This is a genomic window from Eubacteriaceae bacterium Marseille-Q4139, from assembly GCA_018223415.1.
Lineage (GTDB): Bacteria > Bacillota > Clostridia > Lachnospirales > Lachnospiraceae > CABSIM01.
Genome location: JAGTTQ010000001.1, coordinates 1,771,865 through 2,233,237, shown reverse-complemented (window position 1 = coordinate 2,233,237; position 461,373 = coordinate 1,771,865). Strand labels below are relative to the sequence as shown.

At 50.3% G+C, this 461,373-nt stretch carries 396 protein-coding genes, 14 tRNA genes, 3 rRNA genes, 8 pseudogenes and 1 riboswitch (2 of these 422 only partly in view); of the genes and pseudogenes, 117 read left to right on the top strand and 304 right to left on the bottom strand.

Annotated features, from left to right (window positions below):
- The 15 genes from KE531_10570 to KE531_10500 form a co-directional block, all read right to left on the bottom strand.
- On the bottom strand, positions 1 to 1,303 hold the 5' portion of the coding sequence (locus KE531_10570; protein ID MBR9954046.1) for an AAA family ATPase. Its footprint begins 665 nt before the window's first position; 1,303 of the gene's 1,968 nt are visible here — the first part of the coding sequence; the start codon lies at positions 1,301 to 1,303; the stop codon falls past the left edge of the window.
- Positions 1,297 to 1,452, bottom strand: coding sequence for a hypothetical protein (locus KE531_10565; protein ID MBR9954045.1), 156 nt, complete (start codon positions 1,450 to 1,452; stop codon positions 1,297 to 1,299). The genes KE531_10570 and KE531_10565 overlap by 7 nt, the downstream gene beginning before the upstream one ends.
- Positions 1,433 to 3,607, bottom strand: coding sequence for a DEAD/DEAH box helicase family protein (locus tag KE531_10560; GenBank protein MBR9954044.1), 2,175 nt, complete (start codon positions 3,605 to 3,607; stop codon positions 1,433 to 1,435). Before KE531_10560 ends, KE531_10565 begins: the two co-directional genes overlap by 20 nt.
- A 3-nt stretch (positions 3,608 to 3,610) precedes the next feature.
- Complete coding sequence (locus KE531_10555) at positions 3,611 to 3,808, bottom strand: DUF3343 domain-containing protein (GenBank protein ID MBR9954043.1); 198 nt, start codon at positions 3,806 to 3,808, stop codon at positions 3,611 to 3,613.
- Entirely contained in the window at positions 3,808 to 4,929 is a 1,122-nt protein-coding gene (locus tag KE531_10550; GenBank protein ID MBR9954042.1) for an aminotransferase class V-fold PLP-dependent enzyme, read from the bottom strand. Before KE531_10550 ends, KE531_10555 begins: the two co-directional genes overlap by 1 nt.
- 10 nt (positions 4,930 to 4,939) lie before the next feature.
- Positions 4,940 to 6,619 (bottom strand): phosphoadenosine phosphosulfate reductase family protein, encoded by a 1,680-nt coding sequence (locus tag KE531_10545; GenBank protein MBR9954041.1) that lies wholly within the window; start codon positions 6,617 to 6,619, stop codon positions 4,940 to 4,942.
- Between the two features lie 2 nt (positions 6,620 to 6,621).
- Entirely contained in the window at positions 6,622 to 10,188 is a 3,567-nt protein-coding gene (locus tag KE531_10540) for a hypothetical protein (GenBank protein MBR9954040.1), read from the bottom strand.
- Between the two features lie 7 nt (positions 10,189 to 10,195).
- Positions 10,196 to 11,077: a DUF4007 family protein gene (locus KE531_10535; protein ID MBR9954039.1), complete on the bottom strand. Its 882-nt coding sequence runs from the start codon at positions 11,075 to 11,077 to the stop codon at positions 10,196 to 10,198.
- A 31-nt stretch (positions 11,078 to 11,108) separates the two neighbouring features.
- A complete protein-coding gene (locus KE531_10530) occupies positions 11,109 to 11,300 on the bottom strand; it encodes a helix-turn-helix domain-containing protein (GenBank protein MBR9954038.1) in 192 nt (63 codons plus the stop codon).
- A gap of 430 nt (positions 11,301 to 11,730) precedes the next feature.
- On the bottom strand, positions 11,731 to 12,132 hold the full coding sequence (locus tag KE531_10525) for a hypothetical protein (GenBank protein ID MBR9954037.1): 402 nt from the start codon (positions 12,130 to 12,132) through the stop codon (positions 11,731 to 11,733).
- Between the two features lie 93 nt (positions 12,133 to 12,225).
- Positions 12,226 to 12,396: a hypothetical protein gene (locus KE531_10520; GenBank protein MBR9954036.1), complete on the bottom strand. Its 171-nt coding sequence runs from the start codon at positions 12,394 to 12,396 to the stop codon at positions 12,226 to 12,228.
- On the bottom strand, positions 12,342 to 12,578 hold the full coding sequence (locus KE531_10515; GenBank protein MBR9954035.1) for a hypothetical protein: 237 nt from the start codon (positions 12,576 to 12,578) through the stop codon (positions 12,342 to 12,344). The genes KE531_10520 and KE531_10515 overlap by 55 nt, the downstream gene beginning before the upstream one ends.
- Positions 12,579 to 12,743: 165 nt before the next feature.
- Positions 12,744 to 14,033 (bottom strand): 2-hydroxycarboxylate transporter family protein, encoded by a 1,290-nt coding sequence (locus tag KE531_10510; GenBank protein MBR9954034.1) that lies wholly within the window; start codon positions 14,031 to 14,033, stop codon positions 12,744 to 12,746.
- Between the two features lie 28 nt (positions 14,034 to 14,061).
- Positions 14,062 to 14,565, bottom strand: a complete 504-nt coding sequence (gene greA / locus KE531_10505) for a transcription elongation factor GreA (protein MBR9954033.1) — start codon at positions 14,563 to 14,565, stop codon at positions 14,062 to 14,064.
- 81 nt (positions 14,566 to 14,646) lie between these two features.
- The gene (locus tag KE531_10500) at positions 14,647 to 15,462 is read right to left on the bottom strand and encodes a MerR family transcriptional regulator (protein MBR9954032.1); all 816 of its coding nucleotides are present in this window, start codon (positions 15,460 to 15,462) and stop codon (positions 14,647 to 14,649) included.
- A gap of 90 nt (positions 15,463 to 15,552) precedes the next feature.
- Between KE531_10500 and KE531_10495 the strand changes: the two genes are divergently transcribed.
- Entirely contained in the window at positions 15,553 to 16,881 is a 1,329-nt protein-coding gene (locus tag KE531_10495; protein ID MBR9954031.1) for a multidrug transporter MatE, read from the top strand.
- 22 nt (positions 16,882 to 16,903) lie between these two features.
- Here the strand turns inward: KE531_10495 and KE531_10490 are convergent, their stop codons facing one another.
- Entirely contained in the window at positions 16,904 to 18,076 is a 1,173-nt protein-coding gene (locus KE531_10490; GenBank protein ID MBR9954030.1) for a mandelate racemase/muconate lactonizing enzyme family protein, read from the bottom strand.
- A gap of 132 nt (positions 18,077 to 18,208) precedes the next feature.
- Positions 18,209 to 19,321 carry an alkaline phosphatase family protein gene (locus tag KE531_10485; protein MBR9954029.1) on the bottom strand — a complete coding sequence of 371 codons (1,113 nt, stop codon included), beginning with the start codon at positions 19,319 to 19,321 and terminating at the stop codon, positions 18,209 to 18,211.
- Between the two features lie 178 nt (positions 19,322 to 19,499).
- Here KE531_10485 and KE531_10480 point away from each other — a divergent pair, with 178 nt between their 5' ends.
- Genes KE531_10480 through KE531_10470 form a run of 3 tightly spaced genes read left to right on the top strand, consistent with a single transcriptional unit; the run spans position 19,500 to position 21,376 of the window.
- Positions 19,500 to 19,883: a GntR family transcriptional regulator gene (locus KE531_10480; protein ID MBR9954028.1), complete on the top strand. Its 384-nt coding sequence runs from the start codon at positions 19,500 to 19,502 to the stop codon at positions 19,881 to 19,883.
- Positions 19,876 to 20,736 (top strand): ABC transporter ATP-binding protein, encoded by an 861-nt coding sequence (locus KE531_10475; GenBank protein ID MBR9954027.1) that lies wholly within the window; start codon positions 19,876 to 19,878, stop codon positions 20,734 to 20,736. The genes KE531_10480 and KE531_10475 overlap by 8 nt, the downstream gene beginning before the upstream one ends.
- The gene (locus tag KE531_10470) at positions 20,729 to 21,376 is read left to right on the top strand and encodes an ABC-2 transporter permease (GenBank protein MBR9954026.1); all 648 of its coding nucleotides are present in this window, start codon (positions 20,729 to 20,731) and stop codon (positions 21,374 to 21,376) included. Before KE531_10475 ends, KE531_10470 begins: the two co-directional genes overlap by 8 nt.
- Positions 21,377 to 21,569: 193 nt before the next feature.
- Here KE531_10470 and KE531_10465 read toward each other — a convergent pair whose 3' ends face one another.
- The 5 genes from KE531_10465 to KE531_10445 form a co-directional block, all read right to left on the bottom strand.
- Positions 21,570 to 22,469: a DMT family transporter gene (locus KE531_10465; GenBank protein ID MBR9954025.1), complete on the bottom strand. Its 900-nt coding sequence runs from the start codon at positions 22,467 to 22,469 to the stop codon at positions 21,570 to 21,572.
- A 50-nt stretch (positions 22,470 to 22,519) separates the two neighbouring features.
- Positions 22,520 to 26,074 (bottom strand): transcription-repair coupling factor, encoded by a 3,555-nt coding sequence (gene mfd / locus KE531_10460; GenBank protein MBR9954024.1) that lies wholly within the window; start codon positions 26,072 to 26,074, stop codon positions 22,520 to 22,522.
- A gap of 30 nt (positions 26,075 to 26,104) precedes the next feature.
- Positions 26,105 to 26,680 carry an aminoacyl-tRNA hydrolase gene (pth, locus tag KE531_10455; protein ID MBR9954023.1) on the bottom strand — a complete coding sequence of 192 codons (576 nt, stop codon included), beginning with the start codon at positions 26,678 to 26,680 and terminating at the stop codon, positions 26,105 to 26,107.
- Positions 26,681 to 26,884: 204 nt separating this feature from the next.
- Positions 26,885 to 28,615, bottom strand: a complete 1,731-nt coding sequence (locus tag KE531_10450; GenBank protein ID MBR9954022.1) for a [FeFe] hydrogenase, group A — start codon at positions 28,613 to 28,615, stop codon at positions 26,885 to 26,887.
- Positions 28,609 to 30,441, bottom strand: a complete 1,833-nt coding sequence (locus KE531_10445) for an FAD-dependent oxidoreductase (protein MBR9954021.1) — start codon at positions 30,439 to 30,441, stop codon at positions 28,609 to 28,611. The genes KE531_10450 and KE531_10445 overlap by 7 nt, the downstream gene beginning before the upstream one ends.
- 399 nt (positions 30,442 to 30,840) lie before the next feature.
- Here KE531_10445 and KE531_10440 point away from each other — a divergent pair, with 399 nt between their 5' ends.
- Positions 30,841 to 32,073, top strand: coding sequence for an ATP-binding protein (locus KE531_10440; GenBank protein MBR9954020.1), 1,233 nt, complete (start codon positions 30,841 to 30,843; stop codon positions 32,071 to 32,073).
- Positions 32,074 to 32,127: 54 nt separating this feature from the next.
- Here the strand turns inward: KE531_10440 and KE531_10435 are convergent, their stop codons facing one another.
- Both KE531_10435 and KE531_10430 read right to left on the bottom strand, forming a co-directional pair.
- Positions 32,128 to 33,156, bottom strand: coding sequence for an aminotransferase class V-fold PLP-dependent enzyme (locus KE531_10435; GenBank protein MBR9954019.1), 1,029 nt, complete (start codon positions 33,154 to 33,156; stop codon positions 32,128 to 32,130).
- 242 nt (positions 33,157 to 33,398) lie between these two features.
- On the bottom strand, positions 33,399 to 34,286 hold the full coding sequence (locus KE531_10430; protein MBR9954018.1) for a tyrosine recombinase XerD: 888 nt from the start codon (positions 34,284 to 34,286) through the stop codon (positions 33,399 to 33,401).
- A 658-nt stretch (positions 34,287 to 34,944) separates the two neighbouring features.
- Here KE531_10430 and KE531_10425 point away from each other — a divergent pair.
- A complete protein-coding gene (locus tag KE531_10425) occupies positions 34,945 to 35,775 on the top strand; it encodes a DUF1016 family protein (protein ID MBR9954017.1) in 831 nt (276 codons plus the stop codon).
- A gap of 119 nt (positions 35,776 to 35,894) precedes the next feature.
- Here the strand turns inward: KE531_10425 and KE531_10420 are convergent, their stop codons facing one another.
- The 15 genes from KE531_10420 to KE531_10350 all read right to left on the bottom strand — a co-directional run bounded on the left by KE531_10420 (position 35,895) and on the right by KE531_10350 (position 50,538).
- Positions 35,895 to 36,437: a hypothetical protein gene (locus KE531_10420; GenBank protein MBR9954016.1), complete on the bottom strand. Its 543-nt coding sequence runs from the start codon at positions 36,435 to 36,437 to the stop codon at positions 35,895 to 35,897.
- Positions 36,438 to 36,505: 68 nt separating this feature from the next.
- Entirely contained in the window at positions 36,506 to 37,042 is a 537-nt protein-coding gene (locus KE531_10415; GenBank protein ID MBR9954015.1) for an NUDIX hydrolase, read from the bottom strand.
- Positions 37,043 to 37,054: 12 nt separating this feature from the next.
- Positions 37,055 to 37,852: a pyrroline-5-carboxylate reductase gene (gene proC, locus KE531_10410; GenBank protein ID MBR9954014.1), complete on the bottom strand. Its 798-nt coding sequence runs from the start codon at positions 37,850 to 37,852 to the stop codon at positions 37,055 to 37,057.
- A gap of 42 nt (positions 37,853 to 37,894) precedes the next feature.
- Positions 37,895 to 38,719, bottom strand: a complete 825-nt coding sequence (locus KE531_10405; GenBank protein MBR9954013.1) for a MetQ/NlpA family ABC transporter substrate-binding protein — start codon at positions 38,717 to 38,719, stop codon at positions 37,895 to 37,897.
- A 98-nt stretch (positions 38,720 to 38,817) separates the two neighbouring features.
- Complete coding sequence (locus KE531_10400; protein MBR9954012.1) at positions 38,818 to 39,477, bottom strand: ABC transporter permease; 660 nt, start codon at positions 39,475 to 39,477, stop codon at positions 38,818 to 38,820.
- Positions 39,467 to 40,486, bottom strand: coding sequence for an ATP-binding cassette domain-containing protein (locus KE531_10395; protein MBR9954011.1), 1,020 nt, complete (start codon positions 40,484 to 40,486; stop codon positions 39,467 to 39,469). Before KE531_10395 ends, KE531_10400 begins: the two co-directional genes overlap by 11 nt.
- Positions 40,487 to 40,965: 479 nt before the next feature.
- Entirely contained in the window at positions 40,966 to 41,655 is a 690-nt protein-coding gene (locus KE531_10390; GenBank protein MBR9954010.1) for an HD domain-containing protein, read from the bottom strand.
- A 114-nt stretch (positions 41,656 to 41,769) separates the two neighbouring features.
- Positions 41,770 to 43,311 carry a ribonuclease Y gene (rny, locus tag KE531_10385; protein MBR9954009.1) on the bottom strand — a complete coding sequence of 514 codons (1,542 nt, stop codon included), beginning with the start codon at positions 43,309 to 43,311 and terminating at the stop codon, positions 41,770 to 41,772.
- 82 nt (positions 43,312 to 43,393) lie between these two features.
- The gene (locus KE531_10380; GenBank protein MBR9954008.1) at positions 43,394 to 43,885 is read right to left on the bottom strand and encodes a regulatory protein RecX; all 492 of its coding nucleotides are present in this window, start codon (positions 43,883 to 43,885) and stop codon (positions 43,394 to 43,396) included.
- 17 nt (positions 43,886 to 43,902) lie between these two features.
- On the bottom strand, positions 43,903 to 44,979 hold the full coding sequence (gene recA / locus KE531_10375) for a recombinase RecA (protein MBR9954007.1): 1,077 nt from the start codon (positions 44,977 to 44,979) through the stop codon (positions 43,903 to 43,905).
- A 198-nt stretch (positions 44,980 to 45,177) separates the two neighbouring features.
- On the bottom strand, positions 45,178 to 46,527 hold the full coding sequence (locus tag KE531_10370) for a two-component sensor histidine kinase (GenBank protein ID MBR9954006.1): 1,350 nt from the start codon (positions 46,525 to 46,527) through the stop codon (positions 45,178 to 45,180).
- A 15-nt stretch (positions 46,528 to 46,542) separates the two neighbouring features.
- The gene (locus KE531_10365) at positions 46,543 to 47,208 is read right to left on the bottom strand and encodes a response regulator transcription factor (GenBank protein ID MBR9954005.1); all 666 of its coding nucleotides are present in this window, start codon (positions 47,206 to 47,208) and stop codon (positions 46,543 to 46,545) included.
- Between the two features lie 65 nt (positions 47,209 to 47,273).
- Positions 47,274 to 49,055, bottom strand: a complete 1,782-nt coding sequence (locus tag KE531_10360) for a Na/Pi cotransporter family protein (GenBank protein ID MBR9954004.1) — start codon at positions 49,053 to 49,055, stop codon at positions 47,274 to 47,276.
- 199 nt (positions 49,056 to 49,254) lie between these two features.
- Positions 49,255 to 50,145, bottom strand: a complete 891-nt coding sequence (locus KE531_10355; GenBank protein MBR9954003.1) for a S8 family peptidase — start codon at positions 50,143 to 50,145, stop codon at positions 49,255 to 49,257.
- Positions 50,146 to 50,202: 57 nt separating this feature from the next.
- Positions 50,203 to 50,538, bottom strand: coding sequence for a helix-turn-helix transcriptional regulator (locus tag KE531_10350; protein ID MBR9954002.1), 336 nt, complete (start codon positions 50,536 to 50,538; stop codon positions 50,203 to 50,205).
- A gap of 557 nt (positions 50,539 to 51,095) precedes the next feature.
- Here KE531_10350 and KE531_10345 point away from each other — a divergent pair.
- Positions 51,096 to 52,202, top strand: a complete 1,107-nt coding sequence (locus KE531_10345) for a hypothetical protein (GenBank protein MBR9954001.1) — start codon at positions 51,096 to 51,098, stop codon at positions 52,200 to 52,202.
- A 605-nt stretch (positions 52,203 to 52,807) separates the two neighbouring features.
- Here the strand turns inward: KE531_10345 and KE531_10340 are convergent.
- The 8 genes and pseudogenes from KE531_10340 to KE531_10305 form a co-directional block, all read right to left on the bottom strand.
- The gene (locus KE531_10340) at positions 52,808 to 53,386 is read right to left on the bottom strand and encodes a cytidylate kinase-like family protein (GenBank protein MBR9954000.1); all 579 of its coding nucleotides are present in this window, start codon (positions 53,384 to 53,386) and stop codon (positions 52,808 to 52,810) included.
- A pseudogene (locus KE531_10335) lies at positions 53,383 to 53,730 on the bottom strand (MATE family efflux transporter). Before KE531_10335 ends, KE531_10340 begins: the two are co-directional and overlap by 4 nt.
- Positions 53,731 to 54,038: 308 nt before the next feature.
- On the bottom strand, positions 54,039 to 55,241 hold the full coding sequence (gene bioA / locus KE531_10330) for an adenosylmethionine--8-amino-7-oxononanoate transaminase (protein ID MBR9953999.1): 1,203 nt from the start codon (positions 55,239 to 55,241) through the stop codon (positions 54,039 to 54,041).
- A 16-nt stretch (positions 55,242 to 55,257) separates the two neighbouring features.
- The gene (gene bioD / locus KE531_10325; protein ID MBR9953998.1) at positions 55,258 to 55,941 is read right to left on the bottom strand and encodes a dethiobiotin synthase; all 684 of its coding nucleotides are present in this window, start codon (positions 55,939 to 55,941) and stop codon (positions 55,258 to 55,260) included.
- Positions 55,934 to 56,905 carry a biotin synthase BioB gene (gene bioB / locus KE531_10320; protein ID MBR9953997.1) on the bottom strand — a complete coding sequence of 324 codons (972 nt, stop codon included), beginning with the start codon at positions 56,903 to 56,905 and terminating at the stop codon, positions 55,934 to 55,936. The genes bioD and bioB overlap by 8 nt, the downstream gene beginning before the upstream one ends.
- Positions 56,906 to 57,068: 163 nt before the next feature.
- Positions 57,069 to 58,337, bottom strand: coding sequence for a diaminopimelate decarboxylase (locus KE531_10315; protein MBR9953996.1), 1,269 nt, complete (start codon positions 58,335 to 58,337; stop codon positions 57,069 to 57,071).
- 15 nt (positions 58,338 to 58,352) lie between these two features.
- The gene (gene pyk / locus KE531_10310) at positions 58,353 to 59,789 is read right to left on the bottom strand and encodes a pyruvate kinase (GenBank protein ID MBR9953995.1); all 1,437 of its coding nucleotides are present in this window, start codon (positions 59,787 to 59,789) and stop codon (positions 58,353 to 58,355) included.
- Between the two features lie 110 nt (positions 59,790 to 59,899).
- A pseudogene (locus KE531_10305) lies at positions 59,900 to 60,715 on the bottom strand (hypothetical protein).
- Positions 60,716 to 61,271: 556 nt separating this feature from the next.
- Here KE531_10305 and KE531_10300 point away from each other — a divergent pair.
- Entirely contained in the window at positions 61,272 to 65,528 is a 4,257-nt protein-coding gene (locus tag KE531_10300; GenBank protein ID MBR9953994.1) for a 2-hydroxyacyl-CoA dehydratase, read from the top strand.
- Between the two features lie 57 nt (positions 65,529 to 65,585).
- Here KE531_10300 and KE531_10295 read toward each other — a convergent pair whose 3' ends face one another.
- The 7 genes from KE531_10295 to KE531_10265 all read right to left on the bottom strand — a co-directional run bounded on the left by KE531_10295 (position 65,586) and on the right by KE531_10265 (position 73,808).
- On the bottom strand, positions 65,586 to 65,840 hold the full coding sequence (locus tag KE531_10295) for a hypothetical protein (GenBank protein MBR9953993.1): 255 nt from the start codon (positions 65,838 to 65,840) through the stop codon (positions 65,586 to 65,588).
- Entirely contained in the window at positions 65,803 to 65,970 is a 168-nt protein-coding gene (locus KE531_10290) for a hypothetical protein (protein MBR9953992.1), read from the bottom strand. Before KE531_10290 ends, KE531_10295 begins: the two co-directional genes overlap by 38 nt.
- 145 nt (positions 65,971 to 66,115) lie before the next feature.
- On the bottom strand, positions 66,116 to 67,573 hold the full coding sequence (locus KE531_10285) for an MATE family efflux transporter (protein ID MBR9953991.1): 1,458 nt from the start codon (positions 67,571 to 67,573) through the stop codon (positions 66,116 to 66,118).
- A gap of 100 nt (positions 67,574 to 67,673) precedes the next feature.
- Positions 67,674 to 68,783: a GGDEF domain-containing protein gene (locus KE531_10280; protein MBR9953990.1), complete on the bottom strand. Its 1,110-nt coding sequence runs from the start codon at positions 68,781 to 68,783 to the stop codon at positions 67,674 to 67,676.
- A 33-nt stretch (positions 68,784 to 68,816) separates the two neighbouring features.
- Positions 68,817 to 71,384: a response regulator gene (locus tag KE531_10275; protein MBR9953989.1), complete on the bottom strand. Its 2,568-nt coding sequence runs from the start codon at positions 71,382 to 71,384 to the stop codon at positions 68,817 to 68,819.
- Positions 71,385 to 71,415: 31 nt separating this feature from the next.
- Positions 71,416 to 71,769, bottom strand: coding sequence for an Hpt domain-containing protein (locus KE531_10270; GenBank protein MBR9953988.1), 354 nt, complete (start codon positions 71,767 to 71,769; stop codon positions 71,416 to 71,418).
- A 182-nt stretch (positions 71,770 to 71,951) separates the two neighbouring features.
- Positions 71,952 to 73,808, bottom strand: coding sequence for a histidine kinase (locus KE531_10265; protein MBR9953987.1), 1,857 nt, complete (start codon positions 73,806 to 73,808; stop codon positions 71,952 to 71,954).
- Between the two features lie 153 nt (positions 73,809 to 73,961).
- Here KE531_10265 and KE531_10260 point away from each other — a divergent pair, with 153 nt between their 5' ends.
- Positions 73,962 to 74,894 carry a succinylglutamate desuccinylase/aspartoacylase family protein gene (locus KE531_10260; protein MBR9953986.1) on the top strand — a complete coding sequence of 311 codons (933 nt, stop codon included), beginning with the start codon at positions 73,962 to 73,964 and terminating at the stop codon, positions 74,892 to 74,894.
- Here KE531_10260 and KE531_10255 read toward each other — a convergent pair.
- A complete protein-coding gene (locus KE531_10255; GenBank protein ID MBR9953985.1) occupies positions 74,891 to 76,198 on the bottom strand; it encodes a citrate:proton symporter in 1,308 nt (435 codons plus the stop codon). The two genes, KE531_10260 and KE531_10255, sit on opposite strands and share 4 nt — an antisense overlap.
- Before the next feature lie 35 nt (positions 76,199 to 76,233).
- On the opposite strand from KE531_10255, the gene KE531_10250 reads away from it, so the two are divergent.
- Both KE531_10250 and KE531_10245 read left to right on the top strand, forming a co-directional pair.
- The gene (locus KE531_10250) at positions 76,234 to 77,121 is read left to right on the top strand and encodes a response regulator transcription factor (protein MBR9953984.1); all 888 of its coding nucleotides are present in this window, start codon (positions 76,234 to 76,236) and stop codon (positions 77,119 to 77,121) included.
- A gap of 17 nt (positions 77,122 to 77,138) precedes the next feature.
- Positions 77,139 to 77,369 carry a type II toxin-antitoxin system MqsA family antitoxin gene (locus tag KE531_10245; GenBank protein MBR9953983.1) on the top strand — a complete coding sequence of 77 codons (231 nt, stop codon included), beginning with the start codon at positions 77,139 to 77,141 and terminating at the stop codon, positions 77,367 to 77,369.
- A gap of 81 nt (positions 77,370 to 77,450) precedes the next feature.
- On the opposite strand, the gene KE531_10240 is transcribed toward KE531_10245, so the two are convergent.
- Complete coding sequence (locus tag KE531_10240; protein MBR9953982.1) at positions 77,451 to 78,920, bottom strand: 4Fe-4S dicluster domain-containing protein; 1,470 nt, start codon at positions 78,918 to 78,920, stop codon at positions 77,451 to 77,453.
- Positions 78,921 to 79,253: 333 nt separating this feature from the next.
- Here KE531_10240 and KE531_10235 point away from each other — a divergent pair, with 333 nt between their 5' ends.
- The 4 genes and pseudogenes from KE531_10235 to KE531_10220 all read left to right on the top strand — a co-directional run bounded on the left by KE531_10235 (position 79,254) and on the right by KE531_10220 (position 82,108).
- On the top strand, positions 79,254 to 79,502 hold the full coding sequence (locus KE531_10235; protein ID MBR9953981.1) for an iron-only hydrogenase system regulator: 249 nt from the start codon (positions 79,254 to 79,256) through the stop codon (positions 79,500 to 79,502).
- A 22-nt stretch (positions 79,503 to 79,524) separates the two neighbouring features.
- Positions 79,525 to 80,634 (top strand): ABC transporter substrate-binding protein, encoded by a 1,110-nt coding sequence (locus KE531_10230; GenBank protein MBR9953980.1) that lies wholly within the window; start codon positions 79,525 to 79,527, stop codon positions 80,632 to 80,634.
- 78 nt (positions 80,635 to 80,712) lie between these two features.
- Positions 80,713 to 81,444: pseudogene (locus KE531_10225) on the top strand (nitrate ABC transporter permease).
- 25 nt (positions 81,445 to 81,469) lie between these two features.
- A complete protein-coding gene (locus tag KE531_10220) occupies positions 81,470 to 82,108 on the top strand; it encodes an ABC transporter ATP-binding protein (GenBank protein MBR9953979.1) in 639 nt (212 codons plus the stop codon).
- Positions 82,109 to 82,146: 38 nt separating this feature from the next.
- On the opposite strand, the gene KE531_10215 is transcribed toward KE531_10220, so the two are convergent.
- From KE531_10215 to KE531_10190, 6 genes and pseudogenes are all read right to left on the bottom strand, one after another.
- Entirely contained in the window at positions 82,147 to 82,980 is an 834-nt protein-coding gene (locus KE531_10215; GenBank protein MBR9953978.1) for a purine-nucleoside phosphorylase, read from the bottom strand.
- A 158-nt stretch (positions 82,981 to 83,138) separates the two neighbouring features.
- Complete coding sequence (locus KE531_10210; GenBank protein MBR9953977.1) at positions 83,139 to 83,705, bottom strand: manganese efflux pump; 567 nt, start codon at positions 83,703 to 83,705, stop codon at positions 83,139 to 83,141.
- Positions 83,706 to 84,021: 316 nt separating this feature from the next.
- Entirely contained in the window at positions 84,022 to 84,504 is a 483-nt protein-coding gene (locus tag KE531_10205) for a GNAT family N-acetyltransferase (protein MBR9953976.1), read from the bottom strand.
- 13 nt (positions 84,505 to 84,517) lie between these two features.
- A complete protein-coding gene (locus tag KE531_10200; GenBank protein ID MBR9953975.1) occupies positions 84,518 to 84,946 on the bottom strand; it encodes a cytidine deaminase in 429 nt (142 codons plus the stop codon).
- Positions 84,935 to 85,351: pseudogene (locus KE531_10195) on the bottom strand (N-acetyltransferase). Before KE531_10195 ends, KE531_10200 begins: the two are co-directional and overlap by 12 nt.
- 23 nt (positions 85,352 to 85,374) lie before the next feature.
- Positions 85,375 to 85,833: a VOC family protein gene (locus KE531_10190; protein ID MBR9953974.1), complete on the bottom strand. Its 459-nt coding sequence runs from the start codon at positions 85,831 to 85,833 to the stop codon at positions 85,375 to 85,377.
- A gap of 180 nt (positions 85,834 to 86,013) precedes the next feature.
- On the opposite strand from KE531_10190, the gene KE531_10185 reads away from it, so the two are divergent.
- Positions 86,014 to 86,559 carry a Uma2 family endonuclease gene (locus tag KE531_10185; protein ID MBR9953973.1) on the top strand — a complete coding sequence of 182 codons (546 nt, stop codon included), beginning with the start codon at positions 86,014 to 86,016 and terminating at the stop codon, positions 86,557 to 86,559.
- 270 nt (positions 86,560 to 86,829) lie between these two features.
- The gene (locus KE531_10180; GenBank protein MBR9953972.1) at positions 86,830 to 88,104 is read left to right on the top strand and encodes a hypothetical protein; all 1,275 of its coding nucleotides are present in this window, start codon (positions 86,830 to 86,832) and stop codon (positions 88,102 to 88,104) included.
- Positions 88,105 to 88,513: 409 nt separating this feature from the next.
- Here KE531_10180 and KE531_10175 read toward each other — a convergent pair.
- From KE531_10175 to KE531_10155, 5 genes are all read right to left on the bottom strand, one after another.
- A tRNA-Leu gene (locus tag KE531_10175) sits at positions 88,514 to 88,593 on the bottom strand.
- Positions 88,594 to 88,689: 96 nt separating this feature from the next.
- Complete coding sequence (locus KE531_10170) at positions 88,690 to 89,106, bottom strand: DUF3788 domain-containing protein (protein ID MBR9953971.1); 417 nt, start codon at positions 89,104 to 89,106, stop codon at positions 88,690 to 88,692.
- Between the two features lie 31 nt (positions 89,107 to 89,137).
- On the bottom strand, positions 89,138 to 89,548 hold the full coding sequence (locus KE531_10165) for an ester cyclase (protein MBR9953970.1): 411 nt from the start codon (positions 89,546 to 89,548) through the stop codon (positions 89,138 to 89,140).
- Between the two features lie 15 nt (positions 89,549 to 89,563).
- Positions 89,564 to 90,841, bottom strand: a complete 1,278-nt coding sequence (locus tag KE531_10160) for a serine dehydratase subunit alpha family protein (protein MBR9953969.1) — start codon at positions 90,839 to 90,841, stop codon at positions 89,564 to 89,566.
- A 13-nt stretch (positions 90,842 to 90,854) separates the two neighbouring features.
- Entirely contained in the window at positions 90,855 to 92,033 is a 1,179-nt protein-coding gene (locus KE531_10155; protein ID MBR9953968.1) for a pyridoxal phosphate-dependent aminotransferase, read from the bottom strand.
- 151 nt (positions 92,034 to 92,184) lie between these two features.
- On the opposite strand from KE531_10155, the gene KE531_10150 reads away from it, so the two are divergent.
- The 4 genes from KE531_10150 (at position 92,185) to KE531_10135 (ending at position 98,062) form a co-directional block, all read left to right on the top strand.
- Positions 92,185 to 93,726, top strand: coding sequence for a beta-lactamase family protein (locus KE531_10150; protein MBR9953967.1), 1,542 nt, complete (start codon positions 92,185 to 92,187; stop codon positions 93,724 to 93,726).
- A gap of 37 nt (positions 93,727 to 93,763) precedes the next feature.
- Positions 93,764 to 95,107 (top strand): M20/M25/M40 family metallo-hydrolase, encoded by a 1,344-nt coding sequence (locus KE531_10145; GenBank protein ID MBR9953966.1) that lies wholly within the window; start codon positions 93,764 to 93,766, stop codon positions 95,105 to 95,107.
- Between the two features lie 401 nt (positions 95,108 to 95,508).
- Entirely contained in the window at positions 95,509 to 96,873 is a 1,365-nt protein-coding gene (locus KE531_10140) for an amidohydrolase (GenBank protein MBR9953965.1), read from the top strand.
- Between the two features lie 79 nt (positions 96,874 to 96,952).
- The gene (locus KE531_10135) at positions 96,953 to 98,062 is read left to right on the top strand and encodes an aldo/keto reductase (protein MBR9953964.1); all 1,110 of its coding nucleotides are present in this window, start codon (positions 96,953 to 96,955) and stop codon (positions 98,060 to 98,062) included.
- A 73-nt stretch (positions 98,063 to 98,135) separates the two neighbouring features.
- On the opposite strand, the gene KE531_10130 is transcribed toward KE531_10135, so the two are convergent.
- Genes KE531_10130 through KE531_10120 form a run of 3 tightly spaced genes read right to left on the bottom strand, consistent with a single transcriptional unit; the run spans position 98,136 to position 101,411 of the window.
- Entirely contained in the window at positions 98,136 to 99,311 is a 1,176-nt protein-coding gene (locus tag KE531_10130) for an amidohydrolase (protein MBR9953963.1), read from the bottom strand.
- A complete protein-coding gene (locus KE531_10125) occupies positions 99,312 to 100,655 on the bottom strand; it encodes a sodium:glutamate symporter (GenBank protein ID MBR9953962.1) in 1,344 nt (447 codons plus the stop codon).
- A gap of 24 nt (positions 100,656 to 100,679) precedes the next feature.
- On the bottom strand, positions 100,680 to 101,411 hold the full coding sequence (locus KE531_10120; protein ID MBR9953961.1) for a creatininase family protein: 732 nt from the start codon (positions 101,409 to 101,411) through the stop codon (positions 100,680 to 100,682).
- Between the two features lie 173 nt (positions 101,412 to 101,584).
- Between KE531_10120 and KE531_10115 the strand changes: the two genes are divergently transcribed.
- Together KE531_10115 and KE531_10110 are read left to right on the top strand one after the other, a co-directional pair.
- The gene (locus KE531_10115; protein MBR9953960.1) at positions 101,585 to 102,472 is read left to right on the top strand and encodes a LysR family transcriptional regulator; all 888 of its coding nucleotides are present in this window, start codon (positions 101,585 to 101,587) and stop codon (positions 102,470 to 102,472) included.
- 93 nt (positions 102,473 to 102,565) lie between these two features.
- A complete protein-coding gene (locus KE531_10110) occupies positions 102,566 to 103,597 on the top strand; it encodes a choloylglycine hydrolase family protein (GenBank protein MBR9953959.1) in 1,032 nt (343 codons plus the stop codon).
- Between the two features lie 176 nt (positions 103,598 to 103,773).
- Here the strand turns inward: KE531_10110 and KE531_10105 are convergent, their stop codons facing one another.
- The 20 genes from KE531_10105 to KE531_10010 all read right to left on the bottom strand — a co-directional run bounded on the left by KE531_10105 (position 103,774) and on the right by KE531_10010 (position 124,375).
- Complete coding sequence (locus KE531_10105; GenBank protein MBR9953958.1) at positions 103,774 to 104,751, bottom strand: SIS domain-containing protein; 978 nt, start codon at positions 104,749 to 104,751, stop codon at positions 103,774 to 103,776.
- A gap of 32 nt (positions 104,752 to 104,783) precedes the next feature.
- Positions 104,784 to 105,680, bottom strand: a complete 897-nt coding sequence (locus KE531_10100; GenBank protein MBR9953957.1) for a fructoselysine 6-kinase — start codon at positions 105,678 to 105,680, stop codon at positions 104,784 to 104,786.
- A 112-nt stretch (positions 105,681 to 105,792) separates the two neighbouring features.
- On the bottom strand, positions 105,793 to 107,184 hold the full coding sequence (locus tag KE531_10095; GenBank protein MBR9953956.1) for a VWA domain-containing protein: 1,392 nt from the start codon (positions 107,182 to 107,184) through the stop codon (positions 105,793 to 105,795).
- 862 nt (positions 107,185 to 108,046) lie between these two features.
- A tRNA-Gly gene (locus tag KE531_10090) sits at positions 108,047 to 108,118 on the bottom strand.
- A 132-nt stretch (positions 108,119 to 108,250) separates the two neighbouring features.
- Positions 108,251 to 108,982, bottom strand: coding sequence for a GntR family transcriptional regulator (locus KE531_10085; protein MBR9953955.1), 732 nt, complete (start codon positions 108,980 to 108,982; stop codon positions 108,251 to 108,253).
- 276 nt (positions 108,983 to 109,258) lie between these two features.
- On the bottom strand, positions 109,259 to 110,230 hold the full coding sequence (locus KE531_10080) for an SIS domain-containing protein (GenBank protein ID MBR9953954.1): 972 nt from the start codon (positions 110,228 to 110,230) through the stop codon (positions 109,259 to 109,261).
- 17 nt (positions 110,231 to 110,247) lie between these two features.
- Positions 110,248 to 110,838: a hypothetical protein gene (locus KE531_10075; protein ID MBR9953953.1), complete on the bottom strand. Its 591-nt coding sequence runs from the start codon at positions 110,836 to 110,838 to the stop codon at positions 110,248 to 110,250.
- 14 nt (positions 110,839 to 110,852) lie between these two features.
- Positions 110,853 to 111,830 carry a dipeptide ABC transporter ATP-binding protein gene (locus KE531_10070; GenBank protein MBR9953952.1) on the bottom strand — a complete coding sequence of 326 codons (978 nt, stop codon included), beginning with the start codon at positions 111,828 to 111,830 and terminating at the stop codon, positions 110,853 to 110,855.
- Positions 111,830 to 112,846: an ABC transporter ATP-binding protein gene (locus tag KE531_10065; GenBank protein MBR9953951.1), complete on the bottom strand. Its 1,017-nt coding sequence runs from the start codon at positions 112,844 to 112,846 to the stop codon at positions 111,830 to 111,832. Before KE531_10065 ends, KE531_10070 begins: the two co-directional genes overlap by 1 nt.
- Positions 112,847 to 112,897: 51 nt before the next feature.
- Entirely contained in the window at positions 112,898 to 114,583 is a 1,686-nt protein-coding gene (locus KE531_10060) for an ABC transporter substrate-binding protein (GenBank protein ID MBR9953950.1), read from the bottom strand.
- 14 nt (positions 114,584 to 114,597) lie between these two features.
- Positions 114,598 to 115,449, bottom strand: a complete 852-nt coding sequence (locus tag KE531_10055) for an ABC transporter permease (GenBank protein MBR9953949.1) — start codon at positions 115,447 to 115,449, stop codon at positions 114,598 to 114,600.
- Positions 115,450 to 115,464: 15 nt separating this feature from the next.
- Positions 115,465 to 116,415, bottom strand: a complete 951-nt coding sequence (locus KE531_10050) for an ABC transporter permease (protein ID MBR9953948.1) — start codon at positions 116,413 to 116,415, stop codon at positions 115,465 to 115,467.
- A 21-nt stretch (positions 116,416 to 116,436) separates the two neighbouring features.
- On the bottom strand, positions 116,437 to 117,570 hold the full coding sequence (locus KE531_10045) for a M20 family metallopeptidase (GenBank protein MBR9953947.1): 1,134 nt from the start codon (positions 117,568 to 117,570) through the stop codon (positions 116,437 to 116,439).
- 253 nt (positions 117,571 to 117,823) lie between these two features.
- A complete protein-coding gene (locus KE531_10040; GenBank protein MBR9953946.1) occupies positions 117,824 to 118,576 on the bottom strand; it encodes a phosphate ABC transporter ATP-binding protein in 753 nt (250 codons plus the stop codon).
- Complete coding sequence (locus KE531_10035) at positions 118,564 to 119,400, bottom strand: ABC transporter permease subunit (protein ID MBR9953945.1); 837 nt, start codon at positions 119,398 to 119,400, stop codon at positions 118,564 to 118,566. Before KE531_10035 ends, KE531_10040 begins: the two co-directional genes overlap by 13 nt.
- On the bottom strand, positions 119,387 to 120,271 hold the full coding sequence (gene pstC / locus KE531_10030) for a phosphate ABC transporter permease subunit PstC (GenBank protein MBR9953944.1): 885 nt from the start codon (positions 120,269 to 120,271) through the stop codon (positions 119,387 to 119,389). Before pstC ends, KE531_10035 begins: the two co-directional genes overlap by 14 nt.
- 123 nt (positions 120,272 to 120,394) lie before the next feature.
- Complete coding sequence (locus KE531_10025) at positions 120,395 to 121,402, bottom strand: phosphate ABC transporter substrate-binding protein (protein MBR9953943.1); 1,008 nt, start codon at positions 121,400 to 121,402, stop codon at positions 120,395 to 120,397.
- A 269-nt stretch (positions 121,403 to 121,671) separates the two neighbouring features.
- Positions 121,672 to 122,526, bottom strand: a complete 855-nt coding sequence (locus tag KE531_10020) for an Rpn family recombination-promoting nuclease/putative transposase (GenBank protein MBR9953942.1) — start codon at positions 122,524 to 122,526, stop codon at positions 121,672 to 121,674.
- Between the two features lie 498 nt (positions 122,527 to 123,024).
- The gene (locus KE531_10015; protein MBR9953941.1) at positions 123,025 to 124,023 is read right to left on the bottom strand and encodes a hypothetical protein; all 999 of its coding nucleotides are present in this window, start codon (positions 124,021 to 124,023) and stop codon (positions 123,025 to 123,027) included.
- 10 nt (positions 124,024 to 124,033) lie between these two features.
- The gene (locus tag KE531_10010; GenBank protein MBR9953940.1) at positions 124,034 to 124,375 is read right to left on the bottom strand and encodes a hypothetical protein; all 342 of its coding nucleotides are present in this window, start codon (positions 124,373 to 124,375) and stop codon (positions 124,034 to 124,036) included.
- Between the two features lie 120 nt (positions 124,376 to 124,495).
- Here KE531_10010 and KE531_10005 point away from each other — a divergent pair, with 120 nt between their 5' ends.
- Together KE531_10005 and KE531_10000 are read left to right on the top strand one after the other, a co-directional pair.
- Positions 124,496 to 124,711, top strand: coding sequence for a helix-turn-helix transcriptional regulator (locus KE531_10005; protein ID MBR9953939.1), 216 nt, complete (start codon positions 124,496 to 124,498; stop codon positions 124,709 to 124,711).
- A 521-nt stretch (positions 124,712 to 125,232) separates the two neighbouring features.
- Entirely contained in the window at positions 125,233 to 126,585 is a 1,353-nt protein-coding gene (locus tag KE531_10000) for a tyrosine-type recombinase/integrase (protein MBR9953938.1), read from the top strand.
- A gap of 97 nt (positions 126,586 to 126,682) precedes the next feature.
- Here KE531_10000 and KE531_09995 read toward each other — a convergent pair.
- The 4 genes and pseudogenes from KE531_09995 to KE531_09980 form a co-directional block, all read right to left on the bottom strand.
- Positions 126,683 to 126,753, bottom strand: a tRNA-Gly gene (locus KE531_09995).
- 12 nt (positions 126,754 to 126,765) lie between these two features.
- Positions 126,766 to 126,838: transfer RNA gene (locus KE531_09990), tRNA-Phe, on the bottom strand.
- A gap of 9 nt (positions 126,839 to 126,847) precedes the next feature.
- A tRNA-Tyr gene (locus KE531_09985) sits at positions 126,848 to 126,929 on the bottom strand.
- A 61-nt stretch (positions 126,930 to 126,990) separates the two neighbouring features.
- A pseudogene (locus KE531_09980) lies at positions 126,991 to 127,142 on the bottom strand (winged helix-turn-helix transcriptional regulator).
- A 229-nt stretch (positions 127,143 to 127,371) separates the two neighbouring features.
- On the opposite strand from KE531_09980, the gene KE531_09975 reads away from it, so the two are divergent.
- The 3 genes from KE531_09975 to KE531_09965 are packed head-to-tail and all read left to right on the top strand — an operon-like array spanning position 127,372 to position 129,600.
- Positions 127,372 to 128,001 carry a 4Fe-4S binding protein gene (locus tag KE531_09975; protein MBR9953937.1) on the top strand — a complete coding sequence of 210 codons (630 nt, stop codon included), beginning with the start codon at positions 127,372 to 127,374 and terminating at the stop codon, positions 127,999 to 128,001.
- Entirely contained in the window at positions 127,998 to 128,783 is a 786-nt protein-coding gene (locus KE531_09970) for a protein-ADP-ribose hydrolase (protein ID MBR9953936.1), read from the top strand. Before KE531_09975 ends, KE531_09970 begins: the two co-directional genes overlap by 4 nt.
- Entirely contained in the window at positions 128,755 to 129,600 is an 846-nt protein-coding gene (locus KE531_09965; protein ID MBR9953935.1) for a Sir2 silent information regulator family NAD-dependent deacetylase, read from the top strand. The genes KE531_09970 and KE531_09965 overlap by 29 nt, the downstream gene beginning before the upstream one ends.
- Before the next feature lie 73 nt (positions 129,601 to 129,673).
- Here the strand turns inward: KE531_09965 and KE531_09960 are convergent.
- Positions 129,674 to 129,939, bottom strand: a pseudogene (locus KE531_09960) (type II toxin-antitoxin system mRNA interferase toxin, RelE/StbE family).
- Positions 129,939 to 130,199, bottom strand: a complete 261-nt coding sequence (locus KE531_09955; protein MBR9953934.1) for an AbrB/MazE/SpoVT family DNA-binding domain-containing protein — start codon at positions 130,197 to 130,199, stop codon at positions 129,939 to 129,941. The pseudogene KE531_09960 and the gene KE531_09955 overlap by 1 nt, the downstream one beginning before the upstream one ends.
- Positions 130,200 to 130,524: 325 nt before the next feature.
- On the opposite strand from KE531_09955, the gene KE531_09950 reads away from it, so the two are divergent.
- A complete protein-coding gene (locus KE531_09950) occupies positions 130,525 to 130,713 on the top strand; it encodes a helix-turn-helix domain-containing protein (protein ID MBR9953933.1) in 189 nt (62 codons plus the stop codon).
- Between the two features lie 31 nt (positions 130,714 to 130,744).
- Here the strand turns inward: KE531_09950 and KE531_09945 are convergent, their stop codons facing one another.
- The 22 genes and pseudogenes from KE531_09945 to KE531_09840 form a co-directional block, all read right to left on the bottom strand.
- The gene (locus tag KE531_09945; GenBank protein ID MBR9953932.1) at positions 130,745 to 132,751 is read right to left on the bottom strand and encodes a glycoside hydrolase family 13 protein; all 2,007 of its coding nucleotides are present in this window, start codon (positions 132,749 to 132,751) and stop codon (positions 130,745 to 130,747) included.
- A gap of 457 nt (positions 132,752 to 133,208) precedes the next feature.
- Complete coding sequence (ftsH, locus tag KE531_09940; GenBank protein MBR9953931.1) at positions 133,209 to 135,020, bottom strand: ATP-dependent zinc metalloprotease FtsH; 1,812 nt, start codon at positions 135,018 to 135,020, stop codon at positions 133,209 to 133,211.
- 12 nt (positions 135,021 to 135,032) lie between these two features.
- The gene (gene hpt, locus KE531_09935; protein MBR9953930.1) at positions 135,033 to 135,560 is read right to left on the bottom strand and encodes a hypoxanthine phosphoribosyltransferase; all 528 of its coding nucleotides are present in this window, start codon (positions 135,558 to 135,560) and stop codon (positions 135,033 to 135,035) included.
- A complete protein-coding gene (tilS, locus tag KE531_09930) occupies positions 135,553 to 136,935 on the bottom strand; it encodes a tRNA lysidine(34) synthetase TilS (protein MBR9953929.1) in 1,383 nt (460 codons plus the stop codon). Before tilS ends, hpt begins: the two co-directional genes overlap by 8 nt.
- A 234-nt stretch (positions 136,936 to 137,169) precedes the next feature.
- On the bottom strand, positions 137,170 to 138,513 hold the full coding sequence (locus KE531_09925) for a SpoIIE family protein phosphatase (protein ID MBR9953928.1): 1,344 nt from the start codon (positions 138,511 to 138,513) through the stop codon (positions 137,170 to 137,172).
- Between the two features lie 168 nt (positions 138,514 to 138,681).
- Positions 138,682 to 139,011 (bottom strand): septum formation initiator family protein, encoded by a 330-nt coding sequence (locus KE531_09920; protein MBR9953927.1) that lies wholly within the window; start codon positions 139,009 to 139,011, stop codon positions 138,682 to 138,684.
- 31 nt (positions 139,012 to 139,042) lie between these two features.
- Positions 139,043 to 139,303, bottom strand: a pseudogene (locus KE531_09915) (spore cortex biosynthesis protein YabQ).
- Positions 139,304 to 139,383: 80 nt separating this feature from the next.
- A complete protein-coding gene (gene yabP / locus KE531_09910; protein ID MBR9953926.1) occupies positions 139,384 to 139,665 on the bottom strand; it encodes a sporulation protein YabP in 282 nt (93 codons plus the stop codon).
- Between the two features lie 97 nt (positions 139,666 to 139,762).
- The gene (locus KE531_09905) at positions 139,763 to 140,002 is read right to left on the bottom strand and encodes an RNA-binding S4 domain-containing protein (protein ID MBR9953925.1); all 240 of its coding nucleotides are present in this window, start codon (positions 140,000 to 140,002) and stop codon (positions 139,763 to 139,765) included.
- 4 nt (positions 140,003 to 140,006) lie between these two features.
- On the bottom strand, positions 140,007 to 140,282 hold the full coding sequence (locus KE531_09900; protein MBR9953924.1) for an HU family DNA-binding protein: 276 nt from the start codon (positions 140,280 to 140,282) through the stop codon (positions 140,007 to 140,009).
- A 99-nt stretch (positions 140,283 to 140,381) separates the two neighbouring features.
- Positions 140,382 to 140,798, bottom strand: a complete 417-nt coding sequence (locus tag KE531_09895) for a nucleotide pyrophosphohydrolase (GenBank protein MBR9953923.1) — start codon at positions 140,796 to 140,798, stop codon at positions 140,382 to 140,384.
- Positions 140,799 to 140,818: 20 nt separating this feature from the next.
- Positions 140,819 to 141,517: a P-II family nitrogen regulator gene (locus tag KE531_09890; protein MBR9953922.1), complete on the bottom strand. Its 699-nt coding sequence runs from the start codon at positions 141,515 to 141,517 to the stop codon at positions 140,819 to 140,821.
- 27 nt (positions 141,518 to 141,544) lie between these two features.
- Complete coding sequence (locus KE531_09885; protein ID MBR9953921.1) at positions 141,545 to 143,065, bottom strand: DUF1538 domain-containing protein; 1,521 nt, start codon at positions 143,063 to 143,065, stop codon at positions 141,545 to 141,547.
- Positions 143,066 to 143,082: 17 nt separating this feature from the next.
- Positions 143,083 to 143,223: a hypothetical protein gene (locus KE531_09880; GenBank protein MBR9953920.1), complete on the bottom strand. Its 141-nt coding sequence runs from the start codon at positions 143,221 to 143,223 to the stop codon at positions 143,083 to 143,085.
- A 267-nt stretch (positions 143,224 to 143,490) separates the two neighbouring features.
- Entirely contained in the window at positions 143,491 to 144,039 is a 549-nt protein-coding gene (gene spoVT, locus KE531_09875) for a stage V sporulation protein T (protein ID MBR9953919.1), read from the bottom strand.
- A 256-nt stretch (positions 144,040 to 144,295) separates the two neighbouring features.
- Positions 144,296 to 144,577, bottom strand: a complete 282-nt coding sequence (spoVG, locus tag KE531_09870; protein ID MBR9953918.1) for a septation regulator SpoVG — start codon at positions 144,575 to 144,577, stop codon at positions 144,296 to 144,298.
- A gap of 42 nt (positions 144,578 to 144,619) precedes the next feature.
- Positions 144,620 to 145,741, bottom strand: coding sequence for a glucose-1-phosphate adenylyltransferase subunit GlgD (gene glgD, locus KE531_09865; protein ID MBR9953917.1), 1,122 nt, complete (start codon positions 145,739 to 145,741; stop codon positions 144,620 to 144,622).
- Positions 145,738 to 147,012, bottom strand: a complete 1,275-nt coding sequence (locus KE531_09860; GenBank protein ID MBR9953916.1) for a glucose-1-phosphate adenylyltransferase — start codon at positions 147,010 to 147,012, stop codon at positions 145,738 to 145,740. Before KE531_09860 ends, glgD begins: the two co-directional genes overlap by 4 nt.
- Before the next feature lie 236 nt (positions 147,013 to 147,248).
- Positions 147,249 to 147,665, bottom strand: a complete 417-nt coding sequence (locus tag KE531_09855) for a pyridoxamine 5'-phosphate oxidase family protein (protein MBR9953915.1) — start codon at positions 147,663 to 147,665, stop codon at positions 147,249 to 147,251.
- A 91-nt stretch (positions 147,666 to 147,756) separates the two neighbouring features.
- The gene (locus tag KE531_09850) at positions 147,757 to 149,070 is read right to left on the bottom strand and encodes an amidohydrolase (GenBank protein MBR9953914.1); all 1,314 of its coding nucleotides are present in this window, start codon (positions 149,068 to 149,070) and stop codon (positions 147,757 to 147,759) included.
- Positions 149,071 to 149,180: 110 nt separating this feature from the next.
- Positions 149,181 to 150,590: a beta-lactamase family protein gene (locus KE531_09845; GenBank protein MBR9953913.1), complete on the bottom strand. Its 1,410-nt coding sequence runs from the start codon at positions 150,588 to 150,590 to the stop codon at positions 149,181 to 149,183.
- A 29-nt stretch (positions 150,591 to 150,619) separates the two neighbouring features.
- Positions 150,620 to 151,810 (bottom strand): M20 family metallopeptidase, encoded by a 1,191-nt coding sequence (locus KE531_09840; protein MBR9953912.1) that lies wholly within the window; start codon positions 151,808 to 151,810, stop codon positions 150,620 to 150,622.
- A gap of 534 nt (positions 151,811 to 152,344) precedes the next feature.
- Here KE531_09840 and asnS point away from each other — a divergent pair.
- From asnS to KE531_09820, 4 genes are all read left to right on the top strand, one after another.
- Entirely contained in the window at positions 152,345 to 153,736 is a 1,392-nt protein-coding gene (gene asnS / locus KE531_09835) for an asparagine--tRNA ligase (protein MBR9953911.1), read from the top strand.
- Positions 153,737 to 153,853: 117 nt separating this feature from the next.
- A complete protein-coding gene (locus tag KE531_09830) occupies positions 153,854 to 154,930 on the top strand; it encodes a DNA repair exonuclease (protein MBR9953910.1) in 1,077 nt (358 codons plus the stop codon).
- Positions 154,927 to 156,765 carry an AAA family ATPase gene (locus KE531_09825; protein MBR9953909.1) on the top strand — a complete coding sequence of 613 codons (1,839 nt, stop codon included), beginning with the start codon at positions 154,927 to 154,929 and terminating at the stop codon, positions 156,763 to 156,765. The genes KE531_09830 and KE531_09825 overlap by 4 nt, the downstream gene beginning before the upstream one ends.
- Before the next feature lie 117 nt (positions 156,766 to 156,882).
- Positions 156,883 to 158,901 (top strand): sensor domain-containing diguanylate cyclase, encoded by a 2,019-nt coding sequence (locus KE531_09820; GenBank protein MBR9953908.1) that lies wholly within the window; start codon positions 156,883 to 156,885, stop codon positions 158,899 to 158,901.
- A gap of 82 nt (positions 158,902 to 158,983) precedes the next feature.
- Here KE531_09820 and KE531_09815 read toward each other — a convergent pair whose 3' ends face one another.
- The 7 genes from KE531_09815 to nth all read right to left on the bottom strand — a co-directional run bounded on the left by KE531_09815 (position 158,984) and on the right by nth (position 164,974).
- Positions 158,984 to 159,475 (bottom strand): tRNA (cytidine(34)-2'-O)-methyltransferase, encoded by a 492-nt coding sequence (locus KE531_09815; GenBank protein ID MBR9953907.1) that lies wholly within the window; start codon positions 159,473 to 159,475, stop codon positions 158,984 to 158,986.
- A 15-nt stretch (positions 159,476 to 159,490) separates the two neighbouring features.
- The gene (locus KE531_09810) at positions 159,491 to 160,657 is read right to left on the bottom strand and encodes an aminotransferase class I/II-fold pyridoxal phosphate-dependent enzyme (protein MBR9953906.1); all 1,167 of its coding nucleotides are present in this window, start codon (positions 160,655 to 160,657) and stop codon (positions 159,491 to 159,493) included.
- Positions 160,654 to 161,136 (bottom strand): Lrp/AsnC family transcriptional regulator, encoded by a 483-nt coding sequence (locus KE531_09805; GenBank protein ID MBR9953905.1) that lies wholly within the window; start codon positions 161,134 to 161,136, stop codon positions 160,654 to 160,656. The genes KE531_09810 and KE531_09805 overlap by 4 nt, the downstream gene beginning before the upstream one ends.
- A gap of 1 nt (position 161,137) precedes the next feature.
- Positions 161,138 to 161,719, bottom strand: coding sequence for an AIR synthase (locus KE531_09800; protein ID MBR9953904.1), 582 nt, complete (start codon positions 161,717 to 161,719; stop codon positions 161,138 to 161,140).
- Positions 161,720 to 161,734: 15 nt separating this feature from the next.
- Positions 161,735 to 163,348 carry a VanW family protein gene (locus KE531_09795; GenBank protein MBR9953903.1) on the bottom strand — a complete coding sequence of 538 codons (1,614 nt, stop codon included), beginning with the start codon at positions 163,346 to 163,348 and terminating at the stop codon, positions 161,735 to 161,737.
- A 163-nt stretch (positions 163,349 to 163,511) separates the two neighbouring features.
- Positions 163,512 to 164,261: a 3'-5' exonuclease gene (locus KE531_09790; protein MBR9953902.1), complete on the bottom strand. Its 750-nt coding sequence runs from the start codon at positions 164,259 to 164,261 to the stop codon at positions 163,512 to 163,514.
- The gene (gene nth / locus KE531_09785; protein ID MBR9953901.1) at positions 164,258 to 164,974 is read right to left on the bottom strand and encodes an endonuclease III; all 717 of its coding nucleotides are present in this window, start codon (positions 164,972 to 164,974) and stop codon (positions 164,258 to 164,260) included. Before nth ends, KE531_09790 begins: the two co-directional genes overlap by 4 nt.
- 121 nt (positions 164,975 to 165,095) lie before the next feature.
- Between nth and KE531_09780 the strand changes: the two genes are divergently transcribed.
- The gene (locus KE531_09780) at positions 165,096 to 165,587 is read left to right on the top strand and encodes a hypothetical protein (GenBank protein MBR9953900.1); all 492 of its coding nucleotides are present in this window, start codon (positions 165,096 to 165,098) and stop codon (positions 165,585 to 165,587) included.
- On the opposite strand, the gene KE531_09775 is transcribed toward KE531_09780, so the two are convergent.
- The 5 genes from KE531_09775 to KE531_09755 all read right to left on the bottom strand — a co-directional run bounded on the left by KE531_09775 (position 165,574) and on the right by KE531_09755 (position 170,646).
- Positions 165,574 to 167,319 (bottom strand): B12-binding domain-containing radical SAM protein, encoded by a 1,746-nt coding sequence (locus tag KE531_09775; protein MBR9953899.1) that lies wholly within the window; start codon positions 167,317 to 167,319, stop codon positions 165,574 to 165,576. The two genes, KE531_09780 and KE531_09775, sit on opposite strands and share 14 nt — an antisense overlap.
- 14 nt (positions 167,320 to 167,333) lie before the next feature.
- Positions 167,334 to 167,822, bottom strand: coding sequence for a dCMP deaminase family protein (locus KE531_09770; protein ID MBR9953898.1), 489 nt, complete (start codon positions 167,820 to 167,822; stop codon positions 167,334 to 167,336).
- Positions 167,823 to 167,833: 11 nt separating this feature from the next.
- Positions 167,834 to 168,889 carry a threonylcarbamoyl-AMP synthase gene (locus tag KE531_09765; protein MBR9953897.1) on the bottom strand — a complete coding sequence of 352 codons (1,056 nt, stop codon included), beginning with the start codon at positions 168,887 to 168,889 and terminating at the stop codon, positions 167,834 to 167,836.
- 308 nt (positions 168,890 to 169,197) lie between these two features.
- Complete coding sequence (locus KE531_09760; GenBank protein MBR9953896.1) at positions 169,198 to 169,992, bottom strand: creatininase family protein; 795 nt, start codon at positions 169,990 to 169,992, stop codon at positions 169,198 to 169,200.
- 12 nt (positions 169,993 to 170,004) lie between these two features.
- Positions 170,005 to 170,646 carry an ECF transporter S component gene (locus KE531_09755; GenBank protein ID MBR9953895.1) on the bottom strand — a complete coding sequence of 214 codons (642 nt, stop codon included), beginning with the start codon at positions 170,644 to 170,646 and terminating at the stop codon, positions 170,005 to 170,007.
- A 266-nt stretch (positions 170,647 to 170,912) separates the two neighbouring features.
- Positions 170,913 to 171,032, bottom strand: a riboswitch (FMN riboswitch).
- 217 nt (positions 171,033 to 171,249) lie between these two features.
- Here KE531_09755 and KE531_09750 point away from each other — a divergent pair.
- The 5 genes from KE531_09750 (at position 171,250) to KE531_09730 (ending at position 176,878) form a co-directional block, all read left to right on the top strand.
- The gene (locus KE531_09750; protein ID MBR9953894.1) at positions 171,250 to 172,881 is read left to right on the top strand and encodes an ABC transporter substrate-binding protein; all 1,632 of its coding nucleotides are present in this window, start codon (positions 171,250 to 171,252) and stop codon (positions 172,879 to 172,881) included.
- Between the two features lie 95 nt (positions 172,882 to 172,976).
- On the top strand, positions 172,977 to 173,945 hold the full coding sequence (locus KE531_09745; protein MBR9953893.1) for an ABC transporter permease: 969 nt from the start codon (positions 172,977 to 172,979) through the stop codon (positions 173,943 to 173,945).
- Between the two features lie 4 nt (positions 173,946 to 173,949).
- Entirely contained in the window at positions 173,950 to 174,885 is a 936-nt protein-coding gene (locus tag KE531_09740) for an ABC transporter permease (protein MBR9953892.1), read from the top strand.
- 13 nt (positions 174,886 to 174,898) lie between these two features.
- Positions 174,899 to 175,888 (top strand): ABC transporter ATP-binding protein, encoded by a 990-nt coding sequence (locus KE531_09735; GenBank protein MBR9953891.1) that lies wholly within the window; start codon positions 174,899 to 174,901, stop codon positions 175,886 to 175,888.
- A 12-nt stretch (positions 175,889 to 175,900) separates the two neighbouring features.
- A complete protein-coding gene (locus tag KE531_09730) occupies positions 175,901 to 176,878 on the top strand; it encodes an ATP-binding cassette domain-containing protein (protein MBR9953890.1) in 978 nt (325 codons plus the stop codon).
- A 33-nt stretch (positions 176,879 to 176,911) separates the two neighbouring features.
- Here the strand turns inward: KE531_09730 and KE531_09725 are convergent, their stop codons facing one another.
- From KE531_09725 to KE531_09700, 6 genes are all read right to left on the bottom strand, one after another.
- On the bottom strand, positions 176,912 to 177,853 hold the full coding sequence (locus KE531_09725) for a DMT family transporter (protein MBR9953889.1): 942 nt from the start codon (positions 177,851 to 177,853) through the stop codon (positions 176,912 to 176,914).
- A gap of 79 nt (positions 177,854 to 177,932) precedes the next feature.
- Complete coding sequence (locus tag KE531_09720) at positions 177,933 to 178,601, bottom strand: N-acetylmuramoyl-L-alanine amidase (protein ID MBR9953888.1); 669 nt, start codon at positions 178,599 to 178,601, stop codon at positions 177,933 to 177,935.
- 118 nt (positions 178,602 to 178,719) lie between these two features.
- On the bottom strand, positions 178,720 to 180,387 hold the full coding sequence (locus KE531_09715) for an SH3 domain-containing protein (protein MBR9953887.1): 1,668 nt from the start codon (positions 180,385 to 180,387) through the stop codon (positions 178,720 to 178,722).
- A 417-nt stretch (positions 180,388 to 180,804) separates the two neighbouring features.
- Positions 180,805 to 181,005: a hypothetical protein gene (locus KE531_09710; GenBank protein MBR9953886.1), complete on the bottom strand. Its 201-nt coding sequence runs from the start codon at positions 181,003 to 181,005 to the stop codon at positions 180,805 to 180,807.
- A 155-nt stretch (positions 181,006 to 181,160) separates the two neighbouring features.
- Complete coding sequence (locus tag KE531_09705; GenBank protein ID MBR9953885.1) at positions 181,161 to 181,775, bottom strand: hypothetical protein; 615 nt, start codon at positions 181,773 to 181,775, stop codon at positions 181,161 to 181,163.
- Positions 181,673 to 183,082, bottom strand: a complete 1,410-nt coding sequence (locus KE531_09700; protein MBR9953884.1) for a serine/threonine protein kinase — start codon at positions 183,080 to 183,082, stop codon at positions 181,673 to 181,675. The genes KE531_09705 and KE531_09700 overlap by 103 nt, the downstream gene beginning before the upstream one ends.
- Positions 183,083 to 183,346: 264 nt before the next feature.
- Here KE531_09700 and KE531_09695 point away from each other — a divergent pair, with 264 nt between their 5' ends.
- Positions 183,347 to 184,087 (top strand): adaptor protein MecA, encoded by a 741-nt coding sequence (locus tag KE531_09695; protein MBR9953883.1) that lies wholly within the window; start codon positions 183,347 to 183,349, stop codon positions 184,085 to 184,087.
- A 59-nt stretch (positions 184,088 to 184,146) separates the two neighbouring features.
- Here the strand turns inward: KE531_09695 and KE531_09690 are convergent, their stop codons facing one another.
- Positions 184,147 to 184,353 carry a DUF1858 domain-containing protein gene (locus KE531_09690; protein MBR9953882.1) on the bottom strand — a complete coding sequence of 69 codons (207 nt, stop codon included), beginning with the start codon at positions 184,351 to 184,353 and terminating at the stop codon, positions 184,147 to 184,149.
- A gap of 227 nt (positions 184,354 to 184,580) precedes the next feature.
- Here KE531_09690 and KE531_09685 point away from each other — a divergent pair, with 227 nt between their 5' ends.
- Entirely contained in the window at positions 184,581 to 184,751 is a 171-nt protein-coding gene (locus KE531_09685; protein MBR9953881.1) for a 4Fe-4S binding protein, read from the top strand.
- Positions 184,752 to 184,839: 88 nt separating this feature from the next.
- A complete protein-coding gene (locus KE531_09680) occupies positions 184,840 to 185,625 on the top strand; it encodes a sirohydrochlorin cobaltochelatase (GenBank protein ID MBR9953880.1) in 786 nt (261 codons plus the stop codon).
- A 13-nt stretch (positions 185,626 to 185,638) separates the two neighbouring features.
- On the opposite strand, the gene KE531_09675 is transcribed toward KE531_09680, so the two are convergent.
- The 7 genes from KE531_09675 to KE531_09645 all read right to left on the bottom strand — a co-directional run bounded on the left by KE531_09675 (position 185,639) and on the right by KE531_09645 (position 193,171).
- Positions 185,639 to 186,307: a MerR family transcriptional regulator gene (locus KE531_09675; GenBank protein MBR9953879.1), complete on the bottom strand. Its 669-nt coding sequence runs from the start codon at positions 186,305 to 186,307 to the stop codon at positions 185,639 to 185,641.
- Between the two features lie 507 nt (positions 186,308 to 186,814).
- Positions 186,815 to 187,786, bottom strand: coding sequence for an IS3 family transposase (locus KE531_09670; protein MBR9953878.1), 972 nt, complete (start codon positions 187,784 to 187,786; stop codon positions 186,815 to 186,817).
- 2 nt (positions 187,787 to 187,788) lie between these two features.
- A complete protein-coding gene (locus KE531_09665) occupies positions 187,789 to 188,205 on the bottom strand; it encodes a hypothetical protein (GenBank protein MBR9953877.1) in 417 nt (138 codons plus the stop codon).
- A 149-nt stretch (positions 188,206 to 188,354) separates the two neighbouring features.
- A complete protein-coding gene (locus KE531_09660; protein MBR9953876.1) occupies positions 188,355 to 189,080 on the bottom strand; it encodes an Rpn family recombination-promoting nuclease/putative transposase in 726 nt (241 codons plus the stop codon).
- A 235-nt stretch (positions 189,081 to 189,315) separates the two neighbouring features.
- Entirely contained in the window at positions 189,316 to 190,650 is a 1,335-nt protein-coding gene (gene dnaB / locus KE531_09655; protein ID MBR9953875.1) for a replicative DNA helicase, read from the bottom strand.
- Between the two features lie 27 nt (positions 190,651 to 190,677).
- Positions 190,678 to 191,124 carry a 50S ribosomal protein L9 gene (gene rplI, locus KE531_09650; GenBank protein ID MBR9953874.1) on the bottom strand — a complete coding sequence of 149 codons (447 nt, stop codon included), beginning with the start codon at positions 191,122 to 191,124 and terminating at the stop codon, positions 190,678 to 190,680.
- A 1-nt stretch (position 191,125) separates the two neighbouring features.
- Positions 191,126 to 193,171: a DHH family phosphoesterase gene (locus KE531_09645; protein MBR9953873.1), complete on the bottom strand. Its 2,046-nt coding sequence runs from the start codon at positions 193,169 to 193,171 to the stop codon at positions 191,126 to 191,128.
- A 388-nt stretch (positions 193,172 to 193,559) separates the two neighbouring features.
- Here KE531_09645 and KE531_09640 point away from each other — a divergent pair, with 388 nt between their 5' ends.
- On the top strand, positions 193,560 to 193,898 hold the full coding sequence (locus KE531_09640) for a hypothetical protein (GenBank protein MBR9953872.1): 339 nt from the start codon (positions 193,560 to 193,562) through the stop codon (positions 193,896 to 193,898).
- Between the two features lie 103 nt (positions 193,899 to 194,001).
- Here KE531_09640 and pyk (KE531_09635) read toward each other — a convergent pair whose 3' ends face one another.
- The 20 genes from pyk (KE531_09635) to KE531_09540 form a co-directional block, all read right to left on the bottom strand.
- The gene (pyk, locus tag KE531_09635; GenBank protein ID MBR9953871.1) at positions 194,002 to 195,009 is read right to left on the bottom strand and encodes a pyruvate kinase; all 1,008 of its coding nucleotides are present in this window, start codon (positions 195,007 to 195,009) and stop codon (positions 194,002 to 194,004) included.
- A gap of 580 nt (positions 195,010 to 195,589) precedes the next feature.
- Positions 195,590 to 195,832 carry a helix-turn-helix domain-containing protein gene (locus KE531_09630; GenBank protein MBR9953870.1) on the bottom strand — a complete coding sequence of 81 codons (243 nt, stop codon included), beginning with the start codon at positions 195,830 to 195,832 and terminating at the stop codon, positions 195,590 to 195,592.
- Between the two features lie 341 nt (positions 195,833 to 196,173).
- Positions 196,174 to 196,917: a glycosyltransferase family 2 protein gene (locus KE531_09625; GenBank protein MBR9953869.1), complete on the bottom strand. Its 744-nt coding sequence runs from the start codon at positions 196,915 to 196,917 to the stop codon at positions 196,174 to 196,176.
- 414 nt (positions 196,918 to 197,331) lie between these two features.
- A complete protein-coding gene (locus KE531_09620) occupies positions 197,332 to 198,264 on the bottom strand; it encodes a class I mannose-6-phosphate isomerase (protein ID MBR9953868.1) in 933 nt (310 codons plus the stop codon).
- Positions 198,264 to 200,009, bottom strand: a complete 1,746-nt coding sequence (locus KE531_09615; GenBank protein MBR9953867.1) for a phospho-sugar mutase — start codon at positions 200,007 to 200,009, stop codon at positions 198,264 to 198,266. Before KE531_09615 ends, KE531_09620 begins: the two co-directional genes overlap by 1 nt.
- A 36-nt stretch (positions 200,010 to 200,045) precedes the next feature.
- Positions 200,046 to 201,215 carry a nucleotide sugar dehydrogenase gene (locus tag KE531_09610; GenBank protein ID MBR9953866.1) on the bottom strand — a complete coding sequence of 390 codons (1,170 nt, stop codon included), beginning with the start codon at positions 201,213 to 201,215 and terminating at the stop codon, positions 200,046 to 200,048.
- Entirely contained in the window at positions 201,212 to 202,144 is a 933-nt protein-coding gene (locus KE531_09605) for a hypothetical protein (GenBank protein ID MBR9953865.1), read from the bottom strand. The genes KE531_09610 and KE531_09605 overlap by 4 nt, the downstream gene beginning before the upstream one ends.
- Entirely contained in the window at positions 202,141 to 203,766 is a 1,626-nt protein-coding gene (locus KE531_09600) for a hypothetical protein (GenBank protein ID MBR9953864.1), read from the bottom strand. The genes KE531_09605 and KE531_09600 overlap by 4 nt, the downstream gene beginning before the upstream one ends.
- A gap of 14 nt (positions 203,767 to 203,780) precedes the next feature.
- The gene (locus tag KE531_09595; GenBank protein ID MBR9953863.1) at positions 203,781 to 204,419 is read right to left on the bottom strand and encodes a nitroreductase family protein; all 639 of its coding nucleotides are present in this window, start codon (positions 204,417 to 204,419) and stop codon (positions 203,781 to 203,783) included.
- Positions 204,409 to 205,383, bottom strand: coding sequence for a glycosyltransferase family 2 protein (locus tag KE531_09590; GenBank protein MBR9953862.1), 975 nt, complete (start codon positions 205,381 to 205,383; stop codon positions 204,409 to 204,411). Before KE531_09590 ends, KE531_09595 begins: the two co-directional genes overlap by 11 nt.
- A 35-nt stretch (positions 205,384 to 205,418) precedes the next feature.
- Entirely contained in the window at positions 205,419 to 207,503 is a 2,085-nt protein-coding gene (locus KE531_09585) for a hypothetical protein (GenBank protein ID MBR9953861.1), read from the bottom strand.
- A gap of 58 nt (positions 207,504 to 207,561) precedes the next feature.
- On the bottom strand, positions 207,562 to 210,066 hold the full coding sequence (locus KE531_09580) for a glycosyltransferase (protein MBR9953860.1): 2,505 nt from the start codon (positions 210,064 to 210,066) through the stop codon (positions 207,562 to 207,564).
- A gap of 17 nt (positions 210,067 to 210,083) precedes the next feature.
- Entirely contained in the window at positions 210,084 to 211,649 is a 1,566-nt protein-coding gene (locus KE531_09575; protein ID MBR9953859.1) for an FkbM family methyltransferase, read from the bottom strand.
- A gap of 5 nt (positions 211,650 to 211,654) precedes the next feature.
- Complete coding sequence (locus tag KE531_09570; GenBank protein MBR9953858.1) at positions 211,655 to 212,959, bottom strand: ABC transporter ATP-binding protein; 1,305 nt, start codon at positions 212,957 to 212,959, stop codon at positions 211,655 to 211,657.
- On the bottom strand, positions 212,959 to 213,735 hold the full coding sequence (locus KE531_09565; GenBank protein ID MBR9953857.1) for an ABC transporter permease: 777 nt from the start codon (positions 213,733 to 213,735) through the stop codon (positions 212,959 to 212,961). The genes KE531_09570 and KE531_09565 overlap by 1 nt, the downstream gene beginning before the upstream one ends.
- 24 nt (positions 213,736 to 213,759) lie before the next feature.
- Positions 213,760 to 214,710 (bottom strand): GDP-mannose 4,6-dehydratase, encoded by a 951-nt coding sequence (locus KE531_09560; protein ID MBR9953856.1) that lies wholly within the window; start codon positions 214,708 to 214,710, stop codon positions 213,760 to 213,762.
- A 42-nt stretch (positions 214,711 to 214,752) separates the two neighbouring features.
- Positions 214,753 to 215,784: a GDP-mannose 4,6-dehydratase gene (gene gmd / locus KE531_09555; protein ID MBR9953855.1), complete on the bottom strand. Its 1,032-nt coding sequence runs from the start codon at positions 215,782 to 215,784 to the stop codon at positions 214,753 to 214,755.
- A gap of 20 nt (positions 215,785 to 215,804) precedes the next feature.
- Complete coding sequence (locus KE531_09550) at positions 215,805 to 216,875, bottom strand: mannose-1-phosphate guanylyltransferase (protein MBR9953854.1); 1,071 nt, start codon at positions 216,873 to 216,875, stop codon at positions 215,805 to 215,807.
- Positions 216,876 to 216,881: 6 nt separating this feature from the next.
- Positions 216,882 to 218,042 (bottom strand): glycosyltransferase family 4 protein, encoded by a 1,161-nt coding sequence (locus tag KE531_09545; protein MBR9953853.1) that lies wholly within the window; start codon positions 218,040 to 218,042, stop codon positions 216,882 to 216,884.
- Entirely contained in the window at positions 218,030 to 219,151 is a 1,122-nt protein-coding gene (locus KE531_09540) for a glycosyltransferase family 4 protein (GenBank protein ID MBR9953852.1), read from the bottom strand. Before KE531_09540 ends, KE531_09545 begins: the two co-directional genes overlap by 13 nt.
- Before the next feature lie 468 nt (positions 219,152 to 219,619).
- Between KE531_09540 and KE531_09535 the strand changes: the two genes are divergently transcribed.
- From KE531_09535 to KE531_09485, 11 genes are all read left to right on the top strand, one after another.
- Entirely contained in the window at positions 219,620 to 220,651 is a 1,032-nt protein-coding gene (locus KE531_09535) for a glycosyltransferase family 2 protein (protein MBR9953851.1), read from the top strand.
- A complete protein-coding gene (locus KE531_09530) occupies positions 220,648 to 222,030 on the top strand; it encodes a hypothetical protein (GenBank protein ID MBR9953850.1) in 1,383 nt (460 codons plus the stop codon). The genes KE531_09535 and KE531_09530 overlap by 4 nt, the downstream gene beginning before the upstream one ends.
- A gap of 13 nt (positions 222,031 to 222,043) precedes the next feature.
- On the top strand, positions 222,044 to 222,844 hold the full coding sequence (locus KE531_09525) for an ABC transporter permease (protein ID MBR9953849.1): 801 nt from the start codon (positions 222,044 to 222,046) through the stop codon (positions 222,842 to 222,844).
- 9 nt (positions 222,845 to 222,853) lie between these two features.
- Positions 222,854 to 224,104 (top strand): ABC transporter ATP-binding protein, encoded by a 1,251-nt coding sequence (locus tag KE531_09520; GenBank protein MBR9953848.1) that lies wholly within the window; start codon positions 222,854 to 222,856, stop codon positions 224,102 to 224,104.
- A 10-nt stretch (positions 224,105 to 224,114) separates the two neighbouring features.
- Positions 224,115 to 225,755, top strand: coding sequence for a class I SAM-dependent methyltransferase (locus KE531_09515; protein MBR9953847.1), 1,641 nt, complete (start codon positions 224,115 to 224,117; stop codon positions 225,753 to 225,755).
- Positions 225,756 to 225,773: 18 nt separating this feature from the next.
- On the top strand, positions 225,774 to 228,872 hold the full coding sequence (locus KE531_09510) for an HAD-IA family hydrolase (GenBank protein MBR9953846.1): 3,099 nt from the start codon (positions 225,774 to 225,776) through the stop codon (positions 228,870 to 228,872).
- Between the two features lies 1 nt (position 228,873).
- Positions 228,874 to 230,364 carry a glucosyltransferase domain-containing protein gene (locus KE531_09505; GenBank protein MBR9953845.1) on the top strand — a complete coding sequence of 497 codons (1,491 nt, stop codon included), beginning with the start codon at positions 228,874 to 228,876 and terminating at the stop codon, positions 230,362 to 230,364.
- Positions 230,365 to 230,592: 228 nt separating this feature from the next.
- Positions 230,593 to 231,564 carry a glycosyltransferase family 2 protein gene (locus KE531_09500; protein MBR9953844.1) on the top strand — a complete coding sequence of 324 codons (972 nt, stop codon included), beginning with the start codon at positions 230,593 to 230,595 and terminating at the stop codon, positions 231,562 to 231,564.
- Between the two features lie 787 nt (positions 231,565 to 232,351).
- Positions 232,352 to 233,791 carry a putative DNA binding domain-containing protein gene (locus KE531_09495; GenBank protein MBR9953843.1) on the top strand — a complete coding sequence of 480 codons (1,440 nt, stop codon included), beginning with the start codon at positions 232,352 to 232,354 and terminating at the stop codon, positions 233,789 to 233,791.
- A 29-nt stretch (positions 233,792 to 233,820) separates the two neighbouring features.
- On the top strand, positions 233,821 to 234,138 hold the full coding sequence (locus tag KE531_09490; protein MBR9953842.1) for a nucleotidyltransferase domain-containing protein: 318 nt from the start codon (positions 233,821 to 233,823) through the stop codon (positions 234,136 to 234,138).
- The gene (locus KE531_09485; GenBank protein ID MBR9953841.1) at positions 234,125 to 234,514 is read left to right on the top strand and encodes an HI0074 family nucleotidyltransferase substrate-binding subunit; all 390 of its coding nucleotides are present in this window, start codon (positions 234,125 to 234,127) and stop codon (positions 234,512 to 234,514) included. The genes KE531_09490 and KE531_09485 overlap by 14 nt, the downstream gene beginning before the upstream one ends.
- 114 nt (positions 234,515 to 234,628) lie before the next feature.
- Here KE531_09485 and KE531_09480 read toward each other — a convergent pair whose 3' ends face one another.
- The 15 genes from KE531_09480 to KE531_09410 form a co-directional block, all read right to left on the bottom strand.
- Entirely contained in the window at positions 234,629 to 235,864 is a 1,236-nt protein-coding gene (locus tag KE531_09480) for a DUF1015 domain-containing protein (GenBank protein MBR9953840.1), read from the bottom strand.
- A 31-nt stretch (positions 235,865 to 235,895) separates the two neighbouring features.
- Entirely contained in the window at positions 235,896 to 236,153 is a 258-nt protein-coding gene (locus tag KE531_09475; GenBank protein MBR9953839.1) for a hypothetical protein, read from the bottom strand.
- A gap of 281 nt (positions 236,154 to 236,434) precedes the next feature.
- On the bottom strand, positions 236,435 to 237,556 hold the full coding sequence (locus KE531_09470) for an NAD/NADP octopine/nopaline dehydrogenase family protein (GenBank protein MBR9953838.1): 1,122 nt from the start codon (positions 237,554 to 237,556) through the stop codon (positions 236,435 to 236,437).
- Between the two features lie 22 nt (positions 237,557 to 237,578).
- On the bottom strand, positions 237,579 to 237,773 hold the full coding sequence (locus KE531_09465; GenBank protein ID MBR9953837.1) for a hypothetical protein: 195 nt from the start codon (positions 237,771 to 237,773) through the stop codon (positions 237,579 to 237,581).
- Complete coding sequence (locus KE531_09460; protein ID MBR9953836.1) at positions 237,770 to 239,593, bottom strand: aminotransferase class I/II-fold pyridoxal phosphate-dependent enzyme; 1,824 nt, start codon at positions 239,591 to 239,593, stop codon at positions 237,770 to 237,772. Before KE531_09460 ends, KE531_09465 begins: the two co-directional genes overlap by 4 nt.
- Positions 239,594 to 239,614: 21 nt before the next feature.
- A complete protein-coding gene (gene yidC, locus KE531_09455; GenBank protein ID MBR9953835.1) occupies positions 239,615 to 241,714 on the bottom strand; it encodes a membrane protein insertase YidC in 2,100 nt (699 codons plus the stop codon).
- 105 nt (positions 241,715 to 241,819) lie between these two features.
- Entirely contained in the window at positions 241,820 to 242,719 is a 900-nt protein-coding gene (locus KE531_09450; GenBank protein ID MBR9953834.1) for a hypothetical protein, read from the bottom strand.
- 7 nt (positions 242,720 to 242,726) lie between these two features.
- Positions 242,727 to 244,142: a hypothetical protein gene (locus KE531_09445; GenBank protein MBR9953833.1), complete on the bottom strand. Its 1,416-nt coding sequence runs from the start codon at positions 244,140 to 244,142 to the stop codon at positions 242,727 to 242,729.
- Positions 244,143 to 244,167: 25 nt separating this feature from the next.
- Complete coding sequence (locus KE531_09440; protein ID MBR9953832.1) at positions 244,168 to 247,260, bottom strand: HAD-IA family hydrolase; 3,093 nt, start codon at positions 247,258 to 247,260, stop codon at positions 244,168 to 244,170.
- A 16-nt stretch (positions 247,261 to 247,276) separates the two neighbouring features.
- Positions 247,277 to 248,749 carry a class I SAM-dependent methyltransferase gene (locus tag KE531_09435; protein MBR9953831.1) on the bottom strand — a complete coding sequence of 491 codons (1,473 nt, stop codon included), beginning with the start codon at positions 248,747 to 248,749 and terminating at the stop codon, positions 247,277 to 247,279.
- Between the two features lie 10 nt (positions 248,750 to 248,759).
- The gene (locus tag KE531_09430; protein ID MBR9953830.1) at positions 248,760 to 250,010 is read right to left on the bottom strand and encodes an ABC transporter ATP-binding protein; all 1,251 of its coding nucleotides are present in this window, start codon (positions 250,008 to 250,010) and stop codon (positions 248,760 to 248,762) included.
- Between the two features lie 9 nt (positions 250,011 to 250,019).
- Positions 250,020 to 250,820 (bottom strand): ABC transporter permease, encoded by an 801-nt coding sequence (locus tag KE531_09425; protein ID MBR9953829.1) that lies wholly within the window; start codon positions 250,818 to 250,820, stop codon positions 250,020 to 250,022.
- Positions 250,821 to 250,833: 13 nt separating this feature from the next.
- On the bottom strand, positions 250,834 to 252,216 hold the full coding sequence (locus tag KE531_09420; protein MBR9953828.1) for a hypothetical protein: 1,383 nt from the start codon (positions 252,214 to 252,216) through the stop codon (positions 250,834 to 250,836).
- Positions 252,213 to 253,244, bottom strand: coding sequence for a glycosyltransferase family 2 protein (locus tag KE531_09415; GenBank protein MBR9953827.1), 1,032 nt, complete (start codon positions 253,242 to 253,244; stop codon positions 252,213 to 252,215). Before KE531_09415 ends, KE531_09420 begins: the two co-directional genes overlap by 4 nt.
- A 21-nt stretch (positions 253,245 to 253,265) precedes the next feature.
- Positions 253,266 to 253,463: a hypothetical protein gene (locus KE531_09410; protein ID MBR9953826.1), complete on the bottom strand. Its 198-nt coding sequence runs from the start codon at positions 253,461 to 253,463 to the stop codon at positions 253,266 to 253,268.
- Between the two features lie 306 nt (positions 253,464 to 253,769).
- On the opposite strand from KE531_09410, the gene KE531_09405 reads away from it, so the two are divergent.
- A complete protein-coding gene (locus KE531_09405; protein ID MBR9953825.1) occupies positions 253,770 to 255,002 on the top strand; it encodes a DUF2791 family P-loop domain-containing protein in 1,233 nt (410 codons plus the stop codon).
- On the top strand, positions 254,980 to 256,257 hold the full coding sequence (locus KE531_09400; protein MBR9953824.1) for an SEC-C domain-containing protein: 1,278 nt from the start codon (positions 254,980 to 254,982) through the stop codon (positions 256,255 to 256,257). Before KE531_09405 ends, KE531_09400 begins: the two co-directional genes overlap by 23 nt.
- 29 nt (positions 256,258 to 256,286) lie before the next feature.
- Here KE531_09400 and KE531_09395 read toward each other — a convergent pair whose 3' ends face one another.
- Genes KE531_09395 through KE531_09380 form a run of 4 tightly spaced genes read right to left on the bottom strand, consistent with a single transcriptional unit; the run spans position 256,287 to position 261,621 of the window.
- Positions 256,287 to 257,282, bottom strand: a complete 996-nt coding sequence (locus KE531_09395) for a kinase (protein ID MBR9953823.1) — start codon at positions 257,280 to 257,282, stop codon at positions 256,287 to 256,289.
- The gene (locus tag KE531_09390) at positions 257,279 to 258,598 is read right to left on the bottom strand and encodes an HAD-IIIA family hydrolase (GenBank protein MBR9953822.1); all 1,320 of its coding nucleotides are present in this window, start codon (positions 258,596 to 258,598) and stop codon (positions 257,279 to 257,281) included. Before KE531_09390 ends, KE531_09395 begins: the two co-directional genes overlap by 4 nt.
- Positions 258,599 to 258,610: 12 nt before the next feature.
- A complete protein-coding gene (locus tag KE531_09385; protein MBR9953821.1) occupies positions 258,611 to 260,014 on the bottom strand; it encodes a sugar transferase in 1,404 nt (467 codons plus the stop codon).
- Between the two features lie 23 nt (positions 260,015 to 260,037).
- The gene (locus KE531_09380; protein ID MBR9953820.1) at positions 260,038 to 261,621 is read right to left on the bottom strand and encodes an O-antigen ligase family protein; all 1,584 of its coding nucleotides are present in this window, start codon (positions 261,619 to 261,621) and stop codon (positions 260,038 to 260,040) included.
- A gap of 521 nt (positions 261,622 to 262,142) precedes the next feature.
- Here KE531_09380 and KE531_09375 point away from each other — a divergent pair.
- Together KE531_09375 and KE531_09370 are read left to right on the top strand one after the other, a co-directional pair.
- Entirely contained in the window at positions 262,143 to 263,738 is a 1,596-nt protein-coding gene (locus KE531_09375; protein MBR9953819.1) for a hypothetical protein, read from the top strand.
- Positions 263,739 to 264,123: 385 nt separating this feature from the next.
- A complete protein-coding gene (locus tag KE531_09370; protein MBR9953818.1) occupies positions 264,124 to 264,462 on the top strand; it encodes a sporulation initiation factor Spo0A C-terminal domain-containing protein in 339 nt (112 codons plus the stop codon).
- Between the two features lie 172 nt (positions 264,463 to 264,634).
- On the opposite strand, the gene KE531_09365 is transcribed toward KE531_09370, so the two are convergent.
- The 5 genes from KE531_09365 to KE531_09345 all read right to left on the bottom strand — a co-directional run bounded on the left by KE531_09365 (position 264,635) and on the right by KE531_09345 (position 275,105).
- Entirely contained in the window at positions 264,635 to 266,251 is a 1,617-nt protein-coding gene (locus KE531_09365; protein MBR9953817.1) for a hypothetical protein, read from the bottom strand.
- A gap of 591 nt (positions 266,252 to 266,842) precedes the next feature.
- On the bottom strand, positions 266,843 to 268,669 hold the full coding sequence (locus tag KE531_09360) for a hypothetical protein (protein MBR9953816.1): 1,827 nt from the start codon (positions 268,667 to 268,669) through the stop codon (positions 266,843 to 266,845).
- 455 nt (positions 268,670 to 269,124) lie between these two features.
- Positions 269,125 to 270,966, bottom strand: a complete 1,842-nt coding sequence (locus KE531_09355; GenBank protein MBR9953815.1) for a hypothetical protein — start codon at positions 270,964 to 270,966, stop codon at positions 269,125 to 269,127.
- A gap of 382 nt (positions 270,967 to 271,348) precedes the next feature.
- Positions 271,349 to 273,157, bottom strand: a complete 1,809-nt coding sequence (locus tag KE531_09350; GenBank protein MBR9953814.1) for a hypothetical protein — start codon at positions 273,155 to 273,157, stop codon at positions 271,349 to 271,351.
- Between the two features lie 400 nt (positions 273,158 to 273,557).
- Positions 273,558 to 275,105: a hypothetical protein gene (locus tag KE531_09345; GenBank protein ID MBR9953813.1), complete on the bottom strand. Its 1,548-nt coding sequence runs from the start codon at positions 275,103 to 275,105 to the stop codon at positions 273,558 to 273,560.
- A gap of 437 nt (positions 275,106 to 275,542) precedes the next feature.
- On the opposite strand from KE531_09345, the gene KE531_09340 reads away from it, so the two are divergent.
- Together KE531_09340 and KE531_09335 are read left to right on the top strand one after the other, a co-directional pair.
- Entirely contained in the window at positions 275,543 to 277,393 is a 1,851-nt protein-coding gene (locus tag KE531_09340; GenBank protein ID MBR9953812.1) for a phosphotransferase, read from the top strand.
- A gap of 116 nt (positions 277,394 to 277,509) precedes the next feature.
- Positions 277,510 to 279,714 (top strand): cell wall-binding protein, encoded by a 2,205-nt coding sequence (locus KE531_09335; protein MBR9953811.1) that lies wholly within the window; start codon positions 277,510 to 277,512, stop codon positions 279,712 to 279,714.
- Positions 279,715 to 279,801: 87 nt separating this feature from the next.
- Here the strand turns inward: KE531_09335 and KE531_09330 are convergent, their stop codons facing one another.
- The 3 genes from KE531_09330 to KE531_09320 form a co-directional block, all read right to left on the bottom strand.
- Complete coding sequence (locus KE531_09330) at positions 279,802 to 281,919, bottom strand: glutamine synthetase III (GenBank protein ID MBR9953810.1); 2,118 nt, start codon at positions 281,917 to 281,919, stop codon at positions 279,802 to 279,804.
- Between the two features lie 124 nt (positions 281,920 to 282,043).
- Positions 282,044 to 282,907, bottom strand: a complete 864-nt coding sequence (gene fba, locus KE531_09325) for a class II fructose-1,6-bisphosphate aldolase (GenBank protein MBR9953809.1) — start codon at positions 282,905 to 282,907, stop codon at positions 282,044 to 282,046.
- A 78-nt stretch (positions 282,908 to 282,985) separates the two neighbouring features.
- On the bottom strand, positions 282,986 to 284,491 hold the full coding sequence (locus KE531_09320) for a threonine synthase (protein ID MBR9953808.1): 1,506 nt from the start codon (positions 284,489 to 284,491) through the stop codon (positions 282,986 to 282,988).
- 198 nt (positions 284,492 to 284,689) lie between these two features.
- On the opposite strand from KE531_09320, the gene sfsA reads away from it, so the two are divergent.
- The 3 genes from sfsA (at position 284,690) to KE531_09305 (ending at position 287,845) form a co-directional block, all read left to right on the top strand.
- Positions 284,690 to 285,400 carry a DNA/RNA nuclease SfsA gene (sfsA, locus tag KE531_09315; protein MBR9953807.1) on the top strand — a complete coding sequence of 237 codons (711 nt, stop codon included), beginning with the start codon at positions 284,690 to 284,692 and terminating at the stop codon, positions 285,398 to 285,400.
- 91 nt (positions 285,401 to 285,491) lie between these two features.
- Entirely contained in the window at positions 285,492 to 285,737 is a 246-nt protein-coding gene (locus KE531_09310; protein ID MBR9953806.1) for a ferrous iron transport protein A, read from the top strand.
- Entirely contained in the window at positions 285,734 to 287,845 is a 2,112-nt protein-coding gene (locus tag KE531_09305; protein MBR9953805.1) for a ferrous iron transporter B, read from the top strand. The genes KE531_09310 and KE531_09305 overlap by 4 nt, the downstream gene beginning before the upstream one ends.
- A gap of 4 nt (positions 287,846 to 287,849) precedes the next feature.
- Here the strand turns inward: KE531_09305 and KE531_09300 are convergent, their stop codons facing one another.
- From KE531_09300 to KE531_09290, 3 genes are all read right to left on the bottom strand, one after another.
- Entirely contained in the window at positions 287,850 to 288,905 is a 1,056-nt protein-coding gene (locus KE531_09300) for an NAD(P)H-dependent oxidoreductase (protein ID MBR9953804.1), read from the bottom strand.
- Between the two features lie 186 nt (positions 288,906 to 289,091).
- On the bottom strand, positions 289,092 to 290,339 hold the full coding sequence (locus KE531_09295) for a lactate dehydrogenase (protein MBR9953803.1): 1,248 nt from the start codon (positions 290,337 to 290,339) through the stop codon (positions 289,092 to 289,094).
- 75 nt (positions 290,340 to 290,414) lie between these two features.
- On the bottom strand, positions 290,415 to 295,277 hold the full coding sequence (locus tag KE531_09290; protein ID MBR9953802.1) for a cytidyltransferase-related domain protein: 4,863 nt from the start codon (positions 295,275 to 295,277) through the stop codon (positions 290,415 to 290,417).
- Positions 295,278 to 295,538: 261 nt separating this feature from the next.
- On the opposite strand from KE531_09290, the gene KE531_09285 reads away from it, so the two are divergent.
- Positions 295,539 to 295,931 (top strand): transcriptional repressor, encoded by a 393-nt coding sequence (locus tag KE531_09285; protein ID MBR9953801.1) that lies wholly within the window; start codon positions 295,539 to 295,541, stop codon positions 295,929 to 295,931.
- A 96-nt stretch (positions 295,932 to 296,027) separates the two neighbouring features.
- Complete coding sequence (locus tag KE531_09280) at positions 296,028 to 296,570, top strand: NADH peroxidase (GenBank protein ID MBR9953800.1); 543 nt, start codon at positions 296,028 to 296,030, stop codon at positions 296,568 to 296,570.
- Between the two features lie 54 nt (positions 296,571 to 296,624).
- Here the strand turns inward: KE531_09280 and KE531_09275 are convergent, their stop codons facing one another.
- From KE531_09275 to KE531_09265, 3 genes are all read right to left on the bottom strand, one after another.
- Positions 296,625 to 297,098, bottom strand: coding sequence for a hypothetical protein (locus tag KE531_09275; protein ID MBR9953799.1), 474 nt, complete (start codon positions 297,096 to 297,098; stop codon positions 296,625 to 296,627).
- Positions 297,099 to 297,598: 500 nt separating this feature from the next.
- Positions 297,599 to 299,134 (bottom strand): IS1182 family transposase, encoded by a 1,536-nt coding sequence (locus KE531_09270; GenBank protein ID MBR9953798.1) that lies wholly within the window; start codon positions 299,132 to 299,134, stop codon positions 297,599 to 297,601.
- Positions 299,135 to 299,670: 536 nt separating this feature from the next.
- Positions 299,671 to 300,588 (bottom strand): LysR family transcriptional regulator, encoded by a 918-nt coding sequence (locus tag KE531_09265; GenBank protein MBR9953797.1) that lies wholly within the window; start codon positions 300,586 to 300,588, stop codon positions 299,671 to 299,673.
- Positions 300,589 to 300,738: 150 nt separating this feature from the next.
- Between KE531_09265 and KE531_09260 the strand changes: the two genes are divergently transcribed.
- From KE531_09260 to KE531_09250, 3 genes are all read left to right on the top strand, one after another.
- Positions 300,739 to 302,169 (top strand): amidohydrolase, encoded by a 1,431-nt coding sequence (locus tag KE531_09260; protein MBR9953796.1) that lies wholly within the window; start codon positions 300,739 to 300,741, stop codon positions 302,167 to 302,169.
- 33 nt (positions 302,170 to 302,202) lie between these two features.
- Positions 302,203 to 303,597 carry a glycoside-pentoside-hexuronide (GPH):cation symporter gene (locus KE531_09255; GenBank protein MBR9953795.1) on the top strand — a complete coding sequence of 465 codons (1,395 nt, stop codon included), beginning with the start codon at positions 302,203 to 302,205 and terminating at the stop codon, positions 303,595 to 303,597.
- 279 nt (positions 303,598 to 303,876) lie between these two features.
- Complete coding sequence (locus KE531_09250) at positions 303,877 to 304,473, top strand: DUF4230 domain-containing protein (GenBank protein MBR9953794.1); 597 nt, start codon at positions 303,877 to 303,879, stop codon at positions 304,471 to 304,473.
- 141 nt (positions 304,474 to 304,614) lie between these two features.
- Here the strand turns inward: KE531_09250 and KE531_09245 are convergent, their stop codons facing one another.
- The 5 genes from KE531_09245 to trpS all read right to left on the bottom strand — a co-directional run bounded on the left by KE531_09245 (position 304,615) and on the right by trpS (position 309,298).
- Positions 304,615 to 305,163 (bottom strand): GNAT family N-acetyltransferase, encoded by a 549-nt coding sequence (locus tag KE531_09245; GenBank protein ID MBR9953793.1) that lies wholly within the window; start codon positions 305,161 to 305,163, stop codon positions 304,615 to 304,617.
- Positions 305,156 to 306,487, bottom strand: coding sequence for a nickel pincer cofactor biosynthesis protein LarC (gene larC / locus KE531_09240; protein ID MBR9953792.1), 1,332 nt, complete (start codon positions 306,485 to 306,487; stop codon positions 305,156 to 305,158). The genes KE531_09245 and larC overlap by 8 nt, the downstream gene beginning before the upstream one ends.
- A 20-nt stretch (positions 306,488 to 306,507) precedes the next feature.
- On the bottom strand, positions 306,508 to 307,293 hold the full coding sequence (larB, locus tag KE531_09235; protein ID MBR9953791.1) for a nickel pincer cofactor biosynthesis protein LarB: 786 nt from the start codon (positions 307,291 to 307,293) through the stop codon (positions 306,508 to 306,510).
- Between the two features lie 97 nt (positions 307,294 to 307,390).
- The gene (locus KE531_09230) at positions 307,391 to 308,284 is read right to left on the bottom strand and encodes a fumarylacetoacetate hydrolase family protein (protein ID MBR9953790.1); all 894 of its coding nucleotides are present in this window, start codon (positions 308,282 to 308,284) and stop codon (positions 307,391 to 307,393) included.
- A 9-nt stretch (positions 308,285 to 308,293) separates the two neighbouring features.
- Positions 308,294 to 309,298: a tryptophan--tRNA ligase gene (gene trpS / locus KE531_09225; protein MBR9953789.1), complete on the bottom strand. Its 1,005-nt coding sequence runs from the start codon at positions 309,296 to 309,298 to the stop codon at positions 308,294 to 308,296.
- A gap of 214 nt (positions 309,299 to 309,512) precedes the next feature.
- Here trpS and KE531_09220 point away from each other — a divergent pair, with 214 nt between their 5' ends.
- The 7 genes from KE531_09220 (at position 309,513) to KE531_09190 (ending at position 317,998) form a co-directional block, all read left to right on the top strand.
- On the top strand, positions 309,513 to 309,992 hold the full coding sequence (locus KE531_09220) for an S-ribosylhomocysteine lyase (GenBank protein ID MBR9953788.1): 480 nt from the start codon (positions 309,513 to 309,515) through the stop codon (positions 309,990 to 309,992).
- Between the two features lie 195 nt (positions 309,993 to 310,187).
- Positions 310,188 to 310,610, top strand: a complete 423-nt coding sequence (locus KE531_09215; protein ID MBR9953787.1) for a MarR family transcriptional regulator — start codon at positions 310,188 to 310,190, stop codon at positions 310,608 to 310,610.
- Positions 310,611 to 310,705: 95 nt separating this feature from the next.
- Positions 310,706 to 312,454: an ABC transporter ATP-binding protein gene (locus tag KE531_09210; protein ID MBR9953786.1), complete on the top strand. Its 1,749-nt coding sequence runs from the start codon at positions 310,706 to 310,708 to the stop codon at positions 312,452 to 312,454.
- The gene (locus KE531_09205) at positions 312,441 to 314,372 is read left to right on the top strand and encodes an ABC transporter ATP-binding protein (GenBank protein ID MBR9953785.1); all 1,932 of its coding nucleotides are present in this window, start codon (positions 312,441 to 312,443) and stop codon (positions 314,370 to 314,372) included. Before KE531_09210 ends, KE531_09205 begins: the two co-directional genes overlap by 14 nt.
- Positions 314,373 to 314,543: 171 nt before the next feature.
- Positions 314,544 to 315,218, top strand: coding sequence for a response regulator transcription factor (locus KE531_09200; protein ID MBR9953784.1), 675 nt, complete (start codon positions 314,544 to 314,546; stop codon positions 315,216 to 315,218).
- Entirely contained in the window at positions 315,215 to 316,594 is a 1,380-nt protein-coding gene (locus tag KE531_09195) for a HAMP domain-containing histidine kinase (GenBank protein MBR9953783.1), read from the top strand. Before KE531_09200 ends, KE531_09195 begins: the two co-directional genes overlap by 4 nt.
- Positions 316,595 to 316,651: 57 nt before the next feature.
- Positions 316,652 to 317,998 carry a hypothetical protein gene (locus tag KE531_09190; protein MBR9953782.1) on the top strand — a complete coding sequence of 449 codons (1,347 nt, stop codon included), beginning with the start codon at positions 316,652 to 316,654 and terminating at the stop codon, positions 317,996 to 317,998.
- Here the strand turns inward: KE531_09190 and KE531_09185 are convergent.
- The 8 genes from KE531_09185 to KE531_09150 all read right to left on the bottom strand — a co-directional run bounded on the left by KE531_09185 (position 317,974) and on the right by KE531_09150 (position 329,944).
- The gene (locus tag KE531_09185; GenBank protein ID MBR9953781.1) at positions 317,974 to 318,471 is read right to left on the bottom strand and encodes a methylated-DNA--[protein]-cysteine S-methyltransferase; all 498 of its coding nucleotides are present in this window, start codon (positions 318,469 to 318,471) and stop codon (positions 317,974 to 317,976) included. The two genes, KE531_09190 and KE531_09185, sit on opposite strands and share 25 nt — an antisense overlap.
- A gap of 1,937 nt (positions 318,472 to 320,408) precedes the next feature.
- Positions 320,409 to 322,235, bottom strand: coding sequence for an ABC-F family ATP-binding cassette domain-containing protein (locus KE531_09180; protein ID MBR9953780.1), 1,827 nt, complete (start codon positions 322,233 to 322,235; stop codon positions 320,409 to 320,411).
- Positions 322,236 to 322,250: 15 nt separating this feature from the next.
- On the bottom strand, positions 322,251 to 323,006 hold the full coding sequence (xth, locus tag KE531_09175; protein MBR9953779.1) for an exodeoxyribonuclease III: 756 nt from the start codon (positions 323,004 to 323,006) through the stop codon (positions 322,251 to 322,253).
- A 69-nt stretch (positions 323,007 to 323,075) separates the two neighbouring features.
- Positions 323,076 to 324,872 carry an LTA synthase family protein gene (locus tag KE531_09170; protein MBR9953778.1) on the bottom strand — a complete coding sequence of 599 codons (1,797 nt, stop codon included), beginning with the start codon at positions 324,870 to 324,872 and terminating at the stop codon, positions 323,076 to 323,078.
- Positions 324,873 to 325,018: 146 nt separating this feature from the next.
- Complete coding sequence (locus tag KE531_09165) at positions 325,019 to 326,131, bottom strand: ATP-NAD kinase family protein (GenBank protein MBR9953777.1); 1,113 nt, start codon at positions 326,129 to 326,131, stop codon at positions 325,019 to 325,021.
- Positions 326,132 to 326,144: 13 nt separating this feature from the next.
- Positions 326,145 to 327,707, bottom strand: a complete 1,563-nt coding sequence (gene gcvPB, locus KE531_09160) for an aminomethyl-transferring glycine dehydrogenase subunit GcvPB (GenBank protein ID MBR9953776.1) — start codon at positions 327,705 to 327,707, stop codon at positions 326,145 to 326,147.
- 20 nt (positions 327,708 to 327,727) lie between these two features.
- Positions 327,728 to 329,119, bottom strand: coding sequence for an aminomethyl-transferring glycine dehydrogenase subunit GcvPA (gcvPA, locus tag KE531_09155; GenBank protein MBR9953775.1), 1,392 nt, complete (start codon positions 329,117 to 329,119; stop codon positions 327,728 to 327,730).
- Between the two features lie 27 nt (positions 329,120 to 329,146).
- Positions 329,147 to 329,944: an SDR family oxidoreductase gene (locus tag KE531_09150; protein ID MBR9953774.1), complete on the bottom strand. Its 798-nt coding sequence runs from the start codon at positions 329,942 to 329,944 to the stop codon at positions 329,147 to 329,149.
- 359 nt (positions 329,945 to 330,303) lie between these two features.
- Between KE531_09150 and KE531_09145 the strand changes: the two genes are divergently transcribed.
- Both KE531_09145 and KE531_09140 read left to right on the top strand, forming a co-directional pair.
- Positions 330,304 to 332,025, top strand: coding sequence for a sigma 54-interacting transcriptional regulator (locus KE531_09145; protein MBR9953773.1), 1,722 nt, complete (start codon positions 330,304 to 330,306; stop codon positions 332,023 to 332,025).
- Between the two features lie 330 nt (positions 332,026 to 332,355).
- Positions 332,356 to 333,948, top strand: coding sequence for a Na+/H+ antiporter NhaC family protein (locus tag KE531_09140; GenBank protein MBR9953772.1), 1,593 nt, complete (start codon positions 332,356 to 332,358; stop codon positions 333,946 to 333,948).
- 117 nt (positions 333,949 to 334,065) lie between these two features.
- On the opposite strand, the gene KE531_09135 is transcribed toward KE531_09140, so the two are convergent.
- From KE531_09135 to KE531_09060, 16 genes are all read right to left on the bottom strand, one after another.
- On the bottom strand, positions 334,066 to 334,995 hold the full coding sequence (locus KE531_09135) for an IS3 family transposase (protein ID MBR9953771.1): 930 nt from the start codon (positions 334,993 to 334,995) through the stop codon (positions 334,066 to 334,068).
- Complete coding sequence (locus tag KE531_09130; protein MBR9953770.1) at positions 334,992 to 335,636, bottom strand: transposase; 645 nt, start codon at positions 335,634 to 335,636, stop codon at positions 334,992 to 334,994. Before KE531_09130 ends, KE531_09135 begins: the two co-directional genes overlap by 4 nt.
- 150 nt (positions 335,637 to 335,786) lie before the next feature.
- Positions 335,787 to 336,566, bottom strand: a complete 780-nt coding sequence (locus KE531_09125) for an ABC transporter permease (protein MBR9953769.1) — start codon at positions 336,564 to 336,566, stop codon at positions 335,787 to 335,789.
- 42 nt (positions 336,567 to 336,608) lie between these two features.
- Entirely contained in the window at positions 336,609 to 337,721 is a 1,113-nt protein-coding gene (locus KE531_09120) for an ABC transporter substrate-binding protein (protein MBR9953768.1), read from the bottom strand.
- 59 nt (positions 337,722 to 337,780) lie between these two features.
- Positions 337,781 to 338,551 carry a nucleoside phosphorylase gene (locus KE531_09115; protein ID MBR9953767.1) on the bottom strand — a complete coding sequence of 257 codons (771 nt, stop codon included), beginning with the start codon at positions 338,549 to 338,551 and terminating at the stop codon, positions 337,781 to 337,783.
- Between the two features lie 64 nt (positions 338,552 to 338,615).
- Positions 338,616 to 339,407, bottom strand: coding sequence for an ABC transporter permease (locus KE531_09110; protein ID MBR9953766.1), 792 nt, complete (start codon positions 339,405 to 339,407; stop codon positions 338,616 to 338,618).
- Positions 339,404 to 340,150, bottom strand: coding sequence for an ABC transporter ATP-binding protein (locus KE531_09105; protein MBR9953765.1), 747 nt, complete (start codon positions 340,148 to 340,150; stop codon positions 339,404 to 339,406). Before KE531_09105 ends, KE531_09110 begins: the two co-directional genes overlap by 4 nt.
- 13 nt (positions 340,151 to 340,163) lie before the next feature.
- The gene (locus KE531_09100) at positions 340,164 to 340,901 is read right to left on the bottom strand and encodes an IclR family transcriptional regulator (protein ID MBR9953764.1); all 738 of its coding nucleotides are present in this window, start codon (positions 340,899 to 340,901) and stop codon (positions 340,164 to 340,166) included.
- Between the two features lie 609 nt (positions 340,902 to 341,510).
- The gene (locus KE531_09095) at positions 341,511 to 342,431 is read right to left on the bottom strand and encodes a TDT family transporter (protein ID MBR9953763.1); all 921 of its coding nucleotides are present in this window, start codon (positions 342,429 to 342,431) and stop codon (positions 341,511 to 341,513) included.
- Positions 342,432 to 342,455: 24 nt separating this feature from the next.
- Positions 342,456 to 342,971: a C_GCAxxG_C_C family protein gene (locus tag KE531_09090; protein ID MBR9953762.1), complete on the bottom strand. Its 516-nt coding sequence runs from the start codon at positions 342,969 to 342,971 to the stop codon at positions 342,456 to 342,458.
- A gap of 223 nt (positions 342,972 to 343,194) precedes the next feature.
- Positions 343,195 to 344,319: a hypothetical protein gene (locus KE531_09085; GenBank protein ID MBR9953761.1), complete on the bottom strand. Its 1,125-nt coding sequence runs from the start codon at positions 344,317 to 344,319 to the stop codon at positions 343,195 to 343,197.
- A gap of 22 nt (positions 344,320 to 344,341) precedes the next feature.
- Positions 344,342 to 344,539, bottom strand: a complete 198-nt coding sequence (locus KE531_09080; protein MBR9953760.1) for a DUF951 domain-containing protein — start codon at positions 344,537 to 344,539, stop codon at positions 344,342 to 344,344.
- A 3-nt stretch (positions 344,540 to 344,542) separates the two neighbouring features.
- Complete coding sequence (locus KE531_09075; protein ID MBR9953759.1) at positions 344,543 to 345,541, bottom strand: aldo/keto reductase; 999 nt, start codon at positions 345,539 to 345,541, stop codon at positions 344,543 to 344,545.
- Positions 345,542 to 345,576: 35 nt separating this feature from the next.
- Positions 345,577 to 346,299 (bottom strand): NAD-dependent protein deacylase, encoded by a 723-nt coding sequence (locus KE531_09070; protein MBR9953758.1) that lies wholly within the window; start codon positions 346,297 to 346,299, stop codon positions 345,577 to 345,579.
- A gap of 63 nt (positions 346,300 to 346,362) precedes the next feature.
- Positions 346,363 to 347,388 carry a GNAT family N-acetyltransferase gene (locus tag KE531_09065; protein ID MBR9953757.1) on the bottom strand — a complete coding sequence of 342 codons (1,026 nt, stop codon included), beginning with the start codon at positions 347,386 to 347,388 and terminating at the stop codon, positions 346,363 to 346,365.
- A 12-nt stretch (positions 347,389 to 347,400) separates the two neighbouring features.
- Positions 347,401 to 348,309 (bottom strand): DUF2156 domain-containing protein, encoded by a 909-nt coding sequence (locus KE531_09060; GenBank protein ID MBR9953756.1) that lies wholly within the window; start codon positions 348,307 to 348,309, stop codon positions 347,401 to 347,403.
- A gap of 537 nt (positions 348,310 to 348,846) precedes the next feature.
- Between KE531_09060 and KE531_09055 the strand changes: the two genes are divergently transcribed.
- Positions 348,847 to 349,806: a bifunctional 4-hydroxy-2-oxoglutarate aldolase/2-dehydro-3-deoxy-phosphogluconate aldolase gene (locus tag KE531_09055; GenBank protein MBR9953755.1), complete on the top strand. Its 960-nt coding sequence runs from the start codon at positions 348,847 to 348,849 to the stop codon at positions 349,804 to 349,806.
- An 18-nt stretch (positions 349,807 to 349,824) separates the two neighbouring features.
- Positions 349,825 to 350,850, top strand: coding sequence for a sugar kinase (locus KE531_09050; GenBank protein MBR9953754.1), 1,026 nt, complete (start codon positions 349,825 to 349,827; stop codon positions 350,848 to 350,850).
- 116 nt (positions 350,851 to 350,966) lie between these two features.
- Here KE531_09050 and KE531_09045 read toward each other — a convergent pair whose 3' ends face one another.
- Positions 350,967 to 351,845, bottom strand: coding sequence for a LysR family transcriptional regulator (locus tag KE531_09045; GenBank protein MBR9953753.1), 879 nt, complete (start codon positions 351,843 to 351,845; stop codon positions 350,967 to 350,969).
- Positions 351,846 to 352,083: 238 nt separating this feature from the next.
- Between KE531_09045 and KE531_09040 the strand changes: the two genes are divergently transcribed.
- The 3 genes from KE531_09040 to KE531_09030 are packed head-to-tail and all read left to right on the top strand — an operon-like array spanning position 352,084 to position 354,753.
- On the top strand, positions 352,084 to 352,815 hold the full coding sequence (locus KE531_09040; GenBank protein MBR9953752.1) for a DUF5058 family protein: 732 nt from the start codon (positions 352,084 to 352,086) through the stop codon (positions 352,813 to 352,815).
- Positions 352,816 to 352,839: 24 nt separating this feature from the next.
- Positions 352,840 to 353,541 (top strand): hypothetical protein, encoded by a 702-nt coding sequence (locus tag KE531_09035; protein MBR9953751.1) that lies wholly within the window; start codon positions 352,840 to 352,842, stop codon positions 353,539 to 353,541.
- A 36-nt stretch (positions 353,542 to 353,577) separates the two neighbouring features.
- Complete coding sequence (locus tag KE531_09030; protein MBR9953750.1) at positions 353,578 to 354,753, top strand: amidohydrolase; 1,176 nt, start codon at positions 353,578 to 353,580, stop codon at positions 354,751 to 354,753.
- Between the two features lie 69 nt (positions 354,754 to 354,822).
- On the opposite strand, the gene KE531_09025 is transcribed toward KE531_09030, so the two are convergent.
- The 8 genes from KE531_09025 to ytvI all read right to left on the bottom strand — a co-directional run bounded on the left by KE531_09025 (position 354,823) and on the right by ytvI (position 364,577).
- Positions 354,823 to 356,220, bottom strand: coding sequence for a peptidoglycan binding domain-containing protein (locus KE531_09025; GenBank protein ID MBR9953749.1), 1,398 nt, complete (start codon positions 356,218 to 356,220; stop codon positions 354,823 to 354,825).
- A 209-nt stretch (positions 356,221 to 356,429) separates the two neighbouring features.
- The gene (locus KE531_09020; GenBank protein MBR9953748.1) at positions 356,430 to 357,275 is read right to left on the bottom strand and encodes a hypothetical protein; all 846 of its coding nucleotides are present in this window, start codon (positions 357,273 to 357,275) and stop codon (positions 356,430 to 356,432) included.
- 111 nt (positions 357,276 to 357,386) lie between these two features.
- Positions 357,387 to 359,003, bottom strand: coding sequence for an extracellular solute-binding protein (locus KE531_09015; GenBank protein MBR9953747.1), 1,617 nt, complete (start codon positions 359,001 to 359,003; stop codon positions 357,387 to 357,389).
- Positions 359,000 to 359,875, bottom strand: a complete 876-nt coding sequence (locus KE531_09010; protein ID MBR9953746.1) for a carbohydrate ABC transporter permease — start codon at positions 359,873 to 359,875, stop codon at positions 359,000 to 359,002. Before KE531_09010 ends, KE531_09015 begins: the two co-directional genes overlap by 4 nt.
- Before the next feature lie 16 nt (positions 359,876 to 359,891).
- Positions 359,892 to 360,779 carry a sugar ABC transporter permease gene (locus tag KE531_09005; protein MBR9953745.1) on the bottom strand — a complete coding sequence of 296 codons (888 nt, stop codon included), beginning with the start codon at positions 360,777 to 360,779 and terminating at the stop codon, positions 359,892 to 359,894.
- Positions 360,769 to 361,908, bottom strand: a complete 1,140-nt coding sequence (locus tag KE531_09000; GenBank protein MBR9953744.1) for an ABC transporter ATP-binding protein — start codon at positions 361,906 to 361,908, stop codon at positions 360,769 to 360,771. Before KE531_09000 ends, KE531_09005 begins: the two co-directional genes overlap by 11 nt.
- A gap of 171 nt (positions 361,909 to 362,079) precedes the next feature.
- Positions 362,080 to 363,411, bottom strand: coding sequence for an HlyC/CorC family transporter (locus tag KE531_08995; protein ID MBR9953743.1), 1,332 nt, complete (start codon positions 363,409 to 363,411; stop codon positions 362,080 to 362,082).
- Between the two features lie 35 nt (positions 363,412 to 363,446).
- The gene (gene ytvI, locus KE531_08990) at positions 363,447 to 364,577 is read right to left on the bottom strand and encodes a sporulation integral membrane protein YtvI (GenBank protein ID MBR9953742.1); all 1,131 of its coding nucleotides are present in this window, start codon (positions 364,575 to 364,577) and stop codon (positions 363,447 to 363,449) included.
- An 884-nt stretch (positions 364,578 to 365,461) separates the two neighbouring features.
- Here ytvI and KE531_08985 point away from each other — a divergent pair.
- From KE531_08985 to KE531_08970, 4 genes and pseudogenes are all read left to right on the top strand, one after another.
- Positions 365,462 to 365,740, top strand: a complete 279-nt coding sequence (locus KE531_08985; GenBank protein ID MBR9953741.1) for a type II toxin-antitoxin system RelB/DinJ family antitoxin — start codon at positions 365,462 to 365,464, stop codon at positions 365,738 to 365,740.
- Positions 365,737 to 366,027: a type II toxin-antitoxin system YafQ family toxin gene (locus KE531_08980; protein ID MBR9953740.1), complete on the top strand. Its 291-nt coding sequence runs from the start codon at positions 365,737 to 365,739 to the stop codon at positions 366,025 to 366,027. The genes KE531_08985 and KE531_08980 overlap by 4 nt, the downstream gene beginning before the upstream one ends.
- 488 nt (positions 366,028 to 366,515) lie before the next feature.
- Positions 366,516 to 367,100: pseudogene (locus KE531_08975) on the top strand (hypothetical protein).
- 345 nt (positions 367,101 to 367,445) lie between these two features.
- Positions 367,446 to 368,474: a virulence RhuM family protein gene (locus KE531_08970; GenBank protein ID MBR9953739.1), complete on the top strand. Its 1,029-nt coding sequence runs from the start codon at positions 367,446 to 367,448 to the stop codon at positions 368,472 to 368,474.
- A 154-nt stretch (positions 368,475 to 368,628) separates the two neighbouring features.
- On the opposite strand, the gene KE531_08965 is transcribed toward KE531_08970, so the two are convergent.
- From KE531_08965 to KE531_08950, 4 genes are all read right to left on the bottom strand, one after another.
- On the bottom strand, positions 368,629 to 370,233 hold the full coding sequence (locus KE531_08965) for an IS1182 family transposase (protein MBR9953738.1): 1,605 nt from the start codon (positions 370,231 to 370,233) through the stop codon (positions 368,629 to 368,631).
- 123 nt (positions 370,234 to 370,356) lie between these two features.
- Complete coding sequence (locus KE531_08960) at positions 370,357 to 371,706, bottom strand: glucose-6-phosphate isomerase (GenBank protein MBR9953737.1); 1,350 nt, start codon at positions 371,704 to 371,706, stop codon at positions 370,357 to 370,359.
- Between the two features lie 210 nt (positions 371,707 to 371,916).
- A complete protein-coding gene (locus tag KE531_08955; protein ID MBR9953736.1) occupies positions 371,917 to 372,969 on the bottom strand; it encodes a hypothetical protein in 1,053 nt (350 codons plus the stop codon).
- Between the two features lie 168 nt (positions 372,970 to 373,137).
- Positions 373,138 to 373,830, bottom strand: coding sequence for a 5'-methylthioadenosine/adenosylhomocysteine nucleosidase (locus tag KE531_08950; GenBank protein MBR9953735.1), 693 nt, complete (start codon positions 373,828 to 373,830; stop codon positions 373,138 to 373,140).
- Between the two features lie 339 nt (positions 373,831 to 374,169).
- Between KE531_08950 and KE531_08945 the strand changes: the two genes are divergently transcribed.
- Together KE531_08945 and KE531_08940 are read left to right on the top strand one after the other, a co-directional pair.
- Entirely contained in the window at positions 374,170 to 374,424 is a 255-nt protein-coding gene (locus tag KE531_08945) for a TIGR03905 family TSCPD domain-containing protein (protein MBR9953734.1), read from the top strand.
- 507 nt (positions 374,425 to 374,931) lie between these two features.
- A complete protein-coding gene (locus KE531_08940) occupies positions 374,932 to 376,017 on the top strand; it encodes an undecaprenyldiphospho-muramoylpentapeptide beta-N-acetylglucosaminyltransferase (GenBank protein MBR9953733.1) in 1,086 nt (361 codons plus the stop codon).
- On the opposite strand, the gene KE531_08935 is transcribed toward KE531_08940, so the two are convergent.
- The 14 genes from KE531_08935 to KE531_08870 all read right to left on the bottom strand — a co-directional run bounded on the left by KE531_08935 (position 376,002) and on the right by KE531_08870 (position 387,675).
- The gene (locus KE531_08935) at positions 376,002 to 376,532 is read right to left on the bottom strand and encodes a sigma-70 family RNA polymerase sigma factor (GenBank protein MBR9953732.1); all 531 of its coding nucleotides are present in this window, start codon (positions 376,530 to 376,532) and stop codon (positions 376,002 to 376,004) included. The genes KE531_08940 and KE531_08935 overlap by 16 nt on opposite strands.
- Positions 376,533 to 376,549: 17 nt before the next feature.
- On the bottom strand, positions 376,550 to 376,972 hold the full coding sequence (locus KE531_08930; protein ID MBR9953731.1) for an HIT family protein: 423 nt from the start codon (positions 376,970 to 376,972) through the stop codon (positions 376,550 to 376,552).
- Positions 376,959 to 377,585 (bottom strand): rhomboid family intramembrane serine protease, encoded by a 627-nt coding sequence (locus tag KE531_08925; protein MBR9953730.1) that lies wholly within the window; start codon positions 377,583 to 377,585, stop codon positions 376,959 to 376,961. Before KE531_08925 ends, KE531_08930 begins: the two co-directional genes overlap by 14 nt.
- A 126-nt stretch (positions 377,586 to 377,711) precedes the next feature.
- Positions 377,712 to 379,151, bottom strand: coding sequence for an FHA domain-containing protein (locus KE531_08920; protein ID MBR9953729.1), 1,440 nt, complete (start codon positions 379,149 to 379,151; stop codon positions 377,712 to 377,714).
- The gene (locus KE531_08915) at positions 379,129 to 379,524 is read right to left on the bottom strand and encodes a hypothetical protein (GenBank protein ID MBR9953728.1); all 396 of its coding nucleotides are present in this window, start codon (positions 379,522 to 379,524) and stop codon (positions 379,129 to 379,131) included. The genes KE531_08920 and KE531_08915 overlap by 23 nt, the downstream gene beginning before the upstream one ends.
- A gap of 11 nt (positions 379,525 to 379,535) precedes the next feature.
- Positions 379,536 to 379,952, bottom strand: coding sequence for a prepilin peptidase (locus KE531_08910; protein ID MBR9953727.1), 417 nt, complete (start codon positions 379,950 to 379,952; stop codon positions 379,536 to 379,538).
- On the bottom strand, positions 379,949 to 380,962 hold the full coding sequence (locus KE531_08905; GenBank protein MBR9953726.1) for a pilus assembly protein: 1,014 nt from the start codon (positions 380,960 to 380,962) through the stop codon (positions 379,949 to 379,951). The genes KE531_08910 and KE531_08905 overlap by 4 nt, the downstream gene beginning before the upstream one ends.
- Before the next feature lie 18 nt (positions 380,963 to 380,980).
- Positions 380,981 to 382,822 carry a hypothetical protein gene (locus KE531_08900; protein ID MBR9953725.1) on the bottom strand — a complete coding sequence of 614 codons (1,842 nt, stop codon included), beginning with the start codon at positions 382,820 to 382,822 and terminating at the stop codon, positions 380,981 to 380,983.
- A gap of 2 nt (positions 382,823 to 382,824) precedes the next feature.
- Positions 382,825 to 383,010: a hypothetical protein gene (locus KE531_08895; protein MBR9953724.1), complete on the bottom strand. Its 186-nt coding sequence runs from the start codon at positions 383,008 to 383,010 to the stop codon at positions 382,825 to 382,827.
- Complete coding sequence (locus tag KE531_08890) at positions 383,007 to 384,212, bottom strand: hypothetical protein (GenBank protein ID MBR9953723.1); 1,206 nt, start codon at positions 384,210 to 384,212, stop codon at positions 383,007 to 383,009. Before KE531_08890 ends, KE531_08895 begins: the two co-directional genes overlap by 4 nt.
- Before the next feature lie 16 nt (positions 384,213 to 384,228).
- Positions 384,229 to 385,026, bottom strand: a complete 798-nt coding sequence (locus tag KE531_08885) for a type II secretion system F family protein (protein ID MBR9953722.1) — start codon at positions 385,024 to 385,026, stop codon at positions 384,229 to 384,231.
- Entirely contained in the window at positions 384,956 to 386,134 is a 1,179-nt protein-coding gene (locus KE531_08880; GenBank protein MBR9953721.1) for a CpaF family protein, read from the bottom strand. Before KE531_08880 ends, KE531_08885 begins: the two co-directional genes overlap by 71 nt.
- Complete coding sequence (locus KE531_08875) at positions 386,122 to 387,138, bottom strand: hypothetical protein (GenBank protein MBR9953720.1); 1,017 nt, start codon at positions 387,136 to 387,138, stop codon at positions 386,122 to 386,124. The genes KE531_08880 and KE531_08875 overlap by 13 nt, the downstream gene beginning before the upstream one ends.
- A 27-nt stretch (positions 387,139 to 387,165) precedes the next feature.
- Positions 387,166 to 387,675, bottom strand: a complete 510-nt coding sequence (locus tag KE531_08870) for a prepilin peptidase (protein MBR9953719.1) — start codon at positions 387,673 to 387,675, stop codon at positions 387,166 to 387,168.
- Between the two features lie 347 nt (positions 387,676 to 388,022).
- Between KE531_08870 and KE531_08865 the strand changes: the two genes are divergently transcribed.
- The 6 genes from KE531_08865 to KE531_08840 all read left to right on the top strand — a co-directional run bounded on the left by KE531_08865 (position 388,023) and on the right by KE531_08840 (position 395,324).
- The gene (locus KE531_08865; GenBank protein ID MBR9953718.1) at positions 388,023 to 388,361 is read left to right on the top strand and encodes a winged helix-turn-helix transcriptional regulator; all 339 of its coding nucleotides are present in this window, start codon (positions 388,023 to 388,025) and stop codon (positions 388,359 to 388,361) included.
- 59 nt (positions 388,362 to 388,420) lie between these two features.
- Positions 388,421 to 388,654 carry a YaaL family protein gene (locus KE531_08860; protein ID MBR9953717.1) on the top strand — a complete coding sequence of 78 codons (234 nt, stop codon included), beginning with the start codon at positions 388,421 to 388,423 and terminating at the stop codon, positions 388,652 to 388,654.
- Positions 388,655 to 388,658: 4 nt separating this feature from the next.
- Positions 388,659 to 390,050: an alpha-amylase gene (locus KE531_08855; GenBank protein MBR9953716.1), complete on the top strand. Its 1,392-nt coding sequence runs from the start codon at positions 388,659 to 388,661 to the stop codon at positions 390,048 to 390,050.
- A gap of 2 nt (positions 390,051 to 390,052) precedes the next feature.
- Positions 390,053 to 392,005 carry a 1,4-alpha-glucan branching protein GlgB gene (gene glgB, locus KE531_08850; protein ID MBR9953715.1) on the top strand — a complete coding sequence of 651 codons (1,953 nt, stop codon included), beginning with the start codon at positions 390,053 to 390,055 and terminating at the stop codon, positions 392,003 to 392,005.
- A 313-nt stretch (positions 392,006 to 392,318) separates the two neighbouring features.
- Positions 392,319 to 393,017 carry a response regulator transcription factor gene (locus tag KE531_08845; GenBank protein ID MBR9953714.1) on the top strand — a complete coding sequence of 233 codons (699 nt, stop codon included), beginning with the start codon at positions 392,319 to 392,321 and terminating at the stop codon, positions 393,015 to 393,017.
- A 12-nt stretch (positions 393,018 to 393,029) separates the two neighbouring features.
- Positions 393,030 to 395,324, top strand: a complete 2,295-nt coding sequence (locus KE531_08840) for a HAMP domain-containing histidine kinase (GenBank protein ID MBR9953713.1) — start codon at positions 393,030 to 393,032, stop codon at positions 395,322 to 395,324.
- A 71-nt stretch (positions 395,325 to 395,395) separates the two neighbouring features.
- On the opposite strand, the gene KE531_08835 is transcribed toward KE531_08840, so the two are convergent.
- The 3 genes from KE531_08835 to KE531_08825 are packed head-to-tail and all read right to left on the bottom strand — an operon-like array spanning position 395,396 to position 398,872.
- Positions 395,396 to 396,727 carry an MATE family efflux transporter gene (locus KE531_08835; GenBank protein MBR9953712.1) on the bottom strand — a complete coding sequence of 444 codons (1,332 nt, stop codon included), beginning with the start codon at positions 396,725 to 396,727 and terminating at the stop codon, positions 395,396 to 395,398.
- 48 nt (positions 396,728 to 396,775) lie between these two features.
- Positions 396,776 to 397,696 carry an AEC family transporter gene (locus KE531_08830; GenBank protein MBR9953711.1) on the bottom strand — a complete coding sequence of 307 codons (921 nt, stop codon included), beginning with the start codon at positions 397,694 to 397,696 and terminating at the stop codon, positions 396,776 to 396,778.
- A 12-nt stretch (positions 397,697 to 397,708) separates the two neighbouring features.
- The gene (locus KE531_08825; protein MBR9953710.1) at positions 397,709 to 398,872 is read right to left on the bottom strand and encodes a M20 family metallopeptidase; all 1,164 of its coding nucleotides are present in this window, start codon (positions 398,870 to 398,872) and stop codon (positions 397,709 to 397,711) included.
- Between the two features lie 208 nt (positions 398,873 to 399,080).
- Between KE531_08825 and larE the strand changes: the two genes are divergently transcribed.
- On the top strand, positions 399,081 to 400,688 hold the full coding sequence (gene larE, locus KE531_08820) for an ATP-dependent sacrificial sulfur transferase LarE (protein ID MBR9953709.1): 1,608 nt from the start codon (positions 399,081 to 399,083) through the stop codon (positions 400,686 to 400,688).
- Positions 400,689 to 400,736: 48 nt separating this feature from the next.
- Here larE and KE531_08815 read toward each other — a convergent pair whose 3' ends face one another.
- Both KE531_08815 and KE531_08810 read right to left on the bottom strand, forming a co-directional pair.
- Positions 400,737 to 401,021 (bottom strand): hypothetical protein, encoded by a 285-nt coding sequence (locus KE531_08815; protein ID MBR9953708.1) that lies wholly within the window; start codon positions 401,019 to 401,021, stop codon positions 400,737 to 400,739.
- Positions 401,018 to 401,215 (bottom strand): hypothetical protein, encoded by a 198-nt coding sequence (locus tag KE531_08810; GenBank protein MBR9953707.1) that lies wholly within the window; start codon positions 401,213 to 401,215, stop codon positions 401,018 to 401,020. The genes KE531_08815 and KE531_08810 overlap by 4 nt, the downstream gene beginning before the upstream one ends.
- A 254-nt stretch (positions 401,216 to 401,469) precedes the next feature.
- Here KE531_08810 and KE531_08805 point away from each other — a divergent pair, with 254 nt between their 5' ends.
- The gene (locus KE531_08805; GenBank protein MBR9953706.1) at positions 401,470 to 401,961 is read left to right on the top strand and encodes a YbaK/EbsC family protein; all 492 of its coding nucleotides are present in this window, start codon (positions 401,470 to 401,472) and stop codon (positions 401,959 to 401,961) included.
- The gene (locus KE531_08800) at positions 401,958 to 403,157 is read left to right on the top strand and encodes a metallophosphoesterase (GenBank protein ID MBR9953705.1); all 1,200 of its coding nucleotides are present in this window, start codon (positions 401,958 to 401,960) and stop codon (positions 403,155 to 403,157) included. The genes KE531_08805 and KE531_08800 overlap by 4 nt, the downstream gene beginning before the upstream one ends.
- 6 nt (positions 403,158 to 403,163) lie before the next feature.
- Here the strand turns inward: KE531_08800 and KE531_08795 are convergent, their stop codons facing one another.
- A complete protein-coding gene (locus KE531_08795) occupies positions 403,164 to 403,592 on the bottom strand; it encodes a hypothetical protein (protein MBR9953704.1) in 429 nt (142 codons plus the stop codon).
- Between the two features lie 292 nt (positions 403,593 to 403,884).
- Between KE531_08795 and KE531_08790 the strand changes: the two genes are divergently transcribed.
- Entirely contained in the window at positions 403,885 to 404,748 is an 864-nt protein-coding gene (locus KE531_08790; GenBank protein ID MBR9953703.1) for a YitT family protein, read from the top strand.
- A gap of 401 nt (positions 404,749 to 405,149) precedes the next feature.
- Here the strand turns inward: KE531_08790 and KE531_08785 are convergent.
- Positions 405,150 to 405,222, bottom strand: a tRNA-Lys gene (locus KE531_08785).
- Positions 405,223 to 405,454: 232 nt separating this feature from the next.
- Between KE531_08785 and KE531_08780 the strand changes: the two genes are divergently transcribed.
- Positions 405,455 to 405,832: a DUF2200 domain-containing protein gene (locus tag KE531_08780; GenBank protein ID MBR9953702.1), complete on the top strand. Its 378-nt coding sequence runs from the start codon at positions 405,455 to 405,457 to the stop codon at positions 405,830 to 405,832.
- Positions 405,833 to 405,860: 28 nt separating this feature from the next.
- Here KE531_08780 and trxA read toward each other — a convergent pair whose 3' ends face one another.
- Genes trxA through trmB form a run of 3 tightly spaced genes read right to left on the bottom strand, consistent with a single transcriptional unit; the run spans position 405,861 to position 407,050 of the window.
- Complete coding sequence (gene trxA / locus KE531_08775; protein MBR9953701.1) at positions 405,861 to 406,178, bottom strand: thioredoxin; 318 nt, start codon at positions 406,176 to 406,178, stop codon at positions 405,861 to 405,863.
- Positions 406,179 to 406,190: 12 nt separating this feature from the next.
- On the bottom strand, positions 406,191 to 406,337 hold the full coding sequence (locus tag KE531_08770; protein MBR9953700.1) for a hypothetical protein: 147 nt from the start codon (positions 406,335 to 406,337) through the stop codon (positions 406,191 to 406,193).
- Positions 406,338 to 406,381: 44 nt separating this feature from the next.
- A complete protein-coding gene (trmB, locus tag KE531_08765; GenBank protein ID MBR9953699.1) occupies positions 406,382 to 407,050 on the bottom strand; it encodes a tRNA (guanosine(46)-N7)-methyltransferase TrmB in 669 nt (222 codons plus the stop codon).
- A gap of 251 nt (positions 407,051 to 407,301) precedes the next feature.
- Here trmB and KE531_08760 point away from each other — a divergent pair, with 251 nt between their 5' ends.
- Positions 407,302 to 408,138, top strand: a complete 837-nt coding sequence (locus KE531_08760) for an SH3 domain-containing protein (protein ID MBR9953698.1) — start codon at positions 407,302 to 407,304, stop codon at positions 408,136 to 408,138.
- Positions 408,139 to 408,216: 78 nt separating this feature from the next.
- Here KE531_08760 and KE531_08755 read toward each other — a convergent pair whose 3' ends face one another.
- A complete protein-coding gene (locus KE531_08755; GenBank protein ID MBR9953697.1) occupies positions 408,217 to 409,116 on the bottom strand; it encodes a LysR family transcriptional regulator in 900 nt (299 codons plus the stop codon).
- A gap of 156 nt (positions 409,117 to 409,272) precedes the next feature.
- On the opposite strand from KE531_08755, the gene KE531_08750 reads away from it, so the two are divergent.
- From KE531_08750 to KE531_08700, 11 genes are all read left to right on the top strand, one after another.
- On the top strand, positions 409,273 to 409,584 hold the full coding sequence (locus tag KE531_08750) for a hypothetical protein (GenBank protein ID MBR9953696.1): 312 nt from the start codon (positions 409,273 to 409,275) through the stop codon (positions 409,582 to 409,584).
- Between the two features lie 3 nt (positions 409,585 to 409,587).
- Positions 409,588 to 410,649, top strand: coding sequence for a V-type ATPase subunit (locus KE531_08745; GenBank protein MBR9953695.1), 1,062 nt, complete (start codon positions 409,588 to 409,590; stop codon positions 410,647 to 410,649).
- 16 nt (positions 410,650 to 410,665) lie between these two features.
- The gene (locus KE531_08740) at positions 410,666 to 412,606 is read left to right on the top strand and encodes an ATPase (GenBank protein ID MBR9953694.1); all 1,941 of its coding nucleotides are present in this window, start codon (positions 410,666 to 410,668) and stop codon (positions 412,604 to 412,606) included.
- An 86-nt stretch (positions 412,607 to 412,692) separates the two neighbouring features.
- On the top strand, positions 412,693 to 413,127 hold the full coding sequence (locus KE531_08735) for an ATPase (GenBank protein MBR9953693.1): 435 nt from the start codon (positions 412,693 to 412,695) through the stop codon (positions 413,125 to 413,127).
- A 15-nt stretch (positions 413,128 to 413,142) separates the two neighbouring features.
- Positions 413,143 to 413,451, top strand: coding sequence for a V-type ATP synthase subunit F (locus KE531_08730; protein ID MBR9953692.1), 309 nt, complete (start codon positions 413,143 to 413,145; stop codon positions 413,449 to 413,451).
- A 17-nt stretch (positions 413,452 to 413,468) separates the two neighbouring features.
- Positions 413,469 to 414,050: a V-type ATP synthase subunit E gene (locus tag KE531_08725; GenBank protein MBR9953691.1), complete on the top strand. Its 582-nt coding sequence runs from the start codon at positions 413,469 to 413,471 to the stop codon at positions 414,048 to 414,050.
- Between the two features lies 1 nt (position 414,051).
- Positions 414,052 to 415,818: a V-type ATP synthase subunit A gene (locus KE531_08720; GenBank protein ID MBR9953690.1), complete on the top strand. Its 1,767-nt coding sequence runs from the start codon at positions 414,052 to 414,054 to the stop codon at positions 415,816 to 415,818.
- A 13-nt stretch (positions 415,819 to 415,831) separates the two neighbouring features.
- Positions 415,832 to 417,244 carry a V-type ATP synthase subunit B gene (locus KE531_08715; protein MBR9953689.1) on the top strand — a complete coding sequence of 471 codons (1,413 nt, stop codon included), beginning with the start codon at positions 415,832 to 415,834 and terminating at the stop codon, positions 417,242 to 417,244.
- Positions 417,241 to 417,861, top strand: a complete 621-nt coding sequence (locus KE531_08710; protein MBR9953688.1) for a V-type ATP synthase subunit D — start codon at positions 417,241 to 417,243, stop codon at positions 417,859 to 417,861. The genes KE531_08715 and KE531_08710 overlap by 4 nt, the downstream gene beginning before the upstream one ends.
- Positions 417,858 to 418,559 carry a TIGR01906 family membrane protein gene (locus KE531_08705; GenBank protein MBR9953687.1) on the top strand — a complete coding sequence of 234 codons (702 nt, stop codon included), beginning with the start codon at positions 417,858 to 417,860 and terminating at the stop codon, positions 418,557 to 418,559. The genes KE531_08710 and KE531_08705 overlap by 4 nt, the downstream gene beginning before the upstream one ends.
- A gap of 142 nt (positions 418,560 to 418,701) precedes the next feature.
- A complete protein-coding gene (locus tag KE531_08700; GenBank protein ID MBR9953686.1) occupies positions 418,702 to 420,261 on the top strand; it encodes a D-alanyl-D-alanine carboxypeptidase in 1,560 nt (519 codons plus the stop codon).
- Positions 420,262 to 420,312: 51 nt separating this feature from the next.
- On the opposite strand, the gene KE531_08695 is transcribed toward KE531_08700, so the two are convergent.
- Complete coding sequence (locus KE531_08695; GenBank protein ID MBR9953685.1) at positions 420,313 to 421,302, bottom strand: exonuclease domain-containing protein; 990 nt, start codon at positions 421,300 to 421,302, stop codon at positions 420,313 to 420,315.
- Positions 421,303 to 421,461: 159 nt separating this feature from the next.
- Between KE531_08695 and KE531_08690 the strand changes: the two genes are divergently transcribed.
- Together KE531_08690 and KE531_08685 are read left to right on the top strand one after the other, a co-directional pair.
- Positions 421,462 to 422,268, top strand: coding sequence for a metallophosphoesterase (locus KE531_08690; protein MBR9953684.1), 807 nt, complete (start codon positions 421,462 to 421,464; stop codon positions 422,266 to 422,268).
- A 220-nt stretch (positions 422,269 to 422,488) separates the two neighbouring features.
- Positions 422,489 to 422,893: a VOC family protein gene (locus tag KE531_08685; protein MBR9953683.1), complete on the top strand. Its 405-nt coding sequence runs from the start codon at positions 422,489 to 422,491 to the stop codon at positions 422,891 to 422,893.
- Between the two features lie 24 nt (positions 422,894 to 422,917).
- On the opposite strand, the gene KE531_08680 is transcribed toward KE531_08685, so the two are convergent.
- The 8 genes from KE531_08680 to KE531_08645 all read right to left on the bottom strand — a co-directional run bounded on the left by KE531_08680 (position 422,918) and on the right by KE531_08645 (position 430,983).
- Complete coding sequence (locus tag KE531_08680) at positions 422,918 to 423,724, bottom strand: hypothetical protein (GenBank protein MBR9953682.1); 807 nt, start codon at positions 423,722 to 423,724, stop codon at positions 422,918 to 422,920.
- 36 nt (positions 423,725 to 423,760) lie between these two features.
- Complete coding sequence (locus KE531_08675; protein ID MBR9953681.1) at positions 423,761 to 425,149, bottom strand: Tm-1-like ATP-binding domain-containing protein; 1,389 nt, start codon at positions 425,147 to 425,149, stop codon at positions 423,761 to 423,763.
- A gap of 46 nt (positions 425,150 to 425,195) precedes the next feature.
- Positions 425,196 to 426,014, bottom strand: a complete 819-nt coding sequence (locus tag KE531_08670) for an SDR family oxidoreductase (protein MBR9953680.1) — start codon at positions 426,012 to 426,014, stop codon at positions 425,196 to 425,198.
- Between the two features lie 22 nt (positions 426,015 to 426,036).
- Positions 426,037 to 427,014 (bottom strand): ABC transporter permease, encoded by a 978-nt coding sequence (locus tag KE531_08665; protein ID MBR9953679.1) that lies wholly within the window; start codon positions 427,012 to 427,014, stop codon positions 426,037 to 426,039.
- Positions 427,011 to 428,510, bottom strand: a complete 1,500-nt coding sequence (locus KE531_08660) for a sugar ABC transporter ATP-binding protein (GenBank protein ID MBR9953678.1) — start codon at positions 428,508 to 428,510, stop codon at positions 427,011 to 427,013. The genes KE531_08665 and KE531_08660 overlap by 4 nt, the downstream gene beginning before the upstream one ends.
- A 25-nt stretch (positions 428,511 to 428,535) precedes the next feature.
- Positions 428,536 to 429,579 carry a sugar ABC transporter substrate-binding protein gene (locus KE531_08655; GenBank protein ID MBR9953677.1) on the bottom strand — a complete coding sequence of 348 codons (1,044 nt, stop codon included), beginning with the start codon at positions 429,577 to 429,579 and terminating at the stop codon, positions 428,536 to 428,538.
- Positions 429,580 to 429,644: 65 nt separating this feature from the next.
- Positions 429,645 to 430,130 carry a VOC family protein gene (locus KE531_08650; GenBank protein ID MBR9953676.1) on the bottom strand — a complete coding sequence of 162 codons (486 nt, stop codon included), beginning with the start codon at positions 430,128 to 430,130 and terminating at the stop codon, positions 429,645 to 429,647.
- A 19-nt stretch (positions 430,131 to 430,149) separates the two neighbouring features.
- The gene (locus KE531_08645) at positions 430,150 to 430,983 is read right to left on the bottom strand and encodes a phosphoenolpyruvate hydrolase family protein (GenBank protein ID MBR9953675.1); all 834 of its coding nucleotides are present in this window, start codon (positions 430,981 to 430,983) and stop codon (positions 430,150 to 430,152) included.
- A 311-nt stretch (positions 430,984 to 431,294) separates the two neighbouring features.
- Between KE531_08645 and KE531_08640 the strand changes: the two genes are divergently transcribed.
- Positions 431,295 to 433,199, top strand: coding sequence for a sigma 54-interacting transcriptional regulator (locus KE531_08640; GenBank protein MBR9953674.1), 1,905 nt, complete (start codon positions 431,295 to 431,297; stop codon positions 433,197 to 433,199).
- A gap of 90 nt (positions 433,200 to 433,289) precedes the next feature.
- Here the strand turns inward: KE531_08640 and rpiB are convergent, their stop codons facing one another.
- A complete protein-coding gene (gene rpiB / locus KE531_08635) occupies positions 433,290 to 433,751 on the bottom strand; it encodes a ribose 5-phosphate isomerase B (GenBank protein ID MBR9953673.1) in 462 nt (153 codons plus the stop codon).
- 181 nt (positions 433,752 to 433,932) lie between these two features.
- Between rpiB and KE531_08630 the strand changes: the two genes are divergently transcribed.
- Positions 433,933 to 434,694: a triose-phosphate isomerase gene (locus KE531_08630; protein ID MBR9953672.1), complete on the top strand. Its 762-nt coding sequence runs from the start codon at positions 433,933 to 433,935 to the stop codon at positions 434,692 to 434,694.
- A gap of 132 nt (positions 434,695 to 434,826) precedes the next feature.
- Here the strand turns inward: KE531_08630 and KE531_08625 are convergent, their stop codons facing one another.
- From KE531_08625 to KE531_08535, 19 genes are all read right to left on the bottom strand, one after another.
- The gene (locus KE531_08625; protein ID MBR9953671.1) at positions 434,827 to 435,756 is read right to left on the bottom strand and encodes an IS3 family transposase; all 930 of its coding nucleotides are present in this window, start codon (positions 435,754 to 435,756) and stop codon (positions 434,827 to 434,829) included.
- The gene (locus KE531_08620; protein ID MBR9953670.1) at positions 435,726 to 436,397 is read right to left on the bottom strand and encodes a transposase; all 672 of its coding nucleotides are present in this window, start codon (positions 436,395 to 436,397) and stop codon (positions 435,726 to 435,728) included. Before KE531_08620 ends, KE531_08625 begins: the two co-directional genes overlap by 31 nt.
- Before the next feature lie 122 nt (positions 436,398 to 436,519).
- The gene (locus tag KE531_08615) at positions 436,520 to 437,167 is read right to left on the bottom strand and encodes an IS3 family transposase (protein MBR9953669.1); all 648 of its coding nucleotides are present in this window, start codon (positions 437,165 to 437,167) and stop codon (positions 436,520 to 436,522) included.
- A complete protein-coding gene (locus KE531_08610) occupies positions 437,140 to 437,826 on the bottom strand; it encodes a helix-turn-helix domain-containing protein (protein ID MBR9953668.1) in 687 nt (228 codons plus the stop codon). The genes KE531_08615 and KE531_08610 overlap by 28 nt, the downstream gene beginning before the upstream one ends.
- A gap of 348 nt (positions 437,827 to 438,174) precedes the next feature.
- On the bottom strand, positions 438,175 to 438,948 hold the full coding sequence (locus KE531_08605; GenBank protein ID MBR9953667.1) for a DeoR/GlpR transcriptional regulator: 774 nt from the start codon (positions 438,946 to 438,948) through the stop codon (positions 438,175 to 438,177).
- 195 nt (positions 438,949 to 439,143) lie between these two features.
- Positions 439,144 to 439,866: a response regulator transcription factor gene (locus KE531_08600; GenBank protein ID MBR9953666.1), complete on the bottom strand. Its 723-nt coding sequence runs from the start codon at positions 439,864 to 439,866 to the stop codon at positions 439,144 to 439,146.
- Positions 439,847 to 441,592 carry a histidine kinase gene (locus KE531_08595; protein MBR9953665.1) on the bottom strand — a complete coding sequence of 582 codons (1,746 nt, stop codon included), beginning with the start codon at positions 441,590 to 441,592 and terminating at the stop codon, positions 439,847 to 439,849. The genes KE531_08600 and KE531_08595 overlap by 20 nt, the downstream gene beginning before the upstream one ends.
- A gap of 82 nt (positions 441,593 to 441,674) precedes the next feature.
- Positions 441,675 to 443,678: a TRAP transporter permease gene (locus tag KE531_08590; protein ID MBR9953664.1), complete on the bottom strand. Its 2,004-nt coding sequence runs from the start codon at positions 443,676 to 443,678 to the stop codon at positions 441,675 to 441,677.
- 14 nt (positions 443,679 to 443,692) lie between these two features.
- A complete protein-coding gene (locus tag KE531_08585) occupies positions 443,693 to 444,184 on the bottom strand; it encodes a DUF1850 domain-containing protein (GenBank protein ID MBR9953663.1) in 492 nt (163 codons plus the stop codon).
- The gene (locus KE531_08580; protein MBR9953662.1) at positions 444,165 to 445,229 is read right to left on the bottom strand and encodes a TAXI family TRAP transporter solute-binding subunit; all 1,065 of its coding nucleotides are present in this window, start codon (positions 445,227 to 445,229) and stop codon (positions 444,165 to 444,167) included. The genes KE531_08585 and KE531_08580 overlap by 20 nt, the downstream gene beginning before the upstream one ends.
- Before the next feature lie 249 nt (positions 445,230 to 445,478).
- The gene (locus tag KE531_08575; protein MBR9953661.1) at positions 445,479 to 446,927 is read right to left on the bottom strand and encodes a phospholipase D family protein; all 1,449 of its coding nucleotides are present in this window, start codon (positions 446,925 to 446,927) and stop codon (positions 445,479 to 445,481) included.
- Complete coding sequence (rsmI, locus tag KE531_08570) at positions 446,928 to 447,770, bottom strand: 16S rRNA (cytidine(1402)-2'-O)-methyltransferase (GenBank protein ID MBR9953660.1); 843 nt, start codon at positions 447,768 to 447,770, stop codon at positions 446,928 to 446,930.
- Between the two features lie 112 nt (positions 447,771 to 447,882).
- Positions 447,883 to 448,620 carry a tRNA1(Val) (adenine(37)-N6)-methyltransferase gene (locus KE531_08565; GenBank protein MBR9953659.1) on the bottom strand — a complete coding sequence of 246 codons (738 nt, stop codon included), beginning with the start codon at positions 448,618 to 448,620 and terminating at the stop codon, positions 447,883 to 447,885.
- Positions 448,610 to 449,521, bottom strand: a complete 912-nt coding sequence (locus KE531_08560) for a stage 0 sporulation family protein (protein MBR9953658.1) — start codon at positions 449,519 to 449,521, stop codon at positions 448,610 to 448,612. The genes KE531_08565 and KE531_08560 overlap by 11 nt, the downstream gene beginning before the upstream one ends.
- Positions 449,522 to 449,532: 11 nt before the next feature.
- Positions 449,533 to 450,525 (bottom strand): DNA polymerase III subunit delta', encoded by a 993-nt coding sequence (gene holB, locus KE531_08555; protein ID MBR9953657.1) that lies wholly within the window; start codon positions 450,523 to 450,525, stop codon positions 449,533 to 449,535.
- Positions 450,526 to 450,594: 69 nt separating this feature from the next.
- Positions 450,595 to 451,179 (bottom strand): guanylate kinase, encoded by a 585-nt coding sequence (locus tag KE531_08550; protein ID MBR9953656.1) that lies wholly within the window; start codon positions 451,177 to 451,179, stop codon positions 450,595 to 450,597.
- A gap of 68 nt (positions 451,180 to 451,247) precedes the next feature.
- Entirely contained in the window at positions 451,248 to 452,729 is a 1,482-nt protein-coding gene (locus KE531_08545; protein ID MBR9953655.1) for a PLP-dependent transferase, read from the bottom strand.
- Positions 452,730 to 452,733: 4 nt separating this feature from the next.
- Positions 452,734 to 453,975, bottom strand: a complete 1,242-nt coding sequence (locus KE531_08540; GenBank protein ID MBR9953654.1) for a hypothetical protein — start codon at positions 453,973 to 453,975, stop codon at positions 452,734 to 452,736.
- 342 nt (positions 453,976 to 454,317) lie between these two features.
- The gene (locus KE531_08535; protein ID MBR9953653.1) at positions 454,318 to 455,088 is read right to left on the bottom strand and encodes a sulfite exporter TauE/SafE family protein; all 771 of its coding nucleotides are present in this window, start codon (positions 455,086 to 455,088) and stop codon (positions 454,318 to 454,320) included.
- A gap of 115 nt (positions 455,089 to 455,203) precedes the next feature.
- On the opposite strand from KE531_08535, the gene KE531_08530 reads away from it, so the two are divergent.
- A complete protein-coding gene (locus tag KE531_08530) occupies positions 455,204 to 456,166 on the top strand; it encodes a LysR family transcriptional regulator (GenBank protein ID MBR9953652.1) in 963 nt (320 codons plus the stop codon).
- Between the two features lie 92 nt (positions 456,167 to 456,258).
- Positions 456,259 to 456,945 carry a TIGR00266 family protein gene (locus KE531_08525; GenBank protein MBR9953651.1) on the top strand — a complete coding sequence of 229 codons (687 nt, stop codon included), beginning with the start codon at positions 456,259 to 456,261 and terminating at the stop codon, positions 456,943 to 456,945.
- 120 nt (positions 456,946 to 457,065) lie between these two features.
- Here KE531_08525 and KE531_08520 read toward each other — a convergent pair.
- The 11 genes from KE531_08520 to KE531_08470 all read right to left on the bottom strand — a co-directional run.
- Positions 457,066 to 457,138: transfer RNA gene (locus tag KE531_08520), tRNA-Lys, on the bottom strand.
- A gap of 18 nt (positions 457,139 to 457,156) precedes the next feature.
- A tRNA-Phe gene (locus KE531_08515) sits at positions 457,157 to 457,229 on the bottom strand.
- A gap of 173 nt (positions 457,230 to 457,402) precedes the next feature.
- Positions 457,403 to 457,476, bottom strand: a tRNA-Met gene (locus KE531_08510).
- Between the two features lie 61 nt (positions 457,477 to 457,537).
- Positions 457,538 to 457,619: transfer RNA gene (locus KE531_08505), tRNA-Tyr, on the bottom strand.
- A 24-nt stretch (positions 457,620 to 457,643) separates the two neighbouring features.
- Positions 457,644 to 457,716 (bottom strand) — tRNA-Thr (locus tag KE531_08500).
- Between the two features lie 17 nt (positions 457,717 to 457,733).
- Positions 457,734 to 457,806: transfer RNA gene (locus KE531_08495), tRNA-Val, on the bottom strand.
- A 33-nt stretch (positions 457,807 to 457,839) separates the two neighbouring features.
- Positions 457,840 to 457,913, bottom strand: a tRNA-Asp gene (locus KE531_08490).
- 69 nt (positions 457,914 to 457,982) lie between these two features.
- Positions 457,983 to 460,872 (bottom strand): 23S ribosomal RNA (locus tag KE531_08485).
- Between the two features lie 187 nt (positions 460,873 to 461,059).
- A tRNA-Ala gene (locus tag KE531_08480) sits at positions 461,060 to 461,132 on the bottom strand.
- Between the two features lie 6 nt (positions 461,133 to 461,138).
- A 5S ribosomal RNA gene (rrf, locus tag KE531_08475) occupies positions 461,139 to 461,256 on the bottom strand.
- Positions 461,257 to 461,317: 61 nt separating this feature from the next.
- A 16S ribosomal RNA gene (locus tag KE531_08470) occupies positions 461,318 to 461,373 on the bottom strand; it runs 1,475 nt beyond the window's last position.
- Together the 16S, 23S and 5S rRNA genes with 8 tRNA genes alongside form the textbook arrangement of a ribosomal RNA operon.

Sequence of the window (461,373 nt, the reverse complement as noted above, 5' to 3'; positions counted from 1 at the left end):
CTTCAACCTTGTTTTTGGCAGCCTGAAATGATTGATCGAGAAAGTTGACATCCTTTGCCCCCTTTAACCGGGCGTCTATTGCATCGCATTCATCCAATCGCAGTCCCAATTCTCTTTGATCTTTGCGAAAATCTAAAAAGCGGTTTTTCATGACCTCATAATATGTCTCTGATGAATCAATATATTCTAACGCCTGTTCCCGGTACCGCCTCACAAGCGCCCCTATCGACTCCGGCGGCTGCTTTCTCCTCTCCTTCAATAAATATTGTTCTGCGGCCGACCCTTTTGATATGTGTGTCCCACAAATACAAATCCCTCTTTTCAGGATATAATCAATCGCTGCCGACGTCATTTCCGGCACACTTTCCGTCTCATCACTGGATGAGTTCAACACTTCTGCTGCATGCTTTAAAAGCGGGAGACTAAAAAAGGCAAAGGAATTTCTGCTGAAACTGGAGACAAGTTCTTTTTTGTCTTTTTCAATCTGGGCTTTCAGTTCAAAGACAGTCGACTCCAACTGTTCACGGCGTTTTTGTTCCTCTGCCGTTTCCTGGTTTGCACGAAGCAAAGCTGCATATTTTTCTTTCTCTCCCCGGTAATATTCCAGTTGTTCCTCGATATTGCCCAGTTCCGCTTCCAATTCTTCCCGACGGCTGTTTACGTCATCCAGCTTCCGTTTTATTTCGGATGCATTCTGATCGCCTGAAAAGTCCATGCTTTTTTTGAATTTGCTGATTACCTGCTTTAAATGTGTCATGGCATTATAGAGCACATCAAGCCCCATCAACCCTTTCACGGAAGCCTCAATGTCGTCACGGCTGCTGATCGTCCCGACACGCTCGCCGCCAAAAAAGAAATACCCTGACAATGCCCTCGGAAGAATTCTCTCAATGTTTTCACCGAAATCACTTTCAATCACGGTTTTGGTCTGTCCATCCGGCTGCAGATACGCAATCATCGCAGACGAGCGGGATGCTCTCACCGCAGAACCTGTGCAGGTATAGATCTGCTCGCGGGAAATTTCATACTCCTTTCCATTGTGTTCGATAATGAGTGTCCCTGACACAGATTGTGTTTCATCAATCTGCATATTGTCGGCAACATTTTTGTTCAGTAGGTTTTTATCATCAAATTCGTTTTTATTGTAAAGGATCCATTCAAATGCCCGTACAAGGGTAGTTTTTCCAGATGTATTGACACCGATCAGAACCGTTACGTTTTTTTCCCTGTCCGTCGAAAACTCAATCGTCTGCTTTCCGATAAACTGTCTGAAATTCTTTAGCACCAGTTTCTTAATCAGCATTTCCCATCCACCACCCTTTCTATGAGCTTCCGGATACTTTCGACAATATCGTTTGTCGAACCGCTTTTCACAATATTTTCCTTTTCCGTCTTAATCACGCCGACTTTAATAATGTTCAGCTTCCGTTCATCAAGCTTCTGTTCTCCCATAAAACATATCCTCCCCTCCTATGGTATCCAATCCATACGTTTCAATCAGTTCCTTTATGATTTTATCTGAGTCGGATGGATTCTTTGATAGCTCGCCAAACTCCCGCATTCTGGCGATTTCTTTCTTAATCAGAGATAGATCCAGCTTGGCATTTTCACCCCCTCTATCTACATAATCAAGCGGGGTCGGCAGCGTTATAAAATCGTATATTGTTGCATATGGTTTGCTCGGCGCCAGCCGCAGAACTCTCCCCCGCCGCTGAATATATTCTTTGGGATTTGTACTGCTTGCAAGAATAAAGGCGGTTTTTATACTTGGAATATTCACGCCTTCATCCAGGCATTTGATTGCCACAATCACCTGATATGGATTGGCATCTGCAAATTGCCTCTTGATCTGCTCCCGTTCTAAAGCAGATTCGGCAGATGTGAAATGAGTAACCTTCATTCCCAATTCAAGCCCAAGCATCTTAGAAACGGAAACAATCTGGCGCTCACCTTCTTCATCTCTCTCGGAGGTATCCCTTAAAAAGTCAGACGATTGTGCCGTACCGCAGTACACAAGAATGTGGGAATCTTCTCTATAATTTTGCATCAGTTCTTTTAAAAGGGCAACTTTATTTGATGCGCCGGCTACAATGCGGGAACGCTCGATTAAAAGTTTCTTTCCCAATTCCGTTATTTCCAATGTGCCGGTGCTGTTTTTATGATACTGCCTGGAAATTTTTCTCGATATCTCTCGATATTGATCCAATTCTCCGCCTGTTAAATAGACTATTTTAGGATAATAGTAATATGGAGTCAATTTTCCCTCGCGGATTGCACGGTCAAGGGAATATTCAATACACTTATCTCCAAAATACTCGTACAGGGATTCTGTTCCTTCCGGATCCCCATGTCTGTCCAGGGTCGCCGACAGAGCTAAACGATATTCAAACTTTGGATTCAACATCTTCCTTAAATTTGGTGCACCAAAATTGTGCGCTTCATCAACAAGCAGCAGTGTATTTTTTCCAAGCTTTTCCAGTTGACCTTGAACATAAGATGAAGAATAAGTCGCATTTGTTGTAACGAAACAGAATACATCAATCACACCAAGCCTGAAATCCATAATATCATTTGAAAGACGGCGTTTCCAATCTCTCTGCTTCGAGCTTGAATATCCTATGGTTGGAAGCAGATTGAACAATTTAATATCCTCAACCCACTGTTCCACCAAATGCTGATACGGGCACACGATAATAACTGCCAGCTTTTTTCTGTCACGAAAAAGCCGAACAACCGCCCCCAAACCGGTAAAGGTTTTGCCTGTACCGGTAGCCATATCAAAGATACCCCGGTAGTTTTGATTCGCCCATCTGTCAATGGCAGTATTTTGATAATCATGCAAAACAACACCATTTGGCATCGCAGGAATTCCCGGAGCTGGCGCCAGAAGCTCATATGGCTCCTCTGTTTCCAGTTTGTCTAACTCCAGATGAAGCGTGTCCCTCTTGTATGAAATCAGCTTTTCTCTAAGGGCTGCCGGGAACTCCATCACTATGATATTTTTTTCGCGTCCAGCCCATAAAGAATCAAAATCATTCTCTATATCACACACCCGTCGCTGATCTTCCGCTACAAGAGAACTAAAAACTACGATGGATTCAAAATTATTGTAGAAAGCGTGATCCGTTTCGTTCATAGAACCAGTAAAAGCAATTCGGTTCCCTTCCGTATCATAAAACACACCTATTTTTTCATGATAGAGCCCTGCTGCTTTCTGAGGCATTGTAAGAGCAATTTTAATCTCTAAGCGATTTACTGCAATTAAAGAAGCAAGCCAGTTTAATCGTTCCCTGTCTGAGTCATTCTGCGGCTCATGAAATTCCCGAATCAAGGCGCTCTCTGCTATTTTACGCACATCATATCCTCGTTTCATTGCCAGGATATCCTCGTCTGACAGTAACGGCGATACAATAAATCGAATTTTGCCCCCATTGCGTATCAGCCCTGAAACTCCTTTGGATAATTCAAGCAAGGCCGTCGAAGAAAAAAATCCCGCAGCACGCTTATACAGCACAGATTCCTTCAAAACAGGGAGATAGAACTCCTTTACAATATGATTCTTATTGGTTTTATAGCCTCGTAATATAGCCAGCTCTCGATAACTCATTCATTACTCCACTCTTTTATATTCTTTCATTTTCAAAGCTTTTGCTGCACTGTCTGCGTCTTCTTTTTTAATTTTTATGCATACCCCGCAATAAGCGATGTCCTGGACAGGTGTGGGAACAATTTCTGTATCCACACCAGCATTTGAGAGAAGCTCCTCTGCCTCAAATACGTCATTTGTTCGGTAAAATACCAAAAACATTACCGGATCCCTCCTAATATCTGCAAAAATGTCTCAATTTCTTCCTCACTATTTTCATAATTCATGCTGACGCGCACAGCACCGCTCCTGACAGTTCCCAATGTGGTATGCGCCAGAACCGCACAATGGATTCCGCCCCTTACACAAATCTGATGTTTGTCCAAGATAGAAACGACATCACTCGATGGAACGCCTTTTACATTAAAACAAATGGTAGGGACTCTTTCTGCTTCCGGCTTATAGATCTGTACATTTTCAAGCCTTTTCATCCCTGCCAGAAGCATGTCTGTCAACTGACCTTCCTTTTCATTGATCCTTATCTGATTTTTTTGGATATACTCAATGGAGGTTTTCAGCGCCCAGATTGCCGGCATATTTAGCGTACCGGATTCATACGCTTCCGGGTAAATATCCGGGTTCACGTAAAACTCTCCGTGAATCCCCGTACCTCCTTGAATTAAAGGTCTAAAATGCAGAGGTTCCCTGGAGCACAAACCGCCGACTCCCGGCAGCGCCAGCAAATCTTTATGACCGGTAAATGCAAGGTAATCAATATCATCGCGGCTCATATCGGCCAGGCCCTTTCCGCCCCCTTGAGACGCATCGACAGCGACCTGGACTCCCCGCCTTTTGCATGCCGTCGCAAATTTGCTGTTAAATACAATCTGACCCGTCAAATTGCTCGCCAGTGTAACACACGCCAGTCTGGTATTTGGGCGTATATGAACATCCAATAGTTCTTCAGGCCTCTCAAAAACCGCTTCGGGAAGCACGGAATAGTCAATGAGCCCCTTTTCTTTCAGGGAATGAAGCGGTCTCAAAACAGCATTGTGCTCAAACGAACTGATCAGCACATGATCTCCTGGCTTCAATAATCCGCAGACCAGCAGGTTAATTGCCTCCGTAGAATTCTTTGTAAATACCACATTTGCAGCGGACGGGCAGCCAAAAAACCCGCACACGGCTTTGCGACTTTGATAAAGCATGCGTGAAGCCTGAATTCCCAGTGAATAACTGCCGCGTCCGGGACTTGTTCCAACCTCCGTCAGATAATAGGTAAAGGCATCTAAAACTTCTTGAGGTTTTTTCCTCGTTGTAGCCGCATTGTCAAAATAGATCATAATTCATCCCTCAGGAATCTATATTGTCATCCTCAACATTTTTCTTGCCTGCCAAAACCTGGCAGGTAATACAGCCATTATAAAATTTGGCAATACAGCGCGAACATTCGGCCAAATTCTGTCTGCATTTTGTCTCGTCTATCATGTACCTGGATTTTCCGATTGTGTTGATCGCGCCGTATGGACAAATGGAATCACATGCCGAACAGCGTATGCAGTACTGATATTTCCGCAGCTGGCATTTCAAACGGTTCACCATCAAGACAACATCTGTTCCTTTTTCCGGCAGCACCTTCAAAACAGGCGTTCCCCATGTGATTACAAAGTCTGCGGTCTTTTTCCTTGGACGAACCACATCACCGTTAGAGTTCAAAACAGCCTTTTCCGTAACTGTAATATAAGCCGCATCATCCTTATCAAAAACTTCCAGTTCGCCGAACGGTTTTAAAAACTCAAGGACGTCCCGCTGGATTTTTTTCTTGATAATGACGTTTCTTGCACGGTCAGATAAATTGCATGCAGTATCCGCAATCGTTACATTTTTCGTTTGCAGTCCGCTTGCTCCCTTTCGCGTTTTCCATTTGCCATTTTCAACATAGTCTTCGATATCCTGTTTTTGTGTCTTTTGGGCAAAGTCGGTGAGAACCCCTTTCCATTTCGCCGCTAGATCCGGAAAATAGATGTCTGTGAGCATCATAGACCAATCGGAATTATTGGGACAGCACCAGCAGCCCACGCGCTTATATCCCAAGCGATATGCATCGTTAAATTTAAGCCCCTTAAAAAGGATATAGAGCCAGACATCACAGTCCGACCATTCTATGATCGGCATCGCATTCACCTGAGAGCCAATTTTGGAATGTGTCTGCGTCCTTTCATAGTTTTTCCTCTCTCTGGATTCACTGTGGCGTATCCCCAAAAAAGTCAGGCTGTTTCCCGTTAAATTCTGATATTCCGTGTTCAGGCTTCCTGTTTTAAAGATGGTACAGCACCATCTCTCAAACTTGCTTGGGGGCCCGAAAACATTGCACAGCTTGAAAAAGTCATTTTCCGTTTCACTTGGAAGCATAGGGGTAAATGGATTCTCTTTGCGGAATTCATTCTCTATGTAGCGGTATGTACTTGGGAACTCCAACGTGGTATCGCCGAAAAAATGAACAATGGTTTCATCCTGAAGTGCATCACGGACGATTCGGCTCACAGCTGTGGAATCTTTGCCTCCGGAGAAAGACACGGTCGGGACAAACCGTGCTCCGCCTTGCTTTTCTTGACTTTTTAACTCCCCTACAATCGAACTGACATACTCTTCGGCTTCATAAAGGAGCTCTCTCAAATACTGTTCATTGGCCGCCAGCACGACCTCTTTTCTGGCTATTTCATCTTCACACTCAACATTTTCCCGAAGTTCTTTCGCAATCGGAATGTGTGCCTTCTGCCTATAAAACTCTATATAGGGAAGATGGATTCTCTTTCCGCCAACAAGATAATTGCTGTTTCCCAGATACCAAACTTCGTCGTCCACCACATCTTCCTTTAATATCATGGAGAGCAGTTTCCGTTCCTGCTTAAAAACCGGGTTGCATACGCCATTGACAGAGACAGCTTTGCAGTCAGCTCCGCAAATGGGACACTTTTTATTTTTTACTACCGGCACTTTGCACATCGGACACCAATTTACTGTATTTGCCATTCCTATTTCCCTTCAAGCAACTCTCCCAAAAGAGACAGCAGCACTTGGATTTTGTCGTTATATGTAAACGATATTCCCATGTTGCCAAATGTCGCATTGATCTTATTTTTTGCCATCATTCCCAGCTCTGAGAGCTCTGTCTGGTTAAAAATCATCGTTCGTTCAACTCCATCCGCACTGCATAACGTCATCCTCGTCTCTGTTTCCTCCAGTGTTTCACTTACCTGATAGGCATCCAGGCTGTTAACAACATCATGCAGACGAGCCTCGAATTCCTCAATATGCTTATCGCTCCAGTATGAAATCTCAATGCCGGTCAGATTCCTTGCCAGCGAATGAATGATGCTTTTGTCGCTGTCTTCCGCGGAAAGTCTGCTTACATATTCAAGGAAAGCGTTTGTATAGTAATCAAATGCTTTATATCTTTTTTCAGACCATACTTCCCCGTATTTTGCCCCTAAGCTTTCATACAAATTTAATGCTGTCAATGCCTGGATTTCACCGCATAAGATTTTTTTCAAATCTGCTTCCAGCTTTGTAAGTGCAGTCTCAAGCTCTCTGATACAGTTTTCAATCACCGGCGCCGCCATTTGATAATCCCCGGTCAGTTCCAGAGACGTTGTAAAGAAAAATTCCGAATAGCTTTGATGACTTTTTTCCATCATTTTCCGGAATGCCTTCGTCTGATCAGAAACATAACGCGACGTAGTTCTTGAAAACTTTGTAACGCTCTTATACTTCGCCAGCATCCCTTCATAAATCGCTTTCAATCGATTCTTTGGAATCATACTTTTGTCAATATTGGCGGAAAATATCTCCTCCAAGCTGTCAATAAAGTCCTTCTGTTCTCTGCTCCAATCAGCCACCGTAAAGCGGAAGTCATCCGGTCTCCGAATAACTTCCTCCAACAGTTCGGCAGAAAGTTCCTGCTCGGCGCCATGACTGCTGATAATCAGAGATTTTTTATATGGTTCCAGCATTTGAATCAATAAGAGGGATAAATATCCGTCGCGCAGCCCATACGGCGGTTTCTTTAATGTATCGTACAGCTCGCCAAACTCGACAGTCCCTCTCTGAGCGCGGACAAGATATTGAGTTATGACCTCCTGAATAATGCGCTGCGGCTCTGTCCCATCCGCCAGCCGGTTCCGTTCATTACAATTTTCAGCCCAGAGAAATCCATTTTTTACAAGCACAGAACGGACAGCAATATAATCCGGAGAAAGGTACGGCAGATCATAATAAGTCAAAGGATTTCCTCCATTGATGATGGCCCGAACTGCATTTTTCTTTGCAGAAGTAATCGTGCTGGTGATCGTATTTTTATTGATAAGTTCATTATTGACAATCAAAGTATGCGGAAAAGCCTGATACATCATGTCGCTCGCAAGCTCTGTCAGTTTATCAAAGGACTTGATATCCTCATGGATATTTCCATTGCATACAACATAGGAATCTGCGATTCTAAAACGAATCCATTCGTTGAGCAATGCCTCTATCATTGCATCCAGCTCGCGGATATTATAATCCAGCTCTTGTTCAAAGGTCGGATCTTTCTCCATAAATTTCAATTTTTGTGTTTCCAGATACCGGGCGGCAATATACCTTTTTCCTGTGCTTATCAGCTCCCCGCATTCCTGGTTCACCCAGAGAATACTCCTGTTCAGTTCCCGGGAATCCTCCCTCATCTGCTCGACTGATGTTTCCTCCCTGTCAAGTACCAGGAAAAGAACGCCATCATAATATTTGCCAAGCCTGCCCGGCAGCATTTTTTTTGAAATATCCTTCACTCCTGCATACACCGGGATAAATACACGCGAAATCTTATATTCCCGATTATATGCATTCGGATATAAGACAAAGCGGACAAAAGATTCATTGAATGTACGGATGACCGCGTCTTCGCTCACACGGATGCTCTCTTCATCAATCATAGATTCCACATCAAAGATACTGGCATCAAAAAAATCATATCTTTGATACGCCTTAGAATACTTCAGGATTTTTCTGTCGCACAGTTCATCCAAAGCATTCTCAACGACAGCTGCGGGGCAGTCAATCACGCTGGAAATTGTTTTTTTATCTGCCGCCAAAGCACCGAAATCCTGTATAATCCCAATCACGGCAATCACTTTCAGAATCTTCACGCTTGGTGCATCATCGTAAAGATTCGCATGCATTTTTGCCAGGGCCGCAAGCAGATTTTTGTACCACTCGTAAGCTTCATCACTTTGCACCGCTTTAATGCTCGGCTCAAAATAATCAAAAATCTCATCAATTCCTACAAAGTGGAATTCATCAAGCTCATGCCTGATCAGGAAACGGTAAAGGCTTTTCTCATCTTTGCTTGACAAATAGGTAAAAAAAGTACGATCATTCTGGGCGACCTTTTTTGCCAGACGGTCCAATGCCAAAAGAGAAATTGGGTGCAGAGGGAATCCGCTTTCAAACGAATTTTCTGTTGACGTATTAACAAAAAATTCTTTAAAGTCCATGGCTTCTTCATCCATCCGAGCCAGTTCCGCCTGAAATCGGGTCTTAAAAATTTTCCAGACAGCCTCATTCTTAATCAAGACGCTGCGAACGAGAGAAAGGCACTGATCCTGTCTGCTGTTAATCGAATTGGCCTTATATCTTCCTTCAACCTTTTTCCACTCTGCTGCCAGGTTTTTGCTGTATCTCTGTGTGTACTGACTGATTTCCCTGTGGGAAACCAGAATAATGTGATTGTTTCCCTCACAGTGATCGCAGTATTCGGCTAAATCCTGGACAGATTTCACCTTGATTCTCTTTATATTATCTTCAATATACCTTCCAAATTCATCAAAAATAAATACGATGCCGCTGAATCGGTCACGGATGGTCTGATTGGCCAGTTCCAGGGTTTCTGCTAAATTAGAAACCTCGTAGACGTATTTGACCCCAAAAGTCATCCCCTCAAACAGCCTGTTAAATTTCTCCTCTGCCTGCGGATGAACCCCTGCCAAGGCAGTTTCCAAATCAGCAAGATTTATATTCTCATTTTCGCAGACCTCGTTGAGACGTCTGAAAGACTCTTCATTTCCCTTCCACTGTTCAAGAAGTGTTTGCGCCTGATGATAAAATGTTTTAAAACTAATTTTAATTCCCAGAAGGTCAAACTTTTTCTTTAAGGAAAAATAAATACAACGATCAAAATCCTCAAAATCAAAAACAATCGGTACAATTAAAAGAGGTTTTCTATTCGTATCCTGAACATAAGCCTCTATATCATTTGCCAGGCCTTGATCATGTTCACGGATTCTGCTTATAAAGGTCCGATATGCAGCCCCATCCGTAAAAGTCTTACCCAGAAGCTGTCCAAGTACAGTCAAAAAATGAGACTTTCCGGTTCCGTAAGAGCCATATAAAATACGGGCATGATTATTGGATTTTGAGCGGGACATATCTGTAAAATATTCTCTTAAAAGCTTCACTGCCGTCCCGTTTGGAATGAAACGCATGAGCTTCGTATCCGTCTCGAGGTCAAACTGGACATTTGCAGAATACGTGTATTCCCCAGCCTGCTTAATCAATTCAGTATATGACATGTGTCGTCTACCTTCCTATCATTTGATAGTAGATGTTCAGCATATTTGAAACATCCATACTATCCAGTTCAATATAGCGGCTCCCAAAATTATTGACCAGTTTCAACATCTGGTCATTGTCCAGCCGCTGCAATATTTCAATCAGTGCAGAAGAACTCAAATTCATGTATTTTCCCACCTGGCCAGGCTCTTCCATGAGCTGATCCAGGCTGATTTGCCTATTACTTTGTAAATATTCAGAGTTATCTAAAAGGACACAAATTAGGAAAATACGTGCCGGAATTTCTCTGGAAGACGTTTTATGCCTCTCAAATCTCCCATTTCCGCTGTATTCGATAAGCTTTAGCGGTGCAAAAAACGGAACCATGTTCTCCTCTATCACCTGGCTCACTGAAAATTTCTGTTCGCTTACATATGTATTTTTAAAACAGTCAAATTCTTTTTCAACCGCTTTTCGCACATAGGAAGCTCCCTCCCTCTGAAGATACACATAAAACGCATCCGTAAACTCTTCTTTTGTAAACGAAGACCGATCAAATATATTAAATGCCCACGCCCACGCCGTTGCCTCGTCAAAGCTTCTGGCGACATTGCGGTGCAGCAGCCAAAGCGTCCCCCGATCTGAGCAATACAGATCATTCTGTGCAATAACATTTGCCAGCGGGGTCAGCGTATGATAGATTCCCTGCTGGTCTTTTCCTTCACTTGCTATTCCTAATACAGTGGCCCAATAGCGCATGGCTTTAATCATGACACGCCCAACACCAATTGTATCCACTGCATACAATTCATTATTAGGAGAAAAAATATGAGGCTCTCTTAATGCATCCATGATCTTTGTCGGCCAGCCATTCCTGATGTAAAACGATCCGTGCTTGCTAATCTGCATAATTCTGCTCCCTGTTTATTTTTCCTGTGGATTATTTCGATTTCTGAACATATTTTCCACTTTTAATTCGTGCATCTTTTGGTTTTTCAGCATCTATCGGGACAATCCAGGAGTGCCCCACAAGATTCGCCCCTGGTATCCTGCCTTCCTTACAGAGTGTTTGAATCCTGCGAGGGCAGATCCCCCACTTTTCAGAAACATCTTTGACCGATATATAATCCATATTTCACCTTCCAAAACTTGCTGGCATTCCGCCTCAAGTAATATGAAACCAGTTTTTATTATACTCTTTTAAACGAATAAAATCAATCGGAAAGGTTCCTTACGCCGGTATTAGAGCCTCACCATACAAATTCCCTATTTTTTCTGTACAATGCGACAAAAGCTAAATCTATATTGCTGAAAAGAGTTTTAGCCTTCTCTCTTTATATTCGCCAATGATAATGATATTCCAGCCAAAAATCGGACAGACGAAACAGTCGGGCAGACAGCCTGCGCCCTCTCATTTTTGATTTTGGGTCGATTTGTTTCAAGATTTGTTTCAGAATAAACAGTTTGATTTGTTTTTGGATAATACAGAATTCTTTTGACAAGGAGAGGCCGATACCTCTCCCGTTTTCTCTTTTGTTATGGCCGGATTTCGGGAATCCATCTTACTGTTCGAAGTCGGCCAGATGAAATTTTTCAAGCATTTTCTCCAGATACTCCGGCTCCCTTTTGAACCTTGAAATATCCGGGTGCAAGCCGGCTTCCTCCATCTTTTCTAAAAGTTCCAGGATCCGTTTCTCTCCCAGCTTTTTTCCTTCTTTCTTCCCTTCCTCTCTGCCTTCTTCTTTCCCTTCCTTCCGCTCTTCTCCAAGCATTTCCGCAAACAGCATATAACGCTCCTCCATTCTGCGGCTCTTCTTAAGCCCTGCGATTCTCTCCTGGATTCTGGAAATCAGCGGGTCATCCTGGAAGTTCCCGACCCCAGCGCCATCTCCCACATAACGCAGGAACTGCACCAGTTCCGGCGGCACCTCGTCCTCTCTCGATCCGGCTGTATTTAAAAACACCCGACAGGCGCCGTCCTCCAGGCTTCCACCGCTCTCCAAGCACTGGGCCCGAAATATGTAGCGGAACCGCCCCTGGCCGAATGGATCGAAGGTTCAGAGGAAAATAATGAAGCTATCCGGCAGCGCGTCAAAGCTATCTCCCGGCTTTAAAGCTCCCACGTCCATATGAGCCTGATATAACCGGCTCCGTTTCGGAAGATCCCCGCGGTTCACCGTCTGCATCTCCACGTCAAAGACCGTCCCCGCCCCGTCGTCAGCAAACACATCCAGCCGCACCCTCGGTAATCCGAGTTAAACAGAAACGTATTCTCGCTCTGCACGCGCACGGCACGGATCGGTATCTCCAGGTTCCTCTCCAGCAGCATACGGCAGAGTTCCTCGTCCGCCATGGCCGCCGCAAACAAAAACGCATCTTTAAATTCCAGATCCTTAAACTTTTTTCTCATCGCAATATCCGCCTTTCGTCATAGAAGGCGAATCAGGCTCTGCCCGTGAAAAAAAGTATAACAGAAATGGCAGTAAAAGGCAATGAAAAGGACTCGTTTCTGGCACAGCAAATGTATAAATGCCGCAATCTATCCATCCATGCCTCCCTTAGAACCTAATAACTCTCACCCCACCACCTGCACCAAAATCCCTCCAAGTGTCAGCATCAGCGCCCCGCATGACCTTGTAACGATCTGCGCGAAGGGCAGGAGCTCCATCCTGTGAGAGCTGCTTAAGACGGCCACATTCCCGGAGCCGCCCATGTTTGTCGTGCACATCCCGGCGGCGATGGCCGATTCCAGCGGATAAAAGCCCACAAGCTTTCCAAGGAACGCCGCCGTCAGAGAGATGACGGCCACAATCAGGACGACTGCCAGAAGATAAAGGGGCGTTAAGGTCTTTAAAATCGTGTTGAGGTCGATGAGCGTAAACCCGATGCCGGTTAACGCCGCTGCCGTCCAGCTGTGGATCGCAAACTGCCCCCACTCCCTGGCTGCGTCCTCCAGCTCCGCGGACATGATGCCCGTCCCCTTCACCAGCACGACGGCGATAATCATCCAGGCATACGTTGGAATAATCGGCACAAAGTGATTTAGGAATGCCCCAAGCTGGTAAAAAGCAAAGGCGATCACCATGCCGGTACATAAAAGCGCAAAAGTGGGCTTCATGGGCGCCGGCGCCTTCACCGGCTTCCCGTCGTTTACCAGCATGCCGTTACCCGTGGTTTCCGGGTGGGTCTTCCCGAAATTGTTGAGAAGTCCGCCGAATACGATGGCTACGCAGTTTCCAAGCACCGTGGCCGGCGCCATCTTCGTGAGCACCTCCGACGCATCGACGCCCAGGGTTTCCGAATAGATAGCCGATAACGGCACGGTTCCTGCCGTCATCCCGCCGCTCGTCATCGGGACGCCGACGTAAAGGATGCCGCCCCAGAAGCCCTCTCCCAGAAGGATCCCGAAGATCCCGGAAAGGAGAATCCCGGCCGCCAGGGAAACCACGGCCACCGGAAGCAGCTTCACCGTGGCGCGAAGAAGCAGATTCCTGTCGATGTTAAAGAGGCTCCCGGTAATCAGCGCCGCAATGTAAAACACGAGAAAGCCGCTGTCATTGACAAAGTAATTTAACGTATCATACGTCTGCTGCGGCAGAAGGCCGGCCGCCTCGATGGCCGCCGCGCCTAAAATGCAGATCACGGAGCCGCCCAGGTACGTTTTCACCACCGGCACCGTGTTCCCGATGGTGTTTAAGCCCTCGCCGAACACCATCAGCACGAAAAAGGCCGGCACAAGGCTCATCGGCACACAGCCTGCCGCCATACATGCCGCCGTCAGGGCAAACACCATGAAATATAATGGAAGCGGAAGGCCAAGAATTTTCTTTCCGCTTCCCGTTTTTGCCTGCGTTTTTTCTTTCATCGTCTCATTCCCCCGCTGCCGTTTCCCGCTAAAAGCTTCTGAGGGCATCGCTGCCGTCGTCCACGGTCTTTTCGATTCTCTTGATTACCACGTCATAGCCGCTCTTTTCGTTGACCTGCACATGAATCCGGTCCCCGACCTTTCGCCCGAGAAGCGCCTTTCCAAGGGGTGACTCGGAGCTTATGAGCCCCTTTAAGGAGTTGCCGCGAACCGTCGTCACCACCTTATAGGTCTCGGTTTCGTCGTCATCTTCAAAATACACGTCAACCGTATTGTAAAGTCCCACCTCATCCTCTTTGGAGTTGTCGGCAATCACCTTCGCCGTCTTAATCATCCGCTCCAGATACCGGATCCGGCTCTCATTTTTATTCTTGTCGCGCTTTGCGGCGTAATATTCAAAATTCTCGCTGAGATCGCCCTGGGCCCGCGCTTCTTTTACCGCCTCAATGGCTTCTTTTCTCACCACCAGCTTCCGGTACTCGATCTCCTCTTCCATCTTTTTTATGTCATTTTTCGTCAGCTCGTTGTACATAATCTTCCAAGCACCTCCATGCCCTTAATCTTACCGCTGCCGGGCCGGAAATGCAACTGTCAGAATGTATTTTTTCAGCCGTTACGGCGCCTCTGCCCCAGGCAGGCTGCACCGCAGTTCAAAAAAAGGCTCCGAATACGGGAATTTTTCCGACCACAGCTCCACCTCGACAACAGTCCTGTCATAATTCATGGAAAACAGTTCCGGGAAATGCGCCGGCGCGTTATGAATTCCGCTCTCCTTTAAAACCGTGCAGAGATAGTCACCGGCAGGGATTCGAAGAATCCGGGGATCTTCCATGATTTTCTCTTCCGTTTCCCGGATGGCAAGAAAAAGATACGATCTGGCCTGGCCGCCTGAACATATCTGGAACTGTCCGCTGTAATATCCGGCCGGCAGCCCGCGCGCCTCCATATCGGACATCAGACGGTAAAAAGCCCCGTAAAATTCCGTGCCTCTCTGTATCCCCTCATAGGGAACGGTCCAGCAAAGCCGTTCCGGGAAATACCGCTTCACATATGGGCTGACCCGGCACTCCTCCGCATGGGCCAGCTCGTTTTTTACTTCTTTAAGAAATGCCAGCCGCTTCCGGATCCGTTTCATCTTTTCCTCTGCCAGCCTGGTTCCATGTGCCATCAGCTTCGCGTAATCAATCTGGCCGTCTGTTTCCAGAAGAAAGTCTTTAAACTGCTTTAACGGGATATCGAGCTCCACGCAGAACTGGATTGCCTCCACGATTTTCACATGCTGAAACGTATAATACCGGTACTGGCTGTCCGGATCCACATAGGCCGGCTTCAAAATCCCAATCTCCTCGTAATAGCGAAGAGACTGGACATGCACACCTGTCAGCTTCGACAGCCGGCCGATGGAAAACAGGTGGTTTTTATCTGCCATTTTTTCTGCTCCTATTGACTCTCATATAATATTAGACTTTATAATAGGACGCTGCGGGAAAGAAGTCAAGAAAAGGAGGATAAGAAAGATATGGATTTACTGAAAGACAAAATCGGGAGCCTGTATCTGAAATTCCTGGCTCCCTCGCTTTTTTCGGCCCTGGTTACGACCATATACAGCTTTGTCGACACCATCGCCATCGGGAAGGGCGTCGGCACAGACGGAACGGCCGCCTGCGCGGTCATCTATCCGATCATGGGGGTTGCCTCCCTGTTCGGCTTTCTCTGCGGCATCGGCGGCTCTGTCCGCTTCGGAAAAGCGCGCGGTGAGGGCCGCATGGAAAAAGCCAACGCCTACTACACGGCTTCCCTGATCCTGGTACTGGTTCTGACTGCCCTTGTGTGGCCGTTTACAGCCCTGTTCCGCAAAGAAATTTTTACCTTATTCGGGGCAAGCAGCGCTCTCATGCCTCTCGTCCTGGAGTACGGCGACTGGATCATCGGGACATTCCCGGCCTTTATCCTGTCGGCTTATTTTACCTGCATGGTGCGGTGCGACGGCGCGCCCAATGTGGTTATGGGCGCCGTCATCGCCGGCGGGGTTTTTAATGTTTTCGGAGACTGGTTCCTGGTTTTCCCCATGGGCATGGGGATGGCAGGTGCGGCAATCGCCACGGCCGGCGGCACCGTGATTCAGCTTTTCGTGCTCTGCGCTTACCTGTTCTCACAAAAAAGCAGCTTAACGCTTGTGAGGCCATGGAAGCTTACGAAGGCATTTTTCAAGTCCGTCACGGCTGGCTTCAGCGCCTCCGTGCTGGAATTTGCCTTTATCATCCTGACCTGTATCCTGAATAATCAGATCATGCGCTACGGCGGGGAGACCGCCCTGGCTGTTTTCGGCGTCGTCTTAACCTGCTCCGGCATGTTCCAGCACATTTTCACCGGCGTAGGGCAGACCATCCAGCCGATTGCAACGACAAATTTCGGTGCCGGACAGATCAGGCGGATTGCCAGCCTGCGCCGGATTTCGGAGTTGACCGTCATCGCCATGGGCATTGTTTTCATGCTGTCGGGCATTCTGTTCCCGGCGCAGATCATCTGCTTCTTCATGGACGCGACGCCCGAGGTGCTTTCCGCAGCCCCGGGCATCATGCGGATTTATTTTATTTCGTTCCTGTTTATGGGCATCAACATCTGGGCCACCTTTTATTTCCAGTCCATCCTGCGGACACGCACCTCCACGGTGCTGTCCCTTCTGAGAGGACTCATCCTCAGCGGGCTGCTTTTATATCTTCTTCCGGCCTGGCTCGGCCTTGACGGCGTATGGTGGGCCATGGTTCTCACCGAGGGGATTGTCGCCGCGGTGACGCTGGCCTGTGTTTTTGTCACGAACCGCACCTTGCAGCACCGGCTTTTGTAACGCAGGTTTTTCTGCCGCACACCTATTTTATCGTAACGACCTCGCCTTCTGCAAAGGCCTTTTCGGAAATCTCGTTTCCGATTCCCGGCAGATCCGGGATCAGGAACTTTCCGCCGTGGGGCTGGTAGTCATGGATTGCCAGCTCCCGGCAGGACGGTGCGAGGCTCCAGACGTTCTGTTCGTGGATCACGAAGTTGGGCAGCGTACACTCAAGCTGGAGCGAGGCGGCCGTGACGATGGGGCTTCCGCAGATATGGATCTGGATCCCTACGTCATGGGTAAACGCCATATCGCAGATTTTTTTCACCTCGGTGATCCCGCCGCTTGTGCCGATGTCCGGCTGTGCGATCTGGATTGCCTGCTCTTTAAAGAACTTTTCATACTGCCATCTGGAGAAAATCCGCTCCCCGCTGGCGACCGGAAGCCCCGTCTCCCGGTGGACATAGCTTAAAAGCTCCGGGTGCGGCGTCGTCGGCTCCTCGAAGTAAAACATGCGGTACGCCTTTGCCATGTTCGCCATCTGGACGGCCGACTGCGCGTCTGTGTAGCAGTGGTTCTCTAAAATGATGTCGTTATCCGGCCCGATGGCCTCCCTGGTGACTACAATCCGCTCTTCGACTAACTTCATATGAGCCTGGCTCAAAAGCCCGGCCTGTTCGTTTTCCGTGAACCGCCCCTCTCCCTCTTTGTAGGAAAAGAAATCGGCTTTTACGCAGTCATAGCCATCGTCGATGGCTTTCTTCGCCTCTCTGGCGTAGTCCTCAAGACTCCTGGCCGGTGTGTAATCCGGCCCCCAGCCAAACTGGATCTGGCTGGCGTAAGCCCTCAGGCTTTCCCTCTGTTTTCCGCCCAGAAGCTCATGAACCGGCACGCCGTATGCCTTTCCCTTGATGTCCCAGAGGGCGATGTCGATGGCGCTGATGCCGCCGAACACCAGGGGCCCGCCGTTCCGTCCCCAGAAGCAGTTCCGGTAAAGGTGGTTCCAGATCACCTCATGCTCTAACGGGTTCATGCCAAGAATCCTGGCCGCACAGTCCTGAACCATCCCAAAGGCCGACCGGGAGACGCCGCCGTATCCCAGTGCCGCTTCTCCGTCGCCGTAAATTCCCTCGTCCGTATAAATCCGGCACAAAACCGGCGTCCAGCCGCGCTCGTTGGGTTTTGCTCTCAGTACATCGACTTTTGTAATCTTCATAAGATGCCTCCTTCTGTTTTTTCTGAAATCCCTTTGTTATCTGATTTCATCATAGCTTCCCACTCTGTTTTTGTAAATTACTGATAAACTTATGAGTTACTATGAAAAAACATAGTCCGGAGACACATCATGTTAGCAGGAAATCCCCATGAGATGAGCGGCGATGTCTTTGGAATATGCGTACTCCTCTTTTCCCCGCTCCGGGTTTATGGCAAGGAGGGGAACCTCGCGCTCATAAAGGGAGCCGTGGGTTCTGGATTCCTCCGTATAGAGGATTTCCTCACTGCATTCCCCGAAGGCGCTGTCCTTTTCCGTCAAGAGGACGTAATCGCCGATGGGCCCCTCCGGAAGATGGTACCGAACGGCCGCCTCACCGGCCGTGAGTACCTGCTCCATGTACGGCTGTGCGGCTGCAAAATCCCGGAACGCCTCCGCCTGGGACGGATCCTTTAAAAACACGTAGAGCATGCCGCCCTCCTGGTAAATATGGTTTTCCACGTACCGGTCTTTTAACGGTGTCAGGCAGTAAACGTCAAAGCCGGCCCTTCCTGCGGCCGTCTGGAAATTGACAATCCTGGTTTTCTTGTTCATGCCGTGGTCGGCCGTGATGTAAATCTGACGCTCCGGCTCCCGTTCGGCGATCTTTTCTATGTATGCGTCGATGGCCCGGATCTGCGCCCTCGCCTCCTCAGCGCCCGGCGCAAAATGATGGAAAATGTAATCGTTGGTCGTGCAGTACAAAAGCTCGGGGCTGTCCGTTTCGATGCAGCGGTATGCCGCCTTCACAATCCACTCCGACGCCTCCACACTGTCGATGGCCGGCGGCGCCTCCAGGCCGTAGCGCGAAAGAAGCGCTGCCTCCGGCGCCTGGGCGCTGATTCCGATGTCAGCCCCGTCGCCGTAGACGCCAAGGACTTTTCCCTTTACCGTGAAAAGCGCCGTCTTTCCGCCCTGTTTCCTGACATGCTGGAGAATCGTTTCGGCCTTCATAAAGCCGCGTTCCTCGATGAACCCCTCTTTTCCCGTGGCCCTGTCATAAAAATAATTTCCTACCACCTTTGTCTCGGCTGGCCACCGCCCCGAAAGGATGAAGGCGTGGTTCACGTTTGTCACCGAGGGCATCGCCCCCTGTACGGTCTTAAAAAATCCCCGTTCCCCGGCAAGCCGAAAGATGTTCGGCGCCGTCTTTTCCGTCAGATATTCCGGCGCACAGCCGTCGATTACAAGAATCATCACTTTTTTCATCACAGATTTCCTCCGTTTCCATTCAGATTTCTGTATCTGGCCTTATTATAGCGCCCTGCGGGCGGCCTGTCCAGAAATGCAGGCAGTGCAGAAAATCTGTTATTGCCATCATCTGTCTCATATGTTATACTGTTATATATAACAATATAATAGTTTAGATAAAAGGAGTGACGGCAGGTTGAAGCTAATCATTTCAAATATATCGGGCATACCCATTTACGAGCAAATTAAACAGCAGGTTAAAGCCGCTATCCTGTCCGGTGAGCTGAAAGAAGGGGAGACATTGCCGTCTCTCCGGACTCTGGCGAAGGACTTAAAGATCAGTGTCTTAACAGTTACGAGGGCCTATACGGAACTGGAACAGGAAGGGTTTGTTAAGAATGTTCAGGGCCGCGGCTGTTTTGTATTGGGAAGCGGTTCTGAGCTTATGAAAGAGCAGCTAATCCGTAAAGTAGAAAATGGTATAACAGAAGCTATAAAAGCGGCGAAAATTGCCAACCTATCCAAGGAAGAGCTGCACCATCTTTTAGATATTTTATTGGAGGCGAATACAGATGACTAATTATTTGGAGGTAAAAAATCTGTCGAAATCCTTTGACCATTTTCAGCTTCGCAATATTACTTTCTCTCTCCCCAAAGGATATATTATGGGGCTGATCGGGCCAAACGGCTCCGGCAAAACAACTACAATCAAGCTCATTCTGAATATGCTGGAGCGCAGCAGCGGAGAAATCAAAATCATGGGCCTGGATAATATCGCTGACGAGCAGAAGGCAAAGGCAGAACTTGGCGTTGTATTTGATACCAACTATTTCAGTGATGATTGGAAAGTTACTGAGGTCGAAAAATCTATCTCCGTTTTCTATCCCAACTGGAATTCGGAGCGGTTTGCTGAAATGCTGCGAAAGTTTCATATTGTTCCGGCTAAAAAGGTCAGGGAACTTTCAAAAGGGATGCAGATGAAGCTGATGCTGGCCTGTGCGTTCTCCTATGACGCAAAGCTGCTGATTTTGGATGAACCTACCAGCGGCCTTGATCCTGTTTCCAGAGATGAATTGCTTCAGATCCTCTCGGAATACATCGAGGACGGGGAACACAGCGTTCTATTTTCTACCCATATTACCGGCGATTTGGAACGGGCTGCTGATTATATCACATATATCAGTTATGGTGAACTGTTTTTCAGCGGCATCAAAGATGAATTTGTTGATATGTTTCGTATCATCAAAGGCGGCAGGAATGAACTGTCCGCTGATTTGCAGGCGAAGGCCATAGGCGTCCGCATTTTCCCGACTGGTTTTGAAGCTCTCGTCAAAACCGAAGATATTGGCGCATTTCCTGCATTGGACATTGAACCGGCAGCCATTGATGAAATCGTCGTTTTTACAAGCAGGAAGGGGGAAGATTATGAGTAATATACTGAAAGCTGCGAAACTGGATTTTTCCCTTATAAAACCGTATGTTAAACTAATTGGTTTTACTATGCTTCTTCCCATCGCTTTCGCGGCTGTCAACCGCTCCATACTGACGGGAGTCTCTTTTGCCATGTGCTTTATCGCCATGACAACCGGCTATCCTTTTTCCGTCGCAGAGAAAAACAGCATGGAACGCCTATACGGCATTTTGCCTGTAAAGAAAGGGGAAATGGTAATAGGGCGGTATCTCTTTGTTGCTGTGCTTGGAGCCATCGCTCTGGTGGTTTCCCTTATCACGCAGCCGATTGTATTGCGGGCCTTGGGCGAAACCGTTAAACGGTCAGACATTCTGAACGCGGCCATTGGCGGCCTGTTCTTGTTTGCGCTTTACACGGTGTTTCAGCTTCCGGGATATTACAAATTTGGCTCTATCAAAGGCCGGGTATTTATGTATATTCCGGCAGCAGGTTTTTTAGTGACTTTGTTCTTTCTTCCCGGACTGCCTGCTGATTCCCCCATGATTAACGCAGCCGTCAGCTCACCTGTGCTGCTTCCTGCTTTTGTGACTGCGCTGGTGGCTGTTATGTATGCTGTGTCGATCTGGTTCTCCGTCCGGATTATGAAAAATAAGGAGATGTAAGGTGCGATCAATGCGCCATGTGCCCTGCCGCAGTCTGGCATCTCTCTGGCCCTCTATTACCTGGCTCTGGGCGTTATAAGGGCCCTGGTTTTACATGACGTCAGGCTGATCCCACTTGTAAAAGGGATTCATGACTAGAAAAAACGGAGCCGCTCCGGAAACTGCTGCATGGTTTCCGAGGCGGCTCCGGCAACTATGAAAGGTTTTCCCGATACTCCATAGACTGCTTTCTTTTAACTGGCAGATCCAGCTCCATGAACAATAAGCTTAAAAGCATGAGTGCCATGCCAAGGTACCCGCGGGGAGCAAGAACCTCGTTGGCAAAGACAAAGGCAACAAGCGTTGCAAAGACAGGTTCCAGCGTAAAAATCAGCCCCACATGGCTGGCTGTCGTATATTTTTGCTGGACAGCCTGAATCACAAATGAAATCCCTGTGCAGAAGAAGCCTAAAAACAGGGAGGAGAACCACGCGGCGGCCGTCGTCGGAAGATGCGGTTCCTCAAAAAGGATGGACAGCACAAAGGTAATGATCCCAACTACGCCCAACTGGCACACGCCAAGCGCCAGCGCGTCCACCTCCTCATGCCGGACGGCTCTCTCCGTCATCGTCAGATCCAGGGCATAACAGACCGGGACGCCGAGGCATATCACATCCCCCACGGCAGGGCGCAGGCGGTCATCCAGCGTTAAAAGCGCCAGTCCGACCGCACACACGGCGATGCAGAACAGCATTTTCCGGCCCGGCCGCGTCCCATCAATAAAATAGGCAAAAACCGGCGTGATTACCACCGGCAGCGCGCTGATAAAAGCTGCGTTGGACAGCGAAGTCCGGGATATGCCGTATCCGTAAAAGATATAGGTTCCGGTTAAAACAAGTCCTACCAGGAGGCTGTAACGAATCGTCGTCCTGTTCATATTCATCAGCTTTTTGCGGAATACGATTCCCAGCACGAAAAAAGCGGACAGGAACCGAAATGCGTTGAGAAACATTGGCGGCAGGTCTGTCAGGCTTATGTCCGTCAAATAATAGGAAGTGCCCCAGAAGGCGGTAATCATCAGAAGCAGTAAATCTGCTTTTTTCTGCTTATTCATTTTTTTGTGCCTCTTTTGAATTGTTTTATTTGTGGGATGCGGCGGTATGGTTACGCCGCCGGCTTATCCCCAAGCTCCGCCAGCTTTCCCAAAATTTCCTTCGCCATTTCCATCATTTTCTCGCAGTCCTTATTCTTCGACCGCTTATCCTGATAAAGCATGAACGGCTTTTCCCCGGGCACGAACCGCAGGGCATTCTTGTACTCGCCGATGAGCGCCGGGATGCCGGATACGTCTAATTTTGCTTTCTGGTACATCTCGAAGCGGATTTCCTGGCGGTTGATGTCCACCTCGGTCACATACGCCCTGTGGGCCATGGCCTTTAGCTCGGCCACTCGAAGGAGGTTATCCACCGGCCGCGGGATATCGCCGAAGCGGTCCATCAGCTCATCCTGCATATCCATGTACTCGTCGTCGGTCTCGATGGCCGAAATCCGTTTGTAGATATCGAGCTTCTGATACTCGTTCCGGATATACGTGTCGGGGATGAACGCGTCGATGTCGCAGTCCACCGTGGAATCGAAGCTCTCCTCGACCTCCCGGTTCCCCTTTAACGCCGCCACCGCCTCATTTAACATCTTGCAGTACAGGTCATACCCCACCGCCTCCATGTGGCCGTGCTGTTCCGCACCTAAAATATTCCCGGCGCCGCGAAGCTCCAGATCACGCATGGCAATCTTGATGCCGGAACCCAGCTCCGTAAATTCCCGGATGGCCTGGAGCCGCTTTTCCGCCTCTTCCTTAAGAAGCTTATCCCGCCGGTACATGAGAAATGCAAACGACGTCCTGTTGGAACGGCCGATGCGGCCGCGGATCTGGTAAAGCTGGGAAAGCCCGAGCCGGTCGGCATCATGAATAATCATGGTGTTGGCGTTGGGAATGTCAAGACCCGTCTCGATGATGGTGGTGGAGACGAGGACGTCGATGTCCCCGGCCACAAAATCCAGCATGATCCGCTCAAGCTGGTGCTCCCGCATCTGCCCGTGGGCAAACGCCACCGTGGCTTCCGGCACAAGCGCCGCCACGTGATTTGCCACCTCGTCGATATTGTTGACGCGGTTGTACACATAATACACCTGCCCGCCGCGGGCCAGCTCCCTGTGGATGGCTTCCCGCACCATCTCGTCGTTGTACTCCATCACATACGTCTGGATCGGCACCCGGTCCACCGGCGGCTCCTCCAAGACGCTCATGTCGCGGATCCCCACAAGGCTCATGTGCAGCGTCCGCGGAATCGGCGTCGCCGTCAGTGTCAGGACGTCCACGTTCTGTTTCATCTGCTTGATTTTTTCCTTGTGGGCCACGCCGAACCGCTGTTCCTCGTCGATAATCAAAAGGCCGAGGCTTTTAAACTCCACATCTTTCGAAAGGACGCGGTGAGTGCCGATGACAATGTCCACATAGCCTTTTTTTAAGCCCTCTAACGTCAGCTTGATCTCCGACGGCGTTTTAAACCGCGACATGAGATCGACGCGGACAGGGAAATCCTTCATCCGCTGGACGAAGGTATTGTAATGCTGCTGGGCCAAAATCGTCGTGGGAACAAGATAGACTACCTGTTTTCCCTCCTGGATGGCTTTAAAGGCCGCCCGCAGGGCAATTTCCGTCTTCCCGTAGCCCACGTCGCCGCAGATCAGCCGGTCCATGATTTTTCTGCTTTCCATATCCCGCTTCGTATCCTCGATGGCTGCAAGCTGGTCTTCTGTTTCCTCGTAAGGGAACATCTCCTCAAATTCCTTCTGCCAGACCGTATCCGGCCCGTACTGGAAGCCGTCCGTATTCTGTCTGGCGGCATAGAGTTCCACCAGTTCCTTTGCAATTTCTTTCACTGCCGACTTGACGCGTGTCTTTGTCTTCGTCCACTCGCTGCCGCCAAGCTTATTGAGCTTCGGCTTTTTCGCATCGGAGCCGGCATATTTCTGGATTCCCTCTAACTTCGTCGCCGGCAGGTACAGATTCCCGCCGTCGCCATACTCGATTTTCACATAGTCCTTCGTCACATGATCCTGCTCGATCTTTTCGATTCCGCGGTAAATCCCGAGGCCATGGCTCTCATGCACCACATAGTCGCCGACGGTCAGTTCCGCAAAGCTTGCAATCTTCCGGCCCTCGTAGTGATAGCGCTTTTTCTTCTTCTGCCTGCGCTCCGCCCCGAACATGTCGCCCTCGGTGATGACGACAAATTTGATAAGCGGGTAGGCAAAGCCCTTGTGGAGTTTTCCGTAGGTCACGAGAAGCTCGCCAGGCTTCACGGGCTGGCCGGGATCCTCGGGACAGAACGCGCGCAGGTCATACTCCCTCAAGTCGCCGGCCAGACGGCTGGCCCTGGTTCTGGACGCCGACAAAAGGACGACGCGCCAGCCCTCTTTTTTCCATGCCGTCAGGTCTTTGATTAAAAGCTCAAAGCTGTTCTGGTAGGAGTTTACGTTTTTCCCTGTGATGCTGTACTTTTTCTTCACGGACATGCCGGGAAGCTTCTGGTCGAGGCCCGTAAACAGCAGGCTTTCCTTATCCTGGAGCGCCGCCAGCACAGCTTTCGCCGGGTAGAGAAGCTCCGCCTGCCCCGGCAGGATGTAGCCCTTTTCCAGCCGGTTCCCCATGCTCTCCCGGAATTCCATCTCCACGGTTTCGCCTTTTTCCTTAAGCCTCTGGGGTTCGTCTAAGATCACCGCCAGGCCGCCCTCTTTTCCGGCGTCTCTCATGTAATCCAGAAAGGAGACCGTCTCTTTCACGAAATAGCGGATATAGCCGTCCAGCCCCCTGACGTCAAAGCCCTCTCTGAGGGACTCGGAAAGCTCCTTTACCGCCATAAAAATCCGGTGGGCCTCCTCTGTCTTCATGGCATCGCGGAATTTCTTTTCCTGCTTTTTCCCCTCTTTTTCAATGAGGCTTAAGCCGTCGGACACCTGTTCTTCCTTCAACACTGTCTCGGCCGCCGGGTAGATGACGGCCTCGGAAAGCTGGGCGATGGAACGCTGGCTCTCCGGGTCGAAGGTGCGGATCGAATCCACCTCGTCGCCCCACAGCTCAATTCGCAAAGGCTGTTCCTCGGTCAGCGGGAAAATGTCCAGGATTCCGCCGCGGATGGAGAACTGGCCCATGCCGTCCACCTGCCCCATCCGCTCATAACCCATGGAGACGAGCCACTCTGCCGTCTCCTTTAAATCAAGAAGCTGGCCGCCGGAAAGATGAAGGCAGCTCTCCTTTATCATGGAAAGCGGGAGCAGATGATCCATCAGGCCGTCAAGCGTCGTCACCACGACGCCGCCTTCCTCCTCGATCAGTCTGGAAAACACCTGCATCCGCTGTCTCGTCAAGAGGTTTCCGTGGATGTCCGAGCTGTAAAACAAAAGATCCCTGGCCGGGTACAGCCACGTATTTTTCTCAAAATAGCAGAAATCGTCGTAAATTTCCCTGGCTCTGGTGTCATCGTAGGTCACGATGAGCTTCCACGCTTTTTTCTCCGTCAGCCCGTGCATCAGGTGCACCTTCTGGGAATCCGTCACCCCGCAAAGCTGCACGGGGCCGCGTCCCAGCGAAAGATCCCGCTCGATGTCCGTATATTCCGCCAGCTCTGTGAGCGGATTTGCAAATATTTCTCCCATACGCGCCTCCCATGCATGCGTTTTTCCGGCCTATCTGCCTTCTTTTTTTGCGTTGTGATCGTTCATGGCCTTGTCGATTCCCTCGGAAACAATCTCGCAGACAGCGTCAGCCGCTTCCTTTACCGCCTGCTCCATGATTTTCTTCTCCTCGGCGGAAAAATGCCCGAGCACATAGTCTGCCAGATCCATTCTGGGCGGCTTCTCGCCGACGCCCACCTTCACCCGCGGAAATTCCTGGGTGCCGAGATGGGCGATGATGCTTTTGATGCCGTTGTGGCCGCCGGCGCTGCCCTTCGCGCGGATCCTGAGCTGGCCCGGCGCCAGGCTGATGTCGTCGTAAACCACCAGGATGTCTTCCGGATCTACCTTATAATAATCAGCAGCCGCCCGGATACTTTCCCCGCTGGAATTCATATATGTCTGGGGCTTTAAAAGAATGACCTTTTCGCCTCCAATGACGCCGCGGCCGCAGAGGGCCTTGTGCTTTTTCTCGGAAATATCCGTCCCCAGCTTGTCGGCCAGCGCATCCATGACCATAAAACCGGCGTTGTGCCGCGTCCCTTCGTACTCCCTCGTGGGGTTCCCAAGTCCTGCTATGATAAACATTTTTTGTAATTCTCCTTTGCACGCCTTTAAGGGCCCTTTTTCAGCGCCCTGGAATTTCATTTTATCAGGTTTGAGGGGTGGTGGCAAGGGGGTGGAAAAATTTTGAGGGTGGTTTTTCCATGCGGCACTGATGACTCTCCTGCGTTTATTAGAGCCCCTGGCTGCGCCAATCGCGCGGCCAGGGGCTTTCCGTTACCTTTGTCCCTATTTCTTTTGATGCTCCGTATGCAAAAGCATATGTGACCGATAAGACATGGGCGCTCCGAAATATTCTCCGTACAGCCTCTGAATATCCGGGTTCTCGTGGGAATAGCGGATTTCTGCCTCGGCATCGAGGGCGTAAAGCTTCTTTCCGCGTAAGAACGCCAGCTCCTCACCGTCGTGGATCGGCTGTCCGCCGCCGCCAACGCAGCCGCCGGGACATGCCATAACCTCTACGAAGTCGTAGTGGGCCTCGCCGCGCTCGATTCTCTCCAGGAGCCGTCTCGTATTTCCAAGCCCGCTGACGGCAGCCGTCCGGACTGTAATATCGCCGATCTGGAATTCCGCCTCCTGAACGCCTTCGTTGGCGCCGAATCCCTCGCTTCTTACGGCGCGGAACGCATCGGCCGGCGGATTTTCCTTTTTAATAATATAGTAAGCCGACCGCAGGGCCGCCTCCATGACGCCGCCGGTTGCACCGAAGATCACGCCGGCGCCGGTTCCGTCGTGCATCGGGCTGTCGCTCTCGATCTCTGTCAACGTCTCAGGGCTTATGTGCGCCGAGCGGATCATCTTCACTAACTCCCTTGTCGTGATGACCGCGTCGATGTCATGGCCGGCATATTCGCCGTAGAATAACTCCATCTCACGCTCGCTCTTTTTCGCCACACAGGGCATTACGGACACGGTGAAAATCTTCTCCGGCGGAACGCCGATTTTCTCCGCAAAATACGTCTTCATGACGGCGCCGAACATCTGCTGCGGCGATTTTGCTGTGGACAGGTATTTCACGAGCTGCGGGAACTGGCTCTTCACGAACCGGAGCCAGCCGGGACAGCAGGATGTGAACATGGGCCGCTCCGAAAGCTCTCCGCTTGTGAACCGTTTCACAAACTCGTTTCCTTCCTCCATGATCGTAAGATCCGCGGAGAACACCGTATCAAACACATAATCCACGCCCATGCGCTTTAAGGCGTCCATGATTTTTCCGATGCCGGCTTCGTCCGGCGAGAGGCCAAGCTCCTCGCCCCATGCGGCACGGACAGCCGGAGCCACCTGGGCCACGACAACCATGTCATCGTTTTCAATGGCCTCCCAGACCTTTTCCGTATCATCCCTGGCCGTCAGCGCACCCACCGGGCAGTGGGTAATGCACTGGCCGCAGAGGGAACAGTCGGCCGTCTCGATGGTCTTTAAGCCGGACACGTTGATGGTCGTCCGGGAGCCGGTTCCTTCCACGTCCCAAACGCCGAGCCCCTGAACCTTGTCGCAGATCTGGACGCAGCGCATGCATTTGATGCACTTTTCCGAATTGCGGATTAACGGGAATTCCCGGTTCCACGGCCGGTACTCCGGCTCCTGCTTAAAGGGGATTTCCAGGATGTTCAAGTCCCTTGCGATGTTCTGGAGACTGCAGTTTCCGCAGCGCGGACATGCGACACAGCGGGTATCATGCTGAGACAGGATGAGCTGCACCGTGTTGCGCCTGTGGTTTCTGACCTTCTTGCTGTTGGTGTAGATCACCATGCCTTCCTCGGCCACGTTGTTGCAGGAGGTAATCAGCCTTTTTTTCCCTTCCACCTCCACGACACAAACACGGCAGGCGGCAATCTCGTTGATATCCTTCAAATAGCAGAGCTTCGGAATCGGGATCCCGCAGGCGGCGGCAGCTTCCATGATTGTCGTATTCTCTTTTACCGAAATTTTCTTTCCGTCAATCGTAATATTTACCATAATTTTTCCCTGCCTCCCTTAAAGATTCCGTATCCGAAATGATCGCAGCGCAGGCATCTGGACGCCTCCTGATGCGCCTCTTTCTCCGTCATGCAGTTCTCCACGCCTTCAAAGTCATGGATCCGTTCGCAGGCCTCCCGCTCCGTCATGTTCACGCGGCCGCAGGGCAGGCGGTCTTCCAGGTTGGGCTCAGGGATCTCCACGTCGCAGGTGATCTCATGGCGGTAGCCCAGGTATTCGTCGATGTTGGCCGCCACCACCTTCGCCGCAGCGATGGCCTGGATCACCGACGCCGGCCCGCTGGCACAGTCACCGCCGGCGAAGACGCCCGGCATATTCTCAAAGGCACCGCTGCTCTGGGTGATGATCTTTCCGCGGGAAACCGGGACTCCGGCTTCCTCAAAATGGGTGTACTCAATGGCCTGGCCGATGGCACGGATCAAAAGATCGCAGGGAATATAAACATCCGGCTCGCCGGAATTCTTCACGCTGGCGCGGCCGTCCTTGATAGCACTGATGATCTGGGGCGCCGCGTAAACGCCGCGGATTTTTCCGTCCTCATCCACGTCAAGAGACGCTGGCGCCTTCAAGGTCAGGATTTCAACGCCCTCGGCGATGGCCCCCTCAATTTCCGTCGGCAGGGCCGTCATGTCGTTTCTGCGGCGGCGGTACAGGATGCTCACCTTCTTCGCACCGAACCGCTTGGCCGTCCGAACCACGTCCATGGAGACGTTGCCGCCGCCAATGACGACGACCTCTTTGCCGGTCATATCCATCATCTCGTCCATGCCCACATTCCGCAGGAATTCCACAGCCGAAAGCACGCCCTCGGCATCCTCGCCTGGCAGCCCGAGACGCCTGTCTGCGCTGGCGCCGATGGTGATTAAGACAGCGTCATATTCCGAGCGCAGCTTCTGGATCGTCACGTCGCGGCCCACCTTGACGCCGAACTTCACTTTTACGCCGGTCTTTAAAATGCTGTTGATATCGTCCTCCAGCCGGTCTTTCGGCAGGCGGTAATTGGGAATGCCGTACCTTAACATGCCGCCGAGCTTCGGAAGCATCTCAAATACGGTCGTCTGATGTCCCATGAGCTGAAGGTAGTAAGCCGCGCTTAATCCGCCCGGGCCGCCTCCCACGACGGCGATGCGCTTGCCTGTGGACGGCATGCATTTCGGCGGTTCCACAACGCCGGCATAATCGGCAGCAAACCGCTTGATGCCGCGGATGTTGATGGGCGCGTCCACCATGTTCCGGCGGCACCTGGCCTCGCAGGGATGCTCACAGATGAAGCCGCAGGTGGTCGGGAACGGATTATCCTTACGGATCAGCCGGATGGCGTCCGCGTACCGCCCTTCGCCCACAAGCGCCACATAGCCGGGAATGTCCACGTGAGCCGGACAGAGCGTCACGCAGGGCACCGGCTGGTTGTATGTACATGTACAGCGTCCGTTCTTAATGTGCCCCACATAGTCGTCCCGGTAACCGATCAGTCCCTTGTACACCATATTGGCTGCTTCGTAGCCAATGGCACAGTCTGCGGACTCCATGATGGAAAGGGCAGTTTTTTCCATCAGATCCAGGGTTTCCATTGTGGCTTTCCCGCCCAAAACGTCGCGGATCAGCTGGTTTAGCTGCCCAAGGCCGATCCGGCAGGGCACGCATTTCCCGCAGGTCTGGGCGTGGCAGAGCTCCAAAAAAGCGCGGGCCATGTCCACGGGACAGAGTCCGGGCGGGCTTGATTCGATCCTCCGCTCCAGATCTTTGTAAAGCCCTTCCATGACAATCCGCGCTCGATTCGGAGAAATGATTTCCAATCTGCTCATAATTTAAGTCTCCTTTTCGCATGATGGTTTCCGCAGGCAAAGCGGGACGCGCATCTTCCCCCTTTGGCAGGTGCGTTTCCCTGATTTTATCATATTTTATGGTCGATAATCAAGTTTTATCTGATATTTTATGTGGGGAATCCTATTTTATTCGACGGATTTTGGGAAATACTGGGAGAGAAGATGAGCAGCCGGAAAACAGTGATTATATGAGTTGATTTTTTGTAAAAACGTGTAATTTTATTGTGATTTTTGTTGTAAAAATGTGTAATTCTTGTTTGTAATCACCGTAAAAACGTGTTAAACTATACTTGTTTTAAAGAAAGGACGGTGATGCAGGTGAAGCGGAATGCAATCCAGGATTTGATCCGCTGGAAAACAGACGATGACCGTAAGCCAATGGTGCTCAAAGGCGCGCGGCAAACGGGAAAAACCTGGCTCATGAAGGAGTTCGGGAAAACCTGCTACGAAAAATATGTCTACTTCAATTTCGATGAGGAAGAGGAACTGAAATCCATTTTTAAAACCAATAAAAACCCACAGCGGATTTTGGAGCTTCTCTCCCTGATTGCCGGTGAAAAAATCCTTCCCGAAAAAACCCTTGTCATCTTCGATGAAATTCAGGAATGCCCGGAGGCCTTAAACGCGCTCAAGTATTTCAGGGAAAAAGCCAACGAATACCATGTCATTGCGGCCGGCAGCCTCCTGGGAACGCTGCTTGCCCAGCCGAAATCCTATCCTGTCGGCATGGTGAATCTTTTAAATATCCGTCCTCTAACCTTTGATGAATTTTTGCAGGCCACAGATGAAAGCCTCTATCAGTATTACTGTACCATAGAAAAAGGACAGGCGATTGAGACACTTTTCCACGACCGGCTGATGGACGCCTATAACTGCTACCTTATTATCGGCGGGATGCCGGAGTGCGTGGCTTCCTGGATCCGTCACAGGGATCCGGCCAGGGTTTCGCAGATACAGCGCGAATTGATCGAAATCTATGAAAATGATTTTTCTAAGCACAACGGGCGGATTAACAGCGGCCGCATCCTCATGGTATTCCGCAGCATTGTGGCGCAGCTTGCCAAGCCCAATGAAAAGTTTATGTACGGCGCCGTCCGTGAAGGGGCACGGGCACGGGAATTCGAGGAAGCAATCGAATGGCTGGTATCTGCCGGAATGTTAAACCGCGTCTATAATGTCTCGAAAATGGAACATCCCCTTGCAGCCTTTGATAAGCTGGATGCTTTCAAGCTTTTTGTCTTTGACACGGGGCTGCTTAAGCACATGGCAGGCATCGACAACAGCGCCATCCTCTTGCAGAATGACTATCAATTCAAAGGGCCGCTGACCGAAAACTATGTCTTGCAGCAGCTTTGCGGACAGTTTGAGGCGCCGCCTCGGTACTTCGCCGACCGCAGCGGGGAGATTGACTTCGTCTTGCAGAACGGTACGGAAATCATTCCGGTAGAGGTCAAGGGAGACGAAGACAAATCTGCACCAGCTTTTAAGCGTTACGTGAACGAGCATCAACCGGCGCACGCCATCCGTTTCTCCAAACGCGGATATCTGAAAAACGGTCTGATTACCAACATGCCGCTGTACCTTGCCGGAAAGCTTCGCAGTCTCCTGTAAAATTCAGGCGGAATCCCTCTCGCCCAGGAATTCCGCCCTTATTTTTCCCATTTCCTATCCCAAAAGCCCCATCAGGCTCTTCACGTCTTCTTCGCTCGTGGCCCAGCTGGTGGCAAACCGCACTACCGTGTGGGTCTCATCGTACTTCTCCCAGAAGCTGAAGGACACCTTTTCTTTCAGTCTTTCCATCTCTCCGTTTTCCAGGATCACAAACTGCTGGTTCGTCGGGGATTCCAGGAAGAACCGGCAGCCTTTTTCATGAAGGCCCTGCTTTAAAAGCTCTGCCATGTCGATGGCGTGGCGGCTGATGTTAAAGTAGAGACTGTCGGTGAACAGCTCGTCGAACTGGAGCCCCAAAAGCCAGCCCTTCGCAAGCAGGCCGCCCCGCTGCTTCACCATGGTCATGAAGTGCTTCGGCATGTTTTTCTTCGTGAACACGACGGCTTCGCCGAAAAGGGCGCCCACCTTCGTCCCGCCGATGTAAAAAACGTCGCAGAGCTCTGCCACATCAGCGAGGGTCACGTCCGTCTCACGGCTCATAAGCCCATAGCCTAAACGCGCGCCGTCCAGATAAAGCGGGAGCTTGTACTCCCGGCAGACAGCCGAAATGTCGGAAAGCTCCTTTTTGCTGTACAGCGTGCCGTACTCCGTCGGATGGGAAATGTACACCATGCCGGGGAATACCATGTGCTCATAGTTCCCGTCGTGGTAAAAGTCCTCGATGTACTGTTTGAGCTCTCCCGCGTCGATTTTCCCGTCATGCTCGGGAAGCTCCAGCACCTTATGGCCGGTACATTCGATGGCACCTGCCTCATGGACGCTCACATGGCCTGTCTTTGCCGCCACAACGCCTTCATAGGGTCTTAAAACTGAAGAAATCACAATGGCATTCGTCTGGGTGCCGCCCACCAGGAAAAATACCTCTGCCTCCGGGCACCCGCAGGCCGCGCGGATTTTTTCCTTTGCGCTTTCACATAAAGAATCGCTCCCGTATCCCGGGAAATTCGTCTGGCTGGTCTCGGCCAGCCTGGAAAGGATCCGCTCATGGGCGCCCCTGGAATAATCACATTCAAATGACAGCATTGTTTTCTTACCTCCTTGGACTGCGTTTCATTGTCTGGGGGTATTTTAGCATATGTGGGGGAAATATTCCAGAGGTTTGGAGAAGTCAGGGAGAAGACGCAGCGTACAAAAAAGGCAGGGTCTTAACCCCTGCCGCTTCTGCACTCATCGACCTGATCCGGAATACGCTCCAGAAACAGGTCAACGACCTCTATCATCTTTCGTATGTGTACCCCACACTTCCGTAACGGCACAAAACACCGCTACTTCCTCGGATGCGCGGTTCGGTACGCGTCCCGCACGGAATTTATTCCCGTGTAGGACATGTACATCTGGGTGGTTGCCAAATCGGCATGGCCCATCATGGTCTGCACGGCCCGCACATCGGCCCCGTTGCTTAAAAGATGCGCCGCAAAGGAGTGGCGCAGCGTGTGGGGCGTGATGTCCTCCTCGATCCCGGCCTTGCGGCCATAGGACTTAATAAGTTTCCAGAACCCCTGGCGGCTCATGGCTCCGCCGCTGCAGTTGGTGAAGAGAAGCTCGGACTCCCCGCCCTTTAAAAGCTCCGGCCGCCCGCAGTCCAGATATTTAAGAATCGCATCCTTTGCCACGCGGCCGAAGGGCACCATCCGTTCCTTCTGCCCGTCACGGCACGTAATGAAACCCACGGCCAGGTTCACGTCTTCCATCCGCAGGTTTATCAACTCCGAAACCCGGATTCCCGTGGCATAGAGAAGCTCCAGCATGGCCTTGTCCCGGATTTCCTTCGGCGCCGTCCCGTCCGGCTGCGAAAGGAGCCGGTTCACCTCTTCCACGGTCAGAATCACCGGCGGCTTTTTCTCAATCCGCGGCGCATGAAGAAGCTCCGCCGGATCCCGCTTCACCCTGCCGCTCCGGATCTCATAGTGGAAAAAGGCCTTCACAGACGCTAACATCCTGGACACGGTCGTCGCGGCCCGTCCCTCGCGTTCCAGATGCAGCATATAGGAGGTCAGCGCCGTCTTCGTCACTTTTGCCGGCTCCGTGATCCCCATCTCCTCAAAAAAGGCCGCCATCTGCATCAGGTCGCGGCAATAGGAAACCTGCGTGTTGGAAGACGCATGCTTTTCCCGTTCCAGATAGTCAATAAAGCTTTTTATTTCCTCTTTCATTTCCTTCCCTTGAACCTTTCTGAGCCCCCGCCGCTTCTGCCAGAATTTCACGGCGAAGGCAGCCCCCTAACGCCCTCCTTAAGGCGCTTTTCATCCCGTATCTTATTTTTCATACAGGATAAAAAAAGGGGCAAAAACCCCTGTTAGCCTACATTATAGCCTGCTTTTTTGATAAAATCAAACATAATTTTCCCACCTGACCCCTGTTTTGCGGCTGATTAACATAAAAAATACAACATATTGCCCAGCCGCTTTTCTGCCCGACAATATGTTGTAAAAATTTCTTGAAAAAAATTTTAGTTTACTATGTTGCATGCTCTATAAAAATCTCTGGATTTCGGTGAACATTGAATTCTTCACATTGGCATGATACAATAAAATTGCAAGAATGGAACGGCTGAAATCAATAAAGACTATGGCCTGGCAAGGAGATCACCGTTCGTGAGTAATAATAAGACTGTGTAGATTATCGCAAAATTGAGGTAGCATATGAATGAACAATATCTGGAAGCAGTTAAAATCATAAAAACAGCAATTTTAAGAAGTCAAAGCAGAGCAGCCAGTTACACCAACGGTGAAATGCTCTCTCTTTACTACTCCATTGGTTCCTACGTTTCCGCCAATTCCAGATTTTGAAGCATGGGAACCTTATATCAAAATGCGCAGCGGAAATTTATTAGAAGGTAAATCGGCAGCCATGGCTGCCGATTTTAAACTGGAGTATTTCTTAGGTGTGAGCTTTTCACACCACATGGAAATCTTGAGCAAAACTTCCGATTTTGCAGAGCGCCTTTTTTACATTCGTGAGGCTGCACTTGGCCACTGGAGCAAGTATATGCTTCGAGCCAGACTGAAAGAAAATTTGTACCACCATAAAGGTACAATGCCCTCTAACTTCTCCCTGGCAATGTCGGAAGATAAGCAATATCTGAAAGCAATGCAGATGTTCAAAGATGAATACTTTTTGGATTTTATCAATACGGAGGAGCTAGACCTATCTGACCCACAGGATATGGACGAGCGGGTACTTGAACATGAGATTATCAATCATATCCGTGATTTTATTCAATGTCTCGGTTCCGGGTTCTGCTTTGTGGGCAGCCAGCACCGCATTGTAGTTGATGGAGAAGAATTTTTTGCTGATCTGCTTTTCTTCCAGCGTGACTTAAAGGCATTAGTGGTGGTCGAATTAAAAAAAGGTAAATTCAAGCCTGCTTATCTGGGACAACTAAACTTTTATCTATCCGCATTAGATGAGCAAGAACGTAGAAACGGTGAGAATCCCTCGATTGGCATTTTGCTCTGCCGGGAAGCCAATAGAAATGTGGTAGAATTGGCGATAAGAGATTATACAAAACCGATGGGTGTTGCAACCTATCGTACGGCAGACGAACTGCCGGGAACCTATAAAGTTCTTGCTCCAATCATTGAAGAAGTGCCAAAATTACTGGATGCAGCTATCATAAACGAAAATGAAACGAATATGTGATTTCAGCGGAAATGCTGGAACATAAAATCATGGCCTTCTTAAAATCTCCACCGGATATGCACAAATTTATACAGGCATCTGCCGCCTCGCCGCGCATATCTGGTATGGAAAACACATTTTTACAGAAACACCGCAGCCGCCCACGGATTCAAAAACGCCTCTGCTGCCGCCCCAAGAAAAACAGCGCCCGTCAAAAACATGGCCGCAGCCGGCTTAAGCCGCTCCCTCTTCGCCGGAATCCAGTAAAGCAGGATGTAAAGAACCGGCACATAAAACAGGCACTGGGGGAAAATTAAAATCGCATAGCGGCAGATGCCCCATAGCCCCGCCTCCATGGTGACGGCCGACACCATCACAGCCGTGGAAAATCCCAAATACCCGGCCGCAAGGCCGAGAAGCAGCCCCGCCGCCGGTGTCATCTCGATCAAAAACACGAGAAACAGCTCCGGGAGCCGCTTTAAAAGCACCCGCCCAAAAAGCGCAGGGAACGAAAGCTCTAAAAAAGCCGCGGACGAAACCAGGCTGCTTTCCAATGTCCCGATCTCTTCCTTCATGCCGTCTCCCATCCCATTTAAAAAAGCCGTCCCCAAAACAGCTCCCGCCAGAAGAAAAAAGGACAGCCGCACATAGCAGCCGTCCTCATAATCATGAATCCAGTTCAAAGCGGCGCACCTCACACAGCGTTTACTCCACTATATGTCCGCATCCGCCCCCATATTCTTAAAACAGACTACCGGATCCCTTCTCTCTGGGCATAAGCAAGAATCGCCGCCACGGTCTTTCCGTCGGTCATCTTTCCGCTGTAAATCAGCTCCAGAAGATCCGTTACTTCCCATTCCTCCACCTCGATGCATTCGTCCTCGTCGAGGTTCTGTTTGGAAGGAATCAGATCCCTTGCGATAAAGATGTCGATGGCCTCGTCACAGAACGCCACCGTCGTATTGATCGTCATCAGATACTCCAGGTGCTCCGTGCGAAAGCCCGTTTCTTCCTCAAGCTCCCGGTAGCCGCATTCAATCCGCGGCTCGTCCGGCGCATCCACCTTCCCGGCCGGAATTTCCAGCGTGAACCTGTCAAGGGCATTCCTGTACTGGCGCACCATCAGGATCTTCCCGTCCTTTGTCACCGGCAGCACGGCTGCCGCCCCGTCATGGTGAATGTAGTCATACGTTTCCCGAATCCCGTTTGCCACCACCGTGTCCCGGTAAATCTTTAAAATTGTGCCTGTATAGGCCAGCTCTCTGTCTAACCGAATTGTCGCTTCCATGTCCCGGCCTCCTTATTTCAACAGCTTGTTTTTCGCATAGTTGGCATCGCATGCCTTGATAACGGCGCTCCGGAAGCCGCACTCCTCCAGAGCCGCAACGCCCTCGATGGTGGTGCCGCCGGGCGAGCAGACCATGTCCTTTAACTCGCCGGGATGCTTTCCTGTTTCAAGAACCATTTTCGCGCTTCCAAGCACCGCCTGGGCCGCCATCTTATAGGCTGTCTGCCGCGGCATCCCGTATTTCACGCAGCCGTCGGCCAGCGCCTCGATGAACATGTACACATAGGCCGGGGAACAACCGCTGGCGCTTCCCACCACGTCCATGAGCTTCTCGTCCACCCGCTCCATTTTCCCGAAGGACTGGAAGAATCCGGCAATGTCCGCCTTCTCCTCCTCGTCAAACTCTGCCTCGTCATAGCAGACGCCGGTCATGCCCTCGCCGACCATGGCCGGTGTATTCGGCATGGAGCGGACAATCCGGACATGTTCCGAGAGCCCTTCTTTTAAATCCGCCGTCGTATAGCCGGCTGCAATGGAAATGACAACCTGTTCCTTCGTCACGATGTCCTTAATCTCCGCAAACACCTTCGGGAGCACCTGGGGCTTTACGGCTAACACCAGGTACTTCGCCTGCCTGGCGCATTCTGCGTTGGACGCTGCGTGGGGCACCCCCGTCTCCGCCGTGATTTTTTCCATCTTTTCCTCATGAGCCGAAGAAAAAAGGATGTCCTGGGGCGCATAAGTCTTTAAAAGCCCCTTCATGATCGCAAGTCCCATGTTTCCCATTCCGATGAAACCGATTTTTGCCATTTCCATTCCCTCCTGTTTTCCGGCAGGCCCGCAAATCCTTTCCTAGAACAGCGGGACAACTGCCCCTTCGTATTTCTCTTCCATGAACTGCTTTACTTCGTCGCTCTGGAGCGCCTCGACAAGTGCCTTGATCTTTTCATCACTCTCATGGCCCTCCTGTACGGCAACGACGTTTCCATACGTCTTGGCGCCGATGGACTCGGAGTCCTCGATTGCCAGCGCATCCGCTACCTTGAGCCCTGCCGCAATCGCATAGTTTCCGTTGATGACGGCAATGTCCACATCCTGAACGGTGCGCGGAAGCTGTGCTGCCTCCATTTCAATAATATCGAGATTTTTCGGATTGTCAACCACATCCTGCTTCGTTGCGTCAAGCTCTGCGCCATCTGCCAGCGTAATGAGCCCTTGTGCCTCTAAAAGCAGAAGCGCCCGCGCCTCGTTGGAGGCATCGTTGGGAACTGCCACCTGGGCGCCGTCGGGAAGCTCTTCCAGGGAAGCCGTCTTACCGGCATAGATGCCGAAGGGCTCATAATGGATCAGGCCGGCGGACACCAGGCTTGTCTCATGCTCTGCGTTGAACTGCTCCAGATACGGGCCGTGCTGGAAATAGTTGGCATCCAGATCTCCGGCGTCCAGGGCCACGTTGGGCTGTACATAATCATTGTATTCCACGATTTCCAGCGTGTAGCCGCCTTCCTCCAGAATGCTCTTTGCCTGCTCTAAAATCTCTGCATGGGGGGACGGGCTGGCGCCCACCACAATCTTTTTATCTGCGGAATCACCGCCGGACGCATTTCCTGAACTGCATCCTGCCAGCGCACCGGCTGCCAGGCTCACTGCTAAAACTGCTGCACATATCTTCTTCATATTGAAAATCTCCTTTAATCATTTCATAGTTTTGATCATTTATGTAAACCTTTTCTTCCTGCCGCCCGCGCGCCGAAGCGTCCGGAAGAAAAGCCCTACTAACGTGTCCGTCTGTCTGTCTTTTTCACAATCCTCATGCCCACTTCCTGAATGAGCTGGACAATGATCACGAGGATAACAATGGCCACCCACATGGGCCCTGTGTCATACCGGTAATAGCCGTAGTTGATGGCGATGGCGCCGAGGCCGCCGGCCCCGACAAAGCCTGCCATGGCCGAATAGCCAAGAATCGTCGTCACGGCAATGGCACCGTTTACAAGAAGCGACGGTCTTGCCTCCGGAAGAAGTACCTTCCAGATAATCTGCCAGGTAGACGCCCCCATGGATTTTGCCGCCTCGATGACGCCGTAATCCACTTCCTTTAAAGAGGACTCCACAATTCTTGCCACATACGGCGCCGAAGCTAACGTAAGGGGAACTACCATGGCCTTGACGCCCACCGTCGTCCCCACCAAAAGCCTTGTGTAGGACTGGATGGCAATCAAAAGAATCAAAAACGGCACTGACCGCACCAGGTTGATGGCGACTCCAAGGACTTCCTGTGCCCGCGGATGGGGACGGATCCCGTCCTTCGCCCACACAATCAGGAGAATTCCCAGGGGAATTCCGATCACATAGGCAAATGCCGATGAAACAAACGTCATAATCAGAGAATTCCATGTCTCCGACGCATACATGGATATGGTATCAAAGGTCATCTTTTCCAACCTCCTCATAAGGAATTTTTGCAGTATTCAGATAGTGGAGAACCCGCGTGATGTCCTGCTCGCTCTCCGGCAGCTCGATAATCATCTGGCCGGCAGCCGTCCCCTGGATATCCCTGGTGGCCGCGTACATGATGTTGACCGGCACCTTGCATGCCATCACCAGATTGGAAATCACCGGTTCGTTGGACGAAAGCCCGTCGAAGGTAATCCGGAACAGGCGGCCTGTCCCAAATTCCACCTGCTTTGCAGCATCTCCTAAAATAAGCTGGCGGCCGATTTTCGACTTCGGCGCCGAAAATACGCGGGAAACCGGGCCGATCTCCGCGATCCGGCTTTTGTCGATGATGGCAACCCGGTCGCAGATGGCTTCGATGACAGCCATCTCATGAGTAATCACGATGATGGTGATCCCCATGGTCTGATTGATTTCCCTCAAAAGGCTTAAGATGGATTTCGTCGTATTGGGGTCGAGGGCGCTTGTGGCCTCGTCACAGAGCAGCACCTTCGGGTTCGTAGCAAGCGCCCTTGCGATTGCCACACGCTGCTTCTGCCCGCCGGAAAGCTGCGACGGGTATGCCTTCTCTCTATCGGAAAGCCCCACCATCTGAAGCAGTTCCCGCGCACGCGTCTCCGCCTCTTTTTTTGGCTTCCCTGCGATTTCCATGGGAAAGCAGATATTCTGAAGCACATTCCGCTGCGCCAGGAGGTTGAACTGCTGGAAAATCATCCCCATGGACTGCCGCACACCGCGTAGTTCCTTTTCCGCCATGGCGGAAAGCGGCCAGCCTTCAAAATAAACCTCGCCTTCCGTCGGCGTTTCCAGAAAATTGATGCACCGCACCAGCGTGCTCTTTCCGGCGCCTGACAGGCCGATGATTCCGAAGACCTCCCCTGCCGTGATTTCCAGGCTGATATTTTCGAGAGCCCTGACTGTTCCCTGACTCCCCTTAAATTCCTTACCCATGCTCTCCAGCCGGATAATCGGATGATTCTCTGACATATTTTCGCTCCTTTTCTTCTTATCATGGAAACGCATGCGCCGGAGCGCCGCTGTGCAGCCAGCCCTGTTTCCCCGGCACAAAGCGTTTCCTGTTTCATGGGTCTCTCCACTCAATAAAAAAAGCCGCAGTCCTTATCTGAACTGCGACTTCCCAAATCCTTTATCCACAGGCTGACCTTCTGTTTCTAATTACAATCTCCACAGCTCATACAACGCTCTGAAATTTTTTCCACGCAAAAGCACATGCCGCACATGGCCATGCCGCACATCAGAGACATCATATTCATCTGGAATGTATAATTATTACCAGTCATCCTGTTACCTCCCCGAAGCCCTCTTGGGCGTCCGGTCTCATTTACGTTGCATTTTACACCACAATTTTTTGTGCGTCAAGACTTTTTCTGAAAATAGAGGCGAAAAATTCTGGAAAGGGCAGGTGTACGCCTGCATAAAAGGTCTTCCCCAGAAGCGCTTCACCATCACTCTGGATCCTGACCGTCAAGAAGCTCTTTGAGCACCTCCCGCCCCCGGTATGCCTCTCTCGCCTCCGCCAGCAGGCTTTCATAAAACCGGCGGGAGGCATCGCGGCGCGTCTGGGCCAGTTCACGCCCTTTTTCCGTGAAAAACTGTCCGTACAGCTTCTCCAGCTTATATTTATATTCGCGGAAAAAAGACGGTTCCGTGTCTTTTGTCCCGTCTGACACTTTTCCATCTTCTGTCATGGAATACAGCGGTTCATTTTCCTTCCCATGATAGAGAAGCGTCCGCGCAGCTCCGATGGCGCCTGCGGCGTCCAGCTTGTCGGCATCAAAAAGGAGTTTTGCCTCCAGGCTTTCCGGCGGTGCATCTTTTCTGTAACGGTGCGTCCGAATGCAGTCCGCGACTTTTCCTGCGAACCCGACATCATAACCGTTCTCTGTAAGAAATACATAGGCTTTTCTGGCGCCTGCGGCCGCATGACAGACGGATGGATCCTCATACTGTTCTTTCCGCCCGATATCATGCAGAAGGCAGGCCGCTGTCAGCACCTCATAATCAACGCCCGCCTCTCCTTTTGCAAGTTCCATTGCCTGATACAAAACACGGTAAATGTGTTCCCTGTCGTGAGCCGTATCACCCATGCAGGAAAGCATGTACGACTCCCAGCACTGATAATCCTTCTGTTTCATGTTCTCATCTCCCCAAACAAGTCTGCCCGCAGGCTTCTGCTTTCCCGTAAAACTAAAAAGCCCGAAAGCACACAGCCTCACTCCGGCTGCATGCCTTCGGGTTTTCATTCCCTCTTATTTCGCGTAATCGGTAACTCTGGATTCCCGGATCACGTTGACCTTGATCTGGCCCGGGTATTCCAGTTCGGCTTCGATCTTCTTAGAAATCTCTCTTGCCATAAGAACCATGTCATCATCCGTCACCTGTTCCGGAACGACCATGATGCGGACTTCGCGTCCGGCCTGGATTGCAAAGGACTTCTCGACTCCCTTATAGGTATTCGTGATATCCTCAAGCTGCTTCAGGCGGTTCGTGTATGTCTCCAACGTCTCTCTTCTTGCGCCCGGCCGTGCGGCGGAAATCGTGTCAGCCGCCTGGACGATGCAGGAGATCAGGTTCGTCGGTTCAACATCGCCATGATGGGATTCCACTGCATTGATAACAACTGCGGACTCTTTATACTTCTTACAGAGTTCCGAACCAAGCTGAATATGGGAACCTTCCATTTCATGATCGACGGATTTTCCAATGTCATGTAATAAACCGGCACGCTTTGCCAGCCGAACATCTACGCCAATTTCTGATGCCAAAAGGCCTGAAAGCTGGGCCACCTCGATGGAATGCTTCAGGGCATTCTGTCCGTAGCTCGTCCTGAACTTCATCTTTCCGAGCAGCTTCACAAGCTCCGGATGGATGCCGTGGATGCCAACCTCCAAGATCGCAGCCTCGCCTTCCTCGCGCATCATATTTTCTACTTCTTTCTGTGCCTTTTCCACCATTTCCTCGATCCTGGCCGGATGGATTCTTCCGTCCACGATCAGACGCTCCAGAGCAATCCTCGCAACCTCTCTCCGGATCGGGTCAAAGCCCGAAAGTACGACAGCCTCCGGAGTATCATCGATAATAAGCTCTACGCCAGTCAGGGTCTCAAGTGTCCGGATATTCCGGCCCTCGCGGCCGATGATCCGTCCTTTCATCTCGTCATTGGGAAGCTGGACAACGGATACCGTCGTCTCTGCCACATGGTCGGCGGCACATCTCTGGATCGCCGTAACCACGTACTCCCTGGCCTTCTTTTCAGCTTCTTCCTTCGCTTTGCTCTCAAGCTCCTTGATGAGCTTTGCGGTATCGTGCTTGACATCTTCCTCAACAGATTTCAGAAGATAGTCCTTCGCCTGGTCGGAAGTAAGGCCGGAAATCTTTTCCAGTTCCTGCTTTTCCTTCTCGAAAAGTTCTTCCACCTCTGCGCTGCGTCTCTTTAAGGACTCTTCCCGCGACATCAGGCTGGCTTCCTTTTTCTCCATGGCCTCCGCCTTCTTGTCCAGGTTCTCCTCCTTGCTTAAGACCCTGCGTTCATAACGCTGGATCTCTGCCCTGCGCTCCTTGGTTTCCTTTTCCAGTTCATTCCTTGCCTTTAAATTCTCTTCCTTCGCTTCCAGAAGAGCTTCTTTTTTCTTTGTCTCTGCTACCTTTAATGCTTCATCTATTATTTCTCTGGATTTTTCTTCCGCGCTTCCGATTTTGCTTTCATAACTCTTTCTCCGGTACGCGATGCCCAAAAACCAGGCAATAACAGCTACAATAATTGCAATCAGCACGCAAATTATTGGTGGCACAGGATCACCTCCTTTATTTCGTTTTCATTGTACAACACTTCAATTCTAAACTGTTTTATGCATTATGTCAAGCATATTGCCCCTATTCTGTTTCTTTACGTGCATAATGAATTAAAGCAGCAGAGATCGCTTCGTAGGAAAACCCTTTCCTGGCAAGAAAACCTGAAATTTTCTGGCGCTCCTCGCGGCTGGCCGCCTCGCCGGAATACTTCTTTTTTTCCAAAAGCGCCAGGATCTGCGCCTCCTCGTCCACGGGGATTTCTTCCCTCACGGACTCCACAAGCTCCGCGGGAATCCCCTTATTTTTCAGCTCGAAGGCAATCTGCCTCCGGCTCTTTTTCTTTCCGTTCTTTTCCATGTACCGGAGCGCATAGTTTTCATCGTTTAAGTACCTGTATTCCAAAAGAAAATTTACGGCATCTTCAACAGAGGCTGGCGAAAACCCCTGTTCCGCCAGCTTCTTTCTCATTTCACTCTCGGTTTTATCGGAAAACTGTAAGTAGTAAAGCCCTTTATCCCTGGCCTTTCGCCTTTCCTCCGGGGAGCCGGGTACGAGTTCCTCTGTCTTCGGCATGTTTTACGCCTCTTTCTTTATTCCTGCTCAAGGGGCAGGCTCCCCTGCTCCATCAACGCAGGCGCCGGAGCGCTTTCCCCGTCGGAAGCCAAATGCTCTGCGGCCAGGCCGTAGCGCTCTCTGACCTTATTTTCGATCTCCTCGCAGAGAACAGGGTTCTCGGCCAGATAGATCTTTGCATTCTCGCGTCCCTGGCCGATCTTGGAGCCGTTGTAGGCGTACCAGGAACCGCTCTTCTCCACGATATTTTCTTTAGCCGCCAGATCCAGGATATCTCCCTCCTTAGAGATTCCTTTCCCAAACATGATATCGAACTCCGCCTCTTTAAACGGCGGCGCAATCTTGTTTTTCACGACTTTGATGCGGACGCGGTTTCCGATAATCTCTCCGCTCTGCTTTAAGGTCTCGATCCGCCTTACATCCATACGGACGGACGAGTAGAATTTTAAGGCGCGGCCGCCCGTCGTCACCTCCGGGTTTCCGAACATCACGCCTACTTTCTCACGGAGCTGGTTGATGAAGATTACGATACAGTTTGTCTTGCTGATAACGGCCGTCAGCTTTCTTAAAGCCTGGGACATTAAACGGGCCTGGAGTCCCACATGGGAATCGCCCATATCGCCGTCGATTTCCGCCTTCGGGACGAGGGCCGCAACGGAGTCCACGATCACGATATCCACGGCGCCGGAACGCACCATCGTCTCCGTAATCTCCAGAGCCTGCTCGCCGTTATCCGGCTGGGAAATATAGAGATTGTCGATATCGACGCCGATATTTTTTGCGTAGACGGGATCTAACGCATGCTCGGCGTCAATGAAACCGGCGATTCCGCCGCGCTTCTGCACCTCAGCCACCATATGTAACGCCACGGTCGTCTTACCGCTGGACTCCGGGCCGTAAACTTCGATTACACGCCCTTTGGGGACACCGCCGAGGCCCAGGGCAATATCCAGGCTTAAGGAGCCTGTTGGAACCGTCTCAATATTCATCTGGGCGCTGGAGTCGCCCAGCTTCATCACGGAGCCCTTTCCGTAAGCTTTCTCAATCTGGGTCAGGGCCGCGTCCAATGCCTTCAATTTATCATCTTTATTCATATTCATCCTCCAAATGCGAACAGGTGTTCTGCTATGTTCTAATCATAATATACCTGAGAGAAAAAGTCAACGGTTTCTTCGGGAAAGTCCGGGAAAAATTTTGGAATTTCAGAAGACGGGCAGAAAAGAAGAATCTGGGAAGACAGAAAAAGGAACCTGCCGGGATATCCCTATGATATACCCTCAGGTTCCTTCCTGTCAACCATTCTCTTTCCGGTAGGAATCCGAAAAAGTCACCAGCATTTCGGTACCCTTTCCTGCCTGGCTCTGAAGCGACAGCCGGGCCCCATGCTGCGAGACAATATGCTTTACGATGGCAAGACCCAGGCCCGTTCCGCCCGTGGCCTTGGAACGGCTCTTATCCACCCGGTAGAACCGCTCAAAAACACGCTCCTGGTGCTCTCTGGGGATGCCGATGCCGGTGTCTTTTACGGAGAGGAACACGGTCTGCCCCTCCGTATTGACCGTCACCGTCACGCTCCCGCCCCGCCTGTTGTAGCGGATCGCGTTGTCACAGAGGTTGTAAACCAGCTCCTCCATCTGCTGTCTGTCGGCAAATACGATGGACGGCTTTCCGCAGAGCCGCATGGTGACATCCTGCTTTTCCGCGTTCATTTTTAACATGTCCACGCAGTCAGACGCCACCTGGTAGAGATCCACGTCGGTGTACTCCACTTTGTTGGTATCGCTGTCCAGCTCGGAAAGCTGGATGATATCGTTAATCAGGGTCAGGAGCCGGCTGGCGTTCTTATGGATCTCCCCGGCGAACCGCACCGTGTCCTCCTGGCCGGCCATGCCGTGCTCGATGAGCTCCGCGTAGCCGGAAATGGCCGTAAGCGGCGTTTTAAGCTCATGGGAGACGTTGGCCGTAAACTCCTGGCGCATCCTGGCGCTCTTTAAAATGTCCTCATGCTGCTGCCTGATTTTTGCCACGAAGGGCGCCAGCTCCTTATAAGCCGCCTCCGTCTCTGTGTCGGAAATATTTTCCGCCATATGCTCAATGGGCTCCACCAGGCTTTTTGTAAAGTAATTGGAAAGGAAAAAGCAGAGCAGGAACAAAAGGAGCAGGACGCCGAGGACGCCCGGCAGCATGTTCCCGAACACGGCAAAAAAGCTGTCCGCCTCCCTGGACACCCGGACGACGTTCCCATTGTCCAGCCGCACCGCATAATAGTACAGGTTTTTATCGAGGGTCTCCGAGGATCTTGTCCCGCTGCCCTCGCCCTCGTCCAGGGCAATCCGCACCTCCGGCCGGTCCAGGTGGTTCTCCATCTCCGCAGCGTCCGTGCTGCTGTCAAAGAGGACATCCCCGTCGCTTCCGATGACCGTCACCCGCAGGCTCTCCGGCCCCAGTTCGCCCTCAGCCAGGGAAATGGCGTCCATATCATCGAAAACCTGCATGCTCTTTAACACAAGGGCATCGGCTTTCAGATCATTCACGATCTGTTCTTTAAAAAGCCCGTAGAAAGCCACCATAGCGAACAAAAGCGTCAAAAGGATTGCTAAAAGCGAGGTGGCTAAAAGCTCCATATGCAGTTTCTTTTTCATGGCACCTCTACCGCCTTATTCGATCATGTATCCCACGTTCCGCACGGTGCGGATCATGGTCCCGGCGTCCCCGAGCTTCTGGCGCAGGGTACGGATATGCATGTCCAGGGTGCGGGATTCCCCCTCAAAATCAATGCCCCAGACGCGCTCTAAAATGATTTCCCGTGTCACGACGATGCCGGCGTTGTGGAGAAGAAGCTTTAAAAGCTCATACTCCTTAAAGGTCAGCGTACACGGCTCATCCTTCACGTACACCATGTGCTTTTCATCGTCCAGGAAAATGTCTCCCAGCGACAGGAATTTGTCTTCCTCCATGGTGCGCCGCAGCATGGCCTTCACCCTGGCGATTAACTCCATGACGCCGAAGGGCTTCGTCAGATAGTCGTCGGCACCGATGTCCAGCCCCTTGACTTTGTCGATTTCTGTCGTTTTTGCCGTCACCATAATGACCGGGAGTTTCTTCGTCTCCGGCCGTCTCCGCAGCTTTTTTACGATCTCCAGCCCGTCTTCATCCGGAAGCATGACGTCCAAAAGCACGAGATCCGGCTGCTTTTCGTCTATTTTTTTATAAAAATCGCGGGCGCACTCGAAGCCGTCCACCTGGTATCCGCTGTTTTTCAGCGCAAACATCTCAATTTCCAGAATATTTTTGTCATCCTCCACTGCATAAATCAGCGCCATTTTATGACCTCCCGCTTCTTGCGATCTGGCCGTGCCCAGGCGGCACGGCCCTCAAACGGCTGCCCTTATGACGGCAGCGCGTATTTCTGACGATACAGCTCCACCTGTGCGGCAAACTTCGGATCGTTCTCCCGCTTCAGGTTCTCCAGATAGCCGTGGGTATCGAAGCCGTCCCTGGCAATCTCGATGACGCTGATGGCGATGTTGGAGCAATGGTCTGCCACACGCTCATAGTTTGTTGAAATATCAGACAGGACAAAGCCCTGCTCGATGGTACATTTTCCCTTCTGGAGCCTTCGGATGTGGTTCGCCTTTACGCAGGTGTTGAGATCGTCGATGACCTCCTCCAGGGGCTCCACCAGGGCGGCTGTCCCGCCGTCGTTGTTTTCAAAGGACTGGATGGACAGCTCTAAGATGTCCTTGACGGCAGATGTAAACACGGAAAGCTCTTTCTGTGCCTTCTTGGAAAATTCCATCTGCTTTTCATGCTTTTCCTTCGCCGCTTCCATCAGGTTCATGGCATGGTCGGAGATTCGCTCGAAATCACCGATGCAGTGGAGAAGCAGAGAAATGGTGCTGCTGTCGTTTTTGGAAAGATGGCGGCTCCCGAGCTTCACCATGTAGGTTCCCAGCTCATCCTCATAATGATCCACCCGGTCTTCCAGGGCTGCAACGGCCTCAGCCTTTTTCTCATCGTACTCGTCGAGAAGCTCCACCGACATAAAGAGCGCTGCTTTGGCAAGCTTTGCCATGCGGACGGTCATGTTCCGGCACTGTTCCACGGCAAAGGCCGGCGTGTCGAGGAAACGCACGTCGAGAAGGCCGAATTCGTCCTGTGTTTCTTCCTGCGCTGCGGCAGCGGCAGCTCCGGCCGCATCCGGGATCGTCATGCATGCCAGCGTCACAAGGCCCTCGGAGAACGGAAGCAGTACGATGGTGGCGGCCACGTTGAAGCAGCTATGGATCACAGCAATGCCTACTGGCGTCGCTGCGTCGGCCAGGAAGGCAAAATGTACAAATGCGTTGATTGCATAGAACACTACCATGAAAATGGCCGTGCCGATCAGGTTAAAGTAAAGATGCACCAGGGCGGCGCGGCGGGCGTTTTTGTTGGCGCCGATACTGGAAAGCAGCGCCGTCACGCAGGTACCGATGTTCTGGCCCATGATAATCGGAAGAGCCGTCCCGTAGCTCACAGCTCCGGTGGCGCAGAGGGCCTGGAGAATACCGACAGACGCCGACGACGACTGGATCACGGCCGTCAGCACAGCTCCGGCGATGAGGCCTAAAATCGGGTTCGAGAACATGGTAAGGATTCCCGTGAACTCCGGCACGTCAGCTAACGGCTTCACAGCGTCGCTCATGGTCTCCATTCCGAACATTAAGACAGCAAAGCCGATCATGATCGTACCGATGTCTTTTTTCCGCTCTTTCTTCGAGAACATCATGAAAATGATGCCGATGACGGCCAGAATCGGCGAAAACGACGACGGCTTTAAAAGCTGAATGAAAAAGTTGCTGCTTTCAATTCCTGTAAGGCTCAGGATCCAGGACGTGACGGTGGTACCGATATTGGCACCCATGATGACGCCTACGGCCTGGGACAGCTTCATGATTCCCGAGTTTACAAAGCCGACAACCATAACCGTTGTGGCCGACGACGACTGAATCACGGCCGTCACGCCTGCGCCTAAAAGAACGGCTTTGATCGGGTTCGAGGTCAGCTTTTCCAGAATCTTTTCCAGCCGGCCTCCCGACACCTTTTCAAGCCCCTGTCCCATGGTATCCATACCGTAAAGGAACAGTGCAAGGCCTCCAAATAAGGTCAACACTCCAAAAATGTCCATACATTCCTCCGTAAATTTTCGTAAAGTTATCTTTTATCTATCAATATAACATGTTCAGGATATCATCAGTATGTAAAATATCAACGGGTCTTATGTAAAATCCATGTAAAATCAAGGCCGCCCTACCGCGTCCCATCGGGATTTACTGGCAGGACGGCCGAAAAAAGCGCCGTTTCCTTCTATATTTCGGGGGAATGCATTATTTAAGCAGAGCTTCCACATCCAAAAGCCCCCAGCCCTGCTGATTCCTCGGAAGCCCGATGTCCCTGGAGCTTTCCATCAGCTTTAGCTTCACATCCTTATTTGTCATTTCCGGGTATTTTTCCAAAAGGAGCGCAATGGCGCCCGAAACGATGGGCGTCGACATGGACGTGCCGCTTTTTACGGTGTAGCGGCCAGGACGGCCCGCACAGCTTATGACGCTGCACCCGGGCGCCACCAGATCCGGCTTGCAGATGCAGGCTGCCGTCGGCCCGCGGCCCGAGTAGTCCACCATCTTGCTGCCGGCCACCACAACCTCCTTGCTGTCGTCGGAACAGCCCACCGTGATGACCTTCCGGCTGATGCCAGGCGTCGTGATTGTCATCCGGCCGGGGCCGTTGTTCCCGGCGGCCACCACGACGACGAGGCCGGCGTCCCACGCCCTGTCCACTCCTTTTACGAGGGCCGAATCTTCGCTCATGCCCTTTTTCCCGTAGGAACCGACAGAAATGTTGACGATCCGGATCCCGTATTCCTCCTTGTGGCTGATGATCCAGGAGATACCCGACAGCACATCGGAGGCAAAGCCGTTGCCGCGCCGGTCCAACACCTTCACGCCAATCAGGCTGCATCCGGGCGCCATTCCGCGGTACCGCCCGCCGGAGGCTGCGCCGTTTCCGCCGATGATCCCGGAAATGTGCGTCCCATGCCCGCAGTCGTCGTAAGGCCCCGCCTTCCGGTTCACCATATCGGCAAAGGCCTTGATTCTATTTTCAAAATCCTTATGGGGAAACAGGCCGGTGTCGAGAACCGCCACCCCGACGCCTTTTCCCGTAAGCCCAAAGGTACATGCATCCACACAGCGTACTTCTTCTCTTACATGATTCACATGGCAGATCCTTATCCTTTTCTATTAGGATATTCCATCCGCCTGGCCTTCGCGCTCTTATTTCTGTCTTTTTACATATTCAATAAACATCTGGAGATTGTCCACCCAGTATGCCTGTTCTTCTTTGGAACAGAGCGCAAGAAGGACGCTGACCCGGTTCATGAGCCGTTCTTCCGGCTTCGCGCCCTGGATAAAATCTGCAAGAAGCTCGTCGATCCCCACATTTAACGCGTCAGCGATACGCAGAAGCTTCTCGACGCTTACCATGGTTCTCCCCGTCTCCAGCCGGCTGATGCTGCTTAAGGAGAGGTCGACAAGCTCTGCCAGCTTTTCCTGTGATATTCCTTTTTTGTCCCTGGCGTCACGGACACGCCTGCCGATTTCTTCTTTCATTTATTGTCACCGCCTGGCTTTTTTCGATGTTTTTTAGTTTAGCAAAAGTACCCGGCTGTGTATAATAAGTAAATTGACTATTTTGTTTACAAAAACGCGCAGTTGTGTTATGATAAAGATAAGGAAAACGGACATTACCCGGAGGCGGTTCATACTCTCCCCCCTGTGCTTGAACAGGATGAACATGATCCGCCTCCCCACCCCAAAAAAGCGTGGAACCGGACTTTCCTGCTGCCGGAGAAAACGGACGTGTTTCCCCGGCTAAGACGACTCTTTCTTTTTTATTCTGTCTATGGATAAATAGTTATTCACTCCCCCTAATAGTGAATAATATTTACAGAAGACTGCCGGATGGTTCGCCGTTCCGGCAGTCTTCTTATATCGCCCAAAAATTTCTCAAAAAATAAAATGAACTTTTTGTGAACCAAATTGACAAACGCATTCCGTTTTTGATAAAATGCAGGACAGCGAGCCGGCAGTACGGCCTACATAGGAATTTTCTGAGCCTTCAGGAAGTTCCTTTTTTTATTTTAATTCCAAAAACGGAGGTTATTATAATGGGAAACAAGAAGAAATATGTCCTTTTATGCACAATGCTTTTAGCCGCTTCCTTAAGCGGATGTGCGGCTGCCGCAGATAAGAAAGACGCGCAGGTTCCGGCGGTATCAGAGCCAGCGGGACAGGAATCGGCCCTGAGCGAACCGGATGACACGAACACCGCGGAAAATGAAGAGAGCAGGGACGTGCGTCCGGAGAATAAAAGTGGTGACAGGGATGGTTCCGGCGGCCCGCGAAGCGGCGAACGCGGAAATACCGGCAGGAACGGCGGCCAGGCTGTTGAGACTGATGAGGCGGTTCTCTCTGTAATGGCAGAGGGCTCAGAAAAATTTCAGCAGTACACCTTTGAGGATCCCGAAACAGGGCTTACTCTTAAGTATAATCTTTATATTCCCGAAAGCTATGCTGAGGATACCGAATATCCGCTTTTAATGTTTATTCCTGACGCAACTGCCCCAGGAAAAACCACGAAAGAGATCGTCGAGCAGTATTACGGGGCAGATATCTGGGTGACGGATGAGGAACAGGAAAAGCATCCCTCTTTTGTGCTGGTGCCCAATTTTTCCGAGGTTGTGGTCGACGACGGCTTTACGGTTTCCGGGCAGGTGGAGACTGTCGTAAATCTCATTGACTCCCTCTGTTCCGAATATTCCTTGGATACCGGGCGGCTCTATACCACAGGACAGTCCATGGGCTGCATGACTTCCCTTTATCTTAATGCAAAATACCCCGGCCTGTTTGCGGCCTCCCTTTTTGTATCCGGCCAGTGGGATATTTCCGTACTGAGCCCTCTTGAGGATGAGACCTTCTTCTATATCACGGCCGGCGGGGATGCCAAGGCCTCCGGCGGACAGGAGGAAGTAATGGCGATGTTTGAAGAAGACGGGATTGGTTACAGCTACGGCGAATGGAGCGCCCAGGACTCCGAAGAGGAACAGAGCGAAGCCGCCGGAGAACTTATCTCCCAGGGCTTCTCTGCCAATTTCATCCGCTTTGAGACGGGAACGGTCTTAAAAGATGGGAACACCATGGAGCATATGGCGTCCTTTAATTATGCATACAGAATTCCTGCTGTCAGGGACTGGCTGTTTGAGCAGGGGGAATGAAAAAATCGTAATAATTATTTATGATATGTTCCAGGAATTCACTTTTTATTGACCTGTATGAATATCGGCTTGTCGAATTAGGCAAGTAATTGTATAATAATGATGTTGCCTCCCTCTAAACTGGTAGCAGGAAGGAGGTGTACATATGACTAATATCTTTAACTTCTTTCTTTCGATCATGGCAAGTATAGCTGGATACTATATCTGCAAATGGCTGGATCGAAAGTAATCAGGCAACCAGCCTAAAAGAACCCCCAGAGACTGGCACTCTCTGGGGGTTCGCTTTTGTACATATGGCCTCTTTAACTTCTTGGATACTATAATCTTATACTAAAAAAGAAAAAATGTCAATCCCCTTGAAACTGTCATCAGCTCAGCATTTTCTTACATCCCTGTCCGGGAAAAGTCAAAATCTTAAGAAAATCTTCATAATTCATTCAAAGAATATACAATCATTTTCCAGCCGGCCATGATATACTATAACCATAAAAAATGCACGATACAAAAGAATCCTTTATCCTTAAACCTTTTTGAAAATCGAAATCCTAAATGATGAATCCCTGTACCGGAAGGTACAGGGCTTTTTCATCTCTGCCAAAACAGTTTTAGTACAAAAGTCTTAAGATTTCCGCACACCGCTCCAGTCCAAGCTTTCCGCTGTCTAAGGACACCTGATAATTCTTTGCATACCCCCATTTCATGTCCGTGTAGAACCGATGGTAGGCGGCGCGCCTTTTGTCCTTGTCTTTGATGCGCTGTTTGGGGGACTCTTCCCGCTCGCCGTAGACCTTCACAATCCGCTCCGCCCGGTACTCCAGGCTTGCATGGATAAAGGCCGTCAGGCAGTCTGCCTGATCCCGCAGGATGTAGTCGGCGCAGCGCCCCACGATGACGCAGGGGCCTTTTTCGGCCAGCTCAAGGATGACTTTTCTCTGGATGTCCCAGAGATAGTCGTCGTTGGTGGGGCCGAAGGCGCGGGTGGAGAAGGCAAGCGCCTTAAAGCCGGCCGGGGCCGTCTCCTCAGCGTTCTTCACATAAGTCTCGTCAAAGCCGCTCTCCTCGGCAATTCTCTGGATCAGCTCGCTGTCATAGCAGGGAATCCCCAGCTCTTTTGCTGCCATTTTCCCGATGGTGCGGCCGCCGCTTCCAAATTCACGGCTGATGGTTAAGATTCTGTTTTTCATTTTTTCGGTTCCTCCTTTAACTGCTGATAAGTGCGGCGGATCAGGAAAGCCGCCGCAAGAAACGTCAGGACATCCGATACCGGCATGGAATATAAAACACCGTCCAGCCCGAAAAACAACGGGAGCAGAAGGGCAAAGCCCACGCCGAACACCACTTCCCGGATCATGGACAGGGCCGTGGACTCGGCCGCCTTTCCCATGGCCTGAAGGAAGATAAAGCAGGCCTTATTGATGCAGGCCAGGATCATCATGCAGAGGTAAACCCGGAAGGCCTTCACGGCGAATTCCGTATAGTAGGCGCTCTCGTTGGCCGCGCCGAAGATGGAAATCAGCCCGCGGGGGAACACCATGAAATGTGCACTGCCCCGCAGGATGCCGCTTGCCGGACTTGTGCAATCGGGCAGGGAAAGGAGTTCCCCTGCCCGATCATCGCACACGAACATTCCGCACTGTCGTGCTCCATGTTCTTACGCCTGGCAAATGGCATTTCATGCAAGCATGATGCCGCTTGCCAGGCTTGTGCAACAAAAAACGTGCAGCTCATACGCAACCGGGATTACGCATGTAAGCTACACGTTGTCTAAATATTATAAAAAATTTTGGCAAAAGATTCAAAGACACTTTTAAACAAAATTTTGGCTGTTTTCTGCGCCTATTTTCTCCGGAACCACTCCTTCATCGTCCCAAGAACCTTTACCAGCTCCTCTTCCGTAATGACATAAGGCACCATGGCATAGAGGTAATTTAAGAACGGCCGGCTGAAGACGCCGCGCTCATAGGCAAACTGCTGGTAACCGCGGATGGATGCCGGATCATACATCTCCACGCAGACGCAGGCGCCCATGATCCGCACCTCTTTGATCCGGGGATCGAAAAAGCCTTCCATCTCCCGGCGGGTGACGGCCTCAATCTTTTTAATCCTGGACATGTAATCGCCCTTTTCAAACAGCTCGATGGATTTTAAGGCGGCGCTGCATGCCAGGGCATTTCCCATGAACGTGGGGCCGTGCATCAGGGCATGCTCAGGATTGTCGTCGTAAAAGCCTGAGAATACCCGGCGGCTGGCAACCGTGGCCGCATGGCCGATGTAGCCGCCCGTCAGCGCCTTTCCGAGGACGAGGATGTCCGGTAGAACCAGATCCGCCACGAACCGGTTCCCTGTGCGGCCGAAGCCCGTCGCCACCTCGTCAAAAATCAGGAGGACGCCGTACTGATCGCAGAGCTCCCTGGCCCGCTTTAAAAAGGAAACGTCGTACATCCTCATGCCGCCGGCGCCCTGCAAAAGCGGCTCCACGATAAAGCAGTTGAGCTTTTCATGGTACTCCTCAAAGGCCTTTTCAAGGGCCGGGATTTCCGTGGGGATATGGACGACATACTTGCTCTTCCCGTATGCATTCAGGACAAAATGGTAGTCCTCATCGTCGCCCACCTCCATGGTCTTAAAGGTGTCGCCATGGTAGGCATGCTCAAGCGCCAGCACCATCGTCCGCTCCGTCTCTCCGCGGTTCATGTAATACTGGAGCGCCATCTTTAAGGCCACCTCCACGGCCACGCTGCCGGAATCGGAGAAAAAGCAGCAGTCCAGATCGCCGGGGAGCCAGTCCGCCAGCTTTTCCGAAAGCTTTTCGGCCGCGCCATGGGTCAGGCCGCCCAACATCACATGGGCAAACCGCGCAAGCTGTTCTTCGATGGCCTGATTAAGCTCCGGGTTCTTATATCCGTGGATCACGCTCCACCAGGAGGAAACCGAGTCGATTAACTTCTGATCCTCTGTGTAAAGGTAAACCCCTTCCGCATCCACAATTTTATAAGGGGCCTTCATGGTTTTCATCTGTTCGTATGGATACCAGATCATGTCCGCTTCCTCCGTCTTATTCGTATAATGCTTCCAGCTCCTCAAAGGGGATGTCAAGCTCTGTGCCGCCGTCCTTTACGCAGGCCAGAACCTTAAGGCCTGTCATGTATTCGCACATGAACCGGTTGTCCCGGTGGAGCAGGTTTTTATCATCATAATGATTGAAAAGAATGCCCTTTGCCGCAATGCCCCGCTCCTTCATGTATTCCGCCGTCAGCACAACGGAGTTGATGGTGCCGAGGCCTGCATCCGCCACGATCAGGCAGTTTAAATCCCTGGCCTTTATGAAATCCTCAAGCCACAGCTTCGTCTCATCGAACCGCAGGGGGCAGAGGATCCCGCCGGAGCCCTCGGCCGTCACATAGTCATAATTCCCGCAGACCGAGTCAAAAGCCTGGAGCACCGTTTCAAGCTCCACCGGGTTTCCCTCAATCTGCGCCGCCAGATGGGGCGAAACGGCCGTCTCATAGACGTATGGGCACATCTCCTCAAGCGATTCTCCGATACCGGAGACCGTCTTTACATGAAGGGCATCCCCCGGAATCAGGCTTCCGTCCAGCCGCTTTTCGTTTCCGCTCATGGCCGCCTTAAAATAAGCCGCCTTTTTTCCGTTTTCCTGAAATTTTTTTAAAATCAGGCCTGTGATATAGGTCTTTCCCATATCGGTGCCTGTTCCCGTGATAAAAAGATTCTTACTCATTGCAAAGCTTCACCTCGTATCCCAGTTCCTCAAGCATTTCCAGGTCGGTCTTCGTCGTAATGCCGGCCGTCGTCAGCATGTCGCCGGAAATCGCCGCGTTGGCGCCGGAGACAAAGCAGCCCTTTCCCTTATCCTCAAGAAGCCCTCTGCCGCCTGCGAGACGGATGGACGCCTCCGGCAGGATAAAACGGTAAACCGCCACAATCCGCCTCATGTCGTCCGCCGTCAGGCGCGGATTCTTTTCAAAGGGAGTTCCCGGGATCGGGTTTAACATGTTGACAGGGACGCTCTTAATGCCCAGCTCTCTGAGGCTCATGGCCATGCTGATCCGATCCTTCGGCGTCTCGCCGAGGCCCATAATCCCGCCGCTGCAAACCGCAAGGCCGGCTGCCTGGGCGGCACGGATCGCGTTTATCTTGTCGTCAAAGGTGTGGGTCGTACAGACATTGGCGAAATTCTCTCCGGAGGTTTCCAGGTTGTTATGTACCCGGGAGGCGCCTGCCTCCTTTAACTTCCGGTACTGCTCTTCGTTCAGCAGGCCGAAGGATACGCATACATGGATGCCCACCTCGCTCCGGATCCGGCGGATCACGCCGCACATCCGCTCCACTTCCCCGTCGGACAACCGTTTCCCCGAGGTGACGATGGAGTAGCGCAGGACGCCCTGCTCATGGTCTCTCTTTGCCTGAGCCACAATTTCATCGTCCGGAAGCAGCGGATATTCCGTCACGCCGGTGTGGTTGTGGGCCGACTGGGCACAGAACCGGCAGTTTTCCGAACAGCGGCCGCTTTTTCCGTTGATAATCGTACAGAGATCGAACCGGCTGCCGCAGAAATGACGGCGGATCCTATCGGCGCTTTCGCAGAGCTCCTCAAGCGGCTCCCCGTAAAGCTTTAAGGCCTCTTCTTCAGTGATCTGGCCGCCGTTTAAAACCTTTTCGGTTAATGTCATCGTGATTGTCATAATGGGTCACATCCTGTTCTTTTTTTACTGGAAACCAGCATAGCATACGGCCGCAGTATTGTCAACCCATTCTATCTTTATTGGTTGACAATATGGGCAGACAAAAAGAGCCGCACGCCTGCACCCTGCTTTCACAGTTACAGACACGGCGGCTCTCTGTCTTTTATTCCACGCTCTTTAAAATATCACAGAAATCAAAGGTAGCAAAGTAGTCTTTCACGGTCTCTGCCCGGCGGATCATCTGGACGCTTCCGTCTTCTTTTAAAAGCAGCTCCGCGCTCTTTAACTTGCCGTTATAATTGTAGCCCATGGAAAAGCCGTGGGCGCCGGTGTCATGAAGCACGAGAAGGTCGCCCATGTCAATCTTCGGCAGCATCCTGTCGATGGCAAACTTGTCGTTGTTCTCGCAGAGGGAGCCGGTGATGTCGTACTTGTGGTCGCAGGGCGCGTCCTCCTTTCCCATGACCGTGATGTGATGGTAGGCGCCGTACATGGCCGGGCGCATCAGGTTCACCGCGCAGGCGTCCACGCCGATGTACTCTTTGTAGGTGTGCTTTTCATGGATGGCGCGGGTCACAAGGCAGCCGTAGGGCGCCAGCATGAACCGGCCAAGCTCCGTGAAGATTGCCACATCGCCCATGCCGGCCGGCACGAGGACTTCCTCGTAGGCCTTTCTCACGCCCTCGCCGATGGCCATGATGTCGTTGGGCTCCTGATCCGGGCGGTAGGGGATTCCAATGCCGCCGGACAGGTTGATGAAGCGGATGTCTGCGCCAGTCTCTTCCTTTAACTCTGCCGCCAGTTCAAAAAGAATCTTGGCCAGCAGCGGATAATACTCGTTCGTCACAGTATTGCTTGCAAGGAACGCATGGATGCCGAAGTGCTTTGCGCCCTTGGACTTGAGAATCTTGTAGGCCTCGGCGATCTGTTCTCTCGTCATGCCGTACTTGGCGTCGCCGGGGTTGTCCATGATATCGTTGCTGATTTTAAAGACTCCGCCGGGGTTAAAGCGGCAGCAGATGGTTTCCGGGATCTTCCCGAGAACCTTTTCCAGGCACTCAATATGGGTGATGTCATCCAGGTTGATGATGGCGCCCATGTCGTCCGCCAGCTTAAACTCCGCAGGCGGCGTGTCGTTGGACGAAAACATGACATGATGTCCCGTAAAGCCGCAGGCCTTCGACATCAGAAGCTCTGTCTCAGAGGAGCAGTCGGTTCCGAAGCCGTACTCCTTTAAGATATTTAAAATGAACGGATTCGGGGTGGCCTTCACCGCAAAATACTCCCGGAAGCCCTTGTTCCAGGAAAATGCCGCCTTCAGGCGCTCTGCATTTTCCCGGATTCCCTTTTCATCATAGAGATAAAAGGGCGTCGGATACGTCTCTGCGATTTTCTCAAGCTGTTCCCTGGTGACAAACGGTCTTTTTTCCATGTGTATTTTCTCCTTCTAGTCTACGTTTACTACCCGCATGATGTTGGTTGAGGTTGCCGGCTCGTGCCGTCTGGAATGGCTTAAAACTCCGGCCGTGACGACGGCCAGGTCGCCTTCCTTCACGATGCCTTTTTCCTTCAGCAGGTCGATGGAATTCATAATCAGGGTATCCGTGGAGTCCTCGCGCTTCGCCTGGAACGGATGGACGCCCCAGTAAAGCTGCATCTTGCGAACCGTGGAAAGGCTCGGGGACATGCCGATTACCATGGTCTTCGGATGCCATTTGGATAACATCCTCGCGGTGTAGCCGCTGATGCTCGGCGCGATGATGACTTTGGCTCCCAGGTTCCTTGCCGTCGTCACAGAGGAATAGCAGACGGCGTTGGAAATGCTGTGGCTGTCATCGCCTAAAACGCGTCTTCTCTTAAAGAAAGCGTCGTCCAGATGGGACTCGGTCTCCTCGACGATCTGCGCCATCATCTTTAAGGCCTCCACCGGATATTTTCCGTTGGCCGTCTCGCCGGACAGCATGACGACGTCCGTTCCGTCGTAGACAGCGTTTGCCACGTCCGTCACCTCGGCACGGGTCGGGCGCGGGTTGCGGATCATGGAGTCTAGCATCTGGGTCGCCGTAATGACCGGCTTGCAGGCCTCGCTGCACTTTTCAATCATCATCTTCTGAAGGAACGGCACTTTTTCTGCGGGAATCTCCACGCCCAGGTCGCCTCTGGCTACCATGATGCCGTCGCTGGCTTCGATGATTTCATCCAGATGTTCCAGTCCCTCGGCATTCTCAATCTTTGCGATGATGCCCATGGAGGAACCGTTTTCATTGAGGATTGCCCGGATTTCCCGGATTGCGTCGGCCGTCCGGATGAAGGAGGCGGCGATATAGTCAAAGCCCATTTCGATTCCGAAACGGATGTCTTCCTTATCTTTTTCCGTCAGGGCCGGAAGCTTGATCTTCACGTTCGGCACGTTGACGCCCTTTCTCTCGCCCAGCTCTCCGCCGTTGACGACGCGACAGACAATTTCCGGCCCTTCGATTTTCTCGACGCAGAGCTCGATGAGGCCGTCGTCGATGAGAATCCTGTTTCCGGCGGCCACGTCGTCGTTGAGGCCGTTATAATTGATGTGCACCTTCTTTTCGTCTCCGACGATTTCCTCTGTCGTGAGGACAAAGGTGTTCCCTTCGGAAAGCGTCACTTTTTTCCCGTCCTTTAAAACGCCGGTACGGATTTCCGGCCCTTTGGTGTCAAGGAGCGCAGCCACCGGGATGCCGGCCTCATCCGCCGCCTCGCGGAGCTTGAGAAGGCGTTTTCTATGCTCTTCATGGTCGCCGTGGGAGAAGTTGAACCGTGCCACATCCATTCCGTTTAACACGAGCTGCTTCATGATCTCCATGTTGTCGCTGTTTGGTCCCATTGTACAGATGATTTTTGTCTTTTTCATTTTAAACTGTCTGCCTCCTGTTAAGTTTGTGTGCCGCTGCTGTTTCCGCCGTCCTGGGAAAATCTCCCGTGGATCACGTTTCCGCCCTGGCGGGGATCCATGCCGCCGCGGGTCACATGCTGGTGCGTATAAAGATGATCCTGGCAGTATTCGTAGTCTCCCTCGCACTTGGAACAGAAGCGGAAAACAAGATTCGGGTCGTCGAGTTCTGTCCTGCCGCAGACGGCGCATTTATGGCGGCCCGTTTTTCTTGCTGTCTGGGCGGCCTTTTCCGTCTGTGCTTTAAAATCATGCTTCCTCTTGATCTCCTTCGGGTTGTATTTTCCGCCTCTGGACATGGCGAAATACACGACGAAGTTCAAAAGGGACATGAAAATTGCCACGCGGGTTGCCGGGCTTCCGAAGACAAGCCCGTAAATAAAGTATGCCCCGTCAAAAAGCGCCAGCCACTTGGCCTTGATGGGAATCACGAAAAATAATAGGAACTGCATATCCGGGAACGTGGCGGCGAATGCGAAAAACAGTGAAAAGTTCAGGTATTCCGTCGTCAGGATATAGACGGAACCAGTCATCAGATAGATGATGAGCGCCGCAAGCACATGGCCCAGGATCCCCATAAACAGGTACAAATTGAACCGGAAGGTTCCCCAGACGTGCTCAAGGGTCGTTCCAAGGTTGTAATACAGATAGATAGCTATCAGGTTGAAAAACATGCTGGTGGACGGCGGCCAGATCATAAAGGTAATAATCCGCCAGATCTGCCCGCGCAGGATCGCCCGCGCGTCTAACATCAGGTAGCGGATGTAGATTTCCGGCGCAAACATCTGGATGATGACGCCCACGGCGTACAGGATGACAATGTAGTACATCAGATTCGGGATCGCAAAGCGCCCGAATTTCCGTTCCAGTTTTGTGAGCAGGTTCATATGCTGAATCCTTTCTTTAAAATATGGCAGGCGGAGAGGAAAGCCGCGCGGAATGGAAGGCCGCAGGCGGATGCCTCTCCCGGGCCGGCGGCCGCTTTTCCGCCGGTTTCAGCCCATGGATATTCAACATTATAATTCCACTCTATTCCTTTTGTCAAACGCTTTGAAACGGCTTTTTTTCAGGATAAGGATTTATATGGCATTTCTTAAGAGCCTGCGCCATGCGGACACAGGAGACTCGCCGCGTTCCGACATTTCACTTCCTTCCAGCCCTGGAATCTTAACACATTTTTTACATATTTTTGCCGTTTCTTAACATGCGAATCCGCATTCTGTCGATTGTAATCCTTTTTTGTTTGTGCTATACTGAGTGCGTAGTTTACGCCCTTTCTTCCATATAAATGCAGAATTTGGAAGTATGGGGCTGTTATTTTGCTTCTTTATCCGGAAGCAGCTTCGTATAATGTAGTGTTTTTATGCAGGCGTCCGGGGCATACCGCCCCAAAAGGCGGCTGTATTCCCAATTACAAAGGAGGTAGGGGATATCCCCGCTCACATGGATCAATGTTTTCGGCTTGGAATCGACATCGGTTCCACCACGGTTAAAATTGCTGTGATTGACGAGGACAATCACATTCTGTTTGCGGACTATGAGCGGCATTTTGCGAACATCCAGGAAACCCTGTCTGCACTCCTCAAAAAATGCAGGGATTCGCTCGGGCCCATCAAAATCCGCCCCAGTATCACTGGTTCCGGAGGGCTTACGCTCTCCAGCTACTTAAAGGTGCCTTTCATCCAGGAGGTCGTAGCCGTAGCCACCTCGCTTCAGGACTATGCGCCGCGCACAGACGTGGCCATCGAGCTTGGCGGGGAAGATGCCAAAATCATCTACTTCACCGGCGGCATCGACCAGAGGATGAACGGAATCTGCGCCGGCGGCACCGGCTCTTTTATCGACCAGATGGCGTCGCTTCTCCAGACGGACGCCACCGGCCTCAACGAATATGCCAAAAATTACAAGGCAATCTATCCGATTGCTGCCAGATGCGGTGTTTTTGCAAAGTCTGATATTCAGCCGTTAATCAATGAGGGGGCAACGCGAGAAGACCTGGCCGCCTCCATTTTTCAGGCTGTCGTCAACCAGACCATCAGCGGCCTGGCCTGCGGAAAGCCGATCCGCGGCAACGTGGCCTTCCTCGGCGGCCCGCTCCATTTCCTTTCGGAGCTGCGGAACGCCTTTATCCGCACGCTCAATTTAAGCGGCGACCAGATTATCGCTCCTGACCACTCCCACCTGTTCGCAGCCGTCGGCGCGGCCATGAACGCCAAGGAGGAGCCGGTTCAGGACATCGGCAAAATGATTTCTGACTTGTCCGGCGGCATCCGGATGAAGTTTGAGGTCAAGCGGATGGAGCCTTTATTCCGGGATGAAGCGGAATACCAGGCTTTCACTGAGCGCCACGACCGCAGCAGGGTGCGCCGCGGCGACCTGAGTACCTATAAGGGGAACTGCTTTTTAGGCATCGACGCCGGCTCCACCACGACGAAAATCGCCCTGGTAGGCGAGGACGGCTCCCTGCTTTACAGCTTTTACAGCAGCAACAACGGAAGCCCGCTGGCGACGGCCATCCGCTCCATGAAGGAGATTAAAGAGCTTCTTCCTGCGGAGGCAAAAATCGCTTATTCCTGTTCCACCGGCTACGGCGAGGCGCTTTTAAAGGCCGCTTTCCTTTTGGATGAGGGAGAGGTGGAAACCATCTCCCACTACTATGCGGCCGCGTTCTTCGATCCGAAGGTAGACTGTATTTTAGACATCGGCGGCCAGGATATGAAGTGCATCCGCATCAAGGACGGCACTGTGGACAGCGTCCAGCTCAATGAGGCATGTTCCTCCGGCTGCGGCTCCTTCATCGAGACCTTCGCCAAATCCTTAAACTTCAGCGTGGAGGACTTCGCAAAGGAAGCCCTGTTTGCCAAAAATCCCACCGACCTGGGCACGAGATGTACGGTGTTCATGAACTCCAACGTCAAGCAGGCCCAGAAGGAAGGCGCGTCCGTGGCGGACATTTCCGCCGGTCTTGCCTACTCGGTCATCAAGAACGCATTATTTAAGGTAATTAAAATCACTTCCGCCGGCGACCTTGGAAACAACGTAGTCGTCCAGGGCGGCACCTTCTATAATGACGCCGTTTTAAGAAGCTTTGAAAAAATCGCCGGCTGCGAGGCCATCCGCCCGGATATCGCCGGCATCATGGGCGCTTTCGGCGCCGCCCTCATCGCAAGGGAGCGGTACCAGCATGAGCCGAAGGAGTCAACCATGCTGTCCCTCGATAAAATCATTGGCCTGACCTACTCCACCTCCATGACCAGGTGCCGCGGCTGCATCAACAGCTGTGTCCTGACGGTCAACCGGTTTGAAGGCGGACGCCAGTACATATCGGGGAACCGCTGCGAGAGAGGTCTCGGAATTTCCAAGGCAAAACGCGACATTCCGAACCTGTTCAATTATAAATATCACAGGATCTTCGACTATGAGCCGCTGCCGGCCGACCAGGCCCACCGCGGCCTCGTGGGAATCCCGAGAGTCCTGAATTTTTACGAAAATTACCCGTTCTGGGCCACCTTCTTTAGGGAGCTGGGCTTCCGGGTCATCTTATCGCCCCAGTCCAGCCGCCAGATTTACGAGCTGGGCATTGAGACGATCCCCAGCGAGTCGGAATGCTATCCGGCAAAGCTGGTGCACGGCCATGTTTCATGGCTCATCAAACAGAACGTGCCGTTTATCTTCTATCCCTGCATCCCGTATGAGCGGAAGGAAGTGCCCGGCGCAGGAAACCATTACAACTGCCCCATTGTCACGTCCTACTCAGAGAACGTGAAAAACAACATGGAGGAGCTGGCGGAACAGAACATCAAATTCATGAACCCGTTCATGGCTTTCACCGATGAGCAGGTGCTCACGAAGCAGCTCGTGAAAGAGTTTAAGAAGGAATTCCAGATTCCCGACAGTGAAATCCGCTCCGCTGCCCACAAGGCATGGGAAGAGCTGGAACATACAAGGCACGACATCGAAAAGAAGGGCGAGGAGGTCATCGCCTATCTGGAGGAGACCGGAAAGCGCGGCATCGTCCTGGCCGGCCGTCCCTACCATGTGGATCCGGAAATCAACCACGGAATCCCGGATCTCATCGCCTCCTACGGCTTTGCAGTCCTCACCGAGGACTCCGTCTCCCATCTTGGGAAGGTGGAGCGCCCGCTTATTGTCACCGACCAGTGGATGTACCACTCCCGGCTCTATGCGGCTGCAAGCTATGTGAAGACGAAAGACAATCTGGATCTCATCCAGCTTAACTCCTTTGGCTGCGGCCTCGACGCCGTCACCACCGACCAGGTAAACGATATCCTGACTTCCTCGGGAAAGATTTACACGGTCTTAAAAATCGACGAGGTCAACAACCTTGGCGCCGCCAGGATCCGGATCCGTTCGCTGATTTCGGCGCTCCGTGTCCGGGATGAAAAGCGATATACAAGGAAAATTGTCGACAGCTCCTACAACCGCGTGCTGTTCACAAAGGAGATGCGGAAAACCTACACGCTTCTCTGCCCGCAGATGTCGCCGATCCACTTTGACCTTCTGGAGCCGGCCGTCCGCAACTTCGGCTACAATTTAGTGGTGCTCCAGAACGACGACCGTTCGGCCGTAGATACTGGCCTGAAATTCGTGAATAACGATGCCTGCTACCCGTCCTTAATCGTCATCGGACAGATCATGGACGCGCTGCTTTCCGGCCAGTACGACTTAGATCACACGGCTGTCATCATGAGCCAGACCGGCGGCGGCTGCCGTGCCTCCAACTACATCGGTTTCATCCGCCGTGCCCTGGAAAAGGCCGGGATCCCGCAGGTTCCCGTCATTTCCTTAAATGCCAACGGTATGGAGACGAACCCGGGCTTTACGATTACGGCTCCGCTCCTCACAAAGGCCATGCAGGCCGTTGTCTACGGAGACGTGTTCATGCGCGTTTTGTACGCCACACGGCCCTACGAGAAGGTGCCTGGCTCTGCCGACGCCCTTCACGAGAAATGGAAAAAGATCTGCATCCAGGCGCTGTCCAAGAAGGCGCCCGACATGATCGGCTTCTCCAAGAATATCCGCGGAATCATCCATGATTTCGACAATCTGGAGCGGCTCGACGTGAAAAAGCCGCGGGTCGGCATCGTCGGCGAGATCCTCGTAAAGTTCTCGCCCCTTGCCAACAACCACATCGTAGAGCTTCTGGAATCCGAGGGCGCAGAGGCTGTGATGCCGGATCTCATGGACTTTTTGCTGTACTGCTTCTACAACAGCAACTTTAAGGCCAGCAACCTGGGAACGAAGCGCTCCACGGCATATCTCTGCAACATGGGAATCTCGCTCCTCGAGTATTTCCGCAAGACTGCACGGATTGCCCTGGAAAAGAGCCGTCACTTTACGCCGCCTGCGAAAATCCGCAACCTGGCTGTCATGGCAAACGACTTTGTTTCCCTCGGGAACCAGACCGGCGAGGGCTGGTTCTTGACCGGCGAGATGCTGGAGCTGATTCACGGCGGCGTGCCGAACATCGTCTGCGTCCAGCCCTTCGGCTGCCTGCCGAACCACATCGTCGGCAAGGGCGTTATCAAGGAACTCCGGAAGGAGTACCCGAACGCCAACATCATCGCCGTGGACTATGACCCGGGCGCCAGTGAAGTCAACCAGTTGAACCGCATCAAGCTCATGCTGGCGACGGCGCAGAAAAACTTAAAGGATGAGATGCCGCATTCGGCATCATAAAATGATAAAAAATAGGATCGCACGGCGGCCAGTGACGGCTGTCATGCGATCCTGTTTTTATTCTTCCCCGTATCCGTTTTCTTCTGCCCGCGCCGCAATGTAGTCCTCCACCTTCCCGACGGGGATTTCCAGAGCGGCGGCCAGCTCTTCATAAAGCAGCCGCTTCGCCCGGCCCATATACTCGGTGTCCAGCCGGCCGGCCTTTTTCTTGCGGCTTGCCAAGTCCTTTTTCTTCCAGTAAACAGTCTTGATAAGACGAACCAGTTCTTCACATTCATGGCTTTTCACGGCCGAACGGTATTTTTCCTCCATGGAACACCGGCGCCAGCGTATAATACTTTCTCTTCTTATCCGACACGGGAAGCCCCTCTGGCAGTCCGATTTCTTCCACACGGCAGACGCCTGTATCGTCATAAATCACAAGCTCCCCAGTTTCAAACATCCTTTCCCTCACTTTCGGTGGCCGTCAACGGTGTCCATCTGCATTCTGCCTTCTCCGTCCCGCAAAATACAGATACGGCGCAGGGCCCGCAAAGGATCGAATCCCTTTGCGCCTTCGCGCCGTATCTTCATTTTAACATACTTTTTTAATCCTCGTAAGCGTTTTTTTCCTGATCCGGACGGCATAGCTTCTTCCGGTAGAACAGATAAAATACAATGGACGTACACATGGCCGCCGTGATATCCGACACCGGCTCGGCAAAAAAGATGGCAAACACCTCCGCCGGATATTCCACCATGTGAGATACCGATTCACTGGCCGCCGCGGCAAACGGAAACTTTGCGACCGTAGCCGGGAAAATATAGATGAACGGCGCAATTAAAACCACCTTCCGCAGGCATGCCATAATCAGGGAAATCCGCGCCTGCCCCAGAGCCATGAACGACTGCTGGCAGCCGGTCTGGGCGCCGAAGACGATGCCGCCGCCAAGGTAGATCGGAAGCGCCCAGGAACAAAGCTCGATCATGTCCGGGTCGCTGCTGAAGATCCGCGCGAACAGTTTCGGCAGGCCGGTCATCAGAAACGTGACGCAGGCCGCAAAAATCAGGCAGATCACGATGTTGATCCGGCAGGCCTTCCGCACCCTGGAAAAATTCCCGGCGCCGTAGTTATAGCTGATGATGGGCTGCGCGCCCTGACAGAAGCCCTGAACCGGCAGGGACATGAACTGCCAGAGGCTGAAAAGGATCGCCACGGTGCCGACGGCGATGGTTCCGCCGTATTTGGCAAGCTGGTTGTTGAAGGCGATCTGAATCAGGCTTTCGGTCACGCTCATGGTAAAGGGCGAGACGCCGAGCGCCATAATCGGAAGCAGCACTTTTTTCTTAATCCGGAAATATTTCCGCCTCATCCTAAGAAGGCTCTTTTTCCCGAACAGGAACGACAGCGCCCAGACGCAGGAAATCCCCTGGGCGATGATCGTGGCGATGGCTGCGCCCTTGACGCCCATATGGAGGACGTTGATGAAAAATGCGTCAAAAATAATGTTTAAAACGGCGCCGATCAACACGGTAAACATGCCGGTGCGGGCAAAGCCCTGGGTCGTGATGTAGGAATTCATGCCCAGGGAGATCATGACGAAGATCGTCCCCAACGCGTAGATCGTCACATAGTCGCAGGCCAGGGACAAGGTCGTCTCATCCGCCCCGAATAAAAGCAGAATCGGCTTCTGAAAGATCAGGATCACAACCGTAAGGACGGCGCCGACGGCAATCAGGGACGCAAAGCTCACTCCCATGATTTCCTCGGCCCCGTCCTGATCCTTCTGCCCCATTTTGATGGCACAGAACGGCGCGCCGCCGATGCCCACAAGCCGCGTAAAGGCCGTGATGCAGGTAATGAGCGGCAGAGATACGCTTAAGGCCGCCATGGCTGTCGTACCGTTTTCGATATGGCCGATGAACATCCGGTCTACCATGTTGTAAAGGATTCCCACAAGCTGCGCCACAATGGACGGGATTGCAAGGGAGATCATCAGGCTCCAGATGTTCCCCGTCTCCAGCTTGTTGGGCGCGGCAGCACTGTTCTTTTCTTCGTTTTCCATTTTCTGTCATTCCTCCTGTAAACGGCGCCGCAAATAAGAAACCGGGCGTCTTTTTCTTTTTCCCGAATACGTTCGGACGCAGGGCGCCTGCCCCTGCCGTTTAAGGCTTTTTATAATTCCGTATGACCATATGACCCTTTCCGTCCTCTCCCTTGGCATCATAGAGAGCCGTGTCCACCTGATGAAAGAAGCTTTCAAAATCCACTTCCGTTTTCTCCGCCAGCCCAATGCCGATACTGCACGTAACCGGCCTTCCCAAAAGTTCCATGGACCGCTGCCGCAGGGCCGCCTGGATTTTCTTTGCCTTATTTTCTGCCATGGTTCTCGACGCGTTGTTCTTAAGCAGGATGACAAACTCGTCGCCGCCGAACCGCACGATGATGTCGGAGCTTCGGAATTCTTTTCTTAAGAGCTCTCCCACACAGCCAAGAAGCAGGTCTCCGGCCTGATGGCCTTTGGTGTCATTGACATTTTTAAAGTCATCCAGATCAATAATTAAAAGCGTGCATGTGGTCTTCGGATTATTCTCTGCAATATACTGGGCAGACGCAGCCATGCCGCCTCTCTTATTATAGATGCCGGACAGGGCATCCTGTTCACTCATCCTTTTATATTCCACCTGCTTCCAGTACGCCTTCAGGCGCAGCGAAAGCATCAGGTTCAAAAGCGCCACAGAGCATCCGGCTCCCACCAGGGAGATAAAAATATCGTACTGCGCCACCGAGGCCGGCTTCATGGCATGCACAGTCACCACAAAGAGCGTCTCCACAAAAAATATAAACGTGTAGGAGAACCAGAGCGGCAGTGCAAATAGCGGCAGGATCCCCATGTAAATCACAGGTATGAAGCAGGCCGGATTCTCCGGCGTCCCGAACGTATCAATCAGGAACAGGAAGAGAAAGGTCACAAAAATGTAGAAAATACAAATGGCTGTGGAACCTTTTTCCCTCAGCTTCCTCTCCCGTCCCCACAGGCACAGAAGCAGGCAGAACATACTGGCCGGAAGGAACAGAATATGATAGATGCTCGGCGTCCACCCCTGAATAATCAAGGGCGTCGTCAAAAGGAACAGGATCAGGATCACAATCGTACGCACACAGGCATCGAACGCCATGCGGAGATTGTCCTCCGCAATGCCGGGCGCCGCCTCCTTAAAGAAACGGGCGTGCTCTTCCCAGGCTTCCTTCATGTACGTCCATAATGTAATCATGATCCCCACCTCCTGTTCCGGTCAGTACCTCTGTTACAGGAAATATTTCTGGAGCATCCTTAAAAGCTCCGGCATATTGAGCGGCTTCGCCGCATGGCCGTTCATGCCGCATTCCAGGCACTTTTTGATATCATCGGTAAACGCGTCTGCCGTCATGGCGATGATCGGTATGTCTGCCGCATCCTCACGTTCCATGGCGCGGATCGCCTCCGTGGCCTCAAAGCCGTTCATGACCGGCATCCGCAGATCCATCAGGATCGCATCGTAAGTATGAGGCTCCGAGGACTGGAATTTTTCCACGCATTCCTGGCCGTTTTCCGCCCATTCCAGCACGAACCCTTCGGAGGTAAGCAGCTCATTCGCAATCTCCCAGTTGAGCTCGTTGTCCTCAGCCACCAGAAGCCGCCTGCCGGTAAAATCATGCTTCGGCTCCATCTGGTCATTTTTCTTATCCTGTCCCAGGAACTGGCTGAGGCCGTGGTACAGGGTGGATTTAAAGAGCGGCTTGGAAATAAAGCCGGTGATGCCGGCCGCCCTGGCTTCGTCCTCGATTTCGCTCCAGTCGTAGGCCGATATCAGAAGAATCGGCACATCCTTGCCGATGCGCCGGCGAAGCTCCCTCGCCGTCTCGATGCCGTTCATGCCGGGCATCTTCCAGTCCAGCAGGATGATGAAATAATCCTGATGCTTTTTATGGCGCTTTTCCGCCATGTCCACAGCCGTCGGACCGTCAAGCGCCCACTCCGCATGGATGCCGATCTCATGCAGGGAATCGGCGGCGGAACGGCAGAGCGGTTCGTCGTCGTCCACCACAAGAACCTCCCAGGCCGGAAGGATAAGCTTCTCCTCACTTTCTTCGCCCCGCTCCAGATCAAAGGTCACGTAGAACTCGGTTCCTTTTCCCTGTTCGCTTTGCAGCGTAATGCTTCCGCCGGACGCATCCACAATATATTTGGTAATCGCCATGCCGAGGCCGGTTCCCTCGGTCTTATGTACTCTGGCGTTGTCCTCCCGCTCAAAGGAGTTGAAGATTTTTTTCTGGAACTCGGCGGACATGCCGATTCCCGTGTCCTTCACCCGGAAATGGGTGCGGACAAATCCGGCTCCCATGGGTGAGTCTTCCTGGGAAACCGTCACCGTAATGCTTCCGCCGGACGGAGTGAACTTTAAGGCATTAGACAGCAGGTTCATCAGAACCTGGTTTAACCGCACGCCGTCGGCATAGACGTTTTCGCTCTGGATATCCTGGATGAACACGTCAAACTGCTGGCGCCTTGCCCTCACCTGTGGCTGTATGATGCTCACAATACCGTCCACGGTCTCCCGCAGGGAAATCAGATCGCAGTTTAAGGTCATCCGCCCGCTCTCGATTTTTGACATGTCTAACACGTCGTTGATAAGCCCGAGAAGGTGTTTGCTGGAAACACTGATCTTCCTCAGGCAGTCCTGTACCTTTCCCGTGTCCTGCGGGTTGGCAGCGGCGATGGCTGTCATTCCGATGATGGCATTCATTGGAGTCCGGATGTCATGGCTCATGTTGGAAAGGAATTCGCTCTTGGCCCGGCTGGCCTCCAGGGCTTTTTCCTTGGCTTCGTCCAGATCTGCCATCTGTCTGTGGGATATCCGCATATAGGCGGCGAAAATAATCATCGTGGCAATCACGAGGATGGAACAGCTTATGAGCGCCAGCGCAATGCTGTGGAGCGTCATCCCGTTCAGCTCTTCGTCCAAAAAACCGTGGGGCATCACGCACACCATGGCCCACTCCGTATTGTACATGGGCGCACAGTAGAGGTGGCGGATTTCTCCCTGCATCCTGACCGTCAGGCCGTAAGCCTCCCGGTTTTCGACTGCCTCCCGGAGCATTTCCACTTTCTCTTCAATTTCGTCATCACCATACTCCACGCCGTTGGCCTGCATCCATGCAAAAAAGTCGTCATACGGCACATCGGCGCTGTTGACGACAAAGCTGCCGTCCTGGCGGATCACATGGGTAAAGATCAGGCCGGTATCCGCGCCCAGGGACAGCGCCTCGCCAAGCCGCTCGATGGGAAGCCCCACCACAAGCGCCGTACAGCGCCCGCCGTCAGGCATGGGGTAGCCGATGGTGTCGGGATACCCCACCGAAAGGCCGTAAAGCAGGACAAGGGAGCCGTCCGCCTCCCTTCCGACCGTCACAAGCGGCTGGCCGCTGTTCATGGCATTTAAAAAGTCCTCTTTGTCTTCCACTTCCACCTGGTTCCCATAGATCACCACATCATTTCCCTCGGTGTCGTACAAAAACAGGTGGGTAAAATTCCGCAGGGTGCCCACCGCCGTCAGACGGCTGACAGCCGTTTCATCCAACTCCTCCACTGTCTCCGGCTGGACTGCCTGGGTGATGGCGTTCACCTGGTCGAGCCGCATGTTCACCAGCGTATCGAAATGCTTTTGGGTCTGCTTGCTCATCTCTTCCATGTAGATGGTCGCCACCTGGTTCATGGTACCCGTGCCCTGCCGGATCACCAGGAACGTGACCGTGCTGAACACGATGATGCAGAGGATCACCAGGACAGTCAGCGAAATCCACAGAAACCGTATTGTCTTCCTGTTCTTCTCCATAAAATCCTCACTCCTGCCGGAACGTCTTTCCCTAAAGTTCCTGTATGACGGCGGCCGCCTGCTCGTAGGCTGCTGTGATCTTTGGCATCATGCCGGTGCCTGCCTCCCACTGCCCTTCCCGGAACAGGGACACCTGCTTCGTCAGAAGGTCAAAAAGGACAGTCATGGACAGATTTCCGCATGTTCCCTTCAATGTGTGGGCTGCTGTGAGCGCCGCCTCTTTATCACCGCTTTCTGCCGCAGCCTGGAGCTTCGCCATATTGGGGTCTCCCGGGAACCGTTTTAAAAATTTTTCAAACAGCTCTTCCTTTCCCATGAACCGCTCGACTCCTTCATTTACATTCACACCGGCCGCTTCGAGTTTTGCTCTGATCTCTTCCCGCATGGTATCATCCTCCTGTTTTTCTACTTTTGTTCCTGCCGGTCATCCGTATATCCAAACCGTTTTTATCAAGCTCCGGCAGCATTCCCCCGAAATTCGCCGTAAAAATACCGGCGCAATCTTTCCCTGTAATTATAGGAAAGATTGCGCCGTCCGTCAATCATCTTCGACCGAAAGTTCCTGCATTATCCCTCATTTTTATGCACGGGAAAGAAGATCCGGAAGGTCGTTCCCATGCCTGGGGCGCTCTCCGCGAAAATTCCGCCGCGGTAGGCCTCCACCATGCGGTGAACCATGAAAAGCCCAAGGCCTGTCCCCTCTCCCGTCCTGCGCGTCGTGAAGAACGGGTCAAAAATCTGGCTTTTTATCTCCTCGGTCATGCCGCAGCCCGTATCGGAAAAGGTGAGCTCATAAAACTTCTCTTCTTCCCTTCCGGCAAAAAACCGCTTCATCTCCTCCGTTTCCCCAGAAACCTCCCGGCCCGCCTTCACCCGGCCGGAAACGGTCAAGGTTCCTCCGCTCTCCATGGCATGAAAAGCATTTGTACAGAGATTCAGTACAATCTGGTGGATTTCCGTCTCGTTTCCATATAAATAGTACGGTTCAAACACCAGATCCATGGAAATCTCCACCTGCTTCGGCTTCCCGGATTCCGCCACCAGCATGGCTTTGGCGGCCGTCTGGCCGATAAGGAGGTCACAGAACTCTTTTTGAGAATTTTTCCGCCCGAAGGCTGAAATCTGGCCGATAATCTCCTTGGCCCGCTCAGCGGAATTTAAAATTTCCCGCACATCCTCATAATATTTGTCATGTTCCTCCATTTCCTCCAGCATCATGGCCGAGTATCCCATGATCGGGGTCAGGAGATTGTTGAATTCATGGGCAATTCCGCCTGTCATGGTTCCGATAAGCTGGAGGCGCTGCCTGTGAGCCATGGCCTCTTCCTGCTTTCTCAACTCCTCCAGGCCTTCGTTGATTTCCTTTAACCGCAGGTTTTCCATCTCCACCTGCCTCTGGCGCCGCGCCAGAAGCCAGATCAGCCAGAAAAAGGCCGCCAGGAAAAGCACGAGAAGAGCGGCCGCTGCAACAATGCGAACGGTGGCTTCCTGGAGCGGGACTGTGATTTCGGCATAGTCGATGACGGCGCTTACGATCAGGAAATCGTCTCCGATAAAGACAGGATCATAGGCCGAGACCTTCCTTACGGGCCGCGGCGGATCCTCAGCCCACCAGTAGGAATGATAGATCTCGACGCCGCTTCTCCCCTCCTCCTGATGGGCGATCAGCGTCTCAAGCTCGGAAAAGTCGAAATCCGGATACATTTCCTTCCGGTCAGAGAGGACATCCTGGCCAATCTGGGCGTCCACCTGGTGCATCACGATGAGCCCGTCAGAGCTTTTTACCATGACATAGCCGTTTTCCCCCATTTTAATATAGGAAGCCGTCTTGTCATAGAGGCCGGAAAAGCTCAGTACCGCTGACAGCCTGGCCCCTTTTTGCGTCCTCTGGGACAGCTTTAAATAGCAGTTTTCTTCTTCGTCCTGCTCGATGGTGATTTTCATACCGGCGTCCTCTTCTGTCATGGCTTTCGCCGTGATGAGAGGACTGGCTTCCTTTCCGTCCTGCCTGGCCCTCAAAAGAACCCCTGCCGATTCATAGGACATTTCCGTCACCAGATTGTCCTGGCCGTCGAGAAACTGGCGAAGCATGTCCTCCATCGGCGCAGGATCGCCCTTTGCCGCCGCTTCCTCGGCCTGTTCAAACTGGGTGATCCCCGCTTCCATCTCCAGGGTGTCCTCCAGCGTATCCACCAAAGCTTCCATGTGGACGGCTACGCTCTTTGATATGGCGCTTAGCTGGCCGCTCTGGGTCTCGATGATCGTTTTTCTGTTGTTGGATATCATACCGGCCACCAGCGCGACTAAGAGAAGGACGGCTGCGAACACGGCTGCCGCTGCCGCCAAAAGCCGGCGCCTGTATATGCGCTGACCTGGTTTGGGGGATGCGGTTTTGGGGTTTTCAATATTGGTCTTTCTGTTCATGGGAGATCCTCTTTGGGTTCTTTTTTACTATCATAAGTCCTGGGAAGACGTTCTGCAAGGGAAAGGAGAAATTCTCTGGAATAGAAGCAAAATATGTGGTAATATGGGGTTAGTTGTGGCTAATTTATCTGGTGTCAGAAAGGAGAGATTTCTATGATTTTCTGTGGAACATCCATCAATCCCGGTGAAAAGAAACATATTTCGATTCCAGTTGCGGAATCCCTCTCTCTGGAGGCTGTCTGCTTCTGCGGGAGCCGCCCCGGCGCAACGCTCACGGTTACGGCCGGCGTTCACGGCTGTGAATATGTGGGGATCCAGGCCCTGCGGGAGCTTTCCGGAGAACTGGAGCCCGGCGTCATGTCCGGCAATGTGATTCTCCTGCCGGTGGCCAACCCCAGCGCTTTTTACGCCGGCTCCAAGCAGACCGTTCCGGAGGACGGCGTCAATTTAAACCGGGCTTTCCCGGGAGATGCCGCCGGCAGCCTGGCTTTCCGCCTTGCTCACGTCCTGGAAAAAAGCCTCTATCCTGTCTCCGACTTTCTCGCTGACCTTCACAGCGGGGACTGCAACGAGTCCCTCTGCCCTCTCGTCTTCTTTCCCACAGCCGGGGATGAGGCTGTCTGCCAGAAGGCACGTGAAGCTGCGAAAACCGTTGACGTCCCCTACCGCGTCCGCTCCACAGCAAAAAACGGCCTTTACAGCTATGCCGTCCAAAAGGGGATTCCCGCCATGCTGATTGAACGCGGCTGCCAGGGGCTCTGGTCTGCCGAAGAGGTTTCCGCCTGCCGCTCGGACGTCCTCTCCCTCATGGGCCATCTGGGAATCCTGACTGCCAACAGACGCATGCCTGTCCAGACGGAAATTTCAGAAACCGTCTATGAGGAGGCATGCGCCTGCGGATTTTGGTATCCATCCGTAGCCGCCGGAGAACCCATCGAAAAGGGCCGGCTTCTGGGGCGGCTTGCAGCGTCGGACGGGCAGATTCTCCAGGAGATCCGCGCGTCCTTCGACGGCGTGGCCCTCTATTACACCACTGCCCTCGGTGTCTGGAAGGGAGAGCCTCTGGTTGCATACGGCCGTCCCTAAAGAATCGGAAGGTACCCCATCATAAGGCCTGCGGCCATGAAGATGACGAAGATTCCGATACACCATTTGAAAATGTATCCCTGATACTGGGCCAGCGTGATTTCCGTCTTGTCCATCAGAAGGTAGATAAAAGGAACCAGCGGGCTTAAGAAGTGGAACGCCTGTCCCATAAGGGAGGCAAAGCCGATGTTTAAGTCGGTAAAGCCGTATGCCTCTGCGGTGGCCGCAAGGGGCGGGAGAACGCCGTAATAGAAGGCGTCGTTGTTTAAAAGGTACGTGCCGGGCGCGCTGATGACAGCGATGAACACGGCGAAATACTTTCCGAGAGATTCCGGGATTACCGACACCAGAAGCTCTGCAATGGCGTTGGACATGCCCGCATCCTCCGGCCCGTTTAAGATTCCCATGAGGACTCCTGCGCCTAAAACCATCATGACGACGTTAATCATGTCCGGCGCCACGGAGCTGATGACGTTTCTCTGCACCTTCTGGTTCGGATAGTTGACAACAAGGGCGATGGCCGTGCCGACGCCGAACAGGATGGCTGAAGACGCCAGTCCCATGACGAGGGAAACGATGATGGCGGCCGTTAAAAGCAGGTTAAAAAGGATCAGCTTCGGCCGCTTCCAGGCGGCTTCCTCCTCGGAGAGCTCCACTTTCTCCGCCTGTGCAGCCGCGCCGGCCGTGACGCCGAGGCGTTTTCTCTCCTTCATGCCGAGATAATAAGAAACGCCGATCACATAGACGGCAGATAGTACCATTCCCGGTACTAATGGCGCCAGGATTTCTCCCGCGTCCAGGTTCATGACCGACATGACGCGGGCCGTCGGGCCGCCCCAGGGGATCAGGTTCATGATGCAGTTCTGGAGAATAATCAGTGTCGCCAGATAGATTTTCTTGATTTTCAGCCTTTCATAGATCGGGATCATGGCCGTACAGCAGATCATGACGGTTGTGGTTCCGTCGCCGTCCAGGGATACGAAGGCCGCCAGCACGGCTGTTCCCACAAGGACTTTTAACGGGTCGCCTTTGCACCAGGAGACCACCTTGTCCACCATCGGGTCGAACATTCCGGCCGTCAGCATGATGCCGAAATAGAGGATCGCAAAGGTCATCATGGCAAAGGTGGAGGCCACGTCCTTGATGCCGGTCATGGCGTAGTCCAGGGTGTCCCAGCCGTATCCGGCCAGAAGGCCGAAAATGACTGGTATGATGATGAGAGACGTAAACGGACTCAGTTTTTTCGCCATGATAAGTCCCATGAATACCACGATCATGGCAAAGCCAAGCAAAGCTAAATACATAATTCTTTCCCCTTCTTTTCCTTATTTTTTTGGAAATGCGGGGATTTTTTATCCGCTCCCCCCGCTTTTTCCTTTCCTGCTATGATTATAGCGTCCCGGCCTTAATATCCTCTGAAAAAGTCTTAAAATTTTTTAAGGATTTCGGGGTTTTCACGATTTTTTTGTTTTTTCGGCGGGAGTTTTGTGGTATTCTGTTGATAACAAAACGAGGAAGGGGGAGACATGTCTTGGAAAAAGAGAAAATCCTGATTGCAGACGACGATCCGGCCGTCCGGCGGCTTTTAATCCGGGTCGTGGAAGGAAACGGCTATGAAGCCCATACGGCGGCTGACGGGCGCGAGGCTGTGCTTCTGGCGCAGTCCCATGACTTCGCCCTGATCCTTTTGGATATCATGATGAACGGGAACGAGGACGGCTTCCATGCCATCAAGCGCCTCCGGGAGTCCGGCGACACCACGCCGATCATCGTCATCAGCGGGCGAAGCGACGATTTCGACACCCTCTACGGCCTGGACATCGGCGCCGACGATTACATTGCAAAGCCCTTCAATCCCGTGATCCTGGGCGGAAAAATCCGCGCCCTCATCCGGCGGAACCAGGTGAAAAAGGAAAAGCCGGGGGAACTCCTTGCGGCCGGCCCCTTTTCCTACAATACTCTCACCATGGAACTTAAAAAGGACGGCGTCTCCATCCCCCTCTCTTCGAGGGAGAATGTCCTCATGCGGCTGTTTCTTTCCCACCCCGGCCAGGTTTTCACGAAGGAGCAGCTTTACGAGCTGGTATGGAACCAGGCGGCTGTGGACGACAACTCCATCATGGTGTACATCAGCCATTTAAGAAATAAAATCGAGGACAATCCCAAAAGCCCCCGCTATATTAAGACGGTATGGGGCGTCGGATATACGTTTTCTGCGGGCGGGTGAGAAAGGGAGCGGACAAAATGAAATGTATGAACTGCAAGGGTGGAGAGATGACACCCTCCACAACAACATATTTTGCACAGCTAAATAACTGCTATGTAATCATCGAGAATGTACCATGCTTAAAATGCGAGCAGTGCGGAGAAGAATTTTTAAATACTGTTGTGGCGGAAAAGATTGACGATATTTTAGATAGCATTGAGAAAATCGCAAGTAAAATTTTTATTCTGGATTATGCAACAGCAGCATAAACTGCGATAAAAAAGAAAATCGAGCAGGTGAAAAATTTTCCTGCCCGATTTTCTTTTTTACAGTCCTTTTTATGTAATACCTTATTTCAATTCCCCATAGCTGCGGTGCATGGAGAATGCATCCATATCATACTTCTCCAGGTTCTCATGGACGCCTCTTTCGTCTGCCTGGGAAATGAGCGCGTCACGGTCTTTCTTCATTTCCATCTCCGGCTTTAAGTTGCTGGGGCCGCCGACGCATCCGCCCTGGCACATCATGCCCTCGATGAAGTCCTCCGGAAGCCTGCCCACCTTCATGAGAAGCAGGGCTTTCTTGACGTCAGCCGGGCCGCTGCATCTTGCAACCTTGATGTCGGCGCTCTCGCCTTTCTCCTTTAAGCACTGGAGCACGGCATTCGTCACGCCGCCGCCGTTTCCGAACCGCTTTCCGAAGACGCTGGCCTCCTGGCTGGAGTTCTCCTCCGGCTCCAGGTTCACGTTCTTCGCACGGAGCATGGCCCGCGCCTCGCCGAAGGTCAGGACGAAGTCTGCGTTGCCCTCCACGGACTTATCGGCAGCTTCCGCCTTCTTCGCCATACACGGCCCGATGAATACGGTCACGGTCTCCGGATCCTTTGCCTTCAACATCCTGGAAACGGCGCACATCGGGGAAACCGTCGTAGACAGGTTTTCCACCAGCGTCGGATAATGCTTGCGGATCATGTTTACGAAGGCCGGACAGCAGGATGTAGTCTTCTTCTTTCCTTCTTTATAAGCCTCTGCCCATTCCTCAGCCTCATAAGCGGCCGTCATGTCACCGCCGAGACCGACCTCGACCATGTCGGCAAAGCCCACCTTCTTAAGGGCCGTCCGCCAGCTTGCCATGGTGATGTCGGCGCCGAATTCGCCTTCAACGGCCGGTGCCAGCATGGCGACAACCTTCTTGCCAGCCTTGATGGCGTCGATGACCTGGGTGATGAATACCTTGGAGGTAATGGCACCGAACGGACAGCTTCTTACGCAGGCGCCGCACTGGATGCACTTCTTCTCGTCGATCTGGCAGATGCCGGTCTCCGGATCCATGGTGATGGCATCCACCGGGCATGCACGCCGGCAGGGACGGATTAACTCGGCAATGGCGTTATAGGGACATGCCTGGGCACATTTCCCGCACTCCTTGCACTGACCGGGATCAATGTAGGCGCGCGTCCTTCCGATGGTGATGGCACCGAAATTGCAGGCATTCTGGCATGCCTTTCCCATACACTTCTGGCAGTTATCCGTTACGACGAAGCGTGTAATCGGGCACTCCTCGCATGCAGAGCTGATGACCTGGATCATGTTTTCGCTGTGTTTGTCAGAAGGACATTTTCCCTCTGCCAGACGGACTCTCTGACGGATAATCTCTCTTTCCTTATAAACGCAGCAGCGGAACTGTGCCTTCGGGCCAGGAATCAGCTTGTAGGGGATATTGTCCTTTTCCTCGTCGAGCTTTCCCTCGAACGCCAGCCTCGCTACCTCATACAGGACATCATGCTTGATTTTCAGCAGTGCCGCATCATTCGTTACCATCTTATTTCCTCCTGTTTTTTCTATTATCATGCCGATAAAAAACGGCAGTTAAAATCTGCACTATATTATAGTGCACGCGCTTTTCTGCCGCAAGTACCTTTTTGTTTATAATTTAACGATTTTTTCTGCCATGCCTTTATTTTCTTAAGTTTTCTTCGGACTTTTGACATTCGTGCCCGGCTGTGATATAGTTAGGGTGTTCGTGCTGACCCCAAAGGGTATCCTGCGGGACAAGGCGAAGAGGATCGGATCGGTACGCTCTTTTTCGTGGGCACACCGGCCTTTTTTTGTCTGCGGCAAAGTCCGCTCTTCTAAAAGCAAAGGGGGAATTTTATGGAAACACGCGTGGCCCTGATCGGTATCATCATCGAGAACCCGGAGTCCGTGGAACGGCTCAACGGGCTTCTTCACGAGTACGGTTCCTATATTATCGGCCGCATGGGCATCCCTTACAGGGAAAAAGGGATTTCCATCATAAGCGTCGTCATGGATGCACCCATGGATCAGATCAACGGTCTGTCCGGAAAGCTTGGAATGCTGGAAGGCGTCAGTACGAAAACCATTTACACAAAAAATCACTGACAGCAAAACGAGGAGGACGATCATGAAAAAAGTATTCCCAATGTTCCTTGCCGCAGCCCTTGGCCTTTCCCTGCTTGGCGGCTGCTCATCTTCCGGTTCCGGCACGACGGACGCAGAGACCTCTGCCGTGACAGAGACGGAGACAGCTTCCGTTTCCGAGACCAGCACAGAAGCCGAAACCGAGCCGGAAACACAGGCTGAGACCGAGGCAGAAACCGACGTTTCCGAGGCCGAAGGCGCAATCCGCGTGGGCGGCTTAAACGGCCCCACCACCATGGGGCTTGTAAAACTCATGGAAGACGCAAAAAACGGGGACACCGACAACCATTATGAATTTACCATGGTGACGGCGGCCGACGAGCTGACGGCCATGGTGGGAAGCGGCAAGGTGGACATCGCCCTGCTTCCGGCCAATGTCGCAAGTGTCCTTTACAATAAGACCCAGGGAAAGGTGGCCGTCATCGACATCAACACCCTTGGCGTCCTTTACATGGTATCTGCCGATACCTCCATCCAGTCCATCGGCCAGCTTGCCGGAAAAACCGTCTATCTTCCCGGCAAAGGGACGACGCCGGAGTATGCGCTCCGCTATCTGATATCCGCTGCCGGCCTTTCCGAATCCGATGTGACGCTGGAGTTTAAATCCGAGGCCACGGAAGTCGCGGCAATCCTTGCCGAGAATCCCGATGCCATCGGCCTTCTGCCACAGCCCTTCGTGACCGTGGCACTGGCTCAGAACACCGACCTTTCCATCATCATGGATCTCACAAAGGTCTGGAACGAGCTTCAGGAGGAAGGCAGCCAGAGCCGCCTTGTCACCGGCGTTACCATTGTTAACCGGGAATTCTTGGAAAACCATCCGGAGGCTGTGGACACCTTCTTAGACGAGCATGAGGCTTCCATCGCCTTCGCCGCAGAGGATCCTGACACGACGGCACAGCTCATCGCAGACGCCGGCATCGTTGCAAAGCCGGAGATTGCCAAAGCTGCGCTTCCCTACTGCAACATCACCTACATGGACGGCACCCAGATGAAGGACGCCCTGTCCGGCTATCTCGGCGTTTTATACGAACAGAATGCCGACTCCGTAGGCGGCACGCTCCCGGACGATGCCTTCTACTATATTCCATAAGTCATTTCCTGGAGGCGGCAGCTTCGGCGGGCAGAAAACCGGCCTGCCGCCTCTTTTTTATAAGGAGCTGTTTTTTCTATGAATAAACTCCCGGACTGGTTCCGAAAAACGCTTATCATCCTGTTCTGGATTCTCCTCTGGCAGGGGCTTTCCCTTGCTGTGAGAAACCAGATTTTTCTGGTCGGGCCCGTCGAGACCTTTCGCGCCTTAAGCGCCCAGATCACCTCGGCGGCCTTCTGGAGGGCTATCGGTTTTTCCTTCGGACGGATCAGCCTGGGATTTTTTCTTGCCTTCGCGGCCGGCCTTCTTACCGGCTCCCTGGCTTCCTTTTTCCCGTTCTTCGGCGAGCTCCTCTCGCCGGCCGTCCAGTTCATGAAATCCATTCCCGTGGCGTCCTTTGTGATCCTGGCCCTTATCTGGACGGGTTCGGAGAACCTCTCGGTGTTCATCGCCTTTCTCGTGGTGTTCCCGGTGATCCATGTAAACACCATTGCCGGAATCCGGAGCACCGATAAAAAGCTCCTGGAAATGGCCTTCGTCTTCCGGATCCCGCCTGTAAAAAAGGCGCTCACCATCTACCGGACGGCATTGTACCCATACTTAAGGAGCGCCTGCAAAACGGCTCTCGGCATGGGCTTTAAATCCGGCATCGCCGCCGAAGTCATCGGCGTCCCGGACGGTTCCATCGGCGAGGGGCTTTACATGGCAAAAATTTATTTAAGCACGGCGGAGCTGTTCGCCTGGACGGTGACGATCATCGTCTTAAGCACACTGTTTGAGATCCTGTTTCTTTTTCTTATGAAGCTTTTGGCCGGAAAGGGGGTGCCGGAACATGATGGGAAATCGGAAAAAGCGCAGCGGGCCTTCCTGCCCGGCAGAAATCCGCCTGGAACACGTCTTTAAATCCTTCGGAGATGAAGAAGTCTTAAAAGACCTCTCCCTGGCCTTTCCGGCCGGCTCCCGCACGCTCTTGTCGTCGCCGTCCGGGACGGGAAAAACCACGCTGTTCCGGCTCCTTTTAGGCCTTGAAAAGCCGGATTCCGGCACCATCGCCTTTTTTAAAAAGGACGGCGCCCCGGCCGTGCCGCGGTTTTCCGCTGTCTTTCAGGAAGACTGGCTTTTGGAGGGCTATTCGGCCGTAGAAAACCTGCGGCTGGCCGTTGGAAACGTCTATTCTCCGTCGGAACTTTCTGCCGCCGCTTCCAGGCTCCTTCCGGAAGAGTCCCTAAAAAAGCCGGTTTCAGAATTTTCCGGCGGCATGAAGCGGCGGACGGCGCTCCTTCGGGCACTTCTCGCCCCGTCGGACATTCTCATCATGGACGAGCCGTTCACGGGACTGGATGCCGGAACGAAACAGACGGCCGCCGCCATGGTTCTGGAATTTCTTGGCGGCAGGACGCTTGTCTTTTCCTCCCACAGCGAAGAAGATGCGGCGCTTCTGAAAGCCGGGGTCATAACGCTTCCAAACATGTAAAAAGGGTGCGGCTTTTCGCTGCACCCTCAACTTTTCTCTTATTTCATCATATATTCATGATAAATCGCCGCCAGCGATTTCGATACCAGCCGCTCAAATAACGGCGCCACCCTGTCGGCCGTCTCCTGTACCTCCGTATGGCTCAACGGCTGCGGCAGGATCCCGCTTGCCATGTTGGTGATGCAGGAAATCCCGCAGACTGCCATGCCCATATGGTTGGCCACGATGGCCTCGCAGACCGTGCTCATCCCGACGGCGTCGGCGCCTAGAAGCCTTGCCATGCGGATTTCCGCAGGCGTCTCGTAGGCCGGGCCCGTAAACTGGACGTAAACGCCCTCTTGAAGCGGAATGTCCTCTTCTTTGGCGACGCGGCGGATAATCTCACGGATCTCCTTTTTGTACACATCGCTCATATCCGGGAACCGTGGCCCCATGTCCTCGTCGTTTGGCCCGATGAGCGGCGACGGGATGAAACTGCTGATATGATCTTCCATCAGCATGAAATCACCGGCATGGTACTCCGTATTGATGCCGCCGGACGCGTTCGTCAAGAACAGAACCTTCGCCCCCATCAGCTTCATGAGGCGGATCGGGAGCGTGACCTCCTTCATGGAATAGCCCTCATAATAATGGACGCGGCCCTGCATAATCACCATCGGCACGTCCTCCACATATCCAAACAGGAACCGTCCCTTATGGCCCGGCACCGTGGAGACCGGGAATCCCTCGATATCCTTATAGTCCAGCGTTTCAACAATCTGAACCTTCTCGGCAAAATTCCCCAGACCGGAGCCTAAAATCAGCGCAGCCTCCGGGCGGAAGCTGATCTTTTTTTCCACACTCGCGTAAATCTTTTCCAATTCCTGATTCATGTAATTCCTCCTGTCGTTTCTTCTCTCCATCATACCGTATCTGCGGGCCGTCTTCAAGCCCTTTTTGGCGAGGCGAAAGGCAGGCGGGACGCCGTCTTACCCGGATACTCTCCCGGCCAGGCGTCCGCCATGGCACCGCGAAACAGGCCGCTAAAAGCCTAGAACGCGAGAAGCCCCAGATGCTCCAGAAGAATCTTCGTACCCATGAGTATCAGGATCACGCCGCCGGCAAGCTCGGCCCGCGACTTATACTTGACTCCGAAAACATGGCCGACACGCACGCCGACGGAGGACAGGGCGAAGGTCACGACGCCGATGAACAGAACGGCCCATACGATGTCCACCTTGAGAAATGCAAAGGTCACGCCAACAGCCAATGCGTCGATGCTGGTGGCAACGGCAAGCGGCAGCATGGAACAGACTCCAAAACCGGCGTCTAACTTCTCTTCATCCGTCTCCCTGGACTCCTTCACCATGTTGAAGCCGATGACGCCCAAAAGGATAAAGGCAATCCAGTGGTCGATGTGGGTAATCATGCTTTCAAACTGGCTTCCCAACAGGTAGCCGATGGCCGGCATCAGCGCCTGGAACCCGCCGAAGTACAGGCCGCAGGTCAGTGCATGGCTGATTTTCATCTTCTGCACCGAAAGCCCCTTACAGACAGACACGGCAAACGCGTCCATGGAAAGCCCCACGGCAATGATAAATAACTCTGTCAGACTCATATGTATCCTCCTTCTTCCCTCAAAACCTATGCGCGGGAGCTTCTGAAATGAGACAAAAAAAAGAAACCCACCTGTCCCATGACAGATAAGTCTCATCATTTAAAGCGGAGCCAGGATCAATTCCAGTATGTTGGCTGCGCTGCGCCATGCGCCGACTACTCCCTTATTCTGGTTCTGACCTGCGGCATGTCCCCGCAGGAGTCCTCTTCTTTTTTCCCGGATTGCACCGGCTGATAAGAGAATACCTTATTATGAAATTTTTGTCAATAAGATTTCTCAAATCGTGAGGCAGGAAACGCAGGCAGCGTCCCTGCCGTCAGAAAAGGGCAAGCTCCATAAAGACTGCTTCCGCAGCCGGATTGTCATTGTAGCGTTCAATGGGCAGAAACCCTCGCCGCTCATACATCCGGACGGCCGCCTCCATGAACGGGAACGTGTCCAGACGCATATACCGGTAGCCGATATCTCTCGCATCGCTTATGGCCTGCTCCATCAGCGCATTTCCGATGTGCCGTCCCCGGTACTCCGGCCGCACATAGAGCCGCTTCAGCTCGCAGATCTCCCCATCAAGCCGCGCAATCGCCGCACACCCGGCAGCCTTTCCGTCCGCGCATGCCAGATAAAGCCGCCCCCAGGGCAGGCCGTACTTTTTTTCCATGTCCAGAAGCTCTGCGTCCAGATGCTGCGACTTGAGGCATTCCACCACATCGCCGCCCTGCCCGGCTATCATGTCCGTGTATTCCTTTACGAGCGCCAGCACCTCATCCATTCTCCCGTATCCTGGAATGATTTCCACCATGTGATATGCCTCCTTACATACTGTGTCCCGCACCCCACCAGCTTGGGATCAGCTCCTTTAACCGCCTCGTCTCCCGCCGTTTTTCATCCACAAGAATCTCAATCTCTCCCGCAGTTTTCCCCAACTGCATCATAAACTCCATGCAGGCGCCGCAGGGGAGTGCCATATCGCCGTCCGGCCCAATGACGGCCAGCTTTTCGATTTCACTCTCGCCGCAGGTCAGCATATGGGCAATAGCATTCCGCTCCGCACACATGCCCAGGGAGCATGCCGTGTCGATGCAGATACCTGTATAGATTGCCCCGGACTTCGTCATGAGGGCAGCCGCCACCTGGCCCGCTTCGATCCGGTCGGACACCCATCTTGCGGCCTGCACGTTTCTTGCCGCCCCGCAAAGCCGCGCCCAGATATCCGCCGTTTCCTCTCCGGCCTTCCAGACCATCGTATATTCCGGCTCTCCCGTCTCCTCGTCCATGCCCTCGGACTCTGCAAAAAAGCCCTCACGGAAATAAAATCCGGCCGCGCGGGTATTTTTCTGATATACCTTTAAGGACAGGGATGGGTAGATGGTTTTCGCATGATCGAGGAGCTTCTTTCCGATGCCCTCCGAGCGGCATGAGCTGTCCACGAAAATCCCGGCGATAAAGCCGTCCTGGATGCCGAGGAAGCCGCGGATGCTTCCGTTTTCCTCCCAGACAAAAATATCTGCCTCGGGGAGCTGTTCCTCTACCATGGGCAGATTTTCCCGCCAGTAATCCGCCGGGACGAAGCCGTGGGCCTCTAAATTGCCGTTTAACCAGATCCGCATCACTGCTTCGGTGTCTTCTTTTTTAAATGTCCGTATCATAAATGGTTTCTCCTGTTTCTTCATTACCGCATGCAAGCATGCACAAACTTTATTGGGACATCCATGCGCTTTGCCGTCTGTTCCGGTCTCATGCCGCTTTCCAGGAAGCGGCGGCAGACGGATTTCATGTTTTCCCCCACCTCGATGATATGGCGGTCGGGATCGTAAAAACGCACCACCCGCTGTCCCCAGGAATGTTCCTTCACCGGATGCACATATTCGACGCCGCATTCCTCCAGCCGCTCTGCAAATTGATCGAACTCATCTTCTTCAAAATAAATTTCCGTATCGTTACCGCCAAAGGAAATTTTGTCCGTGCCAATGAACTCCCGGTATGTTTCCAATGTCTGCAAAACCAGGCCTCCGGTCAGCGTCTTGTTGGCTCCAAAATCCATGATGATGCGGAGTCCAAGGACTTTTTTATAGAAGGCCGCCGACTGGTCGATGTCGGATACAACGAGAAGGGGATTTTTAAGTTTCATGTCAGAGGTTCCTTTCCGGTTTTTTGTGTATCTTCATCATACCCTTTCTTTTTCTTTATGTAAAGTGTATTTCCGGTTTGTTTCCGCCGCCATGGTTCAGGTTTTCTGTTTCCCTCGCTTGATTTTCAGAGACTTCTGTTTTAATATGGGATTATGAAGCAGCAGAAAGGAAGTGTTTATATGCCGCTGCCTCCAGACTGTTCTTTTACCTCGGAAGACTACTGGAACCTCCCGGAGGGCCGGAAAGCCGAGCTTATTGACGGCCAGTTCTACGATATGGCCCCGCCGAACCGGAGCCACCAGGAATTGGTTGCCCAGATTGTAAAAACCATTGCCAATTATATTGATTCTCATGGAAAAAGCTGTAAGGTTTATCCTGCCCCCTTTGCCGTCAATCTGGACGCAAAGGACAAAAACTGGGTAGAACCGGATATCTCCGTCATCTGCGACAAAAAGAAGCTGACGGATCGCGGCTGTTTGGGCGCGCCGGATCTTATCGTTGAAATCACTTCTCCAAGTACGCAGGGGCATGATTATTTAAAAAAGCTGTGGCTTTACGAACGGTCTCACGTCCGGGAATACTGGATCGTAAATCCCTCCGCCAAAAGCGTCACGGTTTATGATTTTCAGCATGAAGATGCCTTCGGGGCTTCGTTTGATGATGAAATTCCGGTGTCCATCTATGGCGGGGAGCTGAAAATCTGTATCGCAGACTTATTGAATTAGGCGGCGGCACGAAGTCCTGTATTGTTTTATGGTCAACAAATAGGAAATCCTCAGAATCATAACCAACAAGGGAAGAAATGAGATTAGAATTAAATATAGATAAATATGCTTGGTGGATAGACTATAAAATAATCCAAAATGTATGAACTGCGGGATTCATCCAATATGCTACGGTAGAAAATACCCTAGTTCATATTATAATCCTGAATCTTGTAAAAGAGCACGGGAGTTAAATGCTGGAATAATAAAAGCAATGTATTAGGGGGCTCTATGAAATATAGCAAAAAAATTAGAAATGGTTTTTGTTTATGTTTAATTGTTATATGTATTGGAAGTTTATTTGGAATTAGAGAGTATATTCAATATATAAATGTAGAGACCATATCCATGAATGATGCCCTTGCTGACTATGACTACATGTGGGAGGTTCTGGAAGAAAATTATCCGTTCTTAAAGATGGCAGAGAGGAAATATGGGTTATCCATGGACGCTTTGAAGACAACGTATCGGAGGAAGATAGAAACACTTGGAAAAAAGCGTGTGGACTTTTGTGTTTATTACGAAATTATACAAGAGTGCATTGGGAAATTCAGAGGACTGGCTCATTTGACGATCTACTCGCCATTTACTTATCAGGATAGGGTTGCGCAGCTAGAAGCTCAAAAGCAGGCAAATACTTTTGATCATTCATCACAGAAGTTATTGCAGATTTACAATGATTCGATTGTTAAGAAAAGATATCAATACTTGATAGATAAGTATGATGTAAAAACAAAAACGTTAAGCCCAGTGGAAAAATCAAATTTAGAATTTCGAAATATCAATGAGAATGTTGCTTATGTTAAAATTCGGAGTTTTGATACTAGATATATACTGAATGATCGAAATACACTGTTGGAATGGTTCAGTGAAAATTCTGATAAGAAATATATTATTATCGATATTATTGGCAACGGCGGCGGGAGTGATAATTATTGGATGCAGTCGATTGTCGCTCCCAATATTGACAAGGAGTTAAAATATACATTCTATTATCTCACGTCATATGGTAAGGAAGCAAAAGAACATCTAAATCTAAATAATATTCTTCCGGAGGAATTAAATCCTAATTTAGAGGATCTTTTAAAATTGCCTCAAATCAATCAGGAGGATCTTTCGGAAGTAGATTCCTATGGTACATTATCAGTAGCTGTATCGCCACTTTATAGAAAAAAAATATGTGGCGGACAGTTCTTCTTACTTGTAGATAACGAAGTATATTCTTCGGCAGATGCATTTGCAATGTTCTGTAAGGCCACTGGCTTTGCAACTATCGTAGGTGAAAACACCAAAGGTGACGGTGGCGGAAGCGAGATTTTTCGAATGAAGCTGCCTAAAAGCGGCTTAATTATGCAATTTCGTACAATGCATGGGCTGAATCCTGACGGCAGCAGTAATGTCGAGTTTGGCACCTCCCCGGATGTAGTCTATTCTGGAAATCCAGACACCAAGAGGATATCTATTTTAGCCTGTTGTCTTAATTATATCAAATCGATTGATGAGTGAACATATTTTTAATCTTTAGCTGCAAAGCTAATGTACCTATCGAGCAAAAAACGAATCATTATGAAAGAACCCCAGTTCTACGATATGGCCCCGCCGAACCGGATCCACCAGGAGCTGGTTGCCCAGATTGTAAGTCCTGAAGATATGTGCCGGGAAAGCCCGTCTGATGGAAGGCGGGCAGGCTTTCCTGCGTAAGGCATTCCATAAAATTTTTTATATATCCAGGTACCACACCATCTGAATTTCATCTTTAATATCAGCGTCTAAATAATATGCATACATATCTACTTTAGACAAGAAAGCTCCCTGCTTTTGCTTGTGAAAACGGCTCCTGTCTATGCAAGAACGCCCGAAAGTCTGCAAATCCTTCCGGGCGTTCTCTGAAACCATCTTCGTATTATCAATGAAATGCGGATGAAGGGACTTGAACCCCCACGGTTGCCCGCCAGCTCCTAAGGCTGGTGCGTCTGCCAATTCCGCCACATCCGCATGTGCCGCAGCACGAAACACAGTATAACATCCCGACGAAACAGTTGTCAATAAGCTGGCGCGAATTTCATGACGGATCGGTTCCTTAAATTGAAATCATGATTTCCGGTTCGGCTTTCTTTTCACAGCCAGCAGCTTCATATAATCGTCAAATTCGGCCGTGCTGTCCGGTTCAAACATGACCCACTTTCCGTCATGATAGATTTTCGCTTCATCATACCGCCTGCAAACAGACTCGGAAAGAGTCTCCCTTATATCTTCAAATTTTGCTCTCTCCTCTTTTCCAAAAATAATCATGAAGCCAATGCAGCGGCTTTTCGCATAGAGGCAGCAAAGCGTCTTTCCGCCCCTGCGGTATTTGTACTCGTAAGTCCAGTTCTTACCGCCTGTGTTCCATAAACGCTCCATTTCGTATTTTTCATCAATGGCCGCACAGAGCTTCTGCCAAACGTCAAACAAGGACTGCCCGAGCAGTTCTGTCATGGCTGATTGAGATGGTGCTGTTTCGAGCATTGGGGTTCCCTCCTTGATTTCAGTATAAAAATTATACTGCCCTTATTACACCTGCTTCAAACAAGGTTTCAAACGTATTGACTGCTCCTCCATGTTCCACAATTAAGCCGTCCGCCACCTTGTCAATATTAACGCCTGTAAACACCAATCGTTTGCCGGTTGGTTTTATTCCAATCCACTCCCCTTCATGTGTACCTTCCATGATAAATTCTGAAATGACATAATCCCCAGCGCAGAACTGTTTGAGAATCTTCATTCTATAATCGGGATATGTCTGCTTCGTCGCCTTTATGTGTTCTTTCATACCGTCGATGCCGGCTGGAATCTGCTTTTCTCCTATTTTTACACAGCATTCCGGCGATACGAACTCTGACATCCTCTCAATTTGATTTTCTGATACGATTGTTTCATAGAAATATTTTATTCTCTCTGCTGGTTTCATCTTTCACTCTCCCATTCACACCCCGCTCTTCTCCTGCAAAATATCCACAATCGTCTTTTCCGTCCCTTCCATGCCCGGCGACGCGATCTCGCCCATATGGCGCATGGTCGCTTCCGGCGTCCTGCCGTTGATCCCGTGAACCGGCTCGATGCTGATGCCGTGCATGGCGAAATCCGCCGACTGGAATGCCGCGTCCACGGCCACGATCCCCTTCATGGTGCAGCCCTGGTTCCCGCCGTCACAGATCATGCCGGTGATGCTGCTGGCCATGTTGTTGATGACCCGCTCCATCTCTTTTATCCCGCCGCCGTAAAGGTATATAAGCCCGCAGGCCATGCCGGTGCCGGCCGCAATCCCGCAGCCGCAGAACGCCGACAGCTTCCCGGAATACTCCTTAATATACATGCAGACAAGATAGCTGATGGCTGTGGCACGCCAGAGCTTCTCCTCGCTCAAGCCCCTGTGCTTTGCGACACCGTAGAGCGGCATGGTCGCAATGATGCCATGGGCGCCGGAACCGGTGATGCTCATGGCCGGGAAATCCAGGCCAATGACGCGCGCCTCAATGGCGGCGTTGCAGAGAAGCGATGCCGTTTTCTGTTCATCCTCCGAAATGATCTGGCCGCCGTTCTTTTCCAAAAGATACCTGGCATACGTCGTCCGCGGGTTCTCAAGCCCCTCTTTAAACAGGCGGTAATTCATCTCATATGCCTCGCTGATAAAGGAAATCTCCGCCGCCGGAACCGTATCCGCATAGGAAACCATCTGCTCTAACGTATAAGAATGGATGAGCGGCGGCGCACTCTCTTCTTCGCCGCTTTCCTCACTGCCCGAAAAGACGGTCTCGCCGTTTACCTGGATCCGGACGATGTTTGTATGGGAACCGCGGATCGTCACAACGGCTTCCCCGTTCTCCGACGTCACCTTTGCCTCAATAAAAATGCGGCTTGAAATCCCGCTCATGGAAACCTTGATTTTCCCTGCCGCAACAAGTTCCTCTGCGGCGGCGTTGTCGGCCTCCGTTACCTCTGCCAGGCATTCCAATCCCATTTCCGGCTTTCCTGCAAGAAGTCCCAGGGCAGCCGCGTACTCATTTCCCATAAAACTGTTGTTGGGGATTCCGCAGGTATATGCATTTTTATACATTCCGCTGTTTAACCTTAGCTCCACGCCGGTGACCGCTCCCTTTACATAGGTTCTGGCCTTCGATACGGCAAAGGCGATGGCTCCCGGCTCCGTAACGCCAAGGGCCGGCCGCATGTCCTCACGAATCAGTCTTGTCAGTTCTTCCATGATCTCCCTCCGTTTATTCCAGGCCGTTTACGGCCTCCTCAAGCTGTTCCATGGCTTTCTTTAACACACTCCGCGGACAGGCCGCATTGAGCCGCATGAACCCGGACAGGCTCCTTGTAAAGCTGGAGCCGGGGTTTAAGCCAAGCTTTGCCTTCTTTATCATGAACTCCTTAAGCGCCGCATCGTCAAGCCCCAGTTCCCGGCAGTCCAGCCATACAAGGTACGTGGCGTCCGGCATGGACGGGCGGATCTTCGGAATGCGGTTCTTGCAGTAATCTGCAATAAAATCAAAATTCCCGGACACATAATCGAGCATCTGCTCCAGCCACTCCTCGCCCTCACGAAAGGCAGCTTCCATGGCGACAGAGCTGAAGGCATTGTTCCTGTGGATATCCAGGGAACCCCAGTACCTGTCAAAAATATCCTTCATTTCCCGGTTGGGAAACACTGTGGCGGACGCCTGAAGCCCCGCCAGATTAAAGGTCTTTGTAGCCGAGAGACAGGTAATCACGCGGTTTTCGGCCCCTGGAAGCGCCATGGCCGCCGGGATGTGCTTTTTCCCGTGGAAAATCAGGTCGGAATGGATCTCATCAGACACCACCAGGACGCCGTTTTCAAAGCAGATTGAGAGCATCCGCCCCAGCTCCGCCTTCGTCCAGACCTTTCCCAGGGGATTGTGGGGATTGCATAAAATAAACATTTTCGTCAGCGGGTCTTTCGCCTTCTCCTCGAAGTCCTCAAAGTCGATCTCCCATCTGCCGTCCCTTTCGATCATGTTGTTTTCCGCAACACGGCGGCCGCTTAACTCGTTCACGTCGTAAAATTCCGGGTAAACCGGCGGCTGGATCATGATCTTATCATGCTCGCCCGTAAACAGACGCACAATAGCCGTAAGCGCCGGCACCACGCCGAGGCTCCAGCTAAAAAACGCCGTATCCGGCCGCCAGCCGTTCCGCTTCTCCTGCCAGTCGGCATACGCCTTAAAATAGCTTTCCGGCCGGGACGTATAGCCCCAGATTCCCTCCTCGGCCTTCTTTACGCAGGCGTCGATAATAGGCTGCGCCGTCTTAAAATCCATGTCTGCAATCCAGAGCGGAATCACATCGTCTGTGCCAAAATTTTTTACCCGCTCGTCATACTTTGCCGACCGGTTTTTGCTTCTGTCCACGATCTCGTCAAAATCATATTTCATGCTGTCGGTTCTCCCTTCTTTGATAATTCCATCCTAGCTTTTGAAACACCGGGCGTCAAGTGGAGATTTCACATTTTTTCCTTTTCCTTCCGCGCCTTCTGATGTAAAATAGAAGAAAGAATCGAAAAATCGAAAGGCGGCATCCGTACCTATGATAATCAATCTGGAAACACAGCTCGACTCCCTCTTCTCCCCCTGGAAAAAAGACTTCTGTCCCGGCCTTCAGGTTCTCATCCGGCATCATGGCCGCGATGTGTATGAAAAATGCTTTGGCCTGGCAAATATGGAATACAGGATCCTGGTCACACCGGAAACGATTTTCCATGTGGCCTCCATCTCCAAGCAGTTCACGGTGCTTGCTGCGCTGCTTCTCTGGAAGGAAGGCCGGTTGGGACTTGACGATGACATCCGCATGTATGCCGGCGATCTTATCTCCCTTTCGGAGCCTGTGACGGTGCGCCAGCTCATGAACAATGTGAGCGGGCTCAGGGATCAGTGGGAGCTTCTTTTCATGCGCGGCATCAAAATCAACGATGCCATAAGTCTGGACGACATCAATACCGCCATAAAGCTCCAGAAACACTTAAATTTCCCGCCCCAGAGCGCCTACCTTTACAGCAATACCGGCTTTCATCTTCTGGCGCTGATTGTGGAGCGGCTTTCCGGCCTCCCGTTCCCGGAATTTGCGAAAACACGGATTTTTGAGCCACTCGGCATGCCCCGTACCCATGTCCGCAAAAGCTATGGGGAAATCATTCCGAACCTGGCCTACTCCTATCAGGACGAGGGGAACGGAACCTATTACTACAATCCCCTCAACTACTCCCTCTACGGCCCCACGTCGGTAAATACCTGCGCCAGGGACTTAAGCCGGATGTTAGACGAATATATCCGTCCGAACCACATCGACCCGGACATTCTCTCTGTCATGAAAACGCCGGCCATCCTTTCCGACGGCACGAAGGCCCAATACTGCGGCGGCCTCATGACTCATGAGCTTCACGGCTTGACCGTTTATGAACACGGCGGCGCCGATGCCGCCTACCGCGGCCATGTGTACTGCATCCCAGAGGAAGAGCTTACCGTCATCCTTTTAAGCGGCACCACATCGCGCCTCATGTCCAAGACGGCGGAAAAAGCCGCCTGCATGGTGTTGGGGCTTCCCGATGTCACGGAGCCGGCCATTCCCCAGGGCCAATTTGGAGCGCCCCGGGCGGGTGTTTTCCTGACTGCAAAGCCCGACGCCCCGCAGCTTGTAAAAATTGCAGAGCAAGACGGAACCTTTTACATGGAGCGGGAATACGGCCGCACAGAGCTTGCGCCCGATATTTCCGGCGGCTGGCGCGTTGGTTCTCTGGATGAAATCCTCTTTTTTGAAAAAGAGCAGATTTTTTATCGTCTCCCGTCCCAGGTACTCACACTCAGAAAGGCGGCGCCCGCACCCAACGGCCGCCTGGTTCCCGGAACCTACCGTGATGAGGAATCTGCCATGGAGTTTTCCATTTCGCAGACCGGAAATGGCTGTGAAATTTTCATGCTGCGATACGGGAGCACACCCGTTTACGAGACGGCGGACGGAAGTGCGGCCTTTTCCTACGGCCCAGACTTTTCCATGTATGTGCGGCAGGACGGCGATGAGCTGGTGCTTGACGGCGACCGGGTGAGACGGGTGAGGTGCAGGAGAATTAGATAAATCACATAGAAAACCAAAATGGAAGGAGAATATCAAAATGACCTACGACAACAACCTGTTCATGGAACACCTGAAAGGAATGATCCGGATTCCGACCGTATCAAGCGCGGATCCGGACAAGATGGACGTGGAGGCGTTTTTAAAGCTTCACGACTATCTCAAAGAGACTTACCCGCTGGTACACCAGAAGATGACGCGGGAGGTCATCGGAAAGGCCGGCCTTTTATACACCTGGAAGGGAAATGGGAAAAGTGACAAGCTCCCGTTGATGATGACGGCCCATCAGGACGTGGTTCCGGAGGGCGACTGGGGCATGTGGAAATATCCGCCATTCTCCGGGGAAATCGCGGAGGGCTTCGTCTGGGGCAGAGGCAGCACCGATTCCAAATGCAATATCCAGGCTTACATGGATGCTCTGGAGCTTCTGATCGCAGACGGCTTTGAGCCGGAATACGACTTATATTTCGGCTTCGGATATAACGAGGAAATCATGGGCGGCCCGGAGCCGGCGGCACAGCTCATTGCCGACGTTCTCCGCGAACGGAATGTGAAGCTTGGCTGCCTGATCGACGAGTGCGGCGGAATCCAGAAAACCGCAGACGGAGAACAGTACGCCTTCATCTATACCTGCGAGAAAGGCTATGCGGATTTTGAATTCTCGAAAACCGACGGCGGCGGACATTCCGCAGTCCCGCCCAAACACAGCGCTCTCGGAAGAATCGGTGAGGTGGCCTGCATCCTGGAGGCGAATCCCATGAAGCCGCGTCTCACCGATGTGGCTGTAAAGCAGCTTGAGGCAACCGTGCCCTTTATGAAGGACGAGCGCCTGAAAGAACTCTGCAAAGATGTTCGGAAAAACTGGGACGAGCTTTGCCCGCTCTTAGCCGGAAACCAGAGCTACAACGCAATGATCCGGACGACGACGGCTGTCACCATGGCCGGCGGAAGCGCCCAGGCAAACGTCCTGCCGGAGCGTGCATGGCTGGTGGCAAATAATCGCCTTCTGCCGGGAGAGACGCTGGAAGATCTCATGGCCCATTATAAAGAAATCCTGCCGGAGGACATCGACGTCCGCCTGGTAAAAGGGAACAATCCGCCTGCCGTGCAGTCTACCGATACTTATGCCTACAAGCTGATTTCGTCCATCATTGACGACAAATATCCGGGAATCACCATGATTCCTAGCATGCTGTACGGCGGAACCGATTCCAGATATTACTGCGATTTATGCCCGACGAACAGCGTTTACCGGTTCACCGGTCTGGCATGGGATCCCAGGTGGGACGGCGTTTCCCACAAAGTCAACGAGCGGATCCCCAGTGATGTGCTGGAAAGCAATGTGGACTTTTATGTGAGACTGTTCAGGCAGTATGGGAAATAATATGGGAAAAGGCCGTAAGGCAAGCTTGCATGTGTATGACATCCCCTGTTAAATGTATCTTGCAAACGATATTTACATATGCTATAATGCCAGTAGGCTAAAAGACAGTGTCTGCTCAATGATGAGCGGCAAACGAAGACCCCGGTGTTCCAGCACCGGGGTCTTCTATTCCCATTTGCGGGGCGGCAGGGCTTAAAGCCGCAGGCTCGTTACCGGCTACCTATCGCCGTCGAACCATTTGTTGATGAGGTGGCTAACCACACCAGCCGCAATGACGCAACATCAGATTCTAAAATTCCCGCTTCACATTCCACGCACATTTCCCAGATATTAAATAGACAAACCCACAAAAAAATTGTATAATCAAATCACAACTAAAATTAAGATTGGGAGGGGTTTTTATGGACAGAACAGAACAATTAAAAGCCATGGTGGACAACTGCCGCGACCTGATTTTAAAGACAGAGCGCGACATCTGGGCGCACCCGGAGACTGGCTACACGGAGTGGAAAACCTGTGCGTACATGGAAAAGATCTTTGAGGATCTCGGCTATGAGTTGGTAAAGGCCGGCGACATCCCCGGCTTCTACACGGATCTCGACACAGGAAAGCCTGGCCCCAAGATTGCAATCCTCGGCGAGCTGGATTCCCTGATCTGTGCGAACCACCCGGATGCGGATCCCGAGACGAAAGCCGTCCATGCCTGCGGCCACAACGCACAGTCTGCGACATTGGCCGGCATCGCCGCTGCCTTAAAGCAGCCGGGCGCTTTAGACGGCCTCTGCGGCTCCATCCGCCTGATGTCCGTTCCGGCCGAGGAGTTAATCCAGCTTGGCTTCCGTGAAGAGCTCCGCAAAAAAGGAACGCTTCACTACTACGGCGGCAAGGTAGAGTTCATCTACCGCGGCTATTTTGACGGCGTCGACATCTCCATGATGATCCACACCGGCCACATGGACGAGGGCAAATACCTGACCATCAACCCGGGCTGCAACGGCTGTGTCGTAAAGAACCTGACCTTCCAGGGAGTCGCTTCCCACGCCGGCGGCGCTCCGGAAGACGGCGTAAACGCCCTGTATGCGGCCACGACGGCCATGAACGCTGCAAACGCCCTGCGTGAGACCTTTAAGGACAACGAGCACATCCGCTTCCATCCGATCATCACCGAAGGCGGAGCTGCCGTAAACGCAATCCCGGAGAGGACAAAGGTGGAGACGTATGTCCGCGGCGCTTCCTTTGACGCCATCTGCGAATACAACAAGAAGATCAACCGTGCCATGGCCGGCTCTGCCGCTGCCATCGGCGGAAATGTCCTGATCGAAGACCGTCACGGCTACTTCCCGCTCAACAATGACCCGAACTTAAATGACCTGGCAAAAGAGGCCATGGAAGCTGTCGGCGGCCCGGACTGCGTCGTCGTCACGGATCACTGGGATACGGGCAGCACGGACATGGGCGATGTGTCCGCCATCATGCCGGCCGTCCATCCGTACGGAGCCGGTGCCATCGGCGTCGCCCACGGAAAGGACTACTATATCACCGATCCTGACCGCGCCTGCATCGCACCGGCCAAATGCCTTCTCATCATGGCTGACCGTCTTCTCTCCAACGACGCAGCCCTTGCAAAGAAGGTCATCGCCGAGAGCCATCCGAGATTCTCTTCCAAGGAAGAGTACCTGGAGGCCATCGCAGGCCTGACCATGACAAAGCAGGCTGTCAAGTACAACGAGGACGGCACAGTGATGCTGGATACGGTGAATAACTAAAACAGAGGACTCAGGGGGGCGCTGTCTGGCAGCGTCCCCTCTTTGTTCTTCGACTGCGCCAACATAAAGGAGATGAACCATGAACTTTAAACCTTTCCATGACCTCTCCATCTCTGCCCTGGGCTTCGGCTCCCTGCGGCTTCCGCTTGAAGAGGGAAGCAAGACGCGGATCGACCGTTCCAGGGCCCAACGCGTCCTGGACTGCGCGCTCGCGGCCGGAATCAATTATATCGACACGGCCTACACCTACAATCAGGGCGACTCCGAGTGCTTTCTGGGAGAGGCCTTAAAGCGCCATCCGCGAAACAGCTATCTCCTTGCGACCAAATTCTATGCCGCGGCGTCCCGCGACATCCGGGCCGTTTTTGAAGAACAGCTACGCCGCTGCCAGACGGACTATTTTGATTTTTACCTCCTGCACAGCCTGGATGAAAATTATATCCAGGACTACATGGATCCGAACCTGGATTATATCGGCTTTCTGAAGGAACAGAAGCGGCTGGGGCGCATCCGCTATCTGGGTTTTTCCTCCCATGCACAGCCGGACACCCTGGAGAAATTCTTAAACTGGTACGACGGCTTTGACATGGCGCAGATCCAGCTCAACTACCTGGACTGGGATCTTCTGAACGCCAGGCGCCAGTATGAAATCCTCATGGAGCATCAGATTCCCGTCTGGGTCATGGAGCCGTTAAAAGGCGGGAACCTCGTCACCCTGAACCAGGAGGCGGCCGGGATTTTACGCTCCTTCCGCCCTGAGTTCAGCCTGCCGGAATGGAGCTTCCGCTTTCTCATGGGCCTTTCCGGCGTCCAGACGGTCTTAAGCGGCATGAGTACCGAAAAAGATGTGGAAGAAAACGTGCGGATTTTCTCTGAGGGCTCGCCTTTAACAGACGAGGAAGCCGCCGTGTTAAAAAAGGCCGCTGACGCCTACGTGCGCCGGATGGGTATCCCCTGTTCCGCCTGCCGCTACTGCTGTTCCGTCTGTCCGGCCGGGCTTGATATCCCCGCCCTAATCCGAAGCTATAACGAATTTTGCATCAGCGGCGAGACCTGGAAGGTCTCCGGCATCCGCTCCCTCACTGGCGGGCCGGACAAATGCATCGGATGTGAACGCTGTATGCGGCGCTGTCCGCAGAAAATCGCCATTCCCGAGGTCATGAAGGCCTTTTCGGCGGCACTGAAATAGCGGCAGTACCGCTCTTTTCCATGAAAACGGGGGGCTCCGTTTTTCAGGAAGCCCCCGCCTTTTTATCTCTTCTTTATTTCAAATACTCCGCCGCGAACCGCACAAACGTCGCCGCCCCGGCGAAAATCGCCTCTTCATCAAAGACAATCCCCGAATTATGGAGCGGAAGCCTCGTGGCCGGGTTCTCGTTGGACGTTCCGATCCGGAACATGGCTCCCGGCACAAGCTCCAGATATCTTGCAAAATCCTCGGAGCCCATGGACGGCGTCTCCAGAGTCAGCACCTTGTCTGCGCCAAGCTCCGCCGCGGCTGCCCGCTCGAGCTGTTCCGTCACGCCGTAATCACAGACTACGGCCGGCACGCCTTTTTTATATTCCACCTCGCAGGAAGCCCCGAGGGCCAGCGCCCCGTGTTCGGCGACGGTGCGGATTTTCTCTTCCATTAACGCCCGCGTCTCATGAGTCACGGTGCGGACAGTGCCTTCCATGACAACCTCGTCGGGAATGACGTTGGCCGCCGTTCCCGCCGTAAATTTGCCCATGGTGAGTACGGCCGAATCAAGCGGTGCCACAGACCGGGAAATGATAGTCTGAAGCTCTGTCAGGATATAGGCGGCCGCCGTGATCGGGTCGATACTCTTGTGGGGATGTGCCCCATGGCCGCCGCGGCCGCGCACGGTGATTTTCACCGAGTCGGACGAGGCCATGAACGGGCCTTTTCTCACGCCCACGGTGCCGCCGGGAAGATCCGGCCAGCAGTGAAGGCCGACGGCAATCTCCGGCTGGTACTTCTTAAACAGCCCGGAATCAATCACCGTCTGCGAGCCGCCAAGCTTTTCCTCTGCCGGCTGGAACAGGAAGATAATCCTGCCGTGAAGCTGCTCCCGCATTTCGCTGAGGATCCTGGCCGCCAGAAGAAGCGCCGTCGTGTGGATGTCGTGGCCGCAGCTATGGCAGGCGCCGGGATTTTCCGACGCGAACGGCAGCCCGGACTTCTCCTCCATAGGCAGGGCGTCCATGTCTGCGCGCAGCAAAATGGTTTTCCCAGGCGCCGCGCCCTCGAGGATGGCGGCAGCACCGGTAGGGAGCTCCACATCAGCAAGGCCGATGCCGTATTTTGCAAGCGTTTCCTTTACAAGTGCCGTCGTGTGAAACTCTTCCATGGAAAGCTCCGGATGGCGGTGGATTTCCCGCCGGATTGCAAGAGCGTCCTCACGGTAGTTTTCTATCTTCTGCCAGATTGCATCCATTTACGCAGCCACTCCTTTCTTTACAGTTCTTCCGAGGAAAACAGCGCCGATAATCAGGAATGCCGCCAGAAAACCGGCTGTTCCCCAGGTCACAACGGCCGGAGCCGTCAGCATCAGGAGCGGCCCAACGGTGTTATAAGGCTGCTGCCAGAAGGAACCAAGGGTACAGGAGCCGGAAACGCTCTCCGCCGCCAGGGTATCGCCGTTGGGATCGAGAACCTTGATTAAGAGAAGTCCCGTCGCAAGGCTTCCGGTACACTGGCCGTAGGTACCCATTGCCACCTCGAACCAGTCCTCGCCGTACCACTTCTTGCTGAGAATGATGCACATAAACGCCGTAACAACACAGACAATTACCGACGTTACCAGAATCGGAACCAGATAGCTTGCCAGGACGCTTAACTGGATGGTCGCCACGTTGGAGGCGATGACGTATTCCAGGGCTGCGCCGGAGATGGCCTTCATGCTGCCGCGGTCGATGTACTGGTTGTATTTCGTCTTGCTGAGGCCGATGCCTACGATGGCGCCGATGATTAAGCACATGGTGTAAAGCTGGATGTTGCTCCAAAACGGCAGCACCTTGATGATCGCCTCCCGCAGAACATGGGACACGGCAATGATGGTGCCTACAATGGCAAGCTGGAACGCCATCGGGTCAAGAACCGAGGAGTTTGCAATGGTCATGGCCATGGGCTTTCTGTCTTCCTTCGGGATGATGCCGGTCATATCCTTTTTCTCCAGATAATTCCCGCTCATCTTTCTCTTGGAATAGCCCTTTTTCGCGCCCCAGTTGATGATCCACATGCCGCCGATAACGGCCGCGAACATGCCGACCGTCGCATAGGTCAGCGCAATACCGCTGGCTTCCGCCCAGCCTTCCGTCTGGAATACGCCGCCCATGATACCTGCGGAGCCATGGCCGCCGTAGAAGCCGGAAACGGGTAAAAGTCCCATCTCATAGGGGACGCCGCTCATAACCATTCCCAGGACAAAGGCAACGGCAAGGCCAAGCAGTATCTGTGCCATGAAAACCGCACCGGTGATGCAGGTGGCCGCCGCCACGTCACGGCCGAACTTCGTGGACGCCGTGCCGAGGAACGACGTGGTGAAGACGAAAGCCAGAAGGAAATTCGTCCACTGGGAGATGCTGCCGCTGAAATTTAAGGAAACCGGTGAAAACTGTCCCAGCACCTGCGGGCCTAAAAGCAGGCCCAGGATTCCGGCGATCAGAGATGTCGGTATGTAGTATTTCTGGAAAAACGGTATCCGCTGGCGGATGAGAAACGCAATGAACATTAACGTACTGATCGACGCAATGTCCAGTAAAACTTCTGTCAGTGTCATGATGATTCCCCTTTCCGCCTTCTGTTAGAATTTCTGTTCGATGTAGGACACAATCCTGTCCACGCACTTTGTCACGATCTTTTCGCCTTTTTCCCTCGTCGCCACGGTCGCGTCTCCGATGGTTCCGTTGGGCGTCCTGTCAGAGAATTTTGCAAAGCCGATGAAATCGCTGAAGCCGTCGGCCGCTGCCGGCTCAATTCTCGTGAGTTCCTCCATGTCGACCAGCTCCGGATAGAGGTACAGCATGACGGACGTGCCGCACTCGCTGGCATGGCCGTGGGCCATCTGACCGGAGAACTGGAAGATGTCGCCGCTGTTTGCGTTGGCAAAGCGCCACCAGTCAATCTGAACCAGCTTAATGTCGCCGTGCTCGGCCAGATATTTCTTTCCAATGTAGTTTGCCGTATCTACGTTGCCTGCATGGCCGGTGATGAAGATAAAATTCTTGATGCCGTCTTTAATGAGCTTTCCCATGAGGAAATCCAGATAGTCCTCGAGGATCTTTCTCGGCATCGGGAAGGTGCAGGAAAATGCTGCCAGAGCCGAGGACTCGCCGCACTCGATGGTGGGGGCGATCATGGCGCCTGTCTTTTCCGCCACCAGTTCGGAGATTCTCTTTGCCACGATTAAATCACTTCCCATCGGGAGCTGCGGGCCGTAGATCTCGCATGCGCCTGTGGGGATGATGACGGTGGGGTTCTCCTGGATTCGTTTCAGATATTGCTTTCCGCTCATTTTTCTAATATAATTTGTCATATGCGGCCTCCTTTTTGTTTATAGCCACATTTTATCATTGTATTTTTACAAATGGAAATGAACAAAAAGTGTCACGCCATGCAAAAATGAACTGTCAATCCAAAAGAAGACGCCGTGCTTTTCGTCAAAACAGACAAAAGCGAGCGTCTTCTGACTGCTAAAAGGAGAGTTTCATGAACCTGGAAAATATCAAATATTTTATCAGCCTTGCGGAATGCTTAAACTTTACGAAAGCTGCCGAGAAAGAGCATATGACGCAGACTTCCATGTCACGCAAAATCAGCGGGCTCGAAGACGAGCTTGGGATCCGCCTCTTTTACCGCGACAACCATCAGGTAGTGCTCACCGACGCCGGACGGGAATTTTATGTCCAGGCGCTGAAACTCATTGACCTTTACAGCATGTCCGTGGAGTCTGCCCAGAACATCCACCACGGCTTCTTAAATGCCCTGAAAATCGGCGTCGGGATCTATGAGCATGAGCTCCTGACTTCCTTTCTCGGCCGCTACGTTTCTGCCTCCCCGTCGCTCCGCATAAGCTGTCACCAGTACGGCTACTATGAGCTTTTAAAGCGGTTCGAGCAGAATCTTTTAGACATCATCATCACCAGCGACCAGTTTCTCACAGACATGTCCTCCAGGGATCTGGACATCCGCCTGATCTATGATGAACCATGGCTTTTAGGCATCAATTCCAGCCATCCGCTGGCTGCGCTGGAGGCCATTCCGCCGGAAGAATTAAAAAAAGAGATGCTGATTACCATGTACGACGGCAGCATCTCCCAGATCATCGACCACTATAAGCCCGTCTTCCTGTTCCGCGACGTGATCCATGTCAATTCCTTTGAGACGAAGCTTCTGATGATTAACGCAAACCTGGGCGTCGGGCTGCTTCCGGCCTTTCTCTCTCCGCCGCGCTATGACAGTATGTGCATGAAGCCGCTCGCCGTTCCCTATAAGCCGAGGCGCTTCTACGCCCTGTGCCGGAAAAACGATCCCAACGTCTCCGTCCGCCACTTTTTTGACGCATTCACCGCTTATATGGAAGAAAACGGCCGCTAGGCGTGTCCGCCTTTCCGCACATATTTTCCTGCCGCCCCGAATATGCATGGATTAGAAAATAGAAACAAGCCATCAGAAAGCGAGGCGCAGACCATGTGTACTGCTATGACACTGCGAAACAGGCAGGGAGAAATCTTTTTCGGACGCACCATGGATTTTTCCTGGCCGCTGACACCGTCCCTTTACGTGGTTCCCCAGGGGAGCGTCTGGGACAACGCGCCGCGGACAGCCAGGATCCGCGACCGGTATTCGTTCCTGGGAATCGGTCAGGAACTGGCGCCCGCAGGCGGGGAGCAGGCCGGTGCTTCCGTGTTTTTTGCCGACGGCGTCAACGAGGCCGGGCTCGCCGCCGCGGCCCTCTATTTCCCCGGCTATGCGGAATTTGAAGCGGCGCCGGAGGAAAGCGCCCTTTCCATCGGCTCCTTAGACATGGTGCGCTTTCTTTTAGGAAGCTTCGCCTCTGTCTCCGAGGCCCGCAGCGTCCTGCCGTCCGTCCGCATTGTCGGCATCCGCGACAGCATCACCGGCACTATCTCCCCGCTTCACTGGTTCCTCTGCGACCGGAGCGGCGAAACGCTCGTCGTCGAGCGGACATCTGCCGGCCTTGGCCTTTATTTTAACCCGGCCGGCGTTCTCACGAACAGCCCGGATTTCCCGTGGCACATCACAAACCTAAGAAACTACATGAACGTGACTCCCGGACAGGCCGCCGGCGCTTCCTGGGACAATCTGGCTCTCACCCCCTTCGGGCAGGGAGCCGGCACCGATGGACTTCCCGGCGGATATGCCCCGCCTGCCCGCTTCGTCCGCACGGCCTTTGAGAGAAGCCACATCCTGCCGCCGGACGGGACGGAGGAGACGGTGACGGCAGGCTTTCACATTCTCTCCGGCGTCTCCATTCCGAAGGGCGTCGTCCTCACGGCGCGCGGTGAGCCGGACTACACCCAGTACACGGCCTTCATGAACACAAACACCGGGGAATATTTTTTCCGAACTTATGAAAACAGCGAAACCGTGTCCGTGAACCCGGCCTCCGGGGACGTGGCCGCCGCCAGGAATTACGGGAGAAAGGAAGCGATCTCCCTGGGCCGTCTCGTGCGGCCGGTTCGGTTCTGGAGCATATAAAAAAGTGTGCGCTCCGGCGCACACTCGCGCCGGAGCGCGGCTGCGCCAGCAGCCATATTCCTTTGCGCGAAGTGCGCATCCTCGCGGAGCGTTTTGTTTCATGGGACGCAATTTCCTATGAAATAAAAGTGCGGGCTGCCCGTTTGATTCCGGCAGCCCGCCCATATTCTTCTCTATTAGTATTCCACTTTCCACATATATCTTCTGTGATCCATCGAATGACCTCTCACCTCGGCCATCTGCGATACATAGTAGCGCTCTATCGGGATCAGCACCACCGGGTTAAAGAACTCCGCTACCTCTGCGTCAATCCGTCCCTTATTAAGCTCCTTAAAGTCAATCACGATATAGTTTTCCGCATACGTCTTTAAGAACTTTAAGCATCTCTCGTCCAGCGCTCTCGTCCGGCCTTCACTCATGATAAGCACCATCGGCAGCGCCTTGTCCGTCGTCTCAAACGGCCCATGGAAATACTCGCCTGTGTGCAGGCACACTGCGTGCTTCCACTGCATCTCCATGAAGTGACAGCAGCACATGGAATACGCCACGCCGTAGTTGGGGCCGGAAGCCAGCACGTAGAAAATCGGCTCGTCCTTTTCCTTCTCGGCCCATGCCTTCGCCTCAGCCAGGCAGTTCTCCTTGCCCTCGGCGATGATGGCGTCAATGTGGCTGTATGCCTCCATGGCCTTGTCATACTTCTCCCAACCCTCGATCTGGTGAAGGAGCTCGAAGCCGATCCGCAGGGAATTTGCCTGGTTGGAATCGCTGTACACCTGGTCGTCTCCGTTGGAGTAGGTCACAACATACTGGCCCACCTTTGCCATCCCTGTCTCCATGGAGCCGGTCATAGCGATGGTGATGGCGCCGGACTCATTTGCCACTTCGACGGCCCTTACGGTCTCCGGCGTCGCCTTTAAGGAACAGATTACTGCTATGCATCTCTCGTCCAGTTCCTTCGGGGTCGCATGGACGAACTCGTTGCTGGTATAGGTGGTGGCGCCGAAGGTCTTCGCCTCGCTCTGCAAGAGGTAGAGTCCCGGGAAGATGGCTGCCTTGGAGCCGCCGCATGCCACGAAATACACATGCTTTAAGCCGCCCTTTTTATCAAGCTTTTCCTTGATTTCTGCTACAATTTCTCTTACTGTCATAGTCATGATGAGTGTCCTCCTCAAATTTATCCTGTTGTCTAAAACGTCTTTCCGTGGCCGAAAGCTCCCTGCACCATACAGGTCTTCGACGAAAACTCGGCGCCGCTTGCAAGCGCCTTCCTAAGCTCTGCCTGGTAAAACTCCCGGTCTGTCTTCATACGCTCCGGCTCCCGCTCCCGGCTTTCCGTAAAGGAAACGAGGAACGCCGTGGCAAAGGAATCGCCTGCGCCCAAGGTGTCGATGGCCTCCACAAGCTTCGGCGGCTGCTCATAAAACGCCTCGCCGTCATAGAACACGGCGCCGTAGCTTCCGCGCGTCGCAATGATGTTCCGGCATCCGGCCTCTTTCATGGAGCGGCAGATCTCCCGCACCTCGTCTTCGGACACGGAGCCGCAGGAAAGGAACACGTACTCCGCATAGGGAGCCACCTTTGCCACCCGCTCCGGCTCGTTCCATCGCCCGGAAAAGTCATAGGAAACCGGGACGCCTGTCCCGTAAAGCTTCGAAAGCTCGTCCTCAATATAGCTGTTGTTGCTGGTGTGAATCAGCGAAAACCCTTTTATGTACTCCAGATCGTCTGCCGTCAAATCCAGCGGATGTTCCTTTAAAACACCGCCGCGGTTGCTCCCGAGAAATACCCGGTCGCCGTCCACAAGCGTCACGCGGGCGCAGCCGTTTTCGCCCTCATACTGGCGGCAATGGCCATGCTCGACGCCCATCTCATCCAGCGTCCTGATCACATGCTCCGCCACCTCGTCGGTTCCAAACACACCCATATAGGAAGATTCTGCCCCGAGCATCTTTGCATAGACCGTAAAATTAAGCGCCTGTCCGCCCGGAAACATCGTCTTTAAGTGCTCATACTTGTCGCATACATTATCCCCAATACCGATTACCTTCACTGCCCCATCTCCTTGCAAATGATTATATATCATTATATACTGTTATGCTTTCATCTTACTTCATACGGCCCCGCCTGTCAATAGGAAGTTTGCTTTTCGACAAAAAAGGAAGGGGCGCACACATTCATGCGCGCCCCCTGCTGTCTTACATGTCTGTATCGAGATCCATACAGGTGAATTCCGAATCCATGTGGTGAGCCATCGTGCGGATTTTTAAGTTTCTTCTGCGGCAGAAGCCTGTGTTCTGATTCTGGTTCAGCTCCACGAAATCGGGATCAACCGGAAGGACGAACTTGATGCCCTTTACCTGGACGTCGCGGCAGGTCACATGATGATGGGCCGGGATGGTGATGGCCTTTAAACCGCGGGGATACTCGTTCCCCATGCAGTCTAACTCTGTGAGCACCATGCCGAGCGCCACCCGTTTGTTAGGGCAGACGTTCTTTAAAGTCAGGTTCATCTGTACGATGCTGCCCTGGGATTCCAGGTACTGATCGCCAAGCTCCACAACCATGGAATCCTGGCAGCCGTCAAGGGTAAATTCCACCGGTTCCGGACATGGCTCCGGGTGCACCACAACGCTGCATTCCACATCGACAGTGGGCGACGGGAAGTGTACCACATTCCCTTCCGTATCCGAGTAAGTGATGGACTGGTTGACAGCCTTTGCGCCGCCGCTCTGGCCAACGTGCCTGATGAAAAATTCCAGCACAGCGCCTTCACTGCCGGAAACGCCGAGGGCTGCAATTTTCCACTGGAGCGTCTGGGAATTCAGGGTCATGGCAGAGCCCTTGTTGGGCGGGTTCACGCTGACAATCTGGAAGTCCGGCATGACCTTCTCGTTAATCACGATGTTGGTCGCGCCTGTCTTGGAGATGTTGGCTGCCAGGTTCGCAAACAGGGTTTCCAGATCCTGTGCATCCGGCGTTACCGCCACATGGGTGGAATCCGGGTCGGTCGCCCAGTTGTCGAGGACGCTCACATCAATCCCGTCGGAGCCGATAAGGCCGATGCAGTAGATTACGATTCCGGCTGCTCTGGCTGCTGCCGCAATCGGGGCCGGGTCAGCGCCCACGGTGGTTTTTCCGTCCGTAAACATGACGATAACCTTGGCGTTTGTAGACGCCGGGTTGAAGAGCTGAACCGCCTTCGTGAACGCATCCGCGTGGTTCGTAGAACCGCCGGCCGTCAGGCCGTCGACGGCTGCCTTGAGGACTGCCGTGGATGTGATGAGCTGCGTGTCGGCCACGGCCGTGTCAGCAAAGCTCACGATTCCAATATGGCTTCCGGAGCCGATGTTTCCATCCTCCGAACCGTCCGTGGACTTGTCAATGATGTCAATGAATGTCCGTGCGCCGGCCTTCATGCTGGCAAGCGGTACTCCCGACATGCTGCCGGAGCGATCCAGCACCAGGACGATGTCCGTCGGGTTGCTGGTGATGTCAGGTGCCGCCGTGAGGGACAGCGTAACCTTTAACGTACCGTCGCAGTCGATCCTTGACATATTGATCTGTTTATTTGAACTTGTGATTCCCATAAATACTACCTCCGATTTTGAATTTCGGGAATTTCCATTCCCTTCTGTATCATATGCCGGAGGTTCCAAAAGTGGTACTTGCCTGACAAGGCCGCGGCATGGGGGCGGCTGGCGCGAAAGGCAGCTTGCAATCGAAATCTGCATATGTTATGATGCCGGTAGGCAAAAGTACCAGTATTGGGAACAAGTGAAATCCCCAGAGCTTGCGAGGTTCCGGAAAGTTCTATCATTGCCGGATGCAGAATCCGGTTCCTGCCAGGCCGGGGGCTCTACCTTGACAAGATAATATGCTTACCCGGGAGCCGGTAGGGCGTTCATACCATCAATTTCCGACCTTGCGGAAGGAGGTGGTTCTATGAGTACATATGAGGAATTGCAGTTAATTATCTCCGTGGCTTTGCTAATCATTGCAATACTGAATTTTACACATAGAAAATAGCGCCCCCGCTCTGACAAAGTAAGGCGCTATTTCTTAGTCCTTTATTGCGTCGGAAACGGATAGGTGTGTGCTATCGTACCGACTCCTTGTTAAGCATATTATATGGCAAATCGAATTATTTGTCAAATTGGATTTCGACGCCTAAAATCGTGCTGCATCCATGCTGCATTGCACTCTAAAAATAACCTGCAAATCTGTCTGTACGCCGTATCATCAGTCGTCCTGAAAAAGCAAACGCCCCTGAAACTGCCGGATTTTCCAGTGATTTCAAGGGAAATAAAAAGGCCGCGCAACAGGACCCGACCCATACCGCTATACGTTCAGTCAGCGGATATCATGTCCGTCTACAACTGTCTACAAATTCTCAGCAAAGCAAAAGGCTGGAACCCCTGGTAAATTCAAGGAATTTCAGCCAATAAAAAAAGCACGAGACGGGATTCGAACCCGCGACCCTCGCCTTGGCAAGGCGATACTCCACCACTGAGCCACTCGTGCATGTTTCATATTCTGTTCTCTCGCGTCAACAATGGTATTATATCTCAAAGTCCCCATTCTGTCAACACTATTTTTCAAAGAATCTTCCGGCTTTTTCCGCGCCCGGAAATCCGGGCGCAGCCGCTTCTCATTCTAACCGATTCCGTTGCTCTCATACACATAAAGCGTAAACCGGTCGCCGTTGATGATCTGGACACCGGCATACATCGGCTCTCCTTCGTCATCATAAGCCGTACTCCGCACAAACAAAAGGTAATCGCCCTTCTTCACATCCAGAAGAGCCGCCTCCTCGGCCGTGGCACGGCAGAGCTCAATCATCTTCTCCGAGCTTGCCACACGGGCGCCGGCTTCCGCATTCAGATAGTCAAACAGCGAATTGTCATCGAACTTCCCGTCCAACAGGAAGGCGTATTTAAGCGGGAAATAATTCTTCTCAATCTGAACCGGCTCCTGATCCGCAAGCCGGAGCCTGGAAATATAGACCACATTGCTGCCCGGCTCAATCCCAAGCCTGGACGCCGTTTTCTCGTCCGCCTGCACAAGCCGGTTCTCTAACATCCGTCCGCCCGGGCGGACACCCATCTGCCTGCACATTTCCGTGAAGCTCTGGAGCTTTTTCATATTCCGCGAAATTTTCGGTTTCGTGACAAAGGTGCCCTTTCCCTGCTTCCGAACCACAAGCCCGCGCTCCATGAGGGAACCGACGGCCTTGCGTACCGTAATCAGGCTGACTCCATATGTCTTCGACAACTCCGCTTCGGTCATAATTTTGTCACCCGGCTTATACACACCGCTTTGGATATCCTTTTCAATCAACTCCATAAGCTGAATGTATAATGGCGTCATCGAATCCTGATTTAACATAGCTTGTCCCCCTGCCCAGACTGCATTCTCTGTTGTCGTTTCTCGTCGTATTTTCCATTCTAATATGAAAAGAGCCAAATAGCAAGCAAAACCGCCGTTTTCCGCCTTTTTGGGCATATTTTCCATGAATTTTATTCCGCACCGCGGAAAAATCCGGCTGCCTTCCGTACCATTTCCCAAATACAAGGCGCGGCCGGGAAAAGCCTGTGCCCGCATCCTTTTTCAGGATACGTCCGTCTCCTTCCCGGCCGCGCCGCGCACTCCGTGTCTATCGGATTAGTATTCCACTTTCCACATATATCTTCTGTGATCCATTGAATGCCCTCTCACCTCGGCCATCTGCGATACATAGTAACGCTCTATCGGGATCAGCACCACCGGGTTAAAGAACTCCGCTACCTCTGCGTCGATCCGTCCCTTATTAAGCTCCTTAAAGTCGATTACGATGTAATTCTCCGCATACGTCTTTAAGAACTTTAAGCATCTCTCATCCAGTGCCCTCGTCCGGCCTTCGCTCATGATGAGCACCATCGGCAGCGCCTTGTCCGTCGTCTCAAACGGCCCATGGAAATACTCGCCTGTGTGCAGGCATACCGCGTGCTTCCACTGCATCTCCATGAAGTGACAGCAGCACATGGAATACGCCACGCCGTAGTTGGGGCCAGATGCCAGCACGTAGAAAATCGGCTCGTCCTTTTCCTTCTCGGCCCATGCCTTCGCCTCAGCCAGGCAGTTCTCCTTGCCCTCGGCGATGATGGCGTCGATGTGGCTGTATGCCTCCATGGCCTTGTCGTACTTCTCCCAGCCCTCGATCTGGTGAAGGAGCTCGAAGCCGATCCGCAGGGAATTGGCCTGGTTGGAATCGCTGTACACCTGGTCGTCTCCGTTGGAGTAGGTCACAACATACTGGCCCACCTTTGCCATCCCCGTTTCCATGGAACCGGTCATGGCGATGGTAATGGCGCCGGACTCATTTGCCACCTCGACGGCCCTTACGGTCTCCGGAGTCGCCTTTAAGGAGCAGATTACTGCTATGCATCTCTCGTCCAGTTCCTTCGGGGTCGCATGGACAAACTCGTTGCTCGTATAAGTGGTGGCACCGAAGGTCTTCGCCTCGCTCTGCAAGAGGTAAAGCCCCGGGAAGATGGCTGCCTTGGAGCCGCCGCATGCCACGAAGTACACATGCTTTAAGCCGTCCTTTTTATCAAGCTTTTCTTTGATCTCAGAAATAATGTTTTTAACTTCCATGATGTTCTCCTTTTCTTTTAGACCTCTGCCTTTTTCCTGGAAAACAGGTAGAAGGACGGGTCGCGGTTTTCACAGTCTTTTCTCAGGACTTCCAGAGAACAATACACGAACGGCTCGGCCACAGCAGCCTTGCCCTGTCTGCCCTCTTCTTCATATTTTCCGGGCTTGTAGGACGGATCCAGCACGCATGCCGTATCGCCGTCCACAGAAATCACAGCGATGTAATGGCCGCCGTGGCTGAACACGGCATTGTAGCCCTCACGGTCGCCGCCGGCGTTGGCAACGGCCATGCCGCCGCGTCTCAAATGATCTGCCAGAACCTCAATGTCGCTTGTTGTGGAATATCCCAGGCCGAACTTCTCTGCTACGGCCTTTCCAAGGATCTTTAAATCGGTTCCGCGCTCCATGTTGGCTTTCAGGTCTGCCGACATTTTCAGGCAGTCCATGAGATCCAGGTGCTCTGTCGTCAGGTTCTCCACCATCATGCAGAGACAGCACGGGCCGCAGCCTGCCGCCGCCACATTTCCCTTTCCTTCCGGCGGGCCGCCGGCTGCCACGTTGTGTTCGTAGGGAATGTCAGGATAATTAAGCTGATTCAGATAAAGCATTTTACCTACCTCCTTTAATGATGCAGAAAACATGCCACCTGGCGCTTCGTGCCGTCGGGATCGGTGATCTCCGTGAGAGCCGGCGCCTCCTTATGGCATTTCTCCGTCGCATGGGGGCATCTCGTACTGAAAAGACAGCCCTTCGGCGGATTTAATGGACTGGGAACCTCCCCCTGAAGAATAATCTCATCTTTCTTTGCATGGATATCGGGAACCGGGATGGCCGAAAGCAGCGCTTTCGTGTACGGGTGGAGCGGGTTGCCATAGAGATGCTTTTTATCGGCATACTCCATGATCCTGCCCAGGTACATGACGGCCACCTTGTCGCAAAGATATTCAACGACACTCAGGTCATGGGAGATAAAAATGTAAGTCAGGTTTCTGTCCTTCTGGAGGTCTTTCAAAAGATTTAAGACCTGGGAGCGGACGGAAACATCGAGAGCCGATACGGGCTCATCACAGATCACCAGCTCCGGATTGTTAATCAGGGCTCTGGCGATTACCACCCTCTGCCGCTGCCCGCCGGACATCTCGTGAGGGTATTTCTCCAGGAATTTCTCGCTTAAGCCGACTTCCTTCATGATTTCGACGACTTTTTTCTGCTTTTCTTCCTTGGAATACTTTTTCGTCACGTTGAGAGGGGCCATGATGGACTGGCTGATCTTCTTTTTCGGGTTCAGGGAAGCGTAGGGATCCTGGAAAATGATCTGGATTTTCTCCCGAAGCGGCCTCATCTGATTTTCATTATAACACGTAATGTCCTCGCCGTGAAATAAAATTTGGCCGTCGGTGATGCTGTGGAGCTTTAAAACCGTCTTTCCGAGGGTGGACTTCCCGCAGCCGGACTCGCCTACCAGGCCCACGATCTCGCCCTGGTTGATGGTCAGATTGATCTGATCCACGGCTTTTACCACGATGTCCTCCCCGTTCCTCACCTTTTTAACGGGATAGTATTTCTTTACGTTCCGGATTTCCAATAAGGGAGCTGCCATCATCTTCCACCTTCCTTCCCTGTATCCTTGCTGCCGCCGTTCTCATAGAGAAGGCAGCGAACCTTGTGACCGTCCTCTAAAACCCTCATGCCGGGATCCTGCTGCCTGCACGTTTCCGTCGCATGCGGACATCGCGTGCAGAACCGGCAGCCCACCGGCATCTCATCCAGCCCGGGAACCGTGCCTTCGATGGTATGAAGGTGCTCCTCCTGGCCGCTTCCAAGCTTCGGGATTGAATCCAGAAGCCCGATGGTGTAGGGATGGAGCGGATGGTCAAAAATCTGCTCTGCCGTGCCGTACTCCACGGATTTTCCTGCATACATGACAAGCACATGATCTGCCATCTCCGCCACAACGCCCATGTCATGAGTAATCAGGATCACGGAAGTGTCGGATTCTTTGGCTAACTTCTTTAAAATCCTTAAGATCTGTGCCTGGATCGTCACGTCCAGGGCCGTCGTCGGCTCATCGGCGATCAGAAGCTTCGGGTGGCACAGCAGAGCCATGGCAATCATGACTCGCTGGCGCATACCTCCCGAAAGCTGGTGTGGGAACTCCTTCACCCGCTGTTCCGGGGAAGGAATACCCACGCGCTTCAACATTTCCACGCACTGATCCAGCGCGTCTTTTTTGGAAACGTCTTTGTGGTGAGTGCGGATCATCTCGATCATCTGATCCCCGATCCGGTAGACCGGGTTTAACGACGACATGGGCTCCTGGAAGATCATGGAAATCTCATTTCCGCGTACCTCCCGCATCCTGGCCTCCGACACTTTTGTCAGATCCTCGCCTTCAAATAGGATCTCGCTCTCACCGTCGATCTCACTTACAGCAGGGGATACCAATCTCAGAATCGAAGTGGCCGTAACGCTTTTGCCGCAGCCTGATTCTCCCACGATCCCAATGACTTTTCCCTTGTCCAGGGAGAATTCCACATTTTCCACCGCTGTCAGCTTCTTTTTTCCAACCTTAAAAGAAACCTTCAGGTTCTTTACTTCCAGCAAACGATTCTCCATCAGTACCCCTCCTGATATACTCACATAAAATTTGACATTACTGTTTCCGAATTATTCCGTTACGGACCATCTCCAAACAGCCTGGTTGTTCATGGAACCTTCGAAGCCGTTGTAGCCCTGGAAGCGGTCAGATTTTACGCTGAAGCCGTAGCCGTGATAGATCATGACAAGCGGCATCTCGTCGTAAAGCAGCTCCTGGTACTCGTTTACAAGCTCTTTTCTCTTCGTCTCGTCCAGCTCGGCTGCGATGGCATCCTGGATCTCTGCGTAGGACGTATCCGTAATCTGGCAGTATGTAGCGTTCTGGTAATCATAGTATCCGGACATCCAAAGCGGGTAATCCATCGCGGTGGAACCGCAGATACCAAGGTCATAAGTACCGTCCTGAAGGCCGGAGAACATAGTTGCAAGCTCGACAGTCTGAACCTCGATGTTGATGCCTGCCTCTGCCAGGTTCTGCTGGATTACGGCTGCCATGCTTTCACGGGAAGAAACAACTGCCATGGAAAGTACGGTGTTGGAATCCCATCCTGCCTCAGCAAGAAGTTCTTTGGATTTCTCTACGTCTCTCTCCCAGGTAATTCCAGAATCCCACTGGGAGCCGGGGATGATGCAGGTGGAGGACACAACGCCCTGTCCCTGTAACTGCTGGTCGATTAAGAGCTCCTTGTCGATAGCAAAGCTCATGGCCTGGCGGACTCTCTTATCCGGTACGTTCTGGTTGTTGATAAGGAAAGCAACAATACTGGTCGGGGACGCAGACTGTTCGACGTTAAGTCCCATATCCTTTGCTGCAAGGGCATCATCCGTAGACGGGCCCTGGAAGAAGCCGTCCATCTCGCCTGCTGCGATGGAAGTAATCGTATTGGTGGAAGCGATTACTTTCATAACTAGCTTTCCGAACTTCGGAGCGCCAAGCTGGTAGTCAGCAAAGCTTCCGAACTGGATTTCACTTCCGGAAATCTCAGAGATGAAGGTACACGGGCCGGAACCAATCGGTGCGCTCCAGAAATCGTCGCTCATTAAGTCAGCCGGAGCGATGTCAGCAAGCAGGTGCTCCGGAAGCACATAGTAAAATTTGTTGTGAAGAAGCAGCCAGTCTTCCACCGGCGTTACGCTCTTGAAGGTCATTTTCAGGGTGTAGTCGTCAACAGCCTCAACCTTTACGGAGTTCTCGCTCTCCTCAACGCCCAGCTCTGTGGTGCCGGCCCAGGAGTTAAACTCACTCTTTAAGCCGTAGGGGAAATCCGGGTCTGTGATAAGCTGTGCCGTAAATACCCAGTCATTTGCCGTTACCGGCTCGCCGTCATGCCAGGTTGCATTTTCATCCAAATGGAAGATGGCGGCCATACCGTCGTCTGCGGACTCCCAGGAAGCTGCGCCTCTCGGCGTTACATCGGAGCCTGCCTCCTCAAGGAAAGCCAGACGGTCATAGATCTTGTCAGCTACAAGCTGCTGGTAAATGGATCCGGAAGAAGACCCGTAGGGGTTCACCGTATCCCAGGTGGATGTCATACCGTATGTGATGACAACATCGGAGTAATCTCCGGACGCTTCGGCTGCCGCCTCTGTCGTCTCCGTTCCTGCTGCTTCTGCCCCTCCGGAAGCTGCCGTCGTCTCAGCGGAAGCCGCTGCGGCAGTCGTTTCCTCGGCACCGCCGCCGCAGCCGGACAGAAGTCCTGCCGCCATGGCAGCCGCCATCAAGAGACTTAAGATCTGACGTTTGCTTTTTTTCATTTCTTTTTTCCTCCTTATTTCGTTTTCGGATCCAGCGCATCTCTGACGCCTTCACCGATAAAATTGAAACCGACAACTACAAGGATGATACAGAGTCCCGGCGGGATCCAGACCCAGGGACGGGCCGTCAGTACCATCAGGTTCTGTGCTGCGTAGATGATGTTGCCCCAGGAGGCCTGCGGCGTCTGAACGCCCATGCCTAAGAAGCTTAAGGACGACTCCGTAAGGATCGCGCCGGCCACACGGAAGGAGATGTTGGCCCATACCGGCGGGATCGCGTTCGGCAGCACTTCGGTAAACAGGATCGGGATGGTTTTCATGCCGACGGCTTTTGTCGCCTGGATATATTCCCGCTCCCTTATGGAAAGGACATTTCCGTAAATCAGCTTTGCAATGGCTGTCCATCCCAGGATCCCGATGACGACCGTAACCGTCAGGATCGACGGTCCGAACACGGCAACCAGCACCAGGATTAAAACCATGGACGGGAAGGACATGAAGGCATCTGCCGTTCTCATGATGATGGACTCGGCCGGGCCCCTGAAATATCCGGCGATTAAGCCGAGGGGAATCCCGATTGCCACGGAAATAATCGTGGACATAATGCCGACGAACAGGGAAATCCGTCCGCCGTAGAGAAGTCTCGCAAACAGGTCACGGCCCACATCGTCGGTGCCCAACGGGTGTGCGGCCGACGGCTTTGAGTTAAAGCCGGCCAGACGGTCTGTCGTATAGGGATCCATGTCCTTAAACAGAGGGATAAACAGAACGGCAAGCACCAGCAGGACGACGATTGCCAGGCCGAGCATGGCCTTTTTATTATGTAAGAATTTTTTCATTGCCTGGCTCTTAAAAATTTCTCTCATCTCTCCGGCACCCCCTTATTTGAATTCGATTCTCGGATCGAGAGCCGCGTAAACCAGATCCAGGATCAGGTTTGCCACTAAGACAACCACACAGATCAGGACGGCCACGCCCATGATAACCGGGTAATCGCGGCTTGTGATGGCTGTAATCATAAGGCTTCCGATTCCCGGCCATGCGAAGATCTGCTCAACCACAACGGCGCCGCCGATTAAGAACGGAATGCTTAAGCTGACCGTCGTGACAATCGGGATCAGGGCGTTGCGGAATGCATGCTTCAGAATGATGACCGTATTCGTAAGGCCTTTGGAACGCGCCGTTTTGATGTACTCTTCGTTCAACACCTCAAGGACGCTGGATTTCGTCTGCTTGATGTAGTTTCCGATGGGCTGGATCCCGCAGGCGAAGGCCGGCAGGGCCAGATGGTGCAGCATGTCCATGACATCCCCGCCGCCGGAGGAGTACATGCCGCTTGTGGGGAACCACTTCATCTTCACAGCCAGGATATAAATAAGAAGAAGGCTTAAGAAGAAGCTGGGAACCGATGCGCCGATGAAGGCCACAAACGTACTGATGTGATCCCAGATGGAGTTCGGCTTATAAGCGGAAATAATTCCCAACGGGATGCCGATGATGATGGCGCCCAGGATACCGACGCCGGTCAGCGTTAAGGACGGGATGATTCTCTGGGAAATCATCATCGCCACGTCCTGAGAAGTCCGGTAAGAGGTTCCCAGATCGCCGCGGAACAGATCCACGAGCCAGAGAAAATACCGGACAACAATGGGCTTATCGAGGCCCAAAGTGACCTTCATGGCTTCCAGATCGGCCTGGGACATCTCGCCGGACGATGCCAGGATGGCAAGAGGGCCGCCGGGCGCCAGGTTAATCAGAAGATAAATCACAAATGTGATCCCGAGGAACACGGGAATCGCATATAAAAGTCGTTTTACTACATATTTCAGCAAGTGTAACCCCTCCTCTTTCGGCTATTTCCCGTCCGCCAGATCCTCAAGGATCCGCACAAGCAGCCGGATACAAGGTTCTACCGAGCCAATATAGCCATATTCCTTCTCGCTGTGGTCATTGGCTCCGTGCGGCCCCATTCCGTCCAAAACAATGGCGTGCCCGCATCTTGAGAGATGGTTGGCATCGGAAAGGCCGCCCCGGTCTTTTTCCGCAAACGGGATTCCTAACTCGTCAGCCAGCTCCTTCATGCGCTCCACAAACCTTGCGGCTTCCTCCGTCTTCACAAACGGCATGGTCTCCCTGGACGAAACGATTTCTGTCCGGACGCCCGGGACAAACGGCTCGCCGTTTACCATAGCCTCCACAGCCTCTTTTAACCGCAGCCGCTCCGAATCCTTCTTAAACCGCATCCCCACGCTGAGCTTTGCAAAGTCTGCAACCACGTTTACGGCCGTTCCGCCCTGGGCGATGCCGACGTTGACCGTAGTGTCCTCTTCCCGGCTCGCAAGGCCCATGAGCTTTACAATGTAATTTCCCATCTCGAGAATGGCCGAAGCATTCTCCACCTCGAACATGAAGCCGGCGTGGCCCGCAATCCCATGGAACTCGATTTCATAGCCCATGGAACCCTTTCTAGCAAAGCAGTGCCTCGTGCCCTTCTGCCCTGCGGACTCCATGACAAATATGTAATCCGCCTTGCTTCCGATGGCGTCGGTGGCCTCTTTGGAATAGACGGAGCCGATCTCTTCATCAGGGTTATAAACCATGGCAATGGAGAGCCTGTCCAGAACTTCCTTCGGCAGGTTTGCCGCCACATGATACATGGCTACATCGCCGTTTTTCATATCTCCCACGCCAGGGCCGTAGTAATTCTCCCCTTCGATCCGAAACGGGCGTTGTTCGGCGGTGCCGTCCGGAAAGACCGTATCCATGTGGCCGATGAACATCACGTCGTAGCGGTCGGACGGACGGTTCGTGATGAGAAGCACCGGCCCGGTCTCCTCGCCGACGGGGATCCGCTCCACGTTCCAGCCCAATTCCTCGTACCACTCAGCCAGTTTATCCGCCACCCGGGTAATTCCAGCCGCATTTCTGGAGCCGCTGTCGATATTCACAAGCTCTTCAAGCTGCTTCAGATATAAGTCCAGGTTCATTGCCATGCCTCCTTATGATTTTTGAATTTTACACCTCTGTACATTTCGCTGATTCATATTATATTGTTATAAGTAATTATATGTCAAGATAAATATCTACAAATGACCTTTAAAACGTATTTTTCAGCAGAATAGCCAAAAATGGATTTGGGTTTTTGGTGGAGATTCAAATTGGCTCCCGTCATGTTTTCCTTTTGGACGAAAAAAAGCGCCGCCGTTTTTCCCGCGGCAGCGCGTCCTTCATTTCCCTATTCTAATTTCCGGCCAGATACGCCAGGTATGCCTTCGTCCTCTCATCCTTCGGCGCGCCGAAAAGCTCGTCCGGCGTCCCGGCTTCGATGATTTCCCCGTCTTCCATATAGATCACCGCGTCGGCGATGCGCCTGGCCTGGGCCAGGTTGTGGGTGACGATCAGGATCGTGTAGTCGGCCTTTAATTCCAGAAGAAGCTTCTCGATGTGGGCCGTATTTTTCACATCGAGAGCCGAGCACGGCTCGTCCAAAAGAAGGATCTCCGGCTCCACCGTCAGGCACCTGGCGATGGCAAGCCTCTGCTGCTGGCCGCCGGAAAGCCTTGTGGCCGGCATGCCGAGCTGATCCTTTACCTCTTCATAAAGGCCGGCCTTCTTTAAATACAAAGAAACCAGCTCGTCCGCCTGGGCCTTTGTGAAGCGTTTAAAATATTTCGGTGCATACAGCATGTTCTTATAAATCGAAAACGGGAACGTGACCGGCGTCTGGAACACCATGCCGATCCGCCGCCTTAGCGCCTCGGCCGGAAGGGAAAAGGCGTTCTCCCCGTCTAATGTCACGGTTCCCGAGACTTTTGCCCCGTACTCTTCTGCCGTCCGGTTGACGGCCTTTAAAAGCGTGGACTTCCCGCAGCCGGAGCCGCCGATGATGGCCGTAATCCTGTTTTTCGGCACAGCGAGATCCAGATTTTTCAACACCGTATTCTTCCCGTAGCTGACGGAAAGATTCCTGATATCCAAAGCTATTTTTTCCATGTCCTGTCTCCTTTAAAGGCTCCCGCAAAATGGCAGAGCAGGTTGATAATCAGAAGCAGCACGATCAGGACGAAGGCCGTGGCATAAGCCATGTCCATGGAAATTCCCGTGCTTGCCAGCGTGTAAAGGTGCATGGGCAGCGCCATGACCGGATCCATGACCGAGTCCGGCACACCGCCGGAAACCACGGCCCCCGTGTACATGATCGGGGCCGTCGCCCCCATGGCAAAGCCGATTCCAAGGCCCAGGGCCGTTAAAATCCGCCGCAGGCACACAGGGAAGACGAGACAGAGGATCGTATGGCTTTTTGGAAGCCCCAGGCTCAAAGACGTCACGAACTGCTCCTTCGACGTCTCTTCCATGGCCTTCTGGAGCCGCAGGGTGATAAACGGGATCACCATGATCGCCAGGGTCATGGACGCCGTCAGGAGACTTCTTTTCAGTCCGAATGACATGAGAAACAGGCTGTACCCGAAAAGCCCTAAAACAATGGACGGGACTCCTGCCAGACATTGAAGCGCGTCCATGATGAGCCGCTTTAACCACCGTTTTTCACAGTAAAACACCAGATACACCGATGTGCAGAGGGACAAAAAGCCGCCCATGAGGCCGGAAAGCCCGCCGAGAAGCAGAGAGCCCACAATGGCCGGGAAAACGCCGCCCTCGGTTCCAAGCGGCATCCCCTTTGGTTCCTCCAGAAAAAACTCCGGCGAAACCAGGCTGCCTCCTTTATATAGAAGAAAGAGGAACAGCCAGAAGGTAATCCCCAGGGCCAGAAGCCCGGAAACCACCACCCACACGGCAAAAATCCTATTTCGCTTCATGGCTGTTCTCCTTTCTTCCAAAGCGGATTTCGAGAATCCGCGCCGTAATCTGAATCACAAGCAGCATCCCCATCAAGACGAGGGCCGCCGAGTAAAGGGCTGCGTAATGGTCGCTTTTATAGGACGCCGTCCCCATCTCCAGAGCGATCAGGGACGGAATCGTCTCCGAGCGGCCGAGAAGTTTCGGAAAAACCGGCGAATTTCCCATCACCATCATGACTGCCATGGTCTCTCCCATGGCGCGGCCGAGAGCCAGAAGCGTGTTGACCGCGATGCTGCCCTTAGAAAACGGCAGGATCACATGGCGCATGGTGTACCAGGAGGACACGCCCAGGGAAAGGGAGGCGTTTCCGTAGAGCTCTTTCCCCTTTTCAATGGTTTCGTAGCAGCCGGTGACGAAATACGGGAGCAGCATGACGGCCAAAAGGATCCCGCCAGCCAGGACGCTCTCCCCGGTAGCCATGTCCAGGGTTTTCTCCATCCACTTCACCAGGACAGCCAGGCCGACGAAGCCGAAAATCACCGACGGCACGCCGGCCAGCATGTCGATAAACGCCAGTGCCGTCTTCGCCGGTTTCTCGCTGACGCAGAAGGACAGGAAAAACGCACAGCCGAGCCCCACCGGCAAAGCCATAACCACAGCTAAAAGGGAAACCGCCGCCGTAGCCGCAATCATAGGCACAATGGAAAACGACGGTTCCGGCGCCAGCGGGCTCCAGGACTTGCCGTCAAACAGACGGCCCGCACCGGCCGAAAGAAACGGCATGCTCTCCTTTACAATATAAAACAGTACGAACAGAACCAGCAGCGCGGAAATGGCTGCTCCCGCCGCCGCGATCCCATGAAAGACGCGGTCGCCAAATCGCTTCACGTTTTTTCTCCTTTCTTCCTTTCCATTCCGCCATCCTCCGGGTCAAAAAAACGCCGGAATACAAAGGAAGCCCATCCGCCCCGGCTGGGGACGGACAGGCAGCAAATCCTTTTTATGGGCAAATTACTCTGCGGCTGTGACGATGAAGCCAAGCTCGGTGATGATGCTGGCTCCGGTCTCGCCCTGGACATACTCCATGAATGCCTGGTTCTCAGCGGAAAGCTCACCGGACGCAATCAGGATCAGCGGACGCTGGATGATGTAGTCACCGCTGATGATGTTTTCTTCCGTAGCTTCTACGCCGTCTACCTTTAACGGAGTTACTTTGCCTTCGTTCTGATTTACAACGCCAAAGGAAGCATAACCGATGGCGTACTCGTTGTCAATGATCTTCTGTACAAGGGCACCCATGGATGCAGCCTGGATGGCCTCCGGCTTTACCTGGGCATCTCCCATGATCTTCTCCTGGAATACTTCATGAGCACCGCCGCTGATGTCGCGGGTAATGACAACGATCTCCTTTTCCGGAAGGGACGGATCCAGGTCGCTCCAGTTTGCATACTCGCCGGAGAAAATCTTGACGATCTCATCTTTTGTCAGGTTATCCTTTACTTCCGTGATCGGGTTATTGGGGTTTACGGCAAGGGTCAGAGCATCAATTCCGATCTGGAACTCCTGCATATCCGCAATCTGCTCCTTCTCCTCGTCCTTTACGCCGCGGGCCAGCATACCAAACTCGCTCGTCTTATCAAGAACGGCTTTTACACCCTGTCCGGAACCGCCGGAAACCACGTTGATCTTAATCTCATCGGCCGGGAAGGAAGCGTCTACCTTGTCCCATGTGCCGAACTCAGCGATGAAGGACTCGCCGATCTGGGAAACAACCGGAGCCAGCGTGGAAGAGCCTGCGAAGTCAAGCTGTCCGTCGAAAGCGCCTGCTTCTGCGGCCGCCGCCTCAGTCTCCTCTGCGGATTCCTCCGCCGTTGTCTCGGCTTCTGTTTCTGTCTCAGCCTCTGTGGACTCTGCCGTCGTCTCGCTTACGGTTGTCTCAGCAGCCGTTGTCTCTTCTGCGGCGTTCTGGCAGCCTGCAAATGTCAGGGATGCAGCCAGTAGCGTGCAGGACAGCGCCATAACGCGTGCTAATTTCTTGAAATGCATAATAAGTACCTCTCTTTTTCATAGTCATTTTTGGCCTTTCGGCTTTGTTTAGTATAGCGCGAAGGGCTTCGGAAGTTAAATAGAAAATATCTATATTGAAATATTTATTCATCGGTTTTTTCTATAATTTGAGTGAGAGGACTCCGCTTCAGGGCACAAAAAATCCCCCGAACACGGTCGGGGGAACAAGGCAGGTGATGAAAGCGGCTTTTGTCTCCCGCCTTGCCATCCGCTAACCATCCCTAGTCCAGGTACTGATTTAACTCGTCCTCCGTCAGGTCATAATTCTCCTGCACCGTTTTTATAATTTCCTCCCTTGGAACGCCGTACTTTTTCAGAGCGGCAATCATTCGCTCTAGTCCTTCTGCCAGTCCCTCCGCACGGCCTTTCTCCAAATTTTCCTGATCCCGCAGATACAGTGTCATATACTCATGTCTCCATTCTCGATTTTTCCGGGCTTCCGCCACCGCCTCATCCAGTTCCTGCACGAATGGATCTTCCGTCAGAATCCCGGCCACATAGTCCAAAAATGCTTTCAAGCTGCTGCTGACATCATCCATTGTCCCCCTGGCATTTAGAAATATCCGCACCGCACCGTCTGAAATCATCACCTTAGGGTCTTCCTGGCAGGCTCCTGCGAATGTGTAGCGATGCCGCCCGGTTCCGTACAGATCAAAGGGACAGATAAAAATGATATAAGTGTCATTTAACGACCGGTACAATTCTCCCCGTTCCAACAGCTGAAGATCAATCATCCCCTGATAGTACCGGCTGCGCCGGGGAAGTTCTTTTGTGTCTGCCATCTGCATCTCGATGCTGTACACTCGTTCCGCCTCATCCCGCACGTACACATCCAACCGCACTCCACGGGCATCCTGATCCTCCCGGATCGTCTTTTGTGTCTCAACTAACTCGATGCGGGCAATGTCTAACTCCGGCAGAATCCGCCGCAGCAGTTTCCTGCACAATCCCGGTCGGCTTCGCATCAGCTTTCCAAACAGAAAGTCATTGGATATTCCTATGTGTTCCCAAATCTCTTGCGCCTCCGCCTGCACCGTTCGTGTCTTTTCCACAATCTCGTTTGATTCGTTCCTCATAAACCTTTCCTCCATTCTTTTTTCGTATCTTCATCAGAATGGTATCTTAGCCAAGTCTCTGACTTTCTCTTTAGCAGATTGTGGAGTTGTGGTATCATTTTAGCACATGGAGTCAGACAGGGGCAAGAGGTACCGGGATTTTTCTCTTACTCTACCCCACTCTACCCACGCAGCAGCCTTTTCAGAGCATGGGAAAAGCGCCGGAACCCCTCATAAAATAAGGCTCCGGCGCTCAAATAAAAAAAGCGGGTGATGGGAATCGAACCCAACAAAGAGCGGGAAAACAAAGAAAATCAAGGAGGTTTGAGGGCGGTTCTTTCAAGTCTACCCCTTGGTCTACCCTGCTTTAGATGAAGGAAGCCGCCGCGGACAGCGGCGGCTTTTTATGAGTTATTGACCATAAAATTCTGAATCGTCACGAAAACCGGCATAAACAAAATACGGTTCCTTATAATGGCTTCCTGCGTTTTGTTATTTCACTATTCATAACGACACCCTTTATCTTGTAATTCTAATAACTTCGCCGGTGTTAATGTCAATTTCTATTTCTACGGTGTATTGGGAGGCTCCCAAAAATTGCTTCCCCGGTACTGCAAAGACATAAGCTATCGTTTCTGTATGGTCGGTAAAACCACGGGGAAATTCTCCATAATAAACCACATCACTGTTACTGAACTCTGGGAGTGTAGCACTTAATCTTACTGTTCGAATTGTCTCATTTTTATAATTTTTTACATATAAAATCCCCTCTTTGATGTCACATAAATAATACAAATTATCATGAGGATTATAACTTCCTAGAGACTGCTTTAAAGAATTATTCATTTCTTTTGTTGTCTCTCGAACTTGATTCGTGCGTAAATCGTATTGATAATATTTACTCCCATTACCAAAGCATAATTTACCTTGTCTTGCACTTAATTCTATGCCGCTAGGCCAACCACCTAACCCCTCCACAAACGTATGAAGTACCTCTACAACACTTCCATCTTCTTTTCCGCGTGTTAAATACCAATTATATTTAAACGTTTCCGGCCCATAATCCCATCCTAAACAGTAATACCAATCCTTTATCTTTAAATATTGATTAGTACCAGGCCAGGCAATACCTAAAGACTCTATTTTTTGTTTTACAATAGCCGGCATATCATCCGGAAAATCAGAAAGTGTTAACTGTAACATTAATTCCGTATCTTCGCTTACAGATTCTTCTGCGCCTTTTGTTTGAACATGTCCATTCTCTATCCAAGCGCCATTTGTATCGACCTGATAGCCCTCGATTTGAGTATTAGACAGCAGATAACCGTCATTTCCAAAAAAGTAACACTCGAAAATACCATCGCTATTCCCATCCAACCACTGCCAGCAGTTTGTCGGAAATGTTCCATCATCATTCTGCCACCACCAACCATTGCTATCTTGTTTCCATTCACCAGCATATGCGTTGAAAGACACGCATAAACCTAAACCTAATCCAATAATAATACTTTTTCTCATTGATATCCCCCTAAATTTCTAAGGTATATTCCTCTATTTCTGTAATAAGCCCAGCTAAATCGGAAGATGTTATTTTGAATTCTTTCTCTTTTTCAATAGATGCTAATAACAACGCTAATTCGTGTATTTTTAGCTGTATAGCGCACAAAGTTTTAAAAAGTTCTCCTTTTTTGTTTGCTGTTTTCAACCCGTCTAAGCCCTCCTGCATATCTTTAATCATCTGGTCAATTACCTTTGAATCAAGCATAGATTCCTCTGTAGTCTTTTCTATATTTTGTTTAATCTGCGCAATCCAACTTTCTAGCTTACCTATCTGTTCCATATACTCTTTTTTAATACCGGGAAAATCCATGTTTTTTCCTCCTCCATAGTGTAGATTTTTTGATGATAATATAAGTTTAGCCCATTTTGTTCCAAAGGTCAATAGCCCAAATTGTTCTAACCTATAATATTTCAAAAAGGAGATTGGCCTATGAAATATGAACGCCTGCAAGACTTGAGGGAGGAGCAATTCTGGACACAAACTTATGTTGCTTATAAACTGAATATTGCTCAACGGACATATGCGCATTATGAAAATGGGACCCGTTCAATTCCGTTGGATATTCTTTGCAATCTTGCAGACTTATATCATGTCAGCACCGACTATCTTTTAAACCGGACAGACTGCCGAACCCCTTATCCTTGATTTCCCATTATCAAAATTGGTTCATTAGGTCAAAACTGAAAAAAATTTAAATTTGATTCGTTTCTACATTTTTCTTTTTGTATAATATTTCTTTTTTCCTAAAATGCTATATTTTGCGCAGAAAAATCGGAAAAAGAAGCGTTGCTCATTAGCACTTGTTTGTCAGAATCAATTTATATTCATTTTTTTAGGCTTTCCTCTTGAACCAATTTTGATTTTATTTGAATGGCAATATATTAGAAAATTTAATATATTATTTATGAATTATAATTTTCTTGCAATTTCTACATTTTATTTATCAATTTCTAATGTGAATAAAAGAGAATGATTTTCGACAACTCTGTACCTATAATTTTGGTTTCCCAATTTTTTAGAAATTCTATCTTTTATATTGCTTGATTTGTATGAACTTCTACATCTTTTTTTAAGACAGGAGCAAAAATACCGACATTTTACCTTTGTTTCTTAATTGTCTATAATATTTTTGCAAGACATATTATTATATCAAAGGCGGGATTTCTATGAAGCGACAGAAAGTTTCCCAGAATGAAATCCGCACAAGCATAGCGAATACACAGAATCTATGGACAAAGTTGCTGGAAGTTGGTATGATGGATACCATAGACGAGGAAGAACTGCTCGATTTAATAGAGATGAAAAAACAGTATAAAATAGAGCAGAAAATTCTGAAACAGCACATTGACAACTTTTATCATATCTGGAAGAATGAAAAAGGTAGATACCTTTCCTATCTTCCGGCCCCGGATAAACCAAAAGGGAGAATGCCGGTCACCGCTGTTACCCAAGAAAAACTGGAGCGAAAAATTATTGATTTTTACCAGAAACAGGAGCGACAAAAGCAACTGGAGGCCCAGCAGGAGCGTTTTTCTACCTTAAGGGCAATTTATCCCGTATGGCTGAAAGTTAAGGCGCTGGAAACGACTGCCAGCAGTTATATCCGCAGAATTGACAGCGATTGGACTGCTTATTATCTCCAAGACCCTATTATTGACTGGAAGATTCGTTCTATGACAAAAGCCGATTTAAAGGAATGGACATTGAAAAAAATACGTGACTGTAATATGACAAAAACGCAGTATTACAATATGTCTATTATTATCCGGCAAATTCTTGATTGGTGCGTTGACCATGAACTGTTAGTGACAAACCCATTTCGCCAATTCAAGATTGACAGCAAGCTGTTTGTCAAAAAGAAAAAGCCGGATGATTCCACACAGGTGTTTTTGACATGGGAACGGCCGGCGGTAGAAAAAGAGGCATGGGAGGATTTCCAGAAGAAGGGCTGTACTACGGCTCTTGCGATTCCGCTTGCCTTTCAGATTGGTGTCAGAATAGGAGAACTGGTGGCATTGAAAGAAAGCGACATTACAAGGGATGGGAAATATCTCCATATTCAGCGGATGGCTCAAAGACAAGCAAAGCAGCGTCCGGATGGTACATGGAGTTTCTCCGAGTGGAAGATTGTGGAACATTTGAAATCATCCGCTGGCGACCGCTATATCTTTCTGACAAAAGAGGCAAGGAAGATAATTCAGACGATTCTGGCACATAATCGTTCTCAAGGCTATAAGGATGAGGGCTTTCTGTTTGTCCATGGCGGAAGGCGTATCAATCCAAGGGCGGTTGACTATCGGTTAAGGAAATACTGTGACCATATTAACATTGACCCAAAGAGCGAACATAAAATACGGAAAAGTTATATTTCCTCCCTGATTGACGGAGGAATCAATATCAATGAGGTTCGCAAGCAAGCTGGACATGAGGACGAGCGCACCACCTACAAGAATTATTGCTTTAACCGAAAAACACAGGTGGAAAATGAGGAGGATATGGAAAGAGCCTTGGCGGTGTAGCAGGTCTACCCTGGTCTACCCCGAAAACCCGGATATGAAACAGTAAAAAATCAGCCGGAACCCTGATAAATCAAGGCTCCGGCTGACCAATCAAAAAAGCAGGTGATGGGAATCGAACCCACGTATCCAGCTTGGAAGGCTGGTGTTCTACCATTGAACTACACCCGCAAATAAGAAAAATGCCCAAAGCTGGAATCGAACCAGCGACACGAGGATTTTCAGTCCTCTGCTCTACCAACTGAGCTATCTGGGCACGAACAAATGGGCGGAGGTGGATTCGAACCACCGAAGCAAATTGCAGCAGATTTACAGTCTGTCCCCTTTGGCCACTCGGGAATCCGCCCATATCATTCTGACAAGTCAAAATGATATCATAAAAATCATGAAAAAGCAAGCATTTTTTGTTCAAGGAACAAAGCTTTTCCCTGGCTCTGCCATACGGTATTCCACCCGAGGAGGAACCTCTGCGTACTTTTGAGTTCTCCGAACCGCATTGTTCCAGTCATTAAATCGCGCAGAATGAGGACTTTCCATTTGTCTTCAATGAACATAAGCATTGATTCCACCGGGCAGGCGGGCAATTCTTTAACTTGCTCACTCTCCTTCAATAGTTTCCTTTTAGTAACTACGGTACAATAATGTGCTTACTTTACAAGCAGAAATTACGGAATTATTATAATCCTGCAAAACCAAAAAGACAGCTATCGCTGCTTGTTTTCGAGACAAAATTTCTTTATAAACGGCTTACCCCTATTTTAAAGGACAGCCAGAAACAGGAGGTGCGTTATGCAGGCAAGAGGTTATCTGAAATATATTATGGAAGAAATTCATTCCACCGTTTTTGCAACCGTAGACAGCGAGGGACGGCCTGTTACCTGCGCCATTGACATCATGGACTATGACGAAAGCGGCCTTTACTTTCTGACTGCAAGAGGAAAAAACTTTTATGACCGCCTAAAAGCCAATGACAATATTGCTTTTACCGCCATGAAGGGAAAAGATACTCTTTCCTGCACAGCAGTATCCGTACAGGGAAAAGTGCAGGAAACTGGCCCGGACAGACTGCCGGCCCTGTTTGAAAAAAATCCATACATGGAAAAAATTTATCCCGATGTACGTTCCCGCAGCACCCTTACCGTTTTCAAAATCTATGAGGGAACCGGCGAATGGTTTGACCTCTCAAAACGGCCGATTGAACGGGAAACTTTCTCTTTCGGCGGCGCACAGGAGAAGAAGACCGGTTATTTTGTAACGGATCAGTGCATTGGCTGTAAACGATGCGATTCCAAATGCCCGCAGAAATGTATTGATATAACCCAAAAGCCCGTTTTGATTGAACAGGAGCATTGTCTGCATTGTGGGAATTGCTTTGAGGTCTGTCCGGTAGGGGCTGTTGAAAGGAGGGCATGTTTATGACACAGAAACGGACACAGGAGCAGCGTATCGACTTCCTGCTTCGGTATTTATTAAATGAACGCGGGGAATATCAAAATACCGGTGTTCCTGCAAACCTGTCAGATAAACGGCTGCTTCTTCGCAGTCTCATGAATGTACGCCTGCCTGCTCCCGTCAGCGAGGAATTTTTGCGGGAGCAGGATCGTTACCTTCAAACACGGCTGTCCGAAAGAGGCATTACAAAAGTTGCGGATTTAACGCCGGTGCAGGCAGGCTTATATCTCTGGAAGGGCGACATTACCACTCTTGCCGCAGATGGGATTGTCAACGCGGCAAACAGTGGGATGCTGGGCTGCTTTGTTCCCTGTCACGGCTGTATTGATAATGCCATTCACACCTACGCAGGCGTTCAGCTCCGTCTGGAGTGCGCCCGTATCATGGCCGGGCAGAAAGAAGAAGAACCCACCGGCAAGGCAAAAATTACAAATGCCTATAATCTTCCCTGTCGGTATGTATTGCATACTGTCGGCCCTATCATTCATGGAGCCGTTACCCGAACAGATCGGGAACTACTGGCAGGCTGCTACCGTTCCTGTCTGGAATTGGCGGCGGCTTATGGCTTGAAAAGCATTGCTTTCTGCTGCATTTCCACCGGCGAATTTCATTTCCCTAACGAACTGGCAGCACAGATTGCCATACAGACGGTCAGGGAATGGCAGCAGAAGAATCCAGACAAGATCGAGGTGATTTTCAATGTTTTTAAGGACAGCGACTATGAAATTTACAAGCGCCTATTGCGATAATATGGAACGGATCAGGCAGGAGCTTCATGCAGCGGACGCGGTGGTGATCGGTGCCGGTTCCGGGCTTTCCACTTCTGCCGGATTTACTTATACGGGAGAGCGTTTTGAAAAACACTTTGGAGATTTTATTGAGAAATATGGTTTTCACGATATGTATTCCGGTGGCTTTTATCCTTTTGAAACATTAGAGGAACACTGGGCATATTGGAGCAGATACATTTATATCAACCGTTACATGGACGCTCCAAAGCCTGTTTATCAGAACCTTTTGGAACTGGTACGGGACAAGGATTATTTTGTGCTGACAACCAATGTAGACCACTGCTTTCAGAAAGCCGGATTTGATAAAGGCAGATTGTTTTATACGCAGGGCGACTATGGCTTGTGGCAGTGTTCTAAGCCCTGTCACAAGAAAACATACGACAATGAAACGGCTGTCAGAAGAATGTTTGCAGAGCAAAAGGACATGAAAATACCAGGCGAATTAGTCCCCCGCTGTCCTGTCTGCGGCGCGCCCATGTCGATGAATCTGCGGGCAGACAGCACATTTGTGGAGGATGAGGGCTGGCACGCTGCTGCGTGTCGGTATGATGATTTTATTCGTCGTCATGTGGGATCGCATATCCTCTATTTGGAATTGGGTGTGGGTGGTAACACCCCGGGGATTATTAAGTATCCGTTTTGGCAGATGGCATACCAGAATCCGAAGGCGGTGTATGCCTGTATAAATGCCGGGGAAGCCTATGCTCCGCCGGAGATAAAGGAACGCTCCTTCTGTATTGACGGGGATATTGAGGTGGCATTAGAGAACCTGTAAAAAGAGATAAACCCGACAGCTTTAAAATATGTCCCGGATAATATATAAAATTCGGGACATATCCTCATTACTGTTAAAATTGTTTTGAGATGTCGTGATGTCCGACATCCACTAGAATAATTATTTTATCTCCCTCATAATACCAAATAATGCGAATATCCATGTTGACGCTGCACTCAAAGAGATCTGATGTCCCTTGAATCCGCTTTGTCCGTAATGACGGGTGGGATGGGTTCTGAGCCAGGAGTTCCAGCTTGTTTTTAAGCTGCTTTTTTCCTGAACGGTCAAATCCTTAAAATGTTTCTGGAAACGAGGTGTAAAGGTAAACTCATATGCCATCAATCCCTCTCCAATTTGTCAAACAGAGCATCCACGCTATCAAAAAGAGGCTGTTCTCCGGATGCAATCTTTGCTTTGACGTTGTCAATTTCTTCCCGGAGTTCGGATAGGTAGTTTTTGGGATAAACAACTACCGGTATGATGCAAATGGTACCGTCTTTCTCAAAAATGTCAAGCTTATCACCTTCCGAGAGGCCAAGCTTGACGATAATATCCTTCGGTATGGTAACCTGCGATTTCTGCCGTAGTTCAGCCAGCATAATATCATCTCCCTTATTTTGAGCGCGAAAGTTGTATTTTCCTACTTTCTTACTTATAGTATATCCATTTTGAGGAAATTATGCAAGGGGAAAAATTTACAAATAAAACATTCCTTCTATCAGCTCTCCCCCCGGTGCTCAACAAACAAAACATCCCTGGGATTCTCAAGTATCCCTTCTGGCAGATGACGTATCGGAATGGAAAGGCGATGTATGCCTGTGTGAATCTGAGGGGAGGCGGCAGCGCCCAGGAAGATAAAGAACTGTTTAAAATGATTCATTCCGGGTACGCAATAATCCCCCCGTCAACCATACACAGCCCTTTGTGGAGGAAGAGGGGGGATTTCTATGCCTTGCGGAACTGGAGCCGGAGGCAGTCAACACTGTTTTGCAGCATTACAGGAGACTTATCTGTTATTTCTCTCTCGTCGACGGCCGGGCAGACCGGGACACAGAGGACTGCACCACAAAAAAGCCATTGACCGCAATCTTCAAATACGGGTTTGGCAGATAACGCCGCATACAACTGCCCCCGGTACTACGATTTATTGCATTTTTTCCTCAAAAATCACAGCCGAATACGGTTCCATCTTCACCGTCAGGATCCCGTCGGTGACAGGGAATTTTAGTTTTCCCACGTTGTACCATTTTTCCGTAGTTTCCATGACCCGCACCATGGTTTCCTGACGGACACCGGCCTCCCAGACGGCAATCTTCGCCTCCTGGCACCGGCCCGTGCTGTTGACGGCCACGACGCCGGCCCGCTCCCTGGTAAACCGCCCGTAGGCGATCATGCCGTTCTCCGCCAGAAGCGGCTTAAACGATCCGTTCCGGAACACCTTATTCTTCTTTCGGATCCCAATCAGGTAACGGTGGAACTCAATCAGCTCCAGATCCTCATGTCCCCAGGGATACGTCCGCCGGTTATCCGGATCCGTCCAGCCGCAGACGCCGGCCTCGTCGCCGTAATAAACCGTCGGCGCCCCCGGCCACGTCATCTGCACCACGACGCCGGCCCGGAAAATCCCGTAATTGATCCCCTCGGAAGCCGCCTCATGCCCCTTGGAGTACAGGCGCCCCTCCGTCCGGTTCGTCCGCGTAAGGAAACGGGAGTGGTCATGGTTTGAAATCTCATTCATCGCCGCCATCAGAGACGGCGTCTGCATCCGGCTCATGTTATAGAGCATGGTGCTGAAAAATGCCTGGCTGTTCTGGTAGGCATGGGGATCGCTCCGGTCGCTGTGCTTTTCAAGCCCTGTGAGGAACCAGGAGAGCGGCTCCATGAACGCGTCATAGTTCATGACCGTGTCCCACTGGTCGCCGGCCAGCCACGGCGACGCATCGCCGTAGTGCTCTGCCAGAAGAAGCGCATCCGGGTTCGCCGCCTTCACGTTCTCACGGAACTGCCGCCAGAACGCATGGTTAAACTCTGCGGAATGGCCCAGGTCTGCCGCCACATCAAGCCGCCAGCCATCGACGAAGTAGGGCGCGGAAACCCACTTTCTCCCCACCTCCATGATATACTCCATTAACTTCGGATCCTCGTCATAGTTGAGCTTCGGAAGCGTGTCATGCCCCCACCAGCCCTCATAAGAGCCGTTGCACGGCCAGCCTTTCTCGTCGCGGAAGCGGAAAAAGTTTCGGTAGGGGCTCTCTTCCGTCACATATGCCCCCGGCTCATACCCGCCGTTTTTCTCGTAAATCCGCTCCCGGTCCAGCCAGCGGTTAAAGGAACCGCAATGGTTGAACACGCCGTCCAGAAGAAGCCGCATCCCGCGTCGGTGCACCTCGGCTGCAAACTCCGCAAAAAATCTATCGCTGGCCTCTAAATTTGCAGGATCCGTCGTCCGCACGGCATACTTTTCCGCGCCGCCATTGTCCGCCGCATTGTCCGTCACAAGGCCGTCAGCGTCCTTTACAATCACTCCGTAATGGGGATCCACATGGCTGTAATCCTGACAGTCGTATTTATGGTTGGACGGCGACACGAAAATCGGGCTTAAGTAGATAACCTCGACGCCAAGCCCCTCAATATAATCCAGCTTATCCCAGATTCCCTTCAAATCGCCGCCGTAAAACCGGTCCACATCCATGACCGAGAGGCCTTCCTCCCAGTTTTCCACCTTCGTGACCGGATAACCGATATACACATATTCATCGGATTCCACATCGTTGGTCTTATCGCCGTTGCAGAATCTGTCCACAAAAATCTGGTACATGACGGCGCCCTTGGCCCAGTCCGGCACGTGAAAGCCTGGCGTAATCCGAAACATCAAATGCTTTCCCAGATCCTCCGCCACCCCGAGGCGCGTATAATGACAGACCTCATTGCCGTCTGCAATCTCAAAATAGTAAAAGACTGGCTCCTCATCCACCTGGAAGGCCGTCGCGTAATAGTCAAACCGCCCGTCCGATTCCGCTTTTTCCAGTTTGACCCGCTCCGCATGCCCGTCAAAAATTATATATACAGAATCCACATCATCTTTCTCGGTGCGGAATTTTACAGTCACCCACTCGCCGGCATCCGGTTCTGCCGGTTTCCGGTAATCCATTGTCTCATCACAAAACAGAGCCGCTTTTTTCACGGGAAAAGTCCCCCTTCCGTATTCCTGTCTCCGTTTTCCATGTCATGCCTTCAAAAAGGCAAAAACCCACCTTCTATTATACAGGATATCCATTTGTTTTGCACGTTATTTCTGCTGTGAAATCAGGAAGATGAAAAATTTACGGCAGAAAAAAGGCCAGCGGGGAATCGCTGGCCTTTCTTCGGAAAAGGTATTATGTCTCTTATGGGGTATAGCAAAAACTATATAATGTATTGGGGGGGGTTACGCATTATAATATAGCATACGTTCCCGAATAAGTCTGCACAAACATAAGAAAATTTCAGGACATTTTTTGTGCGTTTTGTCAAGTCATTGTTTAATTATTGTCAAAAGTTTATATTTGCAAAATAAAGGCGGCGTCTGCTTATGTTTCTTTTGCACAAACGCCGCCAAACTTTACTTATTAAACAAACAGTGCCTCAAATTCTTCCTGTCCAATTTTTTCCTTTTCCAGCAGGATTTCACAGCACTTATGGAGAACCGGCTCATGTTCCATGATGATCTGCTTCGCTTTTTCATAGCATTCATCAATGATCCGCTTCACCTCGCCGTCGATGGCCGTCGCCACGTCCTCGCCGTAGCTTCTTGTGTGGGCCAGGTCGCGCCCGATGAAGACCTCGTCCTCGTCGCTTCCATAGTTAATCATGCCCACCTTCTCCGACATGCCGTACTGGGTCACCATGGCTCTTGCAATGGCCGTGGCCTGCTTGATGTCCTGGGAAGCTCCCGTCGTCACGTCGCCGAAAATCAGCTCCTCGGCAATCCGGCCGCCCAGGGAAACCATGATCGTCTGGAGCATCTTCCCCTTCGTGTTGAACATCTCATCCTTTTCCGGAAGCGGCATCGTGTAGCCGGCCGCCCCCATGCCCGTGGGGATGATGGAAATCGTGTGGACTGGCCCCATATCCGGCAGTACATGGAACAGGATCGCATGGCCCGCCTCGTGGTAGGCCGTGATTTTCTTCTCCTTTTCGGAAATCACCTTGCTCTTCTTCTCGGCGCCGATGCCCACCTTCACGAAGGCCTGGTCGATGTCCCTCTGTTTAAGAAAGCGGCGGTTTTCTTTTGCCGCATGGATTGCCGCCTCGTTCATGAGGTTTTCCAGATCGGCGCCGGTGAATCCGGCCGTCGTCTGGGCCACCCGCTTCAAATCCACGTCGTCGCCCAGGGGTTTTTCCTTGGAATGCACCATGAGGATCTCCTCGCGGCCCTTGATATCCGGACGGCCAACGCCCACCTTCCTGTCAAAGCGGCCGGGACGCAGAATGGCCGGGTCAAGGATATCGACGCGGTTCGTGGCCGCCATGACAATGATGCCCTCGTTGATGCCGAAGCCGTCCATCTCCACCAGAAGCTGGTTTAAGGTCTGCTCCCTCTCGTCGTGGCCGCCGCCCATGCCTGTGCCGCGCCGTCTCGCAACGGCGTCAATCTCGTCGATGAACACAATGCACGGGGCGTTCCGCTTGGCCTCCTCAAAAAGGTCGCGGACTCTCGACGCGCCCACGCCGACGAACATTTCTACGAAATCCGAGCCGGAAATGGAGAAGAACGGAACACCGGCTTCCCCGGCCACAGCCTTTGCAAGCAAAGTTTTTCCCGTTCCCGGAGGGCCCACAAGAATGACGCCCTTGGGAATCCTGGCGCCCACGTCCGTGTACTTTTTCGGCTCCTTTAAAAAGTCAACGATCTCCTCCAGCTCCTCTTTTTCCTCCTCAAGCCCTGCGACCTTGGTAAAATTGATGGAGTTGGTGCGGCTCATCTTCGCACGGCTTTTTCCGAAATTCATCATTTTGGAATTTCCGCCGCCGCTGTTTAACCGCGCGTTCATGTACATCATGATGAACATGATAACGACTGCCGAAAGCCCAATCGGCAGGATCACGGTCATCAGGTAGTTATCCTGAGGCACATCCATGAGTTCATAGTCGATGCCGTTTTCCTCTAAAAGCTGTTCCGCCTTGATAACGTCGGAAACCGGCACGTCGCGCCTGTCGCCGTCCGTCATTAAGATCGTAAGGCACCCCGTAGGCGTCTGCTTGTTCTGATGGATTTCCACTGCCTCAATGGTCTTATTCTCGATAGCCATCATGAATTCCTGATGGGACATGTTGTCATTGAACAGGCTGCCGCCCCTTGTGAGGCTGGACGCAAATGTGAGCAGCGCCACCACAAGAAGAATAAGCCCAAGCCCCCGAATCTGCTGGTTCTGTTTCAACTGACTGCCTCCTTATTCCTGCTCCACGACTCCGATGAACGGCAGATTGCGGTATTTCTGGTCGTAATCCAGGCCATAGCCCACCACAAACTCATCCGGGATCGCAAAACATGTATATTTTACCTGTACCTGCTTTTTCACACGTCTTTCCGGCTTGTCAAGAAGCGTGCAGAGCTCGATCTGCTTCGGCCCCCTCTTCTGTAAAATTTCAATCAGGTACGCAAGCGTCCTGCCGGAGTCGATGATATCCTCCACAATCAGGACATTTTTTCCCTCCAACGGCTCATCCAGGTCTTTGATAATCTTCACAACGCCGGAAGACTCCGTGCCGCTCCCATAGCTGGAAACCGACATAAAGTCCAGGGAAACCGGCATCGTAAGGCGCTTTGCCAGCTCACAGGTAAAGAATACGCCGCCCTTTAAAATACAGATCAGGTGAACTGCCTTTCCTGCATAATCACGGTTGATCTGTTCTGCTACCTCGCAGATCCTCTTATCTACTTCCTCTTCACTCAGCAACACCCGAATTTTTTCAGCCATGTCTTTCTCCTTTGCAAATCTGTATTTCCAGTATTGTTTCTGTTGTCTCTGATATCTTGTAGTATTCACTGATGCGGTGCCCTGGCACCCACAGGATATGGCTCCCCTCCGCAAAAAGGAACAGCCGCTCCCGTTCCTCCCTCGGAATCTTTTCGTCAATCAGATACCGCTTCAGGCTTTTCTTCTTTCCGCCGGAAATCAGGAAAAAATCGCCCTGCTGCCGTCTCCTCACAGACACGTTGCCTTTTATTTTATCATAATCAAACCATTTCGTACACTGGTTTTTTGGAAAGTTTCTGGAAAAATCCGGCACACTGGCGGCCGCAAACCGCCGCATGACAAAAGTCCCTCCGCCGTCCGGAAACTCCCCGGCCGCCGTCCCGCCGTCTTTTAAAGGGGCTAAAACAAGCGGCCCGCCATCCTCCTTAAAATCCCCGCCGCTCTCTGCCAAAATCTCCAGATACCGGTAACCGCGCCTTGCCGTAAGGCCGCCCGGAAGATCCGTTTGTCCGCCGCCGCCAGGCCCCGTAAGCGATAACACTGCTTTTACATGCCTTGCGGAAATATCCTTTTTCCCGCCGGCCGCCCGGCCGATTAAGGCGCGGATCAAATAATCCCTCGCAATCTCCGGCTGCGCGTCTAAAACAGCCGTCTCCACGGCATATTCCGGCACGCCGCTGCTTCTTCCGTCTGAAAGAATGGTTTCCGCCAGCGCCTCAAAATATGCATCGGCCTGGGCCGCAATCCCTGCCGCCGCAAGCACATGGGCGGCCGCCTGCCCGTTGAGCTTCTCCTCCGCCCATGGCATCAGCTCGTTGCGGATCTTGTTCCTGCTGTATTCCGAAAGGCTGTTGGTGGAGTCGTCGCACCAGCCGATTCCCCGCCCGCGAAGGTATTCCTCAATCTCCCTGCGCCGCAGACAAAGGAGCGGCCGGATGATGTTCCCCCTGACCGGCGGGATTCCCGAAAGCCCCTTAAGCCCTGTCCCGCGGAACAGATGGAACAGCACGGTTTCGGCGCTGTCGTCCATGTGGTGCGCCACGGCGATGCGGCTTAGACCGTACTTTTCGGCCGTCTCCTCCAGGTGGAAATACCTTAAATGGCGGCCGGCCTCTTCCTCCGACATCCCATGCTCATGCGCCCAGGCCCTGACGTCTTCTTTTACTGCCGTATATGGTACCATCAATTTCTCACAGAGGTCTCCCGCAGCCTTTTCATCCCTGTCCGCCTCTGCACCCCGGAGCCCGTGGTTCAAGTGGAACGCGTGAAGCCGGATCCCCAGCCGCTTTGAAAGCTCCTTTAAAATAACAAGAAGGCACACGGAATCGGCGCCTCCCGACACGGCCGCCAGGACGCCCTCTCCTCCGTCTGCCATATGATGTTCCCGTATAAATTCCAAAACCTTTTTTTCCGTTTCCTGCCCGCTCATGCCGCTGCCCTTTCTGTCAGGCCTATTATACAGGCATTTTCCGCCGCGCGCAAGGCTTTCCTGCCAATTCCCGAAGCTCTGCGCGCCCTGCTCCGGCGGCGCATGAGCCTCCCCTGCCGTTTTCCCTGCCGTTCATGCACGCCGCTATGCCCCGGCAGCGCAAGGCCTCCGGCCGTCTTCCTACCGCTCGTACACGCCGCCCACCAGCACCGTCATGTCGTCCATGGGCTGCCCCTCAAAGGAGAGCGCAAACGTCAGGATCATCTCCGCCGTCTCCTGGGGGCCTGCCTCCAAAAGCCCGGATAGAAAATCGCGGAATGTCCCCTCCTTATCGGTTCCCGGCATTGCCTCCAAAATCCCGTCGCTGACCATCACAATCCTGTCGCCGTCCCACAGCTTCCTCGAAAGGAGCACCGGTTCCACCGGATTTACAATCCCCGCCGGCACATGCTCTGACTCCAAAATCTCCACTTCGTCATGGCTGATGACAAACGTCGCCGCCGCGCCGAGCTTCATGGCCTCCAGAACGCCGGCGTAGAGATCCACGAGCCCCAGATCCAGCGTGGCCGGCCGCTCGTTCCCGCCAGTGAGAAGAAGCACCGTGTTCACCAGCTTTAACGCCGCCCTGGCTGAAAAACCCGTCTCTAAAAGCTGTTCCGTAAGCTCGATGACCTTTTCGCTGTCCTCGTTTGCAAGACGGCCGCTCCCCATACCGTCGGACAGGCTCATGATGGCCTGCCCGGGAAGCCCGCTCTTAAAGGTGAAGCTGTCGCCGGAAATCTCCTCGCCTTCCCTCGGCGTCCTGGCTGAGCCGAACAGAATCCTGTATTTTCCCTCTTCCAAAAACCGGAACGCCGCCGGATTCCTGGTAATTAACGTCTTCCCGTCCCGGGCCGGGCGCCAGCGCCCCTTCATCGCATGACCCACCAGCTCCGCCGCATCGCGGGCCGTCATGCAGCGCCCGTTCATCGTCCTTGCCGTCATAAAAACCTCGCGCCGCTGTCCCTCATACTGGAGAACCATCAGGTTTTCCGCCGCAACGCGCCGCCTGCGGAACGCCTCACGAAGCTTTGCCCCGTCTGTCTCCGTTATGTCAAACGCCTTTTCCATCTGCTCGGAAAACTCCTCCAGAATCCCGGCCATCTCCTGAAACTGCACCATGACGGCGTCGCGGCTCTCAAGGAACCTGTTTTTCCAGGAAAGGTTCATGGTGGCCCGCCCCAGGTTCCGGTTTAACTCCCCCATATAATCCGGCTTCCGCCTGCACGTCTCCAAAAAACGCCTCGGCATGTCCTCATAATCAATGCATCCCTTTTTCTCAAACGTCCGCAGCAGATAATAGAGGTAATAGCCTTCCCCGTCTTCTTCCTCCTGCGCCTTCTTACGCAGGCCGCATTTCTCACAGCTCCCGCAGACCACGGCCGCCGCCGTCTCGAGCGCTGCCAGCCCGTCCTCCCTGGAAAGCCCCGGCTCCCGCGACGCGTCACCGAAGGTTTTTGCCAGCCCGCAAAGGGACTCCGCCATGTCCCGCAGCCGCTTTGCCGCATAGACATTCACCCCCGCCGTGTCCCTATGTACTGCCCGCCTTTTTAACACAAAAATCCCTCCTAACCTGCGTTCCTATTATAAACAGGCTGGAGGGAAATATTTGTCATATTCACGTGGCGAACGAAAAAAACTTCCTGACAAAAACTACTTGTTTTCTCCCGGCTTTAACAAAATCTCATCTTTATTGACGAGGCCGAGCTTTTCCTTTGCCACTTTTTCGATATACTGCTTCGTTTGGACGTAGATCCGGTACTCCTCTAACTCCGCGGCCCGGTTCTCCTCACTGGCCAGGGTTTTCCGAAGACTCTGCTCCCTTGCCTCGTACTCGAGGTTTTTTTCCCGCAAAGAAGCCGCACCGATGTTGACGACGACTGCAAGGCTCAGTACCACCATCGTGATGCCGATCAGGGCCATGCGGTTGCTCCATCCGTTCTGCGCTGTCTTCCGTTTCCTCCTGTTGCGGTTTTCTTTCATGTTTCCTCGCTTCTTTCCGGGTTTTTCTCTTTCTTTTCTTTATTTTATTCCATCTGCGGACTTTTTTCAAGAGCCCAAATACATTTCTGCTCACAAGGCGGTCATAAAGGAACATGCCTGCAAACACAGAGACGATCACATACGCCCGGAGCACGCCGCTGTTCTCACGAAACAGCAGGGAAAACGTCATGATTCCGGAAAACAGCCAGTATAAAAAATCCTCGAGTCCCGTCAAAAGACTGCCGTGATACAGGAAAAACCGGAAAAGACGCAGCCCGTCGTAGCAGAGCATCAAAAAAAGCCCGAGAAGGAAGCTCTGTACAGCCAGATCTGCCTCTGCCTGTATGTATGCGCTCAATGGGCCATCCCCTTCTACTTGAACAGGCGGGAAAGGAACGACTGACCGGCCTTCCGGATGCTTTCGTTTGAAGAGTAGGTGAAGCTGTCCGTCCGCCCCTCGATGTCGATTTCGCCCTTTTCCAGTGAAAGCCTGCTGACATGGAGGTCTTTTCCCCGAATCGTAAGAAGGCCCATGTCCGTGTCCAGGACAATCTGGCTCTCGTTAAAAGAAATCACGTCCAGAATCCCGGTCAGGTTCCCCCTGTCGCGGTTGTTCAGGGTCAGTCTGTGGGATACGCCAAGCTTCTCTTCCATGAAAAAAACCTCCTGACATACTTATCGTTTACTTAAGTATATTAGGAGGTTTCCTGACTTATTCCAAAAACGGGTCAAAACATGTCCCGTGTACAGTTTAAATATAACGGTACAAATCCCCGGCGCCTTCTTTTTTCACGGTCTCCTGGACATCGAGGACTTCCACCTTCACGGCCTTTGTGCCGAACTGGATTTCAATGATGTCCCCCTGCTTTACGCTTACGGACGCCTTTGCCGGCTTTCCGTTGACCGACACCCGCCCTGCATCGCAGGCCTCGTTGGCCACCGTCCGCCTTTTAATCAGGCGGGACACCTTAAGGAATTTATCTAATCTCATGAATTTATGCGTTTACCTGATCCTTGAGAGCCTTTCCTGCTTTGAATTTCGGAGTTCTGGAAGCAGAGATCGTCATCTTCTCACCGCTCTTCGGGTTTCTTCCTTCTCTTTCCTTTCTCTCAGAAACTTCAAATGTACCAAAGCCTACAAGCTGGATCTTCTCACCCTTCACTAATTCTTCTGCTACAACATCAGTAAAAGCCTTAACTGCTTTTTCTGCATCTTTCTTGGAGAGTTCTGCTCTTTCTGCCACTGCTGCGATTAGTTCTGTCTTGTTCATTGATATTTCCTCCTAGATCATTGATTAAATCCGAAAGCCAGGTGCTTCGGATACTTCAGCATTATACTCTTACATTTATATCTGCTTACGTTCCGTTTGTCAAGGTTTTTTGCGGTTTTCACGCTCTTTTTCCCGCAGCCCGCGTTCGAGGCTTTTGAGCTCCTCCCAGCTTTTTCCGGTTCCGTTAGGAGCCCCCGTTTCCGGATCCCCGAACACATGGGGATGGCGGCGCACCATTTTTTTGCAGATGCCGTCCACCACGTCGGCAGCCGTGAAATTGCCTTTTTCCTTTTCCATCTCGCTGTGCATCATGATCTGGTACAGAACGTCCCCAAGCTCCTCGCAGAGATTGTCCATATCGCCTGCGTCGATGGCCTCCAGAACCTCGCTGCATTCCTCCACCAGGTATTTCTTCATGGATTCATGGGTCTGCACCTGATCCCACGGACAGCCCCGGCGCAGGGCGGCAACGATCTCCACCAGATCCTCAAACGTGTAAAAATCCTTTTCCATCATTTTATCCGGCCATCCTTATTTTATGCATTGTCCTCTTCTTCCAGCGCTTCGATTAACCGCATGCCGGCCGTATCCGTAACCGGGACGGAGAAGACGATGGCTTTCGCCTTGGATGCCATGCCGGCCTGCTCCATGATGGACTTCATGATCGCGTTCTTTTCTGCGCTCTTGGCAACGATGAAGATAATCTCCTTCTCCGCGGCAATGGAAACGCCGAGGAACCGCTCTGCCCGCTCCATGCCGGTTCCCTTGGCATGGATGGCCGTTCCGCCGGAAGCGCCGGCTTCCCTGGCGGCGTCCATAATCACTTCCGTATATCCCTGATTGGCAATTACCATCAAAAGCTCATACTTTGTATTCTTCAATTCGCTCTCTTCCCCTTTCACAAATTCCTGGCCGTCTGTCAGGAACTCAAGCTGCTTTTTCCCCCCGATGCTGCTTAAGGGGACGGTGAACACGATTCCCATGCCGGGGATGTCAATCCTTAAGTTTTTCTCAAGGCCGCTCTTTACCTTTTTCCAGACCGTGTCCGTGACGACGGAAAACAGGACAGCCTTTTCCGACGCCTCCAGTCCGAAATAGTCTAACATCTCCGAGGACGCCGTCCCTCTTCCCAGCGCAGTCAGTACCACAGAAACGCCGTACTCTTTATAAAACAGCAGGAAACGCCGGATCTGGTTCCTGTCGCTGATTGTAGTCATTAAATATAATTCACTCATATACGATTCCCTCCAGTTTCCAGCCGCCTACAATTCGATGATTGCGTCGTCTGCCAAAAGCTCATAAGCATGGGCAGCACCCTGGACAGGCACGGCTTCCTTCTGCGGCCTGGTCTTAAGCTGCGATACAAGTCCCAGAAGCTGTATGGTAATAAGCGGCGTCATTGCTACCATTGCCACAACGCCGAAGGCATCCGTCACCACGTCGCCGCCCAGCGCCAGGCAGGCGCCCTGGGCAAGGGGAAGCAGGAAAGCCGTCGTCATCGGGCCGGAGGCCACTCCACCGGAGTCGAAGGCGATGGCCGTATAAATTTTCGGCACGAAAAAAGAAATTCCAAGGGCTATCGCGTAGCCGGGGATCATGAACCAGAGAAGGGAGATTCCCGTAAATACCCGGATCATGGCAAGGCCCAGAGAAACGGCCACGCCGATGGAAAGGCTCATGCCGATGGCCTTTTCTGAGATGGCGCCGTCGGTGATCTCCTCGACCTGCTTATTTAAAACATACACTGCCGGCTCTGCCCGGACAATGAAATAGCCGATCAGCATGGCAAGCGGAATCAAAATCTGCGGGTACCGGAGACCGGCAAGGGCCTGGCCCAGGTAGTTTCCGGCCGGCACAAAACCGACGTTTACGCCGGTAAGGAACAGCACGAGGCCGACATATGTGTACAAAAGTCCAATGATAATGCGGATCAGCTTCTTTTTCGTCAGCTTCAGCGCAGCGATCTGGAAAACGGCAAAAAACAGAAGAATCGGCAGGAGCGCGCCTGCGATCTCCATCATGTAGGTTGGAAGCTCCACGGCAAACAAATGCCACATATCCATGGAATCCGTCAGCTCCGGAATCACCGGCGGCACATACTCGCGGCTGTCCGGGTTATAAATCATACCGAGCACCATAACGGCCAGCACCGGGCCAATGGAACAAAGCGATACAAGGCCGAAGCTGTCGTCCGCTGCATGGCGGTCGCTTCGGATCGAGGAAATACCGACACCGAAGGCCATGATAAACGGAACCGTCATCGGGCCGGTCGTCACGCCGCCGGAGTCAAAAGCCACGCTTAAAAACTCCTTCGGCACGAAAAACGCCAGTATGAAAACAATGGCATAAAAAATCATAAGAAGCGGCGGCAGTGCCACAGAAAACAGCATTCTCAGGATGGCAATCACAAGGAACACGCCGACACCGCAGGCCACAGCCAGGATTAACGTCATGTTCGGGATTGCCGGCACCAGCTCTGCCAGAACCTGAAGATCCGGCTCCGAGATGGTGATAATAAAACCCAGGAGGAAGCCGGCAATCACCATTAACGGCAGGCTCCGCTTCTTTGTCAGGCTGGTTCCCACCATACTGCCCATGGGCGTCATGGCAAGCTCAGCGCCGAGCGTGAAAAACATCATCCCCACCAGAAGAAAGACCGTCCCCATCAGGAAACAGAGCAGAATGCTCGTCGACATGGGCACGAGGCAGAAAGAAAGGATCAGCACGATCATGATGATCGGCCATACGGCTTCAAAGGCCTCTTTCCACTTTGCCTTCAGCATTTCCAACAGTTTGCTTCTTACATCCAAATTTTCATCCCGCCTTTCCGGCAGGCCCGGCCGAACCACAGCCAGACGGCCCGCCTGCACTTCTCATCAGAAAACGGGAAGAAATCTGCCCCTGCAAGCCCCACGCAGATTTCTCCCCGCTTTCTACTCACTGTTCGTTTCCGGCTTCCCGGCATAATCCCCCGCCAGGCGGCCGATATACGCCGGGAAGGTATTCCCCCGGCGCACAAGATTATATTTAGTATAACACATCCGGCATTTTTATGTAAACATATTTTCCGGGAATCCATGTTAAGATTATGCTAAGATCTGTCCTGCCGGGATCTGCCTGCTGCCGCTCCCGCGGAGCCATGCCGCCGGCTTTCCGCAATTTTCTCCCGGAAAGCCGGCCAAAACGCCCCGTCCGGCCTGCCCGGCCTTTATGACTCCATCTGGCGCCCGAGAAACCCGGCCGCCGTGGCCGCCAGGCGCATTTCCGCCTCCGTAAATTTCGCCCGCGGCTCCCGGCTCATGATGACGACCGCCCCGATGGCGTCTCCCTCGCAGATGATCGGCGCCACAACCTGAGCCGTCACGCCTTCCACATCCTCTGCCGCCACCGGCGTGTAGGCCTTGTCGTCCTTTCCGGCCATCAGCGCCGTCCTCTCGTTGATGACGTTCTCAAGCTGTCTGCTGATGGGCTTCTGGAGCAGCTCCTTTTTCGCGCCGCCGGCGGCCGCGATCACCTGATCCCTGTCGGTGATGCAGACCATGAGCCCCGTGGACTGTGCCATGGCATCGGCGTACTGGGACGCAAAGGCGTTTAATTCCATCATCGGTGAGTATTTTTTAAGAATAATCTCGCCTTCCCGGTCCGTAAAGATCTCGAGAGGCGTTCCCTCCCTGAGCCTTAATGTCCGCCGGATTTCCTTCGGAATCACCACGCGGCCCAGGTCGTCTATTCTCCTTACAATTCCAGTAGCTTTCATACAAAAATTCCTCCATTTTACGCTTTGTCATTTACCTGTAATGCTGTCTGTAAACGTAGTATTTGTAAAATGGAAGAATTTATGCGGAAGTCTTATCCTTTCGTTCCAGGGCTTTTTTTACATTTTCGCGGATTTTTTGATGCCGCGTCCATATCTCCTGCGGCAAAAAGGCCGCAATCCGCATCTTAGCACGCAGACGGGGCACCTGCCGTCTGTCTCCCTGGCAGGTGCCCCACCGTTTTCCCTTTTTTAACCGCTACGCCATTTCCGGCTCCAGTGCTTCGCTCGCCGATGTTTCATACTTGTCGAGGATCACCTTCTGGATCCTGTCCCGCGTCCCCGAATTGATCGGATGTGCAATATCCCGGTATTCGCCGTCGGCTGCCTTTCTGCTGGGCATTGCGATGAACAGCCCCTTTTCGCCTTCAATGACTTTGATATCATGGATTACAAACTCATTGTCCAGGGTGATTGACACAATCGCCCGCATTTTTCCCTCTTTTTCGATCTTTCTCACACGTACATCTGTTACCTGCATACATAACCTCCCCAATTCACACAAGCCTTCCCCAAAAGCCTGCTATATTGTATATCTTTCGTTCTTCTCAATAACAACTTTAATGTCATCAGGAGTCCCGATATACGTTGTATTTGCACGGATCGTGTCCCGGCTCTCCACAACACAGTTTTCAATCACCGTATTGTCGCCGATGTAAACATCGTTCATGATAATGGAATTCCGGATCACGCAGTTGTTTCCGATATAGACCTTTTTAAACAGGACGGAATTTTCCACGCTTCCGTTCAGGATACATCCGCTGGAAACAAGGCTGTTCTTTACGGACGCACCCGGATTGTACTTCGCCGGCGGCAGGTCGTCCACCTTGGAGTAGATATCCGGATATTCCTTAAAGAAGTAATTCCGCACCTCCGGCTTCAGGAAATCCATATTGGTCTGATAATAAGACTCCACCGAGGCGATGTTGCTCCAGTAGGAATCCATCTTATATGCATAAATCCGTTTCAGGTTCCTGTACCGCACCAGGATATCCTGTACGAAGTCATAGCGGTCTTCGGCCGCGCACCGTTCGATGAGCTCGATGAGCTGGCGCCTGCGGATCACATAAATGCCGCAGGAAATCGTGTTGGACATGGCAACCATGGGCTTTTCTTCAAACTCAACGATCCGCCCGTCGGCATTCGTCTTCACAATACCGAATCTTGTAATATCCGCATCCGACGGCATATCCTTGCAGACAATCGTGATGTCGGCTTTTTTCTCGATATGGTATTCGAGCACCTTGTTGTAGTCCAGTTTGTAGATGCCGTCGCCGGCTGCAATCACCACATACGGCTCATGGCTCTTTTTTAAGAAATCCAGGTTCTGATACAGGGCATCTGCCGTCCCGCGGTACCAGTCGCTGTGCTCTGCCGTAATCGTCGGCGTGAACACGTACATACCGCCCTGTTTTCTTCCGAAATCCCACCATTTTGAGGAGCTTAAATGCTCGTTTAAGGAACGAGAGTTATACTGGGTCAGGACTGCAACGCTCTGGATATGGGAATTGCTCATATTGCTCAGTGCAAAATCCACGCTCCGGAAGCTTCCTGCAATCGGCATCGCTGCAATCGCGCGCTTTCTCGAAAGCTCTCTCATCCGTTTGCTGTTTCCTCCGGCTAAAACTATACCGATTGCTCTCATACATTCCCACCTGCCTTTACTATGTAGCCGCCGCTTTCAAGCTTTCCGTCCTGGTAGTCCTCCGGGACGGTAACGCCGGAAATTGCCGTATTCTTTCCAATTTCAACACCGGCCGGGATCGCGGAGTGTTCTCCAATCGTCACCAGGTCGAACTGATATACCTTCGGGTCATATTTGCTCGGCGCATATTCCCCGACGCCGAGCTTCGCGCCTTCGCCAACCGTCACGTTCTCAGCGATGATGGCCTTTTCCACAAGCGCATCCTTTCCGATCACACAGTCATTCATGATAATGGAATCCCGCACGACTGCGCCGCTCTCGATCACAACGCCCGGCCCGACAACGGAATTTTCCACGCTGCCGTAAATCTCCGCGCCTTCGCCGATGATGCACCGGCCCACATGGGCATCCGGGGCCACGTACTGCGGCGGGATCCGGTCGCTCTTCGTATAGATCTTCCAGTATTCCTCATAAAGGTTAAATTCCGGAATGATGTCGATAAGCTCCATATTGGCCTCCCAGTAGGAGCCGAGCGTCCCGACATCCTTCCAGTAGCCGTTGTATTCGTATGCAAAAATACGTTTTCCCTCGCCGAAGCAGTAGGGGATAATATGCTTTCCAAAGTCGCAGCCCGGCTCGTCCGAAAGCTTGATTAACGCTTCCCTGAGCACCTTCCAGCTAAAGATATAAATTCCCATGGATGCCAGGTTGCTTCTCGGATTTGCAGGCTTTTCCTCGAATTCCGTGATTCGGTTGGACTCGTCCGTAATCAGGATTCCGAAACGGCTGGCCTCTTCCATCGGGACAGGCATCGCCGCAATCGTCACATCGGCGTTGTTTGCCTTGTGGTAATCCAGCATGACTTCATAGTCCATTTTATATATATGGTCGCCTGACAGGATCAGAACGTACTCCGGATTATAGGATTCCATATACTCCAGGTTCTGATAAATTGCATTGGCCGTTCCTGTGTACCAGTCGCTTCCCTTGCTTCTCTCATAGGGAGGAAGGACTGTCACGCCGCCCACGTTCCGGTCAAGATCCCACGGGATACCAATTCCGATATGGGTATTCAGTCGAAGCGGCTGATACTGGGTGAGGACACCTACCGTATCGACGCCGGAGTTGATACAGTTGCTGAGCGGAAAATCAATGATCCTGTATTTTCCGCCGAACGAAACGGCTGGCTTTGCAACCTTTTGGGTGAGGACGCCAAGCCGGCTTCCCTGACCGCCTGCCAACAGCATCGCAATCATTTCTTTTCTTACCATGATACCACCTCTTGCTGTTCAATTTTGTTCATAATATTCGGCCTTATGTATGGTGTAACCATTATAGCACACATTTCATAAAATGTGAACAAAATCTTATCAGTTTTAAGCTGTATTTTGTACATATTCTGACATAAATCTCCATTTTATGACCGAACAGCCTTCGTCATCCTGCATAATTTTCCCATGTCAGGACTTCCATTTGAGGTATTATTCCGCCAATTTCCAAAAAAAGACTAAATCTCGTATTTTGTTCCGTCGGACAGAAGTTTTCCGTCTGTTAATTTTACGCGCAGCAGGACGGTGTTTTCATCGGAAAGATCCACATGGATATCATGGATCCACTCTCCAAACGCCGCTCCCAGCTTCTCTGCCGTCTCCCGGTTCTCCGGCGCCCCGAAATATCCCAGGTTCACGCATGTCCCGTGGCCTTCGAACCACTCGCCGGCCACGGCGGCCGTCGGATTCTTTGCGATCTGTTTCATTTTCTCGGAGCGGGCATCCGTAATAATATAGAAGGAACCGCCCTCATAATAAGCCGTCACGTTCCGCACATAGGGAATTCCGTCCACGGCCGTCGCCAGGGCAATCAGCCGGTTTCTCCCGAACCGCTCCTTCATAATCTCTTCTGCTTTTGGATCCCATGTTCTCATCAATGTCCTCCCTGCAAGTTTGTGTTTTCCTGAAAAATCCGGCAGGAAGCCCTTTTTCGGGCCGCCTGCCGGATCTGTTCCCTGCTTCTCATTACTTCATGATATCATATACGGTACCACAGAACACTTTGACTGCGTTCGGGAGTACCTGCTCGTCGAAATCGAAAATGCGGCTGTGGCCCGGGCCGGCTTCCTTTGTCAGCACGCGCATGAACGTGGCCTGGCCGCCCTGCTCCTGGACTCTGTGCATCATGTAGGAAACGTCCTCGCTTCCGCCGTTCTTGCTGCTCGTGGTGTTGGAGACCGGAAGGTGGAGATGTTCCTCGCATACCCTGCGGACGCGCTCCATCAGCGCCTCGTCGCTTGCCAGGGAGTATGCGGCTCCCATTAACTTCATCTCACAGGTGCAGCCATGCATCTTTGCTGCGTTCTCGATGATGCTTACGGCGTAGTCCTCCATGAACTTGTTGATTTCTGTCGTCTCGCCGCGGACCTCGATCTCCATCTTCGCCTCATCGGCAATGACGTTCCTGCCGCTGCCGGCCACAACCGTACCCACGTTGACGCGGGACTCGCCGCCGGAGTGGCGCGGGATGGCGTAGAGGTTTAAGATGGCCGTTCCGACTGCCAGCATGACGTTCTTTCCGATTTCCGGCGAACCGCCTGCATGGGCAGCTTTTCCATGGAAGGTCACGTCATACTTCGTTGTTGCCAGGGAACCGTGGCTTCCCGGGATCACGACTGCCGGATCTTCCGGATCCTTGTCGGATACGTGGGAGCCGATCAGGTAATCCACGCCGTCCAGATTTCCGTTGTCCACGATGGACTTGGCGCCGCGGACGCCTTCCTCAGCCGGCTGGAAAATCAGCTTCACGGTGCCGCGGAGCGAATCCTTGATTGCCATCAGTACCTTTGCGACGCCGAGGCCGATGGTGGCGTGGCCGTCATGGCCGCAGGCATGCATGAAGCCTTCGTTTACGGAATCGAAGCCTTCTTTTGCCGGGCGGTGGCAGGAGGCATCGTGCTCCTCGAAAACGCCGAGCGCGTCGATATCGAACCGCATGGCGACCGTCGGGCCTTCGCCGCAGTGCAGGATGCCGATGACGCCGGTCATGCCGCCTTTTGTATATTTCACGAATTCCGGATCTGCCCCCTGGGAAACGGCGCGCTCATACTGCGCGTCCAGTTCTTCCTCGGACGGCACACCCATTCTGGAATCGCGCTTGCAGACCTGATCGCCCACCAGCACTTCGTAACCCATGTCTGTCAGCTTTCTTGCGATGATGGAGGACGTCCGCATCTCGAACCAGCCTTTTTCCGCGTATTTGTGGAAATCGCGGCGCTGTGCCGTCAGCTCTCCTGCCATTTCGTCTGTCATTTTCAGAATCTGTTCATAAATGTCCATAACTGATACCCCTCCAAAATATGATTTTTGCTGCCGCCCCCGCGGACAGCCGTTTCTATGTATGCGGCTTTCCGCCGCTGTGACCGCAGCCTGCGGCCGCGGAACTCACCTTATTTTAGCCTCGGAAGCATTCTTCCGCCGAAGCCGACGGCAAAAATTTCCCCGTTTTCGTCCTCAAACAGCTTTAAGTAAGCCTCTTTATCCGGCTTTCGGATGATACCGAGATACTCCTGCACCGGAATGAAGGCCGACTCCTTTCCGTCGACGCGGACGGCCGGTTCCCCGTTTTCCAGATAAATTTCGATGCCGTCGCCCTCGCCCGAGCCGTAACGGCCGCAGGCGGCCGCCTTCCGCTCTTCGCTCCAGGAAATCTCCTGGTACATGGTTCCGGCTCCCATGGGGTTTCTCCCGCAGTACATCCGCATGGCTGCGTCGGCGATGGTGCTCACCGGCACGTCCGACGTGTTGCAGAGGATGATGACGCCCGCGCCTGCATCGTAGGACCAGGACATGTTGGACGAGACGCCTGTCAGGCTCCCGCCGTGCTCGATGACCGTCAAATCGTCCAGCTTCTTCACGGAAAGCCCATAGGCATAATAGCTTTCCGGCCGGTATTCGATCCGCGGCCGGCACATGGCGCGGACGCCGGACATGGAAAGAATGCGGCTTCCGTCCTGGGTTTTTCCATGGTTTAAGTACATGGCTATGTATTTTTTCATGTCGGAAACCGTGGATTTCATGGAACCGGCTCCTGCCAGGACAAAGGCGTTGTCATAGTAGTCCTTTAAGCCTGTCATGCGGCCGTCTCTCTTCTTATATAAAGTGGCGGCATTTTCATCTGCGGCCGGACGAAGGTAGTCGCAGCCGCTCCTCTCCATACCAAGGGGCTCTAAAATATGTTTTTTCACATACCCGGCAAAGGACTTCTCGCCGCCCTCCCTGCGGACAATCTCCGAAAGCAGGCCGAAGCCGTCGTTGCAGTAGCTCATGTATTCGCCCGGCTTTCCGATGAGGCCGTGATCTTTCGTCTGGGCATCTAAAAGTTCAGCCACGGCTTTCGTCCCGGCGGCCGCCAGCTCTTCGCTGTACGCCAGGTCGTCTGCTTTCTCCATGTCGATGCCAAGTTTTCCGGCAATCTCCCGGATCGTCGTTCTGTGGAGCGGGTAGAAGCCGCCGCTGTGGCAGAGGAAATGATGCACCTTCACCGGCTCCTGGTTTTTATTTGTAAATTCCGGGATGTACCGGCTCACCGGCGCTTCCAGGTCGATCTTCCCGCTTTCGGCGAGCTGCATGATGGAAAGCGCTGCAAAGGATTTCGTGACGGAAGCCACGCCGAAGATGGTATTTTCATCTATGGGGAGCTGTTTTTCCGTGTCGCGGGAACCGAAAAATTCTTCGTACACGGTGTTCCCGCCGGCGTCCACGACGGCCGCGGCGATGCCGGCCGCCTGGTATTCCGCGCGGATGCGGTTCACAAGCTCCTCAAATAAAATCTTATTTGCCTTTGTGATTCTGTTCATTTGCTTCTCCTGTTTTGATTCTGTCAGCCTTATTTATAGAAATCCGGGATCTGTTTGTCGTGGTATTCGCGGATCTCCTTTTGGAACGCTTCACTTGAAAGGATATCGCAGCCTGTCATGGCAAGGCCCTTGGCGCCCTTTAAGCAGACCTCCTGTGCCTCCGGTGTTCCGGCTGCCGCGGCGTATTCCGTCGTGTGGGCCTGGATTTCTTTATCGTCTGTGATGGACAGATAGTCATGGATCGCAGGGATTTTGATGGAGACGTTTCCGATATCCGACGAACCGTACTGTTTGTTGGGATCCGGCCATGTCATCTCGATTCCCTGAGAAGCCATGTTGTCCTTAAAGGCCTGGCACATGGGCTTATTGGGGTACCGCTCGGCGGAAATATCGTCCCAGGAAACCTCGGCCTTTGCGCCGGTCAGGTTCTCGGCGTTTGCCGCACATTTCTTCACAATCTCAATCAGCTCTTCGATCCGCTTCATGGTGTCGGCGCGGAGACAGAACGCGCAGGCCGCCTCAGCCGGGATGATGTTGGCCGCGGCGCCGCCGTTTGTGATGATGCCGTTGATGTTGTCCTGGGGATCAAAGGTCGGCCGCAGCAGGTCGATCTGATTAAACACGGAAATGACGGCGCTCAGGGCGTTGATTCCGTTTTTCGGCGCAGAGGAATGGGCACCCCTGCCTTTAAAATGCACCTTTACCGTGCAGGCTGCACGGCCGCCGCGTCCCACCAGATTGGAACCGCCGCTGGACGGATGCATCATCATGGCAAAATCCACATCGTCAAAGGCGCCGTTTCTCAAAAGCTTCACCTTTCCGGCACCGCCCTCTTCCGCCGGCGTGCCGATGATGCAGATGCGTCCGGGGAGGTCTTCCATCATGGATGCCAGCCCCAGGAATGCGCCCACCGAGCAGGTAGCGATCAGGTTATGGCCGCAGCCGTGGCCGACGCCGTTTAACGCGTCATACTCCGCTAAAAATGCCACCGTCGGGCCGTCTTCTTTTCCTGCTTTTTCGGCACGGAACGAAGTCGGGAGGCCGCCGTATCCCTTCTGTACCTGGTATCCATGCTTTTCCAGGGTTTCGCTTATGAATTCCAGGGCTTTAAATTCCTCAAACCCCAGCTCCGGATTGTCGTGGATGTTCTTTGACAGCGCCAGCAAGTCTTCCCTCGCTTCGTCGATGGCCGCTGCGATTCTTTTCTTTGCTTCCTCCATGTATTCTTACCCCTTTCCTTTTGACTGTAACCCCTTTTTATTCCATAGGAAGGGTTCTGCTGCATTAACATGTAAAAATGGTGATTCCCTATGGAATAAAAAGCCCTCTGGGCAGGATTGCACTGCGGCGGAACGGAAAAATGCCGCTTGCACGGCCCGCCGCAGGCAGAGAATCTCGCCTGCGGGATTCTTTCTTAATAAAATTATCAGATTGATTCTTTCCATTCATAATAGTATCACATCAATTCGGATTTTACTACTGGTAATATCCAACTTTTCCAAAATTTTATTTTTGCTGCGCAGTATGCCTGACAGAAAGGTCCGACTGCCGGCTGCCGCAAGGGTTCAATACGAAGTTATGCTCCTGTTTCTTCCTATTATAATATTGATTCCCGTCCAAACTTACCGCACTCCTATGCCGGTTTCTCGTTTTCCCCCTTGAATCTCCCAGGAAAATACGCTATACTGACATAAACCGATTTATCCCGGCCAGTCCGATGCCGGGATAATGCTTTCGATAAAAGGAGAAAAACAATGGAGCTCACAACAGTTAAACAGCTTTTCGATGACCGTGAGGCATTCCTCGGGAAAGAGGTGCGCGTCGGCGGCTGGATCCGCAGCATCCGGGATTCCAAGGCCTTCGGCTTCATCGTCTTAAACGACGGAACCTGCTTCGATACCCTTCAGATCGTTTACCATGATACCATGGAGAATTTTGCGGAAATCTCCAAACTGAACGTCGGCGCCGCCATTCTCGTAAAGGGAACGCTGGTTGCGACGCCGGAGGCAAAGCAGCCGTTCGAGATCCAGGCCGAGGAGGTCGTGGTCGAAGGGCCGTCAAGCGCCGATTATCCGCTTCAGAAAAAGCGCCACAGCTTTGAATACCTGCGGACGATTTCCCACCTGCGCCCGAGAACGAATACGTTCCAGGCCGTGTTCCGCGTCCGCTCCCTGATCGCCTACGCGATCCATAAATATTTCCAGGAAAAGGGCTTCGTCTATGTCCACACCCCGTTAATCACGGGAAGCGACTGTGAGGGCGCCGGTGAGATGTTCCAGGTAACGACTATGGATTTAAACAACATCCCGAAGACGGCCGACGGCGCTGTTGACTTTTCCCAGGATTTCTTCGGAAAGCCCACGAACCTGACGGTCAGCGGCCAGTTAAACGGCGAGACTTTCGCCATGGCTTTCCGCAACATCTATACCTTCGGCCCCACCTTCCGTGCCGAGAATTCCAACACGACGCGCCACGCCGCTGAGTTCTGGATGATCGAGCCGGAGATGGCCTTTGCCGACTTAAACGACAACATGGCCGTTGCCGAGGAAATGATTAAATACATCATCCGCTATGTCTTAGAGCAGGCGCCGGCTGAGATGAACTTCTTCAACCAGTTTGTGGATAAGGGCCTTTTGGACAGGCTGAACCATGTGCTGAATTCCGAGTTCGCCCATGTGACCTACACGGAAGCCATCAAGCTTCTTGAGGAGCACAACGACGAATTTGACTATAAGGTATTCTGGGGCTGCGACCTTCAGACCGAGCATGAGCGGTACCTGACAGAAAAAATCTTTGAGCGCCCGGTATTCGTAACCGACTACCCGAAGGAGATCAAGGCTTTCTACATGAAGCAGAACGACGACGGCAAGACCGTTGCCGCCATGGACTGCCTCGTCCCCGGTATCGGCGAGCTCATCGGCGGAAGCCAGAGGGAAGACAACTATGAAAAGCTTCTGACCCGCATGAAGGAGCTTGACTTAAAGGAAGAGGACTACGGCTTCTACCTGGATCTTCGCAAGTACGGCTCTGCCCGCCACTCCGGCTTCGGACTGGGCTTTGAGCGCTGCGTGATGTACCTGACCGGCATGGGCAACATCCGCGACGTGCTCCCGTTCCCGCGTACCGTCAACAACTGTGAATTATAAGCAGGGATTCGCCGCGGCGGTTCCTCATAAGGGGCACGCAGCTTCGTCTGCCGTGCCCCTTCTTTTCTGCCGTACAAGCCCGGCATCTCCCATTTTTCCACACATCGGAGGAAAATCATGAAATTTATCCACACCGCCGACATCCACTGGGGCATGATCCCCGACAGCGACCGGCCCTGGGGAAAGAAACGCGAACAGGCCATCCGCCTGACCTTCCAGTCCATCATCGAGGAGGCCAGGGAGCAGCGGGCCGACCTTCTGTTCATTTCCGGCGACCTGTTCCACCGCCAGCCCCTTGCCAGGGATTTAAAGGAGGTCAACTACCTGTTTTCCACAATCCCCGGCACCCGCGTCGTCATCATCGCAGGAAACCATGACAGGATCCGGAAGAGCTCGGCCCTTTTAAGCTTCACCTGGTGCCCCAACGTGACGTTTCTCATGGACGAAAAGCTGACCTCTGTCTATTTCGAGGAATTAAACACCGAGGTCTACGGCTTCAGTTACCACACGGCCGAAATCACAGAAAACAGGGCCGACACCTTTTCCCTGCCGGAGAGCCGCCGCATCCGGATCCTGATGCTTCACGGCGGTGACGCCAAGCACCTGCCTTTAAACCGGGAGGCCTTAGCTGCATCTCCGTTTTCCTACATCGCCCTCGGCCATATCCACAAGCCGGCTGTCCTCATCGAGAACCGCATGGCCTATCCCGGCTCTCCGGAACCCCTGGATCTGACGGAAACAGGCCCCCACGGCTTTTACATCGGGGAAATTGACGACATGACGGGACGCGTCACTTCCCTGGAATTTAAGGCCGTCTCCCAGGCCCAGTACATTCCGCTTGCCGTCAGCGTGACGCCGGCCACGACGAATCTGGAGCTTTCCCAGATCATTGCCGACGAAATCCGGAAGCGCGGCGCCGGCAATATCTACCGGTTCCGAATCCGCGGCATGCGCGATCCGGACACGGAGTTTGACCTGGATTTTCTCTCCGGCCAGTGGAACATCATCGAAATTCTCGATGAATCGGAACCCCAGTATGACTTCCATGCACTGTTTGCGGAACACCCCAGCGACATGATCGGGTTCTATATCCAGGCTCTTATGAAGGATGAAATGAGTTCGGTGGAAAAAAAGGCGCTGTATTACGGGATTCATGCGCTTCTGATGACAAAGGATGAAAGGAGTCAGACATGAAACTGCTGGAACTGCATATCGACGGCTTCGGGAAATTCCATGACCGCACCATCTCCTTTCACAACGGGATCAATGTGATCTACGGAAAAAATGAGGCCGGGAAATCCACGCTCCATACGTTTATCCGCGGCATGCTGTTCGGCATCGAGCGGGGGCGCGGGCGTGCCGCCAAAAATGACACCTACTCGAAATTTGAGCCGTGGGAAAACAGCGGCACCTACGAAGGCTGGCTCCGACTGGAAAAGGACGGCACCGTCTACCGGATCGAGCGCCGCTTCCGAAAGGATGACAAGTCCTTACGCGTCATCAATGAGACGAAGGGCGTCGAGGAAGAGCCAACCAAGGCTTTTATGGAACAGCTTTTAGGCGGCCTCAATGAGACGGCCTACAACAATACCATCAGCATCGGCCAGCTAAAGAGCGCCACGGAAGAAAGCATGGTCGGGGAGTTAAAAAACTACATTGCCAACATGAACACCACCGGGAACATGGCCTTAAACATCACCAAGGCCACCTCGTTCCTCCGCTCCCAGAAGCGTACCCTGGAGGCAGGGCTTGTGCCGGACGCCTCTGTGGAATATACGGCTCTGTTAGCGGAAATCCGTTCCGTGGACGCGGAAATTTCTTCGCCGGAGTTTGAAAACCAGCTTGCCTCCTACCAGAGCATGCGGACGCAGGTGCGCGGCGTCATCGAAACTACTCAGGCGGAAAAAGACGCGTTAAACGATAAAATCTCCCGCGGGCGGCAGGTGCTTGAGACAGCAGGCTTTGACGGGCTTCCGGCCGTGAATGCCTGCATCTCGGAATGCGACGGCCTTTATCAGAACTACCAGGCTGCCTCTGCGGAATGTGCAAAAAAATACAGGGTGGTGCTTTCCGTCCTCGCCCTGCTCCTTGCCGCAGCAGGAATCGGTGCTTCCCTCCTGTTTTCCTTGTCGTCCGCTTTTTATGTTCCGCTCCCCTACTCTGTTTTCCCGGCGGTTTTCGGAGTCCTGGCAGCCGCCGTATCTGCTGTCCTTTTCCTGAAGGGCAGAAAGCAGAAAAAGAAGTTTGAGGACTGCCGCGGGAAACTTAGCGCCTGCTTAAAGACCCATCTGGGGGACGATTCCATTTCCAAAGAAGCCATGGACGCCTTCCATGGCCGGATGGCCGAGTATTCCAGGCTGTGCATGATGGTATCCCAGGCGGAAGAGACCGTGAAAAAATATATGGAGGACATCAATTCCCTCCAGGAAAAGCAGAACGGCTTCAGTGAAATGATCGAGAAACAGCAGAGAACCCAGTGGGAACTGGAAAAGAAGCTGGAGCATTTGAACAACTGCAAGAACCGGGCGCGGGCGTTAAAGCGCGTGCTGGCGGAAAACGACAGGATCCGTGAGGAGCTGGCCGCCATTGACCTAGCTATTGAAACCATGACGGATCTCTCTTCTTCCATCCGTAACTCCTTCGGCCTCTACTTAAACAAAGAGGCGTCGCAGCTCGTGTCGGGGATTACCGGCGGAATTTATAACAGCATGAGCATCGACGAGAATCTTGGCGTCTTCCTGAACACGAAGACGAAGCTGGTGCCCATCGAAAATGTCAGCAGCGGCACCATGGATCAGGTTTACCTGGCGCTGCGCCTGGCGGCCGCAAAGCTCCTTCAGGAAGACGGCGGGCAGATGCCGTTAATTTTCGACGACAGCTTTACCCAGTACGACGACGACCGGCTCAAAACGGCGCTTTACTGGCTTTCAAAGGCCTACAGCGGGCAGATGATTTTCTTCACCTGCCACAAGCGCGAGGCCCAAATGTTAAGAGCCGGGCAGATCCCGTTTCATCTGGTGGAGATATAAAGCTCCTTTCGTTCGCTGTGCAACGGTACCGCAGCTCCGAAATCATGTTTTTTCATAAGTACCCGCAAATCCCCCATGCCCGGATGGTGGGGACATATTAGAAAGGAGAACCGTACCATGAATATTCCTTTTTCTTCTGCTCTTCGCGGCACAGTCTGGGAATACTGTGCCGGTACCAGTGAAGTCTTCCTTCACTATGATACCATGGCACCGGATCTCTGCGGCCGATGGATGCCTTTTGATACGATTGACCGCCAGTACCAGGAAACCTGTGTCTTCCAGCAGGATCTTGAAATATGGCGGTATTATCTGGCAAAAGAGGCACTCCGGCGCTTTTGCAGCGGGCCCCAGGAAAATGCGTGCTTCTATATCCGTTTTAACGATTCCTGCAAACGGCCGGTATGGCACGAGATTTGTCTTCAGAAGGAAGGTGGGAGCCGTCTGTTCCTCCAAATCCGCAAAGCTCCCGAAATCCAGCGCGCTTTGGCTATCATAAAAGCCGCGGCTCCGGAATTGGACTGCCTGTACCGAATCAACTTAAATGACGGGACTTATGTGCGGTACCAGGACAGCCCAGAAGGGACTGCCATCCTTCAAAACGCTGTCGGGAACTATGAGCAGAGTGTGGAAGCGGCCAGCCGTCTGCTCATCGCGGCCATGGAGCCTGAGCCCCCTGCCGGGCAGATGCGGCTTGAAAGTGTGATGAAAGAGCTTGCACAGCATGGAGAATATATCCTCCATGCCTCAGTGCGGGACAAAGCGGGCCTATCCCATAAAAAGCTGCGGTTCTGCTATGAAGATGAAGAACATGGATATCTCCTGCTTGCACAGACTGCTGTCTGTGCGCCTCCGGAAAAAACGGTGCCTGGGGCGCAGGAGCAGGCAAAGCGGCTGGGGTATCTGGACAATATGCCAGTGGCCTTCTGCTCCATTAAGGTTCTGCTGGACAAAGACGGAAAGCCTTTTGACTTTCAGTTTACCTACTGCAACCGCGCACACGAAAAACTTGAGAACACAGAAGCCGGAGAGCTGCTGGGAAAAAACTTTTATGAATTTTTCGAGGACACTGACCCAAAGTGGCTGAAATACTACTATGAAACAGCTTACCTCGGAATCCCCCATGTCATCCGCAGTTACAGTCCGGAAATCCAGAAATATCTGCTGATTTACACCTTCCGTCAGGAATATGGCCACTGTGAATGCGTGCTGCTGGATGAGTCGGAACAGCATTTCCTGATTCAGGAGCTGGAACACAGCCGCGAAACCATGAAGCACATCCTGAAAATCACCACGGCCCTGGTGTTCCAGTACCTTCCGGAACGGGACAAAGTAATCTTGGACAGCCAGGAGACCGATGAACAGCAGGTTTTCAGCGAGCATGCCATATACCGCATTCTGTCTGAAAAAGAGCTGATGCCTCCTGACAGCCTGGAGGCCTTGAAGGAAGGCACCCTGAAAATAAAAAAAGGCGACCACAGCTTGTCCATTATGGTACAGGGCAGGCCTGACAGGGAAGCGCCGTGGGAATGGTTCCGGATCATCATGTTCGATTTTCATAATAAATATACCCATGAACGGACTCTTCTTGGATTCTTTCAGAATATTGATGAATTCAGAGCCAGGGAGGAAAAGCTCAGAAAGAAGGCCGAACTCGATTCGCTGACAGGGCTTTTAAATGCCGGGACCGGAAAGAAACGCATCACAAAAATGCTGGAACGTCGGCTGGACGGCGAACCATCCTGCCATATCATGTTTCTGACGGATCTGGATAACTTTAAGACAATCAATGACACGTACGGGCACATGGCAGGGGACAAAGCCCTGGTCGACTTTTCCGGTGTCCTGCGCCGGACTTTTCGAGCCGAAGATGTGATCTACCGCCTGGGCGGGGACGAATTTGTCGTATTTGTGGAAAAGTCTCCGGATGCTGAACAGAGCGTCCATGCGATGCTTCATCGGCTGATGGATCGCGTAAAAGAGGCGGAATCCGAGTCGCCTCTCCTGGCGTGCAGTGTCGGCGCATTCGTGACTAACCGGCGCCACACTTTTGAGGAATGTTACCAGATGGCCGACAAGGCTCTCTACGAGGCCAAAAAAAGAGGTAAAGGACGTTTCCATATCGAGCTTGACGTGTAAATCTCATATAAAAAATGCCTGACACTGCTTTAAACGCAGCATCAGGCATTTTTGCATATATCATCCGGCCGCAGGCCACTTCCTACTTCCACTCATACTTCCTTAATTTCCCGGTCATCGTCATCTGTTCAAACCCGTTCTGCCGTAACGCCTCATAAAGGATAATCGCCACGGAATTGGAAAGATTTAATGACCGGATATCGCCCCACATGGGAATCCTTACGCAGGTTTCCTGGTGTTCGATGAGAATTTCCTCCGGAATCCCGCGGCTTTCCGGCCCGAACATGATAAAACAGTCCGGCTCATACTTCACATCCGTATAAACCGCCGGCGCTTTCGTCGTCGCCATGTAGATCTTCGCGCCCGGGTTCCTGTTTAAGAAATCCTGAAAGTCGCTGTACACGGTCACATCCAGCTTGTCCCAGTAGTCCAGTCCGGCGCGGGCCAGGTGTTTTTCGCTGAGCTTAAAGCCAAGGGGCTCGATTAAATGGAGCTTCGTGTCCGTCGCCACACAGGTGCGCCCGATGTTTCCGGTGTTGGCCGGCATCTCCGGCTCATAAAGTACAATGTTCATGACCTTTTTCGCTCCTTATCTTTCGTCAAGCCGCTTCACAAACCGCTCTAACCGCTCTAAGGCACGCTTTAAATCCTGGAGCGAGTAAGCGTAGGAAATCCTCAGATACCCCTCTCCGCAGTCTCCAAACGCTGTTCCCGGCACGACAGCCACTTTTTCTTCTTCCAGAAGCTTCAGGGCAAACTCATCGGAGCTCATGCCGAACCGCTTGATGCTTGGGAAAACATAAAACGCCCCCTGAGGCTCATAGCAGTCAAAGCCCATGTCCCGCAGCGCCTTTACGAGGAATCGCCGCCTCTGGTCGTAGGCCTCGCGCATCTCTTCCACGTCCTTATCGCCGTTTTTTAATGCCTCTACGGCCGCATACTGACTGGTGGTCGGCGCGCACATGATGGCAAACTGGTGAATCTTTAACATCTGGCTCAGAATCATCTCCGGCGCGCAGGCATATCCGAGGCGCCAGCCGGTCATGGCGTAGGACTTGGAAAAACCGTTGATTAAAACCGTCCGCTCCTTCATGCCCGGGAATGCGGCAATCGTGCAGTGATGCCCCTTATAAGTCAGCTCCGAGTAAATCTCATCGGAAATCACAAACAAGTCATGCTCCCGCACCACCTCGGCCACGGCGGCCAGATCCTGCGGCTCCATGATGGAGCCCGTCGGATTGTTGGGGAACGGCAGAATCAGGATTTTCGTCTTCGGCGTGATTTTTTCTAAAAGCTTTTCCTTCGTGAGCCGAAACTGGTCTTTTTCCTCCAGCTCAATCGTCACCGGAACGCCGCCTGCCAGAACCGTACACGGCACATAGGAGACGTAGCTGGGCTGCGGGATCAGCACCTCGTCGCCGGGATTTAACATGGCGCGCAGGGCGATGTCGATGGCTTCGCTTCCGCCCACCGTCACCATGACCTCATGGTCGGCGTCGTAGTCCACCTCGAACCGCCGTTTTAAATAGCGGCAGATCTCGATTTTCAGCTCCTTTAAGCCGGCGTTTGATGTATAGAAGGTACGGCCGCGCTCCAGGGAATAGATTCCCTCCTCGCGGATATGCCACGGCGTATCAAAATCCGGCTCGCCCACGCCAAGGGAGATGGCGTCCTTCATCTCGCTTACGATGTCAAAAAACTTCCGGATCCCGGACGGCGGGATCGCGGTGATGGTGTCGGATATGGGATTTCTCACGGTGTAATTAACATCCTTTCGTCTTCTTTTTTCTCACACATGACGGTGCCGTGGTCTTTGTACTTCTTTAACACGAAATGTGTGGAGGTGCTTAAAACAGAATCCATCACGGAGAGCTTCTCCGAGACGAACTGGGCCACCTCGCGCATGGTCTTTCCCTCCAGGATCACCGTGAAATCGAAGGCGCCTGACATCAGATATACGGACTCCACTTCGCTGTACTGGTAAATGCGCTCTGCAATTTTGTCAAAGCCCATGCCCCTCTGGGGCGTTACCTTTACCTCGATGAGGGCGATCACCTTCTCGTCTCCGGTATTGTCCCAGTTAATCATCGTGTGGTAGCCGCAGATGATATTTTCCCGTTCCATGTCCGCGATTTCATTTGCCACCGCGGCCTCGCTCTCGCCGAGAAGCGCAGCCAGGTCTTTTAAGTCGATCCGGCTGTTCTTTTCAATGACTGCCAGTATTTTTTCTCTCATGTCATGCCTCCTGTTGTCTTAATTTGTATGTTTCATCGGGCTGCGGCCGCTCCAGGTACCCGGTGCCGCCGGGGCCGATGATTTTCCTCGCAATGCCCGCCTCTACTTTACCGACGACGGCAGACCGGATCCCGCGTTCTTTAAGCGCGCGCACCAGATCGCCGCCGTTGTCGGCCGCAAGGATCAGGCACTCGCCGGACATGAGCCGGTAAGGATTCAGGTCGAAAAGCTCGCAGACCTCAATGAATTCCTGTTCCACCGGGATATCCAAAAGTGATACGGAAAATCCGCGGCCGTATGCCCCGGAAATATTCCAAAGGGCGGCGAAAACGCCGCCCTCTGCCGCTTCCTCCCATTCTGTAGCCCCGCAGGCCAGAAGAAACTCCGGAGTCAGGTTCAGGTGTTCCATTGCTTTTTTCCCGGCCAGGCTTAAAAAATCTGCTGTGAACCGGTTCTCTAAAACGTCATGTTTCGCCGAAAGGGCTTCGAGCACGCCGGCCTTCCCGACGGCTCCCGCAATCACCAGGTCTTCGCCCGGCGAAAAGCACCCGGCTCCCTTCGGCTCTCTTGCAATCTTTCTCATAGTTTACTGTCTTCCCTAAATCGGGGATATGGGCGGCGCCGGGGTCTCTGCCGGGGTTTCCGGCTGCGGCGCAGGCGTCTCAGGTGATGGCTGCGGTCCCGGTGATGCCGGCCCGGCAGGCGTATCTGTAACCGGTGTCTCCGGGGCAGACCCGGAATCTCCCGCAAAGCCAGGGCCTCCCTCGTAGCCAGGCCCTGCCGGCGGTGTTTCTGCCGGAGTCTCTGCTGCCGGTGTTTCGGCAGGCGGCGTCTCCACAGGTGCCGTCTCCGTCGGCTCTGCAACGGCCGGGGCTGCCGGCCCGACGCGGTAGATGGCCTTGGACGCGTTGTAGGTATCGTTATGAAGCAATGTCCGCTCCTCTAATTCCCCGTCCACATACACGCATTTATAAAGCCGCGATTTTACGCCCGTATGGCCCGACTGCACGCGAACACGCTGGCCGGGAGCCAGGCTTGCGTCCACCTGCTCGGCCGGTGCGCCGGGGTCGATCCGCTGAAGCGTCTCGGACTCGAAGGCGATGGTGCGGTTGGACGGCCGCGTCTCCTTCCCGTAGATGGTGAAGGTCAGCGTCTTTCCGGAGGTATAGCCCTCCACGTAAATCGGCGTGTCGTATGGATTCTTGATTTTTAAGTCCTTATATGTCCCGGCGATGGCGGCATCCATGGACGGCTTCACGTAGGACACGGTCATGGAGTGGTTCTGCCGCTGGACAATCTCTAACTCCGCCAGAAGCGATGCATTGTATAACGTCGTAGAAATCTGGCACACGCCGCCGCCGATGCTGTCAACAGAGCGGCCGTTTTCATAGGCCGTCGCTGCTTTGTAGCCGTTTGCTACCGTAAACGGGTGCATGCATTCATACCCCGACAGCACTTCGCCCGGCATCAGCACATGGCCGTTGATTTTTCCGGCGCCCACCTGGAGATTCGTCACGCGGGAGGACGAGCTGCTGCTGAAATCCGTGGAAAACGTTCCCAAAACATCCTGGATTGTCTCCAGATCTTCTTCTGTCACAGCCGGTTCCTGCTCGGTAATCACGGCCTCGACGGTGATGGTACCGCCGGTTCCCGTATTCAGGGCCTCGCTTAAGGCTTTTTCGGTCGCCGCGATGTCCACGGTCTTTCCTGTCTCCGCCGGAGTAATCACAAACTGCCCGTCGGTTTTCGTGATCGTTGCATCCTTCGGCGCCGTCACAAAGGGCGCGCATCTTTCATTTACAAAGGCGGAGATTTTTTCCTGGTCAGCCGCCATTTCCAGGCCCACGTTTACAGGCCTTGTCTCCAGCTCTTTCTTTTTCAGATACCGCTTGATCAGGTTTCCTTTGATCTCCGTCCCTGAAAGGGCTTCCTCCACCGCGTCCTGATTGCTCCAGCTTAAGCCCAGCTCTTCCGCGCTGGCAGAAACCTCGTTCCCGTCCACAGTTAAAACGATAGTGCCGGACAGCTTCTCATTCACATATTCGTTTACCCTGGCCTTCGCCTCTTCCTCCGTCATGCCGGAAAGCTCCAGCTCCCCGACGGAAACGCCCTCGGGAATCCGTCCTTCCGCCCGGGCAGATAACGGCGCCAGTGTTCCAATGCCGACTGCCGCTGCCATGGCAAGCCCGGCAATCCACATATTCTTTTTCATATTTTTCTCCTCTTATCCCGCATTAGAAAATGGACATCAGCGCCCCAAGGATTGTCGGGACTACCATGGCCAGAACCACGAGAACGATGACAATCGTAGATATCAGCTTTCTCGTTTTGTTATTTCTCATGTTCAGCACGTTCTTCACCTCTTTTTATTCATTTTATCTTGATTTTGGAAATTTATCCCCCTCATGTCCTGCCGCCGGAATTTTCCCATATTGGAAGATGATCCTGTCGATCATTCTCGAGATCTCATTTCCCGACATAAAATCCGGACAGACAGTCATGTTTATTCTATGATATTTTAATAAATCCTGCAAGTGTTCTTTTTGCCTTTTTGTGGCCGTCCGTTCCTTTTTTGCCTTGTAAATCAATGGTTTTTCCAGAAACTGGTCTTCATGCCCAGGCCCGAACCGCCGTTTTAGCTCCTCGTAAAGCCGCCCGCAGGAAACCGCGTCCGAAAGGGCCCTGTGGGCCGTGTCCTGGCGGATGCCGAAATAGGCGCATGCGGCTGTGAGGTTCTTCTTTTCCTCCGGCGGCATGAAGAGCCTGCAAAGCTTTAAGGTATCGATGCCGTCCCGCTCAAACGGCAGCTTTTTATTGACGGCCGCCTGCTTTAAAAAGCCGTAATCAAAAATAAGCTGGTGGCCGAGAAGCGGGTAGCCCTCGCAGAACTCCAGGGCCTTTTCGATGACTTCCTCGATGGACGGCGCGTCTTTTACCATGTCGTCCCGAATGCCTGTCAGCTCCACAATCTGCTCCGGGATTTCCCGGTGGGGGTTCACGAGCGTCTGGAGCGTCTCTGCTTCCGCCCCGTCAATCACCTTTACCATGGCGATTTCCAGGATTTTTTCGTGCCTGGCGCCGATCCCTGTCGTCTCTAAATCCACCGCAACATAGCTTTCCGTCATGACTTTCCTCCTTCCTTTCTCTCCGCCGCCGGGCAGAGATCCTTTAAGAAGCAGCCGCCGCAGTCCGGCTTCCTGGCTGTGCAGATGGTTCTTCCCAGGGTAATGATATGGATGTTCCAGAGGATCCAGTGATCTTCGGGAAGCACCTCCATCAGGTCATACTCGATCTTTTCCGGGTCTTCGTTTTCTGTGAGGCCGAGCTTTCTGGAAATCCGCTTGACGTGGGTGTCCACGACGATGCTGGGCTCGTGGTAGATGTTCCCGCGGATGACGTTGGCCGTCTTCCGCCCGACGCCGGCTAAGGACGTAAGCTCTGAAAGTCCCGACGGCACCTCGCCGCCGTACTGCTCCACCAGCGTTTTGCAGCAGGCGATGATGTTTTTTGCTTTATTATGGTAAAAGCCGGTGGAATGGATGTCCTGCTCCAGCTCCTTTAAATCGGCTTCGGCAAATTTTTCTACCGAGTCATATTTTTGAAACAGCGTCTCCGTCACAAGATTGACGCGGGCATCCGTGCACTGGGCGCTTAAAATCACAGCGATTAAAAGCTGCCACGGCGTCTCATGGTTCAGGTAACAGACGTATTCTGTCCCGTATTGTTCGTCTAACCGCGCCAGGATCTCGCGGACGCGGGCCGCCCGGGCGGCGGCTTTCTCTTTTCTGGGAGCCTGCAATGGGTATCTCTCCTTTTTTCCTAAGTTTTTTGCAGTTATTTTCAGCAGGGGCTTTCGCGTCGGGACAGGGGATGGCTGCCCCTCTCTTTCCAGTTGACTTTCCCTCCCCCCTTGATTATAATTTCCTTAAACACTTACAGAAAAGCCGGGGGAATCACTCATGAAAATCAAACGCTACTTTACCCACCCTTTCAAGCTTGCCATTGACCTTGCAACCTGCCTGATTCTGGGGATTACGGCAGCCAGCCTGCTTTTGTCCGGCGCCGTTGTCCCTGCCGTTTTTTTCTTTATTTTTGCAGCTATTTTTGCGTATTCTTCGGCCCTCTGCGGCTCCGTCATTTCCATTGAGCCGGACGGCTTCCGCCGCTCTCTTTTCGGAAAGACCCTGAAGTTTTTCCGCCTCGATGAAATCGCGGAAGTCGGCGTCATCGGAAGCGGCCTGTTCCACCGAGCCGGAAAGGAATCCCGGGGGACTGTTTACATCTACTTCTCCAAAACCGAGATGACCGCCGAAGAACGGTACGACATGATTTTAAAATGGCCGCCGAAGGACAAGCTTTACATGCGCTTTACCGCCGACCGCCTGAATGCCGTAGAGAGCGTCTGGAAGGGCGATATCCATTCCTACAATACAAATGTCATGGGACGTTAACCGCCTCTTCCATATCTTTTACCGGAAGGGCCAGCGCATTGTGATCCAGCGGATCCCGGTTCCGGTAATCGAAAACCACGGCCGTCCCGTCCTCGAAAAATTCCAGGTGCGCCATGTTGGCAAGCTGCCTGGAGTCATATCCCTCATAGCCCGCAAGGAACCTCGGCGCCTTTTCTTCCATTTTAAAGAATGCGCGGAGTTTTTCCTTATGCGGCGACTGATCTGAGGCGAAGGACGGACGGCTCTTTGCATTCTCCCTCAGATACAGATCATACATCAGGCTGTCCCGGAAAGCGGAAAGCCGTTCTTTTTGTTTCTCATTTTCCCGGATGAACCCGTAGAGAATCTCATATCTGGAAAGCCGGCTGTGGCTTACGCCGTCAAGCCCGTTTTCCCTGTAATAATCCGCCAGCCGCAAAAACAGCTCTGACGGCCTGGAAAAGCTCTCCGAAAGCCGCTCCATCGTGCGGGTAAACTGCCCGCTGTTATAGTAAACCTCCACCATCTCTTCCATGGCCTTCAGCCGGATCACGTCCCCATAATCCAGCCATTTTGTCGCCAAAACCTCATAGGGCGGCGTCATTCTGTATTTCAGCCCGTAGCATTCCGTCTGCTCTTCCATGTACGAGCCCTTTAAAACCTTCAAAAACCCAAGCTGGAGCTGATCCGGCTTCATTCGGTACACCTCGTCGAAGGAGTGCAGGAAGCTTTCCATCCCCTCATACGGAAGCCCCGCAATCAGATCCAGATGCTGGTGGGTGTTCCGAAACCGCCTGACCTGTTCCACCGCCCATTTGAGCCTTTCTAAGTTCATGGTTCTTCGGATTTCCCCGACCGTCAGTAAATTCGTGGACTGGACGCCGATCTCAAGCTGAATCAGCCCAGGCCGCATGGCCCCGATCAGGGCAATTTCTTCCTTATTTAAAAGGTCTGCCGAAATTTCAAAATGGAAATTCGTGACGCCGTTGTCGTGTTCCAGAAGGTGACGCCAGATCCCCATGGTGTGTTCTCTCCGGCAGTTGAACGTCCTGTCCACAAACTTCACCTGGGGCACCTTCCGCTCCAGGAAGAAATCCAGCTCCCGCTTCACGTTCTCAAGGCTCCGGAACCGCACCGATTTGTCGATGGACGACAGGCAGTAGCTGCAGGAAAAGGGGCAGCCGCGGCTGCTCTCATAGTAGATGATCCTGTTTTCAAATTCCGTCACGTCCTCGTAGGCGAAGGGCAGGCTGTCCATGGGAAGCGGCGCGCGTCCGGGATTTTCTTTTATACTTCCGTCCGCCGTCCGGAAGGTAATCCCGCCGATAGAAGAAAGCTCCGGTTCCCCGCCGTTTTCCGCCGCAAGGAGCGCCGATGCCAGCTCATAAAACGTGGCCTCGCCCTCTCCCCGCATGATGCCGTCCACATCCGGCTCCCGGAAAAGCAGCGCCTCTGCGTCAAAGGACACCTCCGGCCCGCCGAGCCAGATCTTTACGCCCGGCAGCACCTTGTGCAGATCATGCACCAGCTCAAGCACATGGCTGATGTTCCATATATAACAGGAAAAGCCGATAAAATCCGGCTTTTTTTCATAGAGATCCTGCAAAACAGAATCCGTCCTGTGATTGATGGTGTATTCCCCGATCATGATGTCTGCCTCTGGGAGACGCTCCTTTGCGTAGGCGCGCAGGCTGTACACGGCCGGGTTGGAATGGATGTATTTTGCGTTGATTGCCGCCAGCAGAAATTTCATCTTCTCCTCGGCTCCTATACCATAAATTCAATCTTTCTTCCCGTCGCGTTGTATTTGTAATACCGCACTCCGGCCGCATCCAGCATCCGCTTGGACGCTTTTGTGGACGGTGTGTCCGCGTACTTGTCGCATTCATAGACAAGGGTCTTGATGCCGGCCTGGATAATGGCCTTGGCGCACTCGTTGCACGGGAACAGGGTGACATAAAGCTTGCTTCCCTCCAGGCTCCCGCCGCGGTAATTGAGAATCGCGTTGAGCTCGCTGTGGGTCACATACAGATACTTCTCATTGTACGGATCCGGGTCGCCCTTTCCCCACGGAAACGTGTCATCGGAGCAGCCCTTCGGGAATCCGTTGTAGCCCATGGACAGGATTTTGTTGTCCTGGCTCACGATGCAGGTGCCCACCTGCGTGCTGGGGTCCTTGGAGCGCATGGCCGCCAGCTTCGCCACGCTCATGAAATACTCGTCCCAGGTAATGTAATTTGTTCTTTTGTCCGACATCTTTTCCCCTCCTATACGTTGACGATATGGTATCCGGCCGCCTTGCAGAGCCGGTTCATGATGGCCTGTCCCAGCCGGTCGCCGGAAAAGCTCTCCGAAAAAATGCAGTCCACCTGAAGCTCATCAAATTTCCTCAACACCGCAAATAAATTGTGGGCCACGGTCTCCTCGTGGCTGCGGCTCCCGATGACCTCCAGAATCCCCGTGGGATAAAGGCCTTTGCTCTCCTCGGTACAGATAATCCCGACACGTTTCCCTTCTTTTTCCGCCTTTTTTGCGGCCTCCCGGATGAAGTCCACGACCTGCTCCATGCCGCCTTCCACCAGCGTCATCTCCGCCGCCGGCGCATAATGGCGGTATTTCATGCCCGGCGCCTTTGGCCGCATGCCCTCTTTCATCGGCCCCAGAATCGCCGGGTCGATCTCCACATGGCCAAGAAGCTCCCGAAGCATCTCCATGGTGACGGCGCCCGGCCTCAAAAGCGTCGGAACCTCGCCGGACACGTCGACAATCGTCGACTCCACGCCGATTCCCACAGGGCCGCCGTCGATAATCATCTCAATTTTCCCGTCCATGTCCTCAAGCACATGCCCGGCCATCGTCGGGCTCGGCCGTCCGGAGGTGTTGGCACTTGGAGCCGCCACGGGGACGCCTGCCAGGCGGATCAGCCGGTTCGCAACGGCATCCGACGGCATGCGGACGGCCACCGTATCGAGGCCGCCGGTGGTCTCATAAGGCACAAGACCGCTCTTTTTTAGAATCATCGTAAGCGGCCCCGGCCAGTATGCTTCGGCTAACTTTCTTCCTGCCTCCGGAAGCTCTTTGATTAACGGAAACAGCTCTTCCATGCAGGAAATATGGGCAATTAACGGGTTGTCCGACGGCCGCCCCTTTGCCGCATAAATTTTCCCGGCCGCCTCTTTATTCAGGGCATTGCCGCCGAGGCCGTAAACCGTCTCTGTCGGAAAGGCCACAAGCCCGCCGGAACGGAGAATCCCCGCCGCCTCCAAAAGCTCGCCGTCCTCCGGTTTTTTCACATCTTTTATTTTTACAACTTTTGTTACCATCTGTCTTCCTTCTTTTTCAGTTCATAAAAAAGAATCTCGCTTGCGAGATTCTCCGCCTGCGGCGGGCCGCGCAAGCGGCATTCTTCCTCTCCGCCGCAGTGCGACCCGCTGAAAGGCTCTTTGTTCCCTTTCCTATGGAACAAAGAGCACCAGGCGTCCACGCGCACTGGTGCTCATATCAGCTTGCTGTCATTTAGTTTAGCACAACCGTCCGGCCGCCGCAAGTCCTCTGCCGAAACTTTCGCTTTACAAAACCGGCCTGCCCGCTTTACGCGCCTGCCTGTCCCGTTTTCAGCCCAGCTTCCGCATCAGTCCTTCCACTCCCGGATTTCCTTAAGCCCCGCGACGATGGACTCCACAAAGCTGTCGTAGATCTGGTTCCCCTTTTCAGCCGTGGCCCCCTTCGGGTCGCCGCCGATGCCGATGGGCTTTCCGTCCTCTGTCACCCACTCCTCGGAAACCCAGCCGATGGTAATTGGGCCATAGACCGTGAACGTCTTGTTCCCCATGAATTTCTTCGGGATCCCGGCCTCGGAGGTCTCAAGCTTCACAAGCTCCGGCCGCTCCGCCATCACCATGGCCGTCTCCATCTCGCCGCCGTGGAAATCCCAGACATTGCCCTCGGAAACCGTCGCCTTGACGGCCGGATTTCCAAAGAATGCGCCGCAGTTGATAATGAAAACGGCGATTCCAAGCTCGCTCCTCAGCTCTCTGCTGAGAACCTGGATAATCGGCGAATTGCCGCCGTGGCAGTTTAACATGGCAATCTTTTTGAAGCCGTGGTGAACCAGCCCCTTGCAGATATCATAGAGCATGTGATAAAACGTATCCGGCTTTAAGGTGATGGAGCCGCAGAAATTTACATGCTCTGTGCTGAGTCCCACCGGAAGCGCCGGGAAAATCAACATCGGATAGTCCGGGATTTCCTTATCGAGGGCTTCCTTGATCCGTCTGGCCGTCGCCTCGGAAATGATCTCGTCCGTTCCAAGCGGGCACTGGTTCCCGTGCTGTTCCAGCGCGCCGACAGGGATCATCACCACTGTCTCCTCTTTGTCGACCTGCTCCATCTCAAGCCGTGTCAGTTCTCTGTAATAGCGTACCATATGCGACTGCCTTTAGCCTTTCTCCACGGAGGTCCGCGGCGCCGGAACCGTGTTTCCTGTCCGCAGGATGACGCTGACTCTCTTATAGAGAAGCGCCGTCACGCCGGCATTCAGTCCGCATTTTAACAGGTTAAACGGAATAATTGCAAAAATTGCGAATGTATAAATATCTGTGATGGCCGGATTGACCTTCGTGCCCATGGCGATGATGTTCTCGATTCCGCCGAAGGCCAGGTTTGCATACAGCGGCAGTGTCACAAAGCAGTTGATGACGACAGCGCCGGCAACGGCTGCCAGAACCGATACAACGAGCCCGATCATGGCCGTCTTCCTGGTCTTCTTTCTCTGGTAGAGAATGGAAGCCGGCAGGATGAACATTACGCTTCCGATAAAGTTTGCCAGATCGCCGACGTACATAGTCGTCGAGCCCTGGGTTAAAACCTTAATCAGGTTCTTCACAAGCTCCATCAGAACCGCAGGCACCGGGCCCAGCGCAAAAGCGCCGATTAAAATCGGGGTCTCCGCAAAGTCCAGCTTGTAGAACGGCGGCGCAAAGGGCACGGCAAGCTGGAACGCCTCCAGCACGGCCGCCAGGGCCCCGAACATGCCGATCAGCACCACGTTCTTCACATTCAACATCTTTTCAGGTTTCATTTTGGTTTCCTCCTTGTACTGTTTCGTCCTTCTTCCTGGCCGTCTCCCGGCACATGCCGGAAATCACGTACAGAGGAATTGTGGGCATAAAAAGTGTGCGCTGCGGCGCACACTCGCGCCGGAGTGCGGCTGCGCCAGCAGCCATATTCCTCTGCGCGAAGTGCGCATCCTCGCGGAGCGTTTTTATTTCATAGGACGCAATTTCCTATGAAATAAAAAAATCCCGGACAATACAAAAAGTCCGGGGCCTATACACAAATGCCGCACAATTTCTTCTCTCATCCAGACTATACTGTCGGTTTTGGAATTTCACCAAATCAGCTGCCATAAGCAGGTCGCGGACTGTCACCGCCGGTAGGGAATTTCACCCTGCCCCGAAGAACTTATTTATTTTACCGTTCTATCCTAGCACAACCAGACTGCCAAATCAAGTGTTTTCTCGAAAGTGATATCGAAAGAATCTATTTCATCCGCCAAAAAAATGTTTTTTTCGATTGGACTTATGGAATAGGGGCCATTACAATAGGTTATGTTGCGCCGGCGGCAAACAGCCGCCGGAAAATCAAACATCAGATCTGTCAGATCTTGGGAGGTATAAACCAAATGAGAAAATTTTTCACAGTCCTTCTGGCTGCATCCTTAAGCGCATCCCTTCTTGCGGGCTGCGGCTCCGGAAGCCAGGAACAAACCACGGCTGCCGCTGAGACAACGGAAACAGGCACGACCGCCGCGGCATCAGACGAAACCACAGCAGCAGCTGAAACAACCGCAGCAGCCCCGGCAGAAGCCACAAACCTGACAATCCCCAGTGCAAGCTGCGTCGCCAACTTAAACCCGCTTTTGGAGGGCATGAAGGAAGGCGTCATCATGTTAAATCCCCTTTACGATCCGCTCTATGTAAAGGACGTAAACGAGACACGCTACTATCTTGCAGAGTCCTACGACATTTCCGAGGACGGAACCGTCTATACCTTAAAATTAAAGGACGGCCTGACCTGGCATGACGGCGAGGCCATCACGGCAGACGACATGATCTTCACGTTAGATGTCTGCTCCGACACCAACAATGGCGCGGCCGGCACCAACATCGTCCTTGTAGGCGAGGAGCCGGTTTCCTATGAGAAAACCGACGATTTGACTGTCACCATCACGCTTCCGGCGCCGTCTGCTTCCTACGCAGAGCTTCTCGGAACGCTGACCCTGATTCCTGAGCATGTTTTTGAGGGCAATACAAGCATCACCGGTTCCCAGGCCAACCTTTTAGGCATCGGCTCCGGCCCCTACAAGCTCTCCGAGTTTGTACAGGATCAGTACCTTGTGGTAGAAAAATATGAAGACTACTACATGGGCGCTCCTTCCATCGACACGGTTACATTCCGGATCATCTCCGATATGGCCGCTCAGGAAGTTGCCCTTGCAAACGGCGAAGTGAATTTCCTGGAGCTTGCCAATTCCCAGGCTGTTGCAAAATACTCCAGCGATCCCAACTACACCGTGGTACAGTACCCGGAAGGCCGCGTAAACTACATGGCCGTCAACAAATTCTGCCCCACCTTTGAGGATCCCCGCGTGGTTGAGGCTGTCTTCGCAGCTTTAAACCAGGAGGAAATCATCGCCGGCGCTTACGGCGAGGGCATGGCAGTTCCGGCAAACACCATCCTCTCCAACGCCACCAACTACTATGACAGCACCATCGAAGGCTACAAGCAGGATGTGGAAAAGGCAAAGGCTCTTGTTGCCGAAGCCGGCTTAGAGGGCAAAACCATGACGCTCTACTTCAACTCCGAGCGTGTTTACATGAAGGAAACGGCCCAGATCATCCAGCAGCAGCTTAAGAACGTCGGCATCACCTTAGACGTGATCCCGCTTGAGTCCGCAGGCTTCTTCGAGAAGGTATTCGGAACCGACAGCGACTACGAGTTCTACTTAAACGGCTACGGCGCCAACGGCGATCCGGACAATGTCATCTACGGCATGTACAACGGAATCTGGGGCGTGAACCTGGCAATTTCCGACGAGCTGGCTGCCAAATGGTCCGATGCCCGTTCCGTATTTACCGATGAGGAGCGCGCCGCTCTCTACAAAGAGATTCAGGAAATGACGAGAGACGAGCTGACCTGCTACCCCATCGCTTACCCCAACTACGTGTTCGTGACTACCTCCAACATCAAGGGAACCGACACCATCAAGAGAACACCGATCTTTGAGGACTATACCAAACTCACCATGGAATAATCCCACAGACTGCAAAATGCCGCCTTCTGCCTAAGGGGCGGCATTTTCAGGTCTGCGCGTGCTTACAAATTCCGCACAGAAAGGAACAAAAACCAATGAAACAGTTTGTTCTGAAACGGCTTCTTCAGGCGATCCTCGTCTGGTTCCTGGTCTCTGTCTTCTCCTTCTCCATCATTTACTTTGCACCCGGCGACCCCTTATACATCTACATGACACCGGGAGCCACCGGACACAAAATGACCGACGAGGAGCTGGACCGCATGCGCGAATCCCTCGGCTTAAACGGGACGGCCACGGAACAGTATGTCCGCTGGGCAGAAAAAATGCTTCAGGGAAACTGGGGCATCTCCGTACAGACGAAGGAGCCCGTCTTAAATGAAATCGCAAAGAGACTACCCGCCACCGTGGGGCTTATGGGGACATCTCTTCTTTTGTCCCTGCTCATCTCCATCCCCCTGGGGCTGGCTGCCGGAGCCAAAAAGAACGGCCTGGCCGACAATCTCATAAGCGCCGTCACCTACGTCGGTGTCTCCATCCCGGCCTTCTGGCTCGGGATTATGCTGATTATCATATTTTCCATGAAGCTTAAGCTGCTTCCCAGCTCCGGCATGCGTACCATCGGCGTCACAAGCACCATCGACGTAATCCGCCACGGCATCCTGCCGGCCATCGTTCTCAGCATGAACAACATGGCCGTGTTTGTCCGCTATATCCGCTCCAACACCATCGTGCAGCTGGAGGAGGAGTATGTCATGACTGCCGTCTCCAAGGGCCTTTCCGGGCGCATGATCCTGTTTGGGCAGGTGCTTAAAAACTGCCTGCTCCCGGTCATCACCACCGTCGGCTCCCGCCTCGGAAGCCTCGTGACCGGTTCGTTCATCGTGGAATCCGTGTTCAACTGGCCGGGACTTGGAACCCTTGGCATGAGCTCCATCAACAACCGGGACTACCCGATGGTCATGGGAATCACCATGTTCTCCTGTACCATGCTTTTGCTCGGCAACTTCCTGGCGGACATTCTCTACGGCTTTGCGGATCCGCGGATCAAGCTTGGAAAGGAGTAAGCAAATGGCAAAACTGATATCCCCCTTAAACAAAGCGGCTCTGCGGGCAGAGGACTTCATGAAGGCCGAAAAGGAAGGCGAGGCGGCCGGCGCCAGCTACGAGCGCAGCCTCTTTTCCCATATCCGCTCTGCGTTAAAATCCAACCGGCTTGCGATGGTCTGCCTCGTCCTCTTAATCGTGATCGTCCTCTCGTCCATGTTTGCGTTCCTCTCGCCTTACGATCCGGATTACATGGACGTCATGAACAAAATGGCGCCGCCCAGCGCTAAACACTGGTTTGGCACCGATGAGCTTGGCCGCGACTCTTTCACCCGTGCTCTCTACGGCGGCAGGGTCTCCCTCACCGTCGGCGTCTCCGCCATGATCGTATCCGTCCTCATCGGCACGGCCATCGGCTCCGTCAGCGGCTATGTGGGAGGAACGCTGGATGCGGTACTGATGCGGATCGTGGACATGTTCCAGTCCGTCCCGAGCCTGCTTTTAATTATTGTATTCTTCTCCTTTGTCCCCAACAACATGGTGACGCTCGTCATCATGCTGGCCCTGTTTTCCTGGACCGGCGTCGCGCGGATTGTCCGCGCCCAGACCCTGACCTTAAAGGAGAGGGATTTTGTCATTGCTGCGAAGACGCTCGGAGTCAGCCATCCGGAGATCATTCTCCGCCACATCATCCCAAACATGACGACCCACATCATCGTGGCGGCCTCCTTAAGCGTCGCCGGTGCCATCCTGGATGAGTCGTCCTTAAGCTTTCTCGGGTACGGCGTGGCGCTTCCGAAGGCCTCCTGGGGCTCCATGCTCCAGAACGCACAGCAGTATATCCTGTATGACCCGCTGCTTGCCGTGATCCCGGGCGTTTTCATCCTGCTTACGGTTTTATGTCTGAATATTCTGGGCGATATTCTCCAGCATGCGCTGGATCCCCGCCTCAGCAAATAGGAGGTGAACGGAAATGAAACATTTATTGGAGGTACGCGACTTAAAGGTCTCCTACCACAGCTATGCCGGTGAGGTGCAGTCTGTCCGCGGGGTGAACTTTTACGTGGACGCCGGAGAGTCCGTCGCCATCGTCGGGGAATCCGGCTGCGGAAAATCCGTCACCGCCCGCTCCATCATGGGGTTGATTCAGACGCCGCCGGGCGAAATCAAGGCCGGCAGTGAAATCCTCTTTGAGGGGAGAAACCTGCTGGAAATGAGCAAAAAGGAATGGGAAAGCTACCGCGGAAGCGGCTGTTCCATCGTCTTCCAGGACGCGCTGGCCGCTTTGAACCCGACGCTTACCATCGGCCGCCAGATCGCCGAAAAAATCATGATCCACGGCGGAGGCGGAAAACAGGCGGCCTACGAAGAGGCCGGACGGCTTCTTGGCCTCGTTGGAATCCCGAATCCCGAGAGGCGGCTTCGCCAGTATCCCCACGAGTTTTCCGGCGGCATGCGCCAGCGGGCCATGATCGCCATCGCGTTGGCATGCAGCCCGAAGCTTCTGATTGCCGACGAGCCCACCACGGCTCTCGATGTGACAATCCAGGCCGATATTCTGGATCTTTTAAAGAAGCTCCAGAAGGAGACCGGCATGGCGTTAATTCTCATCACTCATGACCTGGGCATCGTCGCCAGCGTTTCCAAACGGATCGTCGTCATGTACGCCGGAACCATCGTGGAGACAGGGAGCAGCCGCGACATCTTTTACCGCCCGAAGCACCCCTACACCAGCGCCCTGCTGCGCGCCGTGCCGCGCCTTGACATTGACGAAGAACAGGAGCTGGAATCCATCGAGGGAAGCACGCCGAACATGCTGGCGCCGCCCGCCGGCTGTGCTTTTGCACCGCGGTGCAGACACTGCATGAACATCTGCCGGAGGCTTACGCCGCCTCTGTTTGAATTCGAGGAGAATCATACGGCCTCCTGCTGGCTCTATTATTCTCCTGACGCAAAAGAATAGGAGGCCGCAAAGATGAAGCAAAATGAAATCATTCTGGAAGCCAGGCATCTGAAAAAATATTTTAAGACGGGAAGGAAGCTTCTCAGGGCCGTGGACGATGTGTCCTTTTTCATCCGCAAAGGCGAGACCCTTGGCCTGGTGGGCGAATCCGGCTGCGGGAAAACCACATGCGGGCGCACCTGCATCGGGATTTATGAGCGCACCGACGGGGAAGTCCTTTATAAAGGAAAAGACATCCATGCCCTGAAAGGAAAAGAGAAGAAAGACTTCACAAAGGAAGTGCAGATTATTTTCCAGGATCCCTATTCTTCCCTGGATCCGAAAATGAAGGTCGGTGAAATCATCGCAGAGGGGCTTCGTGCCCACAAGCTCTGCCCGGATAAGGCCAGCCAGGAGAAAAAAGTCCGGGAGCTTTTAGAGACCGTCGGGCTCAACGCCGAGCACGCGACGCGGTATGTCCACGAGTTTTCCGGCGGCCAGAGACAGCGGATCGGCATCGCCCGCGCCCTGGCGGTGGAGCCGGAGCTCATCGTCTGTGACGAGCCCATCTCCGCCCTGGACGTGTCCATCCAGGCGCAGATTGTGAACCTGCTGATCCGTCTCCAGAAAGAAAAGGGGCTCACCTACCTCTTTATCGCCCACGATCTTTCCATGGTAAAGCATATTTCCGACCGGGTCTGCGTCATGTACCTGGGCACCATCGCGGAGATCACCACCTCCGCCGCCCTCTATGCAAAGCCGCTGCACCCGTACACCCAGGCGCTCTTATCGGCGATCCCCATCCCGGATCCCGATCTTGAAGAAACCGACCGCAGGATCCGCCTGAAAGGCGAAACGCCGAATCCTTTGGATCCGCCGGCCGGCTGCCGGTTTTGCAGCCGCTGCATGTACGCCGAAGATATCTGCCGCAGGGAACGGCCGGCACTCCGCGAGGTGGAGCCGGATCATTACGTCGCCTGCCATAAGGTTGAAAAAGACGGGTCTCTGTGACCCGTCTTTCTTTCGCGCAGGGGAACTCCTCCCCTACCTGCTCTCTTTTAAATGGAATTTATTTGCCTCTCCATCTTTTTTGTCGTAGGACATGCTGATTCCGACGATTCCCGCCAGGATGATGGCTGTGCCGGCCGCCTGAACCGGGCGGAACACCTCATGGAGCAGGAACACGCCGGACACAATGGCAACCACCGTGCTCATGGTGCAGGTGGAGGCGTAAACCGCAAATGGCAGGTTCGCCGATGCGTAGGTCATGCAGAGGAAGGCCACGACGCAGGAGGCAATCCCCATGTAGAGGACGGAAATGCCGAATTCCGGGCAGAGAAGCCCGTCGAAATAGCTTCCCAGGCTTCCGGCCGCCGCACTCTTTCCGACGGAGATGACGTTGAACAGCAGCGCGCCCATGCCGGTCGTAATGTAGATGATTTCAAAGGACGTAAAAATGGCCGATGCACGGCGCACCAGGACGCGGTTGACTGCCACCGCCATGTTGGTGCCGACGATCAGTGCCAGGCCGATGGCCGTCATGCCGGTGCTGCCGGGATCCACAAGATTCGCCACGAACACGCCGGCCACGCAGACCAGCACGAACATAAGCTGGCGCCTCGTCGGGTATTCTTTATTGATCAGGGCAGAAAACACCAGCATCACAATGGGCAGCATGCTGTTGTACATGGCAATCTGCGACGTGGGCGCGTAGGACGTGGACGTCGTCTCTAAAATCTGGCTGATGGCCGGGTTAAACAGGCCGCAGAGGAAAATCAGGCCCACAAAGCCTTTTTTATAGTTGACCTTCTTGATTCCAAGAAGCAGGATTCCCGTCATGACGAGAAAGCCCAGGGTGAAGCGGAAGGAAAGGAATTTAACCGTATCCTGATCGACAACGGCCATGCCCATTTTGATAAAAAAATAAGCCATGCCGAAAAGGAACTGTGCGAGAAGGTTGGCAAGCAGAGGGATGTACTTTTTCATTGGTTTTGTCTCCTGTCAAATGCTGTTTCGTCTGCTCCCATTCTATCACATCTCGGCCCGAATTGGAATTCCTTATTTCTCAGCTCCGGTTCAGATACTCCATGATCCCCATATGGATCGTCCAGGCCAGGCGATCCTGGTATTCCGCCTGGTTTAAAAGCGAGGCCTCCTTCCAGTTGCTTAAAAAGCCGCACTCCACGATTACAATCGGGCACCTCACATGGAGCAGCAGATAATAATTCCCGTTGGGCTTCGCCAGCCGGCGGTTCGCCTCCCCAAGCACATAGTCAAACCGTTCCTGAAGGATTTCTGCCAGCTCTTTCCCCTTCGGAGAATCCTGATAATAAAAGACCTGGCCGCCGCAGACCTCCTCCTCGTGGTAGCTGTTCTGATGGATGCTGACCGCCAGGTCTGCGCCGCTCTCATTGGCGATGGCACACCTGTTCTGCATATCGGACATCTTCTTTTTCTGCGCTCCGGCGTCCGAAAGCGCCGCGTCCTCCTCCCGTGTCATAATCACGCGCACATCCGACTGCTCCAGATATTTCTTAAGGCGCAGGGCAATCTCCAGATTGATGTCCTTTTCCAGGCTCCCGTCCACGCCGACCTTCCCCGGATCGCTCCCGCCGTGCCCGGCGTCAATCACAACCGTCGGCCGCTCCGTCATGCCTGCCGCCTCCCCGGAAAGGACTTCGACACCCCCATACTGCACGGCAAGGAAAACCATGGCAATGAGAAGCAGGCCCATGAATGGCTCCAGCACCATCTTCTTCACGTCTTCCACCTCGGACTGTGTTTGTAAAAATATATCGCGCCGCGGCAGAAAAAAGAACAGGAGCCGCAGATTTCCGCCTGCGGCCCCATACTTACTCGTTTTCTGTTCCTGTCTCTTCCCACCGGATCGAATCCCAGGCGGCCTCGTCCTCAAGCCCCAGCTTCCAGCAGGCCACCCCGGCCAGGTCATACTGGCGGATCAGCTCCATTTTCTTTTCCAGGGAGTCTTCTTCTTCCATCCAGATAAACTGCATGCCCTCATCGCTCTGGAACTCGCCGTAATACTGTCCCAGTTCTTCCTGCCAGTAGAGCTCCACCTGGTTCTCTTCAATCCATTCCTTCGCCTTTGCGATGCCGAGGGCCGTGGATTTCCAGCCGGATTCCGTCTCCGTCCAGAGCCTCGTGTAAAATGGCACGGCGTTGATGACCTTCTCCTTCGGCACATCGTTAAGCGTCCGCTCAATGCCGCCGCGCACATAGTCCAGAGATGCCACAGAACCGGCTTCCCCGCCGGCGTAGTGCTCGTCGTAGCCCATGATAATCACGTAATCTGCGACGATCCCCTGTTCTTCCCTGTCATAAAAATCATTGTAGCTGGCCGGCACATAGTTGTCCACGGACAGCACAATCCCCTTTTCCCGGCAGGCGATGGAAAGCTCCCGCAAAAACTGGACATAGTGGACGCCAGCCTCCGGCTTAAGTCCCTCAAAATCCATGTTCAGGCCGTCCAGATCATATTGTTCCACATCGTCCATCAGGCTGTTGATCAGCTTCCGCCGCTTTGTGGTGGACGCCAGGAGAATCTCCGAATTGACGTCGTCGCTGAAGTTGTCGAGAAGCGCCCAAACCTGAAGCCCCATTTCATGAGCCTTGTCCACGTAAGACCGGCTGGCAAGAGAGCGGTAATTTCCCTCGTTGTCCAAAAGGGCAAACCAGGTTGGGGAAACGACGTTGACTCCCTTCGTATTTTCAATGAGGCTTTCCAGCCCATTGTTGGCCTCCATGGTTGTGACCTGGTGCCAGACAAGCGTCACCTTCTCCGGAAGGCTGGTGCCCTCATAGACCGGTTCCGCAAAATTCCCGGAAAACTCCCGGCTTTCCGCCGGCTCCAGGACTTTATTCTGAATATAGCCCACATGGCCGTCCGGCGTTTCCACCCGCGACCACTCTTCCATGGCCTCTAAAACCGTGACCTCCGTCCCCTTGGCGGCCTCGGTTACGACGGGGCTCTTGATTCCGCCCTGCTCCCGGACTTTCCCGTTTTTCTTCACCTGGGCCACCTGCCTCGTCCCCCATTCGTTGAGGAAGACGCGCTTCACATCTCCGGAATCATAGGACGAAATCTGCACATTCGTATAGTTTGCAATCAGGCCGAGGGCCAGATAAACCTCCCCCTCTTCTTCTAAAAGCAGGGGATTCCCGGTGGAGCCCATGGTATTGGCATCCGCATACACAATCTGATCCGGCAGCGCATAGACAAGAAGGCTTTCCGTACTGTCCCAGTAAAATCTCTTATTCAGCTTTTCATTGACCCAGGTGAGCGGCAGGTACGTCTGGCCGTTCCTCCAGATGCCTTTTACCTCCTGGAGCCCATCCTCATAGAGCACAGCCGTCTCATCCCCGGAAACGCCGTAATAAGCATTCAAATCCGACGGATCGTTTGACGGTATGTATTTTTTCAGTACCTGGAAGCCAAAAACTCCCAGAAGAATCACCAGAATCAGCCCGAGGGCGATAAAAACAGGAATTATTTTTTTCATTCGCGTGGTCTCCCGATCATGGATCATGCCGCCATTTTCCGCCATGTGCAGAAAAAACGGCATGCGCCGTATTGTATGCGAACATTATATCATGTCCGCTGCGCGGCCATGAGCCTCCGGCGGAACTTAGCGCCCGGCTTTCTGCGGTGAACGCAGAAACCGGTATGCGCAGGTATAATGTTCACGTTATGAACATTATACCATGTCCGCTGCGCGGCCATAAGCCTCCGGCGGATTTTAGCGCCCGGCTTTCCGCGATGAACGCGGAAACTGGTATGCGCAGATATAATAACCGCTTTGCGGTTATTATATCACGTCCCTCAGACAATGTGTGTTAATTTTTTGTAACATTTCCCGCCCAATGCTTAAGAAATTCTGTCGGCAAAACAGGGGTTCCGAAGCATTCCCGCCCATTTCTTATTTATTGTACACCTTGTCAAAGCGAATTTCCTTGAGTCCGCCTGACTCAGCCTGGACATAGTCGCCCATGTAAAACATCCCGTCTTCCCGAACGCGGAACAGCCGCTCCCATTCCCTGGGCCCGGACAGTCTCCCGTCGACATAGATGGGGATCCCTTTCTCACTGAACCGTTTTAAGCCTTCGATATACCGCTCCATATCCTCTTTGCTGATCTCCGGCTCCGTAAGGATGGGACGCCTTACGCCGTAATTTCTCTTTCTCATACGGCTCCCTCCTTCTGCCGGCAAAGCCGCCACAAGGAGATTTCGTGACACGGCCCCGCCGGACTGTTTTCTTCCGTTCCTTTCACAGCTTACATGCAGTCTCCCGTCAGGCGGTCGAAAAAATCCCGGCTCTCCCATGTGACCGCAAAGGCATCCGCTGAAAACGGAATCCGCAAGGCCTCCAGACGGTACCGGCGCTTAAATTCTCTTCTGGTCTCCTCACTGCCGAAAACAGCAAGGCTTGTCCAGCTCTTCTTTCCTTCCGCCGCCTTCTTCCTCTCAAATTCCCGGAACCTCTCCTGCTGCCACTCGCTGAAGGAGCCCACAAGAAACTGCCTTTCGCACCGCAGGAATTCTGCCCATTCCGTCTTCTCCGCATTTCCGAAGTCGATCAGGATATCCTCATAATCCCCTGCCAGTGCCGCTGAAAGCTCACCTGACCCGGCTTTCTTAAAATAATCTGCCTCCAGGACACGAAACGGTTTTCTGTCTCTGCTCATTCCCGTGCATACGCGCTCCATCTGCTCCAGGTCTCCGGATCCGTTCCACTCTAAGAGAGCGGCCCGCCTTCTCCTGTAACCGGCCAGATAATTCACGAACATCACGGAAAAATGCGTGGCCCCGACGCCTTCCCCGACGCCGGCGATTCCAAAAATCCGCGGAACCGCCCCCGCCTTTTCCGGACGCGCTTTAACCTTTCCCATGTATTCCCATCTCCCGTTTCCAAGGTCAGAATCTCCCGAAAACAGGCATCCGCACGGCCTGCTGCTATGGGGTTCGGAAAGAACGGAAGATAATAAACCGGCAGAAAGCCGATATCCTCCGGGAGGGAGAGACGAAAGCCCGCGTCCATATGATTAAACAGCAGGATGGGCCTGCAAAAGGAAGAAAGCTCCCTGGCCGCATGGACGGTGCCGTCAATTTCCCACCATTTTCCGCCGCATACCAACAGGAAAAGACCGCCGCCGGACAGTTCCCTGCCGGCCTCTTTCCATGCCGTGCCGAAGTCTTTTACGATCACCGGAAAATATGGATATGACATTTGAACTGATTTTCCATAAGATGGGCGGATGTACACGTTTCCCGTGCGGATGATGCCGTTTTTATCAGGCTTTGCGTTCCTGTTTTTCGCAAAGTTCCTGGCCGCATCCGATTCATGGGATTCCTGATACAGAGCCGGATACCCGTTTCGGGTCAAGAAATCTGACAGACCGACTGCCGTGTGGGTGGTACCGATTCCACGCTTCACACCGGCAACCGCAATGATTTGAGACTGAACTGCATCCTCTGACACCTCTGCCTGAAGCTCCAAAAGCGCCTCTAAAAGCGCCTGTGCAGACGGATAGCGCATTTCTTTGCCGGCAGCCATACAGCCGCAGACAACGCGCCTCAAGCCCCGTGACGAAGGAAGCTTCGCAAGGTCCGGCTCCTTTCCCGGCGGCTGCCCCATACACATATAGTAAAGAAGGGCTCCGACCGCATAGATATCGGTACGTCCGTCCAACGGGCCGCCTTCGTACTGTTCCGGCGCCGCGAAACCAATCGTCCCATAACGTCTCCCAAAGGTGCCCGCGTCCGAAGCATGGCATGCATGGTCGAAATCCGTAAGCCTCACGGTTTTTCCGCACACAAAAAGATTCTTCGGCTGCAGGTCAAGATGCAGGATGGGGTTATTTGCTGAATACATGAACTGAATGAGACGGCAGAGCTGGATCGAGAAATCCACTGCCATTTTCACTGACAGGCCGCCCAGGCGCTTCACCAGGGCGTATAAAGATTCGCCTTCAAGATATTCTTCAATCAGATAACTGTTGTCTTCGTCCTCTTCGACGTCGTACACGATTGGAATTCCGGGATGCCGGAGTTCCTTTAGAAACAGGGCCTCTTTTCGGAAAGTTTCGTAGCCGGAAACCGCTTTGGGCACCACCTTGATGGCCCTGTATTCCTCCAGCTCCAGATGGAACGCCAGATACACGGTTCCTGACCGCCCGCTTCCCAGTTTTCTGCACAAACGGTATTTTCCAAACAGAATGTGTTCTCCGATAGCCGCACCTCCTTTTTGGCAATACAATCTCATCCCTATTTTAATACATGGCGCCGCCTTTTACAAGCCAAATCTTACATTCCTTAAATTTTTACAAAATTTTTTACATATCATTGCAAAACCGTAATATGATATAGTATATTATATTTGTAGAATTATATTTTTTTGCTTATCCGGGACAGCCGGTCTCCGGCAGCCGGATTTCATTTTAAAAAGACAGGAAGTGAGCCTATGAAAATAGAACGTATCAGCGAGAACCAGATCCGCTGTACCCTGAGCAATTATGACCTGAATGCCAGGAACCTCAATTTAAGCGAGCTGGCGTATGGAAGCGAAAAAGCGAGAAACCTGTTCCGCGAAATGATACAGAAAGCCTCCAATGAAGTGGGCTTCGAGGCAGAGGACATCCCCTTAATGGTGGAGGCCATTCCTCTCGCAAACGAAAGCGTCATGCTGATTATCACAAAAATTGAAGACCCGGAGGAGCTGGACACCAGATTTTCCAAGTTCTCCCCCTCCGACGACGAGGAGGACAGCCCCTGGTCCTCGCTGGCAAGCGAATTCCTGGAGGGAGCCGACGGCCTGTTGAACCTTCTCGATGACGCGGCCGCCAAGGCCGGCCAGAAGGCAGCCGCCCCTGCCGCAGACGAAACGGCCGGGCCGCGGGAAAAGGCGCTCCAGTCCATGCGCGTCTATGTTTTCGACTCCCTTGATGCCGTCTGTGCGGCCGCCGGGGAAACCGGAAAAAATTACACCGGCAGGAATGTCCTCTATAAAAACCCGGCGAGCGGCAAATATTACCTGGTTTTAAGGAAAGAAGGCACTGACGAAATCGCCTTCAGCCGTACCTGCAACACCTTATCCGAATACGGAAAGCGTGTTCGCCATGACGCGGCCACCGAGGCCTATTACGCCGAGCATTATGAGATTATTGTAAAAAAAGACGCTCTCCAGGCGCTTTGCAGACTGTAACGGAAAAGCCGGCAGACCTTCCCGAAATGGGATATGGCCTGCCGGCTTTATAGATCCGATTACGCGTCCTTCTTTTCCAGGTACTCGTTGATCACGGCTACCAGCTTGTCCACGCTGATTCCATGTACCATACATGCCTCTTCCAGCGTCTCGCCCTGAGAAGACGGGCATCCAACACAATGCATGCCGGCTCCCATCAGAAGCTGTGCAATGTTGATGTCGATCTGGAGAAGTTCCCCAATCAGCATATCTTTATTAACCTGCATCGGCGTCCTCCTTATAAAGACTTTGTCTTGTGTTACCATGAGAGTATAATACTTTTTTTGCCTCTTGGCAAGGCCTCATTTTCCCCTCGCGGGCAAATACCCTGCCCATGCCGAAAATCATATGGATTTACACGCTTTTTGATAAAAATTCCACTTGAATATTTCATGCTTTTATTATATGATTATAAACTGTAAAAGCGTTTTAAAACTCAAAGGAGGTACATGTTATGGCATATGTAATTAACGATACCTGTGTAAGCTGCGGTTCCTGCGCCGGCGAATGTCCGGTAAACGCAATCTCCCAGGGAGACGGCAAGTACGACATCGACGCTGATGCTTGCATCAGCTGCGGAACATGTGCAGGTGTCTGTCCGACAGGCGCAATCAGCGAGGGCTGATTTTAAACTGCTACATACGGAAAAAAACGTGCCATCCGGCACGTTTTTTCTGTATTCAGGAAAATGTCAGGCAAGGAGGCTGATTTCCCTGGAATATCAAAAGAAAAAAGCGATCCTCGTCGTAAGCTTCGGCACCAGCGTAAATGAGACGAGAGCCCGGACCCTGGATGCCATCGAAGACTCTGTCCGGGATGCCTACCCTGATTTTCAGGTTTACCGCGCCTGGACGAGCCCCAGGATCCGCACCCTGATTTACGAGCGCGACCATGTAAAAATCGACAGCGTCCCCGAGGCCATGGAACAGATGGCGCAGGATGGGATCCGCGATGTTATCGTCCAGCCGACCCATATGTTAAACGGGATCCAAAACGATGGGATGAAGGACGATGCCATGAAATTTTCCGGCGCCTTTTCCTCTCTTCGCTTCGGCTCGCCGCTCCTCACATCAGCCGAAGACGGCGACGCCGTCCTGGAGGCGATTCTGTCAGAATTTCATGACCTCTTCAATGAGGAGATGCTTGTCCTCATGGGACATGGGACGGCACACTGCGCCAATTCTGTCTACGGAGACCTGAACCGCCGTTTTAAAGACCTGGGCCACCCCAATATTTTTCTTGGAACGGTGGACGCCAGCCCGGACATCGGGGAGCTTCTTGCTCTTGCGGCCGCCCGCAGGCCGCGGCGCATTCTCCTGGCCCCATTTTTAATCGTTTCCGGAAGCCACGTCCTGGAGGACATGGCCGGAGCAAATCAGGACTCCTGGCGCTCCCGGTTTTCAGCAGCCGGATATGAGGTAAAATGCGTCTTAAAAGGCCTTGGCGAGTATCCTGCCATCCGTCGGATTTTTTTAAGGCATATTGCAGAGGCGGTCTGAACGGCCGCCGGACTTAAAGCTTGTTCCCGTTTCTCCCGAACTTTTTCTTTCTGTTGAAATGGAGCGGGAAAAACGGGACTTTGGAGGCCGCAGCCTCGGCCCGCCCTTTGCTCTCCTTCTGGTAAAGCCGGATCGTCTCATCGAGCTGGCGGAACCGCTCCTCGTCCCGCTCATCCGCGACCCGCATCAGATAATCCAGCTCTTTTAAAACCTTATCGTTTACCATCCTGCTGATATCCTGGCTCAGCTTTTCGTTGTTTTCCTCGATGGCCTGTCCAATCATCTCGCTCATCAGGCGTTTGAACTGTTCCGCTTTTTCCTCCGCCATCATGGCGGTCAGCTCCTTGTCGTCCATCTTCTCAAGCTCTGCCGCTTCTTTTTCCGTACACTCCTTAAGCACAGCCACAACATCCTCCTCCAATACATCGGTCGGCACCACCACTTCCCCGTCCGTCTCCAGGGATTTGGCTAACGCCGCTTTGATCGCCTTCAGCTGATATCCTTTTTCCTTCAGGTCTTTGATCTGTTTAAAAAGACGGATATGGAAATCCGTATAATACCGGTGTCCCATCTCGTTTCGCGGTATGTTCATTTCCAGCTCTTCTTCCCAGTACCTGAGAACATGAGATTCAACATCAACCTTTTTCGAGGCGTCCGAAATCAGGTAGTGTGTTTCTGACATAGTCGTCCTCTTCCTTTCATAATATTTCTTATGGCTCAAAGGCAAGTCCGTTTTCTTCGCACCTATTTTTAATATATGAAAGGACATTAAAAAATATGACAGTAACAGTTCAGCCATGCAGACACATATGACAAAATGCCGCGTGTGAGCTTGCTCACAGAGCGGAGTTTTGTCATATGTGGATATAGGGCGAACGCCCGACATGAATCATTTGACGGCCAATCCTATTTTTCGTTAGCCGATAGAATAGGCTCCGTCAAATTATGAATGTGTGGCTGAACTGTTACATAAAATGTCTGCACTTAATAATCATTCTTAAGCAGGTTCAGAAGGATTCTCAAGGCCCTTTTCCCTCTTATATTCTGAAAGCTCCTCCGCCGTAAACGCCAAAAGGCCTGCTGCTTCTTCTAAACTTAAAGACGGGCTGGCCTTTAAAGTGTACCCTTTGTCAAGGACATTTTAAGAAGAAGGGATTTTGATTATCTGTCAGCAGATGGCTATATCATTTTACTTTCTTCCTTCTTCACCTATATTTACCGAAGGGATGTATCCCTTCAGCGGATATATTCCTGTCTTTATGTATTCGTAATATTCATTTGGCGATAGTTTCGCTAATTTCCATTGGTATCTCTCATTATTATAGTAATCCATCCAATCGTCTATGACCCGTCTTACTTCTGGATACTGTGTACATTTTTCTATCTTATCTTTTATATGGTCTTTCATCCTGCCAAAGAAACTTTCCTGGGGTGCATTATCCCAGCAATTCCCTCTTCGGGACATAGACTGTCTCAGACCTTTATCTTTTACAAGCTGAATAAAACTGCAGCTTGTACAATGACATCCCTGATCACTATGGATGATTGTTTCTGTTGTCAGGGAAACTCCGTGCTTTTCTACCATCAAGTTTACTGTCTCAAGCACAAAATCTACTTCCAGTGTTTCGCTCAATACATAAGACAGTATCTGTTTTGTAAATGCATCTAAGATAGTTGATAGATAGCAAAATTTTCCATTAAACGGAATATACGTGATATCTGTCAACAGCACGCTTCTTGGTCCATAAGATTCAAACTTCCTCTGTACCAGATCTGCTGCCACATGATTGGTTCTGATCGCCTTTGCCATCCTTCTGTAAGGATTCGCTTTTCTTATGTTGCAGATAAGCCCGTACTTTTTCATGAGGCGTCGGATCTTCTTGACATTCATGACAACCGGCGGCTCCATATGAAGCAGTCTCATATAGATTCCCTGTGCGCCCTTGTCATATCCCCGATGTGTATAAGCTTTTAGTATGATCTCAAAATCCTTTCGGTCTTCTTCCTCTTTTTCCAACCGGCTCCTTTCTGATTTTACCCAATTATAGTATCCAGACCTGGATACCCCTGCTATATCACAGAGCATTGTTATAGATAATCTATTCGTTGATTTATTTATCGTTTCATGGATGATTTCAAACTTATTCCTTGATGCCTCCATGATCATTTCCTCTTTTTGGAATGGTCTGCTTTTATAATTTTTTTTAGAAAGTCAACTTCCTGCCGCAGATACAATAGCTCACTTTGCATGCGTTCTATTGATTGGGGCGTAGCCAGTCCGTTTTCATTCGTTGCTTTCATCGGAATACGCTTTGTCCTGTTTTCTCCCTCTGTAAAGCCATTTCCGGATAATGCCTGCTTTTTGATATGCTGCACTAACGAATCAATTTGTTTTTGGCCAAATATGCTTAAATCAAAACCAAAATCCGCAAGTATCTTTCTGGGGGCATTACCTGCTTGATAGCTTACCCAAAAATCTTGTTTCATCTTAGCTGTATAATACAGTTTGTGTTTCGTCACTTTTAAGACGTATGGATTTTTCTCCAGTTCTCTAATTTGTTTCCGCGTATATTCTTTCATAATCCCTCCAGTAGATATTTTTATTATATAACATCTACTGAGAGAAGTCCCTTCTTTTTAGTGTCCACATTTAAGGATTTTATCCCTTCCTCCTGTGTCCATTTTTAGGGAACCCTTCTTCTTATTGTGTCCATTCTATAGGGTATAGTTTACTTCAAAAGGCTTTCCAGGCTTTGAAACCGTCCCTGTTTCAGCCCTTGCTGCATTCCCTTTTCCATATTTTCCTGATCTCTCAACAGCAGCGTCATATATTCACGCCTCCATTCCCGATTTCTCTTTGCTTCCCGCACAGCTCTCTCAAGCTCTGCGACAAATGCATCTTCCGGGGGCTTTCCGCCCACATAATCCAAAAACGCCTTGAGTTCCCGGCTCACATCCATTTTCCTGCCGGCTGCATTCAGAAAGATTTTCACTGCCGCGTCCCCGAGAACAATCCCATTATCCTCCCTGCACCTGTTCTCGAAGGTATATTTGTGGCGCCCCTTCCCGAACACATCGCTTAAGCAGATAAATATAATATAGCTCTGGTTTAATTTCCTGTAAGACTGATTTTTGTCAATGAGCTGCAAGTCAATCATGCTCTGATAATACCGGCTCCGCTTCGGCAGCTCCCCCGTATCCACCGCCTGCATCTCAATATTGTAAACCGTCTTCTTATCATCCCGCACATACACGTCAAGCCGCACGCTCCTGGCATCCGCATCCTCACGGATCGCCTTCTGGAGCTCCGGGTATTCAATCCGCTCGATATCCAATTCCGGAAGAACCCGCTTCAGTACCCCCAGGCAAAGCCGCGGATTCTGCATCAGCTTTCCAAACAGAAAGTCGTTGGAAATCCCAATCTCGTCCCAGTCCATATTTACCCGTCCTGCCATATCCGACACACTTCCTTTCCGTCATCCATGGCTTTCCGGCGCGCCCGGCCTTCTCTATCCTTATTATATACAATTCTTTCCCCAAAAACAACGCCCAGGCATGGCGCCGAAAAACCCTTTCCAAATTTCCCGCATCTCAAAACGAACCTCCAAAAGTGCAGAAAAACCCGGAATTCCCTCTTTTGAGAATTCCAGGCTTTTTCATTCGTATCGCAGTCGTAAAATTTTTCTTTGGTTATTCTCTCGCCATGTTGACAAACCGCGTAAGCTCCGGCCGCCAGCCCAGGTTCACGGTCCCGATGGGGCCGTTCCTCTGTTTTGCGATGATGACCTCCGCCACATTGGGCGTGTCCGTATCTTTGTTGTAATAATCGTCCCTGTATAGGAACATAACCACGTCCGCATCCTGCTCGATGGCCCCGGACTCACGAAGGTCTGAGAGCATCGGACGGTGGTCGGTTCGCGTCTCGCATGCACGGGAAAGCTGCGACAGCGCAATCACCGGCGCATTTAACTCCCTTGCCAGAGCCTTTAAGGAACGGGAAATCTCTGAGATCTCCTGCTGCCTGTTGTCGCTGGTCTTTCCGCTTCCCGTCATAAGCTGGAGATAGTCGATCATGACGATATCGAGACCGTGCTCCAGCTTGATTTTCCTGCACTTGGAGCGCAACTCCATAATGGAGATGCCAGGCGTGTCGTCGATCACCAGCTTGGAATTTCCGATGGTGGCAATGCCCTCCACCACTGCGTCCCAGTCGGCATCCGTCAGGGTACCCGTCCGCAGCTTCTGGGAATCCACGTTGGACTCCATGGCAAGCATACGGTTCACAAGCTGCTCCTTCGACATCTCGAGGCTGAAAATCAGGCATGTTTTCTGCCTGCGGACGGCGATATAATCGGCAATGTTTAAGACAAAGGCCGTTTTTCCCATGGATGGGCGGGCCGCAATCAAGATCAGATCCGACGGCTGGAGCCCGGAAGTCCGGTAGTCCAGGTCGATGAACCCGGTGGGCACGCCGGTCACAGTGGATTTGGAGCGGGTCGCCTGCTCGATCTTATCGAGGACATTTAAGGCCACCTGGCGGATCGGCACGAAATCCCCGGACATCCGGCTCTGGAGCAGGCCGAAAATCTGCTTTTCCGTATCGGCCAGAATATCCTCCAGCCTTTCTTTTCCGGCATAGCAGCTATTGGCAATCTCCTCGTTAATCCGAATCAGCCGGCGCATGACCGCCTTTTCATGGACGATCTCCGCATAGGACCGCACATTGACCGAGGTGGGCACCGTCTCCATAATGTCCCGGACAAACTCCAGGCTGCACACCTCCGGCGGCACATCCTTTTCTTTCAGCCTGTCCTGAAGCGTCACCAGATCCACCGGCTTTCCTTCATTGAACAGCTCCACCATGGCTTCAAACATCACGCCATACTGGCGCTGGTAGAAATCATCGGCCACGACGATCTCCGAAGCGGCGATAATCGCCTCCCGATCCATCAACATGGCACCGATCACCGACTGTTCCGCTTCTATGCTCTGCGGCTGGACCCGCTTAATAAGCGCTTCATCCATCTGTCAAACCTCTCTTTGTATCTCCCGTTACGCCTCCACGACTTTCACGCGGAGCGCCGCCGTCACATCTTTGTGGAGCTTCACCGGCACCTCCGTGACGCCGAGGCTCTTGATCGGCTCCGGGAGCACCATTTTCTTCTTGTCAATATCCAGCTTAAGCTGTTCCATGGCAGCTTTTGCAATTTCCTTTGTGGAAACAGAACCGAACGTCCTTCCGCCTTCACCGGCCTTGATAGAGACTGTCACGCTCATCTCTTCCATCTCTGCGGCCAGCTTCTTTGCGGCAGCAAGCTGTTCCGCGGCTACTTTCTCTTCATTGGCTTTTTTAAGCTTCAAGTCATTTAAGTTTTTGGCATTCGCCTCCACGCCAAGCTTCTTCGGAAGAATGAAGTTTCTGGCGTAGCCGTCATTTACTTTAACGATCTGGCCCTTTTTTCCGAGAGCCTTTACATCTTCCAACAATACGATTTCCATATTAAAAATCCCCTTTCTTCTGCATCGCCCTGATGATGTCCTTGATTTTTTCCTTGGCTTCTTCCACGGTCACGCCGGAAAGCTGTGCCCCGGCTATGGTCCTGTGGCCGCCTCCGCCCAGTTTCTCCATCATGACCTGTACGTTGACTTCATCAATAGACCTAGCACTCAGATAAATTTTTCCTTCATACGGGGTCATGACGACAGCCGCCTTGATCCCCACGATGTTGAGCAGCTCGTTGGCCGCCTGTGCGCCCACGACCGTCGGGCTTTCCACGCCCTCCGACGGGCAGACGCTGATGGCGAAGGAGCCTTCAAACACCTCGGCCTGGCGGACGGCTTCCGCCCTGGCCTTGTAGTCTTCCATCTTATCCCGGAACAGCTTCCGCACCCTTGTCACGTCGGCGCCGTTCCGCCTTAAGAACGCGGCCGCCTCAAAGGTTCTTACGCCGGCCTGGCTCTTGAAATTGTTGGTGTCAATGACAATTCCGGCATACATGGCGTCGGCCTCCGCCGATTTCATGCGGATGCTGTCAGCCACATACTGTAAAATCTCCGCCACCAGCTCGCATGCCGAAGAAGCGTAGGGCTCCACATAGGAAAGCGTAGCGTTTGAGATCACCTCGCTGGACTGCCTGTGGTGGTCGATGACGACGATGGTTTTTACTAACTTCAAAAGCTCCGGCGCCTCCGTAAAGCTCGGGCGGTTCACATCCACCACAACAAGCGCCGTATTCCCGTCCACAGTCTCCGCCGCCTCGTCGCCGGTTAAAAACAAGTCGTCGGGATAATCGCTGTTTTCCACGAACCGGTCCATCATCGGGCGGACGGACGACGTCACCTCATTGATGACGATGCTGGCCTTTTTATTGAGGGCCGTGGCGATCCGGTACATACCGATGGCCGAACCGAAAGAGTCGATGTCGCCGATCTTATGGCCCATGATTAAAAGCCTGTCTTTCGTCTCGAGAAGCTCGCGCAGCGCGTGGGCCTTCACACGGGCCTTCACGCGGGTCGTCTTCTCAAGCTGCTGCGACTTCCCGCCGTAATACTGGATCTTCCCGCCGTCCTTTACGACAGCCTGGTCGCCGCCGCGGCCAAGGGCCATGTCGATGGCCGTCCTGGCATACTCATAATTCTGGATATACGTCTCGCCGTTCATACCCATGCCGATGCTTAAGGTCACGGCCATTTCATTTCCGATATTGACGTTTTTCACCTCTTCTAAGAGGTTAAAGCGGTCTTCCTCCAGATGCGCCACGTATTTCTGCTTGATGGCAAAGAAATATTTGTCTTTCTCCAGCTTCTTTACGATGCCGTTCATGCCGGAAATGTACTTGTTGATCCGCCGGTCGATTAGCGCAAGGAGAAGCGAGCGGCGCACCTCCTCGACGGTTTCAAGAACCTCATCGTAGTTATCGAGATAAATCAGGCCGGCAACCATTTTCTGATCGGTGATGGCCTGCATGTATGCGTGGATTTCCGTCTCGTCATAGAGATAGACGGCAAACACCTCGCCGCTCCCGCCCGACGGCTCTGCGTCTTCCAGAAAGCCGTCCTCAAGGCGGATTTGGAACCGCTTGACAATCACATGGTATCTGGATTCCTTATACGCGCAGTGGAACTCCGCCCGGTGTTCCGCAGCCGCAAGGGCTTCCTTCGTAATTTCAGGAAACAGGGCCGGCAGGTTTTTCCTGGCGTTTTTCTCCTCCTTCACCACGGCGGCAAACGCCCGGTTCATCCAGAGAATTTTTCCGTCCGTATCGGCGATCCCGTAGGGCAGCTCCATCGACGCCAGAAGCTGTTTCTGGCTTCCGGTAAACTCTGCCGCATAGGAAATGAGGCCGGCCGCCAGCCTTTTTCTCCCGTACCAGAACAGGAACACGGCACAGCCCAGATAGAGTACGGTAAACACGGCCATCAGTGCACCGGCCTGCGGCGAGACAAGTACAGCCGCCACGTTTCCGCACACCACCAGGATGGACAGCACAAGGGGCCACTGCATATATTTCTGCAATATATTTTTGACCTTTTTATCCTCTTTCATAGTCTTCTCCTATCATTTCCCGCAGGCAGCCTATGCCGGCAAAATCCAGGGGAATGCCTGCGATAACTGAACAGCTTTGGAAACAGTATATCATAATTGAAAGCATTTGTAAATTTTAATCCGATGACTTTCCGAGCCAAACGCATCCAGCCGTTTCTCTCCCCTTTTTCTGCCCGGATATGGGCTTATGCCACCGTTTTCTTTCTCCTGCCCGCGCCCATTCTCCATACATTTTTCGACTTCTAACGATAAATTACGACTTTTTATTGCTTTTTATTTGTTTTTTGCGATTAAATTTCTAAGTCCACACCTTTTCTGCATTTTCTTTCACATCTCTATCAAGTAAAACTGATACAACAAAATTCTACATGGATAGACAGGTGTCCCCATGATTTTGATGAAAAAATACCATATTGTATGCAAGGACGGCCTTTATCATGCTGTTTCTGACGAAAATGTGTGCTGTCCCTGCTGCGGCGGTTCGCTTCGTGTCCGTGACAGCAAGAAGCGCGGCATCATTATGGCCGACGGAAAAATCCAGGTTTTCCTGCTCCGGCGGCTGAAGTGCGGAACCTGCGGGGCCCTTCACCTGGAACTTCCCGACATTTTCATTCCATACAAACGATATTCCAGAGATGTGATTGAAAGGGCGTCTGCCGGCCGCTTTCCTGACTGTCCTGCGGAAAATTCCACCATTTATCGCTGGAGCCGCCAGAAGGATCCGTAAAAGCACGGATCTTCCATCCTTTTGCAGGCGGGGCATTATCTTCGCTTTTGCGTCCTGCCCCGTCTGTCCTGCTGCTGAAATATGCTTTGGAGAGAACCCTGTCTCATCTCTGTTTTTCTGTATTCTGTATTGGATTCTGGCTTTTTCGCGCCGCTTCCCCTGTTTTTACAAGATATTCCATGGCTGCCGCAGGATACCTGCCGGCAGCCGTCTCCCCTGTCAGCATCAGGGAGGAAGCCCCGTCTAAAACGGCATTGCAGATATCCAGAACCTCGGCCCTTGTCGGGACGGCCTGCCGTTCCATGGAGTCGAGAAGCTGCGTCACGACCATGAACGGTTTTCCGGCTTTCCGGCAGCGCGCTGCCAGCTCCTTCTGGACCCCGGGAAGCTCCCACAGGGGCATGGCGTTCCCCAAGTCGCCTCTGGCAATCACGATTTCGTCTGCGGCAGGGAAAAGCTCTTCCAAATTCCGGACGCCCTGCATATTTTCAATTTTTGCAAAAATACGGACATTTCCGGCTCCGGCCGCACGGAGCGCCTCTTTAAGCTCCATGAGATCCCCGCATGACCTGACAAACGGCTGCATGACGCCGGTGACGCCGTATTTTGCTGCAAGACGGATGTTTTCGCGGTCACTGTCTGTGAGGGCCGGCATCGGGATTGTCTTTCCGACAACTGCAAGGCTTTTCTCCGGCTTTATCATGCCTCCGCGGCATACCCTTGCCTCTGCTGTTTTTCCGTTGTTCTTTTGTATGACGAATTCCAGCCTGCCGTCGTCGAGGAGCACAGTATCATTCGGCTCTATATGGGAGAGGAACGGCGCCGGAATGGGGAGGCCTCCCTCGCCAAAGAGGAGAATGCTGTTCTCCTGTGCAGGAATTTCTTCCGGGATTTTTCCAATGCGGAGCTCCGGCCCCCGCAGATCAATCAAAATTTCCGGCCGTTTTGCACAGCCGGCAGCGGCCTTCTGAACCAAGGAAAGCCAGGCGCCGTTTTCTTCCAGGCCGCCGTGGGATAAATTCAGGCGCACGCCTGTCATGCCGGCCCGGAACATGGCCTCAAGGATCTTAGGGCTGCTGCATGCCGGCCCGAGTGTACCGTAATACTGCATTTAAATGGACTCCTTTCGTATGGGTGGTTGGGTGGGCGAAGGGACATGTCTTTTCCATTACTATATCACGCCGGCAATGGTTTTTCCAGCCGTGCCGGACATGCCGGCCGGCCGCTTTCCCTTCCGGCGCGGGCAGTCTCGCAGATTTTGGTCTGGCACCTGTGAGGCGGAATTTGGCGTACCTGTCTGGACTCCCATCCTTTTTCGCATCTGATGATCGGCACCTGACGTTCTGTGGTCTGGCACTGGAGGGCCGATGTTTTCACTTCTCTCATACTCATCCGCTTCTGTCTGTTTCCCGGATTCTGCCGTCTGCGCTGTCTGTCATGCCGGAATCCGGGCACTTCTCTTTTTCAGGGCAGATGCCAAAATTTACCTGACAAGGCTAAAAGCATGCGTTTCCTGCCGTGTGAAAAGAATGCTGTTTGCAGGTTTCCCTGCCTGCGGCGGGCCGCACAAGCGGCATTCTTCCTCTTCGCCGCAATGCGATTCTGCCCTTAGAGCAAAAAAATATCCCCATCCAGGCGGCAGACAGAGATGCCTGCCCGGACAGGGACATGCCAACGGCTCCGGAAACGGGTCAGTCGGATTCGTATTCAATTCCGATAAATTTTTCTGAATCAAAAAAGTCTTTCAACGAAATCTCCAGCCCGCTGCACAGCTTGCTGATGGTGAACAGGCCGGGATTTTTCGTTGAGCAGTCGATGATATGCATTAACGTCGTCAGCGGTACGCTGGACTTATATGCCAGTGCATAATAGGAAATCCCCCGAAGCCTGCAAAGTTCCGAAATTCGCTCGGATAATATCTTTTGTTCGTGCATTACTGTTCCTCCCGAATATGGCACTACGGTTTTACAGCTCATGCGATGAGTATAATATAAGATGAAACGCTATTAGTACCATATAAGGTAAAAGCCGCAATTTTTTCCAATATTTCCCATATCGTTTTACAACAATATGATTTTTCACCGCCTTTCCGCCCTTTATCCGGCTGTTTGGTTCACAAAGAGCAGGGCTTCGCTGACGCACCGTCTGCCCATGGAGCGCTCCATGTTCCGGCTCCATAAAAAAAGCAGATTCCGCCGCAGTATAGAATAAAGGGCGAAATCTGCTTTTCTTATCTTACTCAAATTTGTTTCTGCTGGCAATGCATTTTTTCATTCTATCGGTATTTCCAGATTCCATGCACGGCGTAGCTGAAAAAACAGAGGCCGGAGCGCAGAAGCCCGAAGCCCATGTACCGATATACCTTGAACGTCATCCGCGCGGACTTAAGCTTGCTTCCGGACTTTCCTTTCATGCTCAGACGGTATTTTAACAGCGGTTCATTGACAGCGCAGGCATAGCCATACTTTTTTAACACCTTTAGCCATGTGATGTAGTCCTCGTGGCTGTCTTCATGCTCCATGGGGAATTCGGCCGCGGCGGTGCGCCTTATGAGGACGGAGGAACAGTTGATGCTGTTGTGGCGCAGAAGATCCCGGTAGGTGATGCGTTCCCGCACCGGGATGATTTTTCCCATGGAGGTGCCGTCTGCATGCATCAGCTCCCTGGCCGTGCTGCACAGGACGGCGCCGGTCTCCTCTATTTTGGCAAGCTGCTTTGTGAGCTTTCCAGGCGCCCACCAGTCGTCGGAATCCAGGAAGGCGACAAATTCTCCGGCTGCCAGGCTTACGCCCCGGTTCCGGCTCCCTGCGGCGCCCAGATTTGATGGATTTTCATAATAGCGTACCCGAGGGTCGGAAAGGTAGGGGCGGACGGCGCCGGCCGTGCCGTCGGATGAGCTGTCGTTGATGATGAGGAGTTCCAGCGGCACGGTCTGGAGCAGGACGGACTCGATGGCCTGACCGATGGTTTTTTCTGCGTTGTGGGCCGGCATGATGACGGATACCGTTGGTGACGGCATGGGGGTTCCTCCTTATTTTTTCTTGATGGCCTTTAGGAGTCCCGTCGCCGCAGCTGATTTTGTTAAATGCCATATGCGAGGGAATCTGAGTGCCTTTCGATGGGCATGTAGAGGTAATGTGCTTTTTGAGGCTTCTGTGCGGGCCGTAAGACCCTCGGAAGCTTAAACACATAGGGATTTTGGTTTTTGTATGCTGCGCGGCTTCTGAGGCCTCCTGGAGCGTTAGGAGCTTGGTTGAGGAAGGGCAAGCAGGTCTTTGAACGCTGAAGGAAGGAGATGGCGCCGCGATGTGGTTTTATCATAGCGGATATTGGAGGAGTTGGCAAGTGGGGAATGGGAGAATGTACAAAGTTAGCCATATGAAACGCCGGTGCTGGAAAGTGTCACACTTCTAAGCACCGGCGTCATATTCTTTTATACATAAGATGTAAACAGCTCCAATTTTCCTTCTGCCATACAAGTTCCGTATCCATACGGCAGAATCATACTGTCGCCTTTTTTTACTGGAATCCCACCAATCTTACCCCTGCCTTCCATAACATTGACAATCATAAAGGGATGGCTCTGCACCAAAGGCGCAGTGCTTTCAATTCTCCACTGATCCACAGTAAAGGCAGCTCCGGAAACCATTCGCTTGCACATATAACCATCGCCGCTTTCTATTTCCGGGCTCTGCACACTTTCCGTATGGGGACACCGTATCACATCAATGCTTTTCTCAATGTGGAGCTCCCTCGGTTTTCCGTTCTGGAGACGGTCATAATCATAAAGACGGTATGTAATGGCCGAATTCTGCTGAATTTCCAGAAGCATGGTTCCGCTTCGGATCGCATGAACGGTTCCCGGTTCAATCTGGAAAAAATCTCCTTTTTTAATCGGCCGTATCTTGATCAGATCCAGGAACCGCTTCTCCTCGATCATGCTGCGCAGTTCTGCCCGGTTTCTGGCATTATGTCCAATCACGATGTCGGCGTCCGCATCACAGTCCAGGATATACCAACATTCCGTCTTACCGAGCGCTCCGTTTTCATGAATTCTCGCATAAGCTGTGTCCGGATGCACCTGAATGCTCAAATCTGTCTTGGCATCAATAATTTTTACCAGGAGTGGGAAGACCTCCCCAGGAAGATTGCCGAAAAGTTCTCTGTGCTTTTTCCAGAGCCAGCCCAAAGTTTTCCCCTGAAAACGTCCGTTCCGAATCCGGCAGTCTCCCTGTTCATGGGCGCTCACAACCCAGGCTTCCCCTGTATCCTCACCGGGGATCTCGAAGCCAAATGCCTCCCGCATCCTGTTTCCGCCCCAAATCATCTCCTTAAATACCGGCTCCAGGAATATAGGTTCCTTTATCATCTTTCTAGCACCATTTCCAGTTCTTTAGTCAGCTGCCTTTCTAATTCGGCTGCCGCCTCTCTGTTCTCTGCACAGACCGAAAGATACAATTTCAGCTTTGGTTCCGTTCCGGACGGACGGACGACAACAGAAAGATTCCCTTCCAGTTCATATTTCAGGACATCTGAAACCGGCAGATCAATGCTCTCCTGGCTGCCATTTTCTTTCCACTTTACGGATTCCTTAAAATCACTGACGGAAAGAATTTTTCTCCCAAGCCATCCAGTCAGAGAGGTCTTTCCCTGGAAACCATAGTCTGCGCGGAACCGTTTCATAATTTCCTGCATTTTTGAAAATCCCTCTGCGCCTTCAAAGGCATAGCTGTGAAGTGTATTCAGACAGTATCCATACTTTTCATACAGTCCGTTCAGCACCTCCAAAAGGCTTGTCCCCAGACTTTTATAATACGCGAACATTTCGCTGATCATAAGAGCGCCATCCACCGCATCTTTATCCCGGACATAACCTCCGGTCAGATACCCATAACTTTCTTCAAAGCCAAGGATAAAACGGCTCTCCTCACCTTTCTTTTCCAAAAGCCCGATCTGCTCTCCTATAAACTTAAAGCCAGTCAAAACATCGACCGTCTCCACCCCATAATCTGCCGCAATCTGTTTTGCCAGATCCATTGTCACAATGGTCTTTACAAATATTGGCTTCTCCGGCATGTTCCCAAGAGCTGTCCTGCTTCTGCATATAAAATCCAGAAGTAAAAGGCCAACTTCATTGCCCGAAAGAAGAACATAATCTTCACCATCCCGAACTGCTATCCCTACACGGTCGCAGTCAGGATCTGTTGCAAGCAGCAGGTCACTTCCCAATTTCTTGGCATCCCTGAGCCCCAGCTCCAGCGCCTCCCGCACCTCCGGATTCGGGTATGGGCATGTTGGAAAATTCCCGTCCGGCTTCTCCTGTTCTGCCACAACCGAGATATTGGTAAATCCGTTTTCTTTCAGACAGCGTGTTACACATTTTAACCCGGCCCCGTTTAACGGTGTATAAACGATGGAAACATTCCGATCCATCTCTTCTTTTCCGCAAAGGGACTGGGACGAAACAGCCTTTATATAGGAATCAACTGTGTCCGGGCCAATATAGGAAATAATTCCTGAAGACGCTCCGTCTTCAAACGGCATATACTTGACATCCCGAAACATGTCAACAGAATCTATCTCTTTTTGGATCGCTTTTGCCGCTTCTGTCGTAATCTGGCAGCCATCCGGCCCGTAGACCTTGTATCCATTATACTTTGCCGGATTATGGCTGGCCGTAATAACGATTCCGCCTGAGCATGCCAGTTCACGCACAGCAAAGGAAAGAGCTGGCGTGGGCATCAGCTCCGGGTAAATAAAAACCCGTATTCCATTGGCAGCAAACACTTCCGCTGCTGTCTTCGCAAACAAATCGGACTTCAACCGGCTGTCATAAGCAATGGCCACGGACGGGCCGGTAAAATTTTTATTGATGTAATTGGAATATCCCTGTGTGGCTTTCGCCACTGTATAAACATTCATCCGATTCGTGCCTGCGCCAATCACGCCCCGCAGGCCGCCGGTTCCGAACTCCAGATCACGGTAGAAGCGATCCTCGATCTCGGGAGCGTCCGTTTGGGGAGACAGGGAGGCGAGTTCGGCGGTGAGATCAGAATCTCGCAGGCATTCGGAATTCCAAAGTTCCCACTGTACTGTTACTCTATGTTCCATTTGACTTTTCCTTTCCGTAGTTATGTTTAATACGTTTTAGTCCCTTCCATACATATCCCTCGTATATACCTTCTCCTTCACGTCTTCCAGCTCTTCGCTCCACCGGTTTGCCACAATCACGTCTGACATTTCCTTAAATTCCTCAAGATCCCGGATCACCTTTGAGCGGAAGAACTCTTCTTCCTTCATCGCCGGTTCATACACCACCACTTCGATCCCTTTAGCCTTCAGCCGCTTCATGACTCCCTGGATGGACGACTGCCGGAAATTGTCCGAGTTAGACTTCATCGTAAGACGGTAGATCCCCACTGTCTGCGGTTTCCTTGCAAGTACCTGTTCCGCAATAAAGTCCTTTCTCGTCCGATTTGCCTCTACGATTGCCCCCATGATGTTATTGGGGACGTCATGGTAGTTTGCCAATAACTGTTTCGTATCCTTTGGCAGACAATAACCGCCGTATCCAAAGGAGGGATTGTTATAGAAATCGCCGATCCGTGGATCCAGGGAAACGCCGGAAATGATCTGCTTTGTATCCAATCCCCGTACCTCTGCATATGTATCCAATTCGTTAAAATATGCCACCCGCATCGCCAGGTAGGTGTTGGCAAACAGCTTGATTGCCTCCGCTTCCGTGGAATTCGTAAACAGCATCGGAATCTCTTTCTTTAATGCCCCTTCTGCCAGAAGGCCCGCAAAAACACGGGCACGCTCCGACTGCTCGCCGACAATGATCCGTGAGGGCCATAAATTATCGTAAAGGGCGCGGCCCTCCCGTAAAAACTCCGGGGAAAACAGCAGGTGGTCTGTCCCAAACTTCTCTTTCATGGCTTTTGTATAGCCCACCGGCACCGTGGACTTGATAACCATGACGGCATCCGGGGCATACTCCAACACCTGGCCGATGACCTGCTCTACGGAACTGGTATCGAAATAGTTTTTTACCGGGTCATAGTTGGTTGGCGTCGATATGATGACAAACTCGGCCCCGGAAAATGCCTGCCTGGCATCGGTGGTCGCCTTCAGGTTCAGATCTTTTTCTGCCAGGTATTCTTCCAGTTCTTTATCCGCGATGGGAGAACGCCTTTTGTTGATGAGCTCGACTTTCTCCGGCAGAATGTCAAAAGCGGTAACTTCATTGTGCTGAGCCAGCAGGACGGCGTTGGACAGACCGACGTAGCCTGTGCCGGCGATGGTGATCTTTTTCATATCATTCTCCTTTTACATACCAGATCAAAAATGTTAATGCTTAGATACGCAAAGAAATCCCCTAAAATTGTCGACAACCGGTGCAGCAAAATCGTTGCAGTTATGGTATCTCCGGGAATTTTATCCCGAAGCATGTATAAAAGCAAAAATTCTCTGACACCAATTCCTCCTGGCGCACCCGGAACAACAAAACCGACGACCCATGCGATCACATAAGAAGCCATGATTTCCCGCCATTCCATATAAAACATTGCGCCTGGGTACAAAATACAAAAAAGCAGCAACAATGTAATGGCTCCGCACAAAAGAAATGCTATGTAGCCGAGGCTGGATACTGCATATCCGCATAAAACAGCTCTATTTAAATATCTTTCAATAAGAGCTTTGCATTTTTTTCCAAATTTCAGCCATCCAATAACCGCCAGAACCAGCATAACCAGCATTCCTGAGGCGAAAAGGAGAGGAAGCCGCGGATGCCAGACAGCAGAGACAGCTGTCTTCAGCTCATCAAAAGTAAATACGGCAGCTATTATCAGCGCCATCGCCGCAACCCCCGCCACTTCCAAAATTGAACTGACAAGAACATCTTTTTGATCCAATCCAGCTTTAGCAGCAAACAAGTTCCGTTCGACGTAATGCATCACATTTCCAGGAAGATATTTCCCAAGATTGGCTTTCAAATATACCCGGTACATTTCCCGTCCGGAAACCTTGCTGTCGCCAATGCTTCCTAACAAGTTTCCCCAGGAGCAGGCCATAAAGTACTCGGAAGCAGCAATCAGGAACATGCCCAATGTGCAGCCGGCGGCAGCGGCAAACGGACTTGTTATCATTTCCGGATCAAGTCCCAGCCTTGAAACAGCAATTACAACAAACAACAGCGAAATAGCCATAATAGCTTTGCCGGCAATGGAAATTATTGTTTTCATTTAAGTTCCTCGTTCTCTATAAATCGCCCAGATTGACAGTCATATTTCTTCTTTATGTAAAATTTCTTACTGTTTCCATAACTTTTACAATCATGAAAACAAAGATCAGAAATAGAGAAAAACTTTCCTGAGGCCACATGCCGGACAGAAGGGCTGTCCGCCCCTTCCAGGCAAACAGGCTTTGGGCTTTCGATTTCATCTTCTATCTGAAGCACTCCATCTTGAAAGGTAATTTTTCGCCGGAACGCAATATCCGTGTGCTTGTCCACCAAGATAATCTTCTTTTTCAAAAAACGAATAATTTTATTTCCTGCCACAAAAGCAACAGCACGAAGGCCCAAATGAAGAAACGGGCTCCCTACTTTTAATGTTACCAGGTTAAAATGCCCGGAAACTGTCAAGCTGTTTCCTTTCTGCTTCACTATATAGGATGGATCCTGCCAGTTCGTAACGGCAATTTTCCCCTTCCCATAATTAACACGGTACCCAAAATCTGCGAACACCTGCTCTCCTTTGCCATATAGCTTTAGAACACCCCCTTTGCGGGCACCCACGATCATATAAACAGGGATTCCTCTTTCTATCCACTCAGAATGGCTCCAGAACCCTGCATCTGAAAAATACGTACTTTTTCCCGCATGAAAAGGCAGAACCACTTTTTCTGTACACGTTGCTCCGCCCTGAATTTCCTTTTCCAAAGCTCTTAGAAAAGAATGGAGAAGGTAGTGAGAGCAATATCGGTCATCCACAGAATCCATAAAAAATCCTGTTTTGTCTGCATCTTCGAACAGCCAGTCCCTGGCCGCCTCCGCTTCCGGATACCCCAGCTGCCTCATAACTTCCAAACCATTTGGGAGAAAATACGTTGTATTTCTGGATCCATATTCCCCACCGGCTGTCCTGTCCGGATGAATAAAAAATAAGAGAAACGAGAGTATCTTTTCTAAAGGTTTTAAGACGCGCTCATCCCGGCTCATCCAATAATATTCCGCCATCATATCGAAAAAAACGCTCAAATATCCAATATCTGCACCGCCGTATTCTGGAAAAAAGCCGTCTTCCGACTGGACTTCAAGAAGGAGGAGAAGTTTCCGATTTACCGCCGAGAGAACCCAGTTTTCCTTTGTTATTGTGTAAAGAGAATATAATGCGGTTATGGAAGCCATTTCCTGATTATAGGCCTCAGTTTCCCGATGGGATGCTAAGTACTTCCCGGTTCTAGAAAATGCCTCCGTCAGTTTCGGCTCATCCATATTTAGCCTCTTATATGTTTCACAGGAAGAGTACAAGGAAAAAGCCGTCGGCGGAAATCCATGTTCGAACGGATAATACTCATTAAAACTCCCATCCTTTAATTGAATTTTTTCCCAATAATACACAGACGCTCTCGCCCAGTCCTTTACGTCCTCCCGTCCATAAAATACGTTCCCCGGATATGGCACCGTAGTAAGCAAGGCAATAGAAAGCCCAGTCTGCTGAAGGATGGCAGAAGAAAAGTCCCTGATTTTCAAATGCCAGAAATTTCTGTCGCAGCACCCGTATGTAGGAGAATGGCGATCACGATCTACCTGGGTCAGCACTTTGGGAACCGTTTTGTTTATAAAATCCATGTATTTTTGCATGATTCAAGCACCCTCTAGTTTTCAAATTTCTTTTCATGTTTATCCAAGAATGGTGTTAATAACGCCTTAAGCGGAAACCAAAAATACAACCGGCGCAGGACACGTTTCACCGCCAGTTTTCCACTTCCGTTTCTCTCGGTCGGCAGTGTGCATGTATTATAAAAAACCTGTTCCCGGAGATCCTGTTTACGTTTTTGAATCGCAGGCGTTTTCTCATAATATCCAACCGTCACAAGAGCAATCGGTGAATATGTATCTGGAATAGAAAAAATTCGTCTTAAAACTTTTTTTGTTGGCAAAAAATTCACCCAGCAAGCCCCTACGTTCAAGGAATATGCCATAAGCAACATGTTTTGAACGCATGCAGAGGCACTTTGAATATAATCCTGATATTCTAAGTTATCCGTACGATTATCATAGAGCACCAGGATTGCCTGGTTCACGTCTTTTAAGAAAGAAGCAGCACCATTTTTAACCATGCTTGCAAACTTCCCCTTCTCATCAATGATGATGAACTTCCAGCCTTGAATGTTGCATGCGCTTGGAGCCCATGTACCGGCCTGAATAATCTCCAGTAAGATATCTTTTGGTACAGGTTCCTGAGAATATCTTCGTATGCTGCGTCTTCCATAGATTGCCTCTTTAAGCTCCATACTTCTCCTCCCCTTCTTTGCCTGCATCGCCATACGTCAATTCCCTCACATGGTACTGGATATCCTCCAGGATTTTCCTGTTTGCCGCAATCACGTCCGCCTGAAGGCCTACGATCACGGTTTGGATTCCAATCATAATCAGAAGGCTTGCCAGGATTAGGGATTGGACATGGCCGCCGCCTGCCCCCTGGAACAGGAAAACCAGGAAACGGATCCCGAGAAGGACTCCGAGAACCAGCGGGATCGCCCCAAGGATCGTAAAAAAGCGCAGGGGCTTGTACATCATAAACGCCCGGATAATGGTCAGCATAGATTTCTTTACATAGCCGAACATGCTGCTAAAAAGTCTGGAAGGGCGCAGCTCCCCATTGGTACGAATAGGGACAGAGGTCATCGCAATTTTGTCCCGTCCAGCCTGGACAATGGTTTCCAGCGTGTATGTATATTCATTCACCACGTTGAGCCTCATGGCCGCCTCGCGGCTGTATGCCCGAAAGCCGCTTGGGGCGTCCGGGATATCGGAATTAGACGCCTTGCGGACAACCCAGCTTCCGAAATGCTGGAGTTTTTTCTTGAGCGGAGAGAAATGCTCGGTCTGGTCAATGGGGCGCTCACCAATGACGATGTCCGTTTTGCCTTCCAAGATTGGACGAACCAGTTTTTCAATATCGTCGCCGCAGTACTGGTTGTCCGCGTCGGTATTGACGATGATATCGGCACCGTTCCGCAGGCAGGCATCCAGTCCTGCCATGAAGCCTTTGGCGAGGCCTTTGTTGCGTCGGAAGTTCACAACATAATGGACACCCCAGTTTTTGGCCACCTCGACAGTGTCGTCCTTACTGCCATCGTTGATGATGAGATATTCGATTGTATCAATGCCGTCGATATGTTTGGGGAGGGCATTGAGAGCGATTTCCAGGGTTTCTGCTTCGTTGTAGCAGGGAATTTGAATAATTAATTTCATTTCTTTTTTCCTTTTTTCGCAACAGTAAATAATGTTTAACCTTTATACATTTCTACATTTGTAACTTCAAAAATTGCCCCCTCGTCAATATACAAACGCAATTCAATATTAGGGAGACTTTCTTCTAAGCAAAAATCAAGCATAATCATTCCAGAATTTATAATATCTTTTCTTCCCAATATTGTTGAGCCACTTACCACTTCAAAATATCCTTTTGAATTTTCCTGCTCGCCATTTATAACTTTAACATTCAGCTTTACTTTGTAGTTAGATGGCTCTAATATATAATATGGGCCATACAGCAAAAATCCCTTTTCTCCGTTAGAAATAAACTTGTCCTCTATTTCTGTATTACGATTTTGACTAGAAAAAGAATTTAAACTAATATCTATATGATTATTCACGCCACTTCCCTTTTCCCATACAAAATAATTTCCTAGGGAATGTTTTATTGTTAGCCCACCTGGTCTTTCTAGAAATGGAGACGCATTTGAACCCAGCAAATAGTAGTTACCTGTCTCTTGTTCCAATTCTTCAACGGTTTTTGCTATTATCTTTTTATCCTTCATTGCCATTTGAAATATAGCTTTAGAGGTACTTTTCCCCCAATAGTCTTTGTTATCTAGCAAAAAATATATTGTTTTATCGTTTAGCTCATCTTGTACATCCCCTACTAGACTATATATTCTGGAGTAATTTTTATGCACAGGAACAATAGCAGCATCTATACTCCTCAACGCATTAAATCCCCCGTAGAAGGCAATTACACCAGCAACTATATAAATATATCTTCGTTTAAAAAAGTATCGAATAACTGCTAGCAAAAGAAACAAAGCAATGACCGTGAAGAGCATTTTATCAATATTCAAACTATCTTCATCAATAAAACTAAATATTGCATTTGAACAGGCTATTGAATATTTTGAGGCGCCTTCTTTTAATATTTTGTATCCGATCAAATAACCGCTGCAAATAAAGGCAATCACACTGCAACTTCCAAGATTACTTTTATACTTTATTGGACTAACACAAAATATTTCCAACGAACTCAAACCTATAATCGGAATTATTATCAATTCAATATATCTACCATAAATATAGTGATCAATTCGATTGGCATTTATTAATGCCAAACTACCCATGCATACTGTAATGCTTAAGCAGACCAACAGAAAAGCAAATAGATACTCTGTCGTAGACAATTTTTGTAGCTTCCTTTTAAGCACATCATATATTCTGCAAATAACATAAAAAAGACAAAAATATGATAATAGAAGGGTTGATACACCACAATACAATAGCTGGCCTAAGATTATCATGCCAAAATTGATAATACCTTTTGATGTAAATAAGCCGGCTATTTTTTGCAATTCTCCGGCAAAATCATTCACATCACCAGCATTGTTTCCCCACAAGGTCTCTTTAAAATAAGACTTTAATAAGTACCATATGAGTAATTCTCCAACAAAAATGAGGAAAAATAATCCCTGTTTCTTGACATCAATTTTTTTCTCTTTTAAAGCCACTATAACAATAAATAAAAATGATAAAACAATGCTTATCATCCTTGTGTGAACCATTAGCGAAAAAACACAGCATATTGATGCCAGTATTAAGTATGACATTTTCTTTTGTTGGAAAAATTTAATCAACAAATAAATCAATACCCAAATCAATAAATTAAGCAGTGTTTCGCTCCAAGCAATATGTGTGTTTACAATATAGTTAGAATTCAAACAAACTGCCGCTGCAATAAAAAGCCTTTTATAATACTTTACCTGAGAATACAATTCCTGAAAGCACAATAAAATAATGCCAAATGTTACTATTCCCAAAATACTGTTTAGTACAATCGCTGCCTGATATGCCAATTCCGGAGTATCAAAGACTTTAATAATTGGTGCTAATAAAAAGCCATAGCCATAACTATAATTTGCAACTCCGCGCAGCGTTCCAGACCAGTCATATCCCGCTAGTAATGCTCCATTACTCCAATAGCCAAACTCGTCATCTAAGACATAAAAGGCCGAAAAGCTTCTAACGTGCCATAAGTATAATCCCAAGACACATGCGGACATTATTATCGTACCTACTATCTTACCTATCTGCTTTTTTTCCACGCCTGCCCTCCCAGTTCACAAAGCATACACAGTCATTAAGTCTGAGTATGCTTTTCTCCTATATACACGCACTCAAACTATCTGAAATATTCCTCACTTCTTCACGTGAATATTTTTTTTCTGCCAATTCATCCGCGATTCCCTTTAATACGTTTTCTGTCAAGGGAGAAGCTTGTTGCGGAAGCTCAATGACATCTTTATATAATTTCCCCACCACCTCCAGATCTAAAGTTTTTTCCGCATACAACCGTGCATTCTTTCTTAATGTACTTCTATATTCAGAATCAGCAATCAGCATTTTAAGTGCTCCAAAAATATTGTCCGCCTCGTGATTTATTGTTAAATCCCTCGCATCTGGCAACTTAATACATGCATCATCTGGAATTTCCGAAAAGCTTCCTATGTCATTTACTACAACAGCTTTCCCCTTAGAAAGAATACGCATTAAGCTTCCGCTAGTTTCCCCATTATATGGATACCTAAGGTTTAGACAAATATCTACCGCATCAATATATTTTTGAAAAATTTCCAAATCTATATATCCGGTAACAATTACGGAATCTGCCAAATTGTTTTTAGATACAAACTCATTAAAATCTGTTTCAATTTCTTTTGCTAATTTCCCCACACAAACAAGACATGCCGTTTCTTCTTTTCTCAGTCTTTTAAACGCATGTAAAATTGGAAAAATGCGTTTTGTCTCATGGATATAGCCAAACATGCCTATTATCATACCTTTATTTAACAGCCCCAATTCTTGCTTGGCTATATTCTCATCGGGAATATCCTGAATAATTGCATAATGCGGGATTGTATGAACCTTATACTCAATGTTCTTTCTCAACAGCTGTTCTGCAGCCCATTCACTATGAACAATAATTTGAGTTGCATAGTTTACTACTGCTCCATTTATCACCATTTCATATATTTGAGGTTGTGTTTTGCCAGTCCTATATTCCTCTAAATATGACTCTACTTTCGTCTTATCATAATCTTCCAACAAGAATTTTTTGTACATGCTATAATTGCGTTTTGACATACTTACATAATGTAACGCTCCATGCAAATTATAGTCATGCAGTACAACAATCCCACCATTTCTAGAAATGTAAGGAAGCATATAAGTGTGATACGAAGAGTTTCCCATTTGATAAATGGTGCGGTAGTAAGGTTGTTGAGTCTTATACTTCCTGTGATTAAATATTTTGATAGTATGCGAAGATACACCAGATGCTTCATATCCATCATCAATAAATATATCAATGTCAAAATACTTATTAATTTCTCCAATAATATCTACGCTATAATCTGAAATTCCCGATTCGACAGGGGGGAGCGGTGTGAAAAAAGCAATTTTTTTTCTTGCCGTTTCTTTTTCACCATTTTTCACATTCAGTTTATGAATGCTTTGCAATAACCATTGCGCCACATTTTCCCATTGAAAAATTTTAAGTCTCTCTCTTCCTTTCAATCTCAATTCTTCAAGATCACAATTTGTTAAAGCTTTTAAGATTCCCCGCGATACATCCTCCTCAGAGAAAGGATTCACTAATATAGCAGCATCTCCTGCAATTTCAACAAGGCTCGAATTATTGGAGGTAACTACCGGAACATTGCATGCAAACGCCTCAACAATCGGCAAACCAAAGCCTTCATATTTAGATGGGAAAACCATCAGTGATGCCAAATTATATAAAAATACCAGTTCTTCATCGGACGCGAAATTAGTAAGTACGACTTGATTTTCCACACCACATTCAATTGCCAAATTATGATATTTTTCGACGGATGTTTGTGAAAGCTTGCATACAATAACTAATTGATAATCCCCTCTAACTTCTTTGGAGAGTTTTCCGTAAGATCGAATTAAACCTTCTATATTCTTTCTTTCATCATCCCCTCCCGTGCACATGATATATTTTCCGTGAATGCCAAATTTTGTATATAACCTTTTTTGCTCATCCAAAGATATATTGATCATTCGAAACTGTTCATTTATTGCTCCCCATATAACATCAATTCGATCCGCCGGAAAATCTAAATAATGAATCAAATCCGTTTTCACGCTGTTCGAAATAACCAACAGGCGGTCACACCAGCGCAGCATATCTACACACGACATGTACCACTTATAAGAATTTTTGTCTGTCAGATAATGTTCTTTCATAACATAAGGAATGATGTCATACACAATAGCCACTACATTGACGTTTTGAAACCACTCTTTTCTATACGGAAGAACATGTCCATCAAATGGGGAAGTAATAATAAAGATATCAATTTCATTTTTCTTTATGAAATTTTGTAAAATCTTTCCAAAAATTTCTTTATACGGTTCATGTGCCAAAAACTGTTCTTTCCCCAGATAGTAAAAGTCTTCTATTATATTTTCATCATCTGCATAAGATTTCCAAGAAAACTCCTCCATTATATTGAACATATAATAGTGATTTTCTTTGTCTGATTTAATCAGAGTTTTAAATAAACCAAATGCATAGTTTCCAATACCGCGATTCTTACTTAATGGGCCTAAAAGAGCAATATCATCAAACGCAATATTCATATTTACCAATCTCCTTATTAAAAGGCTTCTTTATCCACAAAAATTGAGTTGATACCCGTGAAAGCGTATTCAACATAATTAACAGATTCCATGAAATTTACAATTTCTTCGTTTTTTTCTCCAATTACCAATGTCGGGCGATATGGGATCATTTCCACAACAAACATAGCTGGGCGATAATGTTCAAAATCCCAGTTTTGTAAAATAGCCCATTCCATCCCTTCTACATCAATGTTTACAACTGTTGGAGCTTCATTTCCAAAATACTGTCTTAGTATGTCTTGTACTGTTATTGTTTTCACCGGTAAAACACTTTCCACTTTTAGTTCGGGATTTTCATGAATCATATCCCGGACAGCATCAAGATCCATAGAAGACAAACCGTCTCCGCTCATGATATAAAAACTTCTTGTTTCATCTGTTTCGGAATAAATGCACCGATTTAAGATGATATCACCAGAACGATACTCCTGGAGTTCTGGAATCAAACACGGATTTGCTTCTACAAGAACCCCTCTGGCTCCACGTACATATAGGCTATATGTATTACTTAGCTCAATTGCATGATTAGCCCCTAGATCCAAATATGTGCATTCAGAATAACCCCTTTTCAGGTGTGGCAACAGATATAAAAGAATACTGTCTTCTCCCGCTTGAGACGTTGTTCTCTTATCCCATGGATTAAATTTTTTGTTCTGCGTTTCTTCTAAGCGTTCTATCCGTTCTTGTAACTTAGATATAAAGGAAGTATCTATAAATGCCATTTGATGCATTATGTTTTTTTGCATATCAGCTAAAGCTGTTTTATTTTCATCTATGTTGTTCGAAAGTTTTATAATTTTTTGTTCTATATCTAGTTCTTTTTGTTCTAAGCATCGCGTGCTTGTAAAATATTTTTTTATTTCATCCAAATCCATTCTTAATTCATCATTTTTTTCAGAATATTTGTCCATTCGCGCTCCCTGTGAATCCATACGAGATGCAAAATGTTCAGATCGTAAATAAATTGACGTAATTTTTTCATCAAGGTTGACATTGATATTTCTCAGGGTTTCTACTTGAACCGTAAGTTCTTCTAATTTTTTCTTTAATACTTCGATTTTTTGTTCTGATGACGCCTTAATATCTGAAAAATTTTTCATTTGGCCATTCTGTGTTTTCTTCACTTCTTCCAGATTTCTCAGAACTTCATCGTATTTATTTTCTTGCCTCTCTTGCCGGAGATATGACTGATATAATTCTGTAACAGATTGCGTTAAGCGGCCCATGGCAGGGGTAACAGCATTATTAAACTCGGTTTGCTGGTTGCAAATCGGCTCAATATACCACTTCAGACATTTACGCATGCACTTCTTTATAAATAAAATGACCGGAGCCAAGATACGGTTTGACCGGAGTTCTCGATAAGCATAATTACTTCGGGTTCTCTCCATAATAGCAATATTTTGACACACTTCGCCAAGATAGCCGTCAATATGGCTTGGAGATGTTTCTTGTTCTGTTATGCTCCCCTGTTCTTCTAGTGTTTTATCTGTTTGCATATAAGCAAGCAATTTATCATATATAATCTGGCTTTTATCCATATTTATTACTGAACCTCCCACGAATGATCCAAATGCACGACACCAACACTGCGGTCATCAGACACAACATCGAAATGGCAATAATCTCGATAATAATCCATTGGCGCTCCGTCTTGATTGACGATAGCAACATTTAATACATATTTACCAGATAATAATGGCAGTTTATCTATGTGAAAACAAACTTTTCCATTCATCTTAGTATGAGGAATGTGTAAACGATCCAATTGCGTATTGTTTCCAACAATACACCTACCATCTAAATCAAAAATTCCTATTCCAAAAACATACTCTTCTAAAGCTTTGTTTACTTTATAATAAATCTCAAAGCTACACGGCATACCTGATGGTAATACTGTGGTTATTTCGGATTTATCATTTCGAATCTGAGCTTTTTCGATAATAATATAGTTAAGTCCAAAATGATTGGCCGAAAAGTCTATCATATCAACTTGCTCTTGTTCTTCCAGCTGTTCCTTTACATTCGTTTCTACAATTATGGACTGATCGGCTAAAACTTCATTACCCGTTTCAACACTCGACTTATTTTTCTCTCCCAATTTTTCTAATTTTTGTTGATTCATATATTTTAGATATGAATCAACAACCCTAGGTGCCGCACCTTCACTTGCTATTCTGCCATCCAAAATCCATATTGCTCGATTACAGAACCTCTCGATTGTCCCAGTATCATGCGTTACAAGAACTATCGTCATCCCAGATGCTTTTAATTCACGCAATTTATCAAAACACTTTGCCTGAAAATTAGCGTCACCTACTGCTAAAATTTCATCAATCAAAAGAATATCTGCATCAACATTAATCGCCACCGAGAATGCTAAGCGCATGTACATACCAGAAGAATAGGTTCGCACAGGATTATCTATAAATTCTTCCAATTCCGAGAATGCAATAATATCATCTAAACGAGCATCTATTTCCTTTTTGGTTAGTCCGAAAATTGATGCGTTAATATATATATTCTGCCGGCCACTCATATCCGGATGAAATCCCGCGCCTAATTCAATCAAACTTGAGACCCGTCCATTCATCGTGATCGTTCCAGTGTCCGGATACATTATGCGCGTCAGCAGCTTCAACGTAGTACTTTTTCCGCACCCATTCTCTCCAATTAATCCAACAGCTTCGCCTTTGCGGATTTCAAAACTAATGTCGTCCAAAACCACTCGATGACTATATTTTCTTCTATTCTTGAAGAGAATCTTCTCCTTTAATGTGCTTCCTTTGTCTAAATAGACCTTAAAAGTCTTTGTAACATGATCAACTCCAACGGCAATATCAGACTGCATCATAATTCCTCCGCAAAATGTCGTTTCAATTCCTTAAAAACCAAACAGCCCACGCACAAAAGAAGAATACCTAATAATGTGGCATGCATGAGTGTACTAATTTCCGGAGGCTTTTTCCCATAAAGAATATCTCTATATGCAATAATAATTGGTGTCATTGGATTCAGATTAAATATTGGGAGAACGCTTTCCGGAACAATCTCCATAGAATACATGATCGGCGTTAAAAACTGCCATGCCATAGTTATAATCCCGAGAAGGTATTCCAAATCTCTTATATAGACTGTCACAGCAGACGTTATCATTGCCACGCCTAAAGCCAGAACATATTCCACCAGCATAATAACAGGCAAATATAAAATCGCTCCCCAGTTTATTCCATGGCCCGATAGAAAGATCACTGCCAGAACAACCAGGAGGCTCAAAAGCATATTAACAAATTGACTGGTTACAAAAGAAATTGGTATAACCTCACGCGGAAAATATATTTTTTTTATCATATTCTGCTGCGCTAAAATGCATCCAGCACCACCAGAAACACTTGTGCTAAAGAATATCCATGGCACCAATGCCACAAATAAGAAAAGATAATATTCTTCAATATCGCTTCTTAAAATTACAGAAAACACTACTGTATATACAATCAACTGGAGAAGTGGATTTAAAAAGGTCCAGAAAAACCCCAAAATGGACCCCTTATAACGTCCCTTCAAATCTCTGCGTACAAGACTGAAAATCATTTCTCTATATGCATAAATTTCTGCTATCATCCGCACAGCTTCCTCGCTCTCTTATTTCCTTTACTTTAGCGATATTTCTTTCCTCCAAAACTCCAACGTCTCCCTTAAAGTCTGCTCCAGTCCAATCTCCGTTTTCCATCCCGTACACTCCTGAAGCTTTCTGACATCCGCCTCAATAATCGGCACATCCACCGGTCGAAATTTCCCCGGATCTTTTTCTACCGTCACTTTTACCGAAGCCAAACCGAGAATCTGTCCCAGAATCTCTTCGATGGAGACCGCATGTCCCGATCCCACATTGTAGGTTTCGCCAGCCTTTCCTCTTTCCATCAGAAGGACATAGGCCCGTACAACATCCCTCACATCCGTAAAATCCCGCTTTGCCGCAAGATTTCCAACTTTCATAACCGGCAGACGGACTCCTTTCTCAATTTCCGCGGCCTGCTTACAGAAATCAGCCACGACAAAAAGCGGCGCCTGATTGGGGCCCACATGGTTAAATGCCCGGACACTCATAATATCCATTCCGTAAGCATCTGAATAAATCTTCCCAACCATGTTTTGACATGCCTTTGTCGCCGCATAAAGATTTCCCGGCCGAAGAAGTGTTGTTTCCGAAATCGGGATTTCTTCCGGCTCCACATGGCCGTACTCCTCTCCCGAGCCAATCAAAAGAATCCTCGGTTTGTAGTCCAACTGCCTTGCAGCATCCAGAACTGCCAAAGTTCCTTTGATGTTGACGTCCACCGTCAATCCCGGATTCTTCCATGAAACAGCCACCGAACTTTGTGCCGCCAGATGAAAGATATAGTCCGGCCGCAGTACCTTTAAAAGCTCATAAACAGCCCCGGGTTCCAGAATATCCAGATCATAGATCTCCATATCCTCCCGCAGCATCGTTTCCTGTGCCATCTTAGTCGCCGCCAGGGTCCACTTCCCCTCAGAAAGGATCTGGCTGGCGAGATAATTGCCAACAAATCCCGCCGCGCCAATAATCAATGCCTTCTCCATATCTGCCTCAATCCTCTCAAAACATCCGGATTTTTCACCATCTTAAAGCTGAGCAATCCGCATCTCTTTTTCTGCCAGCTTCAGGTCGTTTTCCACCATACGCTTTACAAGCTCCTGGAAAGGAACCTCACGCTTCCAGCCAAGAGCCGCTTCCGCTTTAGCAGGATTTCCAAGCAAAACCTCAACCTCTGCCGGACGGAAAAACTTGGGATTCACAGAAACAACTGTCTTTCCCGAAACCTTGTCTACGCCAGTTTCCCGGACACCTTCTCCATGCCACTCGATTTCCATGCCCACATGACGAAAAGCAGTTTCCACAAATTCCCGAACTGTTCGTGTCTCATTCGTTGCGATCACATAATCGTCCGGAGCGTCCTGCTGAAGCATCAGCCACATGGCTCTCACATAATCCTGGGAGTGTCCCCAGTCCCGCTTCGCATCCAGGCTGCCCAGTTCCACATGATCCTGAAGCCCCAATTTGATTCTGGCAACAGCATTCGTAATCTTTCTCGTTACGAATTCCAGGCCGCGCCGCTCACTTTCATGGTTAAACAGAATTCCGCTGCATGCAAACATCCCGTAGCTTTCCCTGTAATTCTTTGTAATCCAATGGCCATACACCTTTGCCACACCATACGGGCTGCGCGGATAAAACGGGGTCTTTTCCGTCTGCGGCATTTCCTGTACCTTGCCGAACATCTCACTTGTGGATGCCTGGTAAAAATGTGCCTCCGGCTTCACTGTCCGGATCGCTTCCAGCATGTTCGTCACACCAATGGCATCAATATCCGCTGTCGCTACCGGCTGCTCCCAGCTCGTCCCGACAAAAGACTGAGCCGCCAGATTATACACTTCGTCAGCCTGCGAAACCCGCATGGCATTGATAAGGGACACGATATCTGTCATATCCGCATAAATGAAATGGATTTTATCCTTGATATGTTCCACATTGCCGTAATCGACAACGCTCTTTCTCCTCATGATCCCGTAAACTTCATAACCCTTTTCCAGCAAAAGCTCTGCCAGATAGGATCCGTCCTGTCCTGTTACACCTGTAATCAGTGCATGTTTCATTCCTTTGTTCCTCCGATTCCTTAAATGTATTCATCCCTGTTACATATTTTCAGGTTTTCAATTACTTTTTTAATGTTATTTGTGTCGTCTTTTGCACAGATCAATGTGGCATCATCTGTATCCACCACTACAATATCCTCAAGCCCTACGGTTGCAATCAGCTTCCGGCTGCCCTGTATAATGCAGTTATGTGTATCTACTGTGATGACATTTCCGCGCACTACATTTCCATATTCATTCGTTTTCTGGATCCGTTCCACTGCCAGCCAGGAACCAACATCATCCCAGCCAAAAGTTCCCGGGATCGTATAAATATGCTCTGCCTTTTCCATGATTCCATAATCAATGGACTGCGGCTCAAACCGGCAGAATTCTTCCTTCAATATGTTCTCGCCTTCTTCAGTCCCAATGGCTGCCTGGATTTTTAAAAGCCCTTCATAAGTATCCGGCATAAATTTTTGAATGCTCTTTAATATAGAAGAAACTTTCCAAACGAACATACCACTGTTCCAAAGATATTCTTCTGAATCCAGATATTCTTTTGCCACTTCCAGATTTGGCTTTTCCACAAATCGCTCTACGGAATAGGCATTCCCATGGCTCTCTTCAGAGCGGAATTTAATATATCCGTATCCGGTTTCCGGATATGTAGGCGTGATTCCAATCGTGACAAGATTATCATCCTCACCAGCCGCTGCACATGCATCTTTAAGCGTATTCAAAAACATATTTCCAAACTTAATTAAATGATCCGACGGCAGAACCATCATCAACGCATCTTCAAACCGTCTTGCTATGTGGACTGCGCCAAGACCAATGCAGGGAGCCGTATTCCTCGCGGCCGGCTCACAGAGAATATTTTCCTCCGGGACATCAGGAAGCTGTTCTCTGACAAGCTGCTTGTAGTCCGCATTTGTTGCGATATAAATGTTTTTAATCGGAACCATGGACAGAATCCGTTCAACGGTGAGCTGAATCATGGTTTTCCCGTCATCTGTCAGAGACAGAAACTGCTTCGGCAGATTCTTCCGGCTTCTCGGCCAAAACCGCTCTCCGCGTCCGCCAGCCATAATAAGTGCTGTAATCTCCATCATCCGTTATCCTCCCACTTTTTTGTAAATCTGCACCAGCTTTTCGGCCGATGCCTCCCATGTGAATTGTTTTGCCCGTTCGATCCCCGCCTGCTTCAGGCGGGCACGAAGCTTATGATCCGTTATCAGCAATTCCATCTTATCTGCCAGAGCTGCGGCATCCATAGGCGGCACCATGAGACCGGCAGAACCAACCACTTCCGGCAGAGATGAACAATCTGATGTAATCACAGGTGTTCCGCAGGCCATAGCTTCTAACGGCGGAATCCCAAACCCCTCATATAGAGAAGGAAATACAAACATCTCCGCTCCGCAGAATAATGGCGCAGCATCTTCGGCCTCAACGTAGCCAGTGAATATCACCTGCTTTTCCAGTCCCAGATCTTGAACCATCTGAAAAATTGAGTCATAAAGCCAGCCTTTTTTTCCTGCTAAAACCAGCTTCGGTATGTTCTCCGCATACGTTTCCTTGAGGATTCCATATGCCTTTATTAGCGTTTCAATATTTTTTCTTGGCTCCAGAGTCCCCATATAAAGAATGTAATGTCCATTCACATGGTACTTTGCCATTGACGCACGAATCTGCTCTTCCGAATAGTCCGGGTGATACTGTTCCGTGTCTACCCCGTTATAGACCACCTGAATTTTTTCAAGTGGTATTCCTAAATAACGGTGAATCTCCTGTCTGCTGAATTCGGAAACTGTTAAGATCTCCTCTGCTCGACTGCAATAAGATCGGATATTCCTGCTAAGCCAGCGATACGTACGCTTTGTCACAGTCTCCGGATGAGCCAGAAAAGCCACATCGTGAATGATTGTGAGCTTCTTCCCCGCCGTACCGGCTGGAATTGTATAGTTAAAGAACTGTGTAACCTCTGCCTTTTTTCCGAAAATCCATCGGTAAGGAAATGGTACAATCCGCTCCAGATGATAATAAATTCTTGCAGGCATCCATCGGCTTTGATTGATTATGCAGCCGCTGTCCCTGTATTCTCTCAGGATTTTCTCCGCTCTGGACTTATCTTTTATAAGAAAGCAATTCAATGTACATTCCAGTTCCGGACGCTGGATCAGGCAGTCTATCAACTTTTTAGCATTCCACCCAATCCCCGTCTTCTGCTGCTCAAACAACAGTTGAGCATCAAAAGCCACTTTTATTCTGTGCATGCTGCTATCTCCCTGAAAAACTGCGCCAGCCTATGTCCCAGAATTTCACTGTCATAGCGTTCCAAAACAACCTGGCATTCTTCCCGTGAATACTGCGGAAAGGTATCCGCAAGCATCAAGCGGCATAGCTGACTGACCTGATCGCTCTCCCGCTCTTTTAAGGAAACCTTCAGCGTCGGTACACTCATTATTTCATCGAAAATTGACAAATCGCTTACGATTACTGCCTTTTGATATCCCAGGGCTTCCAACGGTGGAATTCCAAATCCCTCTGCCCTTGAAGGGAACAAAAAGCAGTGGCATCTGGACAGAATCTCATATTTTCTTTTCTCATTTAGATATCCCAAATACTGTACCGTCCGCAGTTCTTCTGATATCTCCCTGAGCATCGTCTCAATTTCTTTATCGCGGATATTTCCGCCTAAATACAAAGGCCTGGTTCCACCTTTCCTGCAATACTCCTGATACGCTTTCAAGAGCAGATCTGTCCCTTTTCTCCGTTCCAGATTCCCAACATATAAAAAATAGCCGTTGTCTGAAACAGCCTTTTCTGGTGGTTTCTGTACAATTAAATAAGATACAAATGTTTTTTTCTTGGAAATCTGCGAAAAAAAACCAACGGACAAACGCCGTGTTTCCTCTGAATTAAAAAGGATTGCATCCGCTTGGGCTATTGACTTACGAATTCCGCTTCGGAAATACAGCCGGTAAAACCACTGAAAAAATTCTGGTTTGGTAAGTGGAAATAAATCATGGACTGTAATCACAAGCCGTCCATGATATCCCTTTAACCTTACAGGTATCAGGTTATTCGGCTCCCAAAAAAGATCCGGCTGCTCTCTCTGCAAAAACTGCTTAATGAAGCCAAAGTATCGATAGACACTGGCGCTCCGGAAAACTTTTCTGCCAAAACACACCACCGGCATTCCCATCGCCTTTAAATGCTGTATCTGCTCGCTTTCCGCAACATCTGTTAACAGAACCAGGGACACATCGTCCAGGTTATCTGCGCCCTTCTCTACCGCCAGAGCGCGTATGAAATCATATAAATAAATCCCAATACCACTCGGACAGCTTCCAAGCGTCCTCGCATCCACTGCAATCTTCAAATTGACTCTGCTCCGATTCTCTGTTTCTTCTATTTTTAATAGGGGGGGCTTTATATAATCGTACTTATACCAACTCGCCTCTAGCTAGTATAACATCTTTGCGCCAAATAGGCAACTTGTAAAACTTAACATTTCCTTTAGTTTTTGTCATTTTTCTTAAAAAATCCCACTTTTTTCCATGATTCCATCTAAAGTGCAGAAGTTCAAGGTATATGTACATTCTTGCGCCGACGGGATTGAAGGTACAGCAGGATAATACATTTTAAAATTGCAGGATGTTATTTTACAAGTTCTCTTGAAAAAATAGCGCAAACAAAGGTTTTTGTCAATGGTTTTTATAGGAAAAATGGCGGTTTTCCGTGAAGTAGCCCTCTAAAGAAATTTGCGAAAATTTCGAGTTGGTATAAGTACGATTATAGGAAGAATTTAATAGCGCTTAAAAGTTAAATGGAAGGCTGGCGAATATTTATGCCTCTTCTTTCTATTATTTTACCTGTTTTTAACGGAGAGCAAACCATTGCAATAGCAATCAGAAGTGTTTTAGAGCAAACATTGGATGACTGGGAATTGATAATAATCAATGACGGATCATCTGATAAAACACGGGATATATGCAAGGCATTTTTAGAGCAATCGCCGCGGATATTTTATTACGCGCAGAAAAACAAAGGACTGAGTGCGGCGAGAAATGCAGGTATAGAAAAGGCTCGGGGTGAGTATTTAGCCTTTTTGGACGCAGATGATTGGGTAGAGCCCGAGTACTATCAAGGTATGCTTTTGTCCCTGGAAAAACAGTCCGTAGACTTGGTTTTAGCAGGATATACCAGAGAATTCTGGCGAAATGGAAAAAAGCCAAAAAAAGTAAGACTGGAATTACCATATTGCAGGAGTGAGATTGAGGAGTTTTTCTTTGATAAGGAAATTCCTGCTTTTTCCTATGATTTATTTATACACGTGTGGAATAAACTGTATAAAACCCACATAATCAATGAGCACAAAATAATGTTTTGTGAAAATACTTTTTTTGCTGAAGATGTTCCGTTTAATGTTGCCTATTTGAATCACTGCAGAGTATTTTGCACTTGTCCTAGTATGGGTTACCACTATATATGCAGGGGAAAAAATACTCTGACTGCTGAATGGAGAAACGATCTAATTGAAAGAAATAACCAGGTATATCGGGACATAAGCCAATTTGTTAAAACAATTGCTCCACATGCAGAACCAATTCTACTTGGAGATATGTATCTGCGAGGATGCTTTTTAAATATCGAGAAAGCCATATCTGCTGAGATGCCTTATGCACAAACTACAAGGATAATAAATGAAATATTAAATGAAAATGAGGTAAATGAGGTATTAAGTCTGGCATCGCCTCGAAGGGCTAGTTCCTTAGAATTTTCTTTATATCGTTTTTTTATGAATATAGGTAATACAAAATTGATTCTGGGAGCTGTTCACGCTCGCAGATGGATAAAGCGAGTGATGGGGCGAATATGAAAAAAACTAAAAGGTACTTGTCAATCTTAAAGGCTGACAAGGCGATGCATACATTCTATTCATCGGCAGTTTATGGATTAAAAAGACGGCCTGACATTAAATGCCCAGAAATTTCCACCGTTTATGAGGTGTGCAATACTGTAATTGGCCCAGTGTTAACTTCTTACATCGCATGGGTTATCAGTGATGCGCGAGAAAGGCATATCAATAAATTGTTTTTTCTGGCCCGAGACGGAAAAATAATGCTTGATATTGCCAAAATAATTGATGATGCGCTCCTTAGTCAAATAGAATTCAAATATCTATATGTAAGCCGTTTGGCATTGAGAAAAGCTTTATATTCTATAAACAATGAAGAGTTTTGGAGATATTTTGGCAGAGACAGCATAGAGTGCACTCCGAACTTGTTATTGAAAAGGACTGGTATGTCTGAAGAGGACTGCATCTATATATTAGGGCTTTTGGGATATGATGAAGCCGATGCTGCAAATGAGTACTTATGCCTTGATGCTCAAAAACGCTTTTTGAATGCATTGAAACAGTGCGAGGAATTTCACCGGCGGATGAAAAAACTTTCGAGAGAGCAGCTGGAACTTATAGAACAGTACTTCAGGCAGGAAGGGCTAGGGGAAGATGGGGCATTTGCACTGGTTGATAGTGGTTGGACTGGCTCCATGCAGCGGACTTTACGAATGATTTTGGATAATATCTATCATAAACATGTTGAGATTACAGGTTACTATTTTGGGATCCAGAGTAGAACGGCGCCAGAGGATGGAAGATATCAGAGCTACTATTTCGACGGCAAAAAAAGTGCGGCGATAACCTGGGTTCTTTTTAATAATAATTTGTTTGAATGTTGGTGCATGGCATCTCATGGCATGACGATAGGATATAAAAAAGAAGAAGATATTTGTCCCGTACTGAATCAGCACATAAATGTTTGGTATGAGGCAGAACAGATAGAGTTTATTCGGAAATACGCAATGCATTGGGTGATGTGTAGTAAACAGAAAAATGAATTACAAGATAAGACAGGAAAATCTGGAAAGACAATAAAGAGGCTTTTGGTCTCTTCTATGATATTTCCTTCAAAAGAAGAGGCGAAAGTTTATGGAATGATCCCATTTTGTGATGATACGACAGAAGCTTATATGCTTCCGCTCGCACGAATAATGTCAGCTAAGGATATTTGGCAGAATTTGATTTTAGTTCGCTGCTGGAAAAAAATCACAAAAAAGGATATGCAGGAACATACTGTGACAAGCGGCTGGAGGGAAGGGACGGCTGCACTGATTCCCTTTCCGTGGAACTATTTCATGAGGGTAGATTGCATGCTTTCTTATATTATTAAAGCAGTATATAAGATTTTTACTTGAAAAGGATAATCGAATGAAACACTTAATAAAAATCATTACTATAATTTATCAGGATCGTAAACTGTTATTTGATCTGGCCCAAAATGATTTTAAAGCCAAATTTGCAAGTTCTCTACTGGGAACGATATGGGCATTTGTTCAACCGATGTTTACGATTGTTGTTTTCTGGTTTGTATTTCAGATGGGTTTTAAATCAACGCCGGTGGATAATATGCCGTATATTCTTTGGTTTGTTCCGGCATTTGTGCCCTGGCTCTTTTTCTCAGATATAATGAATTTTAGTGCATACTGCATGCAAGAATATAATTATCTGGTAAAAAAAGTCCGTTTTGATGTGGAGATTCTGCCAGTCGTTAAAGTTGTTTCGGCATTATTCGTGCACATTTTTTTTGTTGGATTTATTGTTGTTATGTATCTGGTGTATGGTGAAGCTCTATCTCTTTACTGCTTGCAGGCCGTTTATTATTCGGCGGCCTTGCTATTTCTGGGAGTCGGGATTTCTTTTTTAATTTCGTCTGTTACCGTTCTTTTTAAGGATTTTATACAGGTGGTTTCAATTCTTTTGCAAGTTGGTTTCTGGGCGATCCCAATTTTCTGGAATCCGGACAATATGGAGCCATGGGTAGTTACTGTGCTCAAATTGAACCCCATGTACTATATTGTGTCAGGATATAGAGAGAGCTTTATTTATCATATTGGGTTTTGGGAGCATCCTGTTTATACCACATACTTTTGGGGAGTAGCTGTTACTGTTTTTGCAGCGGGTGGCCTTTTGTTTTCAAGGCTTCGGCCGCATTTTGCAGATGAGTTGTAGGTGATTAGAATGAATGTGATAGAGGTTAATGAACTCAGCAAAACATATCCTCTTTATAAAAATAGAAAGGATAAGGTGCGGGAGATTCTCTCTTTAGATGGGAAATCTTACCATACAAATTTTTGTGCATTGCAGAATATATCCTTTTCTGTGGAAAAAGGGGAGTGCGTTGGTATTATTGGCGTAAATGGCTCTGGCAAATCAACGCTTTTAAAAATTATTACAGGTGTAATTGCGCCTTCGTCCGGAAAAATAAATATTCAGGGAAAGATATCGGCCCTTTTGGAACTTGGAGCAGGATTTAATCCAGAGTACACAGGCATGGAGAATATTTATCTGAATTCCATGTTGATGGGATACTCCAGAGAAGAAACCGATAAAAAGTTACAGTCTATCTTAGACTTTGCAGATATTGGGGATTTTATTTATCAGCCAGTAAAGACCTACTCGTCAGGGATGTTTGTACGGCTTGCTTTTTCAATAGCTATTAATGTGGAACCGGATATTTTAATTGTGGATGAGGCGCTAAGTGTAGGCGATATTTTTTTTCAGCAAAAATGTTACAAAAAAATTCGTGAACTTGCTGGTAGATCAACCGTGTTGATTGTTTCACATGATCTGAATGCAATCACAAAGTTTTGCAGACGAATTATTGTGATGCATCAGGGAAATTTGATTTTTAATGGAGAGCCGCAGGAGGCACTTACCCGATATTTTCAGGTGAAACAGGGAGAAATAAAGCATAATGATAATGTTCTTCGTCAGGGATTGGCAGATTTTGAAAATTACAAAATACCACAGCTAAAACAATATAGCGGTAATATGGATGTAATTATTCGTAAATTTTATTATGAGGTAGATGGAATTCCTTTTGGAGAAGCGTGCCAGAAAAATTCCCTTTTTCAGATATCCATGCTGATTGATGCAAAACGAGAGGTGGAAAATTTAATTATTGGGTATCAGGTACGAGACAAGTACGGCAATGAAGTTTTTGGTCAGACAAGCCTGACTTCCCACGTGGAACAATTTGTGCTGCACAGAGGAAGCAGTGTAATAACATTCGAGTTTAGCTGGCCGGAAATCCGGGAGGGAGATTATTTCATTACTCTCGGAATTGGAGATGGAATAGAGGTATTGAATCAAGTAGAAGAATGTTGGATTAACCATGCAATCCATATCAGCGCTTCTGTTAATGGCAAAACAATTTTTGGAGTGTTTAATCAGGAAATGGAAAACCTAAATATTACAGCGATGGAGTGAGGCGAACTGGATGAAATGGAATTATTATAGCCCAGAGTTTGAATGCGATAAGATTAATGTAGACCTTCTTCGATACTCCCCGTGGTCAGGGCACAGAAATTTTATCTATGACTTAATGGCAAACTGGAAGCCGCATACGGTAGTAGAATTGGGAAGCTATTATGGTTGTTCTGCCTTTGCAATCGCTCAGGCCATTAAAGATTTCCAGCTACTATCTGTTTTTTATGGAGTGGATACCTGGCGGGGAGACGATTTTACGCAGACAGATTATCAGCAGGACGCGTATCATGATTTCTGCAAAGTTAAAGATGCCTGTTATTCAGACAAATATGTAAAGATGTTAAGAATGACCTTTGATGAGGCAGTATCACATTTTAGAGACGAAACCATAGATCTTCTCCATATTGATGGATCTCACCATTATGAAGATGTTCAACATGATTTTGTAACTTGGAAAAATAAGGTGAAAAAAGATGGGATAATTTTGTTCCATGACATTAGCCCGGATAAGATTGATGGCCAGACGATGGGCTCCTGTCAATTTTGGAGAGAATTAACAGAGGAAAATCCTTATCATCTTCAATTTGATTTTAGCATGGGGCTGGGGATTCTATTTTTATGTGAGGAAACTTATGAAGAATTTAAGAATAGCTATGTACCGGTCCACTATCAGGCCTTAAACAATACTTATGATGTTGAACTGAAAGATGAGATGAGAAAGGCTCATTTTAAACTTTTGGATGCTGACTTTTATATCTCCAGTTTAAAAGAGCAGATAGAAATTAAAGATACGCATTTAAGGCGATACGAAAAAAGTACCCAGGAGAAAGATTTATATATTTCAAGACTGGAAAATGCCGTAGAGCAGGTACGTGAGGATTATCAGAGGACAATAGATGGGAAAGATAATTATATCGCAAATTTAGAAGCTAAAAATAAGGATATAGAGGGCGCCTATTTAGAAATTGTTGCCCAGAAAGATGCCGATATAGAAGAGCTGAAACATGAAAAAAAGCGGATACAGGAAGATTACCAAAAAACAATAGACGGGAAAAATAATTATATTTCAGAGCTCGAATTGGGGCAACAGAGCGTCAAAGATGCATATGCAGATACTATCCTGGAAAAAGATGCATATATAAAGAAATTAGAAACAGATGTGAAATGCATCCAAGGAGACTACCAAAAAACTATAGATGGCAAAAATTCTTATATATTAAAACTAGAGCGCGAAAAAGAAAACACGGAGAATGCACATGCAGCCGAAACTCAAAAAAAGAATACCTATATAAAACAATTAGAGAGTACGGTAGAACGTGTAGAAGAGGGCTATAGAAAAACTTTACAAGAAAAGGATGATTATATTTCAAATCTTGAATTAGAAAGAGCAAAATTAAAAGATATGTATGATAAAGTGATTTCTCAGAAAGACGAATATATCAATCAAATAAAAAGCGATCTGTCAGATATCCAATCAGCCTACGATGACATGCAAAAAGAACATGAAGAGCGAATTCTTGAGTCAGATCTAAGATTACAACAACTTGAAGCAGAAAAAGCAAGCTTATGCAATACAATAGATAGCCTACAACAAAAATATCAAAAAACCATAGAGTATAAAGTGTTCAAAATACTTTTGAGAAAAAAATAAAGGTGGAGGAGAAAAAACATGCCAGTCCTTTCATTGATAATTCCTGTATATAATACGGAAGCTTTTTTGGATCGTTGCTTGGATAGTGTTTTAAAACAAAGTTTGAAGCAAATAGAAGTAATCGTGGTAAACGATTGTTCTCCGGGAAACACGGATGAAATTATCGAAAGATATAAAGACAAGTTTTTTTCCCTAAAATATCTGAAACATGAAAAAAATAGAGGACTTTTTTTGGCAAGGCTGACGGGATACCGCCAGGCAAGCGGAAATTTCATTGCTTTCCTAGACAGCGACGATTATGTGACTAGGGACTTTTATCGAAAAATGATATGCAAAGCAGAAGAGGAAGGCGCCGATATTGTTATAGGCAGAACTGTAATAGAGAAGATAGACGGTTCACACTGGATATATAACTTTCATGATATCAGTCTTCGCTTCCCTACGATTCGTGGCCATGAAGCAGTGCGCACAAAATTTTGGGAACAGGAGGGTTTGTGCTATTCCTGGCACACTATCTGGAATAAAATTTACCGTAAGAATTTATGGGAACAGGCAATCAGCTATTTTGAAAGGATTAATACGCATGTCATAATGACAGAGGATATCGCATTCTCTTCTGTACTTTTCTATTTTGCTAATTGCGTAGCTTCTGTTGAGAATGATGCTTATTTTTACTGTGAGAATGAAAATGCGTCAACCAATTCCTCCAATATACCGATTGAAAAATTTAAGAAGAATTTAAATGACATCATTACCGTATTTGATTTTGTAAAGAATTTCCTGGAATCGCAGTTTGCAGATGAAACTCTTATTTCACATTATAACAATTTTCGGAAATATTATGCTAAAATGTGGAAAAATCATGCACAATCAACGTATAGCGGCGCCGAAAAGGAAAGTGCCTTCAAATTGATCGAACAGCTCGAACCAAATCTGGAGGAAAAAATACAATATAAGGACCATTTTTTTAATTCTCAAATGGTTGAATGGACTGGCGGCTTAGAGTACGTAAAAGATATAATTGCCGAGGAAAGAAATGAATGGATCAGTTTTGATATATTTGACACACTAATTGTTCGTCCATTCTATAAGCCTGAAGATCTATTCTCTTTCTTAGATCCCTTATATCGAAAAAAAATGGATACAAATGCTTCGTTCAAGGAAATTCGTATTGAAGGAGAGAAATTAGCACGTGAAAAGTGGGGGAAACTTGCACCTAAAAGAGAAGATATTCTTTTAGAAGAAATTTACCTTGTAATTTCCGAGTACTACAAAATACCTGAAACAATAGCGAAAGAACTAATGCAAACAGAAATTAAATTAGAAGAGAACTTTTTATCGATCAGAAAGGCAGGGAAAGAATTATTTGATTTTACTGTTAGCCTGGGGAAAAATATTATTTTAACTTCGGATATGTATTTGGATAGAAGCACAATAGTTGAAATATTGGAGAAATTTGAATATAGGGAATATAAATACCTATTCCTTTCTTCAGATATTGGCTTAACTAAAACTACCGGCAATCTTTTTCGCTATATATTAAAATCTTTAAAAATTAGTGGCGAGCACATGCTCCATATTGGCGACACCTGGAATAATGATATTGAAAGGCCTAAAGCTTTGGGGATTCAAACGTTTTTTCTTCCTAAGGCAATAGAGACCATGGAAAATAAAATTCAAGGAGTGCAGACGAATGCATGCGCTTTTATCGGGGATTATGCGTGCGCAGATATAGTTAATCGTAAAAAGTATAAAGACTCGATTGGTTATGGAGCTTTATTGGCATTGGCTGCAAATAAATATTTTGATAACCCGTACAGATTTTTCAATAAAGAAAGTGATTTTAATGCCGACCCTTATTTTATTGGGTACTATCCTGTTGGAATGCATTTGCTGGGATTTGTCAAATGGTTAATTGAAGAAAGCAGGAATTATGGGTATTCAAAACTATACTTTACATCCCGTGATGGCTACCTTCCGATGCTTGTATATGAACAATTAAAAGAATTATATCCGAATGCGCCTCAAGCAGAATACCTATATACTTCCCGCAGAGCGTTAATGCCCTACATTTTAAAGTCTCCGTATGACTTTTATGATATGCCCATCGAAATAAGAAATCATACACCAGAAACACTGCTGGAAATTTTAGATTTTGCGATAAAGGATGGTTCTCAATCTGTTTTGATTGATATTTTGCATGAATTAAATATGAGGGAAACGTCTTGTTTCAAAGATAAAGAACAGTATTACCGATTTATTACGGCATTTCTTATTTATGCATATGACGCGAAAAAGCACCAAGAAGCCAAAAATAAGTGCGCAGCATATTATACTCAAATATCAGAAAATACAGCAACCGTTGACATGGGATATAGCGGCCGAATTCAGGGGGCAATTTCTGAAGCGGCCGGGCGTGGTATCGATGTATTTTTTATTCATTCAGACAATAAACAATATCAAGTAGAAAGTATTCAACACGACTTTAGAATTCATTCCTTTTATGATTTTACTCCATGTATGACAGGACTAATTAGAGAACATATTTTCTCGTCCGTTGAACCTTCTTGTATTGGTTTTGAATGGTCCGTTGAAAAAATGGCTGTTCCTCTTTTCGAAATGCAATTAAAAGAATATCAAGATACTTTCATAGTTCATAAAATTCAGGAAGGGACTTTAGATTTTATAAAAGATTTTAAAAAGGTATTTCAAAATCATTATAAAGAACTTCCTTTGAAATCTACGGAAGTTTCATACCCATATGAAGGAGCACTGCGCTATATGAAATCTGAAGATCTGAAAATTTTTGATGCTTCTTTTTTTGAGGATACCGTGTATGGCGCACGTACAGAGCTGAAAATCTCTGATTTTTTGCGCCAACAGTATAATGAATACAATCAAAATTATCGAATTGCTGTTGCTTCGCCACTCCCTCAGCTTACATTTGGCGATATGCTGAACGAACGATTACAGGGAAAAAGCTGCATTATTCAAGGATTGATTTTACTATGCCTAGAGCGTGAAGCTCTACGAGTTAAATTATGGTATAAACTGCAGGGTAGGCCATTGCTTTTTAAATTGTGCAAAAAAATTTATCATATTTTGTGGGGAAAATAAAATGAAAAGTATAGCGAAAAAAACTCCAATAAATTATGGCGTGTTGATTTTTAGCTTTTTGGTAGTTTTTGTTTCTTTTGGTATGTTTCTGAACCTACATTTTTCCGTGGACTCATATAGTGTATATTATAATGAAGACCCGGATATACAAATTAGAAATGCGAGATATTTAAACTATATTGTCACTCTTCTTTTGAACAATATACAGTTTAATTTGGTTTCGAACCAAAAGATTCTTACGTTTTCACTTATTATATCAATATCTTTATGTATATATTTTTTGACAGGGCTTATTGCGAAAGCACTTAATAAGCGAAACAAAAAATGTAATTTGTATTGGCTTGCGTTATCAATAAGTATTTCTTTTTGCAATACTTTTATTTTGGAATGGTTTCTTTATCCGGAAACGACCCTTTTTTATGCCATTAGCCTTCTTTTATGTATGGTTGCCATTTTTGTTTGGATAAAAAATACCCGACTAATAAATCTTATGATTTCAATTACATTATTAACAATGTCTCTTTTTTGTTACCAAGCTACATTTGCTTTTTTTGGTATTTTTGTTTTTCTTTATTTGTGCTTAAAGGAAAATTTTAATTTTAATAAAACTAATAATAAAATAATTTTAAAAACTATTTTTGTCATGGGGATAAGTTGTCTGTTTTTACTAATATCCCAAAAGTTTCTTACCAGAACCTCAGAAGCGCGAGTTGCTTCACTTTCGCTAAATAATTTACTTTCAAACACTAAACAATTACTAAAACTGCAATTTCATCTTCTGTATAATGGGAATGGTTTTTTTCCGCCCTTGGTGTTAACAGTTTCTATGATTACTTTGGGTGGAGTAATGTACTGGATATTGATAAAGGATGAAAAAGTAAGCTTGAAAAAACTGCTGTACTTTTCATTTTTTAGTTTACTATTTTATGCAATAATTTTTACCCCTCATTTAGTTTCACAAAATCTCTGGTTTGCGCCTAGAACTATGGTTGCGTTTTTTTCTGCTTTTTCGTTTTTGGCTATCATTAGTTTTGCATATAGTAAAAATTCATCTGGTAAAAATGTATATATCGTTATAATGATTCTTGTGATGCTAACTGCTAATATATTTACTATTCATACGATTGGACTTAACCATTTTATATCCAACTATTTAGATAAAAAAACGGCATTGGAAATCCAAGAGCAGATACAACAATATGAAAAAGAAACAACTATAAATATAAAAAAAATAGGAACCACGTTTGATAGTAATCCATCATACTCATATCCTGGCATATCTTTTGTAAAATATGATACTAACACAAAATGCTACTGTGTTGATTGGGGAGATGTGAATGCAATTAATTATTATAATAACACGGCCTATGAGAAAGTCGTTTTTGATTCTTCGTTAGTTGGCTTTTTGCCGGATAGAAAAAATTGGGATACATTTATTCCGGAAGAACAATTGATCTTTGTGAATGACACCTTATACTGGATCAAGTACTGATTTGGGTAGAGGGCACTATATCTTGCTTGTGTAAAAGTATTACAGCAACGAAAAGCAGTTATATATATATATATTGTCACGTTGTTGGAGAGCAAAGATGTATCTAGTATGAGTAGTGTTTAATTGACATCGCTATGTATGAAAATTAAATTTTTTAACCCCAAAACGATAATCGAATCATATACGGAAAGGAAAAATATATAGTTTGCTATATATTAGGTAATGAGAATGTCGCTAGTTTCAATTATTGTTCCATGCTATAACGAAGAAGAATCTTTGCCACTTTTCTATCGGGCAATTTCAAATGTACAAAAAAGTATATCAGAATATTCTTTTGAAATCCTTTTTGTCGATGACGGCTCAAAGGATAATACCTTAAGCATAATAAAAAATTTGGCGCAAAAAAATAGTGATATAAAGTATATTTCATTTTCTCGAAATTTTGGTAAGGAAGCGGCTATTTATGCTGGTTTAAAAGCTTCCAGTGGAGACTATGTCGCTATTATGGATGCTGATTTACAAGATCCGCCGCAATTATTGCCCCAAATGCTCAGATATATTACCGAAGAGCATTATGATTCGGTAGCAACAAGAAGAGTGACAAGAAAAGGTGAGCCACCAATTCGTTCTTTTTTTGCACGTTGCTTTTACAAATTAATAAATAAAATTTCCAAAACGGAAATAGTAGATGGTGCTCGTGACTATCGTCTTATGACAAGGCAGTTTGTTAATTCATTAATATCAATGAAAGAATATAATCGTTTTTCAAAAGGTTTATTTGGGTGGGTTGGTTATAAAACAAAATGGTTGGAATTTGAAAATGTAGAGAGGGCTGCCGGGCAAACAAAATGGTCTTTCGGCAAATTATTTTTATATAGTCTCGAAGGAATTGTCGCGTTTTCTACAGTTCCGTTAGCAATCGCTGCCGTTTTGGGTGTTTTGTGTTGTATTGTTGCTTTTGCGTTTATTTTTTTCATCATACTGCGAACTCTTATGTATGGAGATCCTGTTGCTGGTTGGCCGTCATTGGTCTGTATTGTTCTTCTGGTTGGAGGACTTCAATTATTGTGCCTTGGTATCTTGGGCGAATACATATCTAAACTATATTTGGAAAGCAAAAATCGTCCAATTTATATATGCGCAGAGACGAATATTGTACAATCATCAGAAAAATACGAGTGTACTTTCGAAGAACAATGATTCAGCAAATTAACCACAGGGATCCCCGCTAAAAACTATCAAATACACGCGGGTAGACTTCCAATAAAAATTCAAAAAACATATAAATACGCCGTTTGCGCGTGGTGAATGTTTCAAAAGGGGTTGCTTTCGGGCAACGTCTTTTGTTTTGCCGGTCTACTAGGAGGGAAATAGCTAAGTGATATGCCGTAAGTTGTAGATAGTACGTACCTCGACCAGTATGATAATATATGAGACAATAGGCTATATTTCAATCATAGGTATTAAAAGTTAAGCCTTAACTTTTGATACCTGCATATAGGGACAAATCTATACGTTCAGAAACCGCTATGATTTCTGAACAATGCCGTCTTTAGGAATGAGCTATTCAAATCAGCTGTCTGGCTAACATGAGTATTGTCAGTTGTGTGCCAATCACGGTATCACAAAAGCAAATTATCCTTACCGGATCAGCCGTGCAAGGGAGGATTGTCTTGAACGCGTCTCCTTGAAAATGCCCATCTGGCAGATCATGCCAATAGAACAAATAGCTTATTCCGGTGAAAATGGATTTCTCTGCAAATGTCCGTTTGCTCAGCCTGTTAGGTTTGAAGCATGTGATGCGGCTATGTTCTTCCTCTCCATTCTCCCAACAAACTCTCCCAATAACCCAACTCTCATTTTGCTTATTTCCTTTAATAACCCAACAAAAATTTTGCTTATTCTCTATTTCATTTGCTTATCCCCTTGTAATTCCACTGATTTTAGGGTAAAATACAAACAAGAACCCAACAGGAGAGTGAATTTCATGATCGAAATAGAATTACTCGAACTAATTAAAAAAATCCAGGATATGAAGGCCGAAACGCAGACCGTCGAGGTGAAAGCCGCTCATCATGGCTGTCCAAAACGCCTGTATGATACCCTGTCTGCATTCTCCAACCAGGACAGCGGCGGTGTCCTGATTTTTGGTCTTGACGAGACAAACGATTTCCAGAGCGTCGGAGTTTATGACGTACAGGATTTACAGAAAAAAGTGAATGAGCAGTGCAAGCAGATGGTTCCGCCAATCCGCCCCATCTTCACCAGCGTCCGGTATGGCAGCGGTTACATTGTATCAGCGGAAATTCCGGCGACAGATGTTACAGAACGCCCCTGCTATTATGGTGGAGTCGGCCGAACGAAAGGCTCCTATGTGCGTTCCGGAGATTCCGACGAACCAATGACAGATTATGAAATTTACAGCTACGAGGCATTCCGAAAAAAATATCAGGATGATATTCGGGTCAATGAAAAAGCAGATATGACGACGATTGATATGTCTGCTTTAAATCGTTACATTCAATTAGTGAAAGATAAAAATCCCAATTTATCCAAGCTCCCGGATCAGGATGTCTTTCGCTTCCTAAACATAGTTATTGATGGGAAGCCGACTCTGACATGCACACTGCTGTTTTCCCTCTATCCGCAAATGTCATATCCACAGTACACCATCAATGCCATGGTGGTTCCGGGCTATGAAAGAGGAGATGTCGGGCCGGATGGTTCTCGCTTCAGTGATAATCTTAGAATTGAGGGGACAATTCCCGAAGTGCTGGAACAGGCGCTGAAATTTCTGCACAGCAATCTGAAAATTAAAACCATCATCGACCCGTCCACCGGTTACAGAGCTGACAAGTATGAATATCCGATGATCGCGCTCCGCGAGGCACTTCTCAATTCCCTTGTCCATCGTGATTACAGCTTCCATACCGAAGCTATGCCCATTGAATTGATTATTTACAAGGATCGCTTGGAAATCCGCAATCCAGGCGGACTATATGGCCGGCTTTCCATTGACAAGCTTGGCAAGGTACAGCCGGATACAAGAAATCCCGTTCTTGCACGGGCGTTGGAGACGCTGGGAATTACAGAAAACCGCTATTCCGGCATTCCAACCATCCGACGGGAATTAAAGCAGGCGGGGATGCGGGATGCGGAATTTATGGATTCCAGGAGTGAATTTTGTGTTACATTCTATAATGGCGTCCAGAGAGAAGTCCACTTTACTGATCGGACAGAAGAGCAGGATCTTTTGGAATTCTGCCGTGAGCCGCGTTCAAGAAAGGAAATTGCGGATTATCTTGGAATTGCCACGATTTATTATGTGAGCCAAAATTACATTAACCCGCTTCTGGAAAGTGGGCAGCTTAAAATGACAATTCCGGAACATCCCAAAAGCAGGAATCAGAGATTTTATCGAGGCTAGAGTAGACTAAAAGGGAGTTATTGAAATATATGGATCAAGAAAAGGTGTTTCTTCCAAAAGTATCCGGGATAAAAGAAGAGGTGTTTCAGCAGCTCATCTGCCTGGCGAAAGAATATCAAATAGAGAGAATGATCTTATTTGGATCCCGTGCTCGCGGAGATTTTTATACCGTCAGCGATATTGATTTGGCTGTTTCGGGTGGAGACTTTAATCGTTTTGCGTTAGATGCGGAAGAGTGTATAGATACGCTTTTAAAATTTGATATCATCAACTTAAATGCCCCTATGGAAGAGGAGTTACTGGAAAGCATAAATAAGGATGGGATTATTATCTATGAAAAAATATGAAAATTTTTGCAGGGCTCTGGAGAATCTGAAAGATATCTATCAATATGATGAGCCATATAACAATGTGATTCTGAGCGGTTTGGTAGCACTCTACGAAATTTGTTTTGAGCAGGCCTGGAAAGCGATGAAAGAAATTATGTCCGCAGAAGGGATCCGCGAGGCGGATACAGGCTCGCCCAAAATGATCATCAAGTCCGCATACAAAATTGGTATGATCACAGATGAAGAATGCTGGCTGTCAGCGTTGGTAGCCAGGAACAATGTAGCCCATTCCTATAATCAAGCTGTTGCTTTAGGGATCGTGAGGGAGACAAAAGAACGGTATGTTGAGATGTTCTGTGATTTGAGGGAAGTGCTGAGTAAACGGATATCGTAAGCGGTAGATGAATTCGATATAACAATACACATAGCATACCCGCCGATTTTCAACAACTACTTTGAAATCGGCGGGTTTTTGCTGCCCTTCAGAAAATCAAGGCCCTTTTTGCTATCAATATGCTATCTTTCTACATTCCATATAGTATCGTTTTTCACTCGCCTCACCCATTGAGAAGGTTTTCCTTGGCAACACACCGCCTGCCTCAATTGCCGGGAACAGATCTCTTTTATCGATGCTTTTCAAAAGGAAACCACAGCACTCCGGCTTACGCGCTAAAGATAACGCATCTTTTTCTCCATGGATGTAATCAACTGCTATCTGTGGATTTTTTTCTTCATAGCTGCTCAAAAAATCCTGTACGATTTCCACAATCAAGCGGCCATTCAGGCCTGATATTGAAAATCCAGTTTCCAGTTCTTTCCCCACAACGTAGAAATCTGCCCCCGGGAGCAAAGCCATTCCCCGTGATGTGGCATATTCTTCAAATGCCATTAACACTTTTTGGGCATTCATATGAAAGACCACACGATGAATGGGCTCAAACTTTAAGGCAGGGCAGTGCAGATTTACAATTTCTGCCAACGCGTATCTGGCAGGATGATGCATTGCTTCTTCTGCCGAAAGTGTCTCTTTTCGCTCTTCCCAGTATGTCTTTGCTGCAGCCAGAGAATGATTTCCGTCTCCGACTGCCAGGAAAAGGCCCTTTGACTGATTCTGCATATCCATAAGCGTGCGGCAAACCGTTTCAGCCGCATCTCCCTCAACAGCGTATCCCCGCAAATGCCCTCCATTTTTCATTAAGGCTGTATCATAAAGCTGCCGTAAATGCCCTCTTTGAGCATATACTGTTTCAATTAAACGTCCTTTTGCATCATCAATCAGCAGCATGATATGAGGTATTTCAAGCGGTGCCTGTCGCCGTACGTCCACTCTTGGAGGAACTCTGGATGGAACAATTCCTTCCGTTGCACGAATGGGCAGCTTGGAATCTGCTTCTATTCCATAAGACTCTAAGTCAACCATTCCAACTAGGCCTATTCGAACACCAGCTTCGGTCGTCCGCTCTACCAATACAAAGCCTTGTTTTACCTGCTCCGTTAGAATCGAGCTGCTTAGATAGTTTTCCATGGCCTCTCTCATCGGCGGAATGCGTTCTGACCGCTCTGAAAGATATGCTTCCGGTAAAATAACTCTTAATGAAGAGGGTTTATCTCCCACAAGGTCATTCACTTCCTCCCAATATTCCGGCTGGCTGACATATTGGTCGCAGGCAACAACTGGCCAAGCATCTGACATTGCTCCATAGGAAGGCAGCAGTATATTGGCAGAAAGAAAACATGGCGCAATCCCTTTATTATCCATCTTTTCCCACCACCCCTTACTTTGTTTTAGCGTCTTCTTTTTCTGCCTTCTTTTTTAAACTCTGCTCTAAGTGTTCCATTTTCTTCCGTTTAAATGCTAACTTGATTTTTTTCCAAAAAATACCCACAGTAGCACCGGCCGCAATTACTACACCGGCTACAATCTGAATAAGATAAGACGTTGTAGCAGGGTCAATGTAAGCATATGATGGGAAACTGAACAGCATAGAAAAGGCTGTCGTAAAATAAGCGTACTTTAAAAAGTTCTTAGTCATGATTTTATCCTCCTATTTTTTGTTCTCGTAAGTTTTCTTAATCAAATCCAAAATTTATCCTTTGGCGGAGCTAAAGAGATCTTTTTCGTTGTTTCAGTCATCTCATAAAATAAGTCACCTCAATTATAAAATTATCAAAAAATTCACCAAGCTCCGCCGTTCTGTGGATAATACTCCATTCCTTCAACCGTATAATTAAAAATCTGCGCAAATTATCTCTTTGTGGGAGAAAAAATATTAACTTACCCCTCTTTTTTCTTGGTATATTGAAACCAATCCCTTTATTGATTATAAAAAATCCCTAATTCTTCCAAAGTCGTAATGCCATAGTTTTGGGGAATCGCTGTCTCTGCTAAATCAGCTCCTTTAAATTTTCCATCAAAATAATATTGCTTTCCCGTGATTTGACAATACCATTTAAGAATTTTGTCCATATATGGGGCTGATAAACCTGCAACTTCGATAAAGCCGCGTAAAATGCAGAGACCATACGGAAAATCTTCCAAAAAATAACGTGAGTTAAAATCCGGAATGTAATTTTCTCCCCGAAGAGACATTGGAGAAGTAATATTTTGCAAACTTTTTATACTTTGCATTTTATCAGTTAATTCCGAAATCGTTTCTACTCCATAATGCTCTTTTAACGGAATAACTCCCTGCAAATTTATATTCTGCGCAGCTTCGATTCGACGGCATAATGCCTGTAATTCGGCATCACATTCTAGCATAACTTCTGATGCAAAGTTGGTCCATTCTCCATAGAACAAAATATTTCTTGGCCAAGTCATTCCTTCTTTATAATCGCCAAATAAATCGAATACTCTTGCCGTATGCAAAAGAGGATTGGATGGTGTAAAGGTTACGGTCAAATAATTTTCTAATGGAGTACATTCCATTTCAAAAAGTTCAGACATTAATGCTGCAACAGATACCACTTCTGTTTTGGGCAAGGCTGCTATACGAACCTTTTTCTTTTTAGCTACGTTTACACATTTTCCATACGTTTCTAGCCTTGACACATGTGTAACCCGATCAAATCCTGCCAAGATACCCCCTTTTTCCAATAACCCCCTACATAAAAATTCTGCCCCGCCAGTTCCAGGCATTACACAAAAAATTGTCCCGGGGGCCAGATAAGGCTCACAACGGCGAATTTCTTGCTCCATTAAAAAGGAAGGAACCGTTAGGAAAACTACCTGCGCATCTTTCACTGCCTTTTCAGCAGAGTCAGTAATATCATTCAATATTGCCTGGAAGCCTTCCCCTGTATCTGTATCATGGCTAAATAATTCCTTTTTCCAATTAGTCGGATGCCCGGTTAGCATTGTAACTTGGTTTTTCCTTGCCAAATCTGCAGCAATAGCAGTGCCGATGTTTCCGCCTCCGATGACACAAATTTTCATACATTTTCTCCTTTCGTATTTTCTAAAACGAGAGTAGAAGTGCCGACGGCATACAATTATAGAAGACTCCCGGGATTCCGGGCTTCATGCTGATTTTTGTCGGAAGAAATGCATCTTTCTTCATCTTAAGCCCTTCCTCTACCCATTGGTAACATTGGAGAGGCGTGGGAGCCATAGCCTTTATTGTTTCAAAATCCATGATTTTCATTTCCTTCATGCCCTTTCCTTAAAAACTTCTTTTACAGCTGCCAGAAACTTATTATTGTCTTCCGTATTTCGGACAGAAATGCGTATAAATTGCCGGCTGCTGTCATTTATTTTTTTCGATAAATCTTTAATGAATAAGTCATGGTGCACCAGCAGAATTTTCGCCAGTTCCTTCGAGGAATATTCTTCCAGAATCTCAGCCATAATGTAATTCGCCTGTGTCGGCAATATGCGAAGCTGTTTAATCTTTTTCAGTTCCGCAATAAAGCGCTGACGCTCTTTTCGGAATTGTACCAGGGCAGTTTTATAATCCTTTTGGTATTTTTCTGCAATCTGCATGTAAAATTCTCCAAAGGAATTGATGTTCCATATAGAAACATCTTTCTTTATCCGCGCAATGAGCTCCTCGTCTCCACTGGCGATCACTCCCAGACGAATTCCCGGAACCCCATATGATTTGGAAATGCTCTTGATAACGATCAAATTTTCATATCTGTTTAAGATTTGTTCGCTTATCAGCGTATTATCCTCTTCATCCGAGAAATCACAGAAGCTTTCATCAATCAAAAGCCGCATTCCCTTTTTCCTAGCCCACTCACATAAACGAAGCAAATCACACTTTGGTATGTAATTCCCCGATGGATTATCTGGATTTACCACAATCAGCATTTCCAGGTCGGAATCTGCAAAGAAAGTCATGAGGTCATCTGCTGTATAAGAATAGTCCTCATTCTGTGGAATGAATACAGAACTTTTTTCCTTGTCATAACGATTGGGATATTCCTCAAAGGTTGGGCGAACAAAACCTATTCTTTCATGACTGCCTTCCATAACAGCCTTTATCAGCTCCGCCGCTCCATTTCCCACCGCGATATGTTCCGGGTGAACACTAAAATTCTTAGCTGCCAGAAGGGCATTTACGGCAGCTCCTGATGGATATTGAGTAAGAAGCTTTTCAAAATTGGATTTCATTTCATCCATTAACTTTTGGGGCGGAAAATACGGATTTACCAAATAACAAAAATCCAACAGCTTGGGATATCTCCAGTAACCGCCGTATCTCCGCTGCAATCTGTTTAGCTTTTCTTCATCTGCCGGCGCAAACATGGAAGAAGCAATATCCAGATCCTGAATATCATCAATTTCATACCATAGCTGCCCATTCAGCCTTTTCCCCTTAATTTCCGGTTCATCCAGCATGGTAATGACTCGGAGAACCTGTTCATAATACTCGTTATTCCCTAATGCTTTTGAATATGCATCCAAAAATGGGACATAGTGAGTTTCAGAAAAATGTCTGCTGAATTTATAAACATTCACTGTTTTATAGTAGTAGGGAATGTCTTCAAATTTAAACTTCTTTCCCGGAACGAACTCTCGAATAGAGTCATCATCATCCAGTTTAACAACGGTTCCATCCATCCAGCTTTCATATTTATCCACAAGCGCGAGCGTAGGACGCGGATCCTCCATGAGCACATCCAAAATAGAATCTTCAAAAATAAGATCTGATTCTAAAAGCAAAGTATCATCTTCACAGAGGCAGTCTTTCGCGAGCGCCAAAGAATAGATATTATTCGTCTTATCATAAATTGGATTTGTAATAAACTGTATTGGTGTCTGTATGGAGAGCGTCCCGATATAATCAATCAGCTTCTTCCCCTCATATCCGACAACCAAAATGATCCGTTTTAAATTTCGTTTGTCCAGTTGGGTCAGCATCCGTTCAATCAACGTGACACCATTGACCTTAACCATGCATTTTGTGTTATCGGCGGTCAAATCCTTCAAACGTTTTCCCATACCTGCCGCTAAAATAATCGCCTGCATGTTCATCCTCCTATCCGTATTTTAGAAATGTTTTTCTTGCCGCTTCTCCATAATGCGATCTATGATATATTGACCGCCGATTTCTCCGCTGTGTCCGATGTTAAATACATAAGACTCCACCAGACGGTCAATATTGCTGACATACGCATCCTTTTCTTCTTCCAAAAGCCTTCTCACTGCGATGTTTAAGCTTCCAAGCTCATCTTTATTTAAAGAAATGCCAATTTGATCCCGGAGTGTAATATCCAAAGGCTGATTTTCGTATTTTATGTACTCTTCATTCAGCACCTTCATTTTGGTATTGATAAACAGGGACGGCTTCTTTGTTACATAAGAAAACTCATATGCGATTCCGGACCAGTCAGTAATAAGAAGGTCTGCATCAAAAACTGTGCTGTTGGAGGAAAAATCTGTCTGCAATACAACATTCGGGTATTTTCCCGTACCATATTCTTTTTGGATTTGATTCATTTTCCCTGCAAACCGCTTAATAAATTCCGGATGAGGGCGAATGATGATTTGATAATCTGTCTGTGAAAGCTGAGCAATCATTTCATCCAGACAGCTCTCTAAAATATTGTCTTCCTGCCACGAAGGCGCAATTAAAATCTCTTTTTTCTTGTGCTCTGACTGCTCGTCCGCCTGGTAATCCGCCAACATATCATCAAACAGACCGTATCCGCACTCAATCAGTTTCTTTTCCGGAAGCTGGTACATTTTTTCTGTCTCGCGAATTTCTTTCATCTGATGCGGTCCCACACAGAAAATAGTGTCAAAATGGTCATACGCCCCCTTATTTACCACCATGTTTGTACTTAATAGGCCATGGAAAATATAAATGTACTCCACATCCTTTTTTACATAGGAGCGTTTTAAATGGAAGGTGTTCAGATCCGGCGTAGTCATGGCCATAATTTCTGAATCCACCTTCATGAACAGTGGAATCAACCGGTTATCATCAATAAAGTATGGGCGAATCTGCGGGTGATTCTTCTTGAAAATAGCATCATGGGGATCACTGGTTACATAATGGATTACAATATCTGAATGCTCCAGAATATACTCAATGATGTTTTTAAAGTATTTGTAGAAACCGCTTTTTTCCGCATAGAAAATCACTTCTTTTTCTTCATTCCGGCAGAATTCCTTATAATCCCTCTTCGCCTGAAGCTTTTCCTCTTTTGTCAGCTTCAGTTTTTTTGCCATTTCCCGGCTCTCAGCCAAAGCAATTTTGCTTTTCTCAAGCGCATCATAATCAATATAATCTTTAGGTTTATACATCCAGTTCACTGCATACATAGCAGCAATGGCAAATAGATTGCTTGCTGCCCAGTAAATCCCAACGCCTGCCGGAACAATAAAACCAAAATACAGGGAAAACAGAACCAGAAAAATCGTCATCCCCCATTTTCCCCAAAAGCTTTGCTCTCTCTGAAGGACATTGACACGATTCTGGCAAACACAAAGGAGTGCGGAGCTTGCGCCGGCAATAAGCGGCACCAAAAGCAGAGTATCCCAATTACTGAGAGACGGGAGCGCTGAAAGATTGATCCCGCAAAAATTCATGTCAAAGTTCCGGATCGTTTGAAGAACCGCCGGCATATCAACGCCCGATACCTGAAGATTCGAGAAAGACTCTGTATATAACGGGTTTTGAATCAGGCTAATGGCAGAAACCTGTATGGAACTTCCCGCTTCAGAAAGCCCCAGAATCTCCATGGTATGCATGGTCAAAGCCTGGATGGCCGTCTCCGGAAGACGCAGGAGATGGCTTAACGGGTTATAGATTACCTGCATGACCCCAAGCACCAGCGGAATCTGTATCAGCATCGGAATCAGTCCTGCAAGAGGTTTATAGTTTTCTCTTTTGTACAGTTTAAGCTGTTCCTCGGACACTTTATCCGGGTTGTCTGCATACTGGGCGGAAATCATATTCAGCTCTGGCTGGAGCTTAATCATTTTGATCGAATTTTTCTGCACCATGATTGTCAGCGGGAATAGAATAATTTTAGTTATGAATGTAAATAGTATGATCGCCAGGCCGTAGTTTGCAATAAGGCCATAGCAAAAGCGCATGACCGCACCTAGCGGTACGCCTAGAAGGTTGTTTAATACGTCCATTGTGTTGTTACCTCGTGGTTTAATGTTGAATTATTTTTCTATTGAAATACTTTTCCTGTTGGAATCATTACATCCCAGATTTAATACATCTTTTGTCAGTCCACATTATAGCTGTTGAATTTCTATGGTCGGCTTAAAAGAAAACCATTTCTCACCATTAATAACAAAAACCGTAATATCATCCGGGGATATTTCCGATGTTCCAATATCAATAACTGCATCTATTCCTGCATTTTGACTTCTTAAGTTACTTTCATACCCTACCAAGTCCACTCGGCTATAAGGATAGGCTCTATAATATTCGTCTTTCCCATTTACATTTTTAATATTAATAACTACCTGTTGTTGTGTACTATCCATACCATCCAAAAACCCCCACCCAGTCAGATATAGTATATTATTTTGAACTTTTAAAGAATCAACCCATCCATACCCCAAGGCTTTTTCTTCCGGCATTGAGTGAGGTGCTGTAATTGTCTCTGACTCAGCATAATGTTTTTCTAAGCCCATATTGTTTCTTTCAAAAAATATATTAGTTTCCACAAGCCCCAATTCCCCCTCATTCCCTCTGCTGCTTAAAAACATTTGATAAACTCCCTGTTTCATTGCAAGTGAAGAAAATGAGATTCCAAATCTGATATTTTCATTGGAAATGTTTAGTCCCTTGCCTTTTAGCATAGCTAAAACATTATTTTCCGGAAAGATTTCAGCCGGTATTTCATATATTTCTTGATCTGATTTAAAAATGATTGCTACTTCTTTTTCATTCATTGCATCATCTGGCTGGCTTACCAACCACCCATATATTGAAATAGTATTTAATAAATCGGCTGACAATGTTGTCTCATCAATCCAATAATATATTGATGAATTCACTTCACTGGGCAATTCATCCAATTTTCTAATTTCGATATCCTTATTTGCAAACAAAGCAATAATCTTTGTTGCATTGAACATCCACAAAAAAATAATTGCAAACAAAAGTAAACTTTTTTTATTGCGCATAATTACCTCACTTAGATTCTAGCGGAACAGTTTCCAGCATCGCATAATCTAATCCAAACACTTCATTCAATATTTTTCTGATTGTATTAATTCCAGACAGGCCTTCAATATTGAAATTCTCTCCCCGAAAATATACACTATTGAAAATCTGGCATTTATCAATATCACTAAACTCTTCCCTGCCTCTAGCTGAGTGGTCAGAGCAGATTACTATTATTGAATTTCTATCATACTCAACCAAGTGTTCTGCAATATCCAGCATCATATTCGATGCATATTGATATTGTTCCAAATAGTATTTTTTATTTCCCCAATTTAGCCGATTTTCTGCGTTAATAAGATTTCCATTTTTGTCTGCTACAAAAGCGGTATGCGGTAGTTCCACATGAAATAAAACAAAATTTCCACTATTAGGAGTCAAATAAAGTTGTTTTATATACTCACTATTCTTTCTCAAGCTCTCCAGTTTTGTTGAAGTATTTTGCTGTACAAAAGGACCCAAAATTGTGTTTTCAAACACTATTTCATTAAAACTCTTGCCTTCTAATGTCGTACTCTCTAAAGATGCTGCATCAGAAGCGTCATCCAGCCCATAAAAATCCGCATCTCCAATACCCTGGATCTCATACCCATGTTCCCTTAATATTTGAAACAGCAGGTTATTTTTTCTCGCTTCTGTAATAACACTTCCCATGCTATCATCCGCTTCATCTTCCATATCAAAGCAATAATCTAGATTCATAATATTTGTCATACATATTTCTGTCATATATGCTTCATTTTTACTTGAATATGAAATATTAAACCCCATCTCTGTCAATTTGTCAGTCACGGAACTGTTGTCGTATTCATAATACTTTTTCATAAATTCATTACTGGAATACTCGTCAAAAACTAAATAATATATATTAGGCATCCCCTTGTCAGTAAGGTTTGCACTGATGGTGTCTGAACTACTATGTATATTAGTATTTTGTAAATGATCCACTACGACTGGAGTCAAATTAATCGCCACATAGATATTAGCTAGTATGCTTATTCCTATAAGCCCTGCTTTTACACTCTCATCCGATATTTTTTTATTAAACCAAATCAACGCCCCCCATATTACCAAAAGGATCGTACACATATGCCAGTATTTCATTGCCGGTATAATTATTTGAACACCTTTCAAAAAAAGCATAAAATAATCACAGAGTACAACCATACAAAAAGTAATTAAAGATGCTCTTTTAAATTGCCTAAGAAGTATTAGATTAATAAGCAAAATAGCACCAAGAAGTATTTCGAGAAGAATAATAGGATTAACAATCTCCTCTAAATTAATTTCTTTAAAATTTTGCCCATAAAGAAAAATTACTGGATATGCTGTGATGACTACTAAAGACCATAGTACCATCATTCTCTTAAGCAAAGATTTCATACCTCTACTCCCTCACATTCCGTCTTTATTTCAAAAACACCCGATATACTTTTCTGCATATCTTAAATATAACCGGCCTGTTTTGCAGCTCAAACCACAGACGCGTTTTAAAGTTCTCTTTATCCGCTGCCAAATAGACAACAAACTTTAAAAATCTGCTTTTTCCTCTCATCCTTTCTAAAAGAGTCTCACTAAATGAACTTACATTTACGCCCACCGCTTCCACATCATTGGTCATATCAAAGTTCACGAGCTGCTGATGTAAGAAATCGGAAATTTTTAATTTTTCACGGGCTCCATATACTGTATCCTCGAAAAAGGAAGCATCAAAAATTTTTAAATCTTCCTGTTTCATGTAGCGTAAGAATCCTTCATATGGATATGAAATTTCTATGGGTTTCAATGGCAGTTCTTCATAATGAGCTCCAAATATGCGAATAAAATCATCTATAAACTCCAGCGCCCCATCATGAATTTTCTGAACAATAAATTTGTCCTGATAGGATTTCGCCTCCATTTCAAATACGGGCTCTGTGATTCCTCCATTTTCTCGTTTAAATCCAACACAGGATGGTTCAAAAGATGAAAAAATATGTTCTCTAATCATTCCTGTCATACAAGGGCTAAAATCATAGAATGTATGGATTCTGAACCCATGTTTTCTGCTCTCCATCTGATATTGCTTATCATCTGAATGAACGAAAAACACGTCGATTCCCCGCCCCGCCGCTTCAGATATTGCACCTTGGATACGCCCGCTGTACCCCATATCCACCGCCGCCGCTCCTTCCGATATGCATGCATAATAAGACGAACAGAGTTCTTTCGCCTTTTTATGTTTTGTCGGGTCGTATGCATATGTAAGAAACAATGAAATAAACCGCTTATATTGTTCCCTGTTTTTGAAACAAGCAGCACTATTTATTTTATTTTCCTTCAATATGTTTGAAAATTCTTTCTCTATCCCATCCCTTATACAGAATGTTAGAATGCTCATCAATGTTTGTGGAGAGTGGTTAGTAATCTCGACTGGCATATCATAAAAATCATATGGATTTGCCAGAATATAAGGCATCAATGCCTTTCGAGAGGTATATAAGTATTCTGCAATTGGTGCATCAGGGTACACGCGCCGCAGACGGTTATAGGCCAGCATGGGAAGATATCCGTCACGAGACGTAAAATACAACTTTTTATATCCATATGCCTGGCTTTCCTCGATTAGCCACCTGACAAAGCCCAGTAAATGCATTCCCAATGGATAATAACCAATAAAGTAAGGATCCTTATTGAAGTCACTCTCTCCATTAAAATACCTATATGGATTATCAAAATACCGATTCGCTGCTAACGCATGTAATGCCCCATATCCCATTGAATTCTTATATTTTTTTCGTTCGACAATATCAGAGCAGGCATAATCACCAATAGTAGCACACATATTTGTCTGTATTCCCTGGATCTTATTTTCCATTGCATCCTTTGTTTTCGGAAGGAAAAACGTCTGGATTCCTAGCGCTTGTGGCCTCTCAATATCATTGCTCCATGTATCTCCAATATGGAGCAGCTGCTCCCCTTTAATCTTCAAGCTGTTCAATACATGGCGAAAGAGGGAGCCTGTATTTTTGGTCAAGCCTATGTCTGAAGAGAGGAATAGATGTTTGTAGCCTTTATAACCAAATTGCTCTAATATTTCAGTGATCGTACTTTTGCTCAAATACATATCTGAGGTCAAAACAATATTTTTCCCGAGCGCAACCGAAAAATCAAACAATTCTTTTCCAGAGCCTCTCACTGCGAGCATTTCCTTCTCCAGTTTAATTTCCAGATTCATCATTTTTTGTGTAACGGCTTCCGGAATATCATAAGCTTCTCCAATCACACGGTAAATCTCATCTAATACCAGGTCTTCTGCTTTGGGATGTATCTTTCCCCACTTTTCTCTTGCAAGTTTCTCCCCGTTAATTCGTATTTTCTTAAAGGAAGCTCCTGTTTTCATCAACTCATGAAACATAGGGTCCAAAAAGGCAAATACGTCTTCCGGTCTGTAAAGCGGGCGCACAACTAGCGTATCGAATATATCAAAGCTGATCCAGTCAAACCTTTTATCTGCTATCAAATCTTTAGCATATTCTAAGCCACCGTTCCATGCAGTCATCTGTGTATTAAAAAAATGATCTTCATACTGTACTTCTTCTCTTAGTCCAGGCTGCAGTTCTTCTATTAATTCAAAAGCAACTCCTTTATCTGCTCCACTATAAGTTGTTTGAGCATGATTTTTCCACATTTTGGCATAATACTTCCGAAAGTTATTATAATGTGCCATAATGGTTTCATCTGCAGACTGCGATTCCAGAAAATCTTTTACAAAGTCAAAGACAGTAATGATATCTTGTAAATTCTTTGAGAATTTTTTAATCGGTATATTCGAGGAATTCGTTGACGCGTTCTCATTTTCACAATAAAAGTAGCCATCATTATCAACAGAGGCAACCCGATTAGCGAAATAGAAAATCACAGAAGAGAAGGCAATATCCTCTGTCATTATGACATGTGTATTAATCTTTTCAAAATAGCGAATTCCCTCTTCCCATAAATTCTTTCGGTAGATTTTATTCCAAATAGTATGCCAGGAATAACATAAGCCTTCCTGCTCCCAAAATTTTGCACGTACTGCTTCATGGCCACAAATCGTAGGGAAGCGAAGGCTGACATCATGAAAATTATATATCCAGTGCGAACCATCCAGCTTCTCTATTACAGTTCTGCCTATAACAATATCGGCATCTTCCTCTTCCGCCTTACATATCAACTTTCTATAAAAATCTCTAGTCACATAATCATCACTATCTAAAAAAGCAATAAAATCCCCAGTTGCATGGCGATATCCCGTCAGCCTCGCCAGAAAAAGTCCTTTATTTTTCTCATGTTTCAGATATTTTAAAGAAAAAAATTTACCTTTATATTTTTCAATAATTTCATCCGTATTCCCTGGCGAACAATCATCTACAACTATTACTTCAATCTGAGCATAGCTCTGTTTTAAAATACTATCCAAGCATCTCTCCAAATACCTTTCCGTATTATATACAGGAATTATCAATGAAAGAATTGACATAACCCCCATCCTCCGTCTATTTTTCTTTGCCCTTTAAAAGTCTGCTTAATTTATATTCCATCGTCTTTTGATACTTAATCTGGAGTTCATTCACTGCTTCACAGAGTCCAAGCACCTCTGTTTCCAACCGTTTTGTTTCTTGTTCACTTGCCAAAATTCTTTTCTCATAATTTTGGCAAGATGTTTCCATCTCTTCTTTCATTTTTTTAATATTGTCATCCCTGCTCCGGATGATTTCCTCGTAGCTCCTTCGATAAGCCTGGACTTCCTCTTCCATTTGTGCTACTTGTTTTTCATTTTCCAGGAGCGCACTATGATACATCTCCTGAAGATCCTTTTCATCCCCTTCCAGCTTTTTTATATAAGCATCTTTCTGAGAAATCGTATCTTCATAGGCATTTTTAATATTCTCTCGCTCTGACTCCAAACTCAAAATGTAAGAATCTTTCTCCTCAATCGTTTTTTGGTAGTCTTTCTTGACGCTCTCTCTTAAAGATTCAAGCTCTTTTATATAAGCATCTTTTTGCGACACCGTATCTTCATAGACATTTTTTATAGATTCTCTTTCGGATTCAAGCTTCAAAATATAGGCGTTTTTCCCATCTATTGTCCGCTGATAATCCTCACGTACCTGCTCTACGGCATTTTCCAGTCTTGAAATATATAAATCTTTCTCCTGGGTACTTTTTTCGTATCGCCTTAAATGCGTATCTTTAATTTCTATCTGCTCTTTTAAACTGGAGATATAAAAGTCAGCATCCAAAAGTTTAAAATGAGCCTTTCTCATCTCATCTTTCAGTTCAACATCATAAGTATTGTTTAAGGCCTGATAGTGGACCGGTACATAGCTATTCTTAAATTCTTCATAAGTTTCCTCACATAAAAATAGAATCCCCAGCCCCATGCTAAAATCAAATTGAAGATGATAAGGATTTTCCTCTGTTAATTCTCTCCAAAATTGACAGGAGCCCATCGTCTGGCCATCAATCTTATCCGGGCTAATGTCATGGAACAAAATTATCCCATCTTTTTTCACCTTATTTTTCCAAGTTACAAAATCATGTTGAACATCTTCATAATGGTGAGATCCATCAATATGGAGAAGATCTATGGTTTCGTCTCTAAAATGTGATACTGCCTCATCAAAGGTCATTCTTAACATCTTTACATATTTGTCTGAATAACAGGCATCTTTAACTTTGCAGAAATCATGATACACGTCCTGCTGATAATCTGTCTGCGTAAAATCGTCTCCCCGCCAGGTATCCACTCCATAAAAAACAGATAGTAGCTGGAAATCTTTAATGGCCTGAGCGATTGCAAAGGCAGAACAACCATAATAGCTTCCCAATTCTACTACCGTATGCGGCTTCCAGTTTGCCATTAAGTCATAGATAAAATTTCTGTGCCCTGACCACGGGGAGTATCGAAGAAGGTCTACATTAATCTTATCGCATTCAAACTCTGGGCTATAATAATTCCATTTCATCCAGTTCGCCTCACTCCATCGCTGTAATATTTAGGTTTTCCATTTCCTGATTAAACACTCCAAAAATTGTTTTGCCATTAACAGAAGCGCTGATATGGATTGCATGGTTAATCCAACATTCTTCTACTTGATTCAATACCTCTATTCCATCTCCAATTCCGAGAGTAATGAAATAATCTCCCTCCCGGATTTCCGGCCAGCTAAACTCGAATGTTATTACACTGCTTCCTCTGTGCAGCACAAATTGTTCCACGTGGGAAGTCAGGCTTGTCTGACCAAAAACTTCATTGCCGTACTTGTCTCGTACCTGATACCCAATAATTAAATTTTCCACCTCTCGTTTTGCATCAATCAGCATGGATATCTGAAAAAGGGAATTTTTCTGGCACGCTTCTCCAAAAGGAATTCCATCTACCTCATAATAAAATTTACGAATAATTACATCCATATTACCGCTATATTGTTTTAGCTGTGGTATTTTGTAATTTTCAAAATCTGCCAATCCCTGACGAAGAACATTATCATTATGCTTTATTTCTCCCTGTTTCACCTGAAAATATCGGGTAAGTGCCTCCTGCGGCTCTCCATTAAAAATCAAATTTCCCTGATGCATCACAATAATTCGTCTGCAAAACTTTGTGATTGCATTCAGATCATGTGAAACAATCAACACGGTTGATCTACCAGCAAGTTCACGAATTTTTTTGTAACATTTTTGCTGAAAAAAAATATCGCCTACACTTAGCGCCTCATCCACAATTAAAATATCCGGTTCCACATTAATAGCTATTGAAAAAGCAAGCCGTACAAACATCCCTGACGAGTAGGTCTTTACTGGCTGATAAATAAAATCCCCAATATCTGCAAAGTCTAAGATAGACTGTAACTTTTTATCGGTTTCTTCTCTGGAGTATCCCATCAACATGGAATTCAGATAAATATTCTCCATGCCTGTGTACTCTGGATTAAATCCTGCTCCAAGTTCCAAAAGGGCCGATATCTTTCCCTGAATATTTATTTTTCCGGACGAAGGCGCAATTACACCTGTAATAATTTTTAAAAGCGTTGATTTGCCAGAGCCATTTACGCCAATAATACCAACGCACTCCCCTTTTTCCACAGAAAAGGATATATTCTGCAATGCACAAAAATTTGTATGGTAAGATTTCCCATCTAAAGAGAGAATCTCCCGCACCTTATCCTTTCTATTTTTATAAAGAGGATATGTTTTGCTGAGTTCATTAACCTCTATCACATTCATTCTAATCACCTACAACTCATCTGCAAAATGCGGCCGAAGCCTTGAAAACAAAAGGCCACCCGCTGCAAAAACAGTAACAGCTACTCCCCAAAAGTATGTGGTATAAACAGGATGCTCCCAAAACCCAATATGATAAATAAAGCTCTCTCTATATCCTGACACAATATAGTACATGGGGTTCAATTTGAGCACAGTAACTACCCATGGCTCCATATTGTCCGGATTCCAGAAAATTGGGATCGCCCAGAAACCAACTTGCAAAAGAATTGAAACCACCTGTATAAAATCCTTAAAAAGAACGGTAACAGACGAAATTAAAAAAGAAATCCCGACTCCCAGAAATAGCAAGGCCGCCGAATAATAAACGGCCTGCAAGCAGTAAAGAGATAGAGCTTCACCATACACCAGATACATAACAACAATAAATCCAACAAAAAAAATGTGCACGAATAATGCCGAAACAACTTTAACGACTGGCAGAATCTCCACATCAAAACGGACTTTTTTTACCAGATAATTATATTCTTGCATGCAGTATGCACTAAAATTCATTATATCTGAGAAAAAGAGCCAGGGCACAAATGCCGGAACAAACCAAAGAATATACGGCATATTATCCACCGGCGTTGATTTAAAACCCATCTGAAATACAAACCAGAAAACAACAATCGTAAACATCGGTTGAACAAATGCCCATATCGTTCCCAGTAGAGAACTTGCAAATTTGGCTTTAAAATCATTTTGGGCCAGATCAAATAACAGTTTACGATCCTGATAAATTATAGTAATGATTTTTATTAAGTGTTTCATTCGATTATCCTTTTCAAGTAAAAATCTTATATACTGCTTTAATAATATAAGAAAGCATGCAATCTACCCTCATGAAATAGTTCCACGGAAAGGGAATCAGTGCAGCCGTCCCTTCCCTCCAGCCGCTTGTCACAGTATGTTCCTGCATATCCTTTTTTGTGATTTTTTTCCAGCAGCGAACTAAAATCAAATTCTGCCAAATATCCTTAGCTGACATTATTCGTGCGAGCGGAAGCATATAAGCTTCTGTCGTATCATCACAAAATGGGATCATTCCATAAACTTTCGCCTCTTCTTTTGAAGGAAATATCATAGAAGAGACCAAAAGCCTCTTTATTGTCTTTCCAGATTTTCCTGTCTTATCTTGTAATTCATTTTTCTGTTTACTACACATCACCCAATGCATTGCGTATTTCCGAATAAACTCTATCTGTTCTGCCTCATACCAAACATTTATGTGCTGATTCAGTACGGGACAAATATCTTCTTCTTTTTTATATCCTATCGTCATGCCATGAGATGCCATGCACCAACATTCAAACAAATTATTATTAAAAAGAACCCAGGTTATCGCCGCACTTTTTTTGCCGTCGAAATAGTAGCTCTGATATCTTCCATCCTCTGGCGCCGTTCTACTCTGGATCCCAAAATAGTAACCTGTAATCTCAACATGTTTATGATAGATATTATCCAAAATCATTCGTAAAGTCCGCTGCATGGAGCCAGTCCAACCACTATCAACCAGTGCAAATGCCCCATCTTCCCCTAGCCCTTCCTGCCTGAAGTACTGTTCTATAAGTTCCAGCTGCTCTCTCGAAAGTTTTTTCATCCGCCGGTGAAATTCCTCGCACTGTTTCAATGCATTCAAAAAGCGTTTTTGAGCATCAAGGCATAAGTACTCATTTGCAGCATCGGCTTCATCATATCCCAAAAGCCCTAATATATAGATGCAGTCCTCTTCAGACATACCAGTCCTTTTCAATAACAAGTTCGGAGTGCACTCTATGCTGTCTCTGCCAAAATATCTCCAAAACTCTTCATTGTTTATAGAATATAAAGCTTTTCTCAATGCCAAACGGCTTACATATAGATATTTGAATTCTATTTGACTAAGGAGCGCATCATCAATTATTTTGGCAATATCAAGCATTATTTTTCCGTCTCGGGCCAGAAAAAACAATTTATTGATATGCCTTTCTCGCGCATCACTGATAACCCATGCGATGTAAGAAGTTAACACTGGGCCAATTACAGTATTGCACACCTCATAAACGGTGGAAATTTCTGGGCATTTAATGTCAGGCCGTCTTTTTAATCCATAAACTGCCGATGAATAGAATGTATGCATCGCCTTGTCAGCCTTTAAGATTGACAAGTACCTTTTAGTTTTTTTCATATTCGCCCCATCACTCGCTTTATCCATCTGCGAGCGTGAACAGCTCCCAGAATCAATTTTGTATTACCTATATTCATAAAAAAACGATATAAAGAAAATTCTAAGGAACTAGCCCTTCGAGGCGATGCCAGACTTAATACCTCATTTACCTCATTTTCATTTAATATTTCATTTATTATCCTTGTAGTTTGTGCATAAGGCATCTCAGCAGATATGGCTTTCTCGATATTTAAAAAGCATCCTCGCAGATACATATCTCCAAGTAGAATTGGTTCTGCATGTGGAGCAATTGTTTTAACAAATTGGCTTATGTCCCGATATACCTGGTTATTTCTTTCAATTAGATCGTTTCTCCATTCAGCAGTCAGAGTATTTTTTCCCCTGCATATATAGTGGTAACCCATACTAGGACAAGTGCAAAATACTCTGCAGTGATTCAAATAGGCAACATTAAACGGAACATCTTCAGCAAAAAAAGTATTTTCACAAAACATTATTTTGTGCTCATTGATTATGTGGGTTTTATACAGTTTATTCCACACGTGTATAAATAAATCATAGGAAAAAGCAGGAATTTCCTTATCAAAGAAAAACTCCTCAATCTCACTCCTGCAATATGGTAATTCCAGTCTTACTTTTTTTGGCTTTTTTCCATTTCGCCAGAATTCTCTGGTATATCCTGCTAAAACCAAGTCTACGGACTGTTTTTCCAGGGACAAAAGCATACCTTGATAGTACTCGGGCTCTACCCAATCATCTGCGTCCAAAAAGGCTAAATACTCACCCCGAGCCTTTTCTATACCTGCATTTCTCGCCGCACTCAGTCCTTTGTTTTTCTGCGCGTAATAAAATATCCGCGGCGATTGCTCTAAAAATGCCTTGCATATATCCCGTGTTTTATCAGATGATCCGTCATTGATTATTATCAATTCCCAGTCATCCAATGTTTGCTCTAAAACACTTCTGATTGCTATTGCAATGGTTTGCTCTCCGTTAAAAACAGGTAAAATAATAGAAAGAAGAGGCATAAATATTCGCCAGCCTTCCATTTAACTTTTAAGCGCTATTAAATTCTTCCTATAATCGTACTTATCCCCTCTTCCCCGAAAAAACTCACCACGCAAAAAAAACGCCAGCCTCCTTCCCAAGCTGACGGTTCCCAAAATCCTATTCCTATCCCCCTCAAAACTTACCGCTCTCCTCTTCTCCCCTCTCTCACCTCCCTCATCTCCCCCATACATCTCCAATAATTCCTCTCTTTCCTCCCCACCGCACTGTCCAGCTTCTCCCGTATCTCCTCCCTAGAAAGCAACCAATCCGGCCGCAAAAGCCCGGCCTCGAGGCACCGCCTCAGCTCCACCAGCTTCCTCGCATCCCCGCCGCGCAGGCTTATACGGCAGAATCCCTCGTCGCCATGTCCAGGGAAATGGCCGGTGTATCCGCCCCGACAGCCGTAAGCCCGGAAACCGCAGAAACCATTTTGGAGCACGCGCGCCTTGGGAACATCGGCATCTCGGGACTGATTAAAGAGGCAATGGCCGGAGATGAAAAAAATGTTTGATATGGAAGCAAGACACATTATCGAATCCCTGCGCTCCGGAATCCCCTCCCGCGCCGTCGGTCAGTATTTTTCCGACGCCAGGCCGCAGCTCATGAAAGAGATTTCCGGCCGTCTGGAACACACCGCCGAAACCGGCATCTCCAACGGCATGGTAATTTCCGGCAAATACGGCGAGGGCAAAACCCACATCCTGAACACAGTTTTCAACATGGCCCACGCCAACCGCATGGCCGTCTCCTTCCTCTCCCTGAGCAAAGAGACTCCCATGGACAAGCTGCATCTCGTGTACCAGAAAATCATCAGCAGCACCTACCTGCCCATGCGAAATCAGCCCGGCTTCCTCCATCTGCTGGATCAGATGACGCCTGGAAGCCCGGCCGCAAACGAACTTCTCCTCTACTCCGCCAAGGGCCTGGAGACCGACAAGCTGTACTACCTCCTGCGCTCCTATCTGAACACGGAAGATCAGGAGGAAAAGTTCCAGCTCCAGTCCGACCTGGAGGGCGATTTCGTCGGAAATGCCGTCGTGAAGCGCATCTATAAGCGGATTTTCAATGAAACAGCCAAATATTCCGTAACCTTCAGCAAAACCAAGCACTGTATGGATTACTTTTCCTTCATGAGCCATCTTTTCACAAAACTTGGCTGCCGCGGATGGGTCATCCTGATCGATGAGGCCAAGCTCATGGGCCGTCTTGGGAAAAAGGCCAGGCTGAACGCCTACCGGAACATGGCCTCCTTCCTGCGCCCCGGTGAAAATCTGGACTCCGTCTTCACCATGTTTGCGCTGAGCGCCTCCTATGCCGAAGATGTGATCGAGGGAAAACACGAATTTGAAAATCTGGCAGAGCTTTATCCCGACAACGAAGAACCCATGAAAACAGTTCTGAACATGCTGTTAAAGGCGCCTCAGCTTCTGCCGCTCACGAAAGACGAGATTCGCCGCGTTCTCGCCCAGATCCAGGAATTCCACGGACGGGCATACGGCTGGAACCCGGAGGTTTCCACCGATTCCATCCTCAAGGCGACCCAGTCCGGCGGCTATCTCCTTCGGACAAAAATCCGGGCCGCCATCGAATTCTTTGACCAGCTCTACCAGTACGGCGAAGCCGGCGACACAAAAATCAACGAACTTGGCGCCGAAACCTTCGAGGAAGACGGCACGCCGGAGTTGGAATCTGTCCTCGGAACAGGAGAAAATCATGAAAATATTGACAGCTTTTGACAAGCATGACCGCGGAGAAATAGCTTCCTTCCTGGAAACTCTGACGCCCGATGAACGGACGCTGGCAGAAAAAGTGTTCTCCGCCTGCGACGGCCAGGATTTTGAGCAGGCCGCCCAATTCTGTATGCAGCTTTTAGACAGAAACCCTGATCTGCCGGCAATCCTTCTGCTGCTCGGACAATGTCTCTTTGCCACCGGCGATCTGAGAACCGCAAACCTGGTTTTTTCAGACCTCATACAGGATCATCCGGATGAAGAGATTCCCCGCATCTATTACGCCATGACGCTCCATGGACTGGGATACTACAAAGAGGCGGTTCAGCAGTTTCGCCTGCTTTACCCGCTCGATGACTATTACCCGTTTTTCCTGAATTCCTACGCGAATACCTTGCAGAAACTTGGGAAGGACGCGGAGGCCCGCCGCCTTTTCCGGGAGGAAGCCTCTCATTTTGAGGAAACAGGAAGCTTTGCCACTGCCGAAATGCTGGACGGCACCTTCCAGAATCTTCTTTATCTGGATGTCAAACTGGCCAATGGATGCTATGATACGGATATGGCGCTCTACCAGCGATTCCTTTCCGCAGTGTCCATGGACGATTCCATGAAGGAGCATCTTGTTAATACGCTAATCCACTGGGACACTCTGCTGGATCTTGTGTGGTACCGCCCAAAATACCGGGCTTTCCTTGATTTCATAAGCGAGAAAGGTTTTCTGGCCGGAGAAGAGGAAAAAGACTTTCTGGAGACTGCCTATATGACGCTGGAATTTGTGGAAAGCCGGACGGATTCCCAAGCGGCATCTTTTCCCGCCCAGTTCATCGGATTCCTTTCAGAGCTTGGACGCGGCCTCCAGTCCGAAGATGCGGACGATAAATTCCTCATACACTCCTATTTCTGGTACATGTGCCGCTACTATCCTGGCCACGAAGCAGAAATCCGGAGCCTGGCCGGGAAATATCCTCATACCTTCCGCCTGGCGGACGATTTTTTCGCCCGCGTCCATGAAGACGCAGAAAAAGAGTCCGGCCGCCTCCTGGCGGAAATGCTTCCGCTTTCAGACTTCAAGGATTTTGGAGCCCTGGAGAAACATCTGACGAACCTTTACGATTCCATCCAAAAACAGACAAAAAGCGAAACCTATGTATATGATTCCGATACTCCGTACAGAAGAAGCGGAAAAAAGATCGGCCGCAACGATCCCTGCCCCTGCGGCAGCGGGAAAAAATATAAAAACTGCTGCGGAAAAAACGCGTAAAAAGAGGAGCCACTCCTGGCTCCTCTCTCTCATCTCTTCTCATATTCCTCCGGCGTATAATAAATCACCCGAGTCCCGCTGTTTTCAAACCGGAACGGCACATAAAGCAGATCCTCCATCGCCTGATGCACCGCCTCCCTCTTATCCTCTTCCACATAAAAAAGAAGGAAACCGCCTCCGCCGGCGCCGAGAAGCTTCCCGCCAAGAGCCCCCGCCTTCATTCCCCGGTCGTAGAGATCATCAATCGTCCCCGTGGAAATCTGGCTGGAAATCCCGCGCTTTAGCTTCCAGGTATAGTCCAGAAGCCGTCCAAACTCGTTAAGATCCGTCTTCGAAGTCAGGATCCGCTCCGCATCATCCACCAGCGAAAGCATCTCCAAAAGCTGCTTCTCCTTATCGGCCAGCGCCTTCTGGGTCGTCTCCTGAATATCCGAAGAAAACCTGGAAAAGCCGGTAAAAAACAGCATCAGATTCCTGTTTAGCTGCCGCTTCCGCTCCGGCGAAATAATCACCGGCTTCACCTCGTACCCCTCGGCATTAAAATTGATCCGGTTCAATCCGCCGAAAGCCGCCGCAATCTGATCCTGGATGCCGCCGCTCTCCTTGCAGAGCACCCGCTCCAGATAAATCGCCTCATCGGCCAGCTTCTTCTTATCGGCATACTTTCCCTTTAACGCATAAAACGCATTCAGCATCCCGACCGCAAACGACGAACTCGTCCCAAGCCCTGACCTGGCCGGCAGATCCGCCTCATAAGTCAGGCGCAGCTCATGCATGTCAAGAAACTTCATGGCCTCGCGGATGGCCGGATGCTTAATCTCCTCCACATCCACAACCCGCTCGATCTTAGAATACGAAAGCTCTGTTGCATAATCAAAAAAACGCGGCAAATGCCTGACATTGACATAACAATACTTGTCAAACGACGTCGAAATCACGGCGCCGCCATGCTCCCTGTAAAAATCCGGGAAATCCGTCCCGCCGCCAAAAAAAGACATTCTGAAAGGTGTCTGTGTAATAATCATGCTGCACCCCCATCACTCTCTGCCAAAATCATCTTCACGGCCTCCAAAACATCACGGCACACAAGATCCGGCTTTACATCATATTTCTTATCCCCGCCGGCCTCACCGGTGAGCACCAATGCCGTCCGCATCCCTGCGTTGATGCCGGTCTGGATATCCATGGTCGTATCGCCAACCATCCACGACTGCGAAAGGTCAATATGATACTTCTCTGCCGCCTCAAGAACCATCCCGATTTTCGGCTTCCTGCACTCACACGGAATCTTATAGGCAGGATTCTCCTCGGGATACCCCTTGTCGGGATGATGCGGGCAAAAGAACACATCATCCAGGTACACGCCTTCGCGTCCAAAAAGCGTCGCCATCTTCCGATGGATCCTCTCCACGTCCTCCATCTCACAAAGCCCGCGGGCCACCACCGGCTGGTTCGTCACCACAATCCCGAGACGCCCGGAACCGTTGATCAGGCGAACCGCCTCCGCCGCACATGGCTCCAGCTCAAAATCCTCTTCCCGGTACACAAGCCCGCGGTACTGGTTGAGCGTGCCGTCCCGGTCGAGAAAAATACATTTCTGCTTCTTTTTCAGACATTTCCCGGAAATAAAGCCCCGCTCAATGTCCTTTAAGGCCTGCGAAATCCTGTCCACAGTCCCCACGTCCTTCACATACTCCGGTGACCGGTAGCCAAAAACAGGCTCGCCCTCCTCAATCATGGCCTTTAAAATATCATTCTCCAGATTGCACTTTTCCGGCGCCTTCACGCGCTCGCAGATACTCTTCTCGAACACAAAAATGCCGGCATTCACACAGTTATCATACCAGTAATCCCGCGTATTATGCTTGGAATCAAACCGCACCGCCCGGTCATTTTCATCGAGAACCAAAAGATCCGAATCAAACGGATGGCCGTTGGGATGGACAAACAGCGTCGCCGCCGCCCCCTTCTCCTTATGGAACTGCACCATGCGCTCAAAATCCACATCAAAAAGCAGATCCCCGGACATCATAAGAAACGGCTCCTCCGCCAGCATCCCATTTAAATAGAAGAAAGAGCCCGCCGTCCCCAACGGTGTCTCTTCCAAAAAATACCGGATCCGGACGCCAAACTGCGCGCCGTCACCAAAAAACTCCTGAATCTTCTCGCCGAGATGCCCGATCACCATCACAATATCCGTGATCCCATTCTCCTTAAGCCTCTCCACCTGCCATAAAAGCAGCGGCTTTCCCGCCACCGGCACCATAGGCTTCGGAATCTCATCCCGCGTAAGCTCAGCCAACCTCGTCCCTTTGCCGCCTGCCATGATTACTGCCTGCATATCCAAAACTCCTTACAGATCCGACTTCAGTTTAATGTCCATTCTTGCCGCAGCCGCTTCCTGCTGTTCCAGCCGCTCATCATTCTCCATGACGCCCTCGGTGCTTTCCTTCATCAGCATAATTTTCGGCGTCATAATCATCAGCTTCAAATCCAGGAAAAACGAATAATTCCTGATGTAGGTCAAATCCAGCTTCAACTTGTCATAAGAAGTCGTATTGTACTTCCCGTAAATCTGGGCATAACCCGTAAGCCCCGCCTTCACCTTGAGGCGGTAAGCAAACTCCGGAAGCTCCTTTTCAATCTCCTCCGCCAGCTCCGGCCTCTCCGGCCGCGGCCCGACCACGGACATCTCGCCCTTCAAAATATTGATTAACTGCGGCAGCTCGTCTAACCTCGTGGCACGCAGAAAACGCCCCACCGGAAGAATCCTGTCGTCCTTCTCCGACGCCAGTCTGGCATGCCCGTCCTTTTCCGCATCCTGAATCATGGTGCGGAACTTATAAATCATGAACTCCTGCCGTCCCTTCGTGAGCCGAAGCTGCTTATAAAACACGGGGCCGCCGTCCGTCGCCTTAATGAGGAACGCAATCACCAGGAAAAACGGCGAGGAAACAATTAACCCCAGCACAGAAAAAATAATGTCCACGACACGCTTTCCAACCACCTGCTCAATCTTCAGATCCTCATTTCTGGAAAGCAGAAGCGGCGTGTCAAACAGGTTCAGATCATCGGAGCTGCGGTTAATCACATCCGAAATCTTTGGCACCGTGTACGTCCGGATTCCGCGTCCAAAACACTGCTTCAAAAGCTGGTTCCGCTCATGGGACGGAATATCCCCGATAATCACCGCATCATAATTCGGCGCCAGCTTCATGATCTCATCAAGCCCCTGGTTGAAGTGGATGATGTTTCCAATCTGATACTTATCCTCTCTCGTGCTGATCTTCTGCATCAGGTGGAACGCCGGCCGGTCTCCGTAAACCAGCAGCATGCGCCTCTGCGGGAACATCCTGCTGTAAAGGAACTGGAACAGGAATGCCCACATCACAGCCACAATGGCCTGCACCAGCGTCACCGTCCCCATAATCATGACCGAATGGAACTTCTTATCCAGCAGCGCGATCTGGAGATATGTAATCCCGTTCACCAGAACCAGAGAAAGAAGCTGCGAATAGATGACATTCCATTTTTTATAAAAGCCCACCTTGAACCCGCCGTACATCTGGTTAAAAAACAGGAACAGGATCATGTACACCGCAATCATCAGCCAGTTCCCCTTCCGCCAGAACGGAAATTCCATGATCCGGTTATAGTGATAAATCCAGACGTACCCGTAAATCGCAGATTCCAGCGCGACAATGACGGCAGAAGACAGAAATTTTATCACTCTTTTATACTGCGTGTAATCTCTCATTTCCATCAGTCCTTATCAAAAATCTACTGTCCGCTCTTCTCCCTGCAAAGCCCCATGGCAATAAAATTCAGGATAATCGGCATCGTAATCGGCAGATTGATGTTGACAACCGCCTGCACTGCATAAGCTGCGGCCACAAACATCACAGCCGCCACCTCCGGACGATCCTTCATTCTCCGGCAAAGCCCCACGATGGCAGAAATGAAAAATGTCAGATACGACGCAAGTCCCGCAATGCCCAGGGTCAGAAGATAATGGATGTACTCATTGTGGGCACTGTCATAAAGCACCGCCATGTTCCCCATGGTCTGTCCATCATAGTAATAGCGCATCGGAATGATAAAAAGATCCGGCCCGAAGCCAAACATCTTCTGCAAAAGCGAATACCTCTCATTATAAATCTCGAAAGAACGCCGCCAGACATATCCGCGCTCCGTCCCCCATTTGTCGTCAAACACCACATACGAACGGATCGCATCATACTTATCGGCATTCCCAGCCACATTCGCATCAAAAAACACAAACACAGCAGCAGCCACAACAACGGCAATCACACCGATCCAGACATAAATCAGCCACTTGCCCATGGTCTCCGAATCTCCGCCCTTTTTAATAAGAAGAAACGCAATCAGCCCCGTCACCGCCCAGACGCCGATCACAAGAACCGGCAGAACCGAAAGGCCGGCAATCAGGCTGAACACACCCTCAATGCCGAGAACCGTGTCCGCATACGCCCCATTGATCCAGTCAATGCACTGGATCACCGTAAAAAATACCGAAACCGAAATCATGTACCGACGAATCCCCGTCTTTGTCCGGAAAAGCAGGAGCGGCGAAAAGCCGAACAGCGCCGCCAGCGTCAGATACGCATTATCGCTTGTACCCATGACAAGGGCAAAACTGGAAAGCGCAAAATTCGCAAGATACCAGAACATCTTCTTTCTGTTCTTCTCCAGACAGAACAGGATCATCGAAACCACCAGAACAGCCCCGACATAAACCGTGTAAGTATTGATGTTTCCCAGAGAGGACACATAGATCCCCTTCTGCTCATCCAGCATGTTCACCTTAAAGCCCAGGATATCCATCTGGAAATAATCCGTAATTCCGAACAGGCAGACAAAAATGCCCGCCGCAAGGAAAGCATCCAGGTACCACTGCCTGAACCGGAAGAACCTGGTGACAAGAAAATACGCGATCAGATACAGCGTCATCAAAAACACGCCGTTATACCGGCCCATGGTTCCCCAGAAGCCGTCCCAGCGCCAGTCCGTACAAAGCAGCCAGGAAATCACATTGCTGAGCCAGAAGGCAATCATCCCCCAGTCCGTAACGCTGAGCCCCCTCACGAACGATCTGGCCTGGAAGCCTTTCACCCACGCCGCAATCTGTCCGCTCACAATTCCGTACCCCGCCATCACAACGGCCGCCACGATCACACAGCCGCTGTAAAACTGGTACTTCGTTTCAATAATATCAAAATACTTATTCCGCACCACCAGCGGAAACAAGCAAAGCACAACCAGAGTAAAAATCCCCATCAGCAGTGCCGCATTATCCGAGAAATTCCCCTGTGTGCTTTCCCGTTTCTTTATCCTGTTAGACATGTACTTTTCTCCTTATCCAGACTTGCCATAATTATTCTAGTATAGTATAACACCGATGCCGTTTATTCGCAACTTATCACTTTACATAAATCCATTCCAATTCTTTAAAAATTTATTAAAATTAGAAAAAGCTGCCGTCTGTGCCAGAGCCACGTTTTATGCTTTGTATTGCATAAATATGCATAATTTTCTTTGATTTTCCCCTTTTTATATGCCCTCCATCCCCTCAAAAATCCGTCGATTACCCCAATTTTACCCTCGCATTTCTGCCTGGAAATCTTAGGATTTTTGAGGAAAAAACTTATTTCCATGATTTTACATTTATGGGATTTAATGGTGATAACTTCCTATATTTTCAATTTTGTGTTCCACTTTTATCATTAAAATAAGCGCTATAATTCTATTAACCCCCACTTTTGTAAACAGCACCTATAAGTTTCTCTTATACGAAGTATAATGACCTCGTAATGCAATTAGGAATTTCAAAGAATTTCAAAAAGAAAAAGGAGAGTGCATTAACTATGAGAAAGCAGATGAAAATTGCTGCAGTTGTTTCTGCGGCAGCTCTGTTGGCATTAGGCACTTCCATCACTTCTTTCGCGGCCCAGAGAGGCACTTGGAAGTATGAGGATGGCGAGTGGTATTGCTACGACAGAAATGGCGATGTATATGAGAATGAATTCTGCCTGAGCAACGGCAAAGAATTCTATGTTGGTGATGATGGAATGCTGGTTCGTTCCAGCTGGGTTGAGTACGATGGGGATTACTACTTCGTAAACAGCGCCGGCGAGAAGATCACCAACGATTGGAGATTAACTTCCCCGTATGACGATGAAGATTCCGAAGAGCAGTGGTTCTACTTCCAGTCCAACGGTAAGAGAGCTGAGGGTAAAAAGCTCTTAATCAAGGGTAAAACCTATTTCTTCAACGATGACGGTGAAATGTTGACCGGATGGGTTCAGGAAAGCGGTGACACATGGGACGAAGGTTCCACGGACGATGTGAGAAATGTTGACACATATTACTGCGATGAGACCGGTGCCCGTCTTGAGTCCACATGGGTATATGATTATGCTCCGAGCGTAGATCGTGACGATGTAGGTGACGAGGATGAGTATCATTACTACCTGAAGAGTTCCGGAAAAGTTGCAACGAGAAAGCAGACAAACATCAAAGGCCAGACGTATTTCTTCGATGATGAAGGAAAAATGTTAAGCGGATGGGTCGCAAAGAAAACCGACAGTGACGCTTATGAAGAGATCTGGGAAAAAGACGATGATGACGGTGACGGCACCTTCGATGCAGCTCTTTCCGAGTACAACGATACGGATGTTTACTTCTGCGGCGACGAGGACGACGGCCACATGAAGAAAAACAAGTGGATCAAGCTCTGGAGCAATGAAGAGTACGGCGAAGAAGACGATGACAACGATGAGTACTGGTATTACATTGAGAAGAATGGTACTGTCTACATCCCGGAAAAATATGATTATACCGCCAATATCTATGACTTTGATGACGGCGAAGGTGACAACTTTGGCGAAAGATTCAGCACAGACAACTACGATGATGATAACTTCTATGCAACTGAGAAGAAGATCAACAGCAAGACCTACCTCTTTGATGCAAAGGGCCGTATGGTCAGTGGTTTAGTTAAGATCAATTCCACGGTTGACGCAGTTGCAAGTGACAGTGATGCAAGCGAGAAGGTAGAACATATGTACTATTACGGTGGCTCCAATGATGGCGACAGAAAAGACGGCTCCGTTTCCATCACGGATGACAGCGGTGAAAGCTATCGGTTCTACTTTGCAACTGAAAACAAACCTTCTGAAGGATACTACAATGCGGCTGGTATTACTGGCGCAAAGAGCGGTAAACTGTATGAAGATGGTTTCTTACTCAAGGCTAACGATTACAAGTACGAACTGAAGACCGTAAAGAATGATATCGAGGGAGAAGACGGAACTCTTTCCTTCATCGTAAATAAGAGCGGATCCATCCAGACATCTAAGAAGGAATATGAAGAGGATGATGATTTACTGTACGATGCAAGGGAAGCCGAATTCAGCAAGACAAAAGGTGTTGCTTACGGCAGCGTAAAAGGATTAAAATAGTTATTACCTTTGTTTTATCTGAAAGAAATTCTAATTGCAGCCACAGGCGGGAAGAAATTCCCGCCTGTTTTTATGCTCATTTTTAAGTGTGTTTTGGATTCCCTTTTAACTCTTGTAATTTTCATTGCTATTTATCATTTTTATTTTAATAATCTATTTAATTTTATGGCTATTAGGTGTATAATGAAATTGAAGAAGAATACAAATGATACTTGGCCGGAAAAATTGCAGCAAGTCTTCCGTGTCACATTTTAAAGACATGTATAAGCGAAGGGGTGGTTATCCTGATTGTCGATAAGTGTCGACGGATTTCGTTTTATGTCTGTGTAGTTTTAGTGTATAATATTTTATTATTATGGAAGAGGGGGAGCGCAAAATGGCTGAAATGTCCGTTCGATCAATTTTAAAACGTGCTGGTGCTACCAAACATTATTTAGGAATAGAATATCTGATTGAGGCCTTAAATATTATGGAGAAAGAGGGGAGTACCTTACCGCTGACGAACCTCTCAAAGTCTCTGTATCATGACATTGCTCAAAAATACTGCACTTCAAAACATTGTATTGAGCGTGATATCAGGACTTTAATCAACACTCTCTGGACAAAAGGCGACATTACTGTTTTGAATCAGATATTCCAGACGACATTAAAAAAGTGTCCGTCCAATAGCGAGTTCATTTATGCATTATGGCTTTACAGCCACAAAGAAGATACTAATAACTAGTGGTCTCGCTGCAATCGAAAAAGTATCATTTTGTTGCGGGAAGCAGGTGTGGGATGCGGGATGCGTTTCATGCCTGCTTTTCGTGGTGTGCCGAGGAAGCGTTGGATGGAAAAACAGGCGGGAATTTCTTCCCGCCTGTGGCTGCAATTAGAATTTCATCTTAACAGAATTACTAATTCTCAAACACGATATCTTCTGCACTTCCTGCAAAAACATTGTTATCATATTCCAGAAGGTCATCGAGAGATGCGAAGCTGCCTTCTTTTGCATCATCATCGCCATCATAGAATGCAGTGTTTACACTTCCGTCCGGATCGTCATCTTCGACTCTTGTTCTGATGAGAACGTCTCCGTCTTCACGATAAGAAGTGTTGCCGTCCTGAATGGAACCGCTCTGGTTTACAATGAAGTAGGCACCATCAACTTCTACAATCTCATATCTGTAATCTTCTGCCCGAACCATCATACCGTTGTAGTACAGCTTATTGCTCCTGTTTCCTGTATAACCAACGCCATCTCCGCCTTCCGATGCTCTCGTTCCGAAATAGAAACGATAGGATTCACCGGTGTTGTCAGAAATATTTACAGAACCCGTCTTCATGACGCCATCATTGGAGCTGCCAAGATAGTACATACCAGGTGTGAGATCATCATTCTGCTCTTCGATTCTGATGAATCCGGAGATCATCTCACCGTTGGAATTGAAGAAATAATCCTTGCCGTTGACTCTGTGCTTGATTACGCTGACAGGATCACCCTCTTCCAGTTTACCTTCACTGAAACTGTATTCATGGGCATTGGCCGCACTGGCAACATCATCTGCATCCGGAATAAACACTTCACCGTTTCTTGCTAAATAGAACCAGTACTGATCTTCGTCGTTATCCTGATCATACGCAAATTCTGTATTCCACAGTTTGATCCACTTATTTTTCTTAACGTGACCATCGTCTTCTGTACAATAGTAAACTTCTCCACCGCGGTCTGCGATTTCACTTAAAGGTACCCAATGGTCTTCATCATCATCCGTTCCCTGGATAACCTCATAAGCGTCACTGTTCGTCGCGGTCGTAGCAACCCAACCAGTCAGCATTCTTCCGTTTTCACCGAAAATATAACTCTGGCCGTTGATATTCGTCTGTCTTCTGGTAACCGGATGACCGCTGCTGTTAAGATAATAATAGTGAACCTCGTCATCCGAGCTTACATCTTCAGAATCTACATCTGGAGCATAATCTTCTACCCAGGTTCTTTCAAGGCGCGCACCGGTCTCATCGCAATAAGAGAAATGGGATCTTGTACTATGGGTGATATCAGAACCCGCTTCCTCATATGTATCGTCGTTTTCCTCAACCCAACCAGTCAACATCTCGCCGTCAGCATCAAAGAAATATGTCTTTCCTCTGATTGTCAGTTTTTTGTCTTCGGCCCTTCTTCCGTTAGCCTGGAAGTAGAACCACTGCTCATCTGCATCTTCATCATCATACGGAGCTGTAAGTCTCCAGTCGTTGGTGATTTTTTCCCCTGCACTGTTTACGAAGTAGTAATCCCCATCGTACTCAACCCAGCTGGAACGCACCAACGCGCCGTCATCGCCAACATAAAACTCCCTGCCGTTGCTCAGGCAGAATTCATTCTCATATACATCGCCATTTCTGTCGTAGCAGTACCACTCGCCATCCTCATACTTCCAAGTGCCTCTCTGGGCAGCGAAAGAAGTGATGGAAGCGCCTAATGCCAACAGAGCTGCCGCAGAAACAACCGCAGCAATTTTCATCTGCTTTCTCATAGTTAATGCACTCTCCTTTTTCTTTTTGAAATTCTTTGAAATTCCTAATTGCATTACGAGGTCATTATACTTCGTATAAGAGAAACTACCCGGAAAGCAGTAGAAATGGCCTTTATGAGGCGTATAGAAGGTCTGAAAGGCATTTGAGAAGTGGGGATGGCATAAAGTTTCACAGATGTTTATAGCTCGGAGGTCATTTTGCCACAGCAGGAATGAAGACATCCCATGTTTTGTGCCCGAAAAAGTGTTACTTAAAGAGGGGACAATAACGACAAATAAAGTTATATTAACAAATATTCCCGCAGCGACCATCAGAGACGCTGCGGGAATATTTGTCGTTACACTGCTTGCCTTTCTCGGCCAAAAAAACAAGTATAAATAAAATTGTCTATCCCGTCTGCACACAGGATGGGAACACCTGCAAAAGTGTAAAACCTAAATGCAACACACCTGCTTTTGGAGTGGGTGCTTTCTTTAGATTTATTATAGCGATTTGGGGTTATAAAGACAATACATTTTAGAAAAACAGGCGAGAATTTCTTCCCGCCTGCCGTTGCAATTAGAATTTCACATGGATGAAATCAGCCACTATTATTTGCGAACGATGTCTTCTGCTTTTCCGGCATCAACACTAGCGTCATGTTCTAATAATTCGCCGAGAGAATTAAAACTATGCTCAAACTCTTTGCCATTGACACTGCTATCGTTGAACTTAGTATCTGTTTCACCATTTCCATCAGCCTTAGTTCTGATGAGAACTTCGCCATCCTCTTTATAGGAGGTATTGCTGTGCTGAATAGAACCGCTCTGATTTACAATGAAATAGTAGCCGCTAATTTCGACAATTTCATATCTATAATCTTTTGCCGTAACAAGCATACCATCATAGTATAATTTGCCACTCTTGTTTCCCGTATAACCAACACCCTTACCAGCGCCGTCGGAATCTTTCGTTCCAAAATAGAAGCGGATGGATTCACCAGTATCATCAGCAACGCTTATAGAGCCAGTCTTCATAACGCCATCATCAGAACCGCCCAGATAGTACATACCGGTAGGAACCTCGTTATTGCCATTGTTGTTTTCAACATCAACAAACTTGGTTACAAGTTCACCGTATAAATTGAAGAAATAATCCTTGCCATTGATTCTCTTCTGGGCAACAGTGAGAGGACTGCCGTTTTTAACAAGCTTACCTTCTTCCAGTTTGTACTTCTGTACATCTACCTGTACATTAGAAACAGTTGGAATATAAACATCACCGTTCTTGTTTAAATAGAACCAATACTGATCATTGTCCTCATCTTCGTCGTAAGCATCTTCTGTATTCCAAAGCTTGATCCACTTATTTTTCTTTACATGGCCATCTTCTGGTGTACAATAGTATGCCTTTCCACCACGACCTGCGACTACATCCAGTCTTGTTGTTACGCCATCATCCTCAGTTGCCTGGATGACCTCATATGAGTTGCTGTTAGTTGCCGTAGTACCAACCCAACCAGTCAGCATTCTTCCATCATCACCGAAAATGTACGTCTGACCATTGATATTGGTCTGTTTACGCGTAACCGGATTTCCGCTGGAATTGAGATAGTAGTAATGCTCTTCATCATCAGAGCTGACATCCTCTGTATCTACATCAGGTGCGTAATCCTCAACCCAGACCTTTTCAAGACGGGCACCAGTCTCGTCGCAATAGAAGAAGGTTTTCTTCGTTCCATCTGTAATATCAGAGCTTGCTTTGTCATATGTACCGTTGGTTTCCTCAATCCAACCAGTCAGCATATTTCCCTCGTTACCGAAGAAATAGGTTTTTCCTTTAACAGTAAGCTTTTTATTTTCTGCTCTTTTACCAGTAGACTGGAAATAGAACCATTCTTCCTCTGCACTCTCATCTTCGTAAGGAGTTGTAAGTCTCCAGTCGTTGGTGATTTTCTCACCAGCACTGTTTACAAAATAATAGTTGTTGTCGTACTCAACCCAGCTGGAACGAACCAGAGCGCCGTCGTCGCCAACATAAAACTCTTTGCCATTGCTCAGGCAGAAGGTATTCTCATACACATCGCCATTCTTGTCGTAGCAATACCACTCGCCATCCTCATACTTCCAGGTACCCTTCTGGGCAGCGAAAGAAGTGATGGAAGCGCCTAATGCCAACAGAGCTGCCGCAGAAACAACCGCAGCAATTTTCATCTGCTTTCTCATAGTTAATGCACTCTCCTTTTTCTTTTTGAAATTCTTTGAAATTCCTAATTGCATTACGAGGTCATTATACTTCGTATAAGAGAAACTACCCGGAAAGCAGTAGAAATGGCCTTTATGAGGCGTATGGAAGGCCAGAAGGGCATTTGAGAAGTGGGGATGGCATAAAATTGCACGGATGTTTATACCGGAGAAGCTGTTTTGAAAGGAATTCATTGTCGAATCTCCTCGAAAAACGACATTGCCAGCCCCTTCCATCCATGGTACAATGAAACCAGGAAAGCACTCATGACAGGAGTGGATGCCTCCACTTTTTTGTACCCGCAAGGGAATACATAAGAGGGGAGGTGGTGTCAATGACAGCGTACGAGATTCTCTCGACAATCCAGGACGCGGCAGCCTTTTTGGTTTCCGTAGAGATCTTTGTCGTTACACTGCTTGCCTTTCTCGATCAGAGGAACAAGCATAAATAAAATGCCCACCCTGTCTGCCAACAGAGTGGGCGGTGTCCGATAGGACACTGAACTTCTTGTGAGGCATCCACTTTTGGAGTGGGTGATTTCTTTATCTTTATTATAACGACTATTCCAAATAAAAGCAATACATTTTGAAAAAACAGGCGGGAATTTCTTCCCGCCTGTCGCTGCAATTAGAATTTCTTCTCGCAAAAATTATCTGTAAAGCGCCGTAGCACCTTCTACGCTTCCATAAGCAGCACCCTTATTTGTGCTTTCTTTATGGAATACAGCACCTTCGGTATTGATGAGTAAATCATCATCCTCTTCGTACTTCTTATCAGATGTCTGGATAGAACCGCTGGAGTTAATGATGAAGGAAAGTTCTTTGTCAACACCATCAATCTTAGCAGTTACATCTTTAAGCTCATACTTATAATCATTAGCCTTTACCAGGAAGCCATGATCATACAGCTTGCCGCTCTTGGCACCGGTAATACCAGCTGCATTATAGTATCCCTGGCCGGGCTTATTCTCGGTTGAGAAGTAGAATCTATAAGACTCACCCGCATCATCCTTAATGGAAAGAGAACCATCTTTTCTGTCACCTTCGTCAGATCCGCCATAGTAATACATTAAACCATCGCTGTCCATAACGAACTTGCTGACCATCTGACCATTCTCATCAAATAAGTATGTCTTACCGTTGATCTTCTTCTCAGTAACCTTAACGGTTTTATCCTCCTCGAAGACATCGCCGAGAACCTTCTCACCCTCACCGTCAATAAATTTATATTTGGTCATTTCTTTAGCATTACCTGCGGACGGGATATACACTTCACCATTCTTTTCGATATAGAACCAGTATTTATCCTCATCATCGTCTTCCAGGCCATACATCTTATTATTCCACAGCTTAATCCATTTGTTTTTCTTCATATGTCCGTCATCTTCGTCGCCGCAGAAATAAACACTGTCATCAGATAATGCTGCGAGGTTAAGCTCTGTATATTCTTCGTCATCTTTCCAGATCTCAACATATCCAGCATCGCTGTCTGTCTTTGCTACCCAACCGGATAACATTTTTCCAGTATTATCAAAGAAATAGGTCTGGCCTTTGATATTGGACTGTTTGCCCGTAGCAACTTTTCCGGAACTCTTCAGGTAATAATAATGCTCATCCTCATCACCCGAATCATCACGGTCTACACTCGGTGCATAGTCATATACCCAAGTAGATTCCAGACGGGCACCTGTCTCATCACAGTAGTATGTATCCGTGTTCTTGACATCGTCTGTGGAACCTTCATCCCAGGTGTCACCGCTTTCCTGAACCCATCCGGTTAACATTTCGCCTTCGTCGTTAAAGAAATAGGTCTTACCCTTAATTAAAAGCTTTTTACCCTCGGCTCTCTTACCAGAGGACTGGAAATAGAACCACTGTTCTTCAGCGTTCTCATCATCATACGGACTTGTAAGTCTCCAGTCGTTGGTGATTTTCTCACCAGCGCTGTTTACGAAGTAGTAATCCCCGTCGGACTCAACCCAGCTGGAACGAACCATCATCCCGTCGTCGCCAACGTAAAATTCTTTACCATTGCTCAGGCAGAAGGTATTCTCATACACATCGCCATTCTTGTCGTAGCAGTACCACTCGCCATCCTCATACTTCCAGGTGCCTTTGCTGGCAGCGAAAGAAGTGATGGAAGCGCCTAATGCCAACAGAGCTGCCGCAGAAACAACCGCAGCAATTTTCATCTGCTTTCTCATAGTTAATGCACTCTCCTTTTTCTTTTTGAAATTCTTTGAAATTCCTAATTGCATTACGAGGTCATTATACTTCGTATAAGAGAAACTACCCGGAAAGCAGTAGAAATGGCTTTTATGGGGCGTATGGAAGGTCAGAAGGGCATTTGAAAAGTGGGAATGGCATAAAATTGCACGGATGTTTATACCGGAGAAGCCGTTTTGAAGGGAATTTATTGTCGAACCTTCTCGAAAAACGACATTGCCAGCGTCTTCCATCCATGGTACAATGAAATCCAGGAAAGCACTCATGACAGGAGTGGATACCTCCGCTTTTTGTACCCGCAAGGGAATACATAAGAGGGGAGGTGGTGTCAATGACAGCGTACGAGATTCTCTCGACAATCCAGGACACGGCAGCCTTTTTGGTTTCCGTAGGGATCTTTGTCGTTACACTGCTTGCCTTTCTCGATCAGAGGAACAAGCATAAATAAAATGCCCACCCTGTCTGCCAACAGAGTGGGCTACGCCATAACAGGCGTATAAAACCATTCAGGAGGCATCCACTTTTGGAGTGGGTGCTTTCTTTAGCTTCATTATAGCGATTATCCAAAATAAAAGCAATACATTTTGAAAAAACAGGCGGGAATTTCTTCCCGCCTGCCGTTGCAATTAGAATTTCATACGGATGAAATTATTTATTATAGACATAATCCTCGGCATCGATTACGTTCGTATTGCTGGAGCTAACAGCGCCTACCGGAATGCTGTCATTCGTTGCATCCTTGGAGTTTTCAAATACAACGGACTTATCGGAGCAATCAATTAAAGTATCTCCATCTTCCTTGTACTCAGTATTTCTGCTCTGGATGGAACCGCTCTGGTTAACGATGAACCAACGTCCACCAACCTCAGCAATCTCATATCTGTAATCTTCTGCCTTAATCAGCATACCATCATAATACAGTTTTCCACTCTTATTGCCGGTAACGCCTTTGCCCTTGTCATTGCCGCTGGTCTCAAAGTAGAATCTGTAAGTATCATCTACGTCATCTTTAATGCTCTGGGAACCAGTCTTGATGATACCGTCATCAGAACCGCCGAGATAATACATACCATTATTATACTTTAAGAATCCGCTGAGCATCTCACCATTTTCATTGAAGAGATAATCTTTTCCGTTAATCTTCTTCTCAGAAATGGAAACGTTTTCTGTATCAACAGCTAACTGACCTTCTTCAAATTTATACTTCGTTCCTGTTGCATTGCTTTCGGAAGGAATATAAACTTCACCGCTCTTGTTCAGGTAGAACCACTTCTTGCCGTTATCCTCATCCTCATCATAAGCATGCTCCGGCTTCCAAAGCTTGATCCATTTATTTTTCTTTACATGGCCATCTTCCGGAGTACAGTAATATGCCTTCATGCCCTGGTCTGCAACATTTGCCAACTCAACAAAATAATCTTCGTTGTCGTCGCTGCCCTGGATAGAATAGTATGCATCGTTATCGGACTCAGCAACCCAACCAGTCAGCATCTTGCCTTCTTCGTCAAAGAAGTAGGTCTGTCCATTGATGTTGGATGCCTTGCCAGTCTGGATTTTGCCGTTGCTCTTTAAATAGAACCAGTGCTCTTCCTCATTGGAATCATCGTCTTCTACTCCAGGAGCATAATCCCAAACCCATGCCTTTGTAAGGCGGGCGCCAGTTTCGTCACAGTAATATGTATTGGCAACACCTGTATCCGTAGCCTCTACATAGTCATCTCCGGACTCCTGAACCCAACCAGTTAACATCTTACCGTCTGTATCAAAGAAATAGGTTTTTCCCTTAACAGTCAGCTTCTTATTGGTAGCCATCTTACCATTGGACTGGAAGAAGAACCACTGCTCCTCTGCGCTGTCATCATCATACGGAGTCGTAAGTCTCCAATCGTTGGTGATCTTCTGGCCGGCGCTGTTTACGAAGTAGTAATCCCCATCGTACTCAACCCAGCTGGAGCGAACCATTGCACCGTCGTCTCCAACGTAGAACTCTTTGCCATTGCTCAGGCAGAAGGTATTCTCATATACATAGCCATCTTTGTCGTAGCAATACCACTCGCCATCCTCATACTTCCAGGTGCCCTTGCTGGCAGCGAAAGAAGTGATGGAAGCGCCTAATGCCAACAGAGCTGCCGCAGAAACAACCGCAGCAATTTTCATCTGCTTTCTCATAGTTAATGCACTCTCCTTTTTCTTTTTGAAATTCTTTGAAATTCCTAATTGCATTACGAGGTCATTATACTTCGTATAAGAGAAACTACCCGGAAAGCAGTAGAAATGGCCTTTATGAGGCGTATAGAAGGCCAGAAGGGTATTTGAGAAGTGGGGATGGCATAAAATTGCACGGATGTTTATACCGGAGAAGCTGTTTTGAAGGGAATTCATTGTCGAATCCCCTTGAAAAACATCATTGCCAGCCCTTTCCATCCATGGTAAAATGAAACTCAGGAAAGCACTCATGACAGGAGTGGATGCCTCCACTTTTTTGTACCCGCAAGGGAATACATAAGAGGGGAGGTGGTGTCAATGACAGCGTACGAGATTCTCTCGACAATCCAGGACGCGGCGGCCTTTTTGGTTTCCGTAGGGATCTTTGTCGTTACACTGCTTGCCTTTCTCGATCAGAGAAACAAGCATAAATAAAATGCCCACCCTGTCTGCCAACAGAGTGGGCGGTGTCCGATAGGACACTAAAACACTTATGTGAGGCATCCACTTTTGGAGTGGGTGCTTTCTTTATCTTTATTATAATGATTATTCCAAATAAAAGCAATACATTTTGAAAAAACAGGCGGGAATTTCTTCCCGCCTGCCGCTGCAATTAGAATTTCTTTTCAGAAATCATATTACGTCTGTAATATTAGTTTAATCCTGTTACGCTGTTCTTCTTTGCACCCTTAGTAGAGTTGAAGGTAGCATTCGTAGCATCAATCAGAACTTCGTCATCCTCTTCGTACTCCTTGGTGGAGGACTGAATGGAACCACTCTGGTTGATGATGAATGTGCAGGTATCACCAGCAATCTCTACATCGTAAGTCTCATACTTATCATTCTTTGCCTTGATAAGGAAGCCATTCTCATAGAGCTTGCCGTTCTTGTTGCCGTTTACACCAGCGCCATCGTAGTAGAATTCATCTGCATCTGTGGAGCTGGAGAAGTAGAATCTGTATGTCTCACCGCTGTCATCAGCAATGCTTACAGAACCCTCTTCCATAACGCCGTCATCAGAACCGCCGTAGTAGTACATTAAACCAGTAGCTTCGTCCTTAACGAACTTGCTGATCATCTGGCCGTTTGCATCAAATAAGTAGGTCTTGCCATTGATTTTCTTCTCAATAGCTTTTACGGAGTTGCCGTTGTTCTTTGCCTCGAAGATTTCACCGAAGGACTCGCCCTCACCGTCAATGAAGCTGTACTTAACAACATCCATAGCAGAGGCATCGTTCATGGACGGAACGTAAACCTTACCGCTCTTCTCAAGATAGAACCAATACTTATCGTTGTCATCGTCGTTCTCGCCGAAGTCTACGTTGTTCCACAGCTTCACCCATTTGTTCTTCTTCATGTGGCCGTCTTCCTCGTCACAGAAGTAAACATCTGCGCCTGCTAATGCAGAGCTGCTCAGGGAATCACCGTATGTACCGTCGGTATCTGCGTCGTCTTCCCAGATCATCTCATAGTTGCTGTCGGTCTTAGCAACCCATCCTGTTAACATCTGGCCGTTTACGCCAAAGAAGTAGGTCTGGCCATTGATGTTGGAAGCTTTGCCAGTCTGAACAACACCAGAGCTCTTCAGGTAATACCAGTGAAGGTCATCCGTGTCAGCATCCTCATCGTCAACTTCCGGAGCCCAGGTCTCTACCCAAGCCTTCTCAAGACGTGCACCTGTCTCATCACAGTAGTAGGTGTAACCATCGGTATCCTCTGTGATGTCGGCCTCGCCCTCTTCATATTCATCACCATTCTTCTGTACCCAGCCAGTCAGCATAGTGCCCTCGCTGTCGAAGAAATAGGTTTTTCCTTTGATTACCAGCTTCTTGTTCTCAGCTCTCTTACCAGAGGACTGGAAGTAGAACCACTGCTCTTCAGCGTCCTCGTCATCATACGGAGTCGTAAGTCTCCAGTCGTTGGTGATCTTCTGTCCGGCGCTGTTTACGAAGTAGTAATCCCCATCGTACTCAACCCAGCTGGAACGAACCATCATTCCGTCGTCGCCAACATAAAATTCTTTGCCATTGCTCAGGCAGAAGGTATTCTCATACACATCGCCATTTCTGTCATAGCAGTACCACTCGCCATCCTCATACTTCCAGGTGCCCGTCTGGGCAGCGAAAGAAGTGATGGAAGCGCCTAATGCCAACAGAGCTGCCGCAGAAACAACCGCAGCAATTTTCATCTGCTTTCTCATAGTTAATGCACTCTCCTTTTTCTTTTTGAAATTCTTTGAAATTCCTAATTGCATTACGAGGTCATTATACTTCGTATAAGAGAAATTATCAATAGTTTTTTGCAAATTTTGATGATTTTGCTGTTTGAGGCTATTTCTAGCTTTCCCTTACCTCGGTTCCTGTACCTCGGATACAAATGCATTATAATACATATTCTTAAGAAATTCCATAACTTTTCTCTGTTCATTTTCTTACATAATCTTTACATTTCTTCAGAATTACGTCAGAATTGTACAAATCCGCATACAATCGTGTTTTCTGCCCCTTGTTTTCCCAGTTTTTTATGTTATAATGTTCATATCTTTTTTGTTTTTACTCTTTTTGAACGCTCTTTCTGCGGTTTTTCGGCCGGATTCAAAGGGCGGAACGGAAAAAATGTTTACGGGAGGCCATAACCATGGATCGCTATAAATTATTATGCAGAAACATTTATGAGAACCATTCTCTGACCCAGAGGGAGCTGGCGGCCGCCATGAAGCTTTCTCTCGGCACCTGCAACCATCTCGTCCGGGAATGCCAGGAGAAGGAGCTGATCTCCTTTGACGCTTCTCAGGGAACTTATACTTTATTAAAGAAAGGACAGAAACTCTTAGACTCCTGCCGGGTGGACGGAGCCGTCATTCTCGCGGCCGGCTTCGGCTCACGCTTTGTGCCGCTTACCTTTGAAACGCCCAAGGGGCTTCTCGAGGTCTTCGGCGAGAGGATGATTGAGCGGCAGATCCGCCAGCTCCACGAAGCCGGCATTACCGACATTACCATCGCTGTCGGCTACCTGAAGGAGAAATTTGAATATCTCATCGACAAATACCAGGTAAAGCTCCTTTATAATCCGGAATACAGCAGCAAGAATACCATCTCCACCGTCTACCATGCCAGGGACTGTTTTAAAGGCAGGAACGTCTACCTTCTCTCCTCTGACAACTGGCTCCGCGAGAACATGTACCACGCCTATGAGTGCGGCGCATGGTACTCTTCTGTTTATATGGAAGGCAAAACATCGGAGTGGTGCATGGATTTTAATAAGAAAGGACGCATCACGCGAGTACAGGTCGGCGGCGCCGATTCCTGGGTCATGTACGGGCCGGCTTATTTTTCCAGAGAATTCTCCGACCTCTTTTTCCCTGCCCTCGAGGCGTACTACCATACCCCCGGTACGGAGCAGATGTACTGGGAGCAGGTTCTCCTTGACCTCATCAACGGCACGGTTCATGAACATCTCCCCGGGCGCCCGGATTTTCCTGCGCCGGAGATGGACGGGAACATGCAGCCGGACGGCCAGGTCTACGAATTTGAGAATCTGGAGGAACTCCGCGGCTTCGACAGCCGCTACCGCGACCATTCCAACAACGAGGCCATGGAACTTATTTCCCGCGTCCTCGCTGTCCCGGAGTCAGAAATCCGGGAGATTAGCTGCTTAAAGACGGGCATGACAAACAAATCGTTCCTGTTTAAGGTTCATGGGAATCACTACATTTGCCGGATCCCTGGCCCGGGAACGGGGCTTCTCATAAACCGCAAACAGGAAAAAAATGTCTATGACACGGTTCAGGGGCTCGGCATCACCGACCGGGTGCTTTACATGGACGGGGAGTCCGGCTACAAAATTTCCGAATACTATGAGGGGGCGCATGTGGCTGATCCGAAAAACTGGGACGAAGTGTCCCGGTGCATGGAGCTTCTCCGAAAACTCCATGGCTCTTATATCCGCGTCGGCCACACGTTTGACATCCGGGAGCGGATCGGCTTTTATGAATCCCTGTGTGCCGGCTATGAGCGGGAGCTTTTCGAGGATTACCCGGAGATCCGCAGCCATGCCGAGGAGCTTTTGAACCTGCTGGACCGGTTAAACCGCCCGAAGGTGCTCTCCCACATTGACAGCGTCTGCGACAACTTCCTCTTTCTCCCCGACGGGAGCTTGCGGCTCATCGACTGGGAGTATGCCGGCATGTGCGATCCGCTGATCGACGTCAGCATGTGCGCCATTTATTCTTATTATAATGAAGCGGAAGCTGATACGCTGCTTCATATTTATCTTGGGCGGGAGGCTCAGACGGAAGAGCGGAAAGTCTTCTGGGCTTATATGGCGCTCGGCGGCTTCCTCTGGGCACTCTGGGCCATTTATAAGAGCAGCGTCGGCGAGGAATTCGGCGACTACACGATCCGGATGTACCGGTATGCGAAAACTTACTACAAAAAAATCCGGGAAATGGAGAATTCTGGGAAATCCCCGCTGGAAACGGAGATTTAATCCGCATTTCTGCATAATTGTAATAATTTTGTCAGGACTATTGTCAAATTTTATGTTATACTGGAAAAAACGAGCCTTTATGGCAAATTCAGGAACGAAGGAAAAGGGGGATTTTTATGGTACATAGGAAACGGTTCGCGGCTGCTTTCCTGAGCCTGTCTCTCGCTTTCACCGCATTGGGCCCGGTGATGCAGTCCCCGGCTGCCGCATGGGAGAAGACGGCTTCCGGCGGATATGAGAGCAGCGACGGCTCTGTCCTGACCGGGATCGTGGCGAGGGGGATTGATGTGTCCCACTGGAAACAGACTATCGACTGGAACGCAGTGGCGCGCGACGACGTCCAGTTCGTCATGCTCGGGACAAGGTACGACAATGCTGTCGATCCATACTTCCATGTAAACGCCCAGGGCGCTTACAATGCAGGCCTCAAGGTGGGCGCCTACATATATTCCTACGCCACGACGACAGCGGCGGCGGAACAGGAAGCAAACTTTGTGCTGAACCTGATTAAAAATTATCCGATCTCCTATCCGGTCGTCATGGATGTGGAGTCCACGGAGATGAGCGGCCTGACGCCCGCACAGCTTGCAGACGTCATCAACGCCTTCTGCGCGAAGATCGAAAATGCCGGCTATTATCCGATGGTTTACACCAACGAATACTGGCTGACGAGCAAAATCGACATGACGAAGGTACATTACGATGTGTGGGTGGCAAGGTACAATGAAAGGCCGAGCTATTCCGGCGCCGCCATGTGGCAGGCTACCAACAAGGGCAGCATCAATGGAATCTCCGGCGATGTGGACATCAATTTTGCCCTGAAAAACTTTTCCGACAAACTGCCGGCTGACCGCTGGCGGCTGATTGACGGGAACTGGTATTATTATAAGAACTATGTAATGCAGACCGGGTGGGTCAATGACGGCCAGAGCTGGTACTACATGAACCAGGACGGCACACAGTACAAGGGCTGGCTGCTGCTCGACAACAGCTACTACTATCTGCTGCCGAAGACAGGCCAGATGCAGACCGGATGGATCCAGGTGGACGGCAAGTGGTATTACATGAATTCCGACGGCCGCATGGCAAACGAATGGGTGCAGGTGGACGGCAAATGGTACTATCTGCTGGACGGCGCCATGGTAACCGGGTGGCTCAGAATCGGCGATACCTATTATTATCTGAAGAGCGACGGCGCCATGGCGACGGGATGGCGGTACATGGACAACGCCTACTATTATTTCAACACGGACGGAACGCTCGTGCGCGGCTGGGCTGACATTGACGGCAAGCGGTATTTCTTAAAGACCGACGGAACCATGGTGACGGGATGGCAGGTCATCGACGGCGTTCAGTATTACTTTGATTCCAGCGGCGCCATGGGAACGAAGTGGCAGCAGATCGACGGAAGCTGGTACTATTTTGATGATGCAGGAAAGATGGTGACGGGCTGGATTCAGGTGGACGGACGGTACTATTACCTGCACACCGACGGTAAGATGGTAACGGGCTGGCAGAGCGACGGCACCAACAAGTATTACATGGACACGTCCTCCGGCAAGATGGCCGTGGGCTGGAAGCAGATTGACGGCTACTGGTACTATTTCAATACGTCGGGCCATATGATTATCGGCTGGCTGAACGACGGCGGGAAGTATTACTACCTTGACCCGTCCACGGGACGCATGGCTGCCAACGGCTCCCTTGTGATCAACAACGTCAATTATACCTTCAACGCGGACGGTGTCTGCCAGAATGAGGCGTCCGCCATCGACGGCGGCTCGGCCGGAAGCGTATATTCTTCCCCGACAGGGAACTCGTCCGGAAATTCCGTGACGAACGTGACGACTCCGGGCACCTCGACGCCGGGTACCACCGGGACGGTCACGGGGAATTCTTCCGTGACAAACGGCGGCGTGACGACACCGGGCGGGAGCAATGTGACAACGCCTGGAAATTCGTCGTCTCCTGGAAACAATGTGACGGTTCCGGGCAGTTCATCGTCCTCCGGAAACAATGTGACAGTTCCGGGCAGTTCGACAACGCCGGGAAGCAGCACCGGCAACAATTCCGGCTATATCAGCTCGCCTGGAAACTCCGGAAATACAGGCACGCCGGGTTCTTCCTACAACTCCGGCTATACGAATACTCCTGGTTCCTCCTATAACTCCGGTTATGCCAACACCCCGGGCTCCTCTTATAACTCCGGTTATGCCAACTCCCCGGGTTCTTCCTATAACTCCGGCACAAGCTCCTCGCCGGATGTCTCCTACAATACCTCCGATGGGCTCCGGGAGTTCCAGACGGGAGGGCCGAAGTAAGACAGAGAAATCAGCTATAAAAAATGTGCCGGCCCCGCGGAATTATCTCTCCGCCGGGACCGGCACTTCGTGTTTCTGTTCTATTTTTTACACTTCAAAAATCAAATCCCCATAGCTCGGGAACGGCCAGAATTCCTTGCCCACGATCATCTCGAGCCGGTCGGCCGGAGCTCTCAGTTCCTCCATGGCCGGAGCCACCTCTTTGTGGTACCGCTCTGCCTTTTCCTTGACATCCTCCACTGCCGCGCATTCCTCTGTTACGCTGGCAAGCTTTGCGAGAGCCGTCTTCATCTCAGAAAGCAGATCCGATGTCTCAAGAAGAAGCTCGGTCTGGACGCTCACGTCTGCCTCCGGGCAGGCGTTCTTCACGGTTCCAAGGGATTCTGCAAGCATCGTCGTGTATCGGATCACGGCCGGGATGATCTGTTTCCCTGCCATGTCGATCATGGTCTTCGCTTCGATGTTCACGGACTTTGCGTATGCCTCATACTCGATCTCAGCCCGCGCCTCTAACTCAGCCTTCGTGTAGACGCCGAAATCGCCGAACAGCTTAACAGCCTTCGGAGTAATCAGCGCCGGGATGGAATCTACCATAGATCTTAAGTTCGGAAGCCCTCTCCGCTCGGCTTCCTCCACCCACTCTTCTGTGTAGCCGTTGCCGTTAAAGATAATCCGCTTGTGCTCTACTAACATCGTCTTAATCAGGTCATGGACAGCCGTATCGAAATCGTCTGCCTTTTCCAGGACGTCTGCCGCCTCTTTGAAGGCCTCGGCCACGATGGTATTTAACACCACGTTTGCAGATGCCACGGAGTCGGAGGAGCCCACCATACGGAACTCAAACTTGTTTCCCGTAAAGGCAAATGGCGAGGTACGGTTGCGGTCGGTGGCGTCTTTATCCAGATCCGGAAGCGTCGTAACGCCGGTCTTTAAGGTTCCGCCGGACTTGGAATGAGTCGCAAGGCCGGTGCTGCAAAGCTGGTCGATCACGTCCTCAAGCTGCTCGCCGAGGAAAATGGAGATGATGGCTGGCGGCGCCTCCTGAGCCCCAAGGCGGTAGTCATTTCCCGGAACGGCCGCTGACTGGCGGAGCAGATCCGCATGCCGGTCGACAGCCTTTAAAATGCATGCCAGCACCAGAAGGAACTGGATATTTTCATGGGGCGTCACGCCGGGATCCAGCATGTTGATGCCGGTATCGGAAGTCAATGACCAGTTGTTGTGCTTTCCGGAGCCGTTCACACCCTTGAACGGTTTTTCATGGAGAAGACATGCCAGTCCGCGGCGGCTTGCCACCTTTTTCATTGTCTCCATCACCAGCTGGTTGTGATCGACGGCCACGTTGGCCTTCGTGTAGATAGTCGCCAGCTCATGCTGTCCCGGCGCCACCTCGTTGTGCTGTGTTTTTGCGGAGACACCGAGCTTCCATAGCTCCTCGTTGATCTCCTTCATATATGCGCCGATGCGCTCACGGATGACGCCGTAGTAATGATCGTCCATCTCCTGCCCTTTTGGCGGCATGGCTCCGAACAGCGTCCGGCCCGTGTAAATCAAGTCTTTTCTCTGAAGATATTTCTCCCTGTCCACCAGGAAATATTCCTGCTCCGGCCCTACGGACGGGACAACGCGCTTCACTGCCGTATTCCCGAACAGGTGGAAAATCCGGACTGCCTGCTTGTCAACCGCCTCCATGGAACGCAGAAGCGGCGTTTTCTTATCAAGCGCCTCGCCGCGGTAAGAACAGAAGGCCGTCGGGATGCAGAGCGTAACGCCGGTGGCGTCCTTTTTTAAGAATGCCGGCGAGGTGCAGTCCCATGCTGTATAGCCGCGGGCCTCGAAGGTCGCCCGCAGGCCTCCGGACGGGAACGAAGATGCATCCGGTTCGCCCTTAATCAGTTCCTTGCCCGACAGATCCATGATGATTTTGCCGGCCGCATCCGGGCTACCGATAAAAGATTCATGTTTTTCGGCCGTAATGCCGGTCAGGGGCTGGAACCAGTGGGTGTAGTGGGTCGCGCCGTTTTCCACAGCCCAGTCCTTCATAGCATGGGCAACCACATCGGCGATGGACGGATCCAGCTCACTTCCATTCTCAATGGTCTCCTTCAGTTTCCTGTACACGTTTTTGGGAAGGCGTTCCTTCATAGCCGCGTCGTTAAAGACATTCTCCCCGAAAATTTCTGCCACATTGATGACATCGCTCATACGTTTTGTCCTCCTGACTTTTTCTATGTACGTTTTCCCCCGTACATGGCATTCTTTGCCGCCCCATTATCTGAAAAGCGTCCTTCCTGTGGAAGAACGCTTTTTCTCTGTTTCAAAGCCTTTATCAGGCTTTTCCGACGGAGCCGAACAGCTCCATTTTTGCTTTTACAGTCTCCTTAATAGCCTCTGCGCCCGGAGCCAGAAGTTTTCTCGGGTCGAAGCCCTTGCCCTCAAGGTCTTTGCCGGCTTCGATGTACTTTCTCGTAGCCTCTGCGAAGGAGAGCTGGCACTCGGTGTTTACGTTGATTTTAGCGACGCCGAGAGAGATTGCCTTCTTAATCATGTCTTCCGGGATACCGGTGCCGCCGTGGAGTACAAGCGGCATGTCGCCTACTTTTTCTTTTACGGCAGCCAGGGTCTCGAAGCTGAGTCCTTTCCAGTTTGCCGGGTATTTTCCGTGAATGTTGCCGATACCGGCAGCCAGCATGTCTACGCCCAGGTCAGCAATCATCTTGCATTCGTTGGGGTCAGCACATTCGCCCATGCCAACAACGCCGTCTTCCTCGCCGCCGATGGCGCCGACTTCTGCCTCCAGGGACATTCCCTTCTCGCGGCAGATCCGTACAAGCTCTTTCGTCTTCTCCACGTTCTCCTCAATCGGATAGTGGGAGCCGTCGAACATGATGGAAGAGAATCCGGCCTCGATACATTTTAAGCAGCCTTCGTAGCTGCCGTGATCCAGATGAAGGGCAACCGGAACTGTAATTTTAAGCTCTTCCAGCATTCCGTTTACCATTCCAACGACCGTCTTATAGCCGGCCATGTACTTTCCGGCGCCTTCGGATACTCCGAGAATCACCGGGGATCTTAACTCTTCCGCAGTCTGAAGGATGGCCTTCGTCCACTCCAGGTTGTTGATGTTGAAATGGCCGACTGCGTATTTGCCGTCTCTTGCTTTTTCAAGCATTTCTTTCGCTGTTACTAACATGTTCCGAACCTCCATTGCATCTTATTTTTACAGTGCGCGTCTGCCTTTCGGCCTGCCCTGTGAATAAACTTAGGGTTATTATATCTCATTTTTTCCCGTTTGAAAAGCAAATTTCACAGTTTCCGTCATTTCTTCCGGCCGGCAGGTCTTCGTATGGCGGACCGGGGCGCGGCGGAGCTCTTCCACAGCCTTCGGAACCGCAAGCCCGGTAAGCTCATGGAGGGCGTCGACAGCCGCAAAGCCTTCACAGCCGTCCTTTTCCCCGCCGATGGCTTTTACGACGGTCTCAGCAAATTTATATGGGCTGGCCGTAGAAACAATGACCGTTTTTCTGTAATCGCCTGTCCTGCTTTCATATTTTTCCGTCACAGCCGCAGCCACCGCCGTGTGGGGATCGAGCACGTATCCCGCATCTTCATATACCCAGCGGATTTCCTCAGCGCACTCGTCCATGTCTGCGAAGCCGGCCGCAAAATCGCCCATGAATTCCCGCATATCCGGCGTGATTTCGTAACGTCCCGTCTCTTTTAACGACTCCATCAGAGCCTTTGTCTTTTTGGCGTCGCGGCCGCAGCTTAAATACAGCAGGCGCTCTAAGTTGCTGGAAACCAGGATGTCCATGGACGGTGACGTGGTGAGGAAAAATTCGCGGTTCTTATCATATGTCCCGCTCGTGAAAAAGTCATAGAGGACTTTGTTGTCGTTGGAAGCACAGATGAGCGTTCCGTAAGGGATTCCCATCTGCTTTGCAAAATATGCTGCCAGGATATTCCCGAAGTTTCCGGTGGGGACGGATACGTTGATTTCCTCGCCCTCTTCGATCTCGCCTTCTTTTAAAAGGCGGCCGTAGGCATAGACATAGTAGACGATCTGGGGAACCAGGCGGCCGATGTTGATGGAGTTGGCCGAGGAAAGCCGGATTCCCATGTCTGCCAGCTCTTTTTCAAACGTCTTGTCCTCAAAAATCTGCTTGACGCCTGTCTGGGCATCGTCGAAGTTGCCGTAAAGCCCGACGACCGCGGTGTTTTCGCCCTCCTGGGTCAGCATCTGGAGCTCCTGGATTCGGCTCACTCCGTCCTTCGGGTAAAAAACCATGATTTTCGTTCCCGGAACGTCTGCGAAGCCGGCCATGGCCGCCTTTCCCGTGTCGCCGGAGGTGGCCGTCAGAATGAGGATTTCTTTGTCCTCGCCGTTCTTTCTGGCCGCGGCTGTCATGAGGTGCGGCAGGATGGAGAGGGCCATGTCCTTAAAAGCGATGGTCTTTCCATGGAACAGCTCCAGATAATAGTTCCCCTCTGCCTTCGTGACCGGCGCAATTTCTGCCGTGTCAAATTTTTCGTCGTAGGCGCGTGCAATGCAGTCTTTTAACTCCGTCTCAGTAAAGTCCGTCAGGAATTCCTTCATGACGGCGTAAGCCGTCTCCTGGTAGGTCATGCCTGCGAGTTCTCTGAGGCTTACGGGAAGCGCCGGGATCTTCTCCGGCATAAAAAGCCCGCCGTCCCCGGCCAGTCCCTTTAATATCGCCATCGAAGCGGTGACTCCTGTTTCGCCGCCTCTGGTACTGCTGTAAAATAGTTCCTCCATATTGCCGTTCCTCCATTTTATAAATGCCGCCGTTTGAGGGGGCGGGCGTCCACGTCTTTCCTGTAAAATAAAAACTTTATTGCAGAATTGTAGCACAATTTATGGACAGGCGCAAGAAGTTTTAAACTCCCGAATACTTGACATTTTTATATTTCCTGTCCTATACTTTTCCCATCTTATGTTCCCGGAGGTCCTGCCATGCACTACCCCAACGTCACCACAGGCATTTTTCTCTCCCGCCCCAACCGCTTCCTGGCCCATGTGCGGACAGAGCAGGGGGAAGTCGTCTGCCACGTAAAAAATACCGGCCGCCTGAAAGAGCTGCTTCTTCCCGGCACCCGCGCCGCCGTCCAGTTTCACCCGGATGCGGCCGCCATGGGCAGGAAAACGGCTTACTCCCTGATTGCCGTCACGAAGCCGTCTCCCGACGGTGAGGCCTGGGTCAACATCGACTCCCAGGCGCCGAACCAGGCGGCGTATGAATGGCTGACGAAAGGCTGCGGCCTCCCGTTCTGCCCGGCTCCTGAAAACGTGCGCCGGGAGGTACGGTTTCAGGATTCCAGGTTCGACCTTTCCTTTTCTTACGGCGGCCAGACATGGTTTATGGAGGTCAAGGGCGTGACCTTAGATAAAAACGGGACTGCCATGTTCCCGGACGCGCCGACGGAACGCGGCATCAAGCATTTAAACGAACTTTCCCTGGCGTCCGCGTCGGGATACGGCGCCTGCGTGCTTTTTGTCCTCCAGATGAAGGGGATTAAGGCTTTTTCGCCGAACCGCGAGACTCATCCGGAGTTTGCCGATGCCCTCATTCGTGCCAGGGAAAACGGCGTCCATGTCTGGGCTTACGACTGCACCGTTTTAAAGGACGCCATGTCCATCGACCGGCCGGTGCCGGTGATTTTTTAAGCGCACATCTCTTTGGGGGGCGGACAGACACATGCCCGCCTCCCGCCGCATATTTCACTCGTAAGCACAATTCCATAAGTGAGTGAATTCCATGGTAATCCCATTGAACCAGATAAATCCCGGACAGCATGCAAAAATCGTTTTTATTGCCAACAACGGCCCCATGGCGGGACGGCTTTTTGACCTGGGGTTCGTGCCGGGGTCTGTCCTTTCCTGCGTGCTTCAGAAAAAGCGCCGAAACATTGCCGCCTATCTCGTCCGCTCCGCCGTCATCGCCCTGCGGAACGAGGACAGCCGGCTTATCATGGTGGAACCGCTGGAAAAGGAGGGCTTATGAAGCTTAAAATTGCCCTGGCCGGAAATCCCAATGTGGGAAAGAGTACGATTTTCAATGCGCTGACGAAGCTCAGGCAGCATACGGGGAATTGGCCCGGAAAAACCGTGGCCTGCGCCTCCGGGAATTTTACCATCCACGACGCGTCGTTTTCCATCGTGGATCTGCCCGGCATCTATTCCTTTGACACCCGTTCCGAGGAGGAAAACATCGCCAGGGACTACATTTCGGAGCGGGATTTCGACTGCCTGCTCTTAGTCTGCGACGCCACCTGCCTCGAGCGGGGGCTCTGCCTTTTAAAGCAGGCCGCAGGGCTCTTAAAAAACGGCAGGACGGAACCGGCGTTTGCGGCCCAGTCCGCGGGGGCGGTTCCCGAGACTTCCTCTGCGGCCCAAGCCGCGGGGGCGGTTCCCGAAACTGCCTTTATGGCCCAGTCCGCAGGAGCGGCCGCGGAAACCGGCTCTCTCCCGATGCCCCAGGTCGTCCTCTGCGTAAACCTCTGCGACGAGGCAGAAAAAAAGGGGATCCGAATCGACTTTTCCCGCCTGGAACGTGTCTTAGGAATCCCCGTCATCCCCTGCCGCGCCAGGGAGCGCCAGGGACTTCTTGACTTAAAACGTGTTTTGTTCCGGCTTGCCAGGGAAAAGGCCAGGCAGGAAGGCACAGGGGACGGCTCCCCGGCCGAAGGGACGCCAGTGCGCAGCTCTGCCCGTGGGGACAAACACGAGGGAACCCCGGCGCATGCCAGCGCCGAAGCGCGGCTCCCAAAACGCACAGATTCCCCTTACATCAAAAAAAGGCTCCCGGCAGATTTTCTGCCGGAAGACCTGGCTTCCCAAACGGTTTCCTACACGAAAAAGGATTACCGGAAGCGGGATGATATGCTGGACCGGTTCCTCACAGGGCCGGTGACAGGGACGGCTGTCATGTGCCTTCTCCTCACCGCCGTGTTCTGGCTCACCATCACCGGCGCCAACTACCCGTCCGCGGTTTTATATGATTTCTTTTTTAAAATCGAGACGGCGCTTGTCTCGGCCGCCAGGGCGGCCGGGCTGCCCCAGTGGTTCATCGGCGCCTTTCTCCTCGGCGTGTTCCGGGTCGTCTCCTGGATCGTGTCGGTCATGCTGCCGCCGATGGCGATTTTCTTCCCGCTTTTTACGCTCTTAGAAGACCTCGGCTACCTTCCCCGGGCCGCCTTCAACATGGACGGCGCGTTCCACAAATGCCGCGCCTGCGGAAAACAGTGCCTCACCATGGCCATGGGGCTCGGCTGCAACGCGGCCGGCGTCGTCGGCTGCCGCATCATTGACTCGCCGAGGGAGCGGCTTGTGGCGATCTTAACCAACAGCCTCGTGCCATGCAACGGGCGGTTCCCGCTGCTGCTCACGATGATTTCTTTGTTCCTCATCGGAAACACCGGCGGCGCACCCGGCTTTTCCTCCGTCCTCACGGCCCTGGCCCTCACCGGTTTTATCCTGGCCGGCGTTTTCATGACGCTATTTGCCTCCTGGCTTCTCTCCTGCACGGTGTTAAAGGGCGTCCCTTCGTCCTTTACCCTGGAGCTTCCGCCTTACCGCCGGCCGCAGATCGGGAAGGTCATCGTCCGCTCGGTCCTTGACCGCACGCTTTTCGTCCTGGGCCGCGCCGTAGCCGTAGCCGCGCCGGCCGGGCTTTTCATCTGGATCCTCGCCAACGTGCCGGCCGGGGACGGGACGCTCCTTTCGGTGCTCTCCGGCTTCCTTGACCCGCTCGGAACACTCATGGGATTGGACGGCATCATTCTCATGGCCTTTATCCTCGGCTTCCCGGCCAACGAGATCGTCCTGCCCATCATCTTAATGGCGTACCTTCAGACCGGCGCGCTCACCGACATGGCCGACCAGAACGCCCTGTTAGCCCTCTTAACGGCCCATGGCTGGACCATGAAGACGGCCATCTGCATGGCTGTGTTTTCGCTGTTCCACTGGCCGTGTTCCACCACCTGCTTAACGATCCGCAAGGAGACCGGCAGCATGAAATGGACGGCACTCGCCTTCCTTCTTCCCACGGTGATCGGGGTTTCCTTATGCATCCTGATCTCCGTCCTCTGGGACGCGGCCTGCCTGCTCTGACCGCCTAGCAGATGCCGTTTCCTTTTAATACGGCGATAATCCGTTCCGAGAACTGCCCGATCCGCTCCTCGATGCCAGGAAGCTGCATGGCGGCGCCGGCCTTGTTGGCCGTCTCCATCATGCAGAAATTCCCGGGCAGGAAAAAGGTCTTGTTCATGTTTAAGGCGGCGATGAGCTGGCCCGCCAGGATATCGCTTCCGGAATACCCCGATACAATGACGCTAAACAGCGCCTTTTCGTAAAACCGCGTGGTGCGGAACAGAGCCGTCAGGCGGTTCACAAAGGCGGTCAGGTTGGCCGAAAGGGCGTCGTTATAGTTGGGACAGAGCAGCAAAATTCCGTCGGCGCGCCTGACAGCCGGGTAGACGTCCTCCGACATGACGCCGCCGTAAAAGCACTGTCCCCGCTCGCCAAAGTGGAGGCACATCTGGTACGGACAGCCGGCGCAGTCGGAAAGGGTTCCGTTCCGGAGGTTGATTTCCTCGATTTCAATGCCGGCGGCCTCAAGGGGCTTTCGGATCCGATCCCAGATGGCAAGCGTGTTGGAGGTTTTATGGTTGGAGGCGTGGAGGACGAGAAGATGCGGATGTTCTTTCCCTGTCCAGGAAAAGGAAAGAAGCTGTTCGGCCAGAAGCCTCGCGCTCTTTTTGTAGGCGCCGAACCGGTCGGTATCCATGTTGGCCGCCTGGACGAGGAAATTGTCCAGGGACGCCGTGCCCTCCACCAACGGCCGCCCCACAAAGGCGCAGCCGGCCTGGTTGGCCGCCGCAGTCAGCTCCTTTGCCAGGGATTTTGTGTAAAGCTCGCTGCCGGCATCCACAATCAGGCCTGCAACGGAAGCCTCAAGGGACTGCCCGTTCCTGCGAAGCCACGCCAGAAGCCGGTAGTAGGAAAGGTTAATGCCGTCACGCCCTAAAGGGACGGCAAACAGGAGACGGCGGCCGCAAAGACCGGCATGGCCGGCCGGGGCGCGGCCCGAAGCCGTCATGGCCTCCGTTCCCGGGAAATCTCCGGAAGGCACGCCTTCCGAAGCCGAAAACGCTGCGCCGTTCCCCTGCATCTCCCCTGCGCTCACGGGGCCGCTTCCGTCCTCCGGCCACTCCAAAATCTCCGTCTCCAGCCCCGAAAGCGCATATTCCAGCACTTCATCCAGCCGTTTCGTCTCCTTCGTCCCGCGTTTCCCGGCATAGACTACCGTCAGCTTTTTCTCATCAAGCATGCTGCTTCGCCCCCTTTACGCCGCCTGTCATACAATCGCCTTCAGATTCTTCTCCGCATGGCGGATCCGCCCATAAAGCGCCTCCGGCAGCGGCAGGATTTCATGCTCCAGGCCGCGCTCCGTGTACCGGTTCTTCACGCCCATGTAGACGCCGCCGAGATAGACAGAGCCGCAGTGCCACTGGCCGCGGAGCGTCAAGAGAATCGACAGCGCGCCGGAAGAAAACGCCGGAGCCACGAACGGCTTGTAGCCGATGGCACGCATTTTCAAGTTGGCCGTCACGGTAAGCTCCGTCAGCTCCTTGGAGAGGGCGTCGTCATAATGCTCGATGGAGTCGGCGATCACAAGATCTTCGCCGTGGGGGCCGAAGGAGCGTCCCTCCGTGAGGAACTGGGAAAACCGCTCATCGCGCTTTGCATAGTATGCCGCCCGCGCATTCATGACGCCGAGGCCAAAGCCCTGGATCTGCTCCGGGAAAAGCCCCATATAGTCAAGCTCTCCGGCCTCGTTTTTGTTGCTCTCCAAGAATGCCGTCTTCGCAAGCGGGTCGACCGGGTCGGAAACGGCGCAGAATAAGCCCTTAAATCCGGCATTTCTCGCCATTTTCGCGTACTGGCCGATGATTTTTGAATTGTTTTCAAACTGGTACATCCGCACGTCCTTGACACCGGAGCCCACCGGCGGGATCCCCTTGGATGCAACGAACACGAACACATCGCAGTCAAACAGGTTTTCCAGCTTCACCACGTCAATCTCCGGCAGCGCGTCATATTCCCACGGATAGGCGATCTGGTTCTCCTCAAACTCCCATCTGGCCGTCACCTGGTCGGAAATGTCGCAGATCCCGATGGAGGAAATCACGTCGCCGCCCAGAAGATGAAGCCCCGTCAGAAGCATGCTGCCCACATCGCCGATGGCTAACACATGGACGCGCTTTTTCCCTTCCTTCGGCTTCCAGGAAAGCAGCTCCGAAAGCCTGGGATGGGCGGCATTCACGGCGCGAACACGGCCGGCCTTTATGAGCTCGCGGATCCACTCCGGCAGGTCTTCGCCCTTTGCCTTGTTAAGCTCCGTCTCGTTTAACCAGCTCACATCTTCGTTTTCCTGATACAAAAGCGCCTCGTCGCTCACAAGAAACGATGCCCGGCAGCTTCCCGGCTCTCTGGAAAACAGCCATGTCATCTCGTCTCTTTTCGCCGGTTCCTCTGTCTTCTCAAACGGAAGGCCGTCTTTGTTGGAAAAACAATACTGATCCCCAATCTTATAATAATAAATCATGCCTTTTCCCTCTTTTTCTATGATTTTGGCCGCACGTCCCCGGAAGGCGGGTCTGCGCGGCCCTCTGGCCTTTTATGGCTGGCCTGCCATGAATTCTTTCAGACGGTTCAACATCTCCAGCTCATTTTCCAGATAGACGGAAGCCGCCAGGCTGGCCTCGTAATCCATGCAGCTTCCCTTATCCGGGCAGAGCGGCAGGATTACCGCCTCCGCAAGCCTGGAAAGCGTCAGGTTTTTCGAGAACCGCCTTCTGTATTCTGCCTCAAGCACCATCAGGATATCCCTGGCGTTGGCAATGCAGCAGGCGGAAAATTCAAATAACGCCTCTCTGCTGCACCCCTCAAGCCGCGGCGTCGCATACGGAAGGATCATGTTGACGGACGGCTGGAGCCCCTCGACTTCAATCTCGTCCCGGCGCACCGTATCGCCGCCGATAAACGGGTAAAGCGTCGATTCCACGAACCACTGGCGCAGGTTCGGCACCGTGTAGATGCTCTCCACCGGCATGCCCACCTGCCGCATCAGATCTTTTCCGTATCCGGAAATCACGCCGACTACGACCCGGCGCACCGGGATTTCGGCTTTTTTAAGGAATGGCGCAAGAGCCTGAAGACGGTCTGCCTTGTGAACCAAATCGTCCACCAAAATCACCGGCCGGCCGAAGGACTTAATCATGTCGATCTGGCTCTCAAGCGGCGAATAATTGGGGAACGCCTCGATAGTATAGCTCTGAAGATCCGGCTCGTAAACCTTATCTGTATGGAGCGTCTTTGTTACCGTATTTGGTACTACCTTGCCCCTTAAAATTTTACCAAAGGGCACGCACATGTTTTCGCCCAGGCGCCTCGGCGTCACCGGCTCCCGCTCCACGCCGTTTAAGGAAGTGATCCTGTCCACAAGCCTGTGGTGCATCACGCTGGAGGAAAGGGAGAGGACGAGGTTTCCGGGATACAGCTTTGTCATGGCAAGCTGAAGCTTTTTATGGCCTTCATCAATGGCCTTTAAAACAGCCGGGCTGCTGGCGAGCGGCTCCTTGATAGTCGTCTCGATGTTCTGGAGAAGGAGAAGGGGCTCGTGCATGTCTACCATGAGAACCTCGCGCCGGTCGTTTTCACTGAGGGAGCGCGGTCTCACAAAGCCCTGGCGTTCCAGCGCGTAGACGGCCTCCCTGGAACAGAAGCCCTTATCGGACACGAAGATGGCAAAGTTTTCGTTTGCCTCCAGAGCCTGAGCCAGTACCTCCGCCAGAAGAAGCTGCGCGGCATCGTGGATGGGCTCGCCCTGTCTCCTGTCGTCCTCATGGGCAAAGAGCCCTGTGATTAAGAGCGCCTCCCTGCCGGCCCGGCGGCGAACAGCGTCTGCCAGCTCCACATCGCCAAGAACCGGGAACAGGCCGTCTGCCCGCACGGTGCGGAAGCTTAAAAAGCCTGCTGGTCGGTCTCCTGCCATGGTGTTCCGTAAGATCATCATGCCGTCGCCTTCTCTTTTCAGGCGCGCTAAGATGGACTCGGCTTCCGGGTGTCCCTTTAAGACCGTGACCTCCAGCTCGTCGAGGAGCGCGTCCCCGGCAAACTCCGCCGTCTCAAAGGCGATGGCTCTGGCCCGCAGGATTGGCTTAAATTCCGGCTCCCGGAGATAAATGCCCTTGTTGTAAATGTACTCCTGGACAACCGGGTCGATCAGGTTGGAAATATCCCGGTTGTTGTCGATATTTTCGCGGATCTTCGTGGAGCTGATGTCCTCCAGGTGCTCCGGAAGCTCCAGCTCGATGACTTTTCCTGTAATGTTTTTATAGAGGTCTTCCGGATGGGTCTCTCCGGCACGCCGGAAGACAATGTGGTTCATGCTGTGGATGGAGTTCTCGCACGGCTCTGCCTTGTAGGAGCTGGCGTTATGGAGCACATCGGAACCGGCCACCAGGTACAGATCTTTCCCTTTAAACAGCTCTCTTAACCGCTTCAGATCCGACGGGTTCGCAATGTTCACCGGAATATCGTCCGGGAACAGGTTGATGTAAAATTCATCCGCCACGGACATGTTCACAATCTGGCGCCGCACCATGTGGGGCTGCGTCTTTTTCGACCAGGAGAACTCGTCCACGGCCAGGTAGACGATAAAGCCCATGTCGCGGATTTCCCTTGCAATCTCCTTGTGGGACAAGGTGAACGGGTCGAAGGAGCCAGGGAAGAAGGCCACCTTGTCGCGGATTTTAAGGCCCATACTGCCGCCGAAAAGCTGGTATCTGGAAATAAACCGGCAGATATGGGACAGGGCCGCCGCGCGGTAGTAGAGGCTCAGCTCTCCGCCCTTGTTTTCATGGATCAGGAACAGAAGCTTCTTAAAGCAGAGGGAGAACAGCTCGTTTTTGTCCCGCTCTGCCATCCGCTCGGAGCCGAAGACCGACTGGCCCAGGACGAGAAGCGCCTCCTGGTGAACCTGCTCCCTGTGGTTGGCAAGGCAGCTTAAAATCAGTCCCAAAAGGGCGTATTCCCGCTCCTGCACCTTCTTTTCCGGCTCGCCGAATCTCGACGCATACGGTGCATAGCATTCCAGAAGGACACCTAAGGTATCGAGGGCCACCGAAACAATCCGTTCATTGGCGTTTGCAAGCAGCACATGGAGGCGCTCGATCAAATCGTCAAGCTGTTCCGGCGGGAGCCAGAGGGCCAGGCCGCCCAAGTATTCCGGGATATATTTGGAAATCTCGTACTCGCCCACCTCGAGGCCTTTTAAAAGCTCCACCGCAATCTCGTTTCTCTGGTCGGTGCTCAAAAGGTGTGCCAGGCGAAGAAGCGCGCGGCCGGCGTCGTGGCGGACGCCCACATGCTCGCTGACCTTGATGAGGTTGGAAAAATGCGCGCAGATATGGAGAATGTGCTCCATCTGCCCGTGATCCACCAGATCCACGAGAAGCTTGATGTTTACAGCCTTTATAATCCACGGCGTCGACGCCTTCAGGTTTTCCAGGAAGATATCGCTGACGATGTCGCTGCCGTAAAGGAGCTCCCGCTGGCTCGACGTGTCCATGCGAAGGTTCGTGAGAATCCGGTACTGCTGGAACAGAAGCGGGATGGACTCCGTGTCCATGGTCTGCACTGCATGGCATACCCGCTCGTAAGTCTCATTTTCCGGCGTAATTTCCGCCGTCAGCACGCGGATGGCACGCAGCGCCGCAATCTTGATTTTCAGCTCCGGCGACTCCATCCATTTGAGGGCAAATTCCATCAGCTTATCCAAATGGGGCGCCTTTCTGTAAAGGTCTGCCGGCAGGGAGAAAATGGCGTCTAAAAGGACGAAAACGGAATCGTCTTCCATCTCAAATTCCCTGTCTGTCTCCATCCAGCCGGCAAAGGAGGCGAAGTAGGACTCCCGTTCTGCGCCGGTGCTGCGCTCCAAGGCGGAAATCACGACGAACTTTACGGAGCTCTGAATCCGCTTCTTCTGCTGGTTCGTCAGCCGGTAGTCGGGGCAGATGATCTCCTTTAAATACTCCTCCCAAAGGGATAACGCCGCCCGCTCGTCCGTATCCGGCATGTTGACCGGCCGCTCCTTCCGGTAGCCGGCGTTGAAGTCCGCAAACATTTTTCCGATCAGGGCCGCCGCCTGCCTGCGGATGTCGCCCTCCCGGTTTAATAAAAGCTCATAGAGAAAGCTTAAGGTCTGCCGCTTCTGGCTGTGGTTTAAGTGGATGGAATATTCGTTGAAAATGTTTAAGTAGGCCCGGACATTCTTCCAGTCCTTTTCGCTTCTGGCAGCCTCCAGGATGTTTCCGAACTGCCGCTCCGTCCCCAGGCGGTGCATGACGTCGATGTTATGCTCGATGCCCAGGAAAACGAAGGAGCGCACCACCTGCTCGCCGGTCTGGAGCGCAATGTCCGGAAGCTTTTCCGACTCCGGCCCATGTCCGGAGAGCTCCGTATCGGCGCCCAGGGAGCGCATGTATTTTTCAAATTCATTTAACCTTGCATAGACGACGCGGTAGCGGTTTTTCTTCGCCTCGTCCACGTTGTCCAGCTTGGAGAGAATGACATCAAAGGAATCCTTTAAGGTGTAGATTTTCGTGATTTCCCGGCCGTCTTCCCCGCGCATCTGTTTTACGCGGAAATCGGCGTAGATTAACACCAGGGACTCTACGGAGATGTTTTCAAGCTCCAGATCCCAGGTGGAATGGTTGGCTGCGATGTGGCCGATCACGTCCATGCGGTGAGCGGAGAACCACTCGTTCGTATAGTAATAATGAAGATACGGCACGCGCTCGTTGGGCTTGCAGCCGAATTTTCCCAGATCATGACCGGCTGCCGCCGCGGATGCCAGCGCCAGGTCGATGGGCACACCTGCTTCATAAAGCCCTTTTGCCACGGTCATTGCCACATGGTGAACGCCGGCGATGTGCCCCAGCGTCTCAAAGGGCGTGGCTTCGCGGTTTAACCGCATCATCTCGTAGATGTACTGGTTTCTGAATTCCCGCAGGAAATGGGTATATTCCTCTGCGCTGTCAAAATGCTTATACTCTTCTTCTGTTAAAAATTCAAAGTCGTCAAAGGGGTGGAACGGGACTGTCTTTCGCTCCTCGTCAAAGAAAAACTGGAGGATTTGCAGATAAACCATGGCTGCGGCAGCAAAGGGGGCCGCCGACCGCGAAAATTCCAGATCGGGATATACGATATGGGTCACATACTGATACGTGAAGGACATCCATCCTTTTTCCGGCTCCGGCGCAAGCTTTGAAAGCTCCGGACGGCAGACCTCTAAGATCTGGGCACAGGAGTAGCGTTCTTTCGCCGGGCACAGCTCCGAGAGCACCTGCTCCCACTTTTCCCTCTCGAACAGGGACTGGACTGATCGCCTGCTGAGGCCTGACCGTTTTAAAAATGCACGGTCACTCAGTCTGGAAAACAGCTCCGATGTCAGATGGCGGATATATCGACTGTTCATGCAATCACCTCTCTTGTTTTCTTTGAAGCTTCGGATATCCGGCCAGGAATCCGGTGTTTCCCGGATATCCTCTTTCCTTTAAGTATAATGAAATTTTCCCTTCTTTACAAGCGGATTCTGGCAAAGTCCGGGAGAAGAAATTTTCCATTCTCCATTGACAGGAGGGAATTTTTTTGATAGTATATCAGTAAAAATTATTATTATTGTTTTTGATATATGATTCAGACGACGATGAACGATCTGGCAGAAGGAGTGAGTGGAATGAAAGCCTTAAAATACAGCCGGCAGCGGGAATCCATCAAGAACTGCCTGATGAACCGCACCGACCATCCCACCGCAGATACCCTGTATCTGACGGTGCGGGAAGAGTTTCCCAACATCAGCCTTGGCACCGTCTACCGGAATCTGAACCTGTTGGCGGAGCTCGGGGAAATCACCCGTTTTTCCTGCGGGGACGGTTCCGAGCATTTTGATTTCCGGACGGAGCCCCATTACCATTTTGTGTGCAAGTCCTGCGGCGCCATCCAGGATCTTCCCGTGGAAATGGTGCGGGATACCTCTGAATTTCTCACACAGAAAATCCGAGGGCGCGTGGACTCCCACATGATCTTTTTCTACGGAGAATGTGAGGCCTGTCTCCACAAAAAAAGTTAAATTTCCTGTTGACAAACAGAAGTTTATGTAGTATATTGATATCAGTAACAATTACTATTATTAAAATTCAAATATAAAAAAAGGAGAGAGATTGCTATGAAGAAATTTGTATGTATGGTTTGCGGTTATGTTCACGAGGGAGATGCAGCTCCGGAGAAATGTCCGGTCTGCGGCGCTCCGGCTTCCAAGTTCAAAGAGCAGGCTGCTGACATGACATGGGCTGCTGAGCATGAGGTTGGCGTTGCTCAGGGCGCAAGCGAAGACATCATCATGGACTTAAGAGCAAACTACGAGGGCGAGTGCAAGGAAGTTGGTATGTACCTTGCAATGGCAAGAGTAGCTCACAGAGAGGGCTATCCGGAGATCGGCCTTTACTGGGAGAAGGCAGCTTACGAAGAGGCTGAGCATGCTGCCAAGTTTGCAGAGCTTCTCGGCGAGGTTGTTACAAACAGCACCAAGAAGAACCTGGAGATGAGAGTTGAGGCTGAGAACGGCGCAACGGCCGGCAAGTTCGACCTTGCTAAGAGAGCAAAGGCTGCCAACCTGGATGCAATCCATGACACTGTTCATGAGATGGCACGCGACGAGGCTCGCCACGGAAGAGCGTTCGAGGGTCTGCTTAAGAGATACTTTGGCTAATCAAATATGTGAGTACAAGATAGGAGCCGGATTTTTCCGGCTCCTGATTTTTATCTATTTATCTCCAAATTTACCAAATAAAAGCTGGGCGCCAGACACCAGGAAAAGCAGCGCAATACACGGCAGCACATGTAAGACCGGAAGAAAATAGTCTGCGTATCCATATATGGTGTCATTCAGCATAAACGGTACGGTCACAACAAGGATCGACAGCAATAATCCCAGCAGCCATGCGATTATCCTTTTGGGCGAATACATTTTTCGCATTACCATCAACGGATACAGCAGCACCAGACAGCCTATATTAAAGACGCCTGTTCCTGTTCTGGCGATTGCGTCAGCAGCATCACGCAGGGCAAAACGGGTTTCTATCAGCTGCCTGTTTTCGTTTGTAACGAGAGTGCCATTCTCCACTGCAAACCATGTGTTCATTGCCAAAAACAGGGCCGAGTGAGCCAAAAGGCTCAGCAGGAGAACCGCACTTATGCCGAAAACTGCCCAGCGAAAGTACAATATCTTTTTCTGCATTGGATTTGCCTCCTTTTCCCAGATTTTCCTACTATTTTCTTTCATCATACCACATGTCCCATACAAAAGACAGTTTTTCATTTCTCCTGCGCTGTATTTAAAGCATAAAAACAGAGAAAGCTGTTATTTGCACTGCTGATATGGGGGATTTGAAAATCTCTGTCATCATTGTGGGGCTCTCGCCTCTCCCCTTACTTTCCCATGTCAGACATGGGTGGCTCACTCTTATCAGCGCGGTTTCTACTGTCTTTGCAGGACTGCTTGGGTTTACGGGATTATATCGATGAAGCGGAAAAGACTTGAAATTCCGTGAGGAATCCGTTATAATAAGGATGAAAAGAAAGCACCCACTCCAAAAGTGGATGCCTCATAAGATGGTTTAATGCCCTAGTGGGCAAAGAGGGTGTCCCAAAACTATGATTGATTAAAAATCATAGAGAGGGGCATCCTCTTCTTATATTGCTGAAAAGGGCTTTTACATGAAAAACAGCACTGGATGTTCATCTCTCCAGCGCCATCTTTGTGATGTTATGGGCGATTGCTAACAGTCCCCACTCTATTTTTACCTTATCCGCTCCGCGCAAGTGAAAACGACGGAACGACCAACAGCCTTTGATCCTCCCAAAGACCTGTTCCACTTCCACAACCCTTTGTGAACGCAGTACCAGTCCTTTTTCGGAACAAAGGTTCTCGTTTGCTTTTCTTTTCAGTTCATTCAACCGGTGGGATACCCGGACCGTGCGGTTCTTTTCCGTATGCTTACATTCTGATGCATAGTGGCAGCCGCTGCAGTCTTCACACCGGTAATAATCCCGCCTAGTTTCATAGCCGGCTTCTGTTACATATTTTCGGTTTCCCACATGCACCAGCCGTTTCCCATTTCTGCAGACAAAGCTGTCTGATTCCGGCAGATAGGGCAGATTCTCCGCCAGATAAGGGGTCTCCCGGTTTTTCTTTTTCTTCTCCCAGTGAAATTTGTTGTATTTTACATAACAGCCTACCTTCTTTTCTTCTAAATATTCATAATTCTCTTCGCTCCCATATCCTGCATCCGCGATCACGTTTTCCGGTAAACACCCCAGTTTTTCTTCCAGGTGCCTTAGGTGCGGGATCATTGTTTTCGTATCGGTTGGGTTGGGATGTATGGTAAAGCCCACGATATATCGGTTCTCTGTCCCGATCTGGATGTTATAGCCAGGTTTTAGCTGGCCGTTTAACATGGCATCTTCTTTCATCCTCATAAAAGTGGCACCCTGGTCTGTTTTTGAATAGCTGTTCCTTCCACGAAAGGTTTCCAGGGATTTTTCGTATTTCTGTTTCCTGGGAAGGATATCCTTTTTAAATTCTTTGGATTTTTTCTTCAGCTGTTTATTTCCTGGCTCTTGTTCCAACTTTTTGTCGATGCTCTCCACAACAGCTGCCACCTGTTCTGCGGTGATCTGGGTATGCTCCCCCTTTTCCTCCAGGTCTTCTTCCAGATAAATCTGATTTTCTTCCGCCACAATCCGGTCGATCTCCCGGAGATGGTTCTTGATCTTTTCATCTAGTTTCCGGTCATAATTACGGACGGACTTGTTCCATACGAAAGAATACTTATTGGCGTTAGCCTCGATCTTTGTGCCATCCAAAAAGTAATTCTGAAGCTTGATATAGTTTTTCTCGATCAGGAGTTTGACCACTTCAAAGAACACATCCTCGATGATGTCTTTCATGTGAAGGCGAAAGCGATTGACGGTACGAAAATCCGGTTGATTTCCACCAGCGATCCACATGAAATTAACATTTTCACGAAGAGCTTTTGCGATCATGCGGGAGGAATAAACTTTCTGAGAATAAGAATAGATCATAACCTTCAGCATCATCCGTGGGTGATAAGCAGGGCATCCGCCCTCTTTGTATCTGCCGTAGAGTGAAGACAGGTCCAAACTGTCCACGATGGTATTTACGACCCGCACCAGATGATTTTCCGGTATAAAATCTTCAAAAGATAGTGGTAATTGTAATTGATCCGTAGTATAATCTTTAAATGTGAGCATACCTTATTATATCACATAATAAGGGGAAATGGAGAACGGCGTGGTAACCGTTCTCTATTTTTTCAGAAAAAGAGGGTATCCCCTCAAGTCACTTCATGACTTTTGGGACACCCTCTTTTTATTTAATGCCTGTTTCTCTGATCGAGAAAAGCAAGCAGTGCTATGACGATACTGCTAAAAGACAAGAGAAGTCTCAACGCTTCCAGCAAAACCATGATAATTTCATAGGCTGTCATATACACCACCCCCTTTCTATGTATCCCCATACGGGAATAGAAAAGAGGCAGCCACTCCTGTCGTGAGTGCTTTCATAGACAAAATTCTACCAGATTTTTATAGGCATTTCAATACGAATTTCTTTCTCAAAACGCCATTTTTGCAGGGCGTTTTCTTTTTCACCCTAACTCCCCTCTCTCCCCCAAGAGCTGAAAAACCGTATTATCCCTGTAAATCTCATTTTCATCTGCGGTTATTTCTTATGAACGGCCTCTGTCACCAGCGTCCGTATCGTCATAATCTGCCCCTCCCCATCGTTTTTATTCCACCAAAAACCGCATTTCCTCTCTGAAAAACTCCATAAACAGCCGTTCCGGTTCCGATTCTGGCTCTCCGGCGCGGCGGATCACTCCCACCTCCATGGTAAATCCCGGAATCGGGATGCAGCGGATCCCGTTGGCCTTCGCCCAGGCCGGCGGCTGTGCGATCCCGACGCCGTATGCATTGGTGGCGGCAATGACGCGCGTCCGCATGTTCCCGGAATCCACCCGAGCTACTTTTGCAAGGTTCACAAAGCTCACATTGGAAATTCGGTTATAGGGCGAACCGCGGTCGGACTCGATAGCGTACTCCACGAAGGGATAATTCCTGAGCTTCTGGAGCCGGAAATCCGGGTCGTCTGCCAGCGGATGATTCACTGATAAATTCACGTTGCAGGGCGCGTCCCACAGCTTTTTGTATTCCAGCCCCCGCTCGCTCATTTCCCGAAGCAGCGACGGGGCGCTTAAGTCCTTGCTGACCGTAATGGCGATATCGGCTTTTCTGCGGTTTAACAGAACCATGCTCTCATACTGGTACTCCCGGTACATGGAAAGCTGATACCGGGACAGTTCTTCCTTCGCCTCCATGGCACGGCAGAGCTTTATAAACGCCTCCTCCGCCGGCGGGCAGTTGGGATTTACCACGCCGAATTGGAGCCTGGCCTTTTCCTCTGCCAGCTCCTGAATTTCATCTACCTCTTTTATAATGTTCATGCAGTGCCGGATAAAGGCCTGGCCTTTTTTCGTAAACTTCACGCCGTCTACGCTGCGCTCCAGAATCTCAAAACCCACTTCGTTTTCCAGGTTGCGGACAGAATTGCTCATGTTCGGCCTGGACATATAGAACTTTTGTGCGGCCTTCGAGATGGAGCCCGTCTTATAAATCTCCAAAACATATCGAATCTGTTCTATTTTCAATGAATCGCCCCCGTTTTTTATCCGTTTTGCACAAAAATATACACCCCTGTAATTATTTCATATCTTCTTAGGAATGTCAATTCCTGCTATGATGGATTCAGAAAAAGCATCCGGACGCAAAAAAGCAATGACAGAAAGGGGTCTTTTGACATGGACAAGCAGGAAGCACTGAGATCGTTAGACGAAAAGGCCGGGGTTCTTTTTTCCGTCAGCGATTCCATCTGGGACAACCCGGAAACTGACTACACAGAGAACGTCTCTTCTTCTATTTTAAAAGAGGCACTGGAAAAAGAGGGATTTACCGTGGAGTCCAACCTTGCGGGGATTCCCACCGCATTTTCCGGAACCTTCGGAAGCGGCTCGCCGGTCATCGGGATTTTGGGAGAATTTGACGCACTTCCGGGACTCAGCCAGAAGGCGGGAATCGCAGAAAAAGAACCGTTAGAAAAGGGCGGAAACGGCCATGGATGCGGACACAATCTTCTCGGTGCGGGAAGTCTGGCGGCCGCCATTGCCGTCAAAGAATATCTGAAAGAGAAAAAATGTCCCGGCACCGTCGTCTACTTCGGCTGCCCGGCCGAGGAAGGCGGTTCCGCCAAGGCGTTTCTTGCAAGAGACGGCGTATTTAGCCATGTGGACATCGCACTTTCCTGGCACCCCAACAACATGAACGCCGTCTGGGCCTTCAGCTCCCTGGCAAACGTGAAGGTACGCTATTCCTTTAAGGGCATCAGCGCCCATGCCGGGACAAGCCCTCACTTAGGCCGCAGCGCCCTCGACGCGCTGGAGTTAATGAACATGGGGGTCCAGTTCCTCAGAGAACATATCATCCCCGAGGCAAGGGTTCATTACGCCATCACCAACACCGGCGGCGACGCGCCCAACGTGGTGCAGGCCGAAGCCGAATCCGTCTACTTGATCCGGGCGCCGAAGAACAGCCAGGTAAAGGAAATTTATGAGCGCGTCAACCAGATCGCAAAGGGCGCAGCCATGATGTGCGGCGTCGATGTCACGATCCGTCTGGAAAAGGCCTGCTCCAACATCCTCGTAAATCACAGCCTGGAAAAGGTTCTCTATGAAAACATGAAGGCCGTCGGTCTCCCGCAGTATTCCGAGGAAGAATATTCTTTTGCGAAAGCCATTCAGGACACGCTTCCAAACAGGACGAAATTGGCTGACCGCTTTGAAAAAATCATGGGCGAAAAGGGCCGCCAGATCGGCGCCGAATACGACAAAAAGAGCATTTACAGCTTTATCATGCCTTACCAGCCGTCGGAAAAGCCCATCTCCGGCTCCTCGGATGTGGGCGACGTAAGCTGGGTATGCCCCACCTCCCAGATTGTAGCCGCAACCTGCGCCGGAGGAACGCCGGAACACACCTGGCAGATGGTCGCCCAGGGAAAGAGTTCCATCGCCCACAAAGGTCTTTTATACGCCGGAAAGGTTCTGGCCGCAGCAGCCATCGACCTTTTGGAATCCCCGGAGCTTGTGGCTGCTGCCAAAGAAGAATTTAAAAGAAAAGCCGGCGATGACGGCTACCAGCCGCTTCTTCCGCCTGACGTGAAACCGCATGTAAAGTAAATGACCGCCTCAAAAGATAAAGGAGTTTTGAGTATGAGCAAAGAAACAAAAGCGCCTGCCGCCGATGCGCGCGACAGGAAAATGTCAAAGGGAGAGCTTATCTCCTATGGCCTGGGCGGCGTAGCCAGCACCATGCCCTCCCAGTTTAAGACCTCCTATGCCATGAACTTCATGAGCGACGTGGCCGGCCTCCACGTGGGAGCCGTCGGTATCTTAAACACCCTGCTTATCATCTGGGATGCCATCAATGACCCGATCATCGGCGGCATCGCCGACCGCACCAACACCAAGCGCTTCGGAAAGTACCGCCCGCACATGATTATGGGCATCCTTTTGTGGGCCGTCATCATGGTCATGCTGTTTACCGTGCCGAATTTCTCCGAAACAGGCATGTGGGTCTACTACATCGTCGCTCTGCTCCTCTATTCCGTGTTCTACACACAGTTCACAGTCCCGTGGCAGGCGTTAAACAGCGCCATGACCCATGATCCCCAGGAGCGGAACCTGATGCTTACCTGCCGTCAATACGGCGGCTTCATCGCCGGCGCCGTGGTCGGTGTCATCACAATTCCGATTGTCCAGTCGCAGGCTGATGCGAGAACCGGCTGGCTTATCAGCGTTGGCATCGTCTGCGTCGTCATGATTATCACCGGACTCTGTGCAGCCAACGGGGCCAAGCGCGTCGACTACTATAACTCTCTCCCGACGCCGGAAAAAGTACATTTAAAGAGCCAGCTTGGCCTTGTTGTGCAAAACCGCGCCGTGATCTGCGCCGCACTGCTTCTCGGGACTGTGACGCTCGTAAATACCATGAGCTCCGCGCTTTCCCTTTACTACCTGCGGTGCGTCGTGGATAACCTGGCCTTAAAGTCCATTTTCTCACTCGTGAGCCTCGGCATCAGTCTCGTGTTCATCCCGTTTATGCCGGCCATGTTAAAGAAGTTCGGAAAAATCAAGACCGTTTTCATCGGCATGGCGATTATCGCCGTTCAGGCCATCTGGCTCATCTTCCGCCGCGAATTTGCCACGGATATGGAAGTCATTTTCCTGGGATTCCTCGGAAGCCTCGGCTTCGTGTTTGCAAACGTGGCCGTGCTGGCCATGATCCCGGACTGCACGGATTACACCGAGTGGAAGTTCGGAACGGCGCAGGCAGGCTTCATCAACGCGACTATCACGTTTATGAAGAAGTTCTGCTCCAGCTTCTCCACCACCATCGTCGGCGTTGCCCTGGCTTCCGTCGGATACAGCGCCACGGAAACTTCCCAGGAAGTCATCGACATGATTATCAACTTAAAGATTGCTTATCCCATCGTCCTTTTCATCGTCGCTGCTTTGATTATGAAAGCATACCCGATCACACCGGCATTCGCACGGGAAATGCGGGCCGAGCTTAAGGAGAGGCGGGAGAAAAAGAACGAGAAATAAAAAATACACAAAAATAAGAGGGTTTTCCGCCATGAAACGCGGTCAACCCTCTGTTATTTTCTCTTCTTCTTTATATCTTCGAGAAAACCGAAAGCCATCGGGTTCATCATGGAAAATGTCAATAAGGATACAGAAAGAAGTGTGACGATCCGGGCAGGAAATGGCAAAACTATTTGCTGTGTAAAAGCACACGACAAATATTGACAATATCCACAGAATGCAAGTATATTAGTACCTGGTAAAATATGTGCTGGCTGCACAGAATACAGGAGGAACCGTATGAAAAGCTTATTAAAAAAACATTTCCTTGCCCCATTTCTAATTGTCCTGGCTGTTATTGTTGTCTTGATAGCTGGAATTCTTGGATTCAGGGCGCTCACCTCTTCTAATTCAAAGGCAACAAAACTCGGCTTTGAAAATATCGGAGAGCTTGCCACCCAGGTTGCTTATTGCACAGAAGTGAATGTAACAGAAGACTCTCAAAATTTATGGGGCATTGAAATTCCTTTTACTCAGAGCAAAATTATATACAGCTATAATGTTGAGGTGAAGGCAGGTCTCAATTTCGAAGACATTACCTGGTCGGTTGACGAAACAAATTCCATTATCCGGGTTAATCTCCCCGAAATACGGATACTAGACAGCAGCATTATTCTGGATTCCTTTCAGTTGTATCACGAAGATGAAAGTATTTTCCGGCCCATTACCCTGGAAGAAAACAACGAAGCACTCAAACAATTAGAGCTGAAAGCTGAAAACACCGCCGTTTCCAATGGATTGCTGGAAAATGCCCGTCTCAATGCGGAAACAATATTAACGGGCTTTTTTGCTAACGAATATGACCCTAAAATCTATACTATTGAATTTCATGACTAAATCTTTCATGCCATAAAGCATTATCAAAGGATGTGAAAAAGAGCGCCAAAAACGCTCTTTTTCACATCTGCTGCAAAACCAAATCATTACTCTCATGACTCTGCATTTATCCGGGCAAAACCGTAAAACGCAAAGCATTCTTTATTTCTCCGCTTCATAGATAATATGCGGCATATCCATCCCATAATAATGCTTCACAAACGTCATCACCGGCTTCATCCCATTCCTCTCAGCCACACGCATTGACGCCGCATTGCTGTCGCGGATGATGGAGCAGACCTTCGGGGCGTTCATGGTCTCAAAGGCATACTTTCTGCACCCTGCGGCTGCCTCGGCCGCATAGCCTTTGTGCCAGAAAGCCCGCTGGAACAGATAGCCAATCTCAAGAGCTGTCTCCGACGGCGTATATTCCTTCGGTACCGGCTGCCAGGTGAGGCCGCACTGGCCGATCATCTCGCCCGTCTCCTTTAAAACGACAGCCCAGAGCCCGATCCCGTACTTTGCATAGCGCCGCTTCTGGTTTTCCAGCCAGGTTTTCGCCTCCTCGTCGGAAAAGGCATGCTCATAGGCGTACATGGCCTTCTCATCCTGAAGGATTTTGCAGAGCGCCGGAAAATCCGCGTCCGTCATCTCCCGCAGGGTAAGCCGCTCCGTCTCGAGGATCCATCGTCCGTCTCCTGCTTTACTCATTTTTATATTCTGCCTTTCTGACCGCGCTCCGCACGTCCTCCAGGGAAAGCCCCTGCTCTCTGGCGATCTTTGCGAGGTCTTCATACTCCATTTTGCTGCGGCAGACACCATATCCGCTGGAGGTTTTCACCCGCACGGTTCCGTATGGCGTCCCCACTTCCTTCATTTCCCGCTTTAAGGTGAACCTGCGGCTCACATGCTCACGGATTCCCAAGGTGGTCGTGTGGCGGAAGAGAAGCTCCGTCATTTTTTCCTCGTCCTCCATCCGGCACATGCAGGTTAAGAGGACGCCGGGGCGGCACTTCTTCATGCCGACGGGGATTGTGTAAACCTCCAGGGCGCCGTTTTCCAGGAGCAATTCCTGGACAAAGCCAATGGCCTCGGCCGTCATATCGTCCAGATTGCAGGAAAGCTCTGCCACCGTATCGCCCTTTTCTCCCGTCTCGCCGAGGAAGGCCCGGACACAGTTGGCACGCTCAAAGTCCTTTTTTCCCATGCCGTAGCCGATCTTTTCCACAGTCATCACCGGCATATCCGCAAATTTCGTCACAAAATGCTTTAGGAGGGCAGCTCCCGTCGGCGTGCAGAGCTCACCTTTGATTTCGAAGCTGTATATCGGCACCTCCCGCAGGATGTAGGCCGTGGCCGGCGCCGGCACCGGGAGAATCCCGTGGGCACAGTGAACATGGCCGCTTCCCACATGCACCGGCGACGCCAGCACCTGATCTGGCTTTAGCTCATTTATCAGGATGCAGACACCTGCCACATCGGCGACGGCGTCCAGCGTCCCCACCTCATGAAAATGGATCTGATCCACAGGCTTTCCGTGGGCATGGGACTCCGCCTCGGCAATCAGGCCGTAAACTGCCAGAATGTCCTCTCTTACCTTCGGTTCCAGGTCAAGGTGGGAAATGATATGAGCGATGCCGGCCATGTCGGCGTGGTGGTGATGATGGTGATGGCCATCTGCTCCATGTTCTTCGTCTCCATGGTGGTGATGTCCATGGCCGTCTGCGCCGTGGTCTTCGTCCCCGTGGTGATGATGGTGGTGGCCGCCTGCGCCGTGGTCTTCATCCCCGTGATGATGGTGATGTCCATGCCCGGCATCCAGGCTTTCCTCTTCTTCCCCAAACACCGTCACCTCCATATGCGTCCCGAGGATCCCGCACTTTTCCGCCGGGACAGCCTTTACCGAAACGCCGGGCAGGCCGAGGCCGTTCATTTTCTCAAGGAACGCCTCCCGATCCGGGCAGAGCTCCAAAAGCGCCGCCATCAGCATATCGCCGGCGGCTCCCATACCGCAGTCCAGATATAATGTTTTCATCATTTTGTCCCCCAATTCTATTATTTTTTCGGATGGTTAATCATGCTGGCAAGATATCCGGCGCCGAAGCCGTTGTCGATGTTTACGACACTGACCCCGCTGGCGCAGGAGTTTAACATGGAAAGCAGAGCCGACACGCCATGGAACGACGCGCCGTAGCCGATGCTGGTGGGCACGGCGATGACCGGGCAGTCCGCAAGCCCGCCGATAACGCTGGCGAGGGCGCCCTCCATTCCGGCGATGGCGACGATGGCCTGCGCGTTCATGATGGAGTCCATATGCGCCACGAGCCGGTGAAGCCCGGCAACGCCCACGTCGTAAAGCCGTTCCACCTGGTTCCCGAGGGCTTCCGCCGTCAGCGCCGCTTCCTCTGCCACTGGGATGTCGCTGGTCCCGCCGGTCGCCACGACAATCGTCCCGACGCCGTCCGGCTTCGGAAGCTTCCCGCAGAGCCCGATTTTTGCCTCGTTATAATAATGAAAGCCGCTCTCTTCCCCCAGGGATGCGCGAAGTCTTTCTTCCACTTCCTCAGCCTTTTCCCTGTCCAGGCGGGTGATTAAAATCACTGCCTGCCCTCTTTTTTTCATGGCTTCCACGATTCCGGCAATCTGTTCCGCCGTCTTTCCGGCGCCGTAAATCACCTCGGCGACACCCTGGCGCAGCTTCCTGTGGGTATCTAACTTTGCAAAGCCCAGGTCGTCAAAGCCAGCCTGGGTAAACGGCTCTTTTTTTAGTTCCAGGACAGCGTCCTCCACGGAAAGCTCGCCGGACGCTACCTTATTTAACATGGTTCTGATTTCATCCATATGTCTGTCTCCTCTGATTTTAACGATAGTTAAAAGAAAAGCCATGAAAAAAACACGCCGCCGTACCCGGCCGCTGTTCCCTTCATGGCAACTTTTCTTATTCCCCTATGATGTTTTTCAAGATGCCGATCCCTTCGATCTCACATTCCACCGTATCGCCCGGCTTTAAAAACTTCGGCGGGTCAAAGCCCATTCCGACGCCGGCCGGCGTTCCTGTGGCAATAATCGTTCCGGCTTTCAGGGTCATGCCCCTGGAAAGCTCGGCCACTACCTCTGCGATGCCGTGAATAAAGAGTTCGGTATTGGAATCCTGGCGCAGCTCGCCGTTTACGCGGGAGCAGATGGAAAGCTTCGGCGGGAACGGGACGCTGTCCGCAGTCAGGACGCATGGCCCCATGGGGCAGAAGCCGTCCAGGCTCTTTCCGAAGTACCACTGCCCATGGCCGGTCTGAAGCTCTCTGGCGCTGACATCGTTTAAGACCGTATAGCCGAACAGGTACTCCTGCACCCGTTCCTCGGGCACGTCCTTCGCGTCCTTTCCGATGATGACGGCCAGCTCGGCCTCGTAGTCAAGCTGTTTTGTGAGGTTTTCGTGGGCAGGAATCTCCCCTTCCGGATCCACGGCCCGGTTCACGCGCTTGGAAAAATAGATGGCCTGAGCCTTCTGCTCAAAGGATTCCTTCTGGAATCTGGCCGCCTCCTTGGCGTGGGCCATATAGTTAATTCCGAGGCAAATGACGTCCTGCGCCGGATGCGGAATCGGGGCGAGAAGCTTCACCTCCCCGATGGGCACGGCTCCCGGCACCTCATACGGCTCCCGTCTCGAAATGTATTCTGCCATTTCCAACTCCGAAGCCCCGGCATGACGGATCATCTCTTCCATGCTCCCATATTCCATCCCGGCAGCCGAAATGGGGTACACCCATGTCTCCTCCGGGTTCAGCACGCCTGTAAGCATCCTGCCGGATACCATGTACGTCACAAATTTCATATGCCCTCCTTACCGGATGCGCTCGGGAAATCCTACTTTTTTCTGCACTTTTCTCAGTGTCTTGTTGGAGAAATATGCGGCCTTCTCCGCGTTTTCCTTAATCACATGGTCGATATAGGCCTTGTCCTTGGAAAGCTCTGCGAACCTGTCCTGAAGCGGCTTTAATACGGCGACAACTGCCTCGCCGACGGCCATCTTGAAATCGCCGTAGCCCTTTCCGTCAAACTCCCGCTCCACATCGGCCGGCACACAGCCGGTGCATGCACAGTAAATGTCAATGAGGTTCTTGATTCCCGGCTGCTCGTCGCGGTAGCGGACAGCGCCCTCGGAATCCGTCACGGCCCTCTTGCACTTTCTGATGATCGTATCCGGGTCATCCATCAGGTAGATGCTGCCGTTGGGGTTCTCGTCAGACTTGGACATCTTTTTCGCCGGATCCTGAAGGCTCATGATCTTGGCGCCGGCCTTTCCGATATATGCCTCCGGAATCGTGAACACGTCGCCGTACAGGTTGTTGAAGCGGATCGCAATGTCGCGGGTCAGCTCCAGATGCTGCATCTGGTCGATGCCCACCGGCACCACATCGGCCTGGTATAAGAGGATGTCGGCCGCCATAAGAACCGGGTAGGTGAACAGGCCGGCGTTGATGTTGTCGGCATGCTTGGCTGCCTTGTCCTTAAACTGGGTCATGCGGTTTAATTCGCCCATATAGGTGAAGCAGTTTAAAATCCATGCCAGCTCGGCGTGGCCGGATACATGGGACTGGTAGTAGATGCAGTTTTTTTCCGGATCCAGCCCGGCAGCAATATAAAGCGTGAGAAGTGTTCTCGCACGGCGCCGCAGCTCCGCCGGATCCTGGCGGACTGTGATGGAGTGCATGTCCACAACGCTGAAAAATGTCTGATAATCATCGGAAATCGTCACCCAGTTTTTCAAAGCCCCCAGGTAATTCCCGAGAGTCAGGTTTCCGGTTGCCTGCATTCCGCTGAATAATGTCTTCTTTCCGTCTAACATAATGTCTCCTTTATGATTCTGCCAGGTGAAACGGCCCTGGCTATTCTGCTTTTTTCATTATATTACAAACCGTGGGATGTTACAAGAAGTTATTTGAGTGGGGGCGGCCAAAGAAATTCTCCCTCTTCCATCTTGTATCTTCCCCCAGGAAACGGTATAATTTTAATTTAGAAGAAATGCCGTGTTGCCGCGGCAGATGAAAGGAAATGTACTTATGGAAAAAATCGCCAGCTTCACCGTCAACCACCTCCGCCTTCTCCCCGGCGTCTATGTTTCCCGGAGAGACATGGCCGGGGACACGCCGGTCACGACCTTTGACATCCGTATGACACGCCCCAATCACGAGCCGGTCATGAACACGGCTGAGATCCATACCATCGAACATCTCGGCGCCACGTTCCTCAGAAACCACCGCGTTTTCGCAAGTAAGGTTCTGTATTTCGGCCCTATGGGATGCCGGACAGGATTTTACCTGCTTCTCGCCGGAGATTATGAATCAGCCGACATCATCCCGCTTCTCCAGGAGATGTTCCTGTTCATCCGCGACTTTGATGACGCGGTTCCCGGCGCCGCCGCCAGGGACTGCGGAAACTATCTGGACATGAATCTCCCGATGGCAAAGTACCTGGCCGGGAAATTCTATGATGAAGTCCTGGAAAATATCCAGGAGGAACAGCTCGTATATCCGGAATAATATCTTGTGTCAGAGGCGCGGCTGCCAATTATGCAGCCGCGTTCATACTTTTCTGTATATTTTCGCTAATATGTGTATAATCCCCGCAAAAAATAAAATGAAGTCTTGACAATTATGCATTTGTGCGCTACCATTTGTTAGTCCCCTAACAATTACAGTAGGGCATCTTATCAGAAAGAGAGGGGGAAATCGAAAATGGAAAAAGACTGCGGAATGTGGATTAACATTCTGTCCCATAAGCTGATGAAGCGGATGAATGCCGATTTGCAGACCTTAGGCCTTACCGGGGTGCAGAGCCGTCTCATACATTTCGTGCTCACAAAAAGCGCCGCCGGGCCAGTGTTCCAGCGTGACGTGGAAGCCGCCTTCGGACTCAGCCGTTCCACCGTGACCGGCATCCTTCAGCTCATGGAGAAGAATGGCCTGATCCTGCGGGAGAGCGCAGAAAATGACGGGCGCTTAAAAAGCCTGGTTCTCACGGAAAAGGCCGTATGCCTGCACGAACAGGTCGGCGAATATCTTCGCCGGAACGAGGCGCGCCTGATCCAGGGCCTTTCCGACGAACAGCTCGCACAGTTTCTGGAAACTGCCGCACGCATGTCTGCAAATCTCGATTAACCGCCGGTGACCGGCCGGTATTTTTTTGCTTTTGTTTTATGTTTTATCACGCATGCGCCTACGCTGTGCCATGCTTTCAAGGAGGAATGACACACATGATAAAAACCCTTGCTCACAGTATTCGTGAGTTCAAAAAACCGGCGATGCTTACGCCGCTTTTAGTTATGGTGGAGGTAGTCCTGGAATGCATCATCCCCTCGATTATCGCCACGCTGGTAAACCAGATGCAGGCAGGATGCGGCATGGACGTCATCCTGAGATACGGCGGACTGCTCATTCTCATGGCCTTCCTGTCCCTGGTTTTCGGTGTTGCCGCAGGAAACACCTGCGCTACGGCAGCCACAGGCTTTGCCCGCAACTTAAGAAGAGACATGTTTTACCGCATCCAGGATTATTCCTTTGAGAACATCGACAAGTTCTCGGTTTCCAGCCTCGTGACCCGTATGACAACGGACGTCGTAAACGTGCAGATGGCGTTTATGATGATCATCCGCGTCGCCATCCGCGGCCCGCTCATGTTAATCTTTTCATTCATCATGGGCTTTTCCATGGGCGGAAGCCTGGCAAACATCTTCCTGTTCACGATCCCGCTTTTAAGCATCGGACTCATCCTGGTGATCCGTTCGGCCATGCCGATTTTCCGCCGGGTATTCCGCAAGTATGATGCCTTAAACGACTCGGTTCAGGAGAACGTGCAGGCCATGCGCGTCGTAAAGAGCTATGTCCGTGAAGCGTATGAGAAAAAGAAATTTGCCGCTGCGGCCGGTGACGTGTGCAAAGATTTCACCCGTGCCGAGCGCATCATGGCTCTCAACAGCCCGATCATGCAGTTCTGCGTCTACGCAGGCATGGTCTTTGTGCTGTCCTATGGCTCTTACGCCGTCATCACAAGCCGCGGCATGGAGGTGGCTGTCGGCCAGATGTCGGCCATCGTCACGTACAGCTTCCAGATTCTCATGAGCTTAATGATGCTGTCCATGGTATTCGTGATGATTACCATGTCCATGGAGTCTGCCGAGCGTATTGTGGAAGTCCTGACAGAAGAAAGCCGTTTAAAGAGCCCGGAGAACGCGGTGAAAACCGTGGCTGACGGCTCCATCGACTTCGACGGCGTAAGCTTCAAGTATTCCCAGAAGGCCGAGCGCATGGCGCTTGCCGATGTGGATCTGCACATTAAATCCGGTGAGCTCATCGGAATTTTAGGCGGCACCGGTTCTTCCAAGACTACGCTGATCCAGCTCATCCCGCGTCTTTACGACGTCACCGAGGGCTGCGTCAAGGTAGGCGGCGTGGATGTCCGAAACTATGATCTGGAGGCGCTCCGCAACAACGTGGCCGTCGTGCTCCAGAAGAACGTGCTTTTCAGCGGCACCATCAAGGACAATCTCCGCTGGGGAAATCCCGATGCCAGCGACGCGGAGATGGAGGAGGCCTGCCGTCTGGCCCAGGCCGACGAGTTTATCCAGCAGTTCCCGCAGAAGTACGATACCTGGATCGAACAGGGCGGCTCCAATGTTTCCGGCGGCCAGAAACAGCGTCTCTGCATCGCCCGCGCCCTGCTTAAGAAACCGAAGGTGCTGATTTTGGACGATTCCACCAGCGCCGTGGATACCAGGACAGACGCCCTGATCCGTCAGGGCTTCCGCGAATTCATCCCGGAAACGACGAAAATTATCATTGCACAGCGTGTGGCATCGGTTCAGGACGCCGACCGCATCATCGTTATGGACGGCGGCAGCATCAGTGCCGTCGGCACCCATGAGGAACTGTTGAAGACAAGTGAAATTTACCACGAGGTATATACTTCCCAGAACAAGGCAGGTGATAAAGATGGCACAGAATAAAACCAATACGACTCCTTCCACGACGGCCCGCGGCCAGCGTGCGCCCAAGGGCGTGCTAAGACGGCTGCTGCGTACCCTGTTTGAATTTTATCCGGTGCTTTTGCCCGTCACCATGGTGTGCATCCTGATTAACGCCGTTGTCAGCGCCGCCCCGGCCATCTTCATGCAGAACATTATTGCAGTTGTGGATGACAGCTACAAAAGCGGCGACTGGGCGGCTGTATCGGGAAAAATCCTTTCCTTTGTGGCGATTCTCGTCACCATGTACATTGTCAGCCTCATCGCCGGCGCCTTCTACACGCAGATGATGGCAATCATCACCCAGGGCTCCCTGCGTAAGCTGCGCGAAAAAATGTTCAGCCACATGCAGGATCTCCCCCTGCGGTATTTCGATACCAATGGCCACGGCGATATCATGAGCTATTACACCAACGACGTGGACACCCTGCGCCAGTTAATCAGCCAGAGCCTTCCGCAGATGACGATTTCCGCGGTGCAGCTTCTGACGATCTTCTGTATCATGATGTATTACAGCATCACTCTGGGCGTCATCGTCGTCCTCGGCGTTGTCCTCATGGTGTTTGCAGCCAAAGCCATTACGGCCCGCTCCTCCAAATATTTCCTCCGCCAGCAGATCACCATCGCCAAGGCCGAGGCTTTCATGGAGGAAATGATTACCGGCCAGAAGGTCATCAAGGTCTTCTGCCACGAGGAAGCCGCAAAGGCCGATTTTGACAAGGTGAACGGGGAAATCTTTTATAATGCCCGCAACGGAAACCGCTTTGCCAACATCCTGATGCCGCTTCTCGGCAACGTCGGAAACGTCATGTACGTCGTCGTGGCTGTGGCCGGCGGCGCGCTGCTCCTTACGGATGTTCCGAATTTCAGTATTTCAGGCATGGCCTTCAGCATCAGCATTGTCGTGCCGTTCCTAAACATGACGAAGCAGTTTGCAGGCGCCATCGGCCAGGTTTCCAACCAGATCAACATGGTAATCATGGGACTTGCAGGCGCCCACCGCATCTTCGCCCTCTTAGATGAGGAACCGGAGAAGGACGAGGGCTATGTCACGCTTGTAAACGCCAGGGAGAATCCCGACGGGACACTCACTGAGTGCGAGGAACGCACCCATATCTGGGCATGGAAGCACCCGCACCACGACGGGACGCTCACCTACACCCGCCTGCGCGGCGACGTGCGTTTTTATGACGTGGACTTCGGATATACGCCGGAGAAAACCGTCCTGCACGACATCTCCCTTTACGCCAAGCCGGGCCAGAAGGTCGCTTTCGTCGGCTCCACCGGCGCAGGAAAGACGACGATTACCAACTTAATCAACCGGTTCTATGATATCGAGGACGGAAAAATCCGCTACGACGACATCAACATCAACAAGATTAAAAAGGCGGATCTTCGCCGAAGCCTCGGCATCATTCTCCAGGATACCAACCTGTTCACCGGAACAGTTATGGACAATATCCGCTACGGAAAGCTGGATGCCACCGATGAGGAGTGTATCAGTGCGGCGAAGCTTGCCGGTGCCGATGACTTTATCACCCGTCTTCCGGAGGGCTACAACACGATGCTCACCGGAAACGGCGCCAACTTAAGCCAGGGGCAGCGCCAGCTTCTCGCCATCGCCCGTGCGGCTGTCGCTGACCCGCCTGTCATGATTATGGACGAGGCGACAAGCTCCATCGACACGCGTACCGAGGCCATTGTCCAGCGGGGCATGGATGCGCTGATGGCCGGGCGCACGGTATTCGTCATCGCCCACCGCCTTTCCACGGTTCAGAATTCCAACGCCATCATGGTTCTCGACCACGGCCGGATTATCGAGCGCGGCACCCATGAGGATCTGATTAAGCTGAAGGGCACTTACTATCAATTATATACGGGCGCGCTGGAGCTGGATTAGCAGCCGGCGCGTGAAACTTTCAGGGGCAGGCATGACTCTCATACAAAAGCGGAGTCATGCCTGCCCCGTTTTTTCTGCACCGAAAAGATTTACATTTTGTTAAAGATTTCCCGGCAGTGGAATGCTATAATGATATCTTATCAACAAAGCGCAAGTTTTTAGGAGACGGATATGAAAAACAGGATTTTTGTGGTGGAGGATGAGCCTGCGATTTCCGATTTGATCTGTATGAACCTGACGGCGGCAGGCTATGAGGCAATGGCTTTCTATGACGGAGAGGCCGTGCAGGCCGCCTTGCGGGATGTGAAAAAATGTCAGGCGGATCTGGCCCTGGTGGACGTGATGCTGCCGGGGGCGGATGGCTTTCAGCTTATGGAGGATTTTAAGCGGGCGGACATTCCGGTGATCTATCTCACTGCCAAAGGCGATGTTTCCTCCAAAGTAAAGGGCCTGCGGGCCGGGGCCGAGGACTATATCGTCAAGCCCTTTGAGATTCTGGAGCTTCTGGTGCGGATGGAAAAGGTTCTGGAGCGGACGGGGCGGATGCGCTCCGTTCTCACTTTCCGGGATCTGACCATGGACTTAAGCAAACGGCGGGTGACGGAAGGCGGCCGGGAAATCTCCTTAAAGCCCATGGAGTTTTCTCTTCTGTCCGTCTTCTTAAAAAACAGGAATCTGGTTCTTGGGAGGAACCGACTGTTAGACCTGGTGTGGGGGAGTGATTTCTGCGGGGAAACCAGAACCGTGGACGTCCATGTGGCCGGACTGCGGAAAAAATTAAAGGCAGGGACGGCCATCCGCACCATTCCCAAAGCCGGATACATGTTTGAGGATGACAGCCTATGAAATTGAAAACAAAGCTGACCGCCGCCGTCCTGGGCGTCTTTGCATCCGTCTTCGCCCTCTGCGGAACATTTTCTGCCGTCTCTTTAAAAAATTACAGCCTGGACACGGCCGCCTCCGAGGAGCGCGAAAAACTGGCTATCGCCGGACGGGCGTTCCGGCAGGTGGGCACCAGGGAGGACTTTGAGGAAATGGGGGAAATCGCCAGAGACGCCTATTTAAAATACCAGTTCCGCCGCTGCTACAAGGATGGCTACGCCCTGATCAAAAACGGGGAACCCCTCGTCAACCTCACCGGCTATGAGATCGTGAACCTTGATGCCCTCACTGGGGAATATGCCGTTCAGGAGGTGGGCGGCCGCCGCATTCTCCTTCTTATGGAACCGCTCCTTTACCCGGACGGGTTCGCTGTGCTGGCGGCGTCGGATGTGTCTTCCGTCTGGGAAAATGCCGGACGGCAGGCCGCCCTGTCGGGCCTTGTTTTCCTGGCGTCTTCCCTGGGCGCTTCCCTTCTTCTTGCCCTGTTTCTCACCCGCGCCCTCCGCCCCCTGGAGGAGTTAAAAAACGCGGCCGCGGCCATCAGCCAGGGAAAGCTCGGAACCAAGGTAGCTGTCCGCTCCTCTGACGAGCTGGGACAGGTGGGACAGGCTTTTAACCAGATGTCCGACCAGGTGGAACAGCAGGTGGAGGATTTGCAGCTCCTTTTAGGCTCCCTGGCCCACGAGATGAAAACCCCCATGACCTCTGTCATGGGCTACGCCGACAGCCTGCTCCATGTGCGTCTGCCTAAAGAAGCACAGACGGCAGCTCTCCAGCGCATCTATGAGTCCGGAGCCAGGATGGAACAGCTCTCCTCCCGTCTTTTAAGCCTTCTGGGACTTTATGAAAATGATTCCATCTCCTTTTCCGAAATCCCGGCAGATGCCCTTTTCCGTCAGGTTCATGAAGACTGCGCTCCCCTGCTAAAAGAAAGCGGCGTCCGCCTCCTTTCAGACTGTCCTGCGCACGTCTCTTTTTACGGGGATGCCGTTCTTCTCTCCAGCCTGCTCGCAAACCTGGTTCAGAATGCCTGCCGCGCCTCCAAACCCGGCGATCCAGTCCGCCTCTCAGCCCGGCCGGGGAAACTCATCGTGGAAGACTCCGGCTGCGGCATTACAAAAAAGGATCTGCCTCACGTAACCAAGGCTTTCTACATGGCAGACCGCTCCCGTTCCCGCAGCCAGGGAGGCTCCGGCCTGGGTCTGGCCCTCTGTGAGCGCATCGCAGCACTCCACGGCGCTTCCTTAAAAATCGAGAGCCAGGAAGGTCAGGGGACAAAGGTGACTGTGGCGTTTACAGAACATTTACAAAACGATGAATACTTTGAAAAGAGGCTGTGATATGCTGGGAGACAGAGGCGGGGCAAAAAGCTCCGCAGCAGAAAGGAGCAATGATTCATGAAACGAAAGAAACGATACCTGCCGTTTCCCTTCACGCTGGCACGTCCTTTGGGAATGGCGGCTCTTTTGGGAATTTCTCTGTTTTCTTCCGCCTGGCTTTCCGGATGCCAGAAAAAGCAGGCCGTCATCATCCGGGAGACCGCTGGAGAAAGCGCCGGAAATTCGGACGATGGCGGCAGTATGGCCGGTTTTGAGACTTCTGGTTCATCAGACCGGGTCGAAAATACCGGCGATTCCGGCACATCCGGCAGTTTTGTCTCCCTCCGTGCCCAGACCGAGGCCCCTGACACCTACCAGGCCCGCGTACAGACGGACACCCTGGAGCTGACCGCAGATGCCCCGGTTCTTCTTCCCGACGCCGCAAACGCCCCCACATGGGAATTTTCCCAGGCCGTCTACGAGGACAGCCAGATCGCCCAAATGACTGCTGCCCTGGAAGAAGCCGGCGTCCCCATGGATCAGGTTTCTATCTCACGAAACGGCCAGACCGTGCTGCCAAACGCCAACGGCCGCTTCGGCTACCAGCTTTCCATCCACGACGGGAAGCCGGAAACGGAAGACGGGGAAGTCCGCTCCGTGGAACCTCCCACCCCCATTTTCTGGCTCAGCTGTGTCAGCACCACAGCTGCCTCCGACGGAGATTTTGACGCCAACGACTTAACAGACTTTTCCCTCTCCGCCCAGGAAGAAGAACGCCTGCGCGCCAGTCTAGAGGAAAAGGCAGAAGATCTGCTGGATTCCATGAATCTCTCCCACCTGGTTCTGCGGGATTTCCAGTGGAAGCGGCTCCGTTCCTCTGACCCGGAAAGCCAGGACTACAAGTTCCGGTTTTCCGGCAGCTATGGATTGCAGCTTCGCTACGTCCTGAGCGTCGGAAACATTCCCGTCACAGATTCCCGGAGTTCCTACTTTAACGGCTCTCTTCCCAGCTCCCAGTATATAGAAATCCTGTATTCCCAGGACGGACAGCTTCTGGTATTTAAGGACATCGGTCTTAACACGGTGGGAAACCCGCTGGATCAAGAGCCCTTCCTTCTCCCCTTTACCGCCATGAAAGAAATTTTTGAACAGCAGTGCCGGGCCTGGCCTGCCGCAAGTGATTCCGGCTCTGCGCCGTACATCCGCGGGACAGTGACAAAGGTAGCTCTGGAATATCTGCCGCAGTATGAGGCGTCAGGCGGCGGCTCCCTGATCCCCGTATGGAACTTCTATGGAAGCCTGGAGTCCGCCGGTGACGGACAGGGAACGGAGTATCGCACCGTCCGGAGCCTGCTTCTTTCCATAAGCGCCCTGGACGGTCAGATCATGGGGAAGCCGGATCACGATTCTTTCTCCTTGCACTGAGTGGGAGCGTCACTGCTTTTCACCTGCATCTGCGCCTTCGCCGCCGTGACGCGCCGCTCCAGCTCCAAAAGCTTTTTCTTGTTTTCCAGCCCGCCGGCATAGCCGGTCATGGAGCCGTCCGCCCCGATGACCCGGTGGCAGGGGATGACGATGCCGATGGAATTTTTATTGTTTGCCGAGCCGACGGCGCGGACGGCCTTTTCATCCCCGATGGCCGCGGCAATGTCCTTATAGCTTCGCGTTTCGCCGTATGGGATTTCCGTCAGCGCCTTCCAGACCTTTTTCTGGAACTCTGTCCCTTCCGGCGAAAGCGGCAGGTCAAATTCCGTCCGCTCTCCCGCAAAGTATTCGGAAAGCTGGCCGTATGCCTGGTCGGAGAGGCTGGTTCTCGTCTCCTCAAGCTCCTTATCCTTCGGCGCAAAGCGGCCGAAGCCAATTCCCGTCACGGCGCCGTCGCGGCAGGTGATGGTAATCTCGCCGAATTCCGTCTCATATGTCCAGTAGCCGCTGCTCTTTTTTCCGCGCAGCACCACGATGGTGCGGGGCGGAATCACAGTTTCTTTCTGATTTTTTAACGGCGGCTCGCTGCCGTCCTCGTAAAAGCCGTTCACCTCATCGCGGGACGTATCGAAGGCCACATGCCACCGCTGCCCCTTCGGCAGGTTCGGAAGCCCGAAAACATGCGGCTCCCAGTGCATGTTGTAAGCCACGTAAAAGCTGTCGTCCGCTTTTCCGTCTTCTCCTGTTCCGTAGGGCCCCCAGTAGAGGATTCCCAACTGTCGGCGGAAATTTTCGTATTCCGGCCTCCAGGCATTTTCCCCGTGATAGGAAAGATCCGGGCGGCCAAGGGACTTATAATCCATGATCCGCGGCTCCCGCTCCATGTGAAACAGGGAGTGGTTTTTTCTGAAGGCGATGGCATGGCGGACAAACTCCAGAATATCCCGGTTCGTCTCAAGAAGCTTCCAGTTGAGCCAGGAAATCTCATTGTCCTGGCAGTAGGCATTGTTGTTTCCGTCCTGGCTGTTCCCAAACTCGTCCCCGGCTAAAAGGAGCGGCGTCCCCTGGCTTAAAAAGAGAAGGAGGAACGCGTTCCGAAGCTGTTTTCTCCGAAGCTTTAATATCTTCTTTTTCCGCGTCGGCCCCTCTGCGCCGCAGTTCCAGGAATAATTGTAGTCGCTGCCGTCCCGGTTCTCCTCGCCGTTTTTTTCGTTGTGCTTGCGGTCGTAGGAAACCATGTCCATCATCGTAAAGCCGTTGGTGTTCGCCATGTAGTTGACGGTGCCGTAAGCGGCCGGGTTCCGTCTCGCATGAAAAGCCAGCGCATTCATCATGTCCTCGTCGCCCTTTAACAGGCGGCGCATGTCAGTTTCAAACTGCTCATTGTATTCGGCCAGATGCTTTTTCCGGACGGTCACGACGCCCTCGTCCGGCACCGGATAGCCGCCGGATACGTTTCCATCTGCCGCACCCTCCCAGTTGGAGTAAAATAACTTCGTCCCCGCAAGGAACGGGTCAGCCGCAATCATGGCGGCATTCACGAAGCCGGAAAGCTTAAAGCCGTCCGCATGATAGGCCTGTACCCAGTACCGGAGGACTTCAAGAACCTGGCGCGGCTCCTCTTTTCCTGTAAAGTAAAGCTCCAGGATACATTCCATGCCGTTTTTATGCAGCGTTTTTATCAGGTGCTTTAACTCGGATGCCGGGCAATTCCCGGCGCTGTATGCGGCCTTCGGCGCAAAAAGCAGGGATTCGCCGTAGCCCCAGTAGTTGATGACGCCGGTGGCCTCCGGCTTTCTGAAAGGACTCCCCGAACCGGCCTTTGAGGTCATGACCTCGTTAAATTCCGTCACCGGCAGAAGCTCCACGGCCGTAATGCCAAGCTCCTTTAAATAGGGGATTTTCTCCTCAACGGCCGCAAACGTGCCGCCGCAGGCTGCGCCGGAGGAACTGTGCTTTGTAAAGCCCCGGACATGGAGACGGTATAAAATCGTCTCGCTGTACGGGATTTCCAGGGGCTTGTCCCCCTCCCAGTCAAAGGGTTCCGTCCGGAAGCTGGCTCTCGGCGCCTCCGTTCCCCGCTTTAAATCTGCCCATTTCTCCCGGCCGGAAAATTCCCGGCCGTAAGAATCCGCAAAAGGCGTTCCATCCGCCTCAAAACAGTATTCCAGCTCATCAAGTCCATCCTGAAGAAGCGTCATCTGCCAGATATCGCCGATGCGCTCCTCTTCCTTAAATTCCTCAATTCTTACGGGATCCGGCTCTCCCTTTTTATAAAGAAGAAGCCTGCATGTCTTTGCCTTTGCACAAACCAGTAATTTCGCTCCGCCCTCGATGGGTGTTGCTCCGAGCGGATACAGGATTTCTTTTTCATTCTGCCACTCTGACAATTCGCCACCTCCCCGCACCCCTATTTCTGGGACGCAATTTTCTCCGCCAGCTCGTTTAGGTACATCCACCGCTCCATTTTTTCTTCCAGCCGGGCCTCCGCCTCGTCTTTTTCCTCGGTGAGGCCGCGAAGCTTTCCGTAATCCGTGGCTGCCGCTTCCATCTGCGCTTCCAGCCCGGAGATTTTCTCTTCCAATGCGGCGATGTCGTCCTCGATGGTATCCCATTCCTTCTGTTCCATGTAGGAGAATTTGAGCTTCTTCTCCCGCGGTTTTTCTGTCCGTTTTTTCTCATCGCGGAGCTTTTCGGCCGGCTGTCCCGCCTGCCCGGACGCGGCTCCTGTTTCCAAAAGGGCCGCCTCCCGCTCCGCCTTTGCCGCCTGATAATCGGTGAACCCGCCCTCATACTGGCGAAGCGTTCCATTGCCCTCGAAGGCAAAAATCCGGCGGACGACACGGTCTAAGAAATACCGGTCGTGGGAAACGGTGATGACGATGCCCTGGAAGCTGTCCAGGTAGTCCTCCAAAATCATCAGCGTTTTGATGTCCAGGTCGTTGGTTGGCTCATCGAGAATCAGCACATTCGGCGCGCTCATCAGTATCTTTAATAAGTAGAGACGCCTTCTCTCGCCGCCGGAAAGCTTTTCAATCACCGTGTACTGCATGGACGGCGGGAACAAAAAGCGCTCTAACATCTGGGAGGCGCTGATGCTGCCGTCTTTCGTTTTTACATATTCGGCCACGTTCCGGATGTAGTCGATGACCTTAAGACTCGTGTCCATGTCCTCGTTTTCCTGGGAAAAATAGCCAAGCTTCACGGTCTGGCCGATTTCCACGGTACCGGAATCCGGCTTGATCCATCCGGCGATGATTTTCATCAACGTGGATTTTCCGCTTCCGTTGGGGCCGATATAGCCGATCCTGTCGTTTTTCAGGAAAAAGTACGTGTAGTCACGGATTAAAACCTTGTCCCCATAGGCCTTGCAGATATCGGATAATTCCACGGTCGTCCGGCCGAGGCGGCTGGATACGGACTCCATCTCCACAGACTCTTCTTCTGCCGGCCCTTTCCTGTCTTTTAATTCCTCATAGCGCATGATGCGGCCCTTCTGCTTCGTGGAACGCGCCCTTGCGCCCCGCTGCATCCAGGCTAACTCCACCCGCAGGATGGACTGGCGCTTCCGCTCCGTTGCCCGTTCCATGTCCATGCGCTCTGCCTTTAATTTTAAAAAGCCCTCGTAATTGGCCTGATAGCTGTAAAGCTTTCCGTTATCCAGCTCCACAATGCGGTTCGTCACGCTGTCGAGGAAATACCGGTCATGGGTAATCATGAGAAGCGCACCCTTAAATTTCCTCAGATAGTCCTCGAGCCAGTCGGCCATCTCGCTGTCCAAATGGTTCGTCGGCTCGTCCAGGATTAAAAGACCTGCCGTGGATAAAAGGACGCTCGCCAGCGCCACCCGCTTTTTCTGGCCACCGGAAAGTGTCTCCACCTTCGCACTGTGATCGGTAATCCCGAGGCGGTTTAACATGGCCTTGGCCTGGCTTTCCAGATCCCAGACATGCTCATGCCCTTCGTTGTCCTTCAGGACGCACTGGAGCACCGTGTCGCCGTCGTCGAAAACAGGATTCTGCGGCAGATAGCGGATCTCCAGGTTCCGGCCACGCACCACGCGGCCGGAGTCCGGCTCCTCAAGGCCTGCCACAATCTTTAAAAGCGTGGATTTTCCCGTCCCGTTGACGCCGATCAGGCCTACCTTTTCGCCCTCATTGATAGAAAAATCCGTGTCGTCAAAAAGAAGCCGCTCCGTATAGGATTTTGTCAAATGCTCTGCTGTCACTAGATTCATACGTTCGCCACCTCGCTACCGGATTACCAGCTCCACGGGACAGTGGTCGCTGCCCATGATTTCTGTGTGGATATCGGCGCTTTCAAGGCGGTCTTTTAAGGCCTGGGACACGCAGAAATAGTCAATGCGCCACCCGGCATTTTTCGCCCTGGCCGAGAAGCGGTACGACCACCAGGAATAGACGCCCTCTTTGTCCGGGTAAAAATAGCGGTAGGTGTCGATGAATCCAGCCTCAAGAAGCGCCGAAAATTTGCCGCGCTCTTCATCGGTAAAACCGGCGTTTTTCCGGTTTGTTTTCGGATTTTTTAAATCGATTTCCGTGTGGGCCACGTTTAAATCGCCGCAGAAAATCACAGGCTTTTTTTCCTCCAGCTTCTTTAAATAGGAAAGGAAAGCGTCCTCCCATTCCATGCGGTAGTCCAGACGCTTCAGGCCCTCCTGGGAATTTGGCGTATAGCAGGTGACGACATAGTATTCCGGGAATTCGGCTGTGATGACCCGGCCTTCTTTATCATGCTCTTCCATTCCGATTCCCAGGGTTACGGACATGGGCTCTTCTTTCGTAAACATGGCCGTGCCGGAATAGCCCTTTTTCTCGGCATAGTTCCAGTACTGGTGATAGCCGGGAAGGTCGAGGTCGATCTGGCCCTCCTGGAGCTTGCTCTCCTGGATGCAGAAGATGTCGGCGTCCAGGCTGTTCATTGTCTCTATAAATCCCTTGCCCATGCAGGCTCGCAGGCCGTTGACGTTCCAGGAAATCATTTTTTTCATTTGAGGCGTTCTCCTATCTTTGCTTTGTGATAAGGATATTATAGCATTGCGGCGGGGGATTTTAAAGGATTAGTTTTCATTATAAGAGTCACCAAACACCCTCTCATACTGCACACCCCGATACTCCTCAATCCTCTCCGAAAACCCATTCGTCTCCAAATGGCTGTACGCATTCCCCTCTCGATCCATATAGCCGACAAAGGTCATGGCCAGCAGCTCTTTTTGGAATTCCCAGAGGTATGCGCCGTAGCCGTCCGGCTCGATGCCTGCGTACCGGAGGACGTACTGGCCCAGGAAATTGAGGCTCGTAACCTCCGGCCCGTCTTCCGGCAGCGGATAATTGGCCCAGATGAGGAACGGGACACGGAATTTTCCCATATACTGTTCCATCGTCATGTCCTCCTGTCTGACGCCGTATGCCTCATCCAGGAACTCCTGCTCCACCGACGGCTGATGGTCGCCGAACATGACGAGAAGCACCGGCTCATCGTATCCGGAAAAATAATCAATCAAAAGCCGCAGGGCTTCATCCGTCTTGTTTGCCAGGGTCAGGTACTGCTCGGCCATGGGATACCTGCCCGGTTTATCGGCAAGCTGTACTTCGGCCGGATAGTCCTTCGCCGTGTAGCTTCCGTGGTTCTGAATCGTCACGTTAAACAAAAACAGCGGATCACCCGGCTCTTTGTTCTCAAATTCCCAGATAATCTGTCTGAAGTCCGACGCATCGCTGATATAGCCGTGCTCCTCCGTTGCCGTCACGTTCATGTCTTCCCCGCATAGAAACGCGTCAAAGCCAAGGCGCGGGTACGCCAGGTTCCTCTGCCAGGACGTCCGCTCGCCGGGATGGAAGGCCAACGTCCTGTAACCGTTTTCTTTTAATATGGAAGCCATCGACGGGCTGTCCCCCAGGATATACTGCTGGTAAGGAATGCTGCCGGAGGGAAGAAACGCCATGGAATTCCCCGTCAGAAACTCGAACTCACTGGCGCTGGTTCCTGCGCCGAATACCGACGTGTAAGCATGTCCCCGCACGGCATCCGTCAGGGAATCCATGTAATCCGTCACGCTCTCCGTCAGGGAAAGGTTTCCGAATTCCTCAAAATCCGCCCAGGATTCATTCATAATAGCGACAATGTTCGGCCGGCCCGCGGAAATTTCCGGAAGCGGCTCCCTCTTTGTCCCGTCAAGAATTTCCTTTGCGCGCTCCGCCGTCATGTTTTCCGGCTTTTCCACTTCCATAAATTCCGTGTTCCGCAGAAAGACGCCGACTACGCCGCCGTTTTTATAGGCCTCGGTCTGGTTCCACACGTCCGGCTCGATGCCAAAGGCCGTAAGCCGTTCCGGCTCAAGCACAGGCATCAGGCAGAGCACACCGGCCGCCAGAACAGCGCCCCGGAAAAATGCGTTCCTGAAATCCGGAAGGAAGCGGCCGGTGAGGATCTGTTTTCTCAGGGCCCAGCAAAGCCCGCCAAGGAATAAAATTCCGGCCGCCATCCGCCAGGTAGGAAAGAAACTGTATGTCCCTGACACGGCAAAGGCCGTCCCAAGCGCCGTCAGATCCCACGGAAGCACCGGCGTCCCGCGATAGACCGAGACAAAATAATTGACAGCGCCCCAAACGCCGCACAAGGCATGGACGGCGATGCAGCAGGCCGCCGGGTACCCGGTCACGGCGCAGAGGAGAAAATAGACGGTGCCGATGCAGAGAATGTTTCCCAGCGCTGCAAAAAGCTCCATCTCCCACGGATTCGCCCCGTAGACGAACTGCATCAGATAAAAAGCCGTCACCGGCGGAAGGATAAAAAGCGCCGTTTCCTTTAAAGGCGCCGCTTCCTGTTTATGTAAATCATCATTCTGTACTCTCATATTCTGCTCCTGAATCACAACTTTTTTGGTTCCTGCAAATTCATAATTCTACATGATTTTCGGAAAATTGTCAAAGAGGAGACCGCCGGAGAGACAAAAAGACCGGGAACCCACGCCGCACACCGGCGCTGTTTCCCAGCCTTTTCCTACGGTTCTGCCACCTGGCATACCGTATATTCTTTATACCCCGTAATAACCTTATAATACCCGCACAGCTCCTTATTAAGCTCTCTATCCGGCGTATCCACCAAAAGCGGATTTCCCCTTAACGCCGCAAGCTTAGACGGTGCTGCGATCAGAATCATGTTTTCCTTTCCCACCGCGCGGATGACCTCCGGCGTAAGCTGCTGGTTCCCGCGGCCGAAAAGGAAGCCCTGGCCTCCCGTGATGGTGAGGATCAGCTTTGCGCGCCTTCCCCTGATATGGGTGAGGATTTTTTCCCCGTAGGCGTCCTGTTCCAGAACCTTTCCATTTTCCACCACGTCCACACCGATCAGCGTGTCCGGCAGCCCGAGCTTGTCCATGACGCCTCTCGTCGTCGTCCCGGCTCCCACCAGGTACACCACGTCAGGCTCCATGTGATCCGTCACCTCATAGGCGATGGACTCGATGGCTGCTTCGTCGGAAAGAGGCGTCGGCGCTTTGCGGTTCTGGATGAACTTCTGCTCCAGCGGTACGTTTAAATATCCGTAGAGCGAGGTACTGATCCGGCCGGCCCGGTAGGCGTCCTCGTCGATGTCGAGAACCTCCTGCTCCCTGCACGCCCGGACTTTCCCCAAAATCCACAGGGCCGCTAACTTCCCGGCCGCCTGGGGATTTTTCGCATACACCGGTGAATGGATTTTTACGCCTGCCGGGATTCCGACACAGGCCGGCTCTGCGCCTACGGCCCGGTAAATATCCCTGGCCGTGCCGTCGCCGCCCGCGAAAAGAAGAAGCTCTGCCCCCTCTTTTACCAGGCTTTCCGCCAGGCGGACCGTGTCGGCTGCATCCGTTTCCGCACGTTCCTCACAGCAGAGAAGCTCGGTATGAAATCCCATTTTTTCGGCGAGACGTCCGCCCATTGCACCGGGATAGCTGGCAATTACCAGTTCCTCCCGAAACGGCAAAAGCTCCGAAAGAGCCGCTTCCGCCCGTTTTTCCGATCCGGGGACAGCCCCGCGGCGGAGCGCTTCCTCCGCCACATGGTCTGTCCCTTTAAGGCCCACGCTGCCTCCCATCCCTGCGATGGGATTGATGATAAGGCCAATTTTTTTCATGTCTGTTTCCTGCTTATTCCGTATATTTTCTCAGATATGTCTTCCAGGTCGGCGCCCATGCCGCAGCGTCGTCCATGTAGGACTCGTCAACCTGGTGGGTTACGCTTCTGTGCGGAGCTGTCTTAATGATCTCCGGATTCTCATGAGCCTCTTTGAAGACATACTTAAGGGTCTCGATGTACTCGTCGATGTCCTTCTTGGACGGGGTCTCCGTCGGCTCTAAGGTCATCGGCTCAGGCAGATAGAACGGATGGTGGGATGTCCAGTAATGCATGCCGAAGTCCATCATTCTTCTCTGGATATCCAGCGTACCGATTCCCGTCTCTTTCTCCAGCTTCTCGAGGGTGTAGCGTGCCTGCTCGATTCTCTGGTTGTTTCCGTCCTCGTAGTATGCGGAAACCTCCGGAAGCTCCATTAACTTCTTGAACAGGTAGTTGTTGTTTAAAACAGCCGTCTTGGCAACCTGATAGAGGCCGTTCGGGCCAAGGCTCCTGATCCAGCAGTATGCCTTTAACACAACCGGGGCAACGCCGTACCACTCTCTGACCTTGCCGACCGCGCAGGGATTGCTGACAGTCTCATAGTCGAGATAGTATTTCTCTCCGTCAAAGCCGACAAGCGGAGCCGGAAGGTATTTCACCAGGTCTTTCTGCACACCCGTTGCGCCGCAGGCAGGGCCGCCGCAGCCGTGAGGCGTGGAGAAGGTCTTGTGAAGGTTGAAGAAGCACATATCAAAGCCGGCATCTCTTGCTCTCGTAACGCCTAAAAGACCGTTGGCATTTGCCTGGTCATAGGCGCAGAGGCCGCCGATGGAGTGGATATAGTCCACGAATTCTTTTACATGGCTGTTGTAAACGCCGGTGTCCTCCGGGTTCGCAACGATGTAACCGGCCGTCTTCGGGCCTGCTGCTGCCTTTAACTGCTCCAGGGACGGAACGCCTGTCACAGGATCCGGCTGAAGGTAGATGATCTTGAAGCCTGCCACGGCCGGGCCGGCTGCATCAGACGGATGGGAGTAGATGGTGGTGATGATCTCATCACGGTCTTCGCCCTTGTCTTTGAAATATGCGCGGATCACGGAAGCCATGGTCATGATGCCCTGGGAACCGCCGCCCGGCTGGAAGGAGAAGCGGTCCATGCCGGAAATCTCGCTCATGTATTTGTCGGTCTCATGGAAAATCTTTAAAATTCCCTGTACCGTGTCCACATCCTGAAGCGGATGGTAGTCACGGATCAGGTTTGCAAGCTGGTCGTTGACCTTCGGGCTGTATTTTACGGTACATGTTCCCTGGCCGATCTCGATGTTCACATCAGCGCCGAGGGTCTGCTGTGCCAGTCTCGCATAGTGTCTTAACACGCGGCTCTGGGACATTTCCGGAAGATTTAATTTCGTGTTTCTCTTCATCCCTGCCGGAAGGGCATTCACGCCCTCTACCTGGCCGGCCACTTCTTCCTCCGGGCTGTTTACAAGGATTCCTCTCTCGCCCGGGGTGCTGAGTTCATAAATCACCGGCTCATTCCATTTGGCCTGGTGAAAATGGACATTGACTTTCTCACTTCTGTCTATTCTTTTCACAATATCATTCCTTTCTGCAGCTAGCCAAGAATTTCTTTCAGAGCGTCTGTGAGCTCTTTAATGTCTTCAGCCGTATGAACCTCTGTCACGCAGTAGAGGGCCGACTGTCCCAGTGCCGGGAATTCCTTCGACAGGTCTTTGCCGCCGAAGATGCCTTTGGAGAGAAGTGCCTTGTTGATTTCCGCAACAGTCTTTCCTGTGCCGTTAAAATCAACTACGAACTCCTTAAAGAACGTGCTGCCGAAAACATTGGCCTTTACGCCCGGGATTTCATTCAGTTTCTTAGCCGCATACTGGGCATTGGACATGATCGTGGTTCCTACCTCTTCCATTCCTTTGGGGCCCATGGTTGCAAGGTAAACGCCGGCTGTGATGCCCCAGAGTGCGGACTGGGTTCCGACGTACTCCTTGCCATGCTCCCTGTGATGGCCGAAGGAGGTTCTGTCATATGCCACATCGCCGAAGCCGTACTCGCCCGGCTCCGTCGTCGGTGCAATACCAAACAGACGGGACGGGAATTCCATGACGAATTTCTCCTCGTCTCTCGTTGCCATGAAGCCGGACTGGCCGCCGCCGTAGTTCATATGGATTCCGAGCGGCTGAAGGTCGCCGCAGACGATGTCTGCACCGTAGGACGGCGGAGTCGCCAGAACACCGAGGGAGATGGGATCCACGCCCACCAGGCTCAGTGCGCCTGCCTCGTGTGCCAGATCGGAAATCTTCTGGCCGTTGGGCTCGATAACGCCGAGATAGCCCGGGTTCTCAAAATATACGCCTGCCACGTCGCCGTTTAATTTTGCCTTCAGATCTTCAAGATCCAGGCAGCCGTCGGCGCCGCATTTTACTTTTTCAAATTTCAGAACGGCTTCGCCGTAGTTTTCCATGGCCTTTAATTTCTCCGGATCCATGTATTCCGGAACCAGGATGACGGAACGGTTCGTGATTCTCTGTGCCATGCGGACGGTTGTCGCAGCCGCCTGGGCCCAGTCCATGGTCGGCACGTTGACAACGTCCATGTCAACCAGCTCTGCCACCATGCTCTCGTACTCAAACAATGCCTGGAATCTTCCCTCATCATTGTAGGGCTCACCGCCGTAGGCTGTTAAGAATTCGCCCTTGCCGTTGATCTCGTCGCAGACGGCCGGAACGTAGTGCTGCCAGCAACCGGCTCCCAGGAAGTTGATGTTCTTTTTGCAGTCCGTATCGTGGGAAAGAAGCTTCTCCACATGTCTTCTTAACTCATACTCAGAGCCGAAGGCCTTCGGGATGTTCATCTCATTTTTTAATTTCAGAAGCTCCGGAACATTTTTATGAAGCTCCTCCAGAGAAGTCATGCCGATTTCCTTTAACATTTCCTCCTGGATTTCCGGAACCGAGTTTGGTATGTAAGGATGGTTCTCAAATCCTTTCATGCAGCTATATCCTCCTTAAAATTTCTATTATGCGATTCCGCCGCCGTCTACAACGAGTGCTGCGCCTGTGATCCAGCTTGCAAGGTCGCTTGCAAGGAACAGGACGCCGTTCGCAATGTCCTCCGGCATACCGATTCTGGCAAGCGGTCTTCCTGTACCGCAGTCAGCCAGGTATGCATCCATCTGGTCATCGCCTGCTTTGACAACGCCGGTCTGTCTTCCCTCGTCACGGAGCATTGCCGTATCGGTGTCACCCGGGTTGATGCTGTTGACACGGATGTTCTGGTGGCCGTGGTCGATTGCCATCGCTCTTGTCACATTGACAATACCGCCTTTGACAGCACAGTAAGCTGCTGCCTGGTCGCCGCCCTTAAGGCCCCAGCCGGATCCGGTGTTGATGATGCTGCCGCCGCCGTTGGCTGCCATTACCGGGATTACATGCTTGGAGAAGAGGAACAGTCCCTTTAAGCCTACGTCCAGGACGAAATCCCATTCCTTTTCGGAAAGGTCAGCGATGGTTTTTCTTACGGTTACGCCGGCATTGTTGTGAAGGACGTCGATTTTTCCGTACTTCTCCACGATGGCGTCAACCGTCTTCTTCACCTGCTCTTCGTTGGTAACGTCGCACTGGAAGAAGGTCGCCTCACGGCCTGCATCCCGCAGTTCCTGTGCCTTTTCCTCGCCCTTGGGGCTGATATCAACCATGGCGATCTTTGCGCCGTAGGCAGATAAAAGCTCGCAGACGCCTAAACCGATTCCTGAACTTCCGCCTGTGATAACGGCAACCTTGCCTGTAAGATTTAATGGATCTTTTTTCTGAAGCATAAAAGCCCTCCTTATTTTTTTCACGCATATCGAATTTTTCAAATACCCGCCGGGGCCTCCGTTCCTGGCATTATGTGACGGAGGCTGTTCCCGGCGTCCTGCCCTATATTTAGCAATAACCGTGCCAGGTTTCCAAAAAAGTTCCGTTTTTTTCCAAAAATGCTGTTTTCTCCAACATTTTTTCCATTTCGCATTCCGGCGTTCAAAGGCATGTCCAAAACTTTCTTGTCAAATTTGCCATATTTGCCATTTGTCATGCATCGTTTTTGACATTGACGTTTTCGTCAATATTTTTGTTGTCTATTTTCCTCAAGTGTGATACAGTATCCCCAATAATAATTTTTCTGGGAGGTGGATCCATGGCCCGTTTAGAAGAAATACGGTCTTCCGCAGAGCGGCTGATTACTGCTGCCAGCGATGCGCTCCGTCTGGAAATCGCTATTTTTGACAGCGACAGCAAACTGTTCTGCTGTACCCCGACCTATCTGAAAAAGAAAGGCCGCACTGTCCACACGCCGTTCATCCGGGAGGTGTTGGAAAACGGCAGCATCCTGGTGACGGATCCGGGAAACATGCCGGCCTGCATCGGGTGCCGATTCAAAGACCACTGTCCGTCCACAATCGAAATCCTCTGCTGTATCCACGCCGACACCGCCACCGCAGGTGTCATTTCTTTTACATCCTTTACGAAAGAAGGACAGCGCCGGATTACGGAGAACACGCCCGTTTACTTAAATGCCATTACGGAGCTGGGGAACCTTCTCGGCGGCCTTCTCGCAAACCGGGACGGCGGAAAAGCCGCCGGCGGCACAGATCCCGCCATTGCCGCCGCCATGGAGTTCTGTCCGCAGCCTCTCCTTTTAACAGATCCCCACGGGGTCATTCTCCGGTATAACCAGCCGGCTTCCGGCCTCCTTAAGATGTGCAACATTTCCAGCACCTCTCTCTGGCAGATGTTCCCGGCCGCCATTGTCCGCAGGATCACCGGCGGCGACCATCTGTTTGAAAAGCCGGCCCGCCTTGGGGACATGACTGCCAGGCTGACAACCAGGCCGGTGCTTCAGGACGGCCAGCCGTCTGCCATTTTGATCCGCATGGACGGCGACCTGGGCGCTCCGGAGGACGATTCCGGCTTTTTCGGCAGCATCATCGGTTCTAGCCCGGCCGCCGAAACCATGCTGCGGCTGATCCGCCGCGTTGCCGACAGCCCATCTCCCGTCCTGATTACCGGGGAAACCGGCACAGGAAAGGAGCTGGCCGCAAGGGCCATCCATGAACAGAGCAAGCGGAGCAAATACCCCTTCGTAGCCATCAACTGCTCCAGCATCCCGGAAAATCTCTTTGAGAGTGAGCTTTTCGGCTACGAGGAAGGTTCCTTTACCGGCGCGAAAAAGGGCGGGAAGATCGGAAAAATCGAGATGGCCCAGGGCGGGACGCTGTTTCTGGATGAGCTCGGCGAAATGCCCCTGTCGGTTCAGCCGAAGCTTCTGCGCGTCCTTCAGGAGTATGAGCTGGAGCGTGTCGGCTCCACGAAAAAAATCCATCTGGACGTCCGGATCATCGCGGCCACCAACCGGGATCTTGCCAACATGGTGGCGGAAAAAACCTTCCGCGAGGATCTCTACTACCGGATCAATGTCATCAACCTGAAGCTTCCGCCCCTGCGGGAACGGAAAGGCGACATCATGCCGATTGCGGAAAATTATTTAAAAAAGATGCGTCAGAAAATGGAGACGCCTCTTCGGAGCTTTTCCGACGAGGTGGTGGAATATTTTATCTCCTACCGCTGGCCCGGGAACGTCAGAGAGCTCCAGAATGTCATCGAGTACGCTGCCAACCTCTGCGAATCCGATGTCCTGCGGCTTTCGGATCTTCCTGAGACCATCCAGCAGAAAACGGAAAAAGCGGCAAAGCCCAGAAAAGCAAAGGCTCTTTCTGCGGCCGACGCCGAAACAGAACGGCTGGAGGCGCTCTTAGAACAGTACGGCCATACCTTAGAAGGAAAAAAACGGATCGCCGCCGAGATGCACATCAGCCTCCGCACCCTGTACCGGAAAATCGAACGTCTCCGCGGGGAGTAAGGCCATGGCCAGCGCGCCTCCTGTCATCCGCCTGCCGCTCTTGTCACAACGCGGCAGGCTTTTCCTGGCTCTTGCCATCCGCTCTGTCAAGTCAATTTGACATATCAACCTGGCAATTTTTGACAATTTTTCTTTGTTTTTAATTTCACAATTTTGCTGCTCATATAATTTTACACCTCTTTTTTCCCTATTAAAAGTCAATTTTTTCCAGAAACCCGCTCTTTTTCTGGCACGGATGTTGCTCTAAAAAAGGACAAAGATGCTGTTCGGCAGGTTTTCCTGGCTCCCTGCGGCGGGCAGCCCATCCCTGAAATACGAGGAGGATTCGTTATGGAAGCAAATTTTGGTATATTAACCCTGATTCCGCCAGTCGTTGCCATCGCACTTTGTTTTGCGACAAAACAGGTACTTCTGTCCATGTTTGCCGGGCTTTTCGCCGGCGCCCTGGTAATGTGCCACTTTAACCCGCTGTCTGCGGCCGCATATTCCCTGGACGCCATCGCCGTCAACATGGCTGACAACATCATTCTTCTTCTGTTCACGCTGTTCATGGGCGTCGGCATCTCCTTCATCTGGAGACTCGGCGGCAGCTATGCACTTGCCGAAGCGGCAAAACAGAAATTCAAAAAGCGCCGCTCTGTCTGCCTGGGAACCTGGGGACTCGGCATTCTCTGCTCCGTAAACGACTGCCTTGTTTCCGCCGTAGACGGAAACGTGTTCCGCGATATCTGTAAGGATTACCGCATTTCATCTGAAAAATTTTCCTACGTGCTGGATGCCACCGCAGCTCCGGCCGCAGCGTTCTTTATCTCTGACTGGATCGCTTACCAGATCAGTATGATCGGCCAGGGCCTTGATGCTGCCGGCATCACCGAAAGCACGCCGGTCAGCGCTTATATCAACGGCCTGCCCTTCAATATGTACTCAATTTTCACCCTGATTTTCGTGGGTATGATGATGTACACGGGAAGAGACTACGGCCCTATGTTAAAGGCTGAGGTCCGCGCCCTTACTACCGGCGAATTTACACGCCCCGGCGCAAAGCCAATGCTGGATGTGGGAAGCGAGCTCGGTGAAGCAAAGAAGACGAAGCCCATGGTACGCTGCTTCGTACTCCCGATTGCCGTTGCTTTTGTCATCATCATTTCCGGTATCCTTTACACGGGTCTTACGAATCCCGCAAGAACCGGCTCCGATATCATGGCAATCCTGGATGCCTGCGACGCACAGCTCGCCCTTTACTGGGGTTCCTTCGGTATGGCTGTTACCGGTATTGTCCTGGCTCTTGCAACAAGAATCATGACCTTTGAAGAAACCATGAACACCATCGTCGACGGCTTCAAGCTCATGGCCATGACAGGTGCAATCCTCGTTATGGCATGGTCTCTGGCGGCTGTTACCCAGAGCCTTGGCCTCGGTGATTTCGTTGCTCACTATGTTGGCGGAAGCGTTCCCACGGGACTTCTTCCCCTGCTTGTACTGATCTGCTCCTGCCTGGTGGCTTTCGCAACCGGAACGTCCTGGGGAACCATGGCAATCATGACTCCTCTGGCAATCCAGCTTGGCTATGCCGTTACCGGCGACATCACCTTCTCCACCGGTATGACGGGTGCAGTCCTGTCCGGCGCTATCTTCGGTGATCACTGCTCGCCGGTATCCGACACGACGGTTATGGCCTCCATCTTCTCCGGAGCCGACCACATCGACCACGTCGGAACCCAGGTGCCCTACTCTGTTACCGTTATTTCCGTGATCGCAGTCCTCTATGTTGTCTTCGGATTTACGAGAGTATCGCCGTTTGTGCTCCTTCCGATTGGACTCGTTGCCCTGTATTTTCTTCAGATTATTCTGCATAAATACTATATGAAGAAATACAATATCGATCCGAATTACACGAAATATATGACAGCAGATCATAAATAGGTGTTTCTCATCTCATATAAAAAAGTGCCCGATGCGGTTTGAACTGCTTCCCGTCAAGTAGACAATCAAAAAAATATAATTTTTTTCTGCCAGTAGGTATCACCTGCTGGCAGATTTTTACGCTGCCTGTAAATATTTTTCGTGTTTCTCCATTGGTGTTACTATACCAAGCTTCCTCTGCAAACGTCTGTTGTTATAGTAATTGATATATTTCTCTATCATGACCACCAGTGATTCTCTGTCCATAAATCGTTTACCATAATAACGCTCCCGTTTTAGAATTCCCCAGAATCCTTCCATTGGTCCATTATCGATACACTTTGCTACTCTGGACATGCTCTGCATCATCCCTGCTGCTTCAAGTTTTGCATGAAAGGCTCTATTGGTGTATTGAAAGCCTCTGTCACTGTGAAACATCGGATGTGCATCAGGATTATCTTTGACTGCATCATCAAAGGTATCAAACACTAATGCATTACTATTACTGTCTCCAATACGGTAGGATACGATTCTTCGGTCATACAGGTCAAGAATTGCACTTAAATATACCTTGTGCTTTTCATTTCCGATATAGTAATGAAATTCCGTTACATCGGTCAACCACTTTTCATTCGGAGCTTCTGCCGTAAATTCACGATTCAGGATATTTTCGGCTATGTACTGTGGATTTGCAGCCTGTCTTGTACAGCTATCGTTTGCATATTTAATGGTGGATTTGATACCAAGTTTCCGGCAGATGCGCAAAACACGTTTATCATTTACATCAATGTCATGGTAACGCTCCAACTCATCACGGATTCTGCGATAACCCTTATCAGGTGATTCTATGTGGATTTTTTCTATCAGTTCCGCAATTTTTCGGTCTTCCTGTTCATTCTCTGACATTTCATGGTTCAGCCATTTGTAATAAGCCGCCCTTGAAACACCGCCAATCTTACAAAGCGCCTGTATCGGATAATCGTGTTCTTTCTGTTCTTCTTTGACAGCCTGATAGATATGCTCGTGGCGGATCAGGCTCAGCCCCGCCTCCCTTCGGCTTTCTCTCATTTTTTTAAGAATGATAACCCCATTTCTGCACGTTGCCGTTTGGCTTTTTCCCGTTTCAACTCCTCTTGAAGCTTTTCTACCCCTGTAAGAGAATCTTCCGATTTTCTTTTGCCGCGGTTATCCTGTAATGCAGGAACTCCGCCTGTTTCGTATTTGATAGTGTAATTTCGTGCCTGCTGATAGGACACCTTAAAGTTTTCTGATGTTTCAGCATAGTTATGGCCATGGGAAATGCAGTAGGATGCAATTTCCACTCTTTCTTCAAACGTTGTTTTTCTTCCTTTGGTCATAAGACTACATCCTCCTGTTCTGGAAGCCTTCAGTTCCTTATGACCATTATACAGCGCAATCCATTGCCTGAGTGTACGAGTACTGGAAATTTTATATTTTTTACAAATATCACGTAGTGAACCAAGACCAGAAAGATACTCTTGTACGGCAATCTCTTTCTCGGCAGAAGTTCTTTTGGTCCATCCTTTGTTGTAAAAGGTTTCTGAACCCATAGACTGATAATTACGAATCCATTCTTCTAAAGTAGTAGGATGAATTCCTTCGCCTGTTGATACAGATGTAATACTATGTTTAGCTTCCAAAATAAGCTTTACCATTCGTAATTTATCTTCAGCAGAATATTTACGCATAAGAAATGCTCCCTCCTTGATAAACAGTTTTATTATTTCAACTGTCTACCTAGAAGGGAGCATATCAGTTTGGCATCGGGCACTTTTTATGTGGTGCGGCGTGGCGGGAGTGCATGTGTCCCGGCCGGCGCCGTCCAATTTCGTTTTTTCTTATCCCACAACGCTCTTATCAATCGTCTTCCAGTAAAGGGCTTTCTTCTCCACGAATCCGGATATCAGATACATGGCCAGCCCGATCACGCTCAGAAGAATCACAGCATTGAGGATCATTTTAATATCATACGTCTCACTTCCCAATGTCAGAAGATAGCCGAGTCCGGCCTTGGCGCCGATCATCTCGCCGATCACAGCGCCGGTCATGGCCTGTGTCAGCGCCAGCTTGATTCCCGACAGCATCATCTCAACAGAATAAGGAAGCTCAATATGGAAAAACACCTGCCAGCGAGACGCTTTTAACACCTTCATCAGATTGTAGACGTTGTCCTCGATGGAACGAATTGCTGCAACCTCGTTAATCATAATCGGGAATGACACAACAAGAATTACAAGCGCTGCCTTCGACTCGATCCCCAGTCCCATCCAGAGGATGAATAAAGGAGCCAGGGAAATCTTCGGCGCCGTCTGTACAATGATGACAAAGGGCATCACAAGCCGCTCGATGAAACGGATTTTCGCCATAATGTAGCCTGATATGAGTCCGATAACAATGCCGACGGCCGTTCCCGAAAGGATCTCCTCCATCGTCACGGCGATATGTTTCATGACGCCGCCTGTGGTGAAGAGCTTCACCATGGAGCCGGCCAGCTCAACCGGGCCTGGAAGCAGATAGTTCGGCACATGGAAAATCCGGATATACGCCTCCCACAGGATCAGAAATACCGGGAGGAAAATCATTGGAAGAATAACTTTTCTGTATCTGCGGTAAAACATTTTGCCATCTCTCCATTCTTTCGTTTGCCGGCCGCCTGTTTTTTACTCTGCCGGTGTGTACAGAAGTTCCGCTGCCTCAAAGGTCTCGTCGATGTTTCCAATCTCCTTGGAATCATCGATCAGGTTCTGCCATTTCTCCGGATTGGAAGCGCCGATGCCGTTGGCCTCGGTATAATCGCTCTGCCATAAGGTCGCAATGAACACATCGTTTAAGATTTCAATTACCACATCCCGCTTGTCCTCAAAGGTCGGCGCATACTTCTCGATGGAAAGGTCAACTGCCTCCTCCACATGGCCGTCGATGATATACTCAATCCCTTTTGTCAGGGCGCGGCAGAAACCGTCCACAGTCTCCGGATCTTCGTTTATCAGGCTGTCGCCCGCCACAACGATATTTCCGAAGGACGGAAGGAACTGGTCGCAGGTGATCTCACTGGCGGCATAGCCGGAATTGTTTAACTCGATGGTTCTTAACTTGGAAAATACGATGGCATCCACCTGGCCCTCGGTCAGGGCTGTCAGGATCGCGCCGGTGCCCACGATCTCTACCTGGACATCATCAATGCTTAATCCTTCCGACTCCATGGCTGCCTGAAGCTGGAAATAATTTGCGCTTCCCAGGCTCGTGACAGCAACCTTTTTCCCTTTCAGATCGGCCGGTGTCCGGATTCCGGAATCGGTTCCGAAAATGATGGCGCCAAGGCCCTCCTGATATGTGGTGTGAACAACCTTAACCGGAATTCCCTGTGCTTTGGCGGCCACGACAGCATCTGCATTCGGGAAACCGAACTCCACATTTCCTGCGGCCACATTCTTTACGATGTCAGCGGCGGCAGCATAATAAAACTCCACATTCAGCCCCTCTTCCGCGAAAAAGCCCTTCTCCTGGGCAATATAAAGCGGTGCATAATACGGGACTGCGGAACCGTCAATCTGGATGGACACGGTTTTCAGATCTCCGGCAGCCGCCGTCTCTGCGGCGGATTCTGCTGCCATTTCGCTTTCCTTTTCCCCTTCTGTTTCAGCGGCCGTTGTTTCCGCGGCCTGAGAGGCCTGTGCCTCGCTCGCCTTCTGTGCACTCTCTGCGCTGCATCCCGCAAGAAGGGATGCGGCCATGGCCGCGCATAAGGCGGCTGCCAATACTCTCTTTCTCATAATTCTCTCCTCCATCTTTTTTCTATAACCTCTCCGGGCGCCCTCTGGTGCCGGAAAAATTATTCCAATCCGTCTGCGTGCAGATACTCTCTGGAAAGCCGCGCGGACGCCGCCAGGGCCGTCTCACACATCTCTTTCTGAGCCGCCTCATTGTCCACGAGCCACTGATCCGTCACCCGGTTGCAGTGTACGGAACAGATGCTCCCGGCCAGCACGCCGTTTAAAGAGGCCAGCGTAAAAATGGTCTCTGCCTCCATTTCCATGTTGAGGACATTCCATTTCCGGTACTTTTTCAGCACTTCTTCTTCGTCATAATCCGTCTCAAAGGGCATTTTCCGCCCCTGTCCATGGTAGAAGGACCCCACGGAAACGCAGATTCCCATGGCATAGCTGCGGTTTAACTCCTCGCATGCCTTTTTTAAGCAATCCACCACCTCAAAAGAAGCGATAGCCGGGTATTCCGCCGGTGCATAGAAGCAGGACGAGCCGCCCATTCGGACAGCGCCCGTATTTAACACCATGGCGCCGCAGGGCACATCTTCTTTCATGACGCCTGTCCCGCCGATGCGGATCAGCGCCTTTGCTCCCAGGGCGATGAGCTGGATGACGGCGATCTCCGTAGATGGCGCGCCGATACCCGTTGAACAGACCGTGATTTTTACGCCTTCGTAAAAGCCGGTGCCTACGGTGTACTCACGGTTCTGGCTGACAATCTTAAAATCGTCCAGCATGTCCCGGAACATGGCAACGCGTCCCGGATCACCCGGCAGAAGGACAATTTCACCGATGTCGTCCTTCGTGCAGAGAATATGCGGCATTTTCCCGTCCATAGTTGGGGTTGATGCGGATGTATATTGACTCACAAACAATTCCTCCTAAAAATTTTTTATCGGCTTAAGCCTGTCCTTTTTTTGATTCGTGCCAGTACAAAAGCCGGTTTTCCAGCACATTCACGGCCTCATACGTCACAATGCCGAGAATAATCGTCACGATGATGCCGGCCAGAAGCATCGGCGTATCGTAGGTGGACGACGCAAACGTCAGAATGTAGCCCAGCCCCTGTTTTCCCGACATCCACTCGGCCACAATCGCACCGATGACAGCCTGGACAATGCCGACCTTCAGGCTGGCGAACAGCGCCGGAAGGGAATACTGCATTTCCACTTTGGAAAAGACCTGCCATCTGCTGGCCTTTAAAATTTTCATCAGGTTCCGCACATCCGGCGGAATCGACTCCAGGCCCAACATCATGCCGGACAGGACAGGGAACAGCACCATCGAGATGATAAGCACCACCTTCGATACCAGCCCGATCCCGAACCATACCACAAAAAGCGGAACTAGCGCAATTTTCGGCGCCGTTTGAAGGAAAATCAGATACGGCATCAGCATGGTTTTCAGCACATCAGCTTTTGTAAACACATATCCCAGAAGGATTCCAAGAAAGCTCCCGATCAAAAAGCCCAGAACCACCTCGTAAGCCGTCGTCCAGAGGTGCGGGTAAACGCTGCCGTCCATGAACATCTCTGTCAGGCTTTTTAAAACCTTGTCCGGCGCCGGAAGAATGTACGCAGGCACATCCTTTGCCGTCACATAAATCCACCAGATCAGAACAAAAACACCGATGGAAAGGACATATTCACCGGCTGTCCTCAGGCCTTTTTCTAATTTTCCGCCCCGTTTCATCCGATGATCCCCCTCAGATATTTGTTGAATTCTGAGAACCTCGGGTCATTTCTCGTAGCCTCTCCCCTCGGTCTCGGAAGGTCGATGGTGACAATTTCTTTCACGCGGCCCGGCCGCGGGGACATGACGATAACCCGGTCGGAAAGGAAGGCGGCTTCTTCGATGCTGTGGGTGACAAAGAGAATGGTCTTCTTCGTCTTCTGCCAGATCTTTAAAAGCTCTTCGTTCAGATGGTCTCTCGTCAGCGCATCCAGGGCGCCGAAGGGCTCATCCATCAGAAGAAGCGGTGCGTCGTAGGACAGGGCGCGCACGATGGAAACCCTCTGCTTCATGCCGCCGGAAAGCTCCCTCGGAAGCGCTGTCTTAAATTCCGAAAGCCCCGCCAGCTCCAAAAGCTCGTCCAGCTTCTCCTCGTTTTCCTTTGTCTGCTTTTTCTGGATCACGAGAGGGAATTCCGCATTTTCCCGCACATTTTTCCACGGAAGCAGCACGGAATCCTGAAACACGAACCCCATCTGCTGATCGGCGCCGTCCTTGTATTCGATGGTGCCGGAGGTAGGCTTGTCCAGGTTCCCGATGATCTTAAGAAGCGTAGACTTTCCGCAGCCCGACGGCCCAATAATGGAAATAAACTCTCCCGGCCGGATCTGGAGGTTAATATCTTTTAAAGCAACCGTATCATCCTTTAAAAGATTGGTGTAAATCTTGTTCAGTCCTTTCAGTTCAACGCTGTACTCGCTCATGTCTGTCCTCCCTCTATCGGATCGCAGAAGAAATTTCTTCCGCACAATGCTTCAGTTCCCGGATCCGCTCTGCGAGAGACTCGCCGTCGGTTTCCTTCATCGTTGTAAACGCCAGTGCCGCTGCCGGCTCACCGTTGATGTCAAAAATCGGGCAGGCGACTCCCTGGATCCCCATCTGGAGTTCTTCGTCAATCATCGCATAGCCCTGGCTCCTGATCCGCTCCAGCTCTTCATTCAGCTCTTCCATGGATGTCTTCGTGTAAGGTGTCGTCTTCGTCCGCGTCTCCTGCTCTAAAAGTTCAAAGGCCCGCTTCCGATCCATGTACGCGGCAAAAACACGGCCGGCGGAAGTGGAATACAACGGCATTTCATATCCGATTTTTACCATATACATGTTGGAGTCCTTCCGTTCGGAAATCGCAATATTCATGACTGACCGCGCCTCCATCACACAAAGCACCACGTTCCTGTCAATTTTTTCAGCCAGTGCTTTCATATAAGGCCGGGCAGTCAGCGTCAGCGCGCTTCCCCTTGCGACTCCGGCTGCGATTCCGCAGATTTTATAGCCGAGGCGGTACTTCCTCGTCTCGTCATCCTGAAGCACAAAATGGTTGTCTTTTAGGCTTGTCAGAATTCTGTGGGCAGAGCTGGCCGGAATCTCCAGCTTTTCCGCCAGATCTGACACGGAAATCCCTTCCATATTTCTGCTCATGATCTCTAATGCCTTTAATGCACGGTCTACTAACTGCATCCCATTCCTCCCTCCGTATTGTTTTTTGCAGCCAATCCCTCCTGGCCGGCTGCGGTCTGTTTTTTCTCCCAGACGGTTTCATCCCGGCCTTTTTTCTATCACAAAACCCGGATTATTCCGTGTGGCAGAATATCATTCCTTTTATTGAAATAAGATAGCCCTATTCTAACATTTTGACTGATAAGAAGTCAATACGGGGGATGGGGATTTCTGGCGAAAAATACCTGGAAGAGGATTGTCAGCACACCTCGAGATATGTTATGATGAAAAAGGAACAACCGTGTCACTGCAAGGGCGTTGGCCTCCCCATCCTACATAAGAGGGGAGGTGGTGCGGATGAGCTTCGATTTCAAAGACCTTATGTCTTTCGGAATGTTTATCCTCGCATTGCTTACCTTTATTTTTAATAATCGTAAGTAACATTTTCTAAGTCCCAAAAATGGGCATAGAAAAACCACCCTTGTAAACTTGGCAGTTGAAGGGTGGAATTTCTATCCAAAACACAGGCCAACCCTCTGTGGACGGTTGTTCCTTTTATGTCTTAACTATAACACGAAAAAATGAAAAAAGCAAGTTTGAAAAAACAGCTGCATTCAGCAATCATCTCCCCTACTTCTTCCCCCCAAAAAGCATCTTCATAAAGCAGACATACACATAAACCATAAACGCCACTGCGATCACGGTCTCCACAACCACCACCGGCCCTAAAAACGGCATGGGACTTCCCAGTTTTGCCGCACAGGCCATGGCCTGTTTTGCGGCGATGGCGCTGATGACAAAGGGGAACGTGAAGGCCGCCATGCTGGGATAAAACGGAAGTTTCAGAAGAGAAACTGCCTTTATCAGGGCGAACACATAAAGAACCGTGGCGACGCAGAGCATGGCCATCAAAAAGCCAAGAGACTTCGGCGTCACCGACTGGACATATCCGGCCACGCACAGGCTGGTGGGCGCCGCATAAATACAGATCAGCGACTTTGCCGGCTCCGGCACTTCCTTAAATTTCACATAGCGGTATGTCACCAAAACAAGCAGTGCAATCAGGCAGACGAATCCGAACCAGAAGGCTACGCTTCCCACTGCCTCCATCCCATACGACGGAGCCGTAACCGCTGCGGCGACGATGCCCACATACACGATAAAGTAGCTGGCAAAAACCTTCTGCATCTGGAGTTTTAAGATAAACGTCACCGTAAAGTAAAGGATCAGCACCACATGCAGGGCAATGGCAAAAAGCCACACAAAATACGCCGCCTGCCCAATCCACGGCTTCACATATGCGCTGAGAAGCATGAGCGCCATGGGAAATGTCGCCGCCACGCTTGCCATGATGGGGTTTTTCATGTCCTCCATCACCTTGCCGGGAAACATCACAAGCTTTAAGAGAGCCAGAATTAACAGGAAGCCGGCAAAAATGCCGCACACGTACCGAATCCCCTCGGAGTAGCTCTGAAGAAGATTCCCCAGGGCGGCCATGCCCAGCATGACTCCGCAGATCGGAATCGGTACCTTTTGAATGATCGCTTTCATCCCCAATTCACCTTCCTCTGTTCTTTAGCTGCGGGGCGCCGGGCCGGCTTCCTCGTCCGTAGTCTTGATTCCCAGCTCGCGACAGACAATCTCCGCCACCTTCCATGCACAAAGGCCGGTGAAGTAGATGCACTGCTCCTTATGCTCGCCTTTTCCCATGTCAAACTCTCTTGTGAGCACACGGCAGCAGACAGCATTCTTTCCGTTATGTTCCTTAAACCAGTTGTGGAGCTCGTTGGAATAGGACATGCACTTATTGACATCCGGATCCTTCGGCCCCAGAGGCTCTGTCCGTCCGAAAATCATGCCGAGTGCCAGGATTCCGCCGTTTAAAGCGCCGCACATACAGCCGGAACGCCCTGCCCCGATGGACATGGCGGAAGCCATTCCGATCACTTCCTTCGGCACATCAATCTCAAAATTGTTCCGGATTGCGTCCATAACCGCCTCGCAGCAGAAAAATCCGCCTCTGTATGAGTTTTCCGCGTCTTTCTGCACCTTTCTCAGACTGACTTCCTTAGCCCCCATCTTTACGTTCATCATAGTACCTTCTCCTTTTCTCATGTAAATGATAGATGTATCGCTTGCAATTATCATTATAGTGACACACCCATTCTCCCACAATAAGGAAATCCTGATGGAATTTTCCGCATTCATCGAAAATTTCTATGCAGGTTTGGCCGGGCCTGCGCCAGCAAAAAGGGACGGCTCTGCGCACCAATTCTGGCCGCAGAGCCGTCTCTCATTGACTTCTTTTTCCTTCTTATTCCAGCGCCTGATACGTGTACCACGCCTTCTTCTTTGCAAGCGGCACCTCATCCTGCGATGCGTTGGGATCGCGGGTCCAGAGCCCGAATGCGCCACCGGCATCCTCCTGGGATTTTGCATCCACATGGCGGCTTAAATAGAAGCCGTCGATATACGGGTTCGCCTTCACAATCTCATATGCCGCCTTGATGGCCTCCGACTGGCGCTCCTCGCCGTTTTCACATGCCGACGTAAAGCCCTGTTCCGTGAGGATCAGCTTGCGGACGCTGCCGTCCGGCGCCAGCATATCTTCGCCCTGCATGTAATCCGTCAGCACATTGATGTTCTTCAAATTGATATTCGGTGTGTTCAAGTCAAAGGAAATCCCATCGTCATCCAAAAACTCCGGTTTCGTAAAGAAATGAACCGGGTATGCATGCCATGCGATGCCGTAATCCGTGTCCTTTAAAAGCGCATTGAGCTTCGGCAGGTAATCACGGACGGCATACCGGCCTGCATGTCTGTCCGTAGCGGCCCACCGCATGTCAAAGGGGATAAACACCCTCGCCTCCGGGTTCGCCGCCTTAATCTCCTCATAGAAAATCCGAAACGTCTTTGCATATCCGGCCGCGTGGGCATCCATGTCCATGACGCCGTTGTAATCCCAGAACTCCGCATCATTGACCTCGTTTCCGATGACCCAGTTGGAAACGGAATTGCTGTAATGGTTTGCCACCGTTCTCGCATATTCGCGGACAGCCTCTTCCCCCTCCGGCGTCTCCGTGTTGAAGGCATAGTTCCCGACGCCCTCCACCGGTTCAGAAACCGGCATCAAATCAGGATTCCGCGCGCCAAAATTGTTTAAAAGAATCATCGTCAGCGTAACGCCGTTTTCCCGGCAGTCCCTCGCCAGCGGATCAAACGCATTGACATTCTGGTAGGAAGCCAGGTTGCAGACCACCTGATCCACGCCAAGCTCCAGGATATCATCGAACAATTCCTGCTTCGAAATCAGCAGCCCCTTTTTGCTGGCCGGCTCCTGGTAAAAGGCAAACGACGTCATCGCTGAAGGAACTGCAAGGGCGCCGCAAAGCCCTGCGCATGCCAATGTCTTCCAAAACTTTCTTTCCCTTTTCCTCATGTACTTTTACCTCCCCAATCTTTTATCGCACCACAGTCCCGTCCGGTTTCCTTAACCCCCTTGTGTTTTTCTCCACAAGGCGCCGCGTCACCATAATCATATGGCCGCAGCCTAAGCACTTTAACCGGAAGTCCGCGCCGACCCGCAGGATTTCCCACTCCTGGCTCCCGCAGGGATGCGGCTTTTTCATCTTTACGATATCACCGACTTCATATACCATGCTCTACCCCCTGCCTTCCAGGATCCTGTCAATGTCACGGAGCTCCTCCGGCGTAAAGCCTGCGCCCCTTACGGACGCCAGGCTGTCATCAAGCTGCGCCGTGCTGCTTGCGCCCACGAGAACTGATGTTACCTCCGGCCGCCTCATGACCCAGGAGAGCGCCGTCTGGGCCAGTGTCTCGCCCCGCTCTTCTGCTATGACATGAAGCCTTCTTACCTTCTCAAGCTTTTCCTCCGAAAGGTACCGCTCCGCCACAGTCGTCCCGGCCCGCGAAGCCCTGGAACCGGCCGGAACCCCGTTCAGATATTTTTCCGTCAAAGCCCCCTGTGCAAGCGGCGAATAGCAGATGCAGCCGACGCCATGCTCGGAAAGCGCCGAAAACAGGCCGTCCTCCGGCCACCGCTCGAACATGTTGTACCGCACCTGGTGAATCAGGCACGGTGTTCCATTTTCCTTTAAAATCCGGACAGCTTCCCTTGTCTCTTCCTCTTTATAATTGGAAATTCCCGCATAAAGAGCCTTTCCGCTCCGCACCAGATCACTTAACGCTCCCATCGTCTCTTCCAGAGGCGTTTCGGGATCCGGCCTGTGGTGGTAATAAATATCCACGTAATCAAGTCCCATCCGCAGAAGGCTCTGATCCAGGCTGGCAAACAGGTACTTCCTGGAGCCCCAGTTCCCGTAAGGGCCAGGCCACATATCATAGCCGGCTTTCGTAGAGATAACCAGCTCATCCCGGTAAGCCCCAAGGCAGTCCCGCAGCGCCTTCCCAAAGTTCTCCTCAGCCAGGCCCCTCGCCGGATGGCCGTAGTTGTTTGCCAGGTCAAAATGCGTGATTCCCTTATCAAAAGCATGGCAGAGGAGCTCCTCCTGTTCCTTTAAGGGCTTTTCCGCCCCGAAATTCTGCCATAACCCAAGGGAAACCCGCGGAAGCAGAAGGCCGCTTTTCCCGCACCGCCTGTATTCTATTTCCTGATAACGATTCTCATCTGCCTGGTACATCCCTGCCGTCTCCTTTCCTCGATCTGCCATGTCTCCTACACGCCGGCCGCATCCCCGAGGACTTCCCCGATGCTGCCGCTGATGACAAGATTTGCGTATTCGTCCATAGGCGTCACCGATTTGTTGATTAAAACCAGCTTTTCCCCGCGGTAATAGTCGATGAGTCCCGCCGCCGGATAAACCGTCAGCGACGTCCCGCCCACAATCAGCACATCGGCCTCGGAAATGTATTTCACCGCTTTCATCAAAAGCTTCTGATCCAGGCTCTCTTCATAAAGCACGACATCCGGCTTAATCATGCCGCCGCACTCGCAGGTGGGGATCCCTTCCGACTTGAGGATCTCCTCCAGCCCGTAAAACCGGCCGCACCGCGTGCAGTAATTCCGGAGCACCGAGCCGTGGAGCTCTAAAACTTCCCGGCTCCCCGCCTTCTGGTGAAGCCCGTCGATGTTCTGGGTGATGACGGCCTTCAGCTTCCCTTCGGCCTCCAGCTTCGCAAGCGCCTTATGGGCACGGTTCGGCTCCGCATCCGGAAACAGCATCTTATTCCGGTAAAACCGGTAAAATTCCTCCGGCTTCCTCAGATAAAAGCTGCGGCTTAAAATCGTCTCCGGCGGATAATCGTACTGTTGGTTATAAAGCCCGTCCGTGCTGCGGAAATCCGGGATATTGCTCTCGGTGGACACACCGGCTCCGCCGAAAAATACAATATTCCTGCTCTCCGAAATCCACTGCTTCAAGGTTTCCCTCTTCTCCATAAAACCGCCCCTTTCTTCTCCGGCCGCCGCTGCCTGCTGCCAGGCCGGTATCACGCCGTCAAACTACACAACTTCGTCCAAAAATATGCCGTGAAACGGCTCAATGTACTCCCCGAAGGGCACCTCCTTTGCCTGCTCCGGGATCCGATAGCCAAAAAGCCACTGCACAAGCTCTGCGATGGAGAACACCGGCCCCCTGCCCTTGGAAATGAACCGGGAGGCCTGCGTCATCTCCGAACCGTCTTTTGTGAGCCGCCACAGCCATTCCCCCTGGTTCTGCGGCAGAAACAGGTCGTTGACCCCAATCTCCACGGTGATTTCTTCCTCGGGACATTCCTCCGAAAGCCGGATGGCCTTCACGAACTCCGGCAGGCAGATGATCCGCGCCATGATGGCCGGCTTTGTCCCCGCCAGGCTCCGGTACCGCTCCCCCGTGTACAGATAGCGCATCTCCCGCTCCGAGATCCCCCATTCGCTCTCCATGCCGATGAACCAGTCGTCGTCATAGATCAGGCGGCAGACCCCGTTTTCGCTGGCTAACTCCTTCTGCATCCTGAGAAGGTAGTCGGCATCCCGGACGGCGAACACCTCAAACTGGCGGTTCAGCCAGGCATTCTGCCACTCCGCCAGATCGCCTGCCAGCGTTTCTTCCTTCCATTCCTCACGTCTGAGTCCAGGACTGTATTTCAACACCCACCGCGGCTGATCGTAGATGAACCGGAAATCAAAGGGAAGATAGATGGACTCCCTGGCCGGCATCAGGAACGTAAACGGCATCTGCTCCTCATACATATCGCGGAACATGGCAAGCAGGAGACTCCTCATGTGCCCTTTGTGCCGCTCCGTCTCCGCCGTGGCGACGGCAACGATGTAATCGCAGGCATGGACTGTGCCGCGCATGGCAATCCGGTAGGGATTCCTGTGAAGCATCGCAATCACCTCCCCGTCTTTTTCGCTGACGAGAACGCGGTTGTCCTTCATCTTCTCTCTGAAATAATACTGCCGGAAAGCCCTGGAATCCTCCGGGAACGCCTCCGCCCAGAGTTTTTCGCATCTTCCCTTTTCTTCGGGTGCCAAATAACGTACCATTTTTGTCTCCAATTATCCTATCTGTTTTATACGGAATTTCTTCGCAAATCCCATGGGGGCGTACGACATCTTCGCCTGCCTGAGCCCCGGAAGCCCCATGTCGTCCTCCCGGTTCACAATCTCGGCCTCCGGAAATTCGTGAATCAAAAACTGCTGGTTGATGTACTGGTAAAGTCCGCGGAACTCCGGGTTCGCCTTCTCGATGTGGATGATCGCCATCTTTTCCCCTGCGTTGTATGACCCGATGGAAAAGGCTTCCAGCATGCCGTCCACAAAAATGCCGCCCATCCTTACGTTTAACAGGCTGCAATTCTTTAAGATCTCGTGGATTCCCGCCACCTCATAGTCCAGGTGCCCCTCCACCTCCTGACCTTTCTGCTCACGCCATTTGTCGAGGAACTCCCACACCTCATGGCTGTCGGAACAGCAGAGCGTCCTGTACTCGGACCGCTCCCCGAAATTCTTTTTAAAATAGTTGAGATGGTTCTTCTTTTTATGAAGCTCCTTGCCGGCCAGGGTTTTTAACGCCTCTGCGCTGTAAAGATAGTCGCGGCTGTCGAAAAGCTCTGTCACCGAATATTTTTCCGGCGGCAGGTTTAAGTACGTCACCGCCTCTTCATCCGCCAGATAAATCTCCAACGGAAGCCCGAGTTCTTCATTAAAATACTGTTCCAGTTCCTTAAAATACTCCGGCATGTCCTCCAGGCGGCCCACCGGCAGCGACGCATACCGCTTTCCGTGGATCGTCATGACCCAGAGCACAGCCCTGTCGTCCCGCACCGAATACCGCACGTCGTAGTATTCCCGCCACAGGAAATTGTCCAGGATCACGCTGTCGCAGGTGTTGTCATGGCGAAGGCAGTAAAACCTCGTCAGCTTCTCAATGTCTTCCGCTTCCAATCGTTTAAATTCTATCTGCATAGTTACCTCATTTTCTTCTTTTGCAGCCCTGACGGCTGTCTTTCTCTCTGACGTTCCTCTGCGGTTATTCTGCCGTGTCCGCTTCGCGGCCACGTGCCTCCGGCGGATTTAAACGCCCGGCTTTCCTCGTCATTTTACCCTCTCGACTGCCGTCTCGATGGGGTTTCTCGTCAAATGCGGCTTCATGCAAGCATGAGCCGCACTTTCCTCGTTATTTTACCCTCTCGACTGCGTCTCGATGGGTTTTCTCGTTAAATGCGGCTTCATGCAAGCATGAGCCGCACTTTCCTCGTTATTTTACCACATTTTCCCCTCAATGGGAAGGCGGAATTCTTCCTGATATTTTCTCCGTTTTTTCCTGCTCTGATGCAGCAAAAAGACGGTTTTCTCTATTGACATTTAATGCCCAGGGAGTATAATCAGTAGTAGTTAAGACCGCAATACGGAACATGGTTTCGCATTGTGAAACCGACATCTAAAAATGAACTTACTGGAAAAAGAGCATAATAAAAACAAAAAGTAAAGGAGAATGGAACCATGCATGAAGTATTAGAAAAGATCCAGAAAATCGGTATTGTCCCGGTTGTTGTGCTGGACGATGCAAAAGATGCGCTTCCGCTTGCCAAGGCGCTCTGCGAGGGCGGCCTTCCCTGTGCGGAAGTAACCTTCCGGACGGCTGCTGCCGAGGAGTCCATCCGCATCATGGCAAAAGAGTGCCCGGAGATGTTAGTGGGCGCCGGAACCGTCCTGACCACCGAGCAGGTTGACCGTGCCGTAAACGCCGGTGCAAAATTCATCGTAAGCCCGGGCTTAAATCCGGAAGTTGTGAAATACTGCATCGAAAAAGGCGTGCCGGTAACTCCCGGAACCGCAAACCCCAGCGACGTGGAGGTTGCCCTTTCCCTCGGCCTTGAGGTCGTAAAATTCTTCCCGGCAGAGGCTGCCGGCGGCCTGGAAATGATTAAGGCTATGGCTGCCCCCTACACGACCATGAAGTTCATGCCCACCGGCGGCATCAACGCAAAGAACATCAACAGCTACCTTGCCTTCGACAAGATCCTGGCATGCGGCGGAAGCTGGATGGTAAAGAAGGACCTGGTAACGGCAGGCGACTTCGATAAGATCCGTGACCTGACGAGAGAGGCTGTCCAGACTATGCTTGGCTTCGAGCTTGCCCATGTGGGCATCAACTGCGCAAACGACGCTGAGGCAGAGAGCACCGCAGACGCTTTCGACGGCCTGTTCGGCTTCACGAAGAAGGTCGGAAACAGCTCCGTATTCGCCGGAACAGCCGTAGAGGCCATGAAGACTCCGGGACGCGGCGCACACGGCCACATCGGCATTGCAACCAACTCCGTTGCAAGGGCAAAGAACTATCTGGAAATGATGGGCTATTCCTTCGATGAGTCCACGGCAAAATATAAGAACGGCAAGATGACCGCAATCTATCTGTCCAAGGAAATCAACGGCTTCGCCGTACATCTGATGCAGAAATAAAGAGAAGGAGAAAATATCATGGCAAAGAGAGTCATTACATTTGGTGAAATCATGCTCCGGCTTGCTCCGGAAGGCTACTATCGTTTCGTTCAGGCAACCTCCTACGGTGCTACCTACGGCGGCGGCGAGGCCAACGTGGCAGTTTCCCTTGCAAATTACGGCGTTGACGCTGCTTTCGTTACAAAGCTCCCGAAGCACGAAATCGGACAGGCTGCCGTAAACGCATTAAGACAGTTCGGCGTTGATACCTCCGCTATTGCCCGCGGCGGCGACCGTGTCGGCATCTACTTCTTGGAGAAAGGCGCTTCCCAGAGACCGTCCAAGGTAATCTATGACCGCGCTCATTCCTCCATTTCCGAGGCGACGGCCGAGGACTTCGACTGGGCTGAGATTTTCAAAGGCGCTGACTGGTTCCACTTCACCGGAATCACCCCGGCCCTCAACGACACCGTTGCAGCCATCTGCCTGGAAGCCTGCAAGAAGGCAAAAGAGCTTGGCCTCACGGTTTCCTGCGACTTAAATTACAGAAACAAGCTCTGGTCCAAGGAAAAGGCCGGCCAGGTTATGGGCGAGCTCTGCAAATATGTGGATGTCTGCATCGCCAATGAAGAGGACGCTTCCGACGTATTCGGCATCAAGGCCGCAAACACGGACGTTACGACCGGTACCGTAAACCACGAGGGCTACAAGGACGTTGCAAAGCAGCTTGCTGACCGCTTCGGTTTCTCCAAGGTTGCCATCACGCTCCGCGAGTCCATCTCCGCCAACGACAACAACTGGTCTGCCATGCTCTACGACGGCACCGGCTACTACTTCAGCAAGAAGTACGCCATGCACATCGTTGACCGTGTGGGCGGCGGCGACAGCTTCGGCGGCGGCTTAATCTACGCCTGCTTAAATGACTACGACGCACAGGGCACCATCGAATTCGCCGTAGCTGCATCCTGCTTAAAGCACTCCATCGAGGGCGACATGAACATGGTTTCCGTGGATGAAGTAAAGAAGCTTGCCGGCGGCGACGGTTCCGGCCGCGTTCAGAGATAACGCTTCCAACCCCATTTGCCTTTTGGGCAGTTTGATTCCTCAATATACAAAACCCCAGGGGCTCTGCGGCTGCCAACTCGCAGAGCCCCTGGGGTATTTTTATCCGTATCTTTCTGTTACGCTCCCTGCAAAAATCTCAAAAATTTCCTCTCCCGCTCCGTCAGGCGGTAATTTTTCCCGATCACATAGCTGGACAGCAGATACCTGTCCTTCCCGGAAAAGGGCACCATCACAAGCCCGGGCCGCCTGGACGCATTTCTCCGGAAGGCCATGACGGCCAGATATTCCCCGCTTTGGAGGGCGTCGTAAAAACTCCCCCTGTCAGATACCTCCAGAAGCTTTGCAGAACGGCCGATATTCAAAAAATCCAGATAACGCATGGAACTGGCATCATCATAGGACACATGAGGATGGCGTCCCAGCTCCTCGCAATCGATGGATTCCCGTGACGCAAGCGGGTGATTTTCTCCCATGATGGCATAAAGCTTCAGCGGAATAAACAGCTCCCGCATCGAAAGCCCCATCTCCTGAGCCATGTTCTGGTACCGCTTTGCCCTCTCCTCGGCGTAAAAGACAATGCCGAGGCTGCTCTCACCGGCCATCACCGACTGCATGACCTCCTCATTCCCCATCTCCTTAATCTTGTCGGCAAGCTGTTTTTCGGCAGACGCCCGGAACTGGAGAAATTTATCCATAACCAGTGTGGAATAGTAGCTGGAAATATTTAACTGTTTTTCCTCTGCCTGGGAACCGATTTCCCGGATTTTTTTTAGCTCCAGAAGAATGAGCTGCGCGCTGGCAAGGAACCGTTCCCCCTCCGGAGTCAGGGTAAGCCCGGCAGGCGTGCGGTTAAAAATCTTATAACCCAGCTCCCGCTCCAGGCCGTTAATCATACTGCTTAAATATGGCTGCGAAAGAAAAAGCTGCTGAGCGGCCCGGCTTATGGAACCATATTTTGCCGCGGCCGCGGCATATTCCAGATGGTTAAAGTTCATAATCGCTCCCTCCGTACAAAAGGCAGGCACATGGTATAAGGAATCACTTATACCACGCATGGAATTGGGAATATGTAAAAATGCACAAGGCATGCTATACTTTTATCAAATTAAATGTACAAAACAGACGATGAAAGGGCGGTGAATTCCTATGGATCCGAGCGCACTCATAGATATTTCTTATTATATAAAAAGTCACCAGTAATTGCAAACAGCAAAACCGAACAGGGGGAAGAAAATGAAAGATTATTTAACCATCGCAAACTCACCAGTCATGTTCCTGCTCTGCGGCATCGTAATTTTGTATGTCCTCGGACAGTCCGTTTTTTTCATGTACCGGGCGTGGAAACGCGGAAAGGAAATCGGACTTACCGAACAGAAGATGAAAAGCGTCATCACCGGAAGCGCCCTGTTTTCCATCGTGCCCAGCATCCCGATTTTAATTATCCTCGTGATGCTCATGTCCGTGCTCGGGAAATATTTCCCGTGGCTCAGGCTGTCAGTCATCGGCTCCAGCTCCTATGAGAACGTGGCCGCCAACATCGCAGCCCGCTCCTTCGGCCTTCTCTCCTACACCGACGAGGGCTACAACGCCTCCATCTTTGTGAGCACCATGTGGGCCATGTCCATCTGCATCCTCTATGAGCCGCTTCTCGTGATTTTCGGCCAGAAAAAGCTGGATAAAGGCATGACCACCCTTCGGAAAAAGAAGCCGGTCATCTATAACCTTTTAATCGACGGCGTGTTCATCGCCATGATGGGCTGGTTCTGCGCTCCCTACATGACCTACTGGACGGAAAAACCCGAGCAGATCCTGGCGCTGGCCGCGCTCGTGACGGCTGCTGCCGCAGCACTTCTCTTCAACTGGCTGGCAAAAAAGACAGGAAAACATTTCCTGACGGAGATGTCCTTCCCCGGCGGAATGCTGTTCGGCATGCTCGGATCCTATATCGTCAATCTGATTCTTTAATCTGCGCCGAAAGGAGATATGGAAATGGCAAACAGACAAGAGAAAAATTCCCAGGAAGCCTATACAAACGCAACCCACAAAATCGGAAAAATCAGCGACACCATTGCCGTCCTTTTAATCCTCATGGTTCCGGCCGTCATCACTTTCCTTTACGCCGGCGACATCGAGATCCAGTTTTCCAACACCATCAGCGCCATCATCACCCTGACGGCCATATACGGCGTCGTCAGCGTCGTCGAGGTGGTGTCCTACTCGCCGTTCCTCGGTTCCGGCGGCACCTACCTTTCCTTTATTACCGGGAACATCATGAACATGAAGCTTCCGGCCGCCACCAACGCCCTCCGCGTCAACAACGTGGAGCGGGGCACGGAAGAAGGCGAAATCATCACGACTCTCGCCATCGGCGCGTCGTCCATCGTCACCACCCTGATTTTGTTCCTCGGCATGCTGTTTCTCGGAAACATCCTGGTGCCCATCATCACAGGCCCGGCCCTTGCACCGGCTTTCGACAACGTGACCCCGGCCTTAACAGGCGCCCTGGCCGCCCCATATTTCATGAAAAACAAGAAGTTAAGCACTCCGACCATCATCGCGGCATGTCTTTTATACCTGATTCTCGGTTACGGCTTCATGTCTGCAAATTACAGCTATTTTATGCTTGGCTTCATCGTCGTCAGCTTCCTTTGCTACCTGCTGCTCTATAAAGTGGGATACATAAAGGAATAGGCAAAGCCCAAAAAGGGCAGAAAGTGAGGAAATTCTATGAATGATAACCTGTTAAAAGAAGCGCAGTCCATGAAAGAACAGCTTATCGCGTGGAGGCGCAGCCTCCATAAAATCCCGGAGGTCGGCCTTGCCCTTCCGAACACCATGGCTTTTATAAAAGAACAGCTTGATGTCATGGGCGTAACGTACCAGGCTTACGACGACTGTTCCTGTATCGTCGCGCAGATCGGAGCCGGAGGAAAGTGCTTCCTTTTACGAAGCGACATGGACGCGCTGCCCATGGCAGAGGAGTCCGGCGAGCCCTTTGCGTCGGAAAACGGCTGTATGCACGCCTGCGGACATGACCTGCACGCGGCAACGCTCTTAGGCGCGGCCAAACTCCTAAAAGCCCATGAAAATGAGTTAAACGGCACCGTAAAGCTCTTATTCCAGTCCGGCGAGGAAATCTTTGCCGGCGCCAGCGCAGCCATCGGCCGCGGCGTCCTGGAAAATCCCCATGTGGATGCGGCCTTTGCCATGCATGTGGCCTCCACGCTTCCGGCAGGCGCCGTCATGTACGGCCCCTATCCCATGTCCTCGGTGTACGGCTTCCGCATCACCCTGACGGGAAAAGGCGCCCACGGCTCCACGCCGCAGCTCGGCATCGACCCCATCAATACCGGCGTCCATATTTACTTAGGGCTCCAGGAGCTAATCGCCAGGGAAATTTCTGCCACCGACGAAGCCAGCCTCACCATCGGCCGCTTTGACGCCGGGAAGGTCTCCAACGTAATCCCCGAGCGCGCCGTCTTAGAGGGCACTCTGCGTACCTTCAAGCCTGCGGTGAGGGAGATGCTGATGGAACGCATCCATCAGGTAGTGAACCAGGTGGCCGCTGCCTACCGCACCGAGGTGGAATTCGAAGTCTTAAGCGACGTCCCGGCTTGCGCCTGCGACGAAGCCCTGAATCAGGAAATTGCGAACAGCATTCATGACATGGACGAGACGCTCCGGATTCTCCCCATTTATCATGTCATGGGCTCCGAGGACTTCGCTTTCTTCACAGAAAAAGTGCCCTCCAGCTACTTTGGCATGGGTGCCGCCGTGGAGGACAAGACGAAATGGAAGAGCCACCACAACCCGAAGGTAGTCTTTAACGAAGACTGCCTGGCGACGGCTGCTGCCATCTACGCAAAAGCGGCTATGGACTGGCTTTCTGCACATTGCTCATAAACCGCCTGCCAATATACTCTCAAAATCCTGAAAAGGCCCTGCGGATCCGTTTTCCCGCAGGGCCTGATTTTATATGCCAGAAGATCCATGGCAGATCACCGGCATATTTTTATAGACATGCTCATAGACAATGGCCGCGGCGTCCGGCGGCAGGTTGATGCAGCCGTGAGAGCCGCTGTTTTTGTAAATCTCCCCGCCAAAAGACGAGCGCCAGTTCGCATCATGGAGCCCGATGCCGCCGTTAAACGGCATCCAGTATTTCACCGGCGTCTCATAGTCCTCACCGCGGAGTACCTTGTCCGTCTGTTTATAGTAGAGATAGTAGAGCCCGTCCGGCGTCGTCCAGCCCTTCGATACGTTTCCCGACACAAAAGGCGTATCGAGGATACAGCTTCCATCCTCGAAAAGATAGAGGTGCTGGTTTTTCAGATCCACTTCCACATACGTCGTCCCGTAGTCGTTCCCGCTGCGGCTGGCCGCCGTCTTTTCGTAAATCGGCTCCCGCTCCGTATTTTCACCGGCACGAATCGCCTGGATTAAGGCCTCCGTCTCGGCGGCCTGATTGATTTTCCAGCCGTAAGGCCCCGTCACCGTCACCTGATCCCCCTGTGCCGTCAGAAAATCATGCGGCATTCCGTAGGTATCATACTGATTTGCCAGCGTCTTCACATAGGCCGCTGCCTGCGCCTCGTCCACCAGGATCCCTGTCTCATCGGCGCCCTCAAGCCAGCGGCAGATCTCGCTGCCCTCCAAAATTTCTTCCGTATCTCCAAACACATACGTCACCGACATGTCGGCGCACCGGTTCATGGCATCGCAGAGGCTTATAAGGCCAGGATCATCCGCGTGCACCTTCACGGTTTTATAGCAGTCGGTGCCCGAAAGCTCCAAAACCTCTGCCCCGGCCCTTAACGCGCCGCCGACAGCGGCTTCCAGCTTTTCCACGTCCAGGTCATTCCCCTGTACCTCCGGCACGATCTCAAAAGCCATCCCCTCCCGGTAAGGCGTGATGGACGCATCCTTCGTCTCCCGCGCATTTTTCACAAAACTGAGCTTAAGAAGCTCCGCCCGCAGCCGCTTTTCATCATACTCTGCGGCCACCTCCACCTCATACCGGTTGTCCACGTCCGGCCCGCTTATGCGCCCGCCGTCATTTTCCGCCTGGAGAATCGCTTCCAGATCGCCTGTGACCTTTAAGCTGTACCCGATGTCCGTGTCATGGATCGTCTCCTGTTTCCCCTCCCGGTCCCGGATTTTTAACGTATAGCCTCCCTGGTAAAAAGACTCAATAAACGCCTTTGCCTCTTCTGCCGTCATTCCCGTGACGCCAAGGCCGTTGATGACCGTGCCGTCCACGAATCGATCCGTACTGTCCTCTGCCGCAAATGCCTGCCCGCCGGCTCCCGCCAGCCAGAAAGCCAAAAACGCCGCGGCAAAAAGACTGCGCTTCCAGGTTCCTCTTCTCATTTTATTCCTGCCTTTTTTTAAGAAATTTCCGGCTGCAATACGTTCACGGCGCAGCCATGCACATATTGTAGCCGGGACGGGTTTTTGTGTCAAGAGCGAGCCGTGTCGATGGAAGGGGACGGGGGCTGCCGGCGGGAAAGGAGACCTGTCACATAAAAATACCGCCGGAAGCAGAATCGCCCCGGCGGTATCACAATCTCATTTTATCTTTATTCCACCACACTCACAGCCGTAATATGCGGGTTCACGCCTTCATACCAGTAAAGGAAGCCCTCCATATCGACCGTCTGCCCGATCTCCAGGTTCTTCACTGCCGCATACACATCCGTCGTGCTGTCGCAGAGGTAGGACTCGATCACAAACGAATACGTCTCGCCGTCCTTGGAGACGTTGAAGTACAGATCGTCACCCTCGCTGCCGGAGCCGTCCCAGTTGTAAAGGAACGCCACATCGTTTCCGGCATCGTCCTGTCCGGCCGCCTCAACAGTCAGGCCCTTGAATGTCACGAACTGGTTCTGATGGTTGATGAGCTCGTCCGTTCCAAGAAGCTCTGTCGCGTCAAACGCCTCTGCAAGGAACGTATCGCCGTCCTCAACGAACTCAAAGGTGCCATCCATGATCTCCACTTCGCCGGACCACTCTGCCTTATAGCCGTTCACGCGGATCTTCGTTCCGGGAACCAGCTTCTCATAGTCCTCCTCGGAGCAGGCCACATTGTACACAAAATACGCGCCGTCCTGATCCTGGGTGTAAAGCGTAGCCTTGTCCTCCCACCAGGACTGCTTTGCCTGTACATACGTCTCGATCACCACGTTGGAATCCAGCTCTGCCGCCATGTACTCTTCATAGGACATCACCTCTGCCGCATCAGCAGCCTCTGTCTCCTCTTCGGAGCTTTCCGTTTCCGCAGCCGCCGTGGTTTCCTCCGCCGTCGTTTCTTCTGCTGTCGTCGTCTCCACAGCAGCCGTCGTAGTCTCTGTCTCCCCTGTTCCGGCACAGCCCGTAACGGCTAACGCCAGAGAAAGCATCAGAGCCATAGGAATCATTTTTCTCATAATCGTTCTCCTTTTTCAAATCAGAATTTTCTGCCGGCTCTCTCAATAAGAACCAACCTAATTATAGCCGAAACTGGCAGGAAATCAAGAGTTTTGCCCTGATTTTTACAGTTATGGAACGGACGGGCGCCTGTTTTTCGCCCATCTTAGAAGGGCCGCTGCCAGAATACCGATCCAGGTACAGATTAACGTCCCAAGAAGAACCTTCGACGCCGCCGGAAGCTCGCCGAGCTCCGCCTTTCCCGAAGAAGAAAGGGCATGCTCACCCAGGTGGTAGAGCGCCGTCACATCCTCAAACAGTTTCTCCATGTAAGCGTCGTCCACCGTTTCCTTCCGCCTGGTGGACTTACAGACATTCTCAATCATCTGCCCCGCCGCATCGCGCAGGGACGCAGAGCCGTTGAACACCGGCGTCACAAAGGTATCCCCCACATGCTCCAAAAGAAGCTTCGACGCCTTGATTTTCACGTCATAGTACGTATCATTGTCCTCACCGGCCCGAGATAAATAATCCTGGTACGCATCGGAGCTCTGTGCCTTTGACGTTACCGGCACATAGCCCTCCGTCTGGGAATAAGCAATCTGCACCTCATCCGACAGAAGATACTGGGCAAACAGCCAGGACGCCAGAACCTCCTGCGGGTCTTCCTTATTAAAAATACAGACCGACGGCCCCTGTGAGATCATCTGCGGATTCTCCGGTTCAAACTGGGGAATCATCATGACCTCCGTCTCAAACTCCACCAGCGCATCCTCGCTGATATCAGAAAGAGGCGCATCCGTTCCCATCCAGGTTGCCCCGGCCGTAGAGTCGATGGCAAAGACACACTGGCCGGCGTTCAGGAAATTGGCCGGATAGCTGGAAATTTTAAAAGTAGAAAAAGCACCGCTCTTTACATGTCCGGCAATCTCAAACAGCAGTTCCTTTGTGGTATCGTTAAAAATCCGGGTGTCGCCGCTTTCCGTGGAGTAACCTGCCCCTTTTTGCTTTAACATCTGAATCATCATGTTGTCCGTGGACTTATAGATGAACGGGATCATCACATTCTGCCCGTTGACGGCAAAAACCCCGTCGTCATCCTTTTTGGCCGCCGCCTCGGAGACCTCCCAGATAAAATCCCAGGTCAGCGTTTCCGGAAGCGTATAGCCCAGCTTCTCCACGTAAGTTTTATTGATGTAGCATGCCTCCGTGGAGCGCATGAACGGCACCGCATAGTAAGAACCATTTATGGAACATTCCTCGAGGAACTGCGGGATGATTTCCTCCTTTGACGGCCCGTCAAACAAAAGCCCGCTGCCGCCAAGGCCATATGTTTCATCTGCAAACAGCCCGTCAAGAGGCACCACCACCTCATCACCGGTCAGATACGTGGCGATGTGATCCGGGTACGTGATACAGACATTTGGCGTCGTCCCCGTGGAAATATTTGTAATTACGTCATTGTATATTTTCCCGTAGTCGGTATAAAGCCGCAGGTTCACGGTAATGTTTGGATACATTTCCTGAAAATCTTCAATGGCCTGCTTATAAATATCCGTCTGACGCTTGTTGGTATCGTTTTTGGCCCAGAAGGTCAGCTCATACTGCTTTCCCGTATCAAAGCTCTCCGGCACCGAAAAGCTCTGTGCCTCCTGGGAGCCGTGGCAGCCGGAAAGAGACGCTGCCAGGGAAACCGCCAAAAGCCCTGTGACGGCACACCGGCGCAGCTTCTTTAAACTCCAAATCATCCCTTCAGCCCTCCTCTCGAAACGCCCTCCATGATTTTCTTTCGGAAAACCAGAAACAGGACGATGAGCGGCACGGAAATCACCACCACAGCCGCCATCATGGCAGGGATATTTTCCCGGCCAAACCCGTTTTCCCGGATCTCCTGAATCCCGTTGGACACCAGGAAATACGCCGGGTCGTCGGTGATGAGCCGCGGCCAGACATAAGAGTTCCAGCACTCGATGATTTTCAGGATCGTGATCGTGACGAGCGTGGGCCGGCAGATAGGGATCAGAACCTTAAACAAATACTTGAGATCCGATGTCCCGTCCACCTTGGCGGCCTTATAGAGCTCGTCCGGCACCTGCTCAAAATTCTCCTTTAACAGATAGATGTAAAAAACCGAAGTCACCGACGGAAGAATCAGCCCCGCGAAGGTATTCCGCATGTTCCAGTCGGTGATCGTCGTAAAATTCGTGATTACCACCAGCTCCGTGGGGATCATCATCAACGCCAGAAACAGCGTAAACAGCACATTTTTCCCCTTAAACTCCAGCCTGGCAAAGGCGTAGGCCGACAAGGTGATGACAACGACCATGAGCGCCGTGGTGATGGCGGCAAAGATCACCGTATTGGCCAGATAGCCGCCCAGAGGCACCGTCGTGAATGCGTCCCTGTAATTCTCGAGCGTCGGCGCCGCCGTATAGAGCTTCGGCACATGTTCCGCGTTGTAGGAGCCGTAGCTTTTTACAGAAGTCAGAACCATCCAGTAAAAGGGAAACAGCACCACGACGGCCCAAAGGGCCAGAAGCACATACGTAATCCCCTTTAAAACCGCATTTTTCCGCCTGGCATTCCGTTCGATGGTTTCGTAATCCGTATGATGTTCCATGGAAAAAACCTCTCAATCATGCACGTGTTTTCTTGCTTATCATCAGGTTGATGCAGGTGATCGTCAGCACAATCCAGAACAGGAGAACCGCAGCCGCCGACGCATAGGACGGAAAGCCGCCGCTGTCCCCGTACAGCATGTCATAGACGTATCCCACAATCGTGTTCATGCCGGCCGCATTGAGATCTGTTCCGAACAGGGCCACAGCGTCGCTGTATGCCTTAAAGGCGCCGATGAAGCCGGTGATAACCAGGTAAAAAATCATGGGCGAAATCATGGGCAGAGTGATCTTAAAAAACGTCCGCGCCCGCGATGTCCCGTCCACCCGCGCCGCCTTGTAATAGTCGGGATTCACCGACGCCAGCGCGCTTGTGAGAATCAAAATCTTAAAGGGCAGAACCACCCACACCGTATAAAAACAAAGGACAAACATTTTCGCCCAGTAAGGCCCGTCGATAAAATCCACGGATTCGCCGCCGAACCAGTGAATCATCAGATTCACCAGGCCGTCGGTGTACTCCGTCTTCTGAAACAAAATCATGAACACCAGCCCGACTGCCAGCGTATTCGTCACATAGGGCAGAAAATAGATGGTCTGGAACAGTTCCCTGAGCGGGCGGATGGAATTTAACCCCACGGAAATCAAAAGCGCAAGCCCTGTGGAGACCGGCACCGTGATAATCACGAGGATAAAGGTGTTTTTTAAGGCCTGAAGGAAATACGGGTCATGAAGCACATAAGAGTAGTTGTAAAAGCCCAGGCTAAAATACGTCTGGGAGGCAAAATTGTAGCCCTCCTCAGCCGAATAGACAAACACGTCAATGAGCGGGTACACCATGAAAACCGCCAGAAAAAGAAGCGCCGGCAGAAGATAGAGCCACGCCTTCCCATTATTATGATTCATGTTCCACTCCCTCTTTCGCCTGTCCGTCACCGAAAAAAATCCGTTCACCAGCGGCCCGGTCAAACAGGAAAACTTTATTTGGCTTTAGCGAAAACCGCACGGAAGAAGCGCCGGGCTCCGTCATCGCCTCTGCGCTTATGATGGCGCGCAGAATGCCGCTTTCTGACTCGAGAGCCGGATGGACGGCAACGATGCTCACGTCGCGTCCCATGACCTCCACACGGCTTAAGCCGCAGTGCATGGGCCCGTCTTCGTCTGGGACAAAGCCCTCCGGGCGGATGCCCACAGTCACTTCCTGATCCGCCACGCCTGACGCATCAAGCACCGCGTCTTCGCCCAGGTACAGCATGCCGTCTTTCACCTTCCCGCCGAACACGTTGATGGGCGGCGTCCCCAGAAACTTTGCCACAAAAAGGTTGGCCGGACTGTCATAGACCTCCTGGGGCTTTCCCGTCTGCTGCACCACGCCCTCCTTCATGACGACGATCCGATCAGAAATACTCATGGCCTCCTCCTGGTCGTGGGTCACAAAAACCGTGGTGATGCCGGTAGCCCGCTGGATTTTCCGGATTTCCTCCCGTGTCTGGAGCCTGAGCCTCGCGTCCAGGTTGGAAAGCGGCTCGTCCAGCAAAAGCACCCGCGGCATTTTCACAAGCGCCCGCGCGATGGCAACCCGCTGCTGCTGGCCGCCGGAAAGCTCTCCCGGCTTCCTGTCCATGAGCCCGTCGATCTGCACCAGCCTGGCGGCTTCATCGGCCTTTTTTCTCATTTCTTCTTTCGTGAGTTTATCCTTTCCCTTCAAATTCTCAAGGGGGAACAGGATGTTCTGCCGGACAGTCAGGTGGGGGTAGAGGGCATAATTCTGGAACACCATGCCCACGCCGCGGTTTTCCGGCGGCAGCGCCGTCACATCTTCCTCGCCAAAATAGATTTTCCCCTCGGTGGGCGTTTCCAGCCCGCAAATCATGTTGAGGGCTGTGCTCTTTCCGCAGCCGGACGGCCCTAAAAGCCCGATTAAAAGCCCATCCGGGATTTCAAAAGAAACATGATCCACCGCAGTCACCTCGCCCTGGGCCCGGCGCCCGCGGTTCGGAAATTTTTTCGTCAGATTTTCAAGTACAATCTTCATAGCAATCTCCCTTTCTCTCCTACATGATTATAGCCGAGTTTTCCTGATTTCTCAAGGGGATGCAAAAGAAAACAAAGGAGAGGGCGGCTGTTCGTCCCTCTCCTTATCCGCCTGCTGCGGCATTAAAAAACGCTGCCGCGGGATATGTAGTTCCCGCAAAAAGGCCATATTCTATTCTTTGGAAGTCTCCGCCTCGTCCGAATCCGTTCTGGCTTTTTCCAGCTTGCTCACAAGCGCTGTCACAACCTGGTGCTCACGGATTTCCATGACCTTGATGGAAAGTCCGGCTGTCTCCACTTCCGTCTGCGTCCCGTCCTGGGGAACAGAGCCGAGCGCCTCAAAAACAAGTCCGTTAAAGGTGTCATATTCATCGCTCTCAAGCGGCATCTCAAGTGCTTCGGAAACTTCCTCTAAAGATGCGCTTCCATGTACCTTCCAGGTATTCACATCCAGCTTCTCCACGGCCACAGGCTCCGGACCGAGAAGCGCATCGTCACTTAACTCGCCCACAAGCTGTTCCAAAAGATCGTTCATCGTCACAATGCCCGTCATCCCGCCGTACTCATCCAGCACCACGGCAAAGCTGCTGCGGTTTCTCTTCATGTTCCGGAACAGCACGTCGGCCTTCACGCTGTCCGGCACAAAATACGCCGGCTTCACGGCCTTTTTCATAACATTTTCCCTGCTCTTATCTTCTATGCGGAAGTAGTCCTTGGCATTTAATATGCCCACCACCTTATCGGCTGTTTCCTCGCAGATCGGGAAAAGGGAATGGCGGCTCTTATAGATGGTTTCCTTCCATTCCTCCATGGTCTCATCCATCCATAAAAACTCCACATCCGTCCGGTGGGTCGCAATATCGCTGGCCGTCAGGTCATCGAACTCAAACACGTTCTGGATAAACTCCTTTTCCTCGCTGTCGATGGCGCCTTTTTCACTTCCGGCGTCCACCATCATCCGGATGGACTCCTCGCTGACATCCTCCTCGTCTGCATTGGGGTCAATGCCGAGGAGCCGCAGGATTGCGTTGGTAGAATTCGTCAAAAGCCATACAATCGGGGCGAACAGCTTTGCAATCAGGCTGATGAGGCCGGACATCCCAAGGGCCAGCGCCTCGGCCTTCTGCATGGCCACACGTTTCGGCACCAGCTCACCGAAAATCAGCGTGACATAGGAAAGCACCAGCGTAATCAGCACGACGGCAATGGCATCCAGCGTAGCGGCCGGGATCCGGACACCGAAGGACTGAATGAGCGCCACCAGCTCGTCAGAGAAGTTCTCTGCCGCAAAGGCACTTCCAAGGAAACCGGAAAGCGTGATGGCAACCTGAATTGTCGCCAGGAACCTGGCCGGCTGTTCCGTCAGCCTGGAAAGCCGGACGGCCCGCTTGTCACCCTCTGACGCCAGCTTTGCAAGCCGGCTGTCACTCAGCGAAATCACCGCAATCTCCGCACACGCAAATATGGCATTACATGCAATCAATGCTGCCTGAAGCAAAAGCATAAACAATACTGAATCTTCCAAAATTATCTCCTCTCTTAACTCAATGACTCATTTTGTTCTTTTATTTTTGTACCGGTTTTCCCTTCCCCCGGCTTCTTAAAAAGCTGCACCGTCCCTGTGTCATTCAGGTGGCGCAGGAGCGAAAGGCCGATGGGAAATCCAAACAGGCCGATGACGCCGAAAAGCTGTGCCCCAAGGAACATGCTGGCAAGCGTCACCACCGGATGCAGGCCGATCTGGCTTCCAACAATTTTAGGCTCCAGAATATTCCGGATTACCGTAATTGCCACATAGACGATCAGCAGCCGAACCGCAAGGGCGAGATCTCCGCGGAACGCCTCCAGGATCACCCACGGAATCATGATGCCGCCCGTCCCGAGTACCGGCAGAATGTCAAACACGGCGATAAACAGAGCAATCGCAACCGAATACTCGACGCCGATAAGCGTAAGCCCCACCGCCAGCTCCACGAAGGTGATGGACATGATTAAGGCATACGACCGGATGCACACAAACAGCGTCCCCACCACATACTCTTTTATCTGGAGAAAAATCTTCTTCGTCCTCCCGCTCATCTGATCCATACAGAAGCCGGTCAGCGCATCATAGTCCATGGCGATAAAGAAGCTTGCGATAATCATTAACACCAGCCGGATAAAGAACGCCGGCAGGGAGGACGCCATGCCAGACAGAACTCCCATGACCTCCACTGAAAGTCCCGTTACCTGCTGTCCAAGGGAATTCAAAAACTGCTCCCAAACCGCATTCAGCTGATTTAAAAGCTCCGGATCCTGGTACAGGAAGAATTCCTCTGCGCTCTCAAAAAAGGATGTCAGAACCGGCTCTGCGTACTCCGCATAAAGTCCCGGCAGGTTCACGATAAACTGGCTCACGCCCGAAATGGCCCGCACCGATAAAAATGCCAGAAACAGCCCGATGGTTCCGTAAAACAAAAGCACCGTCAGAAGCGCCGCTGCCCGGCGGCCGAGCCTGAGCTTTTCCGCCAGGAACCGGATTGGCCGCTTCAGGCAGTAGGCCAAAAGAAAGGCCAGCACAAACGGCATCAGCGCCGGAAGGCCGTACCGCAGCAAAAGGAATGCCGCAGCCGCCAGTATGGCAAAGTATGCCACATTGATAATAAATCTCAATCGTTTTTCTATTTTCAAATCAACCTCCATTTTCTTTCAGGATTCTCTGCATCGGAGGATGCCTCGCTGGATGGCTCTTTATTCCATATGTAGGGATATGGAACAAAAAAGGCATAGTCCAGCGGCCCCCGTGAAAAAGGGGACTGGTCTATGCCTGTATTATTTCTGTTATTATTTCGGTCGGCGTCGCTGTCCTCAGTGTCAGTGTCGTCCATGATTGTTATGTAGCTTCCTCCTGTAAGAATATAGGGACATTATACAGATAGGGGAGAGAGCTGTCAATATGAGAGGCGCGTTCTTTGCGGGATATGAACATGGGAGGAAGAAAAGGCGTATTTAGAGATATAGAGATGGCTCGCTGAATAAATCATTCTTTTTTCAAAAGAAAAAAGGAACCACATTCCTGTGATTCCTCAAAGAGGCGACGACCGGATTTGAACCGGTGATAAGGGTGTTGCAGACCCAGAGCGAATATCCCTGAAAGCCTGATAAACACTGCATATTTTTTATGATCCTACCACGCTGGTGAACTATTGGTGAACTATTTTAACACTTTAGACGCGGCGGCTCACATTTTCTATCTTTCATCTGTCCAAAACAGACTTATTCTTCCGCCCAGAAACTTACTGCTGAACGTATTATTCTATATCTATGTGTGAATGAAAATCTGGGAATCTCGCTTACAAAACGGGAGTTTCATTTACAAAATGGGAATCTCACTTACAAAACAGGATTTTAAATTACAAAAAGAGATTCTTGGATTACAAACGGGACTCTCAGATTGCTATTTACCCAAGCAATGATCTCTTTTGATGAATTTAGAATTAAATTTTCGTGCATAGTATTGTTTTCTTCGTGCAAATAGCATATACTAAAAGTGCCAGCAGAAAGGGGTTGATGATATGGCTGGAAATACCACAAACATCAGTATCCGCATGGACGCGGATTTGAAAGCACAGGCCGATGCCCTGTTTGCGGAACTCGGCATGAATTTGTCTACGGCGTTCAACATCTTTGTGCGCCAGTCCCTTCGTGAAGGCGGTATTCCCTTTGAAGTGAAACTGGAACAGCCCAACAAAGAAACGCTTGCTGCCATGCTGGAAGCGGAAAGGATTGCAAAAGACTCGTCCGTAAAGGGTTACAATGACCTAGACGAGTTGTTTGCTGACCTGAAAAGATGAGGAAAACAAAGTACACTGTCAAGTACACGACGAGTTTTAAAAAGGACTACAAACGGGCAATCAAGCGCGGTCTGAAAATCGAATTGCTGGAACAGGTGGTGGCGTTGCTTGCAATGGGCCAACCGCTACCAGAAAAAAACCGCGATCATGATTTGTCCGGCGATTGGGTAGGCCACCGGGAATGTCACATTCTCCCAGACTGGCTACTCATCTACCGTATTGAAGATGATGTGCTGGTGCTGACACTGGCTCGCACCGGGACGCACAGCGACTTGTTCGATAAATGAGCGGATTGCCGCCGTATGGGGAAACCTGTACGGCGGTTTTTCTGTACAAGGGTACTTCGTGAAACGCGACGCCCTTCGCAGGAGGTACTGAAACGCCGCAGTCTTTACCGCTCCGACTCCCGGTCTTTGGTCTGTTCTGTTCCTGGCTGGCAAGGTGGTCGGCGGCCTTTTCAACTGTTCCACCGCTTTAGGTTCTTCCCGCATAGCTCTCATGTCCATGTACTTTACATCCTTTGCAGCGGTCGGAGTTATCCCAGAAAACCGGGCCGGTTAAAGCGGGTTCCAGAAATACTATCATAAGTGAAGTGGGTGGGGTTCGGAAGTCTGTTCCGGCGAGCGCATTCCTCCAACATCTGCTTTTGTAATCTAATAATAGACAAAATAAATTACCTACTCACTAATAGGAGAAATACAGGGTACTTAGCGGAACTGTTTTTACGGAGAATCCAAGAAATTTTCAAAAATATTTTTGAAGGGAGGTGTCTGTGGTGTTCGACGATCCCGAAAGATATAAACATGACAGCTTTTATGAGGAAGATACTGACTATGAAGATGAATATGATGCGGACGATTCCGATTACATAGTCGATGACGAAGAAAATGCCCTTTGGGTCGATGACGAAGAAGAACCCGCTGACGATCTTCCCGAAAAGAAGCGAAGGAAACGGAAGAACCAAGTTGTTCTTGCTGACAATAATACGGATACCAAAGAAACCGAATTATCCGAACAAGCCATGCGGCAGATCGAAAAAGACGAACAACTCATCGAAGAACTGGAAGCTGATGCCGAGGAACATCCTTTTGAGGATGGTACTGACGAGGAAGAACCAGAACGTAAGAAACTCAAACGAGAGCTGCGAGCAGAAGCCCTTGTACGATTGGAGGATTCCGCCAGAACACAGCGGGCGTTTGAAAATGTGATTGCATGGTGGGACAGGCTAGACGCCAACCGGGAGCGCAGAGAACGCTATCATGAACCCAGCAGAAGCGGTGATGATGTTCCTCTTGATTACGGGACATCTGCCAATGAACTCTTTTTCCCGGATGCGCTGAACGATGCGCTGGAAAAGCAGCCACTAATGACCTTATTAGAGAAAGATTTTTAGAAGAAAATATGACGGAGATTGATTCATGGGAAAAGAAATCGTATAATGGATAATATAAATTGAAGTTATCTAGGTTACAATACATGAAGATTATGATACCCTGAACGATAAAACCCGGCAGATGATGTTCAGCTTTATGCTGACCGATAGCGAAAACCCGATTAAGCTTTGCAGGCATTGTACCAAAGCCTTTGTCGCAAGCAGACCAAGTGCTGTGTTTTGCAGCCCTCAGTGCAAGAATAAGCATAATGTTTATAAAAGTAGAGCGAGAAAAAACAGCTCCGATAAGGAATGATTGGATGGTGATACATAATGGCTGAAAACAAGAATACAAAGTTGCAGATCCGAAACAGCACGGTGGATTTTCTTGTCTTTACAAAGGATGCCCACGAGGATGGTATTGAAGTTCGTGTTCAGGATCATGATGTATGGCTGACACAAAAAGCGATTGGACAGCTTTTCGATGTAGACAGAAGCGTTGTCACAAAACATTTGAAAAACATCTATGAAAGCGGCGAATTGTCCGAGGAATCAACTTGTGCAAATTTTGCACAAGTTGCGGATAACGGAAAAACCTATCAATATAAGTTTTATTCGCTATCTGCCATAATTGCCGTTGGCTACCGTGTAAACTCCGGCAGGGCAACACAATTCAGGCAATGGGCAACAAAAGTGCTGGATACCTTTACGAAGCAAGGGTATGTTTTAGATAAGAGCAGATTGATTAACGGTCAAATCTTCGATGAGGATTATTTTGATCACTTAATTTCTGAGATACAAGAGATTCGAGCCAGTGAGCGCCGTTTCTATCAAAAGATTACAGACATCTATGCTACTGCCGTCGATTATTCCTTTGATAGCCAAATCACGAAAGATTTCTTTGCGACAGTACAGAATAAGATGCACTATGCCGTTCACAGAAATACCGCAGCGGAAGTCATTGTAGCAAGAGCAGACCACACAAAAAAACATATGGGATTAACCTCATGGCGCAACGCTCCTGATGGAAAAATCGTAAAAGCAGATGTGTCGATTGCAAAAAATTACTTATCCAAGGGTGAAATACAGGAGCTTAACGAAATCGTTACGATGTATTTGGACTACGCTACAAGACAGGCACGTCGGCATATTCCCATGACGATGGCAGATTGGGCTTCCAAACTGGATGCATTCCTGCAATTCAACGATGCGGAAGTCTTACAAAACAAAGGTAAAGTTACAGCCGCAATCGCAAAAACCTTTGCAGAAAGTGAATTTGAGCAGTACCGTGTCATTCAAGATCGTCTGTATCAAAGTGATTTTGACCGTCTTGTTGCCGGCACAGAAGAAAAAAACGACTAACGACAGAAAAGGGAGTGTCGCAAAATCATCAAAATAGATGATTGAGCGGCACTTCCGCTCGTTACAGCAAAAAATCCGGCGCTCCCTCTGGTTTCAGAGCAGATCGCCGGATTTTTGCCGTACTTTAATAAAACCTTTCGGTTTTATGATTTTTCTATGCAGTTTTTACTTCAAACAGATGGCTTCCTGTCCGGCCATTTTGGATCTTAGCATGCAATTTATTCAGATTATACCCCAGGCACAGCAGAAGGATCTCCAGTTTTACCTTCGTTTTCCCTCTCAGCAGAAATCTCTGGAATTCATAATCGTTTTTCAACACCCCAAAGGCTCCTTCTACTTGAATCGAACGGTTTGTCCGATACTGGATCCCTTTTTCGCTTATGATGTTCTCATAAGATTCCCGACGCTTTTTCAAAAAGTTTTTGGAAAGATACAGCCTCTTATTTCCCTTTGCCCTCGTACATTTTTTCTTATACGGACATCCGCCGCAATCCTCACATTCATATACTGTTACCTCGGACGGATAGCCGCTTTTGCTTTTCTGCTTCTTTTTAAACACTTCTCTCAGTGTTTTTCCTGCATGGCAGGTGTAGGTGTCTGTCTCTTCCTTATACGCCATATTTTCCCGTTTGCTGATGTCTTTCTTAAAACTTCTCTTTTTCCATTTTTCGTAGGTCTGCGGTTTGATGTAAGGGATCTGACCCTGGCTTTTCAGATATTCATAAGCCTCTTCGCTTTCATACCCCGAATCCGCAGTCACACTGGGATATCGAAATCCCAGGTTCACTTCCATGTTTTTCAGAAACGGCACCAGTGTCCATACATCATTCCGATCCTGAAAAATCCCAGCTGCCACAATGTATTCGCTGTCCACTGCGATCTGGACGTTATATCCAGGTTTCAGCTGGGCATTCCTCATATGATCATCCTTCATGTGCATAAAAGTGGCATCCGGATCCGTCTTGCAGTAGTTATTCCGGCCCTGGAAACTAGCTGTATGCCAGTCATAGATCGTCTGGCGTTCCAGAAACCGGCGGAACAGTTCCAGATATTTTTGATTCCGGCTTTTGCGTTTTCCTCTTCCATGTACCAAAATCGTCCCATCCAGACGGCATCGTTCTTCCAGAAACCGGCAGATTTCCTGAAGATCCTGGGTACGGCTTTCCTCTCCCACATGGAACCCGCAGATATAATCCTGGTTCAGAAGACAGACTGCCTCCTGAATCCGTTCGTACATCTTTGCTTCCCATTTCCCCACCGATTTCTTCCAGACGAAGGTATATTTATTGGCACAGGCTTCCAGTTTTGTCCCATCAATAAATACGGTTTCTTTTGATAATTCTCCGCTTGCTTCCAGGCGGCAGACCATCTGGTAGAACAGATTTTCACAGGCATCTGCCAGAAAACCGGTTCGGAAACGGGCAATGGTGCTGTGATCCGGTGCTTTTTGTCCGGCAAGCAGCCACATAAAGTTGATGTCGCGTCTGCATGCGGTTTCAATTTTTCTGGATGAATAGATGTTCTGGGAATAGGCATAAGTCAGGATCTTGAACATGGTCTTTGGGTCCACTGCCGGATTTCTGCCTTTGGCAGAGTAAGCCTGATACAGCAAGCTGTAATCTAAATCCTCCAATTCGTGGCTCAGCAGTCGAACAGAATCATCATCAGGAACCAAACCTTCCAAATTTAATGGCAAAACCAGTTGATAAGGCTCACCGAATTCGGTATAATTTTTATGGTATTTTAATTTACTGGTCATATCTTATTATACCATGGATTACGGGCTCTTCAGGGTCCGTTTTCTGTTTTCAGGGCATAAAAAAGGAGCCGCTGCTCCATAGATGATTACTCATCTATTTTGCAACGGCTCCTTTATTTACAATTACAGCCTCTTTAACAACGCTTCCCGCGCTTCTTCATAGCCTGGCTTTCCAAGCAGAGCAAACATATTTTTCTTATAGCTCTCTACGCCAGGCTGATTAAACGGATTCACGCCTAAAATATAGCCGCTGATTCCGCATGCAAATTCAAAGAAATAGAAAAGCTGCCCCAGGCTGAATGCATCCTGTGCCGGGATCTTCACCATCAGGTTCGGCACGTTGCCGTCCGTGTGTGCCAGAATGGTGCCGTTCATGGCACTCTTGTTCACGAAATCCACATTCCTGCCAGCCAGATAGTTCATTCCGTCCGTATCCACTTCCTCTTCCTGCAATACAATTTCTGCCGGAGATTCTTCTACATTGAGAACTGTCTCAAACATGATACGCGCACCATCCTGGATAAACTGGCCCATGGAGTGCAGATCTGTTGTCAGGTCTACGGCTGCCGGGAAAATTCCGCGCTGGTCTTTTCCTTCACTTTCCCCATAAAGCTGTTTCCACCATTCAGAAACATAATGAAGGCTCGGCTCATAATTTGCTACGATTTCAACCTGCTTTCCTTTTCTAAGCAGGATATTGCGGACTGCCGCATACAAAAGGGCCGGATTCTCTTCATATTCTGCTTCCAATGCAATCGTTCTCGCGTGGGCTGCGCCTTCCATCAAGCCGTCAATGTCAGCTCCGCTGACTGCAATCGGCAGAAGTCCCACGGCCGTCAGAACAGAGAAACGGCCGCCCACGTCATCCGGTACGACAAAGGACTCATACCCTTCTTCCGTTGCCAGATTCTTAAGGGCCCCCTTTGCTTTATCCGTCGTCGCATAGATTCTCTTATTCGCCTCTTCTCTCCCATATTTGGAAATCAGCATTTCCTTAAATACACGGAAGGCGATGGCCGGCTCCGTCGTTGTGCCGGATTTTGAAATGATGTTGATGGAGAAATCTTTGCCCTCCAGCACATCCTGAAGATCACGCATATATTTGCTGCTGATGCTGTTGCCGACAAAATAGATTTCCGGAGTTTTTCTTCTGCTCTTAGGCAGCATATTATAAAAGCTGTGAGACAAGAACTCGATTGCTGCTCTGGCTCCCAAATAAGAACCGCCGATTCCGATTACCAGCAGCACATCGGAATCTTCCTGTATCTTTGCCGCCGCCTTTTTGATTCTGCTGAACTCTTCCTTGTCATAATCAACCGGCAGATCAATCCAGCCAAGGAAATCATTTCCTGCACCTGTTTTTTCTGTCAGAACTTTTTTGGCCTCCAGAACCGTGCCTTTCATATTGACAATTTCTTCTTCCCGGATAAAATCAGATGCCTTTGAATAATCAAAAATCAATTCTTTGCTCATCGCTACTTCTCCTTTTCTTGTGTCGAATTCCAACAGCTTTATTATACCATGTCCGCTGGGCGGCCATGGTGCCTCCGGCGGAACTTAGCGCCTGGATTTCTGCGGCAAGCGCAGAAACCAGAATGCGCAGGTATAATATTCTCGCTGTGAATATTATACCATCTGCCGCCGGGCATTACAATGCTGCCGGCCATTTTACTTCCTGCAAGATTAAGAAAAATACTCTTGCAGGATCTCGCCAAGCAATTTCAGTTCCTCCGGATGCAGCGTTCTCTTGGCCTTATCCCCCGACTGCTTGTCCTGGGTTTTCAGGCCGTCTTTCCTGTCGGCTTCCCGGCTTGCTGCAATCTGCTCCAGGCTCTCCTTCAAATAACGGATACTCTTCTCCAGCTCGTCCCCATTTTCCATGGCTGTCATTTCAGCATTTCCATTTGCTGATGCAAATTCCCGTTCTCCGTCTTTCTTCCGCGACAGCAGGGAGAATCTTCCGCCTGACCTTTCCGCCTGCTGCTTTCCGTCCTTTTTCTGTCCTGCTTTCTCCCGCTCGGACTGAAGAAGTCCTTTTCTTCCTTTGTCCTCATCTTCCGAATCCCCGTCTAAAAACGGTTCCGCTTCCCCGCTCATCCGCTCTATCTGTTCTTTTCCGGTCTTTCCTTCTTCCCGACGAATCTCACGCACTTTTGCTTTCGTTGGTTTCAATATGGAAAGCTTTTCTTTTTTCTCCGCTTCTGCCGCATCCTCTGCCCTGTCCACGGCTCTATAAAAATGAGGCGAATTTTCCACATAATCCACGAGACAATCAGAAAGCTGCTGGCGTTTCGCCGATACGTTCGCCCCGTTATCCACGAATATCATAAATAAACCAGAAAGGATTCCCATTGCTCCGTAAAGAACGATATAATAGGAATCGCATCGGTACCAGTAGGATGCAAACGCCGCGATCCCACCGGTCAGGAAACACAGGATCATCGCCTGCATGGAAAAATTATCCCAGCTATCAAGCGAAATTTTCAGGAAACGGAATCCATATATCTGTTTTTCTATGTAGGCAGTCGTATTGCGGATCCCGTGGTTAATAAGGAACACATTCTCGGTCTTTTGCTTCAGCGTTTTCAAATTCTTATTCTTTGTAAGCGCCATGTTGCCGGTTTCTTTAATCAATCTTTTGTAGAGGCTGCTCGTCAGTAGTTTGCTGATGATCCCTAGCGCGCAGATCGCCGCCAGTGCATACAGCACCTTTCCGGTTTGTAAAACTTGTAGCATATTAAGCTCCCCTTTCTTCTCCAGATTGTTCCAGATGATGATTCCCATTATAACCACCTCGAACTTTTTTGAGAAGATACAGAAGCCAAAAATCGTTCGTCAAATACCGGGGAAATTCGATTCTTAAGGGGTTCAGAATACAGCTCAGGCACCCTGCATTTTCCCGGCTTACAGCTTCTCCAGCATTGCTTCAACAAGCCGAACCGCATGTCTGATAGCGGCAGCTTCAAAAGTCTTATAATCTACGGCAACACTGTCGTCAGCCTTATCAGAGATCGCCCGGACGATCAGGAAAGGAACCTGATTTAAATACGCAGCCTGTGCGATGGCTGCCCCCTCCATTTCCGTGCAGTCCCCCTGAAACGTCTCCCGCAGCCATTTTTTCTTTTCCCCGCCGCCGATAAACTGATCGCCGCTCACGATCCGGCCGGAAAACGTCCGGATATCCGGATTTGCCTGCTGGCAGCATTCCAGACCGATCTGAAGAAGCCGCTCATCTGCCTTGAACGCTTTCGTGTCCATCTGCGGAATCTGACCCAGCTCATATCCAAAAGACAGTGCATCCACATCATGCTGGACTGCGTCCACGGACAGCACAATATCGCCAATGTTGATTTCCTCGTTCAGGGATCCTGCAATACCCGTATTCAGAATTCCCTCTACATGATAATGATCCACAAGAATCTGACTGCACACTGCTGCATTGACTTTTCCAACTCCAGAGCGCACAACGACAACATCTTTTCCCTTAATCTTCCCCTCACGGAACTTCATCCCGGCCACAGTCTTCACGGTCACCTCCGGCATCATGCCGCAGAGCTGCTCAATCTCGTTCTCCATTGCACCAATAATACCCAGCATCATTTTTCTCCTTTTTACCATGAAATTCTTTCGATTACTTTTTTTGCGGAGCACCGGCACTTTCGCCCCTTCCGCCCTCTATTATACATGAAGTCTTTCCCGGCGGGCAATGGCTTTTTTCCCCTTTTCATTGACCATTTGCGACTGCTTCTATAAAATCCGGCGGTGCCCCACGGATCCAGCATCCGGCCTGTATGCCTGTCCCTAAAAACCTCATTACGCAGACGAAGCAAAATTCCTTTGCCGCGCTTGACAAATCACACTTTTATTATGTATAATCCAGTGGATATTAGCTTAGAGTTGCGATAGGTTTCTGTCGCCTGGAATGGAGGAAAAGAAATGGTGTACCAGACACACGGAGTTTGTTCCCGTGAAATTACATTCGACGTTGTAGATCATAAATGCGTAAATGTTCGCTTTAAAGGCGGATGTTCCGGAAATACTCAGGGAGTTGCCAGACTTGCAGAAGGCATGGACATTGACGAGGTTCTCCAGAGAGTGGAAGGAATTAAATGCGGCGCACGCCCCACATCATGTCCCGACCAGCTTGCACGCGCTATCAGACAGTATAAAGAAGAAAACGGTCTGGCCTAATTTACGAATTTGTTTAGAGAGCCGTCGTCTCAGCAGAAAGATTTACTGAGACGTACGGCTCTTTCACTCTTTATTCTGTCATCCATTATAAAATTTTATTTCTGCATTCTTTACACATCCCGCACTATTTCATAAACCATCCCCTTTCCAAAGAATTTATATATAAAAGGCCTTTTTATATATCTGCTTTGCATTTTGGAGGAAACCGAATGCCATCCGGTCTGCCGGATGCACCGTCCAAAACTGTCTCATTTTAAAGGGCAGCTTATCCTCCTATAAATATAATCGTATTTTTTTCTGAATTGTGACAGATTTTTTTCAAAAATTGAAAATTTTCATTTCCCATATCCGTTCTTCCTGCCGTCAGTTTCATATCTTCCCTCAGGAATGGATACCTTTTATCAATTCCCCGCCTGCAATTTCGGGTTTGGGGTTGACAATTCTCCCTCAGCCGTTACTATTAAATTAGCCAGCACGCATGTGCAGATTCAGGGAGGCATATCAAATATGAAAACCATTATTCTAACCGGCGGCGGAACTGCCGGACATGTTACCCCAAACCTTGCCCTTCTCCCCGCGCTCAGAGAGAACGGTTATGACATCCGCTACATTGGTTCCTATAACGGCATCGAGCGAAAGCTGATTGAAAACGCCGGGATTCCTTATGACGGGATATCCTCCGGAAAGCTGCGCCGTTATTTTGATCTTAAGAACTTTTCTGACCCGGTTCGTGTCCTGAAGGGTTATTATGAGGCCAGAAGGCTTCTGAAAAAGTATAAGCCTGACGTCATTTTTTCAAAAGGCGGATTTGTTGCCGTACCCGTCGTCCTGGCCGCCAAACATTATAAAATTCCAACGATCATTCATGAATCCGACATGACACCGGGCCTTGCAAATAAGCTTTGCATCCCATCTGCCAGACAGGTGTGCTGCAATTTCCCGGAGACTATGAAGTACCTTCCCCAGGAAAAAGCAGTTTTAACCGGATCACCGATCCGTTCAGAGCTTTTAAAAGGCGACCGCCTTGCCGGACTTCAATATACGAATCTCTCTGCTGCCAAACCGATCCTTCTGGTTATCGGCGGCAGCTTAGGCTCCGTCAAAGTCAATCAAGCGGTTCGTCAGGTACTCCCCCGGCTTCTCGCAAAATTTCAGGTCATCCATATCTGCGGAAAAGGAAATCTGGATGAAACGCTGATCGGAACTTCAGGATATGTCCAGTATGAATATGTGGACAATCCCTTAAAACATTTATTTGCTGCTGCCGATCTGGTCATTTCCCGAGCCGGGGCTAACTCTATCTGCGAAATCCTCGCGCTCAGAAAGCCGAATATCCTGATCCCGCTTTCTGCCTCTGCAAGCCGCGGCGATCAAATCCTCAATGCCGCCTCATTCTCCAAGCAGGGCTTTTCAACGGTTCTGGAGGAAGAAAAGCTTTCTGATGAAACACTGTTGGATGCCATTCAGCATACCTTTGAAAACAGGCGGCAATTCATTCAGGCCATGGAAAAAAGTCCGCTTACAAATGCTGTTGATACGATTATTGATCTCATCAATCAGGCGGCGTCTGAAGGCTCTCAGTCTCGGAAATGATCCAGCCTTTCCCTCAGCATTTTTCTGGCCCTTGATATCCGGGAGCGGCACGCCGCTCCCGAAATTCCAAGCATTTCTGCGATTTCCGGTTCCTCATACCCTTCAATAAAATACATAAGTGCCGGTTCTCTCCAGACAGCTTTCATGCCCTCAATACGGTTCTGTACCATCTGATACTTCTCTTCATGCAGGATCATTTCCAGCGGATCCCTGCACGCCCGTTCTTCCCTCGTCAGGCTCTCCACCGGGTTTGACTCCAGACTTATCTTTTCATAATGACTGTTCTTCCTGTAAAAATCAATACTCCTCCGTTTTACGATACAAGCCAGCATCCTTTTTGCCTCTGCCTCATTCAGTTCCTGAAAATATCTGGAAGAATAATACGCCCAGAACGCTTCCATAACCACATCTTCCGCGTCGGCATAAGGGACGCCATTATCAAACGCTATTTTCATATACAGTTTTGCATATTTTTCAATCAGCATTTGCAGCAGCTCTTCATCTTCGCGCCGCATAAATTCTCCTTTGTAAACTATATTTCTAATGCTTCTTTAATTTTTTCAGCCGTCTCCGCAAGGATTTCCGGTGCCTCTTCTCCCGGCGTCCAAGTCACGATTTTAGGACCGCCTTCGTATCTCGGAATAATATGCACATGGAAATGAAAGACCGTCTGTCCGGCCGCCGCACCGTTATTCTGAACCAGGTTAAAGCCTGCACATCCTAAGGATTTCTTCATCGCCGTACCGATTTTGGCTCCCAGAGGAAGAACGCGGGCTGCTGTCTTTTCGTCCAGTTCACAGACATCCTTAAAATGCTCTTTCGGAAGAATCAGCGCATGCCCCTTTGCCGCAGGCCCCAGATCCAGAATCACACGGAAATCGTCGTCCTCATATATTGTTGAGGATGGAATCTCCCCATTTGCAATCTTACAAAAGATACAGTTATCGTCTCTCATAATCTATCTCTCCATTCCACTTTTTCTTACGGGGCTTCCGATACAGGATACCTCCAAAAAGAATTCCCAGAACAAGGCCTGATATGTGGGCGGCATTGTCGATACCAACACTGGTAAATCCAAAGTACAGGGAAAACGCAATCATAACCACCAACTGCCTGGTGCTTAGATCCTCTAATCTCCCTTTATTGACCGCCACTGCATAGAGCAGTCCCCCTATTACACCAAATATTGCTCCGGAGGCACCGGCCGATACCGTAAGCACATCCGGTTCCTGAAAATACAGGGAGATCCAGCCTGCCCCAATACCGCAGCAGAGGTATAAAATCAGATACTTCACATGACCCAGGGCCCTCTCCAGATTATCTCCAATCACGAACAGAACCAGCATATTGTTGATAAGGTGGTTAATACCGAAATGCATGAACATTGCAGTAAACAGGCGGTAGTATTCGTGATCTTTGAGAACTGCCGCGGCCTCCATCGCTCCTTTGTGATACATAAAAAACACATCACCCGTGGAACCTGCTGTCTCTAAATACAAAAAATACAGGACATTTACTGCAATCAATATGCCATTCACATATGCTTTTCTGTCGGAGGGATATTCCATGTTCTTCTGCCTCCTTTATTTTGCTATGAACAGTATAGCATATTTCTTCAAGCTTATCAATGGACAGTCATAACTGTTCTTTTTCTTTTCTTATCTGAATATATCTTATTCATACTTACATTTACTTTACATGAATTGAAATTGCAGTCCGGCAATTTCTATGGTTTCTCCGACTCTCAGTTCACAGGTCTCATTAGCCTCAAGCTTCCGTTCTCCAACCTTTGTCCCATTGGTCGAATTCAGATCCGTCAGGGAAAATCCATTTTCTGTTCTGTCGATTCTTAAGTGAAGCCGGCTTACCCCAGGGCTTTCCAGACAGTAATCCGCCAAATTTCCGTTTTTACCAATAATAAATGGGAAATAGCGTATTTTTATTTCCTCTCCTCCTTTTTTAGGGATCAAGCGCCGGATATCCTTATCTGCCTCTCCCTCCGATAATAGAACCGTTTGAAATTCGTCCTCCTGTTCCCTCTCTTCTTCGCATTTCCCATACTCTGCCATCAAGGCATTCTGGTATGGGAATTCTTCTCTTGTCTCCGGTTTTCTCTGCCGTCCCAAAATATCATCTGCCCTGCGTACAGCCGCATACCCCTGACGTTCTGTATCTGTCTCCAGTCCTCTGTCCTCGTCTTCCCAATATCTGACTTCCCAGCTTTCTTCTTTCCCGTTCTTCTTTTTTTCTTCAGTTCCTTCCCCGTCATCCCCGCCCCTCCGTTCTGCCGCCGCTGACACAGCGAAAGCAAGACCGCAGAGAAGAAGCACAGCCGCAAGCAGCATCGGCCAGAAATTTTGTACCGTATAGAGCAAATCCCCTTTCTGTATCCATACTGCGGCCGCTAAACCAACCAGGAGAACCACGAGAACCCCACTGTATATGTACTTCTTGCTGTGTCCGGTGTTTAGGACTTCTGTTTTTTTCGGAACCGCGGTTTCTTCGCGGATAATATCCCGCGTCCATTCCAAATCCCTGCTTTCACTTTTTCTATCTTCTTCTTGTTCTTCCTCTCCTTCTTCCTGATATTCCCCTGCGCGAATGACCTGTTCAATAGCATCCAGTCCAAAATTTTCTTTTCTGCTTTCCTGAAAAATCCCAAAGGCAAGAACAACCGCTTTTGTATCCCGATGGCTGATATGATTCAGCAGATATGTCGTCAGATTCCGAAACGCCTCCATAAAATCTGTACGGTATCCCGGAATCAGGCATAAAAAACACTGAAAAGATTCTGGTTCTACATAGATATATTCCGGTTCCAGGCACAGCCGGCTCTCATCCAGCAGATACCGCTCAAGCTGTTTTAACGTGTATAAAAGATCTGAAACAAGGCGGTATATCTCCTCCCCATTTAAGTTCCGGTATCCCAGAACCCGATCCAACGGCTGTTTTGAGGTAATATCATAATAAAACTGTGCCTGGCCGTCTACTCTCTTCACATGAAATGCAAGAAGTCCTGATATCACATTTTCAAGGAGCATTTTTTCTGTGTACCGTTCTGTTTTATTCTCCTCCGGTTTTATAATTAAATAATTCCGGTTCATCTCCCGCCTATATTCCGCCGTTATCTTCATTCTTTCCGTCCCTCTTTTCCAACAACGCCTGTACTTGCCTTAAAAAAGTTTCAGGACAGCTCTGTTTCATTTCAATTTGTTTTTCCCATTCCCCGGCAGCCGCGCGGCCGTTCACACTCTTATTCTCTATTTCCAACTCTGCATCATATGTGCCAAGCCATAAGCGAGGATTACCTCTTTTTTCGGCCAGCTCCGAAATATCCTGCGCTGCGCCCTCTTCTGCCCTAGTTCTGGCAACTTCCACCGCTTCCTGCAAAATCATTGTCCCAGTCACTTCATCATGAAGAATATAGGCCTCCTTTACCACAAAACCAAGCGTCCATAAAACAATTCCCATAACCAGGGCAGCTTCCACCGTAAAACTGGCCTCCATGCCTGTCTGCTTTACAAAAAAGTCAGACAGAGTCCGGCCGGCAGCAGAAATGGGAGAAACGGCAGCCGTTTCTTTCCCGCCTGGCCATTTCGCATCCTTGCGAAAACAATCCAGAATAAACTGTATATGCTGCACAAAATGAGGCCGGATAGCAGAAGCACCAGATTCTCTTCCAGTTTCAGATACAAACCTGCAACCGCGAAAAACCATCCGTCTCCTCTCCCAATCTCTCCTCCCGTTATTGTACTTAAGAAAAGCAGCATTCCACCAATTCCTGAAGACAGTATATAGCTCCATAACTCTTCTCCTGAACCAATTCGAAAGAAAATCCCTGTTACCCCGAAGAAAAGCAGACATCCCCGGCTGATACTGTGAAACCGCATATCCTGCCAAGCCGCCGACAGAAGGTACAGAAAAAATATGTTCATTTTCCGGTTTCTCCCCTCTCCCTGCACACAGAACAACAGCCAAGATACTCTACTTCCTCAAGCGGAACTTTTCTCACATAGGATATCATTGCACTGCAAGACATATCTGCGTGATAATGTTCACCTCCCTGGGTCACATAAACGACACCTGCCGCCGTATTTTTACAGCAGCGGACACACGGCTTATAATACCTGCCGGCAGAATTTTTCGTACTGTCTGCCGCCTCTGCGTCGATGGTTCTATATTCATTTGAAATGTAGTGGCAGTCCCGATATAAATGATATTTTCCCATCCCGCTTCCAACGTACACCATCTCCTCATCTCCTGTACCGCCCTGATTACTGTCCGCGGTACTCTCAAGCTTCCCTTCCGTCCCTATCCACACTCTCCTCAAAGCAGCCGCATGCATGGAGATCCCGGAATTTATAGCAGGAAAAAACGGGATTTTCTCACCATATTCAACATCCAGACAGACGTTGCCATCGGAATCCGGGACTTCCGCCTTCCGTACCCAAATACCGTTTGCCTCCGGAAAAACAGCTTTGATTTTTCCATACAGGACGGCACCAGAAGCCGCATCTCCCACTTTTCCCAGCCAGTCATAAGCTGCCCGAAGATCAGGATCCTCATCTCCTGGAGCCTCCGGAAGTTCGGTTCCTTTTTGCAGCAGATCTGCCGCAAAATAGTACCGGCTCAGCTCTCCGCAGAACTCCTCTGTCACTGTCTGGATCTGCCTCTGTCTGTCGAGCCAGCGTATTGGCTCCATCAGCGCCGCTGCCAGCATCAGAAATAAAGGAAGGCAGACGGCAGCCTCTATGGTCAAACTGCCTTCATACATTCTTTTTGAGAGCAAGGTGAATCGCAGTACCTTCTTTCCGTGGTGGATCCTGTGATTTAGGGGGAAATTACCAGGTACTTGGAGAGACTTAGTAACTTTCATGAGGTCTGGAGTTTTCAACAAAAAAAGACAAAAAATGTGTATGTTTATCATTTTGCGGAAAGAAGGCACCGCGATTCACCTCCCATCTCAATACTTTTTTTCTGCACTTACGACAGTCTGGTATTCACTTTTCAGCAGGAAAACATGTTTCTGGACTGCTGTTGTCTCTATTTTCAGTTGGTATATGCAGGCGCTAACTTCAAAATCCGGCTGGATTGTGCGCATATTCCACTGAATAATATCCAGCATGCGATAATTTTTTTCTGTCCGATTTTGGAGCAGCAGCAAAACCCTTATATATTCCTCGTAGCCATAGCCGGACTCGCTCTGCCCAGGATTCTCCTGTTCCAAAAATCCTAAGGTCAGCAGCTCCTCCATCCCAAGCTTCCAGCTCCTTTCATCTTTCCATACAGGAACCTTTCCGCCTGATAAAAGGCACCTTACATCCATTACCGCTTCCCCAAAAGCCCACAGCGTCAAAATAAAAAACGAAACCACAAACTGTACCGGCACAGCCCCGGCTGACACGGCGGCCGCCAGGGAATCTGCCTCCGCTTTTTTATCTGGAGACGCGAGAAGATAAAGCAGGTTCATGGCGCCTCTCACAGCGAGCATCTGTTCTGCGGCCGCCTTCAGATTGTCTCTGTCCGAGGCCTTTCCGCCAAGAAGATATTCCTGCTCATAGGAAAGTATGTGTTCTCCCTGGAGGCCCATCTCTTTAGTTTCCTCCAAAAAACTGTTAAAGTATAGGAATGCATATTCATTTATCAGAAGAACTTCCGGTGAAAATGAAATTGTTCCTTTGTCCTTTAACCGTTCCGATGGAATTCCGGACAAATCTGCCTCTTTTCCGGAAATCTCCGTTCCCGCAGGAAGCACCAGCGAAAGAAGATCAGCGTCCAGCAGTTTTTCCAGACGGTCTAATGCCTCAGACTTTTCTTTGTCCTCTTCTCCCTGCGCAGTTCCTTCCGGAATCTCCAATAAATTCCACAGACTTTCAATTTCCCCCCAGTCGTATTCTTCCTCTTCGTCCTCTCCTCCAATATCCGTATCCAAAACAGTAAGCGCCTCCTCTATACAGCCCATCTGCCCGTCTATGGCATCACACATATCACGATAATCCGCCAACGCTTCTGATGCTGGTCTTATGATTCCGGCATATGCCGTTTTCTCCTGTCCCATCCATCCCGCCGCTTCAGTGTCGTCCAGTGTCTCCTGTTTTTCCATGCTCTCACCGTATGCCTTAAGCTCTTCCAGCTCGTCTTCATACTGATCCACATATCCGGAAAACTTTTCCATCTCCGCCTTCAGTTTCCCCGCATTAGACCGAAATTTACTCTCCTGTTCTTTTCCTATTGCCGTACTGCCGTTTTCCCTCAGCTCCTCCATCTTTTGCAGGCTGTTTTCGATGCTGTTTCTTGCCTTTTCCAGCTTTCTCGTTTTTCTCCCCGCCTGCCGGCAGGTTTCCAAAAGACTTTTAAAATCACCTGCTTTTGCCGCCTCGTTGGCCGCTTCCGTAATTCCAGCCAGATTTGATGCCACATCTGGGAGCCGGTACATGATATATGCTAAAATTTCTTCTTCAAATGCGGCGGCAGCGTCGTCCTCCAGCATTCTTTTTTCGATGATCCGGCTCCCATCGTTTTTCATAGGATACAGATTTTCCTGCTCCATATAGAAATCGATATAACGATCATAAGATTCCATAACTGCCTCATCTGTATCTGCTTCAAGGAATAAAAGCCGGTACATATCCCATAAATTCCGGTTATATTGGCTGAACAGGGAAGCCGCCGCGGAGTCTGCCGCCATCTGAAGATACAAGCGGGCCCCGGCAGTCCGCGCGGATTCCAGAATTCCAAGCAGGAGAGAAATAACACAGACAAGGATCAGGCTTAGAAATACTGTGATTTCCCCCTTCTCTTTCACGCTTAATAAACCTCTTTCGACTGCTTGTTGATTTCCTTAAAAATATTTTCGAGCAGATCGTTGATCTGCTTTTTGAATATGATTACAAGTCCTATTAACACGACGAGTATGAGCACAACTTCAATCACGCCCACTCCATCTTCTTCCAAAAGAAACTCCCGAAATGTCCTCATAACTTCTCCTTTCATACCAGCGTTAAAAACGCCGGCGCAACTACCATTACCATTACAACACCCAGCATCAGAAACAGCGGAATCAAAAGCTTTGTTGACGCCTCTTCCCCAAGCCGTTTGGCGATATCTTTCCTCTGTTCAAATGCTTCTTCCATTTCAGACTCCAGAGTCTTCCTCAGATTCTTTCCTCCCGTTTGAAGGCTGCTTTGCAAAAGAGAAGAAAACCGTATATAGCAGCGCAGTCCGCATCTTCTGCCAAACTCTCCATAAGCCTGAATCTCACTGACTCCTGTCTCAATCTGGTTCATGGTGATCCGCATTTCCTGATAAACAGGATGCCGTTTCAGCCATTCCGCCTCCGCAGATTCTGGCACCATTTTCTTCCATGCCTGCCGGATCGTATGACCTGCTCCCGTTAAAACAATAAAGCGGGAAACCAGATCCGAATAGTCCAAAAGGAGCCTTTCTTCCCTTTTCTTTCTCTGTTCCTCCATATCCTGTTTTTCTTTTAATCGCAAACAGACAGCCGCAGCTATGCCAAGCAGCAGGATGATTTCATTTTCTCCCTCTTCGGCTGTACGGTAAGAGACGGTTCTCCCTTCGAATTCTTTCGGAAGCGTCACATACCCCTCTTCAGGCCTGCTGTTCATGACTGCCCAAAGCATGTCCTCAAATCGTTTCTCAAGGCTTGTTTCTTCCGGATAAAGCGTCACCGGAATTTCAATCTTCTCATCAAAGCTCCCGTTGGAAAGTTCCGCCTCCAGATATACGGTCGCTCCTTCCGGAGGTATCTCCTCTTCATATACCGTTCCGCTGCTGCTAAGCAGCTCCGGATTTTCTGATGTCCAGGAGACTGAGAGACCATACTCCTCGATTTCCCCTACCAGGTTTAAATTTTCTCTCACCTCCTCCAAAGAAGGGTTTTCTCCCAGGATCCTGGCATATAAAAGTTCCGTTACCTGTCCCAGAACCGAAATTCCCTCTTCCCTGGAAAGCTTCTGCTCCGGCACGGAGAGCTCGACGAAAACCGCATCTTCCTCCAGACCGTACACCTCAAGCGGGTACACAGCATCCCCCTCACCCCAGGAATTTCTTTCCAGCCTGTACGAATCCACGCCGCCGCTCTGAGAGGAAAATTCCATAAGAATATAAAGTCCTGCGCCTGCCATCATGCAGGCAATATATTTTCCTGCCTTTTTCCATTCTTCGCGCTTCATCACAGCCCCCTTATTTTTACATCTCAATATTGAGAAAAGCCGCGGAAAGCCGGTTCGCCAGACAATAAAAGCCCAGACAGCAGGTCATAATCACCCGTCCCATCATCGTTCCATACAGAATATCGAAAAATCCCGGCGACGTCCATTCAATATAAATCACCAGAAGAATTGGAATTGCAGACATGATTTTCTGCTCCATTCGCCTTGCCGATGTCATTGTGAGAATCTCTTCCCGCATACGGATCTTCTCGCCTATAATCTCCGCTGTCCGGGAAATGATTTTCATCAGCTCTCCGCCGCTCTTCCTGGCCGCCGTGAAAACCTCTGTAAAATTCCTGACATCTTCCAAACCGCTTCTGTCTGCAAAATTTTTCATCGCCTCCTCAATCGGATGATTCATTTTCACCTTTCTTAAGATCAGGCGGATTTCCCGAGAAATCATAGAATCTTCCCCATAGATCCGGTCAAGCTCGCCTGCGGAAGAAGCAAACGCATTTTCCACTGAATATCCGGCATTCAAAGCCGATGCAAGAATTAAAATGGCGTCTTTAAACTGGAGACTCAGCTTTTCCAGCCGCCGTTTTTGCAGCACATTCCTCATATAGACCGGATACAAAATACATGCTGGAAGCAGAAGCAAAAACAGCGCGGCGCTTCTGTAAAACACATAAACCATTACAGCCAGATATCCAGCTCCCTGTCCTGCATAGAGAAGCCATTCCGTCCTGCTCAGACGGTAATTTCTATAATCCGGTTCCGGACAGCCATAATTTTTCCCTGTGCTTAAGCTCTCCTGTTTTCTCAAGGCTCCCATGAAACTCGAAGATGGGATTGAGGATAATTTCACCATTTTCAAAGCGGTCCACCTCCTCTATGGAAACAACCTTTCGGCTTTTATCCCGCATTCTTGCCACATGAACCATAATGTCAATGGCCGATGCAATCTGGCTCCGGATTGCCGCCAGAGGAAGATCTGCCCCCATTAGCACCATGGTTTCCAGCCGCGCCAGCATATCTCTTGCACTGTTTCCGTGTCCCGTGGAAAAACTTCCGTCATGGCCTGTATTCATAGCCTGAAGCAGATCCAGAGCCTCTTTCCCTCTCACTTCTCCGATAAGGATCCTGTCCGGCCGCATACGCAGGGACGCCCGGATCAGCTCTCCGATCCCGATTGCACCTTCCCCTTCTGCATTCGCCTCCCTTGTCTCCATGCTGATCAGGTTTTCAATATGGCAGAGCTTCAGCTCCGCCGAATCCTCGATTGTGATCACCCGCTCATCCGAAGGGATAAATTCGGAAAGCGCATTTAAAAATGTCGTTTTTCCGGCCCCTGTACCGCCGCTGACAAAAATATTGTATTTGGCCGCCACAAGCGCCTTTAAAATATCGGCAGCTTCCTCAGACAGGCTTCCATATTCCAGAAGCCTGTCCATGGTAATTGCCTCCGGGAATTTCCGTATCGTAAGAATCGGGCCGTTTAAAGCCACCGGCTCCAGAACAATATGGACACGGGAGCCGTCCTCCAGGCGCGCATCCGCGATTGGAGAGGATGTGTTGACAATCCGGTTGACCTTTCCGACAATCTGCTGGATCAGATCCAAAAGCTGTTCTCTGGACTCAAAACCGTGTTCCCATCGCTCAACCCGGCCGTGGCGCTCGACAAAGACATGTTCCGGCCCGTTGACCATAATTTCCGTAATTTCCGGGTCATCTACAAGCTCCTGAAGGATATCCAGGCGCCGGAACGAATCAAACAGCTCACGCTGGAGCCGCATCCTTTCTTTCAGCGTCAGCGGCCGCTCCGAGGCGGCAGAAAAAATTTCTCCGTCAATCAGCTCCGAAAGCTCTTCATCCTCCATCTGCTTCTGGTAATTGATGGATTCCAAAAGCCGCTCTCTCAGCTCCTTTTTCAGGTCTCCCATAGGCTGCTCTGCCCCTTTAACATATTTCTGACAAAATCTCCCAGTTCTCCCCAGGCAAGCTCCTGCGGGAAATGTTCCATTCTCCTGTTTCCCATCACAGCCGGGACATGGAGCTTACGGATTTTATCCTGCATCGACTGGCTGCCCTGTTCTTCTATGTACTCTTCAAACTCACGTATCTTGGCCCTGGCCACTTCATCATCCTTGACCGGCATATATACGATCTGGCACAGATTTAAAAACGGGAGTACCTGCTTTCCGAATGCACCGATATCGAGAACCAGCGTTTCAAAATTCCCTTCTCCGGCGATTTCTTCAAACATTCCCACCAGCTCTTCTGCCGAAATCTGGCTGTAATCCTCCGGAAATCTCATGGGAGGCAGCCAGGCCATATCCCCGATAAAATGGAGAACGGTATTAAGCCTCATGGCATTGAGCCTTCCCTGTTTATAATAGTAAACCAAATCCGAAAGATCCCGTTTCCACCGCTCGCCCATCAAGCCGGAGAGGCCGCTGAATGCATCGAAGCTGGAAAACAGAACCCGCTCCTCCTTTGCCAGAATCTGACCTATGGAAAATGCAAGAAATGTCTTTCCGCATCTTCCCACCGGCGAGTACACCCCGATAACTCTCCGCATCCTGTGCATCCCGCTTCCATATCCTTCCGGAGTCCCCGGCATCTCACAATAGCATGCCATCACCTCCCGGATAATATCGTCTCCCGACTGATACTTATAAATTTCCCGCTTCTTTCCGCCGGGACCTTTTCTCTCCTCCGACAAAAAAATCGGCTGTCCATCGTATCTGCCTTCCAAAGTCCCAAGATCCGTATCCTCCCCCGCAAGCAGTACATCGACACCATGCTCCTTCATATACGCTTCCAGCTTTTCCTTTGATGTAAATGCCTGGGCCTGGAACATCCCTGTTTCTTTTCTGTTTACATAATCCGACAGCCGCTCCGCATAAAACGGATCCGAGTCGTAAACTGCCATCGTTTTTTTCATCGCCGCCCTCCTTTTTGTTCCCTGTTCTCAGGAAAACAGCAGATAAATACTGTATCCGGCCGCAAGAAACGGCCCAAGCGGAATGACATCCCTCCTGTAATTCCACTCACGATATACAGAAAGCCTGTGTTCCCGCCCTGTTCTGGCCGCAAACCGGCCAAGAAAACACAGACGCTCCCGAAAACTCCCGTCCTTGTACATCTTCCATGCAGAAGCTGCTGCCGCCAGCAAAAGCCCCGCAAAAACTGCAAAGATCCCGTCCCAGATACCCAGGGCGCCCACGCAAATCCCCATAAGCTTAATATCTCCGGCGCCGATCATCCTGCATACAAAAAACGGAAAGAACAGAATGCAGACAGCCGAAAGTCTTGCCAAAAATCCCGCTACTTCCAAAACCGCCGTTAAAAAATTTCCTCCTTTTCCGTATCCGACGGCGGCAAAATACAAAATTCCTGCGAAAATACCTGCAAAAACCTGCGTGTTATAAACCTTTCTCCTCCGACAGTCCGTAATGGCTGCCAGAATAAGGAACAGCAATAATCCAGTCCTTACAATAACATCACTCCCTCTCAAGAGCCAAAATAAAGGTCCTCTTCACCTGATAATATCTTTGGAATGCTGCCTGAAACAGGCTGTACCGGCATAGCGCCAAACTGAGACTAAAATGAAGAACTCATTTCTGAATGTGCCCTTATTATCCAGGATTCCAAACGAAAAGTCAATCTTCGTTTCGTAAAATACAGCCCCCTTTTTTCGTCAATTTTCAACAAAAATAATTATGTCAACAAGGTTTTTCATAGAAATTTGATACAATCCATTGACTCCGTCCGCGAATGATGGTAGAATACAATCAGTTTATATTTTTAAACCAAAGGAGGGCTTACATGGCTGAAGAAAAGCAGCTCGGAGAATATTTTTCCGAATGCGTCCCGCTCTTCATCGCCCTTGGAGACGTGACGCGGCTGACCATTATTCAATGCCTGTATGAGATAAGCCGTCAGAAAAACAGAAGAGAAATTCCTGGACTGAATGTCAAAGAAATTACGGAACAGACTAACCTTTCCCGCCCTGCGGTCTCGCATCATCTGAAAATCCTGAAGGAAGCAGGACTGATTGATGTACTCCAGAAAGGCGTCTGCAACTTCTATTATCTGAACAGCAATCAGGCGATTGAAAAACTGATCGGCTTCGGGAACGAATTACTTAAGAATTCCAGCAAATGAATATCTTGTAAAATGCCTGACAATACTACCATCAAAACCCTATAAAGGAGCGTGGCAGTATGATTTTCAGGAAAAAACCAACCGCATCGGATCGGGAACGCCAGAATGATCTGAGAGAGCTTGTGCGTGAGATCGAACTGAGCAAAGGGGCAATCCTCTCTGCCCAGAACCGTTTTGAACAGGTAGTGGATCCAACGCTTATCGACTGCTATATTTTTGAACTGAATGCAGCACAGCTCCGTTACCAGTTCCTTCTGCGCAACCTGAAAAGGCGGGAACTTCAGGAGGTCTGACATCATGCACACCTGGTATGAACAGGCTGTTTTCTACCATATATATCCCCTGGGGCTGACGGGGGCGCCAAAGGAAAACTGTGAAACTGCGGTATCCGACCGTTTTAGAGAGCTGTTTCGCTGGATCCCTCATATGAAATCTTTAAACATGACGGCACTCTACATCGGCCCTCTGTTTGAATCCACTCGCCATGGCTATGACACCAGGGATTACCGTCTCGTGGACCGCCGTTTGGGAACCAACGATGATTTCAAAAACTTCGTGGAACAATGTCACGCGGAAGGGGTTCGAGTTGTCGTTGACGGTGTGTTCAATCATACAGGAAGGGAATTCTTTGCCTTCCAGAGTCTTTTAAAGGATAGGGAAGCCTCGCCTTATAGAGACTGGTACCGCGGCATAAACTTCGGATGGGGGAGTCCGCTCGGGGATCCCTTTGGATATGAAGCGTGGCAGGGGCACTTTGAACTCCCATGCCTGAATCTCCAGAATCCCGAAGTCAGGAATTATCTGCTGGATACGGTTCGGTTCTGGGTGGAAACCTTTGACATCGACGGGATCCGGCTGGACTGCGCCGGGGATCTGAATTTTGCATTTATGGAAGAACTGCGTTCTTTCACTGCTTCCATAAAGGAAAACTTTTGGCTGATGGGAGAAGTCATCCACGGCCAGTATGCCCGTTTTGTGACGCCGTCCGCCCTTCATTCCGTCACCAACTATGAGCTCCACAAGGCCCTTTATTCCGGTCATAACGACCATAATTACTTTGAAATTGCCCATAATGTGAAGCGTCTCGAGGCAGTCGGGGCATCGCTCTATACTTTTGCCGACAACCACGATGAAAACCGGCTTGCCAGCAAGCTGAGAAAAAAGGAACATCTTTTCCCTGTTTATCAGCTTCTCTTTACGCTCCCCGGTATCCCTTCCATTTACTATGGAAGCGAGTGGGGAATGGAGGGGATCCGGTCTTCCACCTCTGACGACGCCCTTCGTCCTGCTGTCTCCATGGATCAGGAACCGTCTCTTCACTGCGGCCTTACCGACGCCATTTCCAGCCTGGCAGGGCTTCATGGATGTTTCGACGCATTCCACAGCGGGCAGTACGAAGAACTTCTTCTCACAAACCGGCAGTATGCATTTGCCCGCAGAGGAGAAACCAGCCTGATCCTTTCTGCCGTCAACAACGATGACACGCCGGCCGATGTAAAAATACGGCTTCCAAAGGGCGTATCCGGCAGCGCTTCGGCTGAGATTCTTTTTGAGTCGTGCGGAAACACAGAGCAATGTGCCCTGTTTCCATCGGAGAAAGAGCCATGCCTTGTCTCTGCCGAAAACGGTGCTTTTTCGGTGTCACTGCCTGCAAACGGCGGCGTGATTTATAAAATTGTGGAGGGGTAATTATGAGTACAAAAGCGAACAAAAAAGACCCGGCACCTGCGAAAAAGCCAAGGAAAAAGCAGGTTGGAACCGGCTTTATTACGGATCTGGACAGATATTTATTCGGACAGGGAACCCACTACGAGATTTATGAAAAGATGGGTGCCCATCCTAAAACATACAGAGGAAAGGACGGCATGTATTTTGCCGTGTGGGCCCCTCATGCCCAGGCCGTCAGCGTTGTGGGCGATTTCAACCGCTGGGATCCCGATGCCTCTCCAATGAAGCCCCTCGAAGATTCCGGGATCTACGAAATTTTTATCCCCGGACTGGGAGTCGGCGAGCTTTATAAATATGCCGTGACAACGGCCGAGGGGAAAATTTTGTTTAAGGCTGATCCCTATGCCTTCAGCGCCGAATTCCGCCCGGGAACAGCGTCCATTACCGCGGACATATCAGGCTTTTCCTGGGAAGACGAAAAATGGATGACAGAACGGCGGAAAAACGACCCTGAGAAGACGCCTTATGCCATTTATGAGGTGCACATCGGCTCCTGGAAAAAAGCCGCCAGAAAAGAAAAAGAAGGCTACTATACATATAAAGAAGCTGCAAAAGAGCTGGCTGATTATGTCCTCAAAATGGGATATACCCATGTAGAACTGATGGGTATTGCAGAACATCCCTTTGACGGTTCCTGGGGCTATCAGGTGACTGGTTATTATGCCCCCACCTCCCGCTATGGAACGCCGAAGGAGTTCATGTATTTTGTCAACTACATGCATAAAAAAGGAATTGGCGTGATCCTTGACTGGGTTCCGGCCCACTTCCCGCGAGACGCCCACGGCCTTGCTGATTTTGACGGCCAGCCGCTCTATGAGTATGCGGATCCCAGAAAAGGCGAGCATCCCGACTGGGGGACAAAAGTTTTCGATTACGGAAAAAATGAAGTCAAAAACTTCCTTATTGCGAATGCTATGTACTGGGTCGAAAAGTATCATGTGGACGGACTCCGCGTAGACGCTGTCGCTTCCATGCTGTATCTGGACTACGGCAGACAGGATGGAAACTGGGTTCCGAACCAGTACGGTGAAAACAAAAATCTCGAAGCCATTGAGTTTTTCCGCCACTTAAACAGTGTCCTGACCGGACATCTTACCGGAGCAGTCATGATTGCTGAGGAATCTACCGCATGGCCCGGAGTCACTGCAAAACCGGAAAACGGCGGCCTCGGCTTCACTTTTAAATGGAACATGGGCTGGATGCATGATTTCCTGGAATACATGAAGTTAGATCCATATTTCCGAAAATACAACCACAACAAGATGACCTTCGGCATCACTTACGCTTCCAGCGAAAATTTCATCCTGGTTCTTTCGCATGACGAGGTTGTACACCTGAAATGTTCCATGATTAACAAAATGCCTGGGATTTATGAAGATAAATTTGCCAATCTCAAGGTCGGCTATACCTTTATGATCGGACATCCCGGCAAGAAGCTCCTTTTTATGGGGCAGGATTTCGGCCAATTCCACGAATGGGATGAGAAGACGGCCCTCGACTGGTATCTGGCTGACGAGCCACTCCACAAAGACCTTCAGAAATATTACAGTGACCTGCTTCACATTTACCGGAAATATCCGGCACTGTACCGGCTGGACAACGATTGGAACGGCTTCCAGTGGATCAATGCCAACGACGGCGACCGCAGTATTTTCAGCTTCATACGCCGGGATGAGACAGGGAAGAAAAATCTTCTTTTCATCTGCAACTTCACCCCGATGGAGCGCCCGGACTATCGCGTCGGCGTACCAAAGTCCGGCACCTACTCGCTGATCCTGGACAGCCGCCACGGCCTTTACAAACGCGGCGATCATGCCCTCTCCGTGCGTTCCGTCAAAAAGGAATGCGACGGCCAGCCCTACTCCTTTGCCTACCCGCTTCCGGCTTACGGAACGGCAATTTTCCGCTTCAACTGATAACCGTCTGGTATTTTTTGAGAATCGTCAGGAAAACTTAATACGTTCACCGCACTTTTATGGTATAATAGCCGCAGAGCGGTTATTATACCTGCGCATTCTGGTTTCTGCGTTTACCGCAGAAAGCCAGGCGCTAAAATCCGCCGGAGGCACCATGGCCGCGGAGCGGACATGGTATAATGGCCGCAAAGTGGACATGGCATAATGACCGCAAAGTGCGGTGAACATCTTTTCATCTCTGCGGGCAGGCGTGCCAATCCCCGCAAATCTACCTTCCGCTTACAATACCTATCCTACATAAGGAGGCCATATTATGCAAACGATTCTTGTCTGCGATGATGATAAACAGATCGTGGAAGCGATCAATATTTACCTGACCGGTGAAGGCTTTGATGTAATCAAGGCTTATGACGGCTATGAAGCTCTGGAGCTTTTGGAAACCCATGACGTCAATCTGATGATTGTCGATGTTATGATGCCCGGGCTGGACGGGATCCGGACGACCTTAAAAGTCCGCGAAACCAGCAGCATCCCCATCATTATCCTGTCGGCAAAATCTGAAGATGCAGATAAAATCCTGGGGCTGAACATCGGCGCCGATGACTACATAACAAAACCATTCAACCCGCTCGAGCTGGTTGCCCGCGTAAAATCCCAGCTCCGCCGCTATACACAGCTTGGGAACCTGAACCAGCAGAACAATTCCCAGGTGTTCAAATGCGGCGGCCTTCAGATCAACGATGAGAATAAAGAAGTGACCGTGGACGGCGAACTGATTAAGCTGACGCCCATCGAGTACAACATTCTTCTCCTTCTCGTAAAAAATGCCGGGAAAGTTTTTTCCATCGACCAGATTTATGAAGAAATCTGGAACGAGGACGCCATCGGGGCCGACAATACGGTTGCCGTCCACATCCGCCATATCCGGGAGAAAATCGAAATCAATCCCCGGGAGCCCCGCTATCTGAAGGTGGTGTGGGGCGTTGGCTATAAAATTGAGAAGCAGCAGTAAAGGAGTGATCCGATGAAGCAGAATGCCGCGACTTCTTTTGTTAAGCGTTTTGGCGCCGTTCTGCATGTGATCTTTGCCTTCATCACCTTTTTAGGCATCGGTTTCATGTACCTGAACAGCAATTACGGCAGAGGCCTGGAGTGGCTCCAGGATGAAAGCTTTGAACAGTCTCCGGATTTTAATAAGAAGGTACAGTCTGATATCACAAGTATTTTCGACTATATCAATTATCAGGAATTTTTTGAGACCAACGGTTCCGTCGACTACTCCAAAGTAGTTCTGGAGACGACCTCCGGCCCCGGCGGGGAACAGAGCTATACGCTGAATGACATCATTACATACGGTAAATCGCTTGGCTATTATATGGATGAAACGGATAATTACATCTTAAAGGGCGGCCCGGAGGAACTCTCCGACGAGGACAATGAGCAGGTTTATGTCCGCTGGCGGTGCTACCAGTCGGAAGAAGAGCTTTCCGGCCCCGACCAGGCCTATTCCACGCTCCCGGAGCAGACTTATGAGATTTTGTCCCGGTTTGCGTCCTACTACTCGATTTACTCCAGGCTGATGTCGGATTTCACAAACTTCTATTTCCGCGTGGCGTACTATTCCAGAAATCCGTCCCTCTATGAAGTTCATACCAATGCCCCGGAAATGTCCGTGGAAGACATGATGGCCATGGGGAAATACATTTATTTTTCCGGAGATTCCAGCGATCTGAACGTCAAGACAAACTTTGACTCCACGTTCCCGAGCATCCCGGCGCTGCTGACGCAGAATAATCCGTACAACAGCACCAATTACTACATTGCCGTCGGGCTGGATACCTCCTATACGGCAAATGACGACTATGCCCAGGCTGTCGCCGCTTACAATTACTCCCTGGACTCTTTTGTAAAGGGAATTTATCTCGTGGGAATCGGCCTGCTCGGCTGTCTGCTTACGCTGTTATTTTTAATCATGGTGTCCGGCCATGAAGCGCTCGGAGACAAGGCCATCCGCCTGTTTCCTTTTGACAAGTTAAAGACTGAGGTCATGCTGATCATCATGTTCATCGTATCGGCCGCCAGCGTCCAGTTTGCCGCGCCGGTGCTCTCGAAAATCCTGCATCTTCTCGTTGTGCAGTCCTACTGGGATCGCGCCAACAGGATTGTGATGTTCGGCTGCCTTTATTTCTGCGGCCTCATCGCGTTTTTCAGCCTGGTAAGGCGCTATAAAGCCGAGACCCTCTGGAGCAACAGCTTCTTAAGCCAGCTTGTGAACGTTCTGTCGGAAAGGACTTTCAAGTTCCGGCTTGTGATCTGCTTCCTCCTCTATCTCGGCTGCAATATTCTGGCTGTTTCTGCGGGAACATATTTCTTTCTCCAGCTTGGACATGACATTTTCCGCTCCGTAGTGTTCCTCGTCCTGGCAATCCTGTGGGCTGTCGGAAACCTGCTGGTATTTTACTATCTGTACTGCAATTCCGTCCAGACTGACCGCATCCATGAGGCCATTGAAAAGCTGGCTTCCGGTGAAACCAGCTACAAGGTGGACATGTCCAAATTTTCCGGCCTCGAAGAGGAACTCGCCGAGGGCTTAAACCGCATCAGCGACGGTCTGGAAACGGCTCTGGCCGAACAGGTAAAAAGCGAGCGCCTGAAAGCCGACCTGATTACCAATGTCTCTCACGACATCAAAACGCCGCTGACTTCTATTATCAACTATATTGATCTGATAAAAAGGGAGCAGATTGACGATCCGACTATCCTGCGGTACTTAGAGGTTCTCGATCAGAAGTCGCAGCGTCTTAAGACGCTGACGGAAGACCTCGTAGAAGCCTCCAAAGTCAGCTCCGGAAACATCAAACTGGAGATTGCCGACATTGACATCGTAGAGCTTGTCCAGCAGACCAACGGTGAATTTGAGGAGAAGTATGAGCTTCGCCATCTGGAGATGGTCAGCACGCTCCCCAACGAGGTAATCGTCATCGAGGCCGACGGCCGGCGCTTATGGCGCGTACTGGAGAACCTTTACAACAATGCCTTTAAATATGCAATGGAAAACACCAGAGTTTATATCGGAATTGAGGATCTGGGAGAACGCGTCGTCTTTTCTATCAAGAATGTCTCCGCGTCCCCATTAAACATCCGGCCGGAGGAACTGACAGAGCGGTTCGTCCGCGGCGATGTATCCAGAACCACTGAGGGAAGCGGTCTTGGCCTTTCCATTGCCAAAGACCTCACCGAGCTTCAGGGCGGCAGCTTCCAGCTCACCATTGACGGTGACCTGTTTAAGGCTGAAGTTGCTTTTCCGATTAAAAACTGATGCTATTCAATTCTTACATATGAAAAACGGCGGAAGCAGCGCCTGTCTTCTGCTTCCGCCATCTTAATTTCTTAATTTTTCTTGATGACCTTCACCCGTTTCCACTTCCCCGTAAGATACCAGCCAAACGAGATCAGATAATTGGCCGCCCATCCCATCGGCACTGCCATCCAGGCTACCTGGATCCCGTAAATGGGAGCAAACACATTCGTCACAATCACACGGATGGACAAATTCACAAGATTGGCCGCCGTAAACGCCGCAACATCCCCGGCCCCGCGCAGAAGCCCGTCGGTCGTGGCTTTCAGACCGATAAAGGAGTAAAAGAACGCCAGAAAATGAACATAGGCCAGTCCGACCGAATACGCCTCGCTCGTTTTCTCTTCCAGGAAAAGGGATACGAATGCCCCGCCGAAAAGCTGGTACAGGATACAGAGGCCAACGCCGACGGTAAGTACGGTCGCATAGCACATTTTGTAGCCCTCTTTTACTCTCGAAAGCTGCCCGGCCCCGATGTTCTGCGCCGTAAACGTCGACATGGCATTTCCCATGGCCAGCATGGGCACAATGCTCAGGGACTCGATTTTCATGCCGGCCGAATAGCCCGCCAGAGAGGCCGAACCGAAGCTGTTGACTACCGACTGCACCAGAAGGATCCCGATCTGCACGATGGACTGCTGGAGCGTGGACGGAATCGCAATTTTTACCATGGAAACCATCATTTCCAGGTCATAAAACGCATAGGCTTCCGCCGTATCGTAGCCCTTAAGCTTCCGCATCAGAAGCCCGAAGGAAATGACCGCAGAAACGCCCTGGGCAATCAGCGTCGCAATGGCCACGCCGCGAACCCCCTGGCCGAAGCAGATGACGAAAACCAGATCCAGGACAATGTTTAAAAGCGAGGAAAACACCAGCAGATAAAGCGGTGTCCTGGAATCGCCAAGGGAGTTGAATACGGATGCCTGAACATTATACATGAACAAAAACGGCAGGCCCATAAAATAAATGGACAGATACACGGCTGCATCTGCGAATACGTCCTCCGGCGTATGGATCCATCCCAGAATCCGGTTATTTAACGTGATTCCGACAAGCGCCAGGAGCACGGAAATGGCAAAAAAGTTGATAAGCGTCGTGAATACGGCCGTTTTCATCTTCTCCATTTTCCCGGCCCCCAGGAACTGAGAAATAATAACGGAGCTCCCGATCCCGCCGCCGATTGCAATAGCGATGAAAACATTCGTGACGGCGTAGGAAGCGCCCACGGCCGCCAGCGCCTGCTCGCCCACAAAACGGCCGACGATGATGGAGTCCGTAATATTATAAAACTGCTGGAACAGGTTGCCGAAAATCATCGGAAGGGCAAAGAAAAGAAGCGCCTTTCCGGGAGGATCCGTCAGCATGTTGTATTTAGATTTCCGCGATGCCATTGGGTTTCTGTCCTTTCTGAACTACATATTATAAAGAAGGAATTTTTCTGCAAACAGATAAAATACCGGGACGGTCACGATGCTGAGAATCGTTGTCAGGCAGACCGTAACGACGGAAAGCCGGTAGTCCTTGTCATACTGTCTGGCAAAAATCGCAATGTTGGCGCCGACCGGCGTACAGCACGCAATCAGGACAACGGCTTTGATTTCCGTGGCTCCTGCCGGAAGCAGGCAAAAAACAATCAGCGTAACTGCCGGAATCACGATGAGGCGGATAAACGTGCACACATATGCGCTTTTTTCCTGAAACAGCTCTTTCCAGCTCATGTTCGCCAGGTAGGTTCCGAGAATAATCATAGCTAACGGCGTGTTCATGCTCCCGATGCTTCCCAGAGTGCTCACGATGATATCCGGAACCGGAACGCGAAGAACAAACAGAAGAATTCCTAAAAAGAATGCCAGCACAGCCGGATTCGTGACGATCACCTTTGCGCGGACAAACTCCCGGTTTCCTGTCATAATCAGGACGCCGTATGTCCACTGAAGAATGTTTAAAAGGGCAATGAACGCAGTAAGGTAAAAAACTGCCTCCTCGCCCATGACGGCCTGAACCAACGGGATTCCCATGAAGCCGACGTTGCAGAAAGAAGCGCCGAAGTTTTCAATCCCCCTGCGGGTTCCAAAGACCAGAAAAGAAACCGCCATGGAAATTCCAAGTGCTAAAAGCACCAGACCGACCGATATCGCCAGACCGGCAGCCTTTTCCGGTGTGTACTCCGTAATATAAGACTTAACGATAACGCACGGGATCACGACACGCAAAAGAATCGCGCCCAGATCCTTTCCGCCCTGTTCCGACAAATATCCTTTTTTCACAAGGAAAATGCCGACCAGAATCAGGAGGAACATGATGCAGATTTGTTTTAATAAGATAATCTCCATTTTGTCCTCCCGTTATAACGTGATAATGGAAGCCAGGGCCAGCTTTGCACGGGAAAACAGCGTGTCCACAACGGCATATTCATCCATGGAATGATTTTTGGCGCCTTTTACGCCCATCGAGCATACCACAGGAACGCCGCACGAAGCTGCCAGGCAGGAATCAGACCAGCCGCCTACGGTCTTTGTCCTGACCTCCCCGTAGCCGATCAGCTCTGCCGCCTGCTTCACATGTTCAAACAGATGCAGGTTTGCCTCCGACACCTCCATCACCGCGCTCGGCTTTGTCATGGCAATTTCCGCCTTCGTATCCGGCACATGGGACTTTGCTGCAATTTCGCGGAGCGCTTCGATAGTGGCATCCAGACGCTTTCTGTCCTCATACCGGATGTCAATCTGGATCTGGCAGTTGGCCGGAACCGCATTGACAACCGTTCCGCCTTCGATCAGTCCCACATTCACAAGAAGGCCATGGGCATAATCGTTGAGCGCCTGCACTTCAATAATTTTGTGTGCCATCTCAAGAATTGCGCTGCGCCCGCGCTCCGGATCATTTCCCGCATGAGCGGCTACACCGGTTACTGTCATGGTGACGCGGCAAGAGCCTTTTCTGCCCACCACGAGGCTGTCGTCCAGCAGGCCGGTTTCAAAGTTGAACGCCGCCATGCATCCGTCGGAGGCACGGAGAATTTCTGCCTCTGCTGTACTCTCCCGGTGGCCGTTTTCCTCATCTCCGGCAAAGACGACGCGGATTGGATGCCTGTCATATCCGCATGCCCGAAGCGCCCGTAGAACAAAGACTGCGATCACGAGCCCGCCCTTCATATCGAGGACTCCCGGGCCGTATGCCCTGCCGTCCTCAATGCGGAAAGGATTCTTTGCAAGCGTCCCTTTCGCAAATACGGTGTCCATATGGCCAATCAGAAGAATGGCTTCCTTTTCCCCGTCCGGCTGGAATTCTCCCCGCAGGAGATTTCCCTTTTTCTCCATGGGAATCGTTTCCGTTTCTGCGCCGGACGCCTTTAACTCCTGTTCCAGGATCGCACAGACCCGGTCGACACCTTCTTTGTCGGAGTTGCCGCTCTCTGTGGAAACCAGTGTTTCCCACAGTGCCATCATTTCCTCCCGATGCATATCAATGTACTCGGAAGCAGCTTCAATCATCTTTTTTTCGTCCATTCGTAACCTCCCCTTATTTTCTGCCTGCCGGCATGATTCCTAAAGCTACTTCCCATTATACACAGGACAGGGAAAATCTCCAATAGTTTCTGGCGGATAGAGCAGGAAAAATCGCAGAGTACACTTGATGTCTGACAGGATGAACCAGTTGAAATGTTGGTACCGGAATGTTATAGTATAGGAAATTCACCAAAGAAAGGGATTATCTATGGCTTTTGATTTTTCATGGTACAAACATTTTTTTGATGCCTATGCCGCCAAATACGACCAGCATGACGGCCGCGTAGCGCTCAAAATCCTGCATACATATTCCGTCACCGCAATCATGGAGCGCCTCTGCATCATGCGGCGCGTTCCTGCACATACAAAGGAGCTGGCCATGCTCTGCGCGCTGTTCCATGACATCGGCCGTTTTGAACAGCTCCGCCAGTACGATACTTTCCTCGATCATTTAAGCTGTAATCATGCGGAAATGAGCTGTCAGATTTTAAGGGAAGAGGCGATTCTCTCAGCGCTTTCCGCCAAAGATCAGGACATGGTTCTGACTGCCGTCCGCAGCCACAATCAATATGAAATTGATCCGGCCCTCTCTGAGAATCCCAATGCAGGCGAAACCCTGGAGCTCTGCCGGCTGATTCGGGACGCTGATAAATGCGACATTTTCCGGGTTTTTGCCTGCGAGGCCATGACAGACGTCGTCGGCGCCTCCGAGGAAACCATCGCCGCTGAAACCATCACGCCTGCCGTGCTTCAGGCATTTTTCGCCCATAAAAGCGTGGATAAGAAAATCCGGAAGACGTATCTGGATTACTGGGTCGGCTTTCTCGCCTTCTTTTTCGATTTTAATTACCCGGAAAGCATCAAAATTTCGTGCGAACAGGGTTACTACCGGATGCCCTTTGACCGCACCAGATTCGTTCATAAAGAAACAAGGGAGCAGATTGACAAAATGTTTAAAGAATTGGAAAATTATATGGAAAACCGGCTGGCAGAAAGCGATTTGAACGAAAAAGAGACTATCCCGGCCTCCCTCAAAACCTTTTTTCAAAATCACCGGCGGATTGCCCTGGCTTTTTCCGGCGGCACGGATTCGGCTTACCTTCTTTACGCCGCTTCGAGATGCGGCACAGAAATGCAGGCATACTATGTCTCCACGCCGTTCCAGCCCCAGTTTGAGCTTGAGGATGCCAGGCGGCTTGCGGACATGCTCCAGGTTCCGATGAAGGTTCTGCCTTTCGATGTCCTGTCGGTTCCTGAAGTACAGAAAAATCCGTCCGACCGCTGCTATTACTGCAAGAATGTGATCTTCCGCTCCATCCTGGAGGCGGCTGAGGCCGACGGCTTTACGGAAATCATGGATGGGACAAACGCCTCTGACGATGCCGGCGACCGTCCCGGCATGCGGGCTTTAAAGGAGCTCCATGTGCTTTCACCGCTCCGGGAATGCGGCGTCACAAAAGCAAGGCTTCGGGAACTTTCCAGAAATGCCGGTTTGTTTACATGGGATAAGCCGGCTTACGCCTGCCTGGCAACCAGAGTTCCGGCAAACGTCCCGATTACCGCCGATATTCTGAAAAAAACCGAACAGGCTGAGGCTCTGCTTTCTTCCATGGGATTTACGGATTTCCGCGTGCGCGTCATGCCGGAATATCCGTCTTCCGGTGATTCTTCCCCAGCCCGGTGGGCAGCCAGACTCCAGATTACTGAGCCGCAGCTTCCTCTCTTTCTCTCTGTCCGCAGCCAGATTCATGACCGGCTTAAGGAAAACTTCAGTGCCGTCCTTCTCGATCTGAATCTTCGGACGCCTTCTTTCTAGGCTTTTTTATATGGCGCGGCGCGCCGGCTTCTGTGCGCGCCGCTCTACCTACGCCTGCTCTCCGTCCTGCGTCCGGAATCGTTCCTCCGCCTGGCTGTTCAGCCATGAAACGGCGGACTGGAGCCCTTCGTGACTGAATTCAAAATCCTGAAACGTCTTTTTTTCATCCTCCGTAGCAGAGAAAATATACGGCCCCGGCCAGACGGCTGCCTGGATCCTGTCCTGACCGTCGATTTCCTGTTTGCGGATCAGATACCGCATTTTCCGGAAGCTTCCGGTAAAAACGGCCTTCTTTAAATATGGAATGGAGACCATCCCGTCCAGATCTATCATGAAATCTCTCCTTTTTGTATTCCCTGCGGCTTTCCTGCTGTTTGTGCCGGCGTAAGCCCATATTTACTGTTATTATACCATGTTCCGATTCCGCTTTCACCATCTTTTCCAGCCATAACCTCTGCCATTCTGTACAAAATTCCCGCCGCGGTATATTTTCCGGGCATCTCGATTTTACGTAACCGTTCAGCCATGCAGACACATATGACAAAATGCTGCGTGGGAGCTTGCTCACAGAGCAGAATTTTATCATATGTGGATATAGGGCGGACGCCCGACATGAATCATTTGACGGCCAATATCATTTCTTATTGGTCGATACAATAGAATCCGTCAAATTATGAATGGTATGGCTGAACTGTTACAACTTTTCAAAGCCTCTTGTAAATTTCCATTCACAAAGCTATACTGATGGGTAGCAAAAACAATCAGATCAGGAGATGATTTTATGTCCATAGAACGCGTTCGGAATTATTTTAAGACCTGGGATATGGAGGATCGGATTCTGGAATTTCCCGTTTCTTCCGCGACCGTGGAGCTGGCCGCCCAGGCGGTCGGCTGTGAACCTGCCAGGATTGCAAAAACCCTGTCCTTCCAGCTTCCCGACGGCCCGGTTCTCATCGTAACGGCCGGAGACGCCAAGGTCGACAATGCAAAATTCAAAGGATTTTTCCACACTAAGGCGAAAATGCTGTCGCCTGAAGAAGTATCTGAAAAAATCGGCCATTCCATTGGCGGTGTCTGCCCCTTCGGCATTGAGGACGGCATCCGTGTCTATCTGGATGTCTCCCTGCGCCGCTTTAACACAGTTTTCCCGGCATGCGGAAGCAGCAACAGCGCCATTGAACTGACGCCTGCCGAGCTGGAACAGTACTCCGCCTGTCTGGAATGGGTCGATCTCTGCAAAGGCTGGCAGCCGCCGGCGGCTGAATCCGTATGATTGCTGTTTTTCTGGCGCCCTTTTACCTGCTTTTGAATTACTATGTCCTCACATGGCTTCTTGCCTGGGCCAGGGCGTGCTGCTGCACCTTTGGTTCCCTCTGGTTTCGGATCCCGGTCATTCTTCTCTATTCTTTTCTGGCCCTCAGCCCGCTAAGCAGCTTTCTCATCACGGCTGCCCCGTGGCACCGGGCTCTGAAGGTTCTTGGGAACTACTGGCTCGGCACGTTTTCTTACATTTTGCTCACGATCCTGCTGTTTGATGCGGCAAGACGGCTGTTCCGCCTTCTGGGATGGGCCGATGTCCACCCCATCCGGCCGCTGTTTTCTTCCGCGCATGCATTTCCGGCCATTGGGTTCCTGACGGTTTTCTGCATCCTCGCTGTCAGTGCCTTCGGAATTCTCCATGCCAGGCGCCTCTATGTCCGTGAATATCCGATCTGCATCGAAAAAAGCTGCGGCCTTTCGGGCCTCCGGCTGGTTCTTGTTTCCGATCTCCACCTCGGGTACAATTCTTCCGTCCGGCAGGTTCAGGATTTGGCAGAAAAAATCAACGCCGCAGAACCGGATCTTGTCTGCATCGCCGGCGACATTTTCGACAACGAATTCGATGCCATCCCATCTCCGGATGAAACGGCAGACATCCTGGCCGGTCTTCAGAGCCGTTATGGTGTTTATGCATGCTATGGGAATCATGACGTGAGTGAGAAGGTACTGGCCGGCTTTACGTTTTCCAAAGAAGGGGCGCTGAAAGAAGATCCGCGCTTTCCGGCGTTTCTTAAACAGGCTGGAATCCATGTCCTTGAAGATGAGGTGATCTGTATCGATGGGGAGTTTTATCTGGCTGGCAGAAAGGATCCTTCCAAGTCAGAAAAGGAGGGGGAAACGCGCATGTCCTTTGCCGGACTGACCGAGGGGCTTGACCGCACCAGGCCCCTGATTGTCATGGACCATCAGCCCAAAGAGCTTTCCCAGGCCGCAGCGACCGGTGTGGATCTGGATCTCTCGGGACATACCCACGACGGCCAGATCTTTCCGGGAAACCTCATGCTCCGGCTGTTCTGGGAAAACCCGTGCGGGATTGTCCGAAAAGGTTCCATGTATTCCGTCGTCACCTCCGGCGCCGGGGTCTGGGGCCCTGCCATGCGCGTCGGCACCGACAGTGAAATCCTGGTTTTAGATATCAGCTTTCATTGACGGCCTTTATTCCAGAATACCCATTTCCATGGCCGCCTCTGTCCTGCTGTCAGGAAACAGCGCAGCGACGACCTTATTTTTCATGTCCGCCGGCACTGCCGCCTCCCTGGCCCGGCGGATGGTTTCGCTTACGGCATCGCTTCCTGTCACCAGAGTAAAATAGCCGCGGTATGTATCGAAAAGCAGCCTCCGCTCATCGGTCATCTCCTCCGGATCCGCAATAAAAATCTTATAACCGCTTTCGGCGGCCAGCGCCATGCGGCCAATCTCCTTGTCGTCACGGATCATATGGAAAATAACGCCGTCCGTGTTTTCTGCCTGCCCATCTGCGCTGATGTCAAAAAGCTCTTTCTCCACCTGCTCCGTCATGCCGTCCGGGCGTACCGTGTATTCAATATCCTGTAAAACATTCTGCGGAATCTGTTCCTTTTTCATAATCATGTACCTCTTTTCTTTCCGCTTTCCTTAAAAACACCTGTATTATAGCTCTGCCATCCATGGCGTCAATTTTATGTTAATTTATTAACAATCAAACGATTTCCCGCTTTTTTATCGATCCTGTCGGAAAGTCAGGGTGTTTTAGGGCAAAACGCAGGAATTTTTTTTAATTTTCCCATTTCTTTCTCTTCTGCCGTCATAATTATGGCGATATCTCGTTGCATAATCCTGGGAAAATGTGTAAAATTATTTTATAACACCTGCCAATTTTTATCTCCAGGAGGTCACTATGTCGAATATGAAGCTCTTCCGGAAGGCAATGGACATCCTTCTGGTGCTCGTCGGAAACGTCCTCATGTCCATCGGTGTCGGTGCCTTTATTCTGCCGGCAGGACTGATGATCGGCGGCGCCACAGGAATCGGTCTCATTGTTTCCCATTATTGGGGGATTCCCGTCTCCTCTCTGGTGGCGGTCTACAACGCCGTCATGTTCCTGATCGGCGCCGTATTTCTCGGAAAACATTTTGCCGCAACCACTCTGATAAGCAGTTTCCTGTTCCCGTTCCTTTTAGGACAGATTGAGGCGGTCGTCCAGAGCCCGCTGACGTCTGATCTCCTGCTGTCTGTAATCCTGGGCGGCGTCCTGTCCGGCTTGGGAATCGGGATCGTCATCCGCGCCGGCTCTTCCACGGGCGGCAACGATATTCCGATGCTGCTTCTTAATAAAAAGCTCGGCGTCCCGATTTCTGCCGCCATGTACAGCCTGGATTTTATCATCCTCTGCCTTCAGCTTCCTTATTCCAGCCTGGAAATTGCTCTTTACAGCATCGTGCTCATCGCCACATATTCCATCATGGCAGACAAGGCCTCCACGCTTGGAAAGGGGCGGGTACAGGTACGCATCATCAGCAGCGAGCATAAGAAGATCAGCCGGGCCATTCAGGAGCAGATCGACCGCGGCGTAACGCTCTACCGAATCGAAGGCGGCTATACCAGCCAGGAGTCCTGCGAGGTCATGACGGTCGTTTCCGGGCGCGAGCTGAACCGCCTGAACCGGCTGATTATGGAAATCGACCCACAGGCATTCATCATGATTGCACATATCAATGAGGTGCGCGGGCGCGGATTTTCCTTTGGAAAAAGAGAACAGTAGACGCTTGGCCGGGCGTAAGGCTGCGGCTTTAAGGGGATTGACATTTTTTCTTTTTTGGTATAAGATAAGAGTATCCAAAAATTCAAGAAGTATCATGCATGAAAAAAGCCCCCCGCTGAGGTCTCAAACTCTGGGGGGCCTTTTTTAGGCTGGCTGCCTGACTACTTTCGATCCAGCCATTTGCAAATGTAGTATCCAGCTACACTCGCCATAATCGAAAGAAAAAATTCAAGAAGATGTACCATGCATGCACCTCCTTCCTGTTCCCAGTATAGAGGTAGGCAACGATATAATTATACAATAACTTGCCTAATTCGACAAGTTCGATTCCGTTTTGTGACTTATATAAAAGAAAAAACACCGTCCCCGCAGCTCCATGTCTGCAAAAACAGTGCTTTACCTGCGCCTTCAGGGACTCGAACCCTGGACAAATAGATTAAGAGTCTACTGCTCTACCAACTGAGCTAAAGGCGCAAACCTTATTGTTTTTTGTGTCCCTCATCTGTGACACGTCCATTATTATAGATCACAAGTCTCCAAAAGTCAACACTTATTTTCAATTTTTTTTAAACTTTTTTAAGATGAATTTTAGGAGCCGCGAAGGGCATGTATTTATGCCGGATTTCCGCGTTTCCGGCCGGCGGCCAGTTTCCGGTGGACGCTTTCCATCAGCCATGCTAAAATAGGAAAAACAGGAGGTCAGCCTATGGAAAATGAGAAAGTATATCAGATGCCCTTTGCAAAAATCTATCCCCTGCTGGTAAACAAGGCCGTGAAAAAAGGCAGGACGAAGGAAGAAGTGGACGAAATCATCCGCTGGCTGACGGGATACAGCCAGGAACAGCTGGACACCATGGCCGGCGGTTCCGTCACCTATTCCGACTTTTTCACCAACGCCCCTCAGCTCAACGAGAACCGGCGCCTCATCAAAGGCACCGTCTGCGGCGTCCGTGTAGAGTCCATAAAAGAGCCTCTCATGCAGGAAATCCGGTACCTGGATAAGCTGGTGGACGAGCTTGCTAAAGGAAAAGCCATGGAAAAAATCCTGCGGCAGCCAGATACAGATCCGGCCGGCGCCCGCTGATATCAGGGCACCGGCCGGACATACGCTTTTACAGCAGTTCCTTGATGGCGTTCTCAAGAACAGCCTTGTTCTGAACGCCGACCGTTTTCTTCACCGCCTCGCCATTCTTAAACAGAATGATGGTCGGGATTGACATGACGCCGTATTTCGCCGCGATGTCGCTGTTTTCATCCACGTCCAGCTTGCCGATCTTTACCTTGCCGTCGTACTCGGAAGCCAGCGTCTCGATGACCGGCGCCATCATCTTGCAGGGGCCGCACCAGGTGGCAAAAAAGTCTACCACAACCGGCATGTCGGATTTCAGAACTTCCGCATCAAAATTGGCGCTTGTAAATTTCATTTCCATCTTTTTTCTCCTTTACTTTTCTTTCTTTTTTCCGGAAGAGCCCAACGCCGCACTTGCTTCGTCGAACTTCTTCTTGTACTTCAAAATGGTTTGGTTAAGTTCCGTCTTATCACTGGTTGCACGGGAAAGCCCTTTTATGATTGTTTCCTTGATTCCCATGTAAGACTCCTCTGCGCGGAGCCGGATGGCTGCCGGCATTCTTTTTACTTATTATATGCAGGCGCTTCTTCCTTCATCCGGCGGGAAGCCGTCAGTTTGCAGATCGGCTTTCCCTCTGCCGCAAATTTTGTCTCATACTCGGTCATCACGTTCCCGGCCGCCATTTCACTGTGATGCAGGTCAAAGGTACACGCATCCACCGTCCAGCCAGCCGCGGGAATGGATTCCAGGGAATAGCGGAACAGATCCTGGTTGTCCGTCTTAAATTCGATGATTCCCTCCTGCTTTAAGATCTTATCATAAACTGCAAGGAACCGATCCGAAGTCAGACGGCGCTTCGCGTGACGGTCCTTGGGCCATGGATCGGAAAAGTTCAGATAAATCCTGTCCACCTCGCCGGGAGCAAAAATTTCCGCCATTTCCTGCGCGTCGATGCACATGAAAACGATGTTCGGGATCTCAAGCTCGGCCCGCTTCTGGAGCCCTCTTAACAGCACGCTGGAATAGCGCTCGATGCCGATGTAGTTGATATCCGGGTTTTTCATGGCAAGTTCCATGATGAATTTTCCCTTTCCCATTCCAACCTCAATGCGGATTGGATTGTGGTTTCCAAATACCTCATGCCAGCGCCCTTTTTGCTGCTCCGGCTCATGGATGACATAAGGGCTTGCCGCAATCTCTTCCTCTGCGCCCTTGATATGGCGTAATCTCATAATGGTTCCTCCTGGTGCTTCCTCTTGTGTGGTTTTATTCTAACATCATTGCCTTTTCTTTGCAAGAAGAGCTTTCCGCCCGCCAAGACCTCCCTGTTTCCGCCAAAAAACAGGCTCTTTCGCCCAAAAACGTCCCGCTTCGCCAGGAAAGTTTAATATTTTGTGAAATTTTGCAAAATGTTGATGCAAAATTTTACATCTTCTATTATAATAAAGATAGTGGCAGAAAATACTTTTTGGGAGGGAAACGTATGGCAAATGTAGAAAATACCAGCATTTGGGACAAGATACAGCGAAATGTCCAGGACGTAGAACGGCTTGTGGGACAGAAAAAATATAATCTGTCCATGTCCAAGGCCCGTCAGACCCTGGAATATATGGTAAAGCTTCAGTGTGATAAAGCCGGGATCGTGGAAGGCTCCCTCGAAAACATGATCCGGGAATTATATGAGACAAAATGCATTACCAAATCCACGGCCGAACATTATCTCCAAATTTTATCCATCGGCAATAAGGCCATAAAGGAGAATGACAACAGCGCATACAATGCCAACCAGGCATACCACATCCTCACGCAGGAGATCTATGCCTTTGCCAATGAAAAGGAAGCGACGCGAAGGCGTCCCGCCTCTTCCGGCAGCAGCCAGCGCCGCACTTCTGGAAGCAATGCTTCCAAGAGCCGCAGACGGCAGTCACGTTCCTCCCTGAACAGCCGGGATCTTTTAAAGCTTCTGATCCCCGTTGTCCTTGTGGTCGTTTTAATCGTGCTGATTATCACGCTCACGCCGAAAAAGGATCCCACGGATGAAACCACCACGGCGCCTACCACGACAGAGGCAGTGGAAACAGAGCCGATGCCGGCGGAGACTACCGAACCTGAGACGGTACCGGAAACCACAGCAGTCACATACAGAACCACCGATACGTTAAACGTCCGCAGCGGCCCGTCCACAACCAATGACCGGATCGGAAAGCTGGATCCTGGCGTCACTGTGGAATTTGTCCGCGACAACGGCGACGGCTGGGCCGTCATCCTGTACAATGGACAGGAAGCTTACGTTTCCATGGATTATCTCACATCCGAATAATATCTGAACCTTCAAGGCGCCGGCAAGCGAAGACCTGCCGGCGCCATTTTCGCCCTTCTTTCCAATCGCTGCCGCCTCTTACGCCGGCGCCCCCTTCTTAAAATTCTCACAGATATACTGATAAAACTCTTCAGCCACCGGCTTTTCGCCTGCCTGCCCATACAGTGTCACCAGGATATCCCGGCGGCAGGACGGAAACCGGATCGGGACAAGGGCCACCTTGCCTTCCGGCAGCATTCCCCAGGACTTTTTCGGCCAGAAGCCGATCCCAAATCCGGCGGCTATCAAATCGCGGACAGATTCCGGATTTCCACTCTCGAAAATATTCTGGGGCCTGATGCCCGCCCGGCGGCAGAAATCGTCGCAGATGCCGCGAAGCTGCCAGTTGTGGCTGATCCGGATATAGTTCTCCTCTCTCAGATCCCTTAAATCCACAGAATGCCTAGCTGCCAGCGGAGAATCCGGCGGGACGGCAAGATAGATTTCCTCCGTCATGATATCCTGGCGGATAATCCCCTCGGGAAGTTCTTCCCGGACACGGTTCCCGACTCCCGGCACCGACGGCTGCGAATAGACATGGATGTCGCACCCGCTGCCAAGCTCCTGTTGGGAAAGCTGGAATTTCACATCGGGATGGAGCCGCCGGTACGATATGATATTGCTCGTGATAAACGGCGACGCCGCGAAAAAGTTGATGCGGATGGTGCGCTCGGATGCATAAACAGACTCCCAAAGCTCATCCTTTAAATTATCAATGGTACCCATAATCACGGACAGGCGCTTTTCCAAAAGCCTTCCCTGCTCATTTAAAAGAATATGGTGGTTTTTCCTGTCAAAAAGGCGGACGCCAAGCTCGTCCTCCAGCCGGCGGATAGACTGGGAGAGCGCAGGCTGCGCCACATGAAGCTCCTCGGCAGCACGGGTCAGGTTTTCATAATGCGCTGCCTCCAAAAAATATCGAAACTGAAGTATTTCCATAGATGTCCTTTCCCTGCACCCGCAAAATAAGCCGGATGCCGATGTATATAACATCAATATTATAAGAATATAAATATTATATATTTGAAAATTATGAAGTTCAAGTTGTATATTAAAGACGGTCGTCATACATGACATCAAAAGGAAGGTTTTCTTATGAACAATATCATCAGACAGCTCTCCCAGATTGAGGCGGACACCGTGCAGATTTTAGAGCAGGGGACCGCGAGAAAGAAAGAGCTGGCGTCGGAATACGAAGAAAAAGCACGGCAGTTTGACGCGGCGCTGGAGCGGGAGACGGCAGACAGGATCGCCGCCCTGAAGGCATCCATGGAAGAAACCATGGAACACCAGCTTGAGAGCCAGAAAAAGGCGGCAGAGGACGCCGTTCGCAGGCTGGAATCCCATTATGAGTCCAGGCACCGCCGTTATACGGATCTGCTGTTTCAGAAAATAACCGAGGTATAGACCATGAAAAGCCTGTTGAATTACAGCGCAGTAACTGCAAAGGTAAAGGCCATGAAAAGCCGTTTCCTGACAGAAGAACAGTTTAAGGAGCTGGCGTTTCTGCCGGACGTGCCCTCTGCCGTGGAGTATCTGAGGAATTTTTCTGCCTACCGGGAAATATTCGAGGACTATCAGGGACAGGATCTGCACCGCGGGGACATCGAAAAGCTCTTAAACCTTTCCCTGTACCGGGATTTCGCCTCCCTGTACCGGTTTTCCGGCATCAGCCAGCGCCGGTTCTTAGATCTCTATTTCATGCATTTTGAAATTGACATCCTGAAAAAATGCCTGCGAAACGCCATGTCCAGCCGGAAATCCGAGCTGGATCTAAACATATTCGGAAACTTTTTTAAGCGGCATTCCCGGCTGGATCTTGTGGGGCTTTCCGAGGCCGCCTCGCTGCCGGAATTTGTCGAGGGATTAAGGGGATCCTATTTTTATGAACCGATGAAAGCCCTGGCTGAGACGGGGACAGCGTCCCTTTTTGACTGTGAGTCAGCCATGGACAGACTCTATTTTGTCCGGCTCTGGCGGAACCTGAAGCACGAGCTGGATGCGTCGGAACAGGATGCCGTTAGAACCTGCATCGGGGAAAAAATTGATCTTTTAAATCTGGAATGGATCGGCCGGGCGGCCAAAAACTACACGCTGCCGCCGGAAGTGCTCCGTTCCTTCCTGATCCCGGTTCACTGCCGGATCACGGAGGCCGAGCTCCTTAAAATGGCTACTGCCGGGAATGAGGCAGAGCTTCGTGAGCTTTTGGTGGCCACGCGGTACCGGAACCGGCTTTTCCGGGCCGAAGAAACCGCCGGGAACGCCTCCGGCTCGCGGTTAAAGCCCTTCTACCGCAGGCTTCTGGACTCCGTTTACAAGTCCTCGGGGCAGAAGAACCCGTACTCGGCAGCCATTCTCAACACGTACTTTTATTTTAAAGAGGAAGAAATCCGAAAGATCATCACAGCCATCGAAGGCATCCGATATCAGTTAGGCGGGAATGAAATCCTTTCCTGCCTGGCAGAAAGCTAGAAAGGGGGGATTTCGGGTGATTGAAAAAATGAAGTTTATCAGCATCTCCGGGCCGAAGGACGACTTAGACCGTATGGTAAACCAGAATCTCTCCCACTACGAGATCCAGTTTGAAAACGCCATGACGGAGCTGCGCTCTGTGGCAAAGCTTGTCCCGTATCCGGGGGAAAATCCATATAAAGAGCCGTTTGCAAGCGCAAAAAAGCTCCTTGCCCTCTATCCCGATTCCAAGGACTTCCATATAACCGGAAGCTTAAAAATTTCCGAGGCCATGGATATCATAACCGAGGCAAAAAAGGAGACGGAGAATTTTTCTTCGGAGGCGGAATCTCTGGAAAAACGCCGGAAAGAGCTTCAGGAACTGCTCGACCAGGTGCTTCTATTTAAGGAGCTGGATTTCAACATCCCGGTGATCTTAAAATTCCAGCACGTCAAGTTCCGTTTCGGCCGCATCCAGAGGGAGCTTTTCCCGCAGCTTGAGGCCTTTGCGGAAAACTCCGACGACACGATTCTCTGCAAATGCCATGAGACGGATCAGTATGTCTCGCTTTTATATTTTACGCCGTCCATCGTCTCCGAGCGCATCGACGCGGTGTTTTCCTCCATGCAGTTTGAGCGGATTTTCCTGCCGGATCAGTATGACGGGACGCCCACCGAGGAAATTTCCAGGCTGGAAAAAGAGCTTGCCGAGACGGACGCCGCCAAAAGGGAGCTGGGCAGCCGGCAAAACGCGTATCTGGCAGAGAAAAAGGACGCCTTGTTCCTTGCATTTCAGGTGTTGGAGTCCTATTATTCCAGCTTTAACGTGCGGAAGTTTGCGGCATGCACCCATGAACGGGAGCATCCGTTCTACATTCTCTGCGGCTGGATCCCGGAGAGCAGCGCCGAACGTCTCCGCGCCGAGTTAGAGCATGATCCCGACACCTTTTTTGTCATCGAAAACGACAAAGAGCACGTCACCAGCATCCCGCCGACAAAGCTCAAAAACCCGCCGTTATTCCGGCCCTTTGAGATGTTTGTGCGGATGTACGGGCTTCCGGCCTACAACGAATTTGATCCGACGCTCATCATTGCCGTCACTTACTCGATTTTCTTCGGCTTCATGTTCGGCGACCTGGGACAGGGGCTTCTGCTCTTTGCCGGCGGCCTCGCCCTTTATAAGTGGAAACGGATGGATCTGGCGGCTATCGTGTCCTGCTGCGGCTTCTTTTCCGCGATTTTCGGCCTCCTGTTCGGAAGCGTCTTCGGCTTTGAGGACATCATCGAACCGCTGTGGCTAAGACCCGCGGAGGCCATGACGAATCTTCCGTTCATCGGCCGCCTCAACACGGTCTTTATCGTCGCCATCGCCATCGGCATGGGGATCATCCTCTTTACAATGATCCTCAATATCATCAATAGCCTGCGGGCCCGCGACACGGAAAAAACCTGGTTTGACACCAACGGCCTGGCCGGGCTTATCTTCTACTTAAGCCTCGCGGTCACGGTCGTTCTCTACATGACCGGCCACGCGCTTCCGGCGACGGCGGTGTTAATCGTCATGTTTTTGGTTCCGCTGCTTTTGATCTTTTTCAAGGAGCCCCTCTCCGCAGCCGTGGAAAAACGGTCGGAAAAGGCCGCCGGTTCCTTCGGCATGTTTTTCGTCCAGGGCTTTTTCGAGCTGTTTGAAGTGCTCTTAAGCTACTTTTCCAACACGCTCTCCTTCGTCCGTGTGGGCGCTTTTGCGGTCAGCCACGCGGCCATGATGGAAGTGGTGCTGATGTTAGCCGGTGCGGAAACAGGCGACATGAGCCTGCCGGTCATCATCCTTGGAAACCTGTTTGTCTGCGGAATGGAAGGCCTGATCGTCGGCATCCAGGTTCTGCGTCTCGAATACTATGAGCTGTTCAGCCGGTTCTACCGCGGAAACGGCCGGGAATTCAAACCGTTTTATTCTGCCGGGAAAAACCGGAAATAAGGAGCAATGCGGCCGGCCTTTCCATGACCGGCACAGGAAGCTCTTACCATCCATTTAAAATACAACAACTTCAGGAGGTCATTACCATGACAGCAGCAGTAAAAATTCTTTTGGCAGCCGCTTTGATTTTAAGCATCGCAGTTCCCTTCGGCGCATTTGCCGCCGGGGAAAAGACAAAGGGCCGGTATAAGACGGCGCTCATCACAAACGCCTTCCTGTTCTTCGGGACTCTGGCCGTATCCACAGCCATCATGTTCAACGGCACGGCATTCGCCGCCGAGACGGCGGCAGCTTCCGCCGCAGGAAACACAGCCGGTTTCGGCTATCTGGCAGCCGCCCTTTCCACCGGTCTCGCCTGCATCGGCGGCGGCATTGCCGTATCCGCAGCCGCATCGGCAGCCCTCGGCGCCATCAGCGAGGACTCTTCCATCCTCGGTAAGTCCTTAATCTTCGTCGGCCTGGCCGAAGGTGTCTGCCTCTACGGCCTGATTATTTCCTTCATGATTTTAGGAAAGCTTTAATAAGGGGCTGGTTCCATGAAAATGTACTTAATCAGCGACAACATCGACACCATGACCGGTATGCGGTTAGCCGGCATCGAAGGCGTCGTCGTCCACGAAAAGGAAGAATTAAAGGCTGCTCTCCAAAATGCCCTGGCCGATAAGGAAATCGGGATTCTTCTCCTGACGGAAAAATTCGGGCGGGAATTCCCGGAAATCATCGACAACGTCCGCCTGGAACGGCGGCTTCCGCTCTTAATCGAGATTCCCGACCGCCACGGCACCGGCCGCCGGCCTGACTTTATCACATCCTATGTGAATGAAGCCATCGGCCTGAAACTGTAAAGAAAGAGGTGACTGACATGACAACAGAGGAAAAGCTCAAGCATTTTGAAGACGTCTGCACCGGCAATGCAAAAGGAAAATACGACCAGATGATCTGTGACTACACAGCGTCCTTAGAAAAGATCCAAAAAGAACACGAACAGAATTTAAAGCATCAGGCAGAGCTTGAGATCCAGGCGGAGACGGAAAAGCTCCGCCGCGACATCAACCGCCGCCTTTCCATCGCACAGATTGACATCAAGCGCCAATACAGCAAAAAGCAGGAGGAGCTGCGCGGGAAGATTTTTTCGGAGCTGCGCGACCGCCTGGCTGTCTTCATGGAATCCCCGGAATATATGGAAATGCTGGAGGCGCAGATTAAAAAGGCCAGGGACTTTGCAGACGGCGAGGAAATCCATATTTACATCGACCCGTCAGACAAATCAAAGCAGAATCTCCTTTCGCTTCACACGGGCTGCGACGTCCGCGTCAGCGAATATTCGTTCCTGGGCGGAACAAGAGCCGTGATCGCTTCCAAAAACATCCTGATCGACAATTCATTTGAAACACGGCTTAAGGAAGCAGAGGAAGGCTTCCAGTTTGTTTTAGGAGGAAACTGATATGGCAGCATCAGGACGTATTTTCGGAATCAACGGCCCCATCGTCTATCTCGCAGGCGACTTCGGCTTTCAGATGAACGAGATGGTTTATGTGGGCGAAAGCCGCCTGGTAGGCGAAGTCATCGGCCTGACATCGGCGCGCACGACGATTGAGGTTTATGAGGAAACCACCGGCTTAAAGCCGGGAGAGCCTGTCACCGGCACCGGTGCACCCGTATCCGTCACGCTGGCGCCCGGCATCATCACCAACATTTTCGACGGCATCGAGCGGCCCTTAAGCGCCATCCGCGCTTCGGGCGGCTTTTATATCGACCGCGGCGTCCATGTGTCCTCCCTCGATACGGAGAAAAAGTGGGACGCCCATATCACCGTAAAAAAAGGCGACTATGTCTACCCCGGCACCGTCATCGCCGAGGTACCGGAAACCAGGGCCATCATCCATAAGGTCATGGTTCCGCCATCCATGGAGGGCTATGTCCTCGATGCCGTAAGCGACGGCGCATACACCATAGAAGAACCGCTCATCACGCTCCAGAAAAAAGACGGGAGCGAGGTCAAAATCCCCATGGCACAGAAATGGCCGATCCGCGTCCCCAGGCCTGTGAGCCGCCGCTATCCGGCATCGCGCCCCCTTATCACCGGCCAGCGGATCATCGACACGCTGTTTCCCATGGCAAAAGGCGGGACGGCCGCCATCCCCGGCGGCTTCGGAACAGGAAAAACCATGATGCAGCACCAGATCGCCAAGTGGTCTGACGCCGACATCATTATCTATATCGGCTGCGGCGAGCGCGGAAACGAGATGACGCAGGTTCTTGAAGAATTCAGCGAGCTGGAGGACCCGAAGACGGGAAATCCGCTGATGGAGCGGACGACGCTCATCGCCAACACCTCCAACATGCCGGTGGCCGCCCGCGAGGCCAGCCTGTATTCCGGCCTGACTCTCGCCGAGTATTACCGGGACATGGGCTACCATGTGGCAATCATGGCCGACTCCACCTCCCGCTGGGCCGAGGCGTTAAGGGAGCTTTCCGGCCGCCTCGAGGAAATGCCGGCCGAAGAGGGCTTTCCGGCCTATCTGGCATCGCGGCTCTCCCAGTTTTACGAGCGCGCCGGCATGGTACAGAACTTAAACGGCAGCGAGGGCTCCGTCTCCATCATCGGCGCCGTTTCGCCCCAGGGCGGCGACTTCTCCGAGCCGGTGACGCAGAATACCAAGCGTTTCGTCCGCTGTTTCTGGGGACTCGACAAAAACCTGGCTTACGCAAGACATTTCCCCGCCATCCAGTGGCTTTCCAGCTATTCGGAGTATTTGAGCGATCTTGGAAGCTGGTACGCGGAACATGTGGATAAAAACTTCGTCAATTACCGGAACCAGCTTGTGATGCTTTTAAACCAGGAGAGCAGCCTCATGGAAATCGTAAAGCTCATCGGCTCCGACGTCCTGCCCGACGACCAGAAGCTTGTCCTGGAAATCGCAAAGGTCATCCGCCTTGGCTTTCTCCAGCAGAACGCCTTCCACGCCGAGGATACCTGCGTGCCCTTAAAAAAGCAGTTTAAGATGATGGAAATGATCCTTTACCTCTATAAAAAATGCCGCGCCCTCGTCGCCATGGGCATGCCGGTATCGGTACTGAAAGAAGAAAAGATTTTCGAGCATATCATCTCCATCAAATACGACGTCCCCAATGACAGGCTGGAGCTTTTCGACGATTACAGGAAAGAAATCGACGGATTCTATGACCGCGTCATAGAGCGGAACGCATAAGGAGGCAAAAGCTATGGCAGTTGAATATCTTGGACTTAGCTCCATAAACGGCCCCCTCGCCGTCTTAGAGGGCGTTTCCGGCGCCGCCTACGACGAAATCGTGGAGATGAGCGTCGGCGGGAAAGAAAAAAAGCTGGGGCGGATTATCGAGGTCTACGAGGACAAGGCCGTCATCCAGGTCTTTGAAAATACGGAAAACATGGCGCTTCGGAACACCCACACGCGGCTCACGGGGCACCCCATGGAAATCGGTGTGTCGCCGGACATGCTGGGGCGCACCTTCGACGGCATCGGAAACCCCATCGACGGTCTTGGGCCGATTCTCGCAGAAAAGAAGCTGGACGTAAACGGAAAGCCTTTAAATCCCGTTGCCAGGGAATATCCGAGAAACTACATCCGCACCGGCATTTCCGCCATCGACGGGCTCATGACCTTAATCCGCGGCCAGAAGCTCCCGATTTTTTCGGGAAACGGCCTGCCTCATGACCAGCTGGCGGCCCAGATCGTCATGCAGTCGTCTCTCGGCGATAATTCCGATGAAAAATTCGCCGTAGTCTTCGCGGCCATGGGCGTAAAATACGATGTGGCAGAATATTTCGAGCGCACCTTCCGGGAGAGCGGCGTCCTCGACCATGTGGCCATGTTTATAAACCTGGCAAATGATCCTGTGGTGGAACGTCTGATTACGCCGAAGGTGGCCCTGACCGTGGCCGAGTATCTGGCCTTTGAAAAAGGCATGCACATTCTCGTGATTTTAACCGACATGACCTCCTTTGCCGAGGCCATGCGCGAGGTTTCTTCTTCCAAGGGAGAAATCCCGTCGAGAAAGGGCTATCCCGGCTACCTTTACAGCGAGCTGGCGGCGCTTTATGAGCGGGCCGGGATTGTGGCCGGCCAGAACGGCTCCGTGACCCAGATCCCGATTTTAACCATGCCGAACGACGACATCACCCACCCGATCCCCGACCTGACCGGCTACATCACCGAGGGGCAGATCGTGCTCGACCGCGAGCTCCACGGCCAGTCCATCTATCCGCCCATCAGTGTCCTGCCGTCGCTTTCCCGTCTCATGAAGGACGGTATCGGCGAGGGCTTTACGAGGGAAGACCATCAAGACGTGGCAAACCAGCTTTTCTCCTGCTACGCCAAGGTGGGGGATGCCAGGGCGCTTGCTTCGGTCATCGGCGAGGATGAGCTTTCGCCTCTCGATAAGAAGTATCTGGCCTTCGGAAAAGAATTTGAACGCCGGTTCGTGGGACAGGACATCCACGACAACCGCACCATCCTCGATACCTTAAACATCGGCTGGGAGCTTTTGGGACTTCTTCCAAAAGAAGAGCTGGACAGGGTTGACACAAAGATCTTAGACAAGTATTATAAACCTGCAAGCCTTTCTTCTGAACAGGGACAGGAGGGGATCGCGTGAACTTAAATACGTTCCCGACAAAAGGAAATTTAATCCTTGCGAAAAATTCCCTGGCTCTTGCCACCCAGGGCTACAGCCTGATGGATAAAAAACGGAACATTCTTTTAAGGGAGCTCATGGGGCTCATCGAAGAAGCCAAAACCATCCAGTCGGAGATTGACGTGACCTACCAGGCGGCCTACAAGGCCCTCCAGAAGGCAAACATCGAGCTGGGAATCCGTTTCGTGGAAGAAATCGCAGATTCCATCCCTCCGGAGGACTCCGTAAAAATCAAGGTCCGCAGCATCATGGGGACGGAAATCCCGCTTGTGGAGTACGAAAAAAAGGCGCCGGATAAGCCCCTTTATTCCTTTTACAGCACAAGTGATTCCCTGGACGAGGCCGTGAAGGCGTTCCAGACCGTAAAAGAGCTGACCTTAAAGCTTTCCATGGTAGAAACCTCCGCTTACCGGCTTGCAAACAGCATCAAAAAAACGCAGAAACGTGCAAATGCGCTAAAGAACATTACGATTCCTTCCTACCAGACGCTTGTGAAGAACATTTCCGATGCCCTGGAGGAAAAGGATCGGGAAGAGTTTACAAGACTGAAAGTTATCAAACGGAGTGCCGAGCGATGAAAATTTTAAGAGATGGACTGGGTATCGTCTGCGCCTTCTGCCTCATGATCGTGTTCCTGATCACGTCGGTTGAGGCTGTGGCTTACTGGACGCCCGGATATTATGAAAACGAATACGAAAAATACGATGTCTTAAACAATCTGCCGGAGATGTCCATGGAAAATCTCCTCTATGTGACCGATGAGATGATGGATTATCTCCGCGGCGACAGGGACGATCTCCATGTTTTCACCACCATCGGCGGCGAGGAGCGGGAGTTTTTCAACGAGCGGGAAATCGCCCACATGGAGGACGTGCAAAACCTTTTTTTAGGCGGCATGGCGCTTCGGACGGTCTGCCTTTTGACTGCGGCGGCCTGTCTCATCGCACTGTTTTTCCTTGAGAAAAAGAACATGCTCCGGACAGTGCCCCGCGCTCTCTGCATCGGAACCGGCGTATTTTTCGCCGTCTGCCTTCTGATCGCAGGCATCATCGCCACGGACTTTTCCAGATATTTCGTAGTCTTCCACGAAATCTTTTTTAACAATGATCTCTGGCTTCTGGATCCCCGCACGGATCTTTTGATCAACATCGTGCCGGAACCGTTTTTCATGGATACGGCTCTGCGGATCGGCCTGACCTTTGCCGCGGCCGTGCTGGTGTTCTTTTTTATAAACCTTGGCCTCTGGATGAAATTCGGACGGAGAATGGGAGAATGATCCCTTTCCCCGTCTTTTTTTCTGCAAGAAAAACGTAAGAATATGACAAGGATTCGCTTCTTTACTTGTCCCGGAAAGTATCTTATAATGAGAATGGATTACAATCAGCTAATTTCAAATCTGTCAGTAAGGATGTTTATATATGAAAAAAATCTTAAGCTTCATTCTCAGTATCGCCCTGTTTGCCGGACTCTGCCCTGTTATGACGGCTTTCGCCATTGAAAGCTGGCCTTCGGGCGTCTCCATTTCCGCCGACGGCGGGATTGTCATGGACGTCGATTCCGGCGCGATCCTCTATGGAAAAAACTCAAATGAAACGTATTATCCCGCCAGTATCACGAAGATCCTGACGGCGCTTATTATCATCGAAAACTGTGACCTGGACGATACGGTGACGTTTTCCAACAACGCCGTAAACAACCTGGAACCTGGCGCTACCATTGTCGGCGCCAGGACAGGCGATCAGATGACCGTCCGGAACTGCCTCTATGCCCTGCTGCTCCAGTCGGCCAACGAGGTGGCGAACGCGCTGGCGGAGTATTATTCCGGCAGTATCGAGGCCTTTGCCGAGGTCATGAACCAGAAGGCCGCGTCCCTGGGCTGCTTAAACTCCCACTTTGCGAACCCCAGCGGCCTCAACAACGAAAACCATTATACGTCTGCCTATGACATGGCGTTAATCGCCAGGGCGGCCTTTGCGAACCCGACCTTCGTGGAGATTGATTCCACCCTTTACTACGATGTGGCTCCGGGCGAGCTTGTGCAGTATCCCGACGGATGGAGATATTACAACCACCACCGGATGATGAAGCAGAACGAGTCTGTTTATTACCAGGGAATCATCGGCGGAAAGACCGGTTATACCTCTCTGGCCGGAAACACGCTCGTCACCTGCGCGGAGCGGGACGGCATGCGGCTCGTGGCCGTCGTCTTAAACGGCCATCAGACCCATTATGAGGACACAAAGGCGCTCCTTGATTTCGGCTTTGAGAACTTCAAATCCCTGTCCGTGGCCGACCAGGACAGCACCTACCGAAACGTGGAAAACGACCTGTCCATCGGCGGCATCACGCCGCTCTCGGCCATCCGGATCGGCATCGACAAAGGAAGTACCGTCACCATCCCGGCGAACGGGAATTTTTCCGACGTGGTTTCCACGCTGAATTATGATCTTGGGAATTCTGCTCCGGATACGGCCATTGCGCGGATTGACTACATGTACGGCGACCAGAAGGTCGGACAGGCCTATTTGGAGGCCGTTCCTGTCATCACCCAGCTTCCGGAATATACCGGCACTGTTTCGTCTGAGGAATCTCCCGCAGGAGAGACGGACGCAGTTTCCGACGGGCAGGAGGCGTCTGCCACACCGGCCGCTTCAGAGCCAGACCAGGAGATAACAGAGCCGGAGAGCCAGAAAACGCCGGACGGCGAATCGGACGGCTTTTCTGTGTGGGGCATTGTAAAGAATGTGCTGATCGTTCTTGCGGTGATCGGCGCTGTGGGAGGCGCAGGCTTCGGCTTTTTAACCTACCGCCAGCATAAGGAAGAACAGGAACGGGTCAGAAGAATGGAGCGCAGGGAAAAACGCCTGAAGGAATGGGGTTATTCTTCCAGCGAGTTTGACCTGATTATGCAGCAGCACATGCGGGCAAAAAACCAGTTTAAGAAGCGAAGCTTCCGGGATAAGTTCCGTAAGCATTAAACAAAGAGGGCGAACACCTACGGCCGGCCGCCGTCGTGTTCGCCCTCTCTTTTACATCGCAGGGATTCCATGCCCTGTCTTTTTCTTCATTTTCTGCTTTTCTGCGCGGCGCACCTGCTCCGCTTCCTTTTTCTGGAAAACCAGCTCCGCACCGCTTTCATCGACGATTTTCTGTGTCCGCACGGCGAAGACCGTTCCGTCCTCCCGTTTCTTAATCCGGATTTTTCCCCTCACAAAACCGTGATCAGGGCAGACCGCCAGACAGAGATAAAACCGCTGCCCGCCGCAGGCAAACCAGCGGATTTTCTTTCTAAGCAGCCGCTTACACCGGCAGCAGCGCATGTCGGTGACGCTTTTGTCCTTCATGGCATCTTCCCTCGATTCAAAGACGCGGGAGACAAATTTCGTGTAATCCGGGAATTCCAGCAGGAACTCCTCGTCCCTGTTTTCCGGCACTCGGTAATAGTCCGTGGAAACATACGGCCCGACCTTTTCAAAATCCAGGCGCTCCATGATGGCCGCCGTGTAGCCGGCGTCGTCCAACGCGCGGTGAAACGGCACGTCTGTCTTTAAATGCAGGAAATCCACGGCCTCGTCCAGGGACTCTCTCGTCTTTCCATCGGAATACTCGATGCTGAAAAGCTTCTGGACATCGTAAAAAAGAAACGGCTTCGGAAAGGGGAGTTCCATGCCGTAGTACGACATGTTCCGCTGAAGCTCCGTGAGATCCATGCTGCCCCAGGTGCAGAAGAAAAAGTCCGTCCCGCACCAGTCCAGGAACTCTTCCATGACCGACCGGAAGGTGCCGCCGCAGGCCTCTAACTCCTCCATGGACACATGGGTCACCTCGGAGATGACGGGGTGCAGCTCCTTATAGACATTCGGTCGGATCAGCCCGTGAAATTCCGATATTTTTTTCCTGTTTTCATCCAGTTTGACCGCCCCGATCTCAAAAATTTCAAAGGGCAGGCGCTCTACGGAACTCTCTTTCCCGCAGGCGCACTGGTTCCATTCCAAATCCAAAACGATATAACTCTTCATAATATGCAAAGTATAGCACAGAATTCTGTTATCGTCGATTGTTATTTTACTGGGAAATGGGATGCGTGGAGATTTCGGCTGTAAATTCCAGTTGAGTTTCTCTTTCGGCGAGCTTATACTGTATGTATCAGAGAACTTTCCTATAAAAAGGAGGGAACCATGAACAGAATCACAATCGCGCACTTAAGCGATATCCACCATAATCCCGGCGATACGAGCCAGTTATCCACATTACTAAAAGAAAAACAGTTATTTGTGGAAAAACATCTGGAAATCTGTCTGCGCGTGCTGGCAGAGCGCCAGCCGGATCTCGTGGCTGTGACAGGGGATCTGACCCATGAAGGGTCTGCGGACGCCTATCGCTATCTGAGGGAACAGTTCGACCGCTTCCTGCCGGGCACACCGGTGCTTTGTTCCATGGGAAACCATGACATCCGCCGTGCTTTCCGCGAGGGTTTTCTTGGCGAGGCGGCTGACGGCCCGGAGGCAGATGCCCCGTATTTCGCTTCAGTTTCCGTCAGGGGCTTTCGCTTTATCTCTTTAGACAGCGCATGGAAGAACGGGCTGGAGGGCGTCCTAGACGATGATGCGTTGGATTATCTGGAAAGCCAGCTCGTAAAGCCGGCCGCCTGCGGTGCGTTTCTTCTGCTCCATCATCCCGTGATGGACGCCGCCAAATCCATGGGGCTTACCATGTCCGAGCGGCTGGCTGAGATTTTGCAGAGCGGAAAAATCCGCGGGATTTTCAACGGCCATGTACACGGAAGCTATACCGGCACCGTTTACGGCGTCCCGCAGTTTACTGCCGATTCCTTAAAAACCGGCTGCGACCTGCGCTCCGATACTCTGGCATACAACGACAGGGCCGGATATGAAATTGTGACCTTTGATGCGAAAGGGGACTGGCTTACCGAACGGTTCCTGATCCGGCCGGAGGCAGAAACCTTTTTTACAAAAGAATTTTAGGAAACCGTTCAGCCATGCAGACACATCTGATAAAATGCTGCGTGGGAGCTTGCTCACAGAGCAGAATTTTGTCAGATGTGGATATAGGGCGGATGCCCGACATGAATCATTTGACGGCCAATATCATTTTTCATTGGTTGATACAATAGAATCCGTCAAATTATGAATGGCATGGCTGAACGGTTACAATCTCAGAACTGCGAAAGGAGATATGACTGCAATGAAACATTTTACCGGACTTGCACATCTTGCACTTTACACGACGGATCTTGAGGGCACCATCCGCTTTTATGAGCTGCTCGGCGGACAGGTGACCGGGCGGGCCGAGGTGGAAAAACCGGCCGGCACGAACCGGCTCGCCATGGTGGCGCTCCCCGGCTTCAGCCTGGAAATCATCGAGCCCCACGACGGGAGCCCCGTCACGGCGGAGGGCGGCCTCTTCCCCCATGTCGCCATCCAGGTGGATGACATCGACGCGGCCGTTTCCGATTTAAAGGCCGCCGGGATCAGCACTTTCCGCGCAGAAGCGCCCATGGACATGCCTATTTTCGGCGGAATCCGCAACATCTTCTTCACCGGGCCCAACGGGGAGCTTCTCGAATTATTGCAGAAAACAGCATCTTAAAGACGATGCCATCCGCATGGGACATCATTCCATGAACAGGTACTCCTTCTGGAGCGCCTTCACCATTTTTACATACCGAAGCTTACATGCGCTTAAGTTTCCCAGCTCGATGTCCTTTAAGCACGGCGCAAGATATGTCTCCCATAGGCGGGGATAAATATGGCTGCCCTGGCCGCTGAGCTCCATTCGGCTCACGATGGCCGGGGCCGTCTCATAATATTCCCGGATGAGGACCGGCCCGTCCGGACACGATGCCAGATAGGTGTCGCGGAAATTCCGAAACATCGTCAGCTCGTATCCATCGTCCGGCTTCCCGAGATATCCGCAGACGGCCTGGGTGATGTAGCACTGATACCACTTCCTGTCGAAACCGGCAGAAATCATTTCTTCCGTGACGGTCTGATACGGCTGCTTCGGCCAGCGAAGAAGCCACTCTTCATGAAGAATCTCGTTGAATTTTTCGCTGATTCCCAGTTCCATCTTATAAACGGCCGGCGTCAGGTAGGTGACGATTACCATTTTATAAGTGTCAAGCTTAAGCGCCCGCTCGTTGAAGCGGCGGTATTTGTCCCTGGAGGACAGATCGTCTGAAACTGCGTCTAAGAGCGCGCCGCAGGCTGCCCGCAGGATTTCTTCTTCTTTCTCCGGGGCGGCGTCGCAGCACGCCTGGAGGCTGTCAAAAATCTCCCGGATTTCGTCGGTGTACCTGGCGAGGGAGGCAGAGTAGTTTTCTTTGGTGAAGTGATCGGTGGTGCGGCCTAAGACGGCGGTGGGGATGGAGGACAGGATGTGGGGGAGAGCTTTTTTGTTTTTCCATTCCCTGTTCTCCATCGACATCACCTTTTACCTTTCTTTTTTGTCTCTCTTTCAATTAACGACATAATCCAGCTCCCGGAACATTCCCGGCTTCCATGTGCCGGAAAGCATGCAATCCATGGCCGCACATGCCAGCTCTGCAAACTCCGGATCCAGGATATGCAGGTCGCATGGAATCATATCTACATTTCCGTTTCCTTTGTCAATCTGCTGCTCCAGAACCTTCCACATCTGGGTGGCCCGTTTCGACCACTGCGGCATCCTCTCGTCCGGCATCCAGACAGGCCCGTCGCCTTCCTCTGCCCATCCCATCTCCTTTGAGGCATGGGCGGCACTCTGGTCATAGGCCGACCACCCTTTCAATGGCAAAAGGAACAAGGCGGGGCCTCTGGCACGGTTCAGCCTCGACGCGATGATCTGGGAAAATTTTTTGTTCTCCTGGAGCGTTGTCGGCAGGATAATCATGGAAGAATTGTGATAGTATGGCATTCCTGTGTCCCGATATGTCTGGCGCTTTCCAGATGCAAACTCCTTTTTATACTCCTCCGGAAGAATCTGCCACATGCCGAAGGGAGATTCGTCAATACCTCCCGGCGCTGCCACCACCGGTATGCCCATATCAAAGGCAGCCGTAAATCGGACGCCCGTCCAGCTCTCCGGGTTATTCGTCTGGGACTGGAAATAGTTGTTCGTAAGTTCTCCTGGCGTCAGGTCGAAAACAGCCTTGATCTCTCCCGCCCGGATTAAGTCTTCCATAGCCGCGCCGGAGCCTACCTGATGGAAATACAGCGTATCCCAGCCTTTTTTTCTCATATGTTCATCACAGCGAATCGCCGCCGCTGTTGTTGTTCCGTACAGCGTCACCGCCGCCATGGGCCGCTCCGGCTCTGACTCAGCTTCGCTTCTCTCCACCCATTCCTTCGCCATGGCAACAACCGCACAGACGCCGTTATTGACGGTCATCTTCGTGAGTTTGTTGATGCCCTTTTCCGAGATCGGGTTGGAAATGTAAATATCTGAGACGCCCAGCCAGCGCCTTGTATTTCCCGAGGCGCCGGTTGCCAACATGACCTTCGGGACACCAAGCGGAAGCGCACGCATCAGGTGCGTCACCACGGTGGTTCCAATCCCGCCGGCCCACCCGATGATTCCATCTACCTGTCCCTGCCGGTACAGTTCCAGGATTTTCGCTGTCCCTGCCTTTGCCACAATGTCGATGGCCGCCGCCCGCGCCAGGATAAACACATCCTCCGGCGTATTCCCAGTCATCGCCAGGCTCTCTCTCAGCGTAATATCTGCCCAGTCGGACTCATGCCCCAGGCTCACATCCATAATCACGGGATTTCCGCCGCGTTTTTTTACCTGGCTCGCCAGGTAGCGGATTTCTTCGCCCTTTGTGTCAAGCATGCCGGCGCATATGATGTTGGGCTTTCTGTTCATAGAAAATCCCCCTTTTGCTGAATTTTCCGTCTTTTACGGCTATGTATTAAACCTCATATGGGTTGTCAGCCGCAAAAATGTCCATATTAACCGGCTGTGACTGAATTGTAGCACCGCAGTCCACAACGAGATTATGCCCGCTTGTACAGGAAGATTCATCGGATGCCAGATACAATGCTGCATACGCAATTGCTTTTGGATCCACTAGTTTTCCCATGGGGTTTCCGGACTTAAACAGCTCCAGCTTTGCCCTTCCCTGCTCTGTTTTCATATAGTCCTTCATAATCGGTGTGTTAGCCGCATATGGGGAAATGCAGTTGGCACGAATCCCAAATCTTCCATATTCATTTGCCGCCGCAATCGTCATGGCAATCACAGCTCCCTTGGCGGAACTATATGCCGGGCCGCCGTAGCATCCAAGCATTCCGGCAACGGAAGCTGTTGAAATGATGGAACCGCCGCCGTTTTTTACCATGTACGGCGCCGCATGGCGTATTCCGTAAAAAACCCCATTCACATCTACTTTAAGGACCTGATCAAAAATTTCTTCATCACAATGAGCAAAGTCATATTTTACGCCTCCGGTTATCCCCGCATTGTTGAAAATGATATCCAGTTTTCCCCATTTTTCAACTGCCGTTTCAACCATCCGTTTGCAGTCCTCGGATTTTGTAACATCTGTCTTTATAAAAACTGCAATTCCACCTTTTTCTTCAATTTCCTTGACAGTCTGCATACCGCCCTCTTCATTGCAGTCTGCAACAACCACTTTAGCCCCTTCTTCTGCAAACAACTTTGCGCTCAAAGCTCCAAAACCAGAACCGGCCCCTGTGATAACTGCGGTTTTTCCTTCCAGCCTTTTCATTATGATACCTCCTAGATTTCTCCTATTTTATTTTTGCATGTTTTCTCGTATCAAAGAACACTGCCAGCAGAATAATCAACCCTTTGATTACCATCTGCCAGTAATATGGAATCTCCAAAAGATTCAGCCCGTTTGCTACCACTCCGATAATCAGAATGCCGATGACCGTCCCGCCAATGGAGCCTCTTCCTCCCGTAAAGCTCGTGCCGCCAAGAACTGCTGCTGCGATTGCATCCGGCTCAAAGTTTGTACCGGAAGTCGGCTGCCCCGAATAAACACGGGATGCGACAATAATTCCCGCTAGGGCCGCTAGGAAACCAGAAATCATGTATGTCCTTACCTGAATTGATTTAATATTGATTCCCGAATATTCTGCTGCTTCTTTATTTCCTCCCACTGCAAACATTCTGCGTCCATAAACCGACCGCTCCAGAATGATGGACAAAATAATTCCCATGACTACAAAAATAATAACCGGAATTGGGATTCCAAGAACGTAGCCATTTCCAAAGTTGTAAAACTGATCGTTTGTCACCTTAATTGCCATGCCGCCTGCGACAAGATATGCAGCGCCTCTGAGAACATTCTGCATGGCTAATGTAACGATATATGGAGGAATCTGCGTTCTTGATACAATAAAACCGTTGATAAATCCACAGAATGCTCCCATTAGCAGCGCAACTGCCATAGCCGGGATAAATCCCATGTTAAAATTCACCATACAGTATGCAACCAAAACACCACTAAGTCCCACCTGGGATCCAACTGTCAAATCCATACACCCGATAATCAAACAGAACGTAATGGCAAATGCCAGGAGTGCATTGCTTGTAACCTGGCGCAGCACATTTGTGAAATTGATTTTTGTCAGAAAGTATGGTGATGCAATTGAAAGCACAACGACCAGCGTTAAAAGGCCGATCATAATACCCATATTGTTTCTTATGTATTTTGCGACAGGGTTCCTGCTGTCAGCAAAATGTTGTTTTATTCCTTTCATTCATTCGTCCCTCCCGCAATACACATCATGATCTTTTCCTGAGTTATATCTTCCTTTTCTTTGTCCATAATCCCAAGAAGCCGTCCTTCGTGCATAACTGCCACACGGCTGCTTAAGTTAATGACTTCCGGCAATTCGGAAGAAATTACGATGACAGACATCCCCTTATCTGCCAGTTCGCTGATCAAATGATAGATTTCTGCCTTCGCTCCGACATCAATCCCTCTCGTCGGTTCATCCAGAATCAAAACGTCCGCACCAGTTGCCAGCCATTTCGATATAACTACCTTCTGCTGGTTTCCTCCGCTTAAATTGATGCATTTTTGCTCTGGGCTGCTCATTTTAATGGATAGTTTATGGGCGTATTCGTCAATGATCTGCTGCTCTTTCTTATAATTGACATGGAATCTTTTTATAAACGTATCCACAATTGCCAGGGTTAGATTATAGGCAACGCTGTGCATCAGGACTAGACCCTGCTTTTTTCTGTCCTCCGGAACAAGTCCTATGCCAAGTTCAATGGCATCTTTGGGATTTTTACAGTTTATTTTTTCTCCCCTGAGCCATATTTCTCCCTCATCAATTCTGTCAATTCCAAAAATTGCTCTTGCAAGCTCCGTTCGCCCTGCTCCAACCAGACCGGCAAACCCAAGGATCTCTCCTTTTTTTAAAGAGAAACTGATGTCCTTCAGATAGTAATTCGACAGGTGCTTTATCTCCATGACGGTTTCCGTACCGTGATGTACTTTAGAATCGTACATATTTCCGAGCTCACGTCCTACCATCATGGACACAATTTTGTCGATGCTCACTTCTTTGATGACTTCTGTCCCAATATAATGCCCGTCGCGCAGAACCGTAATCCTGTCGCAGATTGCTTCAATTTCATCCATTTTATGAGAAATATAGACTACGGCAATATTCTGCTCTTTCAGCCTTCGGATCTGCTCAAACAGAACCTCCACCTCTCTGTTTGTAAGAGAAGAGGTCGGTTCGTCCATTACGATAATTTTCGCGTGAAATGACAATGCCCGGGCTATTTCAATCATCTGCTGCTGTGCAACACTGAGGAGTCCGACCTGCTGTTCGGCAGAAAGCTTGAGTCCCAGGGAATCCAATGTCCTCTGTGCTTTTTCGTTCATGGTTTTTTTATCCACAAACCCTCCTGCCATCGGCTCTACGCCCATGTAAATATTTTCAGCAATAGTCATATTTCCCGCCATCAGTATTTCCTGGTGCATGAAACTGATTCCATGGTCTCTGGCATCATTTGGACTGGAAATCGTCACTTTTTTTCCATCAATATAGATTTCTCCTGATGTCGCTTTATACACACCATTCAGGATTTTCATTAAAGTGGATTTTCCTGCCCCATTTTCCCCCATCAATGCATGGATTTCTCCAGGCCGCACAGAAAAATCAACATCATGCAGTACCTGTACATCAAAGAATGAAATATTGACATGCTTCATTTCAAGGACATTTTCCTGCTTCATAATCGTCCTCCCCAGTCTGAAACTCTTACTCTGCTTCCTTTAAATTTGCCTCATACTCTTCCAGATCCTCCGGCCATACGATTCCATAAGGCACTTCCACTGCCGGATCCATGGTCTCTCCGGCAACAGCCGAATAGCAGGCTTCCCCGATCATTGTTCCCATCACATATGGCTGCTGATCCACAAGGCAGTCCACTTTGCCTTCTTTCATAAAACCTCTCATGGTCTTACTTGGTTCAAGGCTGAACACTTTTACATTTTCCGCCTGTGCGCCTTCAATGGCAGACAGTGCACCTACGCTCTGCGTCTCGTTAATTCCAAGCCACCCGACGATATCCGGGTCCTTCTGAAGAAGGCTTTCTACGACAGGCAGAGTCGCATCGGCCAGTGCCGTTGCCGCTTCTCCTGTAATCAGCTCCATATCCGGATACTGGGCGATACAGTCTGTAAATCCGGATACACGTCCCTGAACAGAGACCGACGGAGTATTGACACACATTACTTTTCCCTTATAATCCAAGGCTTCTGCCAGATTTTCAGCCAGATAATACCCGATGTTGTAATCGTTTGTCTGGATCTGCGTATATACAAGATCCGTATCATTTGTTGCCTTGTCATAAACGACAACCGGAATTCCGGCATCATGTGCCTGCTGGAGTGCCGGACGAAGCCCCTCTTTATCAATGCAGGTAAGGACTATCGCATCAAATTGCTTGGTAATCATATCTTCTACCTGCTGAATGGCCTTCTGCACGTCATTCTCAGAGCTGTACAGCGTAACCGAGCCGCCTCTCGGCTCCACCACAGACTCCAGACCAGCCACCGTATCAAGCCAATACTGCGCCTCCAGATTCAACGTAATAATCCCCACCTTAATCTCCGGGTACTCCCCGGAATTTTCCGCATCCGCTGTTTCGGTTTCTGAATTTCCGGTCTGTTCTGCCGCTTCCGTTTCTGCGGACGTCGTCGTCGCTGCTGTCTCCGTCCCCTTCTGCTCAGTTCCGGAAGAGCATGCTGCCATCAACATAGATGCTGCTAAAATCAGGCTTAAAAATGCTCGTTTCCTCATATTCTTTTCCCCATTCTTTCTATAATTGCAATGATTTCACAGTTACCTTTTCAATTTTTCACGCCTCATTCCCTCATGCTCTTAAGTTCCAGTGCAATAGCGCTTCCGTCTTCATGTTCATAGTAATGTACCAGCAGATTCCCTGGAGTTGCCTCGAAAACACATTGGTATCCTCTTTCCTCCAGGATTCTGCACATGGCTTTATGCTGCCCGCTGTTCTCGAACGTCACAGCCAGATGGTGAAAGCTGTCCCCGTGTACCGCAAGATTTTTAGAAACATATGCCTCCGGGCAGTCTACCGGCTGAATTACCTCCACGTCGATTCCGCAAACCTCAATATGATAGATATCAATCTTTAATGCACTGCCGACCGTCACCAGCTCCTGCGGAAAATCCACGGTCTTTTTCACGAGGACTTTAGATCCTGGCACGGACAAAAGAAATTCCGCTGCCTTTTCCCTGTCGTAGGTCAGAAGCCCCACATGGTCAAAAATCGGCTTTACTTCTCCAAATTCCTGCATCAGTTCCTCAACAGATTTCTTAATCTCCATATTCCCTTCTCCTCCAATCTCACCTAAGCCTCAGACTCTTAAACCTCTCAATATTCTCCGCAATCGCCCTCTCAAGCGGCAGCCTCTCGATGCTGGACGCGCCGACAAACCCGTGTACATCCGTCCTGTTAAAGCATTCCTGAACTTCCTCGGGGCCCTCGAACGGCCCGCCATGGCATGTAAAGATGATGTCCGGATTCTCCTTCACTGCCGCCTCATACATCTCCTGCGTCCTTTTGCACGCCTCATCCATATCATAGGTGTCCTCAAAGCCGCAGGTACCGCCCGACGTGGCTCCCACATGGGCACTGACCACATCCGCACCGGCCTGGATCATAGCGCGTACCTCGTCCGGCGTGTAAGCGTATGCAACCGTGAAAATATCCTTTCTGCTGCATTTTTCCACCAACTTAATCTCCTCCGGATACCCAACACCTGCCGTGTCAATGCGATGGCGGAATCTCCCGTCGTAGGCACCTGCTGTCGGAACATTGGTGATTCCGGAAAATCCCATGCCCATCATCTCATCGATGAGCCGGTCAATGTCCCGGTACGGATCTCCTGCCCCGATTCCGGCAATCACCGGTGTGTTTTTCACCACAGGAAGAATCTGCCGCCCCAAATCCATCGTAATGGCATTGGAATCTCCGTAAGCCAGATACCCGACACAGGATGGATGCCCGTCCATGCGGAACGGCCCCGTGTTGTAGGCCATAATCAGGTCGATTCCCGAGCGATCTGCGATTTTTGCCACAAGTCCGATCCCGGCGCCGCCGATGATGATCGGTTCCTTCCTTGCGACTTTCTCCCGCAGGTCCCTCACAATCTCCTCCCGCGCAAACTGTCGAATCATAATATCCCTCCTCCAATTTCTTCTAACCTGATAAAAAGCAATTTCCATACCAAACTTTTTTATTTCCTGATTTTTTTATGCGAAAACTAATTTTTTTCGGCAAAAGCCGTTGTTTTCTGTTGTTTTTTATTGTATTATATTGTTCGACGAAGCTTTATATTTATTTTTTGTTGTTTCATTTATTTTTTCATCATTACATTTCATGTTTTCACATTTTGCCAAGTGTAATATGTGCACTGCATGGAAAAACTGAACCATAGACATCGGAAAGCAAAAAAGCTTTCGGAAAGAAAAAGAAGAGAGAGTATGACATGGCAAATGAAATAGTATGGCTGACGACCAGCCTGGCGAACCAAAATTATCTCAACACCTTTTTCCGCCACAACGGGATTTCGATGTCCGTTGTAAAAACAGATTATGATATCTGTCTCCAGACTGTGGGGGAGCTGGAGAAAAAAGGCACAAAGGTGATTATCTGCAAGGGGGAGCTGGAGCATATCATCTCCAACAACACCTCCTCCGTTGTGGTTCCCTTCCGGAACCCGCTGACGCAGTTTTACCGCGCCATCAAAACCGCCTGCCAGTTCTCCTATAAGGTGGCCCTGGTCGGCTGGTACAAAAACATCATCGGCTTAAAGGAATTCTGCGAAATCATCGATCCCGGCCTGCTCTATGTGGAATTAGAAGATTTCGATATCCAGTCCAGCCGCCAGAATGTAGACGAAATCGTCCTGTCCCTGGAAAATCAGGGCATCGACGCCATCGTCGGGAACGAGCTTGTCATAAACTCTGCCAAGCGCCTCGGCGTCCCGGCTTACAGCGTCGGCCTAAACCCCCAGGCGATCTTCGACACGGTGGCGGCCGCAGAGCGTCAGCTCGGCCTTTTAGAGGAACAGCAGCGGCGGTTCAATTTCATCAGCACCCTCGTAAATTCCGTGTCCGAGGGCATCATCACCATAAACCCGGACATGGAAATTACCAACATGAACCGGATTGCCGAGGACATTTTAAACATCCCGCAGGATTCCTGGCACGGCACGCTTTTAACAGAGTACCTGAACCTGAGCAACATCGACCGCACCATCTCCGAGGGATACAAGGTCGTAAACCAGATTCTTGTGAAGGATGGAACGCAGCTTCTTTTAAACATCTCGCCCATCAACGGCCCGGATGAAGGAAACGGCGCCGTCATCAATCTCCAGAAGATTGATAAGCTCCTTGGGCTGGAGCGCACCATCAGAAAGATGTCCATCGAGAAAAATCTGCTGGCGAAAAAGACCTTTGACGACATCATCGGATGCAGCGACGTCATCGAGGACACAAAGGAGACCGCGCGGCTTTATGCCCACACAAACAGCACTATCCTGATTACCGGTGAATCCGGCGTTGGAAAAGAAATTTTTGCCCAGAGCATCCACAACGAAAGCAGCCGGAAATCCGGCCCGTTCCTCGCCTTCAACTGCGGCGCCGTTTCGGAAAGCCTGCTGGAAAGCGAGCTGTTCGGCTATGTCAAAGGTGCCTTCACCGGTGCAAACGCCGAGGGAAAAATCGGGATCTTTGAACAGGCCCACCGCGGAACCTTATTCCTGGATGAGATCAGCGAACTGTCGCCGTCGGCTCAGATCCGTCTGCTCCGCGTTCTCCAGGAGCGGGAAATCACCAGGATCGGCGAGACGAAGGTGACGCCCATCGACGTCCGCATCATCGCCGCCTGCAACAAAAATCTTCTCGAGGAAGTGGAAAAAGGCCGCTTCCGCCGGGATTTATACTACCGGCTCTACGTGCTGCATCTGGACATCCCGCCGCTCAGGGCGCGCGACCAGGACATCATGGAGCTAATCTATTCTTATTTAAAGAGCCACCGCCAGAACGGCATTTCCTTTTCAGCCGGAGCCATCCACGTGCTGCTTTCCTACTCCTGGCCTGGAAATATCCGTGAGCTCAACAACTTTTCCGAGCGTGTTTCCGTCCTTTACTCCGGCCGGCTTTACACCCTGGAAAAAGAAGATGTCCTGCCGCTTCTCCAGATGGAGCATCACGACAGCGCCAGCACGAAGATCCCGCACGCCTATATCAAGCCGCGCCGTTCCCTGAGCCCGGAATACGTCCTGCGTGCGCTGGAAGAATGCAACGGAAACAAGACTGCCGCCGCCAAGCGCCTCGGCATCAGCACCACGACGCTCTGGAGAAAGCTGAAATGTCTGGATGAAAAATAAAAAATGGCTGCCCCGCCGGCTTCTTACGCATCGCATCAGAAAGCCGATGGGGCAGCCATCTCTTCTTTTCCCATCAGAAACCTGCCAGTTTTACTGAACCGGTTCCTTTAAAAACTTCTTTTCATAGGCATTGATCCTCTCCACCTTCGGAAGCGACCGTCCACCGGAAAACTCACTTTCCAGCCAGATATCCACAAGAACCTTCGCCAGTTCCACACCGATCACCCGCTCACCCATGCAGAGGATCTGAGCATCGTTGCTCATCCGCGCCCGCTGCGCCGAATAAGCGTCATGGCAGACGGCAGCCCGGACTCCCGGCACCTTGTTGGCCGTAATCGACATGCCGATTCCCGTGCCGCAGACGAGAATCGCCCGCTCAAACTCATGGCGCGCCACGGCCTCAGCCACCTGCACCGCCACATCCGGGTAGAGAACCGTCTCCCCCTCTGCCGCACCGAAATCCTGATATTCGATCCCCTTTTCGTCGAGATGATCCATAATCACCTTTTTCAGGCGGTACGCCGCCTCATCACATCCGATTGCCAGCTTCACAGATAATCCCTCCTCCATTGTATTCCTGTTCATTTTTATGCTTTTCTGTCGAAAATTATTGTTTTCAATCATATAATATTATATTTCTATCGTTTTATCAAGTACATTTTTCGTTTTTTAATTATTTATATTGATTTTTATCGAATTTTATTATAAAATACTCGTAAAGGAGGGAATGCCCATGAGACCCCGCTATTTTGGCACCAATTTAAAAATGTACAAGACGGCTCACGAAACGGCACAATTTCTCGGTGAACTGACACGGCTGTTTCATGATAAGAAAAAAGAAGCTCTCACACTCTTTGTCATTCCCTCCTCTCCTTCTCTGGAGACGGCGGCCGGCTGCCTGAAGGATTCGCAGATCCTTTTAGGCGCCCAAAACATGCACTGGGCCACAGAGGGGCAGTTCACCGGCGAGGTATCTGCAAAAATGCTGACCGAGCTTGGCGTATCCATGGTTATGCTGGGCCATTCCGAGCGCCGCCATATCTTCGGGGAAACCGACGGAGAATTAAATAAAAAAGTCCTGTCAGCCGTCCAAAACGCCCTGAGCCCGCTGTTATGCGTCGGTGAAACAGCAGCTCAGAAAAACGCCGGTGTAAGCGACGAGACGCTGCGGATGCAGTTAAAACAGGATCTTTACGGATATCCGAAAGAAGCCATTTCCATGCTCCGGATTGCCTACGAGCCGGTCTGGGCCATTGGCACTTCGGGTGTGCCCGCCGATGCCGGGTATGTGGGCGAGCGCCATCACGCCATGCGCCGCTGCCTGACAGAGCTGTTCGGTTCGGCCGGTGCAGACATCCCGCTCCTTTACGGAGGCAGCGTCAACCCTCAAAACGCCGCCGGCTATTTAAACCAGCCGGACGTGGACGGGCTTTTCGTGGGAAGAAGCGCCTGGGAGGCGAAAAATTTTTATCAGATGGTGGAGATGTTGTTTTAGATAGACAAACGAAATAAATCTTTCCTTCGGGAATACGAAAAGCCCCAGAGTCGCTGAACTGCTTCCCGTCAAGTAGACAATCAAAAAAATATAATTTTTTTCTGCCAGTAGGTATCACCTGCTGGCAGATTTTTACGCTGCCTGTAAATATTTTTCGTGTTTCTCCATTGGTGTTACTATACCAAGCTTCCTCTGCAAACGTCTGTTGTTATAGTAATTGATATATTTCTCTATCATGACCACCAGTGATTCTCTGTCCATAAATCGTTTACCATAATAACGCTCCCGTTTTAGAATTCCCCAGAATCCTTCCATTGGTCCATTATCGATACACTTTGCTACTCTGGACATGCTCTGCATCATCCCTGCTGCTTCAAGTTTTGCATGAAAGGCTCTATTGGTGTATTGAAAGCCTCTGTCACTGTGAAACATTGGATGTGCTTCAGGATTATCTTTGACTGCATCATCAAAGGTATCAAACACTAATGCATTACTATTACTGTCGCCAATACGGTAGGATACGATTCTTCGGTCATACAGGTCAAGAATTGCACTTAAATATACCTTGTGCTTTTCAATTCCGATATAGTAATGAAATTCCGTTACATCGGTCAACCACTTTTCATTCGGAGCTTCTGCCGTGAATTCACGATTCAGGATATTTTCGGCTATGTACTGTGGATTTGCAGCCTGTCTTGTACAGCTATCGTTTGCATATTTGATAGTGGATTTGATACCAAGTTTCCGGCAGATGCGCAAAACACGTTTATCATTTACATCAATGTCATGGTAACGCTCCAACTCATCACGGATTCTGCGATAACCCTTATCAGGTGATTCTATGTGGATTTTTTCTATCAGTTCCGCAATTTTTCGGTTTTCCTGTTCATTCTCTGACATTTCATGGTTCAGCCATTTGTAATAAGCCGCCCTTGAAACACCGCCAATCTTACAAAGCTCCTGTATCGGATAATCGTGTTCTTCCTGTTCTTCTTTGACAGCCTGATAGATATGCTCGTGGCGGATCAGGCTCAGCCCCGCCTCCTTTCGATTTCCTCTAATTTTTTTAAGAATGATAACTCCATTTCTGCACGTTGCCGTTTGGCTTTTTCCAGTTTCAACTCCGCTTGAAGCTTTTCCACCTCTGTAAGAGAATCTTCCGATTTTCTTTTGCCGCGGTTATCCTGTAATGCAGGAACTCCGCCTGTTTCGTATTTGATAGTGTAATTTCGTGCCTGCTGATAGGACACCTTAAAGTTTTCTGATGTTTCAGCATAGTTATGGCCATGGGAAATGCAGTAGGATGCAATTTCCACTCTTTCTTCAAACGTTGTTTTTCTTCCTTTGGTCATAAGACTACATCCTCCTGTTCTGGAAGCCTTTAGCTCCTTATGACCATTATACAGCGCAATCCATTTCCTGAGTGTACGAGTACTGGAAATTTTATGTTTTTTACAAATATCACGTAGTGAACCAAGACCAGAAAGATACTCTTGTACAGCAATCTCTTTCTCGGCGGAAGTTCTTTTGGTCCATCCTTTGTTGTAAAAGGTTTCTGAACCCATAGACTGATAATTACGAATCCATTCTTCTAAAGTAGTAGGATGAATTCCTTCTCCTGTTGATACAGATGTAATACTATGTTTAGCTTCCAAAATAAGCTTTACCATTCGTAATTTATCTTCAGCAGAATATTTACGCATAAGAAATGCTCCCTCCTTGATAAACAGTTTTATTATTTCAACTGTCTACCTAGAAGGGAGCATATCATACTCTGTTTCATATGGTGCTTTTTCAGACGGTTGTAAAACGCCGGGCTTGTATATTAAAATCCTCTGTCCGAATGAAAAAGCGGATGCGCATCCGGTTCTAAAGACACCGCCTCGTCAAACGTATCCATTACAAGGGCATTATCATTACGGCTACTGATTTTAAATGCTACAATCCTGCGGTCACACAGATCGAGGATTGCACTCAGATAAATTTTGTGGACTTCCAATCCGGTATAATATTTAAACTCTGTTACGTCTGTCAGCCATTTCTCATTTGGACGGTCTGCATGGAATTCCCGATGAAGGTAGTTCTTTGCAATATGAGCCAGATTTCGGTCTGCTTTTGTACAGCTCTTCGGTCTCCATTTGATAGGTGACTGGATTCCTATCTTACGACAGATCCGCAGGACCCGTTTATCATTATAGGGCATTTCATACTTTACAGCCAGTTCATCACGGATCCGTCGGTATCCCATATCTGGATGGAGCCGATGGATCTCTTTGATCAAATCTGCAATCTGTTCATTTTTGCGCTCGCCTTCACTTTTCGGATACTTCGGCCAATGGTAATAGGCTGAACGGCTGATCCCAAGGTAGAGACACATTTGTCTGACCGGATATCCTTTTGTTTCAGCCAGTTCCCTGACTGCCTGATATTCCCATGATTTATGTATTAGAGAAAGCGATGCCCCCTTTCTAATTCCCTTACTTTTTTTAACAGGTCATTCTCCATTTGTAGATCTTTGTTCTTCCGTTCCAGTTCTGCTATGCGGTCCCGCAATTCTTCTTCCGGTGTACGGCTTGGCTGGGAACCGGCACGCTTTCCCCGTCGGTCCTCCAGTCCTGCGCTTCCCATCTTTTCGTAGCGGTCTACCCAATTCCGTATCTGCTGGTAAGAACAATTATATTTCAAAGCCATTGCCCCGTAATTCCGATTATGGGAAAGGCAGTCTTTTACTATGGCAATCCGTTCTTCCAATGTTGTTTTTCTGGCTTTCTTCATGGTGCTACCTCCGGTAAGTTCTTTTAATTCCTTACCTTCATTATACACCTTAATCCAACTCATAAGCTGAACATGCTGCCGGATTCCGAATCTTGCACATATTTCATCCAAAGAACCTTCCCCAGAAAGATAGGCTTGTACGGCCTTCAGCTTCAAGTCTTTTGGATATCGCTTGTTTGTTTTTAGTGTTAATAATCCTTGCGGACCTTCTGTCTTATAGATCCGGATCCAGTCCTGGACACTCCGTTTATTCACACCGCATACTTTGGCAGCACCTTTTTGACTGATTTCTCCATTCAGATACTGCTCTACAATTTTTACTTTCTCCAGTGCATCAATCTTACTTTTTCTGGACATAAAATACCCCCAAGTAGGTTTTTTATATTTTAGTGTCCTACTTGAGGGTATCATATCAGTTCCGGGGTGGTTTTCTATGCTTAAAACATTATCTGATAAACGTAAATACGAATGTCAGCAATGCCAGAATGAACATGCCAAAGGCCATCAAGTCTTTGAAATCATAGTCCTTCATCAGCACCACCCCCATTCTATGTAAGAATAGAGGCCAGCCACCCTGCAACACGGTTGTTCTTCCTCATCATAGCATATCCCGGATTCTATGACAATCCTTCTTTCGCCTACGCTAAAAATTGCCTACGCTAAAAATCCTCCCCGCCGTCCGCATCCTCACCAATTTTCATTGTCTCACACACATTCCACCTGAACGCCCGCCTTCCGGTACTTTTCCACGTCCTCTTTCCTGGCACCGGAATCGGTAATCAGAAGATCCACATCCTTTGCCCCGCAGAAATTGGCTGTCGACGTCGTCTCGAGCTTCGAGGAATCCACCATCGCCACACATGTCCTGGAATGGCGGAGCATCTCCTTCTTTAACTCCGACTCATAAATATTAAAATCCGTCAGGCCTTCTTCCAGGGTAAACCCTCTCGCCGAGACAAAGGCATAATCCGCATTGATATGGCTTAAGAGGTCTTTTCCAAGGAGACCTTCGACGGAGCCGGATTTTTTCGTGACAATCCCGCCGATGAAAATTACCGTAATATTCGGCATGTCCTTCAGTTCCAGCATCGTATAAACGCCGTTTGTCACCACAATCAGGCGGTCAAACCGCTTAAGCTTCCTGGCGAGGGTCAGAGCCGTCGAGCTGGCGTCCAGGATGATGCACTGATTGTCTTCCACAAGCCGCACGGCCGCTTCTGCGATTGCCTCTTTCTCCCCGCGGTGTTCCTGCTGTCTCTCTCCAAACGCAAAAGACGCTGCCGCCGCCGCGCTCTCCGTCTCCAGAAGCGATGCGCCGCCATGCGTCTTTAAAATCAGCTTTTCCTTTTCCAGGCGGTTCAAATCATTTCTTGCCGTTGCCGGGGATACACCCAGAAGCCGGCAGACTTCGTTGGTCGTTATATTGCCATGTTCCTTCAGGTAATTCAGGATAAATTTCTTTCTCTCAATCGCCAGCATACCGTTCAAATCCTTTGTCTCAGTTTTCCGGATTTATCCGCTCCATACCGGATGTGAATTCTTTTTTCCATTTTATTACATTTTATCATTTTATGCAATAATGTATTTTTTTCTGGCGATTTTTCGTTGTATTTCTTTATCCTTTTTCTGCTTTTGCTGGCGGTTTCGTAAAATTCCACATTTTTGCTTAAAATTCTATCGGTCGAAGATCTGACGGAACTCCCGGATTTGGCTCCTGCCGATGGGAAGGCATTCCTTTTCGTAATGCCTGAGAACCACACAATACCCGCTGTTGTAGCTGACCCGCATCTCCATCACATAGTCCAGATTGATGAGATAGCTCTTGTGGATCCGGAAAAAACGGCACTTCCGCAGAATGTTCTCATAGTTGTTCAGCGATTCATTCTGGAGATAAAAGCTCCCGTCATCCATATGAATCTTGCATGCCCGTTTTTCCGTCTCAATATATACGATCTTCGCCGCATCCACCACCCGGTAGCCCGTCTCTGCGTTTACCATGATCTTGTTGATTTCGTATTCCGAAGACTGTGGCTTTTCCTTCATCTGCTCACGGATCCGCTCCATGGTCTTCTTCACCCGCTCATAGTCGAAGGGCTTTAACAGATAGTCCATGGCCCCGATCTCAAAGGCCTTGACGGCATAGTCCCGAAAGGCCGTTGCGAAAATAATGCTGGCGTCCGGCATCCGCTTTTTAATCATGGACGCCACCGTTGTCCCGTTGATTCCGCCCAGATTGATGTCTACGAAACAGACGTCAAACGTCTCTTTTTCCATCAGTTCCAGAAACTCCTCGCTGTTTTCCGCCTCCGTGATCTGGGCATCGAGCTCACACAGGCTCACCAGATATCTCAGCTCGCTTCTTGCCGGCCTTTCATCATCAACGATCACTATCTTCATACTCTTTTTCCTCCCTGTTGGGTATCTTCATACGCACATCGGTTCCCGTCTCACTGGAAACGATCTGGAGTCCGTAATCCTTTCCATAGATACTGATTAAACGCTGCTGGACATTCATCAGTCCGATGCCCCGGTGCTTCACCTCCTCACCTCCGTGCAGGCTCCGGATGATCTTATAATCAATCCCCGGCCCGTTGTCCATAATGTCGATGATCGTATTTTTTTCTTCCCGCCTTACCCGCACAACCACCTTGCCGACGCCGTTTTCCCGGTTCATGGCTCCGTGGTGGATGGCGTTTTCCACGAGCGGCTGAAGGATCAGGTTCGGCACGCAGCAGGTCAGGTCTTCGTTTTCCGCCTCAAATACCACCTGGAGCCTGGACTCGAACCGCGCCTCCTCCAGTTTCGTGTACGCCTTCACATGCTCCAGCTCCGTATCCAGCGTCACCATGAAATCCACGCTCTCTAAGGTGTTCCGGAAATAGGAGCTGAGCGCCAGAAGAAGCTCTCTGGCCTTTTCCGGCTTCTCCCTGCAAAAATACGAAATGGTATTCAGGGAGTTAAACAGGAAATGGGGATTGATCTGGGACTGGAGCGTCGTAATCTCGGCACGGCGCAGCGCCTCCTTCTGTGCCTCCATCTTGGCAATCTTTAACTGCATGGCAAAATGATTTGCAAGGCCCGTGACAAATTCCACGTCCGCCCGGTAAGAATAAGCATTCTTCTTCACCAGGATCACCAATGCCATCACACGCCCCTCATCCAGAAGAATCGGCGCGGAAATGATGACGTTATTCTCATAAAGCGGGAAAAAACCGTCCTCCGGAATGGGGATCCGGCTGACCCGTGTAGTCTTATACGTTTTCGTGGCCGACAAAAGCCTCGGATAATTGTCGTCCGTCAGGGAAATCTCCGAAAATGCGCTGCTTCTTCCAAGGAACCTCTTGTCCTCGATTAACGCAGCCCCCTGGCACCGGTATTCCTCCAGGATGATGTCGATTACTTTGTCGATGTCTTCCTTTTTCTCAAGCCCGTTCGCCAGATATGGCGTACACCGCTCTGCCGTCCTCATGGAAAGGGAAATCTGCCACGCCGCCTTCAGATCATCGGTGCTGAAAATCAGCTTGAACACATTGAAAAAAATCACCATGCCCACGGAATTGATGAGCACCATCGGGATAATGACAATTCTTACGATGTCCATTGCGTCCACAAACGGCCTTGTGAGCAGAAGAATCATCACAATGTGGATTAACTCCGAAATAAACGTGATTCCCAGAAGAAAATAGTTGGAATACCGTCTGTCATTCCGCTTCCGGTAGCCAATGAAAGAACCGATGATACCGTGGATCACAGCCGAAATCACACAGGCAACGGTGGAGATCCGCTCCGGGAAAATCAGGTACCGGTGGATGGCGGCAATGGCCGTCGTGATGGTACAGGAAACCGGCCCGCCGAGAAAGCCCGACGAAAGGATCCCAATCACCCGGGCATTTGGCAGCGCCCCCGTCACCTGCATCCCGATGTTGTCGGAAATCATGCAGAAGCCGACGAAAATAATACCGAGAATGATTTTTTCCTTCATCCGGCAGATCCGGTTTCCGTTTTCCTCCTCCCCGTCATTTAAAAGAAGGCGCTGGATAAAATCCAGCCGTGTCAGAAGAAACGCCAGAACTACCAGAAGGCAGATATTAAAGCAGATATTGTAAACCACTTCCAAAAGCATGTGTCCTCTCCCCATTCACCTGATAAAAAAGCAGAAGGGGGCGACAAAACTTTCTTTTGCAGCCCCCAGCTCGCATATTATGCTACGCAGCTATTGTAACACTTTTTTTCTGCATTGTCTTCTGATAAATGATAACTGCCGCACAAACTGCGATGCCCACAAGATCCGTGACGGCTCCGCTGTCGATTAACAGGAAGGCGCCGATCAGGCTCACAATCCTTATGAGCACGTTGGCCTTCTTAAACAGGAAGCCCTCTACGGCAATGCCGATCATAAACACACCGATGGCCGCCGTAACTGCCACCTGGACTGCCTTGATAATCGGCGTATCCAAAAGCAGAAGATCTGTATTGTAAACGAACATGTACGGAAGGATAAAACCAGCCAAAGCTAGCTTCACCGAAGCCCACCCTGTCTTCATCGGACTGCCTCCGGCGATGCCTGCCGCCGCGAACGCTGCCAGGGCAACCGGCGGGGTCAGGTTTGCAAACATTGCAAAGTAGAAGCAGAACATATGGGATACCAGCGCCGGGATTCCAAGCTGAACCAGTGCCGGAGCCGCGATGGTGGAGGTAATGATGTAGGACGGGATGCTCGGAAGGCCCATTCCAAGGATCATACATGTCACCATCGTAAATACCAGCGTGAACAGCAGGCTCTTTCCGCCGATGCTGATAATGGTGTTTGCCATGTTGAGGGCAAAACCGGTGATGGAGCAGGAACCTACGATGATACCGACGCAGGCGCAGGCGATGGCCACGGATACGGTGGATTTCGCGCTGGCTGCCATGGCGTCCAGGATGTCCTGAAGGCTCATGCGGGTGTTCTGTCTGCACTGTGCTACGAGAATCGTAAATACGATTGTGTAGAACGCGGCCATGATAACGGTCTTTCCGGAGAAGAACAGCATGTAAACCAGGAAAATAATCGGAAGGGCCAGATGGCCGTACTCTTTCATAACCTGGGACATCTTCGGAAGCTGATCCTTCGGCGTTCCCTTCATGCCAAGCTTTTCCGCCCTCATCTGAATCTGGAACATGATGCCCAGATAGTAAATCACGGCCGGGATGATGGCAGAAATCAAAAGCTCATTATATTTCATGCCCAGGGTATCCGCCATAATGAATGCGGCGGCGCCCATAACCGGCGGCATTAGCTGGCCGCCCACGGAACCCGTTGCCACAACGGCGCCGGAGAACTCGTTGTCATAACCGGACTTTTTCATAAGCGGGATTGTGAAGGAACCTGTTGTCACGACGACGGCAACAGCCGCGCCGTTGATCATGCCCAAAAGGCCGGATGCCACAACGGCAACCTTTGCAGGGCCGCCCTTGGTGCCGCCTGCAATGGCGTTTGCGAAGTCATTGAAGAACTGTCCCATTCCGCACTTGTTCATGATCTCGCCAAAGGCAATGAACAGGAATATGTACGTGGAAGCCACATTGACCGACGAACCGTAAATTCCCTCCGTGTTGGAGAAGAAATGGCTCATTAACTTCTGCCAGGTATAGCCCCTGTGCAGGAAGATGCCGGGAATGTCGATGGGGATTAAGCCCTGCTTGCTGCCCATCAGGCTGTAAATCATGAAAACAATCGCAATAATCGGAAGCGCGATGCCGCAGACCCTTCGGGTCGCCTCCAAAACCACAAGCGTCAGGATCGTTCCGATCACCACATCCATCATGTTCGGCGTTCCTGCACGATTGATGATGTTTACATAATCCAGACACATGTAAATCGCAACGGCTGCGGAAAGCGCCATCAGAACCCAGTCGTACCATACAATGACCTTCCGGCTGGATTTCTTACCGGCCGGATACAGGGCAAAGGCCAGAATCAGGATCATCGCCACATGGATGGAACGATGTTTTAAGGTCTCCGGCATGTAAAAACCAGAGGCAAAAACCAGATGGTACAGCGTCACAAGGATCGCAAATACCTTAAAGCCGGTTTTTAAGATGGGGGATACAAATTTCCGCGTCTTGCTCTCTTTATCGAACTGCTCCAAAAGCTCCTGCTTCTGCTCCTCGGACAGCTCCTCTCCTGCCTGAAGGACAGGTTCTTTCATTTTCTCTTTTTCGCTCATTTACTCACCTGCTTTCAAAATTCAAAGCCTTTTCGGATACGCAGAACCATTTTTTCGTGGTGAGGCATATCGGTTCCCGAAAGGAGCAGCTCGCCGTTGACTTTAATGTTTTTTAAAGCCGTCTGGGAATTGATCCAGTTAAACTGCGGAAACACGCTGCCGATATCGTCCATATAAATCAGGCCGTCCTCATAGCGGTAGGTACAGTCCATCTCCGCCGGGATCCCCGCACCGAAGCCGGCTACGGCGATGGTCTTTAAAAGGAAGCTCCCGTCCTCCTGGATTTCATAATATTCATACCAGGGGATGTGCTCAAAGGAATGTTCCCACTGGAACGAAACCTCTTCGCCTGTTTTCACCGGAATTTCCGCATAAATCTTTCCTGTCTCCAGCTCTTCCACCACTAAAACCCGTTTCTGCCGCCCGGGGGTAAGGACGGCAGAAACAAGAAGGACTCCTAAAAGGAGGGATATTCCAATAAACGGTTTAATTCTGAGGCGTCTCATAGCCATGATCCTTCCACCACTTGGCGGCGCCGTCATGCAGCGGGATCTTTACGTCTTCAACTCCGAAGGAAATGTCGATGTTCTGGTCTGCCGTATTATGGGACGCCTTAATGTTGGACATGCCCTCGTCAGAATGGATGATGTCCATCATGTCGTAAACCATGTCGTCGGACAGGTTCTTATTTACCAGCATGATGTTGTAAACGAATACGCTTTCCACATCTTCTTCATTGTTGTAGGTGTCGGCCGGAATCACGCTGGCCGCAAAGAACGGATATTTCTCAATCAGGTTGTCGCGTCCTTCGCCGTCGATGGGAACGATTACCATATCATAGCTGAAGGCCAGCTCGGAAACCGTTGCATTGGGAAGGCCGGAGGTAACAAACGCTGCGTCGCACTGGCCGTTCTTCATCTGGTCGATGGCCTCGCCGTAGGATAAGTAATCCACCTGGCTGTCCTCGTAGGTCATGCCGTATGCTTCATAGATCATCCTGGCATTTAACTCCACGCCGGAGTTGGGGGCGCCGACGCCGACTCTCTTTCCCTTCAGATCTTCAACGCTCTTGATTCCCGTGCCTTCCACGGTTACAAGCTGTACATAGTTGGGCCAGAGCCTCATCATGGCCCTGAGATCCGGTTCTGCCGTCTCAAAAGCTCCGAAGCCTTCATAAGCCTGCATCACAGAGTCCTGCATGGCGATGGCAAGCTCTGCTTCGTTATTCAAAATCAGGTTGATATTCTCAACAGAAGCACCTGTGGCCTGGGCTGACGTTTTGTATCCGGCCGTCCCGAGAGCCGTCGCAAAAGCGCCGCCGATGGGATAATAGATGCCGCTGGTAGGGCCGGTTGCCACGGTGACGAACTCGGAACCGCGGTCGATCTGCGGGGAGCTGCCTCCCTCGTCGGATCCGGCCGCCTCAGTTCCGGCTGCTGCGGTGGTGCTTCCTGCCGTTGTGGCTGTCCCGCTGTCTCCGCCTGAGCATGCGGTAAGCGAGCTGAACATTGCTGCTGCAAGAACGACTGCTGCGATTCTCTTCAATTTCATACTGACCTCTCCTTGTCTCTATGATGGATCGTTAATAGTTACACACTGCCTCGGCATGAAATAAATAGAGAATCTAAATATAATGTTAAGCCTTATATTTAGATTCTTTATTATTTTTTAGTGTAATTTTATATTTTTTTTAGATTCCAGGCAAGGTTATCTGTATGAAATGCCAAAAATCGCGTTTCAATGGCATAAAATACCGTTTTAAATGTGTTAAGAAAGTGTCAAAAATCGTTCAGTGCGTCTTTACACCAGCCCTCTTACCCCCTGCATCAAAAGTCCCACAACACGCATGGCCGCCATCTTCCACCAGGGAACCGGCTCGACCGTCAGGTGTTTTGGCGTCTCATATTCTGTCTTTCCGATCACGCGCCGGCTGTCAGCTTCCATGGCCGCCATGTATCCGGAAAGTTCACCGGCAATGGCCTCGCTGTGAACCGCAAGCATCAGCTCCGTATCCACATACGTGCTGCGAAGATCCATATTGTACGACCCGATGACCGCCAGATCATCGTCAATCACCATGGACTTCCCGTGGTTGGAAAGCCCGCCGTCATACTCATAAATGGGGATCCCTGTCTCCACAATCTCCCCTTTCCGGTACAGATAATCGCTGGAAGCCATAAAGTTATCCCCGTTTTCCACGGAATTGATTAAAATCCGGCTGTCCGGCACTGCCTCGGAAAGCTCTGTGAGCTCCTTAAGCATATAAGAATTGCATACAATATACGGAGTCTGGAAAATCACGCGGGAATCTGCCTCCTTTGCAAGCTCCATCAGCTTATAGAACACGACCGGCTCTTTTCCGTAGATGTGGGTCGGGTTATTTATGAGCGTCACCTTGTTGGTGGCCTTCGTCCTCGCCGCGTAGTCCTGGGATTTTTCAAAAAGCTCCGGATTTTCCGCCGTAAGCCGCTCATACCGCTCCTCTAAGGCTAAAATCTCCGCCTTTACCTTTTCCTTTTCAAGAAGCCCCGCGTCCTCATGGAAATACGTGCATTCCTCCCGGCTCCACATGTCCTCAAAATACGCCTCCACCTGGAAAAGCGAGCTCTCCCTGCTGCCGCTTCCGGCCCCGGTATTATAAATCAGGATCTCCCTGTCATAGCTCCTGTTCTTTGTCGGATACTCCCCGATAAAATAGTCGAACTGGTTCCGCCCTCCAAGAATATACGCCAGGTCGTCGGCGATGATATACTTGTCATGCATCCGCCCCTGGGTCTTCCATGGCGCAAACGGGTTCAGCCTGTTATACAGCTTAATCTCCACATTTGGATGGCCGGAAAGGGCGTAAAACAGCTCGTTCCCTTCCATGCGGATGACGCCGCTGATGCCGTCCACGAGAATTTTTATGTCGACACCCTGTTCTGCCTTTTCATAGAGGACAGCCAGCACGTCCCTGGTGCTCTCTCCGTCCCTCATATCAAAGGTTGACATAATAATCCTGTCCTCGGCCTGGGAAAAGAGCCGCATCCGCTCCTCCCATGCGCTTTTGTTGGTCTCCATAATCATGGCCCTGTCAGGCCCTGTTTCCTCCGAGTAAAACTCCGCTGTCTGAAACGTCTCTTTCGTTTCCTCCGAAATCTCTTCATAATGCAGAAACGGCGCAGCCGCTCCCATCAGGTAAAGAAACGCCGCGCCAAACACGGCCAGGATCCCAGCCGCCCATTTTTTCTTCTTGTGTTCTGTCTTCATTTAATCCCTCATCAGATACTGATAAACGTCACGTTTGCTGATCCCGCGGTCCTTCGCCACGAGCTTCATGGCCTCCTTGCGGTCGGTTCCGCGGGAGAGGTACTGCTCCATATGTTCCTCGATGGACATGGACTCCCAGGCCTGCTCTTTCTCCTTCTTAATCTCCTCCCGGCTCTTCCCCTCGATGACGAGCACGCACTCGCCCCGCGGTTCCTCGTTTTCGTAGAAAGAAAGGGCCTCCGAAAACGTCGTCCGGAACACGGTTTCATGCTTTTTCGTAAGCTCCCGGCAGATGGAGATCCGCCGGTCTCCAAGGGCCTCAAGAAGCTCTCCCAGCGTCCGGATCAGCCGGTGGGGCGCCTCATAGAGAATGATCGTCCGCGTCTCGCCTTTTAACTCCTCCAAAACCTCTGCCTTCTCTCTCTTATCCGCCGGAAGAAACGCCTCAAACACGAACCGCCTTGTCGCCATGCCCGACATGGTAAGGGCCGTGATGCAGGCCGCCGGCCCCGGAAGGGACGTCAGCTCGATCCCCGCCTCATAGCACTGGCGGACAAGCTCCTCGCCGGGATCAGAAATCCCAGGCGTCCCGGCGTCTGTCACAAGCGCCACATTGAGCCCTTCCTTCATCTTTTCCACAAGATACCTGGCTTTTTCCACCTTGTTGAACTCATGGTAGCTCGTCATGGGCGTCTTGATCTCAAAGTGGTTTAAAAGCTTGATGCTGTGCCTGGTGTCCTCGGCCGCAATCAGATCCACTTCCCGGAGCGTATTCAAAACGCGAAGCGTAATATCCTCAAGATTCCCAATGGGGGTCGCACACAAATACAGCTTTCCCTGCATTGCCCTCTCCTTTCAAGCCATGCCTTCTTCTCCTGCCGGTTCAGCCGGCTTCCTTAAAAATGTGTCCAAATGTCCGTATCAGACGGACAGTTCTCTCGCCTGCCGGCGCCCTCTAATACCCGTAAATATCGTAAATCTCTTCACTGTACACACCGGGCTCTTTATACACAATCACCGGCGGCTCCACCTTCATCCAGGCGCCGCCCCCGCGGACGGCCTCGATGAGCACCATATTGGCCTCCTTATCCCGGAACGGATGGACAAGCTTCATGCGCTTCGGCTCCAGCCGGTACTTCGTCATGGTGTTAAGAATCTCGATGAGCCGGTGGGGCCGGTGCACCATATACATACGCCCGCCGTGCTTTAAGACCTTTGCGCCCTCCCGCACCACGTCCTCCAGGGTGCAGAGCACCTCGTGGCGGGAGATGGCCTTGACCTCCGTCGGGTTTTTCAGTCCGTGGGCATCGTTCATATACGGCGGATTCGTCGTAACGACATCAAAGGAAGCCGCTCCGAAAATCCGGCTGGCTTCCTTAATATCACCGTTTACAATCTCAATTTTTTTCTCCAGGCCGTTCATGGAAACGCTTCTTTTCGCCATCCCGGCGATCTCCTCCTGGATTTCCAGGCCGGTAAAATGTTCCCCCTCCGTCTTTGCAGAGAGAAGAATCGGGATAATCCCCGTGCCGGTTCCGAGATCCAAGACGCGTTCCCCCGGCTTCACCGCAGCAAACCCGGAAAGCAGCACGGCGTCCATGCCGAAGCAGAACCCGTCAGTCTTCTGGATAATCCGCAGATGGTTCCGCTGCAAATCGTCGATCCGCTCATTTTCCTTCAGATCAATCGTCATTGAGCTTCGATTTCCCTTCCTTTTTCTCCAGAGCCTCCAGATGCTTTAACTCGGCGTCGTTGACGCCCGCTTTTTCCTTCCTGCGCTTTGGCCGGAACTTAAGCTGGCCCACCTTGTACTCCCGGATCTCCTTTTCGTCCCCGTTTACGGTCACGACAACCTTCACAAGCTGTCTTAAAATGCTGACGCTGTGCACCTCGCCCTTTAAGCCGTCGTCCGTCGTCACATAATCCCCGATGTTGGGAAGGCGGCCGTTTAACTCCTCATACGTCTCCTCTTCGTACTTGAGACAGCACATGAGACGCCCGCAGACGCCGGAAATCTTCGTCGGATTTAAAGAAAGATTCTGTTCCTTCGCCATCTTAATGGAAACCGGGATAAACTCGGAAAGATAGGACGTACAGCAGAGCGGCCGTCCGCAGATGCCGATGCCGCCGACAATCTTCGTCTCGTCCCTTACGCCGATCTGGCGAAGCTCAATCCTCGTCTTAAACACGGAGGCCAGATCCTTTACCAGCTCGCGGAAGTCAATTCTCCCGTCCGCCGTAAAATAAAACAGAACCTTATTGTTGTCGAAGGTGTATTCCGCGTCGATTAGCTTCATCTCCAGCTCATGCTTCCGGATTTTCTCCTGGCAGATCTTAAACGCTTCCTTTTCTTTCTCCTTGTTTTTCTGTTCGATGGCCTCGTCCTCGTCGGTAGCCATGCGGATTACCGGCTTTAAAGGCTGAACCACCTTCTTATCATCGACCTCATGGGTACCGAGTACCACATAGCCGTACTCGACGCCCCTGGCCGTCTCAACAATCACATGCTGCCCGTTTTTGATGATCTGGTCGCCCGGGCTGAAATAATAGACCTTTCCCGCCTTGCGGAAACGGACACCGATTACTTTCGTCATTTCTATTCTCCTTATGAGGGGTTCTTCATGGTGAGAAGCAGAAGCTCCATCACCAGCTCCATGTTCACATTGGCCTCTAACCGCGCCTTCGCCTTGTCAATGGCGCCGAGAATCTCCTCCAGCCCGGCATAGCCAACCTTCTGCCCCATCTCGTTAATAAGTTTATATTCATCTTTAAATATCAGGAGATTCATGTCCTTTGTCACCTTGTACATCAGGACATCCCGGTACCAGAGCTGCATCAGGTCGAGAACCTCGCCGATATCATAATTTTCATTTTTCATCTCCATGATGCATTCAAGCAGCATGGAAATATCCATCTGTCCCACGTTCTTTACCAGATTCATGACCTTCTGGTACATGAGCTGGAACTCCTCGGAGGAAGCCAGATAGATGGCTTTTCCAAGATTCCCTCTCGCAAAGGCCGCACAGAGCTCCGCATCCCTCTCCGCCACGCCGAGGTGGTCGGTCAGATAGCTTTTCACCGTAAAATCCTTTAACGGCTTTAATTTAAGCTGGACACACCTGGAAAGGATCGTCGGAAGGAATGCCTCCTGGTTGGTGGTAATCAGGATGATAACGGCATAGGACGGCGGCTCCTCGATGGTCTTTAACAGGGCATTCTGCGCCTGCACCGTCATTTTTTCCGCTTCATCCACAATATAAATCTTGTAATAGCTGCTGTAAGGGCGGATCATGATCGTGTCATTGATCTGCTCCCGGATGTCGTCGACGCCGATGCTGGCCGGCTTCGCGTGGGTTACATAAATCAGGTCAGGATGGCTCCCAGCCAGAACCTGCTTGCAGGAATGGCACACCATGCATGGCTCGCTCTTTCCCTTTTCACAGAGAAGCGTCATGGCAAAGGCATTGGCGATGGACTTCCGCCCCATTCCGGCCTCGCCGGTCAGAATATAGGCATGAGAAACCTTGTGGGCCTCAATGGCCTTTTTAAAATGTTCCTTCACCATATCGTTTCCGAGAATATCCTTAAATCCCGTCACCTTGTTTTCCATCATCGCCATCCCTCCATTCTTCCCAATTATAGCACAGATTTTCGTGAAACAAAAGTTTTATCTGCGTTCGATCTCCAGGAGAAGCTCTCGCAGGCAAGTCTCCAGTTCCAGGTTCAAAAACCGCTTTTGAATTCCCAGACGCGAAAGCTTTTCCTCGGAAAAATCGTCTTCGTCCGCCAGGTACCTGCGGCAGACCTCTCTGAAATTCGGCTTCTGCTGTTTTTCCTCCCGGTCGACGGCGCGCCTTAAGCGTATGCCGTCCGGAACCTCAATGTAAAGCGGCACCATGGCTTCACTTCCGAAATATTCCACCATCTTTTCATAGGATTCCAGCGTCCCGATCATCAAAAACGGCCGCTCGTCTTCCAAATCAAACTGGCCGTCATCGGCCGTAAAATAGCTCCACGGCCCCATGACCGTCTGGTACGTGCGAAGCTCGATGACCTTCCCGGCCGCCTTCATGGACTCCAACTCCGGCTGCCCCACAAAAAAATATTCGACGCCGTTTTCCTCACCGGCACGGATCGGCCTCGTCGTATAAGGGACGACGGTCTTAAGCTCCGGTTTTGCATGAAGGAGCTCCTTATACACGGTGTCCTTACCCGTGGCACTTTTTCCCATCAAATAAAAAATTCTGCCCATATCTGCCGTTTTGTCCTCCCTGGACGTACATGGTTCGATTCTTCTTCTGCGTTTTCGCTGAAATTATTCTAGCATACCCCTTCGCCGCCCGCAACTGCCAAAATCGTGGAAACAGACGGATCGGACGTACCCTGCACGGAAAGCCCCTCTGTCTGGTACTCCAGAATACGCGAAACGGCTTCTTTGGAAATCCGCTCCCCGGGAACGAGAATCGGGATCCCCGGCGGGTACAGGTAGACAAATTCCTTTGAAATACAGCCGGCCGATTCCGCCGTCGAAACGCGCCTTCCGGGAAGCTCCAGAGCTTTTGCCGGTATCATGCACATTTCGGCCGTCTCCGTCATGTTCCCGCTGCCAATCCTGCTGCCTTTTCCCTTTTTCTTCCCGGAAAGTCCCTTATCGATCTCAAGAAGCGCCTCCTTAAGCCTTAAAAGCCCTTCTTTCGTATCGAGAAGCGACGTCATCGCCACCACATACTCCGGCGCGCACATTTCCATTTCCAGATGATAGTTTTCCCTGAGAATCCGCCCAAGCTTCTCCCCGGAAAGCCCCTCTGCCTTCCCGGAAAACACCACGATTTTCGAGCAGTCCCAGTCAAAAACGCCCCTCTCTCCTATGACCGAGCGGTTCATGACCTCCAAAACCTCAAGTCCCGAGAGCGATAAAAAAAACTGCTCCATCCGCTTCCCGTAGGCGGACATCTCCTCCCGCCCCTGCCTGTCCATGAAACGGAGGCACCGCTCAATCCCCGCCATAAAAAGATACGACGGGCTGGAGCTCTGGAACATTCCAAGGTACTGCTCCACCCGCTCCCTGTCTGCAAGCTTCCCCTGCACATGGAGAACAGCCGTCTGGGTAAAAGACGGCAGTGTTTTATGTAAACTTTGTATCACAAGATCTGCCCCGCTATCGAGGGCCGAAGCCGGAAACCCATCCCCCTCTTTCGCAAACGGGAGATGGGCCCCGTGCGCCTCATCCACAATCAGCGGGATTCCATGCTCATGGACAACCTCAGCAATCCGTTTTATATCAGAAACAACGCCTTCATACGTCGGAGACACGAGAAATACCGCGCGGATCTCATGGTTTTCATCCTTTTCTAAACAGCGCGCCACAGCCTCCGGGGAAACACTCCCCAAAATCCCATACCGCCCGACCGTTTCCGGGTACACGTATTCTGGAGTCAGCCGGTTTAATATGAGCCCATTGTATGCAGATTTGTGACAATTTCTCGCCATCAGGAGCGTTCCTCCCGACGGAACCGTGCCGCAGATGGCGCTTAAAATTCCGCAGGTACTGCCGTTCACGAGATAGTACGTCCGATCTGCGCCGTAAACGCCGGCTGCCCACTCCATAGATTCCTTTAAAATCCCTTCCGGGTGGTGAAGGTTGTCGAACCCGTCGATTTCCGTAATATCAATGGAATACGGATCCGGAAAGCCGCCGTCTCTGGTAAAAAAGCCGTTTCTCTTATGTCCCGGCATGTGAAACGGATAAAAATCCGACTGGCTGTATTCCGAAAGCCGTGTAAGCAAATCTTTTTCTTTCATACTCCTACCTTCCAGGCACCAGGGCCTCGCTCCATCCCGTATTTTCCCGCATCATCGGGAACAGCTCCCACAGTTCTTCCATGGATCCGCTTTCCGGTTCATAGACGGAATAGCTTCCGAGAATAAAACTGCTGCTGCCGTCAGCGGCCGCATGAACAATAATTTCCGTTCCGTCCTCACGGGTCAGTGTCAAAATTCCCGTATAAGGGCTGCCGCTCTCAAACGCCGGCTTCGAGGTCGCAATCATCTCCTCCAGCTTCTGAAGCGAGGAACGCTCGGTAAGCGTCTCCGTTTCCTCCCATTCCCGCGAAATCGTGCCGGTGCTCTCATCATATTCCTGGAACCGCATCTTCATTTCGGCCTTAACGATATCATGAACCTCCGACAGTTCCACCGCCTGGAACCGGCACCGTTCCTCTGCAATCCGAAGCGCCGGCATGGTAATGCTGCCTTCTTCGATCTCTTCCGTCTCATAAGTATCCTCACTGACGAAAAACTGGATGCCGTAATTCCCGTAAAGCGGCGGGTACACCGCCTCATCCGATCTTAAAATCTCCTGCTCTTCCTCAGCCGTCAGCTCCACATATTCCGTATAGTTTTTCCCATTCTCATACCGTTCCACACAGAGATAGGCGCCATGATCCGGCGGCGAGAACCGGACTCCGCGTTCCTTTGCATCCTCCAAATACCTCCTGCCCTCTTCGCCTTCACAGAAACGGTAACGGAACACCTGCTGCATCTCCTCCGGCGCCGCCAGATCCTTGGGCTGGAGATACAGAACCTGGTTTCCATTTCCCTGCATCAGGCTGTTGACCCTGGTAAACAAAAAAGACGGCTCGCTCCCTTTCCCGGCAGCAAGGTCATTCCCCTCTTCATAGACAGCGAGGCCGTCTAAAGGGCTCTGCTTTCCCTTTTTTAAAACTGCCAGCACGTACCCAAAGCCGTCCTCCGTCTTCCGCCCCATCAGTTCATAGGCATCTTCCAGCGCATCTCCATATCCTTCGGTTTCCTCTGCATCCATGTCCACAAAAGAAAGCCCCGGCTCAAAACTTTCCAGAAAGCTCATAATCTCTTCCGCCGTCATGTCATCCTCCGAAGAAACGGCCTCCTGGACAACTCCCTCACACTCCTCTTCTTCCGCGGCAGTTTCCGTCTGATCCCGTCTATTTTCACTTTTCCTGTCCGCCCCGGACGAACATCCGGCAAGCATAAGACTGAGAAAAACAAGAAAAAACAGTCTCCTCATAAAAATCACCTTCCTTGATTTCATTTTAACATTCACTTGTTTCCAGCACAATAGATGGGAAAAGATTTAATAAAAGCGTAAATGATTAGACAGAAAAAGGCCGCAGACAAGCCACAAAGGCCGCCTGCGGCAGAAGAGAGTATGAAATTGAACAGTTCAGCCATGCAGACACATATGCCCAAATGCTGCGTGGGAGCTTGCTCACAGAGCAGCATTTGGGCATATGTGGATATAGGGCGGACGCCCGACATGAATAATTTGACGGCCAATATCATTATTTGTTGGCCGATAAATGGAATCCGTCAAATTATGAATGGTATGGCTGAACTGCTATTCCTAAATTTATGCCCAGAGATTATTCTCCAATGCAAACTTAACAACTGTGAGGATCACAATCACCAGCATCACTGGCTTAATGATCTTATCCCCTTTCTTAATCGCCAGGTTCACGCCCACAAGGTTTCCAAGAATCGCTGACAATGCGGCCGGAATTGCAATCTCATACGCCACATTTCCCGTTTTCACATAACTGACAAGGGCTACCGCATTCGTCAGCACAATTAACACCTTGCCGTTTCCCGAAGCGACCCTGGAATCATAATGCATAATCATCGTGAATGCGATGATTGCAACCGTCCCGACTCCCGGCCCGAACAGGCTGTTGTAAAAGCCCATGATGACGCCGACAATCAAAGCCTGGACAATGGTTTTCTTAGAAATCTCGCTCTTCATGATCGTGTCCCTGGTGCTGGACTTCCGAAGCACCATCACAAGGGCGATGGCCGGCAGCGCAACGGTAATAACCTTCTGAATCGTCGCCTCCGGGAGCAGGAAAATGATTTTCGTCCCGAAATAAGCGCCTGTCATAGCCGTAATGGCCGAAATCAGCGCAATCTTCAAATCTACCATATTGCTGCGGAAATATTTTATCGCCGACACCAGGTTTCCAAGCCCCGCCTGAAGCTTGTTGCACCCATAAGCCGTCCGGATCGGAAGGCCGATCATCAAATAAGTAGGAAGCGCAATCAGGCCGCCTCCGCCTCCGATGGAATCAATGATTCCGGAAATAAAAAAGATCGGGCATATAATCAGCAAAATCGTCGTATAACTCATAGAAAAATCTCCCCTTTTGTACTCCGCTATTGAAGATACCACAGTTCTATTATATAATCAAATTTATAATTTTAATTATACCGATAAAAACTATTTATAAAGCAGGAGAAAAACCATGTTCCAGTACATGAACTATGTCTGCGAAGTGTATAAGACCGGCAGCTTCTCAAAAGCCGCTAAAAACCTCTATCTGACACAGCCGGCGCTCAGCATCGCCATCAAAAAAGAAGAGCAGGAATTGGGACAGCCGTTATTCGAGCGAAGCACCTCCCATATCGCCCTGACGGAGGCGGGAAAGGCCTATATTGAAAGCGCAGAAAAAATCAAAAATATCGAAACCAGCCTGCGCCTTTACTGCAATGACCTCTCCGAGCTGAAAACAGGCTCCGTCCGCGTCGGTGCATCCAACTTTTTTCTTTCTCAGATTGTATTATCCGTAATTTCCGAATTTTCCAGAAAATATCCCGGTATTGATCTGGAAATCCGCGAAGCCCCTTCTCTGGAGCTGAAGGAAAAAATACGAAAGGAAGAACTGGATATCATCATCGACCCAATGATCCAGGAAGACAGCATGTTCCAAAGCCATGTGCTGTTTGAGGAACACTTTCTCTTAGCCGTTCCCGAAAAAATAGCCGCAGGCTCCGGCGCCGAAGCTTATGCACTGTCCCGCAGTCAGATTCTGGACGGTTTCCACCTTCTGCCCGGCTGTCCGAAGGTACCGCTCTTCCTCTTTGCCGACAAGCCCTTTATCCTTCTGCGGCCGGAGACCGTCACCTATGGGCATGCCATGGAAATCTGCGAATCCTACGGCTTCACGCCAAAGGTACGCTTTTTCCTCGACCAGCTCATCACCTCGTACCATTTCGTCGGAAAAGGCCTGGGCATCGCCTTCGTCTCTGACTGCCTTGTAAAGCTGACGCCGCCGGAGCCAGGCGTCCTCTTTTTTCAGCTTGACTCCCCTCTGGCAAAAAGAGAAGTAGCAGCCGTCCACAAGAAAAACCGCTATCTTTCCAGCGCATCGGCCGCCTTCATAGAAACTGCGAAAAAAATGATAGAAAACCATCAAATCTTCACATAAATCTGGCGTATTCTGCCGAAATATGTTAAAATATCTTTGCACCTGGAAACATAGAATCAATATGACACTGTCATAAAAACAGGAGGAGCCATATGAAATATAGAATTATTGGAAATACCATGCCAGCAGTCGAAGTGGAATTTGACTTTGCAGGAGAAAGCATTTACACCCAGTCCGGCGGCATGACCTGGATGTCTGATGGAATCGACATGTCCACAAACGCCCGCGGCGGCATCATGAAGGGCCTTGGACGGATGTTTGCCGGAGAATCCATGTTCATGGCCACCTACAAGGCCAGACAGGCCGGCGCAAGAATCGCTTTCGCTTCCACTTCCGCCGGAACCATTTATCCGCTGGACGTGAGCGCCACCGGCGGCATGATCTGCCAGAAAGGCGCCTTCCTCTGCGCCCAGGAATCCGTAGAACTCAACGTCACTTTCTCAAAGAAATTCTCTGCCGGTCTCTTCGGCGGTGAAGGCTTCATCCTTGAGGACATCAGCGGACAGGGACTTGCTTTCCTGGAAATTGACGGCGACATGATCGAGCGCCAGCTTGAACCGGGAGAAGTCTTAAAAGTCGATACCGGAAATGTGGTTGCCTTTGACCGCAATGTGAAATATGAAATTGAAACGGTAAAAGGCCTCGGGAATATCTTCTTCGGCGGCGAAGGCCTCTTCCTCACCAAACTCACCGGCCCTGGACGCGTGATTCTCCAGACCCAGAATATTGCAGAGTTTGCAGGCCGCATTGCACAGTTTATTCCCAGCAAGGGAAATTAAGCGGGAATATGGAAAAACAGGAGCGGGTTTCTCAAATTGAGAAATCTGCTCCTGCTTTTTTGAGTAAATAAAAAAGCTAAGGACTGATAATAGGATCAGTTCTTAGCTACTTAGAAATCCTGAGGCATCGGGGATTCGAACCCCGGACAACTTGATTAAAAGTCAAGTGCTCTACCGACTGAGCTAATACCCCATACAACATACGTTGTAATGCCCAAAGCTGGAATCGAACCAGCGACACGAGGATTTTCAGTCCTCTGCTCTACCAACTGAGCTATCTGGGCATATGTGTGAATGGTAGAATATCTGCCACTACCCCGAAATGCAAGCTCAAGACCTTCGGTCTTTCGCTTACGGCATTCGCCGTATAAAAATTTAACTTTATCCGCATCTATCAGTGCAAGCACTGCTATCTGCTACTAAAGCTAAATTTTTGCATTTCTCATTGCACACAAAATTGCGGGGGCAGGATTTGAACCTACGACCTTCGGGTTATGAGCCCGACGAGCTTCCAGACTGCTCCACCCCGCGACAATTAACTTACTATTCTATTATATACAATAAATATTGAAATATCAATACTTATTTTCAATGGGCGGAGGTGGATTCGAACCACCGAAGCAAATTGCAGCAGATTTACAGTCTGTCCCCTTTGGCCACTCGGGAATCCACCCATAATCAATATTTTGCTTTCAAAGAGCCGATGATCGGACTCGAACCGATAACCTGCTGATTACAAATCAGCTGCTCTGCCAATTGAGCCACATCGGCATACCATACTTAAAAAGTGGGGCCTATAGGGCTCGAACCTATGACCCTCTGCTTGTAAGGCAGATGCTCTCCCAGCTGAGCTAAGACCCCAAGTTTCAATCACCAGCAAGCTGGCAATGAAAGCGACCCGGATGGGATTCGAACCCACGACCTCCGCCGTGACAGGGCGGCGCTCTAACCAGCTGAGCCACCGGGCCAACTTAAAACAGGTATTTCACATACCTTCAAAACCACATATTGAACACATCCATCCACCCACAAACCTTCTGGTTAAGCCCTCGACCGATTAGTAACAGTCAGCTCCATACATTACTGTACTTCCACCTCTGCCCTATCTACCTCGTCGTCTTCAAGGGGTCTTACTTCTTTCGAATGGGATATCTCATCTTGAGGGGGGCTTCACGCTTAGATGCCTTCAGCGTTTATCCCTTCCAGACTTGGCTACCCGGCCATGAGCTTAGAAGCTCAACCGGTACACCAGCGGTCCGTCCATCCCGGTCCTCTCGTACTAAGGACAGCTCCTCTCAAATATCCTCCGCCTGCGCCGGATAGGGACCGAACTGTCTCACGACGTTCTGAACCCAGCTCGCGTACCGCTTTAATGGGCGAACAGCCCAACCCTTGGGACCTACTTCAGCCCCAGGATGCGATGAGCCGACATCGAGGTGCCAAACCACTCCGTCGATGTGAACTCTTGGGAGTGATAAGCCTGTTATCCCCAGGGTAGCTTTTATCCGTTGAGCGATGGCAATCCCACTTTCATACCACCGGATCACTAAGTCCTAGTTTCCTACCTGCTCGACCCGTCGGTCTCGCAGTCAAGCTCCCTTCTGCCTTTGCACTCTTCGAATGGTTTCCAACCATTCTGAGGGAACCTTTGAGCGCCTCCGATACCCTTTCGGAGGCGACCGCCCCAGTCAAACTCCCCACCTGACATTGTCCCCTCACCAGGTCATGGTGACAGGTTAGAAACCCAGTGACGCAAGGGTGGTATCCCAACAGCGGCTCTGCTTAGACCGGAGTCCAAGCTTCACAGCCTCCCACCTATCCTGTGCATGCATCACCGAATCCCAGTATCAAGCTGGAGTAAAGCTCCATGGGGTCTTTCCGTCCTGGCGCAGGTAACCAGCATCTTCACTGGTACTTCAATTTCACCGGGTGCATTGTCGAGACAGCGCTCAAATCATTACGCCTTTCGTGCGGGTCGGAACTTACCCGACAAGGAATTTCGCTACCTTAGGACCGTTATAGTTACGGCCGCCGTTTACTGGGGCTTAAATTCAAAGCTTCGCTTTCGCTAACCTCTCCTCTTAACCTTCCAGCACCGGGCAGGCGTCAGCCCATATACCTCACCTTACGGTTTCGCATAGACCTGTGTTTTTGCTAAACAGTTGCTTGAGCCTATTCTCTGCGGCCAGGTCTCCCTGGCACCCCTTCTCCCGAAGTTACGGGGTCATTTTGCCGAGTTCCTTAACAATGCTTCTCCCGCCGGCCTTAGGATTCTCTCCTCATCCACCTGTGTCGGTTTACGGTACGGGCACATGGTACGCAATAGCGGCTTTTCTCGGCAGCCGGAATCAGATGCTTCCCTACTTTTGTTCGGTCCGCGTCACGTCTTCGGATTGTATGGCGGATTTGCCAACCATACTCCTACCCCGCTTGCCCGGAGATTCTGTTCCCCGGTCATCCTATCCTTCTGCGTCCCCACAGTTCTGATACCATGTGGTACAGGAATCTAAACCTGTTGTCCATCGGCTACGCTTCTCAGCCTCGCCTTAGGCCCCGACTTACCCAGGGCAGATCAGCTTTACCCTGGAACCCTTAGATATTCGGCCTGGAGGATTCCCACCTCCATCTCGCTACTCATTCCGGCATTCTCTCTTCTTAAACGTCCACAGCTCCTTATCGGTACTGCTTCGCCCATTTAAGAATGCTCCTCTACCAATGATTAAAAATCATTCCTAGGCTTCGGTGTCGTGTTTTAGCCCCGGACATTTTCGGCGCAGGACCTCTCGACTAGTGAGCTATTACGCACTCTTTGAATGTGTGGCTGCTTCTGAGCCAACATCCTAGTTGTCTTTGAAATCCCACATCCTTTTCCACTTAACACGCACTTGGGGACCTTAGCCGTAGGTCTGGGCTCTTTCCCTTTTGACTGCCCAACTTATCTCGTGCAGTCTGACTCCCGTACATCATCTGGATGCCATTCGGAGTTTGATATTCTTCGGTAGGCTTTGACGCCCCCTAGGAAATTCAGTGCTCTACCTGCATCAGACTAATACGAGGCTAGCCCTAAAGCTATTTCGAGGAGAACCAGCTATCTCCGGGTTCGATTGGAATTTCTCCCCTATCCACACCTCATCGCCACCCTTTTCAACGGATGTGCGTTCGGTCCTCCACGAAATTTTACTTTCGCTTCAACCTGGACATGGATAGATCACCCGGTTTCGGGTCTGCACATACTGACTTTACGCCCTCTTAAGACTTGCTCTCGCTTCGGCTCCGGGCCTTAAGCCCTTAACCTTGCCAGTATCCGCAACTCGCCGGACCGTTCTACAAAAAGTACGCGGTTGCACCTTAACGTGCTTCCACAGCTTGTAAACACAGGGTTTCAGGTTCTCTTTCACTCCCCTCCCGGGGTTCTTTTCACCTTTCCTTCACAGTACTATGCGCTATCGGTCACTAAGGAGTATTTAGCCTTGGGGGGTGGTCCCCCCGACTTCCTGCAAGGTTCCACGTGTCTCGCAGTACTCTGGATTCCACTAGCTGACTACTGTTTTCATGTACAAGGCTTTCACTCTCTCTGGCCGGACTTCCCAGACCGTTCCATTAACAGATCGTCTCACATAACGTGGTCCATAACCCCGGGATGCACGCATCCCGGTTTGGGCTCTTCCAATTTCGCTCGCCGCTACTTTCGGAATCGATGTTTCTTTCTCTTCCTCCGGCTACTTAGATGTTTCAGTTCACCGGGTTCCCGGCGTATGGCTATGGATTCACCATACGTCACTTGAGGTTTGCTCAAGTAGGTTTCCCCATTCAGAGATCTCCGGATCAAAGGATATTTGCTCCTCCCCGAAGCTTTTCGCAGCTTATCACGTCTTTCATCGGCTCTTAGTGCCAAGGCATCCACCCTGCGCTCTTTCTAGCTTAACCAGTTGTCTCAAAGCCGCGGGAACGGCTTTCAAACGAACACACATAGCGTTGTGTGCCTGGCTTGTGTTTACTTTCGGTTTACATATCTTTCGATATGCCTCGGATGTCTTGTATATCTTAAATATTTAAGATTTACGATTCAATATGCGGTTTTCAAGGTACGTTTGCGGAAGCTCATGCTTCCGAGTGGAGATGGAGAGATTCGAACTCTTGACCCCCTGCTTGCAAGGCAGGTGCTCTCCCAACTGAGCTACACCCCCACGGGAATCTGGCATCCACCTACTCTCCCATGCCGTCTCCAGCATAGTACCATCGGCCGCTTAAGTCTTAACCGTCGTGTTCGGGATGGGAACGGGTGTGTCCCCTAAGCGCATCGACACCAGAATTCTTATTCAGTTCCTTGAGAACTGGACAGTATATAAAACCCTTACTTCTTCTTCCTTAGAAAGGAGGTGATCCAGCCGCACCTTCCGATACGGCTACCTTGTTACGACTTCACCC

Bases quoted from the DNA above. Each gene is read 5' to 3' on its own strand.
- KE531_10465 (MBR9954025.1), bottom strand. From the start codon at position 22,469: ATGAATAAGCAGAAAAAAGCAGATTTACTGCTTCTGATGATTACCGCC.
- KE531_10340 (MBR9954000.1), bottom strand. From the start codon at position 53,386: ATGAAAAACAGAATCTTAACCATCAGCCGTGAATTTGGAAGCGGCGGC.
- KE531_09500 (MBR9953844.1), top strand. From the start codon at position 230,593: ATGTCGCTAGTTTCAATTATTGTTCCATGCTATAACGAAGAAGAATCT.
- KE531_09000 (MBR9953744.1), bottom strand. From the start codon at position 361,908: ATGAAGATTGTACTTGAAAATCTGACGAAAAAATTTCCGAACCGCGGG.
- larB (MBR9953791.1), bottom strand. From the start codon at position 307,293: ATGGATGAAATCAGAACCATGTTAAATAAGGTAGCGTCCGGCGAGCTT.
- KE531_09230 (MBR9953790.1), bottom strand. From the start codon at position 308,284: ATGAAATTTGTGACGTACATGGTATCCGGCAGGATGCTTACAGGCGTG.
- larC (MBR9953792.1), bottom strand. From the start codon at position 306,487: ATGAAAACATTATATCTGGACTGCGGTATGGGAGCCGCCGGCGATATG.
- KE531_09390 (MBR9953822.1), bottom strand. From the start codon at position 258,598: ATGCAGGCAGTAATCATGGCAGGCGGCAAAGGGACGAGGTTGGCTGAG.
- KE531_10425 (MBR9954017.1), top strand. From the start codon at position 34,945: ATGCGCAGCGGAAATTTATTAGAAGGTAAATCGGCAGCCATGGCTGCC.
- gcvPA (MBR9953775.1), bottom strand. From the start codon at position 329,119: ATGAAAGGATTTGAGAACCATCCTTACATACCAAACTCGGTTCCGGAA.
- sfsA (MBR9953807.1), top strand. From the start codon at position 284,690: ATGCACTACCCCAACGTCACCACAGGCATTTTTCTCTCCCGCCCCAAC.
- KE531_10035 (MBR9953945.1), bottom strand. From the start codon at position 119,400: ATGAAGCGAAATAGGATTTTTGCCGTGTGGGTGGTGGTTTCCGGGCTT.
- KE531_09025 (MBR9953749.1), bottom strand. From the start codon at position 356,220: ATGAGAAGAGGAACCTGGAAGCGCAGTCTTTTTGCCGCGGCGTTTTTG.
- KE531_08640 (MBR9953674.1), top strand. From the start codon at position 431,295: ATGGCAAATGAAATAGTATGGCTGACGACCAGCCTGGCGAACCAAAAT.
- KE531_10260 (MBR9953986.1), top strand. From the start codon at position 73,962: ATGATTTTCTGTGGAACATCCATCAATCCCGGTGAAAAGAAACATATT.
- KE531_09115 (MBR9953767.1), bottom strand. From the start codon at position 338,551: ATGGACGGGAAAATGCCGCATATTCTCTGCACGAAGGACGACATCGGT.
- KE531_08845 (MBR9953714.1), top strand. From the start codon at position 392,319: ATGCAAACGATTCTTGTCTGCGATGATGATAAACAGATCGTGGAAGCG.
- KE531_08655 (MBR9953677.1), bottom strand. From the start codon at position 429,579: ATGAGGAAACGAGCATTTTTAAGCCTGATTTTAGCAGCATCTATGTTG.
- KE531_09690 (MBR9953882.1), bottom strand. From the start codon at position 184,353: ATGCAGGTTAATAAAGATATGCTGATTGGGGAACTTCTCCAGATCGAC.
- KE531_08755 (MBR9953697.1), bottom strand. From the start codon at position 409,116: ATGGAAATACTTCAGTTTCGATATTTTTTGGAGGCAGCGCATTATGAA.
- KE531_09535 (MBR9953851.1), top strand. From the start codon at position 219,620: ATGCCTCTTCTTTCTATTATTTTACCTGTTTTTAACGGAGAGCAAACC.
- KE531_08605 (MBR9953667.1), bottom strand. From the start codon at position 438,948: ATGCTGGCGATTGAGAGAAAGAAATTTATCCTGAATTACCTGAAGGAA.
- KE531_10215 (MBR9953978.1), bottom strand. From the start codon at position 82,980: ATGAATCAGGAATTGGAAAAGATTTACGCGAGTGTGGAAAAAAAGATC.
- KE531_09345 (MBR9953813.1), bottom strand. From the start codon at position 275,105: ATGAGAAAGCAGATGAAAATTGCTGCGGTTGTTTCTGCGGCAGCTCTG.
- KE531_09925 (MBR9953928.1), bottom strand. From the start codon at position 138,513: ATGGCGGAGTCCCTTTGCGGGCTGGCAAAAACCTTCGGTGACGCGTCG.
- bioA (MBR9953999.1), bottom strand. From the start codon at position 55,241: ATGATCTGGTATCCATACGAACAGATGAAAACCATGAAGGCCCCTTAT.
- KE531_09145 (MBR9953773.1), top strand. From the start codon at position 330,304: ATGGCCCGTTTAGAAGAAATACGGTCTTCCGCAGAGCGGCTGATTACT.
- KE531_09385 (MBR9953821.1), bottom strand. From the start codon at position 260,014: ATGAGAGATTACACGCAGTATAAAAGAGTGATAAAATTTCTGTCTTCT.
- greA (MBR9954033.1), bottom strand. From the start codon at position 14,565: ATGTACAACGAGCTGACGAAAAATGACATAAAAAAGATGGAAGAGGAG.
- KE531_10060 (MBR9953950.1), bottom strand. From the start codon at position 114,583: ATGAAAAAAAGCAAACGTCAGATCTTAAGTCTCTTGATGGCGGCTGCC.
- KE531_09675 (MBR9953879.1), bottom strand. From the start codon at position 186,307: ATGTCAGAAACACACTACCTGATTTCGGACGCCTCGAAAAAGGTTGAT.
- KE531_09110 (MBR9953766.1), bottom strand. From the start codon at position 339,407: ATGAAACGGGGCGGAAAATTAGAAAAAGGCCTGAGGACAGCCGGTGAA.
- KE531_09570 (MBR9953858.1), bottom strand. From the start codon at position 212,959: ATGCAGTCTGATATTGCCGTTGGAGTTGATCATGTTACAAAGACTTTT.
- KE531_10100 (MBR9953957.1), bottom strand. From the start codon at position 105,680: ATGATATATAATCATTTGCAAGGAGATGGGGCAGTGAAGGTAATCGGT.
- KE531_08815 (MBR9953708.1), bottom strand. From the start codon at position 401,021: ATGATAGATCTGGACGGGATGGTCTCCATTCCATATTTAAAGAAGGCC.
- KE531_09435 (MBR9953831.1), bottom strand. From the start codon at position 248,749: ATGAAATGGAATTATTATAGCCCAGAGTTTGAATGCGATAAGATTAAT.
- KE531_09560 (MBR9953856.1), bottom strand. From the start codon at position 214,710: ATGGAGAAGGCATTGATTATTGGCGCGGCGGGATTTGTTGGCAATTAT.
- KE531_09790 (MBR9953902.1), bottom strand. From the start codon at position 164,261: ATGACGGAAAGCTATGTTGCGGTGGATTTAGAGACGACAGGGATCGGC.
- KE531_10315 (MBR9953996.1), bottom strand. From the start codon at position 58,337: ATGGAAAAAAGACCGTTTGTCACCAGGGAACAGCTTGAGAAAATCGCA.
- trxA (MBR9953701.1), bottom strand. From the start codon at position 406,178: ATGGAAATGAAATTTACAAGCGCCAATTTTGATGCGGAAGTTCTGAAA.
- KE531_08585 (MBR9953663.1), bottom strand. From the start codon at position 444,184: ATGAGACGCCTCAGAATTAAACCGTTTATTGGAATATCCCTCCTTTTA.
- KE531_09200 (MBR9953784.1), top strand. From the start codon at position 314,544: ATGAAAAACAGGATTTTTGTGGTGGAGGATGAGCCTGCGATTTCCGAT.
- KE531_09745 (MBR9953893.1), top strand. From the start codon at position 172,977: ATGAAACAGTTTGTTCTGAAACGGCTTCTTCAGGCGATCCTCGTCTGG.
- KE531_10365 (MBR9954005.1), bottom strand. From the start codon at position 47,208: ATGGCGCTGATTTATGCAGTGGAGGATGACAAAAATATTCTGGAAATT.
- KE531_08965 (MBR9953738.1), bottom strand. From the start codon at position 370,233: ATGACCAGTAAATTAAAATACCATAAAAATTATACCGAATTCGGTGAG.
- KE531_09640 (MBR9953872.1), top strand. From the start codon at position 193,560: ATGATTTTGATGAAAAAATACCATATTGTATGCAAGGACGGCCTTTAT.
- KE531_08575 (MBR9953661.1), bottom strand. From the start codon at position 446,927: ATGAAGACAGAACACAAGAAGAAAAAATGGGCGGCTGGGATCCTGGCC.
- KE531_09490 (MBR9953842.1), top strand. From the start codon at position 233,821: ATGGATCAAGAAAAGGTGTTTCTTCCAAAAGTATCCGGGATAAAAGAA.
- KE531_08780 (MBR9953702.1), top strand. From the start codon at position 405,455: ATGGAAAATGAGAAAGTATATCAGATGCCCTTTGCAAAAATCTATCCC.
- KE531_08885 (MBR9953722.1), bottom strand. From the start codon at position 385,026: ATGGGAGCCTTGAGAAAACAGGAGAGCTTAAGCACAGGGAAAAATTAT.
- KE531_10295 (MBR9953993.1), bottom strand. From the start codon at position 65,840: ATGGAGGAAAAATACCGTTCGGCCGTGAAAAGCCATGAATGTGAAGAA.
- KE531_08700 (MBR9953686.1), top strand. From the start codon at position 418,702: ATGAAAAAAATCTTAAGCTTCATTCTCAGTATCGCCCTGTTTGCCGGA.
- KE531_09475 (MBR9953839.1), bottom strand. From the start codon at position 236,153: ATGACTAAGAACTTTTTAAAGTACGCTTATTTTACGACAGCCTTTTCT.
- KE531_09445 (MBR9953833.1), bottom strand. From the start codon at position 244,142: ATGAAATCTTTGCTTAAGAGAATGATGGTACTATGGTCTTTAGTAGTC.
- KE531_10115 (MBR9953960.1), top strand. From the start codon at position 101,585: ATGAACCTGGAAAATATCAAATATTTTATCAGCCTTGCGGAATGCTTA.
- KE531_10160 (MBR9953969.1), bottom strand. From the start codon at position 90,841: ATGGAAGAACTGACAAGACTGATTCGTGAGGACATGCGGCCGGCCCTT.
- KE531_09270 (MBR9953798.1), bottom strand. From the start codon at position 299,134: ATGCTCACATTTAAAGATTATACTACGGATCAATTACAATTACCACTA.
- KE531_09760 (MBR9953896.1), bottom strand. From the start codon at position 169,992: ATGGTACGCTATTACAGAGAACTGACACGGCTTGAGATGGAGCAGGTC.
- KE531_08650 (MBR9953676.1), bottom strand. From the start codon at position 430,130: ATGGAGATTAAGAAATCTGTTGAGGAACTGATGCAGGAATTTGGAGAA.
- KE531_10135 (MBR9953964.1), top strand. From the start codon at position 96,953: ATGAACTTTAAACCTTTCCATGACCTCTCCATCTCTGCCCTGGGCTTC.
- KE531_10025 (MBR9953943.1), bottom strand. From the start codon at position 121,402: ATGGCGCTGTCCTGCACGCTACTGGCTGCATCCCTGACATTTGCAGGC.
- KE531_08705 (MBR9953687.1), top strand. From the start codon at position 417,858: ATGAAAATTTTAAGAGATGGACTGGGTATCGTCTGCGCCTTCTGCCTC.
- KE531_09485 (MBR9953841.1), top strand. From the start codon at position 234,125: ATGAAAAAATATGAAAATTTTTGCAGGGCTCTGGAGAATCTGAAAGAT.
- KE531_09860 (MBR9953916.1), bottom strand. From the start codon at position 147,012: ATGGTAAGAAAAGAAATGATTGCGATGCTGTTGGCAGGCGGTCAGGGA.
- KE531_09645 (MBR9953873.1), bottom strand. From the start codon at position 193,171: ATGAAAGAGGATAAAAAGGTCAAAAATATATTGCAGAAATATATGCAG.
- KE531_08580 (MBR9953662.1), bottom strand. From the start codon at position 445,229: ATGAAATTGAAGAGAATCGCAGCAGTCGTTCTTGCAGCAGCAATGTTC.
- KE531_09550 (MBR9953854.1), bottom strand. From the start codon at position 216,875: ATGGAGATTACAGCACTTATTATGGCTGGCGGACGCGGAGAGCGGTTT.
- KE531_09005 (MBR9953745.1), bottom strand. From the start codon at position 360,779: ATGAATCATAATAATGGGAAGGCGTGGCTCTATCTTCTGCCGGCGCTT.
- KE531_10530 (MBR9954038.1), bottom strand. From the start codon at position 11,300: ATGGATTATATATCGGTCAAAGATGTTTCTGAAAAGTGGGGGATCTGC.
- KE531_09595 (MBR9953863.1), bottom strand. From the start codon at position 204,419: ATGGAGCTTAAAGAGGCAATCTATGGAAGACGCAGCATACGAAGATAT.
- KE531_09720 (MBR9953888.1), bottom strand. From the start codon at position 178,601: ATGGGCCTGCTTCTCATTGCCATGGTTTTCCTTGCCGTGCAGTATGGG.
- KE531_10435 (MBR9954019.1), bottom strand. From the start codon at position 33,156: ATGCTGTCATTTGAATGTGATTATTCCAGGGGCGCCCATGAGCGGATC.
- KE531_09020 (MBR9953748.1), bottom strand. From the start codon at position 357,275: ATGAGAAAAATGATTCCTATGGCTCTGATGCTTTCTCTGGCGTTAGCC.
- KE531_10475 (MBR9954027.1), top strand. From the start codon at position 19,876: ATGACTAATTATTTGGAGGTAAAAAATCTGTCGAAATCCTTTGACCAT.
- KE531_08925 (MBR9953730.1), bottom strand. From the start codon at position 377,585: ATGGAATATCCCTCCGACAGAAAAGCATATGTGAATGGCATATTGATT.
- KE531_09885 (MBR9953921.1), bottom strand. From the start codon at position 143,065: ATGCTGAAGGCAAAGTGGAAAGAGGCCTTTGAAGCCGTATGGCCGATC.
- KE531_09855 (MBR9953915.1), bottom strand. From the start codon at position 147,665: ATGAGAACATGGGATCCAAAAGCAGAAGAGATTATGAAGGAGCGGTTC.
- KE531_10155 (MBR9953968.1), bottom strand. From the start codon at position 92,033: ATGAAATATGATTTTGACGAGATCGTGGACAGAAGCAAAAACCGGTCG.
- KE531_08540 (MBR9953654.1), bottom strand. From the start codon at position 453,975: ATGAGGAGACTGTTTTTTCTTGTTTTTCTCAGTCTTATGCTTGCCGGA.
- KE531_10400 (MBR9954012.1), bottom strand. From the start codon at position 39,477: ATGACCTTTGATACCATATCCATGTATGCGTCGGAGACATGGAATTCT.
- KE531_09125 (MBR9953769.1), bottom strand. From the start codon at position 336,566: ATGTTTTACCGCAGATACAGAAAAGTTATTCTTCCAATGATTTTCCTC.
- KE531_08825 (MBR9953710.1), bottom strand. From the start codon at position 398,872: ATGGACGAAAAAAAGATGATTGAAGCTGCTTCCGAGTACATTGATATG.
- KE531_09920 (MBR9953927.1), bottom strand. From the start codon at position 139,011: ATGAAAGAAAACCGCAACAGGAGGAAACGGAAGACAGCGCAGAACGGA.
- KE531_10545 (MBR9954041.1), bottom strand. From the start codon at position 6,619: ATGGCAAATACAGTAAATTGGTGTCCGATGTGCAAAGTGCCGGTAGTA.
- KE531_08835 (MBR9953712.1), bottom strand. From the start codon at position 396,727: ATGCTGACGGATCCTCCCGGAAAGGCGCTTCTTTTCTTTGCCCTTCCG.
- KE531_09735 (MBR9953891.1), top strand. From the start codon at position 174,899: ATGAAACATTTATTGGAGGTACGCGACTTAAAGGTCTCCTACCACAGC.
- KE531_10550 (MBR9954042.1), bottom strand. From the start codon at position 4,929: ATGATCTATTTTGACAATGCGGCTACAACGAGGAAAAAACCTCAAGAA.
- KE531_08995 (MBR9953743.1), bottom strand. From the start codon at position 363,411: ATGCTTTTGCTTCAGGCAGCATTGATTGCATGTAATGCCATATTTGCG.
- KE531_10430 (MBR9954018.1), bottom strand. From the start codon at position 34,286: ATGAAAGAGGAAATAAAAAGCTTTATTGACTATCTGGAACGGGAAAAG.
- spoVG (MBR9953918.1), bottom strand. From the start codon at position 144,577: ATGCAGGTAACAGATGTACGTGTGAGAAAGATCGAAAAAGAGGGAAAA.
- KE531_09305 (MBR9953805.1), top strand. From the start codon at position 285,734: ATGAAGCTTAAAATTGCCCTGGCCGGAAATCCCAATGTGGGAAAGAGT.
- KE531_09035 (MBR9953751.1), top strand. From the start codon at position 352,840: ATGGCAAACAGACAAGAGAAAAATTCCCAGGAAGCCTATACAAACGCA.
- KE531_09365 (MBR9953817.1), bottom strand. From the start codon at position 266,251: ATGAGAAAGCAGATGAAAATTGCTGCGGTTGTTTCTGCGGCAGCTCTG.
- KE531_10150 (MBR9953967.1), top strand. From the start codon at position 92,185: ATGATAATCAATCTGGAAACACAGCTCGACTCCCTCTTCTCCCCCTGG.
- KE531_10285 (MBR9953991.1), bottom strand. From the start codon at position 67,573: ATGGAAAACGAAGAAAAGAACAGTGCTGCCGCGCCCAACAAGCTGGAG.
- KE531_09815 (MBR9953907.1), bottom strand. From the start codon at position 159,475: ATGAACATTGTACTTTATGAGCCGGAGATGCCGGCCAACACCGGAAAC.
- KE531_08730 (MBR9953692.1), top strand. From the start codon at position 413,143: ATGAAAATGTACTTAATCAGCGACAACATCGACACCATGACCGGTATG.
- KE531_10140 (MBR9953965.1), top strand. From the start codon at position 95,509: ATGGACAGAACAGAACAATTAAAAGCCATGGTGGACAACTGCCGCGAC.
- KE531_10015 (MBR9953941.1), bottom strand. From the start codon at position 124,023: ATGAGAAAAAGTATTATTATTGGATTAGGTTTAGGTTTATGCGTGTCT.
- KE531_08795 (MBR9953704.1), bottom strand. From the start codon at position 403,592: ATGAAAAAGGAACAGATTCCGCAGAATGTTTTACAGGATATTGAATAC.
- KE531_08910 (MBR9953727.1), bottom strand. From the start codon at position 379,952: ATGAACATATTTTTTCTGTACCTTCTGTCGGCGGCTTGGCAGGATATG.
- KE531_09850 (MBR9953914.1), bottom strand. From the start codon at position 149,070: ATGGACATTTATGAACAGATTCTGAAAATGACAGACGAAATGGCAGGA.
- KE531_08715 (MBR9953689.1), top strand. From the start codon at position 415,832: ATGGCAGTTGAATATCTTGGACTTAGCTCCATAAACGGCCCCCTCGCC.
- KE531_09055 (MBR9953755.1), top strand. From the start codon at position 348,847: ATGCATGAAGTATTAGAAAAGATCCAGAAAATCGGTATTGTCCCGGTT.
- KE531_10535 (MBR9954039.1), bottom strand. From the start codon at position 11,077: ATGCAGATTAGCAAGCACGGATCGTTTTACATCAGGAATGGCTGGCCG.
- KE531_09330 (MBR9953810.1), bottom strand. From the start codon at position 281,919: ATGAGCGATGTCATCAATGTGGCAGAAATTTTCGGGGAGAATGTCTTT.
- recA (MBR9954007.1), bottom strand. From the start codon at position 44,979: ATGAATAAAGATGATAAATTGAAGGCATTGGACGCGGCCCTGACCCAG.
- KE531_08985 (MBR9953741.1), top strand. From the start codon at position 365,462: ATGGCTGGAAATACCACAAACATCAGTATCCGCATGGACGCGGATTTG.
- hpt (MBR9953930.1), bottom strand. From the start codon at position 135,560: ATGGCTGAAAAAATTCGGGTGTTGCTGAGTGAAGAGGAAGTAGATAAG.
- KE531_09665 (MBR9953877.1), bottom strand. From the start codon at position 188,205: ATGAAAGAATATACGCGGAAACAAATTAGAGAACTGGAGAAAAATCCA.
- KE531_08630 (MBR9953672.1), top strand. From the start codon at position 433,933: ATGAGACCCCGCTATTTTGGCACCAATTTAAAAATGTACAAGACGGCT.
- KE531_10265 (MBR9953987.1), bottom strand. From the start codon at position 73,808: ATGAACAGAAAGACCAATATTGAAAACCCCAAAACCGCATCCCCCAAA.
- dnaB (MBR9953875.1), bottom strand. From the start codon at position 190,650: ATGGATGAAGCGCTTATTAAGCGGGTCCAGCCGCAGAGCATAGAAGCG.
- KE531_09610 (MBR9953866.1), bottom strand. From the start codon at position 201,215: ATGAAAAAGATCACCATCGCCGGCACAGGCTACGTCGGTCTGTCCAAC.
- KE531_09310 (MBR9953806.1), top strand. From the start codon at position 285,492: ATGGTAATCCCATTGAACCAGATAAATCCCGGACAGCATGCAAAAATC.
- KE531_09150 (MBR9953774.1), bottom strand. From the start codon at position 329,944: ATGCTTCAGAAAAAAGATCCATTAAATCTTACAGGCAAGGTTGCCGTT.
- KE531_09510 (MBR9953846.1), top strand. From the start codon at position 225,774: ATGCCAGTCCTTTCATTGATAATTCCTGTATATAATACGGAAGCTTTT.
- KE531_09825 (MBR9953909.1), top strand. From the start codon at position 154,927: ATGAAACTGCTGGAACTGCATATCGACGGCTTCGGGAAATTCCATGAC.
- KE531_09820 (MBR9953908.1), top strand. From the start codon at position 156,883: ATGAATATTCCTTTTTCTTCTGCTCTTCGCGGCACAGTCTGGGAATAC.
- KE531_08745 (MBR9953695.1), top strand. From the start codon at position 409,588: ATGAAAAGCCTGTTGAATTACAGCGCAGTAACTGCAAAGGTAAAGGCC.
- KE531_09525 (MBR9953849.1), top strand. From the start codon at position 222,044: ATGAAACACTTAATAAAAATCATTACTATAATTTATCAGGATCGTAAA.
- KE531_10485 (MBR9954029.1), bottom strand. From the start codon at position 19,321: ATGAAAAAAGTGATGATTCTTGTAATCGACGGCTGTGCGCCGGAATAT.
- KE531_09140 (MBR9953772.1), top strand. From the start codon at position 332,356: ATGGAAGCAAATTTTGGTATATTAACCCTGATTCCGCCAGTCGTTGCC.
- KE531_09955 (MBR9953934.1), bottom strand. From the start codon at position 130,199: ATGCTGGCTGAACTACGGCAGAAATCGCAGGTTACCATACCGAAGGAT.
- KE531_09770 (MBR9953898.1), bottom strand. From the start codon at position 167,822: ATGTCGGACAAAAGAACAAATTACATTACCTGGGACGAGTATTTCATG.
- KE531_08545 (MBR9953655.1), bottom strand. From the start codon at position 452,729: ATGAAAGAAAAAGATTTGCTTACACGGCTTTCGGAATACAGCCAGTCG.
- KE531_09430 (MBR9953830.1), bottom strand. From the start codon at position 250,010: ATGAATGTGATAGAGGTTAATGAACTCAGCAAAACATATCCTCTTTAT.
- KE531_09065 (MBR9953757.1), bottom strand. From the start codon at position 347,388: ATGGTACGTTATTTGGCACCCGAAGAAAAGGGAAGATGCGAAAAACTC.
- KE531_10200 (MBR9953975.1), bottom strand. From the start codon at position 84,946: ATGGTCTGGAAGGCCGGAGAGGAAACGGCGGATATCTGGGCGCGGCTT.
- KE531_09275 (MBR9953799.1), bottom strand. From the start codon at position 297,098: ATGCAGAAAAAGATATTGTACTTTCGCTGGGCAGTTTTCGGCATAAGT.
- KE531_09355 (MBR9953815.1), bottom strand. From the start codon at position 270,966: ATGAGTGCTTTCCTGGATTTCATTGTACCATGGATGGAAGACGCTGGC.
- KE531_09285 (MBR9953801.1), top strand. From the start codon at position 295,539: ATGAAAGCCTTAAAATACAGCCGGCAGCGGGAATCCATCAAGAACTGC.
- KE531_09730 (MBR9953890.1), top strand. From the start codon at position 175,901: ATGAAGCAAAATGAAATCATTCTGGAAGCCAGGCATCTGAAAAAATAT.
- KE531_09740 (MBR9953892.1), top strand. From the start codon at position 173,950: ATGGCAAAACTGATATCCCCCTTAAACAAAGCGGCTCTGCGGGCAGAG.
- KE531_10510 (MBR9954034.1), bottom strand. From the start codon at position 14,033: ATGAAAGAAAAAACGCAGGCAAAAACGGGAAGCGGAAAGAAAATTCTT.
- KE531_09590 (MBR9953862.1), bottom strand. From the start codon at position 205,383: ATGAAATTAATTATTCAAATTCCCTGCTACAACGAAGCAGAAACCCTG.
- KE531_09775 (MBR9953899.1), bottom strand. From the start codon at position 167,319: ATGAAATTTCTGCTGGCGGCAATCAACGCAAAATACATCCATTCCAAC.
- KE531_10555 (MBR9954043.1), bottom strand. From the start codon at position 3,808: ATGTTTTTGGTATTTTACCGAACAAATGACGTATTTGAGGCAGAGGAG.
- KE531_09170 (MBR9953778.1), bottom strand. From the start codon at position 324,872: ATGAGAGTACAGAATGATGATTTACATAAACAGGAAGCGGCGCCTTTA.
- KE531_10085 (MBR9953955.1), bottom strand. From the start codon at position 108,982: ATGTTAAATCAGGATTCGATGACGCCATTATACATTCAGCTTATGGAG.
- KE531_08670 (MBR9953680.1), bottom strand. From the start codon at position 426,014: ATGAAAAGGCTGGAAGGAAAAACCGCAGTTATCACAGGGGCCGGTTCT.
- KE531_08675 (MBR9953681.1), bottom strand. From the start codon at position 425,149: ATGAACAGAAAGCCCAACATCATATGCGCCGGCATGCTTGACACAAAG.
- KE531_09070 (MBR9953758.1), bottom strand. From the start codon at position 346,299: ATGGAGAAGAGGGAAACCTTGAAGCAGTGGATTTCGGAGAGCAGGAAT.
- KE531_10280 (MBR9953990.1), bottom strand. From the start codon at position 68,783: ATGATTACATTATGGACGTACATGAAGGAAGCCTGGGAAGAGCACGCC.
- rsmI (MBR9953660.1), bottom strand. From the start codon at position 447,770: ATGCAGGGAAAGCTGTATTTGTGTGCGACCCCCATTGGGAATCTTGAG.
- KE531_09670 (MBR9953878.1), bottom strand. From the start codon at position 187,786: ATGGAGGCATCAAGGAATAAGTTTGAAATCATCCATGAAACGATAAAT.
- KE531_10255 (MBR9953985.1), bottom strand. From the start codon at position 76,198: ATGTATTTAGCTTTGCTTGGCTTTGCCATGATCGTGGTATTCATGGGA.
- KE531_10130 (MBR9953963.1), bottom strand. From the start codon at position 99,311: ATGGATGCAATCTGGCAGAAGATAGAAAACTACCGTGAGGACGCTCTT.
- KE531_09090 (MBR9953762.1), bottom strand. From the start codon at position 342,971: ATGAACGTAAAGATGGGGGCTAAGGAAGTCAGTCTGAGAAAGGTGCAG.
- KE531_08860 (MBR9953717.1), top strand. From the start codon at position 388,421: ATGATTTTCAGGAAAAAACCAACCGCATCGGATCGGGAACGCCAGAAT.
- KE531_09250 (MBR9953794.1), top strand. From the start codon at position 303,877: ATGAAAAGCTTATTAAAAAAACATTTCCTTGCCCCATTTCTAATTGTC.
- KE531_09280 (MBR9953800.1), top strand. From the start codon at position 296,028: ATGAAGAAATTTGTATGTATGGTTTGCGGTTATGTTCACGAGGGAGAT.
- KE531_10440 (MBR9954020.1), top strand. From the start codon at position 30,841: ATGGTGCTCAAAGGCGCGCGGCAAACGGGAAAAACCTGGCTCATGAAG.
- KE531_10005 (MBR9953939.1), top strand. From the start codon at position 124,496: ATGAAATATGAACGCCTGCAAGACTTGAGGGAGGAGCAATTCTGGACA.
- KE531_09060 (MBR9953756.1), bottom strand. From the start codon at position 348,309: ATGCAGATAGAATTTAAACGATTGGAAGCGGAAGACATTGAGAAGCTG.
- KE531_10290 (MBR9953992.1), bottom strand. From the start codon at position 65,970: ATGTTTGAAACTGGGGAGCTTGTGATTTATGACGATACAGGCGTCTGC.
- KE531_10110 (MBR9953959.1), top strand. From the start codon at position 102,566: ATGTGTACTGCTATGACACTGCGAAACAGGCAGGGAGAAATCTTTTTC.
- KE531_08935 (MBR9953732.1), bottom strand. From the start codon at position 376,532: ATGCGGCGCGAAGATGAAGAGCTGCTGCAAATGCTGATTGAAAAATAT.
- KE531_10415 (MBR9954015.1), bottom strand. From the start codon at position 37,042: ATGGAAGCGACAATTCGGTTAGACAGAGAGCTGGCCTATACAGGCACA.
- KE531_08660 (MBR9953678.1), bottom strand. From the start codon at position 428,510: ATGAAGCAGGAAAATGTCCTTGAAATGAAGCATGTCAATATTTCATTC.
- KE531_09900 (MBR9953924.1), bottom strand. From the start codon at position 140,282: ATGAACAAGACAGAACTAATCGCAGCAGTGGCAGAAAGAGCAGAACTC.
- KE531_08770 (MBR9953700.1), bottom strand. From the start codon at position 406,337: ATGGGAATCAAGGAAACAATCATAAAAGGGCTTTCCCGTGCAACCAGT.
- KE531_08830 (MBR9953711.1), bottom strand. From the start codon at position 397,696: ATGGAGATTATCTTATTAAAACAAATCTGCATCATGTTCCTCCTGATT.
- KE531_09010 (MBR9953746.1), bottom strand. From the start codon at position 359,875: ATGGAACATCATACGGATTACGAAACCATCGAACGGAATGCCAGGCGG.
- KE531_09205 (MBR9953785.1), top strand. From the start codon at position 312,441: ATGGCACAGAATAAAACCAATACGACTCCTTCCACGACGGCCCGCGGC.
- KE531_08690 (MBR9953684.1), top strand. From the start codon at position 421,462: ATGAACAGAATCACAATCGCGCACTTAAGCGATATCCACCATAATCCC.
- KE531_09340 (MBR9953812.1), top strand. From the start codon at position 275,543: ATGGATCGCTATAAATTATTATGCAGAAACATTTATGAGAACCATTCT.
- KE531_08920 (MBR9953729.1), bottom strand. From the start codon at position 379,151: ATGAAGATAACGGCGGAATATAGGCGGGAGATGAACCGGAATTATTTA.
- KE531_09460 (MBR9953836.1), bottom strand. From the start codon at position 239,593: ATGCAGGCGATTATTTTAGCGGCAGGTATGGGAAAACGTTTGAAGGAT.
- bioB (MBR9953997.1), bottom strand. From the start codon at position 56,905: ATGACAATCACGATGACATTAACCGAAAAGGTTTTAAACGGCGGCCAG.
- KE531_10010 (MBR9953940.1), bottom strand. From the start codon at position 124,375: ATGGATTTTCCCGGTATTAAAAAAGAGTATATGGAACAGATAGGTAAG.
- KE531_10080 (MBR9953954.1), bottom strand. From the start codon at position 110,230: ATGGAAGTTAAAAACATTATTTCTGAGATCAAAGAAAAGCTTGATAAA.
- KE531_10145 (MBR9953966.1), top strand. From the start codon at position 93,764: ATGACCTACGACAACAACCTGTTCATGGAACACCTGAAAGGAATGATC.
- KE531_10125 (MBR9953962.1), bottom strand. From the start codon at position 100,655: ATGACACTGACAGAAGTTTTACTGGACATTGCGTCGATCAGTACGTTA.
- KE531_08810 (MBR9953707.1), bottom strand. From the start codon at position 401,215: ATGGCTGAACGGTTACGTAAAATCGAGATGCCCGGAAAATATACCGCG.
- KE531_10540 (MBR9954040.1), bottom strand. From the start codon at position 10,188: ATGTCATATACTGAATTGATTAAGCAGGCTGGGGAATACACGTATTCT.
- KE531_08940 (MBR9953733.1), top strand. From the start codon at position 374,932: ATGAAAACCATTATTCTAACCGGCGGCGGAACTGCCGGACATGTTACC.
- KE531_08955 (MBR9953736.1), bottom strand. From the start codon at position 372,969: ATGCTACAAGTTTTACAAACCGGAAAGGTGCTGTATGCACTGGCGGCG.
- KE531_08895 (MBR9953724.1), bottom strand. From the start codon at position 383,010: ATGAAAGGAGAAGTTATGAGGACATTTCGGGAGTTTCTTTTGGAAGAA.
- KE531_09420 (MBR9953828.1), bottom strand. From the start codon at position 252,216: ATGAAAAAAACTAAAAGGTACTTGTCAATCTTAAAGGCTGACAAGGCG.
- KE531_09805 (MBR9953905.1), bottom strand. From the start codon at position 161,136: ATGAGAGAAAAAATACTGGCAGTCATTGAAAAGAACAGCCGGATCGAC.
- pyk (MBR9953995.1), bottom strand. From the start codon at position 59,789: ATGAAAAAGACAAAAATCATCTGTACAATGGGACCAAACAGCGACAAC.
- KE531_10185 (MBR9953973.1), top strand. From the start codon at position 86,014: ATGCCGCTGCCTCCAGACTGTTCTTTTACCTCGGAAGACTACTGGAAC.
- KE531_08695 (MBR9953685.1), bottom strand. From the start codon at position 421,302: ATGAAGAGTTATATCGTTTTGGATTTGGAATGGAACCAGTGCGCCTGC.
- KE531_08735 (MBR9953693.1), top strand. From the start codon at position 412,693: ATGACAGCAGCAGTAAAAATTCTTTTGGCAGCCGCTTTGATTTTAAGC.
- KE531_08960 (MBR9953737.1), bottom strand. From the start codon at position 371,706: ATGAGCAAAGAATTGATTTTTGATTATTCAAAGGCATCTGATTTTATC.
- KE531_09400 (MBR9953824.1), top strand. From the start codon at position 254,980: ATGAAAATATTGACAGCTTTTGACAAGCATGACCGCGGAGAAATAGCT.
- KE531_09715 (MBR9953887.1), bottom strand. From the start codon at position 180,387: ATGAAAAAAATAATTCCTGTTTTTATCGCCCTCGGGCTGATTCTGGTG.
- KE531_10190 (MBR9953974.1), bottom strand. From the start codon at position 85,833: ATGAAACTTAAAAATCCCCTTCTCGTTGTATCCGACATCGACCAGTCG.
- KE531_09245 (MBR9953793.1), bottom strand. From the start codon at position 305,163: ATGAGTAAAGCAGGAGACGGACGATGGATCCTCGAGACGGAGCGGCTT.
- KE531_08865 (MBR9953718.1), top strand. From the start codon at position 388,023: ATGGCTGAAGAAAAGCAGCTCGGAGAATATTTTTCCGAATGCGTCCCG.
- KE531_10470 (MBR9954026.1), top strand. From the start codon at position 20,729: ATGAGTAATATACTGAAAGCTGCGAAACTGGATTTTTCCCTTATAAAA.
- KE531_08530 (MBR9953652.1), top strand. From the start codon at position 455,204: ATGTTCCAGTACATGAACTATGTCTGCGAAGTGTATAAGACCGGCAGC.
- KE531_09765 (MBR9953897.1), bottom strand. From the start codon at position 168,889: ATGGTAACAAAAGTTGTAAAAATAAAAGATGTGAAAAAACCGGAGGAC.
- proC (MBR9954014.1), bottom strand. From the start codon at position 37,852: ATGGCAAAAATCGGTTTCATCGGAATGGGAAACATGGGACTTGCGATC.
- KE531_08595 (MBR9953665.1), bottom strand. From the start codon at position 441,592: ATGCTTTTGGAAGTGGTTTACAATATCTGCTTTAATATCTGCCTTCTG.
- KE531_10240 (MBR9953982.1), bottom strand. From the start codon at position 78,920: ATGGTAACGAATGATGCGGCACTGCTGAAAATCAAGCATGATGTCCTG.
- KE531_09030 (MBR9953750.1), top strand. From the start codon at position 353,578: ATGAATGATAACCTGTTAAAAGAAGCGCAGTCCATGAAAGAACAGCTT.
- KE531_09660 (MBR9953876.1), bottom strand. From the start codon at position 189,080: ATGGCAGGACGGGTAAATATGGACTGGGACGAGATTGGGATTTCCAAC.
- xth (MBR9953779.1), bottom strand. From the start codon at position 323,006: ATGAAAAAAATGATTTCCTGGAACGTCAACGGCCTGCGAGCCTGCATG.
- KE531_08590 (MBR9953664.1), bottom strand. From the start codon at position 443,678: ATGAGCGAAAAAGAGAAAATGAAAGAACCTGTCCTTCAGGCAGGAGAG.
- KE531_09215 (MBR9953787.1), top strand. From the start codon at position 310,188: ATGGAAAAAGACTGCGGAATGTGGATTAACATTCTGTCCCATAAGCTG.
- KE531_09755 (MBR9953895.1), bottom strand. From the start codon at position 170,646: ATGAAACCTGAAAAGATGTTGAATGTGAAGAACGTGGTGCTGATCGGC.
- KE531_09135 (MBR9953771.1), bottom strand. From the start codon at position 334,995: ATGAGAGAAAGCCGAAGGGAGGCGGGGCTGAGCCTGATCCGCCACGAG.
- KE531_09970 (MBR9953936.1), top strand. From the start codon at position 127,998: ATGACACAGAAACGGACACAGGAGCAGCGTATCGACTTCCTGCTTCGG.
- KE531_10380 (MBR9954008.1), bottom strand. From the start codon at position 43,885: ATGCCGAAGACAGAGGAACTCGTACCCGGCTCCCCGGAGGAAAGGCGA.
- KE531_09975 (MBR9953937.1), top strand. From the start codon at position 127,372: ATGCAGGCAAGAGGTTATCTGAAATATATTATGGAAGAAATTCATTCC.
- KE531_10405 (MBR9954013.1), bottom strand. From the start codon at position 38,719: ATGAAGAAGATATGTGCAGCAGTTTTAGCAGTGAGCCTGGCAGCCGGT.
- KE531_09075 (MBR9953759.1), bottom strand. From the start codon at position 345,541: ATGTACCAGGCAGATGAGAATCGTTATCAGGAAATAGAATACAGGCGG.
- KE531_08970 (MBR9953739.1), top strand. From the start codon at position 367,446: ATGGCTGAAAACAAGAATACAAAGTTGCAGATCCGAAACAGCACGGTG.
- KE531_08720 (MBR9953690.1), top strand. From the start codon at position 414,052: ATGGCAGCATCAGGACGTATTTTCGGAATCAACGGCCCCATCGTCTAT.
- KE531_09890 (MBR9953922.1), bottom strand. From the start codon at position 141,517: ATGAGTGAATTATATTTAATGACTACAATCAGCGACAGGAACCAGATC.
- asnS (MBR9953911.1), top strand. From the start codon at position 152,345: ATGGAGCTCACAACAGTTAAACAGCTTTTCGATGACCGTGAGGCATTC.
- KE531_10095 (MBR9953956.1), bottom strand. From the start codon at position 107,184: ATGGGAATCACAAGTTCAAATAAACAGATCAATATGTCAAGGATCGAC.
- KE531_09945 (MBR9953932.1), bottom strand. From the start codon at position 132,751: ATGGATTACCGGAAACCGGCAGAACCGGATGCCGGCGAGTGGGTGACT.
- KE531_08535 (MBR9953653.1), bottom strand. From the start codon at position 455,088: ATGAGTTATACGACGATTTTGCTGATTATATGCCCGATCTTTTTTATT.
- KE531_10360 (MBR9954004.1), bottom strand. From the start codon at position 49,055: ATGGACATTTTTGGAGTGTTGACCTTATTTGGAGGCCTTGCACTGTTC.
- tilS (MBR9953929.1), bottom strand. From the start codon at position 136,935: ATGGCAGACGGAGGAGAGGGCGTCCTGGCGGCCGTGTCGGGAGGCGCC.
- KE531_10270 (MBR9953988.1), bottom strand. From the start codon at position 71,769: ATGCGGGAAGAGATCAGAGCAAAACTCGAAGCGGCCGGTGTGAATGTA.
- KE531_08930 (MBR9953731.1), bottom strand. From the start codon at position 376,972: ATGAGAGACGATAACTGTATCTTTTGTAAGATTGCAAATGGGGAGATT.
- KE531_08750 (MBR9953696.1), top strand. From the start codon at position 409,273: ATGAACAATATCATCAGACAGCTCTCCCAGATTGAGGCGGACACCGTG.
- KE531_08950 (MBR9953735.1), bottom strand. From the start codon at position 373,830: ATGCTGGGTATTATTGGTGCAATGGAGAACGAGATTGAGCAGCTCTGC.
- KE531_08945 (MBR9953734.1), top strand. From the start codon at position 374,170: ATGGTGTACCAGACACACGGAGTTTGTTCCCGTGAAATTACATTCGAC.
- KE531_09220 (MBR9953788.1), top strand. From the start codon at position 309,513: ATGGAAAAAATCGCCAGCTTCACCGTCAACCACCTCCGCCTTCTCCCC.
- KE531_10075 (MBR9953953.1), bottom strand. From the start codon at position 110,838: ATGCTTTATCTGAATCAGCTTAATTATCCTGACATTCCCTACGAACAC.
- KE531_09370 (MBR9953818.1), top strand. From the start codon at position 264,124: ATGTCCGTTCGATCAATTTTAAAACGTGCTGGTGCTACCAAACATTAT.
- KE531_09300 (MBR9953804.1), bottom strand. From the start codon at position 288,905: ATGCAGGGGAACGGCGCAGCGTTTTCGGCTTCGGAAGGCGTGCCTTCC.
- KE531_09100 (MBR9953764.1), bottom strand. From the start codon at position 340,901: ATGCAGTTAGTAGACCGTGCATTAAAGGCATTAGAGATCATGAGCAGA.
- KE531_09710 (MBR9953886.1), bottom strand. From the start codon at position 181,005: ATGGAGCGGTATATCGAAGGCTTAAAACGGTTCAGTGAGAAAGGGATC.
- fba (MBR9953809.1), bottom strand. From the start codon at position 282,907: ATGTTAGTAACAGCGAAAGAAATGCTTGAAAAAGCAAGAGACGGCAAA.
- KE531_10350 (MBR9954002.1), bottom strand. From the start codon at position 50,538: ATGAAAGAAGAAATCGGCAGGCGTGTCCGTGACGCCAGGGACAAAAAA.
- KE531_10300 (MBR9953994.1), top strand. From the start codon at position 61,272: ATGGATCAATGTTTTCGGCTTGGAATCGACATCGGTTCCACCACGGTT.
- KE531_10205 (MBR9953976.1), bottom strand. From the start codon at position 84,504: ATGGTGGAAATCATTCCAGGATACGGGAGAATGGATGAGGTGCTGGCG.
- KE531_08550 (MBR9953656.1), bottom strand. From the start codon at position 451,179: ATGGGCAGAATTTTTTATTTGATGGGAAAAAGTGCCACGGGTAAGGAC.
- KE531_08525 (MBR9953651.1), top strand. From the start codon at position 456,259: ATGAAATATAGAATTATTGGAAATACCATGCCAGCAGTCGAAGTGGAA.
- KE531_09375 (MBR9953819.1), top strand. From the start codon at position 262,143: ATGAGAAAGCAGATGAAAATTGCTGCAGTTGTTTCTGCGGCAGCTCTG.
- KE531_09780 (MBR9953900.1), top strand. From the start codon at position 165,096: ATGAAAATCAAACGCTACTTTACCCACCCTTTCAAGCTTGCCATTGAC.
- KE531_09685 (MBR9953881.1), top strand. From the start codon at position 184,581: ATGGCATATGTAATTAACGATACCTGTGTAAGCTGCGGTTCCTGCGCC.
- KE531_10500 (MBR9954032.1), bottom strand. From the start codon at position 15,462: ATGGCAGATAAAAACCACCTGTTTTCCATCGGCCGGCTGTCGAAGCTG.
- KE531_09380 (MBR9953820.1), bottom strand. From the start codon at position 261,621: ATGTCTAACAGGATAAAGAAACGGGAAAGCACACAGGGGAATTTCTCG.
- KE531_09450 (MBR9953834.1), bottom strand. From the start codon at position 242,719: ATGCGCAATAAAAAAAGTTTACTTTTGTTTGCAATTATTTTTTTGTGG.
- KE531_08620 (MBR9953670.1), bottom strand. From the start codon at position 436,397: ATGCGTAAATATTCTGCTGAAGATAAATTACGAATGGTAAAGCTTATT.
- KE531_10390 (MBR9954010.1), bottom strand. From the start codon at position 41,655: ATGAAACAGAAGGATTATCAGTGCTGGGAGTCGTACATGCTTTCCTGC.
- KE531_09180 (MBR9953780.1), bottom strand. From the start codon at position 322,235: ATGAATCTAGTGACAGCAGAGCATTTGACAAAATCCTATACGGAGCGG.
- KE531_09095 (MBR9953763.1), bottom strand. From the start codon at position 342,431: ATGAAAGCGATCATTCAAAAGGTACCGATTCCGATCTGCGGAGTCATG.
- KE531_09190 (MBR9953782.1), top strand. From the start codon at position 316,652: ATGAAACGAAAGAAACGATACCTGCCGTTTCCCTTCACGCTGGCACGT.
- KE531_10345 (MBR9954001.1), top strand. From the start codon at position 51,096: ATGGGAAACAAGAAGAAATATGTCCTTTTATGCACAATGCTTTTAGCC.
- KE531_08610 (MBR9953668.1), bottom strand. From the start codon at position 437,826: ATGTCCAGAAAAAGTAAGATTGATGCACTGGAGAAAGTAAAAATTGTA.
- KE531_08760 (MBR9953698.1), top strand. From the start codon at position 407,302: ATGGCAAATGTAGAAAATACCAGCATTTGGGACAAGATACAGCGAAAT.
- mfd (MBR9954024.1), bottom strand. From the start codon at position 26,074: ATGGGAGAAATATTTGCAAATCCGCTCACAGAGCTGGCGGAATATACG.
- KE531_09600 (MBR9953864.1), bottom strand. From the start codon at position 203,766: ATGCAAAAATACATGGATTTTATAAACAAAACGGTTCCCAAAGTGCTG.
- trpS (MBR9953789.1), bottom strand. From the start codon at position 309,298: ATGTTAGACGGAAAGAAGACATTATTCAGCGGAATGCAGGCAACCGGA.
- KE531_08685 (MBR9953683.1), top strand. From the start codon at position 422,489: ATGAAACATTTTACCGGACTTGCACATCTTGCACTTTACACGACGGAT.
- KE531_08725 (MBR9953691.1), top strand. From the start codon at position 413,469: ATGACAACAGAGGAAAAGCTCAAGCATTTTGAAGACGTCTGCACCGGC.
- KE531_10105 (MBR9953958.1), bottom strand. From the start codon at position 104,751: ATGACTATGACAGTAAGAGAAATTGTAGCAGAAATCAAGGAAAAGCTT.
- KE531_09080 (MBR9953760.1), bottom strand. From the start codon at position 344,539: ATGGTATATGAAGTCGGTGATATCGTAAAGATGAAAAAGCCGCATCCC.
- KE531_08790 (MBR9953703.1), top strand. From the start codon at position 403,885: ATGTCGAATATGAAGCTCTTCCGGAAGGCAATGGACATCCTTCTGGTG.
- KE531_09130 (MBR9953770.1), bottom strand. From the start codon at position 335,636: ATGCGTAAATATTCTGCTGAAGATAAATTACGAATGGTAAAGCTTATT.
- KE531_10120 (MBR9953961.1), bottom strand. From the start codon at position 101,411: ATGACAAATTATATTAGAAAAATGAGCGGAAAGCAATATCTGAAACGA.
- spoVT (MBR9953919.1), bottom strand. From the start codon at position 144,039: ATGAAAGCTACTGGAATTGTAAGGAGAATAGACGACCTGGGCCGCGTG.
- KE531_08855 (MBR9953716.1), top strand. From the start codon at position 388,659: ATGCACACCTGGTATGAACAGGCTGTTTTCTACCATATATATCCCCTG.
- KE531_09015 (MBR9953747.1), bottom strand. From the start codon at position 359,003: ATGATTTGGAGTTTAAAGAAGCTGCGCCGGTGTGCCGTCACAGGGCTT.
- KE531_08980 (MBR9953740.1), top strand. From the start codon at position 365,737: ATGAGGAAAACAAAGTACACTGTCAAGTACACGACGAGTTTTAAAAAG.
- KE531_09545 (MBR9953853.1), bottom strand. From the start codon at position 218,042: ATGCACAGAATAAAAGTGGCTTTTGATGCTCAACTGTTGTTTGAGCAG.
- KE531_08805 (MBR9953706.1), top strand. From the start codon at position 401,470: ATGTCCATAGAACGCGTTCGGAATTATTTTAAGACCTGGGATATGGAG.
- KE531_10370 (MBR9954006.1), bottom strand. From the start codon at position 46,527: ATGAAAAAGAAACTGCATATGGAGCTTTTAGCCACCTCGCTTTTAGCA.
- KE531_10180 (MBR9953972.1), top strand. From the start codon at position 86,830: ATGAAATATAGCAAAAAAATTAGAAATGGTTTTTGTTTATGTTTAATT.
- pth (MBR9954023.1), bottom strand. From the start codon at position 26,680: ATGTTTATCATAGCAGGACTTGGGAACCCCACGAGGGAGTACGAAGGG.
- KE531_08890 (MBR9953723.1), bottom strand. From the start codon at position 384,212: ATGAAGCGCGAAGAATGGAAAAAGGCAGGAAAATATATTGCCTGCATG.
- pyk (MBR9953871.1), bottom strand. From the start codon at position 195,009: ATGCAGTATTACGGTACACTCGGGCCGGCATGCAGCAGCCCTAAGATC.
- KE531_09580 (MBR9953860.1), bottom strand. From the start codon at position 210,066: ATGAATATTGCGTTTGATGATATTGCTCTTTTAGGCCCATTAAGTAAG.
- KE531_10245 (MBR9953983.1), top strand. From the start codon at position 77,139: ATGAAATGTATGAACTGCAAGGGTGGAGAGATGACACCCTCCACAACA.
- KE531_09350 (MBR9953814.1), bottom strand. From the start codon at position 273,157: ATGAGTGCTTTCCTGAGTTTCATTTTACCATGGATGGAAAGGGCTGGC.
- KE531_09465 (MBR9953837.1), bottom strand. From the start codon at position 237,773: ATGAAGGAAATGAAAATCATGGATTTTGAAACAATAAAGGCTATGGCT.
- glgD (MBR9953917.1), bottom strand. From the start codon at position 145,741: ATGAGAGCAATCGGTATAGTTTTAGCCGGAGGAAACAGCAAACGGATG.
- KE531_09405 (MBR9953825.1), top strand. From the start codon at position 253,770: ATGTTTGATATGGAAGCAAGACACATTATCGAATCCCTGCGCTCCGGA.
- KE531_08880 (MBR9953721.1), bottom strand. From the start codon at position 386,134: ATGGGAGACCTGAAAAAGGAGCTGAGAGAGCGGCTTTTGGAATCCATC.
- KE531_09575 (MBR9953859.1), bottom strand. From the start codon at position 211,649: ATGGATAAAAGCCAGATTATATATGATAAATTGCTTGCTTATATGCAA.
- KE531_08875 (MBR9953720.1), bottom strand. From the start codon at position 387,138: ATGAAAAAAACGATGGCAGTTTACGACTCGGATCCGTTTTATGCGGAG.
- KE531_10565 (MBR9954045.1), bottom strand. From the start codon at position 1,452: ATGGGAGAACAGAAGCTTGATGAACGGAAGCTGAACATTATTAAAGTC.
- KE531_10165 (MBR9953970.1), bottom strand. From the start codon at position 89,548: ATGAAACCAGCAGAGAGAATAAAATATTTCTATGAAACAATCGTATCA.
- KE531_09840 (MBR9953912.1), bottom strand. From the start codon at position 151,810: ATGGAGGAAGCAAAGAAAAGAATCGCAGCGGCCATCGACGAAGCGAGG.
- KE531_08800 (MBR9953705.1), top strand. From the start codon at position 401,958: ATGATTGCTGTTTTTCTGGCGCCCTTTTACCTGCTTTTGAATTACTAT.
- KE531_10000 (MBR9953938.1), top strand. From the start codon at position 125,233: ATGAAGCGACAGAAAGTTTCCCAGAATGAAATCCGCACAAGCATAGCG.
- KE531_09260 (MBR9953796.1), top strand. From the start codon at position 300,739: ATGGACAAGCAGGAAGCACTGAGATCGTTAGACGAAAAGGCCGGGGTT.
- yabP (MBR9953926.1), bottom strand. From the start codon at position 139,665: ATGGAAGAGAAGCTTGGCGTATCCCACAGACTGACCCTGAACAACCGC.
- KE531_10445 (MBR9954021.1), bottom strand. From the start codon at position 30,441: ATGAGCAGATTGGAAATCATTTCTCCGAATCGAGCGCGGATTGTCATG.
- KE531_10395 (MBR9954011.1), bottom strand. From the start codon at position 40,486: ATGTCAGAGAATCATCCGATTATCCGGCTGGAGAGCATGGGTAAGGAA.
- KE531_09505 (MBR9953845.1), top strand. From the start codon at position 228,874: ATGAAAAGTATAGCGAAAAAAACTCCAATAAATTATGGCGTGTTGATT.
- KE531_09255 (MBR9953795.1), top strand. From the start codon at position 302,203: ATGAGCAAAGAAACAAAAGCGCCTGCCGCCGATGCGCGCGACAGGAAA.
- KE531_09530 (MBR9953850.1), top strand. From the start codon at position 220,648: ATGAAAAAAACTAAAAGGTACTTGTCAATCTTAAAGGCTGACAAGGCG.
- KE531_09830 (MBR9953910.1), top strand. From the start codon at position 153,854: ATGAAATTTATCCACACCGCCGACATCCACTGGGGCATGATCCCCGAC.
- KE531_10040 (MBR9953946.1), bottom strand. From the start codon at position 118,576: ATGGAAAAAATAGCTTTGGATATCAGGAATCTTTCCGTCAGCTACGGG.
- gmd (MBR9953855.1), bottom strand. From the start codon at position 215,784: ATGAAACATGCACTGATTACAGGTGTAACAGGACAGGACGGATCCTAT.
- KE531_09360 (MBR9953816.1), bottom strand. From the start codon at position 268,669: ATGAATTCCTTTCAAAACAGCTTCTCCGGTATAAACATCCGTGCAATT.
- KE531_10250 (MBR9953984.1), top strand. From the start codon at position 76,234: ATGCGGGGATTTTTTATCCGCTCCCCCCGCTTTTTCCTTTCCTGCTAT.
- KE531_10020 (MBR9953942.1), bottom strand. From the start codon at position 122,526: ATGAGGAACGAATCAAACGAGATTGTGGAAAAGACACGAACGGTGCAG.
- KE531_08560 (MBR9953658.1), bottom strand. From the start codon at position 449,521: ATGACGAAAGTAATCGGTGTCCGTTTCCGCAAGGCGGGAAAGGTCTAT.
- KE531_09320 (MBR9953808.1), bottom strand. From the start codon at position 284,491: ATGGAGGAACTATTTTACAGCAGTACCAGAGGCGGCGAAACAGGAGTC.
- KE531_10450 (MBR9954022.1), bottom strand. From the start codon at position 28,615: ATGGTAAATATTACGATTGACGGAAAGAAAATTTCGGTAAAAGAGAAT.
- KE531_09630 (MBR9953870.1), bottom strand. From the start codon at position 195,832: ATGCACGAACAAAAGATATTATCCGAGCGAATTTCGGAACTTTGCAGG.
- KE531_08915 (MBR9953728.1), bottom strand. From the start codon at position 379,524: ATGGAGGCCAGTTTTACGGTGGAAGCTGCCCTGGTTATGGGAATTGTT.
- KE531_10235 (MBR9953981.1), top strand. From the start codon at position 79,254: ATGGAAACACGCGTGGCCCTGATCGGTATCATCATCGAGAACCCGGAG.
- KE531_10275 (MBR9953989.1), bottom strand. From the start codon at position 71,384: ATGGAGAAGAACAGGAAGACAATACGGTTTCTGTGGATTTCGCTGACT.
- KE531_10515 (MBR9954035.1), bottom strand. From the start codon at position 12,578: ATGAGAAAAAAGTTTAAGGATCTGGAATTTAAAGATGCGTTTTTGTTT.
- KE531_09085 (MBR9953761.1), bottom strand. From the start codon at position 344,319: ATGAGGAAAAGGGAAAGAAAGTTTTGGAAGACATTGGCATGCGCAGGG.
- KE531_08600 (MBR9953666.1), bottom strand. From the start codon at position 439,866: ATGAAGATAGTGATCGTTGATGATGAAAGGCCGGCAAGAAGCGAGCTG.
- KE531_09695 (MBR9953883.1), top strand. From the start codon at position 183,347: ATGAAAATAGAACGTATCAGCGAGAACCAGATCCGCTGTACCCTGAGC.
- KE531_09395 (MBR9953823.1), bottom strand. From the start codon at position 257,282: ATGATTATTACACAGACACCTTTCAGAATGTCTTTTTTTGGCGGCGGG.
- KE531_09470 (MBR9953838.1), bottom strand. From the start codon at position 237,556: ATGAAAATTTGTGTCATCGGAGGCGGAAACATCGGCACTGCTATTGCT.
- glgB (MBR9953715.1), top strand. From the start codon at position 390,053: ATGAGTACAAAAGCGAACAAAAAAGACCCGGCACCTGCGAAAAAGCCA.
- KE531_09895 (MBR9953923.1), bottom strand. From the start codon at position 140,798: ATGATGGAAAAGGATTTTTACACGTTTGAGGATCTGGTGGAGATCGTT.
- KE531_09705 (MBR9953885.1), bottom strand. From the start codon at position 181,775: ATGGGAAAGGTTAAAGCGCGTCCGGAAAAGGCGGGGGCGGTTCCGCGG.
- KE531_09165 (MBR9953777.1), bottom strand. From the start codon at position 326,131: ATGAAAAAAATTGGCCTTATCATCAATCCCATCGCAGGGATGGGAGGC.
- KE531_09605 (MBR9953865.1), bottom strand. From the start codon at position 202,144: ATGAAAACAATAATTTCCATTGCCGGCAAAGCTATTATGGCTATTTCG.
- KE531_09425 (MBR9953829.1), bottom strand. From the start codon at position 250,820: ATGAAACACTTAATAAAAATCATTACTATAATTTATCAGGATCGTAAA.
- KE531_09120 (MBR9953768.1), bottom strand. From the start codon at position 337,721: ATGAGAAAGAGAGTATTGGCAGCCGCCTTATGCGCGGCCATGGCCGCA.
- KE531_09440 (MBR9953832.1), bottom strand. From the start codon at position 247,260: ATGTCAATTCTTTCATTGATAATTCCTGTATATAATACGGAAAGGTAT.
- KE531_09800 (MBR9953904.1), bottom strand. From the start codon at position 161,719: ATGAGAAAGATTGCAAGAGAGCCGAAGGGAGCCGGGTGCTTTTCGCCG.
- KE531_09195 (MBR9953783.1), top strand. From the start codon at position 315,215: ATGAAATTGAAAACAAAGCTGACCGCCGCCGTCCTGGGCGTCTTTGCA.
- larE (MBR9953709.1), top strand. From the start codon at position 399,081: ATGGCTTTTGATTTTTCATGGTACAAACATTTTTTTGATGCCTATGCC.
- KE531_10220 (MBR9953979.1), top strand. From the start codon at position 81,470: ATGGGAAATCGGAAAAAGCGCAGCGGGCCTTCCTGCCCGGCAGAAATC.
- KE531_10495 (MBR9954031.1), top strand. From the start codon at position 15,553: ATGGATTTACTGAAAGACAAAATCGGGAGCCTGTATCTGAAATTCCTG.
- KE531_10065 (MBR9953951.1), bottom strand. From the start codon at position 112,846: ATGGAGAATCGTTTGCTGGAAGTAAAGAACCTGAAGGTTTCTTTTAAG.
- yidC (MBR9953835.1), bottom strand. From the start codon at position 241,714: ATGGACGTATTAAACAACCTTCTAGGCGTACCGCTAGGTGCGGTCATG.
- KE531_09750 (MBR9953894.1), top strand. From the start codon at position 171,250: ATGAGAAAATTTTTCACAGTCCTTCTGGCTGCATCCTTAAGCGCATCC.
- KE531_09625 (MBR9953869.1), bottom strand. From the start codon at position 196,917: ATGCCGTCACCAACGGTATCCGTCATCATGCCGGCCCACAACGCAGAA.
- KE531_09905 (MBR9953925.1), bottom strand. From the start codon at position 140,002: ATGAGATTAGATAAATTCCTTAAGGTGTCCCGCCTGATTAAAAGGCGG.
- KE531_08565 (MBR9953659.1), bottom strand. From the start codon at position 448,620: ATGACGATTGATCTGAAGGAAAATGAGCGGATCGACGATTTGCAGCGG.
- KE531_08645 (MBR9953675.1), bottom strand. From the start codon at position 430,983: ATGATTCGACAGTTTGCGCGGGAGGAGATTGTGAGGGACCTGCGGGAG.
- KE531_09965 (MBR9953935.1), top strand. From the start codon at position 128,755: ATGAAATTTACAAGCGCCTATTGCGATAATATGGAACGGATCAGGCAG.
- trmB (MBR9953699.1), bottom strand. From the start codon at position 407,050: ATGAGATTACGCCATATCAAGGGCGCAGAGGAAGAGATTGCGGCAAGC.
- KE531_10230 (MBR9953980.1), top strand. From the start codon at position 79,525: ATGAAAAAAGTATTCCCAATGTTCCTTGCCGCAGCCCTTGGCCTTTCC.
- KE531_09725 (MBR9953889.1), bottom strand. From the start codon at position 177,853: ATGAAAAAGTACATCCCTCTGCTTGCCAACCTTCTCGCACAGTTCCTT.
- bioD (MBR9953998.1), bottom strand. From the start codon at position 55,941: ATGAGTAAGAATCTTTTTATCACGGGAACAGGCACCGATATGGGAAAG.
- KE531_09845 (MBR9953913.1), bottom strand. From the start codon at position 150,590: ATGAACAGAATCACAAAGGCAAATAAGATTTTATTTGAGGAGCTTGTG.
- KE531_09515 (MBR9953847.1), top strand. From the start codon at position 224,115: ATGAAATGGAATTATTATAGCCCAGAGTTTGAATGCGATAAGATTAAT.
- KE531_10055 (MBR9953949.1), bottom strand. From the start codon at position 115,449: ATGAGAGAAATTTTTAAGAGCCAGGCAATGAAAAAATTCTTACATAAT.
- KE531_09045 (MBR9953753.1), bottom strand. From the start codon at position 351,845: ATGAACTTTAACCATCTGGAATATGCCGCGGCCGCGGCAAAATATGGT.
- KE531_09495 (MBR9953843.1), top strand. From the start codon at position 232,352: ATGATCGAAATAGAATTACTCGAACTAATTAAAAAAATCCAGGATATG.
- KE531_10560 (MBR9954044.1), bottom strand. From the start codon at position 3,607: ATGAGTTATCGAGAGCTGGCTATATTACGAGGCTATAAAACCAATAAG.
- KE531_09615 (MBR9953867.1), bottom strand. From the start codon at position 200,009: ATGGAACATAGAGTAACAGTACAGTGGGAACTTTGGAATTCCGAATGC.
- KE531_08665 (MBR9953679.1), bottom strand. From the start codon at position 427,014: ATGAAAGGAATAAAACAACATTTTGCTGACAGCAGGAACCCTGTCGCA.
- KE531_09795 (MBR9953903.1), bottom strand. From the start codon at position 163,348: ATGAAAAAGAATATGTGGATTGCCGGGCTTGCCATGGCAGCGGCAGTC.
- KE531_09415 (MBR9953827.1), bottom strand. From the start codon at position 253,244: ATGCCTCTTCTTTCTATTATTTTACCTGTTTTTAACGGAGAGCAAACC.
- KE531_09520 (MBR9953848.1), top strand. From the start codon at position 222,854: ATGAATGTGATAGAGGTTAATGAACTCAGCAAAACATATCCTCTTTAT.
- KE531_08840 (MBR9953713.1), top strand. From the start codon at position 393,030: ATGAAGCAGAATGCCGCGACTTCTTTTGTTAAGCGTTTTGGCGCCGTT.
- rplI (MBR9953874.1), bottom strand. From the start codon at position 191,124: ATGGAAATCGTATTGTTGGAAGATGTAAAGGCTCTCGGAAAAAAGGGC.
- KE531_09210 (MBR9953786.1), top strand. From the start codon at position 310,706: ATGATAAAAACCCTTGCTCACAGTATTCGTGAGTTCAAAAAACCGGCG.
- KE531_09050 (MBR9953754.1), top strand. From the start codon at position 349,825: ATGGCAAAGAGAGTCATTACATTTGGTGAAATCATGCTCCGGCTTGCT.
- KE531_10490 (MBR9954030.1), bottom strand. From the start codon at position 18,076: ATGAAGATTACAAAAGTCGATGTACTGAGAGCAAAACCCAACGAGCGC.
- KE531_09335 (MBR9953811.1), top strand. From the start codon at position 277,510: ATGGTACATAGGAAACGGTTCGCGGCTGCTTTCCTGAGCCTGTCTCTC.
- KE531_10045 (MBR9953947.1), bottom strand. From the start codon at position 117,570: ATGAACCTGGACTTATATCTGAAGCAGCTTGAAGAGCTTGTGAATATC.
- KE531_09105 (MBR9953765.1), bottom strand. From the start codon at position 340,150: ATGAGCGAGTACAGCGTTGAACTGAAAGGACTGAACAAGATTTACACC.
- KE531_10170 (MBR9953971.1), bottom strand. From the start codon at position 89,106: ATGCTCGAAACAGCACCATCTCAATCAGCCATGACAGAACTGCTCGGG.
- KE531_10070 (MBR9953952.1), bottom strand. From the start codon at position 111,830: ATGGCAGCTCCCTTATTGGAAATCCGGAACGTAAAGAAATACTATCCC.
- KE531_09290 (MBR9953802.1), bottom strand. From the start codon at position 295,277: ATGAACAGTCGATATATCCGCCATCTGACATCGGAGCTGTTTTCCAGA.
- KE531_10210 (MBR9953977.1), bottom strand. From the start codon at position 83,705: ATGAGTCTGACAGAGTTATTTATCATTGCCGTGGGGCTTTCCATGGAC.
- KE531_09040 (MBR9953752.1), top strand. From the start codon at position 352,084: ATGAAAGATTATTTAACCATCGCAAACTCACCAGTCATGTTCCTGCTC.
- KE531_08680 (MBR9953682.1), bottom strand. From the start codon at position 423,724: ATGGAGAACAGGGAATGGAAAAACAAAAAAGCTCTCCCCCACATCCTG.